Origin of the sequence: Pandoraea sp. PE-S2R-1, assembly GCF_002179865.1 — a bacterium.
In the GTDB taxonomy this organism is placed as follows: domain Bacteria; phylum Pseudomonadota; class Gammaproteobacteria; order Burkholderiales; family Burkholderiaceae; genus Pandoraea.
The window spans coordinates 744,133-1,179,846 of record NZ_NGUR01000015.1; the positions used below are offsets into that span (position 1 = coordinate 744,133).

At 63.3% G+C, this 435,714-nt stretch carries 367 protein-coding genes, 2 tRNA genes, 6 pseudogenes and 1 riboswitch (1 of these 376 only partly in view); of the genes and pseudogenes, 154 read left to right on the forward strand and 221 right to left on the reverse strand.

Annotated elements, in window-relative coordinates; translation table 11 throughout:
• Nucleotides 1-370, forward strand: the 3' portion of a protein-coding gene (gcvA, locus tag CDV44_RS20855) for a transcriptional regulator GcvA (RefSeq protein WP_087690176.1). It extends 545 nt beyond the left edge of the window; only the last 370 of its 915 coding nucleotides appear in the window; its start codon lies off the left edge, out of view; it ends in the stop codon at nt 368-370.
• 92 nt (nt 371-462) lie between these two features.
• On the opposite strand, the pseudogene CDV44_RS20860 reads toward gcvA, so the two are convergent.
• The 3 genes and pseudogenes from CDV44_RS20860 to CDV44_RS20870 form a co-directional block, all read right to left on the reverse strand.
• A pseudogene (locus CDV44_RS20860) lies at nt 463-1,620 on the reverse strand (cysteine desulfurase family protein); the annotation flags it as partial.
• A 130-nt stretch (nt 1,621-1,750) separates the two neighbouring features.
• Nucleotides 1,751-3,163, reverse strand: a complete 1,413-nt coding sequence (locus tag CDV44_RS20865; protein WP_087690180.1) for a sensor histidine kinase — start codon at nt 3,161-3,163, stop codon at nt 1,751-1,753.
• 38 nt (nt 3,164-3,201) lie between these two features.
• Nucleotides 3,202-3,909, reverse strand: coding sequence for a response regulator (locus tag CDV44_RS20870; protein ID WP_087690182.1), 708 nt, complete (start codon nt 3,907-3,909; stop codon nt 3,202-3,204).
• Between the two features lie 154 nt (nt 3,910-4,063).
• On the opposite strand from CDV44_RS20870, the gene CDV44_RS20875 reads away from it, so the two are divergent.
• The 4 genes from CDV44_RS20875 (at nt 4,064) to CDV44_RS20890 (ending at nt 9,328) form a co-directional block, all read left to right on the forward strand.
• A complete protein-coding gene (locus CDV44_RS20875; RefSeq protein WP_058376932.1) occupies nt 4,064-5,167 on the forward strand; it encodes an ABC transporter substrate-binding protein in 1,104 nt (367 codons plus the stop codon).
• A 151-nt stretch (nt 5,168-5,318) separates the two neighbouring features.
• Nucleotides 5,319-7,082: an iron ABC transporter permease gene (locus tag CDV44_RS20880; RefSeq protein ID WP_087690183.1), complete on the forward strand. Its 1,764-nt coding sequence runs from the start codon at nt 5,319-5,321 to the stop codon at nt 7,080-7,082.
• A complete protein-coding gene (locus tag CDV44_RS20885) occupies nt 7,075-8,145 on the forward strand; it encodes an ABC transporter ATP-binding protein (RefSeq protein ID WP_087690186.1) in 1,071 nt (356 codons plus the stop codon). Before CDV44_RS20880 ends, CDV44_RS20885 begins: the two co-directional genes overlap by 8 nt.
• A gap of 97 nt (nt 8,146-8,242) precedes the next feature.
• Nucleotides 8,243-9,328, forward strand: coding sequence for a porin (locus CDV44_RS20890; RefSeq protein ID WP_058376929.1), 1,086 nt, complete (start codon nt 8,243-8,245; stop codon nt 9,326-9,328).
• Nucleotides 9,329-9,462: 134 nt separating this feature from the next.
• Here CDV44_RS20890 and CDV44_RS20895 read toward each other — a convergent pair whose 3' ends face one another.
• From CDV44_RS20895 to CDV44_RS20935, 9 genes are all read right to left on the reverse strand, one after another.
• Nucleotides 9,463-11,058, reverse strand: coding sequence for an ABC transporter substrate-binding protein (locus CDV44_RS20895; protein WP_087690187.1), 1,596 nt, complete (start codon nt 11,056-11,058; stop codon nt 9,463-9,465).
• Entirely contained in the window at nt 11,055-11,768 is a 714-nt protein-coding gene (locus CDV44_RS20900) for a GntR family transcriptional regulator (RefSeq protein WP_087690189.1), read from the reverse strand. Before CDV44_RS20900 ends, CDV44_RS20895 begins: the two co-directional genes overlap by 4 nt.
• Complete coding sequence (locus CDV44_RS20905; RefSeq protein ID WP_249277638.1) at nt 11,765-13,534, reverse strand: ABC transporter ATP-binding protein; 1,770 nt, start codon at nt 13,532-13,534, stop codon at nt 11,765-11,767. The genes CDV44_RS20900 and CDV44_RS20905 overlap by 4 nt, the downstream gene beginning before the upstream one ends.
• Nucleotides 13,531-14,352 (reverse strand): ABC transporter permease, encoded by an 822-nt coding sequence (locus CDV44_RS20910; protein WP_058376928.1) that lies wholly within the window; start codon nt 14,350-14,352, stop codon nt 13,531-13,533. The genes CDV44_RS20905 and CDV44_RS20910 overlap by 4 nt, the downstream gene beginning before the upstream one ends.
• A complete protein-coding gene (locus CDV44_RS20915; protein WP_087690191.1) occupies nt 14,349-15,293 on the reverse strand; it encodes an ABC transporter permease in 945 nt (314 codons plus the stop codon). Before CDV44_RS20915 ends, CDV44_RS20910 begins: the two co-directional genes overlap by 4 nt.
• Before the next feature lie 111 nt (nt 15,294-15,404).
• Nucleotides 15,405-16,274 carry a hydrolase gene (locus CDV44_RS20920; protein ID WP_087690192.1) on the reverse strand — a complete coding sequence of 290 codons (870 nt, stop codon included), beginning with the start codon at nt 16,272-16,274 and terminating at the stop codon, nt 15,405-15,407.
• Nucleotides 16,275-16,358: 84 nt separating this feature from the next.
• Nucleotides 16,359-17,501, reverse strand: a complete 1,143-nt coding sequence (locus tag CDV44_RS20925) for a C45 family peptidase (protein ID WP_087690194.1) — start codon at nt 17,499-17,501, stop codon at nt 16,359-16,361.
• A gap of 133 nt (nt 17,502-17,634) precedes the next feature.
• Nucleotides 17,635-18,276, reverse strand: coding sequence for an FMN-binding negative transcriptional regulator (locus tag CDV44_RS20930; protein WP_087690196.1), 642 nt, complete (start codon nt 18,274-18,276; stop codon nt 17,635-17,637).
• Nucleotides 18,277-18,334: 58 nt separating this feature from the next.
• Nucleotides 18,335-19,324, reverse strand: a complete 990-nt coding sequence (locus CDV44_RS20935; protein ID WP_087690198.1) for an alpha/beta hydrolase fold domain-containing protein — start codon at nt 19,322-19,324, stop codon at nt 18,335-18,337.
• A gap of 155 nt (nt 19,325-19,479) precedes the next feature.
• Here CDV44_RS20935 and CDV44_RS20940 point away from each other — a divergent pair, with 155 nt between their 5' ends.
• Nucleotides 19,480-20,298, forward strand: coding sequence for a helix-turn-helix domain-containing protein (locus CDV44_RS20940; RefSeq protein ID WP_170936053.1), 819 nt, complete (start codon nt 19,480-19,482; stop codon nt 20,296-20,298).
• A gap of 34 nt (nt 20,299-20,332) precedes the next feature.
• Here the strand turns inward: CDV44_RS20940 and CDV44_RS20945 are convergent, their stop codons facing one another.
• Both CDV44_RS20945 and CDV44_RS20950 read right to left on the reverse strand, forming a co-directional pair.
• Nucleotides 20,333-21,403 (reverse strand): porin, encoded by a 1,071-nt coding sequence (locus CDV44_RS20945; protein ID WP_087690202.1) that lies wholly within the window; start codon nt 21,401-21,403, stop codon nt 20,333-20,335.
• A gap of 405 nt (nt 21,404-21,808) precedes the next feature.
• A complete protein-coding gene (locus tag CDV44_RS20950) occupies nt 21,809-22,837 on the reverse strand; it encodes a histone deacetylase family protein (protein ID WP_087690204.1) in 1,029 nt (342 codons plus the stop codon).
• A gap of 139 nt (nt 22,838-22,976) precedes the next feature.
• On the opposite strand from CDV44_RS20950, the gene CDV44_RS20955 reads away from it, so the two are divergent.
• On the forward strand, nt 22,977-23,462 hold the full coding sequence (locus CDV44_RS20955; protein ID WP_058376919.1) for an Lrp/AsnC family transcriptional regulator: 486 nt from the start codon (nt 22,977-22,979) through the stop codon (nt 23,460-23,462).
• 150 nt (nt 23,463-23,612) lie between these two features.
• Here the strand turns inward: CDV44_RS20955 and CDV44_RS20960 are convergent, their stop codons facing one another.
• Complete coding sequence (locus tag CDV44_RS20960) at nt 23,613-24,710, reverse strand: saccharopine dehydrogenase family protein (protein ID WP_058376918.1); 1,098 nt, start codon at nt 24,708-24,710, stop codon at nt 23,613-23,615.
• 658 nt (nt 24,711-25,368) lie between these two features.
• Here CDV44_RS20960 and CDV44_RS20965 point away from each other — a divergent pair.
• The 3 genes from CDV44_RS20965 (at nt 25,369) to CDV44_RS20975 (ending at nt 28,833) form a co-directional block, all read left to right on the forward strand.
• Nucleotides 25,369-26,520 (forward strand): porin, encoded by a 1,152-nt coding sequence (locus CDV44_RS20965; RefSeq protein WP_087690206.1) that lies wholly within the window; start codon nt 25,369-25,371, stop codon nt 26,518-26,520.
• A gap of 191 nt (nt 26,521-26,711) precedes the next feature.
• Complete coding sequence (locus tag CDV44_RS20970; RefSeq protein WP_170936054.1) at nt 26,712-27,809, forward strand: asparaginase; 1,098 nt, start codon at nt 26,712-26,714, stop codon at nt 27,807-27,809.
• A gap of 259 nt (nt 27,810-28,068) precedes the next feature.
• Nucleotides 28,069-28,833 carry a hypothetical protein gene (locus CDV44_RS20975; RefSeq protein ID WP_087690208.1) on the forward strand — a complete coding sequence of 255 codons (765 nt, stop codon included), beginning with the start codon at nt 28,069-28,071 and terminating at the stop codon, nt 28,831-28,833.
• 83 nt (nt 28,834-28,916) lie between these two features.
• Here the strand turns inward: CDV44_RS20975 and glmS are convergent, their stop codons facing one another.
• The 5 genes from glmS to CDV44_RS21000 form a co-directional block, all read right to left on the reverse strand.
• A complete protein-coding gene (gene glmS / locus CDV44_RS20980) occupies nt 28,917-30,746 on the reverse strand; it encodes a glutamine--fructose-6-phosphate transaminase (isomerizing) (protein WP_087690210.1) in 1,830 nt (609 codons plus the stop codon).
• Nucleotides 30,747-30,842: 96 nt separating this feature from the next.
• Nucleotides 30,843-32,204, reverse strand: coding sequence for a bifunctional UDP-N-acetylglucosamine diphosphorylase/glucosamine-1-phosphate N-acetyltransferase GlmU (gene glmU, locus CDV44_RS20985; protein WP_087690212.1), 1,362 nt, complete (start codon nt 32,202-32,204; stop codon nt 30,843-30,845).
• A 125-nt stretch (nt 32,205-32,329) separates the two neighbouring features.
• Entirely contained in the window at nt 32,330-33,286 is a 957-nt protein-coding gene (ttcA, locus tag CDV44_RS20990) for a tRNA 2-thiocytidine(32) synthetase TtcA (RefSeq protein WP_058376908.1), read from the reverse strand.
• 1 nt (nt 33,287) lies between these two features.
• Nucleotides 33,288-33,683, reverse strand: a complete 396-nt coding sequence (locus CDV44_RS20995; RefSeq protein ID WP_087690214.1) for a dihydroneopterin aldolase — start codon at nt 33,681-33,683, stop codon at nt 33,288-33,290.
• 21 nt (nt 33,684-33,704) lie between these two features.
• Nucleotides 33,705-34,550, reverse strand: a complete 846-nt coding sequence (locus CDV44_RS21000) for an SDR family oxidoreductase (RefSeq protein WP_249277639.1) — start codon at nt 34,548-34,550, stop codon at nt 33,705-33,707.
• A 238-nt stretch (nt 34,551-34,788) separates the two neighbouring features.
• Here CDV44_RS21000 and CDV44_RS21005 point away from each other — a divergent pair, with 238 nt between their 5' ends.
• From CDV44_RS21005 to CDV44_RS21020, 4 genes are all read left to right on the forward strand, one after another.
• Nucleotides 34,789-36,003: a class I SAM-dependent methyltransferase gene (locus CDV44_RS21005; RefSeq protein ID WP_087690216.1), complete on the forward strand. Its 1,215-nt coding sequence runs from the start codon at nt 34,789-34,791 to the stop codon at nt 36,001-36,003.
• Nucleotides 36,004-36,033: 30 nt separating this feature from the next.
• Nucleotides 36,034-36,228, forward strand: a complete 195-nt coding sequence (locus CDV44_RS21010) for a DUF2905 domain-containing protein (protein WP_087690218.1) — start codon at nt 36,034-36,036, stop codon at nt 36,226-36,228.
• Nucleotides 36,229-36,510: 282 nt separating this feature from the next.
• Entirely contained in the window at nt 36,511-37,392 is an 882-nt protein-coding gene (locus CDV44_RS21015) for a glutamate/aspartate ABC transporter substrate-binding protein (protein WP_305790817.1), read from the forward strand.
• 285 nt (nt 37,393-37,677) lie between these two features.
• On the forward strand, nt 37,678-38,541 hold the full coding sequence (locus tag CDV44_RS21020) for a YopJ family acetyltransferase (RefSeq protein ID WP_170936055.1): 864 nt from the start codon (nt 37,678-37,680) through the stop codon (nt 38,539-38,541).
• A 5-nt stretch (nt 38,542-38,546) separates the two neighbouring features.
• On the opposite strand, the gene CDV44_RS21025 is transcribed toward CDV44_RS21020, so the two are convergent.
• From CDV44_RS21025 to CDV44_RS21040, 4 genes are all read right to left on the reverse strand, one after another.
• A complete protein-coding gene (locus CDV44_RS21025; RefSeq protein ID WP_087690221.1) occupies nt 38,547-39,800 on the reverse strand; it encodes a multifunctional CCA addition/repair protein in 1,254 nt (417 codons plus the stop codon).
• The gene (locus tag CDV44_RS21030; protein WP_087690223.1) at nt 39,797-40,441 is read right to left on the reverse strand and encodes a glutathione S-transferase family protein; all 645 of its coding nucleotides are present in this window, start codon (nt 40,439-40,441) and stop codon (nt 39,797-39,799) included. Before CDV44_RS21030 ends, CDV44_RS21025 begins: the two co-directional genes overlap by 4 nt.
• A 104-nt stretch (nt 40,442-40,545) precedes the next feature.
• Nucleotides 40,546-41,496, reverse strand: a complete 951-nt coding sequence (locus CDV44_RS21035) for a complex I NDUFA9 subunit family protein (RefSeq protein WP_087690225.1) — start codon at nt 41,494-41,496, stop codon at nt 40,546-40,548.
• Between the two features lie 51 nt (nt 41,497-41,547).
• A complete protein-coding gene (locus tag CDV44_RS21040) occupies nt 41,548-43,563 on the reverse strand; it encodes a lytic transglycosylase domain-containing protein (protein WP_087690226.1) in 2,016 nt (671 codons plus the stop codon).
• A gap of 24 nt (nt 43,564-43,587) precedes the next feature.
• On the opposite strand from CDV44_RS21040, the gene CDV44_RS21045 reads away from it, so the two are divergent.
• From CDV44_RS21045 to CDV44_RS21070, 6 genes are all read left to right on the forward strand, one after another.
• The gene (locus CDV44_RS21045; RefSeq protein WP_249277640.1) at nt 43,588-44,271 is read left to right on the forward strand and encodes a 5-formyltetrahydrofolate cyclo-ligase; all 684 of its coding nucleotides are present in this window, start codon (nt 43,588-43,590) and stop codon (nt 44,269-44,271) included.
• 3 nt (nt 44,272-44,274) lie between these two features.
• Nucleotides 44,275-44,928 (forward strand): 5-oxoprolinase subunit PxpB, encoded by a 654-nt coding sequence (pxpB, locus tag CDV44_RS21050; RefSeq protein ID WP_087690229.1) that lies wholly within the window; start codon nt 44,275-44,277, stop codon nt 44,926-44,928.
• Nucleotides 44,925-45,941: a biotin-dependent carboxyltransferase family protein gene (locus tag CDV44_RS21055; protein WP_087690231.1), complete on the forward strand. Its 1,017-nt coding sequence runs from the start codon at nt 44,925-44,927 to the stop codon at nt 45,939-45,941. Before pxpB ends, CDV44_RS21055 begins: the two co-directional genes overlap by 4 nt.
• 43 nt (nt 45,942-45,984) lie before the next feature.
• The gene (gene pxpA / locus CDV44_RS21060) at nt 45,985-46,725 is read left to right on the forward strand and encodes a 5-oxoprolinase subunit PxpA (RefSeq protein ID WP_087690233.1); all 741 of its coding nucleotides are present in this window, start codon (nt 45,985-45,987) and stop codon (nt 46,723-46,725) included.
• A gap of 171 nt (nt 46,726-46,896) precedes the next feature.
• The gene (locus CDV44_RS21065) at nt 46,897-47,289 is read left to right on the forward strand and encodes a VOC family protein (RefSeq protein WP_087690235.1); all 393 of its coding nucleotides are present in this window, start codon (nt 46,897-46,899) and stop codon (nt 47,287-47,289) included.
• Between the two features lie 11 nt (nt 47,290-47,300).
• Entirely contained in the window at nt 47,301-48,134 is an 834-nt protein-coding gene (locus CDV44_RS21070; protein WP_141118778.1) for a CmcJ/NvfI family oxidoreductase, read from the forward strand.
• A gap of 127 nt (nt 48,135-48,261) precedes the next feature.
• On the opposite strand, the gene CDV44_RS21075 is transcribed toward CDV44_RS21070, so the two are convergent.
• Both CDV44_RS21075 and CDV44_RS21080 read right to left on the reverse strand, forming a co-directional pair.
• Entirely contained in the window at nt 48,262-49,788 is a 1,527-nt protein-coding gene (locus CDV44_RS21075) for a CoA-acylating methylmalonate-semialdehyde dehydrogenase (protein WP_170936056.1), read from the reverse strand.
• Between the two features lie 37 nt (nt 49,789-49,825).
• Nucleotides 49,826-51,154, reverse strand: a complete 1,329-nt coding sequence (locus CDV44_RS21080; RefSeq protein ID WP_087690238.1) for an aspartate aminotransferase family protein — start codon at nt 51,152-51,154, stop codon at nt 49,826-49,828.
• Between the two features lie 327 nt (nt 51,155-51,481).
• Between CDV44_RS21080 and CDV44_RS21085 the strand changes: the two genes are divergently transcribed.
• Nucleotides 51,482-52,930, forward strand: a complete 1,449-nt coding sequence (locus tag CDV44_RS21085; RefSeq protein WP_087690241.1) for a PLP-dependent aminotransferase family protein — start codon at nt 51,482-51,484, stop codon at nt 52,928-52,930.
• Here CDV44_RS21085 and CDV44_RS21090 read toward each other — a convergent pair.
• From CDV44_RS21090 to CDV44_RS21120, 8 genes are all read right to left on the reverse strand, one after another.
• Entirely contained in the window at nt 52,854-54,488 is a 1,635-nt protein-coding gene (locus tag CDV44_RS21090) for a TolC family protein (RefSeq protein ID WP_087690243.1), read from the reverse strand. The genes CDV44_RS21085 and CDV44_RS21090 overlap by 77 nt on opposite strands.
• Nucleotides 54,485-56,686, reverse strand: a complete 2,202-nt coding sequence (locus CDV44_RS21095) for a peptidase domain-containing ABC transporter (RefSeq protein WP_087690245.1) — start codon at nt 56,684-56,686, stop codon at nt 54,485-54,487. Before CDV44_RS21095 ends, CDV44_RS21090 begins: the two co-directional genes overlap by 4 nt.
• 15 nt (nt 56,687-56,701) lie before the next feature.
• Nucleotides 56,702-57,934, reverse strand: coding sequence for an HlyD family secretion protein (locus CDV44_RS21100; RefSeq protein ID WP_170936057.1), 1,233 nt, complete (start codon nt 57,932-57,934; stop codon nt 56,702-56,704).
• Nucleotides 57,935-58,033: 99 nt separating this feature from the next.
• Nucleotides 58,034-59,041, reverse strand: coding sequence for a hypothetical protein (locus CDV44_RS21105; protein WP_087690249.1), 1,008 nt, complete (start codon nt 59,039-59,041; stop codon nt 58,034-58,036).
• Nucleotides 59,042-60,214, reverse strand: a complete 1,173-nt coding sequence (locus CDV44_RS21110) for a radical SAM protein (RefSeq protein ID WP_087690251.1) — start codon at nt 60,212-60,214, stop codon at nt 59,042-59,044.
• A gap of 79 nt (nt 60,215-60,293) precedes the next feature.
• On the reverse strand, nt 60,294-60,452 hold the full coding sequence (locus tag CDV44_RS28090; RefSeq protein WP_170936058.1) for a hypothetical protein: 159 nt from the start codon (nt 60,450-60,452) through the stop codon (nt 60,294-60,296).
• 251 nt (nt 60,453-60,703) lie between these two features.
• Complete coding sequence (locus CDV44_RS21115) at nt 60,704-61,690, reverse strand: GlxA family transcriptional regulator (protein WP_087690253.1); 987 nt, start codon at nt 61,688-61,690, stop codon at nt 60,704-60,706.
• A gap of 98 nt (nt 61,691-61,788) precedes the next feature.
• The gene (locus CDV44_RS21120) at nt 61,789-63,078 is read right to left on the reverse strand and encodes an MFS transporter (protein WP_140413278.1); all 1,290 of its coding nucleotides are present in this window, start codon (nt 63,076-63,078) and stop codon (nt 61,789-61,791) included.
• Nucleotides 63,079-63,644: 566 nt separating this feature from the next.
• Between CDV44_RS21120 and urtA the strand changes: the two are divergent.
• The 17 genes and pseudogenes from urtA to ureG form a co-directional block, all read left to right on the forward strand.
• A pseudogene (gene urtA / locus CDV44_RS21125) lies at nt 63,645-64,811 on the forward strand (urea ABC transporter substrate-binding protein); the annotation flags it as partial.
• Between the two features lie 162 nt (nt 64,812-64,973).
• The gene (gene urtB, locus CDV44_RS21130) at nt 64,974-66,605 is read left to right on the forward strand and encodes an urea ABC transporter permease subunit UrtB (RefSeq protein WP_087690256.1); all 1,632 of its coding nucleotides are present in this window, start codon (nt 64,974-64,976) and stop codon (nt 66,603-66,605) included.
• Entirely contained in the window at nt 66,606-67,817 is a 1,212-nt protein-coding gene (gene urtC, locus CDV44_RS21135; RefSeq protein ID WP_087690258.1) for an urea ABC transporter permease subunit UrtC, read from the forward strand.
• Nucleotides 67,814-68,692, forward strand: a complete 879-nt coding sequence (gene urtD / locus CDV44_RS21140) for an urea ABC transporter ATP-binding protein UrtD (protein ID WP_087690260.1) — start codon at nt 67,814-67,816, stop codon at nt 68,690-68,692. Before urtC ends, urtD begins: the two co-directional genes overlap by 4 nt.
• Before the next feature lie 2 nt (nt 68,693-68,694).
• Nucleotides 68,695-69,396 carry an urea ABC transporter ATP-binding subunit UrtE gene (gene urtE, locus CDV44_RS21145; RefSeq protein ID WP_087690262.1) on the forward strand — a complete coding sequence of 234 codons (702 nt, stop codon included), beginning with the start codon at nt 68,695-68,697 and terminating at the stop codon, nt 69,394-69,396.
• 104 nt (nt 69,397-69,500) lie between these two features.
• Nucleotides 69,501-70,358, forward strand: coding sequence for an urease accessory protein UreD (locus CDV44_RS21150; protein WP_371328788.1), 858 nt, complete (start codon nt 69,501-69,503; stop codon nt 70,356-70,358).
• Between the two features lie 368 nt (nt 70,359-70,726).
• The gene (locus tag CDV44_RS21155; RefSeq protein WP_058380020.1) at nt 70,727-71,497 is read left to right on the forward strand and encodes a transporter substrate-binding domain-containing protein; all 771 of its coding nucleotides are present in this window, start codon (nt 70,727-70,729) and stop codon (nt 71,495-71,497) included.
• 18 nt (nt 71,498-71,515) lie between these two features.
• Nucleotides 71,516-72,196, forward strand: coding sequence for an amino acid ABC transporter permease (locus CDV44_RS21160; RefSeq protein ID WP_087690264.1), 681 nt, complete (start codon nt 71,516-71,518; stop codon nt 72,194-72,196).
• Nucleotides 72,193-72,843: an amino acid ABC transporter permease gene (locus tag CDV44_RS21165; protein ID WP_087690266.1), complete on the forward strand. Its 651-nt coding sequence runs from the start codon at nt 72,193-72,195 to the stop codon at nt 72,841-72,843. The genes CDV44_RS21160 and CDV44_RS21165 overlap by 4 nt, the downstream gene beginning before the upstream one ends.
• Nucleotides 72,830-73,552 carry an amino acid ABC transporter ATP-binding protein gene (locus CDV44_RS21170; RefSeq protein WP_087690268.1) on the forward strand — a complete coding sequence of 241 codons (723 nt, stop codon included), beginning with the start codon at nt 72,830-72,832 and terminating at the stop codon, nt 73,550-73,552. The genes CDV44_RS21165 and CDV44_RS21170 overlap by 14 nt, the downstream gene beginning before the upstream one ends.
• Before the next feature lie 171 nt (nt 73,553-73,723).
• Nucleotides 73,724-74,026, forward strand: coding sequence for an urease subunit gamma (locus tag CDV44_RS21175; protein WP_087690270.1), 303 nt, complete (start codon nt 73,724-73,726; stop codon nt 74,024-74,026).
• 51 nt (nt 74,027-74,077) lie between these two features.
• Nucleotides 74,078-74,713: a HupE/UreJ family protein gene (locus tag CDV44_RS21180; RefSeq protein ID WP_087690272.1), complete on the forward strand. Its 636-nt coding sequence runs from the start codon at nt 74,078-74,080 to the stop codon at nt 74,711-74,713.
• A gap of 31 nt (nt 74,714-74,744) precedes the next feature.
• The gene (locus CDV44_RS21185) at nt 74,745-75,050 is read left to right on the forward strand and encodes an urease subunit beta (RefSeq protein WP_058376875.1); all 306 of its coding nucleotides are present in this window, start codon (nt 74,745-74,747) and stop codon (nt 75,048-75,050) included.
• On the forward strand, nt 75,047-76,747 hold the full coding sequence (ureC, locus tag CDV44_RS21190) for an urease subunit alpha (RefSeq protein WP_087690275.1): 1,701 nt from the start codon (nt 75,047-75,049) through the stop codon (nt 76,745-76,747). The genes CDV44_RS21185 and ureC overlap by 4 nt, the downstream gene beginning before the upstream one ends.
• A gap of 120 nt (nt 76,748-76,867) precedes the next feature.
• Entirely contained in the window at nt 76,868-77,692 is an 825-nt protein-coding gene (ureE, locus tag CDV44_RS21195; RefSeq protein ID WP_087690795.1) for an urease accessory protein UreE, read from the forward strand.
• Nucleotides 77,661-78,386: an urease accessory protein UreF gene (locus CDV44_RS21200; protein WP_087690277.1), complete on the forward strand. Its 726-nt coding sequence runs from the start codon at nt 77,661-77,663 to the stop codon at nt 78,384-78,386. The genes ureE and CDV44_RS21200 overlap by 32 nt, the downstream gene beginning before the upstream one ends.
• An 80-nt stretch (nt 78,387-78,466) precedes the next feature.
• Nucleotides 78,467-79,105: an urease accessory protein UreG gene (gene ureG, locus CDV44_RS21205; protein WP_058376870.1), complete on the forward strand. Its 639-nt coding sequence runs from the start codon at nt 78,467-78,469 to the stop codon at nt 79,103-79,105.
• Nucleotides 79,106-79,134: 29 nt separating this feature from the next.
• Here ureG and CDV44_RS28770 read toward each other — a convergent pair whose 3' ends face one another.
• The 14 genes from CDV44_RS28770 to CDV44_RS21275 all read right to left on the reverse strand — a co-directional run bounded on the left by CDV44_RS28770 (nt 79,135) and on the right by CDV44_RS21275 (nt 92,537).
• Complete coding sequence (locus tag CDV44_RS28770; protein WP_170936059.1) at nt 79,135-79,437, reverse strand: type II toxin-antitoxin system RelE/ParE family toxin; 303 nt, start codon at nt 79,435-79,437, stop codon at nt 79,135-79,137.
• Nucleotides 79,434-79,805 carry a hypothetical protein gene (locus tag CDV44_RS21215; protein ID WP_087690281.1) on the reverse strand — a complete coding sequence of 124 codons (372 nt, stop codon included), beginning with the start codon at nt 79,803-79,805 and terminating at the stop codon, nt 79,434-79,436. Before CDV44_RS21215 ends, CDV44_RS28770 begins: the two co-directional genes overlap by 4 nt.
• Before the next feature lie 147 nt (nt 79,806-79,952).
• On the reverse strand, nt 79,953-80,900 hold the full coding sequence (locus CDV44_RS21220) for a TraB/GumN family protein (protein ID WP_322788724.1): 948 nt from the start codon (nt 80,898-80,900) through the stop codon (nt 79,953-79,955).
• 50 nt (nt 80,901-80,950) lie between these two features.
• Complete coding sequence (locus CDV44_RS21225; RefSeq protein WP_087690283.1) at nt 80,951-82,006, reverse strand: peptide ABC transporter ATP-binding protein; 1,056 nt, start codon at nt 82,004-82,006, stop codon at nt 80,951-80,953.
• Nucleotides 82,003-83,028, reverse strand: coding sequence for an ABC transporter ATP-binding protein (locus CDV44_RS21230; RefSeq protein ID WP_087690284.1), 1,026 nt, complete (start codon nt 83,026-83,028; stop codon nt 82,003-82,005). The genes CDV44_RS21225 and CDV44_RS21230 overlap by 4 nt, the downstream gene beginning before the upstream one ends.
• Nucleotides 83,025-83,945, reverse strand: a complete 921-nt coding sequence (locus tag CDV44_RS21235) for an ABC transporter permease subunit (protein WP_087690286.1) — start codon at nt 83,943-83,945, stop codon at nt 83,025-83,027. The genes CDV44_RS21230 and CDV44_RS21235 overlap by 4 nt, the downstream gene beginning before the upstream one ends.
• Nucleotides 83,946-83,957: 12 nt before the next feature.
• Nucleotides 83,958-84,962, reverse strand: coding sequence for an ABC transporter permease subunit (locus CDV44_RS21240; protein ID WP_087690288.1), 1,005 nt, complete (start codon nt 84,960-84,962; stop codon nt 83,958-83,960).
• A 216-nt stretch (nt 84,963-85,178) separates the two neighbouring features.
• Nucleotides 85,179-86,819, reverse strand: a complete 1,641-nt coding sequence (locus CDV44_RS21245; RefSeq protein WP_058376864.1) for an ABC transporter substrate-binding protein — start codon at nt 86,817-86,819, stop codon at nt 85,179-85,181.
• Between the two features lie 442 nt (nt 86,820-87,261).
• Nucleotides 87,262-88,092, reverse strand: coding sequence for a methylenetetrahydrofolate reductase [NAD(P)H] (metF, locus tag CDV44_RS21250; RefSeq protein WP_087690290.1), 831 nt, complete (start codon nt 88,090-88,092; stop codon nt 87,262-87,264).
• Between the two features lie 37 nt (nt 88,093-88,129).
• The gene (locus CDV44_RS21255) at nt 88,130-88,987 is read right to left on the reverse strand and encodes a TlyA family RNA methyltransferase (protein ID WP_087690292.1); all 858 of its coding nucleotides are present in this window, start codon (nt 88,985-88,987) and stop codon (nt 88,130-88,132) included.
• A gap of 75 nt (nt 88,988-89,062) precedes the next feature.
• Nucleotides 89,063-89,422 carry a phage holin family protein gene (locus tag CDV44_RS21260; RefSeq protein ID WP_058376861.1) on the reverse strand — a complete coding sequence of 120 codons (360 nt, stop codon included), beginning with the start codon at nt 89,420-89,422 and terminating at the stop codon, nt 89,063-89,065.
• Nucleotides 89,423-89,572: 150 nt separating this feature from the next.
• Complete coding sequence (ahcY, locus tag CDV44_RS21265; RefSeq protein WP_087690294.1) at nt 89,573-90,988, reverse strand: adenosylhomocysteinase; 1,416 nt, start codon at nt 90,986-90,988, stop codon at nt 89,573-89,575.
• Between the two features lie 32 nt (nt 90,989-91,020).
• Nucleotides 91,021-91,148: riboswitch (S-adenosyl-L-homocysteine riboswitch) on the reverse strand.
• 123 nt (nt 91,149-91,271) lie between these two features.
• Nucleotides 91,272-91,955: an LrgB family protein gene (locus CDV44_RS21270; RefSeq protein ID WP_058376859.1), complete on the reverse strand. Its 684-nt coding sequence runs from the start codon at nt 91,953-91,955 to the stop codon at nt 91,272-91,274.
• Between the two features lie 123 nt (nt 91,956-92,078).
• Nucleotides 92,079-92,537, reverse strand: coding sequence for a CidA/LrgA family protein (locus CDV44_RS21275; protein ID WP_087690296.1), 459 nt, complete (start codon nt 92,535-92,537; stop codon nt 92,079-92,081).
• 198 nt (nt 92,538-92,735) lie between these two features.
• Between CDV44_RS21275 and CDV44_RS21280 the strand changes: the two genes are divergently transcribed.
• The 3 genes from CDV44_RS21280 to CDV44_RS21290 all read left to right on the forward strand — a co-directional run bounded on the left by CDV44_RS21280 (nt 92,736) and on the right by CDV44_RS21290 (nt 95,347).
• The gene (locus CDV44_RS21280; RefSeq protein WP_058376857.1) at nt 92,736-93,698 is read left to right on the forward strand and encodes a LysR family transcriptional regulator; all 963 of its coding nucleotides are present in this window, start codon (nt 92,736-92,738) and stop codon (nt 93,696-93,698) included.
• A 126-nt stretch (nt 93,699-93,824) separates the two neighbouring features.
• The gene (locus CDV44_RS21285; RefSeq protein ID WP_087690298.1) at nt 93,825-94,598 is read left to right on the forward strand and encodes an exodeoxyribonuclease III; all 774 of its coding nucleotides are present in this window, start codon (nt 93,825-93,827) and stop codon (nt 94,596-94,598) included.
• An 11-nt stretch (nt 94,599-94,609) separates the two neighbouring features.
• Nucleotides 94,610-95,347, forward strand: a complete 738-nt coding sequence (locus tag CDV44_RS21290; RefSeq protein WP_087690299.1) for a hypothetical protein — start codon at nt 94,610-94,612, stop codon at nt 95,345-95,347.
• Here the strand turns inward: CDV44_RS21290 and CDV44_RS21295 are convergent.
• The 20 genes from CDV44_RS21295 to CDV44_RS21390 form a co-directional block, all read right to left on the reverse strand.
• Nucleotides 95,332-96,633 (reverse strand): AmpG family muropeptide MFS transporter, encoded by a 1,302-nt coding sequence (locus tag CDV44_RS21295; protein WP_087690301.1) that lies wholly within the window; start codon nt 96,631-96,633, stop codon nt 95,332-95,334. The two genes, CDV44_RS21290 and CDV44_RS21295, sit on opposite strands and share 16 nt — an antisense overlap.
• Before the next feature lie 125 nt (nt 96,634-96,758).
• The gene (metW, locus tag CDV44_RS21300; RefSeq protein WP_246185476.1) at nt 96,759-97,433 is read right to left on the reverse strand and encodes a methionine biosynthesis protein MetW; all 675 of its coding nucleotides are present in this window, start codon (nt 97,431-97,433) and stop codon (nt 96,759-96,761) included.
• Nucleotides 97,430-98,620: a homoserine O-acetyltransferase gene (locus CDV44_RS21305; RefSeq protein ID WP_087690303.1), complete on the reverse strand. Its 1,191-nt coding sequence runs from the start codon at nt 98,618-98,620 to the stop codon at nt 97,430-97,432. Before CDV44_RS21305 ends, metW begins: the two co-directional genes overlap by 4 nt.
• Nucleotides 98,621-99,016: 396 nt before the next feature.
• On the reverse strand, nt 99,017-99,673 hold the full coding sequence (slmA, locus tag CDV44_RS21310; protein ID WP_058376852.1) for a nucleoid occlusion factor SlmA: 657 nt from the start codon (nt 99,671-99,673) through the stop codon (nt 99,017-99,019).
• Nucleotides 99,674-99,683: 10 nt separating this feature from the next.
• On the reverse strand, nt 99,684-100,502 hold the full coding sequence (locus CDV44_RS21315) for a pyrimidine 5'-nucleotidase (RefSeq protein WP_170936060.1): 819 nt from the start codon (nt 100,500-100,502) through the stop codon (nt 99,684-99,686).
• A 192-nt stretch (nt 100,503-100,694) separates the two neighbouring features.
• Nucleotides 100,695-102,095 (reverse strand): MFS transporter, encoded by a 1,401-nt coding sequence (locus CDV44_RS21320; RefSeq protein ID WP_249277641.1) that lies wholly within the window; start codon nt 102,093-102,095, stop codon nt 100,695-100,697.
• A gap of 426 nt (nt 102,096-102,521) precedes the next feature.
• The gene (locus CDV44_RS21325; protein ID WP_170936079.1) at nt 102,522-103,568 is read right to left on the reverse strand and encodes a porin; all 1,047 of its coding nucleotides are present in this window, start codon (nt 103,566-103,568) and stop codon (nt 102,522-102,524) included.
• A 202-nt stretch (nt 103,569-103,770) separates the two neighbouring features.
• Nucleotides 103,771-104,241 carry a nuclear transport factor 2 family protein gene (locus CDV44_RS21330; protein WP_249277642.1) on the reverse strand — a complete coding sequence of 157 codons (471 nt, stop codon included), beginning with the start codon at nt 104,239-104,241 and terminating at the stop codon, nt 103,771-103,773.
• Nucleotides 104,238-105,008, reverse strand: a complete 771-nt coding sequence (locus CDV44_RS21335; RefSeq protein WP_087690309.1) for an alpha/beta fold hydrolase — start codon at nt 105,006-105,008, stop codon at nt 104,238-104,240. Before CDV44_RS21335 ends, CDV44_RS21330 begins: the two co-directional genes overlap by 4 nt.
• A complete protein-coding gene (locus CDV44_RS21340) occupies nt 105,005-106,153 on the reverse strand; it encodes a 4-oxalomesaconate tautomerase (RefSeq protein ID WP_087690311.1) in 1,149 nt (382 codons plus the stop codon). The genes CDV44_RS21335 and CDV44_RS21340 overlap by 4 nt, the downstream gene beginning before the upstream one ends.
• Before the next feature lie 2 nt (nt 106,154-106,155).
• The gene (locus tag CDV44_RS21345) at nt 106,156-106,869 is read right to left on the reverse strand and encodes a 4-carboxy-4-hydroxy-2-oxoadipate aldolase/oxaloacetate decarboxylase (protein ID WP_170936061.1); all 714 of its coding nucleotides are present in this window, start codon (nt 106,867-106,869) and stop codon (nt 106,156-106,158) included.
• On the reverse strand, nt 106,866-107,621 hold the full coding sequence (locus CDV44_RS21350; RefSeq protein ID WP_087690313.1) for a PIG-L deacetylase family protein: 756 nt from the start codon (nt 107,619-107,621) through the stop codon (nt 106,866-106,868). Before CDV44_RS21350 ends, CDV44_RS21345 begins: the two co-directional genes overlap by 4 nt.
• 50 nt (nt 107,622-107,671) lie before the next feature.
• Nucleotides 107,672-108,382 carry an ABC transporter ATP-binding protein gene (locus tag CDV44_RS21355; protein ID WP_058376844.1) on the reverse strand — a complete coding sequence of 237 codons (711 nt, stop codon included), beginning with the start codon at nt 108,380-108,382 and terminating at the stop codon, nt 107,672-107,674.
• Nucleotides 108,375-109,124: an ABC transporter ATP-binding protein gene (locus CDV44_RS21360; RefSeq protein ID WP_087690314.1), complete on the reverse strand. Its 750-nt coding sequence runs from the start codon at nt 109,122-109,124 to the stop codon at nt 108,375-108,377. The genes CDV44_RS21355 and CDV44_RS21360 overlap by 8 nt, the downstream gene beginning before the upstream one ends.
• The gene (locus CDV44_RS21365; RefSeq protein ID WP_087690316.1) at nt 109,121-110,170 is read right to left on the reverse strand and encodes a branched-chain amino acid ABC transporter permease; all 1,050 of its coding nucleotides are present in this window, start codon (nt 110,168-110,170) and stop codon (nt 109,121-109,123) included. The genes CDV44_RS21360 and CDV44_RS21365 overlap by 4 nt, the downstream gene beginning before the upstream one ends.
• Nucleotides 110,171-110,183: 13 nt before the next feature.
• Nucleotides 110,184-111,056 (reverse strand): branched-chain amino acid ABC transporter permease, encoded by an 873-nt coding sequence (locus CDV44_RS21370; RefSeq protein ID WP_087690317.1) that lies wholly within the window; start codon nt 111,054-111,056, stop codon nt 110,184-110,186.
• Between the two features lie 109 nt (nt 111,057-111,165).
• Entirely contained in the window at nt 111,166-112,362 is a 1,197-nt protein-coding gene (locus tag CDV44_RS21375; RefSeq protein ID WP_087690319.1) for an ABC transporter substrate-binding protein, read from the reverse strand.
• 395 nt (nt 112,363-112,757) lie between these two features.
• Nucleotides 112,758-114,098, reverse strand: coding sequence for a LysR family transcriptional regulator (locus CDV44_RS21380; RefSeq protein ID WP_087690321.1), 1,341 nt, complete (start codon nt 114,096-114,098; stop codon nt 112,758-112,760).
• A gap of 13 nt (nt 114,099-114,111) precedes the next feature.
• Nucleotides 114,112-114,471, reverse strand: coding sequence for a protocatechuate 3,4-dioxygenase (locus CDV44_RS21385; RefSeq protein WP_087690323.1), 360 nt, complete (start codon nt 114,469-114,471; stop codon nt 114,112-114,114).
• Nucleotides 114,468-115,310, reverse strand: coding sequence for a gallate dioxygenase (locus tag CDV44_RS21390; protein ID WP_087690324.1), 843 nt, complete (start codon nt 115,308-115,310; stop codon nt 114,468-114,470). The genes CDV44_RS21385 and CDV44_RS21390 overlap by 4 nt, the downstream gene beginning before the upstream one ends.
• Before the next feature lie 214 nt (nt 115,311-115,524).
• On the opposite strand from CDV44_RS21390, the gene CDV44_RS21395 reads away from it, so the two are divergent.
• The 4 genes from CDV44_RS21395 to CDV44_RS21410 all read left to right on the forward strand — a co-directional run bounded on the left by CDV44_RS21395 (nt 115,525) and on the right by CDV44_RS21410 (nt 119,484).
• On the forward strand, nt 115,525-116,193 hold the full coding sequence (locus CDV44_RS21395) for a GntR family transcriptional regulator (RefSeq protein ID WP_087690326.1): 669 nt from the start codon (nt 115,525-115,527) through the stop codon (nt 116,191-116,193).
• Between the two features lie 93 nt (nt 116,194-116,286).
• Complete coding sequence (locus CDV44_RS21400; RefSeq protein ID WP_087690328.1) at nt 116,287-117,345, forward strand: aromatic ring-hydroxylating dioxygenase subunit alpha; 1,059 nt, start codon at nt 116,287-116,289, stop codon at nt 117,343-117,345.
• Nucleotides 117,342-118,286 (forward strand): PDR/VanB family oxidoreductase, encoded by a 945-nt coding sequence (locus tag CDV44_RS21405; protein WP_087690330.1) that lies wholly within the window; start codon nt 117,342-117,344, stop codon nt 118,284-118,286. The genes CDV44_RS21400 and CDV44_RS21405 overlap by 4 nt, the downstream gene beginning before the upstream one ends.
• Nucleotides 118,287-118,518: 232 nt before the next feature.
• Nucleotides 118,519-119,484 (forward strand): hypothetical protein, encoded by a 966-nt coding sequence (locus CDV44_RS21410; protein WP_087690332.1) that lies wholly within the window; start codon nt 118,519-118,521, stop codon nt 119,482-119,484.
• 15 nt (nt 119,485-119,499) lie between these two features.
• Here the strand turns inward: CDV44_RS21410 and CDV44_RS21415 are convergent, their stop codons facing one another.
• The 3 genes from CDV44_RS21415 to mdlC all read right to left on the reverse strand — a co-directional run bounded on the left by CDV44_RS21415 (nt 119,500) and on the right by mdlC (nt 124,218).
• Complete coding sequence (locus CDV44_RS21415) at nt 119,500-120,885, reverse strand: MFS transporter (RefSeq protein WP_249277643.1); 1,386 nt, start codon at nt 120,883-120,885, stop codon at nt 119,500-119,502.
• Between the two features lie 109 nt (nt 120,886-120,994).
• Complete coding sequence (locus CDV44_RS21420) at nt 120,995-122,455, reverse strand: aldehyde dehydrogenase (RefSeq protein ID WP_087690334.1); 1,461 nt, start codon at nt 122,453-122,455, stop codon at nt 120,995-120,997.
• Between the two features lie 134 nt (nt 122,456-122,589).
• Nucleotides 122,590-124,218, reverse strand: coding sequence for a benzoylformate decarboxylase (gene mdlC, locus CDV44_RS21425; RefSeq protein ID WP_087690336.1), 1,629 nt, complete (start codon nt 124,216-124,218; stop codon nt 122,590-122,592).
• Between the two features lie 186 nt (nt 124,219-124,404).
• Here mdlC and CDV44_RS21430 point away from each other — a divergent pair, with 186 nt between their 5' ends.
• Nucleotides 124,405-125,310 carry a LysR substrate-binding domain-containing protein gene (locus CDV44_RS21430; RefSeq protein ID WP_087690338.1) on the forward strand — a complete coding sequence of 302 codons (906 nt, stop codon included), beginning with the start codon at nt 124,405-124,407 and terminating at the stop codon, nt 125,308-125,310.
• A 9-nt stretch (nt 125,311-125,319) separates the two neighbouring features.
• Here the strand turns inward: CDV44_RS21430 and CDV44_RS21435 are convergent, their stop codons facing one another.
• The 4 genes from CDV44_RS21435 to argB all read right to left on the reverse strand — a co-directional run bounded on the left by CDV44_RS21435 (nt 125,320) and on the right by argB (nt 129,256).
• Nucleotides 125,320-125,991 (reverse strand): hypothetical protein, encoded by a 672-nt coding sequence (locus CDV44_RS21435; RefSeq protein WP_141118779.1) that lies wholly within the window; start codon nt 125,989-125,991, stop codon nt 125,320-125,322.
• 415 nt (nt 125,992-126,406) lie between these two features.
• Nucleotides 126,407-127,441, reverse strand: coding sequence for a hypothetical protein (locus CDV44_RS21440; protein WP_141118780.1), 1,035 nt, complete (start codon nt 127,439-127,441; stop codon nt 126,407-126,409).
• Nucleotides 127,442-127,522: 81 nt separating this feature from the next.
• Nucleotides 127,523-128,215 carry an adenosine nucleotide hydrolase gene (locus CDV44_RS21445; protein ID WP_087690343.1) on the reverse strand — a complete coding sequence of 231 codons (693 nt, stop codon included), beginning with the start codon at nt 128,213-128,215 and terminating at the stop codon, nt 127,523-127,525.
• A 135-nt stretch (nt 128,216-128,350) separates the two neighbouring features.
• Nucleotides 128,351-129,256, reverse strand: a complete 906-nt coding sequence (gene argB / locus CDV44_RS21450) for an acetylglutamate kinase (RefSeq protein WP_058376825.1) — start codon at nt 129,254-129,256, stop codon at nt 128,351-128,353.
• Between the two features lie 436 nt (nt 129,257-129,692).
• Between argB and CDV44_RS21455 the strand changes: the two genes are divergently transcribed.
• Nucleotides 129,693-130,028, forward strand: a complete 336-nt coding sequence (locus tag CDV44_RS21455; protein ID WP_087690345.1) for a hypothetical protein — start codon at nt 129,693-129,695, stop codon at nt 130,026-130,028.
• A gap of 171 nt (nt 130,029-130,199) precedes the next feature.
• On the opposite strand, the gene CDV44_RS21460 is transcribed toward CDV44_RS21455, so the two are convergent.
• Nucleotides 130,200-130,700: a copper chaperone PCu(A)C gene (locus CDV44_RS21460; RefSeq protein ID WP_087690347.1), complete on the reverse strand. Its 501-nt coding sequence runs from the start codon at nt 130,698-130,700 to the stop codon at nt 130,200-130,202.
• Between the two features lie 218 nt (nt 130,701-130,918).
• On the opposite strand from CDV44_RS21460, the gene CDV44_RS21465 reads away from it, so the two are divergent.
• Both CDV44_RS21465 and CDV44_RS21470 read left to right on the forward strand, forming a co-directional pair.
• Nucleotides 130,919-132,187, forward strand: coding sequence for an ATP-binding protein (locus CDV44_RS21465; protein ID WP_087690349.1), 1,269 nt, complete (start codon nt 130,919-130,921; stop codon nt 132,185-132,187).
• Nucleotides 132,184-132,726, forward strand: coding sequence for a response regulator transcription factor (locus tag CDV44_RS21470; RefSeq protein WP_058376821.1), 543 nt, complete (start codon nt 132,184-132,186; stop codon nt 132,724-132,726). Before CDV44_RS21465 ends, CDV44_RS21470 begins: the two co-directional genes overlap by 4 nt.
• Nucleotides 132,727-132,830: 104 nt before the next feature.
• Here the strand turns inward: CDV44_RS21470 and hslU are convergent, their stop codons facing one another.
• From hslU to CDV44_RS21505, 7 genes are all read right to left on the reverse strand, one after another.
• Complete coding sequence (gene hslU / locus CDV44_RS21475) at nt 132,831-134,189, reverse strand: ATP-dependent protease ATPase subunit HslU (RefSeq protein ID WP_058376820.1); 1,359 nt, start codon at nt 134,187-134,189, stop codon at nt 132,831-132,833.
• A gap of 188 nt (nt 134,190-134,377) precedes the next feature.
• Nucleotides 134,378-134,929 carry an ATP-dependent protease subunit HslV gene (hslV, locus tag CDV44_RS21480; protein ID WP_058376819.1) on the reverse strand — a complete coding sequence of 184 codons (552 nt, stop codon included), beginning with the start codon at nt 134,927-134,929 and terminating at the stop codon, nt 134,378-134,380.
• A 284-nt stretch (nt 134,930-135,213) separates the two neighbouring features.
• Entirely contained in the window at nt 135,214-137,277 is a 2,064-nt protein-coding gene (locus tag CDV44_RS21485) for a TonB-dependent receptor domain-containing protein (protein ID WP_087690805.1), read from the reverse strand.
• A 296-nt stretch (nt 137,278-137,573) separates the two neighbouring features.
• Entirely contained in the window at nt 137,574-138,047 is a 474-nt protein-coding gene (locus CDV44_RS21490; protein WP_087690351.1) for a hypothetical protein, read from the reverse strand.
• Nucleotides 138,048-138,321: 274 nt separating this feature from the next.
• Nucleotides 138,322-138,741: an RNA polymerase-binding protein DksA gene (gene dksA / locus CDV44_RS21495; protein ID WP_058376817.1), complete on the reverse strand. Its 420-nt coding sequence runs from the start codon at nt 138,739-138,741 to the stop codon at nt 138,322-138,324.
• Between the two features lie 389 nt (nt 138,742-139,130).
• Entirely contained in the window at nt 139,131-140,219 is a 1,089-nt protein-coding gene (locus CDV44_RS21500; RefSeq protein ID WP_087690353.1) for a GTP-binding protein, read from the reverse strand.
• A 91-nt stretch (nt 140,220-140,310) separates the two neighbouring features.
• Complete coding sequence (locus CDV44_RS21505) at nt 140,311-140,805, reverse strand: Fur family transcriptional regulator (RefSeq protein WP_087690355.1); 495 nt, start codon at nt 140,803-140,805, stop codon at nt 140,311-140,313.
• A gap of 135 nt (nt 140,806-140,940) precedes the next feature.
• Here CDV44_RS21505 and CDV44_RS21510 point away from each other — a divergent pair, with 135 nt between their 5' ends.
• A complete protein-coding gene (locus tag CDV44_RS21510) occupies nt 140,941-141,816 on the forward strand; it encodes a DMT family transporter (RefSeq protein WP_087690356.1) in 876 nt (291 codons plus the stop codon).
• Nucleotides 141,817-141,869: 53 nt separating this feature from the next.
• Here CDV44_RS21510 and CDV44_RS21515 read toward each other — a convergent pair whose 3' ends face one another.
• The 5 genes from CDV44_RS21515 to CDV44_RS21535 all read right to left on the reverse strand — a co-directional run bounded on the left by CDV44_RS21515 (nt 141,870) and on the right by CDV44_RS21535 (nt 146,938).
• Complete coding sequence (locus CDV44_RS21515; RefSeq protein ID WP_058376813.1) at nt 141,870-143,084, reverse strand: class I SAM-dependent rRNA methyltransferase; 1,215 nt, start codon at nt 143,082-143,084, stop codon at nt 141,870-141,872.
• Nucleotides 143,085-143,231: 147 nt separating this feature from the next.
• Nucleotides 143,232-144,173, reverse strand: coding sequence for a tyrosine recombinase XerC (gene xerC / locus CDV44_RS21520; RefSeq protein WP_371328799.1), 942 nt, complete (start codon nt 144,171-144,173; stop codon nt 143,232-143,234).
• A gap of 126 nt (nt 144,174-144,299) precedes the next feature.
• Nucleotides 144,300-144,977, reverse strand: a complete 678-nt coding sequence (locus CDV44_RS21525) for a DUF484 family protein (protein ID WP_087690358.1) — start codon at nt 144,975-144,977, stop codon at nt 144,300-144,302.
• A gap of 170 nt (nt 144,978-145,147) precedes the next feature.
• A complete protein-coding gene (dapF, locus tag CDV44_RS21530) occupies nt 145,148-145,999 on the reverse strand; it encodes a diaminopimelate epimerase (RefSeq protein WP_087690360.1) in 852 nt (283 codons plus the stop codon).
• 42 nt (nt 146,000-146,041) lie between these two features.
• Nucleotides 146,042-146,938, reverse strand: coding sequence for a lipid A biosynthesis lauroyl acyltransferase (locus tag CDV44_RS21535; RefSeq protein WP_058376810.1), 897 nt, complete (start codon nt 146,936-146,938; stop codon nt 146,042-146,044).
• A 192-nt stretch (nt 146,939-147,130) separates the two neighbouring features.
• Between CDV44_RS21535 and metK the strand changes: the two genes are divergently transcribed.
• On the forward strand, nt 147,131-148,309 hold the full coding sequence (gene metK / locus CDV44_RS21540) for a methionine adenosyltransferase (protein WP_087690362.1): 1,179 nt from the start codon (nt 147,131-147,133) through the stop codon (nt 148,307-148,309).
• Nucleotides 148,310-148,456: 147 nt separating this feature from the next.
• Here the strand turns inward: metK and CDV44_RS21545 are convergent, their stop codons facing one another.
• On the reverse strand, nt 148,457-149,845 hold the full coding sequence (locus CDV44_RS21545; RefSeq protein ID WP_371328800.1) for a coniferyl aldehyde dehydrogenase: 1,389 nt from the start codon (nt 149,843-149,845) through the stop codon (nt 148,457-148,459).
• Between the two features lie 190 nt (nt 149,846-150,035).
• The gene (locus CDV44_RS21550; RefSeq protein ID WP_087690366.1) at nt 150,036-151,700 is read right to left on the reverse strand and encodes an isovaleryl-CoA dehydrogenase; all 1,665 of its coding nucleotides are present in this window, start codon (nt 151,698-151,700) and stop codon (nt 150,036-150,038) included.
• 312 nt (nt 151,701-152,012) lie between these two features.
• Between CDV44_RS21550 and CDV44_RS21555 the strand changes: the two genes are divergently transcribed.
• Nucleotides 152,013-153,692 carry a GMC family oxidoreductase gene (locus CDV44_RS21555; RefSeq protein WP_087690368.1) on the forward strand — a complete coding sequence of 560 codons (1,680 nt, stop codon included), beginning with the start codon at nt 152,013-152,015 and terminating at the stop codon, nt 153,690-153,692.
• On the opposite strand, the gene CDV44_RS21560 is transcribed toward CDV44_RS21555, so the two are convergent.
• The 15 genes from CDV44_RS21560 to gatC form a co-directional block, all read right to left on the reverse strand.
• Nucleotides 153,663-154,556, reverse strand: a complete 894-nt coding sequence (locus CDV44_RS21560) for an A24 family peptidase (RefSeq protein WP_249277646.1) — start codon at nt 154,554-154,556, stop codon at nt 153,663-153,665. The two genes, CDV44_RS21555 and CDV44_RS21560, sit on opposite strands and share 30 nt — an antisense overlap.
• Nucleotides 154,556-155,668: a type II secretion system F family protein gene (locus tag CDV44_RS21565; RefSeq protein ID WP_140413281.1), complete on the reverse strand. Its 1,113-nt coding sequence runs from the start codon at nt 155,666-155,668 to the stop codon at nt 154,556-154,558. The genes CDV44_RS21560 and CDV44_RS21565 overlap by 1 nt, the downstream gene beginning before the upstream one ends.
• 36 nt (nt 155,669-155,704) lie before the next feature.
• The gene (locus tag CDV44_RS21570; RefSeq protein WP_087690371.1) at nt 155,705-157,429 is read right to left on the reverse strand and encodes a GspE/PulE family protein; all 1,725 of its coding nucleotides are present in this window, start codon (nt 157,427-157,429) and stop codon (nt 155,705-155,707) included.
• Nucleotides 157,413-157,865, reverse strand: coding sequence for a hypothetical protein (locus CDV44_RS21575; protein WP_140413282.1), 453 nt, complete (start codon nt 157,863-157,865; stop codon nt 157,413-157,415). Before CDV44_RS21575 ends, CDV44_RS21570 begins: the two co-directional genes overlap by 17 nt.
• Nucleotides 157,855-159,144, reverse strand: coding sequence for a type 4b pilus protein PilO2 (gene pilO2 / locus CDV44_RS21580; RefSeq protein ID WP_087690375.1), 1,290 nt, complete (start codon nt 159,142-159,144; stop codon nt 157,855-157,857). Before pilO2 ends, CDV44_RS21575 begins: the two co-directional genes overlap by 11 nt.
• A 1-nt stretch (nt 159,145) precedes the next feature.
• A complete protein-coding gene (locus CDV44_RS21585; RefSeq protein ID WP_141118781.1) occupies nt 159,146-160,906 on the reverse strand; it encodes a secretin N-terminal domain-containing protein in 1,761 nt (586 codons plus the stop codon).
• A gap of 50 nt (nt 160,907-160,956) precedes the next feature.
• Nucleotides 160,957-161,472 carry a toxin co-regulated pilus biosynthesis Q family protein gene (locus tag CDV44_RS21590; protein ID WP_087721780.1) on the reverse strand — a complete coding sequence of 172 codons (516 nt, stop codon included), beginning with the start codon at nt 161,470-161,472 and terminating at the stop codon, nt 160,957-160,959.
• Nucleotides 161,473-161,512: 40 nt separating this feature from the next.
• A complete protein-coding gene (locus CDV44_RS21595; RefSeq protein WP_170936062.1) occupies nt 161,513-162,151 on the reverse strand; it encodes a type II secretion system protein in 639 nt (212 codons plus the stop codon).
• A gap of 525 nt (nt 162,152-162,676) precedes the next feature.
• A complete protein-coding gene (locus tag CDV44_RS21600) occupies nt 162,677-165,850 on the reverse strand; it encodes an efflux RND transporter permease subunit (RefSeq protein ID WP_087690382.1) in 3,174 nt (1,057 codons plus the stop codon).
• A complete protein-coding gene (locus tag CDV44_RS21605) occupies nt 165,847-167,250 on the reverse strand; it encodes an efflux RND transporter periplasmic adaptor subunit (RefSeq protein WP_087690384.1) in 1,404 nt (467 codons plus the stop codon). The genes CDV44_RS21600 and CDV44_RS21605 overlap by 4 nt, the downstream gene beginning before the upstream one ends.
• 212 nt (nt 167,251-167,462) lie before the next feature.
• Complete coding sequence (locus CDV44_RS21610; protein WP_058376798.1) at nt 167,463-168,269, reverse strand: polyphosphate kinase 2 family protein; 807 nt, start codon at nt 168,267-168,269, stop codon at nt 167,463-167,465.
• Nucleotides 168,270-168,491: 222 nt separating this feature from the next.
• The gene (gene gatB, locus CDV44_RS21615; RefSeq protein ID WP_087690386.1) at nt 168,492-169,964 is read right to left on the reverse strand and encodes an Asp-tRNA(Asn)/Glu-tRNA(Gln) amidotransferase subunit GatB; all 1,473 of its coding nucleotides are present in this window, start codon (nt 169,962-169,964) and stop codon (nt 168,492-168,494) included.
• Between the two features lie 117 nt (nt 169,965-170,081).
• Nucleotides 170,082-170,582, reverse strand: coding sequence for a hypothetical protein (locus CDV44_RS21620; RefSeq protein WP_087690388.1), 501 nt, complete (start codon nt 170,580-170,582; stop codon nt 170,082-170,084).
• 2 nt (nt 170,583-170,584) lie between these two features.
• Nucleotides 170,585-172,075, reverse strand: a complete 1,491-nt coding sequence (gene gatA / locus CDV44_RS21625) for an Asp-tRNA(Asn)/Glu-tRNA(Gln) amidotransferase subunit GatA (protein ID WP_087690390.1) — start codon at nt 172,073-172,075, stop codon at nt 170,585-170,587.
• A gap of 117 nt (nt 172,076-172,192) precedes the next feature.
• Nucleotides 172,193-172,492, reverse strand: coding sequence for an Asp-tRNA(Asn)/Glu-tRNA(Gln) amidotransferase subunit GatC (gene gatC, locus CDV44_RS21630; protein WP_058376796.1), 300 nt, complete (start codon nt 172,490-172,492; stop codon nt 172,193-172,195).
• 549 nt (nt 172,493-173,041) lie between these two features.
• Here gatC and CDV44_RS21635 point away from each other — a divergent pair.
• The 6 genes from CDV44_RS21635 (at nt 173,042) to CDV44_RS21660 (ending at nt 180,459) form a co-directional block, all read left to right on the forward strand.
• A complete protein-coding gene (locus CDV44_RS21635; RefSeq protein ID WP_010805637.1) occupies nt 173,042-174,085 on the forward strand; it encodes a rod shape-determining protein in 1,044 nt (347 codons plus the stop codon).
• A gap of 184 nt (nt 174,086-174,269) precedes the next feature.
• On the forward strand, nt 174,270-175,238 hold the full coding sequence (mreC, locus tag CDV44_RS21640) for a rod shape-determining protein MreC (protein WP_058376795.1): 969 nt from the start codon (nt 174,270-174,272) through the stop codon (nt 175,236-175,238).
• Between the two features lie 9 nt (nt 175,239-175,247).
• Nucleotides 175,248-175,760, forward strand: a complete 513-nt coding sequence (gene mreD, locus CDV44_RS21645) for a rod shape-determining protein MreD (RefSeq protein ID WP_058376794.1) — start codon at nt 175,248-175,250, stop codon at nt 175,758-175,760.
• Nucleotides 175,761-175,812: 52 nt separating this feature from the next.
• Nucleotides 175,813-178,095, forward strand: a complete 2,283-nt coding sequence (gene mrdA / locus CDV44_RS21650) for a penicillin-binding protein 2 (protein WP_087690392.1) — start codon at nt 175,813-175,815, stop codon at nt 178,093-178,095.
• Nucleotides 178,095-179,243 (forward strand): rod shape-determining protein RodA, encoded by a 1,149-nt coding sequence (gene rodA / locus CDV44_RS21655; protein WP_087690811.1) that lies wholly within the window; start codon nt 178,095-178,097, stop codon nt 179,241-179,243. Before mrdA ends, rodA begins: the two co-directional genes overlap by 1 nt.
• A 274-nt stretch (nt 179,244-179,517) precedes the next feature.
• Nucleotides 179,518-180,459 (forward strand): hypothetical protein, encoded by a 942-nt coding sequence (locus CDV44_RS21660; protein WP_087690394.1) that lies wholly within the window; start codon nt 179,518-179,520, stop codon nt 180,457-180,459.
• A gap of 292 nt (nt 180,460-180,751) precedes the next feature.
• Here the strand turns inward: CDV44_RS21660 and CDV44_RS21665 are convergent, their stop codons facing one another.
• The 20 genes and pseudogenes from CDV44_RS21665 to def form a co-directional block, all read right to left on the reverse strand.
• Entirely contained in the window at nt 180,752-181,381 is a 630-nt protein-coding gene (locus tag CDV44_RS21665; RefSeq protein WP_141118782.1) for a hypothetical protein, read from the reverse strand.
• 50 nt (nt 181,382-181,431) lie between these two features.
• The gene (locus CDV44_RS21670; protein ID WP_170936063.1) at nt 181,432-181,728 is read right to left on the reverse strand and encodes an IpaD/SipD/SspD family type III secretion system needle tip protein; all 297 of its coding nucleotides are present in this window, start codon (nt 181,726-181,728) and stop codon (nt 181,432-181,434) included.
• Nucleotides 181,725-182,066 (reverse strand): type III secretion system inner rod subunit SctI, encoded by a 342-nt coding sequence (gene sctI, locus CDV44_RS21675; RefSeq protein ID WP_087690399.1) that lies wholly within the window; start codon nt 182,064-182,066, stop codon nt 181,725-181,727. The genes CDV44_RS21670 and sctI overlap by 4 nt, the downstream gene beginning before the upstream one ends.
• Before the next feature lie 60 nt (nt 182,067-182,126).
• Nucleotides 182,127-182,378 carry a type III secretion system needle filament subunit SctF gene (gene sctF, locus CDV44_RS21680; protein ID WP_087690401.1) on the reverse strand — a complete coding sequence of 84 codons (252 nt, stop codon included), beginning with the start codon at nt 182,376-182,378 and terminating at the stop codon, nt 182,127-182,129.
• 57 nt (nt 182,379-182,435) lie between these two features.
• Nucleotides 182,436-183,641 carry a PrgH/EprH family type III secretion apparatus protein gene (locus CDV44_RS21685; RefSeq protein WP_170936064.1) on the reverse strand — a complete coding sequence of 402 codons (1,206 nt, stop codon included), beginning with the start codon at nt 183,639-183,641 and terminating at the stop codon, nt 182,436-182,438.
• A 367-nt stretch (nt 183,642-184,008) separates the two neighbouring features.
• Nucleotides 184,009-184,719, reverse strand: a complete 711-nt coding sequence (locus tag CDV44_RS21690) for a tetratricopeptide repeat protein (RefSeq protein WP_087690404.1) — start codon at nt 184,717-184,719, stop codon at nt 184,009-184,011.
• Nucleotides 184,720-184,900: 181 nt separating this feature from the next.
• Nucleotides 184,901-185,323: a DsrE family protein gene (locus CDV44_RS21695; RefSeq protein ID WP_087690406.1), complete on the reverse strand. Its 423-nt coding sequence runs from the start codon at nt 185,321-185,323 to the stop codon at nt 184,901-184,903.
• A 59-nt stretch (nt 185,324-185,382) separates the two neighbouring features.
• The gene (locus CDV44_RS28095) at nt 185,383-185,526 is read right to left on the reverse strand and encodes a hypothetical protein (protein WP_170936065.1); all 144 of its coding nucleotides are present in this window, start codon (nt 185,524-185,526) and stop codon (nt 185,383-185,385) included.
• 635 nt (nt 185,527-186,161) lie between these two features.
• Nucleotides 186,162-186,605, reverse strand: coding sequence for a 6-carboxytetrahydropterin synthase QueD (gene queD, locus CDV44_RS21700; RefSeq protein WP_058376785.1), 444 nt, complete (start codon nt 186,603-186,605; stop codon nt 186,162-186,164).
• A gap of 9 nt (nt 186,606-186,614) precedes the next feature.
• A complete protein-coding gene (queE, locus tag CDV44_RS21705) occupies nt 186,615-187,250 on the reverse strand; it encodes a 7-carboxy-7-deazaguanine synthase (protein ID WP_058376784.1) in 636 nt (211 codons plus the stop codon).
• A gap of 58 nt (nt 187,251-187,308) precedes the next feature.
• Nucleotides 187,309-188,076 carry a 7-cyano-7-deazaguanine synthase QueC gene (queC, locus tag CDV44_RS21710; protein ID WP_087690408.1) on the reverse strand — a complete coding sequence of 256 codons (768 nt, stop codon included), beginning with the start codon at nt 188,074-188,076 and terminating at the stop codon, nt 187,309-187,311.
• 211 nt (nt 188,077-188,287) lie between these two features.
• A tRNA-Phe gene (locus CDV44_RS21715) sits at nt 188,288-188,363 on the reverse strand.
• Nucleotides 188,364-188,474: 111 nt separating this feature from the next.
• Nucleotides 188,475-189,212 carry a response regulator gene (locus CDV44_RS21720; protein WP_087690410.1) on the reverse strand — a complete coding sequence of 246 codons (738 nt, stop codon included), beginning with the start codon at nt 189,210-189,212 and terminating at the stop codon, nt 188,475-188,477.
• Entirely contained in the window at nt 189,213-191,504 is a 2,292-nt protein-coding gene (locus tag CDV44_RS21725; RefSeq protein ID WP_087690813.1) for a PAS domain-containing sensor histidine kinase, read from the reverse strand.
• Between the two features lie 340 nt (nt 191,505-191,844).
• Nucleotides 191,845-192,429 (reverse strand): annotated as a pseudogene (locus CDV44_RS28490) (DUF4390 domain-containing protein); the annotation flags it as partial.
• Nucleotides 192,426-193,739 (reverse strand): 16S rRNA (cytosine(967)-C(5))-methyltransferase RsmB, encoded by a 1,314-nt coding sequence (rsmB, locus tag CDV44_RS21735; protein WP_087690413.1) that lies wholly within the window; start codon nt 193,737-193,739, stop codon nt 192,426-192,428. The pseudogene CDV44_RS28490 and the gene rsmB, both read right to left, overlap by 4 nt.
• Before the next feature lie 205 nt (nt 193,740-193,944).
• A complete protein-coding gene (htpX, locus tag CDV44_RS21740) occupies nt 193,945-194,805 on the reverse strand; it encodes a zinc metalloprotease HtpX (protein WP_058376780.1) in 861 nt (286 codons plus the stop codon).
• A gap of 227 nt (nt 194,806-195,032) precedes the next feature.
• The gene (fmt, locus tag CDV44_RS21745) at nt 195,033-196,016 is read right to left on the reverse strand and encodes a methionyl-tRNA formyltransferase (protein ID WP_087690415.1); all 984 of its coding nucleotides are present in this window, start codon (nt 196,014-196,016) and stop codon (nt 195,033-195,035) included.
• Nucleotides 196,017-196,106: 90 nt separating this feature from the next.
• On the reverse strand, nt 196,107-197,840 hold the full coding sequence (locus CDV44_RS21750; protein ID WP_141118783.1) for a glycosyltransferase family 39 protein: 1,734 nt from the start codon (nt 197,838-197,840) through the stop codon (nt 196,107-196,109).
• A 375-nt stretch (nt 197,841-198,215) separates the two neighbouring features.
• Nucleotides 198,216-198,719 carry a peptide deformylase gene (gene def, locus CDV44_RS21755; protein ID WP_058376777.1) on the reverse strand — a complete coding sequence of 168 codons (504 nt, stop codon included), beginning with the start codon at nt 198,717-198,719 and terminating at the stop codon, nt 198,216-198,218.
• On the opposite strand from def, the gene dprA reads away from it, so the two are divergent.
• The 3 genes from dprA (at nt 198,718) to CDV44_RS21770 (ending at nt 203,622) form a co-directional block, all read left to right on the forward strand.
• Nucleotides 198,718-200,289, forward strand: coding sequence for a DNA-processing protein DprA (dprA, locus tag CDV44_RS21760; RefSeq protein WP_249277647.1), 1,572 nt, complete (start codon nt 198,718-198,720; stop codon nt 200,287-200,289). The genes def and dprA overlap by 2 nt on opposite strands.
• A 77-nt stretch (nt 200,290-200,366) precedes the next feature.
• On the forward strand, nt 200,367-200,753 hold the full coding sequence (locus tag CDV44_RS21765) for a thioredoxin family protein (protein ID WP_058376775.1): 387 nt from the start codon (nt 200,367-200,369) through the stop codon (nt 200,751-200,753).
• Nucleotides 200,754-200,928: 175 nt separating this feature from the next.
• Nucleotides 200,929-203,622, forward strand: a complete 2,694-nt coding sequence (locus tag CDV44_RS21770) for a DNA topoisomerase III (RefSeq protein WP_087690419.1) — start codon at nt 200,929-200,931, stop codon at nt 203,620-203,622.
• Between the two features lie 112 nt (nt 203,623-203,734).
• Here CDV44_RS21770 and CDV44_RS21775 read toward each other — a convergent pair whose 3' ends face one another.
• A complete protein-coding gene (locus CDV44_RS21775) occupies nt 203,735-204,703 on the reverse strand; it encodes a LysR family transcriptional regulator (RefSeq protein ID WP_058380007.1) in 969 nt (322 codons plus the stop codon).
• Nucleotides 204,704-205,182: 479 nt separating this feature from the next.
• On the opposite strand from CDV44_RS21775, the gene hemN reads away from it, so the two are divergent.
• Entirely contained in the window at nt 205,183-206,760 is a 1,578-nt protein-coding gene (hemN, locus tag CDV44_RS21780) for an oxygen-independent coproporphyrinogen III oxidase (RefSeq protein ID WP_371328789.1), read from the forward strand.
• Nucleotides 206,761-206,776: 16 nt separating this feature from the next.
• Here the strand turns inward: hemN and CDV44_RS21785 are convergent, their stop codons facing one another.
• Together CDV44_RS21785 and CDV44_RS21790 are read right to left on the reverse strand one after the other, a co-directional pair.
• Nucleotides 206,777-206,974 carry a YbdD/YjiX family protein gene (locus tag CDV44_RS21785; RefSeq protein ID WP_058376773.1) on the reverse strand — a complete coding sequence of 66 codons (198 nt, stop codon included), beginning with the start codon at nt 206,972-206,974 and terminating at the stop codon, nt 206,777-206,779.
• A 102-nt stretch (nt 206,975-207,076) separates the two neighbouring features.
• Nucleotides 207,077-209,143: a carbon starvation CstA family protein gene (locus tag CDV44_RS21790; RefSeq protein ID WP_087690421.1), complete on the reverse strand. Its 2,067-nt coding sequence runs from the start codon at nt 209,141-209,143 to the stop codon at nt 207,077-207,079.
• 276 nt (nt 209,144-209,419) lie between these two features.
• Between CDV44_RS21790 and CDV44_RS21795 the strand changes: the two genes are divergently transcribed.
• Together CDV44_RS21795 and CDV44_RS21800 are read left to right on the forward strand one after the other, a co-directional pair.
• Nucleotides 209,420-210,802: a cache domain-containing protein gene (locus CDV44_RS21795; RefSeq protein WP_087690423.1), complete on the forward strand. Its 1,383-nt coding sequence runs from the start codon at nt 209,420-209,422 to the stop codon at nt 210,800-210,802.
• Nucleotides 210,799-211,431: a response regulator transcription factor gene (locus tag CDV44_RS21800; RefSeq protein ID WP_058376770.1), complete on the forward strand. Its 633-nt coding sequence runs from the start codon at nt 210,799-210,801 to the stop codon at nt 211,429-211,431. Before CDV44_RS21795 ends, CDV44_RS21800 begins: the two co-directional genes overlap by 4 nt.
• A gap of 24 nt (nt 211,432-211,455) precedes the next feature.
• Here the strand turns inward: CDV44_RS21800 and CDV44_RS21805 are convergent, their stop codons facing one another.
• The 3 genes from CDV44_RS21805 to CDV44_RS21815 all read right to left on the reverse strand — a co-directional run bounded on the left by CDV44_RS21805 (nt 211,456) and on the right by CDV44_RS21815 (nt 214,292).
• Nucleotides 211,456-211,878 carry a type II toxin-antitoxin system VapC family toxin gene (locus CDV44_RS21805; RefSeq protein ID WP_371328790.1) on the reverse strand — a complete coding sequence of 141 codons (423 nt, stop codon included), beginning with the start codon at nt 211,876-211,878 and terminating at the stop codon, nt 211,456-211,458.
• Nucleotides 211,879-211,892: 14 nt separating this feature from the next.
• Nucleotides 211,893-212,105 carry a DNA-binding protein gene (locus CDV44_RS21810; protein ID WP_141118784.1) on the reverse strand — a complete coding sequence of 71 codons (213 nt, stop codon included), beginning with the start codon at nt 212,103-212,105 and terminating at the stop codon, nt 211,893-211,895.
• 306 nt (nt 212,106-212,411) lie between these two features.
• On the reverse strand, nt 212,412-214,292 hold the full coding sequence (locus CDV44_RS21815) for a phosphoenolpyruvate carboxykinase (GTP) (protein ID WP_249277648.1): 1,881 nt from the start codon (nt 214,290-214,292) through the stop codon (nt 212,412-212,414).
• A 580-nt stretch (nt 214,293-214,872) separates the two neighbouring features.
• On the opposite strand from CDV44_RS21815, the gene CDV44_RS21820 reads away from it, so the two are divergent.
• Nucleotides 214,873-215,883, forward strand: coding sequence for a D-2-hydroxyacid dehydrogenase family protein (locus CDV44_RS21820; protein WP_058376767.1), 1,011 nt, complete (start codon nt 214,873-214,875; stop codon nt 215,881-215,883).
• Between the two features lie 139 nt (nt 215,884-216,022).
• Here CDV44_RS21820 and CDV44_RS21825 read toward each other — a convergent pair whose 3' ends face one another.
• The 3 genes from CDV44_RS21825 to CDV44_RS21835 all read right to left on the reverse strand — a co-directional run bounded on the left by CDV44_RS21825 (nt 216,023) and on the right by CDV44_RS21835 (nt 218,131).
• Entirely contained in the window at nt 216,023-216,871 is an 849-nt protein-coding gene (locus CDV44_RS21825; RefSeq protein ID WP_087690429.1) for a patatin-like phospholipase family protein, read from the reverse strand.
• Between the two features lie 55 nt (nt 216,872-216,926).
• On the reverse strand, nt 216,927-217,328 hold the full coding sequence (locus CDV44_RS21830; RefSeq protein ID WP_087690431.1) for a PaaI family thioesterase: 402 nt from the start codon (nt 217,326-217,328) through the stop codon (nt 216,927-216,929).
• Nucleotides 217,329-217,543: 215 nt separating this feature from the next.
• Nucleotides 217,544-218,131 (reverse strand): hypothetical protein, encoded by a 588-nt coding sequence (locus CDV44_RS21835; RefSeq protein ID WP_087690433.1) that lies wholly within the window; start codon nt 218,129-218,131, stop codon nt 217,544-217,546.
• Nucleotides 218,132-218,505: 374 nt separating this feature from the next.
• On the opposite strand from CDV44_RS21835, the gene CDV44_RS21840 reads away from it, so the two are divergent.
• Together CDV44_RS21840 and CDV44_RS21845 are read left to right on the forward strand one after the other, a co-directional pair.
• Complete coding sequence (locus CDV44_RS21840) at nt 218,506-218,913, forward strand: DoxX family protein (RefSeq protein ID WP_058376763.1); 408 nt, start codon at nt 218,506-218,508, stop codon at nt 218,911-218,913.
• A 243-nt stretch (nt 218,914-219,156) separates the two neighbouring features.
• On the forward strand, nt 219,157-219,720 hold the full coding sequence (locus CDV44_RS21845; protein ID WP_170936067.1) for a periplasmic heavy metal sensor: 564 nt from the start codon (nt 219,157-219,159) through the stop codon (nt 219,718-219,720).
• Between the two features lie 151 nt (nt 219,721-219,871).
• Here the strand turns inward: CDV44_RS21845 and CDV44_RS21850 are convergent, their stop codons facing one another.
• A complete protein-coding gene (locus tag CDV44_RS21850; RefSeq protein ID WP_087690436.1) occupies nt 219,872-220,558 on the reverse strand; it encodes a Fe2+-dependent dioxygenase in 687 nt (228 codons plus the stop codon).
• A gap of 165 nt (nt 220,559-220,723) precedes the next feature.
• Nucleotides 220,724-222,985, reverse strand: coding sequence for a TonB-dependent siderophore receptor (locus CDV44_RS21855; RefSeq protein ID WP_087690438.1), 2,262 nt, complete (start codon nt 222,983-222,985; stop codon nt 220,724-220,726).
• A 694-nt stretch (nt 222,986-223,679) separates the two neighbouring features.
• Between CDV44_RS21855 and CDV44_RS21860 the strand changes: the two genes are divergently transcribed.
• From CDV44_RS21860 to CDV44_RS21870, 3 genes are all read left to right on the forward strand, one after another.
• Entirely contained in the window at nt 223,680-224,717 is a 1,038-nt protein-coding gene (locus tag CDV44_RS21860; RefSeq protein ID WP_371328791.1) for an aliphatic sulfonate ABC transporter substrate-binding protein, read from the forward strand.
• A 410-nt stretch (nt 224,718-225,127) separates the two neighbouring features.
• The gene (locus CDV44_RS21865) at nt 225,128-228,886 is read left to right on the forward strand and encodes a BTAD domain-containing putative transcriptional regulator (RefSeq protein WP_170936068.1); all 3,759 of its coding nucleotides are present in this window, start codon (nt 225,128-225,130) and stop codon (nt 228,884-228,886) included.
• Between the two features lie 156 nt (nt 228,887-229,042).
• Complete coding sequence (locus CDV44_RS21870; protein WP_170936069.1) at nt 229,043-229,630, forward strand: molybdopterin-dependent oxidoreductase; 588 nt, start codon at nt 229,043-229,045, stop codon at nt 229,628-229,630.
• 14 nt (nt 229,631-229,644) lie between these two features.
• On the opposite strand, the gene CDV44_RS21875 is transcribed toward CDV44_RS21870, so the two are convergent.
• On the reverse strand, nt 229,645-230,637 hold the full coding sequence (locus CDV44_RS21875; RefSeq protein WP_087690446.1) for a FadR/GntR family transcriptional regulator: 993 nt from the start codon (nt 230,635-230,637) through the stop codon (nt 229,645-229,647).
• Between the two features lie 290 nt (nt 230,638-230,927).
• On the opposite strand from CDV44_RS21875, the gene CDV44_RS21880 reads away from it, so the two are divergent.
• From CDV44_RS21880 to CDV44_RS21910, 7 genes are all read left to right on the forward strand, one after another.
• The gene (locus CDV44_RS21880; RefSeq protein ID WP_058376754.1) at nt 230,928-232,133 is read left to right on the forward strand and encodes an ABC transporter substrate-binding protein; all 1,206 of its coding nucleotides are present in this window, start codon (nt 230,928-230,930) and stop codon (nt 232,131-232,133) included.
• A gap of 160 nt (nt 232,134-232,293) precedes the next feature.
• Nucleotides 232,294-233,151, forward strand: a complete 858-nt coding sequence (locus tag CDV44_RS21885) for a branched-chain amino acid ABC transporter permease (RefSeq protein WP_087690448.1) — start codon at nt 232,294-232,296, stop codon at nt 233,149-233,151.
• On the forward strand, nt 233,151-234,146 hold the full coding sequence (locus CDV44_RS21890; protein WP_087690450.1) for a branched-chain amino acid ABC transporter permease: 996 nt from the start codon (nt 233,151-233,153) through the stop codon (nt 234,144-234,146). Before CDV44_RS21885 ends, CDV44_RS21890 begins: the two co-directional genes overlap by 1 nt.
• A complete protein-coding gene (locus tag CDV44_RS21895) occupies nt 234,143-234,910 on the forward strand; it encodes an ABC transporter ATP-binding protein (protein ID WP_087690452.1) in 768 nt (255 codons plus the stop codon). The genes CDV44_RS21890 and CDV44_RS21895 overlap by 4 nt, the downstream gene beginning before the upstream one ends.
• The gene (locus CDV44_RS21900) at nt 234,907-235,608 is read left to right on the forward strand and encodes an ABC transporter ATP-binding protein (protein WP_087690453.1); all 702 of its coding nucleotides are present in this window, start codon (nt 234,907-234,909) and stop codon (nt 235,606-235,608) included. Before CDV44_RS21895 ends, CDV44_RS21900 begins: the two co-directional genes overlap by 4 nt.
• Before the next feature lie 119 nt (nt 235,609-235,727).
• Nucleotides 235,728-236,990, forward strand: a complete 1,263-nt coding sequence (locus tag CDV44_RS21905; protein WP_087690455.1) for a Zn-dependent hydrolase — start codon at nt 235,728-235,730, stop codon at nt 236,988-236,990.
• Entirely contained in the window at nt 236,987-238,489 is a 1,503-nt protein-coding gene (locus tag CDV44_RS21910; RefSeq protein WP_087690457.1) for a M81 family metallopeptidase, read from the forward strand. Before CDV44_RS21905 ends, CDV44_RS21910 begins: the two co-directional genes overlap by 4 nt.
• A gap of 25 nt (nt 238,490-238,514) precedes the next feature.
• Here the strand turns inward: CDV44_RS21910 and CDV44_RS21915 are convergent, their stop codons facing one another.
• The 3 genes from CDV44_RS21915 to CDV44_RS21925 form a co-directional block, all read right to left on the reverse strand.
• Complete coding sequence (locus CDV44_RS21915; RefSeq protein WP_141118785.1) at nt 238,515-239,507, reverse strand: hypothetical protein; 993 nt, start codon at nt 239,505-239,507, stop codon at nt 238,515-238,517.
• A gap of 247 nt (nt 239,508-239,754) precedes the next feature.
• Nucleotides 239,755-241,065: an MFS transporter gene (locus CDV44_RS21920; protein WP_170936070.1), complete on the reverse strand. Its 1,311-nt coding sequence runs from the start codon at nt 241,063-241,065 to the stop codon at nt 239,755-239,757.
• Complete coding sequence (locus CDV44_RS21925; RefSeq protein ID WP_087690461.1) at nt 241,062-242,258, reverse strand: M20 aminoacylase family protein; 1,197 nt, start codon at nt 242,256-242,258, stop codon at nt 241,062-241,064. The genes CDV44_RS21920 and CDV44_RS21925 overlap by 4 nt, the downstream gene beginning before the upstream one ends.
• A 274-nt stretch (nt 242,259-242,532) precedes the next feature.
• On the opposite strand from CDV44_RS21925, the gene CDV44_RS21930 reads away from it, so the two are divergent.
• The 3 genes from CDV44_RS21930 (at nt 242,533) to CDV44_RS21940 (ending at nt 245,679) form a co-directional block, all read left to right on the forward strand.
• Nucleotides 242,533-243,453: a LysR family transcriptional regulator gene (locus tag CDV44_RS21930; RefSeq protein ID WP_087690463.1), complete on the forward strand. Its 921-nt coding sequence runs from the start codon at nt 242,533-242,535 to the stop codon at nt 243,451-243,453.
• Nucleotides 243,454-243,525: 72 nt separating this feature from the next.
• Nucleotides 243,526-244,944: a TAXI family TRAP transporter solute-binding subunit gene (locus CDV44_RS21935; protein ID WP_249277649.1), complete on the forward strand. Its 1,419-nt coding sequence runs from the start codon at nt 243,526-243,528 to the stop codon at nt 244,942-244,944.
• 153 nt (nt 244,945-245,097) lie between these two features.
• Nucleotides 245,098-245,679 carry an N-acetyltransferase family protein gene (locus CDV44_RS21940; RefSeq protein ID WP_371328792.1) on the forward strand — a complete coding sequence of 194 codons (582 nt, stop codon included), beginning with the start codon at nt 245,098-245,100 and terminating at the stop codon, nt 245,677-245,679.
• Between the two features lie 10 nt (nt 245,680-245,689).
• Here the strand turns inward: CDV44_RS21940 and CDV44_RS21945 are convergent, their stop codons facing one another.
• From CDV44_RS21945 to CDV44_RS21990, 10 genes are all read right to left on the reverse strand, one after another.
• The gene (locus CDV44_RS21945; protein ID WP_087690467.1) at nt 245,690-246,427 is read right to left on the reverse strand and encodes a glutathione S-transferase; all 738 of its coding nucleotides are present in this window, start codon (nt 246,425-246,427) and stop codon (nt 245,690-245,692) included.
• A 60-nt stretch (nt 246,428-246,487) separates the two neighbouring features.
• On the reverse strand, nt 246,488-247,534 hold the full coding sequence (locus CDV44_RS21950; protein ID WP_371328793.1) for a diguanylate cyclase: 1,047 nt from the start codon (nt 247,532-247,534) through the stop codon (nt 246,488-246,490).
• Between the two features lie 13 nt (nt 247,535-247,547).
• Nucleotides 247,548-248,561 (reverse strand): chemotaxis response regulator protein-glutamate methylesterase, encoded by a 1,014-nt coding sequence (locus CDV44_RS21955; protein ID WP_087690469.1) that lies wholly within the window; start codon nt 248,559-248,561, stop codon nt 247,548-247,550.
• Nucleotides 248,561-251,005 carry a hybrid sensor histidine kinase/response regulator gene (locus tag CDV44_RS21960; protein ID WP_087690471.1) on the reverse strand — a complete coding sequence of 815 codons (2,445 nt, stop codon included), beginning with the start codon at nt 251,003-251,005 and terminating at the stop codon, nt 248,561-248,563. The genes CDV44_RS21955 and CDV44_RS21960 overlap by 1 nt, the downstream gene beginning before the upstream one ends.
• A complete protein-coding gene (locus CDV44_RS21965; RefSeq protein ID WP_087690473.1) occupies nt 251,002-251,697 on the reverse strand; it encodes a chemotaxis protein CheW in 696 nt (231 codons plus the stop codon). The genes CDV44_RS21960 and CDV44_RS21965 overlap by 4 nt, the downstream gene beginning before the upstream one ends.
• A complete protein-coding gene (locus CDV44_RS21970; protein WP_087690475.1) occupies nt 251,694-253,184 on the reverse strand; it encodes a CheR family methyltransferase in 1,491 nt (496 codons plus the stop codon). Before CDV44_RS21970 ends, CDV44_RS21965 begins: the two co-directional genes overlap by 4 nt.
• The gene (locus CDV44_RS21975) at nt 253,181-253,684 is read right to left on the reverse strand and encodes a chemotaxis protein CheW (RefSeq protein ID WP_087690477.1); all 504 of its coding nucleotides are present in this window, start codon (nt 253,682-253,684) and stop codon (nt 253,181-253,183) included. The genes CDV44_RS21970 and CDV44_RS21975 overlap by 4 nt, the downstream gene beginning before the upstream one ends.
• Nucleotides 253,685-253,720: 36 nt before the next feature.
• On the reverse strand, nt 253,721-255,370 hold the full coding sequence (locus CDV44_RS21980) for a methyl-accepting chemotaxis protein (protein WP_087690479.1): 1,650 nt from the start codon (nt 255,368-255,370) through the stop codon (nt 253,721-253,723).
• Between the two features lie 164 nt (nt 255,371-255,534).
• Nucleotides 255,535-256,365, reverse strand: coding sequence for a 3-keto-5-aminohexanoate cleavage protein (locus tag CDV44_RS21985; RefSeq protein ID WP_087690480.1), 831 nt, complete (start codon nt 256,363-256,365; stop codon nt 255,535-255,537).
• Nucleotides 256,362-257,705, reverse strand: coding sequence for an aspartate aminotransferase family protein (locus tag CDV44_RS21990; RefSeq protein WP_087690482.1), 1,344 nt, complete (start codon nt 257,703-257,705; stop codon nt 256,362-256,364). The genes CDV44_RS21985 and CDV44_RS21990 overlap by 4 nt, the downstream gene beginning before the upstream one ends.
• Before the next feature lie 252 nt (nt 257,706-257,957).
• Here CDV44_RS21990 and CDV44_RS21995 point away from each other — a divergent pair, with 252 nt between their 5' ends.
• Both CDV44_RS21995 and CDV44_RS22000 read left to right on the forward strand, forming a co-directional pair.
• On the forward strand, nt 257,958-258,863 hold the full coding sequence (locus tag CDV44_RS21995) for a MurR/RpiR family transcriptional regulator (RefSeq protein WP_087690483.1): 906 nt from the start codon (nt 257,958-257,960) through the stop codon (nt 258,861-258,863).
• Nucleotides 258,864-259,006: 143 nt separating this feature from the next.
• Nucleotides 259,007-259,405, forward strand: a complete 399-nt coding sequence (locus CDV44_RS22000) for an RT0821/Lpp0805 family surface protein (RefSeq protein WP_087690485.1) — start codon at nt 259,007-259,009, stop codon at nt 259,403-259,405.
• A gap of 111 nt (nt 259,406-259,516) precedes the next feature.
• Here CDV44_RS22000 and CDV44_RS22005 read toward each other — a convergent pair whose 3' ends face one another.
• Entirely contained in the window at nt 259,517-260,752 is a 1,236-nt protein-coding gene (locus CDV44_RS22005; protein ID WP_087690487.1) for an MFS transporter, read from the reverse strand.
• A gap of 437 nt (nt 260,753-261,189) precedes the next feature.
• Between CDV44_RS22005 and CDV44_RS22010 the strand changes: the two genes are divergently transcribed.
• Both CDV44_RS22010 and CDV44_RS22015 read left to right on the forward strand, forming a co-directional pair.
• Nucleotides 261,190-262,791, forward strand: coding sequence for an EAL domain-containing protein (locus CDV44_RS22010; RefSeq protein ID WP_087690489.1), 1,602 nt, complete (start codon nt 261,190-261,192; stop codon nt 262,789-262,791).
• Nucleotides 262,792-263,492: 701 nt separating this feature from the next.
• Nucleotides 263,493-264,344 (forward strand): TOBE domain-containing protein, encoded by an 852-nt coding sequence (locus CDV44_RS22015; protein WP_087690490.1) that lies wholly within the window; start codon nt 263,493-263,495, stop codon nt 264,342-264,344.
• 96 nt (nt 264,345-264,440) lie between these two features.
• Here the strand turns inward: CDV44_RS22015 and CDV44_RS22020 are convergent, their stop codons facing one another.
• Nucleotides 264,441-265,631 (reverse strand): MFS transporter, encoded by a 1,191-nt coding sequence (locus tag CDV44_RS22020; RefSeq protein WP_087690492.1) that lies wholly within the window; start codon nt 265,629-265,631, stop codon nt 264,441-264,443.
• Nucleotides 265,632-265,833: 202 nt separating this feature from the next.
• On the opposite strand from CDV44_RS22020, the gene CDV44_RS22025 reads away from it, so the two are divergent.
• On the forward strand, nt 265,834-266,742 hold the full coding sequence (locus CDV44_RS22025; protein ID WP_087690493.1) for a LysR family transcriptional regulator: 909 nt from the start codon (nt 265,834-265,836) through the stop codon (nt 266,740-266,742).
• A gap of 26 nt (nt 266,743-266,768) precedes the next feature.
• Here the strand turns inward: CDV44_RS22025 and CDV44_RS22030 are convergent, their stop codons facing one another.
• Nucleotides 266,769-268,181 (reverse strand): MFS transporter, encoded by a 1,413-nt coding sequence (locus CDV44_RS22030; protein WP_087690495.1) that lies wholly within the window; start codon nt 268,179-268,181, stop codon nt 266,769-266,771.
• 218 nt (nt 268,182-268,399) lie between these two features.
• Between CDV44_RS22030 and CDV44_RS22035 the strand changes: the two genes are divergently transcribed.
• Both CDV44_RS22035 and CDV44_RS22040 read left to right on the forward strand, forming a co-directional pair.
• Nucleotides 268,400-269,293 carry a LysR family transcriptional regulator gene (locus CDV44_RS22035; protein WP_058376727.1) on the forward strand — a complete coding sequence of 298 codons (894 nt, stop codon included), beginning with the start codon at nt 268,400-268,402 and terminating at the stop codon, nt 269,291-269,293.
• A 63-nt stretch (nt 269,294-269,356) separates the two neighbouring features.
• On the forward strand, nt 269,357-269,731 hold the full coding sequence (locus tag CDV44_RS22040) for a hypothetical protein (RefSeq protein ID WP_087690497.1): 375 nt from the start codon (nt 269,357-269,359) through the stop codon (nt 269,729-269,731).
• 32 nt (nt 269,732-269,763) lie between these two features.
• Here the strand turns inward: CDV44_RS22040 and CDV44_RS22045 are convergent, their stop codons facing one another.
• Complete coding sequence (locus tag CDV44_RS22045) at nt 269,764-270,117, reverse strand: DUF2288 domain-containing protein (protein ID WP_087690499.1); 354 nt, start codon at nt 270,115-270,117, stop codon at nt 269,764-269,766.
• Between the two features lie 187 nt (nt 270,118-270,304).
• Here CDV44_RS22045 and CDV44_RS22050 point away from each other — a divergent pair, with 187 nt between their 5' ends.
• Both CDV44_RS22050 and CDV44_RS22055 read left to right on the forward strand, forming a co-directional pair.
• The gene (locus CDV44_RS22050; protein ID WP_058376724.1) at nt 270,305-270,727 is read left to right on the forward strand and encodes a hypothetical protein; all 423 of its coding nucleotides are present in this window, start codon (nt 270,305-270,307) and stop codon (nt 270,725-270,727) included.
• Nucleotides 270,728-271,039: 312 nt separating this feature from the next.
• Nucleotides 271,040-271,342, forward strand: a complete 303-nt coding sequence (locus CDV44_RS22055; RefSeq protein ID WP_087690501.1) for a DUF4148 domain-containing protein — start codon at nt 271,040-271,042, stop codon at nt 271,340-271,342.
• A gap of 473 nt (nt 271,343-271,815) precedes the next feature.
• Here CDV44_RS22055 and CDV44_RS22060 read toward each other — a convergent pair whose 3' ends face one another.
• Entirely contained in the window at nt 271,816-272,769 is a 954-nt protein-coding gene (locus CDV44_RS22060) for a dienelactone hydrolase family protein (protein WP_087690503.1), read from the reverse strand.
• Between the two features lie 271 nt (nt 272,770-273,040).
• Here CDV44_RS22060 and CDV44_RS22065 point away from each other — a divergent pair, with 271 nt between their 5' ends.
• On the forward strand, nt 273,041-274,360 hold the full coding sequence (locus CDV44_RS22065; protein ID WP_058376722.1) for an O-acetylhomoserine aminocarboxypropyltransferase/cysteine synthase family protein: 1,320 nt from the start codon (nt 273,041-273,043) through the stop codon (nt 274,358-274,360).
• 258 nt (nt 274,361-274,618) lie between these two features.
• Nucleotides 274,619-275,473, forward strand: coding sequence for an undecaprenyl-diphosphate phosphatase (locus tag CDV44_RS22070; RefSeq protein ID WP_058376721.1), 855 nt, complete (start codon nt 274,619-274,621; stop codon nt 275,471-275,473).
• Between the two features lie 8 nt (nt 275,474-275,481).
• Here the strand turns inward: CDV44_RS22070 and CDV44_RS22075 are convergent, their stop codons facing one another.
• The gene (locus CDV44_RS22075) at nt 275,482-276,597 is read right to left on the reverse strand and encodes a Fic family protein (protein WP_087690505.1); all 1,116 of its coding nucleotides are present in this window, start codon (nt 276,595-276,597) and stop codon (nt 275,482-275,484) included.
• Nucleotides 276,598-276,685: 88 nt separating this feature from the next.
• Nucleotides 276,686-277,549 (reverse strand): LysR substrate-binding domain-containing protein, encoded by an 864-nt coding sequence (locus CDV44_RS22080; RefSeq protein WP_087690507.1) that lies wholly within the window; start codon nt 277,547-277,549, stop codon nt 276,686-276,688.
• A 165-nt stretch (nt 277,550-277,714) separates the two neighbouring features.
• Between CDV44_RS22080 and psrA the strand changes: the two genes are divergently transcribed.
• Together psrA and CDV44_RS22090 are read left to right on the forward strand one after the other, a co-directional pair.
• Entirely contained in the window at nt 277,715-278,830 is a 1,116-nt protein-coding gene (psrA, locus tag CDV44_RS22085; RefSeq protein ID WP_087690509.1) for an iron-containing alcohol dehydrogenase PsrA, read from the forward strand.
• Nucleotides 278,831-279,179: 349 nt separating this feature from the next.
• Entirely contained in the window at nt 279,180-280,487 is a 1,308-nt protein-coding gene (locus CDV44_RS22090; protein ID WP_087690510.1) for an MFS transporter, read from the forward strand.
• Here the strand turns inward: CDV44_RS22090 and CDV44_RS22095 are convergent.
• Nucleotides 280,481-280,729 (reverse strand): hypothetical protein, encoded by a 249-nt coding sequence (locus CDV44_RS22095; protein ID WP_087690512.1) that lies wholly within the window; start codon nt 280,727-280,729, stop codon nt 280,481-280,483. The genes CDV44_RS22090 and CDV44_RS22095 overlap by 7 nt on opposite strands.
• 316 nt (nt 280,730-281,045) lie before the next feature.
• Nucleotides 281,046-281,171 carry a hypothetical protein gene (locus CDV44_RS28630; RefSeq protein WP_254915918.1) on the reverse strand — a complete coding sequence of 42 codons (126 nt, stop codon included), beginning with the start codon at nt 281,169-281,171 and terminating at the stop codon, nt 281,046-281,048.
• Between the two features lie 413 nt (nt 281,172-281,584).
• Between CDV44_RS28630 and CDV44_RS22100 the strand changes: the two genes are divergently transcribed.
• Entirely contained in the window at nt 281,585-281,902 is a 318-nt protein-coding gene (locus CDV44_RS22100) for a DUF4148 domain-containing protein (protein ID WP_170936072.1), read from the forward strand.
• 144 nt (nt 281,903-282,046) lie between these two features.
• Here the strand turns inward: CDV44_RS22100 and CDV44_RS22105 are convergent, their stop codons facing one another.
• Together CDV44_RS22105 and CDV44_RS22110 are read right to left on the reverse strand one after the other, a co-directional pair.
• On the reverse strand, nt 282,047-283,171 hold the full coding sequence (locus CDV44_RS22105; RefSeq protein WP_087690515.1) for an adenosine deaminase: 1,125 nt from the start codon (nt 283,169-283,171) through the stop codon (nt 282,047-282,049).
• Nucleotides 283,172-283,247: 76 nt separating this feature from the next.
• The gene (locus CDV44_RS22110; RefSeq protein WP_087690517.1) at nt 283,248-284,654 is read right to left on the reverse strand and encodes an NCS2 family permease; all 1,407 of its coding nucleotides are present in this window, start codon (nt 284,652-284,654) and stop codon (nt 283,248-283,250) included.
• 119 nt (nt 284,655-284,773) lie between these two features.
• On the opposite strand from CDV44_RS22110, the gene CDV44_RS22115 reads away from it, so the two are divergent.
• On the forward strand, nt 284,774-285,826 hold the full coding sequence (locus CDV44_RS22115; RefSeq protein ID WP_087690519.1) for a LysR family transcriptional regulator: 1,053 nt from the start codon (nt 284,774-284,776) through the stop codon (nt 285,824-285,826).
• A gap of 69 nt (nt 285,827-285,895) precedes the next feature.
• Here the strand turns inward: CDV44_RS22115 and CDV44_RS22120 are convergent, their stop codons facing one another.
• Both CDV44_RS22120 and CDV44_RS22125 read right to left on the reverse strand, forming a co-directional pair.
• The gene (locus tag CDV44_RS22120) at nt 285,896-287,008 is read right to left on the reverse strand and encodes a nucleoside hydrolase (protein ID WP_087690520.1); all 1,113 of its coding nucleotides are present in this window, start codon (nt 287,006-287,008) and stop codon (nt 285,896-285,898) included.
• 55 nt (nt 287,009-287,063) lie between these two features.
• Nucleotides 287,064-288,194 (reverse strand): porin, encoded by a 1,131-nt coding sequence (locus tag CDV44_RS22125; RefSeq protein ID WP_058376711.1) that lies wholly within the window; start codon nt 288,192-288,194, stop codon nt 287,064-287,066.
• Between the two features lie 356 nt (nt 288,195-288,550).
• Between CDV44_RS22125 and CDV44_RS22130 the strand changes: the two genes are divergently transcribed.
• Nucleotides 288,551-289,327, forward strand: coding sequence for a hypothetical protein (locus CDV44_RS22130; protein WP_140413290.1), 777 nt, complete (start codon nt 288,551-288,553; stop codon nt 289,325-289,327).
• 6 nt (nt 289,328-289,333) lie between these two features.
• Here CDV44_RS22130 and CDV44_RS22135 read toward each other — a convergent pair whose 3' ends face one another.
• Entirely contained in the window at nt 289,334-290,605 is a 1,272-nt protein-coding gene (locus CDV44_RS22135) for a DUF445 domain-containing protein (protein ID WP_087690523.1), read from the reverse strand.
• Between the two features lie 122 nt (nt 290,606-290,727).
• Nucleotides 290,728-292,908, reverse strand: a complete 2,181-nt coding sequence (locus CDV44_RS22140) for a malate synthase G (protein ID WP_087690825.1) — start codon at nt 292,906-292,908, stop codon at nt 290,728-290,730.
• Between the two features lie 454 nt (nt 292,909-293,362).
• On the opposite strand from CDV44_RS22140, the gene CDV44_RS22145 reads away from it, so the two are divergent.
• The 8 genes from CDV44_RS22145 (at nt 293,363) to CDV44_RS22180 (ending at nt 303,739) form a co-directional block, all read left to right on the forward strand.
• Entirely contained in the window at nt 293,363-295,423 is a 2,061-nt protein-coding gene (locus CDV44_RS22145) for an ATP-binding protein (protein ID WP_249277650.1), read from the forward strand.
• A gap of 289 nt (nt 295,424-295,712) precedes the next feature.
• Nucleotides 295,713-296,465, forward strand: a complete 753-nt coding sequence (locus CDV44_RS22150) for an IclR family transcriptional regulator (protein WP_087690527.1) — start codon at nt 295,713-295,715, stop codon at nt 296,463-296,465.
• A 44-nt stretch (nt 296,466-296,509) separates the two neighbouring features.
• A complete protein-coding gene (locus tag CDV44_RS22155; RefSeq protein WP_087690529.1) occupies nt 296,510-298,150 on the forward strand; it encodes an OPT/YSL family transporter in 1,641 nt (546 codons plus the stop codon).
• Nucleotides 298,151-298,215: 65 nt separating this feature from the next.
• Nucleotides 298,216-299,406, forward strand: coding sequence for an aminotransferase class V-fold PLP-dependent enzyme (locus CDV44_RS22160; RefSeq protein ID WP_087690530.1), 1,191 nt, complete (start codon nt 298,216-298,218; stop codon nt 299,404-299,406).
• A gap of 56 nt (nt 299,407-299,462) precedes the next feature.
• The gene (pepE, locus tag CDV44_RS22165) at nt 299,463-300,176 is read left to right on the forward strand and encodes a dipeptidase PepE (protein WP_087690532.1); all 714 of its coding nucleotides are present in this window, start codon (nt 299,463-299,465) and stop codon (nt 300,174-300,176) included.
• Nucleotides 300,177-300,226: 50 nt separating this feature from the next.
• A complete protein-coding gene (locus CDV44_RS22170; protein WP_058376704.1) occupies nt 300,227-301,168 on the forward strand; it encodes a DUF1177 domain-containing protein in 942 nt (313 codons plus the stop codon).
• Nucleotides 301,169-301,497: 329 nt separating this feature from the next.
• Nucleotides 301,498-302,661, forward strand: coding sequence for a porin (locus CDV44_RS22175; RefSeq protein WP_087690535.1), 1,164 nt, complete (start codon nt 301,498-301,500; stop codon nt 302,659-302,661).
• A gap of 172 nt (nt 302,662-302,833) precedes the next feature.
• The gene (locus tag CDV44_RS22180; RefSeq protein ID WP_087690537.1) at nt 302,834-303,739 is read left to right on the forward strand and encodes a DMT family transporter; all 906 of its coding nucleotides are present in this window, start codon (nt 302,834-302,836) and stop codon (nt 303,737-303,739) included.
• Nucleotides 303,740-303,844: 105 nt separating this feature from the next.
• On the opposite strand, the gene uvrA is transcribed toward CDV44_RS22180, so the two are convergent.
• Nucleotides 303,845-309,709 carry an excinuclease ABC subunit UvrA gene (gene uvrA, locus CDV44_RS22185; protein WP_087690827.1) on the reverse strand — a complete coding sequence of 1,955 codons (5,865 nt, stop codon included), beginning with the start codon at nt 309,707-309,709 and terminating at the stop codon, nt 303,845-303,847.
• Nucleotides 309,710-310,124: 415 nt separating this feature from the next.
• Here uvrA and CDV44_RS22190 point away from each other — a divergent pair, with 415 nt between their 5' ends.
• The 4 genes from CDV44_RS22190 (at nt 310,125) to CDV44_RS22205 (ending at nt 316,201) form a co-directional block, all read left to right on the forward strand.
• The gene (locus tag CDV44_RS22190; RefSeq protein ID WP_249277651.1) at nt 310,125-310,661 is read left to right on the forward strand and encodes a sigma-70 family RNA polymerase sigma factor; all 537 of its coding nucleotides are present in this window, start codon (nt 310,125-310,127) and stop codon (nt 310,659-310,661) included.
• Nucleotides 310,658-311,776 (forward strand): FecR domain-containing protein, encoded by a 1,119-nt coding sequence (locus CDV44_RS22195; RefSeq protein ID WP_087690539.1) that lies wholly within the window; start codon nt 310,658-310,660, stop codon nt 311,774-311,776. Before CDV44_RS22190 ends, CDV44_RS22195 begins: the two co-directional genes overlap by 4 nt.
• Nucleotides 311,777-311,936: 160 nt before the next feature.
• Nucleotides 311,937-314,426, forward strand: coding sequence for a TonB-dependent siderophore receptor (locus tag CDV44_RS22200; RefSeq protein WP_141118786.1), 2,490 nt, complete (start codon nt 311,937-311,939; stop codon nt 314,424-314,426).
• A 140-nt stretch (nt 314,427-314,566) separates the two neighbouring features.
• Entirely contained in the window at nt 314,567-316,201 is a 1,635-nt protein-coding gene (locus CDV44_RS22205; protein WP_087690543.1) for an SH3 domain-containing C40 family peptidase, read from the forward strand.
• A gap of 22 nt (nt 316,202-316,223) precedes the next feature.
• Here the strand turns inward: CDV44_RS22205 and CDV44_RS22210 are convergent, their stop codons facing one another.
• From CDV44_RS22210 to CDV44_RS22225, 4 genes are all read right to left on the reverse strand, one after another.
• Entirely contained in the window at nt 316,224-318,377 is a 2,154-nt protein-coding gene (locus CDV44_RS22210; protein ID WP_087690545.1) for a UvrD-helicase domain-containing protein, read from the reverse strand.
• A gap of 27 nt (nt 318,378-318,404) precedes the next feature.
• Nucleotides 318,405-319,655 (reverse strand): FAD-binding oxidoreductase, encoded by a 1,251-nt coding sequence (locus CDV44_RS22215; RefSeq protein ID WP_087690547.1) that lies wholly within the window; start codon nt 319,653-319,655, stop codon nt 318,405-318,407.
• Between the two features lie 74 nt (nt 319,656-319,729).
• A complete protein-coding gene (locus CDV44_RS22220; protein WP_058376695.1) occupies nt 319,730-320,083 on the reverse strand; it encodes a RidA family protein in 354 nt (117 codons plus the stop codon).
• Nucleotides 320,084-320,210: 127 nt separating this feature from the next.
• On the reverse strand, nt 320,211-320,870 hold the full coding sequence (locus CDV44_RS22225; protein ID WP_058376694.1) for a TetR/AcrR family transcriptional regulator: 660 nt from the start codon (nt 320,868-320,870) through the stop codon (nt 320,211-320,213).
• Between the two features lie 157 nt (nt 320,871-321,027).
• Between CDV44_RS22225 and CDV44_RS22230 the strand changes: the two genes are divergently transcribed.
• From CDV44_RS22230 to CDV44_RS22245, 4 genes are all read left to right on the forward strand, one after another.
• Nucleotides 321,028-322,320 (forward strand): NAD(P)/FAD-dependent oxidoreductase, encoded by a 1,293-nt coding sequence (locus tag CDV44_RS22230; protein WP_087690549.1) that lies wholly within the window; start codon nt 321,028-321,030, stop codon nt 322,318-322,320.
• 122 nt (nt 322,321-322,442) lie between these two features.
• Nucleotides 322,443-322,763, forward strand: a complete 321-nt coding sequence (locus CDV44_RS22235; protein WP_249277668.1) for a DUF3331 domain-containing protein — start codon at nt 322,443-322,445, stop codon at nt 322,761-322,763.
• Nucleotides 322,764-323,048: 285 nt separating this feature from the next.
• Nucleotides 323,049-324,254: a PNC family class C beta-lactamase gene (gene blaPNC, locus CDV44_RS22240; RefSeq protein ID WP_087690551.1), complete on the forward strand. Its 1,206-nt coding sequence runs from the start codon at nt 323,049-323,051 to the stop codon at nt 324,252-324,254.
• Nucleotides 324,255-324,264: 10 nt separating this feature from the next.
• Complete coding sequence (locus tag CDV44_RS22245; protein WP_249277652.1) at nt 324,265-325,260, forward strand: alpha/beta hydrolase; 996 nt, start codon at nt 324,265-324,267, stop codon at nt 325,258-325,260.
• 21 nt (nt 325,261-325,281) lie between these two features.
• Here CDV44_RS22245 and aceE read toward each other — a convergent pair whose 3' ends face one another.
• Nucleotides 325,282-327,978: a pyruvate dehydrogenase (acetyl-transferring), homodimeric type gene (aceE, locus tag CDV44_RS22250; RefSeq protein WP_087690553.1), complete on the reverse strand. Its 2,697-nt coding sequence runs from the start codon at nt 327,976-327,978 to the stop codon at nt 325,282-325,284.
• Nucleotides 327,979-328,079: 101 nt separating this feature from the next.
• On the opposite strand from aceE, the gene CDV44_RS22255 reads away from it, so the two are divergent.
• The 3 genes from CDV44_RS22255 to CDV44_RS22265 all read left to right on the forward strand — a co-directional run bounded on the left by CDV44_RS22255 (nt 328,080) and on the right by CDV44_RS22265 (nt 329,703).
• Nucleotides 328,080-328,538: a MarR family winged helix-turn-helix transcriptional regulator gene (locus CDV44_RS22255; protein ID WP_087690555.1), complete on the forward strand. Its 459-nt coding sequence runs from the start codon at nt 328,080-328,082 to the stop codon at nt 328,536-328,538.
• A gap of 195 nt (nt 328,539-328,733) precedes the next feature.
• Nucleotides 328,734-329,375: a glutathione S-transferase family protein gene (locus tag CDV44_RS22260; RefSeq protein WP_087690557.1), complete on the forward strand. Its 642-nt coding sequence runs from the start codon at nt 328,734-328,736 to the stop codon at nt 329,373-329,375.
• 4 nt (nt 329,376-329,379) lie between these two features.
• Entirely contained in the window at nt 329,380-329,703 is a 324-nt protein-coding gene (locus tag CDV44_RS22265) for a multidrug efflux SMR transporter (protein ID WP_087690559.1), read from the forward strand.
• Between the two features lie 11 nt (nt 329,704-329,714).
• Here CDV44_RS22265 and metC read toward each other — a convergent pair whose 3' ends face one another.
• The 7 genes from metC to CDV44_RS22300 all read right to left on the reverse strand — a co-directional run bounded on the left by metC (nt 329,715) and on the right by CDV44_RS22300 (nt 336,546).
• Nucleotides 329,715-330,902 carry a cystathionine beta-lyase gene (gene metC / locus CDV44_RS22270; protein ID WP_087690832.1) on the reverse strand — a complete coding sequence of 396 codons (1,188 nt, stop codon included), beginning with the start codon at nt 330,900-330,902 and terminating at the stop codon, nt 329,715-329,717.
• Between the two features lie 77 nt (nt 330,903-330,979).
• Nucleotides 330,980-332,599 (reverse strand): rhodanese-like domain-containing protein, encoded by a 1,620-nt coding sequence (locus CDV44_RS22275; RefSeq protein WP_087690561.1) that lies wholly within the window; start codon nt 332,597-332,599, stop codon nt 330,980-330,982.
• A 216-nt stretch (nt 332,600-332,815) separates the two neighbouring features.
• A complete protein-coding gene (locus CDV44_RS22280) occupies nt 332,816-333,406 on the reverse strand; it encodes a cysteine dioxygenase family protein (protein ID WP_087690563.1) in 591 nt (196 codons plus the stop codon).
• A 93-nt stretch (nt 333,407-333,499) separates the two neighbouring features.
• Nucleotides 333,500-334,267 carry an amino acid ABC transporter ATP-binding protein gene (locus CDV44_RS22285; RefSeq protein ID WP_140413303.1) on the reverse strand — a complete coding sequence of 256 codons (768 nt, stop codon included), beginning with the start codon at nt 334,265-334,267 and terminating at the stop codon, nt 333,500-333,502.
• Nucleotides 334,268-334,313: 46 nt separating this feature from the next.
• A complete protein-coding gene (locus tag CDV44_RS22290; RefSeq protein WP_058376682.1) occupies nt 334,314-335,006 on the reverse strand; it encodes an amino acid ABC transporter permease in 693 nt (230 codons plus the stop codon).
• A gap of 4 nt (nt 335,007-335,010) precedes the next feature.
• A complete protein-coding gene (locus tag CDV44_RS22295; protein WP_058376681.1) occupies nt 335,011-335,703 on the reverse strand; it encodes an amino acid ABC transporter permease in 693 nt (230 codons plus the stop codon).
• A 15-nt stretch (nt 335,704-335,718) separates the two neighbouring features.
• On the reverse strand, nt 335,719-336,546 hold the full coding sequence (locus CDV44_RS22300; RefSeq protein ID WP_087690567.1) for a transporter substrate-binding domain-containing protein: 828 nt from the start codon (nt 336,544-336,546) through the stop codon (nt 335,719-335,721).
• A gap of 178 nt (nt 336,547-336,724) precedes the next feature.
• Between CDV44_RS22300 and CDV44_RS22305 the strand changes: the two genes are divergently transcribed.
• Nucleotides 336,725-337,603 carry a LysR substrate-binding domain-containing protein gene (locus tag CDV44_RS22305; protein WP_087690569.1) on the forward strand — a complete coding sequence of 293 codons (879 nt, stop codon included), beginning with the start codon at nt 336,725-336,727 and terminating at the stop codon, nt 337,601-337,603.
• Nucleotides 337,604-337,654: 51 nt separating this feature from the next.
• Here the strand turns inward: CDV44_RS22305 and CDV44_RS22310 are convergent, their stop codons facing one another.
• From CDV44_RS22310 to CDV44_RS22325, 4 genes are all read right to left on the reverse strand, one after another.
• Complete coding sequence (locus CDV44_RS22310; RefSeq protein ID WP_087690570.1) at nt 337,655-338,227, reverse strand: DUF1993 family protein; 573 nt, start codon at nt 338,225-338,227, stop codon at nt 337,655-337,657.
• Nucleotides 338,228-338,677: 450 nt separating this feature from the next.
• Nucleotides 338,678-339,574 (reverse strand): LysR family transcriptional regulator, encoded by an 897-nt coding sequence (locus tag CDV44_RS22315; RefSeq protein ID WP_087690572.1) that lies wholly within the window; start codon nt 339,572-339,574, stop codon nt 338,678-338,680.
• Nucleotides 339,575-339,616: 42 nt separating this feature from the next.
• Nucleotides 339,617-340,321 (reverse strand): isochorismatase family protein, encoded by a 705-nt coding sequence (locus CDV44_RS22320; RefSeq protein WP_087690574.1) that lies wholly within the window; start codon nt 340,319-340,321, stop codon nt 339,617-339,619.
• A 127-nt stretch (nt 340,322-340,448) separates the two neighbouring features.
• On the reverse strand, nt 340,449-341,444 hold the full coding sequence (locus CDV44_RS22325; protein ID WP_087690834.1) for a nickel/cobalt efflux protein RcnA: 996 nt from the start codon (nt 341,442-341,444) through the stop codon (nt 340,449-340,451).
• 177 nt (nt 341,445-341,621) lie between these two features.
• On the opposite strand from CDV44_RS22325, the gene CDV44_RS22330 reads away from it, so the two are divergent.
• The 5 genes from CDV44_RS22330 to CDV44_RS22350 all read left to right on the forward strand — a co-directional run bounded on the left by CDV44_RS22330 (nt 341,622) and on the right by CDV44_RS22350 (nt 347,504).
• Nucleotides 341,622-341,891, forward strand: coding sequence for a metal/formaldehyde-sensitive transcriptional repressor (locus CDV44_RS22330; protein WP_058376673.1), 270 nt, complete (start codon nt 341,622-341,624; stop codon nt 341,889-341,891).
• A 31-nt stretch (nt 341,892-341,922) separates the two neighbouring features.
• Nucleotides 341,923-343,107 carry a hypothetical protein gene (locus CDV44_RS22335; RefSeq protein ID WP_141118787.1) on the forward strand — a complete coding sequence of 395 codons (1,185 nt, stop codon included), beginning with the start codon at nt 341,923-341,925 and terminating at the stop codon, nt 343,105-343,107.
• 19 nt (nt 343,108-343,126) lie between these two features.
• A complete protein-coding gene (locus CDV44_RS22340; protein WP_087690578.1) occupies nt 343,127-343,765 on the forward strand; it encodes an ABC transporter ATP-binding protein in 639 nt (212 codons plus the stop codon).
• A gap of 153 nt (nt 343,766-343,918) precedes the next feature.
• Complete coding sequence (locus CDV44_RS22345) at nt 343,919-345,385, forward strand: MFS transporter (RefSeq protein ID WP_087690579.1); 1,467 nt, start codon at nt 343,919-343,921, stop codon at nt 345,383-345,385.
• A gap of 247 nt (nt 345,386-345,632) precedes the next feature.
• A complete protein-coding gene (locus tag CDV44_RS22350; protein WP_087690581.1) occupies nt 345,633-347,504 on the forward strand; it encodes a methyl-accepting chemotaxis protein in 1,872 nt (623 codons plus the stop codon).
• Between the two features lie 113 nt (nt 347,505-347,617).
• On the opposite strand, the gene CDV44_RS22355 is transcribed toward CDV44_RS22350, so the two are convergent.
• The 4 genes from CDV44_RS22355 to CDV44_RS22370 form a co-directional block, all read right to left on the reverse strand.
• Nucleotides 347,618-349,000 (reverse strand): HlyD family type I secretion periplasmic adaptor subunit, encoded by a 1,383-nt coding sequence (locus CDV44_RS22355; RefSeq protein WP_087690583.1) that lies wholly within the window; start codon nt 348,998-349,000, stop codon nt 347,618-347,620.
• Complete coding sequence (locus CDV44_RS22360; RefSeq protein ID WP_087690585.1) at nt 348,997-351,153, reverse strand: type I secretion system permease/ATPase; 2,157 nt, start codon at nt 351,151-351,153, stop codon at nt 348,997-348,999. Before CDV44_RS22360 ends, CDV44_RS22355 begins: the two co-directional genes overlap by 4 nt.
• Before the next feature lie 6 nt (nt 351,154-351,159).
• Nucleotides 351,160-352,473, reverse strand: a complete 1,314-nt coding sequence (locus CDV44_RS22365; RefSeq protein WP_170936074.1) for a TolC family outer membrane protein — start codon at nt 352,471-352,473, stop codon at nt 351,160-351,162.
• A gap of 395 nt (nt 352,474-352,868) precedes the next feature.
• A complete protein-coding gene (locus tag CDV44_RS22370; protein ID WP_087690589.1) occupies nt 352,869-354,278 on the reverse strand; it encodes a hypothetical protein in 1,410 nt (469 codons plus the stop codon).
• 318 nt (nt 354,279-354,596) lie between these two features.
• Here CDV44_RS22370 and CDV44_RS22375 point away from each other — a divergent pair.
• Nucleotides 354,597-354,681: transfer RNA gene (locus CDV44_RS22375), tRNA-Leu, on the forward strand.
• A gap of 42 nt (nt 354,682-354,723) precedes the next feature.
• On the opposite strand, the gene CDV44_RS22380 is transcribed toward CDV44_RS22375, so the two are convergent.
• From CDV44_RS22380 to CDV44_RS22390, 3 genes are all read right to left on the reverse strand, one after another.
• Nucleotides 354,724-355,533 (reverse strand): alpha/beta fold hydrolase, encoded by an 810-nt coding sequence (locus CDV44_RS22380; protein WP_087690591.1) that lies wholly within the window; start codon nt 355,531-355,533, stop codon nt 354,724-354,726.
• A 190-nt stretch (nt 355,534-355,723) separates the two neighbouring features.
• Nucleotides 355,724-357,058 carry an MFS transporter gene (locus tag CDV44_RS22385; protein WP_371328801.1) on the reverse strand — a complete coding sequence of 445 codons (1,335 nt, stop codon included), beginning with the start codon at nt 357,056-357,058 and terminating at the stop codon, nt 355,724-355,726.
• Between the two features lie 103 nt (nt 357,059-357,161).
• Nucleotides 357,162-358,046: an oxaloacetate decarboxylase gene (locus tag CDV44_RS22390; RefSeq protein ID WP_087690595.1), complete on the reverse strand. Its 885-nt coding sequence runs from the start codon at nt 358,044-358,046 to the stop codon at nt 357,162-357,164.
• A gap of 232 nt (nt 358,047-358,278) precedes the next feature.
• Here CDV44_RS22390 and prpR point away from each other — a divergent pair, with 232 nt between their 5' ends.
• Entirely contained in the window at nt 358,279-360,300 is a 2,022-nt protein-coding gene (gene prpR / locus CDV44_RS22395) for a propionate catabolism operon regulatory protein PrpR (RefSeq protein ID WP_087690597.1), read from the forward strand.
• On the opposite strand, the gene CDV44_RS22400 is transcribed toward prpR, so the two are convergent.
• On the reverse strand, nt 360,281-360,733 hold the full coding sequence (locus CDV44_RS22400; protein ID WP_087690599.1) for a YiiD C-terminal domain-containing protein: 453 nt from the start codon (nt 360,731-360,733) through the stop codon (nt 360,281-360,283). The two genes, prpR and CDV44_RS22400, sit on opposite strands and share 20 nt — an antisense overlap.
• A gap of 167 nt (nt 360,734-360,900) precedes the next feature.
• Between CDV44_RS22400 and CDV44_RS22405 the strand changes: the two genes are divergently transcribed.
• Nucleotides 360,901-361,737, forward strand: coding sequence for an AraC family transcriptional regulator (locus tag CDV44_RS22405; RefSeq protein WP_087690601.1), 837 nt, complete (start codon nt 360,901-360,903; stop codon nt 361,735-361,737).
• Between the two features lie 45 nt (nt 361,738-361,782).
• Here CDV44_RS22405 and CDV44_RS22410 read toward each other — a convergent pair whose 3' ends face one another.
• Nucleotides 361,783-362,721 carry an AraC family transcriptional regulator gene (locus tag CDV44_RS22410; RefSeq protein ID WP_087690603.1) on the reverse strand — a complete coding sequence of 313 codons (939 nt, stop codon included), beginning with the start codon at nt 362,719-362,721 and terminating at the stop codon, nt 361,783-361,785.
• An 88-nt stretch (nt 362,722-362,809) separates the two neighbouring features.
• Between CDV44_RS22410 and CDV44_RS22415 the strand changes: the two genes are divergently transcribed.
• The gene (locus tag CDV44_RS22415; RefSeq protein ID WP_087690605.1) at nt 362,810-364,282 is read left to right on the forward strand and encodes a cytochrome P450; all 1,473 of its coding nucleotides are present in this window, start codon (nt 362,810-362,812) and stop codon (nt 364,280-364,282) included.
• Nucleotides 364,283-364,296: 14 nt separating this feature from the next.
• On the opposite strand, the gene CDV44_RS22420 is transcribed toward CDV44_RS22415, so the two are convergent.
• The 8 genes from CDV44_RS22420 to CDV44_RS22455 all read right to left on the reverse strand — a co-directional run bounded on the left by CDV44_RS22420 (nt 364,297) and on the right by CDV44_RS22455 (nt 372,380).
• Complete coding sequence (locus CDV44_RS22420; protein ID WP_249277653.1) at nt 364,297-364,851, reverse strand: DUF2878 domain-containing protein; 555 nt, start codon at nt 364,849-364,851, stop codon at nt 364,297-364,299.
• Between the two features lie 60 nt (nt 364,852-364,911).
• Nucleotides 364,912-366,117 (reverse strand): cyclopropane-fatty-acyl-phospholipid synthase family protein, encoded by a 1,206-nt coding sequence (locus CDV44_RS22425; RefSeq protein ID WP_087690607.1) that lies wholly within the window; start codon nt 366,115-366,117, stop codon nt 364,912-364,914.
• The gene (locus CDV44_RS22430) at nt 366,114-366,956 is read right to left on the reverse strand and encodes a DUF1365 domain-containing protein (protein WP_087690609.1); all 843 of its coding nucleotides are present in this window, start codon (nt 366,954-366,956) and stop codon (nt 366,114-366,116) included. Before CDV44_RS22430 ends, CDV44_RS22425 begins: the two co-directional genes overlap by 4 nt.
• Entirely contained in the window at nt 366,953-368,269 is a 1,317-nt protein-coding gene (locus tag CDV44_RS22435) for an NAD(P)/FAD-dependent oxidoreductase (RefSeq protein WP_087690838.1), read from the reverse strand. Before CDV44_RS22435 ends, CDV44_RS22430 begins: the two co-directional genes overlap by 4 nt.
• Before the next feature lie 14 nt (nt 368,270-368,283).
• Nucleotides 368,284-369,408 (reverse strand): cyclopropane-fatty-acyl-phospholipid synthase family protein, encoded by a 1,125-nt coding sequence (locus tag CDV44_RS22440; RefSeq protein ID WP_087690611.1) that lies wholly within the window; start codon nt 369,406-369,408, stop codon nt 368,284-368,286.
• 38 nt (nt 369,409-369,446) lie between these two features.
• Entirely contained in the window at nt 369,447-370,283 is an 837-nt protein-coding gene (locus CDV44_RS22445) for a DUF1295 domain-containing protein (RefSeq protein ID WP_087690613.1), read from the reverse strand.
• Nucleotides 370,284-370,406: 123 nt separating this feature from the next.
• Nucleotides 370,407-371,282, reverse strand: coding sequence for a DMT family transporter (locus CDV44_RS22450; protein ID WP_087690615.1), 876 nt, complete (start codon nt 371,280-371,282; stop codon nt 370,407-370,409).
• 204 nt (nt 371,283-371,486) lie between these two features.
• Nucleotides 371,487-372,380 carry a LysR substrate-binding domain-containing protein gene (locus tag CDV44_RS22455; RefSeq protein WP_087690617.1) on the reverse strand — a complete coding sequence of 298 codons (894 nt, stop codon included), beginning with the start codon at nt 372,378-372,380 and terminating at the stop codon, nt 371,487-371,489.
• 167 nt (nt 372,381-372,547) lie between these two features.
• Between CDV44_RS22455 and CDV44_RS22460 the strand changes: the two genes are divergently transcribed.
• Complete coding sequence (locus tag CDV44_RS22460; RefSeq protein ID WP_170936080.1) at nt 372,548-373,141, forward strand: sugar ABC transporter; 594 nt, start codon at nt 372,548-372,550, stop codon at nt 373,139-373,141.
• Between the two features lie 18 nt (nt 373,142-373,159).
• Nucleotides 373,160-373,999 (forward strand): MBL fold metallo-hydrolase, encoded by an 840-nt coding sequence (locus CDV44_RS22465; RefSeq protein WP_087690619.1) that lies wholly within the window; start codon nt 373,160-373,162, stop codon nt 373,997-373,999.
• 72 nt (nt 374,000-374,071) lie between these two features.
• Here CDV44_RS22465 and CDV44_RS22470 read toward each other — a convergent pair whose 3' ends face one another.
• The 6 genes from CDV44_RS22470 to CDV44_RS22500 all read right to left on the reverse strand — a co-directional run bounded on the left by CDV44_RS22470 (nt 374,072) and on the right by CDV44_RS22500 (nt 379,166).
• Nucleotides 374,072-375,616, reverse strand: a complete 1,545-nt coding sequence (locus CDV44_RS22470) for an amino acid permease (protein WP_087690621.1) — start codon at nt 375,614-375,616, stop codon at nt 374,072-374,074.
• Between the two features lie 953 nt (nt 375,617-376,569).
• Nucleotides 376,570-377,016 (reverse strand): hypothetical protein, encoded by a 447-nt coding sequence (locus tag CDV44_RS22480; RefSeq protein ID WP_141118788.1) that lies wholly within the window; start codon nt 377,014-377,016, stop codon nt 376,570-376,572.
• A 445-nt stretch (nt 377,017-377,461) separates the two neighbouring features.
• Nucleotides 377,462-377,779, reverse strand: a complete 318-nt coding sequence (locus CDV44_RS22485; protein WP_141118789.1) for a hypothetical protein — start codon at nt 377,777-377,779, stop codon at nt 377,462-377,464.
• Between the two features lie 29 nt (nt 377,780-377,808).
• On the reverse strand, nt 377,809-378,519 hold the full coding sequence (locus CDV44_RS22490; protein WP_087690629.1) for a hemagglutinin repeat-containing protein: 711 nt from the start codon (nt 378,517-378,519) through the stop codon (nt 377,809-377,811).
• Entirely contained in the window at nt 378,520-378,897 is a 378-nt protein-coding gene (locus CDV44_RS22495; protein WP_087690631.1) for a hypothetical protein, read from the reverse strand.
• A 20-nt stretch (nt 378,898-378,917) separates the two neighbouring features.
• Nucleotides 378,918-379,166: a hypothetical protein gene (locus CDV44_RS22500; protein WP_087690633.1), complete on the reverse strand. Its 249-nt coding sequence runs from the start codon at nt 379,164-379,166 to the stop codon at nt 378,918-378,920.
• Between the two features lie 203 nt (nt 379,167-379,369).
• Here CDV44_RS22500 and CDV44_RS28775 point away from each other — a divergent pair, with 203 nt between their 5' ends.
• Nucleotides 379,370-379,717, forward strand: a complete 348-nt coding sequence (locus tag CDV44_RS28775; protein ID WP_087690635.1) for an integrase core domain-containing protein — start codon at nt 379,370-379,372, stop codon at nt 379,715-379,717.
• Between the two features lie 705 nt (nt 379,718-380,422).
• On the opposite strand, the gene CDV44_RS22510 is transcribed toward CDV44_RS28775, so the two are convergent.
• Nucleotides 380,423-382,927, reverse strand: coding sequence for a hemagglutinin repeat-containing protein (locus tag CDV44_RS22510; RefSeq protein WP_249277654.1), 2,505 nt, complete (start codon nt 382,925-382,927; stop codon nt 380,423-380,425).
• A 20-nt stretch (nt 382,928-382,947) separates the two neighbouring features.
• Between CDV44_RS22510 and CDV44_RS22515 the strand changes: the two are divergent.
• Nucleotides 382,948-383,562: pseudogene (locus tag CDV44_RS22515) on the forward strand (ShlB/FhaC/HecB family hemolysin secretion/activation protein); the annotation flags it as partial.
• A 139-nt stretch (nt 383,563-383,701) separates the two neighbouring features.
• Here the strand turns inward: CDV44_RS22515 and gyrB are convergent.
• The 3 genes from gyrB to dnaA all read right to left on the reverse strand — a co-directional run bounded on the left by gyrB (nt 383,702) and on the right by dnaA (nt 389,350).
• The gene (gene gyrB, locus CDV44_RS22520) at nt 383,702-386,179 is read right to left on the reverse strand and encodes a DNA topoisomerase (ATP-hydrolyzing) subunit B (RefSeq protein ID WP_087690640.1); all 2,478 of its coding nucleotides are present in this window, start codon (nt 386,177-386,179) and stop codon (nt 383,702-383,704) included.
• Between the two features lie 176 nt (nt 386,180-386,355).
• Nucleotides 386,356-387,462, reverse strand: coding sequence for a DNA polymerase III subunit beta (gene dnaN, locus CDV44_RS22525; RefSeq protein WP_058376642.1), 1,107 nt, complete (start codon nt 387,460-387,462; stop codon nt 386,356-386,358).
• 298 nt (nt 387,463-387,760) lie between these two features.
• Nucleotides 387,761-389,350: a chromosomal replication initiator protein DnaA gene (dnaA, locus tag CDV44_RS22530; RefSeq protein WP_087690642.1), complete on the reverse strand. Its 1,590-nt coding sequence runs from the start codon at nt 389,348-389,350 to the stop codon at nt 387,761-387,763.
• 811 nt (nt 389,351-390,161) lie between these two features.
• Between dnaA and rpmH the strand changes: the two genes are divergently transcribed.
• The 5 genes from rpmH (at nt 390,162) to mnmE (ending at nt 394,431) form a co-directional block, all read left to right on the forward strand.
• Nucleotides 390,162-390,296: a 50S ribosomal protein L34 gene (gene rpmH / locus CDV44_RS22535; protein ID WP_010806664.1), complete on the forward strand. Its 135-nt coding sequence runs from the start codon at nt 390,162-390,164 to the stop codon at nt 390,294-390,296.
• A 59-nt stretch (nt 390,297-390,355) separates the two neighbouring features.
• Entirely contained in the window at nt 390,356-390,799 is a 444-nt protein-coding gene (gene rnpA, locus CDV44_RS22540; RefSeq protein ID WP_084656496.1) for a ribonuclease P protein component, read from the forward strand.
• 79 nt (nt 390,800-390,878) lie between these two features.
• Nucleotides 390,879-391,235 carry a membrane protein insertion efficiency factor YidD gene (gene yidD / locus CDV44_RS22545; protein WP_087690644.1) on the forward strand — a complete coding sequence of 119 codons (357 nt, stop codon included), beginning with the start codon at nt 390,879-390,881 and terminating at the stop codon, nt 391,233-391,235.
• A gap of 24 nt (nt 391,236-391,259) precedes the next feature.
• Nucleotides 391,260-392,912, forward strand: a complete 1,653-nt coding sequence (yidC, locus tag CDV44_RS22550) for a membrane protein insertase YidC (RefSeq protein WP_087690646.1) — start codon at nt 391,260-391,262, stop codon at nt 392,910-392,912.
• A gap of 124 nt (nt 392,913-393,036) precedes the next feature.
• Nucleotides 393,037-394,431, forward strand: a complete 1,395-nt coding sequence (gene mnmE / locus CDV44_RS22555; RefSeq protein ID WP_087690649.1) for a tRNA uridine-5-carboxymethylaminomethyl(34) synthesis GTPase MnmE — start codon at nt 393,037-393,039, stop codon at nt 394,429-394,431.
• Nucleotides 394,432-394,465: 34 nt separating this feature from the next.
• Here the strand turns inward: mnmE and CDV44_RS22560 are convergent, their stop codons facing one another.
• Nucleotides 394,466-395,404, reverse strand: a complete 939-nt coding sequence (locus CDV44_RS22560) for an aminotransferase class IV family protein (RefSeq protein ID WP_249277655.1) — start codon at nt 395,402-395,404, stop codon at nt 394,466-394,468.
• Between the two features lie 140 nt (nt 395,405-395,544).
• Here CDV44_RS22560 and CDV44_RS22565 point away from each other — a divergent pair, with 140 nt between their 5' ends.
• The 6 genes from CDV44_RS22565 to CDV44_RS22590 all read left to right on the forward strand — a co-directional run bounded on the left by CDV44_RS22565 (nt 395,545) and on the right by CDV44_RS22590 (nt 398,462).
• Nucleotides 395,545-395,910 carry a MerR family transcriptional regulator gene (locus tag CDV44_RS22565; protein WP_087690653.1) on the forward strand — a complete coding sequence of 122 codons (366 nt, stop codon included), beginning with the start codon at nt 395,545-395,547 and terminating at the stop codon, nt 395,908-395,910.
• Nucleotides 395,911-396,115: 205 nt separating this feature from the next.
• A complete protein-coding gene (locus CDV44_RS22570) occupies nt 396,116-396,463 on the forward strand; it encodes a hypothetical protein (protein WP_087690655.1) in 348 nt (115 codons plus the stop codon).
• 14 nt (nt 396,464-396,477) lie between these two features.
• The gene (locus CDV44_RS28100; RefSeq protein ID WP_249277656.1) at nt 396,478-397,059 is read left to right on the forward strand and encodes a hypothetical protein; all 582 of its coding nucleotides are present in this window, start codon (nt 396,478-396,480) and stop codon (nt 397,057-397,059) included.
• 86 nt (nt 397,060-397,145) lie between these two features.
• Nucleotides 397,146-397,508, forward strand: a complete 363-nt coding sequence (locus CDV44_RS22580) for a hypothetical protein (RefSeq protein ID WP_087690657.1) — start codon at nt 397,146-397,148, stop codon at nt 397,506-397,508.
• A gap of 88 nt (nt 397,509-397,596) precedes the next feature.
• Nucleotides 397,597-398,181, forward strand: a complete 585-nt coding sequence (gene thpR / locus CDV44_RS22585; protein WP_087690659.1) for an RNA 2',3'-cyclic phosphodiesterase — start codon at nt 397,597-397,599, stop codon at nt 398,179-398,181.
• A gap of 62 nt (nt 398,182-398,243) precedes the next feature.
• The gene (locus CDV44_RS22590; protein ID WP_087690840.1) at nt 398,244-398,462 is read left to right on the forward strand and encodes a hypothetical protein; all 219 of its coding nucleotides are present in this window, start codon (nt 398,244-398,246) and stop codon (nt 398,460-398,462) included.
• A 95-nt stretch (nt 398,463-398,557) separates the two neighbouring features.
• Here CDV44_RS22590 and CDV44_RS22595 read toward each other — a convergent pair whose 3' ends face one another.
• Nucleotides 398,558-399,352: an MHYT domain-containing protein gene (locus tag CDV44_RS22595; RefSeq protein ID WP_087690661.1), complete on the reverse strand. Its 795-nt coding sequence runs from the start codon at nt 399,350-399,352 to the stop codon at nt 398,558-398,560.
• Nucleotides 399,353-399,789: 437 nt separating this feature from the next.
• Between CDV44_RS22595 and CDV44_RS22600 the strand changes: the two genes are divergently transcribed.
• Both CDV44_RS22600 and CDV44_RS22605 read left to right on the forward strand, forming a co-directional pair.
• Entirely contained in the window at nt 399,790-401,355 is a 1,566-nt protein-coding gene (locus CDV44_RS22600; protein ID WP_170936076.1) for a DHA2 family efflux MFS transporter permease subunit, read from the forward strand.
• Nucleotides 401,356-401,497: 142 nt separating this feature from the next.
• Entirely contained in the window at nt 401,498-402,445 is a 948-nt protein-coding gene (locus tag CDV44_RS22605; RefSeq protein WP_087690663.1) for a DedA family protein/thiosulfate sulfurtransferase GlpE, read from the forward strand.
• Between the two features lie 80 nt (nt 402,446-402,525).
• Here CDV44_RS22605 and CDV44_RS22610 read toward each other — a convergent pair whose 3' ends face one another.
• Entirely contained in the window at nt 402,526-402,981 is a 456-nt protein-coding gene (locus tag CDV44_RS22610; RefSeq protein WP_058379983.1) for a MarR family winged helix-turn-helix transcriptional regulator, read from the reverse strand.
• Nucleotides 402,982-403,840: 859 nt separating this feature from the next.
• Here CDV44_RS22610 and CDV44_RS22615 point away from each other — a divergent pair.
• The 6 genes from CDV44_RS22615 to CDV44_RS22640 all read left to right on the forward strand — a co-directional run bounded on the left by CDV44_RS22615 (nt 403,841) and on the right by CDV44_RS22640 (nt 413,020).
• Entirely contained in the window at nt 403,841-405,625 is a 1,785-nt protein-coding gene (locus CDV44_RS22615; RefSeq protein WP_371328794.1) for a ClcB-like voltage-gated chloride channel protein, read from the forward strand.
• Nucleotides 405,622-407,697, forward strand: a complete 2,076-nt coding sequence (mnmC, locus tag CDV44_RS22620; protein ID WP_087690665.1) for a bifunctional tRNA (5-methylaminomethyl-2-thiouridine)(34)-methyltransferase MnmD/FAD-dependent 5-carboxymethylaminomethyl-2-thiouridine(34) oxidoreductase MnmC — start codon at nt 405,622-405,624, stop codon at nt 407,695-407,697. Before CDV44_RS22615 ends, mnmC begins: the two co-directional genes overlap by 4 nt.
• Nucleotides 407,698-408,113: 416 nt before the next feature.
• The gene (locus CDV44_RS22625; protein WP_087690666.1) at nt 408,114-409,319 is read left to right on the forward strand and encodes a cation:proton antiporter; all 1,206 of its coding nucleotides are present in this window, start codon (nt 408,114-408,116) and stop codon (nt 409,317-409,319) included.
• 3 nt (nt 409,320-409,322) lie between these two features.
• A complete protein-coding gene (locus tag CDV44_RS22630; protein ID WP_087690668.1) occupies nt 409,323-410,438 on the forward strand; it encodes a YbdK family carboxylate-amine ligase in 1,116 nt (371 codons plus the stop codon).
• 1,328 nt (nt 410,439-411,766) lie between these two features.
• The gene (locus CDV44_RS22635) at nt 411,767-412,408 is read left to right on the forward strand and encodes a MarR family winged helix-turn-helix transcriptional regulator (protein WP_058376626.1); all 642 of its coding nucleotides are present in this window, start codon (nt 411,767-411,769) and stop codon (nt 412,406-412,408) included.
• 159 nt (nt 412,409-412,567) lie between these two features.
• On the forward strand, nt 412,568-413,020 hold the full coding sequence (locus CDV44_RS22640) for an SET domain-containing protein (RefSeq protein ID WP_058376625.1): 453 nt from the start codon (nt 412,568-412,570) through the stop codon (nt 413,018-413,020).
• 129 nt (nt 413,021-413,149) lie between these two features.
• Here CDV44_RS22640 and CDV44_RS22645 read toward each other — a convergent pair whose 3' ends face one another.
• Both CDV44_RS22645 and phhA read right to left on the reverse strand, forming a co-directional pair.
• Entirely contained in the window at nt 413,150-413,455 is a 306-nt protein-coding gene (locus CDV44_RS22645; RefSeq protein WP_058376624.1) for a 4a-hydroxytetrahydrobiopterin dehydratase, read from the reverse strand.
• Between the two features lie 212 nt (nt 413,456-413,667).
• Nucleotides 413,668-414,513: a phenylalanine 4-monooxygenase gene (gene phhA / locus CDV44_RS22650; protein WP_058376623.1), complete on the reverse strand. Its 846-nt coding sequence runs from the start codon at nt 414,511-414,513 to the stop codon at nt 413,668-413,670.
• 141 nt (nt 414,514-414,654) lie between these two features.
• On the opposite strand from phhA, the gene CDV44_RS22655 reads away from it, so the two are divergent.
• The gene (locus tag CDV44_RS22655; protein ID WP_058376622.1) at nt 414,655-415,167 is read left to right on the forward strand and encodes an Lrp/AsnC family transcriptional regulator; all 513 of its coding nucleotides are present in this window, start codon (nt 414,655-414,657) and stop codon (nt 415,165-415,167) included.
• A 78-nt stretch (nt 415,168-415,245) separates the two neighbouring features.
• On the opposite strand, the gene CDV44_RS22660 is transcribed toward CDV44_RS22655, so the two are convergent.
• Nucleotides 415,246-415,761: an FUSC family protein gene (locus CDV44_RS22660; RefSeq protein WP_087690672.1), complete on the reverse strand. Its 516-nt coding sequence runs from the start codon at nt 415,759-415,761 to the stop codon at nt 415,246-415,248.
• A gap of 196 nt (nt 415,762-415,957) precedes the next feature.
• Here CDV44_RS22660 and CDV44_RS22665 point away from each other — a divergent pair, with 196 nt between their 5' ends.
• The 4 genes from CDV44_RS22665 to CDV44_RS22680 all read left to right on the forward strand — a co-directional run bounded on the left by CDV44_RS22665 (nt 415,958) and on the right by CDV44_RS22680 (nt 426,404).
• Nucleotides 415,958-422,002, forward strand: coding sequence for an alpha-2-macroglobulin (locus tag CDV44_RS22665; RefSeq protein ID WP_087690674.1), 6,045 nt, complete (start codon nt 415,958-415,960; stop codon nt 422,000-422,002).
• A 105-nt stretch (nt 422,003-422,107) separates the two neighbouring features.
• Nucleotides 422,108-422,896 carry a lysoplasmalogenase gene (locus CDV44_RS22670; protein WP_087690846.1) on the forward strand — a complete coding sequence of 263 codons (789 nt, stop codon included), beginning with the start codon at nt 422,108-422,110 and terminating at the stop codon, nt 422,894-422,896.
• The gene (gene pbpC / locus CDV44_RS22675; RefSeq protein ID WP_087690676.1) at nt 422,889-425,213 is read left to right on the forward strand and encodes a penicillin-binding protein 1C; all 2,325 of its coding nucleotides are present in this window, start codon (nt 422,889-422,891) and stop codon (nt 425,211-425,213) included. Before CDV44_RS22670 ends, pbpC begins: the two co-directional genes overlap by 8 nt.
• Nucleotides 425,214-425,432: 219 nt before the next feature.
• Complete coding sequence (locus tag CDV44_RS22680; RefSeq protein ID WP_087690678.1) at nt 425,433-426,404, forward strand: delta(1)-pyrroline-2-carboxylate reductase family protein; 972 nt, start codon at nt 425,433-425,435, stop codon at nt 426,402-426,404.
• A gap of 11 nt (nt 426,405-426,415) precedes the next feature.
• Here CDV44_RS22680 and CDV44_RS22685 read toward each other — a convergent pair.
• The 6 genes and pseudogenes from CDV44_RS22685 to CDV44_RS22710 all read right to left on the reverse strand — a co-directional run.
• Nucleotides 426,416-427,228 (reverse strand): annotated as a pseudogene (locus CDV44_RS22685) (ATP-binding cassette domain-containing protein); the annotation flags it as partial.
• Between the two features lie 102 nt (nt 427,229-427,330).
• Entirely contained in the window at nt 427,331-428,455 is a 1,125-nt protein-coding gene (locus CDV44_RS22690) for an iron ABC transporter permease (RefSeq protein ID WP_249277657.1), read from the reverse strand.
• A 31-nt stretch (nt 428,456-428,486) separates the two neighbouring features.
• Complete coding sequence (locus CDV44_RS22695; protein WP_371328802.1) at nt 428,487-429,323, reverse strand: hemin ABC transporter substrate-binding protein; 837 nt, start codon at nt 429,321-429,323, stop codon at nt 428,487-428,489.
• Nucleotides 429,324-429,475: 152 nt separating this feature from the next.
• Complete coding sequence (locus CDV44_RS22700; RefSeq protein WP_087690683.1) at nt 429,476-430,579, reverse strand: hemin-degrading factor; 1,104 nt, start codon at nt 430,577-430,579, stop codon at nt 429,476-429,478.
• A 141-nt stretch (nt 430,580-430,720) separates the two neighbouring features.
• Entirely contained in the window at nt 430,721-433,024 is a 2,304-nt protein-coding gene (locus CDV44_RS22705) for a TonB-dependent hemoglobin/transferrin/lactoferrin family receptor (protein WP_087690849.1), read from the reverse strand.
• Between the two features lie 527 nt (nt 433,025-433,551).
• The gene (locus CDV44_RS22710; protein ID WP_058376615.1) at nt 433,552-434,013 is read right to left on the reverse strand and encodes an Lrp/AsnC family transcriptional regulator; all 462 of its coding nucleotides are present in this window, start codon (nt 434,011-434,013) and stop codon (nt 433,552-433,554) included.
• A 238-nt stretch (nt 434,014-434,251) separates the two neighbouring features.
• Here CDV44_RS22710 and CDV44_RS22715 point away from each other — a divergent pair.
• Nucleotides 434,252-435,714 (forward strand): annotated as a pseudogene (locus tag CDV44_RS22715) (pyruvate ferredoxin oxidoreductase); the annotation flags it as partial.

Consider the following 435,714-nt stretch of genomic DNA (forward strand, 5'->3'; position numbering starts at 1 on the left):
GCAGCATCCGGAAGATCTGCGGGGCATGACGCTGATTCACGACTTGTCGGTGGACACTGCGGCGGGCTTCGTCACATGGCCGTCTTGGCTGGCACACGCTGGCGTATCCGATATCACTACACGCGCCGGTCTGAAGGTCAACAACTCGGCGGCCGTATTGCAGGCGGCGATCGACGGCCACGGCATCGCCCTTGCCCGCAGCGTGCTCGTGCGGGACGATCTCGCCGCGCAGCGACTCGTGCGGCTCTTCCCCGAGGTGGATTGCGCGTCGACGCTCGCGTACTACATCGTCTATCGCGCCGAGTGTGCGACGCTGCCACGGCTGGCAGCGTTTCGCGACTGGTTGAAGCAAGCCGCCAGCGATCAATGACGCGCCCCCAATAAAAAAGCGCCGTTCCTTCGAACGGCGCCTTCTTTTGCTCACGCTTCGCAGCAGCGCTGCGATTCACCTCATCCGCATCACGCGGCCAGCGCGCGGCACTGACAAAGCGCACGCTCGAAACAGGCGATCGCAAAGTCGACCGAGGCTTCGTCGGTGAAGCGCCCAAGGCTCACGCGCACCGTGCGGCCTGCGGCCTCGCTGTCCACACCAATGGCGCTCAACACGTGAGACGGTTGGCCCGAGGCCGAATTGCAGGCCGACGTCGACGAGATCGCCAGATTGGTGTTCAGCATAAAAGTGAAGAACCCCGGATGATTCACCGTCAGGCTCAACGTATGCGCAATCCGACGCGCACTCGCAGCGTTATGCGTCACGTTGCCCAGCGCGAGAACCCCATCGAGCAAGCGGCGGCTGAGCTTGCCGATGCGCTCGTTATCCACCGTCATGCCGCGCATGGCCAACTCGCACGCCGTGCCCATGCCGACGATCTGATGCGTCGCCAGTGTGCCCGAGCGCAAGCCGCGTTCATGACCGCCGCCATGCATCTGCGGCGCGATACGCGCCATCACGTCCTTGTTGACGTACAGCGCACCGATTCCCTTCGGCCCATACACCTTGTGCGCCGACATCGACAGCATGTCGATGCCCATGGCCTTCACGTCGATCGGCGTCTTGCCCAGCGCTTGCGCCGCATCGACATGCAGCAGCGCGCCGGCGTCGTGCACCACCTTCGAGATGGCAGCCACATCGGTCAGCGTACCGAGTTCGTTATTGACGAGCATGAGCGACACCAGCCCGGTGTCCGGCCGCAACGCGGCAGCCACCGACTCCGCCGTAATTTCACCAGTGGCCGAGGGCGTCACGTAGGTCACAGGGGAACCGCGCTTTTCCAGATAGGCCATCGTGTCGAGAATGGCCTTGTGTTCCATGACGCTCGTGATCAGATGCGGGCGCGCCTGCGCGAGTTCGGCATAGCCCTTGAGCGCCAGATTGTTCGATTCGGTCGCGCCCGACGTCCAGACGATCTCGGCCGTGTCGGCACCGATGAGCGCCGCCACCTGCGCGCGCGAGCGCTCCACGAGTCGGCGGGCGGTCGTGCCCGCAGCATGCGAACTCGACGCCGGATTGCCGAACACGCCGTCGACGCCAAGGCAATCGGCCATCGCCGCAATCACGGCCGCATCAGCGGGGGTGGTGGCAGCGTAGTCGAAGTAGTGAAGTTGTTCTTTTTCGCGCATGATCGGGCTCCTGCAAAAATGTGCATCGATCGTACGCGTCGAAAACGAGAAAAGGCTTGCAAAATCACTCGTCGATTTCGACGATCGAGCCAATTTATTCCCCAAAATACATAAATTCAGGAAATTATTACTACACCACCCCAGATGGCGCTTCCGATCCCGAAAATCGCACGGTGACGGCCAGTCCCCCGCCCGGGGCATCGGCCAGCGTGACTTCGGCACGATGCATACGGGCAATCTCGCGCACGATCGCCAGTCCGAGCCCGGAGCCGTCCACCGCTTGTCCGGCCGTTTCGCTGCGATAGAACCGCTGAAACACGGCGTCGTGCTCGTGCGCGGGAATCCCCGGTCCGTTATCGACCACTTGCAACACCGGCGCCCCGTGCTCGACACCGACGCGCACGGTAATGACCGCGCCATCGCCTGCGTAACGAATCGCGTTGTCGATCAGGTTGCCGCACATCTCGGCGAGCAATTCGCGTTGCCCCAGCAGGTCGACCGCGCCGTCGTGCTCGAACCCGAGATCGATGCCGCGCGCGCGTGCCACCGGCGACCAGTCCAGCGTCGTGCTGCGCGCAACCTCATCGAGGCGAAGTGGCACCTTCGCGGCGGGCGCGCCGACATCGGCCTCCAACCGCGACAGCGACAGCAACTGCCGGACACTCTTCGCCGCCTGCTTCACGGCCAGATTGAGCCGTTCGACGCGCTCCCGTGCGCTCGCACTCAACGTCTCGCGCAACGTCAGTTCCGACTCGGCCTGAATGATCGCCAGCGGCGTCTTCAACTGGTGCGCCGCGTCGGCAAAGAAGCGTTGCCGCGACGCCTGCATGCGCCCGACGCGCCCCACATACTGATTGATCGACTCGACCAGCGGCTCGACCTCGGTCGGCAAATCCACGTTATCGAGTGGCGTCGTGTCGTCTTCGCTGCGCGCGGCCACCTTCGCAGACAGCCGATTGAGCGGACGCAAACCGCGCGTCACCCCAAGCCACACGATGGCGAGCGCCAGCACCACCAGCAGCACTTCCTGCTGCAACGCCCCCGTCAGAATCTGGCGAGCGAGTTCGTGACGCGACTCGGTGGTCTCGCCCACCACGATCCAGACGACGCGCGTCTTGGCATTCGGCACATCGTGCACGGGCAGACGCAACGCCCCCATGCGCAACGCCTCGCCCCGATAGGTCGCGTCGTAAAACACCGAGTGATAGGGCTCCGGCGTGACCACCGAGGGCGGCAACGGCAGATCGTGATACCCGGTCACCGCCCGCTCGCCGTCCTCGCGAATCACGTAATAGATCTTGCCGCCGCGATCCGACTCGAACATCTCCAGCGCGAGGTACGGCAAGTTGACCTGCACCTCGCCGTCGATCAACTGCGTGCCCTCGCGAATCGACTTGATCGAGAATTCGAGCGACCGGTCGAACGCGGAATTGGCAGCACTCATCGCGCGCTGATAGGTCAGCCAGGTATCCAGCGCGAGCAGTCCAAGCAGCGGGAACAGCAGCCAGAGCGCCAGTTGGCGGCGAAGATTCGGTTGCGGCATCAGGCAGAGGGACTCAAGGGGCGCGAGGAGACGTGCGATTACGACGCCGTAGGTGTCGTCGAGACGGCAGATGCAGCGTCGGGTTTGGCTTCGAGCAGATAACCGAGTCCGCGCAGCGTGACGATGGCGACACCGCTACCTTCGAGCTTCTTGCGCAGCCGGTAGACGTAGATTTCGATGGCGTCCGGATTCACCGACTCGTCGATCCCGAAAAGCTTCTCCGACAGCGCTTCTTTATTGATTGCCCGGCCACCACGCAGAATCAGCACTTCGAGCACAGCGCGCTCGCGCTTGGTCAGCGCCAGCAACTCGCCGTCGAGACGGAAACTGCGCTCCACCCCATCGAATACGAGCGGTCCACAGGTCACGTCGGCACTCTCATGGCGCTGCGACCGGCGAATCAATGCGCGCGCACGGGCCTCCAGTTCATCGAGTTCGAACGGCTTCGACAGATAATCGTCGGCCCCGAGATTGAGCCCCTTCACGCGGTCTTCGAGCGAGCCGTGGGCGGTGAGAATCAGCACCGGCACCATGTTGCGCCGCTGACGCAGACGACGCAGCAGTTCAAGGCCGTCGAGGCGCGGCAGGCCCAGATCGAGAATGACGAGCGAATACTCCTGCGTGCGCAGCACGTGATCGGCAGCTTCGCCGTCGTGCATGCAATCGACGGCGAAATGCGCCTGCGTGAGGGCTTCGGCAAGGGATTTGGCCAGACTCGGATTGTCTTCGACAAGCAGGATGCGCATGAAAAGGGACCAGACCCTAGGGAAATCCATGACCCGAAAAACCGCTCATGGGCCGGATTCGACACGAAATCGAAAGCGAATTGAAAGTTCCGGCAAATTACCATGCGCCACGAGAAAACGACAAACCCCGTTCAAGGGGTCTCTGGAGGAAGACATGAAGCAAACGCAACTGCTTGGGCGCTGCGTGGCCGCCGCCGCACTGTTCGCGACCGGCCTGTCCGTCGCTCACGCGCAGGTGCCCGCCGGGTACCCGGCGAACTATCAGGCCACCATCGACGGGGCCAAGAAAGAAGGCAAGCTGATCGTGTACTCGGTGACCGACACCGCCCTCGTGCGTCCGCTCATCAAGGACTTCGAGGCGCTCTACGGTGTGAAGGTCGAGTACAACGACATGAACAGCACCGAGCTGTACAACCGCTACATCAGCGAGTATGCCGCCAACAGCACCAGCGCCGACGTGCTCTGGAGCTCGGCCATGGACCTCCAGGTCAAGCTCGTGAACGACGGCACGATGGCGAGCTACGAATCGCCCGAGTCGTCACACATCCCCCAATGGGCGCAGTACCAGAAGCAGGCCTACGGCACGACCTACGAGCCGCTCGCCATTGTCTACAACAAGCGTCTGCTGCCGGCCGACCAAGTGCCGCAAACGCGTGTCGAACTCATCAAGCTGTTGCAGTCGGACCCGGCCAAGTTCAAGGGCAAGGTCACGACCTACGACATCGAGAAATCCGGTGTGGGCTTCAACTACCTCACGCAAGACGCGCGCGTGAACCCGGAAGTCACGTGGGAACTCGTGGGCGCGATGGGTGCCCTCAACCCGAAGCTGCAATCGAGCACGGGCGCGATGATGGAGCGCATTTCGTCGGGCGAGAACCTGATCGGCTACAACATTCTCGGCTCGTACGCGTTTGCCAAGGCGAAGAAGGACCCGTCGATCGGCTACGTCTACCCGCGCGATTACACGCAGGTGGTGAGCCGTCTGGTCACCATCTCGAAGAAGGCCAAGAACGTCAACGCCGCCAAGCTCTGGGTCGACTACCTGCTCTCGAAGCGCGGCCAGACGCTGCTCGCGAATCAAGCCAACCTGTTCTCGATCCGCGCCGACGTGGAAGGCGAGACCTCGATGGCCAACCTCACGCAGCAACTGGGCGCCGCGCTCAAGCCGATTCCGATCGGTGCGGGCCTGCTCGTCTACCTCGACCAATCCAAGCGCCTCGAATTCCTGAAGCGCTGGCAACAGTCGATCAAGCGCTGACCGGTCTGGCGCAGCCAGTCCCGCTGCGCCGCCGGTTCACCTGATGCACGCGATTCACCCGATTCACCTGTAATTCTGGCGGCCGCGCACGCGGCCCGCCTCTCCCCAAGCCATTCTCGATATGCGCCCTGCGTGGCGCAGGGAGACCTTCATGCTGTCGTCTACTACCGACACCCGCTCTGCGGCGCCGTCCGCACGCTCGCGCGCTGGCGTGCCTCATCTTGTTGCGTCGCCATGGCGTGCGCTCGCGGCGACCTCGCGCTGGATGGTCATCGCCGTGCTCACGATTGCCGTGTTGCTGCCGCTGTCGTTCATCGTCGTGCAGAGCCTGCTGTCGGCGCCGTTCTTCGATGCGAACCGCACGTTCGGCATCGACGGTTACCGCTTCATCTTCACCGACCCCGATTTCTGGTCGGCGGTAAAGAACTCTTTCATCATCGCGTTCGGGATGCTGTTCATCTCGATCCCGCTCGGCGGCATTCTCGCGTTCCTGATGGTGCGTACCGATCTGCCGGGCCGCCGCTGGCTTGAACCGCTGCTGCTCACGCCCGTCTTCGTCTCGCCGATGGTGCTCGCGTTCGGCTACGTGGTCGCCGCCGGCCCCGTCGGTTTCTACTCGGTGTGGTTCCGCGAACTCACGGGCATGGATGCGCCGTGGTCGGTCTACTCGATCTTCGCGATCACCGTGATCGTGGGCCTCACGCACGTGCCCCACGTCTACCTCTACTCGTCGGCTGCGCTGCGCAACCTCGGCTCCGACGTGGAAGAAGCCGCCCGCGTCGCCGGTGCGCGGCCATTCCGCGTCGCCCTCGACGTCAGCCTGCCGATGACCATGCCTGCGCTGTTGTTCGCGGGCGTGCTGGTGTTCTTCCTCGGCTTCGAAGTCTTCGGTCTGCCGCTCGTGCTGGGCGATCCTGAAGGTCACTTGGTGCTGGCGACCTACCTGTACAAGCTCACCAACAAGCTCGGTGTGCCGTCGTATCACCTGATGGCGGCCGTGGCGATGTGCATCGTGGCGATCACCTTCCCGCTCGTGCTGTTGCAGCGTCACTTGCTCAAGCGCGCCAACAAGTACGTGACGGTCAAGGGCAAGGCTGGCCGGAAAACCGTGCTGCCGCTGGGCGTGTGGCGCTGGATTGCGCTGGGCATCGTTGTGACGTGGCTGCTGGTGACGGTGATCGTGCCGATCTCGGGCATCGTGCTGCGCTCGTTCGTCACGCACTGGGGCGAAGGCGTCGCGATCGCCGAAGTGCTCACGCTCTCGAATTTCGAAGAGCTGTTCGAGCAAGACAACCTCGTGCGCGCCATTCTCAATACGCTCGGCATCGGTGTGATCGGTGGCGCGATGGCCGTGGGCTTCTACTCGCTCGTCGCCTTTGCCGGACACCGTCGCAACGACTGGGCAGCCAAGCTGCTCGACTACATCGTGCTGCTGCCGCGCGCCGTGCCGGGCCTGCTCGCGGGTCTCGCGTTCCTGTGGATCTTCCTCTTCGTGCCGGGCTTGAAGGAACTCAAGAACTCGATGTGGAGCATCTGGGTGGCCTACACGGTGGTGTGGCTCGCCTACGGCATGCGACTCATCCAGAGCGCCCTGCTGCAAGTCGGCCCCGAGCTGGAAGAAGCGGGCCGCAGCGTGGGCGGCACGCGCAGCCGCGTGAGCCTCGACGTCACGCTGCCGCTGGTGCGTTTCGGTCTGCTCGCCGCGTGGCTGCTCATTTTCATGATTTTCGAGCGCGAATACTCCACCGCCGTCTATCTGCTCTCGCCAGGCACGGAAGTGATCGGCTCGCTGCTCGTGTCGCTGTGGGCGACCGGCGCAGTCGATCAGGTGGCCGCGCTCTCTGTCATCAACATCGCGATGGTCGGCGCCGGTCTGGGCGTGGCGTTGCGCTTCGGAGTCAAATTGCATGGATAAGCTCGTCGTCGACAACCTCTTTCTGAGCTATGGCACCAACCCGATCCTCAAGGGTGTGTCGTTCGAACTCAAAGCCGGTGAAGTCGTGTGTCTGCTCGGCGCATCGGGCAGTGGCAAGACCACGCTCCTGCGTGCCGTGGCCGGTCTCGAACAACCGTCGGAAGGCCGCATCGCGCTGGACGATCAGGTCTTCTTCGACGGCGCGAAAAGCATCGATTGCCCCGTCGAACAGCGCTCGCTCGGGCTGGTGTTTCAGTCGTATGCGCTGTGGCCGCACCGCACGGTGGCCGATAACGTCGGCTACGGCCTGAAGCTGCGCAAGGTCGGTGCGACTGAGCGCCGCGAACGCGTACAAAGCGCCCTCGATCAACTGGGCTTGGGCCATCTGGCCGAGCGCTTTCCGTTCCAGTTGTCGGGCGGTCAACAACAACGTGTGGCCATCGCCCGCGCCCTCGTCTACAACCCGCCGGTCATTCTGCTCGACGAGCCGCTCTCGAACCTCGACGCCAAGTTGCGCGAAGAAGCGCGGGCGTGGCTGCGCGAGTTGATCGTCTCGCTGGGGCTGTCGGCCTTGTGTGTGACGCACGACCAGACCGAAGCCATGGCGATGTCCGATCGCATTCTGCTGCTGCGCAACGGCCGTATCGAGCAGGAAGGCACCCCGGCAGAGCTGTACGGCTCGCCGCGCTCGCTCTACACGGCGGAATTCATGGGCAGCAACAACCGCATCGACGCGACCGTGAGCGCCGTCGATGGCGAATTCGTCACGCTGGCAGGCGACGGCTTCGCCTTGCAGGCCCGTGCCCGCGACACGCTCGCGCCGGGTCAGGACGCACAAGCCGTGATTCGCCTTGAGCGCGTGCAGGTGGCCGACGGCCCGGGCCACAACCGCGTGGGCGCGCAACTCGTCACGTCGATGTATCTGGGCGACCGCTGGGAATACCTCTTCCATTGCGGCGCGCTGCGCTTCCGCGCGTTCGGTCACGTGCCGCGCGACCCCGGCCATCACTGGATCGAATTCCCGGCCAACGACTGCTGGGCGTTTGCACAATCCAACGCCTGAGCCTGCCCGACAAGACCGGAGATCGATGCAATCCCAAGCGACGCGCGGGCGCTCTCCCGCGCAATACCAAGAGAAACAGAAGAAAGAGGAGACAACAATGAAACGAAGCAGTATCGGTCTGGCCGCAACGACGGCACTGGGCGTGCTGGGCGCCGCGCTGGCCAGTCAGGCTCACGCACAGTCGAACGTGACGATTTACGGGATCGTCGACGCCGGCGTGGAGTATGTGAACCATGCGAGCGACAACGGCGGTGCAGCGCGCGCCGTGTCGGGCGGCAAGAACACGTCGCGCTTCGGCTTCAAGGGCTCCGAAGATCTGGGCAACGACCTCAAGGCCGTGTTCCAGTTGGAAAGCGGTATCAATCTGGTCAACGGCCAGTTCGATGACGGCCCCGGCGCGATCTTCGATCGCCGCGCCACGGTCGGCCTGTCGCAGAAGAAGTGGGGGCAAGTGACCATCGGCCGTACGTTCACGACAACGTACGACTACATGCTCCAGTTCGACCCGATGGGTTATGCGCCGAACTACTCGTGGGCCACCAGCTCGACCGCCACGGGCGCCCGCAAGGACGGCCTGTTCTCGCGCTCGGCCAACGCCGTGCGCTACGACGGTGAGTTCAACGGTCTGAAGCTCGGGGCGATGTACGGCTTCGGCAACGTGCCGGGCAGCATGAAGACGAGCTCGAAGTATGACTTCGCCGTCGGCTACGAAAACGGTCCGTTCGCCGTGGTGGCGACGTACGACCGCCAGAACGGCGCCGGTACGAGCACGAGCCCTGCCGACACGACGGATTACATTCAGGGGATTCACGCGGGCGCGAGCTACAGCTTTGGCCCCGCGAAGGTAATGGCCGGGTATCGCAATTACAAGAAGACGTTCATCACGGCAGGTACGGCATCGCTGCGCAGCGACATGTACTGGCTGGGTGGCTCGTACGACTTCACGCCGGCCTTCACGCTGTATGGCGCGATCTACCATCAGGACATCAAGGATGCGGGCGATGCCGACCCGACGCTGATCTCGCTGCGCGCGCAATACGCGATGTCCAAGCGTACGTCGCTGTACCTGTCGGGTGGCTACGCATTTGCGAAGCACGGCCAGAAGGTCAGCCTGTCGCGTGACCTCGTCGGTGCCGCCGACACGCAGGTCGGTGTGACCGCCGGCATCCAACACCGCTTCTGATCTCACGTCGAATTCCGCGTCCGATCGGGTGGTTGATCGGCTCGCGGTCCAATCGCTGACGTTTTTCCTCAGGTGACGGCCTGACCATAGCGGGGGGTACCGCTAAACGCGCAAGTCAGGCCGTTACCGTTTTTTTATTTCGCGAGTCGCGTCTGCCAGAGGCGCGGCTTGCCCTCCCAAGCGGCAAAGCCTTCCACGCGGCGGCCTACAGCCCACGGTTCAACACCGTTGCTCAGCAAGATGAGCGGCACCTGATCGAGCATCATCGTGTGGAGTTGGTCGAACATGGCCTGCCGCTTGACCGGGTCAGGTTCCTCGCGGCTTTGATCGATCAGTGCCAGCGCACGCGGGTCTTCCCAGACCTTCTGCGGCTGCTTCGTCTTGTCGCCCGAGAACTGTTCATAGCTCAGTGCCGGGTCGATGCGCGATGAATACGAGAACGAGCTGATCTGATACGCGCCGCTGTAATAGCGATCCAACTGCGTCGTCCACTCCAGCACCTCGATCACCGCATTGATCCCCACGGCTTGCATCATGGCCTGCGCGATAACGGCGATGGTGTAGCTCGGCACATTCACGCGCTTGTTGGCGAAGATCACGATCTTCTGGCCCTTGTAGCCCGCCTCTTTCAGCAGACGTTTGGCCAGTGCCGGGTCGTAGGTGTAGCTCTTCTTCTGCGTCGCGTCGTAGTACGACGACGTCGTCGGCACTGCCGATGAATTGGGGCCGCCGTGACCTTCCGAAATGGCCTCGGCGATCTGCGGAATATCGAGCGACGCGGCAATCGCCTGCCGCAGCTTCTGATTGCCGACCACCGGATCGCGTGTCTGGATCAGCAGCGCGTTCTTCGACGCCAACTGGCCGACGATGATCTTGAGGCGCTTGTCGGCCTGAAGCTCCACCACGTCCGACGGTGCCACGCGTGCGACGGACAATGCGCCCGATTGCAGCCCGGCCTTGGCACTCGCCGTATCCGGCACGATGGCGAACTTCACCGCGTCGACCAGCGGGGCTTTCGCACCCACGTAGCCATCGGGACGCGTGCCCGGCGGCGACTTGTATCCGGCATACGCGTTCATCATCACGTACTCGCCGCGCTTCCACTCCGTCAGCTTGAACGGCCCCGTGCCGATGGGCTTGTCCCACGTGCCGTCGGGCTTCAGCGAAGCCTTGTTGATCACCGCCGTCATGCCGCAGTACGTGCGCGCCAGCGTATCGAGGAACAGGCTTGCCGGGCGGTTGAGTTGCATCACCACGGTGTACGGATCGGGTGCGCTGACCTTCGTCACCTTCAAGCCCTTGCGGCCATCGAACTCGTCCAGACAGGCCCAGCCGGTCTTGGGGTTCGTGTAGCGCTGCCAGCTCCAGAGCACATCGGCCGACGTGAGTGCCGCACCGTTATGGAAATGCACGTCGCGGCGCAGCTTGAACGTGTAAGTCATGCCGTCTTTCGAGACGTCCACCGATTCGGCCAGCAACGGGGCAACGGTGCCGTTCTCGCGATAACCGACCAGCCCTTCGACCACATGCAACACGACAGCATCGGTCATGTCGTCGCGGTTCACGCCGGGGTCCGTCGAGCGGATGTCGGCGGCAAGCGCCACGTTGAGCGTCTGCGCGAACGCCGCGCCCGGCAGGCACAGCGCACCGGCCAGTGCCATCGCACCCACGGCGCGGGGCCCCGGAAGATTGCGAACGACCTGCCAACCAGCCAACGAACGATCTCTCATTTCTTCTCCACGGACGACTTGGTTTTGACGGTGCCACGCGACGGACTTGCGTCGCCGGACTTGGCGGGCTTGGCCGACTTTGCGGGTTTGGCGGGCGTAGCCGGTTGTCGCACGTGCGCCGCGATGACGCGTTGCAGCGCCTTGAGATCGCGGGCTTCGACGGCGTCGACGATGGCAAAGTGCTCGAGCGACGACGCTTCGATACGCGCGCGCGTGCGGTTCTGCGTCGCCATGCCCGACGGCATGCGGGTGCGCAGTTCCAGAATCAGTTTCGGCAGTTCTTTGTTTTGGCAGGCGGAGTACAGCAGACCGTGAAACTCCGCGTTGACGGGGTGCATGTCGAGCACCGTGCCGTCGAAGGTCAGCGCATGAAACTGCTCGGCAAGCTCGCGCAACCGGACAATCTGCGCCGGGGTGACGTGATCGATCAGATCGGCGGCGGCACCGAGTTCCACGATGACGCGCATCTCGCGAATGTCATGCAGACGATCGGTGTCGATCGACTCGATGTGATAGCCGCAGTTGGGCACGTGTGCCGTCACGCGCATGACCGTCAATTGGTCGAGTGCGCGCCGCACCTCCAGACGCGTCACGTCGTAGCGGGTCTGCAAATCAATCTGCTTGAGCCAGCTGCCGGGCGTGAGCACGCCCGCTTGAATGTCTTGGACGATGCGGTCCACCAGGTTTTGCGCGCTTTTTTCGGTACTCATATTGCCGATGTCTCCGGTCCACACGAACGCTGACGCAGGGCGACACCGCCACCGGACGTGGGGGTGAGCATCGGTATCGCGCGCAGCAATTCGCGAGTGTATTCGTGTCGCGGCGTGTCGAACACTTCGTCGCGTGTTCCTTGTTCGACAATGGCGCCGTCGCGCATCACGATAACCCGGTCGGCCAACTGTTCCACCACGCCCAGATCGTGGCTGATGAACAGGCACGAGAAGCCGTGGCTGCGCTGAAGTTTGGCGAACACTTCGAGCACTTGTGCGCGCACCGTGACGTCCAGCGCGGAGACGGGCTCGTCAGCAATCACGAACGACGGCCGCCGCACGATGGCACGGGCAATCGCCACACGTTGACGCTGTCCACCGGAGAGTTCATGCGGCAGACGTGCCCCGTGAGCCGTTTCAAGCCCGACTTCGGTGAGCACTTCATCGACACGGTTCTGCACATCGGCGCGCGACAGCCCCGATACGTGACGCAGTCCCTCGCCGACCAACTGGCGCACCGTCATTCTTGGATTGAGCGACGCGCTCGGGTCCTGAAACACCATCTGGCAATTCAGGCGGTATTCACGCCATGCGGCGTCGGAGCGATGGATCGCGCGGCCATCGAACAGAATCTCGCCGCCCGACGGTTGAATCAGCCCGGCAATGGTGCGGCCCAGCGTCGTCTTGCCCGACCCCGACGCCCCCACCACCGCGACCACTTCCCCCGGGCGCACATGGACGCTCACGTCCTTCAGCGCCTGCTTGCGCTCGGTCTTGGAGAACAACCGCTGACGCCCCGCGTATTCGACCGACAACCCCTTCACGTCGACCACCGGTGCGAGCGTAATGGGCTCGCGTGCGGGCAGACGATGCGGCATCGCCATCAACAGCTTGCGGGTGTACGGCTCGCGCGGCGCGGCGAGCACATCTGCCGTCGTGCCGCGCTCCACCACCTTGCCGCGCTCCATCACCACCATGCGCTCGGTGTAACGCGCCACCATCGGCAGATCGTGACTGATCATCAGCACGGCGGTGTCGTGCTCACGGGTGAGCGACACCAACAACTCCAACACGTCGCGCTGCACGAGTGCGTCAAGCGCGGTGGTCGGCTCGTCGGCAATCAGCAGCGCGGGTGCCAGCAACATCACCGACGCGAGCATGATGCGCTGGCGCATACCGCCCGAGAACTCATGTGGCCATGCCGTCAGCGCCCCTTTGGGGTCGCGCATGCCGATACGGTTGAGCATGTCGACAATGCGCTCGTTGCGCTCGGCCGCCGACATCTTCGGACGATGCAGACGCAGCGCCTCACCCAACTGCCGCCCGATGGTCATCGACGGATTGAGCGACGTCATCGGCTCCTGAAACACCATGCCGATGCTGCCGCCGCGCAACTCGCGCAGCCGCTTCACGCTGGCCTGCGCCATATCTTCACCGGCAAACACGATACGCCCGCCCGCCCGCACCACCGGCTCGGGATTCAGGCGCAACACGGCGCGCGCCGCCTGCGTTTTGCCGCTGCCCGACTCGCCCACGATGCCGACGATCTCGCCCGGAGCGATGTCGAACGACACGTTGGAGACGATCTCGCGGCCACCCTGACCGATGGTCAGCGTGAGGTTTTCCACCGAAAGCACCGACTTCGCGGGGATAGCGCGTGCATCGGGGGCGGCAGACACGTTCAGAGAAGACGACGAATGCGGCATCGCAGAGGGCCCAGACGAAAGATCGATGTGCTCGGAGAGCTCGGAACGTGCAAGGTTCATTTCATCCCCCGCATGCGTGGGTCGAGGCGGTCTCGCACGGCATCGCCGGCGAGGTTGATGGCCAGCAGCGTGAGCGCGATGCACAGGCCCGGGAAGATCGACAGATAGCTTGCCTGCGAAATAAACGGACGGGCCGACGCGAGCATGTTGCCCCACGTGGGCGCAGGCGGCGGCACGCCGAGACCGAGGAACGACAGCGCGCTCTCGGCCAGAATCACCCAGCCGAACATCGACGTCGCCAGCACCGAGATCGGCGCAATGCAATTCGGCAGCACGTGACGGAACATCGTGTACAGATCGGAATTACCGAGCACGCGCGACGACTCCACGAATTCCCGTTCACGCAACGACATCACCGCACCGCGCACCACGCGCACCACCGACGGCGTGTACGCCAGACACAGCGCAAGCACGATGCCGTACTGGTTCGGCCCGACGATGGTGAGCAGGCCGAGCGCGAGCAGCAGCCCGGGAAACGCCAGCATCGCGTTGTTGAACGTCATGATGATGCGGTCGGTCCAGCCACGGGCGAAGCCCGCCAGCAGGCCGATCGTGCAGCCGAGCACGATGGCGAAGAACACCGTCAGCGAAGCGATCAGAAAGCTCGTCGCCGCGCCACTGAGCAGTCGTGACAACTCGTCGCGGCCGAACTCGTCGGTGCCCAGCAGGTGCACACCGCCCGGCGGATGCAGCCGCGTCGGGAAATGAATGCGCAGCGGATCGAACGGCGTCCATACCGCGCCGAGAATGGCGCAGATGACCAGAAACGCGAGCAGCAGGCCACCAATCGTGGCGTTGGAGAAGAGGCGTTTTCTCATTGCACCGTCACCCGGGGATCAAAGAGGGGATAGCAAAGATCGATCACGAGGTTCACCACGACGTACACCGTCGCCACGCACAGCAGACACCCCTGAATGACCGGATAGTCGCGGGCGAAGATCGAGTCGACGAGCAAACGGCCAAGCCCCGGGATAGTGAACACCGTCTCCACCACGGCAATGCCGCCGAGCAGGTTGCCGAGCACCAGCCCGATCAGCGTCCACGTCGGGCCGAACGAATTACGGAACACGTGATTCATCAGCACTGCACGCTCCGACAGCCCCTTGGCGCGGGCATGGGTCACGTAGTCCAGACGCAACACGTCGAGCGTGCTGGCACGGGCCATGCGAATCAGCACGCCGATTTCATGCAGGAACAGCGTAAGAATCGGCATGACGAGATACAGCAACCCGGCGCGCCAGTCGTCGGCAATCGACACGTAACCCACTACCGGCAGCCATTGCAGCTTCAGCCCGAAGAACAACAGGATCAACAGACCGAGCCAGAACGCGGGCATCGACACCAGCAGCGTGGCACCGCCCACGAGCAACAGATCGGGCAGCTTGTTCTGCTTCCACGCAGCGATCATGCCGGCGGGCACCGAGACGAGGGCCGCGAACAACACGGCACACAGCACGACCTGCGCGCTGGTGATGAAGCGCGCCCAGACCAGCGAGCGCACCGGCTCACCGGTAGTGATCGACGTCCCCAGATCGCCGTGCAGCGCGCCGGAGAACCAGATCCAGAACTGGGTGGTCCACGGCTGATCGAGCCCCATCTTGACGCGCATGGCGGCGAGCGAGACCGGATCGGCCAAGTCGCCGAGCAGCAACTGCGCGGGGTCGCCCGGCACCAGCCGGATCATCACGAACACCGACACCGTCACGATCAACAGCGTGGGTGTCGCGGCGAGAATCCGGGACAACAGAAAACGAAGCATGTTCGCGCTCCCTAGTTAGGACGACCGCATGGCACAACTGCGGGGGCTGCAATGGCGTTCGCGGCGCACATCGGCGGCATCGGCGGAATCCGTCAGCGACCGGCCAACGGCTCAGGCATCGCCGCGCTTCTTGCGAAGCACATCGGCCAGGAAGTCCTGCACGGCGGGCACGGCCAGCATGCCGTTGTGCGGCATGTTGTCGATCACGTCGAAGGTCACATCGACGCCCGCACGTTCGAACGAATCGCGCAGCGAGGCGAGGCGCTCCTGCCGATTGGCACCGGCAGAATTGGCGCCCGGCATGAAGTGCGGACCACCTTCCCGGTGCGTGATTTCCCACGTTTCGAGGTCGGCTTTACCAACGACCATGTGCACCGGCACGCTGCGCAGCGCGTCGAGATCCAGCGCCTTGCCGAAGCGTTGCTGCATGTCGCCAATGCCGACCCACCAGTTCTGCTGCGCGTCGAGCAGCGTGACCGAACCCGGCGCGCCGATCGACAGCGCCCACAGACGTTCCGGATGCAGATAGCCGAAGCGATTGACGAACTGACCGCCGCCCGAATAACCGAACAGCGCGAACTTGTCGAATGACGCTTCGTATTTGCGGCTGACTTCATCGACCATGCCCAACAGCACGTCGTCGTAGCGGATGTCCGCTTCGACCAGATGTTTGAAACCGCCGGGGTTGCCGTCGCCGCGCACGCCGACCGGGAACAACGGGCACAGGATCAGGCAGTCTTGCCAGCGGCCGAACTCCGCGAACGCGTCGCGATAGTTGGTGAACTGGCGGCCCGTGCCGTGCACGACAACCACCAGCTCGACGCGATTGCCCGGTTGCGTGATGGCCTTCGGCACATACAGGGCGTAGGCAAAGCGCGGATCGCCCGCGTAAGAGAAGATCGTCGTCGAACCGAGGTCGTAAAGGTTGCGGGTGCGAGCTTCAGTGCTCAGATTGGCGGCGTCGGTAGTGGTCTTGGTCATGGTTGTTGCGAGGTATTTTTCGAATCTATGAATAGGCGCGGCGGCTGGCGGGATCGGGCGCGCGGATCGGCGCCCGTGACCGCCTTACGCTTCGAGCAGCGTCGGTTCGCCTTCGAGGCGATAGCGCGTGAATACGCGGTTGAGGGCGGGCATCGGTGCCACGTCCATCTCGCCGACGGCGGGTTCCATCACGACCATCGCCACGGAGGCCGTCATCGAATGACGCACGCCTTCGCGCGGCGGGCGGCACACGGAGAACGGCGTGCCGAAATCATCGAACAGCGCCTGCTTGAGGCTGTCACGCGAAATCATCGGCGTGCTGTTGAGCAGCTTGCGCACGCGCCAGTCGCGGTAGTAGCTGTCGGCCGAGTTCTCGCACCCGGTATCGACCAGCTTCGTGCGCGCGACCGGGCTCACCCAGTGGTTCGCGTGCACGATCAGTTGATCGTCGCCGGGGTACAGCGGAAAAGCTTCGTTGGTGGTGCACTCGAAGTCGATGGCAAAGCCTTGCGCCATGCCGAGCATGATGTTGTTCGAGCAGGACTTCGGTGTGGTGGCGACGGCCTTAAGGGCGTTCGCGAACACCGGCTGATCGAGCACCTTGCGGCGAAGAATTGCCAGCGGCACGCCGAGTTGCTTGAAGTCGCGGTCCGATTCCAGATAGTTGGCGGTGATGGAAACGCCTGCGCTGTTCATGCCGCTGCGCGCCAGACCACCGGCTTCCACGAACGTCAGAAAGTCGGGGCCGTCATCACGTTGCACACGCAGCACGACACCGGTGTTCACGCAGTCGGCGCGCCAGTCCCAGTTCTGGGCGTGCAGCAGATTGCCGCTGGCCGAGCGCTCCGGCAACACGATGGCGCCGGTGCAACCGTCCTGAAGCTCTTCGCCCTCTGCGGTGGCCTGGTCGGCACGGGCTTTGGCCAGCACTTCCGTGCGGGCGTTGATCATCACGATGTCGGCGAACGACACGCCTGCGCCATCGGCAATACCGTGCATCTCGTCGAGATAGGTCGGATCGACCGTGCCGATGTGCCCTTCAAAGTGCTTGAAGAGCGCTGCGCGGGCGCTGGCGGTGTAACCCAGTTCGTCGATCGTGCGGCCGTACATGGCTGCGCTCGCGCGCACCCGGTCTTGCGCCTGCTTGCCGTACTGCACGCCCCGGTCGTAGGGGCGGCCGCTCACGGAAACGAACGGAAACTGCGAAAACTGCTGGAATGTCGTCATAGCGTGACTAAGCTCCGGAATAGCGAAACCTGTGACATCGACCCCATCGGCTGCGACGTTTGCACAGATACCGGCATGATTTAGCCAATCATATTGGCGCCAAAAACGGGAAAAAAATTATTTACGTCGGTGTTTACGCTGACCGTTCCCCGGCGCCCAACGTCGCGCGCATGAGTGCCGCAATCTCACGGCCACCGGCGTCCTCACGCGATTCCAGCGCAGCAATCACGCCGTGTTTGTCGGCATCGCTGTGGTCCTGATTGAGCTTGAGCGCCCCGTCCAGACGCGAGACTTTCATCACGACCCCTGCGATTTTCGGCAGGCGTAATGCGGTCTGTTCTGCGGGGATACCGGCGAAGGTCCACTCCCCTGCAATCGGCCCGTCGAACGTCTCGACCACGCGATCTAGGATGCGCTTGATGCCGTTGGCGTCATCGACCACCTGAATGTCGCCATACGCGTGAATCGCGGCGTAGTTCCATGTGGGGAACGTGCGCTTGTCGTCATACCAGCTCGGCGAGATATAGGTGCTGGGGCCCTGAAAGATCACCATGGCGTGGCAGCCTTGGCTCAGGTCGTCGTACTGCGTGTTGCGGCGCGACAAATGGGTGGTCAGCAACGTATTGCCGTCGGTATCGACGTCGACCAGAAACGGCAGATGCGTCGCGGTCATACCCGACCGGCCGAACGTGACGAGCGCGGCGAACGGCCAGCGGCGCATGAGTGAGCGCAACGTCTCGGGTGAGTTTTCTTGATAGGGTTCCGGGCGGTACATCAGCGATCCTGTTCCTGTAGGCAGAAGACTTGAATGAGGGGCGTGGCGGTGACGCGGGTCATGCGCTCACGCGCTGTCTGATCCATTCGGCCTGCTCCGCGAAGGCCCGGTCGCTGACGCCAGCGATCGACACGGCTTCGAGAAAGCTGTGGATCGTGCCCGGGTACACCGTCGCGCTCACGGGCACACCGGCATTGCGCAGCCGTTCGGCCATCTCGATGTTCTCGTCGTAGAGCGGATCGAGTTCGGCAATGGCGAAGCAAGCGGGCGGCAGGTTGTCGAGGCTCGCCACAATCGGGCGGCAGCGCGGGTCCGAGAGGTCGTCGCGGTGATTGATGTAGCGGTTCACGAAGCACACCATGTCGTGCGACGAGAGCGAATACTCGCCGCCTCCGAAGCGGGCAAACGAGTCGCGCCACGGAATCATGTCGAACGCGCCGTAGTTGAACACCATGCCGCGCAGCAGGCTCTCACCGGCGTCGCGCAATTGCAGCGCCGTGCCCAGCGACAGGTTGGCACCGGCGGAGTCGCCACCGATGAGCAGCGCCTGTGCGTCGAGGCCCAGCGTGTCGGCGTGGCGATGCAGCCAGCGCGTCACGTCGACAATCTCTTCGAGTGCGCGCGGGAAGCGGGCTTCCGGCGAGCGCGAGTAGTCGACGCCCACCACCGCCACGCCCGCGCGCGCGGCGTATTCACGCATCACACGGTCATGCGTATCGAGACTGAACACGACGAAGCCGCCACCGTGCAGATAGATCAACGCGGGCAACGACGCCTGCTCATGAGGGTAATAAACGCGGATGCGCACGTCGCCGTGCCTCGTAGACACAGTGCGCTCGACGGTGCGATCCATCTGCGGGCCGCCGCTTGCCCAACGGTGGCGAATCACTTCGAACGCCTCGCGCGCTTGCGCTGCGGTGCCGAGGTCCCAACGCGTGAACGCTGCGCCGTCTTCGCTTTGTAACGCCATGAAGCGCGTCATGTCGGGATCGATCGGCGAGAGTCCGGGGTCGTCTGCGGCATGAAGTAGGTGAATCTCTTTATTCATTTTCCGGTTCAGATTGTTAGTGTGGCAACAGGGCCAAATGCGGTGGCAGATGAAATGTCATGCCAATGACAACGAACCGAAAAAATTTTAGAGTTCCAAAAATCAAGTCGCCGCGTGCGCAGGGACATCCAGTAGCGAAATCGGGCCAACATCCAATGCAGAAAAGTACTCACTCCGTCGACTATCAGGATTTGCCACGGCCCGTCGCGGTCATGGTTTCCGATTTCAGCGACTCCACACTGCTCGACGCAGACCCGCCACACTCGCATCCGCGTGCGCAACTGCTCTTCGCCGTCGAAGGCGTGTACACCATCGAAACGGCCACTGGCACGTGGCTCGTGCCACCGCATCGCGCCGCGTGGATTCCCGCCGGCGTGACGCACAACTGCAACGGCCGGGGTCAGGCCATCCTCGCGTGTTCGCTCTACATCGACCCGGCAGTGTCCGCCGATCTGCCGAACACGTGCTGCATCATCGAAGTCTCCACGCTGTTGCGCAGCCTCATCTCCGAAGCCATCGACATCCCCTCGCTCTATGACCCCGAGGGCCGCGACGGGCGCGTGATGTCGTTGATCGTTGACGAGATTTGCCGGGCACCCACGGTGCCGTTGCACCTGCCGATGCCGCACGATCCGCGCTTGCTGCGCATCTGTCGCATGCTGCTCGCGGAGCCGGGCAACGATGGCGATCTCGATGACTGGGCGCGTGTCGGCAACGTCGGCCGTCGCACGCTCACGCGCCTTTTCCGCAGCGAGACGGGCATTACGTTCTCGCACTGGCGTCAGCAATTGCGGCTGATGGTGGCGCTCTCGCGTCTTGCCGCAGGCGACGCCGTCACGACCATTGCGCTGGATCTCGGCTATGAAAGCCCGAGTGCGTTCACGTCCATGTTTCGCACGGCCATGGGCCGCACACCCAAGGAATATCTCGGCGGGCTGGCACAGGCGCCGGTGGCGCGCCACGGCGCAGACTGAAAGGTCTCGCTCGCAGGCGCGCCCTGCCCCATCGTCAGAACCGGTGACGAACACCCGCCACGGTGCCGAACTGGTTCTGCCCTGCGATCACGTTCACCCCCATTCCGCCGACGCCAAGATTCGAGCCGTTGCGGTTGAGCGCGTACGACATGTTCCAGTACAGGTCGGTGCGCTTCGACAGGTAGTAGCCCAGCGCCAGCACGAACGATGTCGGGTCTTGATTCGAGCCGACGACATCCGTGTGATACACCGCGCCCGAGAGCGTCAGTGCGGGCGAGAAGTGTTGCGTGACGCCCGCCCAGTAGAGATGCGTGTGGGTTTGCGTGCTGCCGACGGTCTGTTGCAGATAGCGGTACGCCGCGTAGAGATCGGTGCTGGTCAGCTTGTAGGCGATGCCGACAATGACGCGTCGCGCCGTATCGTCGGCGGAATCGATCGAGGTGCCCTGACGCTGGTCGTACACGAGACCGACGTCGAGCGGACCGCTCTGGTACATCACGCCTGCGCCCATATCGCGCCCCACTTTCGAGTGGCCCGGTACTTGCGCACCGTTGGGGATGGTCGAGTCGTAGCCGCTGCTGTACATCGTCGAGAACGTGAGTCCGCCGAACTTGCCCGTGTACTTGACGGTGTTGTCGGTGCGCGCTGCGAGATACGGGTCGTGCGAGTAAGCGGAGTACGACGCGGCGTAGAACATCGGGTCGTAGCGAATGGAGATGTCGTAAAGCAGGTTCTGCTGACGGCCGAGCATCACTGTGCCGAAGGCGCCGCTCAGGCCGACGAACGACTTACGGCCGAACTCGCGCCCGCTTTGCCCCGAGACACCCGTGTTAGCGCTGAAGCCGTTTTCCAGCACGAAGATCGCTTTGTAGCCGCCGCCGAGGTCTTCGGTGCCGCGAATGCCCCAGCGCGAGCCGGCCATATTGCCCGAGGTTTCTCGCACGAGGGTGGTCTTGCTACCGTTCGCGCCGGGAACGTTCGTGAGCGCTTCGATACCAAGGTCAACGATCCCGTACAGCGTGACATTCGATTGCGCATGTGCGCCGGAAATGAGTGCAGCCAGCGTGCCCACGGCGACGCCAAGCCGGCAAAAGTGATGTTTCATGTCGGTCTTCTCTGTAAGTGAAAAATCAAACTCTCGCGACGCCCGCACTTGTGATTCGCACGATGGCTTTTTCGATAAAAACTCGCGAGAGCGTGGCTCATGAAGCGTTGCTCGACTGCTCGCTGCGACACTTCCGGAACTGATGGTAGGGGGCTGTTTTTTTGATCGCCCCGCCTACGAGGTCATCAAATCTCGAAATCGGGCCACACTTGAAATCACGGCTTTTTCCAGATTTTTGGCGACCGAATGCACCACCGTTGGCCTTCGACGTTGGTTTAATTTAGGGATGCGACTTAATTCAAATGGCCGAACGAATCCCGCCTGCGGCGTGGGTAACGCGCGCGGGTTTCGGAACAAACCAATGGGTGGGTTCTCTAGCGTTCGGCTAGTGGTTTGATGTCTTCTCTAACCATTCGAGAACCCTATGAGGGTGTTGCTGACATTGACGCCGATGTCTTCGACGCAGTAGCCGCCCTCCAGAACGAAGAGCGTGCTTCGGGCGATTTTCGAGATCGCACAGCCGATGCTCAAATAGTCTTCACTCTCCATCGTGAATCGACTGATCGGGTCTTTCTTGAAGGTATCGACACCCAGCGAGATCACCACGGCATCGGGGGCGTATGCCGCGATACGGTCACATGCGTGGGTGAGTGCGGCACGATAGTCGGCCCAGCCTGTGCCGTGCGGCAGCGGCAGATTCAACGTGTAGCCGAGGCCATCGCCGATGCCGCGCTCGTGCGCGTGGCCATAGAAGTACGGATACGACTTGTCGGTATCGCCGTGAATCGAAACAAAGAGCACGTCGTCGCGCGCTTCGAAGATGCTCTGTGTTCCGTTACCGTGGTGGTAGTCGATATCGAGAATCGCCACGCGTGACGCACCGCTATCGATGAAGCCCTGCGCGGCGAGCGCCGCGTTGTTGAGATAGCAGTAGCCACCCATCGCTTCGCGCGACGCGTGATGACCCGGCGGACGACACAGCGCGAACGCGCTCAATGCCCCTTGCGCAACGACGCGCATGGCAGAGAGCGCCACATCGGCGCTGGTGCGTGCGGCTTCCCACGTACCCGGCGTGATGGCAGCGAAGGCGTCGGCGGCGTAGAAGCCCAGCTTGCCTTCGATATGAGCGGGCTCGATATCCGACGTTGCGCCACGAGCGGGCCACACCAGTGGCAACGCGTGATGGGTGCGTCCGTCTTCTTGCCAGATACGCCATGCGTTTTCGAGAAAGCGAACGTAGCGCTCGCTGTGCACGGTCATGTAAGCGCGGCTGTCATGGCGTTCGGCGAGTTGGCATTCGCCAAGCGCGGCGGCGCGAATCGATGCGAGAACGTTGGCCGCGCGCGCGGGAGATTCCACGCTGGGGTGTTGCTCGCCGTTCACCCATTCGGTGCCTTGGTGAGTCAGATGTGCGTCGCTGTAGAGGGTGAGCATGCGTGGCTGAACTGATGCGAAAGGACGAAAACGATTGAATCGGACAGGCATCAGTATGTGGATCGGGACTTGAAATTGCTTTGCTTTTCTTTTTGTCTGACTTAGATTTTTTGTAAAAATCGACTCATCGGCGAGACAAATGAAAAACAATCGACTCTATTCCGAGCTGGATGCCACGGACCGGCAGATTCTGAGCCGTTTGCAGGAGGACGGCAGCGTCTCTACGGCGCAACTTGCCGATGCGCTGTCGCTGAGCGTGACGCCGTGCTGGCGACGACTCAGGAAGCTTGAGGACGAAGGATTCATTACCGGCTTTCAGGCCAATCTCGATCGACGCCGGATGGGATTCGGTTTGCTGGGCTTCGTACAGATCGATTTCGACATTCATACCGATCACGACGCACCCGCGCAGTTCGAGCTGGCGATTCAGCAATGCCCGGAGGTCCTGTCGTGTCACAAGGTGACAGGACAAGCCGATTACATGTTGATGGTGGTGAGTGAAGATCTCGACGCGTATGGCGTCTTTGTCGATACCGTGTTGAAGATGCTGCCGGGCGTGACGGGCATTCACTCCACGCTGTCGTTGAAGGAAGTGAAAGCGTCGAGCCGTGTGCCGGTGCGGTGAGGGATCGGGTGATGTGCTGATTCCGCGATGTGCTGATTCCGTGATGCGTTGTTTCGTCGATTTGACGATTTGATGCGACGGAAATGACACTGCCCGCAGCGGAGTGCGGGCAGTGGTTATGGCAGGTTTAACTGCGGGACGTGCTACGTATCAGGACAGCGATTCGATGTGCGTCGAATGCGCGTAGGCCTGACCGAAGCGGTTGGCGAGGAAGTCCGGCAGTGCAATCTGCTCCTGACGAATAAAGCCACGCTGCGGTAGCTTTTCCGCGAAGAACAGATCGACCGCAGCGCACACTGCCGATGCCGTCGTGATTTGAATGGCGCTCGCGCTATGTCCGTTGTTACGTTCCGCGAAGATCTTGCGGGCGAACACTTCCTGCGTGAGCACACCATTGCGCAGACCACTCACGACGACGAACACCAGCACCACGTCTTGCAGCGTGCTCGGCACGGCGCGCTTGAGCAGCGTCTTGAGCGTTTCCTGATCGTCTTTCAGGCGCAACTCGCTGAGCAACACCTTCATCAAAGCGCCATGCCCCGGGTAACGCACCGACTTGTAGTCGAGATCGCGCACACGGCCGGCGAGCGTTTCGCAAAGCGTGCCGAGCCCGCCGGAGGTGTTGAAGGCTTCGTACTCGACGCCATCGAGCGAGAAATGTTCGAGGTCTTCGAGCGGCTGCACGGTGATCGACGCGCCATCGCGAATGGCTTCACACGGCTGACAGTATTCATTGATGAGACCGTCCACACTCCACGTCAGGTTGTACTTCAGCGAGTTGGTCGGGAAAGCGGGCAGCGCACCGACACGCATCTTCACCACTTCGACCTGATCGAAGGCGGCGGCAAGATGATGCGCGGCGATCGAGATGAAGCCGGGGGCCAGGCCGCATTGCGGCATGAGCGCGGTGCTGGCGCCTTCGGCAAGTTGGGCGATCGCGTGCGTGGCGGCGACGTCTTCGGTCAGATCGAAGTAATGGCAGCCGGCGGCGACAGCTGCCGTCGCGGCACTGGTGGCCATGGTGTAGGGCAACGCATTGATCACCGCATCGTAGCCCGCGATTGCCTTTTGCAACGTGCCTGTATCGCTGTCGGTGAGCTCATACACGGCGTCGGCATTCTCTCGTACGTGGGCAAGCGCCTGTGCGCTGCGGTCGAACACGCTCACGTGATAGTCACCGCTGTCGCGCAACAGACGAGCAATGGTTTGGCCAATGTGGCCAGCGCCAAGCAAGGCAATCTTTTTCATGGTTTTTCCCCTGGTTAGTGGTGATAGATGCGGTGCGATGGCAGCAAGACGGACACCGCGCAAAGGCCCGTGTGGCGGGGCTTTCACGCTGGCGTACGTCTCGCGCCGCTGCATCGATTCTAAGCAGGGGTGCTGATGAAATGTAGCGTGATTTCGTCGCAAGTTCGGCAATTACTGACGTAATGACGAGTTTGTTTGGCGAAATGTATTGGATTGCGGAAAAGGAGGGCTTGCTGGGGAGTTTGCGGGGTAAATGATCGGGACGTAACAGAGCACGTCGCCCTATACCGCATCGCTAGATCGGATTGGGACGAAATTTGCCGGACGAGTCGGCACACGGTGGATTGAGAGAGCGATGGCCCCGATTTCTAATGGGTCTTGATGACAGGGCCAGTGCAGGGTGCGGAAAAGCGCGCCGGAGAAGATCGCACGATTGATCACTTATACGTGCCCTACATGTCATCCGCATGAAACGGGGCCAGAACGGTTTGTCTTCGTTTTGCTCGTTGCAACATGGACACATCCTGCGTGAAATTTCATCTGCACACCTACAGATTCCGGGACAGCTTCGATATAGTTCGGCCCGAACCCACGGGGCGCCTGATGTCAGGCGAAGGGGTTCGCAACATTTCAAAGCTATCGAACAAGGAATCGACCGATGAAAAAGACGCATTTGGCTGCGGCGCTGTGTGCCCTCCTCGCTGCCGGCGCAGCGCAAGCTCAAAGCAACGTCACCCTTTATGGTGTGCTCGACGGCGGTCTCGCCTATGTCAACAACGTGGGCGGCAACAAGAACACCAGCACGGCAGACGGCCTGCAATCGGGTAACCGCTGGGGCCTGAAGGGCTCGGAAGATCTGGGCGGCGGTCTGTCGGCCGTCTTCACCCTCGAAAACGGCTTCAACCTGATGAACGGCACGCTCGGCCAAAGCAGCCGTGAATTCGGCCGTCAAGCTTTCGTCGGTCTGTCGAGCAAGTCGCTCGGCACGGTCACCATCGGTCGCCAGTACGACTCCGTGGTCGACTACGTGAGCGGCCTGACCTCGGCGAAGCAGTTCGCCACCAAGCTCGGCGCGCACGTGGGTGACGTCGACAACCTGTACAACTCGTTCCGCCTCAACAACTCGATCAAGTACTCGAGCGCCAACTACGCCGGCTTCACGTTCGGCGGCCTGTACAGCTTCTCGAATCAAGCCAGCACGGGCACCAACGGCACCGGCTTCGCCAACAACCGTGCCTTCAGCCTGGGCGCCGCCTACGCGAACGGCCCGATCAAGTTCGGCATCGGCTACCTCGAAGTCAGCACCCCGTCGAGCGCGGGCAACACCGGTGGCGCCGTCACGGGCGACTACAGCGGCGACTTCTACACGACCCGCGTCGGCACGACGTCCTACGGCGTGGACAAGCAGCGCGTGCTCGCCACGGGCGGCAGCTACAACTTCGGCCCGGCAACGGTCGGCGTGGTGTACAGCAACACCCAGATCAAGTATCTGAGCGGCACCGGCGCCCGTGTGTCGAACTACGAACTGAACGGTACGTACAACCTGTCGCCGACGCTGCTGCTCGGCCTCGCCTACACGTACACCGACGCCAGCACGCGTAGCCCGGCCCTCGCCAACCTGAGCCCGAAGTACCACCAGGTCAACGCCGCCGTGGACTACCTGCTCTCGCGTCGTAGCGACGTGTACCTGGTCGGTATCTATCAGAAGGCTGCCGGTGACGCGACCGCCGCTTCGATCAACGGCGCAGGCGGTGCTTCGAGCACGAAGTCGCAAGCAGCCGTCGTCGCAGGCCTGCGCCACAAGTTCTAAGCCTTCGTCTTCGCGAGACGTGTAGTACCTCGTTTGAGTGCTCCAGTATTAAGGGAGGCCCCACAAGGGCCTCCCTTTTTTCATGGGTCGCGCGCATGCACCTTTCTTGAAATCGGAAATCTTGCCAATATGGCAGTGATCTCGCCGGCCGCCGACGCGATCCCCCCCAACGAGAAGAGAGGAGCACACCCATGACGTTGACCAAGCAACGCAAATCCGTCGTACTGCCGAGCATGATGGCCGCCGCACTGGCGTTGACCGCAGGCAGCCACGCATTCGCGGCAGATACCACCACGGCCAAGCGCGCGCCGCGCATTCTGGTGCTCGCCACCGGCGGCACCATCGCTAGTACCGGCGACGCGCGCTCGGCCATCGGCTACAACGCGGGCGGCGTGACCGGCGAGCAACTCACCGCGAGCGTGCCCGGGCTCGACAAGCTGGCATCGATCAAGGCCGAACAGATCTCGAACATCGGCTCGCAGGACATGAACAGCAAGGTCTGGTATCAACTGGCTGCGCGCATCAAGCAAGCCTTCGACCGCGACGAAGCGGACGGCATCGTGGTCACCCACGGCACCGACACCATGGAAGAGACCGCCTTCTTCCTCGACAACGTGCTCGCCACCAGCAAGCCGGTGGTGCTGGTCGGGTCGATGCGTCCGAGTACCGCCGTGAGTGCCGACGGTCCGGGCAATCTTTACGAAGCCGTGGAAGTCGCCGCCAGCCCGCAGTCGCAGAACCGGGGCGTCCTCGTCGTGATGAACGACACGATTCATGGGCCGCGCTGGGTTACGAAGACCAACACGACGTCGGTGCAGACGTTCCATAACCCGAACGCGGCACCGGTCGGCTATGTCGATCCGGCGTCGATTCGCTATCTGGCGCCAGCGCCCGCAGGCCGGAAGAAGGCCCTTGAGGTGCCCAGCGGTGGTCTGCCCCGTGTCGAGATCGTCTATGCCCACGCCGATATGGACGCCGTGCAGATCGACGACGCCGTGCGGCACAACGCGAAGGGGATCGTGCTGGCAGGTGTCGGCGACGGCAATGCGTCTCAGGCGGCACTCGACGCGCTGGAAGCCGCAGCGCGTAAGGGCGTCGTAGTCGTGCGTTCGTCGCGCGTCGGCAGTGGCTTCGTCAACCGGAACGTCGAAGTGTCGGACGACAAGACCGGTTTCGTCGTCTCTTACGATCTGAACCCGCAAAAAGCACGCGTGCTCACCCAGTTGCTGATCGGCAACGGGGTGACGGCGGCAGATAAGGTGCAGAAGGCATTTGACGTGACGTACTGAGGCGGTTGCAGCGGCTGAAGGCGGTCTAGGGCGGCTGATGGAAGTTGTCAGTTGCTGTCGGCTGTTGATGAGATAAAGGGCGGGTTGCCATGATTGGCAGCCTGCCCTTTTTGTTGTTTGTCGAGATGACAGGCTCGCGTCGCCTCAATTCCGGAGACTATGCGTGAACTAAGTCAACGGCGGCACACTTCGCGTGTTCTAAAGTGAATCGAGGCCTCCCGGCATGGCGCGCGGGAGCGTCCACACGACAGGTGCATGCATGAACACAAACACAAACGTACACAAAGCCCTCGCCAAGGTGCCGGAAGTCACGCTCATGTTCTGGGTGGTGAAGATTGCCGCGACGACCTTGGGCGAGACAGGCGGCGACGCCGTCTCTATGTCGATGAACCTTGGCTATCTCGTCGCCACGGCGATCTTTGCCGTGGTCTTCGCCATCCTGGTGTCGGCACAGATCCGGGCGAAGTCGTTTCACCCGGCGCTGTATTGGGCCACGATCATCGCCACGACGACCGTCGGGACGACGCTGGCGGACTTCGCCGATCGCTCCCTAGGGATCGGGTACGCCGGTGGGTCGGCGATCCTTCTGGCGCTGCTGCTGGGTTCGCTGTGGGTCTGGCACCGGACGATGGGTTCGGTGTCTGTCAACGCGGTCGATTCGCCCAAGGCGGAAGTGTTCTATTGGGTCACGATCATGTTCTCGCAGACCCTCGGCACGGCGCTTGGCGACTGGACGGCGGACACCGCCGGGCTCGGCTATACCGGTGCTGCCGTTGTCTTCGGCGCGTTGCTGCTGATTCTTGTAGGGATGTACTTCTGGACCCGAACGTCGCGCGTCTTTCTCTTCTGGGCGGCGTTCATTCTGACGCGACCGCTGGGCGCAGTCGTCGGCGACTTTCTGGATAAACCGATCAGCGCAGGCGGTCTCGCACTGAGCCGGTATTCGGCATCCTTCGCCTTGCTGGCGTTTATTCTGACCAGCTTGCTGCTTGTGCGGCAGCGCGCTGCGGCGAAAGCGCATTAGCGTTTTGCCGCAGCTTGCAGTTCACGCGGGCAACGAATCGCCCGCGTGCAGTCTTCAATGCGCTTGTGACGCCGACTTGGCGATCACTCCACAGTCACCGACTTCGCCAGATTGCGCGGCTTGTCGACGTCGGTGCCGCGTGCGCACGCGGTGTGATACGCGAGCAATTGCAGAGGCACGGTGTGCAGGATCGGCGAGAGCTGGCCATAGTGCTCCGGCATGCGGATCACGTGGATGCCCTCGGCATTCGAAATTTGCGTGTCCGAATCGGCAAACACGTACAACTGGCCGCCACGCGCACGCACTTCCTGCATGTTCGACTTGAGCTTCTCGACCAGCGCGTCGTGCGGCGCCACCGTGACCACCGGCATCTGATCCGTCACCAGTGCCAGCGGGCCGTGCTTCAACTCGCCAGCCGGGTACGCTTCCGCGTGGATGTACGAAATTTCCTTGAGCTTGAGCGCGCCTTCCAAAGCAATCGGATAGTGCAAACCACGGCCCAAGAACAGCGCATTCTCGCGACGCGCAAAATCTTCAGCCCACGCAATAATCTGCGGCTCCAGCGCCAGCACGCTATGCAGCGCCGCCGGCAGGTGGCGCAGTTGCGTCAGATATTCAGCCTCTTGCGCTTCCGTCAGACGGCCGCGCAGCTTGGCAATCGTCAACGTGAGCAGGAAGAGTGCCGTCAACTGCGTCGTGAATGCCTTGGTCGACGCCACACCGATCTCGGTGCCCGCACGCGTGAGGTAATGCAGCGCCGTCTGACGCACCATCGCACTCGTCCCCACGTTACAGATCGCAAGCGTGTTCGTCATGCCCAGCGACTGCGCGTGTTGCAGCGCCGCCATCGTGTCGGCCGTCTCCCCCGACTGCGAGATGGTGACCACCAGCGTCTTCGGATTCGGCACACTATCGCGATAGCGATATTCGCTCGCGACTTCGACCTGCGTCGGAATCTGTGCCAGCGATTCAAGCCAGTACTTGGCCGTCATGCCCGAGTAATAGCTCGTGCCGCACGCGAGAATCAGAATCGAGTCGATGTTGCTCAGCACTGCCTCAGCCTTCTCGCCGAACAGCGTCGGCGAGATGCCTTCCACGCCTTCCATCGTGTCGCCGATGGCGCGCGGCTGCTCGAAGATTTCCTTCTGCATGTAGTGCCGGTACGGACCCAACTCCACAGCACCCGAATAAGCTTGCACGGTGCGAACTTCGCGCTCGACGGCGACGTCGTTGCGGTCGACGATCTTCACGCCTTCCAGCGTGAGCTCGACCACATCACCTTCTTCCAGATAGATGAACTGGTCGGTCGTGCCAGCCAGTGCCAGTGCATCGGAAGCGAGGAAGTTCTCGCCATCGCCCACACCCACCACGAGCGGTGACCCGGCGCGCGTGCCGATGACACGATGCGGTTCCTGTTTGCGGAATACCGCGATGGCGTATGCGCCATGCAAGCGGCGCTTCGCCAGTTGCACGGCGTGATACAGATCACCTGCCGCGCCGTTTGCCAGCAAATGATGGATCAGATGGGCAATGACTTCCGTGTCAGTTTGCGACACGAATTCGTAACCCAGACCGCGCAACTCGTCACGCAGGCTTTCGTGGTTCTCGATGATGCCGTTGTGCACCAGCGCCACGTCGTCGCGCGAGAAGATCGGATGCGCATTGTTCGTGACCGGCGCACCATGCGTTGCCCAACGGGTATGTGCAATACCGATCTCGCCCGACAGGTGCGTCTGATTGACCTGCGCTTCGAGATCGGCCACGCGCGACACGCTGCGTGCACGCTGCGGCACGCCATCCTGCAAGACCGCCACGCCGCAGGAGTCATAGCCGCGATACTCCAGACGGCGCAATCCCTCGACCAGCACCGGTACTACATTACGTCGCGCTACCGCGCCGACAATGCCGCACATATTCGCTTTCCTTACGCCAGAATTCCTGGCCCATTCAATTCGTATGATTCACCGGCGTGCGCTACTGCCTCGTGCGCCAGCACATGACTGCCGATTTTACTGCTTCTGCTTGCGCGGGCGGACGTAACCGTCTTTTGCCACCTGCGTCTTGCCGTTCATGACCAGCGCATTTTCGGGGGTGTCTTTCCACACCGTCGTGCCCGCGGCAATGGTCGTGCCGCGACGCACCGTCACGGGCGCCACCAGTTGCGTGTCCGAGCCAATGAAGACGTCGTCCTCGATCACCGTGCGATGTTTGTTGGCCCCGTCGTAGTTGCAGGTGATGGTGCCCGCGCCGATATTCACCCGCGCACCGACGGTCGAATCGCCCACGTACGCCAGATGATTCGCCTTCGAACCCTTCGCGAGGGTGGCATTCTTCACCTCGACGAAGTTGCCGATGTGCACCTCGTCGGCCAGATCGGCACCCGGACGCAAACGGGCATATGGCCCGACATGCGCGTCGGCGCCGACCACGGCACCATCGAGATGGCTGAACGCCTCGATACGCGTACCGGCGCCGATGGTCGAATTGCGAATCACGCAATTCGGGCCAATCGTCGCCCCGTCGCCGATCGAGACCTTGCCTTCGAACACACAGTTCACATCGATCGACACGTCGGTGCCGCAAGCGATTTCGCCGCGCAGGTCGAAGCGATTCGGATCGATGAGCGTGACACCGGCCGCCAACAAGACACCGGCTGCGTTGCGTTGATAATCGCGCTCCAGTTCTGCAAGCTGCGCCTTGTCGTTGACACCATTGGGCTCCCACGCGAAAGCCGGCTGCGTGGTCACCACCGGCACGCCATCGGCCACCGCACAAGCAATGACATCGGTGAGGTAGTACTCGCCCTGTGCATTCTGGTTCTTCAGCCCGCCCAGCCAGCCCTTGAGCTGACGCGTCGGCGCGACGAGAATGCCGGTGTTGATCTCGCGAATGGCGCGCTCGGCATCGTTAGCGTCCTTCTGTTCCACGATGCGCAGCACATTGCCCGCGGCATCGCGCACGATCCGGCCATAGCCGGCCGGGTTGTCCAGATCGACCGTCAGCACGCCCAGCTTGTCGCTACCCGCTGCATCGAGCAGACCCCGCAAGGTCTCGGCGCGCGTGAGCGGCACGTCGCCATAAAGCACCAGCGTCGGCACGGTTTCATCGAGCAGCGCCACGGCCTGTTGCACGGCATGACCGGTGCCCAGTTGCTGAGCCTGTTCAGCGAAATGCACATCGTCGGCAGCCACGGCGTCACGCACCGCATCGCCACCGTGACCAACCACCACGATCAGTTTGCCCGGCGAAAGCGTGCGTGCCGTCTCGATCACATGCGAGAGCAGCGGGCGGCCAGCCAGCGGTTGCAGTACTTTGGGCAGCCTGGAGCGCATGCGCTTACCCATGCCGGCCGCGAGAATCACAATATTCATGGCGAGGTGACGTGTCGAAAAATCAAAAGTCTTCTATGAAATGCTTGTCATGAGCATCGGAAAACACGACGCGCACGCTGAACTAGCGCATTTGCGGATCAGACAATTCAGGCGAATCAGGTAATTCAGTCGTCGAACTGGGCGATGCGGATGATGCCGGCGTCGTTCTCGTCGCCGCACGGCACTTCATCGAAAGCCGTATCGCCGAGCGGATCGGGCTGCCCCGTCGCACGCAGATTCTTGAAGTCGTGAATGCCCGCGTCCATCAGATGCGACGGAATCACGTTCGAGAGCGAGCTGAAAATCGACTTGATGCGGCCCGGGTGCTGCTTTTCCCATTGGCGAATCAGCGCCTTCATCTCGCCACGCTTCAGGTTCGGCTGGCTGCCGCACAGCGTGCACGGAATGATCGGGAACTGCTTGTACTCGGCGTAGCGCTCCAGATCCGACTCACGCACGTACGCGAGCGGACGGATCACCACGTTCTTGCCGTCATCCGATTGCAGCTTTGGCGGCATGCCCTTGAGCTTGCCACCGTAGAACATGTTCAGGAACAGCGTCTCGATGATGTCGTCGCGATGATGGCCCAGCGCAATCTTGGTCGCGCCGAGTTCGCCCGCCACGCGGTACAAAATGCCCCGGCGCAGGCGCGAACACAGCGAGCACGTCGTCTTGCCCTCGGGCACCACGCGCTTGACGATGGAGTACGTGTCCTGATTCTCGATATGGAAATCCACGCCGATGGCGCGGAAATAATCGGGCAGTACATGCTCCGGGAAACCCGGCTGCTTCTGATCGAGGTTCACCGCGACAATGGAGAAGTCGATCGGCGCGCGCTCGCGCAGCTTGAGCAGAATGTCGAGCATGGCGTAGCTGTCTTTGCCGCCGGACATGCACACCATCACGCGATCGCCCTGCTCGATCATGTTGTAGTCGCCGATGGCCTGCCCCGTCAGACGGAACAGTCGCTTTTCGAGCTTGTTGTTCTCGAACGCGAGCTTCTGGGCCTTCTTGACGCTATCGACGGCAACATTACCGGTCGCGGCCGAGGTGGCACCGGTCTCGGAAATCACGGCACTCATCTCAGGCACCCTTCATCTTGAACACCTCGATGCCCACCGAGTGGCAATCAGGGTAGACATCGGGCTTCTCGGTCGACACGCCCACGGCACGCACGCGCGGGTGGGCCAGCAGGGCTTCCGCCACGTCGTCGCAAAGGGTTTCCTGCAAATGGATGTGGCCTTGTCCCACGCGCTTGGCGATGGTCTCGCGCATGAAGTCGTAGTCGACCACTTCGTCGAGCTTGTCGGCCACGGGCGTGCTGTCGGCGAGCGGCACGAACAACTGCACGTTGATCAGCACACGCTGCTCGCCACGCTTCTCGTGATCGTGAACGCCGATATTGATGAACACTTCATAGTCGCGCAGGAACATGCGACGGCAGTCCATCAGGCGGGGGTGGGAAAGAGCGCTATGCATTTTGAAAACTCGTAATGACAATCAACGAGACCGGTCGGCGGCGGCCGGCTCGGTCAGAAATTTTACGTCCCGCGACGAGGCGGCGAGATGCTGGCCGCCATCGACATACAGTACGGTGCCGGTCACCGCCGGTGCATCTGCCAGATACGCCACCGCCTGCGCGATGTCCTCCGGCGTCGACGATGCCCCCAACGGCGTGGCGGCATGCGCGGCGGCAAAACCTGCCGGGGTCTGATCGACAGACAGCAGCGTCACGCCCGGTGCCACGCCGACCACGCGAAGGCGGGGCGCAAACGCCTGCGCCAGCAACGTGGTGGCGACGTCGAGCGCCGCCTTCGACAACGTGTACGACAGGTAATCGGGGTTCGGATTCGCCAACTTCTGGTCGAGCAAATTGACGATCACGCCACGTCCCGTCTCGCCCAATGCCGCGTACATCTCGCGCGCCAGCACCAACGGCGCCCCCACGTTCACGCGCATGTGGCGCTCAAGGGCGTTATAGCCGAAATCTGCGGCGCCATCGTACTCGAAGCGCGAGGCGTTATTGACCAGGCAACTTGGCACACCCAGCGCGTCCGTACAGCGGCCGATAAGGCCCGCCGTGGCGGCCTCGTCGGCCAGCGAGGCCTGCAACGCCACCGCACGACGGCCCAGCGCCTCGATGGCCGCGACCGTTTCAAGCGCTTCGTCCTGCGAGCGCTCGTAATGTACGGCGACGTCCCACCCCATGCCGGCAAGCCGCAGCGCAATGGCGCGGCCGATACGGCGCGCGCCGCCCGTGACGAGCGCCACGCGCGGCACGGCAGGCGTGCGCGCGTTGGCGTCGCTGGCGGCGGGCGTGGAGCGTGGCGTGGGTGCAACGGTCATGCGTCGGTTTCCTGTCAGGGGGCCGGGAAATCAGGGTTATTCGGGCGCGTTCGGGGCCAACCGCAGGCCCCCGTGTCCGGCAGCATTCTGCGAAGCGCCTTGTCAGGCAACGGTCGCGGGTGCGCCATCCTGCGGGCGGACGGGCGGCAAACCGGCCGCAAATCAACTGTTTACGGGGCCTCGCGCCAGATGACAACGCACGGCAGATAGTCTGCGCCGACTCCGTTACAATGCCGGCATGAATCAGGCCGCACCGAAACCCCATAGTTTACCCGTTCCAGAGGCTGACGCGCTCGAACACTCGCGCCGCCTCACGGCCCATCTCGCCGACGCGATCGACGCGGCCGGCGGCTGGCTGCCGTTTGACCGCTTCATGGAACTCGCCCTCTACGCGCCCGGACTCGGCTATTACGCCGCCGGTGCCGCCAAATTCGGGCGTCTGGCCGCCGATGGCAGCGACTTCGTCACCGCGCCGGAACTCACGCCGTTCTTCGCCGGAACCATCGCACGTCAGATCGGGGAAATCGTCGAACAGACGGGTGACGCCGAGGTGCTCGAATTCGGTGCCGGCTCGGGACGGCTTGCCGCCGACATCCTGCTTGCGCTCGACGCGCAAGGCACGCCCTGCGAGCGCTACTCGATCATGGAGCTCTCCGGTGAGCTCCGGGCCCGCCAGCGCGCCACGATCGAACGGCTTGCCCCGCACCTGCTCGACAAGGTGACCTGGCTCGACTATCTGCCCGACGCCTTCAAGGGCGTGATGCTCGGCAACGAAGTGCTCGACGCCATGCCCGTGCGCCTGTGGGCGCGCCGCCCGGACGCCGGCGGCCAGCCGGTCTGGTTCGAACGCGGAGTCACGATGACGGCGGACGGCTTCGCATGGGAAGAACGTCTGCACGACGGCGCGGTGCCTGAAGCACTGGCTGCGCTCGACGATCTGCCGCCCACGCAGGAATACCTGACGGAAACGCACGAAGCCGCGTCGGCCTTCGTGCGCAGCGTGGCGCCGCTGCTCGCCCGGGGCGTGCTGCTGCTCATCGATTACGGTTTCCCGGCGCGCGAGTATTACCATCCGCAGCGCGCGCAAGGCACGCTGATGTGCCACTACCGCCATCACGCGCACGACGATCCGTTCTATTACCCCGGCTTGCAGGACATCACCGCGCACGTGGAGTTTTCCGGCATTGCCGATGCGGGCGTGGAAGCCGGCCTTGATCTGCTGGGCTTCACCTCGCAGGCGCGGTTCCTGATGAATGCGGGCATCGTCGATCTGATGAGTGCGCTCGATCCGACCGACCCGGCGACGTTCCTGCCCGCGGCCAACGCCGCCCAGAAACTCCTGTCGGAAGCGGAAATGGGCGAGCTCTTCAAGGTGATCGCCTTCGGGCGCGGCATGGACGAATGGGCCGGGCTCATCGGCTTTGCGACCAGCGACCGCAGTCACGCCCTCTGACCGCTTTTCTTTCCTGACAAGGCCCCGCCGATGTTTCGCTGGATGTTCACGATCTTCATCGCGGTCTGCATCCTCTCGGCAGCCTCGCCCTGGCTGTCGAAGCTCGGCATCGGCCGGCTGCCCGGCGACGTGCGGTTCCGCTGGCGCGGCCGGGAGATGGTCTTCCCGTTCGCTTCGACCGTCGTGCTTTCGCTCGTCTTCAATCTGCTGATTCGCCTGCTTTGACCGTCGGCCCGGCTGCAACACGTGTTGCAGCCCCATTCGACCGACTTCCCTCGCCGTTCTGAATCCTCGCAACGCCCGGTGTATCAGGGTGCGCACGCCTGCGCGTGTCGCACTGCCCGCCTGTGCCTGCTTAACCCCATTCCATCTAGGGTTAACAAGCATTTGATCATTTGTTGCAAAAAAATTACCATGAAACAAATGATTCAGTCGTGAATCACGGTGAGACCTTTTCAGGAGCAGGGCATGATCAAGATGCAGACCAAGGTGCGATTGACCGGGGCGATGCTGGGCGTGGCGATGGTGATCGGTACCGCGTCGGGCGCAGCACAAGCGCAGAGCACATCGGAGACGCTGCAAAAGATCGAGACCAGCGGGGTGATTTCGATCGGCCATCGTGAGTCGTCGATTCCGTTCTCGTACTACGACAACAATCACAACGTCATCGGTTACTCGCAAGACCTCTGCAACAAGGTCGTCGATGCGGTGAAGGCCAAGCTCAAGAAGCCCGATCTGCAAGTGCGCTTCATTCCCGTGACGTCGCAGAACCGCATTGCGCTCGTGCAGAACGGCACGGTCGATATCGAGTGCGGCGTGACGACCAACTTGAAAGCACGTCAGGCACAGGTCAACTTCTCGGACACGTTCTTCGTCGCCGGCACGCGCCTGCTGGTGAACAAGAATTCGGGCGTCAAAGACTTCCCGGATCTCGCCGGCAAGGCGGTCGTGACCAATGCCGGCACGACGTCGGAGCGCATCCTCAACAAGATGAACAACGACAAGAAGATGAACATGAGCGTGATCGCGGGCAAGGATTACGGCGAGTCGTTCATCATGCTGCAAGGCGGTCGCGTTCAGGGCTTCATGATGGACGACGTGCTGCTCGCGGGCGCCCGCACCATGGGCCGCAACCCCGATGACTGGATCGTGACCGGCACGCCGCAGTCGTTTGAAGCTTATGGTTTCATGATGAAACACGGCGACACGGTGTTCAAAAAGCTCGTGGATGACACGCTCTCGGGCGTCATGAAGAGCGGCGAGATCAACGCGATGTACAAGAAGTGGTTCGAATCGCCGGTGCCGCCGAAGAACATCAACTTCAACTTCCCGATGAGCGAGCAGCTCAAGCAGCTCTACGCGAACCCGAACGATCAGGCGTTCGAGTAATCGCTGCGGGGGATGTTGTTGGCAAGTGTGGATTGGACAAAATGCCGAAATCCGTAACTTGAGTAGCAAAGCGAGCGAGAGGAGGAAGCCGCCATCATGGCGGCTTTTTCTTTTCCCCCAACGCTCATGCACCCTTCATCCAGTTGGTCACGCGCCAGAAGCTATTCAGTCCCGGCCTGCGCGTCAGACGCGGCGAATCGCCCGGCTCACGCCGAAACGGCTTCCGTCACAGGCTTGGCTGTCGCTGCAATGCGCTCAGCGCGAAACGTCGATGCCGCGAATTCCATGCGATATTCGCTGCCCCGGACATTGCGCGGTTACTACAACTTCTCCGTCGCCTTCCTCTCGGCCCAGAAGCAATGTCCGAGCATGGCGCAGGCCGACGCAAGATTTCTTCCCAAGCTGATCGAGTCCGAGGCGGCCCATCAGTCCGGCATGCGGATATCGCAGCACCGGTCCCCCGACGATTTGGTGACGTATCTTTTGCAGCGATGCCGATTGCCAGAAGCGCAGGGCCGCGAGCAGGGCATCGTCAACATGGGGCCCGACGGCATCCATTTCGCGGCCTTCGATCTGGCCATTCGTGACGGTCAGCCGTCCGTGATTCTTATCGAGTCGGGATCGATGAATGATGAGGGCGGTTCAACGCTTGCCTTCCGTTTGTGTCAGGCGATGACACTGCACGCACCCACCGGGCACGATTGGCCCGATCGCGCGTTGTTGATCCTCGAAACCCGAATGCAACAGAGTTCGGTCGACTGTGGCATGTTCAGCCTGATGACCTGCAAAGCGATGTTCAAGGAAGCGAGCACCTTCGAATCGCTTCACTCACGTTTGCGTGCCGGAGAATTCGACGACGCAGCGTTTCACCACTTTCCTTTCGACAAGACCGACGATCTGCTGCCGCCGTCGATCATGCGGCACACGCAATCAAAGCGACGTCTGGCGGGCTATGCAGAGCGGCATAGCAGGAACGCAGATGCGGAGGGTGCAGAGATACGAAGACTCGCTCGCCGTCAGAAAGGGCTCACCTTCGACCGCGAGAATCGAAGCTACAGTGTCTCGATTGAATTCGAACGGATCAAAGCCGCAGGGCGGGCGCTGCCGTCCTCGCTGGAATCGCTGGAAGATACGTTCTTGCAGAGCTAGTGCGATCAGGCGTCCTGCGCAGCCCCGAGGCCTGCGGCTTCAACCGCTTCGATGCGTGCTGCCTGAACCGCTTCGCGAATTTTCCCCGGATTGTCGGCAAACTGTCCCGCTACCGCGCCCGCATCGACAGACCGCGCAGCGGCCAGCGCCGCCATCAGACGATCTCGCTGCGCATACGGCGCATTCGGGAAATCGCCGCCGCGGCCACGCGCATCCGCTTCGCACGCTTGCAGAATCTCCACGAACCGTTCGGGCTTGCGCAGCGCATCGCAACGCTCAAGCAGACGCACCAGCGCCGACGCCCCGAACTTTCCACTCGCATGAATGTTGCCGTGCTCGCGCGCGACCACTTGCGCGAGTTCGCGGCACTCGACCGGCACCCGCAAGCGGGCGCACAACGGGCCCAGCAGATCGACGCTGCGGCCTTCGTGTCCGATGTGACGCGGCAGCACGTCGTCCGGCGTGGTGCCCTTGCCAAGATCGTGCGTGAGCGCGGCAAACCGCACGGGCAGTGAATATCCCTGCGCGGCGGCGAAGTCGAGCACCATCATCACGTGCACGCCCGTATCCACTTCGGGGTGATAGTCGGCGCGCTGCGGCACGCCCCACAGCCGGGCCAACTCGGGCAGGATGCGCTCCAGCGCACCTGAATCGCGCAAGACATCGAACATGCGCGACGGCCGGTTTTCCATCAGCCCGCGAGACAGCTCCTGCCAGACTCGCTCTGCCACCAGCGCATCGACCTCTCCGTTGGCGGTCATCTCGCGCATCAAGTCGAGGGTTTCGTCAGCCACAGAGAAGTCGGTGAACCGCGCCGCAAAGCGCGCACAGCGCAGAATCCGGACCGGGTCTTCCGCAAACGCCACGCCGACGTGACGGAACAGCCGCGCCTTCAGATCGCGCTCGCCGCCGTACGGATCGACCAGCGTGTCCGACAGACTGTCGTCGGGCAACACCTCGCGCGCCATCGCGTTGATGGTGAAGTCACGGCGGATCAGGTCTTCTTCGAGCGTGACTTCCGGGGCGAAGTAGAACGAGAAGCCGTGATACCCGCGGGCGGTTTTCCGCTCGGTGCGCGCAAGCGCGTACTCCGCGCGCGTCTTCGGATGGAGGAAAACTGGAAAGTCGCGACCGACCGGTTTGTACCCCAGCCGGACCATCTCTTCAGGCGTCGCGCCCACCACGACGTAATCGCGGTCTTTGACCGGCAGACCCAACATGGCGTCGCGAATGGCGCCGCCGACTGCATAAATCTTCATGGACGCACTTCGTAATAATCGACGCGGATCGCCTCGGCTTTCGCCGCCGCCACCCATGCCTGCACGGCGGGGACTTCGCGAATGCGGTCGGCGTACGCCTGCGCTGTTGCCGATAGGGCCGGCTCGAACGTCGCGAAGCGCATCACCACCGGGGCGTAGAACGCGTCGGCAATGGTGAATTCACCGAACAGGAACGGGCCGCCATGGCGGGCGAGACAGTCTTCCCAGATCGCCTCGACGCGACGGATGTCGGCGAGCGCCTCAGGCGTTGCCGCCGCCCCCGGCCAATGCGCGCCAATGTTCATGAACATGCTGCTGCGCAGCCCGCCAAAGCCGCTGTGCATCTCGGCGCAGACACTGCGCGCGTGCGCACGGGCTTCGCGCGACGTTGGCCACAGCGGCACGTGCGGATAGCTCTCTGCGAGGTACTCGCAAATCGCCAGCGAGTCCCACACGGTGATGCCGTTGTCGATGAGACACGGCACCTTGCCGGTCGGCGAGTAGCGCAGAATCTGTTCGCGCGAGTCAGGCTGCGCGAGCCAGACGTTGCACTCTTCGAACGCGATATCAAAGTGCTTGAGCAAGACCCAAGGCCGCATCGACCACGAGGAATATCGCTTATTGGCGACGATCAGTTGCATGAGAGCTTTCCTTGCGCACGCCCGATGCGCGCGCGATAGCGGGAATCAAAGAGGTCATCGCGAGGTTGCCGCAGAACCCGTGGCCGAATCAGCCGATCCGTCGATCAACGTCCAGCGTAGCGCCGGTAATCCGACAGCCGACGCTCCCAGTTGTCGCCATCGAGATAGTCGACGGCGATCTCGAGACCGTTGGGCGTGAGGTTCAGTTCGGGCGCCAACGGGCCGGTCATGACGTTATCGACACGCATCGAATCGAGATTGTCGCGCGTGATGATCGGGTCACCCGGCAGCTTCTCGAAGAACGCAGCCTGCAACCGGGCAGCGCCATCGGTGAGCGGCAGAATCGGCCGTTCGCAGCCACACACCGCACCGGCAAAGCGCACCAGTTCCTCCAGCGTGTACACCTGCGGCCCACCCAGCTCGTAGGTCTTGCCGAACGTGGCATCGTTGTCGAGCGCAGCCACAAACGCCTGCGCCACGTCGATCACATAGATCGGCTGAAAGCGCGCTTTGGCACTGGCGAGCGGCACCACCGGCAAGCGGCGTTGCAAACGGGCAAACGTATTGAGGAAGCTGTCGCCGGGGCCGAAGACGACCGATGGCCGGAAGATCGTGACCGGAATGCCGGTCTCGCGAATCGCCTTCTCGCCATCGCCCTTGGAGCGTTGGTACATGCTCGGGCCATTCGAGTCGGCTCCGAGGGCGCTCATGTGCAGCAAGCGGTCGATGCCGCGATCGCTGCATGCCTGTGCGATCTTGCGCGGCAGGTCCACATGCGCCCGGGCGAAGGCTTTGCCGTAAGGCGTGCCGCGGTCGCTGTGAAGCACCCCGACAAGGTTGATCACGGCGTCGCTGCCGGCGATCACGCGCTCAAGGGCGCGCGGATCGTGCACATCGCACTCGACGAGTTCCACGCCCGGCAGTACGCCGAGCGCCTTGGCGGCCTCGACGCGGCGTGTCGGCAGGCGCACGGCGTGCCCTGACGACACCAATCGGGCGACCAGATGACCACCGATGAAGCCGGTGCCACCGACGACACAAACGTTATAGCGCATGCGTCACCTCCGAGTCATGATCTTGGGCGCGCGGCCCGCGCCCCTGATCCGTCACTGGGGCAGGATTACGCCGAGCCGCTCCTTGAGCGATTGCGGACGCCCCGTAATCAGGGCCGAGTAGTAATTGGTGTTCGACAGCACATTCTCGACGTAAGCCCGCGTCTCGTTGAACGGGATCGTCTCGGCGAAGATCGCCCCTTCCACCGGCCGATCCAGCGTGGAACGCCACGTGCGCGGGCGTCCCGGGCCAGCGTTGTAGCCGGCCGATGCCAGCACGGCCGAGCCGTCGAACTGGTTGTAGATCGACGACAGATAGCTCGTGCCCAGACGAATGTTGACGTTGATGTCGTGCATCATGCCCGGCTCGTAGTCCATGCCGATCTTCTTGGCGACCATCTTCGCCGTGGCCGGCATGATCTGCATCAGTCCACCGGCACCCGCCGATGAGCGCGCATCGATGATGAACCGCGACTCCTGACGGATCAGACCATAGGCCCACGCTTCATCCAGATCGACCGCTGCGGCGTTGCGCTCCAGCACATCCCGGAACGGCATCAGATAGCGCAGCGTGAAGTCGTGCTCGACCTTCGTACGATCGGCGGTATTGACCGTGCGATCGAACAATTCGATGTTCTTGGCATACTGAGCGGCGGCGAGCAACTGGCGATCCGTCATGTTGCGCAGTTCCCAGTTCCACTCGCGATTGCCTTCGAAACGCAGCCCCATCGCATAGAACTTGGCCGCGCGCTGGAAGCCCGCGTTCGTGCGGTTGGCATCCACCTCGGCTTGCGTGACGGTGGTGCGCGGCGGCACCTGCGTCTTGTTGCCCAGTTCTTCGTTCGCCAACTGGCCGTAGAAATTCGGCTGCATCGCGATCTTCTGGAATTGCGCGCGCGCGGCATCGCCCTGACCCGCTTCGCGCAGCGCGCGACCGTACCAGTACGTCCACACGCCATCGTCGCGCAGCGAAGCCGGCATCACTTCGATACCCGTGCGCACCAGATTCCAGTCACCGGCACGCAATGCGGCGCGAATCTTCCATTCCTGCGCGGTGTTCGAAAGCTTGGCCGTCCCGGCCTGACGATACCAACTGATCGCCATCGGGTTCTGCGAGAGCGCACCACGCATGCCGATGGCGCCCCAACCGATCGCACGCTCGTCCTGCGACAAGCTGCCCGCCACGCCCGCAAAGCTGCTTGCGGCCAGCCCGGCATCGGAGCGGGCCATGCGCACGGTCGCCAGCAGGGCGAGCTGACGCGATTGCTCGGAGCCATCCACGCCACGTGCGAGGATCTGCGCCGGGCGGGTGGCCGCCATGTCCAGCAGGCTGTCGTCCGGGCGCACGGCGCCAAGGGCGTCGGCGATCTGCTTGCCGAGCGAGGTGTAGTTCTCCTCGTAGGCCAGACGAATCTGATGCCAGACTTCCTTGCGCGGCAACTGCCCGTTCGCCGCCAGCGTGTTGATCATGTCGATGCAACCTTCGCCGTAGTACTTCGGCGAGGTCAGCAGATCGGTGGCGGCCTGCGTCACGTTCTCGCCACGGGCGGCGCGCGACATCAGTGAATAGCACTTGACCTGCGTGTCGTCGTCGAGCGCGAATTTCGGATATTCCGCGTCGAACGTCTGCCAGTCGTGGCGCTTGCCCAGCACCAGCAGCCAGTCGTTGCGCATGCGGTCGGCAATGGCCTGACCGTCATACGTACGCAAGAAGGCTCGGATATCGTCGTCCGGGGTATCGAGCAGCGCCTTGCCCGAACGATCGAACATGCGCGGCTTGATCTGGAAGTATTGGACATACGACGGCACGTCGTAGTCGGAGAGCATCGCCGCGAGCGCCGTGGCGCGCGGTGCGTCGTTGTTGCGGGCGGCCTCGCGCAGCGCCGTGAAGATGTCGTCCGGCGAGCGCTGCGAGAGCGCGTCGGCAGAAGTGGCGGAAGGTGCCGAGCGGCTCGCAGCCGGTTGCGCCTTGGGGCGGCCGGTCGCTTGCGTGGTGCTGCACGCAACAAGCGCAGCAGCGCTCAGGGCAAGCGCGGCGGCGCGATATACTCGGGACAAACGTTCGGACATCTTCAGGGGAGCGTCGGGTAAAAAGTGGATTCAAGCATAGCACGGGACATCGCCCAAACGGCGGCCGACGCCCACCAGAAAAGGGCGCTACGCCGTTCGCTGCTGGCCACACGCGAGACGCTCGCCGGGCGCGACACGCTCGATGCCGCGCTTGCCCGCCGGCTCGCCGACGAAATCGCCCGCCGCGCGCCGCGCTGCATCGGTTTCTATTGGCCGATTCAGAGCGAATTCGACGCGCGGGGCGTCGTCAGCGCATGGCTTGGGGAATCGGGCCAGAACACAGAACCGGCCGCCGCCTCCCCCCTTCGCCTTGCTGCCCTGCCCGTCGTCACCGCCCCGGCCACGCCGCTCGTCTTCCATCGCTGGACGCCCGCCACCCCCATGATCGAAGGCCGCTACCAGATTCCCGTGCCGCAGGACACCGAAGTGCTGGTGCCGGACCTGCTGCTCGTGCCCTGCGTCGGCTTTACACGCGACGGCCTGCGTCTCGGCTACGGTGGCGGCTTCTACGACCGCACCCTGCACGCGCGCTCCCCTCGGCCGCAAACGCTAGGCATCGCCTACGACGCGCTCGAAGTCGCCAGCCTCGTCGCCGAAGCCCATGACCTTGCGCTCGACGCCATCGTGACCGAATCGGCCACCTACAACGCCACGGGCGCTCGCGCCACCGCTGATACCTCCGACCGCCCTCACGGCACCACCCGCTAATTCATGACGACGCTCAAGATTCTGCCGCTCGGCGACAGCGCCCTCGTTTGCGAACCCGGCACCGCCCCCAGTCTGGGCGCCCAACGCCGCGTCTGGCACGTGGCTGCGCTGGCGCGCTATTGGCCCGACGTGCGCGAAGTCGTACCGGGCATGAACAATCTGACGCTGCTATTCGACCCGCTCGCGACCGATCAGGGAGCACTCGGCGAGCGCCTGCGCGAGGCATGGCAAACCCAACCGCCAGCGGGCGAAGTCGGCCGCGACATCGAGATCCCGGTGCATTACGGGGGCGAACACGGCCCCGATCTGCACGACGTCGCCAAGCACGCCCGCCTGCAACCGAAAACCGTCGTACAACGCCATACCGCGCCCGAATACGTCGTGTATTTCCTCGGCTTTCAACCGGGCTTCCCTTATCTGGGCGGTCTCGACGAATCGATTGCCATGCCGCGCCGTGCCGAACCCCGTCTGGCGGTGCCCGCCGGCTCGGTCGGCATCGGCGGCAGCCAGACCGGCGTGTATCCGCTCACTTCGCCCGGCGGCTGGCAGATCATCGGCCACACCGCCAGCGCCCTGTTCGACCCCGCCGCGACCCCGCCTGCCTTGTTGGCGCCGGGTGACCGCGTGCGCTTCACTATCGCGAGCCTCGACCTGTGATCGAAATCCTGCGTGCCGGCCTGCTCACCACGGTTCAGGATCTGGGCCGTACCGGACAGCGTGAATTCGGTGTCGCCAGCGGTGGCGCCATCGACCCGCTCGCCTGCATCGTCGCCAACCGACTCACCGGCAACGAACTGAACGCCGCCACCCTCGAAATCACGATGGGCACCTGTGCGCTGCGCTTCTCGTCGGCCGCGCTCGTCGCCCTCACCGGTGCCGACTGCCATGCCGATCTCGACGGCGTACCCGTCTGGTCGTGGTGGCGTTTTCCCGTCGCGCGCGGACAGACGCTCACGTTGCGCCCCTCGCGCTTCGGCATGCGCACTTATCTCGCAGTGGCCGGTGGCATCGACGTGCCGGTGGCGCTCGGTTCACGCAGTACGGATCTGGCCGCCGGTTTCGGTGGCCATGAAGGTCGCGCGCTGCATGATGGCGATCGCCTGGGTATCGGCAAGATCCACACCGGCGCAGACGCACGCAAGGCCGGGCCGTTAGGAGTACGTCCACCGCTGTGGCTGTCCGACCCGCTCGCGCATCGCGTGCGCGTGCTGCCGGGCCCCGAGTACGACGATTTCACTGCGGCCACGCACAAGACATTCTGGGAAAACCCCTGGCAAGTCACGCCCAACAGCAATCGTATGGGCTATCGGCTTGCCGGACCGGAAGCGCTTTCGCGCAAGAAGAACCGTGCGAACGACTTGCCCTCGCACGGGGTGTTGCCCGGCGTGATTCAGGTGCCGCCGTCGGGGCAACCGATCATTCTGCTGGCCGACGCGCAGACCACCGGGGGATATCCCAAAATCGGCACGGTCATCAGCGCCGACCTTTGGCGGCTCGGGCAAGCACGGCTGGGCAGCACCCTGTATTTCTCTGAGTGCACGCAAGCCGAGGCACGTGAAGCGTGGCGCGAACAATTGCGTTACCTTGCGCAAATCGAGCGCGCCCTCGCGTGGCATGATCGCGGCATTCTGGACACCCCGCGCCGGCCGGCCATCACGCGCAAGCGCTGACGCCCAACCCCGCATTTGCGCATCCCCGCAGGAGAACCCCAAAATGAAAATCGACCTCAACGTCGACCTTGGCGAAGGTTGCGATTACGACGAGCCGTTGCTCGCCCTTGTCAGCTCAGCCAACGTGGCTTGCGGCTGGCACGCAGGCGACGCCGGCACCATGCAGCAGGTGGTGCGCTGGGCGCTCGCGAATGGTGTCGCCATCGGCGCGCACCCGAGCTTCCCCGATCGCGAAAATTTCGGCCGAACCGAAATGCAATTGCCGCTCGATGAAATTCGCGCGGGCATGCTGTATCAGATTGGCGCCCTCGCGGCGATGGTGCGCGCACAAGGCGGCTGGCTCTCGCATGTAAAGCCGCACGGTGCGCTCTATAACCAGGCCGCGCGCGACCCGGCGCTCGCAGAGACGATCGTCGAGGCGATTCGCGCATTCGACACCGATCTGGCGGTGTTCGGGCTGGCCGGGGGCCAACTGGTGAAAGCCGCCAGCGCCGCCGGCATGCATGCCGTGGAAGAAGTCTTCGCCGACCGGGGCTATAACGCCGATGGCTCGCTCGTCAAACGCGGCACCCCCGGGGCATTGATCGAGCGCGAAGACGATGCGCTCGCGCAAACGCTGATGATGGTGCGCGATCAACGCGTGCGTGCCATCGACGGCACGCTGGTGCCGATCAACGCGCAGACGGTCTGCCTGCACGGTGACGGCGATCATGCCCTTGAGTTTGCGCAACGCATTCGCCGCTTTCTGACCGACGAAGGCATCGAGATCGCGCCGGTGCGTTAATCACCAACGGTCGCCAACGGCGTAAATCAGGAAAACCGAGAGAACTTCCTATAGGCGTTTAGGAATTCCCTGCCGCACAGCGCTGTGTCTGCTCAGTAGACTGGATTTTCCCTGCCCCGCACTTCTGATGCGGGCAAGGACACTCCTTCTCAGGCGTTCAAAGGACACACGATGATTCTCTACACCACACTCGGTTCGAGTGATCTGGCCCGTTCGAAGACGTTCTACGATGCCGTTCTCAAGCCCCTGAGCGCGACCGTCGTACACAACGACGACCACGCCCTCGGTTACCGCGCCGGCACGGGCCCGACTGCCGGACTCATGTTGATGACGCCGCACAACGGGGCACCTGCCTCTCACGGCAACGGCGTGATGGTAGCGCTGGCGGCAAGCAGCCCCGATCAGGTTGACGATATCTACGACGCCGCAATGGCGACCGAACTCGCCATTTGCGAAGGCGAGCCGGGCGAGCGCGACTGCGTCCCCGGGCTCTATGCGGCCTACTTCCGCGACCCCGACGGCAACAAGCTCGGTGCCCTCTACTTCGGTCCGGGCCCGGCATGAGCACGGTGCCGATGAGTGCGACAGCAGGCGGTACGTCCGGCACCCTGTTATTCATCACGTCACACGACTCAGACGATGACTTACGCGACGACTCACGCAACGACTTCACCACGGCGACGGTGCCGCGCACGGTCCGCGTGCACGACATGCGATCGCTGCCGCTGCCGCCATCGCTCGATCGTGAAGGCTTCGCCGTTTTGTTGCACACCCCCGTCGCCACGCTTGACATGACCCCCGAGGACATTCGTGCGAAGGCGCTCGATAGTGTCGCCAAGGCCATTAGCACGGCCATCGGCGCCAACCGTGTCTTTGTTTTCGACTTCACGGTGCGAGGTACGGGAGCGGGCGAGACCGGCATGCCGCTCGAGCGAGATGACAGCGGCGAGATCGTAAAGCGAAAGGCGGACCGCCGGGCGCACTGCGATTACACCGTCGAATCGGGTCCACGCCGGGCGGCGGAGGTTCTCGCCGATCACGCCGTGGACGTGTCGCTGCCTACGCACTTTGCGATCTACAACGCGTGGCATCCGTTGATCGGCCCACTGCGAGACAACCCGCTTGCACTGTGCGACACACGCTCTATCACGATGGACGATCTTCGTCCTGTGGACATCCAGCAGGCGGGGGGACGCGAAGGACAGGTCTACGAGGTGCAGCAACGAGACACGCAACGGTGGCACTACGTGAGCGACATGCGGCCGGAAGAAATGCTGCTGTTCGTCGGCTACGACTCAAGCGCGCCGACGCGCTTCGTGCCTCACGGAGCGTTTGACGATCTGCACGCGCGGGCCCCGGTGCCGCCGCGCGCGAGTATCGAATTTCGTGTGCTGGCGCTGTTCGATTGATTCGCAGACGTTCGCGCGAACCACGTAACGATCGGCTAGCCACGCAATGTCTCTCGACGAAAAAGCCGCGTGCGAAACGGTGTTCGCACGCGGCTTTTCTTTGCAGACGACGGGTAACCTGCGTCCGCTATTGCCCCAGTGTCGGCATGACCAGCGACGACGTGGCGTTGGCCGGACGTCCTTCCGACCAGCGACGCGTCACGACCTTCGAGCGCGTGTAGAAGCGCACTGATTCCGGCCCGTAGATATGCTGGTCACCGAACAGCGAATTGCGCCAGCCGCCGAACGAGAAGTACGACACCGGCACCGGAATCGGCACATTCACGCCGACCATGCCGACTTCGATCTCGTCTTCAAAGCGGCGTGCGGCGCCGCCCGAGGTGGTGAACACAGCCGTACCGTTCGCGTACGGGTTGCGGTTGATCAGCGCGATCGCCGCTTCCAGCGTTTCTACACGCACCACCGAAAGCACCGGCCCGAAAATCTCGTTGCGGTAAATCGACATCTCCGGCGTCACGTGATCGAACAGGCACGGCCCGATGAAGAAGCCGTCATCGCGCTGCGCCACCTTGAGCCCGCGCCCGTCGACTACGAGCTTTGCGCCCTCATCGACACCGGCGTCGACAAAGCCGCGCACCTTGTCGCAATGGGCACGCGTGATCAGCGGTCCCATTTGTGCAACGGGGTCGGTGCCGTCACCCACGGGCAAGGTGCTTGCCACGTTGGCCAGCCGTGCAACCAGCTTGTCAGCCACATCGCCCACCGCAACCGCGACGGAGATCGCCATACAGCGCTCGCCCGCCGAACCGTAGGCCGCACCGATCAGTGCGTCGACGGTGAAGTCGAGATCAGCATCGGGCATCACCACGCCGTGGTTCTTCGCGCCACCCAGTGCCTGCACGCGCTTGCCGTGTGCCGATGCGGTGCTGTAGATGTACTGGGCAATCGGCGTCGAGCCGACGAACGAGACGGCGTTCACATCCGGGTGCGTCAGCAGCGCGTCCACCGCAGCCTTGTCGCCGTTCACCACGTTGAGCACGCCGTCCGGCAGTCCGGCTTCTTTCGCCAGACGTGCGAGCAGCAGCGCCGCCGACGGCACCTTCTCCGACGGCTTCAGAACGAACGTGTTACCGCACGCGATCGCCATCGGGAACATCCACAGCGGCACCATTGCCGGGAAGTTGAACGGCGTGATGCCCGCGCAGACGCCCACCGGCTGATGAATCGAATACGTGTCGACGCCCGTACCGACCTGCGGCGCGATCTCGCCCTTGAGCAGATGCGGAATGCCGATGGCGAACTCCACCACTTCCACGCCGCGCGTCACTTCGCCACGTGCGTCGTCGAGTGTCTTGCCGTGCTCTTGCGTGATCAGTTGCACGATGACTTCGCGATTCACATCGAGCAGTTCGCGGTACTTCATCATGACGCGGGCGCGCTTCATCGGCGGCGTCGCGCGCCAGCCGGGCAGTGCCGCACGCGCTGCGGCTACAGCGCGCGCGACGTCGGTCGCGCCGCCCAGTGCGACCTGCCGGATCACCTCGCCGGTGGCCGGGTTCGTCACTTCACCGAAGCGTTGTTCGGCTTCGTCCGATGCCACGTTCGCGCCGCCAATCCAATGCTCGATACGTTCCGTGCTGACTCGTTGATTCATGTCGATTTCCGTGAAATTCATGTTGCCGCGAGGCGATTTATGCCGTTTCGCGAATCGCTTCGGCGACGATGCCGAACAGTTCGTCGATCTGGGTCTCGTTGATGATGAGCGGCGGCGAGAACGCCAGAATGTCGCCGGTGTAACGCACCATGGCGCCCTTTTCGAAGCACTTGACGAAGATCTCGTGAGCGCGGGCGCCGGGTTTGCCGTCGCGCGTCGACAACTCGATGCCGCCGACCATCCCGAGGTTGCGAATGTCGACAACGTTCGGCAGATCGCGCAGGCCGTGGATGGCCTTTTCAAAGTGCGGCGCCAGTTTCGCGGCACGCTCGAACAGGCCTTCGCTCTTGTACAGGTCGAGTGCCGCGCAGGCGGCGGCAGCGGCCAACGGGTGGCCCGAGTACGTGTAACCGTGGAAAAACTCGATGGCGCCCGCGTTACCGGCATTGACGATGGTGTCGTGCACGCCGGTTTTCACCGCGACCGCACCCATCGGCACAGCGGCATTGTTCACGCCCTTGGCCATCGTGATGATGTCCGGCGTCACGCCGAAATACTGTGCGGCAAACGGCTTGCCAAGACGGCCGAGCCCCGTGATCACTTCGTCGAAAATCAGCAGAATGCCGTGCTTGTCGCAAATCTCGCGCAGCTTTTTCAGATACCCCTGCGGCGGCACCAGCACGCCGGTCGAGCCGGCCAGCGGTTCGACGATCACGGCAGCAATGGTCGAGGCGTCGTGCAGCGTCACAAGGCGCTCCAGCTCATCCGCCAAATGCGCGCCCCAGGCCGGTTGACCCTTCGTGAACGCGGCTTCCTTGATGTTCAGTGTGTGCGGCAGATGGTCGACGGCCGGCAGCAGCTGGCCCGAATACGCCTTGCGGTTAGGCGAAATACCCCCGACCGAGATGCCCCCGAAACCGACACCGTGATACCCGCGCTCGCGGCCGATGAGGCGCGTGCGCTGGCCTTCGCCACGGGCGCGGTGATAAGCGAGTGCAATCTTCAGCGCGGTGTCGACGGCTTCCGAGCCCGAGTTGGTGAAGAACACGCGATCGAGGCCTTGCGGCGTAATCTCGGCGATCTTGCTCGCGGCTTCGAAAGCTTTCGGGTGGCCCATCTGGAAGGTCGGCGCGAAGTCCATCTCGCCGGCCTGCTTGCGAATCGCCTCAACGATCTCCGTGCGGCAATGGCCGGCGTTCACGCACCACAACCCGGCAGTGCCATCGAGAATCTTGCGCTGGTCCGACGACGTGTAATACATGCCCTCTGCGCCAACGAGCAGGCGCGGGCCGCTCTTGAACTGACGGTTGTTGGTGAACGGCATCCAGAACGCCGTCATGTCGAGGTTCAGCTCATTCATGTTCATCGCGGGTCTCCCCCAGTCTCTCTCGATCAGGAATCCCGTCGCCCGCACGCAGAATGCGCACCGCTCCGGGTAGATGGATCGATCCTACGAGAGCCGGACCGGTACAGACATGTACAGTGACTCGGAAAATGTATATTCTGTATCGGTCAATCGCCTCAACTGTATTGGCAACAGCCGATAGCGCGTGCGCGCGGCAAACCGCCGTCCAGCGGGGATGTCGCCTTCTTTTGCGTATTCACGCCGCTTTGGCCACCTGTACAGGCCATGGCGGCCCGGTGCAGGCCTTGTTGCCCAGCGCCCTATGTTTTCTGTCGCCCCCCCGTAGCCATGGTCCAGCCGCTCGCTTTCTCCCTGAACCGCGCCCAGCCTGAAGCGCTGGTCGATCAGCTTGTGCGCGAAGTCGAGCGCGCCCTGCAACGCCAGACCCTGCACGCCGGCATGCGCATGCCGTCGATCCGCGCGCTGGCGAAGGCGCACGGCATCAGCACCTTCACCGTGGTGGAAGCTTATGACCGGCTGGTCGCGCACGGCACGCTGGTGGCGCGACGCGGGGCGGGGTTCTTCGTGGCCGGCTCGTCCGATACGCGCGACACCGGCACCGCCAGCCCGGGCGCGGCGCGGGTGACCAGTGCGGCGGCAAGCGAAGTCACCAACGCGTGGCTGCTCTCGGAGATCTTCGCCGACGACAGCATTGCCGTGAAAAGCGGCTGCGGCTGGCTGCCCGACAGTTGGCTGGACGAAGACGGTCTGCATGGCGCGCTGCGCACCCTCTCGAAAGGCCCCGGCGCGCACTTCGCCCACTACGGCCATCCACACGGCTACGGGCCGCTGCGGCAGTGGCTCGCGAGGCGGCTGGGCGAACTGTCCATCGACGCGCCGCCGGAACAAATCGTGCTCACACAAGGGGCGACGCAGGCGCTGGACCTTGTCGTGCGCACCCTGCTCAAGCCGGGCGACACTGTACTGGTCGAAGCCCCGGCGTACTGCAATCTGCTGGCGGTACTGCGACTGGCGGGGGTGAACGTCGTCGGTATTGCGCGCACGGAGGCCGGCCTCGATCTGGCCGCGCTGGAGCAGGCCGCACAAACGCACCGTCCGCGTGCGCTGTTCGTGAACCCGGCGTTGCAGAATCCGTTGGGTACGTCGCTGACGCCCGCCTGTGCGCACCGCATTCTGCAATGTGCCGAGCAGCACGGTTTCTGGATCGTCGAGGACGACATTTATCGTGAGTTGGCACCCGCCGGGACGCCGTCGCTCGCGGCCATGGACGGCTTGTCGCGCGTCATTTACGTATCGAGTTTTTCGAAGACGATCTCGCCCTCGGTACGCGTGGGATATCTGGCCTGTTCGCGTGAACTCGCCCACGAGATTGCCCGCAGCAAGATGGTCGCGGGGCTGACGTCGTCGGAAATCAACGAGCGCATCGTGCACGCGATCCTCACCGAGGGGCGTCATCGCAAACACATCGAACGGTTGACTGACCGGCTCACCCGCTCGCGCGCCCGGCTCATCACCCAGTTGCAATCGCATGGCGTGACGCTGCTCGCACAGCCCGAGGGCGGCATGTTCGTGTGCGGAAGCTTGCCGGATACCGCGCTACCGGCGCGTGAATTGGCGGAAGCGGCACTGTCGGAAAGCATCATGCTCGCGCCGGGCGAATTCTTCCTCGCGCACAACGAGCCCTGCCGGTGGTTCCGCTTCAACGTGGCGTATTCGGACGACGCTCGTCTATTCCGTTTTCTTGATCGGGCAGCGGCCGGGAAACAGGCGGCGTAGGGCCGAAGTCAGCGTCAATAAGTGTCCTGCCGGGAACACGAACATCGAGTTGTCCGATGCTGATCGCCAGCCGCAAACGCGCCGTCTGCCACCGCGCGCGCGAGGCCACGATGACATGCTCTGCATCGGCGAGCGCTGTTTGCGCAGTGACCAGCGCCTCCATACTTCCGGCCCCTTCGCGATACCGGCCACGTGCCATCTCGAATGACTGCTTCGCGTCGGCCAGCAACCGCTGTTCCACGGCCCCGCGCGCCGACAACGCCTGAAGTGCCTGATAGTTCTGCCAGACCTCCATCGCGACACGTCGCTCGACTTCCGCCAGCCTCGCCCGCTCCGTTTCCACCAGAGCGTTCGCGGCCGCCGTACGGTACCGCCAGTCTCCGCCGTCATAGAGAGGAATGCTGATCCGGATACCGATGCTGGCCGCCGTCACGGGACCATCGACGGCAAACGCCCCATGACGCGTCTCACGATTGACGCCGCCCACGAGCGTAACGCTCGGTGCCCACGCATGGCGTAAGGTGTCGCGCCTGGCTTGCACCGCCCGCACCTCGGCACTGGCGGCGCGCAACGCAGGGTGCTGATGTCTAGCGATCGCCAGCAACTCATCTATCGAGTGCATGGAAGGCGTTGATGCCGCTGATGCCGCTGATGCCGCTGATGCCGCTGATGCCGCTGATGCCGCTGATGCCGCTGATGCCGCTGATGCCGCTGATGCCGCTGATGCCGCTGATGCCGCTGATGCCAGCATATTCACCGAATCCCACGGCGATAGCGAGTCGAGGGTCTCGCGGCTTCCGGCGTCGTCGAGTCGAAACACCGTGTTCATATCGACGCCGATCATCGCGGCCAGCACCCCCATGCGCGAGACCGCACTTGTCGTGGCTTCCAGACGGGAAAGCTCCGCGCGGGCGTGGGCGGTTCTTGCCTGCAACACGTCTGCCAGCGTACCGGCCCCGGCTTCGTGTCGAGCGCAGGCCGCCGCGACGCTATCGAGCGAAAGCTGCTCCGCCATGCGTGCAGCGCGCAACAGCGACTGCGCTTCGAACGACGCGTAGTAGGCACGAGCGACATCGAACGCCGCTTGCTGGAGACTCGCATCTTGCGTAGCTGTCGCGGCGGAAAGTCGGCTACGCGCCTCGGTCAGGTGCGCCTCGCGTGAGCCGAAGTCCAGTAGCAGCCAACTCATGTGGATACCCTGATCGCCTTCATTTCCGATACCGCCCCCTGCGCCCTCACCGTGGCCAATCCAGCGCGAATACCGCTTCACGCGCGACACCGCAGCGCTCACATCAATCGACGGAAAATACGCCGCACGCGCCACGCCAATCTCCGCCGATCGACGTGCGACGGCGGCCCACGTCTGCCGGACGTTGGGATCGAAGGCCAACGCCTGCCGTATCGCGCCATGCAGCGACAACACCGTGCCCACATCGTTGGACGCCGTAGGCAACGTTGAGGACGCTGCGTCGATCGGCATGCAGCGTGCCCCCGCGGCGTCATTCGCCATCAGGCATGCCAGCAGTACGCCGCGCCAGAGCGAACGCCGGTGAATCATGATTGGGGCGCCACGGCCGCGACATCGGCCGGACGATCAGATTGCGGCCGGTCAGAGACGATTCGGCCGCCATGGAGGGTGATGACCCGGTCGGCCGTCGCGATCGTCTCCGCCCGATGCGCGATGATCAGTCGCGTCATGTGCAGCGATCGAACCGCTTCGTTCACTTGCCTCTCGTTGGCCGCATCAAGGTGGCTTGTCGCCTCGTCGAGCAGCAACACCCGGGGGCGTTTATACAAGGCACGGGCAAGCAGAATACGTTGCTTCTGCCCACCGGAGAGCACCGTCCCCATATCGCCGACGAGGGTGTTGTAGCCCATCGGCATGGCCTCGATCTCCTGATCGATGCAGGCAAGCCGCGCGCACTCGCGAATCCATGCGGCATCCGCCTGCGTGTCGAAGAAGCTCACGTTGTCGGCGAGCGACCCGGCCAGCAACGTGTCGTCCTGCATGACGGTCCCAACGGCCTGTCGCAAACGACCGACGCCCAACGCGCCCACGGGCTTGCCCGACAGTTGGATCACGCCGGAAGTCGGCGTAAGAATGCCGAGCAGCAAATGCGCGAGGGTCGACTTCCCGCATCCCGATGGTCCGACGATCGCCACCGATTCGCCCGCCCGGATGGAGAACGTCACGTCTTCAAGAATCAGTCGCTCGTACTCGCTATACCGAAAGCTGAGCCGCGTGACTTCAAGCGCCGCATCGCACCCGGGAGGCGTCTCTGAAGTGAATGCCGGGGTGGGTGCTGAGGGGGGTGCTGAGGGGGGTGCCGAAAAGTCGGTCGCAGGCGACTCAGGCGCACTCAACGCAATGTCGGCCAGTCGGGCGGCCTGCAAGCCAAGCATCCGGTACTCGGCTAGTTTGTCGATCAACGAACTCATCCGTGTCTGAAACTGCAATTTGTACGCGAGTAACGCGATCAACGCGCCCGCTGTGAACCGGCCTTCAATCACAAACGTGGCACCCAGCCAGATGATCAGAATGTTCTCAACCCCCATCAGGAAGCCGTTGGCGTGCTTGTGGATCATCGTCAGCCGCTGAATCCGCAGGTCGGCGTTGATCTGGCGCATGAGCAACGTCAGCCATGTCGAGCTTCGGTCGTCCTCTCGCGAAAAGAGCTTGATGGTCTTGATACCTCGCAGCGTCTCCAGAAAATGACTCTGCTGGCGCGACGCGTGAACCAGATGCGCCTCGGTCGCGCCGCGCAAGGCGCGAAACAGGCCGAGCCGCAGCACCGCATAGAGCGCCATGAAGCCAAGCGCGACGGCAGCTAGCGGCGGGCTATAGACGACCATCAGCGCCAGCGTCAGGAGCGCCATACCGCCGTCAAGCACGCCTTCAATGAATGACGTAGTGAGCGTGCGCTGAATTTCATCGACCGCACCGAATCGCGAAAGCACGTCCCCAAGATGACGGCGGATGAAGTACTGCACCGGGAGACGCACCAGATGAGAGAACAGATTCGCGCGCCACTGAAGATTCCATGTCGCCCCCAATCGCATGAGCGCCCACGATCGAAGCGCAGCCACGCCGTGCTGACACACCAGCAGCAAGGAGAACCCGATCATCAGCGTGAGCAATAAATCACGGTCACCTGAGACCAGCGCGTGATCGATGACCCATTGCAGGTAGAACGGCGAGACCAGTACGAAGATTTCCAGCGACAACGCCAAGGCAAATACTTGCGCCATCGCGGGTATCAAACCGGAGACGGTGCCCAGCAAGTCCGTCACCCGCGTATGCCTTCTCTCGTTCCGGGCAACGAACGCTTCATGTGGCCAAAGCTCGAGCGCCACCCCCGTGAACGATCTGGACGCCTCCGACAGCGTGACTGTGCGTGGTCCTTGCGCGGGATCGTGAATCGAGAGGCCACGCGAGCCGACGCGCACCAGCACGACAAAGTGGTTGAAGTTCCAATGCAGGATGCAGGGGAGTTTCAGCTTACCGAGCGCATCGAGATCGAGACTGACCGGTCGACTGACAAGATTCATACGTCGTGAAATGCTGACCAGATTCGCCAGCGTCACGCCCATCTGCGATATCGGAAAACGCGTACGCAGCGATCGCAGATCGATTTGATGCCCATGAAAACCGGCGATCATCGCCAGACACGCCAGACCGCATTCGGCCGCTTCCGTCTGGAGAACGGACGGCGTGCGACACCCGAGTGCGTTGACGGCCTGGCGCTTATCGAGCATCGGACGAATCGTGTCTCACCATTGCTGCCTGAGACCTTGCAGCGGATGAAACGCCCATTCATAGAGTCGCCGCGTCTCGCGCATGACATCGGCGTCCAATTGCATGCCAGCGCGTAGCACCAACTTTTTGTCGCCGGTATGGGCTGACGAAGCGTCCAGACTGACTTTGACGAGGTATAGCGGCGTCTGCGTCCCCTTGCTGCCCTCGTAGGGATCGATGTCGGCGATATCGGCGTGCGGGAGCGCAGCCCATGAGACGGACGTCACAGTGCCCGGGAATTGACCGAACTTCTGATGTGCGAAGGCACGGTAGCGAAGACGGACCGGATCACCCGTCTGCATAAAGCCGACAGCGTCGCTCGTCACGTAAAGGTGAGCTTCGAGTGGCGAGTCCGTCGGCACGATCGACATCAGCGGCGTCGCTGAGGTGACCGTTTGCCCAATTTCCGACACCACCGCTGTCGCGACGCCGCCAGTGGGCGCAATCACGGAGAATTCCCGCTGCCCTTCACTCTCGGTTAGTTCTTGCTTCAGCAATGCAAGCTCGCGTGTGCGCTGCGCGAGCTCGACTCGCTGTCCGTGGGGCAGCGAATCGAGCCGCTGCCGGTCGGCGCTCAACATCCGGGTCATGACGATCCGCTCGCGTTGGAGAGATTGAAACTGCGCACGTTGTTCGAGATACGCTGCGCGCTTTTCCTGACTTTGCTCACGAGAGACGTAGGACTGCGCAAGCAGGCGCTCATACCGATGCGCATTGGCGCTGGCGAGCGCCACTCGCTCGCGTTGGCTCTGAATCAGGCCATCAAGCTTTGCCAGCTCCTCAGCGCGGGCGGCAATCGTTTGCCGCTGCGTCGCCTGCGCCATCGAATGCATGCGTGTCATATCAGCCACTTCATCTTTCAGAGACGCCACGCGCGCCTCGATTCGCTGAGCCACTTGTGAGCGGACCCCGTCTCCTTCCCCACTTCGACGCTCGGCGGAGAGCACAAAGAGAACCTCCCCTTGATTGACGTGCTGCCCTTCCACGATATGTCGCTTGATGACAACGCCGACACTCGGCGCATATACCTTCGCAAACCCCGCGGAAGGCACTAAGCGGCCAACAACCGTCGCACGTTGCGTGTACGTTCCCCAAGCCAAGAACATGACGGTCACCATGGCCAAAAACGCCGAGGCGACGGCGGCAATCCGAAGGGACAGCGGTGGTAACAGCAAAACTTCGCCAAGCCATTGCGGCCGCTCGGCCACCAGCGCTGCGTCGCGAAACATGGAATTCCCCGAGGAAATTTGAATGCCGTCGCCCGACTGCCGACTGCTGGCTATCGGCTATCGGTCATCGAAACTGACTCAGTCGGTCACGCCGCGCGCCGCAACACCTTCGAGAAATACGAAGCGATGGCGATCGTCGTCGTGGAACAGAATGCGATCCTTAAGGAGGTCCATCCCGATCGCCCCCAGACTCACGATGCCTTTGTCGCGCAGCGCCAATGCCGGCGTTACCGGGTGACGTATCACCGTCTCGCCGTTGATCGTCAGATCCACGAGCCTCGCGCGCTCATCGCTCGCGATGGCGTTCCCCAACAGGTCGATGCTCATGGGAAGCCGCAGACCGGGGGGTGAGTGTTCGATCACGCGTCCCAGCAGCGTCGTGCCGGAAGCCCCGGAATCAACGACAACAGGAACCCGTGCCCCCATCACGCCAATCGGAATCGCCATGACTCGATGCGGGTTCGGCAGTGAGCGCCCGCTAGACATGACAAACTTCCCACTGGCTTCGGGATCGAATCGCTCGCTCACGAAGAAGCAGTCATGCTTGAAGTCGATGACCGAGACCTTCTCCTGCGCTAGGTATTGCGGGCTGATGATCCCTGAGAAGCCGTCCGCCATCAGCGGTGTTTCGCCGATCACATAAAACGATTGCGTCACCCGTCTGCCCTGCGCATCGACCACGTCGAGAACAGTGCGTTGGGCTGACGTGGACGACGCAATGGCATGCAGAGTTTCGCTTTCCTCCGCGCTCTCCGATGTTTCATCGGCAGCGGGAGAGTCATCGGCCGTCACATCCCGTTCTCCCCCCAGCAATCGCTTGTCCCAGATCACGTGCACGTTGGAGCCGGTGTCCAGCAACATCTTCACGGGCTGGCCACGGGTGGTGAGTGTGATGTACGGGTCCGACTTCCTGACGTTGTCGCTATATCGAATCGCCGATTCCAGCATCGGTTGTACGTTCGGCCACGGCGCGCTGCATGTGCCGGCATTCGCATCGTGTGCAAATAGCCACAGGCACGAAAGCGCCAGCGCGCCGTGACGGAATATCCGAGGCAGAAATGAACTGACCAGCAACTTGCCTTGCATTTAATGCGTCTCCACAAGATTTCTCGAAATGTCCCGAATGGGTACACCTCGTAACGCGAGATACTCGGCCCCCTTTTCGTAAGTCGCCTTGAGGCAATCGCAATACACGGTGTGTTGATCAGCTACGCCGGACTTGCAGCGATGGAGCGCCGTATCTGTGCGGGTGGCGGTCTCACAGATGTCTCGCCAGATACAGACACGGCAGACGCTGGCCACCGAATGCCGCGCCAGCAATGCGTTGATCGTGCCGTGCCACGCGAGAAACTCGGCGAACGTGACGTCCGCCACGTTCATGCCTGCGTAGAAAATCTCCGGAATCACATTACGCAGCGTGTCGTCATGCCCGATGTCACCGGCGCTCGATAGCGTGAACACCGTGCTGTGGGCGACCTCGTCGTGAATCGCCGCCTTGCGCGGGCCATCGGCCAGAATCGCGTCCAGCACGCGATCGAAGGAGCGAATACGCACGGTGCCTCGCTCATCGTCCATCCAGCACTGAAACAGCGCCTTGCTGAACTGCGTCAGCGCAGCCACATTCGCCGGATCGATCGAGTCGTGCGTTTCATCCGGAAACAAAAACTGCAACTGTGTGATGCCAAGCGAGCGGGTCAGCGTGTCGTAGACCTGCTGCGCATCGAATTTCGGATTCATCACGCAGATCGCACCGAGTCCGGGAATTCGCTTCGCTTCCACGGCTTGCCGAAGCAGCGCGATCTTCTCCACCGTTCTGTCAAAGGTGCCGTCGCCGTTTTTGTCGACACGATTTTCATCGTGATAGATCTTCGGCCCGTCAATGCTCACGCCCACATAGATATCCAGACGTGAGAACAGGTCCAGCCATGTTTCATCGACCAGCAGCGCGTTGGTCTGCACCGTGAATTGCACGGCCTCGGCGTCGGCGAGTCCGTCGCGCAGAATGGTCACGATCTCCTCGAAGCGCTCGGGCTTCAGCATCAACGGCTCGCCCCCGTGGAGATCGATCTGGAATGTGGTGTCTTTGAGATTTGGCGCTGACGATGTGAGGAATCGGACGAAATCCCTTGCCGTCTTGGCCGACAGATAGGGCGGGTTGTCTTCGTAATCCTTGTTTTCCTTGTTGAAGAAATAGCAGTACGTGCAGTTGATGTTGCACCGCTCGGACATCTTGAGAATCACTTCGACATACTGTTTCACGGCGTGTCTCCTCCTGCTGCGAGCGGGCGCCAGCCTGAATCACGACCGGCGCCCGCCAGAATCGCTGCTCGACCGTGCGTTACATCGCACGGCTCCACGTGGCGTTCACAAACGCATTGCCGCGACCGGCCCCCGAGATTTGCTCAAGTTCGCTCTGCGGAATTTCCTTTATCGAACCGTCGTCCTTGGCAGCGTTCTGTTTTTCGGTCAGTTGCGCGATGAGTGCTTGCTTCGTCATGGAGACTTCTCCTGATAGCCCGCGAGAAAAATCGTCCCGTTGGCTGCGGGCCGCCAACGAGACGTCATGCGAGGGAGACTGGAGAGACAGCAGGGGGACGTCAGTCAGGCAGACATGTTGACTGGATGACGCAGCACTTGATATCGGAGAATTCCGAAAGTTGTTGTGCGATGACGCGCGTCAGGTAACACGGTACGTGACGCGTCAGTTCGAGAGGGGATGGAGAGTGCAGAAAGTGCGCGGCGTCGCGCTCAGAGCGAGGTTTCGACGCCAAACCGCTCACGGTACGCAGCGGGCGTAACCCCGTACTGACGTACGAACGCGCGTCGCAGGTTTTGCTCGTCGCCGAAGCCCACGCGCGACGCAATACGCTTGAGCGGGGCCTCGGAGTCGAGCAGCGCAAATCGCGCCGCTTCGAGACGCATGCGCTCCACGGCTTTCGCCGGGGTGGTGCCGGTCTTGGCGAGATAGCTTCGCGCGAACGTGCGCGGACTCATGTTGGCCTGCTCGGCAAGACGCATCACCGATAAGTCACCGTCCAGCCGATCAGCCATCCAGCCGTGCAATTCACCGAACGGTGCCCCCGCCGTGAGCTGCTCCTGCAACGGCGGGCTGAACTGCGACTGGCCGCCGGCCCGCTTGAGAAACACCACGAGACGTCGCGCCGCCTGCAAGGCGATATCCGCGCCGAGGTCATCTTCCACCAGTGCCAATCCCAGATCGATGCCGGCCGTAATGCCTGCCGATGTCCATACGGGGTCTTCGCGCACGTAGATCGGGTCCGATTCGACGCGCGCTTTGGGATAGCACGTCTGCAACATGGCCGTGTCGAGCCAGTGGGTCGTGGCACGGCGTCCGTCGAGCAACCCGGCGGCGCCAAGAATGAACGCCCCTACGCAGACGGAACACACACGACGTACGCGCGGTGCGTAATCACGCAGCCAGTCGCCCACCACATCCGGCACTGCTGGCCGGTGCATCACTGCACCGCCCACTGCGATCAATGTGTCCACATCCATTGCAGCCAGCGAGTGCATCGGCTCGGTGTGCAACGTGATACCCGAACCCGTCTCCACCGGCCCGCCGTGTGCCGACACCACCACCGTGCGATACGGTGCCGTTTGTCCGAGCTCCGTCACGTTACGGATCACCGCGTGAAACGCATCGAGCGGACCGGCAAGATCCAGCAGCACGAACGGCGGCACGATGAGGAAGGCGACGAGGCGAGGTTCGGTCATGAGTTAGCGGATAACAAATAGCGAATCACAAATCACAGTTCGAGACTGGCAACGGGTTCCGTGTTCATTCAACGAGGCAAGCCACGCGAACTGAAACATCAAGCGGCCACCGCCACGGTCCGACGTCGCGCATCGACGGCGTACCAGAGCGTCGCGAGCGCTGCGATAGCGAGCAACGGAAACGTCGCCTGATTGATCGTGGCCCACCCGAAACGCGCCAGCAGTTGCCCGGCAAACAGACTCGCGAGCGCCGTGCCGGCAAATGTAATGAATTCATTGGCGGCCTGCGCACGGGCCCGTTCGGCCGGACGGTAGGACAACGTCAGCAACGTCGTGCCGCCCACGAACATGAAGTTCCAGCCCACACCGAGGAACGCCAGCGCGGCGTAGAAATACGGCAGGCTCGTCGACATCAGCGCCAGCACGCCGCACAGCGCGCTCATGCCGATACCGATGAACAGCACCGGCACCACGCCCCAGCGTTTGACCAGATGTCCGGAGAAGAACGACGGTGCGTACATCCCGACCAGATGCCACTCGATGATGTGCGCGCCATCGTCGATGCTGTGTCCACAAGCAACCGCCGCAATCGGCGTCGCCGTCATGACGAACATCATCACCATGAAGCCGATCAGGTTGTTGGCGAGCGCTGCCATGTAGATTGGCTGGCGCATGATCTCGCCGAGTCCGCGCGCGGGCAACGCCGCGGCGTCCCCCGCGGTGCCCGCCGCCACATGGACGGGCAGGTCTCGCAAAAAGCCCAATAGCAGCAACAGCGAGATGCCCGACAGCAACGTGACGACGAGATACGACCCCGCGAAGGTCACCGGCGCCAGCCAGTCCTTGCTGCCCGCCGCGAGCGCCGGACCGATCACGGCAGCGATCACGCCGCCGGTCAGCACGATCGAAATGGCGCGCGGCTTGTCCTCGACGGGCACGACATCAGCCGCAGCCAGCCGGTAGTAGCGGGCGAACGCCTGAAACACACCCACACAAGCGGTCCCCGCGCAGAACATGGCGAAGTGCTGTTGGTAGATCGCCATCACCGACACCAGGCCACCCACGGTCCCGAAGGCGGCCCCCAACGCGAAACCGAAGCGTTGCCCGATGCGTTGAATCAGCATCGACGCGAAGATCGTCGTAATGGCCGAGGCTACCGTAATCAGCGAGAACGGCAGGGTGGCGTAGCCCTTGTCGGACGCCAGCACGTAGCCGACCAGCCCGGTGAGGGTGAGATCGACGGACAGCGCCGCCGTGTAGAGCGCCTGACACGCCGCCAGCACGGCGGCATAGCGACGCCCCAGTTGGCGGGCCCGGCGTGCAGCGGACTCGCTGCTCTGGTCAGGGTCGGACGGTGGCGCGGTGCGCCCGGCAACGGCATCGGTCATGGGAGTGTCGCTATGTCTTGGCGGGATGAGGAGACTTCGGGAGACTTCTGGGGACTTCGGAGAACTTCGGAAGTCGTCATCTTGCCGTCGGCCGATTTGGCACGAATGCCAATCATGCATCAAAAAGTGCCACGGCATGGCAGACCACACCAATCGCCCCGCGCCCTCCCCCGTCCGCGCCAATTCAGTGCGCACCAACTCAGCGCGCGGTCGCACCAACGTGCTTCGCCCGCGACGTTACCCATCAGCCGAAAGTCGGATGCCTCACGAATAATTCCCGCCCTGACGCGCTGCCTCGAAACTTGGATGCAAGTTTGAATACCGGCGTGAATTCAGGGGTTGGCACGCTTGCCAGCACGTCCGATCCGGCAAGCGGATGGTAGAGATCACAACGAACACGCGTCGCTGGCACGGCCCTTGCGTTAGTCCCCTGGTACCGGATCCACCGGTCTAACCAGGAAAGGGGAAGACGTATCATGAAACGACGCACGCTACTCCAGATGGCGGCCCTCTCGGGCGCCGCTTCGCTCACCGGCATGGCGCCCAACTTGTTCGCACAGAGCAAGCAGCCCATCAAGGTCGGCATCCTGCACTCGCTCTCGGGCACGATGGCCATCTCGGAGACGTCGCTCAAGGATGTCGCGCTCATGACCATTGCCGACATCAACGCCAAGGGTGGCGTGATGGGCCGCCCGCTCGAAGCGGTAGTGGTCGATCCGGCCTCGAACTGGCCGCTCTTCGCCGAGAAGGCCCGCCAGTTGCTCACGAAGGACAAGGTCTCCGCCGTGTTCGGCTGCTGGACGTCGGTCTCGCGCAAATCGGTGCTGCCGGTCTTCGAAGAACTCAACGGGTTGCTCTACTACCCGGTGCAGTACGAAGGCGAAGAGATGTCGAAGAACGTTTTCTACACGGGTGCCGCGCCCAATCAGCAGGCCATCCCCGCCGTGGAATACGTCATGAGCAAGGAAGGCGGCGGCGCCAAGCGTTTCTTCCTGCTCGGCACCGACTACGTCTACCCCCGCACGACGAACAAGATCCTGCGCGCCTTCCTGCACTCGAAGGGCGTGGACGACAAGGACATTCAAGAGGTCTACACGCCGTTCGGTCACAGCGACTATCAGACCATCGTCGCGAACATCAAACAGTTTGCCCAAGGCGGCAAGACCACGGTCATCTCGACCATCAACGGCGACTCGAACGTGCCGTTCTACAAGGAACTCGGCAATCAAGGCCTGAAGGCCACCGACGTACCGGTCGTCGCCTTCTCGGTGGGTGAAGAAGAGCTGCGCGGCATCGATACCAAGCCGCTCGTGGGCCATCTGGCCGCATGGAACTACTTCATGACGGTGAAGAACCCGACCAACGACGCATTCAAGAAGGAATGGTTTGCCTACGTCAAGGCGAAGGGCCTGCCGGGCGGCGACAAGCGCGTGACCAACGACCCGATGGAAGCCACCTTCGTGGGCATGCACATGTGGAAGCAGGCGGTCGAGAAGGCCGGCAGCGTCGACGTGGACAAGGTCCGCACGGCCATGATCGGTCAGACCTTCAAGTCGCCCGACGGCTTCGACATGGTGATGGACGGCAACCACCATCTGCACAAGCCCGTGATGATCGGCGAAATCCGCCCGGACGGTCAGTTCAACGTGGTGTGGAAGACCAAAGCGCCGATTCGCGCCCAGCCGTGGAGCCCGTTCATCGCGGGTAACGAAGGCAAGCCCGACAAGGTTTGAGCCCGGGTTTGAGCCCGGCCTGACCTCGGTCCGATGCCGCCGCTGTTCTGCCGTCGCCGTGTGCCGCCCTGACCGGCAGGCACGCGGCGCAACTTCCTCGCGCTGACCCGCGGTCAACGGCGGCCACCGCATTGACCGTGGCCAGCGCACGGAGACGTTTCGATGATAACGATAAGACGCTGGACCGCTGCCACCCTTGTCCTGCTATCACTGGGTGCTGCGCTGATGACACCGATGGCCGCGCGTGCGGCTGTCACCGATGCCGATGTCGCCGCACTCGCAGGCGACGACTTCGACGCCAAGGCGCAAGCCATCGACCACCTCGCCGCAGACGCCTCGCCGCAAGCCGTTGCCTTGCTCAAGGCGCTGGCCGACGACACGGCCGTCACCGTCGGCGACACGAACCCGCGCATTGCCATTCAGGTTGGCGACAAGTACGTCGACCCGATCACGGGCGCGGCCGTCAAAGCCGACGATGCGCAATCGCTCACGCTCAACAATGTGCTGCGCGCAAAAGTCGGCACGGCAGCGGCCGCCGGTGCGCTGCTCTCGGCCGACCACGATGCCCGCGCACAAGCCATCGACACGATGTTGCAGAACCCGTCGCCCGCATTCAAGACGTTGATCGAACAGGCGCGCCAGAAGGAATCCGATCCGGTTCTGAAGAAGCGGCTCGACCAGCTCTGGGCGCAATCGGCGCTGCACGATGCGTCACCAGCCAAACGCCGCGAAGCCATCGACCTGATCGCCTCGGCAGGCGACCCGCAGATGCGCGACCTGCTGCTGCCCATCGTGGCCAAACAACCCGACGGCAGCTATGCAGAACCCGACGCCAACGTGCGCAGCGCCGCCGACATCGCCCTCACGCAGCTCGCCGCCGCACAGCGTCGCAGCGAGTTCTTCGGCACGATCTTCGCCGGACTGTCGCTGGGCAGCGTGCTGTTGCTCGCCGCCCTCGGTCTGGCCATCACCTACGGCCTGATCGGCGTCATCAACATGGCGCACGGCGAATTCCTGATGGTCGGCGCCTATGCCACGTACGTCGTGCAGACGCTCTTCCATCGATTTGCGCCCGGCGCGTTCGACTTCTATCTCGTGGCTGCCGTGCCCGCTGCGTTTTTCGTGGCAGCGGCCCTCGGCTTCGTGCTTGAGCGCACGGTCATCAAACACCTGTACGGCCGCCCGCTCGAGACGCTGCTCACCACGTTCGGTATCAGCCTGTTGCTGATTCAGGCGGTGCGCACACTCTTCGGCGCGCAGAACGTCGAAGTGGTGAACCCCACGTGGATGAGCGGCGGCATTGCCGTGCTGCCGAACCTGATCCTGCCGTACAACCGCATCGTGATTCTCGTGTTTGCGCTGGTCGTCGTGGCGCTCACGTGGGCGGTACTTAATCTCACGCGTCTGGGCCTGTTCATTCGTGCCGTGACGCAAAACCGGTCGATGGCTGCTTGCGTCGGCGTGAAGACCGGCCGCGTCGACAGCTATGCCTTTGCGTTCGGTGCGGGCATTGCGGGGCTGGGCGGCTGCGCCCTCTCGCAGATCGGCAACGTCGGCCCCGACCTCGGACAGAGCTACATCATCGACTCGTTCATGGCGGTGGTGCTTGGCGGCGTGGGTCAACTCGCGGGCACGATCGTCGGCGCCTTCGGTCTGGGCGTTGCCAACAAGTTGCTCGAACCGATGTGGGGTGCCGTGCTCGCGAAGATCGCCGTGCTGATTCTGATCGTGCTGTTCATCCAGAAACGCCCGCAGGGCATGTTCGCGCTCAAAGGGCGCAGCGCGGAGGCCTGAATGCAGACACCCAACTTCCTGCCGCCCGGCATTACGCCGTCGGTCTCGCTCGACGTGCCGTCCCGCGCACGGCTGTTACCAAAACATGTGGCACCAGTGCTGTTCGCCTTCGTGCTCGCCGTGCTGATTCTCGTGCCGGTGTGTGCGCTGGTGTTGCCACCTGCGCATCCGCTGCATTTATCGGCGTACGCCATGACGCTGGTCGGCAAGATCATGTGCTACGCCATCGCCGCGCTGGCGCTCGACCTCGTGTGGGGTTACTGCGGCATTCTGAGCCTCGGTCACGGCCTGTTCTTCGCGCTCGGCGGCTATGCGATGGGCATGTATCTGATGCGCTCCATCGGCCGCGACGGCGTGTATCACAGCAACTTGCCCGACTTCATGGTGTTTCTCGACTGGAAGGAACTGCCGTGGTACTGGACGGGCACCGAACACTTCGCTTGGGCGATGTTTCTCGTCGTGGCGCTGCCCGGTGCGGTCGCGTGGATCTTCGGTTATCTGGCGTTCCGCTCGCGGGTGAAAGGCGTGTATCTGTCGATCATCACGCAGGCCCTCACGTTCGCGGCGATGCTGCTCTTCTATCGCAACGAAACGGGCTTCGGCGGCAATAACGGCTTCACCGACTTCAAGCGCATTCTCGGCTACTCGGTGACCTCGGCCAACACGCGCACGGTGCTGTTCCTCATCACCTTCGCGGTGCTGGTCGGTGCCTTGCTGCTGTGCCGTGCGCTGGTCGTCTCGAAGTTCGGCCGCGTGGTGACAGCGATTCGCGACGGCGAGTCGCGGGCGATGTTTCTCGGCTATCGGCCGCTCGGCTACAAGCTGTTCGTCTGGACACTCTCGGCCATGCTGTGCGGCATCGCAGGCGCGCTGTACGTGCCGCAGGTCGGCATCATCAACCCGAACGAGATGGCCCCGGTGAACTCCATCGAAATGGCCATCTGGGTCGCCATCGGCGGACGCGGTTCGCTCATCGGCGCCATCGTCGGCGCGTTTCTCGTGAATGGCGCCAAGAGCTACTTCACGGCGTACTTCGCCGAGTACTGGCTGTTCTTCCTCGGCGCGATGTTCGTGCTCGTGCCGCTGCTGTTGCCGCAGGGCGTGATCGGGCTCGTGACACAACTCTCGCGCAAGCGCAGCCCGCAGGCCCAGCACGCCCCGGCGCATGCCGAAGGCGACGCCCCGCACCCCGTCACCGGAGACCGCGCATGATTCCCGCCATCGATGCCGGCCACGTCGCCGAAGCACAGCACGAGAAGAAAGAGACATCGGTCAGTGGCGACACCACGGGCATGTCGCACTTTCTGGTGCCGGGCGAGATCGACACGTCGCACGGGTTGATTCTTTATCTCGAAAACATCTCCGTATCGTTCGACGGCTTCCGCGCACTCAACGACTTGTCGCTGGCGATTCACACCGACGAGCTGCGCTGCATCATCGGCCCGAACGGTGCCGGCAAAACCACGATGATGGATGTCATCACCGGCAAGACGCGCCCCAGCGCTGGTCGCGCGTTTCTCGGTCAGACGCTCGACCTCACGCGACTCGACGAGCCAGCCATCGCCGAGGCTGGCGTGGGACGAAAGTTTCAGAAGCCGACGGTGTTCGAGCAGCACAGTGTCTGGGAAAACCTCGAACTCGCTTATGCGGGCGAGAAAGGCGACAAGCGCTGGTTCCGTGCGCTGTGGGCCTCGCTCACGCCTGCGATTCGCCGTCGTATCGAAGAAGTGCTCGCACTGACCCATCTGGAACATCAGGCCCATGTGCAGGCCGGGCAGTTGTCGCACGGACAGAAGCAGCGGCTGGAAATCGGCATGTTGCTCATGCAACAGCCGCAGTTGCTTCTGCTCGATGAGCCCGCCGCCGGCATGACCGACGAAGAGACCGCGCAGCTCGCCGACTTGCTCAACCGACTGCGCGGGCACTGCTCGATGATGGTGGTCGAGCACGACATGGCGTTCGTCGCCGCACTCTCCGGTGACAGCGGACTCGTGACGGTGATGGCTGAGGGCCGTGTGCTCGCGGAAGGCACGCTCGACGTCGTGCAGCGCGACGAGCGCGTGATCGAATCGTATCTGGGACGCTGACCATGCTCGAAATTCACGCACTCAATCAGTACTACAGCGGCAGCCACATCCTGCGCAACGTGGAATTCACCGTGCCCGACGCGCAACTCACCGTACTGCTGGGCCGTAACGGTGTGGGCAAAACGACGCTGCTCAAATGCCTCATGGGCGTGGTGCCGGTGAAGTCGGGCAGCATCGCGTGGCGCGGCAAGACACTCACCTCGGCGCCGCCTTTCGCGCGCGTGGCTAACGGGCTCGCTTACGTACCGCAGGGCCGCGAGATTTTCCCTCGGCTGACGGTTGAAGAGAACCTGCTGATCGGTGCGGCAAGCAAGCCCGCTCGCGAAGCCAAGCGCGGCATTCCGAGCCATATCTACGATCTGTTTCCGGTGCTGCGCGACATGAAGCAGCGCCGCGGCGGCGATCTGTCGGGAGGTCAGCAGCAGCAACTCGCCATCGGACGCGCACTCATGAGCGACCCGCAACTGTTGATTCTCGATGAACCGACCGAAGGCATTCAGCCGTCGATCATCAAGGACATTGGCGCCACGCTGAGACGGCTGGTGGACGAGCGCGGCATGACGGTGTTGCTCGTCGAGCAGTATTACGACTTCGCCCTCGCGCTCGCCGATCACTATCGCGTGATGAGCCGGGGCGCCATCGTGGCCAGTGGTCTCGGGAAAGACATGGAAGCCGATGGCGTACGGCATATGGTGGCGGTCTGATCTTCGCGATACCGCTGTACTGCATTCTGCGCAAGCGCTCGCCGCCCGGCCCTGCCGATGACGGTGCCGCGCCGTGCTAGATTTCGGGCAATCCGAATCGCCTGATGCTCATGAACACCCCGAACCCTTCCATCCCCGGCTGGCATGCCGCGCTCTCGCTCGGCTTCGCACGTACGGGCGAGCGTACCGTGCTCGCGACGCGTCGTCATCAGGGCCCGCTCGTCGTACAGAAATCGTTGCACCCCGAAGGCCCGGGTATTTGCCACGCCGTGATCGTGCATCCCCCCGGGGGTATTGCGGGCGGCGACAGTCTCGACATCGACGTCCGGCTTGACGACCGCGCGCACGCGGTGCTGACGACCCCCGGTGCGACGAAGTGGTACAAGTCGCAAGGCCGCGTCGGCACGCAGGACATCGCGCTCACGCTCGGCGCGGGCGCGAAACTCGACTGGCTGCCGCTCGAGAACATCGTGTTCGAACAAGCCGATGCGAAGCAGAACATCCGCGTACGTCTCGGCGAGAACGCCACCGTCATCGGTTGGGACGCCACCCTGCTCGGACGTCAGGCAGCAGGCGAACAATGGACGCAAGGCCAGTGGCGCGCGACGTTCGAACTGCGCGACGCGCAAGACCGCTTGCTCTGGGCCGAGCAGGCCGTGCTCGGTGCCGACGATGCGCAACGCACGGGCGTGACCGGTCTTGCAGGCTTTCCGGTGTTCGCGACGCTATGGGCGGTTGGCCCGGCGTGCACGCGTGAATTCGCCGAAACGCTCGCCGCCGACCTGCCGTTTCAGGATGATTTGCGCGCGGGCGTGACCTGCCTGCCGGGCAACGTGCTGGTATTGCGCGTGTTGGGTCACGACATGGAAACCGTGCGTCAGTTGATGATCCGGCACTGGCTGGCGTTACGCCCGATCGTGCATGGCGTGCCCGCCGAACCGCTGCGTCTCTGGGCAACCTGAGCCCGGCACCAAAACGGTGACACCCTCCGTCGCCACGCCCTGCTGACGCACCAATTCAGGGCGTTATCGGCGGCGCATGGCCCGACGCGGCGCGCTCCCGACACGGGAGTGCGCGCGCCGATCTGCCCGGCAGCGCCGCCGCGCGGTCTTTCTCTGCCTCAGGCACGATTCCTGCTACCTCACTGTATCGACCGGTCAGACCAGATGATCCGGCCGCCGGGACGCTCCTGTCGCCGGATCACTCGCCCCCGATACTCCGAACCGAGGTTGCCGCTATGCTGCCGTTCACCCGTACTGCCGTCCCGCACCATGCCGTCGTTGCTACCGTCGGCGCACGCGCTCGCGCCCGCCGTGTCTTCACTGCACTGATGCTCTCGATGAGCGCCATCGCCGCGCTCGCTGTCGCCATGCCGCGAGCGGCCCATGCGGACGGCTTGGACGACATCACCAAGCGTGGCACGCTGCGCGTGGCAGTCCCCGCCGACTTCCCGCCGTTCGGCTCGATCGGCCCGGACATGAAGCCGGTCGGCTATGACATCGACACCGCCGCGCTGCTCGCCAAGGGCATGGGCGTGAAGCTCGAACTCGTGCCGGTGACCAGCGCTAACCGCGTGCCGTACCTCACCACGAACAAAGCCGATCTGGTGATTTCCAGCCTCGGCAAGAACGCCGACCGCGAGAAAGTCATCGACTTCTCGGAAGCCTATGCACCGTTCTACAACGGCGTGTTCGGCCCGAAAGACATCGCTGTCGCCAAGCCCGCCGATCTCTCGGGCAAGACCATTGGCGTAACGCGTGGCGCCGTGGAAGACCTCGAACTCTCCAAGGTCGCCCCGCCCGATGTGACCATCAAGCGCTTCGAAGACAACAACGGCACGATCTCGGCATTCCTGTCGGGTCAGGTGCAACTGGTGGCCACCGGCAACGTGGTCGCCGCCGCCATTCTCGCCAAGCACCCGCCGAAGCTGCCGGAGCCGAAGTTCCTCATCAAGAACTCGCCGTGCTTTGTCGGCCTGAACAAGAACGAGCCGCGTCTGCTCGCCAAGGTCAACGACATCCTGACGGCCTCGAAGAAGGACGGCTCGCTGGGCAAGATCTCGCAGAAGTGGCTCGGCGCCCCGCTGCCGGCCGACCTGTAAAACGGGTCTGCCCTTCTGATGCACTACGTTCTCGACTTTGCCGACCTGCGGCAATACCTGATGCTGTTCGTAAAAGGCGCCGCGCTGACGGTGGCGCTCACTGCCGTGTCAACGGTAGTGGGTGTCGTCATCGGCGCGCTGTGCGCCGTCGCTCGCGAGGAGGGCTCGCGCTGGGCCAAGGCCATCGCCGGCCTCTACGTCGAGCTGATTCGCAACACACCCTTCATCGTCCAGCTCTTCTTCATCTTCTTCGGGCTGCCGAGTCTGGGCATTCATATCGACGAGACCACGGCGGCCGTCATCGCCATGAGCGTGAACCTCGGTGCTTACGCGACCGAGATCATTCGCGCCGGTATGCGCGCGGTGCCACGCGGGCTGTCGGAAGCCGGGCAATCGCTGGCGATGACGCGCGCGCAGATTCTGCGCCACGTCATTCTTCCGCAGGCGTTTGCGAAAGTGTTCCCGGCACTCGCCAGCCAGATCGTCATCGTGATGCTGGGCTCGGCAGTGGTATCGCAAATCTCGGTGCCTGATCTCTCGTACGCGGCCAACTTCGTGCAGTCGCGCACGTTCCGCGCGTTCGAAAGCTACTTGATCGTCACGGCGGTGTATCTCGTGCTGGCCATTGCGCTGCGGCGTGTGCTGATGCGTTGCGCACGGCGTCTGTTTCGCGGCACGGTCAAAGGGGGTGCGCGATGATGGAATTCACCCTCTGGGACATGCTGCGCGGCCTGCTGCTGGCCGGGCGCTGGACCCTCGCGCTCTCGGCTATCGCCTTCGTCTGCGGCGGGCTCGTCGCACTCGTGCTGCTGGTCATTCGCGTGGGCCGCGTGCAATGGGCCGCGCGTGCGGTCGCGTTGTATATCGAAGTGTTTCAGGGCACGCCGCTGCTCATGCAGTTGTTTCTGGTCTTCTTCGGCCTGCCGTTGCTCGGCTTGGAAGTCTCGCCGTGGGTCGCGGCGGCGGTGTGTCTCACGCTCTACACCAGCGCCTATCTCACCGAGATCTGGCGGGGTTGCGTCGATGCCATTCCGCACGGGCAGTGGGAGGCCTCGTCGAGCCTTGCCATGCGCTACGGCGAGCAGTTGCGGCACGTGATTCTGCCGCAGGCGCTGCGCATCGCCATCGCGCCGACGGTCGGTTTCTCGGTGCAGGTGGTCAAGAGCACGGCGCTCGCGTCGATCATCGGCTTCGATGAGTTGACCAAGACCGGCACCATGCTCACTAATGCGACCTTCCAGCCGTTCACCGTCTATGGGCTGGTCGCTCTGTTCTACTTCGCTGCCTGCTATCCGCTGTCGCTATGGGCGCGTCATCTCGAAAGGAAACTCCATGTCGCTCATTGAAGTCAGGGGCATGCAAAAGCGCTTCGGCGAAAACCCCGTGTTGCGGGGGATCGACATGAGCGTCGAGCGCGGTCAGGTCGTGTCGATCATCGGCAAGAGCGGCTCGGGCAAGAGCACGCTGTTGCGCACGCTCAACGGTCTGGAGAGTTTCGATGCCGGCAGCGTAGCGGTCGATGGTGTGCTCGTCGGCGCCCGCGACACCGATCTGCGCGCTCTGCGTCTGAAGGTTGGCATGGTGTTCCAGCAGTACAACCTGTTTCCGCATCTGTCGGCCGGCGAGAACGTGATGCTCGCGCAAAAGGTCGTGAAGAAGACCGCGTCCGGCGATGCACGTGAAGTCGCGCGCGCCATGCTTGCCAAGGTCGGGCTCGCCGACAAGTTCGACAGCTACCCGTCGCAACTCTCGGGCGGTCAGCAGCAGCGAGTGGCGATTGCGCGCTCGCTGGCCATGTCGCCTGCGGTGCTGCTGTGCGATGAAATCACGTCGGCGCTCGACCCGGAGTTGGTCGCCGAAGTGCTGAAGGTGCTGGAGGATCTGGCGGCAGAAGGCATGACGCTGATTCTGGTCACGCACGAAATGCGCTTCGCGCGCCACGTGTCGGATCGGGTGGTGTTCATGCATCAGGGCAAGATCTGGGAATCGGGCGAACCCGAGGCACTGTTCACGCGCCCGGCGACGCCGGAATTGCAGCGTTTTATCTGCCAATAAAGTCTGCGTGGAACGGCGCTGCCGATCGGTCATTCGCACGATTTTGGTGCGCCCTCTAATCGTGTCAAAGAGCAGTGGCGCGGCGTGATCGCCGTGCTTATGATGAGCAGCTACAGCGCGCCTCAGGGCCTGTCCACCCTAATTGCTTCGCATTGAAATTCACCTGTCACGATGAAGCTCACTCCTCGCGAAAAAGACAAGTTACTCATCTTCACCGCCGCCTTGCTCGCCGAACGCCGGCGCGCGCGCGGACTGAAGCTGAACTATCCGGAGGCCGTGGCCTTCATCAGCGCCGCGCTCATGGAAGGCGCGCGCGATGGCAAGACGGTCGCCGAACTCATGCACTTCGGCACGACCTTGCTCACGCGCGATGACGTGATGGACGGCGTGCCCGAGATGATCCCCGACATTCAGGTCGAGGCCACGTTTCCCGACGGCACGAAACTCGTGACCGTGCATCACCCGATTCCGTAATCCGGCAATCCACGTCAGTACACATCGATAACAACACCCGAAGGACGCACCATGTCACGCGATCACTCGTTCACCGTATCCGCCACTTCGTCGGCACGCCGCTGGTCACGCGCGGCTGCCGGTCTCGCCCTGCTCGCCGCGTCGGGCGCCGCCCTCGCGCATCCGGGTCACCCGGGGCATGACGCCGCCAGCAGCTTTGCCGCGGGCTTCGTCCATCCGCTCACCGGCGCCGACCACTTGTGCGCCATGATCGTCGTCGGTCTGTGGAGCGCGCTCACCTCGCGCCGCGTCTGGCTGGCGCCCATTGCGTTTGTCGCGATGCTTGCGGCCGGTGGCTTGCTCGGCATGTCGCATTGGTTTGCGTTGCCGGGCGTCGAGCCGATGATCGCCGTCTCGCTGCTGGTACTCGGGCTGATGCTCGCCACGCGCACGAAGTTGCCCGGTTGGGCCGGCGCGGCCGTGGTCGGTGCGTTCGCCATCTTCCACGGCTTCGCGCACGGTGCCGAGTTGCCGGACGAAGCCAGCGCCATGCATTACATGGCCGGGTTCCTGCTCGCCACGGGCATGTTGCATTGCATCGGCATCGCGGCGGGTGTCGCGCTGCGTGAGCGCACGGTGTGGGTGCCGCGCCTGTTGGGCGCGGGCGTGCTGGCGTACGGCGTGTCGCTGCTGGCTGTTGCGGCCTGAGCGCGGACGTAGCCCCCTTGAGGAGACACGCATGATTCCCGGAGAGCTGCTAACCGCTGCTGGCGAGATCGAGCTGAACGTGGGACGCCCCACGATCAGCGTGACGGTCGCCAACACCGGTGACCGGCCGATTCAGATCGGCTCGCATTTCCATTTCTATGAAGTCAACGATGCGCTGCAATTCGACCGAGAGGCTGCGCGCGGATTTCGTCTGAACATTGCCGCCGGGACTGCCGTGCGGTTCGAGCCGGGTCAGCAACGCACCGTCGAGTTGGTTGCGCTGGCGGGCGATCGGCGCGTGTTCGGCTTTGCCGGGCGTGTTATGGGGGCCTTATGAAGATTTCACGCCGCGCTTATGCGGAGATGTTCGGCCCGACCACCGGTGACCGGCTGCGGTTGGCCGATACGGAACTCATCATCGAGATCGAGCGCGATTACACGATCTACGGCGAAGAGGTGAAATTCGGCGGCGGCAAGGTCATTCGCGACGGCATGGGCCAGTCGCAACGCACGCGCGCCGACGTGGTGGACACCGTCATTACCAATGCCGTGATCATCGATCACTGGGGCATCGTCAAAGCGGATATCGGGTTGAAAGACGGCCGGATCTGGGGCATCGGCAAGGCCGGCAATCCGGACATTCAGCCGGGTGTGACGATTCCCCTCGGTGCCGCCACCGAAGTCATCGCGGGCGAAGGCATGATCGTCACCGCGGGCGGCATTGATTCGCACATCCACTTCATTTGTCCGCAACAGATCGAGGAAGCGCTGTCGTCGGGCGTAACGACGTTGCTGGGCGGCGGCACCGGCCCGGCCACGGGCACCAACGCCACGACGTGCACACCGGGGCCGTGGCACATCGAGCGCATGTTGCAGGCGGCGGACGGCTGGCCGATCAACCTCGGTTTTCTCGGCAAGGGCAACGTGAGTCAGCCCGAGCCGCTCACCGAACAGATCGAAGCCGGTGCCATCGGGTTGAAGTTGCATGAGGACTGGGGCTCGACCCCGGCGGCCATCGATGCGTGTCTGTCGGTCGCCGACGCGACCGATACGCAGGTCGCCATTCACACCGACACGCTCAACGAAGGCGGTTTTGTCGAAGCGACGGTCGCGGCGATCAAGGGCCGCACGATTCACACGTATCACACCGAGGGCGCGGGCGGCGGGCATGCGCCCGACATTCTCAAGGTCTGCGGCGAGCCGAATGTGTTGCCGTCGTCGACGAACCCGACGCGGCCTTACACGATCAACACGCTCGACGAGCATCTCGACATGTTGATGGTGTGCCATCACCTCGACCCCGCGATTGCCGAGGATATTGCCTTCGCCGAGTCGCGCATCCGGCGCGAGACGATTGCCGCCGAAGACATCCTGCATGACTTGGGCGCGCTGTCGATGATCTCGTCGGATTCGCAAGCCATGGGGCGGGTGGGTGAAGTGGTGCTGCGCACGTGGCAGACGGCACACAAGATGAAGGTGCAGCGCGGCGCGCTCGGTACGGATTCGGCACAGGCCGACAATTTCCGCGTGAAGCGTTACGTGGCGAAGTACACGATCAACCCGGCCATCACGCACGGCATGGCGCATGAAATCGGGTCGATCGAAGTCGGCAAGTGGGCGGATCTGGTGCTGTGGGAACCGGCGTTTTTCGGCGTGAAGCCGTCGCTGATTCTCAAGGGCGGCATGATCACGTCAGCGCTGATGGGCGACCCCAATGCATCGATTCCGACGCCGCAGCCCGTGCACTATCGCGAGATGTTCGGGGCACGTGCCGGGGCGATGGCGCGCACCTCGCTGACGTTCGTGTCGCAAGCGGCGTACGATGGCGACGTGGCTGGCCGTTACGGCCTGTCCAAGCGCATCGTGCCGGTGCGCAATATCCGGCAGGTGACCAAAGCCAACATGATCAACAACGACTGGCTGCCGCAGATCAGCGTCGACCCCGAGACCTATCAGGTCATCGCCGACGGGCAACTGCTGACGTGCGAGCCGGCGACCGTGCTGCCGATGGCGCAACGTTATTTCCTTTTCTAGACCATGTCGCAAGCCTCCGATTCCGCGCCTGATTCCGCGCCCGATTCCTCCTCTCATTCGCATGCTGACGATGCGGCGGATGCTGTGTCGTCTTCGTCGTCGGCTTCTTCTTCGGCGACGCTGCGCCGTGTCGAAAAGCGCTTCGAAGCTGGCCGCATCGCGGCACCGCTTGCACGGCGTGCGCCTGCGCTGGTGCTGCCCTTCGATGCGCGCGGCAAAAGCCGTCTGCGTGCCACGCTGGAAACCGGTGAGGAAGTCGCAGTGTTCCTGCCGCGCGGCACGGTGCTGCGCGGTGGCGATGTGTTGGTGGCAGATGACGGCGGATTGATTCGCGTGGAGGCGGCACCGGAAACGGTGTTGCTGGTGACGGCGTCGACGCCGCTCGCCCTCACCCGGGCAGCGTATCACCTCGGCAATCGCCATACGCCGGTCGAAGTCGGCGACGGGTATCTCAAGCTCGAATCCGATCCGGTACTGCGCGACATGCTCCTGCGATTGGATGTCGACGTGGCCGAAGCGCTGATGCCCTTCGAGCCGGAAGCCGGTGCCTACGGTGGTGGCCACAAGCACGGCCATGACGCGACGTTCGCGGAAGACTATGCGCTCGCGCAGCAAGTTTTCCATGAGCACCATGGACATTCGCATGACCACGATCATGAACATGGTCATGCGCACGTTCACGGCCCGGATTGCGATCACGGGCACTCGCACGGGCACGCGCATACCGCCGAGTGTGGTCACGATCATGGGCACGTTCATGGCCCCGACTGCGGGCATGACCATGCGCATCATGGCCACACGCACGCGCCTGCACATGTGCACGGCCCTGACTGCGGCCACGCTCACGCGCATACGTCTTCCAGCGAAGACGCTGCGTCTGTGAATCCATCTGCTTCTCCTTCGAGCGCCTCCGATGACGGCAAGTCTGGCCAGTCCTCTCACTGAGCCCGTCGCGGCCGCGTCGCTGCAATCGCTTGCGGCGCTGCTCCACCTTGCGTCGCCCGCGTTGCCCATCGGGGCGTTCAGCTATTCGCAAGGGCTTGAGGCCGCTGTTGAGCACGGCATCATCGTCGACGCCCCCGGGGCAGAACGCTGGATCGCCAGCCAACTCGACGGCGTGTTCACCACGGGTGAGCTGGCACTGCTGGCGAGGCAATGGCGTCACTGGCAAGCGAACGACGTCGCTGCGCTGATCCGTGTGAACGACTGGCTGCTGGCGACGAGAGAAGCGGCTGAACTTCGCGCCGAAACCGAACAAATGGGCTGGTCGCTCACGCAACTGGCGATGTCGCTCGAATGGGGCACGGCTGCGCAGCGCGAGCAACTGGCGTCGATTCGCCCGATCGCGTTGCCGACGGCATTTGCGTTCGCCGCGCTCACGCATGGCGCGCCGCTCGCGGACATGCTCGTCGCTTACGCATTCAGCTGGCTGGAGAATCAGGTGGCCGGTGCACTCAAAGCGGTGCCGTTGGGGCAACTCGCCGCGCAACGGGTGATCGTGGCACTGCGACCGCGCATCATCGACGCTGCACATCGCGCCGCGACATTGCCCGACGATCGAATCAATACGTTTTCCCCGGCGCTCGCGATTCTGGCGTCGCGCCACGAGACGCAATACTCAAGGCTGTTCCGTTCCTGAGGGGTGAGCGTGCTTCATGCGCTCGCCGCTTCGCTCCCTCATTGGACCCTCATCACTCTGCGCCACTCACGACACTCCTTATGACGACATCTGCCAACGCCCGTCGTACCAAGAAGAACCCACCGCTGCGTGTCGGTATCGGCGGCCCGGTCGGCTCCGGTAAAACTACGCTGACGGAGATGCTCTGCAAAGCCATGCGAGACCGTTACGATCTCGTGGTCATCACCAACGATATCTACACGAAGGAAGATCAGCGCCTGTTGACCGTCGCCGGCGCGCTCGAACCTGAGCGCATTCTGGGCGTGGAAACGGGCGGTTGCCCGCACACGGCAATTCGCGAAGACGCATCGATCAACCTCGAAGCGGTCGAGCGCATGCTGGAGCGCTTTCCCGATGCCGATGTCGTGTTCATCGAATCGGGCGGCGACAATCTCGCGGCCACGTTCAGCCCCGAGTTATCCGATCTGACGATTTATGTGATCGATGTGGCCGGTGGTGAGAAGATTCCGCGCAAGGGTGGCCCGGGTATCACCAAATCGGATCTGCTGATCATCAACAAGACCGATCTCGCGCCGTACGTTGGCGCGTCGCTCGACATCATGCGCGCCGACACGCAGAAAATGCGCGGCATGCGCCCCTTCGTCATGGGCAACATGAAGGAAGGCAAAGGCCTTCAGGAAATCATCCAGTTTATTGAAGCGCGGGGGATGTTGGCTTGAGGGGATGCGAGGGCCGTGCAGCAAAAGAGTCAGTGGTTGAATGGAAAGTCCCTGGGCGGCCAGGGACGATTCACGTTCTGCAACGACACGATGGTGACTACACTCTCCTTTAATTCGTAAATCATTCTGTAGCGTTTGTGAGGTATTAGCATGCGAGCGTTACTGGCTCGGTTGAGACGCCCCATAGCTGGAAAGATTCGCAAGTTCCTCAGCGCCCGTTCCACACACGTATTCAGATTCAAAGCTGCGCTGGCATTAATGTTGGAGAGTTGATTCCAGATAATGACGCGTTCGCGCAGCGCAAATTTCGACCAACGAATCGTTACTCTCACAGCGTTTTCTGAAGCTCCCGGCAGCGTTCATCAAACAGAGTACTAACGACCTCGTCTGGTACGGTACGCCCCTCTTCAATATCCTTGAGCCCCATGAGGAGACTTACGAAATCCTCAATATTGACTTCGCTGGGATCCTGCGGACGCTCGAAGTACTCCTCGTTCAGGTCGATCGAACACCCTGTCTTCACGACCTCGCAGGGCAGCTTGCGACCCGACGCGACATCGGCAAGTCCACGGATCGTGGCCTCATAGAGAGTTTGCGCTTCCGCCAGAATGGCGGGTGAGGGATGGCAGGGCGAATCGAGATCCGCCAGCAGATGGAGATGACGCACAGAGAGATCGGCGCGTTGCTCGATAGTTTGCATCGTGATTCCTGACTAGGATTTTGGCGGGGGGCCACTCACACGAGTGCTGCCAAATTAAACGTCAGGGATAGGTCGAGTCAATACAGGTCGGGGAGTTATCGGGCGATTCCTAACGGAACCGCCCTGATGTCCGAAGCGGGTTTCGGACTAGCGCTGCGCGACCGAGAAGCCATGCTCTCGCAGCAGTTGCAGCACGCCATGCGGGCCGCCAAGATGCAGTGTGCCGATGGCAACGAACACCGGCTTGCCCGGGTCCGCGAGAAACAGCATCCGCGCCAAAAAGCGGCGGTTGCGTGAGTACAGAATGCGCTCGTCGATAGCGTCGGCCAGCGCCACGTTGCGTCGCACTTGTGCCGCCTTGCCCTGCGACCAATCGAACACCAGCTCCGCATCGCCCGCGCGCCAAAGACGGTGCAACTCCTCCACCTGTGCCGTGGCCTTCTTCGGGGTCAGCACCAGCTCCTGCGCAAGCAACTCGTTTTGCTGTGCCGCCGACAACCCCGTGAATGCATCCATCTGCTCGGCCAACGACTCCAGCCCGACAATGCGCCCGCGGTAAATATTCTCCAGCTGGTTCTCGGTGCCGTATTCCGTTTGCAGATCGGCGCCCATCGAGTCGAGCGTCTCCACGAGCAGCGCCGCCAGCCAGGGCCGCATGTGGCGAATCTCGGTGAGCATCGCCGGATTGCCCTTGAGGCGGTCGCGCAACTTGCGCCATAACGGCGCCGGAATCATCCTCGGCAGACACGCGCGCGTGCACATGCCGTACTTCTGCACGTCGTCCTGCGACATCGTCAGATCGTCAGGCGAGAGCTCGAACGCCACCACCTTCGAGACGCGCAGCGCATCGACCACCACTTTGCGGAACGGATAGTCGTCGGGCTTGCCGACGTGCAGGGTACCCATGACGTAGATCGTCATGTCGCCCTTGCGGGCTTCGTAGAACGGCAGATTGGCGCCGGGCGGCGATTCGCCCGGCTCGGGCACCACCAGCGGCAACGCCCGCGGCGTAACGACGCGGGGTGTCACCGTCGATGCCGCATCGAGCGTGACGGCGAGCGTCATCAGCAGGCAGCCCAGCAGCCAACCGGTCAAAGCGACGCCCCGACGGACATGCGTCGCGCGTGGTGGTCCACCCAATCTCGTCATCCCTCAATGTCTTCAACCCGATGGCACGCCACCAGACGTCCTTCGAGCTCGCGCAATTGCGGCACTTCCTCTCGGCAATGGTCGACGGCATACGGACAGCGCGGCGCAAACGCACACCCTGGCGGCGGGCGCAGCGGTGACGGCAACTCGCCGATCAGCGCAATCTTCACGCGCCGCTCGCTCGGCTTGATGGCCGGCGTCGCCGACATCAGCGCCTTGGTGTACGGGTGCAGCGGCTTGCCGAACACGGCGGCCTTGGGACCGTGTTCGACCGCGCGGCCGAGATACATCACCATCACGTCGTCGGCCACGTGCTCGACTACGGCGAGATTATGCGACACGAATACGTAACTCGTCGCGTATCGGTCCTGCAAATCCATGAAAAGATTCAGGATCTGTGCCTGAATTGAGACATCCAGGGCCGAGACCGGCTCGTCCGCCACCACGATCGCCGGCGACAGAATCATCGCCCGTGCGATCGCCACGCGCTGCCGCTGCCCGCCCGAGAACATATGCGGATACCGCGCCACATGCTCCGGCCGAAGCCCCACCGTGCGCATCATCGCCGCAATCTTCTCGCCCCGCTCGGCGCGGGTGAGCGCCGTATTGATGGCCAGCGGCTCATCCAGCGCCTGCCCGACCGTCTTGCGCGGATTGAGCGACGCGTACGGGTTCTGGAACACCATCTGCACCCGCGTACGCAACGGGGCCAGATCGCCCGCCGATGCCCCGGTCGTCTCGGTCGCGTCGATGGCGAGTGTGCCGGACGTCGGCGGCTCGATCAACGTCAGCACCCGTGCCAGCGTCGATTTGCCGCACCCCGACTCACCCACCACGGCCAGCGTCCGGCCAGCCGACAACTCGAACGACACGCCGTTCAGGGCCTTGACGCTCGCGTCCGCGCGGAACATGCCCCGGTTGACGGTGTAAAAACGCTTCAGATCGCGGGCGGCCAACACCGTGCGATTCGGCTCGCGCTCACGCGTCGTAGCGTGCGGGGTATGTGGGGTGTCCGGGCCGCCCGGCGGCGTCGCGAAAACGGTTTCACTCATTGCGCACCTCCGGTAATCAGTCCACCTGCCGCACCACCCGCCAGACCACCCGCCGCATGCGGCAGTGGCTTGAAACACCGCACACGCGGCGACCCGACAGCACTCGGCCCGGTATAGGGCTCAAGCTTGGGTTGCACCGTACGGCAATGGTCATCGGCATAAGGACAGCGCGGCGACAGCAGACACCCGGCCGGCCGATCGTCACGGCCCGGCACCACGCCGGGCAAGGTATGCAGGCGTCGCACGCCACGGTTGTGTTCGGGAATCGCCGCGAGCAGCGCCTCGGTGTAGGGATGATGCGGCGCGTCGAACAGCGCCGGCACCTGCTGCACCTCGATCACCTGCCCCGCATACATCACGGCCACCCGGTGCGCCACTTCGGCCACCACGGCCAGATCGTGCGAAATCAACACGAGCGACATGCCGTGGTCGCGCTGCAAACGCAGCAGCAACGCCATGATCTGCGCCTGAATGGTCACGTCGAGCGCGGTCGTCGGTTCGTCGGCAATCAGCAACTTCGGCTGGCACGCAATCGCCATCGCGATCATCACGCGCTGGTTCATCCCGCCCGAGAGTTGATGCGGATACGCGCTGAGCCGGTTCGCAGCATCGGGAATTTCCACCTGTTCGAGCAACTCCACGATGCGATCGCGCAGCGCCCGGCCACGCAGTCCCATGTGCCGGCGCAGCACTTCACCGATCTGATAGCCGATGGAATAGCTCGGATTCAGGCTCGAGAGCGCGTCCTGAAAGATCATGGAAACGTCGCGCCCGACGATGTTGCGCCGCTGCCGCGCCGAGGCGTGCAGCAGATCGCGCCCGTCGAAGCTGACTTCGTCGGCAGTGACGCGCCCGGGGGCGTCGATCAGCCCCATGAGCGCGAGCATCGTCACGCTCTTGCCGGAGCCGGACTCGCCGACCACGCCGAGAATTTCGCCCTGGCCGACGTCGAGGTCGATGCCTTCGACGGCGCGCGCACCTTCAAAGTCGACCGATAGATTGCGGATAGTGAGCAGACTCATGCGATTCGCTTCAGTTTGGGGTCAAGGGCGTCGCGCAGGCCGTCACCGACCAGGTTGATCGCAAGGACCGAGATGACGATCGCAAGACCCGGCAGCGTCACAATCCACCAGGCACTTTCCATATAGTCGCGCGCCGACGCGAGCATCGAGCCCCACTCGGCAAGCGGTGGTTGCACGCCCAGGCCGAGAAAGCCGAGCGCCGCCGCATCGAGAATGGCCACCGAGAAGCTCAGCGTCGCCTGCACGATCAGCGGTGCCGCACAGTTCGGCAGCACGGTCGAGAACATCAAGCGCAGCGTGCCGGCACCAGCCATGCGCGAGGCGGTCACGTACTCGCGCTGCAATTCGCCGATGGCAGCCGCGCGCGTGAGACGCACATACGCGGGCAGCGTCACGATCGCAATTGCGATGGTCGTGTTAGCCAGCCCCGGGCCGATGATGGCCACGACGGCCACGGCCAGCAGCAGCGACGGCAGCGCCATCATCATGTCCATCAGGCGCATGATCGGCGTGTCGAGCCAGCGCGGGAAAAACGCTGCGAGCAGGCCAAGCAGAATGCCCGGAATCAGCGACAACACCACCGACGACAGACCGATCCAGAACGACAGGCGTGCGCCGAAGATCAGACGCGACAGGATGTCGCGGCCGGCTTCATCGGTACCCAGCAGAAAGCGCGCGTTGCCGCCTTCAAACCAGGCGGGCGGAATCTTCACGAAATCGCGGTATTGCTCGATGGGACTGTGCGGCGCGATCAGCGGCGCAAAGATGGCCGCAAGGAACATCAATATCAAGATAATCGCGGCGAACGTCGCGCCGCGATTGGCGGTAAAGCTGCGCAGGAATTCCCGCACCAGGCGCGCGCGAGGCGTGGCCGTAATGGCGGCGGGCGGCGGCAGCGTAGCAGGCGTGTCACTCATTGTTGACCTCCTTCAGTGCCGAATGCGCGGATTGACGACGCCGTAGAGCACGTCGACCAGCAAGTTGACCAGAATGACGCCCGTCGCGATGAGCAGGATCCCGCCCTGCACCACCGGATAGTCGCGTCGCAAAATGGCGTCGATCAGCCACTTCCCGATGCCGGGCCACGAGAACACGTTCTCGGTGAGCACCGCGCCCGCGAGCAGCGTGCCGACTTGCAGCCCGATCACGGTAATCACCGGAATGAGCGCGTTGCGCAGCGCATGCACGACGATCACGCGCCAAGGCGACAGCCCTTTCGCGCGCGCCGTCCGGATGTAGTCCTCACGCAGCACTTCGAGCATGGCCGAGCGCGTCATGCGGGCGATCACCGCCAGCGGCACGGTGCCGAGCACGATGGTCGGCAAAATCAGATGGCTTACGGCGGACGAGAACGCACCCGGTTCGCCCGAGAGCAACGTGTCGATGAGCATGAAGCCGGTCACGAACGGCACGTCGTATTCCACACCGATGCGCCCTGACACGGGTGTCCATTGCAGATCGACCGAGAACAGCATGATCAGCAACAGCCCCCACCAGAAGATGGGCATCGAGTAGCCGGTCAGCGCCGCCCCCATGGTGGTGTGGTCGAGCATCTTGCCGCGCCGCAACGAGGCGGCGACACCGGCAGGCAGACCGACGATCAGCGCGAAGAGCATCGCGCAAGTGGCCAGTTCGAGCGTGGCGGGGAAGCGCGAGAAGAACTCGTGCAGCACGCCCTCGTTGGTCACGATGGAGCGCCCGAGGTCGCCTTGTGCGGCGTGCTTCAGGTAGACGAAGTATTGGGTGGTGAGCGGTTGATCGAGCCCGAGCCGTTTCATGGCTTCGGCGTGCATGACGGGGTCGAGGTTTCGCTCGCCCACGAGCACTTCGATCGGATCGCCGGGAATGAGGTGGATCAGCGCGAACGCCAGGACGGTGATGCCGATGAAGGTCGGGATCACCATGCCCAGTCGTCGCAGGACGAATCTCAGCATATGAGGGTTCCGTGGGCTTGCGCACCGCCCGCCCCCGGCGGCAGGACGGGTGGCGCTGTGCCGCGTTATTCAGTCGTGAACGACCGTTTGTCTTGGTGCGGCGGGCAGATCCGGCGCGGCGGCCGGGTCTGCCCGCTTGATACCAATCTATTGCTTGTTCCCCGCAAAGGCCGTTGCCGAGCCATTGCCGGGTGGCGAAACTCGATCAGTCGAGCATCAGTCGAGAGATACGCCAGCAAAACTGTTACGGCTGAACGGGCTGAGCTTGAAGCCCTTCACGTTCGTCGCCATCGGCTTGTACTGCGTGGAGTGCGCGATCGGCGAGAACGGCAGTTGCTGCGCGAAGATTTCCTGCGCCTGCGTGTACAGCTTCGTACGCGCTGCAACGTCCGTGGTCTGACGCGCCTGCTTGATGAGGTCGTCGAACGGCTTGTAGCACCACTTCGAGAAGTTGTTGCCGTTCATCGAGTCGCAACCGAGCAGCACGCCGAGCCAGTTGTCCGGATCGCCGTTGTCGCCGGTCCAGCCAATCAACAGCGCATCGTGCTCGCCAGCCTTCGCGCGCTTGATGTACTCACCCCACTCGTACGTGACGATGTTCGCCTTCACGCCGATCTTCGCCCAGTCGGCCTGAATCATTTCCGCCATGAGCTTGCCGTTCGGGTTGTACGGACGCTGCACCGGCATCGCCCACAGCGTGATTTCGATACCCTTCACGCCTGCCTTGTCGAGCAACGCCTTGGCTTTCTCGGGATCGTAGCCGGACGGCTTGATGTTCTTGTCGTAGGACCATTGCGTCGGCGGCATCGGCGCGCCGTTCGACAACTGTCCGGCCGAGCCGTAGACGGACTGGAGAATCGCCTGCTTGTTGATCGCCATGTCGAGTGCCTGACGCACTTCCACGCGGTCGAGCGGCTTCTTCTGCACGTTGTACGCCACATAGCCGAGGTTGAAACCCACCTGATCCGGCATCTTCAGCTTCGACGCCTTGCCCTGTGCCGAGATATCGGCCTTGAGCGAATCGACATCCGCCGGGCGCGGGTACGTTGCGACCTGGCATTCGTTGCGCTTGAGCTTCTGGATACGGACGTTGGCGTCGGTGGTGATCGCGAAGATCAGCTTGCCCACCTTCGGCGGCAGATTCGTATTCCAGTAGTCCTTGTTGCCATCCAGACGCAGCGTGGCGTCCTTCGTGTAGCTGCGGAAGATGAACGGCCCGGTGCCGACCGGCTTGAGCGCGATGTCGCGGGAATTGTTCGCGGCGAGCAGCTTGTCCGCGTATTCCTTCGAGAGGATCGACGCGAACGACATGGCCAGATTCTGGATGAACGGTGCGTCGACCTGCTTCAGCACGAAGCGCACGGTGTACGGATCGACGATCTCGATACGGTCGATATCCTTCTGGAGTCCCATATCGACGAAATACGGGAATTCAGCCGGATATGCCTTGCGGAAGGGCATCTCGCGATCGCCCATGCGCTCGAACGTGAACTTCACGTCTTCGGCATTGAAATCACGCGTGGGCGTGAAGTATTCGGTGGTGTGGAACTTGACGCCTTTTCGCAGATGGAAGGTGTAGACCTTGTTGTCCGGCGAAATGTCCCACTTCTCGGCGAGCGACGGCATCACCCCGGTTTCGCCCGGAACGAAGGCGATCAGACGGTTGTAGATGGCGTCGGCGGGATCGAAGTCCGTGCCGGTGGTCAGTTGTCCCGGATCGAAACCGGCCGGGCTGCCCTCAGAGCAGTAGACAAGGGTCTTGTTCGGGAGCTCGACTGCTGCGGCGGACTGGATCGCGGTCGCGCCGGCAAGCAGAGTCGCAGCCAAAAGCAAACGCAGGGTGTGGGTTCGTTTCATAGGCTCCTCGGAATGATATTTTTCGAGGCTCAGGATCAGGTCGTCCGGTTAGGGGTCGCCGCCGAGCACCCGGGAATATTACTGAAGGTTACCTCGCGTCACAACACGCCAAATCCCTAGCAATTCGCCGATTTGCAGCGTTTTCAATTAGGAAATCACTTAATTTTGATTAGGATTGACATTCAGGTGCCTGATCGGCGCAATCGCCGCCCAGCCAGCGATGACGCGCGAAGGTGCAGCGCTGCACCGGCTCGGGGAGCGAAAGCGGCCACGATTTGAAAGCCGTAGCGCGTATGGGAAGTGTCTGAAGTGCCGAGGGGGCAAGGGGCAAGGCCCGGCGAGTGCGCGGCGCGCGGCCGTGAGACCTGAAGACGATCGATGCGCCCTGTCATGGGACGCACCGACATTGACGCAGTTTGCGAGTGCTGGAAGTCAGCCGGGCTTACAGACCCAGCCGCTGCCACATCGCCTTGGTGGCGGCTGCCGCGTTGAGCGTATAGAAATGCAGCCCCGGGGCGCCGTCGGCGAGCAGGCGCTCACACAGTGCGGTCACCACGTCGAGGCCGAACGCGCGAATCGACTCACGGTCGTCGCCGAAGCCTTCGAGGCGCTTGGCGATCCAGCGCGGCACTTCTGCACCGCACATTTCCGAGAACCGCATCATCTGCGAGTAGTTCGTGATCGGCATGATGCCCGGCACGATCGGCACGTTCACGCCAAGGCGCGCGGCATCGTCGACAAAGCGGAAGTAGGCGTCCGCATTGAAGAAATACTGCGTGATCGCGGCGTTGGCCCCGGCCTTCACCTTGTTGGCGAAGTGTTCGAGGTCCAGACGCGGCGACTTCGCCTGCGGGTGGTACTCGGGATAGGCCGCCACTTCGATGTGGAACCAGTCGCCCGTCTCCGCGCGAATGAATTCGACCAGCTCCGACGCGTAACGAAATTCACCGATTTCGCCCATGCCCGACGGCAGATCCCCGCGCAGCGCCACGATGTGACGGATGCCGTGACTGCGGTACGTCTGCAAGATGTCGCGGATGTTGTCTTTGGTCGACCCCACGCACGACAAGTGCGGTGCCGCTTCGACGCCTTCGCGTTGGATTTCCACCACCGTATCGATCGTACCCTGCTGGGTCGAACCACCGGCACCGAACGTCACCGAGACGAATTTCGGACCGAGCGGAAACAGTTGCTGGCGCGTCGCGCGCAGCTTCTCCGCGCCTTCGGCGGTCTTGGGCGGGAAGAATTCGAAGCTGAAAGAGGGTTGCGTCATGATCTTCTGATTATCGAGAGAGTCGCTCGCAGGGCACTCATGCCGCCTTGGCATGCGTGGCGTGTACGAAAAACTCCCGGTTACCGTCACCGCCCGTAATCGGGCTGTCGAACCAGCCGGCCACCGTGAGGCCGAGCGATTCGCAGGCGGTGCGGATCTTTGTCTCCACCTGCGCGTATTGCGCGGGGTCGCGCACGAGGCCGCCGCGCCCGATGTTCTCGCGTCCCACTTCAAACTGCGGCTTGACCAGCATCAGCAAGTTGCCACCCGGTGCCAGCAGCGGCGCAAGCGCCGGCAGCACCAGCGTGAGCGAGATGAACGACACGTCGCCCACGATCACGTCGAAGCCCGCCTCGGGGGTCGTCGGTGCGGGCGCCGACGCAGCCGCGCCCTCGCTCGCCGCAGACGACTTCCACTGCGCCAACTGCTCATCCAGCATTTCACGCGTCAGGTGCCGCGCGTTGATCCCTTCCAGCGAGATCAGTCGCGGCTCCGTCACCAGCCGGCCATGCAGTTGCCCATGGCCGACATCCACACCGATGACCTGCGCCACGCCCTTCTGCAAGAGGCAGTCGGCAAAGCCACCGGTCGACAGTCCGACGTCGAGCGCCGTGCGCCCTGCCAGCACATCCGCCCCCAGCCCGGCAGCCGCAAGCGCGCCTTCGAGCTTGAGCCCGCCGCGAGAAACGTAGCGATCCTCGCCCGGCAACCCATCGACGGCGGCACGCACTTCGAGCACTTCATCGCTCGCCACGAGCTGGCTGGCTTTCTTGAGGACGGTGTCGGTGTCGGCGACGTACACCCGCCCCGCATCGATCAAACGCTGCGCGACAGTCCGCGAAGACGCGAGGCCTCGCGACACGAGTGCCTGATCGACACGAAGGGATGGCGACATGACAACAAATTCCTGCGGATGAAAGCAGGCACGCTGGCGGCAGCGTGCCGGTTGAACGTTTGATTAAGCGTTGCGTTAAACGTTAGTCGCGCGATCGCCGCCGAACACCAGCGCCGACAGAATCCACGAGATCAGGCTGTACAACAGCGAGCCGAAGAGCGCCGCCCAGAAGCCCGAGACTTCGAACCCCTTGACCACGTTGGCGGCCAGCCAGAACAGCAACGCATTGATCACGAAGATGAACAATCCGAGCGTGACGACCGTGACCGGCAGCGTGAGCACCACGAGCAGCGGACGCAGGAATGCGTTGATCAGGCCGAGCACGACCGCAACGATCAGCGCCGTACCGATGCCCTTGAGCTGAACGCCCGAGATGATGTGCGGCAAAACGAGAAGTGCGATGGCATTGATGAGCCAAATCAGCAGCAGACGCATGGCAAGCTCCGAAGGACAAGCCGGTGCGAGACGTCGACGTCAACACCGGCAGTTACAAGAATTCGTACGCGGCTGCGCGTGTGGCGCAGCCGCGTGGGTACTGCCCGTTACTTCATAGCGCGACCTAATGGGCCGGCCTGATCGTGCAACTTAATAACGGTAGTGCGACGGCTTGAACGGACCGTTCTTGTCGACGCTGATGTACTTCGCCTGATCGTCGCTCAGCACGGTCAGTTCGGCACCGATACGGCCCAGGTGCAGACGCGCGACCTTCTCGTCCAGATGCTTCGGCAGCACGTACACGCTGTTCTTGTACTTGGCGCCGTCCACGAACAATTCAATCTGCGCGAGCGTCTGGTTGGTGAACGAGTTGCTCATCACGAACGACGGGTGACCCGTGGCGCAGCCCAGGTTCACGAGGCGGCCTTCGGCCAGCAGGATGATGCGCTTGCCGTCCGGGAAGATGATGTGGTCGACTTGCGGCTTGATGTTTTCCCACTCGTACTTGCGGGTCGACGCGACGTTGATTTCCGAGTCGAAGTGACCGATGTTGCACACGATCGCCTGATTCTTCATCGCAGCCATGTGGTCGTGATCGATCACGTGGAAGTTGCCCGTGGCCGTCACGAAGATGTCGGCCTTGTCGGCGGCATATTCCATCGTCACGACGCGGTAGCCTTCCATCGCGGCTTGCAGTGCGCAGATCGGGTCGATTTCAGTGACCCACACCGTCGCGCCCAGACCACGCAGGCTTTGTGCGCAGCCCTTGCCCACGTCGCCGTAACCGGCCACGAGTGCGATCTTGCCGGCGATCATCACGTCGGTCGCGCGCTTGATACCGTCGACGAGCGACTCGCGGCAGCCGTAGAGGTTGTCAAACTTCGACTTGGTCACCGAGTCGTTGACGTTGATGGCCGGGAACGGCAGCGTGCCGTCCTTTTCCATCTGATACAGACGGTGCACGCCCGTGGTGGTCTCTTCGGTCACGCCCTGAATTTGCGACAGGCGCTTGCTGTACCACTGCGGGTCGAGGGCGATGTGACGCTTGATCGCAGCGTACAGGGCCACTTCTTCTTCGTTGGTCGGGTTGGCGACGACCGAGAGGTCCTTCTCGGCCTTGCTGCCCAGAATCAGCAGCAGCGTGGCGTCGCCGCCGTCATCGAGAATCATGTTGGCGAACTCGCCGTTCGGCCATTCGAAGATGCGGTGGCTGTATTCCCAGTATTCGTCGAGCGATTCGCCCTTGAACGCGAACACGGGGATACCGGCGGCGGCGATGGCCGCAGCGGCGTGATCTTGCGTCGAGAAAATGTTGCACGAGGCCCAGCGCACTTCGGCGCCCAGTGCGGTCAGCGTCTCGATGAGCACGCCCGTCTGGATCGTCATGTGGAGCGAGCCGGCGATGCGGGCGCCCTTGAGCGGCTGGGTGGCCTTGAACTCTTCACGCGTGGCCATCAGACCCGGCATTTCGCTCTCGGCGATGCGCAGTTCCTTGCGGCCCCAATCGGCCAGCTTGATATCAGCTACGTGGAAATCGGTGAATTTCGAATCGACTACGGCGTTCATCACGCCTCCTTTCTCTAAATGTCTAGATAGTTGGGACGTGAGCGCCGTTCTTGGGGCTTACGCGCCGAACTATCCGGGGGAAACCGGGGGCCGGCGGGGGCCAATGGGAAGGATCTTGAGCCTGGCAGCGGTATCCGCTGTCGCAACGCTCCTCAAGACTGGCGCATTGTAGCAAAACTCATGCGGCGCGTCGGGTCAGGGGCGACGTTCGAAGGGTTATTTTTTGGGGGAGCAACGGCAGGAGGAACGGCGAAGAAGGTGCACGGGGTGCACCTTCCCATCATCAGATCGGCAAGTGCGTGAGCAGCGGCGCGGCAAACACCATCACGATGCCGTTGATCATCATCACAAGGCTCGCGACCACGCCCTCTTCGCTGCCGATCTGGCGCGCCTTGGCCGTGCCGAACCCGTGAGCCCCAGCGCCAAACGGTGCTCCCCGGGCCATGCGGGTACGCAACGGCAGCCACGACAGGAGCGCCTCGCCGAGCAGCATGCCGATGAAGCCGGTGACGATCACGAACAACCCCACCAGATCGCGCGAGCCGCCGACCTTGTCGGAGACCACGAGCGCAAACGGCGTCGAGATCGACCGGGCGAGCAGACTGCGCGCCATTTCCGGCGGCAACTCAAACAGACGTGCCAGCACGAACGAACTGCCCACCGCCACGATCATCGCGACGAGCACGCCCACGGTGAGCGCAAACGCGTGACGGCGAATGATGTCGCGGTGTTCATAGATCGGCACGGCAAACGCGATGGTCGTGGGGCCGAGCAGCCAGACGAGCCAGCGCGAATCGGAAATATAGGTGGTGTACGAGATGTCGCCGCCGACCATCACGGCGATGAGCAGCACCGGCGCGAGAATGGCCGGGCCGAGCCACACCTTGCCGAAGCGCGCGTAAAGGCGCTTCGACACGTAATAGAAGACAACCGTAAGAGCGAGCAGAAGCAGCGCCGTATGATTCATGACAGTATCCGGCGAGAGGTTAAGGCTGGGGTTGTGGTGCCATCCGCAGCGCCCGCTGCCACTATCGAAGCGAAGCGAGCGAGCCGTCAGGCACCATCAGCGGCGATTAGCAACGATCAACGATCAGCGAACGTCGTGGGCGTGTAAGGCGCGGCGTGCCGGCAGGCGCACGAAGGCGGCCTTCATGCGGCGCTCGGCGCGGCAGGCGAGATCCACGGCCAGTGCCGTCGAGACCATCACAAGCACGGTGCCCACGCCAATCACGGCGAGCAATTGCAGGCCTTCGTGGCGCAGCAGATCGGTGTATTGCATGACGGCGGCGACCATCGGCACGAAGAACAGAATCATCTCGGCCAGAAACCAGTCGGCGCCGCGCTTGATCTTGTCGGCCTTGAGCACACCGCTCATGAGCAGACCGACCACGGCGAACAAGCCGAGCACACCACCCGGCAGGGGCAAATGAAAATGACGCGACGCAGCATCCGCCACCAGATAAATGCCGGTGAGCAGGGCGATCTGCCACACCACGTCCACGGCGCGCTTGCTGCGGCTATACAGACGGCTGGCGATCATCTTGGTCATGGCACTCTCCCTGGGGTTTTGCATCAACATGGAGTGCAGTATAGGAAGCGCTGCAACATAAATATAATGAATTACAATTATCAAATCGATTCCAAATTGGAATAATTTAAGTATTAACCCTAATAGTGCATGAGAAAGCCTTATCTGGCGGGGCTTTCCGGCTTTTAGCACCAAAACGGTGCAATCGGGAGCCCCGAAATGGAACTGCGTGCCTTGCGAGGATTTGTGGAAGTTGTGCGACAGCAGAGCTTCACGGCGGCGGCCGAAGCGCTCTTTGTCACGCAGCCAACGGTGAGCAAAATGGTCAAGGCGCTCGAAGACGAGCTCGGCACGCCCCTCATGTTGCGAGAAGAGCGCGGCATGGGCCGCCGGCTGCAACTCACCGATGCCGGTCGGGTGGTCTTCGAGCGCGGTCAGGATGTGCTCGCCGCCTACGCCCGTTTGCAACAGGAGTTGTCGGATCTGGAGTCGGTCGCGCGCGGCGAACTGTCGATCGGCATTCCACCATTGGGCGGCGATCTGTTCATCCCGGTGATCGGGGCGTTTCACCAGCACTATCCGGATATCGAGATGAAGCTGTTCGAGACCGGCTCCCGGGCCATCGAGCAGGCGCTGCTGGCGGGCGACATCGAACTGGGTGCCGTGTTGCTGCCGATCGACCCCGCCATTCTCGACGTGCTCCCGGTGTGCCATTACCAGTTGCGGTTGATCGCGCCGCGCGAGTCGTCGTGGGAAGGCCGCGCGTCGGTCGGGCTGGGCGAGCTTCGCGACGAGCCGTTCGTGTTTTATGGCGAAGGCTTCGCGCTGTCGGAATTCGTGATTGCGGCGTGCCGGCGGGCGGGCTTCACGCCGAAGATTGCCGGACGCTCAAGCCAGTGGGACTTCATTGCGTCGATGGTCGATAACGGGGTCGGCATTGCCTTGCTGCCCGAGCCGTTCTGCGCGCGGCTCGATCCGAAACGCTTCGTGATTGCGGATATTCGCGATCCGGAGATTCCGTGGGATCTCGCGATGGCGTGGCGACGCGACTCGTACCTCTCGCACGCAGCGCGACGCTGGCTCGCACTGGCGCGCGACATCCTCGGCCCCGGCGGCGACGGCGACGTCAAGGCGGCACAAGCGGCCATTGCCGGCGCGACACGGCGCCAGCCTGCGCGCTGACACGCTGACAGGCCGACACGGCATCCACGCGCGGCCAACGCCGCCCGCCTTCAAACGATTGCGGTATCCTTGCCGCTTACAAATTCTTCCCCCCGGCCGCGCGACGAGCGCGGCACATCGACACCTATGCGCATCATCACTGCGAATCTGAACGGCGTGCGATCGGCCTCCAAGAAAGGCTTCTTCGAGTGGTTCGGCAATCAGGACGCCGACATCCTGTGTGTGCAGGAAATCAAGGCGCAGTTGCCGGACATGACGCCGGACTTTCTCAAGCCGCACGACTATCAGGGCTACTTCCATTACGCCGAGAAGAAGGGTTACAGCGGTGCGGGCGTGTACGTGCGCCGCGAGCCCGACGACATCGTGATCGGCTGGGGTCAGCAAGAGTTCGACGCCGAAGGGCGTTATGTCGAAGTGCGCTACGGCAACCTGTCGGTGATCTCGGTGTACATCCCGTCGGGTTCCAGCGGTGAAGAACGTCAGGCGGCCAAGTTCCGCTTCATGGCCGACTTCATGCCGCACTTGCTGGCGTTGAAAGCCGCCGGACGCGAAGTCGTGTTGTGCGGCGACGTGAACATCGCGCACAAGGAAATCGACATCAAGAACTGGAAGGGCAATCTGAAGAACTCGGGTTTCCTGCCGGAAGAGCGCGCGTGGCTCACGCAGTTGTTCGACGACCACGGCTATGTGGATGTCTTCCGCACGCTGGATCAGCGCGCGGAGCAATACACGTGGTGGAGCAATCGCGGGCAGGCGTATGCGAAGAACGTCGGGTGGCGCATCGACTACCAGATCGCCACGCCGGGTATCGCCGGCAAAGCCAAAACCACATCCGTCTTCCGCGACATCAAGTTCAGCGATCACGCACCGCTGATCATTGACTACGATCACGCGCTGTAACGGATCGCCCGATGAAGACCCTGTTGTTTTGTACTTGCTACATGAAGGATGCCGAAGCTTGGCAGCAACGGTATCAACGCTGGCTCGACTTCTACCGGAACGGACCGATCCACGCCGACAAGATGGTGATGATCGACGACGGCTCGCCGTATCTCCCGCCGGCCGAGTTCGTCCGTACGGTAGCCGCCGGGAGCGACCTCTCGGCACATGACGACGTGCACGCCATCGTTCGCTTCGAGAACAATCTGGGGCGCCAGAGCATGAGCCTCTACCCCGGATGGTGGCGCAGCTTCCTGCACTCGGTGACGCTCGCGCGCGCCATGGGCGCCGACAAGATCGTTCACATCGAATCTGATGCCTACACGCTGAGCCAGCAGATCGTCGACTTCATCAATGACACCCAGTCGGGCTGGCACGTGATGTGGGCGCAGCGCTACGCCATGCCGGAGACCGCCATTCAGGTCATCGGCCGGGATCAGTTCGACGTGCTGGAGACACTCGCGAAGGAATATCCGAAGTTCGATTTCCCGGATATTGCGGAGCGTCTGCTGCCCTTCACCTCGGTGAACCGGCAGTTCACGGGCGATCGGTATAGTGAATTCAAGCGCAACCGGGGCATCTTCCGCTCGCGTAAATTCAACTTCCTGCCGATCTTCCAGCGCGACTTTTTCTGGGAGCCGATCCCGCCCGATGCGGACTTCGCCACACAAGTGGTCAAGCGCCAGAAGGTAACCTATCGCGGCGTCTGAGCGACGCTGCCCTCATCGTCGGAATCGTCGGCATCGTCTGCGCCCCAAGGCGCGACCTTCGGCAGCAGCAACATGCCGGGTACCGCCAGCACGGTGCAGATCAGGAAGAACGTCAGCCAGCCCACCCCATCCACGATGTACCCCGTGCCCGCGTTCGCGAACGTGCGCGGCACGGAGGCGAGACTGGTGAACAGGGCGAATTGCGTCGCGGTATAGCGCGGGTCCGTCGTGCGGGCGATGTACGCCGTAAATGCCGCCGTCCCCAGCCCCGCCGTGAACGCCTCGAACGCGATCACCGCGCCGAGCCCCGCCACGACGGCACCGGCTTCTGCCAGCCACGCAAAGCCGAGCACCGACACCAGTTGCAGCACGCCGAACACCCACAGCCCGCGATTGATGCCCAGCTTGATCAGCCAGATACCACCGATGATCCCGCCTGCCACACTCGCCCACAAGCTCGTGGCCTTCGCGACCACGCCAATCTGCGTCTTGGTGAAACCCAAATCCAGATAGAACGATGTCGCCAGCGATGTCGCCATCGAATCACCCAGCTTGTACAGAAAGATGAACGCGAGCACCAGCAGCGCTTTCGTCCAGCCACCGCGCGTCACGAACTCATGGAACGGCTCGACCACGGCTTCGCGCAACGTCTTGGGCGGCGTGCCGCGAATCGCCGGCTCCTTGACGACCAGCGTCATCACCAGCCCCGGCAGCATGAACGCCGCCGTCACGAAGAACACCTGCGACCACGGCAGATGATCGGCCATGATCAGCGCGAGCGACCCGGGCACCAGCCCGGCTACCTTGTACGCGTTCACGTGCATCGCCGTGCCCAGCCCCTGCTCCCGGTCGGAGAGCAACTCGCGGCGGTAGGCGTCCAGACAGATGTCGAGACTCGCGCTGAAGAACGCGAGCGCCGCCGCGAGCGCGGCAATCGTCATCAGATCGCGCTGCGGCGAGTACGTCCCCATCAGTGCCACGGCCCCGGCCACCAGCAACTGCGTGACGAACATCCAGCCGCGCCGGCGCCCGGGCTTCCACCCGAACAGATTCGGCGCGAAGCGATCCATGAGCGGCGCCCACAGAAACTTCCATGTATAGGGGAATTGAATCAGCGCAAACAGGCCGATCGCCTTGAGGTCCACCTGCTCGCTGCGCAGCCACGCCTGCACGAGATTGAGCAGGATGAACAACGGCAAGCCGGAGGTGAAGCCGAGAATCACGCAGATGATCATCCGCGTGGGGTGGAACACTCGCCCGTCGTCGGGCGGCATCGAATCGGTCATGGACAGGACAATTGGGGCCGGCTGCGCGCGACGAACGGCCTCCGCCCCTCGCTCCCGTGCGTCGATCATTGTCGACGTCGAATCAGGAGCGCCCGGCGCGCCGCCCCGCCGCCGCAACCGTCGGTTCAGGAACGCTTGACGCGATAGACCGCAAGACTACCACGCCAGTTCGCGCCCACCGACACGAGACGCCCGTTATGCAGCACCGCGCGATCCAGAATTTCCACACCGACCTCGGGGGCCAGCGCCTCGAAATCCTTGATCGTGAGCACCCGCACGTTCGGCGTGTTGTGCCACTGGAACGGCAGACTCTTCGACACCGGCATCCGGCCCTGCAACACCGAGAGCCGATGCGGCCAGTAGCCGAAATTCGGGAACGACACGATGGCTTCGCGGCCGACCCGCACCGTCTCGCGCAGAATGTCTGCCGTGCGGTGAATGGTTTGCAGCGTCTGCGACAGGATGACCGTGTCGAAGCTGTTGTCTTCGAACAGCGCGAGCCCGCCTTCCATGTTCTGCTGAATGACGTTGATGCCGCGCTTGGACGAGGCCAGCACGCCCGCGTCGTCGATCTCGATGCCGTAGCCGCTCACATCGAGTTCATCGACCAGCAGACGCAGCAGCGAGCCGTCGCTGCATCCGAGATCGAGCACCTGCGAGCCCGGCTCGATCCAGCGTGCGATCACGCGGAAGTCGGCGCGGTCGGCGAGCGATGCCGTAATCTGATTGCCCGATGCCGCGAGACGCGCGGCTTGCGCACTGGTCGTAGGCGTCTTGGACGGTTCCGTGGACTGGCTCATACCCCCACCTCCTCGGCGATACGTTCGTAATAAGCGCGCACCAGATTGTGATAGCGCGGATCGGTCAGCAGGAAAGCGTCGTGACCGTGCGGCGCGTCGATTTCGGCGTAGCTCACGGTGCGGCGCGTATCGAGCAGCGCCTTGACGATTTCACGCGAGCGGGTCGGCGCGAAGCGCCAGTCGGTCGCAAACGACACGATCAGATACTTGGCCGTGGTGTGGGCGAGCGCACGCGAGAGGTCACCACCGACCGTGCGTGCCGGGTCGAAATAATCGAGCGCACGCGTGATCAACAGATAGGTGTTGGCGTCGAAGTACTCGGCGAACTTGTCGCCCTGATAGCGCAGGTACGACTCCACCTCGAACTCCACATCGAAGCTGAAGCGATAGCTGTCGTCCTGTGCCGCAGCGCCGCCTTCGCCCCCCGTCACGCCATCGACCAGCACCTCGGCGCGACGCAGCGCACGGCCGAACTTGGTCGCCATGTCTTCGTCCGACAAATAGGTGATGTGGCCGATCATGCGCGCCACGCGCAGGCCCCGGCGCGGCACGACACCGTGCGCGTAGTAGTCACCGCCGTGGAAATCAGGGTCGGAGAGAATGGCCGAGCGGGCCACTTCGTTGAAAGCGATGTTCTGCGCCGAGAGCTTCGGGGTGGACGCAATCACCAGACAGTGCCCGACGCGATCGGGATACATGATGCTCCACGCCAGCGCCTGCATGCCGCCGAGGCTGCCGCCCATCACGGCTGCGAATTTCCGGATGCCGAACACGTCGGCCACGCGCGCCTGCGCGTTGACCCAGTCTTCGACAGTCACGACGGGGAAGCGGGCGCCGTAGGGCGTGCCCGTGGCTTCATCGAGACTCATCGGCCCGGTCGAGCCGAAGCACGAGCCGAGGTTGTTCACCCCGATGACGAAGAAGCGATTGGTGTCGAGCGGCTTGCCGGGCCCGACCATGTTGTCCCACCAGCCGATGTCCTTGGGGTTATCGGCGGCAATGCCCGCGACGTGATGCGACGCGTTGAGCGCGTGGCACACCAGCACGGCGTTGCTGCGATCGGCATTCAACTCGCCATAAGTCTCGACCATCAGGTCGTAGCCCGCGAGGGTGCTGCCGTTTTGCAGTGCCAGCGGCTGCGCAAAATGCATCCGCTGTGGCGTGACGATTCCGATTGACGATTCCATATTTCCTGTCCGAAACATGCCGGTCGCGCTGTCCGTAACAACGGCAGCGTTTCTTAGGCGTTCTTTGCGGGGAAAAAGGTCGACGAAAAACGGGCGGGGTGCGCGAACGACCTCTTTAGCCGCATTTGTATTGAGTGCCGTCGACGGAGCAACCCCCTGTCAAAGCCACTCGCGCGCCCGCAATCGAGTCACCAAATCGGCGCGCCAGTCATCGTAACAATACCGTCTGCATGGCAGCGGCTCATCACGAGTTGCAAAAGTATAACGTAATCTGCGTAATCGACGCTGAGCACCGCCGGACACGCCCGACACATACATGCCCCATACATGAGGGCGAACGTCAGGGACCGGCAGCGCTCACATGGGCGAACGGTGTCGTTCGCCCACGGATACCGCTTAGCGCAGCAGCGCCGTCACTTGCGGGTCGGCGCCTTCGGTCGGCGTGCGCTTGAAGCCGCTCTTGGCGAAACGGTGCCAGCGGCCCAGCACGTAAGACACCAGCAGGTTGGCTCGCGAGTTCGCATCGAACGTTTCCGGCAGCGTGCCCTGTGCGGACGCCAGACGCAGCACCTGGCGCAGCGACGCCTCGATGCGGTCGAGCAGTTGGTTCATGCGCTCTTGCAGACGCTCATGCTCGCCTACCAGCGCTTCGCCCGTGAGCACGCGGGTCATGCCCGGGTTCTTCTCGGCGAAACCGAGCAGCATCAGCACGATGGCGCGCGCTTGCGTCACGCCGTCCTGATCCTGTGCGGAGATCTGATTGATCAGACCAAAAATGGTCTGTTCGATGAACTCGATGAGCCCTTCGAACATCTGCGCCTTGCTCGCGAAGTGGCGATAGAGTGCCGCTTCCGAGACATCCAGGCGCGCGGCGAGCGCGGCCGTGGTGATCTTCTCGCCCTTGGGCGTCTCGAGCATGGCCGCGAGGGTTTGCAGAACCTGCACACGGCGCTCGCCCGGTTTGGGGCGAGTGGTCTTCACCGGCGCGGGGGCGGCCTCCAGCGCATCGGCGGTGCCGTAACCGGCTCCGCTCGAAGAGTTTTCCTGCTGCATCGTCTGGTCGTTATCGGTAGGGATTTGATTGTCGGGCGGCCCGGGCGATGCGTCTCGCGCCGGCCCCGGTCGCAAGGCGCGCCCGTAACTCGCGCAGAGATTGTACTTTGATATCCACATAGTGTGGGCGCCCACTGCGCGGCATCACGTCGCCGTGGCTGTTTCTCGTCGGCAGATGCCCCGTAATCCATACGGTGCCGATGCCGAAATGCCGCAGGTGCTTCAGATGCGAGCGCGTGTCTTCGACCAGCCACGTCCGGTGCGGCGCGAGGTCTTCCCGCGCCAGCAACCGGCGCAGCATGATCGCGTCCGGTTTGGCTCGCCATGCATGCCGGTCGGCCATGTCTTCGATGCTCACGCAGCGCTCGAAATGCCGGCGAATGCCCAACGCGTCGACGATCGCCATCGCGTAAGCCGCGGGGGCATTGGTCAGCAGAATCTTGCGTCCGGGCAACCCCGCGAGCAGCCGGCCGAGCCCTCGTTCGGCGCGCAGCACCTCGGCCAGCGGCGGCAGCTCGTGCACCCGCGCCAGAAAGTCGTGCGGATCGATGGCGTGATGCTTGATGAGTCCAAGCAGCACCGCGCCGTATCGTTGCGTATAGGAAAACCGCAGGCGATTCGCCTCGTCGTGCGGCAAGCCCAGCTTTTCGACGATATACGCCGTCATCGCGCGGTTAATACGCGGAAAGATCGCGTGCGATGCGCGATGCAGGGTGTTGTCGAGATCGAACAGCCAGACCGGGCCGCGTCCGCCATGTTCGCTGCGGGCGCGGTTCGCCCGGCGGCGTCGGCTCAGTACGTGAGAAGGAGACACTGGAGACACCGGCATTGGGGCGCGCAGTGCCCGGCGGGCACCGCAGCGAAACCACGGAAAGGCACGATGCTATCGCGCAAGGCCCGCTTTGACAAATCGACTCAGCCAGCCTTACGAGGACGGTAGCGGGGACGGCACCAGGAACGGAAGCAGGGTCAGAAGCCGGAACCCTTGTGCAGCGCACGTCGCGACCATCGCGACCGTCGCTTATGCCTTGGCGCTGGCCTTCGCTCTCACTCGCAGCTGACTCACCGCACCACCCACCGCCGCCAGCACCGTCGCTGCCACCATCGCCGCATGCGCGCCGGCATCGCCATACACGTCGAAGAGCAACGCGACGAGTGCGGCCCCCAGCGTCATGCCGACCGTGCGGGCAATCGTCATCAGCCCGCTGGCCGCGCCGCTGCGCTCACGCGGTGCGCCCATCATGATGATGCGATTGTTGGGCGTCTGGAAGAACCCGAAGCCGATACCGCACACTGCCATGCGTGCGGCGATGCCCCAGTTCGAAGCGTCCGCCGGCAACCACGCGAGCGACGCCAGCCCCACGGCAAACACCGCCAGCCCCAGCGCGCTCATGCGAGCGCTGTCGAAGCGGTCAGACCAGCGGCCCGCGAGCGGTGCGACAAACACGATCACCAGCGGCCAAGGCGTGATCAGCAACCCCGTCACCGCCTCACCGCGCGCGAACGCATGCTGCAACAGAAACGGCATGCCGACGTACGCGAGCGTCTGCGCCATATAACAGGCGATCGACGTGAGCGACGACAACGCGAGCACCGGCACGCGCATCAGATCCAGCGGCAGCAGCGGCGACGTCTGCGTGCGCTGATGACGCACAAGAATCACGGCGGCCACCAGCCCGAGCACGATCTGCAACGCCGCCACGCCATGGTGCCCGGCCTCACCCACATGCCCTAACCCGATGATGATGAGCGCCAAGGCCACCGCATTGAGCAGCGCACCCGGCACGTCGAGCCGCCGCTCGGCCCCCGGTGTCGCAGGCAGAAAACGCGACGAGGCGACGAAAGCGGCCACACCGATCGGCAGGTTGATGGCGAACAGCCAGCGCCAGTCGGCCAGCGACAAAATCACAGCCGCGACACTGGGGCCTGCCGCCGTCGAGAGCGCGACGGTCAACGCCAGTAACGAGATCGCGCGGCCACCCATGTTCGGCGGAAACACCATCCGCAACAGCGCGGGCACGATGGTCGACATGCACGCACCGCACAAACCCTGCACGACCCGCGCCGCCACCAGCCACGCGAGATTCGGTGCGAGCGCGCAGCCGAGCGATGCCACAGTAAAACCAGCCACGCCGAACAAGAACACACGCCGGTAGCCGAGCTTCTCGCCCAGTGCAGCGAGCGGCAACACGGCCATGGCGAAAATCAGTTGATAGGCGTTGACGACCCACACCGTCGACGCCGGGTCGGCCACCAGATCGCGCGCGATGGTCGGCAGCGCAACGTTGGCAATGGACGCGTCGAGATTGCCCAGAAAGGTGCCGAGCAAGATGGAAGGCACGGCGATGCGCCGGGCGCGGGCGCTCAGTCCATCGGCCAGCGGCGTGGAAGGTGGCATGGGTTGGGTCACGCTTTGGGACATGCGCAGGTTACCGGAAATGCAAAACGAGAGCGCGGCGGGGCACGGTCGCAAGGGCGCGATATCCGCGGCGCAAACCCCACCGTCGCCGACACTGACGGGGGAAAAATGGACGGCCCGGGGAACGGTTGACTGAACCACCCGGGCCGGGCAGGAAGATCGCGCGCGAAGGTGCAGCTCGGGGAATGTACGGCTGCACACGGTACGGCCACGCGACGTCTGCCGGATCACTCTCTCGTGGTGCGCGGCACCGCCACCACGTCGTATGCCGCAGCAGGAGGGAGTGACGCGGCGCCGAACGGCATGTGAATCGCCCCCCCGGACGAATTCACGCGCGCGGCGCCGCGTATCGGTATCGCCGTCCGGCAAACGCGAAGCAAAGTTCGCGTCAGCGGATCAGCGATGCAACGACGCAACGAGTCAGCGCGATCAGAACGTGTGCTGGATACCCAGCATCGTGCCGAACTGGTTTGCACCCGTGACCACCGAGCCACCGGCGGCGATCGCCACGACACCCTTCTGGCTGTTCGCTACCCAGCCGGCCATGCCGTACAGCGACGTACGCTTGGACAGCGAGTACGTAGCGCGGCCGATCAGCATGGTCGCGTTGGCACGGCTCTTCAGTTGGTAACGGATTGCCTGTGCATCGAACGCCCACGTGATCGTCGGCAGATACGTGAAGCCGAGGAAGTAGATGTCCGAGCTGAGCGATGCGGCATCGGCGCTCACGTTGCGGTGAATCCAGCCACCGCCCACGCGGCCCGACGACCACTTGTAGTACGCATTGATCACGGCGTGCGAGTCGGTGTATTGCGAGCTCGTCAGCGGCGCTGCGGCGCCCGTGTTGCCGCGCATCTGGTCGTACGATGCCGAGATACCGAAGTTCTCGTAGTCGTAACCGATCAGGCCGGTGAATTGCTTACATGCCTGATAGTTGCCCGCCACGTTACCCGCGCAGTTCGTGGCCGACGGACCACCGGCGGCCGAACCATCGCGCCCGAAGCTGTACGTCGCGCCCAGCGTCACGCCGTAGAACTTGCCCATGTAACCCACGGCGCTGTCGCTGCGCGCGTTGGCGATGTACGGGTCGATACTCGCGAGCGAGAAGATCGACGGTCCGATCACGTCGGCGTTGCCGGTCACGTAGAACGTCATGTTGTTCTGACGGCCGATGAGGAACGTACCCCACGCGCCCGACAGACCGACGTTGGCCTGACGGCCGAACAGACGCCCGCCGTAGTTCAGGCCGCCCGTGCCCGGCTGGAAGCCGTTTTCCAACGTGAAGACGGCCTTGAGACCGCCGCCCAGATCTTCCACACCCTTGAAGCCGAAGCGCGACGGCACCTTGCCGGTCAGCGTCGGTTCACCGACGAAGCTGCCACCACCGGCAGCGTTGTTGTAATAGGCGATGCCGGTATCGATGATCCCGTACAACGTGACGTTGCTTTGTGCTTGTGCCAGGCCTGCACCCAGCATCAGGCCTGCGGCCAATGCGTATTTCAATTTCACTTCTGTCCCCTAATTTTATGAATGCACTACTACCCCACGCCAAACGTCGGACTGGTGGCAATGACGCCGGCCCGCCTTTTGACTTCTTTTGCCCTGCTACCTCCAGACTGCAAACTGCCAAATCGTGAATCGCGCGTTACGTGTTACGCGCAACGTGTTGCGTGACCCCTCACGCTTCACGCACGAAGGTGAAGCGCGCCTCGCGTCTCGCGATGCGCCAACCCTGAGCCGTCTTGACAAATGTGTCTTCGAATTCGCCCATCACCTGCCGGCCCTGTGCGGGACGCCCGAACGGCCCCGCCACGTCTTGCGTCGACCCGCTCCACAGCAGCACGGTGCTGCTGCCGATGGCACCAGTGGCCGACTTCACATCGATCAGCACGTTGCCGACGAGGTGCCGCGTGAGCCGTTCGGCAGGACGCTCGGCATACGCCGCCGCGATCGCTGCCTGCCCGACCAATGGGTCGCTGCCCGGACGCACCAGCACGCCTTTCTCCGTGAAGAGCGCTGCGAGTCCTTGCGGATCGCGCCGGTCGTTGCACGCGGCAAAACGCATCACGAGGTCCTGACACGCCTGCTTGGCGAGCATGGCGTCGAGGGTGTTCTGGTCAATCGCGTGTGTCGTGTCTTGAGCGCTCATGCGAGTCGTGCCGTGCTATCGGAATCGGAATTGAAATCGGGATCAGAAGGCGCCGTCGCGAGCCATGCGCGCAGCGCAGCGGCAACGGCTTGCGGGCGCTCCATCGGGCTCATGTGGCCGCTCTCTTCGATCACGCACAACGTGGCGTGCGGCATCATCCCGGCCATGATTTCGTGGCGGGCGAGCGGGCTCCACGTGTCTTGCCGGCCGCACAGGACCAGCGTCGGGCAATGAATGCCGGCGAGTTGCGGCGTGGCGTCCGGGCGGCCCAGCAGCGCATGAATCTGTGCGGCGAACTGGTCGGGATGACTGCGCTCGATCATGTCGAGAATCGCGTCGAATAGCGGCGTGCCGATCTGGTCGGGATGCACCATGCCGGTGGCCCACACCTGCCCCATCGCGCGCATGCCCGCTTCACGCGAGCGCGCCAGCAACGCGGCGCGGCCTGCGCGCTCCTTCTCGGCGGCCTCCCCTTCGGGCAGTGCCTGATAGCCCGTGTCGAGCAGGGCGAGATGCGTGACGCGTGCCGGTGCGAGCCGCACCACTTCCAGCGCGATACGCCCGCCCATCGAATGCCCGGCAACGGCGAAGCGCGGCTCAGTCACCGTCGCGAGCACGTGGCGCGCCATGGCCTCGATGGTGTCGAGTGCGCCCCATGCAGGCACGCGGCAGTCGTATTCCGGCAGCAGCGCGGCCGTAGCGGCCCACGCCACCTGATCGCAGAGCAAGCCGGGAAGCATGAGCAACGGGGGACGTTCGGTGCTCATGGCTTCCCTCCCTGCGCCCAGACGCTACGCGGTATGCACACCTGACCGTCGAAGAGCCAGCGCGCGGTGCGCAGCAGCCCGGCGCCCGTCACTTCGCTCTCACCGGCGTCATTGCATGCGAGCGTCAGACGCACGGTGAACTCACCGGTCGGATGTTCAATCGACAACAGCGGCGCAGCGTCATCGGGCACCACTGCCATCTCGTGACAGACGGTGCCCGGCAACGCCGCGGCCGTCGCCACACTGACCGCCGCCAGCACGCCGATCGACGAGTGGCACCGATGCGGAATGAAACAACGCGTGAGCAGCGCACCGCCCGCTTGCGGCGGTGCCACGAGACACATTTTTGGCACCGTACGCGAGCGCACGTCGCCAAGGTTCATGCGCGGGCCGATGGCGAGACGAATCGCTTCGATCTTCTCGCGCAGCGGCTGAAATTCCGCGCTCGCTTCCAACTGTTCGCACGACTCCGCGCCGGTGCAGCCCAGATCTGCCGCGCGCATCAACACGAGCGGCATGCCGTTGTCGATGCAGGTCACGGCCACACCGTCGACGACATCCTGACGTTGCCCCGTCGGGAACAGCGCGCCACAGGTCGAACCGGCGGTATCGCGGAACATCAGTGGAATCGGCGCAGCCGTGCCGGGCACGCCGTCGATGGCCACGTCACCGTCGTACTTCACGGCGTCGGCGGGCGTCTGCACAGTCGCGAGCGCTACCTGCCCCGTGTTGACCATATGAATGCCGACGTTCGTCACGTCGCCCGTTGTCGCCACGAGCCCCCGCTCGATCGCGAACGGCCCGACCCCGGCGAGCAGGTTGCCGCAGTTCTGCCCGTAGTCGACGCGGGCTTCGTCCACGACGACTTGGGCAAACAGGTAATCGACGTCGGCATCGTCACGCGTCGCGCGCGAGACAATCGCCACCTTGCTCGTGAGCGGGTCCGCGCCGCCCATGCCGTCGATCTGGCGCGCGTCGGGCGACCCCATCGCGGCGAGCAGCACGGCGTCGCGGGTTGCCGCATCGGCGGGCAGATCGTCGGCGAGAAAGTACAGTCCCTTCGACGTGCCGCCGCGGATGACCGCTGCGTCGATACGCGTTTGCGAGTGCAGGTGCAATGGCTTCACGAGTTCGCCCACAGTCATCGTCAGTTGCCTTTCGACGCGTCGAGCTCGTCGAGCGAGTCGACGTAGCGCAGGCCCTTCGCGGCCAGACGTTCGCGCATCTTGTAATAGTCCAGACCCAGCGTGCCGCCCGCGAGCACCCCGCGCTTGTACGCTTCGTCGGCACCGCGCGCCGCAGCGGCCTTCGCGACCGCTTGCGCCGTGGCGTACGGCACGACCGTTACACCGTCGTCGTCGGCCACGATCACGTCGCCCGGATGCACGATCTGATTCGCGCACACCACCGGCACGTTCACGGAGCCGAGCGTTTCTTTGACCGTGCCTTGCGAGGAGATGGCTTTCGACCAGACCGGGAATTTCATTTCCGTCAGCGTGGCGATGTCACGGCAACCGGCATCGATGACGAGGCCTGCGACGCCGCGTGCTTTCATCGACGTGGCGAGCAGATCGCCGAAGTAACCGTCGTCGCACGGCGAGGTCACGCCGACCACGACGATGTCGCCGGGCTGTGCCTGTTCGACGGCGACGTGCAGCATCCAGTTGTCCGACGGCGGTGCCAGCACGGTCACCGCGCTACCGGCCACGGCGGCACCGGCGTAAATCGGGCGCAAGTAGGTGGCCATCAGGCCGAGACGGCTCTGCGCCTCGTGCACGGTGGCACTGCCAGCGCTGCGCAGAATGTCGAGGGTGGCCGCATCGACGCGGGGAATCTGACGAACGACGACGCCGCGAATCATGACAGTTGCTCCGTAACGACGGGCGTCAGACGCATGAGCCCTTCTGCATATTTGATGTCGCGCGTGGCCGTGATGCCGATGTTGCGCTTGGCCTGCACGCCGCGTTGCAGGGCGACGCGCGTGTAGTAATCCCACAGGTGTTCCTGACCGGCCATGCACTCGATGGCCGCGCGCTTCGTTTCCCACACCGGCGTGATGTCGACAAACGTGTTGGGAATCCATTCGCACTGCTCGGTCTGGTGCGGCTCGAACGCCAGCACCGCCGGGGCGCCAATCACTTTTTCGCCCGGCTTGTGACCTTCGGCCTGCGCGATCACGCGGGCTTCCTGCGTCACGTGCATCGCGAGCGGGTGGTCGAAGTTGTACGGGTCTTTCTCCGAGTGGCTCAGCACGAACGACGGCTGCAACTCGCGATAGATATCCACGAGACGGAACAGCGTCTCGTCGGACACGCGCATCGGGTAGTCGCCGATATCGAGAAACTCGATTTCCGCACCGAGAATGTCGGCCGCGCGTTGCGCTTCGTCACGGCGTGCCGCCTTGACCTTGGCTTCGGTCATCTCGGCACCCTTGCGCCAGAGCTTGGCCGACTCGCCGCGCTCGCCGAACGAGAGGCAGACGACCTTCATGCGATAGCCCTGCGCCACGTGCGTGGCGATGGTGCCTGCGGCGCGCCAGACGAAGTCTGCCGAGTGGGCGCTGACGACGAGGCCGGAGAGCGCCGTCGTATTTGTGTTCTGTGATGTCGTCATGATGTTCCGTCAATACGTGATGCGTGATGCGTCGTGCCATCCACAGGCGATCAAACGCTTTCCAGCCCAACGAGCGCACCGAGCAATTCCGGCGACGCTGCGAGTTCACTGCTGCGCCCTGCCCAGACCTCGCGGCCCCGGTCGAGCACGAGCGCGCGGTCGGTCAACTCCAGCCCCAGTTCGGCGTGTTGCTCCACCAGCACGACGCCCATGCCACCGTCGGCACGCAGCTTCCAGAACGCGTCGACGAGTTGGTCGACGATCACCGGCGCGAGCCCTTCGAAGGGTTCGTCGAACAGCACCACGCGGGGGTTGCCGATCAGCGCACGGCCGATGGCGAGCATCTGCTGCTCGCCGCCCGAGAGTTGGTTGCCCAGATTGCGGCGTCGCTCGGCCAGCCGCGGAAACAGGTCGTACACGCGCTCCAGCGTCCACGCCTCACCCATGGCCGAGACTTGCAGGTTCTCTTCGACGGAGAGCGACTTGAAGATCTCGCGCTCCTGCGGCACCAGTGCGAGACCGGCGCGCGCCCGTTTGTAGGCAGGCCAATGCGAGATGTCGTTCTCGAGATAGCGAATCACGCCGCCGTGGCGCGTGGTCAGCCCGAGCAGGCTGAGCAACAACGTGCTCTTGCCCACACCGTTGCGGCCAAGAATGGCGATGGCTTCGCCGGCGGCAAGCCGCAAGCTCAGGTCTTCGAGCACGATGGTCTCGCCATAGCCCGCGCTCAGGCCACCAGCTTCGAGCAGGATGTCAGTCATGGCGACGCCCCAGATAAATGTCGCGCACACGCGGGTCGCGGCGCACTTCTTCTTTTTCGCCTTCCATCAGCACGGCGCCTTCCACCAACACGGTGATACGGCGCGCAAAACGGAAGACCAGATCCATGTCGTGTTCGATGACCATCACCGCCACGTCTTCAGGCAAACGTTCGAGCAGGTCGAACAACTTGCGGCCCTGCCCCGACGGCACACCTGCGACAGGTTCGTCGAGCAGCAACACCTTCGGGTCGAGTGCCAGCCCCAGCGCGATCTCCACCTGACGGCGCTGGCCGTAGGCGAGCTCGTCGATGCGGCGGCCAGCGAGATCGAGCATGCCGAGCGCACGCAGACGCTCCGCCGCTTCTTCCACCACAGCGGGGCGATTCGCGAGCGGCTTGCCGATGCGGCCGTCGAGCCCACGGCGCGAAGTGAGCGCAAGGCCGACGTTCTCGGCCACGGTCAGCGTGTTGAACAACGTGTTCAGTTGGAACGTGCGCGCCAGCCCGAGCTTCACGCGCTTGTGCGAGGGCATCGACGTGACGTCGGTGCCGCCCACGCGCACCACCCCCGAGTTGGGCTTGAGCACGCCGGTAAGCAGGTTCATCAACGTGCTCTTGCCGGCACCGTTCGGGCCGATCAGCGCGTGACGTGCACCGGCTTGCAGCGAGAGCGTCACATTGCGGGTCACGTCGAGCTGACCGAAGCGCTTCGACAGCCCTTGAATTTCGAGTGCGGCGCTCACAGCGTCACCTCCTTGTCTGCGCTCGCATTGGCGGGCGCATGACGGCGGCGCGCACGCAGCGCGAAGCGATCCACCACACCGATGAGGCCGTCCGGCGCGAAGCGCACCACCACGATCAGCAGCACGCCCAACGCGGCCAGCCAGTTGGTCGGATCGATGGCGGCAATACGGTCGGACAGCACCATGAACACCACGGCACCGAGTACCGCGCCGTAGAGGCGTCCGGTGCCGCCCAGCGCCAGCATCACCAGCACGTTGGCCGACAGCGTGAACGACAGCGTGTCGAGCGCCACGATGTTGTTGACCTGCGCGGAGAGCGCACCGGCCACACCGGCCACCGCAGCGGCGATCGTGTACAGCATCAGGCGGCGAAAGCCCACACGAACGCCCAGCAGCGACATGCGCATGGCGTTCTCGCGAATGCCCTGCACCGTCAGACCGAACGGCGAGTTGACGAGAAACTGCGTGAACAGAAAGACCACCACCAGCACCACCAGCGCATAGACGTACGCCGTGTGGCCGTAGATATCGAACTCGAACAGGCCGAGCACCGGGGCAATGGTGTAGCCGGTCAGACCGTCGTCGCCCATCGTGATCGACTTGGCGATGTTGCCCGCCTCATACAGCAGCGTGGCGCACGCGAGCGTGAGCATGATCTGTGTGAGGCCGCTCACGCGCAGCACCACGATGCCCGTAATCAACCCGACCACCGCCGCGACGAGCGCACCAGCCACCAGACCCAGCAGCGGGTTCGGCGAGACGTGCAGCGCAAACAGACCAGCGGCGTACGCGCCGCTGCCGAAGAACGCCGCATGACCGAGCGTTTCGATACCGCAGTAGCCCTGCACGAGATCGAGCGAGAGCGCGAAGATGATCATGATCACCACGCTCGTGGCGAGCGCGAGATACAGATCGGCAAAGAAGTACGTCGCCACGGCCGCGACGAGCAGCACGGCGTCGAGCACGCCAAGCCGCTTGCGGCGCAGCGCCGGGGCCACCTGCGCCACACCGGCCGCCGACAGTTGGGAGGGATTCGTGTTTTGCATCGTCACCCTCCGCTCACGCGCGCCCGACCAGCCCTTGCGGGCGGATCAGCAGAATGGCCAGCACGGCCAGATAGATCATGAAAGCGCCGAGCGCAGGCACGTAGTAGCGCCCCAGCGTATCGATGAGACCGAGCAGCAGACCGGCGTACAGCGAGCCACGCAGGCTGCCCAGACCACCGGCGGCCACCACGATCAGCACGAGCACCAGATACTTCAGCCCGTAGTACGGCTCCAGCGGCAGAATCTGGCTGGACAACGCCCCGCCGAGACCCGACAGGCCGCAGCCGATCGCAAACGTGATCGAGAACACGAGCGGCACGTCGATGCCGACGCAGCGCGCCATGCGCGGGTTGTCGACCGCCGCGCGAAGCTTGGCGCCGAACGGCGTGCGCTCCAGCCCCCACCAGATGCCAAGCGCCACGACGGCACTGCACACCAGCGCGAAGATGCGATAAATCGACACCGAAAAACCGCCCAGATCCCACGTGCCGCGCAGTCCCTGCGGCACCGGAATGGTTTGCAGTTCCGTCCCGGCGAGATGCTTGGCGATGGCGCAGATGATGAACGCGAGCCCGATCGTCATGAGCAATTGCCCGAGACCATTGGCCGTGTAGACCCAGCGGTACAGCGTGCGCTCCAGCACGGCGCCGAGCGCCATCGTGCCGGCCACGCCGACGAGCAGCGCGACGAAGAAATCGAGCCCGGCGTGCTGCATGGCCCACAGAGTGAAATAACCGCCGATCATGGCGAAGGCGGAATGCGCGAGGTTGACAACGCGCATCACGCCGAGCGTGACCGTGAGACCTACGGAGATGAGAAACAGCAGCATCCCGTAAGCCACACCGTCGATCGACAACGACAGGAAAGTGGCAAGCGATTGCGTCATGAGGAAGTACCGGGGGCGGGGGGAGCGAGCGCGTGGGCGCTCGCTGTTACATCAATCGCATCAATCACATCGATGACGTTGACCGCATCGATCGCATCGAATGCGTGGATTACTTGGCCGCCACTTGCGGGTGGCTCAGATGCCACGGCTCGACCACCGACTTGAACGTCTCGATGGGCTTGTTGCCAAGCTTGCCGTCGATGGTCTCTACGCGACGGATGTACACGTTCTGGATGATTTCGCGCGTCTTCGGGTCGATCGACACCGGCCCGCGTGCGCTCGTCCAGGCGTAGCCCTTCACGGCGGCGATGGCCTTGTCGGCGTCCTTCTTGCCCTTGGTGGCCTTGATCATCTGGGCGATGAGCGTCATCGAGTCGTACGCCGACACCGAGGCAATCGACGGCAGCGCGCCCGAACCGTACTTGGCCTTGTAGGCCTTCACGAACGTCGTGTTTTCCGGCGACGTCAGGTACGGCGAGTAGTGCAGTGCGGTGATCGTGCCCAGTGCGCTGTCGCCGATGGCCGGCAGGTCCGACTCCATCGTCTCAGTCGTCGCGAAGAGCTGAATACCGGCCTTGTCGAGCTCGCGCTCCTTGAAGGCTTTCACGAAGCCGGCCGACATCGGGCCCACCGGCATGAACATGAAGACGGCTTCGGGCTTGGCATCGCGCACGCGTTGCAGGTAGCTCGAGAAGTCCGTCGTGCCCAGCGGCACCTTCACTTCGACGCTGATCTTGCCGCCGGCTTTCTTGAAGGTTTCCGAATAGGCGTCGATCGCGTCGTAGCCCGTTGCGAAGTCGGCCACCACGATGGCGGCGTTCTTGATGCCCTTGCTCGCGGCGTATTCGACCAGCGGCACGCTCACGGTCCATTGCGTAAAGCCGGTGCGCACGAAGTACGGCGACTTGAGCGTCACGCTCGACGTGCCCGAGTTGCCGATTACGAGCGGCGTCTTGGTCTGGTTGGCCACGTCGGCCATCGCCAGCACGTTCGGCGTGAACGAGCCGCCGAACAGGTACTGCACCTGATCGCGCACCACGAGTTCCTGGGCGAGCTGACGCGTGCGTTGCGGATTCACGCCGCCTTCGTCGCGCTCCAGAATCACGAGCGTGTCGTCACCGACCTTGTTCTTGTTCTGCTCCATCCACAGGTTGATACCGCGACGGTACTCGGTGCCCCACCATGAGGCGGAACCGGAGAACAGGCCCAGCACGCCGATCTTGATGTCGTCGGCGCGTGCGGCCATGGAGGTGAACTGGCAAACGCTCGCAAGTGCCACAGCGAGCCACAAGTGGCGCTTCATCATGGTGTCGTCTCCTCGTCGGCGTCGCGCGCCGCTCCGTTTTTTGTTGAGGTCCGCGCCGGGGAGGCGGGCCTTTTCGATGATGTCCGGAACAGCTTAGGCAGCCGAAAAGGTGACGTCGAATGAAACTCCCGAGTCCAGCGTTGCGTTTTTCGTATATCCCCGAGATTTCCCCTACGTTATGGAACGATTTCGACGCACGCAATTTCGCGCTGCGGGACACGCGCAGCACCACCCGTGGAACGCCCGCCGTACAAGGCTGTGCGGGGAGGCGTCGTCACGGTGCCGAAACGGGAGAGTGCACTCGCGCGAGCGCGTCGCGCGACATGCAAGTCATGGCGATTCCGGCGAATTTCGCCGCGCTCGCGGAGGGAGTCGTGCGGGGGTGCCGCACGGGGTCAGTTCGGGTGCTGCACCGTCGGGGCGAGTGCCCGAAGTTCGTCGAGTAATTGCTCTGCGGCAGGCGACAACAGACCGTCACGGCGCGTCGCGAGACCGATGGCGCGACGCGCATGCTGAAGCGTGACCGGCACCACCGCGAGTTCGCCCGTACGCAACTCGGACGTAATCTGCACCGGCGAGAGCAACGCCAGCCGGTCGCTCGACAGCAGCAACCCGCGCACCACCGGCGAACTGCTCGCATGCACTTGCGTCTGCGGCAGCGCGAGTCCTTCTGCGCGAAAAACGCGTTCGAACACGCCGCGCGCAGGGGTGCACGGCAGCGGGCTCACCCAGCCGTACTGCGCCAGTTCCGCGAGCGTCGGCTCACGCCCCATCGTCAGACACGGGTGATCGGCCCGCGCGACCACCGACAGGTGATCTTCGAACAACGCTTCCTGCCGGATGTCGGCCGGCACGTCGTTCGCCCGCAACGCGCCGACGATCATGTCGACGTCGGCCTGTCGCAGTTGGCGCACCAGCGCCTCGTACGTGCCGTCGACGACGGTCACCGTGAGATACGGCGACTTGTGCAGCAGGCTGTCGATGGCCTTCGGCAACAGAAAGCCGCTCGACAGCGGCAGCGCGGCGACGATCACCGTGCCCTGCTGACGCCCGCCGAATGGCGCGAGTTCGTCTTCCGCAATCGCCAGCTCCGCGAGTGCGCGCTTGACCGGGCCGAGCAATGCCTGTGCCTCGTCGGTCAGTCGCGTGCCGCGCGGCGTGCGCCGGAACAGCTTGATGCCGATGAGGTCTTCAAGCTGATCGAGATTGCGTTGAATGGTCGGCTGCGAACATTGCAGACGGGTCGCCGCCAGCGGGCCGCTCCCCAGTTCTGCCACTGCGATGAAGCTCGTGAGTTGCTGGGGCGCCACCACCGCCGCAAAGCGGCTCGCCGCACGCGCCCCGCCGTCCGCCTGTGACGCCGTGGCGGCAAAGGCCTCGCGATAGCCGTTGGCCAATTCCGCCAGTGCACGCGTCGCCCGTACGCCGAGACGCTGACCCGCCGCGTTCGGAATCAGGCCGCGCCCGCTGCGATGAAACAACGGGAAGCCCAGCTCCGCTTCGATATCAGAGATCGAGCGCGCCACCGCCGACTGCGACAGATGCAACATGCGCGCCGCCCGCGCGACGGAGTCGCATTCGAGGACGGCGACCATCGCGCGCAAACCACGCAACTTGCGGCATAGCAGCGAGGCGTCGTTGTTCTGCGGCGCGCGGCTCCAGGTGCCGCGCTCGTGACAGGCAAGGCTCGACGTCGGGGGAGCGTTGGTGAGACTGATGACGGTGTCGATCGACATGCAAGGGGCTCGCTCAGCGCATCGTCGGCACGCGCCGCGTTGCCATGAAGTCGTCGAGCGACTCGCCGCGCATGATCGCGTACACCTCCAGATTCGTCTTGCGCACCACGCGAGCAAACTTCTCCAGCACGAAGAAGTTCACGCCGTGGCGCACGAGGCCGAGCCAGTCCTGCGCTTGCACCAGCGCCTGTTCCTCGGCCGACAGGCCGGCTGCGGTCATCGCGGCGGCCGGATCGTTCAGAAACGTTTCGCGGTTCTCGGCGCGGATCATGTGCCAGAAAAAGCGATTCAGGTGCAGCGTGCGGTTGCTCACGCGCAAATCGAACGCGTAAGTGCCGGTGATCGATTCGATACCTTCGAGTTGCGGATTCATGCGGCTTCCTCCTCGTAGAGCGCGACGGTCATCGCCGTGGTGGTCGCCAGGTAGTAGTTCAGATGCAGACGCTTGATGTTCGGGCCGAGGGCACCGCGCATCGACAGCCACATGATCTGTTCGACACTCTCGGCACCGCCGCGACGCACGTAGTCCACGTGCTTGAGTTCGGCCAGCGTCTCGGGTTCGTGCTCAAGCAATTCGAGGAATTCGCGATCCCATGCTTCGTCGTTGTAGCCAGTGCGCTCGCCGTGAATCTGGTGCGAGAGGCCGCCCGTGCCCACGACCACGACGCGCAAGTCCTCCGGATACGACTCGATCGCGCGGCGCACCGCTTGCCCCAGCCGGTAGCAGCGGCGGCCGGTCGGCAGCGGGTACTGCAACACGTTGATGGCAATCGGCACGACCGTGCCCGGCCAGTCCGGCTTGTGCGGCCAGAGCAGCGGCAGCGGCGAAGCGCAACCGTGATCGATCGGCTTGTCCTGAAACACGGTGAGGTCGAACTCGTCGTTCACGAGCGACTCGGCAATGTGCGCCTGCAACGCCACGTCGCCACGAATCGGCGGCAGCGGGCGCAGCCCCGCGCCTTCGTCGGCAATCGGGAACGACTCGCCCACGCCCAGCGCGAACGTCGGATACATGTCGAAGAAGAACGTCGTGGCGTGATCGTTGTAGAAAAACACGAGCACGTCAGCCTGCTTCTCGGCCAGCCATTTCGCCACAGGCTCATAGCCCTGAAACAGCGGCGCCCACGCGGGATCCTGCTGCTTGCCCTTGTCGTACGCCACGCCGATGGTCGGCACGTGCGACGTGCCAATCCCCCCAATGATCTTTGCCACGATAAGTCTCCGTCTCTTTTGTCTTGTGATGCCGGATGGCGTCATGGCATGCATGTCACCACCCGCATTTATGCAGGGCCGAGTCTATACGGGATCCCATATTTGCATAAAGCAGGGTATCTACTGATGCGATTTGGATTTACGGGATCCCATAATGAAAAAAGGCCGGAGTATTCGTGACCGGCAATGCCCTCCAGCGACCCAAAGGAAACGCATGCTGCACCCCACGCCGACCACCGTTCAATTGCGCGAGATGATTCTCAAGGGCGAGCTCGCCCCGGGCGAACGTCTGGCCGAAGCCAAGCTCGCCGAGCAGCTTGGGGTCTCGCGCATGCCCATCCGGCAGGCGCTGCCGGTGCTCGCAGAGGAAGGGTTGGTCGTACGCGCCGGACAGCGCGGTTACGCCGTGCGTGCCCACACCCGGGACGAGAGCGTGGAAGCGTTGCATCTGCGCGGCGCGCTCGAAGGGTATGCCGCCCGCTTGCTCGCGGAAAAGGGCGCGAGCGCCGAGTTGCTCAAGCAACTGCGCGACCTGCTCGCCGAAGGTGATGCGTTGCTGGCCGATCACACCATGACGCCGGAAGTGCAGATCGGCTACGCGTCGCTCAACGCGCGCTTTCACGATCTGCTCGTGACGGGAGCCCGGAATCCGCTGCTCGAAGGCTTTATCGCGCGCTGCAATCTGGTGCCGTTCGTCGCGCCCCGCACGGTCGCGTTCGGGCACGAAGATCGCCGTCAGTACGCGGACATCATCGCGTACGCCCATCGCCAGCATCACGCCATCGTCGAGGCGATTGCCGCGCGTCAGCCCGACCGTGCCGAATTCATGTGCCGCGAGCACATCGTCACGCAAGAACACAGCATGGGGGCGCAGTTGCTCTGAGGGTTTCGACCCCGCGCGCCCGCCGACCTTTTCCTCATTCCCTATCGAAACAAGAGCGCGCCGTCCCCAGACGCGCCAAGGAGACAAACGATCATGTTCCTCAAAAACACTTGGTATGTGGCCTGCACGCCGGACGAATTCGCCGAGAAGCCGCTGGGCCGCAAGGTCTGCAACGAGCCGATGGTGTTCTTCCGCGACGGCGACGGTAAGGTGGCCGCGCTGGAAGACTTCTGCCCGCATCGTGGCGCGGCGTTGTCGCTGGGCTTCGTCAAGGACGGCCAGTTGGTGTGCGGCTATCACGGCCTGACGGTCGACGGCGGTGGCAAGTGCACCAAGATGGTCGGCCAGCGGGTCGGCGGTTTTCCGAAGACGCGTGCGTTCCCGTGCGTGGAGCGCTATGGCTTCGTGTGGGTGTGGCCGGGCGATGCCGCGCTCGCCAACGCGGACGAAATTCCGCATCTGGAATGGGCCGTGAGCGACCAGTGGGCCTATGGCGGCGGCCTGTATCACATCAAGTGCGATTACCGCCTGATGATCGACAACCTGATGGATCTCACGCACGAAACGTACGTGCATGCGAGCAGCATCGGGCAGGAAGAAATCGAAGAAGCGCCGCCGAAGACGGTTACGGAAGGTGACAGCGTGGTGACGGCGCGTCACATGGAGAGCATCAAGGCGCCGCCGTTCTGGGCGAGCGCGCTGCGTGCGAACGGTCTGGACGATCAGGTGCCGTGCGATCGCTGGCAGATCTGCCGCTTCACGCCGCCGAGCCACGTGATGATCGAAGTGGGTGTCGCGCATGCAGGCCATGGCGGTTACAACGCTCCTGCCGACAAGAAGGCCGGCAGCATCGTGGTGGACTTCATCACGCCCGAGACCGACGAGTCGATCTGGTACTTCTGGGGCATGGCACGCAACTTCAAGCCGGAAGACGCCGAGCTGACCGCGGCGATCAAGCGCGGCCAAGGCGGTATCTTCGCTGAAGACCAGGACGTGCTCGAAGCGCAGCAGCGCAACCTGTCGGCGTATCCGGAGAAGAAGATTCTCAAGCTCAACATCGACGCCGGTGGCGTCCAATCGCGCAAGGTGCTCGATCGACTGATCGATGCCGAGCGCGCAGGTGCAACGCAAGACACGGAGCACGCGGCATGAAAGTCAGGCTGGCGAACAAGCAGGACGTCGCAACCGATATCTGCGCCTTCGATCTGGTGAGTCTCGACGGCAGCCCGCTGCCGGGCTTCACCGCCGGCGCGCACATCGACGTGCATCTGCCGGGCGGACTCGTACGCCAATACTCGCTGTGCAATGCGCCCGGGGACACCGAGCGTTATCGCCTCGGCGTGTTGCGCGACCCGGCGTCGCGCGGTGGCTCGACCGGCATGCACGCGCTGTCGGCCGGTGTCGAACTGGAGATCAGCGAGCCGCGCAATCACTTCCCGCTGGTGGACACGGCGAAGCACAGCATTCTGCTCGCCGGGGGCATCGGCGTGACGCCGATTCTGGCGATGGCAGAGACATTGGCGGCGGCAGGGGCCTCGTTCGAAGTGCACTACTGCACGCGTGAGCCCGCCCGTACGGCGTTCGGCGAACGCTTCGCGCAGACGGATCTCGCAGGGAACACGCGCGTCTATCACGACAGCGAGGGGGCTCGCGCCGACCTCGACGCGATTCTTGCGCAACCGTCGGGCGGCAAGCATCTGTACGTGTGTGGACCAGCCGGTTTCATCGATGCCGTGCTCTCGCGTGCGGAAGCCGCGCAATGGCCCGAGGGCAATGTGCATCGCGAGTACTTTGCAGCACCGGCAGCGACCGACGGCGCGAGCGACACAGCGTTTCAGGTCAAGCTGCATTCGACGGGTCGCGTGATCGATGTGAAGGCGGACGAGACCATCGTGGCGGCACTCGCGGCACAAGGTGTTGAGATCCAGATGTCGTGCGAGCAAGGGGTTTGCGGCACGTGTCTCACGCGCGTGATCGACGGCACCCCCGATCATCGCGACGTCTATCTGACCGATGAAGAGCGCGCCGCCAACGATCAGATGCTGCCCTGCTGTTCGCGCAGCAAATCGACAATGCTCGTGCTGGATCTGTAGCACGATCCGATTCACCGAATGGTGACGTGAACGCCCTGCTTCGCTTTGCGAGCAGGGCGTTTTGTTTGCCGTGCGGCCGGTCGCTTTCCCAACGCCACACGCACGAACCGAAAACCCTCCTGAGCGAGACACTTCTACGATGGCTTGCGCTTGTCACCGCGTTCGCAACGCATGCGGTGCCTGACCGGCGCACGCCCTTGTGTCTCACCATCTCCGAGAGGTTATTCCCATCATGTTCGCGCTATCCCACAACGCCTCCTTCAACGCCTCGGCCGGTCTCGCCGCCGGGCCTTTGCCCGCGCTTGTACAACTGCCGGTGCTTGCCCCGCCCGCCGTCGACCGCTTGGGCAACGACTCACTCGTGGCTGTGCAGCGAGTTCGCCGCGATGACGAAGGCGTGCGGCGACTGGACGGCCGCCCGGCCGAACACGGCAGATCCGGCGCGTTCACGCCGGTCCTGACCAAGCTCGTGCCGCTCTCGCCACCGGTGCATCACGAGCCCCCCGTCTCCACGCGCAAAGGCGACGACCTGATCGACGGGTGCGCCGGGAAATGGCGAACGGCAAGCGTGCCCGACTGTGTTCACGACATCCGCAGAGCCGTGCACGACGTCGCGTTCAAGACCCTTTATACGATCCTGCCCGCCGTGAACGGCTGCCCGGCAAAGTCAGCCATGCCGTGCTTCGAGTTGGGTCAGTTGCTGGAGAAAAAGATGGCCCATCTGGGCTACGGCCAGTTGTTCGATCTGGGTCATTTCTGCCACGAAACAGGATTGATATCGCTGATGACAAGCGACCCGACGCTCATGATCGGCTCGCTCGACGCCCTGCAATTCGATCAGTCATTTCAACTCGGAAGTGCGATTCCGGCGCCCTACCCCTCGCTGGCGCTACACCGCAACAACTTGATGGACGCCCGGCTGTACAAAGTCGCCAAGGAACTGAACCGGCTGGCCGATCTGGGCACCACGCCGCCGGTCAACGCCATCTCGGATTTCCATCTCGTCTCGATGGGTCTGCTCGACGCACCGCCGGCCGAGAGCGACAAGTCGGAGACGGCGTTTCGAGAGCACATCTTGCGCCGTATCCGGACCGAGAACTTTCAGTTGCGTGAATACGGCCGTCGCGACCCGCTGCCCATATCCCAGCACCTTGCGCGCTGTGCGAATCGCGACACTCGGATCAGCTACCTGAGCTGAGCGCCTGCCACACCCTCACAGCGTGCGGTTCCTGGTTTCCCGCACGAGGAACGTCGAGACCAAGGCCATGGCGGCCAGCACGAGGAAGTACACGATCACCGGCCAGATCTGGCCGTGGCTCCACGCCAGCAGGCTCGCCGCGATCATCGGGGCGAGCCCTCCACCCAGCACCGTACCGATCTGCTTGCCCAGCGACACGCCCGAGAAGCGCACACGGGTATCGAACAACTCCGAGAAGAAACTGCCTTCCGGGCCGAACATCATCGGGTGGATCACCCCGGCGCCGATCACGATCGCCATCACGACCAGTGCGGTCTCCTTGCTGCCCATCATCAGAAAGAACGGGTAGATGAAGATTGCCGTCGCCGCCAGCCCCATCAGGAACATCGGGCGTCGCCCCAGCTTGTCGGAGAGCATGCCGAATGCCGGAATCGTGAGCATCGCCAGAATGTTCGCGTAGAGCACGCCGTCAGCCATCATGCCGCGTGGCAAGCCAAGCGTCTTGGTGCCATACGACAGCGAGAAAATCGCCACGAGATAGAAGAAGCTCGTCTCGGCCAGACAGATGAAGAACGTGACGAGCGTCGGGCGCCAGTAGTGCGTGAGCACTTCGACGACGGGCACCTTGGCGATCTCGCGATGCTTTTCCACCGCTTTGAAGGTCGGCGACTCTTCGACCTTCAGGCGCACATACGTACCGAGTGCGACCAGCAACAGGCTCACGAGGAACGGGATACGCCAGCCCCAACTGAGCAGATCGTCTTCAGGCAGCCGCGTGATCAGAACGATCGCGAGCGACGCGCCCACGATCGACGTCGGCCCCGCCGCCTGAATCAGTCCGCCGAACAGGCCGCGCAGATGTGCCGGCGCCCCCTCGACCGTCATCAGCAAACCGCCGACCGATTCGCCGCCCAGCGCGAAACCCTGCACGAACCGCAGCGTCACGAGCATGATCGGCGCCCACATGCCGATCATGTCGTAGGTCGGCAGCAGGCCGATGAGCGTGGTCGCCACGCCCATGAGAATCAGCGTGAAGAGCAGGATCGATTTGCGTCCGATGCGATCGCCGAAGTGTCCGAACACGATGCCGCCGATAGGCCGCGCGACAAAGCCGACGGCAAACGTGGCGAACACCGCGATCATCCCCGCCATCGGATCGAGCTGCGGGAAGAACAACCGGTCGAAGACGATGGGTGCGAGAAACCCGTAGACGAAAAAGTCGTACCACTCGATGGCCGTGCCGAAGCAGCTTGCTGCCACGACCCGGCCATAGCCCGCCGCTGCGCCTTTCGGGGCGCTTGATGTTGCACTGGGCGCGGCACCTGGCGCAGCGTCATTGCGCGGCGACTCCGCCATCGGGTTGCCGCCGCCCGCCGGGGCGGTCTCATAAGGTTGTGACACGGTTGTCTCCTCCGGCCGTCTGTTCCGGTCTCCCGGCTGCGGCGGTATGGTGGTCTTGCATTACGAAACTGACGGGAACTGAATGACCGCGCTGGTCCGGCCGTATGACTTAGAACGGATAGTGACGCGGTGTCGTCTGCACCGTCACCCAGCGCAGATCGGTGAACTCGTGGATACCGGCCTTGCCGCCGAAGCGTCCCCAGCCGCTCGCCTTCACGCCGCCAAACGGCATCTGCGCTTCGTCGTGCACCGTGGGGCCGTTGATATGGCAAATGCCGGATTCGATGCGGGCGGCAACCTGCATCGCACGCGCAATATCGCGGCTGAACACTGCCGACGAGAGGCCGTAAGCGTTGTCGTTGGCGCAGGCAATCGCCGCTTCGTCGTCTTGCACACGCACGATGCCCTTGACCGGGCCGAACGATTCTTCGCTGTAGATCTTCATGTCGGGGGTGACGTGATCGAGCAACGTCGCGGGCATCAGGGTCGTCTCGGCGCGACCACCGCAAAGCAGCGTTGCGCCTTTCGCCAGTGCGTCGTCGATCAGCGCGTTGCAGCGCTCGACGGTAGCCATGTCGATGACCGAGCCGAGTACCACGGGGCCGTTGCGCGGGTCACCCAGCGGCAGCGCGCGCGCCTTGGCCGCCAGCTTTTCGGTGAAGGCATCGGCGATGGTCTCGGCCACGACGATGCGCTCGGTCGACATGCAGATCTGTCCCGAGTTGGCGAATGCGCCGAAAGCCACGCCATTCACGGCGGCCTCGAGATCGGCATCGTCGAGCACCAGACACGGCGCTTTGCCACCCAACTCCAGCACGGCCGGTTTGATGTGTTCGGCACAGCGCGTCGCAATGATGCGGCCCACGCGTGTCGAGCCCGTGAAGTTCACGCGGCGCACGGCAGGCTCGGCAATCAGGGCGTCGACAATCGCGCCCGCGTCCTGCGGCGCGTTCGTCACGAAGTTCACGACACCCGGCGGCAAGCCGGCTTCTTCCAGTGCATCGGCGATCAATCCGTGCGTGGCCGGGCACAACTCGGAACCTTTGAACACGACCGTATTGCCGCATGCGAGCGGCAACGCCAGCGCGCGTACGCCAAGAATGACCGGGGCATTCCACGGGGCGATGCCAAGCACCACGCCTGCGGCCTGTCGCATGCCCATGGCGAGACTGCCGGGTACGTCCGACGGAATCACTTCGCCAGCAATTTGCGTCGTCATCGAAGCGGCTTCGCGCAAGCCCTGCGCTGCCAGATGCACGTTGAAGCCGGCCCACAGCCCGGAGGCGCCCGTCTCCGCCGCCATCGCGGCCTGAAACTGTTCGACCTTCGCTTCGAGTCGATCGGCTGCCTTCATCAGCAGTGCGCGGCGCTCGCTCGGGCCCGTCTTCGACCATGCCGGGAATGCGGCCCACGCGGCACGCACGGCGGCGCGCGCATCGTCGATCGTTGCTGCCGGGGCGCGCGAGGCGACTTCGCCATCGAGCGGGTTACGTCGTTCGAACGTTGCGCCGTTGCTCGCGGCAACGCGCTGGCCGCCGATCAGCATGGTGAGCGTCTGAGGGGTTTGCATACATGTCTCCTTGTTTTGCTGAATTCGCAGGACGCAGCGAATGCGTCGTCACAGGTGGGCGTGGGCAGGTGTGTTGCACGAGACCGCACACGGCATCGGTATCGGTATCGGTATCGGCCTGCGCGCGCTGTGCATCATGCCACCTCGATCTCGACCAGACGGGTCTCGCCGCTCGCGATGGCCTGCGACAAGACGTCGCGCAGCGCAAGCGCCTGCGTCACACGCTCACCGCGCACGCCCATGCCTGCCGCCAAGTGAACGAAATCGAGATCCGGCAGATCGGTGCCCTGCACCGGGTCTTGCGGACCGAAGCCGAACGACGGCGCGAAGTCCTGCAACGCGGCGTAGCGGCGGTTGTTCAGAATCACAAACGTGATCGGCAAGCGCAGTTGGGCTGCACTCCACAGCGCCTGAATCGAGTACATCGCGGAGCCGTCGCCGATCAATCCGATCACGCGGCGGCCCGGGCTGGCCATCGCCACGCCGACGGCGGCGGGCATCGAATAGCCGAGGCCGCCGCTGTTCATCGTGAAGAACGTGCCGGCCTGCGTGAAGGGTAGGTATTGCTGCATGACCGAGCGCGCGCTCGGGGCTTCTTCGACGACGATGTCTTGCGCGGCGCGAAGGCTCGCGAGGGTTTGCAGTGCGAAGGCCGTCGACATCGGGGCGTCGCCGTTCTCCGGCATCGCCACCGGCGGGACGGCGCGCTGCGCGGGCAAGGCCCGCTGCCGAGGGGCCGCGCGCGTCAGCAGTGCCTCGACGCCAAGGCGCACATTGCCGACGACGGAGGCGCCTACCGGCGTCCACGCGGCTACGCCCGGGTCTTCGATCAGTTGGAACAGCGCCGCACCTGCCGGCACATGCGGGCCAGCGCCTTCCACGTGATACGTGAAGGCTGGTGCGCCGATGACCAGAATCAGATCGTGACCGCCCAGCAGGCCAACGATCTTCTCGCGCATCGGCGGCAGGAAGCCCGCAAACAGTCGATGGTCTTCCGGGAAGGCGCAGCGCGCGCACATCGGCGCGGTGAATACGCGCGCGTTATGACGTTCGGCCAGCGCGACCACGGCATCGAAAGCCCCTGCGCGATCAATCGACGAACCGACGACAAAGACCGGACGCTCGCTCGCATCGAGCGCCGCCCCGAGTTGATCGAGTGCAGCGGCATCCGGCTGCACCCGCGTGCTTACCTGACGCGGCGGCACGGGTTCGGCCGCACGGTCCCAGTCGTCGACCGGAATCGACACGAAGACGGGGCCCTTCGGCTCCTGCATTGCGACGTGATAGGCACGTGCCAGCGCGAGTGGCACGTCTTCGGCGCGCGCCGGTTCAAGGCTGAGCTTGACGTACGGCTGCGGCAATTCGGTGGCCCGCACCGAGGCGAGAAACGGATCGAACGGCAGGATCGAGCGCGCCTGTTGCCCGGCGGTGACGATGAGCGGCGTCTGGTTCTTGAACGCCGTGAAGATGTTGCCCATCGCGTTGCCTACGCCGGCCGCCGAATGCAGATTGATGAACGCCGCGTTACCGGTCGCTTGCGCGTAGCCGTCGGCCATGCCGACGACGACGGCTTCTTGCAGCCCCAACACGTATTCGAAGTCGGCCGGGAAATCACGGAACAATGGCAGTTCCGTGGAGCCGGGGTTGGCAAAGACTTTGGTCATGCCGTGGCGTCGCATCAGATCGATGACGACCTCGCGCACGGTGAGTTGGGTCGTGGTGCCGGCGGCTTCGCCAGCACGCAGTTCTCGGCTGTCGTTCATAACTTGCACTTGTCTCGTTGATCTTGTTGGTCCCGGCCGTCTTCGCAATCCGGGCGATGGCGATGCGTCGGGTGATGCGAGCGAGTATAGGCAGCCGATATATGCACTGGAATTGCTTTTATGTGCCGAAGTCATTACGCTTTTGCATGACTTTTCCGTGACGTCATTTCCTGAGATTGCCTGCCCATGAGCCTCAACCTTCAACAGTTGCGTGCGTTTACGACTATCGTCGCCACCGGCAGTCTCGGGCGCGCGGCGACGGAGCTGCATCTCACGCAGCCGGCGCTGAGCCGCACCATCAAGCGACTGGAGACCGATCTGGGCGCGGCGGTATTCGAGCGCCACAGCAAGGGGATGGAGCTCACGGCTGTCGGGCAAGCGTTGCTGCCGCACGCGATGCTGCTCGCCCGCGAAGCCGAGTTGGCGCGTGAAGAAATCGATGCACTGCGAGGGCTTTCCAAGGGCACGATCAAGGTCGGCGCCGTGGGCGCCATTGCCAGTCACGTGTTGCCGCTCGCGATCGACCGTGTGCTGACGCGCTGGCCGAATCTGCGGGTAGAAATCATCGAAGGGGTGTGGGACAGACTGGCGCAGGGGCTGATGCGTCACGAGATCGATCTCGCGCTATCGACGGTAGCCCCCGACACCGACGATATTGTGGCGATTGGCGACTGTCATTGGCAGGACGACAGCTTTGTCGTCGCCGCTTGCGATCATCCGCTGCGCAAACAGAAACGAATCGCGCTCGCCGATACGCTGGGCGAGCGCTGGGCCATTCCACCGCGTGGCACCGCGCCGTACGCGCATATGGAGGGCGTGTTTGCGGCGCACGGGCTGGGGCTGCCGAACATTGTCGTGGAAACGCGTTCGGTGCCGGTACTCAAGAGCATGGTGGCGCGCTGCGGCTTTCTGACGTGGATGCCGGAGCCGATGTACGACGTGGAGGCGAAAGCGCGCGTGATGGACACGCTGCCGATTCCAACCGTGCGCGCGACCCGCACGCTGACGGCGTTTCGCCGCCGGCAGGGCATCCTGCCCAGCCCTGCGGTGAAGTTGCTCGATGAGTTGCGGCGGCTGACGGCCACCGCGTGAACGAAGCGATCACCGTTGCAGCAGTCTGAGCAGCAACGGGATTGGCCGATATTTGAAGACGGTGCCCACGAAGCGCTGCCAGCGGCTCGGTTTGGCGGCCTCCCGGCAACGGCGCAAATGCGTGTTGAGCGTTGACGCATCGTTCGCCAGAAAGTCCGCCGCTTCTGACGGGCCGGTCACCGGGTGGCCGAAAGAGTCGTCGCGCGTAATGCGATCCAGCATGTCGGTGGCGTCTTGCATCCCGTTGGCATGCGCATGGAATTGCAATGCCTTGAAGTAGTCGGTGAACCCCCGATAAGGATCGCGCGCGTCAGGTTTTCCAGCGAGTATCTGTCTGACTGCGGCCCTGCCAGCGGCCTCGACCCTTGCGACCGGCTTACGCTGTATCGTGCCGATGTCGCGGCCGTGGAGGCTTAGCGTTTCGAAGCCGATGTCGTAGAGAATCGCGCGGGCAGAGCCTGGCAGGTATTTCGTATCGTCGATCAGCAACGACGGAATCTTGTGCGTAATCGCCATGCCGTTGACCGACACGTATCCGTCAATTTTCAAGCACTGGATTCGTTTCCAGAGTTCGCCTCTCAGCGTGGCGTTGTCTTGAAAATAACCGTTCGGACAGCCGCGCTTCGGTCTGAGTAGCGTCAGCAGCTCCCCGAACAAGGCGCTTTCGGCATTCGCACGCAAGAATCGTGTGTGATCCTGCGGTGCGATTTCCTGCGCGGCGTATCGACTGTCGCGCGTAAATCCCCCCTGCGTCGGATAACGCGTGATACATCCATCTTTACGAATTTCGCGCGCACGGCGTGAGTGCGCGATACGCGACGCTGACGGGCCATCGGCCCCGTTGCCCTCGCGGTTCGACACGGCGTCGAAGTGGCGATTGAACGCACTCGCGCGTGAGGTGGCGACGTCGGGCGGCAGATTAGGGACCAGCGCCAGACCGCTCACATTCAGGCATCCGTGCGTTGGGGCTGACGAAAGATTAGGCTGCATTGCGGGCATATCGATCCTCCGGAGAAATATCGGGGGGATGATGTCGTCTCGCCCCGCCGGGGGCTGTTGTGGCCCGACGTTCGAATGACGTAACTGCACGCCCGGCTTACGATCGGGAAAACCGCCACGCCTTCATCACCGGCCGCACGTAGTTCGCGAGGAATTTCTCCCACGCGCTCGGTTCGGCGGCACGTTCGCACTGTCGTAGGTGTGCATCGAGCAGCAACGCCTCGTCCGCGAGAAAGTTGGCGGCGTCGGAAGGCCCCGTCACCGGCGATCCGAAGGAATCGTCGCGCGTGATGCGATCGAGCATGTCGGCGGCGTCGTGCATGCCGTTGGCATGGGCATGGAACTGCAACGGTTTGAAATAGGCGGTAAAGCCGTGATAGGGGTCCCGCGGGTTGGTCGGGTGCATCAGTATCTCTCGCACCGCCGCCCTGCCCGCCCCCTCGATGCGCAACGCCGGAAAAGCGTCCATTGCCAGAAGCGACTCGCCCTGACGCCTTAGCGCTTCGAAACCGATGTCGTAAAAGACAGCGGCGATCGTGCCCGGGAAGTACGCCGGACCGTCAACCAACAGCGATGGAATTTTGTGCTTCGTCGCCATGCGGTTCAAGGTTGTGTAGGCGAAGATCCCGAGGCAATACATGCGATGCACGAGTTCATCTCTGAGTTCGACGCTCCAGACATAGCGTCGATTGGGGCATCGATCCACCGGCCGGAGCATTTCCAGCAGTTCTCCGAACACGGCGCTCTCGGCGTTTGCACGTAGAAATAACGTGTGATTCTGCGGCGCAATCCGTTGCGGCCCGAACAGGCTCTGGCGCGTGAAACCGCCCGCTGCCGGGTAACGGGTGTCGCAGGGCGTGGGGAACGACGAGCGAGCGTGGCGCGTGTGGCGCGTGTAGCCCGGCGACGCCGCCGCAGACGTGCCACTCGAAGCGTAGTTTGCGCGGTTTGCAGCGACGCCGAAATTAGCCGCGAACACAGCCGCACGGGAGGTGGCCGCTTCGGCTTGCGCCGGTGGCGCGAGCGCGGAACCACTCGCGTTCTGCACCCCGGGGGACAGGGCAAGTGGCGATACTTGTGGCGACACATGTGGCGATACATGCGGCGACAAATACGGTTGAATTGCAGGCATGACCATCCTCCGAAAAGTATCGGGGATGATGTTGCCGCGACGAACGCCCAGCTATTGCCGCCGGACGTCCGGGTGTCGCAATTACCGCATCACGATGCTCGCGCGATGGTACGGCGTGCCGCCATACTCGGCCGGGCCATGGATCGTTTCGACACGCTCGATGCGCCACGGCACTGGTTGCGCGAAGTGTGGCCCTGCGTATGCGAACGTGTGAAACTCGCCGTTCTCGCCGCACGCATCGACGTTGTCCGGCAAGTCGGCCAGCAACGCGCCGTCGTACTCGCGACCGACGAATTCCGGCCCGAGATAGCGACCGTCGACGCACACGATGACGGCGCGATACCCCAGCGAGATGAACTCATTGGCCAGCACCAGACGCTCGCGCTGCCACAACGGCAACACCGCCGTCATGCCCGCCGCCGCGCACACCTTTTCTTCCCAATCGCGGTGCGGTTGCAGATCGATATCGCCGAAGAGCCCGTGCGTGATGCCCTCGGCGCGCATCGCCTGCAAGCGGGCGATGAATGCCGCTTCGTAGCCGCTCCAGCCCGCTTGCCCGATATCGAGCGCAATACCGAGCGCGTCCGCCTGTGCCTGCATCAACTCACGAGGCAACCCATGCGAGCGCGAGCTGTCACCTGTCTCGTCGAACATCGCCAGCAGACGGCGCACGTCGAAATGCGGCGCACCGCTCGCGTCGCAAGACAGGGCGTGATGCAGGGCAAGGCAGGAGTCCTTGCCGCCGCTCCATGAAAAGAAGGCGGGCGTGGGCATGGTGTCGAGGTGAGATCGAACGCGTTTGATGGAGACCAATGCAAAGCGGACCCCGCAGGGTCCGCCAGTGAAACTTAGTGCGTCGTACTTGTTGCAGCGTACTTGGAACGTACTTACAACGTACTTACAACGTACTTAGTGCGAACGGATCATCGTGCCGAACGGTTGTTCGGTCAGAATCTCGAGCAGCACCGAGTGTTCGATACGGCCGTCGACGATGTGCACCGACTTCACACCGCTCTTGGCCGCGTCGAGTGCCGACGAAATCTTCGGCAGCATGCCACCGGAGATCGTGCCATCGGCAAACAGTTCGTCGATTTCGCGTGCCGACAGATCGGTAAGCAGATTGCCTTCGCGGTCCATCACGCCCGGGATGTTGGTCATCATCACCAGCTTCTCGGCGCCCAGCACCGTGGCGAGCTTGCCCGCCACGAGGTCGGCGTTGATGTTGTACGCCTGACCGTCTTCGCCCACACCGATCGGGGAGATCACCGGGATGAAAGCGTCGTCTTGCAACGCGCGCACTACGGCCGGGTTGATCGAGTCGACTTCGCCGACGTAACCGATGTCGATGAACTGGCCCGCGTTCTCGCGATCCGGCATCAGCATCTTGCGGGCGTTGATCAGACCGCCGTCCTTGCCGGTGAGGCCAACCGCCTGACCGCCGTATTGGTTGATCAGCATCACGATGTCCTGCTGGACTTCGCCGCCGAGCACCCATTCGACCACTTCCATGGTCTCTTCATCCGTGACGCGCATGCCTTGGATGAACGTGCCCTGCTTGCCGATCTTCTTGAGTGCCTGATCGATTTGCGGGCCGCCGCCGTGCACCACGACCGGGTTGATGCCCACGAGCTTGAGCAAAATGACGTCGCGCGCGAAGCCCTGCTTCAGGCGCTCCTCGGTCATCGCGTTGCCGCCGTATTTGATCACCACGGTCTTACCGTGATATTTGCGGATGTACGGCATCGCCTCGGCCAGAATCTCGGCTTTGAGAGCGGGTGCGATGTCGTCGATGGAATTCGGTTGCAGATCGGACATGGCGGGAACGTTTTCGCAGGTGGACCAGAAACACGGCGAATTGTACAGCCAAGAAGCCCGTGCGTGCTGGGCTTTGCCCGGTTTTGGAAGCACTTCCGTCTTGCCTGCGCGCGCCCGTGCCGCTACCCTTCCGGACCTGTCGGATGGCACCCGCGAAATCGGCCGATTTCGCCCCGTGACCGGGCTACGATGTCACCCGCGTATCACCCCTTTCACTCGATGGCGGACGCCCGCTAGTGGCCGATTTTTCCGCAACGTCTTCCAAACCCCGTCTCATGGGCCGTTTACCGGTCTTCGTCGCGGGTGCTGTGGCCAGCCGATGACAGCGCCAAGGCTGTTGCAGTTGTGCAACTTGGCAGGCGTCGACGGCGCTACGATAGGCAGTCCAGCGCCGGGCGCTTCTCACCGGCTGGAAATCACTGACTCAGGATCAAGTATGGAAGGTGAAGGAAAGACGTCACTGGCCACCGAAGGCAGTCGTTGCCCGCAATGCGGCAGCGTCGTGTCGTGCGGCGCGCAGTCGACCGTGGCGGACACTGCGGTTGCAGCGAGCGCGGATGCCAGTGCCAACGCAGCGACCGTAACCTGCTGGTGTCTCGACTGGCCGCATCTGCCGGCCTCGGCACGGCTCGGGGTCGGCGCGTGCCTATGCCCCGCGTGTCTTCGTGCGGCGCTGGTGGCCGCCGGGGTCAGTCTTACCGGCACCCCGGCCGACCTTACCGACAGCCTCATCGGCGCTATCGGCCCCAAGGCCCCCACCAACGAGACCTGAACCGGGCTTGCGCCCGGGGGCTGCCGGCGCAGGGGGCTTGCCGCGTAGCGCGGCAACACCAAAGCTGCCACCCGCGCCACTGCCGACACCCACCCCGCGCACGCCGCCCGTTCCGCGAAACATCAGCTTCTGGCGGGTACCGAGCGACTTGTTGGCCATGGCCGCGCTGCCTTACTGGCTATGCGAGCCGTGCGACATGCCCGGCATGGCGCTCATGGCACCGCCCGCTGCCGGGGCCGGCGCCGTCAGGTCGCGCACCTGCACTTGCACTTGCTGCTCTGTCTTCTTGTGATCGGCACTCTCGAAGCGCAGCGTGACCGGCACGGTGTCGCCCTTCTTCAGTTGTGCCTTCAAGTCGTTGAGCATGATGTGATAGCTGCCCGGCTTGAGCTGTACCGGCTGGTTTGCCGGCAACGGCAGGCCGTTCGGCAGCGCGCGCATCTTCATGAGCGTGCCTTCGAGCTTCATCTCATGGACTTCCGCCGTGGCGGCGGCCGGGGTGCTCACGCCGACGAGCGTGGTCGCATCGCGCGACTGCAACGTCATGAACACGCCGGTGGCGGTCTGGCCGGGCACGGTGCCGCGCGCCCACGCGTCGGAGACGGCGACCTGTGCATATGCCGAGACCGTCGCCAGGCTCAGTGCAGCAGCCACCCAAATCTTATGTTTCATGCAAACTCCTTTTGGTTGTGGGCCGGCGGATACCGGCCTTGTATCGCATGAGACGTTGCGCGACGATGTGTCGCGCAGGACGTGGACATTCATTGTAGTCGCGGCCTGCGCGCGATGCGTGGCGCCCGCGTAATAGATGGAATTTCGGCGTGCGGCAGAGTGTCGCAGCGCCCGGCGCGGCCGGACGGCCGGTGGGCCGCTCTTGGTACACTTGTCGTATGACTCATTTCCCTATCGAGCGAACCAACGTCGTTCAGCTTTTCTGGCTGCGCTGTCTGGCCATCGTCGGCCAGTTGGCCACTATCGGTGTCGCCCAACTCTGGCTCGGCGTGCGTCTGCCGCTCGAACCGATGCTCACCATCGTGGCGCTCGAAGTGCTCTTCAACGTGCTCACCTGGATTCGGGCACGACGTGGGCTGGAACGCGCCAAGCGTCGCACCGATCTCGATCTGATGGGGCAATTGCTGGTCGATCTCGCGGCACTCACCGCCCTGTTGTTCTTCTCGGGCGGCGCCACCAATCCTTTCGTCTCGTTGTTTCTCCCCGGTCTGGCGATTGCCGCCGCCGTGCTGCCCTGGCGTAACGCGTCGCAACTGGCATTGCTCTCGCTCGTCGCTTATGGCGCGCTGAACTTCCAGTACGTGCCGCTCGACCTCGCCGACCCGGGCAACCTGCTGCGGCTGCACCTCGCGGGCATGTGGGTCAACTTCGTGGTGAGCGTGCTGGTGATCGCATGGTTCGTGTCGCGCATGTCGCGGGCGCTGCGTGCCCGCGACGCCCAACTGGCCCGTGCGGAACAACGCCTGCTGCGCGACGAGCGCATGGCCGCGCTCGGCGCTCAAGCCGCGAGCGTGGCCCATGAACTCGGCACACCGCTCTCCACCATGGCCGTGGTCGTCGGCGAGTTGCGCAGCGAGAGTGTGGGCAACGCTTCGCTCAAACCGTTCGAGCCCGATTTGCAGACGCTTGAGCAACAGATTGCGCTGTGCAAGAGCGCCATCGGCCACGTGCAGATGCGGGCGGCGGCGCCGGTGCGTCAGGCGCTCGCCGAGTGGCTGCCGGCCTTCACCACACAATGGCGCCTGCGTCACCCGCAGGTGCAGTTTCAGTTGCACGTGCCGCCGCAACTGACCGCGCGTATCGAAGACACCGTACAGGTCGGGCAGATCCTCACCATCCTGCTCGATAACGCTGCGTATTTCAGTCCGTCGTCGGTCACGCTCGATGTAGCGGTGGCCCCCGACGATCTGCGCTTTACCGTCTGCGACGAAGGCCCCGGCATGACTGCCGAGCTGCGTACGCGGCTGGGCAACTCCCCCGTCATGAGCACACACGGCGGACACGGCATGGGCCTGTATCTCGCCTTTGCCAGTGCGCAACGTCTCGGCGGCGACATCATCCTCACCCCCAACACGCCGCAAGGCACGCGCGCCGAGCTGCGCCTGCCGATGGCCACCTTCTTCTTCGGCTCGCGGAGTCAGACATGAACGCCTCCCATTTTCTTCTCATCGACGACGACGTCGTTTTCGCCGAAACGCTGGCTCGCGCCCTCACGCGCCGCGGTTACGACGTGCAGATTGCCGCCGACGGTGCCGCCGCATTGCTCGCGGCACGCACGCGTCAGTTCGATCTGATCTCGGTCGATCTGCATCTGGGTCACGACTCGGGGTTGCCGCTCATCGCGCCGCTGCGTGCCTTGCAACCGAAGGCACGCATGCTGGTGCTGACGGGCTACGCGAGCATCGCGACCGCCGTGCAGGCCGTCAAGGACGGCGCCGACAACTATCTGGCCAAGCCCGCCAACGCCGACACCATCCTCGCGTCGTTGCGCAATGATGCCAGCGAGACGCAGGCCGACGAGGCCTTCGAAAACCCGTCGCCGCTGTCGGTGGCGCGCCTCGAATGGGAGCACATCCAGCGCGTGCTCGCCGAGCACAACGGCAATATCTCCGCGACCGCGCGGGCGCTGAACATGCATCGCCGTACGCTGCAACGCAAGCTGCTCAAGCGACCGGTCAAGCAGTAAGGTCCGTCAGGCGTCCACCGCACCTTCGACGCCAGTTCGACGCGCATAAAAAAACGGCCCCGAATGGGGCCGTTCTTCATTTCGCGAACGATGGATAGATCGCCTTACAGCACGTAACGCGACAGGTCTTCGTTCTGTGCCACTTCGCCAAGGGACGCGTCCACATAAGCGGCGTCGATGGTGACGACCTGATTCGCCTGCTTGCCGGCGTTGTACGAGACGTCTTCGAGCAGCTTCTCGATCACGGTGTACAGACGGCGTGCGCCGATGTTCTCGGTGCGTTCGTTGACCGAGAACGCGATCTCCGCGAGACGCTTGATGCCGTCCGGCGCGAATTCGAGCGCCACGTCTTCCGTCGCGAGCAATGCCTGATATTGCTTTACGAGGCTCGCATCGGTCTGCGTGAGAATCGATTCGAAGTCTTCGACGGACAGCGAGTCGAGTTCGACACGGATCGGGAAGCGCCCCTGCAACTCCGGAATCAAGTCGCTCGGCTTGGCCAGATGGAACGCACCGCTCGCAATGAACAGAATGTGGTCCGTCTTGATCATGCCGAACTTCGTGCTCACGGTCGTGCCTTCGACCAGCGGCAGCAAGTCGCGCTGCACGCCCTGACGCGACACGTCGCCGCCGCCGACTTCGCTGCGCGTGGCGATCTTGTCGATCTCGTCGAGGAACACGATGCCGTTCTGCTCGACGTTACGCAGCGCCAGTTGCTTGACCTCTTCGTCGTTGAGCATCTTCGACGCTTCTTCGTCGGTCAGAATCTTGAGCGCGTCCTTGATCTTGAGCTTCTGGCGCTTCTTGCGCTGGTTGCCCAAGTTCGCGAACATGCCCTTGATCTGCTCGGTCATTTCTTCCATGCCCGGCGGGCCCATGATTTCCATGCCCTGCGCCGGAATCTCGACTTCGAGCTCGACTTCCTTGTCGTCGAGCGCGCCTTCGCGCAAACGCTTGCGGAAGGTCTGACGCGTGGCGTTATCTTCGGTGCTGGGTTCCGGTTCATGCGACACCGAACCGAAGCGGATGTCACGCGAGGACTCGCGGCCCGTCGGCAGCAGCAGATCGAGAATGCGGTCTTCGGCACGATCTTCGGCCGTGGTGCGCACCTTCTTCATCTCGGCTTCGCGGGTCTGCTTGATGGCGATTTCCGCCAGATCGCGCACGATGCTGTCCACGTCGCGGCCCACATAGCCCACTTCGGTGAACTTGGTCGCTTCGACCTTGATGAACGGCGCGTCGGCCAGCTTGGCCAGACGACGGGCGATCTCGGTCTTGCCCACGCCGGTCGGCCCGATCATCAGAATGTTCTTCGGGGTGATTTCCTGACGCAGCGGGTCCGCCACCTGCTGGCGACGCCAGCGGTTACGCAATGCCACCGCGACAGCCTTCTTGGCCTTGTTCTGGCCGATGATGTGTTTGTCGAGTTCGGAAACGATCTCGGAGGGGGTCATATGGGTCATGACGTTCGCCAAATTAGGGTTTCGATCAGGGTGACGCCCGGCCGGTCATACCCCGGCCGGCAAGTCACGCCGCAGGAGTCCACCTGCTGCGGCGTGCGCGTCGACCGTCGTCACTTGCTGCTCGTTGGTCGTGAGTCTCTGCATTGAATGCCGTGCGGATTTGCCATGCAGACCCGCCTCGCCATTCGTTACTTCGCAGCCTTCTGCGGCAGCGACTCGATGATGTGGTTCTGGTTCGTGTAGATGCACATGTCGCCCGCAATCGTGAGCGCCTTCTTCACGATTTCGGCCGGCGACAGATCCGTGTTCTGCACCAGCGCGCGCGCCGCTGCTTCAGCGTACGAGCCACCCGAGCCGATCGCGGCCACGCCGCCTTCCGGATCGAGCACGTCGCCGTTGCCCGTGATCACCAGCGTGGTCTCGGCATCGGCGACGATCATCATCGCTTCGAGCCGGCGCAGCATGCGGTCGGTACGCCAGTCTTTGGCGAGTTCGACGGCCGAGCGCGTCAGATGACCCTGGTGCTTCTGCAACTTCGCCTCGAAACGATCGAGCAGCGAGAACGCATCCGCCGTCGCACCTGCAAAACCGACCATGACCTTGCCGTCATAAACGGTTCGCACCTTGCGGGCGGTGCCCTTCATCACGATATTGCCGAGCGTGACCTGACCGTCGCCGCCGAGCGCGACCTGATCGCCGCGCCGAACGGAGACGATGGTGGTGCCGTGATATTGCTCCATGCCTGTTCCTTTTCGGGGGGCGTCTTGCGCCCCGTAACGATTGGCCCGGACTTCACCGCGCGCGTCCCCCATGCTGTGAGAACGTGCCCGACCGGGCGAGACGTGACTGTAGTTTAGGGCAATCGAAGGAATATCAAGAGGCGTCGACGGCAGCTTGTTCGACGTGATTTGTGTGCTGTTCGATAAGGCACGGAACGCGCCATCCGCGCGGCATTGCACCATGCGGAGGGGGGAATGACGGGGGAATTTCTCGGAAATTCCCCCGTTTGTGCGGCAGGTTCTGCTTAGAAGGTGGTACGCAGACCGACGCGCACCGCACGGCCGCCCTGCGGTGCAATGTCGCGCAGGAACGAACTGGCCAGACGCACTTCCTGATTCGTCAGGTTCTCGCCCTTGAGATACGCCAGCCACTGCGCGCCACCGGTCTTGAACTGATACGTGAGTGCCGCACCCAGCGTGGTGTAGCCGTTGGTCGTCAGGTCACCCGCCGGCACGCGGCCCTGATTGCTCGCATGCACCACTTCCACGCGCGCTCCCCACGGGCCGAGGCCGTACGCAAGCGCCGCCGTCAGACGCAGCGGTGCAATGCGCGGCAGCGGCTCGCCGGTGTCGCGGTTGCGGCCCAGCGTGTAGTCGCCGCGCAGTTCCACATCGACGTTGCCGTAGCCCTGCCACACCCGGGCGCGGCCTTCGGCTTCCACGCCGTAGAGCTCGGCCGGCACACCCGCATATTGATAGACGGGCAGACCGCCGGACGTCACCGTCTCGCCTTCCCCATTGACCGAACGGCCGGTGTTTTCCAGCGCAATAAAGTTGGAGAAGCGGCTGTAGAACACCCCGACGCTGCCCTTGTGCGGACCACTCGCGTAACGCAGCGACAGGTCGGTCGAGAACGCTTTTTCAAGCTTCGATTGCGCGTTGCCGATTTCCCAGATGCCGGTCGCCGCGTGCGGGCCATTGGCATACAACTCGTAGAAGGTCGGCGCACGTTCGGTATACGACGTGTTCAACGCCACCGACCAGGCCGGTGCCAGCGCGAAGACAGCGCCCGCCGAGACAGTGCCCGGCGTGAAGTTGCGCGTGGGCAGATTGTCAAAACGGTCGCTGCCACCGGCCGTCGGCTTCACGTGCGTGTGTTCGATGCGCGCGCCGAACGAGAGCTTCACCGCTTGATTCACGGCCCATTCTTCGAGCGCAAAAAGGGCCACGTTGCTGGTATCGCTCTTCGGCACGAACGCTTCTTCACCGAGTGCCGAGAAAGTGTTCTGCGCGAACTGCACGCCGACAGCCCCCTCGAACGGACCGATCTTCGCGTGACGCGCTTCGATACGTCCTTCGTAGCCGTGGTTCTTGAAGGTCGTGCCGGTCTGACCGTTTTCGATCTCCTTGTGTTCGTAGTCGGTGTAGCCGAAGTTGAACTTGAGGGCCGTGAACGGGCCGCTCAGGTTGCGCACTTCGCTCGCCAGTGCGAGATGCTGCTGACGCAGCCGGATGCGCGTGTTTTCTTCGGCCACCGTGCCGTAGTCGGAGTCGTAACCGGAGTAGGACAAGCCGCTGTAGCCGTTCGCCCACGTCCACGACGCGCCGACGGCCGCACCGCTCGCCTGCCCGTTGCTGTTGGGCAGGGTGCCGGACGGTTGTTCGGTGCCTTCGGGGTCACGGGCACGTTGTTGTGCGGAACGCGCGAAACCCGGAATGCGCAGGTCCGTGCTCTTGCGCGCGAAGCCGTCGACGTGGAACGCGAACTGGCCGTTGCCCACTTCGATCAACGCCGCGCCCGCACGCTCGCGATTGGCACCGCCGTAGCTCAGGTCGGTCGCGCCCGAGACGCCGTTGATTGGTTCGCGCGGAATGCGGTTGTCGATCGTGTTGACCACGCCGCCCACAGCGTTGCCGCCATAGAGCAGCGCCGCCGGACCACGCACGATTTCGATGCGCTCGATGGAGAGCGGGTCTTGGGCCACGGCGTGGTCGTAAGACAGCGATGACGCGTCGAGCGCGCCCGTGCCGTTTTGCAGCACGCGGATGCGGTCGCCGTCGAGACCGCGAATGATCGGACGGCTCACATTCGGGCCGTAAGACGTGGATGAGACGCCGGGCAAGCCGTCGAGTGTCTCGCCAAGGGTGCCGGTACGGCGCAGTACCAGCGCGCGCCCGTCGAGTGCCGTGACGGGCACCGTGAGGTCGGCCGCCGCCCGGCCGAGCGGGTTGCCGGTGACGAAGGTCGTCGAGAGTGCCAATGCGTCGTCACCGGGGACGGTGGCGGAAGTGGGGACGGTGGTGGCGTTAGGCGTGGCGTTGGTGGCGTTGGCGGCGGCGGGGGTCGCGTCAGCGGCGTTCGCCTGCATGGCCGCGAAGGCCAGTGTCAGACCTACGGCGAGCGGTACCGGGGCAAAGGAGAACGAGACCGCAGCGCGCGCACGCGCCACGTTGAAGGTAGGAGATGCCATGTCGTTGTTGTGTTGTCAGGTCTGCGACGGGGGTACCCGTCGATTGGCACGCACGAACGCCGTCACAACATGCGCCGCAGCCACATGGGCGCAGACGAATGGCGACCTTGCCCGCAGCCGTCGGCAAAGCCGTCGAACTGTGGGGCAAATGAAAAACGTTTCAGCGGGAATTCGCGCGTGCAGCGCGTGGAAGATCAGACCGTGACAGGCGGGGCGCGAGAGCGGAACGGCAGCGTAAGTGCACTGGCATGCGAGCGGCCGGTAGCGCGCGATGGCGTGAGATCCGTGTGGCTATCGGCGCGCCATTCCAGCACCGCAACAGCCATGGCGGCCGCCAGCGTGGCGCCTTCGAACAGATGGCAGTGATGGTGATGACTGCCGTAGGCGGTGTGAGCGAGGCTCGTATTGACCGGCGCCCATGCGTTCTGCGCGTCGGCATCGTCATCGACGTCGGCGTCTGTGCCGGTCGCATTGCCAGTCGCTGTGCCCGCCGCCGGCACGCCGATGTCCGCCAGTTGCCGGGCGTGCACGATCTCGTGCTGCAAGCCCCACATCTGCACGCACAGCAACGCCACGATGAGCCACGCCACCCAACCACTGCGCCCACGATTCACCGGGGTGCGCAGACGCGCACGCCAGTATCGGAAGGTGAACGGGAAGGACGGCATGGAGGAGATGGCAAAGCTCAATTGCAACTGAGTTGCAATTCTGCCATAAAGCGCGCCCTGCCGCGAGCTTTGTGTGACGTTGCGCGCAGGCGACAGTCAGCCCCCTCGGGTGCCCTCTCGATCAAAAAGAGAAAACAAAAAAGGCATGTCACGAAGACATGCCCTTTGCAAACCGAGGGGCCGAAGCACCGCCACCGCGCGGTGCCTGGCTTTAAGGCTTTCGATTAGAACCTGGCTTGAATCGGATTCAAATCAGGTCCCAATCGCGTTCAAATCAATCGCCGAACAGTTTCTGACGCAGCTCGCGACGCTCTTGTGCTTCGAGCGACAGCGTAGCCGTCGGGCGTGCGAGCAAACGCGGGATGCCGATCGGCTCGCCGGTTTCTTCGCACCAGCCGTATTCACCCGATTCGATGCGGGCGAGCGACTGTTGCACCTTCTTCAGCAGCTTGCGCTCGCGGTCGCGGGTGCGCAGCTCGAGTGCGTGTTCTTCTTCGATCGTGGCGCGGTCGGCCGGATCAGGTACGAGAATGGTTTCGCGGAGGTTCTCGGTCGTCTGGCCGGCGTTACGCAGAATTTCCTCTTGCAGCTTTTCCAGACGATCCTTGAAGAAGGCGAGTTGATCTTCATTCATGTAGTCCTTCTCGCCCATCTTCAGAATTTCGGCCTCGGTCAAAAGTCTTTTCTTGCTCATGGGTTTTTGTGGCGTCTCTTTCGGATAGTCCGGCGACGCTCCTTTAGCGGGTGGAGCGTCTTGCTTGCCGGCGGTGCCGCTGGCGGCGTCCTGGGTTACGTTCCTGCCGGGTGATTTGGGCGGCCCCTTCTTGGCGGCGGCTTTCTCACCCGTCTTCGGCTTGCCTGCTGGAGCACGCTTGGCGCCCGCATCCGGCGCCGGTTCTGCCCGGCGCGTGGGGCGTGCGGTGGCTGTCTTGCGAGAGGCGGTGGCCATTGCGGTGCTCCCCTGCCTTCCCCCCGGTATGCCGCGTGAATTCGCTGGCGGCAACCCAGTGGGCAGCTATTGTAACCGAATCGGTCAACAGCCCCGTTTAAGGGGTTTCCCGTTGCTCGAAACGGCGGTCCCGCTCAGACCAGACAGCGCTCCAGCCCTTGCAGGATGATGTCTTTCGGCAGCTCGGCACCGATGAACACCATCTTGGTATTCGGTGTCTCGCCCGGTTGCCATTTCGTGCCCACGTCGCTGCCCATCATCTGGTGCACGCCCTGGAACACGACCCGGCGGTCGATGCCGCGCATGTTTAATACGCCTTTATAACGCAATAAGCGTTCGCCGTACACCTGGAGGATGCTTCCCAGGAAATCCTCCAGCTTGGCCGGATCAAACTGCTTTTCACTGCGGAACACGAACGACTTGATGGCGTCGTCGTGATGGGCGTGATGATGGTGGTGGCCATGATCGTGACCTTCGTGATCGCAATGGCCGTGATCGTGGTCGCAATGCGAATGATCACCGTGGTCATGGCCGTGGTCGTGGCCATGGTCGTGCGCGTGATCATGATCGTCGGCGGCGAGGAATTCCGGATCGATGTCGAGCTTGTCGTTCAGGTTGAAACCGTGAATGTCGAAGATCTCTTTCAGATCGGCCTTGCCGAAATCGACCACCTGCTGCGGCGCGCGCGGGTTCATGTGCGCGAGGCGATGCTTCAGGTCATCGACGGCCTCGGGCGTCACCAGATCAGCCTTGGTGATGAACAGACGGTCGGCAAAGCCGACTTGGCGCTGCACCACTTCATGCTCGTCGAGTTGCTTCTGGGCGTGCTTGGCGTCCACCAGCGTGATGATGGCGTCCAGGCGGTAGGTGTCGGCCACTTCATCGTCGATGAAGAAGGTTTGCGCCACCGGGCCCGGGTTGGCCAGACCGGTGGTCTCGATGACCACGCGGTCGAACTGGATCGTGCCGGCGTCGCGCTGGCTGTTCAGATCGGACAGCGCCTGCACCAGATCGCCACGAATCGTGCAGCAGATGCAGCCATTGCTCATCTGTACGATCTGCTCGGCGTTTTCCTGCACGAGGATGTCGTTGTCGATGTTCTCTTCGCCGAACTCGTTCTCGATCACGGCGATCTTCATGCCGTGCGCCTCGGTCAGGATGCGCTTGAGCAACGTGGTTTTCCCGCTGCCGAGAAAGCCGGTCAGGATAGTGACGGGGGTCATGAATGCAATGTCCTGTAGTGAAGCGGTGTGCCGCAGGCCGCTGGAATGCCGCTCAATGTACCCGAGCTGGCAAAAAGCGGCTTGGCACGCGTCAGTTGGTGGCGCCGGCGCACTGGGCGCAAGTGCCGTGAATCATCAGCTCGACCTGTTCGCCCACGAATCCCTTGGGCAGGCGCTTGAGTTCGCGCTCACTTAATTGGGGATGCTGGGGCCAATCGTCAAGGCAGAACGTGCGGTGGCAGCGTACACAGCGGAAATGACCGTGTTGCGTATGCGGACGCGGCGACGCGGCCCGTTGCGGGTCGACGTGCTCGGCCATGACGAACCGGAAGATGCGGTCGTCACCGGCCTGCTTGATCGCCCAGCCCTGCGCGACCAGCCAGTCGAGCACGCGATAGGCAGTGACGCGGTCGAGCGGATCGGTGTCGGTCGCCAGGTCGGCCAGCACTTCCTGATGGGTGAGCGGGCGGCCTGCCTTGAGCAGCAGGGCCAGTACACGGACACGTCCCGAAGTCACGCGCCCCGATTGCTCCTGCAAGCTCGCGCGGGCGGCTTCCAGATACGGTTGTAGTTGAGTAAGGCTCATGAATCGATTTAAGCACAGCGCCGTGAACGCTGCAACCGAGTTGCAAAAGTGGGCATTTCACGGGATGTCCACCCAAATTGGCGGAAAGTGGACAGGCGATGCGTCATACAATTGTCACAAAAAACGCCTCCCACCATGTCACCGACCGCCCTCGCCTTCGTTGTTACCGCCGCTTTTCTGCACGCCACGTGGAATTTTCTGGCCAAACGCATCGACACCACGGAGGGCGGCGGCCCCCAGCTGGTCTTTCTCTACGCGCTGCTGACGGTCGTTCTCTACACGCCGCTCGCGCTGTTCTTTCTCGTCGGCTCACACGCTGACTGGCCGGACTGGCGCGGCTGGGCCGTCATCGCCCTGAGCGCCCTGCTCCACTATGGCTACACGCTGGTGCTGCAACGCGGCTACCGGGTCGGCGATCTCTCGGTCGTCTACCCGCTCGCGCGCGGCACCGGGCCATTGCTCTCGTCGCTCGGTGCGATCGTATTACTGGGCGAGCGCCCGGGCTGGCTGGCGCTTGTCGGCATCGGGCTGGTGGTCGGCGGCGTGCTGATCATCGCTGGCGGCGAGCGGCTGTTCCGGCGCGGCACCATGCATGCCGGGGCCGGCTGGGGCGTGCTCACCGGCGCCTTCATCGCGGCGTATACGCTGGCCGATGCTTACGCCGTCAAGACGCTGATGCTCGTGCCGCTCGTCTACTACTACCTCGAGAACGTGGTGCGCGTGGCGCTATCCGCGCCGGTGGCGCTTTCACGGCCAGCCAGAGTGTCGCTGCTTTGGCGCGCCAACTGGCGCAAGATCGTGCTGATTGCGCTGATCTCGCCGATGTCTTACTTCCTGATCCTGACAGCGCTCCAGTACGCGCCTGTCTCGCACGTGGCCCCGGCGCGGGAGATGTCGATGATGGTGGCGGCCCTGCTCGGGGTACGGCTGCTGGGCGAAGGCGAGATGCGCCGCCGGGTCGGCGGCGCGGTACTGATTGCGCTGGGGGTTGTGGCGCTGACGCTGGGCTGACCGGCGATCCGATTGGCCGATTGGCCGTTTGGGGGCGCGAGCCCCCGCACACCTCAGATGCGCTGAAGCCAGAGGCCCTTGAGGTACTCGCCTTCGGGGAATTGCGTGAGCATCGGGTGATCCATGCCTGCCGACAGGCGGCGCAGGATACGCGCATCGACACCCGCGTCGACCGCGGCACCGGCCACGATCTTCTGGAACAGATCGGCGTCGATAGCCCCCGAGCACGAATACGTCAGCAACTGACCGCCCGGACGCAGCAGCTTGAAACCCGCCAGATTGATGTCCTTGTACGCACGCGCGGCACGGTCGACGTGATGCGCCGACGGCGCGAACTTCGGCGGGTCGAGCACGATCATGTCGAAGGTGCGTCCCTCTTCCCGCAAGGCCCGCAGCGTCTTGAATACATCGGCGTCGCGCCATTCGGTGCGCGAGGCGTCGAAGCCGTTGAGTTCGACGTTGCGCGCGCCGATTGCCAGCGCCTCGCCCGACGAATCGATCGACAGCACACTCTGCGCGCCACCCGCCAATGCCGCGAGCGAGAAACCGCCCGTATAGCAGAAGCAGTTCAACACGTCGCGGCCCTTGGCCTGTTGCTTGACCAGCAAACGGTTGTCGCGCTGGTCGACGTAGAAGCCCGTCTTGTGGCCGTGACGCACGTCGACGTAGTACTTCACGCCGCACTCGTGCGTGGTCAGCGACTCGGGCGCTTCGGGCGGCTCGGCCCCGGCAAGCACGCCGGTAATGCTCGGCAGCCCTTCGCGCTCGCGCACGGCGGCGTCGGAGCGTTCATAGACGTTCGGACAGCCCGTTGCGGCCACGAGCGCCTTGGTAATGGCGTCTTTCCACACTTCCACGCCAGCGGCCATGTACTGGCACACCAGTTGGTCACTCGCCGGCTGGCCCGGTGCGGATTGGTAACGGTCGACGATCAGGCCCGGCAGGCCATCGGCCTCGCCGAAGATCAGGCGGGTCGCGCCGGTGTCGTGCACCATCTGCTCGCGATAGGCCAGCGCCGCCGCCACGCGGCGTTTGAAGAAGGCGTGATCGACCGGCTCGTTCTCGTCGAACGTCCAGACGCGGGCGCGAATGGCCGAGACCGGGCTGAACGCGGCGCGCGCCAGAAAGCGGCCGTCGGCGGCACGCACCACGACCGTCGCGCCGGAGGCCGGTTTGCCTTCCACATTCGCCACGGCAGTGGCGTAAATCCAGGGATGGCGGCGCAGCAAGGATTTTTCTTTGCCGGGCTTGAGGATCAAGGTGTTCATGTGGAGCTGGCCAACGGTTGCATTCGGAGAGCGGCAAGTCTTGCGGCACGGCGTGCGGCGTCGCCACGACTGGGCGTCGGCACACGGGCGGGACTTGCTGGGGAAGGACGCGATTCTACACCGAGTCGGGGCAGCGCCACGGCTGAGTCAGGTCTTCTTGCGCGCGCGCGGGTGCGCCTGATCGTAGACCTTGGCCAGATGCTGGAAGTCGAGCTTCGTGTAGATCTGCGTGGTCGAGATGTTGCTGTGGCCGAGCATTTCCTGCACGGCCCGGAGGTCGCCGGACGATTGCAGCACATGGGTCGCAAACGAATGCCGCAGCATGTGTGGATGGACATGCGTGGGCAGCCCCGCCGCCAGCGCGTGGCGCGATAGTCCCTGCTGAACCGCCCGCGCACCGATCCGCTTGCCGCGTGCGGACAGAAACAGGGCGTGCGGCTCGGCAGCCGTCAGCCCGGTGCGGATATTCAACCAGTCAGTCAGTGCTTGCACCGCTTTCTCGCCCACCGGCACGCGGCGCCGCTTGTTGCCCTTGCCGGTGACGATCACCTCGCGCTCGGCCAGATCCAGCCAGCTTGCGGAGCGATAGCCATCGGCTTCCACGTAGCGATGATCAAGCCCGGTCAGCTCCGACAGCCGCAACCCCGACGAGTACAGCAACTCGAACATCGCCCGGTTGCGCCGCGCCTCGGCCGAGGTGCCGGTCGAGTGCTCGACCAGCGCCGACGCCTGATCGGGCGACAGCGCCTTGGGCAGCGGCTTGGGTTGTTTCGGCGCTCGCACGCCATCGACGGGATTCGCCGCCAGCGCCGAACGCTGGGCCAGCCACGCGTAGTAGCCGCGCCATGCCGAGAGCTTGCGGGCGATCGAGCGGCCAACCAGCCCCTGACTGTGCATCTGCATCACGAACTTGCGGATGTCGCCGTGCGCCAGCGCGTCGAGCGGACGGCCTTTGGCCATCACCTGCAATTGCCGCAGGTCGCGGGTGTAGTTCTCGAGGGTGAGGGCGGCGAGCTTGCGCTCGCTCGCCAGCATGATGAGATAGGCCTGAATGCCCGGCTGAAGGGGGACTTCAGGCGTATCTGGAATATCGGAGGATTCGGGCGCACCACCAGTGGCAGCGGTGGCACCGGTGACAGTTTTGCCGCGCGGCTTGGGCGTTGCCTTGGCTTTCGGCTTGGCGTCTGGCTTGGCCACAGTGGCGCCCGGGTCGACTCAGTCGTCCGCGCGCAGCTTGCTCAGCGCCGCGCCCGCGAGTTCGCCGATCTGCGACAGGAAATCGGTCGCCATGCCTTCGTGGAAACGGCGGGCGTCATCCGAGCCCATTACCAGCAGGCCGAACACCGGGGCGTCGGCGCCTTGTTGTGCGAGCGGATCGCGCAAGGCGAGCAGCGCGACCGATGCCGGATCGACCGGTGCGCCGAGCCACGTGACCGCTTCGAAACCGGTGTTCGCGCCGCAATACGGCGTGGCCAGACTCGACGCGAAAATCTTCACTTCTTCGCTGACGCTGCGGGCAAATTCGGCCGGTTGATACGGCGCGGACACATTCCACACGCGTACAGCGGCGAACGGCACGTTGAACACGTCGCGCAGCCCGCGGGCGATGGCATCGGGCAGCGCATGCGGATCGCGCTCGCCGAGCAGGCCGAGGGTCCAGCGGTGCAGCTTGGCCGAGATATCGTCGTTTTCGTGGCCGTAACGCATCAGTTCGGCGAGGCGTCGCTCGATCTGCTTGGTCTTCTCGCGCTGCATCTCGATCTGACGCTCCTGCAACGACACCGCCCGCTGTCCATGGGGGCTCGTCAGGCGCACGCCGGCCAGCAATTCGGCGTGGCGTTCGAAAAAGTCGGGATGCGCGATCAGGTATTCCGCAATATCTCGGTCGTTCATGAGTGTCCGTCTGCTGTTCATCGAAAACCGCACCGCCCCCTGCTTGCACAAGGAGACCCGGCGGCCGTCAGGGTCGCGAAATCAGAAGCTTCAGAAACCAAATCGGTCTTGCGGGCGCCCCCGTTCTCACCATGGCCGATGCCACGGGGCGCCTTGCGGGCAACACGGTATCAGATCTCGATGGTGCCCTCGAAGACCGTTGCGGCGGGCCCCGTCATGATGACCGGGCCGGCGGCGCCATCCCACTCGATGGTGAGGGTGCCGCCATGTGTCTCGATGGCGACCGGCGAGGCGAGCAAGCCCCGGCGAATGCCCGCCACCGCGGCAGCACAGGCGCCCGTGCCGCAGGCGAGCGTCTCGCCGGCGCCGCGCTCAAATACGCGCAGGCGTGCCTGATGCTTGTCGACTACTTGCAGGAAACCGGCGTTCACGCGGCGCGGGAAACGCGCATGGCGCTCGACCAGCGGACCGTCGGTCTCGACCGGCGCGGTGTCGACGTTCTCGACCACCTGCACAGCGTGCGGGTTGCCCATTGAGACGACCGAAATCCACGTGGTCTTGCCAGCGACATCCAGCGGCCAGAGCGTGTCGTCGCCCTCGCGGCGGGCTTCCAGCCCGCTCGCGTCGAACGGCACGTCCGACGGCGTCAGAATCGGTGCGCCCATATCCACGCTGACCTGCCCGTCTTCGCGTGCGGTGAGCGTAATCACGCCCTGCTGCACTTCGACGCGTACCGAGCGCTTGTCGGTCAGCCCGGTATCGCGCACGAACTTCACGAAGCAGCGCGCGCCGTTGCCGCAATGCTCGACCTCGCCGCCATCGGCGTTGAAGATGCGGTAACGGAAGTCCACGTCCGGCAATGCCGAGCGCTCGACGAGCAAAAGCTGGTCCGCGCCGACGCCAAAATGGCGGTCGGCGAGCGCACGCCATTGTTCCGGCGTGAAATCGATGGTCTGCGAGATGCCGTCGATCACGACGAAGTCGTTACCGGCGCCTTGCATCTTGGTGAATTTGAGCTTCATGCCGCTATTGTAGAGGAGAAGTCGACGCGCATCCGGTGCCGGTCAATACACGCCCGGCTGGCCTTCCGGGCGCGTCTTGAAACGCTTGTGCACCCAGTAGTACTGCTCCGGCATTTTCAGAATCTGTTCTTCCAGAAACGCGTTCATGCGGCGGGCATCGGCGTCGGGGTCGCCGCTGGGGTAGTTTTCCCACACCGGGAAGACCTTGAGCCGGTAGCCCTTGTAATTCGGCAGCACCTCGCCGATGAACGGCAGGATTTGTGCGCGGCCCACTTCCGCCAGTCGCGACACCGACGTCAGCGTGCAGGCCTCGACGCCGAAGAACGGCACGAACGTGGAATTGCGCGCGCCGTAGTCCATATCGGCGGCCAGCATGACCGGTTTCTTCTTGCGAAACATGCGCAGCACGTCGCGGGCACTGTCACCGCGCGGGATCATTTCGGCGTCGAACCGGCCGCGCTGCTCCCGGGCCATGGCATCGAACGCCGGGTTCGACATGGGGGTGTAGAGCGAGGCACAGGGCCGGTGCAGCGAGTAATTGATGAAAACCGAACCGGCTTCGATCCCCACGAAGTGGAACCCGAGCAGGATGGTCGGCGGCATGTTCGGATCACGCAGATCCACGGCCGAATCAAGCTCGATCAGCTTTTCCAGCTTCTTGCCGTCGGCAAACCACTGCACGCTGCGCTCGGCGTAGCTGCGAATGGCGTGCACGAACGACGCCCGCGCCACGCGCTCGCGGGTGGCGTCGTCCCAGTGCGGGAAACACAGGCGCAAATTGGTGTGCACCACGCGCTTTCGCGAGCTGGGAATGAGGTACAAAAGTTGTCCGAGGCCCGCGCCGAAACGCGCGACCCAGCTATAGGGGAGCAGGTTGAGCCCCCGCAGCAGGCCTACGCTCACGTAGTACCCGATGGATTTCTTGGGAGTGGTTGCCATGTCGCCAGCAGATTTTCTACAGGGGCGTATAATAAGCGACATCGCCGAGTTAACTGACAACTTGCGGGGCGATTCGAATGAGCCACCCTATCTAGGCAGCCCATTCGACTAATTTATCCGCTAAAGCGTCGCCGCTTCTTCTCCGATGACGGCTACGTGAGTCGCCAATCATTCGTTACAGAGGAGCCTGAAGTGGCGAACGACTATCTCTTTACTTCCGAATCGGTATCCGAAGGTCACCCGGACAAGGTCGCTGACCAAATCTCGGATGCTGTCCTTGACGCGATCCTGACCCAGGACAAATACGCGCGCGTCGCCGCCGAAACGCTTTGCAACACCGGTCTCGTCGTGCTCGCGGGTGAAATCACCACGACCGCCACGGTGGACTATCAGCAAGTTGCGCGCGAAACCATTCGCCGCATCGGCTACGACAACACCGACTTCGGTATCGACTACAAGGGCTGCGCCGTGCTGGTCGCCTACGACCGCCAGTCGCCCGACATCGCGCAAGGCGTGGACCGTGCCCATGACGACAACCTCGATCAGGGTGCCGGCGACCAAGGCCTGATGTTCGGCTACGCCTGCGACGAGACGCCGGAACTCATGCCGCTGCCGATCTACCTGTCGCACCGTCTGGTCGAGCGCCAGTCGCAAGTGCGCCGCGACGGCCGCCTGAACTGGCTGCGTCCGGACGCCAAGTCCCAAGTCACCATCAAGTACGAAAACGGCCGTCCGCACAGCATCGACACGGTCGTGCTGTCGACGCAGCACTCGCCGGACATTGGTCTGGAAGCGCTGCGCGAAGCCGTCATCGAAGAAATCATCAAGCCGGTGCTCCCCGCCGAGCTGATCAAGGGCGACATCAAGTTCCTGGTGAACCCGACCGGTCGCTTCGTGATCGGCGGTCCGCAAGGCGATGCCGGTCTGACCGGCCGCAAGATCATCGTCGACACGTACGGCGGTGCCGCACCGCACGGCGGTGGCGCGTTCTCGGGCAAAGATCCGTCGAAGGTCGACCGCTCCGCCGCCTACGCCGGCCGCTATGTCGCGAAGAATATCGTGGCTGCCGGTCTGGCCTCGAAGTGCGTGATTCAGGTGTCGTACGCCATTGGCGTGGCGCGCCCGACGTCGGTCATGGTCAACACGTTCGGCACGGGCAAGATCAGCGATCAACGTATCGCCGAGCTGATCGAAAAGCATTTCGACCTGCGTCCGAAGGGCATCATCCAGATGCTCGACCTGCTGCGTCCGATCTACGAGAAGACGGCTGCCTACGGTCACTTCGGCCGTGAAGAGCCGGAATTCACGTGGGAAGCCACGGACCGCGCCGACGCCCTGCTGGCCGACGCCGGCCTGCGCGCCGTCGCGTAAGCTTCACACGCTGCCTGTCACCGTCAGCGCTCGCTGACGGCAGACGGGACAACGTACAGATGTAACGACGTAAAGAAAAACCCCGCTCGGGTCTTCCCAGCGGGGTTTTTCTTTGCCTGCGGTGCTTTCAAATTCCGGTGCGCCAACTCAGCGCAGCAACTGTTTGATCATCATCGCAAATCGCTTGCCATACGGCGGGTTGAGCAGGCCCGCGCCGTTGAATCGCGCCTGCCGGAAGATCGGCTTCTCCTTCGAGAACGTGCGGAATCCGGCCTCACCGTGATAGCCCCCCATGCCCGACGATCCCACGCCACCGAACGGCAGCCCATGCTCCGCCACGTGCAGCAGGGTGTCGTTGATCGTCACACCGCCCGAAATCGTGCCGTCCACCACCCGCTCGATGCGCGTGTCGTCGGTATCGAACACATACAGCGCCAGCGGGCGCGGACGCTCGTTCACATAGGCGATGGCCGCGTCGAGATCGTCGTACGGCACCACGGGCAACAGCGGCCCGAAAATCTCCTCGCGCATGACACGCATGCCGTCGTGCACACCGGTGATGACCACCGGCGGCAAGCGTCGGCGCTCGGCTTGCGCAGGCGCATCGAACAGCGCATGCGACGTCGCCCCCAGTTCGGCAGCCTCGCCCGCGAGCCCCGTCAATCGTTCGAAATGGCGCGGCGAGACGATGCTCGTGTATTGCGGATTGTTCACTGCATCGGGATACAAGCGAGCGGCCACCTGACGCGCCGTCGCGACGAACGCATCGAGCTTTTCGCGCGGCACCAGCACGTAGTCCGGCGCGACGCAGGTCTGCCCGGCGTTGACCAGTTTGCCCAGCATGATGCGCTCGACCGCATGCTCCCAGCGCGCCCCCGGCCCGATGATCGCCGGCGATTTGCCGCCCAGTTCAAGCGTGACGGGCGTGAGGTGTTCGCTCGCCGCGCGCATGACGTGATGCCCGATCGACGTTGCGCCTGTGAACAACAAATGATCGAACGGCATCGTGGAGAACGCGCGGGCCATCTGCGCGTCGCCGGTGACGACGGTCACCCACTCGACGGGGAAAAATTCGGCGACGGCCTTCGCGAAGACTTCCGCAAAGCGCGGCGTCACTTCCGAGACCTTGAGCATCACCCGGTTGCCCGCCGCGAGCGCATCGGTCAACGGGCCAACCGCGAGAAACAGCGGGTAGTTCCACGGCACGATCACGCCAACGACACCGAGCGGCTGCGGCACGATGGCCGTGCGCGCAGGCAGCAGCCAGAGGTTGGCCCAACCGTGCGTGCCGCGCATCCATCGGCGCGTGTTGGCCAACGCATGCTTGAGGTTGCCGTGCGACGGGAACAACTCCAGCATGTCGGTCTCCTCCGCCGACCGGCCCCCGAAGTCTTCGTCGATGGCTTTGGCAAACGCCTCGCGATACTGGTGCAGCATTGCCTGCAAGGCCTTGAGATGCGCCTTGCGTGCCGGCCAGTCGACCTGCGGCGCGGCGTCGTGTGCACGGCGCATCGCGTCGATACGCGGCAACAGCATGGCGCGCGCGATATCGTCGTCGGATGCCGCGTGCAGCGCGGGCGGCGCGTCGTGCAGGCCGCCGAACTCGTGGTTATGTCCCATGCCGTCCTCCCTGTGGCTGCCGATGGCCGCCGTTGTCATTATTGTCATTTGGTACTGCACGTCCTGCGAATATGGCGAGTGCTGCGGATATTACGGATATTGAGGTTCAACCCGCGAACGCTCGGTCCAGCCACGCGCGTTGCACACCCACGGCCAGTGATTCAGGCATCACGCCATAGACGCGACCGCCATGATTCGCCAGACGGCTCTCGACAAAGCCATGCGCCAACTCGGCCGGCGCATGTTCAAGCAACAACGTGGCCTGTGCGAGCAGTACGATCTGCTGCGCAATCGCACGCGCGCGCACGGCGTGCGTTGCCGGGTCGGCAGCGAGCCAGCCGTGCAGTTGCGCCAATGCCGCGCGCAACGGGGCGTGTGCGCCCACGCGTTGGCCCAGCCAGTCGAACCATGCCTGTGCCACTTCCGGTTCGCGCCCGATGGCGCGCAACACATCGAGGCACATCACATTGCCCGAACCTTCCCAGATGGAATTGACCGGCGCCTCGCGATACAACCGCGCGAGCGGCCCGGTTTCCACATAACCGTTGCCGCCCCACACCTCCATGCATTCGCCGGCGAGTTCGAGCGCGCGCTTGCACACCCAGAACTTCGCGGCAGGCAACACAATGCGTCGCCATGCGCGCTCGAGCGGGGCATCGTCATCCGCCCCGGCCGCGTCGAACGACTGGGCCAGCCGCATGGCGAGCCACGTCGCGGCTTCCGACTCCAGCGCAAGATCGGCAAGCACGGTCGTCATCAGATCCTGATCGACCAGCTTGGCGCCGAACGCCGTGCGATGCCGGGCGTGATGAATGGCCTGTACGACACCCGTGCGCATCATCGCCGCACTGCCGATCACGCAGTCGAGTCGCGTGTACGTCGCCATCTCGATGATCGTGGGAATCCCGCGTCCCTGCGCGCCCACGAGCGTGCCGTAAGCGCCCTGAAATTCGACCTCGCTGCTCGCGTTCGAACGATTGCCGAGCTTGTCTTTCAGGCGCTGAATCTGCACGGCATTCTTGTGGCCGTCGGGTGTGTAGCGAGGGACGAAGAAACACGACAACGCGTCGCTGTCGTCAGCGCGGGCGAGCACCAGATGTGCATCGCATTGCGGTGCAGAAAAGAACCACTTGTGGCCGACCAGCGAATACGTATCACCGCCCAACGCACGGGCGACGGTCGTGTTCGTGCGAACGTCCGACCCGCCCTGCTTCTCGGTCATGCCCATGCCGACGAGCATCGTGTGCTTCTGCGCGAGCGGCAGATCACGCGAATCGTGTTGCGGCGCGAACAGTTTGTCCTTGATCGTGGGAAACAGCGACGGCACCTTCGACAGCACCGGAATACTGGCAAACGTCATCGTTGTCGGACACAGCGACCCCGCCTCGTTCTGTGCATGCAGAAAATACGACGCCGTGCGTGCAGCCATCGCCCCCGCCTGCGGATGCGCCCACGGCAGCGACTGCAATTGTGCACCGCGCAAAAGCCCCATCAGCGCGTGCCAGGCTGGGTGAAATTCCAGGTGATCGATGCGGTTGCCGCGCGCATCGAAGGTCTGCAACTCGGGCTCGTGGCGATTCGCCGTCTCGGCCCACTGCTGCACTTCCGCCTCGCCCAATCGCGCGCCCTGACGATGCAGTTCCTTCGCATGCCAGCCGGCATTGAACGTCGTCACGGCGGCCTGCAACGCCGCGTCGGTGGTGTACAGGTTGTAATCGACGAGCGGCGGCACCTGATTGGTGACGTCGTGGGTTTGCCAAGCCTCAGTCATCCGTGTCTCCCTCCGGGAATGCCAGCCGTGTGCGTGCCGTGCAGGTCGTTGATGCGTGTCGATGGACGTTATTGCGCTCGATCGGACGGTCACACCAAGTCGATCATTTCATCATAGCGGTTGAACTCTGCCGTCCGCACAAATTAGAGGAATGCTTCACATCGCGCGCGAATCGGAGAAATGTCTGCCTACAATGAGTGCCGCCGCTTCAGGTCACAGCAATCTGACGCATGCGGTGCGGCGAATAGCAGTGCACAAGAAAGATAAATACAAAGCAGGCAATGCAGTGCCCATCCAAGGGAGGATGACAGCATGGACTATGACTACGTCATTGTCGGTGGCGGCTCGGCGGGCTGCGCGCTCGCCGCACGCTTGGCCGACGGCTTACCCGGGCGCACGATCGCCCTCATCGAAGCGGGCCCGCCCGACAACAGCTTCCTCGTCAGGCTGCCGCTAGGGCTCGCGGCGCTGGTGCCATTCCGGTCACGTCGCAACTACGGATTTCGCACGACACCGCAGGCGGGTCTCGGCGGGCGTCAGGGCTACCAGCCCCGCGGCCGAGGTCTGGGCGGATCGAGTTCGATCAACGCCATGATCTACACGCGCGGACACCCCGACGACTACAACGACTGGGCGCAAGCCGGTTGCACCGGCTGGGGCTGGAACGACGTGCTGCCGTACTTCCGGCGCAACGAAAACAACGAACGCGGTGCCGACGACTGGCACGGCAGCGGCGGCCCGCTCAACGTGGCGGATTTGCGCACCGTCAACCCGTTCTCGCGGCACTATGTCGACGCAGCTCGCGAAGCGGGCTTCCCCGTTTCCAGCGATTTCAACGGTGCGCAATACGAAGGTGCGGGCATCTATCAGGTCACGCAGAAGGGCGGCGAGCGATGGAATGCCGCACGTGCGTATCTGCATGGAAAAACGCGTGCGAATCTCCATGTGATCACCGATGCGCTGGTGCAGCGAATCACCTTCGACGGCATGCGCGCGACGGGCGTCACGCTGCAACGTCGCGGTGCGCTCGAGACGCTCAAGGCGCGTGCGGAAGTGATCCTCAGTGCCGGGGCTTTCAACTCGCCGCAGTTACTGATGGGCTCGGGTATCGGCCCGGCAGCGCAACTGCGTGAGCACGGCATCGCCGTGCGGGTCGATTCGCCGAACGTCGGCGAGAATCTGCAAGATCACATCGATTTCATCATCAACAAATACGTCGCGCACAGCGATCTGGTGGGCTACACGCCACCGGGCCTATGGCACTTGCTGATGCAGGGCGTGGCGTATCTGCGCGACAAGCGCGGCCTGCTTGCGAGCAACGTTGCCGAAGCGGGCGGCTTTCTCAAGAGCGATCCGGGTCTCGTTCGCCCCGATCTGCAAATGCACTTCCTCGTGGGGATTTGCGACAACCACAACCGGCGTCTTCATCTGCGGCGTGGTCTGTCGTTGCATGCCTGCGTGTTGCGCCCGAAGAGCCGTGGCCGCGTCACGCTCGCCACGGGCGACATGCGCGATGCACCACTGATCGATCCTGCGTTTCTGCAAGCACAGGAAGACGTCGACACCTTGCTGCGCGGCGCCCGCGTGATCCGCCGGATTCTGGCCGCACCGTCACTCGCGCGCTTCGGCGGAAGGGAATTGCACAGTCGCGGCGTGGAATCGGACGAAGCACTCATGGCACTGATTCGCCAACGTGCCGACACCATCTATCACCCGGTCGGCACTTGCCGCATGGGCGGCGATGCGGCGTCGGTGGTCGATACCGAACTCCGTGTGCGGGGTGTCGACGGCCTGCGCGTTGTCGACGCATCGATCATGCCGACGTTGATCGGCGGCAATACCAACGCACCGTCGATGATGATCGGGGAAAAGGCGGCGGACATGATTCTGCGGCAAGCGCAGCGTCAGGTCGGCGGCGTGGACGCCGGCCGTGATCGCGCCGCCAATGCCGGACATGCAACGTTAGCTGCCCGCGTACAACCACAGGCCTAGAAACCGCTCGCCCCAGAGTGCGCTCGCTACGGCCCCGGCGGCGAGCCACGGGCCGAACGGCAGCGGCCCGCACATCGTGCGGCCGCGCAGTATGCCGAGAATGCCGAACGCGAGCGTTGCCGCCACGGCGCCGAACGCCAGCGTGAGCGGCACGCCGATCCATCCGAGCCACGCCCCACAGGCGGCGACAAGCTTCACGTCACCGCCGCCCAGTCCTTCGTTGCCGGTCAGCAGAAAGTGCCCCCCGGCAATGAGCCACATCGCGACATAGCCCAGCGCGGCGCCAAGCACCGCATCACTTACCGGCACCGTCACGCCCGCGACGCTCAGCAGCAGACCGATCCACAACAGCGGCAACGTGATCACGTCGGGCAACAGACGGGTTTCCGCATCGATGAGTGAAAGCGAAAGCAGCGCCGCGCCGAAACCGCACCACGCAAACATCGTTGCGTACAACATCAACGGCGCGAACGTCCAGCCGATGGCCGCGAACATGACACCGGCGCTCAATTCGACAATGGGATAACGCAAGCTGATGGTGGCGTGGCAATGCGCACAGCGCCCCCGCAACAAGAGATAACTCACCACGGGCAAGTTGTGCCACGCAGGGATGCGATTGTCGCAACGCGGACAACGCGACGGCGGCCACGCCAGATTGAAGATCGGCGTAACCGGAGGCATGTGCCCGGCCCAATGGGCCGCCTCGCGCGCCCACTGCACTTCGAGCATGCGTGGCAGCCGCCAGACCACCACATTGAGAAAGCTGCCGATGAACAGGCCGAGAATGCCCAACATCGCCGCGAAGCTCTCGCGCGGCAGCGCCTTGATCGAATGCACCAGCAGGTCCAGAAGGTTCGCCATCATCACATCATCGACTGCGCGTGCTCACCTGCCGCACGACCGATCTGCAACATACCGGCCACGGTCACCACGATCGTCAACCCCACCAATGCCATCAGCACGGAGCGTGCCGCCGCCGCGCGCGCCTTGATGCGATCGGCGGTCTCTTCGATGGTCATCAACCCGATCTTGCGAATGCCGACATCGAAGTTGGTCCGCCCGGAATATTCGACGAGACGATCGAACACTTCCTCGTTGAAGAGCCCCGTGTCCATGGCCTTGATCATGCTTCTGTCACTTCTGAGCGACGCGCGCATGCGCAACAGATGCGAGCGCATCCACGGCGACGCGCCCGAGAGGAGCAACGAGATCGCATCGAAGACCGAGGTCTTGGCACTGGTCAGTGCCGCGAGTGCCACCAGAAACTCACCGGAACGCACGTCGCGATAGACGGCGTACGGCCCGAAATCATCAAAACGGCGACGCAACGGCCCGGTCCAGCGGCTGAGCGACCACGACATCACGACCAGCAACACCAACGGCACACCGTAGAGCAGCGGCCACCAGTTGGCGACGAACCCCGACATCACGTACAACCACGCCCCGATCATCGGAAACTTCTCCGGCGGCATGATCTCGGTCATGATCGGCATCATCCCGTAAGCCACCCCAAGTTGAATCGCCGCGAGCAATACCGACATGAAGATCGGCAGCGTGATCGCCCCGGAGATCGCGCTGCGCGTCTGTTGTTGCAGTGTCACGACGCGTGCGAGAAAGCGCAGCGTACCGGGCAGATCACCTTTTTCCCCCGCAGCAATGACCACCAGATCGGCTTCCGGGATCGTGCCCTCCAGCGATTTTCGCAAGTTCTTCGAGCTGGCCCTGTCGCGCCACACGGCGTACAGCGGCGCCATTGCGTTGCGGCGCTCCTTCGCACGAGCGCACCGGCGCGAAAACAGGTCGAACGGATTCGCACCGTCTTCGATCGCGTCGGCAAAGTCGCTGTAGAACTTCGCGCGAGTCTTGTGGAACTGGCGCTTCGCCTTGGCTAGCCCCGGGTAGGCGTCACGCGGGGGAGAGAGTTTGGCGAGGAATCGATTGGCGGCGTCGAGCATGGCGTGGAGGTGAGACGTCAAAACATCATTGCAGGAGAAGAAAGCGGCCGCGACGACTCACACACTCGCGAGTCGTCGCGGCGTCGTGGCCGTCGGCGCGGTGGCTTGGGGAAGGTGATACTTCTTCAATTTGTAGAAAGACGCTTCGATGTCGCGCGGGTCGATGCGTCCCTGTGACATCTTGTAAATCGCATGCTCGATGGCGGTCTTGCCCGTCATGTCCGGGCTGGTGAGATCGCCGTTGTGACTCGCGCGCCATTGCCGCTCGGCTTCCCAAAAATGCGACTCGCGCAGCAGATCGAGCATGTCGTCGGTCAACTCACAGACCTCGGCGACAACGGTTTGCCCCGCCGTACCTCGCCCCTTGCACCGCTCGCAGCCGGCCCCCTCGACGCAGACATTGGCGACATCGATACCGAGCGCCGCAATGACGTCGAGTGCGGGTGCATCGAGATTGCCGATCGCGGGCAATTTGCAGTGCTCGCACAGCACGGGGATCAGCTTCTGATACACCATCGCCGTCAAGAAGTTGGGTGACGTGACGGCCGCCAGCGGCATGCCGATCTCATCACTGACGAGGCGCGGGATGATGCCGAATGCGCTCGACGCGTGCACGGTGGAAAGCACTTGGTGGCCGGTCTCGGTCATCGACTTCGCGAACGAGCCTGTCTCCGAATCGCGGATCTCGCCAGGCATGAGCTTGTCCGGGTCCCCCCGCAACAACACCTTGGCCGCCGCGCCGAACGCGGATTCTCCCGCACCATCTTCGGCCCGCCGCTGAATCGGAATCTGCGTCATGTGCGGCTGGATGTACTCAACCGGGTCTTCGATGGAGAAAAATTTCTTGCCCGAGTCGCGCTCGTACATCATCAACGTGCGAAGCGTCGTGGACTTCCCCGACCCGGTTTCCCCTGCAATAATCGTGAGACCCGGGCTGCGATGCAAAGCGTCTTCGAGCACTTCGACTTGATCATCGGAATAGCCGAGTTGCGAGAGCGAGAGCACATCGCCTTCCACCGCTTCATTAAGGAGCAAACGCAGCACCACATCCACGCCGCGATTCTCCTTCACGCTCTGGAATCGCAATTGATATTTGCGCTGGCGAATGGAGAGCGGAATCGAACAGCTTTGATGCTGATCTTCATCGAAGTGGTTGTGACTGCGGCTGCTCGGATCGGCCCGGGAGTTGTACGCGGCGGACACCGCGTCAAGCATCGCGTGATAGTCGCGCGAGAGCCGGTCGCTGTCGCCGGTCACGCGCAGCTTGCCGTGAATGCGCATGCGCACCTTCACGTGTTGCCCGTCGCGAAATTCGAAGTGGATGTCTGACGTACCGGCTTCGACCGCCTTCTCGATGAGTAGATCGAAGTTGCGATAGGCCCCGGTGCGTTGCTCGTCGGATCGGCCATCGTCATCGTCTTGCTGCTGCAACTGCGACTGCATGAGCAGAATTTCTTCGGTGGTGCCGACATAGATGCCTTCGAGATCGAGGCGATGCGTGGCGCGCACCGCCTGATCGAAGCGTTCGAGCAAATCGGAGCCCTGCATGCGCACAAAGGTCGTGTGCTCGATCAGCACCAGAAACAGTCGTGGCTTCATCGCCACCAGCACGAGCGAGCCTTGCTCCGCGCCGGCAAGCGTCAGGCCGAGATCCTGACGCCAGCCGAACGTCTGGATATCCTCGGAGCGTAGATCGGCGACGGGGCGGGCGACGGGGCGCGTGCCGCTACGTCCGTTCGCTCGCGCCCACGCGACGCGAAGACGTTCACCGATTGTCGCCATCGTGCCGCCCTTGTGCAGCGTGCTGGACAGCTAAGGCATCAGGCAGCAGCAAACGCGCGGGCTTGCCATGCCGTTTCACGTCGACGAAATCGTCACCGATGCTCACTACCTGCCAGTCGCCGACGTGATCACCGCGCTTCACCGTGTGGCCGAAGCGGCCGTCGACGCGCAGGTACGCAACGGTAGTGTTTTCCACCCCCTGTATGAACAGCAACTCGGGCGGCGAGTCCACCCGGGCGGGCTTGCTTGCTACATCGGGGGCAATGCCGTCCGGCGATTGTCCATTGCCAGCCGCCTTATCCTCCTGTGCATCTTGCGATGCCTTGAGGTGGGCGCGCGCAAACGCATCGATATTCTCTTCGGCATGCGCAGGCGTGGACAATACGGCAGCAAATGCCACCGCGAGCCGTACGAGATGACGTGATCTAGTGGACATAGTAGGTGCCTTGAGCGGTGAAGACGGGCTTGCCGTCGCTGATGTCGATCTTCACGTCACGCAGCGACATGTTGCCCGCGCGCATCATCAGACCGGCGACCGAATCGAGAAATGCGAGATGACCGGCCATCTGCCATTCGCCCTTGGCAATGGATGGCGGCACGTCTTTCCCGGCCGCCGCCGTTGGCGGTGGCTTCACCAGCGGTTCGGCCATCGTGAGCGAGATATCCATGCCGTAGTCGCCCAGCGCCTGCAAGCGCGCGCCGGCCGTGCGGAGAAACTGATTGCGGGGAATCGGCGTGACGCGGGCGTCGGCGGCGGCATCTACGTCCTGCCCGTCGTCGGTGATCGCCACGACCTCTTTCGCGTGGTCCAGATCGACGATCATCGCGTCGGGCCGCTGTGAAAGCAGCAAATCGAACGTGCCGCCTTCCTTTCGCCGCCAGTCGATGCTGCAACGTGCTGCATTGCACTCGATGCTCGCCGGACGCCATCCGCCAGCACTCGCCGGGAGTGCCTGCACCACCGACTGCACACGCTGTGCGTAATCTGCACCGAAGGCAAACGGCTCGGCGGCAATGGCCCGTGCGAGCGAACGCTTGTACGCATCGACCGGATCGACCCGATTCGCGGCGGCCCGTTGTTGTTGTTGCAGATCGTCGTACCAAGACCAGCCCAGCCAGCCCGCGCCGCCAAGTCCCGCGACGATCAGCAGCGCCACGGCAGCGATGGTCAGTTCTCTCGCGGGCAGCGGCTTGCGCACGAGTTGCAGCCGCGCTTCAGCAGGCCGCTCGCGGCGCACATGCTCGGCGATGGCATCAAGGGAGAGTGAAACGTCGGGGGGTGGCAAATCGGCCAATTCCATTCCGGCAATCTTCACCGGCCCTTCGACTTCCGCCGTCCATCCCGCGAGACGCGCCTTCAGATGCGCAAGCGGCAGCACGGTATCGATGTCGGGGCGGCGGTCTCGCAGCGTAACGAACAGGGCGGCCGAAGGGTCATCCGGATCGGCATGGACGAAAGCGACATTCGCGCCGTCGACCATCTGCCCTAGCACGGCCGCAAGCGCATAGCGATCGGGGACTGCCTCGTCTTTTGACGCCACGGGCAGTGACATGAGCCCCACGGTGCGGGTGCCGGAGCCATCATCGGCCACAGCGAAGTGCGACGCATCACGGCTTCGGGCGAGGCCGCGAATCTCCGTCGGCTCCTTCTGCAAACCGATGAGCGTCTCCCACTGCGCGCCGACGACGAGATGATTGGAGAGTGCGCGTGTCATCTCACACGCCCTCGGTCAGTTCCGGCGAGATCACGATGACGACCTCGTTCACCCGCTGGCGCGCTTCTTTCGTACCGCCCTCGTAAGCAAAGATGCCGTCGCGGTCGGTGCTGTCGTCCTTGCGCCGGAAGCCGCTGAGCACCAGCGTATCGCCCGACTTCAGCGACGCGCGCTGCATCGTCTGAATCGATGCCGTCAACGGCAGTTGCATGAACGTGCCTGTGCCCAAACCGTCGTCGTGGCGGGCTTTATCGTCTTCGTCCTTGCCGCCGTCGACGGCCACCTTCACATCCTTTCCATCGACGCTGACGCTTGTACCGCCGCCGCCCTTGCCCCCGGCGTCGCTGCCGCTCGGCGCCTCTTTGCCGGTGCGTAGATTGATCTTCTCGAGCTTCTTCAGATCGGACATATCGATCTGCACCTGCAACATCACGCTGCGGTTATCCATGACAGTGGGCAGCAAGTTCATCACGAAACCCGTCGTCAGCACGGACTGCTCTGCGGTCACGACAGCCTGGCCGCCGTAGTTGCCGGGTGTCATGCTGGTCTGCGCGACGAAGCCCTGATTCTGCGTCACGGCGACTGGCGCGGGTTGATTGTTCAGCGTGACGACGGTCGTATCGATGATGGCGCTAACACGTCCCTGCTGACTGAGCGCCTTGATGAACGCCGTGGACCCGGCCAGCACGCCGCGAGGAATCTTGCTCACGCTCAAGCCACCTTTGCGTGCCATCAGCGCGCCGCCGAGCGCCGGGCCGCCTAGTCCTGCAACCAATCCACCGGCCGATTGATAGACCAGATTCCAGTCGATACCCGCCGCCGAGTTTTCTTCGAGCGTGACGGAGTACACCTGCACGCGCAGCTTGACCTGACGGCCCAGCACGGCATTCTCGGCGTCGATGTATCGCTTCACGCGTTCCATGACTTCTGCGGTGTCGGTGACGACAAGCGAGCTCGTGACCACCGACGGCGTGACGCGACCGCCATCGGAGAGCATGTCGGAGACAGTCTTGACGAGATCGGCCCAGTAATCGAGTTTGGACTCCGTCGTCACCTTGGCGTCGGCATTGAAGTCGAGTTTGACGCCACCGGCCGAACCACCGCCACCGCTCCCGCCCGAAGCGCCCCGATCCGCCTTCATCTCCGACTTCTTGCCCACCGATGCACTGAACGTCGAACTCCCCGGCATCATCTTGATCTGGAAGCTTCGCGTGACGTAGCGAGTGAACTGCACGACACCATTGCGATACGACCAGTGCGTGCCCGAGCGATACGCGACGGTGTCGAGCAGGCCGGACAACGTGCCGTTGTAGTGCAGCGGCACGGCAGGTTCGCCGCTGTCCGTGCAATTCATCTGGAAGAGTTTTGACGCGCCACCGCCACCACGGCTGCCGCCTCGCCCCGAACCGCCGCCGTCGTCGCACGACACATCCGCCGCGACGCGAATCGTCAGCCCATTGCCGCGCGCGATCTGCCCGAGCACTACCGACATGGCGAGGGGTGCTCCGGTGGAAAAGCGGACGTTACGTTTGAAGAAATCAGGGAGGGATTCGGTGGCTTCGATCGCCACGGAATGTCTGGCGAGCCACGCGCCGTCGACGTGCTCGATGGCGCGAATCGGTATAGCGGATTTTGCGTCGATTGCCGTGCGCACGGCTTGCTGTGCCTGCGTGACGTTCGCGTCGGTCTTGCCGAGCATTCCCGGCGTACCGCACGCCGCCAGTAACGTGATGGCGCACAATACGCCGAGTCGCTTTCTCATGGGTTGCTGGTCTTTGTTATGGTGGGCTGCCGTGTGACGCACGACCAACGTTATTGCGTGGCGTGCACGACGCGCAGCACGCGATTGGCCTCGTAGACTTTCACGCGAATCGGTGCGTCGCTGTTTTGCAGCGACAGCACCACCTGCTCGATGATGCCGAGGAAGTCGCCCGTGAACGTCGCCGGATACTCGATCGGGAAGTCGCGTTCGATTTCCCATGCGAGCTGCCAGCCGTTGGCCTCGGCGTAACGCTTGATGGCTTGCGAAACACGGCCGTCGGAGGGTTGTATGGCGAGCAATTTCTCGAGAGGACCCGCAAGCCCGCCGGCTGGGAGCGTGTCGTTATCCACTGGCGTGTCGCGAGTTCGAGCAACCGCATCACGCGCATCGACTGTCAATGCGGGTAACGGCAGCGCCGCGAGACGGGCGGTTGCCACCAACGGCCGGTGAATCGGGAGCGACGCTGCGATCGAAGTGGACGGCACTTCCTCGTGCGCCACCACGACCGTCGATCCGAACACCGAAAGCGCCGACAAGACTACGAAGTCAAGCTTGGGACGGCTCATGCTCTCTTGCCTCCAATTCTTGTCTGAGAAAATGCGGTGCTCAGCCCGCCAGGGTGAACTCAAGATCGGCTCGGGTCGCTGGGGTGTCGACAGGGGCGGCGGGATCGGCGTTATCGGTGGACAACGCACAACGGGCATTAGCCAATGTCATCGAGTTGGCAAGTGTGATGGCGGGCCCTTTAACGGGCGTTCCGTTGATCGAGAGCGTCGCAAAGGTAGGCATCATTTTTGCCGCGAACTCCCGGCATTGCTCCGTCGGATAACCCGCTGACGTCACCTGTATGCCGCTCGACGGAAACGTGCCGCTACCTCCCGCCACGCCCTCCACTGTTACAGCGCCACCGAATCGATTCAATATATCCGTGCCGCTTCTGTTGAACCCGTCCATCACACCGGCAGAGACAATGTCTGCTTGATTCGTACCCGTCGCAACGAGACGCCCCGTCGCTACCGCGTTCTGCACCGCCAGCGAGGCCATCTGCCAGTCCTTGAGCTCCTGCGTCAGCTTCACGCTGGCCATCAGTCTCGGCACCCCTACCATCGCCCCGGCCATGATCAACCCCATCACCGCCACGGCGACCGCCAGTTCAACCAGCGTCACGCCGCGTTGACGGCGCTTGTTCAGGCGCTGCGTCATCTTCGTTTTGAATTGTGCGAGCGCACCTGCATTCACTTGCATAGCCATAAGTCCTCGTCCGAGATCAGAAGTTATTGAGAGGGGAAAGATTCGAAGCGCCGCAGAATTCGCCTTCGCAACGACAGGGCCGATTTATGCCTGAAGGCGATTCGCCGCGTTGTCGGGTGCAGACCGCGTCTTTAGCAAATTGACAATCCGCACAGGCGTGAAAACGCCCATTCACATGCGGTTTCCGATAGGGGATGTCACTCGGCCGAAGCGACCTGAATCGTCGCGTTCTCCCGCCCGATCTAGGCGAGACAGCGAGAGGCGTGGGGAAAGTCGTCAAGTCGAATTCGACGACATTAGGAATCGAACCAACCGCAGAACGAGTATTCGCGGCGGAAGGCGTTTTCGCCCCGATTCAGCGGTTTCACAAGCCACGTTGCATGGCCTGTCTTCGCACTACTGATGAAATTTCCGATGCCGTTCGAATGCAACTCACAACGTCGTCAACAAAAATGGCGGCAGATCGCGCGACAACGTCGCGCCACCTGCCGCCATCTTTAACCGTCGAACTTCAGAGCGTCAGTGCGCGCCCGCCGCCTGACGCTCGGCATGCTCGGCATGCTCGGCTCGCGCCACGCCATGTCCGGTATCGGCATCGCTGCTATCGCCGCCGCCATCGTTCGCCGCCCGATCCCCCGGCAGCACCAGCGGCCCCTTCCCGGCAAACCGGTCGAGATAGAGATAAATCACCGGCGTGATGTACAGCGTAATCACCTGCGAGAACAACAAGCCACCGACCACCGCCAACCCCAGCGGCTGACGCAATTCCGCGCCCGCCCCCAAGCCCAACGCGATCGGCAGCGCGCCCATCAGCGCCGCCAGCGTGGTCATCATGATCGGCCGGAAGCGCAGCGCGCACGCCTGCCGGATCGCCTGATCGGGCGTCATGCCGCCGTTTCGCTGCGCATCGAGGGCGAAGTCGATCATCATGATGGCGTTCTTCTTCACGATGCCGATGAGCATCAAGATACCGATCACCGCAATCAGCGACAGATCCATGCCGAAGAGCCGCAGCGTCAACAACGCGCCGACCGCTGCCGACGGCAAGCCCGCCAGAATCGTGAGCGGATGGATGTAGCTCTCGTAGAGCACGCCAAGCAGCACGTAAATCACCAGCAACGCGCCCACCAGCAACACCACCTGACTCGACTGCGACGCCTGGAACGCCGCCGCATCGCCGCCCCAGCTCGTGATGATGCTCGGGGGAAAACCGAGTTGACGCTGGAAGCCGACGATCTTCCTCGACGCATCGCCCAGCGCCGCCCCCGGCGCAAGATTGAACGACAGCGTGACCGCCTGCAACTGCCCTTGGTGATTGACCGACACCGGCCCCATCTTGCGTTCCACCGTCGCTACCGCCGACAGCGGCACCAGCGCGCCGCCCTTGCCTCGCACGTAGATTTTGTCGAAAGCGCCTTCGTCGCGACGGTCGTTATCCGCCGCTTGCAGAATCACCTGATAGCTGTCGCTCGGCGTGTAGATCGTCGACACCTGCCGCTCGCCGAACGCGCTATACAACGCGCTGCGAATGTCGCCAATCGCCACGCCCAGCGTGTTCGCCTTGTCGCGATCGATGGTGAGCTGCGCTTGCAGGCCCTTCATCTGCGCGTCGGTCGTCACGTCGCGGAAAATCGGGTCGGCACGCATCAGGTTCATCAGCTTGTCCGACCACACCTGCATCTCGCCCGGCTTCACGCTCTGCATCACGTACTGATAGCGGCTCTTGCTCTGCTTGCCGCCCAGTTGCAGGTTCTGCACCGGGTTGAAGTACACGTTCAGCCCCGGCACCTGCTTGACGTCGCGCCGTAGCGTCTCGAGCACCTCGCTCATATGCGGGCGCTCGCCGTGCGGCTTCAGGTTGATGAACATGCGGCCCTGATTGCTGTCGCTGGCCGACACGATCGCCGTATCCACAGCGGGATTCGCGCGAATGATGTCACCCGCCTGACGCAGCAACGTCGACATGGCCGTGAACGAGATATCCTGCGCACCTTCGGCCGTCACCTGAATCTGACCGATGTCTTCGCTCGGGAAGAAGCCCTTCGGAATCGTGGCGAACAGCACCCCGGTCGCGACAAACGTCGCCGCCGCCGCGCCCATCACCCACTTGCGATTCGCCAGACACCAATCCACGCTGCGAACGTAGCGGTCCTGCACCCACACGAAACCGTCTTCAAACCATTGCGTGGCGCGCAACCCCAAGCCTTCACTCTGCTCGTGCTTCAGATAGCGGCTGCACAGCATCGGAATCAGCGTGAGCGATACAGCGGCGGACACCAGAATCGCCAGCGACACTACCACCGCGAACTCGTGGAACATCAGCCCGATCACCCCCGGCATGAAGAAGATCGGGATGAACACGGCCACCAGCGAAATCGAGATCGAGAGAATCGTGAAGCCCATCTCGCGCGAACCGACGAGTGCCGCGCGCAGCGGCGGCACGCCGTTCTCGATGTGACGCACGATGTTCTCGAGCATCACGATGGCGTCGTCCACCACCAGCCCCACCGCCAGCGTGATGCCCAGCAGCGAGATGTTGTCGATGGAATACCCCATGCCCTTCATGAGCGCGACGGTGCCGATCAGCGACACCGGCAGCGACATCACCGGAATCATCGTCGCCGCCAGCCGGCGCAGGAACAGGAAGATCACGAGCGTGACCAGAATCACCGTGAGCCCCAGCGTGAACTGCACGTCGTCGATGGATTCGCGAATCGACACCGAACGGTCGTTGAGCAACTTGACCTGAATCGACTGCGGCATCTGCTCGGCCAGACGCGGCAGCGCGGCCTTGACCTGATCGACCGTGGCCACCGTGTTCGCATTGGGCTGGCGCAGCACGGCCAGCACGATCGAGCGCTCGCCATTGACCCAACTGCCGGTCTTGACCGATTCGACGCTGTCTTGCACTTCGGCCACGTCGCGCAGATAGACCGGGCTGCCGTTCACGCTCGCAATGATCAGGTTCGCGAACTGGTCGGCCTTGGTCATCTGGCGGTTGGCTTCGATGGTCAGCGTCTGGCGGCTGCCGTCGAGCGTCCCCACGGGGCTGTTGGCGTTGGCCGAGGCCAGCGCGCGGGCCACATCGTCAAGCGTGAGCTTGCGGGCGGCGAGCGCATCGGGACGCGCCTTCACACGCACGGCAAAGCGCTTCTGCCCGAAGATCAGCACCTGCGCGACGCCGGGCAGCGTGGAGAGCGTTGGCGAGACGAGGTTTTCGGCGTAATCGTCGAGTTCGGCCAGCGACATCGACGGCGAATTCATCGCGAGGAAGAGAATCGGCGCATCGGCCGGGTTCACCTTGCGATACGACGGCGGTGTGGTCATCTCTACCGGCAGCTTGCGCTGCGCACGGAAGAGCGCGGCCTGCACGTCGACGGCGGCGGCGTCGATATCGCGGTCGCTATCGAACTCGATGATGATCGAGGTCGTGCCCTGCGTATTGGTCGAACTGATGACCGCGACGCCCGCAATCGTCGAGAACTGTTTTTCCATCGGCGCCGCAACGGACGCCGCCATCGTCTCCGGACTCGCCCCGGGCAGCGTCGCGGTGACCTGAATCACCGGCGAGTTGTAGCTCGGCAAGGCCGAGATCGGAATCTGTCCGTAAGCGATCAACCCGGCGACGACCGCTGCCACACACAGCAGAATCGTCATCACCGGCCGGCGGATACATAGTTCGGAGAGGTTCATGGCGTGCTCTTCGGCGAGGTGGCGTCAGCGGTACGCACTTCGGCCGACGTGGCGGTTGCTGCCGTGTTCGCTCTGGCGCTCGCGGCTTCGCCACCGGCAGCGGCGGCCTTCGTCGCGTCCTTCGTCGGCGTCGTCTGCGGCGTCGCGTCGCCACCTTCGCGCGATGCGACCACCGTCACCTTGTTACCGGGCCGCAGGTTCTCCGCGCCCTCCTGCACCACGCGTGCGCCTGCGGGCACGCCTTCGACGACCGCGAGCTTCGCTTCCACGTAGCCGACCTTCACCGGCTTTGCGCTCACCTTCCCGTCGGCACCGATCACATAGACGAACTTGCCGTCCGGGCCGGTCTGCACCGCTTGCGGCGGCACCACGCTGGCCTGCTTCAGAATGCGGCCGATCACGGCGATGTTCAGATACATCCCCGGCCACAACTTCGCATCGCGGTTGTCGTACGCCGCCTTCAGGCGAATCGTGCCGGTCTGCGAGTCCACCGCGTTGTCGATGAAGCTGAGTTGGCCGGTCGCCGTCATCCCCGTCGTGCCCAGCGTGGCGGTCACCGCCACCGGGCCACCGGCGCGCGCCGCCTGCAATTCGGCCAGTGCGCCTTCCGGCAGCGTGAAGCTGATGTCGATCGGATCGAGTTGGGTAATGGTCACGAGCGCCGCGCCGCCCGGCGTCACGAGACTGCCCGGGTGCACGTTGATGGCCCCCGTGCGGCCGTCGATCCCTGCGCGAATCTGGTTGTAGTCGACCGCGACCTGACTGGCCGAGATGGCTGCACGGTCGGCCGCGACCTGCGCGGTGAGGCTGTCTACGCCACTCTGCGCCGTGTCGAGCGCGCTTTGCGAGACGAAGTGCTCGGCGATCAACTGCTTCGTGCGTGCCAGCGTGCGGCGTGCGTTGGCGAGATCGGCTTCATCCTTGGTGAGTTGTGCCTGCACCTTCTTGAGGTTGGCCTCGTCCATGCGGGCGTCGAGCGAGAACAGCAGTTGCCCGGCCTTGACGGAGTCGCCTTCCTTGATATGCACCTGACGGATGATGCTGGAGATCTGCGGGCGCACTTCGATGGTCTGGCGCGCGGTGACCGTACCGTTTGCCACCAGCCGCACGGGCACGTCACGTACGTCGACCGTGGCCGCCGTCACCGACGGGGCGAGCGCCGCCTTGACCGGCTTCTCGGCGCCGCGCGAGCGCAGCCAAGCCCCGGCCCCTGCCACCACCACGACCGCCAGGACGGCGATCACCCAACGGCGGGGGCGCTTGTTACCCGATGTGTTACCCGATTTGCCGCCCGAAGCCGTTTCGCTTGCCGTGGCCGCACCGTGGCCGGCCTGCGGTTGATGGGCGGCAGCCTTGTCCCCCGCCACCGGCAATGGCCGGCGGGCGTTCTCGTCACTCATCTTCTTCCCCGTTTCCCCATGCGGCGCGATCCGTTCGACCTGTTCGATCTATTCGATCTATTTGACAGGTTCGATACGCCCATTCAGCACGACAGGCCCCCGCCCGTCCGGCTGCGCCGGTTTCTTCTATTAAAACGGCCATGGTTTCCCACGGCCGCTCACGTCACCTCAACACCACTTGTTTCGCTATTCGACCCCGACCCTGCAAGGTTTCATTCCACCTTCATGCCCGTCAATTCGGGTCTTGCCGGTGGATAGGACAACTTGAGGTCAGTCAGTGCTTGCACCAGCAACTCTGCCACCATCAGGTTACGGTGGCGTTTCGAGTCGGAAGGCACGATATACCACGGCGCATTTTCCGTCGAGGTCGCCGATAAAGCCGCTTCGTACGCCTTGGTGTATTGCGGCCAGAAGCTGCGCTCCTTGAGGTCGCCCAGCTCGAATTTCCAGTGCTTGTTCGGGTCGTCGATACGCTCCTGCAAGCGCTTGCGCTGCTCCTCGTTCGAGATATGCAGGAAGCACTTGATGATGGTCGTGTTGTTATCGACCAGCAGTTGTTCGAAATTGTTGATGTGGGTGTAGCGGCGCTTGCACTCGTCGGCATCGATCCAGTCGTGCACGCGCGTGATCAGCACGTCTTCGTAGTGGCTGCGATTGAAGATGGCCAGCTCGCCCGCGGCGGGCACCACCATGTGCACGCGCCACAAAAAGTCGCGCGCCAGCTCAATGGGCGTGGGTGACTTGAAGTTGGCCACGCGAATGCCCAGCGGGTCCACGTTCTGGAACACGGCGCGAATGGTGCCGTCCTTGCCGCTGGTGTCCATGCCTTGCAGCACGAGCAGCACCCGGTGCTTGCTGTTGGCATGCAGGATGGTCTGCAACTCGTCGAGCTTGGCGGCGAGTTCCGCCAACCGCTCCTTGTCGTCGTCCTTGCTATCGCCCGAGAACGGTTTGTCGGCCGGATCGTAGTCCGACAGGTCGAGCTTCTTGCCAAACGGTACGCGGTATTTCTCGAACATCGCCAACTCCTTCGTGACAAGCGCACGCCCTTGGGGCGCCAGAGTGGCAGTATCGCGCAATTTGCGGAGGGGAGAAAAAAAGCCCGATATAAGCGAATCACGCGGGCAGATAAGGCAAGGGCGTGCGGGAGTTGGACCGTCAACGCAAAAGCGCGGCACCGTACCGGCTGCCGCGCTTTTCGCGTGATGCGCTGAAATTCAGACGCTCATTCAGGCACTCATTCAGGCGCCCAGCTTCTTCTTGAGCAACTCGTTGACTTGCGCCGGGTTGGCCTTGCCCTTGGTGGCCTTCATCGCCTGACCGACCAGGGCGTTGAACGCCTTTTCCTTACCGGCCCGGAATTCCTCCACCGACTTGGCGTTGGCGGCCAGCACTTCGTCGATGATCTTCTCGATCGCGCCGGTGTCGGTGATCTGCTTCAGGCCCTTCGCTTCGATGAGGCGATCGGCTGCACCGTCGTCGGTGGCGCGCTCTTCCCACATCAGTTGGAAGACTTCCTTGGCGATCTTGTTCGAGATCGTGTTGTCGGCGATACGGGCCAGCAGACCGGCCAACTGCGCGGCCGAGACCGGGCTGGCATCGATACCGATGTCTTCGCGGTTGAGCAGCGACGACAGCTCGCCCATGATCCAGTTCGCGGCCGGCTTGGCGCTGGCCGCACCGGCCTTGGCCACCACGGCTTCGAAGTAACCCGCCTGCGCCTTCGACTGCGTAAGCACGGCGGCGTCGTAATCCGATAGGCCGTATTGCTCGACAAAGCGCACTTGCATGCCGGCCGGCAGCTCAGGCAGCCCGGCGCGCACACGTTCGATCCATTCGGCATCGATCACGAGCGGCATCAGGTCCGGGTCCGGGAAGTAGCGATAGTCGTGCGCGTCTTCCTTGCTGCGCATCGAACGCGTTTCCTTCTTGTCCGGGTCATACAGACGCGTTTCCTGCACGACTTTGCCGCCGTCTTCAATCAGTTCGATCTGACGGCGCACTTCGTACTGAATCGCCTCTTCGAGGAACCGGAACGAGTTCAGGTTCTTGATCTCGGCGCGCGTGCCGAATTCCTTCTGACCGACCGGGCGCACCGATACGTTGGCGTCGCAGCGGAACGAGCCTTCCTGCATGTTGCCGTCGCAAATACCCAGCCACACCACCAGACCGTGCAGCGCCTTGGCATACGCCACGGCTTCCGCCGCGCTGCGCATTTCCGGCTCGGTCACGATCTCCAGCAACGGCGTACCGGCGCGGTTCAGATCGATGCCCGTCATACCCGCAAAGTCTTCGTGCAGCGACTTGCCGGCGTCTTCCTCCAGGTGAGCACGCGTGAGCGTCACCACTTTCTCGTAGGCTTCACGCCCCGTGCGAGCGTCGGCTTCGACCTGAATCTTCAGCGAACCGCCCTGCACCACCGGAATCTCGTACTGGCTGATCTGGTAGCCCTTCGGCAGATCGGGGTAGAAGTAATTCTTGCGCGCGAAGATGCTGCGCGACGCGATGGTCGACCCGATGGCGAGACCGAACTCGATCGCACGCTCGACGGCGCCGCGATTGAGCACGGGCAGCACGCCCGGCAGCGCCAGGTCCACCGGACACGCCTGCGTGTTGGGGGCCGCGCCGAACTGCGTCGATGCGCCCGAGAAAATCTTGGAAGCGGTGGAGAGCTGTGCGTGCGTCTCCAGACCAATAACGACTTCCCATTGCATAAGGTTCACCCTGTCTCAACTTGTCGGCACGGCGCGCTCGCCCTGCCCTTGCTGCGGGTTCGTCACCGGTATCGCCCTGCGCGATGTCCCCGGGTAACGCCCCGCCTGTTCGTCAAATTACCGACGCGTGTCCGCCGCGCAAACGCCCGAATGCGGATCGAAACTCACCGGCCACGCATTCTCGTAGACGCCCGCCGTGCAATACGCCTCGCAGTTCGCGTGGCCAATCGTCACGTTGCCCGGGTCTTGCCAGATCAGCAGCTTGCAACTGCCGCTGTTGGCGCGCAACTCGATACTCGGGCGCGACTGCGTCTGGTGGAAGTCCGCCAGATTGAAGTGGCAACTGCCGCGCTGGCCCACCCACAAGCGCCAGTCGAGGGCCTGCACCTGATTGGCCGACACCTTCAACGTCGCCTGCTCGCGAAAACCGTCTTCATCCGTCTGCGAGCAATAGCCCGACAGATTGATTTCGCGGTACGCAATTGGCGTAGGGCGGCTGAACGGCAGGCTGCACGACGCGAGCGTGAGCACGGTCGCGGCCAACCCGGCCAATGCCGCCCAACGGCGGGCCTGCGAAGTCACGACGCTCACGACGCTCACAACGCGCTGGCGGGCCATCGTTATACGCCTGCCGGCGCGCGCTTGTGCCAGTCGGTCGCGCGCTGGAACGCGTCGGCCACTTGCAGCAGGCGGGCTTCGTCGAAGTAGTTGCCGATCATTTGCAGACCGACCGGACGCGATTCGCGGCCCTGTCCCACCGGCAGGCTCATGCCCGGCAGACCGGCCAGACTCACCGACAGCGTGTAGATATCGGCCAGATACATCTGCACCGGGTCGGCGCTCTTCTCACCGAGGTTCCACGCGACCGACGGCGCCACCGGGCCCATGATCACGTCGCACTGGGCAAACGCGTTCTGGAAGTCCTGCGCGATCAGGCGGCGAATCTTCTGCGCTTGCAGGTAGTACGCGTCGTAGTAGCCATGCGAGAGCACATACGCGCCCACCAGAATGCGGCGCTTCACTTCGGTGCCGAAGCCTTCGGCACGCGACTTCTTGTACATGTCGAGCAGATCGCCGTACTCGGCCGCGCGATGGCCGAAACGCACACCGTCGAAACGCGACAGGTTCGACGAGGCTTCCGCCGGGGCGAGTACGTAATAAACGGGAATCGACAGCTCGGTCTTCGGCAACGTCACCGGCACGCGTACGGCACCGAGCTTCTCGAATTCGACCAGCGCGTTGTCGATGGCTTCGCGCACGTCGGCGTCGAGCCCTTCACCGAAGTACTCAGCCGGCAGACCGATACGCAGACCGGCGAGCGGCTTGTCGGCGGTGGCGCCGTCGAGCGGCTTGCCCAGACCGCGGGCGAAGTCCTCGTCGGCGCGCTCCAGACTGGTGGAATCACGCGCGTCGAAACCGGCCATGCCGTTGAGCATCCACGCGCAGTCTGCGGCGCTATGGCCGAACGGGCCGCCCTGATCGAGCGACGACGCGAAGGCGATCATGCCGTAACGCGACACGCGGCCATACGTCGGCTTGATGCCGGTCACACCGCAGAACGCGGCCGGTTGGCGAATCGAGCCGCCGGTGTCCGTGCCCGTGGCCACGGGGGCGAGACGCGCCGCCACGGCGGCGGCCGAGCCACCCGACGAGCCACCGGGAACGGCGCGCTTGTCCCACGGGTTTTTCACCGGGCCGAAGTACGAGTTTTCGTTCGACGAGCCCATCGCGAACTCGTCCATATTGGTCTTGCCGAGCGTGACCATGCCGGCATCGAGCAGACGCTCGACCACGGCAGCGTCATACGGGCTGACGTAGTTTTCGAGCATGCGCGAGCCGGCGGTGCTGCGCCAGCCGCGCGTGACGAACACGTCCTTGTGCGCCACGGGAATGCCCAGCAGCGGACGGTTGGCACCCTCGCCGGCGGCGATGCGCGCATCGGCGGCACGGGCCTGCGCGAGGCTGGCCTCGGCATCGACCTGCACGAAGGCGTTGAGGTCGTCCGCATCGGCGATGCGCGACAGATAGTGTTGCGTGAGCTCGACGCTCGATACGCGCTTGGCGTCGAGCGCAGCGCGCAGGTCCTGCAAATGAATCAGATCTTGTTCCATGGTGGCGGCAATAGAGCACATGAGGGAGTGACGGGGCACGATGGGTGGATAACACCCGCGCGCCGCAGCGTGTCGCGCGGTGACCGGACTACCCGGCGCACCGGCGCGCGGCGGTCGTCACTCGATGACCTTCGGCACCAGATAAAGGCCGTCCTGAACCGCAGGTGCCGGACGCTGATTCGCGTCGCGATCGACCACTTCGGTCACGGCATCGGTACGCAGTCGTTGGGCAACTGCTTGAATTTGCTCGATGGGATGCGCGAGGGGAGCGACGCCTGTCGTGTCGACCGACTGCATCTGCTCGACGAGCGCGAAGAAGCCGTTGAGCTCCTTTTCCATGTGAGCCGCCTCGTCATCCGCCAGCTCCAGACGTGCGAGATGGGCGATGCGTTTGACGTCGGAGAGATTCAAAGCCATGAAGAAATCCCGAAAAAATGCGCATTGGAGAGCAGCCGGATGCAGGCCTGACGCCGAAATTAGGGACAGGATGCGGAGAATGCGCGCTCGCTTTGGCGATCACGCGCGGTTTTACTCCGTGCACCGGGCTGCGCAGGAGGGCTGGCACACCGTGCCACGGGGCTTTCGGCGCGAGGGCCGGGGGAGCCGAATGTGGTGTCAACGTGCTCGTTTTTCCTGCAAAACCTGCGAAATTATAAGGTATCATTGCGCATTAAATTTGCGTCGAAGCGTGTTTTTGCACCCTTCGCCGCTGTCGCGCAGGTGGGCCACGGCAAGTCCGGGGGGCGTGACAGACGATCGCGCAGTCCAGTGGATGACCCTGACGCGACGAATTTACGAAGGCAGCCCCGCCTCCTGCCGGCACAGCATTCCTCGGTTTGTCCGCACGATTCGCGAGCCGCCGCGTGGCGCCTGGCGATTTTTTTGCGAACAGTCCGGAACCCAGATGACAGGCAGCCGTCCCAGTCACATCCCTTGGGGCGGTCTCACGCAAACACAGGATTTTGCATGTTCGGTTTTCTTCGCAGCTATTTCTCCAACGACCTGGCCATCGACCTCGGCACGGCAAACACTCTGATCTATATGCGCGGCAAGGGCGTCGTCCTCGACGAACCGTCAGTCGTTGCTATTCGTCAGGAAGGTGGCCCGAGCGGTAAGAAGACGATTCAGGCCGTCGGTAAGGAAGCCAAGCAGATGCTTGGCAAAGTACCGGGCAACATCGAGGCGATCCGCCCGATGAAGGATGGCGTTATCGCCGACTTCACGGTCACTGAACAGATGATCAAGCAGTTCATCAAGATGGCGCACGAATCGCGCCTGTTCTCGCCTTCGCCCCGCATCATCATTTGCGTACCGTGCGGTTCGACCCAGGTCGAGCGCCGCGCCATCAAGGAAGCCGCACACGGTGCCGGCGCCTCGCAGGTGTATCTCATTGAAGAGCCGATGGCTGCCGCCATCGGTGCCGGCCTGCCGGTCTCGGAAGCCACGGGCTCGATGGTCGTCGACATCGGCGGCGGCACGACCGAAGTCGGCGTGATCTCGCTGGGCGGTATCGTCTACAAGGGTTCGGTCCGCGTCGGTGGCGACAAGTTCGACGAAGCCATCGTCAATTACATCCGCCGCAACTACGGCATGCTGATCGGCGAACAGACGGCGGAAGCGATCAAGAAGGAGATCGGTTCGGCTTTCCCGGGTTCGGAAGTCAAGGAAATGGAAGTCAAGGGCCGCAACCTGTCGGAAGGCATTCCACGCGCCTTCACGATTTCCAGCAACGAAATTCTCGAAGCCCTGACCGATCCGCTGAACCAGATCGTGTCGTCGGTGAAGATCGCCCTCGAACAGACGCCGCCGGAACTGGGCGCCGACATCGCCGAGCGCGGCATGATGCTCACGGGCGGTGGCGCACTGCTGCGTGACCTGGATCGCCTGCTCGCCGAAGAAACCGGTCTGCCGGTGCTCGTCGCCGAAGACCCGCTCACGTGCGTGGTGCGTGGCTCGGGCATGGCGCTCGAGCGTATGGACAAGCTCGGCAGCATCTTCTCCTACGAGTAAGCCAACGTGCGTGGTCCGTCGTCCGGCGCGGTGGGGCAACACCATCCACACCCCGCCAGACCGGACGGGCTACGTTGCACTCATACGCGCACGGGGGGCATTGCCATGCCGCCCGGTCGCGCCCGACTGATACCATTCGCGCACCGCAGCGCCTCGCTGCGCGTGCTCCCCTGAAGGGCCCACCATGCAGTACAGTCCGCCGCCACTGTTCAAACAGGGTCCGTCGGCGTTGGCCCGGCTGATCTGTTTTGTCGCGCTCGCCATCGGCCTGCTCGTGGTCGACTCGCACTACAACACGCTTGAGCGAGTGCGCACTGTCGTCGGTACCGCCCTCTATCCCGTGCAGCGCATGATGTTGCTGCCGCGCGATGCCATCCTGAACGTCGCAGGCTTCTTCTCGACGGAAAACCAGCTCACGACCGAAAACGGCACACTGCGCGAGAAGAACCTCGAACTCGCAGTCCAAGCCCAGCGCAACAATCAGCTCGTCGCCGAGAACGAACATCTGCGCCAGTTGCTCACGCTGCGCGAGCGCCTGCCGGTGCCCAGCATTCCCGCCGAAATCGAGTACGACACGCGTGACCCGTTCACGCAGCGCGTGGTCATCGATCGCGGCACGAAGCATGGCGTGAAGCTTGGCGCGCCGGTCGTCACCGAGCAGGGTCTGCTCGGTCAGGTCTCGCGCGTGTTCCTGCTGCAAAGCGAAGTGACGCTGCTGACCGACAAGGAACAGGCCGTGCCCGTGCAGGTCACCCGTAGCGGCGTGCACAGCGTGATTTACGGCGGCCTGCGCGGCGACGTGCTCGATCTGCGCTTCATCCCGCTGTCGGCCGACGTGAAGGTCGGCGACGAGATCGCCACCAGCGGTCTGGACGGCATCTACCCGGCCGGTCTGCCCGTGGCCCGCATCACCAAGGTCGATCGCGTCTCGGACACCGCCTTCGCGCGCATCCTGTGCCAGCCGGTCGCCAACCTTCGCAGCCAGCGCCAGGTGCTGGTCCTGCAATACACCACGCCGCTCGCCCTGCATCCGGACGCCGCCGCCGATCTCGCGCGCGCCTCCGATCCGTCGGCCAGCGGTGAAAAGCCCGGCCAGAAAGGCGCCACGCGTGCGGATCCGAAGCGCGCGCCGGCCGTCAAGAAAGGCCATTAAGGAATCGACATGCCACGACCGCAATACATCCTGCTGCCGGTCAATCCGTACTTCATCGCGCTCAGTCTCGTGGTGGCGTTTCTGGTCAACCTGATGCCGTGGGGCCACGCCCCTGCCATGCCCGACTTCGTCGCGCTGGTGCTGATGTTCTGGAACATCCACCAGCCGCGCAAAGTCGGTATGGGCGTCGCGTTCCTCGTCGGCCTGCTCATGGACGTGCACAACGCCGGCTTGCTGGGTGAGCATGCGCTCGCTTACACGCTGCTGTCGTACGGCGCTATCATGATCCACCGCCGGGTACTGTTTTTCACGCTGCTCGGCCAGGCGTTGACTGTCTTGCCGTTGCTGTTACTTGCCCACGTGGTGCCGTTCATCATCCGGCTCGCCACGGGTGCTGCGTTTCCGGGATGGTGGCCGCTGGCCGCCAGCTTCGTCGAAGCGCTGCTCTGGCCCGTGATCAGTATCCTGCTGCTGGCGCCTCAGAAGCGCGCCGTCGACCGCGACGACACGCGTCCGATCTGATGGGCCAGCACCCGAACGATCGCACCACCATGGCCCGCCCGTACCCGCCAGCATGACCGAGTTCAAGAATCCCCAGCAGCAACTACAGACGTTTCACCTGCGGGTGACGGCGGCCGCGCTCTTCGTGCTGATCTGCTTCAGCCTGCTCGCGGTCCGCTTCGTCTATCTGCAAGTCTTCCGCCACAATCAGTACGCCCTGCAAGCCGACGAAAACCGCGTCTCGCTCGCGCCGATCGTGCCCAACCGCGGCGTGATCATGGACCGCAACGGCGTGGTGCTCGCGCGCAACTACTCCGCCTATACGCTGGAAATCACGCCGTCGAAGATCGGCCGTCCGCTCGAAGATCTGATTACCGATCTGTCCGACGTGATCGACATCACGCCACGCGACCGCGCCCGCTTCAAGAAGCTCATGGACGACAGCAAGAGCTTCGAGAGCCTGCCGATCCGCACGCGCCTGACCGACGACGAAGTTGCCCGCTTCACCGCACAACGTTTCCGCTTCCCCGGGGTCGACGTGCATGCGCGTCTGTTCCGGCAATATCCGCTGGGCGAGACCGCCGCGCACGTGATCGGCTACATCGGCCGGATTTCGCTGCGCGATCGCCAGCGCATCGAGGCGATGAGCGACGAGAACGACAGCGACAGCGCGAAGTACGACATCCGCCGCGACGTGAACAACTACAAGGGCACGGACTACGTCGGCAAAATCGGCGTGGAACAGAGCTACGAGACGCAGTTGCACGGAATCACCGGCTTCGAAGAAATTGAAGTGACCGCTGGCGGCCGGCCGGTGCGCACGATCTCGCGCACGCCTGCCACGCCCGGCGACAACCTGGTGCTGTCGATCGACATCAAGCTCCAGCAGGTCGCCGAGCAGGCGTTTGCCGGACGGCGCGGTGCTGTGGTCGCGATCGAGCCGAAGACCGGCGACGTGCTCGCCTTCGTCTCTGCGCCGAGCTTCGATCCGAACATGTTCGTCGAAGGCATCGACCAACAGAACTGGGACGCCCTGAACAACTCGGCCGACCGCCCGCTGCTCAACCGTCCGCTGCGCGGCACGTACCCGATCGGCTCCACCTACAAGCCGTTCATGGCGCTCGCGGCGCTGACGCTGGGCAAGCGCACGACCAACTGGGGCTTTCAGGACACGGGCTCGTTCACGCTCGGCAACCACACGTTCCGCAACGACGTGCGCAACGGTCAGGGCTGGATCGACATGTACCGCTCGATCGTGGTGTCGAACGACACCTATTACTACATGCTCGCGCACGACCTCGGCGTGAACGCGATCCACGACTTCATGAAGCCGCTCGGCTTCGGCCAACTGACCGGCATCGACATCGAAGGCGAAGCGCGCGGCATCCTGCCCTCGACCGAGTGGAAGCGCAAAGCCTACAAGACGGCTGCGCAGCAGAAATGGTACGACGGCGAGACGATCAGTCTGGGCATCGGCCAAGGCTACAACTCGTTCACGATTCTGCAACTCGCCCACGCCACCGCCACGCTGGCCAACGACGGCGTGGTGATGAAGCCTCACCTCGTGAAGGCGGTTGAAGACCCGGTGTCGCACTCGCGCCAACTCACCGTGCCGCACGAAAGCGCGCGTCTGCCGTACAAGCAGGCCGACATCGATTTCGTCAAACGCGCGATGGTCGGCGTGATCAAGGAAGGTACGGGCCGTCAGGCATTCGCTGGCGCGCCGTACGACGCCGGCGGCAAGACCGGTACGGCGCAGGTGTACTCGCTGGGCAAGAACGAGAAGTACAACCACAACGCGATTCCGGAGTTCAAACGCGACCACGCGTTGTTCATCGCTTTCGCACCGGCCGAAAATCCGAAGATCGCCATCGCGCTGATCGTGGAGAACGCCGGCTGGGGTGGCGCGCAGGCCGGTCCGGTGGCGCGCCGACTGCTCGACTACTACCTCGTGGACGAACCGAAGGAGCGCGCCGCCGAAGCGGCCGCGCTGCAAGCCGGGGCATCGGTACCGGGCGCCGCGTCCGGCGTCGCGGGCGTGTCGGCTGCGCCGGATGCACCGCCCGCCAGCGCCGCCGAACTGGGCCTGCGTGCGGCGGCGGGCTACGGCCCGGCCACCACGACAGTCCCGCGCGTTGCACCGGCTAATGCACCCGGTGTTGCCTCGGCGGCTGTCGCCGGCGCGGCACGCCCGGCGGATGGCAAAGCCTCTGCACCGAGTGCCGCAAACGCGCTCAAAGCACCACCCGCACCACCCGCGCCGCAGCGTCAGCCTGCCGTGAGCCCGACCGTCGCCGACGAGGCCCGCCATCGCGCAGCGATCCGTGCACAAAGCGCGCAAGGAGGAACGCCATGATGGCGCTCGACAAACATACGTGGAAAGAACAGGTCAAGCGCCTGTTCGTCGCCTTCGACAAGCCGCTCGCGCTGATCGTGTTCCTGTTGCTGTGCGTGGGGCTCGTCACGCTCTACAGCGCCAGCATCGACGTGCCCGGGCGCGTTGAAGACCAGATTCGCAACATCGTGCTGACGTTCATTCTGATGTGGGTGCTCGCGATGATGCCCACGCAGACGCTGATGAAGTTTGCCGTGCCGCTCTACACGGCCGGGGTGGCGTTGCTCATTGCCGTCGCCATGTTCGGCCTGACGAAGAAAGGTGCGAAGCGCTGGCTGAACGTCGGCATGGTGATCCAGCCGTCCGAGATCATGAAGATCGCCATGCCGCTGATGCTCGCGTGGTACTTCCAGAAGCGTGAAGGCAACATCCGCTGGTTCGATTATCTGGCCGCGCTCGCGCTGCTCGGCGTGCCGGTGGGCCTGATCGCCAAGCAGCCCGACCTGGGGACCGGCCTGCTCGTGGCCGCCGCCGGGCTGTACGTGATCTATCTGGCCGGGTTGTCGTGGAAACTGATTCTGCCGGTGCTCATCGCCGGCATCATCGGCATCGGCACGATCCTCGCGCTGGAAGACAAGATTTGTCAGCCCGACGTCGAGTGGCACATCCTGCACGACTACCAGAAGCACCGCGTGTGCACGCTGCTCGACCCGACGTCAGATCCGCTCGGCAAGGGCTTTCACACGATTCAGTCGGTGATCGCCATCGGCTCGGGCGGCACCATGGGCAAAGGCTGGCTCAAGGGCACGCAGGCCCATCTGGAATTCATTCCCGAGAAGCACACCGACTTCATCTTCGCCGTGTTCGCCGAGGAGTTCGGGTTGATCGGCGAAGGCGTGCTGATCCTGCTGTACCTGCTGCTGGTCGCGCGCGGGCTGATGATCGCCGCGTCGGGCGCCACGCTGTTCGGCCGCTTGCTCGCGGGATCGGTAACGATGATCTTCTTCACCTACGCCTTCGTGAACATGGGCATGGTGAGCGGCATTCTGCCCGTGGTGGGCGTGCCGCTGCCGTTCATGAGTTACGGCGGTACGGCGCTCGTGACCCTCGGTCTCGGCGTGGGCATTCTGATGAGTGTCGCGCGCGAGAAGCGTTTGATGCAGAGCTGACGGCGCTCGACTTCCCCTGCGCATCGACCCGGCGACACCCTCTCGACGTGTCGCCACAACAACGGCAGAGCCTTCGCTCTGCCGTTTGTTTTTCATCGCCCGCTCACCGCTCCGACGATGAGCGTTATCTGCGAGTCGCTGGTAGGCGCATCGCGTAAAACCAAATCTGATCCTGCACGGCCCGGCGCGAAACCTTTGCCAGCGGCACCCGGAACACCGGTGCCTCTCGCGGGACAGCGTGCGCGGGCGTCCCATTGGAAGAGGAAATTACGTCATGTCAAATACGCTGCATTCGGTTGCCACCCAATCATCCACGACGCTGGAGTACCTGAGAACCGGGGCCTTCGATACGCAAGAACTTCGCATCGGCATCCGCAAAGACGGTTCGCTCACGGTCTACAAGGGCATGCAGTACTTGCTGCATCCGAAGGAAACGCATCGGGCGCTGAAATTTCTCAAGGAAAACAAATTTAGCGAGAGCGCGAAATCGACGCTCCAACAAGATTCGCTCCGTCTGAGCAAGGCCGCCACGCGGGACTTGATCATGACATTGCGAACGCATTGCTCGTCTTATGCCGCGCCGCCCGTGCAAGCACGCAAGTCGTCGGTGGCGCACCGCCCCCGCTCCGCCAGTGCGCCCACGTTGACGACGCCCAAACCCACCACCCCGATCGCACGATCCCGCGCCGGCAGCATTGGCACCTCGCCGATGCCGAACAAGGCTGACTGGGGCCTGCTGCCCCAGATCATGACCGAGCTCGCGCGTGGCCCCGAGGGTGCACCGCCACTGCCGCCGAAAGAGAATCGCGAGGCGCTGCGTAACGGTGTTGAAGCCGCACGGGCTCGCGCGGCCGGCATTAGCGCTCCGGTCCCGGCGCCACGTCGTTCGCCGGGCGCGATGCCTGTCTCGATCGCCGCAACGCGCGAGCGCCCCACGCCAATGCCGCGCAACGCGTCACTGCCGAACGTGACCACAGCGGCGTCGGCACTGCCCGACGTGACCACGGCGGTGTCGACACCGCCGGTGCCCAAGCCACGCCCGAACATCGTGCGCAGCGCCACGTTTTCGGTTGCGAGCCAGAACGCCGTCCGTGCTGCACGTGCCGCCCGTGCCATGCAAACGAATCAGCCCCTCACCTTCGTAGAACAGTTGCAGCAACAGTTCGGGGTCGATTCGAATCTGCTCAGGCAAATGTTCGCCAACCGCGGCCTCTGATCCGGCGCAGTGTCCACCGGCCCCGAGGGTCCGGCGTTGTCCGCACCGCCGGGGCCGGCCTGCGCGATGAGCCAAACGTGCAAGCGCCATTCCGGCGCGACGACGACCATGGATCCATGCTCGTTCTGGATTTTGGAGGAAACCCGGCGCATGGCCTCGATCCACACGCAGATCAACGCTGCGACCCTGACCCGTCATGAAGCCGAGCGTCTGCACCGTCTCATCTGCCGTCACGCGATAGACCCCGCTCGCACCACGATCGGCGTGAGCCGTGACGGCTATCTGATGTTGCTCATCGGTTGGAGTGCCTACCGCCATCCCCGGCAATGGCGACGCGCGCACGAAATGATCGTGGCGGCGCAGTTGCCATGCCAATCACCGGCACCCTTCGCACCTGTCGAACCCGTCGTACGGGCCAGCCCATGCCCGTCGAGCCGCACCACCGCGCTCGCGCGTGCGCAGACAAGGTTGGCGGTCCATCGAACCAACCGAGCCCGGCGAGCATGGCCGCGACGAGCGGGTTCTTGCGAATCTCGTCGCTGGCCGTCGAACCGCGCAGAAACAACGCCAGTGCGAAAGCACACAACGACTCGCGTTGCGGATGCTCCGCGAGCATCGTGATCACGCTGCCCAACACGTCGCCCAGCAAGCGCGCTTCGCCGCTCGCAAAGCGCTCGAAGATCGTGCGTTGATGCATCGCATCGCGCGGCAGAACGGCGTCGCGCATGGCCATGTACTGACGGCGCAGCGCGATATCGTCGAGCGGCGCAGGGTCGAGCGCATCGCGGATCACCCGCATCAGGACCACGCCGATCGACGTGGCATCGCCGCTGGCAAACATCACCGACAGATACCCCTGCGACGGGAGATTGCGCAACGGGCCCGCACGAAACCCGGCGCGGCGTGCGCAAGGGGCCAACACGGGTGGCACCCGCAGGCGAGCCGCATCACAGAGCACGCCGCTCACCCGGCTCACCTGAGATACCCCTTGCAGACTTCGAGCGTGGCATTGATCGTGGCGCTCAGTATCTTGACGAGGTTGTCGTAGACCGAGTTGGCCGTCGAATAGCGCTGCATCAGAGACTGCATCGATGTCTTGATCAGGTTCTCCTGCGAGGTGAAACCGGAGCGCCAGATGTCGAGCTCGAAGGGGTTCATCACGCCGCTGGCGGGCACGTTCTCGATCATGCGATCGAGCGGCGCCGTGTCGATGACGACGACATACTTGCCGCTGAGTGCACACACGACGAGGGCATTGCGATACTTCACCTTAATAACGCCTCCACGGCACCGACGACCTTGCGCGCGAGCGTGGACGTCATCGACACATCCAGGCTGTATTGCGCCAACCGGACCTGCATGGCGTTCATGGCGACGAGGTCCGTGGGGTCGATCCGGATGACGTCATCGGCGATCTGCGCGCGATCGGCTTCGAATCTGGCGGACATATCGGCGGCAGCCCGGATGAAACGCGACTCAAGAGAATCGGTGGCGTCGGGCTGATTGGCGATCACCGATACCGAGGCATCCGTAACGGAGTGCGCGGAATGCGCGGGGGGTGCGGTGAGGCGCAATGCGGGTGAGAGCGCCACGGGAGCGATCGACATTGGGGGGCTCGCTGAATAAGGGCTGGAGGCTGGTGGCGAAAAGTGGCGGGGTGTGTAGCGTCAGAACTTCTGGATGATGCCGGCGGCGGTATCGCGCCAAGTCTTGACGGAGGCGGATTGCGCGCTTTGCACCAGCGTGTATTCCCCGAGCACGGCCTGATATTTCGCGAGTGTCTGCGCGTCGCTTGCGTCGCCCTGAATGGCCGCGAGGGCTTCGTCGACGCGCGTCTTCAGCGTCTTCGCTTTTTCGTCGAACGATCGCGATATCTTCTCGAGCGTTCTCAGATCGTCCGGTGCATTGATGGTGGTCATGATGTCTCCTTGGCGACTTGTCGCCGCTTGCTTCCGCTTGCTGGCGGTTACTGTCGGTTACTGCCTGTTAACGAACTGCCACTGCCGTGGCCCCTCTTTGATGTAAGCCATCTCGCCGTAGGAGTACGACTTCTGCCCCGTCCAGTCGTCGCGCAAATCAACGTTGAAGCGCACGAGCTTGGTCCCCCAGCGCTTGGCGAAACTCTGCATGAAGCTGTACAGCCGGCGCAGTTGCACGTCGTCGAGTTCGGCACTGATGTGGAACGTCACGCCCTCGGGGGTATCGGTGCGCAGAAACGGCACCATCTGACGCTTGAGCGCGTCTTCGGCTTCGTTACTGGCATCCGCTTCGTCGTGCGGGACGATGCTCACCCGCTTGGCGTAGGGCATCTTTTCGTGCAGCAGGCTGCGGAACTGTGTGGCCTCGTGTTCCGAGAGCCGGAAGTGCTGCTTGCCGACCCACAGTTCCGGCGCCGCCGGATCGTCGAAATAAAGCTTGAAGTAGGGAACCTGATTGCGCGATGCGTCGATCCACTGCGTGATGCGCTCGTTTTCTTCGTCGAGCGCGAGCACGACCAGCCCCTCGCGCTGGATCACCGCGGCACCGAGGATGCGTGTCAGAGACAGTCGCTGCGCGCTATCTTCCGTGAGCACGTACATCATGCCGTCGGTGCCCGGCAGCACCTGCGCCCGGCCACCGATCGTCTCCAGATACTCGGCAATGCCCTCGGCCTGACGTTGCGGCGCACTGCGGGCGTAGAACCACGCACCGCCTGCCAGGACCGCAAGCAGCACGGTTCCCCAGAACATCTGTTGCCAGCGGCGGCGCCCGCCCGGGCTTTGCGTCGCATCGGATGCGCCACGCTGCGCACACATGCTGCGCGAGACGTGCGTCGACCAGGGTTCATCCACACGCCTGACGCCAATGCGTACGTCGCCGATCTCCGCGATCTGAGTCGCGTCGATACCGATTTCCCTGCCCGCGACGTCACTCAACACTCTGACGAAGAGGCCCGGGCGGTCGTCGTGATCGACGAGTACCTCGAAATTGTCACTCTCGCCGTCCATCGGCACGTAAATGGCATTCGGCGGCATATCCGCTTGCCAGCCACGGTCGACGGCCGGATCGCTCGGGCCGATGACGAACAGCGTGATGCCCTCGGTCAGCGTGAATTCGCAGCCACGCATCGGTCCCGTGAGCAACCGCAATACGGCGCTGTGCTGCGCGCTGTCGATCGCATCCATCGAAGTGTCTGGCGCCATCGATTCTTCGCGAACGGGCAGCGTGTGCGGTCGGTGCGGGTCGGTAGTCCCCGCGAGTCCTCCGCGACCTGCGGCGTTCGCGCTCCTTATGAGTAACATCGTTGACGCCGATGCTACTCACGCTGCGCCGACGAGTCCTGATGGGATTCTTCTTAAATCCCCCAACAGTGATCATGATTTGCAGACGCGACTCGGCGGCCACGCGCGGCGTGGCTTGTGACATCGGAATGGAGACGTGGGCGCGAGGGACTGACGACGGAAGACGAGATGCGGGGGTGCGCCGACGTCGCGCTGGCCGTCCGTCAGCGACGACGGAACGGCACTCGCGAATGACGATGCAGTGGGATTGAAATGTCAGTTCAGGCGCTCAGCGAGTGGACGCCGCACTACCCGGCGCGCCTTGACGCTTGAAGGCATCGAGCTTGCCCTGCGCAGCAACATCCCCCTGCGCTGCGGCCTTCTCGTACCAGAAGCGGGCCTGATCGAGATCGGGGGTGACAACACCGTAGCCGCGCTCGTAGTAGCTCGCCACGATGTATTGCGAGGGCAGATCGCCGCCCTTTGCCGCCTTCTCGTACCAGCCGAAAGCGATTCTGTAATCCTTGGGCACGCCGCGACCGATGAAGTACTCGTTGGCAATCGCCGCCTGAGCCTGCACGTGGCCTTGTTTCGCGGCCTTCTCGTACCAGTGGTTGGCCTGCGGAATCGACTTGTCCACGACGTAGCCATCGTCGTACATCTTGCCGTACACGTACTGTGCCTGCGTCATGCCGGCGTTGGCCGCCCGATCGAGCCACTGCACGGCCCCCTGCGGGTCGGGGGTGCCGCCTTCGCCCGCGAGCAACATCATCGCGTAGTCGAACTGGGCCAGCCGGTTGCCTTGCTGCGCCGCCCGGCGAAACTCATCGAGCGCCTGCGTCTGCTGCCCCGCTTCATAGTCATGGACTGCCCGGTCGGTGAGTGCCTGCGCGGGGGCCTGAGCCGCCGCCACCGCATAGGGAATCGATTGGCACGCCACACTCACTAATGCGAGCGTGGTGCTGGCGAGCAGCCAGCGCATGGCGTAAGACGTCGACATGAGGTACCTCCGGGGACGGGCACGCGCCTATTGTGCGCCAAACCGGCGACGCGCGCCGGCGAGTGACGTCGCATACGAAAACACCCCGAAGGCCGGATCGATATCCAGCGCTCGGGGTGCGGCTTCCCGTTCGACCGGGCGCAAACGTCACACGCCCGAGTCGCATATCGGCGATGTCAGGTTACGGCTTGATGTACGCGTAACCCTGTTGTTGCAGTCGCGTGAGTTCCACCACGCCCGACGGCGTGAAGTCCGCTTCCAGCACGAACTGGTCCTTCGTGAGACTGCGCTGCTTCATGGTGATCTCGCACACCTCGAACTTCACGCCACGGCCATGCAGCGCAGCGACGAGCGGCCCGACGGTCGCGGCATCCTTGTAGTTGTTCATCAGGAAGTCGACGCCCTTCGCATGCGCGACGACCACGACATCGGTGTCCGGGACGGTATCGAGCTGATTGCGGATGTTGCGCAGTCCGGCGAGCGCCTGACTTTCGGCGTCATTGATGTGGTACACGACCTTGTCTTTCGCAAATGCCGACGTGGCGGGCAAAGCAAAAGCCGTCAACAGCAAAGCGGCGAACAAGCCGCGCAGAAGCGATTTCATTTTGAGTTGTCCCCTATGAGTTACGGTGTGCAACTCGCATCATATCGCGATGACGCCGTTCAGCCGCGGTCGGCGTCCGTGCGGCGTGACTGGCCGAAGAACGCACCGAGCCACGCCTTGTCCGGTGGCGCATACGGCGGCGGGACATCCACCGAAGCGTAGGCAGGCAGCGCACCGACTTGTGAGTCGTATGGCGGGGGCAAGTCTTTGTCGACGGCTGGCTCCGGGCGTCGCTCGTACGCCGCGGGAATCGCTGCCCGTCGTGTGCTCGGGGGCGTCCAACCGTGTTGCACAGCCAGATTGCCGCGTCTGCCGTCCTGGCCTCGCGCCCCTGCGCGGGCGTGTCTGACGGGTGCCGCGCGAGGCGCCTCTTCGGCGTACGGTACGCGGCGTACGGCTTGGAGATCGGTGCGTAGTGTGTCGAGCAAGCCCGCACGCCTTTCGTAAGACCTCGGGGGCGGCACGATCGTCGGCGTTGCGCCGATTTGCACTGGTGGCAAGCCACCCCGGCGCAGATTCAGCGCTTGATTCAACTCCCCTACGATGTGAGGCGGGATGTCGCCGCCGCCGTTTCTTTCATTGTCGACCGGCGTCCATCGAAGTTCGGCTACAAATACTCTCGTCATGATGCTTCCAGAAGTGAAAAAGCCCGCCAGACTCAGGATCTGGCGGGCTCACACTTTCTGACTTCCCGTGACGGGTTGCCTCGGCTTTCGACGAATGCTTTCGAATTCGCGTCTCGGTAGGTCAGTGCCCACCGAATTCGGAAAACTCCCGCCTAAAACATGGCGAGCTTCGGCTTGTTTTCGCACGGGCGGCGCACTTCACCGTCAATGCGTTATGCCGTGACTTCCGACCAGCAGTTCGGCGTCTCGTACAGGCGCAAACGCACCAGTCGCAGGTCGCGGCCGTAGTGGGCGTCGAATACGCCGCTCAGTTTGTCGAACGCGGCGGCGGCCAGATTCTCGACGGTCGGTACACGATCGAACACGACCGTCTTGTGGTCAGGCATCGTCGCCAGAAAATCGCGCACGGCCGTATCACCCTCGTACACGAGGAACGCGTGGTCCCACACAGAGACAAGGTGCTCGTTGGCGAGTGCTTTCACGTCGGCAAAATCCATCACCATGCCGTTGTCCGATGCGCCGCTCTCGCGGCTCACCTCGCCCGCGAGCGTGATCTCGAGCACGTAGCGATGCCCGTGCAGGTTGCGGCATTGGCTGCGGTGGTCGGGAATGCGGTGGCCCGCATCGAATTCAAGTTTCCGGGTAATCGTAATCACGGCAACGGCTCAGGGAATATTCAGATATTTGTGCGTCTGCATCGACAGCGACCAGCGCGGATGCGACTTGCAATAATCGATCGCCAGCTTCGTATTGGTGTCGCGCAGCGGGCCATCCATCGGCTGGAGATAGAAATGCGTGAAGTCGAGCGTCTCGTATTCGGCCAGACGCTGGCGATCCTGCGGCACGACGACCTTCAACTCGTCGCCGCGCGTGACGACCAACCCGGCATCGGCCTTTGGGCTCACGCACACCCAGTCGATGCCTTCGGGCACGACTTGCGTGCCGTTGGTCTCCACAGCGATGCGAAAGCCCTCGGCATGGAGTGCCGCGATCAGCGGGGCATCGAGTTGCAGCAGCGGCTCACCGCCCGTGCAAACCACGAAGCGATGCGCGCGGTCGCCTTCCGGCCACAGCGCCACGATCTGCGCCACGAGGTCGGCCGGCGTGCGGTACTTGCCGCCATTCTCGCCATCGGTGCCGACGAATTCGGTATCGCAGAACTGGCAAACGGCCTCGGCACGGTCCTCTTCGCGCCCGGTCCACAGGTTGCACCCCGCAAACCGGCAGAACACCGCCGGGCGGCCGGCATTCGCGCCCTCGCCCTGCAAGGTGTAGAAGATTTCCTTAACCGCGTACGTCATGATGCTCTCGATTTTTGATGGATCAGGCCGCGCCGTGCGTCTGATGGTTAGCGGCGTGCTAGCTGGCGTTATTGCTAACGCTATCGCCAGCGCTATTGCCAGCGCTATTGTCAGCGTCGGCACCGCGTGCACGCCACTGCTCGTAGCCGCGCTGACGCAACTGACACGCCGGGCACTCGCCACAGCCGTAACCCCACGGATGCAGCACGCTGCGCTCGCCCAGATAGCACGTATGCGTGTCTTCACGCACGGTTTCGACCAGCAGGTTGCCGCCGAGATCCTGCGCCATCTGCCACGTGTCGGCCTTGTCGATCCACATCAGCGGTGTCTCGACGATGAAACGCTGGTCCATGCCGAGGTTCAGCGCGACCTGCAAGGCCTTCATGGTGTCGTCGCGGCAGTCGGGATAGCCCGAGAAGTCCGTCTCGCACATGCCACCCACCAGCACGCGCAAGCCGCGGCGATAGGCGATCGTCGCACCGATCGTCAGAAACAGGATATTGCGGCCCGGCACAAACGTGTTCGGCAGGTTGTTGGCCGCCATCGCGATGGTGGTCTCACGCGTGAGCGAAGTCTCGCTGATCTGACCCAGGATCGACAGGTCGATCATGTGATCGTCGCCCATGCGCGGTGCCCAATGCGGGAAGCGCTGGCGCATCTTGGCGAGTACGTCGGTGCGGCACTCCAGCTCGACGCTGTGGCGCTGGCCGTAGTCGAAGCCCAACGTCTCGACGCGCGCATAGCGCGAGAGCGCCCACGCGAGGCAAGTGGTCGAATCCTGTCCACCGGAGAACAGAACCAGAGCGGAATCGGTGCTTGTCGTCATGATCTTGCGCTAGCAGTATCAGTATCGCCCTCGCCGTCAGGACGACGGGGGCCGGGCACGCGATTCAGGCCACCGGGGCAGCCCGCGTGCGGGAGAGGGTCACGCGACATAACGCAATCAGCGCAATATCAGCGGGGCGTTATACCCCTCATCGGGGCGCGTTTCCGTGAAACGCAAAAAGGGCTTGCGCTGTGCGCAAGCCCTTCGAATTTGGTGGCCTGGGTCGGAATCGAACCAACGACACGCGGATTTTCAATCCGCTGCTCTACCAACTGAGCTACCGGGCCAAGAGAAAAGCGATTATAGAGAGCCCTGATGATTTTCGCAAGCCCTTTGTCGAAAAAACCTGCGGGAATTGCGCGCCGGTCTTTCGACGCCACGGACTTTCGCCGGTGACGTCAGGTCTTGCTCTTGGAAAGCTCCACGCCCAATTGCTTGAGCTTGCGATACAAGTGCGTGCGCTCAAGCCCCGTCTTCTCGGCCACGCGCGTCATGCTGCCGTGTTCCTTCGCCAGGTGATAAGCAAAGTACGCGCGCTCGAAGGCATCGCGCGCTTCGCGCAGCGGCACGTCGAACGAGATGTCGGCGGCGAGGCCGGCACCACCGGCGCCCACGGCCCCGTCGGCATCATGCGCCCCCAACGGCGCGTGCACCGTGGTGCCGTTCAGGCCCGTTGCCGCGTGACGAGGTTCGCTCTCGCCGAACACGCCGGTCTCGAGCTCGTCGTCGGCGGCATCGAACGCACTGGGCGCCCCGCCGGCGGCGTCGCGCTTGCCGCGCACGAGACCCTGCTCGACCGCTTGCAACAGCTTCTGCAAGGCAATCGGTTTTTCGAGGAAGTTGAGCGCGCCGATCTTGGTCGCCTCGACGGCGGTATCGATCGTTGCGTGACCCGACATCATGATGACCGGCATGGTCAGCAGTTGCTGTGCCGCCCATTCCTTGAGCAATGTCACGCCGTCGGTATCGGGCATCCAGATATCGAGCAGCACGAGGTCGGGGGTGTGCGCCGCACGATAGGCGCGAGCCTCCTGTGCGTTCTCCGCCACCTCGACGACGTGCCCCTCGTCGCTCAGAATCTCCGAGAGCAGCTCCCGGATTCCCATTTCGTCGTCCACCACCAAAATGGTTGCCATTTACGCTACCTTCGTGTGTTCTGTCGGCTTATTGCGCGACAGATCCTGGTCGTCAGCCAATTGAGTAAACAAGATCGAAATCTGTGCTCCCGCACTGCCCTCACCCTCGGGCAACGTCCGGTTGCGGATGTCGATGCGCGCCTGGTGTTCGTCGATGATCTTCTTGACCATCGCCAGACCGAGCCCCGTGCCCTTTGCCTTGGTCGTTACATACGGTTCGAATGCGCGGGTCAGGATGCGTGCCGGGAAGCCCGGCCCATTGTCCGTGATCGTGAGACGCACTGCCGTGCGTTTCGGTTCTCCGGGATGCGCGTCCGTTCCTGCGTATTCTACTGTCTTCGTTTCCACAGTGATAAGAGGGTTTTCGGTTCCACTCACTGCATCTTGAGCATTTTGCAGCAGATTATGGATAACCTGACGCAATTGCGTCGAGTCGCCCCGAATTTCCGGCAGGTCTGCACCGAGGTAGGGACGGATCGCGCCCCGCCCTTCATCCACCCCGTAGAGCGTCAGTACTTCGCCGATCAGCTCGTTAAGTTGCAGCGAATGCATGATCGCCGGCGGCAGACGCGCGTAATCGCGGAAGTCGTCGACCATGCGCTTCATCGCCGCCACCTGATTGACGATGGTCGTCGCGCCGCGACGCAGGAATTCGGCTTCGGTCGGCGGCAACTTGTCGGAGAGCTTCATCTGCAAGCGCTCGGCCGAGAGCTGAATCGGTGTGAGCGGATTTTTGATCTCGTGCGCAAGACGCCGCGCCACTTCCGCCCATGCCACCGAACGCTGTGCCGAGATCACGTCGCTGATGTCGTCGAACACCACCACATACCCGCCGCCCGAGCGCGTGGGCACACCCGCCACCGCCATCGCCGGCTCGGGCAGATGCGAGCCGCGCACGAGCAAGGTCACCGAATCGGTTTCGCCGGGCAATGTCAGGCCGATCTGCTGTTGCCAGTGACCGCCGGGGCCAAGATCGGCATTGGCATCGCGATCGGCAAATGCGCGGCGCAAGGTCTCGCCAAATTCCACGAGGGCCGGAATATGCGACGGCGAACGATTCAATTCGCCCTGAAAACTCTGCTTGAAGATGCGTTCAGCCCCCGAGTTGGCCGTGGTCAGCCGGAAATCTCGATCAAACACGAACACGCCGGCCGTCAGGCTCGACAGGATACTTTCCAGGTGAGCCTTCGAGCTTTCGAGCGCCAGCCGATTGCGCTCGACCGTGGCGCGCGCATCGGAGAGCTGTCGCGTCATCGCATTGAATGCCTGCGTGAGGAAACCCAACTCGTCGTTGGTGCGCACTTCGCCCTTCGGCGAGAGATCGCCCGCGGCCACCTCCTGCGTGCCACGCGCGAGCAGAAACAACGGCCGCGCCAACTGACTTCCGAGCGCCAGCGCCAGCATCATGGCCACGAAGGTGGCGAGAAACAGCGATAGCGTCAGCGTGCCGATATACATCTTGCGCAAGCCGGTCCGGCCAAGCGCCTTCTCCTGGTATTCACGATAGGCGTTCTGCACCGCCTCGGCGTTCTGCGCCAGATTAGCGGGCACCAGTTGCGTGACTTGCAGGAACCGCTCTTCGTCTTGCAGCGACGAGGTGTAGCTCGACGGAATTCGCAACACCACGCGCCAGCGCAACTGGTCGTCCGAGCTGTGCCGGTCGTAGCCCTCGCCGCCGCCCTCGATGGCCGTGTAGCCACGCGATTGCGTGCGCGCCTGTCGCAGCATCAGCGGTGTGGGCAAGTCGGGCACGAGCGCATTGAAGTTGCCCGACGCGGAGGCGAGCACACGGCCGTTGCCGTCGACGATCGTCGCGTCCTGCAAACCGAACTGGTCACGCATGCGCAGCAGCGTGAGCGTGCCGCCCTTGTCGCCGCTCGCGGTGAGATTGTCGGCGACGAGTTGCGCCTTGGCGCTCAGATCGGACAAGCCGTTGTTCAGAATCGCGCGGCCGAGTTCGAGCCCGGAGTCGAGCGCGGTCTCCACACGCACGTCGAACCAAGACTCGATACTGCGCGAGACGAATTGCAGCGACACCAGATAGATGATGCCGCCCGGCAGCACGCCCACCAGCGCGAAGAAGATTGCGAGCTTGGCGAGCAGCCGCGTGCCGAAGCGTCGCTGGCGCAGGCGCACCAGAATGATCCAGATCAGCGCCCCGACGATGAAGACGAAGATGATCGCGACCGCGATGTTCGCCGTGTAGAGCAGCGAGTAGTAGCGATCGAAGAATTCCGTATTGGCGGAAGCCAGCGCCAGCAGGCCGAAGAGGCCGATGGCGACCAGCGCCATCGTGACGATCAGCGTGCGAATGACAATGCGCTTGAGCAGGCCGCCGCCGTTGTTACTTGACACGAGACGCCCCCGGCGGCAACGCCGCGCTGAACGCCAGCGGCAGACGGCCGGTGAGCCGCGCGACCGGCCCCGATGCGGCGTCCTCGTCTGCGGGCGAAGCCAGCAAGGCGATCGGAAGTGCCGGGGCAGCATTGGCAGACGACGTGCTCGAAGTGCTCGATAGGCCGGCGGGTGCGTTGACCGACGCCGGTGCCGGTGCCACCGCAGGTGCCGCAGAAGCCATCGCGTTCGCGCCCCCGGCCCCCGGCAGGCTGGCTGCGGCAGGCGGTTGCGGGGGTGAGAACAGGAAGCGCGCCCAGTCCGAGCTCAGGTTCCAGTCGCGATTGTTCACCGCATCGATCTGGAACGGCTTGGGCATGAGGGCATTGTCGAGTCGCATGCGCACCGACGCCTGATATTGCGTGCCGGGCTTGACCACGCCTTTCTCGATGACGCGCCATCCGCTCACGTTGCGCACGAGTGCCATCGCCTCACGCAACGAACTGAAGCCGAGTTGCAGGCCGCTGTTGCTGCTGTTGCCGTTGTTGCTTGAGACGCGATATTGACGCGTCAGCGGCTGGAACCACAGCCGCACACTCTGCGAGCTGGTGACGACCTTCTCGTCGAACCAGTACCAGCGCGAGCGGGTGAGTTCGAAGTCGGTCGTGAAGTAGAGGGAGATACCGCGATTGACCGCGTCTTCCAGGCTACTGTTGAGTTCGAACGCGAAGCGCGCGTCAAGCGTCCACCCACCCTCGGAGGATTCGAGCCGGGCTTCGCGCACCTGAATTTCGTTGTCGGCACGTGCGGGTCCCGCAAAGCCGAGCGTAACAACGCACAGCAGCGGCAGCAGGCAGGCCAGTAGCCGTTGGGAGAAAGTCACCGTTTCTGGAAGCGAGCGTAATAGAAGCCGTCATGGGCGCCGCCAGGGGTCATCAGCAATTGCCCGGGAGCGTCCAATCGTACCGCATCTGTGCGAACGCGTTCAAACCATTGCGCTTGCTCTTCGTTTTCCGACGGGAAGATCGAGCAGGTGACGTAGACCAGCTCGCCGCCGACGGCCAGCGTTTCCCACAGCGACAGCAAAATGCGCTGCTGTTCGGCCACCAGCGCCGGAATGTCGTCGGCACGGCGCAACCAGCGAATGTCCGGGTGCCGGCGCACGATGCCCGCCGCCGAGCACGGCACGTCGGCCAGAATGCGGTCGAACGGAACGCCGTCCCAGCCGCCACCCGACCACTTGGCCGGATTGCCCGCGTCGCCGATGCGCACGTCGGCCGACAGCCCGAGGCGCTCCAGATTTTCGTAGATGCGCGGCACGCGAGTGCGGTCCGATTCGAGCGCGGTGACCTGCACGTCGGCGAGCTCCAGCAGATGGCCGGTCTTGCCGCCCGGCGCTGCGCACGCATCAAGCACTCGCATGCCGGCACGCGGGTTGTCGCCGAGCACGAGCGGTGCGGCCAGTTGGGCGCCGGCGTCCTGAATCGACACCCAGCCTTCGGCAAAGCCCGGCAGCCGGTCCACCGGCACCGCTTGCGCGAGGCGCAGGGCGACCGGGCCGACCACTTCGGACGCCATACCGGCGAGCGTCAGACTCTCCTGCATGGCCGCCACGCTCACGCGCCGCGTATTCACACGCAGGGTCATCGGGCCCCGGTTATCGCCCGCGGTGAGCAACGTCTCCCATTGGCCGGGGTATGCGTCTCGCACCGTGTTGATCCACCACGTGGGGTAGTTCCAGCGCGCTTCGGGCTGCTGGGCGATCTGGGCCAGCAACGCCTCGCGCTCGCGCAGGAAACGGCGCAGCACGGCATTGGCCAGCCCCTTCGCGGCGGCCGTGCGGCGTTGCGCAGCAATGGCTTCGACGGCCTGATCGACCACGGTAAATTCGGTGTACGCAGCGTCTTCCACAGGGTCTTGCAGCAGCGCGAGCGCGCACAACAGGATGTCGCGCACGCGCGCCTGCATCGCGGGCTTGACCAGCACCGCCAGCAAGGCACGGCTGCTGCCGAGACGGCGCACGGTGCGGTAAGCCAGATCCTGTGTGGCGGCGCGGGTGCCCGGGGCACACTGCGCGGTCGCCTGCGCGAGTGCCTGCGGCAACGCCATGCCCTTCTGGACAGATTCGAGGGTTTGCGCGGCACGTTGCAGCGCGTACGCCAGAGATTCGGTGGGCAGAGTGGCTTGCGGCATGGGCTTTCTACAAACAAATATGCCCGCGCGACGGCGGGCATAGGGGGCTATCGGACGGCTGTCGGGCGACAGGATAGCAGACTGACAGCCAACGGACGGCGACCCGCAGGACGCCGTCAGGCCATGCGCGGTCAGTCCTCACTCACGGGGTCCGCGATGGCTGGCGTTGGTTCTCGTAGCGGAGCGCCGTGATCTGACCCCGTGCTCAGACCGGATATTGTCCGGTGCGTGCCATCTCCATCAAGCGCGCAATACGCTCTTCAGTGGCCGGGTGCGTCGAGAACAGGTTGGCGATCGCACCGCCCGAGAGCGGGTTCATGATCATCATCTGCGCCGTGGCCGGATGTTGCTCGGCGGCCTCGAATGGGATGCCCTGTGCAAAGCGATGAATCTTGTCGAGCGCCGCTGCCAATGCCTGCGGATCGCCCGAGATTTCGGCACCGCCACGGTCAGCCTCGAACTCACGCGCCCGCGAAATGGCCATCTGAATCAGCGAGGCGGCCAGCGGCGCGAGAATCGCCACGGCAATGCTCGCAATCGGATTGCTCGGACGCCCGTTCTGGTCACGACCGCCGAAGAACATCGCGAAATTGGCCAGCGCCGAGATCGCACCGGCCATGGTGGCCGAGATGGTCGAAATCAGAATATCGCGGTGCTTCACGTGGGCCAGTTCGTGGGCCATTACGCCGCGCAGTTCCCGGTCGGAAAGCACACGCAGAATACCGGTGGTGGCTGCCACGGCCGCATTTTCCGGATTGCGGCCGGTCGCGAACGCGTTGGGCGCGTCTTCATTGATCAGATACACCTTCGGCATCGGCAACCCGGCGCGTTGCGACAACTCGCGCACCATGTTGTAGAACTGCGGCGCGCTGGTCTCGTCGACTTGCTGCGCGTTGTACATGCGCAGCACCATCTTGTCCGAGAACCAGTACGAAAAGAAATTCATCGCGAGCGCAACTGCCAGCGCGAGCATCATGCCCTGCTTGCCGCCGATCATGCCGCCCACCACCATGAACAACGCGGTGATGGCCGCCATCAGCAGGGTGGTCTTCATCCAATTGAACATGGTGTTCTCCTCTGCAAATCTGGGTGACCTGAGGATTGCACGCACTTCGCGTGTCCTCGGGCGTTAGATGAGGCAAATCATCGAAAATTCAATGCCCGCAAGCAAATTGCACGCCATTTCCGGGCGGTTACCGCTGCTTGTCGACGCTTTCACCGATGTTTGCGGGTTGTTTATCGAATTTTGAAGAATAAAACCCGCCTTTGACTGATCGATGTCCGCGGTCGATGTCAGGCATCCGTGTTCGGCACGGCGTCGAACATGTCACCTGGCGCGATGGCAAATCCCGCGAGAAACTCGCGCACCGGCAGGCGCTTGCCGCCCGGCTTCTGGCATTCGGTCACGTTCAGCGCGCCTTCGCCGCAGGCGATGACCACGGCGTCAGCGCTCACTTCGAGCACGGTACCGGGCGCCGCACCGGCCCTGCCGGCAACGGCATTCGCACGCCAGAGCTTCACGGCCGTGCCGCGCAGGGTGCCCAGTGCACCGGGGAACGGATCGAACGCCCTCACCTGACGTGCCAGCGCCTGCGCCGGACGGCGCCAGTCGAGCGCCGCTTCCTGCTTGGCTATCTTCTCAGCATAGGTCACGCCGGCGTCGGGCTGAGGCTCGGCCGGCAATTTGCCGTCGCGTGCCAACTGGCGCAGTGCGTCGACGATCAGCTTGCCGCCCAGCGACGCCATGCGGTCGTGCAACGTGGCCGTGGTGTCATCGGGGCCGATCGGTTCGGCTTCGCGCAGGATCATCGCGCCAGTGTCCAGACCGGCATCCATCTGCATGATCGTGATGCCCGTCTCGGCGTCGCCGGCTTCAATCGCCCGGTGAATCGGCGCCGCACCGCGCCAGCGCGGCAGCAGCGACCCGTGAATGTTCAGGCAGCCGTAACGCGGCAGATCGAGCACTTCCTGCGGCAGGATCAGGCCGTAAGCCGCCACCACCATCACATCGGGAGCCAGCGCGCGCAGTTGGTCGATGGCCGCAATCGCCGCTTCCGGATACTTGCCGTTACGGCGCAACGACGGCGGCTGTGCGACCGGCATGCCATGCGCTTCGGCGTAGCGTTTGACCGGGCTGGCCTGCAACTTCATGCCTCGCCCTGCCGGACGATCGGGTTGGGTGAGCACCAATTCGACAGGAAAACCCGCCGCATCGATGGCGGCCAGCGCGGTTTGTGCAAATTCCGGCGTGCCGGCGAATACGATACGAAGCGTCATGATGAATTTTCTCCTGCCTGCTGCTGACTGCTTGGGCTGACTGCTTGAGGGCTTGGGGGCCTTGGGTGGGCGTAGCGCCTTGGTCGTGCTTTATTGACGCAATGGCGTCAGGGTAACGCCGGGCGCGACCAGCAAGCGGAAACGCTCATTGGTGTCGCCGGCCCGACCGCCCTGCCATACCTCGCGCCACCCGGCGGGGGCGTCGATCCGCGCGGCCGCCTTGTCGAGCACCAACAGTACCCGGCACTCCGAAGCCTGCGCCAGACTCGGCAATTGCACGGAGCGAATGGCGACGAAGTAATCGAGCATCGCGCGCTCCGATTCCCCCACGTTGAACGAGCCGACACAGGTGCCGTTGAGTGTTCCGCCTGCGTCGACGAACGACGTCATCATTGCGACGAACGGCGTGCGGTAGCTGCGCGCCTCGTTGATCCACGGCAGCAACAGCGTCGAGAGCGTGCCCCACACGAACATCAATCCAGCGAAGCCGAACACGAGCGCGCCGAGCTGACGGCGGTAGATGATGGCCGCCACCCACAGGGCAGCGATGATCACCGCGCCCAGCACCAGCCCGGGCGAGAACGGCAGCACGTAATCGAGCGGCAGCCATTTGCCGATCGGGCCCGCAGCAACGTGACCGTGGCCACCGAGTTGCAGCCCCCAGCGCACCCAGAGGAACACGCCCAGCACGCTCATCAATACCAGCGCGACGATCGACCACGTCTTTTCGAGCCAGTTCGGCAAGCGCACACCGGCACCGAGCACGCCGAGCGCCGGGAAGATCGACAGCATGTAGATGTCGCGAATGGCCGACGACGTGACGAGCGTCAACACGAACAGCACGACATACAGCCACAGCATGGCCAGTTCAGGGCGTTCGGCGACAAACCGGCGCAGTCCGCCACGTTCAGCGCTGCGGCTTGCAGCGCCGCTTGCAACGCTGCGTTCATGACGGCCGCGCAGTTGCGCAACCAGTGCCCCCACGGCGAGCCAGCCCGCCGGGAAGGTCAATGCCAGCAGGCTGCGGAAGTCGCTCCAATACGACTTGCGCTCGCCACCCAGATGGACGAAGCCGAAGAAGCGGCCGAAATTGTTATCCCAGAACCATTCGATGAACAGCGGCTCCGAGGCGCGCCAGAACAACGCCGGCCAGATGACCACCCAAGGCAGCGCCGCCAGCACGGCCCAACCGAGCGCAGCGGCATAACGGCGCGTGCGGTAGGCCGGCAACGCGAACGCGGCCAGCGCGGTGAGGCCGAGCACGCCGGGCACCAGCAAGCCTTTGCTGAGGAAGGCGATGCCCGCGCCGGTGCCGAGCAGCAGACCCCAGCGCCACGACGAGACCGTCGGTCTGGCCAGACGCGCGAGCGCGAACAGTGCCAGCGCGGCGCCCGCCATTTGCGGCACGTCGGCCGTGAGCTTGTGGATGTTTTCGATGGCCCCGAAGCTGCCCACCATCAGCATGGGCGCGAGCCAATTGAATTGGTTGGCAGTCCCCGTATCGGATGTCGACGTCGGCGCGTGCAGACGCTGCGCGAGTCGGGCCACGCAGAACACGGCCATCAGAAGCCACGCCAGCACGGCCAGTTGTGCGCCTTGGAAAACGGGCAGCACGGCAGACGTGAGGCGCGCGAAGATCGCACCGGTCCAATACATGACGGGGGGTTTTTCGACGAACGGATCGGCGCCCACCCGCGGCACGATCAGGTCATGGCCTCGGAAGAAGTTGAGCACCATGCCGACCGAATACGGTTCGTCGGCCTTCCAGGGATCACGATCGAACAATCCTGCGAGCAGGAAAGCGAAGAGGAGTGCGGCGCTCAACCAATAGATCTTGCGGCGACGGGACGACGTTGAAATCGATGAGGCCGACGAAGCCGTCGAAGCCGACGACGAAGCATTAACGATGGACATCCGGGGAAACCGATCGGGTTGGGCCCGACGGCAAACGTCCCGTTGACGTCCCGTCGCAGCAGGGTTTCGCGCCAAGGCTGGCGCAAAAATTCGCTGCAAGTATAGATGACTTTACTGCGTGCGCCATCTCAGACGGCGAGCGGCAAGCGGCGCGAAATCCCCGTCAGACGCCAATATCCCGCTGGGTATCGCTGGGTATCGCTGTGTATCGCTGAGTACCGCCGGGCGCTCGCTTGGCGCTCGGCGGGTGTTCGCCTGACGTTGCTTAACGTTGCTTCACACCGATTACGCGCGCTCGACCTGCTTTTTCATCTTCTGCTTGATGCGGTTGCGCTTGAGCGGCGAGAGGTATTCGACGAACACGCGGCCCTTGAGGTGATCCATCTCGTGCTGAATGCACACGGCGAGCAGGCCATCGGCATCGAGTTCGAACTTCTCGCCTTTCTCGTCGAGGGCCCGCACGCGCACGCGGTCGGCACGTTCGACTTCGTCATAGATGCCGGGCACCGACAGGCAGCCCTCTTCGTAGACTTTCTGCTCGTCGCTGCGCCACACGATCTGCGGGTTGATGAACACCCGCAACTCGTCGCGCGTTTCGGACAGATCCATCACGATGACTTGCTCGTGCACGTCGATCTGCGTGGCCGCGAGACCGATGCCGGGGGCGTCGTACATGGTCTCGGCCATGTCTTTGACGAGTTGACGGATGCGGTCGTCCACTTCGGCCACAGGTTTGGCCACTTTATGCAGACGCGGATCGGGGTATTGAAGAATATTCAGGAGTGCCATGGTGAAAACGGGATATCGCCGCATTGCCATCGGGGTTCACGCCAACTCACAATCGAGCGATGGCGAAACGCGTCGCGAACTACGCGCCGCAGGCTTCGCCAGCCTTGGCCCCCCGGTCAATGCTTACCGGATGATGAAAAATTTTATCACAGCGCCCCTCTCGCCGCTGGCGGGCGGCACCGCACTTCCCGTGTCAGACGGGCCTCGCCGCGAAATCGCGACCACCGACGCCGCCTTCAACCCGGGCGAGGCGAGAGGGGCCGCCATCGACGCTTCACAGATCGGGGCCGGCACGGAAGATATCAAGGCATGGTTGCGGCTGTGCGCCACGCCTCAAGTGCCGCCCGCTGCCGCGCGGCGTCTGCTGGCGGCGTTCGGGCTGCCTGATGCGATCTTTCGTGCGACACCCGATGAACTCGCCCGCGTGGTGCCGCACGAGATCGCGGCGCGGCTGCTGGCACACCCCTCTGCGGCGCTGCGCGAGCTGATCGACCGCACCCTCGACTGGGCCGCGCAGCCGGGCTGCACCGTGCTGACGCTGGCCGAGGCGGACTATCCGCGCGCGCTGTTCGACCTTGGCGATGCCCCGCCCATGCTCTATTGCTGTGGTGACGCCACGCTGGCGAACCGCGCCGGGCCTGCGGCCGTGGCCATTGTCGGCAGCCGCCTTGCGTCGCCGCAGGGCCGGGAGAACGCGCGACGCTTCGCACGCGAGCTGGGGGAAGCGGGTGTCACTGTCATTTCCGGACTCGCGGCAGGCATCGACGCGGCGGCCCACGAAGGCGCACTGGACACCCCCGGCGGGACCTGCGCGGTCATCGGCACGGGGCCGGACACCGTCTACCCCGCCCGCAACCGGGCGCTGGCCGAGCGTATCGGCGGTTCTGCCGCCAACGGGCTCGTCATCTCGCCGTTTTCCGTCGGCACCCCGCCCCGGCCTGCGCATTTCCCGCAACGCAACCGGCTGATCGCTGCACTTGCCCGATGCACGCTGGTCGTCGAAGCCGCAACGAAATCGGGATCGCTCATCACGGCGCGTCTGGCGGGCGAGTTGGGGCGCGACGTCCTCGCCGTGCCCGGTTCGATCCATGCGCAGCAAAGCGCGGGTTGCCACGCGTTGATTCGCGACGGCGCGACACTCGTCACCTCGCCGGACGACGTGCTTGAGGCCCTTGGCCTGCCCGGGAACACGGCCGCCTCACCGCCGGTCCATGGTCGAAGGGTTCCGCCGACGATCACAACGGCCACAGCAATCCCAGCGACACCCCGGACGCCCGCACGACCGAACCGGCCGACCGGATCGACCGGATCGACCTCATCGACCGGATCGCCCCGACGGCCCCAACAGGCAGGCCCCGCCACACGGCAACCGACCGGACTGACCCCGCCTGCCGCAGCGATTCTCGAAGCGCTGGGTTATGATCCGTCGAGCGCAGACACGCTTCGTGCGCGCACCGGGCTGAACATCGTCACGGTCCTCCAGCAATTGAGCGTGCTCGAACTCGACGGCTGGATTGCACGCGCACCGGGCGCCTGTTTTGTCCGTCTGACGCCACAGGCACCCGCGTGACGATGTCGAGCCGACCGACTCGATCGGCCAGTGCAACGGCCCCCAAGAACCCCAGATACCCCCGACACCCCGATACCATGCCTGTTCTCGACCCTGTCGCCGATCGATCCGCGCTTGCCACGGCACTGGCCGACGGCCAGACGCGTCTGGTGGCCTGCCTGTGTGCGGCGTGGTGCGGCACCTGCCGCGAGTATCGCGAGGCGTTGGAACAGCTCGCAGCCAGCCATCCGCAGTTGTGTTTCGTCTGGGTGGATATCGAGACGCACGCCGACTGGCTGGACGACCACGACATCGAGAATTTCCCGACCCTGCTTGTGCAGGACGCCCACCAGACCGGCGAAGAGGCACGGTTTTTCGGGCCCCTGCTGCCGGCGATCGGTATTCTCGAGCGCATGCTCGACGCTGGTGTGCTGGGCGACACCCGTGTGGCAGCACCCGCGCTGCGTGCCCACCTGCTCGGCTGACGCCCCGGTGCCCCGCTCCGGGTACCTGCGACCTTGCCGCCGGCCTGCGACGCGCTTATGATGTGCCGCTTTCGGGGCCGCCTTGTGCCCGATCCGACGGCAACGCCGGATTCGCTATATGTTATAAAGCCAACGAATGTCGCTTGGCGACACCCCCTCTACATTACCTAACGTCATGTCAAAAGCTCTGATCATTGCCGAGAAACCGTCCGTCGCGAATGACATCGCGCGGGCGCTGGGCGGCTTTACCAAGCATGACGAGTACTTCGAGAACGACGACTACGTCATCTCGTCGGCGGTTGGCCACCTCGTCGAAATCGGCGCGCCGGAAGACTATGAAGTCAAACGCGGCAAGTGGAGCTTCGCCAACCTTCCCGTGATTCCCCCCCACTTTGACCTCAAGCCGATCGCCAAGAGCGAGTCGCGCCTGAAGGTGCTCACCAAGCTGATCAAGCGCAAGGATATCGACCTGCTGATCAACGCCTGTGACGCGGGGCGCGAAGGGGAACTGATTTTTCGTCTGATTGCCCAGCACGCGAAGGCCAAGCAGCCGGTAAAGCGTCTGTGGCTGCAATCGATGACGCCGCAGTCGATTCGCGACGGCTTCAAGCGTCTGCGTACCGACGAAGACATGCTGCCGCTGGCGGATGCCGCCCGCAGCCGTGCCGAAGCCGACTGGCTCGTGGGTATCAATGGCACGCGTGCCATGACCGCCTTCAACAGCAAGGGCGGCGGCTTCTTCCTGACCACCGTGGGCCGCGTGCAGACGCCGACGCTCTCGATCGTTGTCGAGCGGGAAGAAAAGATTCGCAAGTTCGTCTCGCGCGACTATTGGGAAGTGCGGGCCGAGTTCGTCTGTGCGGCCGGTTTCTACGAAGGCCGCTGGTTCGATCCGAAGTTCAAGCGCAACGAGTTCGATCCGGAGCAGCGCGACTCGCGTCTGTGGAGTGTCGCGGCGGCCGAATCGGTCGTGGCAGCCACGCGCGGCAAGCATGGCACGGTGACGGAAGAGTCGAAGCCGACCACGCAACTCTCGCCGCTGCTCTTCGACCTGACGAGCTTGCAGCGCGAGGCCAACGGCCGGTTCGGCTTCTCGGCCAAGAACACGCTCGGTCTGGCGCAGGCGCTTTATGAAAAGCACAAGGTGCTGACGTACCCGCGTACCGATGCACGCGCCCTCCCTGAAGACTATCTGGACACCGTCAAAGAGACGATGGCCGTGCTCAAGGAGAGCAACAACTATCACCAGTTCGCCAATCAGGTGTTGGCCAAGGACTGGGTCAAGCCGAACAAGCGGATCTTCGACAACAGCAAGATCAGCGATCACTTTGCCATCATCCCGACGCTGCAAGCGCCGAAGAACCTCTCCGAGCCGGAGCAGAAGCTGTACGACCTCGTGGTCAAGCGCTTCCTGGCGGTGTTCTTCCCCGCAGCCGAGTACCAGGTGACGACGCGGATCACGGAAGTGGTCGGTCATCACTTCAAGACCGAAGGCAAGGTGCTCACGCAAGCCGGCTGGCTCGCCATCTACGGCAAGGAATCGGCCGGTGACGGCAAGGATGGCAAGGAAGACGCCCCGACCCTCGTGCCGATCGCGAAGGACGAGAAGGTCGGTGTCGACAAGGTCGAATCCGTTGGGTTGCAAACCAAGCCGCCGGCGCGCTACAGCGAAGCCACGTTGCTCTCGGCGATGGAAGGCGCAGGCAAGCTCGTCGAAGACGGCGAACTGCGCGAGGCCATGGCAGGCAAGGGCCTCGGCACACCAGCGACGCGTGCGGCCATCATCGAAGGCCTGCTCGGCGAAAAGTATCTGATTCGCGAAGGCCGTGAGTTGCATCCGACGGCCAAGGCGTTCCAGCTGACGACGCTCCTGCGCGGGCTTGGCGTGGACGAATTGACGCTGCCCGAACTCACCGGCGAATGGGAAGCCAAGCTCTCGCAGATCGAGCGCGGCGGCCTGAAGCGCGACGAGTTCATGCAAGAAATCGCGCAGATGACGCAGACCATCGTCAAGCGCGCGAAGGAATACGACTCGGACACGATTCCCGGCGATTACGCGACGCTCAGCACGCCGTGCCCGCATTGCGGCGGCGTGGTCAAAGAGAACTACCGCCGTTTCGCCTGTTCGAATTGCAGCTTCTCGATCTCGAAGATCCCGGGCGGACGTCAGTTCGAAATTCCGGAAGTCGAAGAGCTGCTCAAGAACAAGACGATCGGGCCGCTGTCGGGTTTCCGCAGCAAGATGGGCCGTCCGTTCTCGGCCATTCTCAAGCTCTCGCCCGACGACGAAATGGGCTACAAGCTCGAGTTCGATTTCGGTCAGGACAACGGCGACGAAGACGGCGAAGCCCCGGACTTCACCGGTCAGGAGCCGGTCGGCAAGTGTCCGAAGTGCGGGGGCCGCGTCTTCGAGCACGGCATGCGTTACGTGTGCGAAAACGCCGTGGCCAACCCGAAGTCGTGCGACTTCACGTCGGGCAAAGTGATCTTGCAGCAGGAAATTTCGCGCGAGCAGATTCACAAGCTGCTGACCGAAGGCAAGACCGACTTGCTGACGAACTTCAAGTCGTCGCGCACGGGCCGCAACTTCAAGGCGTATCTGGCCCAGCAGAAGGACGGCAAGATCGGCTTTGAATTCGAGGCCAAGGCGCCGAAGAAGACGGCCGCCAAGGCGGCGGATGCCGAAGGCGATGAGGGTGGTGACGAGAAGGCGGCCGCACCGGCACGCAAGACCGCCGCTGCCAAGGCGCCGGCGAAAAAAGTCGCCGCCAAGAAGGCCCCGGCAAAGAAGGCTGCGGCGAAAACGGCCGCCAAGCCGACCAAGGCCGCGGCTGGCGATGCCTTCGATGACGACGATGCACCGTTCTGATCGACCGTCTGTCGCATATTGACCGTCAGGGTCAATGAAAAACGGCCACTTCCTCGCGGGAGTGGCCGTTTTGCTTTGGGGCGCGCGAGCGCCCGCTCAGACTGTCATGCCGTCATACCGGAATTTCGGCGTTCGGCGTGGTCGGCGACGGCAGCTTGGGCGGCACCCAGCGCTCGGCGGCCGAGATGCCTTCGTTCTGACGGAAGTACTCGACCGTCAGGTCGATGAAGCCACGCGTCTTGGCCGACAAATACTTGCGGCTCGGGTAGACGAGCGAGACATCGATCGGCGTTTGCGTAAAGTTGCGCAGCAGCGCGACGAGATCGCCGTCGCGGACATCGTTACCCACCAGATACGACGGCAGGAACGCAATGCCGTGCCCCAGCAGCACCGACTGACGCAGCAGCGCCGTGTTGTTGCAGATGAACTTGTTCTGCACGCGCACCCGCACTTCGCCTTCCGGGCCCGAGAACACGCGATCATCACTCCAGAAATCGTTGGGCAGACCCAGCACGCCGTGTTCGCTCAGTTCCTGCGGCGTCACCGGCTCACCGTGTTCGGCAATGTAGGCCGGCGAAGCGCACAGCATCACGCGCGTCTCGGCGAGCACCCGCGAGATCAGGCTTTCGCTGTTGATCATGCGGGTCAGCAGAATGCCGCAGTCGTAGCCTTCTTCGACCAGATCGATCGCACGATCGGTGAGCGTGAGGTCGACCACGACCTTCGGGTGCATTTCCTGATACTTCTTGATGAGCGGCGCGAGGTTGCGCAAGCCGAACGACACCGGGGCGACGACCTTCAGGGTGCCCTTCGGATCGCGTGACGCGCTCGAGATCAGTGCGTCGGCCTCGTCGACTTCGTCGATGATCTGCCGGCAGCGCTCCAGATAGACCTGCCCGGCACCGGTGAGCGAGAGACTGCGCGTGGTGCGGTTGAGCAGGCGAACGCCGAGATGCGACTCCAGTTCTGCGACGTGACGTGTGACCACGGCGGCGGACAGATCCATCTGAGCGGCGGTACGGGCAAAACTCCCGTTATCGGCCACCTTGACGAAAACGCGCATCGATTGCAGACGGTCCATGTTGTTTCCAATCGTGATGTGCCGCGTCGTTCCGGCGAAGATGCATTGCGCACCTGCGAGCATGGGGGCGAACCTGCCGCTACCTACGACCGTTTCCGATGGGTAGCAGCGGGTCGTCGGGGCACCGCTTGGCCCGCCGCCCCGGAACCTTCCGGAGTGGGCCGCGTACGTGCCGCCAGGGCCGTCGACGCGGCGGGGGACTTCGATAAGGCGCTAGCTTACCGTAGGCAGCCGAAATTTGCCCGACGTGGCAATGATTCCGGTGCAGTTCTGCCATGCGGCGCGTGCATGCGTGCGCTTGACAGGCGCCCCGGGTATCGCGCTTTTGCCCCGCATCCGACCCCGTTTTGGCCTGTAAAAGCGCCGTATGCGACCAAATGTCGCAATTCCGGGGCTTGAGCGCACGGTTTGACGCAGGTCACGGCTCGGCCGGCATCACGTGGCTAGAGTGGGGCATCACTCTCGTTTCAGGCTTCGTCATGCAACCCCATCCCCCCCTGTCGACGCCACGCGCCGAGGACGCCCCTGCCCTCGCCACCGAACGCCAATGTCAGGGGACGTGTCCGTCCTGCGCTTCGCGTGGGTCTGGCGCTTCCTTGGACGCTTCCTTGGGCGCTTCCTCGAACGCCGCACCGGGCACCGCAAACGCATCCACCCTCATTGCACCGCCCGCGTCGAAGACGCTCCCGCTGCGCGTCGACGCCCGCCTGCTCGGCCGCTACGACGTCAACGGGCCGCGCTACACGTCGTACCCGACGGCACTGCAATTCCACGACGACTTCGGCGCAAGCGATTACGCCCGCGCGGCGGCGCAGTCCAAGCGCTCCGGCAAACCGCTTTCGCTCTACGTGCACGTGCCGTTCTGCGACACCGTGTGCTTTTACTGCGCCTGCACCAAGATCGTCACCGGCAATCGCGCGCACGCCGACGCCTACGTGGCGCGCCTGCACACCGAGATTGCCCGTCAGGCGTCGCTGCTCGGCGCCGGACGCACGCTCGCCCAGATGCACTGGGGCGGCGGCACCCCCACGTTTCTCTCGCTGGAACAGATTGCGTCGCTGGTCGATGCCATCCGCCGTCAGTTCGTGATGGCCCCGGACGACAGCGCGGAATATTCCATCGAAATCGACCCGCGCAGTGCCGGCCCCGCATCGATTCGCGCGCTACGTGCCCTTGGCTTCAACCGTCTGTCGATTGGCGTGCAGGACTTCGATCCGCGCGTGCAGCAGGCCATTCATCGCGTGCAGCCGCGCGCCTTGGTCGAAGCCACGCTCCACGCCGCGCGCGATTGCGGGATTCGTTCGGTCAATTTCGATCTGATTTACGGGCTGCCGCATCAAACACCGGCGTCGTTCTCGAAGACGCTCGATGCCGTCATCGAGATGGTGCCCGAACGGCTGTCGGTATTCAGCTACGCGCATCTGCCGCAACAGTTCAAGATGCAGCGCTGTCTGCCCGACGACCTGCCGGCCGGTCCGGAAAAAGTGGCGTTGTTGCAGACGATCATCGCGCGGCTGACCGCAGCGGGTTACGTCTACATCGGCATGGACCACTTCGCCCGCCCCGACGACGAACTCGCCCGCGCACAGGCGGCGGGCACGTTGCATCGGAATTTTCAGGGCTATAGCACGCGCGCCGATTGCGATCTGATCGGTGTGGGCATGTCGTCCATCGGCCGCGTAGGCGACAGCTACGCGCAGAACGCCAAGACCCTCAAGACGTACTACGAGGCTATCGATGCGGGCGGATTGGCGATTACACGAGGCGTGCGGCTCACCGACGACGACCGGCTGCGGCGCGACGTCATCTCGCGCCTGATGTGCCATATGTCGCTGAACTTCGAGGCGATCGAGCAGACGCACGACATCGACTTCGTGGCGTATTTCGCAGCGGAACTGGGTGAGTTGGCCGACCTCGCTGAAGACGGTCTCGTCGCCATCGATGCGCGCGGCTTGCGCGTACTTCCCGCCGGACGGTTGCTGGTGCGCGTCATCGCACAGGTCTTCGACAGCTATCGGCGCAGCGCGGCGAATGCGCGGTGCGCGAAGGTGATGTGAGGCGCCGAAAGCAACGTTAGCAGCAGCGCCCGCCGCTCTTGCCGCCGTAGCGTGCCTCCTGACGTTCACGGAAGAACGCCTCGTAGTCCATGACCGGCTTGTCCGGATGGGTGGCCTGCATGTGTGCCACGTAGGTGCCGTAATCGGGCAGACCGACCATCAACCGCAGACTCTGCCCCAGATAGCGTCCCATCTTGCCGACATCTTCAAACATGGCGACTCCTGCTTAATCACTAATTCCGTCACTAATTCCGTCAGTCATTTCAGCAGCGATCCCGAGGCGAACTCGTAGTCCGCCGTCGGGATCTGCACTGCGTCAGACTCGCTGGCCTGACGGCATCGGTTCGAACGGCGTTTCGCTGGCCGTCGGCTTGTTGGCGCGACGGGCGAGCATGATGGTGCGCAAGCCGAACAGCACTACCGCCACCACGACGAACATGAACACACCGGCAAGCGTGGCGTCCACGTAGTCGTTGAACACGATCTGCTGCATCTGCGCGACCGACTTGGCCGGGGCGAGCAGCTTGCCATCGGCGAGTGCTGCCTGATACTTGGCCGCGTGCGCCAGGAAGCCGACCTTCGGATCCGGATCGAACATCTTCTGCCAGCCGGCGGTCAGCGTGCAGGCGAGCAGCCACACCGTGGGCAGAATCGTCACCCAGGCGAAGCGCTCGCGCTTGAGCTTGAACAGCACGCAGGTGGCCAGCATCAGCGCAATCGCGGCCAGCATCTGGTTCGAGATACCGAACAACGGCCACAGCGTGTTGATACCGCCCAGCGGGTCGACCACGCCCTGATACAGGAAGTAACCCCACGCCGCCACGCACAGTGCCGTGGCGATCAGGTTGGCGGGCAGCGACTCGGTGCGCTTGAGTGCGGGCACGAAGGTGCCGAGCAGGTCTTGCAGCATGAAGCGGCCGGCGCGCGTGCCTGCATCGACAGCCGTCAGAATGAACAGCGCTTCGAACAGAATTGCGAAGTGATACCAGAAGGCCATCATCGCTTCGCCGCCCACCACCTGATGCAGGATGTGCGCCATGCCGACGGCCAGCGTCGGTGCGCCGCCTGCACGCGAGATGATGGTGTTCTCGCCCACGGCCTTGGCGGTCGCGGTGAGCACATCCGGCGTGATCGAGAAGCCCCAGCCCGAGACGACTTGCGCCACGGCTTCCGGCGTCGTGCCGATCACGGCGGCCGGGCTGTTCATGGCGAAGTACACACCCGGATCGATCACCGATGCGGCGACCAGCGCCATGATGGCGACGAACGATTCCATCAGCATGCCGCCATAGCCGATCAGGCGCGCATTGACTTCGTTATCGAGCAGCTTCGGCGTGGTGCCCGAAGAGATCAGCGCATGGAAACCCGAGACGGCCCCGCACGCAATCGTGATGAAGAGGAACGGGAACAGCTTGCCCGACCAGACCGGGCCGCTGCCGTCGACGAACTTCGTGAGCGCGGGCATTTTCAGCTCGGGCGCGACCACCAGAATGCCGATGGCGAGCGCGAGGATCGTGCCGATCTTCAGGAATGTCGAGAGGTAATCGCGCGGCGCGAGCAGCAGCCACACCGGCAGCACCGAGGCGACGAAACCGTAGCCGATGAGCATCCACGTGAGTTGCTTGCCGTCGAACGTGAACAGCGGCGCGAGCGTAGCACTGTCATGCACGCTTTGGCCGAAGTAGATCGCGGCCATCAGCCCGATGAAGCCGATGATCGACACTTCACCGATACGGCCCGGGCGAATGAAGCGCGTGTAGACGCCCATGAACAGCGCGATCGGAATCGTGAGACCGACCGTGAACGTGCCCCAGGGCGAACCCGCGAGCGCCTTGACTACGATCAGCGCGAGCACCGCGAGAATGATGATCATGATGAGGAACGCACCGAAGAGCGCGATCACACCGGGGATCATGCCGAGTTCCGACTTCACGAGATCGCCCAGCGAGCGGCCGTCGCGACGCGTGGAGATGAACAGGACCATGAAGTCCTGCACGGCACCGGCGAAAACCACGCCGGCGAGAATCCACAACATGCCCGGCAGGTACCCCATCTGCGCGGCGAGCACGGGACCGACCAGCGGGCCCGCACCGGCAATCGCGGCAAAGTGGTGACCGAACAGCACGTACTTGTTGGTCGGGACGTAGTCGAGGCCGTCGTTGTGACGCCATGCCGGCGTCATGCGCGAGCCGTCGAGTTGCGCGACACGCGTTGCGATGAACTTGCTGTAGAAGCGGTAAGCGATCAGATAAACGCAGATGGCTGCGATCACGATCCAGAGTGCGCTGATGGTTTCGCCGCGCGATAGGGCGACCGTGCCGAGCGCGCACGCGCCGACGACGGCCACCGCTGCCCAGGGCAGTTGTTGCCAGATTCGATTCATTGTCTCTCCTCGGAACTGCCTCCTTAGGGCAGCGACCCGGGACTGTGCCGTGTCAGCGCGGTCCCGCCTTTGTTTTTTGACATCGTGTCGATGTCGCGAAGCGTGGCGCAAGGCATGGCCCTCTTGAAGCGAGGGTCTGATAGCAACCAGGGCACGATTCGCCGTGTAGTATTGGCGTTTGCCTGACGTGCCACAAGCGCGAAACTACGCAGGCACACTACGTGATAATACGTAGCGAATGCCGCTAAAAAGCGGCCTTGCAGGCTCTTGAACGTCATGAATCTCCGACAGAAATTTTTCGTGCTGGCCCTGCTGCCGGCTGCCCTCGCGATGGTCGCCATCGCCCTCGCCGTGCGCTATCAGGGCAATGAATTGGCACGTGCGCAGCACGAGGCGGTGCAGACCGCTTCGCTTGCCAACAAGCGCGCCGAGCTGCTGCATTACGTCGGGCTGGCGCGCAACGCCATCGAGCCGTTCTACAACGGCCCGGACACGCCGGCCGCACGCGCAGACGCACTCGCCACGCTTGCCCGTATGGAGTTCGGCAAAGACGGTTACTTCTTCGTCTACGATCTCGAAGGCAACAGCCTGATGCACCCGCGTCAGCCCGAACTGGTCGGTCACAACCTGTGGTCGCTCAAGGACCCGGAAGGTGCGCCGACGATTCAGCGATTGATTGCAGCGGCAAGTGCTGGCGGGGGCTATGTGCAGTACCCGTGGGAGAAGCCATCGCTGGGGCAGACGGCACCCAAACTGAGCTACGTGATTGCGCTGCCGCGCTGGCGCTGGATGATCGGCACCGGCATTTATCTCGATGACGTGGAGGCCACGCTGCGTCAGTCCGACGAGCGCGCACAGAGCAACATCGACCGCACGCTAATCTGGATCACGATGATTGCCTCGACGTGTCTGGCAATCGTCGGGCTCTGCGGTCTGGTCGTGAACATCACCGAGTTGAAAACGGCTGACGCCAAGTTGCGCCAACTGGCACGGCAGGTTGTGGAATCGCAGGAAGTCGAACGCTCTCGTATTTCGCGTGAGTTACACGACGGCATCAGCCAGTTGCTCGTCTCGGTCAAGTTGTTGCTCGAATCGGCGTCGATGCGCCTGCCGGGCTCGCCTGCGGCGGCGAGCACGACGCTTGGCGTGGCGATTGAGCGACTGAACGGCACGCTCGGCGAAGTGCGGCGAATTTCGCAGGCGCTGCGTCCCGCGATGCTCGACGATCTTGGCGTCGCTGCTGCCATCGACCAACTCGCACGCGAGTTCGGCTCACATGCGGGTTTGCCGGTCGAGATGCACGTCGAGGGCGAGGCCCCGGCACTGGATGACAACATCAAGACCATGCTCTTCCGCATTGCGCAGGAAGCGCTCACCAATATCGAGCGGCATGCGAACGCGTCGCGCGTGTCGATATTGCTGGTGTTCAAAGCGGAAGGTATCCACTTGTCGATTGCCGACGACGGCCGCGGTTTCGACGTCACCGACGTGCACCACGACCCGCGTCACGGCATCGGCTTGCGCAATATGCGCGAGCGGCTTGATGCCGTCGGCGGTGCGCTCGGCATTCAATCGTGGCCCGGCCTCACTACCATCAGCGCGTGGGTGCCGCTCACGCCCGCTGCCGCTAAAGCGGCGCTCAACGCTTCACGCCAATGACTCAAGTTCACCCTATCCGTTTGTTGCTGATCGACGATCATCCACTCGTGCGCGACGGTTTGCGCGCGCGCTTCGATGCAGCGCCCAATCTGCAAGTTGTCGGTGAAGCCGGCAATGCGGCGGAAGCGCTGGCACGGGCCAAGACGGCATCGCCAGATCTGGCGCTGATGGACATCAGCATGCGCGGCACCAATGGCATTGAATTGACAGCGCAGTTTCGCGAACAGTTTCCGCACATCGCCGTGTTGATTCTGTCGATGCACGACAACGCTGAGTATGTACGTCAGGCGGTGCGTGCCGGTGCGCGTGGTTATGTGCTCAAGGATGCCCCGGCGCATGAAATCGTGACGGCGATCGAGCGCGTGGCGAAAGGCGAGGCGTATTACAGCGCAGCGATCGCGGCACGCGTCGTGCAGGCGTCGACATCGCATGGCCCCATCGACTCGCTCACACCGCGCGAGCGCGAAATTCTGACGCTCATCGCACGCGGGCTGGCCAACAAGCAGATCGCCACGGAAATGGACCTGTCGGTGCGCACCGTCGAAACCCATCGACTCAACATCAAACGCAAGCTCGGTATCGAGGGGCAAGCGGAGTTGATCAAGTTTGCGGTGGAGAATCGGCTGTAAGGAGGAGGCTAATCGTCTTACTCGTCAGTGCAAAAACGGGTTGTGCACCTCCACACCGGTATCGGTGAAATCCTTGACGTTACGTGTGACGACAACCAACCTGTGGACCAACGCCGTCGTCGCGATCAGCTTGTCGATGGCGTGCTCCTGTCGAGGCACACGCAAGCGGGCCCATTCGTAGCAGATGGTCTGGTCGATCGACAGGATTTGTCCGTCATGATCGCGCTTCACCGATTCAATCCAACTCTCCACGAGTGATGCCTGAACGACGTCGTTTCGGTGACGAAGCACGCGCGCACCGCGGTGCAACTCGCCTAACGTGATTACCGACAGAAAACGGGGATGGTTGTTGCGGATCGCCCGGCGAATGAAGCGCTGAACGCCGACGTCCCCTCCATTGGACTTTCGGCATTCGCTGACGACGTTGGTGTCAAGCAGATACATCATTTCCCTCGATTGACTCAGTTGATGCGCTCGAAATCACTGTCGAGCCCGACGTTCGGAAAATTCAGGATCGCTTCGTCGAGCGACCGGAATCCCGGCCGGCGCGCGACGTTATCAAGAATCGACCACACTTCTTCCTTGGGCGTTCTGCCATGCAAGGCGGCGCGCGACCTGATCGACCGCATGAGCGGTTCATCGATGCCGTCGATCACCATGGTGTGCATAGGCATTTTTCCCTTCATGGAAGACTTTCTGACAGACGTTTTCTTTGACATGCGCATTTCCTTTTCTTCGTAAAAGATCCTCGTGATCCGTTGCAGACCACGGAGGAAATGCTATCACCGCAAACACGCCAGAAGTCGCTGAAAACCGCGTCTGGCAAGCCTTTCGGACAGTTCACAAAGCCATAAAAAATCCCGCCGAAGTTTCCCTCGGCGGGATAGTTTGATAGCACAGCGGCGTGTGCGGTGAGACACGTCAATCGTCAGGCAATCATCACCCTCGTTCGACAGCTTCCGCCACTAACGCCTGATGACTCACGCCTTCAACCGGCGCTCGATATCTGCCTTCGTATCGAGCAGCGCTTGCGGCAGGTTGTGCTTGAGCGTCTCGAACAGCTCGGCGTGCAGTTTCAGCTCTTCATGCCACGCGGCCGGATCCATCGACGTCACGTCGTCGAACTGCGCCGGCGTGAACGACACGCCGTCCCAATTCAGATCTTCGTAGCGCGGCGTGATGCCGAACGCGTTTTCCACGCCTTGCGCCGTCCCATCGATACGCCCCAGCATCCATGCCAGCACGCGCATGTTCTCGCCGAAACCCGGCCACACGAACTTGCCGTCGGCACCCTTGCGGAACCAGTTCACGCAATAGATCTTCGGCAGCGTGGCACCCGTCTTGTCGAGATGCGCGCCCGTGTCGAGCCAGTGCTGGAAGTAGTCGCTCATGTTGTAGCCGCAGAACGGCAGCATCGCGAACGGGTCGCGACGCACCACGCCCTGCTGACCGGCGGCCGCAGCGGTGGTCTCCGAGCCCATGGTCGCGGCCATGTACACGCCTTCCGTCCAGTCGCGCGCTTCGGTCACGAGCGGCACGGTCGTCGAGCGACGGCCGCCGAAGATGAACGCATCGATGGCCACGCCTGCCGGGTTTTCCCAGTCGGCATCAATCGACGGACATTGCGATGCCGGCGCGGTGAAACGCGAATTCGGATGCGCCGCCTTGCGGCCCGATTCCTTCGCGCTCTCCGGCGTCCAGTCCTTGCCCTGCCAGTCGATCAGATGCGCCGGCGGCGTGTCCGTCAGGCCTTCCCACCACACATCGCCGTCATCGGTCAGCGCAACGTTGGTGAAGATCACGTTCTCGCCAAGCGTTGCGAGCGCGTTCGGGTTGGTCTTCTGGCTCGTGCCCGGGGCCACACCGAAGAAGCCGGCTTCTGGGTTGATCGCATACAGGCGGCCGTCCTTGCCCGGTTTGATCCACGCGATGTCGTCACCGATGGTCTCGACCTTCCAGCCCTCGAAACCCTTCGGCGGAATCAGCATCGCGAAGTTCGTCTTGCCGCAGGCCGACGGAAACGCGGCAGCCACGTGGTACTTCTTGCCCTGCGGCGAGGTCACGCCGAGGATCAGCATGTGCTCGGCCAGCCAGCCCTCGTCGCGGCCCATCTTCGACGCGATACGCAGCGCAAAGCACTTCTTGCCCAGCAGCGCATTGCCGCCGTAGCCCGAGCCGTAGCTCCAGATCTCGCGCGTTTCAGGGAAGTGAACGATGTACTTGGTGTTGTTGCACGGCCAGGCAACATCCTTCTCGCCATCGGCCAACGGCTTGCCCACGGTGTGCACGCACGGCACGAATTCGCCGTCGTCGCCGAGCACGTCGTACACCGCGCGGCCCATGCGCGTCATGATGCGCATGTTCACGGCCACGTACGGCGTATCCGACAGTTCCACGCCGATGTGCGCGATGGGCGAACCCAGCGGGCCCATCGAGAACGGCACCACATACATCGTGCGCCCGCGCATGCAGCCTTCGAACAGGCCGTCGAGCGTGGTGCGCATCTCGCGCGGATCGATCCAGTGATTGGTGGGGCCGGCGTCTTCGCGCTTCTCGCTACAGATGAACGTGCGGTCTTCCACACGGGCGACGTCCGACGGATCGGACAGCGCGAGGAACGAGTTGGGGCGCTTGGCCGGGTTGAGCCGCTTCATCGTACCGGCGGCGACCATCTGTTCGCACAGACGGTCATATTCCTCTTGCGAACCATCGCACCACACGACGCGCGCGGGCTGGGTAATCGCAGCGATCTGCGTGACCCAGTCGATGAGCTTGCGGTGACGCACCCACGAGGGCAGATCACGTGTGACGACATTGGACGAGGAGGAATTGAGCGCGCTCGCGCTACTGGCTTGCGTCATGGGGGTTGTCTCCATGCAGAGTCGGTAAATCGGGGCGAACGCAGGGCGTTCGTCGCGCGGGCACCGCTGGGTGTCGGCACGCCGGGACAGCACGACCGGTTGGGGATACCGGACGCACGACAAGGTCCCGACGCTTGCCATGTGCACCGGAAATTCCGGCGCCCACCGGCACGGGCCGCGTGAAATATTGAGCATGTCGCAAAACGTGCGGCACACGCGGGAAGGCAGGGGGCAACATGCGCACGGGTAGGTGCGCAGCAGGCGTCTCGCTCACCGGTTCCGACTTGTTTTTGCGGGGTGGGTTCGATTTTTTGCCATCGTGTTTGGGCGGTTTCGCCATGGTTGCCAGGACACCTGCCATACTATGCAAAACGAGGCGTCAGCATACCACCGCGCAAATCGCGCCGGTGCTGCGTCGCAACAAGGCTGGTGCGGGTTTTGCCCGGTTTTTGTCCGGGTTTTGCCGGATAGGCGCCAGCCGAGTCAACGACCAGTGCGCCCGCCGAACATGGCGGCCTCCGACAACTGTTACGTCAGCGCGCGGCCCACAAGCCGGGCGCGGAACCGATTACGCTTTGCCATGAAAATTGCCATTCTCGACGACTATCAGGATGCCGTTCGCAAGCTCGACTGTTTTTCCCTGCTCGCCGGACACGACGTCAAAGTCTTCAATAACACTGTCAAGGGCGTCGGCCAGCTCAGCGCCCGTATCGGCGAAGCCGAGGTGCTGGTACTGATTCGCGAACGCACGGCAATCACCGCCCAGCTCATCGACAAACTGCCGCGTCTGCGCGTCATCAGTCAGACCGGACGCGCCGGCAATCACATCGACATCGACGCCTGCACCGCGCGCGGTGTGGCCGTGCTCGAAGGGGTCGGCTCCCCCACCGCCCCCGCCGAACTCACCTGGGCGCTGATCATGGCGGCCCAGCGCCGCATTCCCCAATATGTCTCCAGCCTCAAGCACGGTGCCTGGCAACAGTCGGGCCTGAAGTCGTCGAGCATGCCGCCGAACTTCGGTCTCGGTCAGGTGCTGCGCGGTCAGACGCTCGGCCTCTGGGGCTACGGCAAGATCGGCAAGCTGGTCGCGGGCTACGCCAAAGCCTTCGGCATGGAAGTGATGGTGTGGGGTCGTGAAGGCTCGCGCGCCGCGGCGGCGGCCGATGGTCTGCGCGTGGCAGACAGCAAGGAAGAACTCTTCACGCAAAGCGATGTGCTCTCGGTGCATCTGCGCCTGAACGACGAGACGCGTCACATCGTCAAACTCGAAGACCTTCAGCAGATGAAGCCGACGGCGCTCTTCGTGAACACGAGCCGCGCCGAACTGGTGGAAGAAAACGGGCTCATCACGGCGCTCAATCGCGGACGCCCGGGCATGGCGGCCATCGACGTCTTCGAGAGCGAGCCGATTCTGCAAGGCAACCCGCTGCTGCGTCTCGAGAACTGCGTCTGCACGCCGCACATCGGCTACGTCGAGCACGAAAGCTACGAGCTGTACTTCCGGGTGGCGTTCCAGAACATCGTCGACTTCCTGAACGGCGACCGCGCGCATGTCGCGAACCCGGCCGCGTTGCTGGGTTTCGGGCGTTAAGCGAACGGCAATCTGGCATCGGGTTCGGCAGATTCAGCAAGTCTGACGAACCCGGCAACGCCGTCGCGCAGCGCGGTGAACTGCCCCGTTACCCGCTACCCGCTACCAGCCCGCTATCCGCTCTACCACCCGATTCCCGTTACCCCAGCGTCTCCAGATGGCGCAGGAACGTCTCGCCATCCTTTCTGCCGAGGTCATACGCCGGCCCCATCATGTCGGGCCGCGTGTAATCCCAACTGGAGATCGGCACCGGCACTGACGGCTGCACGTACAGCCGGTCCTGCCCCGCGTGGTGTTGCGTGAAAATTTGCGGCCGCGGATAGCACCGCGTCACCAGCACCAACACCTGCCCCGGCGTCGCATCCAGTGCATCGACGGGCACGTTGTCCACCATGCCCCCATCGAGCACCGCCCGGCCGCCTCGCCGCAAGATCGGCGTGAACGGCGGCGTGCACGACGACTGCAACATCAGATCGGCCAGATCCGACGTCGTCGCACAATCCTGCGCCCGGACAAACTCGGGTCGAAACCCCAACTGCCTCGCAAGTGTCGGGTGCAACGTGCGCCGCACGTGTTTATCGATGTTGTATGCCACGAGCCCCGCCGCCGTCGCCGATCTCGGCCCGAGCCAACGCGGGATATGTGAAACCCCCACGCGAATCTCCGGCCCGGTGGCGAGCTTCTCCAACTGACCGTCGTAAATGTCGAGCAATGCCTGACGGTAAATCCGGTAATGCGGAAACACGCGCTCGCGCCGCAGCAGGTTGCCCCAATAGGCGTTCTTGCGATTGCCGGCGAGCGCTTGCCGGTAGTAATCCATCACCCAGTCCGACGCGCGCATGTGCAGCATGCAGGCCGTGGCCGCCCCAGCCGAAATACCGGCAATGACGCGCGGTCGCAACGGCACCTCGCGCGTCACCCGCTCCCAGAATCCCGCCTGCCACCAGCAGCGATTGCCGCCGCCGGCAAATACGATCTGATCGAACACCGTAGCCTCCCTGCTCCGTCAGTCCGCCGTGCCGTTAAGTCTGGCGCGTTCGCGCTCAGAGCAACGCATACGTCGTGGTCGCGTGCACCGCCATCTTTCCGGACGCGTCGAAAATCTCGATTTCGCCGAACACCAGATTCTTGCCCCGGCGCAGAATGCGCGCGATCACGCGCAGATCGCCCTCAGTGACGGGGCGCATGAACTGCGTGTTCAACGTGACCGTCGTCATCGGTTGAAAGCCGCCAAGCGCCGCCGACAACGCCACGACCATCGCCGTATCGGCCACCGCCATGAACACCTGACCGCAGATGACGCCGCCGCCATGTTTGAACGCCGCGTCGAACGGCAGACGCAATTCGCTTTGCTCGGCGCCCGTCGCTACGACCTGCAAATTCAGTTGCCGCACCCAGGGCGAGACGAGTTCTTCGAGCATCTTCTGCGCTTGCACCAGCTCCATCCTGATCATCCTTGTCGTTTGTGATTGTTGAGTTCGTGACGACGATGATAGCCCCATCCGGATAGACCCCGTGCCCCAAAACAAAAGCGCCACCCGGTGAGGGGTGGCGCAAGCGCCTTTTGATGGCGCTTCTCTCAATACCGCTTCAGTACTGCGCGTGCGTGTGGTTTTGGCGGACCCGTGAAACTTGGGCTGCTTGGCCGGGACGCAGTCCGTTATCCGTTCGTCTTGTCCTGACGGATGCGGTTGCTCTGATGATTTTCCTTGTGTTGAATGCCGGCTTGTTCGCCCGCGCTCACATGGCCGTTCTTGCCCGCATGGGCTTCAGCGGTATCGACATGCGCCTGACCGTGCTCAAGATTGCCGACCTGATGGTTGTTGAGCGTGCCTGCGGCCTGCCCCTGAGCGATGCGCTTCTGCTGATTCACATTGCGTTGCACGTCGGCCTGCATCCGCTCGGACGACTTGGAATTCGGGTTGGCCACGACGCCGTTGCTCTTCGCCTGCGCAATCTTGGCGCTTTCATGATTCTGCGCCGCAGCGATGCGGGCCTTCTGTGCGGCCGTGTCACCGGTGTGATCGGCGTGCGCTTGCATGCGATCGATCTTGGCTTCGCCCTTTTCGAGGCTCGACGCTTCCTTGGTGCTCAACTGGCCGCTCTTCAGGCCGTTCTCGATGCGTTGCTGCTGGTTGATGTCGCGCGAGGTTTCGGTCGCGGTGCTCTGGGCGAAGGCTTGCCCGGCGAACACACCACCGAGGGCAACGGTCACGGCGCTCAGGATAAGAGTTTTACGAACGTTCATGATGGATTCCTTATTTGCTTGCGCGGTGGGCCGCTGGCGCACCGCGTCGGCCTGATGCCGGTCGGGGCCCGGTACCGTCGGCGGGATTGCCGATCGTTTGCCGTGTCCTTAAGGCGAATAACGCGGCCCGGCGCCCGCCCGCCGACAGCCACCGTGTAACGGCGTCGCCGCAAAAGTAACAGGCTGTAATCCGCAGGCCGGAGGGAATTCTTGCCAAGTGCCTGAAAAGGTTGGGAGTCCCGCAGACAGCGCGGTAACGATTTGATACAGTGGTGCCGATTTGCAAGGCGCGCCAGCCTGTCCGGCGCGTCGACCGAACCCCGAACCCATCAGCCCCCGTTGCGCATATCCGCAAGAAAGGAAGGAGCCTTACCATGCAGAGCACCAAAGACGATCTTGGCAAACTGATCCTGCGTCTTACCCTCGGTATCCTGCTGCTGTTTCACGGCGTGAGCAAAGTGATCAACGGCGTCGGATTCATCGAAGGCATGATCACATCGCATGGCTTGCCGAGTTTTCTCGCCTACGGTGCCTATCTGGGCGAAGTTCTCGCACCGGTATTGTTGATTCTCGGCGTGCTGACCCGTCTGGGCGGCGTGCTGGTGGTGGGCAACATGCTCGTCGCTTTCTCGCTGGTGCACCTGAGCCAACTCGGCGAACTGTCGAAGACCGGCGGCTGGGCACTCGAACTGCAAGGCTTCTATCTGTTCATGGGCCTGTGCGTGATTCTCTTCGGCGCCGGCCGCTACAGCGTGTCGGGTGGCCGCGGCGCGTGGGATTGAGCACCACCTGAGCCAGTCTGAAAGTGGGGAACTGAAAGCGTCACACGCTGTCACGCGAACTTCACAACGGCCCGCCTCTGTCGAACACCAACGACGCAGGCGGGCCGAGTCGTTTCGGAATATTGCGAAAGCGGGCGCTGGTAACGTCGAGTAATACGGCCGTTGCACTTTGCAACTTGTTCAGCGGGGCGATGACTTACTCTGAAAATGCCAATTCCGGCAGTATCAACAGGAGTCAACACCATGCGCAAACTGAAGATCGCCGCTGCGTCGGCCGTCCTCGTCGCCACTTCGATGTTTGGCCTTGCCCATGCCGCCGACGCCACCGCGCCGGCCACGGGTCCGCAAGCCGCGATGCATCATATGCGCGGCGGTCACGGTCCGTGGGGGCTGGGCGACATCAAGAAGTTGCACGACCAACTGAAGCTCAACCCGCAACAGGAACAAGCCTGGCAGCAAGCGGTGGCCACGTCGAAGCAGAACCATGACGCGATGCGCCAGAACGGCCAGCAATTGCGTCAGTCGATGATGCAGGCGAAGGATCAGAAGATTCTCGATCTGGCCGGCATGCGCGCCGCCCGCGAGAAGGTATTCGATCAGAACCGTCAACTTCGCAGCCAGACCGAGGATGCCTGGCTGAATGTCTACAACGGTCTGGACGACGGTCAGAAGACCCTCGTGAGCAGCGCCATCAAGGCACGCTGGGCCAAGATGAAAGACTGGCACGACAAGGCCATGCAGCGCCGCCAGCAGATGCACAAGGGCGCCCCGGGTGCCCCGGCAGCGACGCCGCCGGCCGCTCAGTAAGCCCAGTAATAAGCCGAGTCATAACAAGCGCGAGGCCAGCGCAGCCGGACGCGACAGTCCGGCGCTTCGTGACACGCCCGGTCCATTGGGACCGGGCGTTTTTTTATGGTTCAGCGAACTGGCGCACTGGAGAACCCGTGGGCCGCGTGGCTCAGGTTTCGCTCCAGATCCGCAGCAGGTTGTGATAACAACCGATCAGCGTGCGGCGTGCGGTCTCATCCGCGTCTGAGGAATTGAGCCGCTGGATCGCGTTGTCCATATCGAAGAGCAGCGTGCGCTGCGTGTCGTCCTTCACCAGACTTTGCACCCAGAAGAAGCAGCCCACGCGCGAGCCGCGTGTGATCGCGTTCACGCGGTGCAGGCTGGTCGCCGGATAAAGCACCATATCGCCCGCCGGCAGCTTCACCTGATGCGCGCCGTACTGGTCTTCGATCACCAGCTCGCCACCCTCGTATTCGTCGGGGTTCGCGAGAAACAGCGTGGCCGACACATCGGTGCGAATGCGCATGCCGCTGCCCGGTTGCAGTCGAATCGCGCCGTCGACATGGTTGCCGAAGTGCATGCCTTCGCCGTAGCGATTGAACATCGGTGCATAGACCTTGTTCGGCAGCGCAGCGCTGATGAAAAGCGGATGGCGTTCGAGCGCCCCGAGAATCACGTCGCCCAACTCGCGCGCGATGGCCGAGCGTTCGTCGATCTGCTGATTCTGTTTGACGGGCGCGCCCTGATAGCCGGCCGTGGCCAGCCCGTCGACCCAGGCGTCTCCGGCGTTATCCAGTTTGGCGCGCACCCAGCGCACCTGATCGGGGCTGAGGACATTTGGCACATGCAGCAACATCGGCGGGCTTCCCTCGTGAAATAGCAAGGCGCGAGCGCGGCGACACCGCCGGCTCGCGCCTCGTATTGTCCGTCATTTTGGCCGGACCCGGCCAGCGTGGTGGCCGCCCGCTTGCGATGGATCAAGCCGTGACGGCGACCGGACCCGCGGGCGACGCCAGCCGCGTCAGAACCGGTACGTGCCCGTGAGCATGGCCGTGCGTCCGACGCCCGGCACCGCACGCCCGCCATCCGACGGAATCAACGCATCGAAGTAGTTCTTGTTGAACACGTTCAGCACGTTGAGGCGGATGTCGTACTTCGGCTGATGGTAGGCCACGGTCGCGTCCCAGCGCGTGTAGCCGCCCACCCGAATCAGGTTCGTGTTCGCCGCATAGCGCATCGACATGTAGTTCATGCCGCCACCCACTTCCCAATGCCCCAGCGTGTACGTCGACCACAACGTGACCGAGTGACGCGGCGTGTTGGCGAGCACGTTGCCCTGTGTGCCGTCATTCGCTTGCAGCACCTGCGAGTTCAGGAACATGTAGCCGCCCATCACCTGCCAGTTCGTGGTGATGTGGCCCGTCACGCCGACCTCGGCGCCGCGAATGCGCACCTTGCCGGCGTCGGAGTACTCGCCGGTCGTGCCGGTCTGCGTACGCGAGTTGTTCTGCGTGACCTGAAACAGCGCGGTGTTGATCGAGAGGTTGTCGTCGAACAGGTTCCACTTGCTGCCCACTTCGAACGACTGGTTCGTCTCGGGCGGCAGCGCCTGCGTGTTGTTCGTGACAGTGAGCTGTTCGAGCGACGGGTTGAACGACGTGCCGTACGAGAAGTAATACGACTGCGATTCGCTCGGCTGATAGATCAGGCCCGTGCGCACGCTCGTGTAGTTGACAGTCTGCGTGGCGTAACCCGGCGCGTTAAGCGTGTTCGAGAGTTGCGCCTTGTAGCGATCCCAGCGCAAGCCGCCGACGAGCTTCCACTGCTTGGTCAGCTCGATCGTGTCGTTCGCATAGAACGCCACCGACTCCGCGCTGCCCTGCGCGAGGTTGCCGGTGGTCTGCGTCACGTTCGGCAGGTTGGAGTAGTACGCCTGACTGTTCGCCGGAATCCAGCCCAGAAAGCCCGACGCCTGCCCAGCGCCCGTGCGCAGGTAGGTCTGGTTCTCGTAGGTATCGCGCCCGACTTCTGCCCCGGCGATCAGCGTGTGCTTGAACGGCCCCGTGTCGAACTTCTTCACGACATCGGTCTGGTTATAGAGCGACGTGTCGGTAATCTTGCGGTCGTGACTCTGCAACTGCACCCAGAGCTGATCGAGCGAGTACGACGGAATGCCCGCCGTCTGCCCTGTCGGCAGCGTGGTAAAGCCCCCCGAGCCATTGGGCACACCCACCGCGTGCGACGCAGTCTCCACGGCGTCGATCACATAGCGGCTGTACTGCGTCTGATTGGTGATCTTCAGGCTGTCGTCGACCTTGTGCTCGATCTTGGCCGAGAAGCTCATCACGTCCTGCACCGTGCGATCGGTCGTCAGGCCGTAGAACTGATTCTTCGAGATCGGCAGCGGGTGACCGTTGTAGCCCACGGTGCCGTAGTCGGGCATGTCGTGGTTATGCTCGATGAGCGCCGACAGGGTGATCTGCGTCGGCGTGCCGATACCGAGCTTGAGCGTGGGGGCAATGCCGAAGTCCTGATTGCTCATGACGTCGCGCGTGGTGTGGATGTCCTGCGCAAAGCCGTTGATACGGAACGCCGCCGTGTCCGAGAGCGGATGATTGAAGTCGAACGACGTGCGGTAGCGGTCGTTAGTGCCGATGGTGCCCGAGACTTCGTTGAGCGGCTTGAGGTTGGCCTGCTTGCTCACCTGATTGATGACGCCACCGGTCGAGCCCCGGCCGAAAAACATCGACGACGGGCCTTCGAGCACTTCAATGGAATCCAGATAGAACGTGTCGCGATAGTACTGACCGCGATCGCGGAAACCGTCGAGATAGATGTCGGTGCGCGCCGTGAAACCGCGCAGGTTGATGTTGTTGCCGATCTGGCCGCCCTCTGCGCCGCCGATGGTGATGGCCGGTGAATTGCGCAACGCGTCGGCAAACGAGGTTGCGCCCTGTGCCTGCATCACGGCCTTGTCGATGACCGTCACCGATTGCGGAATGTCGCGAATGGCCGTCGGCACCTTGCCGCCGACGGTCGAGACGTCGCGTTGGTATTCGTCACGAATCGACGTGCCGGACACCTCAGTCTGCGGCAGCGCCGCAGCAGGGGCATTGGCGGCGGGCGCAGCCGGTGAAGCGGAAGCATCCCCGGCGGTAGCCGGCGCGCTTGAAGACGCACTGGAAGCGGCACTTTGGGCCATCGCTGGCGTAGCGAAGGTGGTGGCGAGTGGCGTTGCGAAGAGGGCCATCATCGCGAGGGCCAGCGGCTTGCGTTGCATCATGATCGGTGTCGGTGTGCGTCGTCGTTGATTGCGCGCCAGTCCATGAGCCCGTGCACTCCTCTGTGCTCGTGGCCAGCGTCGAAATTTGCGCCGGAGAACGACTGCTGCACCCGATCTACGCGATCTCTGAAGCGCCGCCTGTCTCTCCCCGACTTGCGGCGCGAATATAAATAGGAATGATTTTCATTTCAAGCATCCGAAAGGATGGTAACTCTATGAAATTACGGGATTTTTTGTAATACGTCGTAATACGTTTGCACCAATATCGTGCGTACATTCGGTAAGACGATGAAAGCATGGCAAATGCTTTCTCGACACGCTGTCGGTAATGCCGCGCGTCCGAAGCGTGATGCAGGGGTTTTCCCTAGGGCCATAGACGCAACGGCTGCTGAATTCTTGAGCAAACCTGACAGTTTCGGGAGGGTTCCAAGGTGGGCTTTCGGTTTCACCTGTCGATATCGCCGCCGTTAGCACGAAATAACGGGGTGTTGACGGCAAGACAGTCCCGCCGCCCGATCCGGCGGACTCCGGCGAATATCGATATGCGCATCGCCTCGCTAAGCAAAGTCGAATAACTTGTTGGCGCGCTGTCGGTGCGACGCGTTACAAGTCGGGCAAGCGCAGCGCGCCGCCCGTGCCACGGTCCGGACCCGCTGCATTTCCCGCAGACCGCTACGTTCCGACCGATTTTTCCATGCCCCATTCACCCAAACTTGCCCGCCGACGCCACTTTCTCCAACGCACCGGAGGCACGCTGCTGGCCGGTGGCGCACTCTCCGCGATGGGCACGCTGGGCGCCGTCGCCGGCGCGCTGGGTTCGCTGACGCAAAGCGGCAACGCCCGCGCTGCCAACGCACCGCTTACGCTGCGCATCGGCTATCAGAAGTCGTCCACCCTCATCGTGCTTGCCAAGACCCGAGGCACGCTGGCGAAGGCGCTGGCGCCGCACAACGTCACCCTCACGTGGCACGAGTTCACCAGCGGCCTGCCGTTGCTTGAAGCGCTCAACGTCGGCAGCATCGACTTTTCGGCCGACGTAGCCGACACCGTGCCTGTCTTTGCGCAGGCCGCCGGGGCGCGTATTGCCTATGTGGCACGCGAGACGCCCTCGCCCGACGCCGAAGCCATTCTGGTGCCGCAAAACTCGCCGATTCGCTCGCTGGCCGATCTCAAAGGCAAACGGGTCGCGGTCACGAAGGGTGCAGGCGTGCATTACCTGTTGATCGCCGCGCTGCAAAGCGTCGGACTCCGATTCACTGACGTGCAGCCCGCCTATCTCACCCCAGCCGACGCGCGCGCCGCCTTCGCGAGCGGCAATGTCGACGCGTGGGTCACGTGGGACCCGTTCTTCGCCAGCGTCGAACAACAGGACAAGGTGCGCGTACTGAGCACCGCACGCGGGCTCGCCGGCTATCAGCGCTACTACCTCGCCACCCCCGCATTTGCGCGCGATCACGACGCCGTGCTGCGTGCGGTCTACCAGACCTTGCGCGAAACCGGTCAGTGGGTGCGCACCAACCCTCGCGAAGCGGCAGCGCAACTGGCGCCGGTGTGGGGGCTGGATGCTGCCATTGTCGAAGCGGCAAACCGCCGGCGCAGCTATGACGTGCAGCCGGTCGTGCGCGACGCGATTGCCGAGCAGCAACGCATTGCCGACGTCTTCACGCAAGCCGGGCTGCTGCCCAAGCGTATCGACGCCGCCGACGCCACTATCTGGCAAGCGCCCGCCTGATACTGACGCGTCACGAAACGGCGACGCGCCCGACGTCACCAGTCCTCACCGGGCGCCCTGTTGCGCCAGGCGCACCGGGGGCCGCCAACTGTTGCAAAAACCACGCGCATGGCAGGCCGGTTCCGACAATAACGCACGGATTTTTCGGGTATTACCGACGAGATTCATACACCTGTTTATACTTGGGCCTGCAATACGAGAACAAAGACGGCCGGAGCCCCCCCGGAACGGCCCTTGGCGTTGTGCCAGACTCGCCATTCGCCCAGCCCGCTCACGCCGGCCCCGGGGTACCCGGGAACGCCACGTGACGTGACTGTGCGAAGGCCAGGCACGACGACATCATGAAATTCGCGACGTCGGTACTCGCCCCCGGGCGAGCGCCGGCGTTGCCTATTTGCCGTCCAGGGACAATGCAAGCCACCAGATCGCTCTACCTGCTCGGACCGATGCGGGTCGAACAAGGCAAACAGTCGTGCGCCGTGAAGTACACGAAGGCACGCGGCATGCTCGCCTATCTCGCCCTGCAACCGGGCTTCCATACCCGCGGCGCGCTGGCCGACCTGTTCTGGCCCGACGAAGACGGCCAGGGCGGACGCGACAAGCTCAAGCGCATGCTCTTCCATCTGCGCGACACCCTCGGCGACGAACTCTTCGAGTCGGACCGCCAGGTCGTGCGCCTGCGCCCCGAGACCGGCCTGTGGATCGACGCGCACGTTTTCGCGAGCATGATCACGCAGGCCAGCCGCACGCTTGATGGCGTGACCGGCCTCGATCTTGCCGCCCATCTGCAACAGCTCGCCGATGCCGTCGCGCTCTACCAAGGTCCGTTCCTGCATGGCCTGTCCGTGCGCGACACCCCCGACCTCGAGCAATGGATCGAGTTGCAGCGCGACGAATACCAGCGCCGCCGGGTCTTCGGCGAACGCCTGCTGGCCGACGGTTACGCCCGCCTGGGCGACCTCGACCAAGCCCTCGCCCATGCGCGTCAGCTCGTCTCGCTCGCGCCCTTCGATGAATCCGGCTGGCAGTGCCTGCTCGCACTGCTGTTGCGTGCGGGACGCCGCGACGAGGCGGAAAACGAATATCGCCGCCTGTGCGACATCCTGCGTGACGAGCTCGGCGAATTGCCGGGCGAGGCCCTCACCCAGTTGCTCGAAACGCCGCCCGCGCGCATGGAACAGCGCGCCACCGGCCCCGAGCGGCGGCAGGTGACGGTCGTCGCCGTCGAACTCGCCCCCAACGGCATCGACGACCCCGACCAGCTCGTCGGCGTGATGCGCCCGCCGCTGGTGAAGTGCGAAACGATCCTGCGTCAGTCATGGGGTTACACGCTGCGCACACCCACGGGCGGCCTGCTCGGCTACTTCGGCTATCCGACGGCGCTCGAAGGCGCCGGCCGCCATGCCGTGGAAGCGGCCATGCGCTGCGCGCAAGCCACCACCGCCCGCGTCAGCATCGGTGTGGGCGTTCACACCGGCATTGTCATCAGCTCGGCAGCAGACGACAGCCCCGACACCGGCGGACGTGTCTCGCGCTCTGCCGTGCAACTGGCCGATATGGCGCAGGCTGGCGAAGTGCTGATGTGCGATGCGACGCAGCGTCTGATCGGCGTCGCGCTGGCCAGTACGCCGCACGGCAGCGTGCGCGAGCGCCATGCCAATCGCGACATTCCGGTTTTTCGCGTCAATCCCGACCCCACGCCCGAGCGCCGCTCGCGCCGTCGCGCGGCCATGCTCTTCGGGCGCGATTCGGCGCTGGCCGAACTCGGTGCCGCCCACGCCAGCGGGCGGGATGCGAGCACCGGCCATGGTGTCGTCGCCCTCGTGATCGGCGAGGCGGGCATCGGCAAATCAGCTCTCACCCGTCATTTCGTCGACACTGGCGGCTTGCGCGTGATCGATCTCGCCTGTGCGCAAGACGGCGCCGGTACGCCGTTCCATCCCATCGTGCGCTGGCTGCGTGCGCAGCCGGTCGCCGAAGCCTCGCAATTGCCGCAACCGGCGCTGCTCGCCTATCGGCGTTTGCGCCACCTGTTCGAGACGCCCGCCGACATCGCGGCACCGCACGCGTGGAAGCAGGCCGTGCTCGACGAAGCGCCGCGACTGCTCGCAGCGCTGCTGCCCGATGGCGGCGTGCTGCTGCTCGACGACGCACACTGGGCCGACCCATCGACGCAGGAACTGCTCGCGCTGATGGCCGAGAGCCCGCCTGCGGGTCGTCTGTTGATGGTCTGCGCACGCCCTGAATTCGAAGTGCCGTGGCGGCACACCGTCGCGTTGCGGCGGATCGATCTTGCGCCGCTCGACGCGGGCGCGGCGGCGTCCATCGTGCGGGCAGCAACGCCCCGCGTCGCCCTGCCGGCAGCCCTGCGCGAACGCATCGTGCATTTGGCCGAAGGTGTGCCTCTGTTCCTGCAAGAACTCGCCCGCGCGACCGCTGCCCAGCAGGGTGGCCGTAACGCCGGCGGCATGCCCATGCCGGCGAGCCTGCAAGAGTTGATGATGGCGCGCATCGATGCGGCTGGCAGTGCGAAGCCGGTGGCGCATTTCGCTTCGTGCTTCGGTCAGGAATTCCACGCCGATCTGCTCGCGTCGGCGAGCGGGCGCACGATGCCCCTCGTCGAACGCGCACTCGACACGCTCGTCGCCTGTGCACTCGTGCAGCGACAGGAAAGCGGACGCTATGTGTTCCGTCATGCGTTGCTGCACAAGGCCGCCTACGACGCTCAGCCTCAGGAACGCCGTCAGGACGCGCATCGCCGGATTGCACTCGCCATGCGCGAGCACGACCCGGCCATCGTCCAGACCGAACCCGAAGTGCTCGCGTGGCATTTCCGTCAGGCCGACGAACCCGACGCCGCCATCGAGCATTACCGGCTGGCGGGGGGTTATGCCACCGGACGTCAGGCATTTCGCGAAGCCTGCGCGCATTACCAGAGCGCGCTCGACGTGCTGCGTCAAACGGGCCCTAGTACGCAAACCGCACCGCATGAATTGCAACTGCGCATGGCGCTCGGCGTGCCGCTCGTCTCGCTGCACGGCTACGGTTCGGAACCCGCGCGGCACAACTTCGAAACGGCGCTCGGGCTTGCCCAGCCGATGGGCGACGACGTCGCGTTGTTCCCCGTCTACTGGGGACTGTGGCTCGGCTCCAGCTCGTGGAGCGACTTTGACCGCAGCGTCGATCTGGCCCGCAAGCTCATCCTGATCGCCGAACAGGCCGGCGACGCGCCGCTGCTCGCGCACGCTTACTACGCGCTCGGCAACAGCCTGTGCTGTCAGGGCGACTTTGGCGGCGCGGTGACCGCGCTCGAAACCGGTATTGCGCATTACCGTCCTGAGACGGCAGACACCGGCCTTGGCGAAGACGCCAAGATCACCGGGCTGTCGTTCCTGTCGTGGGCTTACTGGTTCACGGGACGGCACGACGCCTCGCTCGCCGCCAGCGAAGAAGCGCTGGCGATGGGCCGTCAGCAAGGCCGCCGCTACTCGTTCTCGTTCGCGCTGGTGTTCGCCGCCTTGCTGCGCCGCTTGCGGCGTGAAGTCGCGTCGGCCGAAGCGCTGGCCAGCGAAGCCACAGAAGTATCGGAAGAGACTGGCGTGGCACTTTGGGCACTGGCGGGTCAGACGATTCGCGGCTGGGCACTCGCCTCGCGCGGCGACGCAGCCGGGTTGGAGCGCATCACCGATAGCGTCGGGCGCCTGAGCGAAATCATGGGCGGCGTGGAAGGCATCTTCTTCGGCTTGCTGGTGGAAGCCTGCGCGGGGACCGGCGACATTGCACTGGGCCTGCATGCGGCAGAACGCGGTGCGCACGTGTCGGCACGTCGCAACGACGGCCACTGGCAGGCGGAATTTCTGCGGCAGAAGGGTGACTTCCTGCGCGCGGGACATCATCCGGAAGACGCCGTACGGCCGTGGCTCGAACATGCGTTGCAGATTGCCCGCGCACAGGCCTCACCGATGCTGACGTTGCGTGCGGCAGTCAGTCTGCTGCGCGTGGGGGGGGGCGATGCCCCGGGAGATGCCGACTGTGCCGTGCTGCTGCGCGAAGCGCTCGATGGCCTGCAAGGCGGAGAAAGCCTGACCGACGTGCAGGAAGCCCGCGCCATGCTCGCCGATGTGACGGCGAAGTTGCCCGATCGGCGCACGGCCCGCTGCGGTAGCTGATGCGGAAATCGATTCGGCAGCCGGTGCCTATGACGCGCCTTCGCGAGCCCTTGCTGCAAGCCGAATAGCGGCTATCAGGCACCTCGTATGTCCGTGCCGGGGGCGGCGGCTATATTGATGCCACCGGTGCCCCCAAGCCCGTACACCGAATCCGACATGCCCATCGAACCCTTGCGTGCGTCGGCGTCCAACACGCCGGCTGCCGCCTCTGACACGTCTCGTCTGACCACGCCCGGTGCGCCGCTCACGCTGGTGAGTCCGCCACCGGCCATCACGTCGCTCGTCTCGCACGAAGTCGTGGTGTCCGGTTGCGTGAATCGCCGCCACTCGTTCGACCTCGCTTCGCTCATGCGGCTGCCGACCCAACTCACGGGGCCGCTCGATGTCGTGTGTCTGTCCGGGCGGAAAGTGCGCAGCGCGAGCGAATACAAAGGCGTGCGGCTTACGGCACTGCTTGACGTGGCGCGCCTGCGCTTGCCCCAAGCGCGCGACTTCACCCGTGCTTATGTGCTGGCAGAGGGTGCCGATGGCTATACGGTCATGTTCTCGTGGCACGAGTTGTACAACACGCCGGTCGGCGTAGGTGCACTCGTGGTGTATGAGCGTGACGGCCGGCCGCTCGGGGAAGATGAAGGCGGCATCGGCCTGATTTCAACGTGTGATTTGCGCGTGGCATTACGACAAGTGCGCGCCCTCACACGACTCACCGTGCATCTGGCCGAGTCCGGCGCCGGCACGCGCTGACGCGGCGCGACTTATCAACCCTTCTTGCGCGGCGTCGCCCGGGTCGTCGCCACGGGCTTGGCCGGGGCTTTCTTCGCTACGGCCTTCACACGCGCCTTCACACCGGCCTTCGTCGCCACTTTTGCCGCCACCTTCGCCGCCGTCTTGCGAGGCGCACGCGCCGTCTTCACCGGTACCGACGCCGCGGCCCCACTCTGCGAGCGAACGCGTTGCTGCATGTCGGCAATATCCGAATCGAGGATCAACCGCCCGCGCAGCTTGCCGTTCATGCGCTTGATGTAAGTGCGCGCCTCCTGCATATGAAACTGCATGAGTGAACGCACGCGCTCCACATCGCCTGCCCGTGCGGCGTCCGTGATCTGTCGATGGATGTTGACGTTGGCCGTGCCGAACTTCTCGTGTTCCTTGCGCGGCGTTTCGTTGCCGAACACGATCAACTGGCGAATCATCTCGTTGACGAGTTCGCACGTAAATCGCAGGAAGCTATTCGGATTCGCCGCCGCGAGAATATCGTGAAAGTCGACGTCGGCCTGACGCTGGCGCAGCAGTTCGCTTCTATCGTGCGATGCCGGGCTGCAACATGACATGTTGTTCTCCAGCGCCGCGAAATCGTCCTCGGTGAGATGCGGCACCGCACCGGCCGCCAACTCCGGTTCAAGCAACTGACGCACGGTGTAGATGTCGTCGATGCTCACTTCCTTGAAGAACAGATAGTTCTGCATCAACTGGAAGGTGCGCTCCAGCGGCACTTCCACCACCATGCCGCCGCCCGACGGTCCCGTGCTCACCTTGATGAGCCCTTGCACCTCAAGCGACTTGAGGGCTTCGCGGATGGTGCTCTTCGACACCGCGAACATCTGCTGCAACTCGATCTCGCGCGGCAACCGGTCGCCGGGCAACAGGTTGCCTTCGGTGATCAGGCGCTTGATGGCCTCGGCGACGAGATCGCCGCGTTTCTGCTGTTTGATTTCCAACGGTTCTCGCATCGTTTGCGGATCCAATGCCATGTGGCGCCTCGTTAGGATCTTGTTCACCCGTCAGACCGGCACGCCGGTAAATCCGGAGACTCCGGTGCCTCCGATCTCGAATTTTTTCCCGATTGACACCGAAAAGCATTATACCTACGATCAAATTCATCCTATTTATCATGATAAATATGACGGATAGGAATTAGGGGGAACAGACCCTAGGCCCCGGACGTCGCACATTGTCGTTGCCAGGTTGCTTCCTGACCCGAGCGTGACGCGCTGCACGTTTGCACCCCATGAACGATTGCTCCCCTTCATTGGAGACCATCTTGAATCGTCGTGAACTGTTGAAGCTCGCCGCCGCTGCGTCTTTGCCTGGCTCCCTACTTACCGCCCGCGACGCGTTCGCACAGGCCTCCGGCGCCATTCAACTGGCCTGTCCGGTGCCGATGTCGGGCCCGTTCGCCGCCAACGGCAAGTTTGCCGATCTCGGCATGAAGCTCATCGTCGAGCAGTACGGCAAAGTGCTGGGCCGTCCGCTCGCCTACACCACACTGGATACCGAAGGCAAACCCGCCACGGCCATTCGCCGCGTGCAGGAAATCGCCCAGCAAAAGGGCGCGCGCTTCTTCGCGGGCGGCATCCTGTCGTCCGAGGCGCTGGCGATGGGCAAGGAAGCCGAGAAGGCCGGCGGCATCTTCATCACCACGGCCGGTGCGGACGAAATTACCGGCAAGGATTGCAACAGCGCAACCTTCCGCTGGTCGGTGCCCACGTTCGGTGCCATCGAACAAACGGTGCGCCCGCTGATCGACGCGCACCCGAAAGCGAAGCGCTGGTACACCATCACGCCGCAATACGTGTTCGGCGACGGCCTGCTCACGGCCGCGAAGAACATCTTCAAAGAGAAGGGCATCGAGCACGTGGGCAACAGCTACCACTCGCTCACCGAGAAGGAATTCTCGGGCTACCTCACCAACGCCGTCGCGGCCAAGCCCGACGTGCTGCTGATTCTGAACTTCGGCTCGCAGTCGTCCGATACGCTGCGTCAGGCCGTGAGCTTCGGCATGAAGAACAACTGCACGATCCTGATGGCGTGGGCCTCGGGTCTGGAGCAGTTCGAGACGCTCGGTGCCGATCTGTGCGACGGCGTGTACTTCGGCGCGCAGTACTGGCACGCCGTGGCCTCGCCGCTCAATCTCGACCTCGTCAAGCGCACGCAAGACCGCTTCAAGCAGAACCCGAACTACAGCCTTGCCGGCTCGTACATCTGCACCAAGCTCATGCTCGATGCGATGGTCAAAGCAGGCAGCGCCGATCCGAAGGCCGTCATCGCGGCGATGGAAGGCATGAAGTACGACGGTCTCACGGGTCCGGAAGAAATCCGCAAGGGCGACCATCAGGTACTCAAGAACTACTACCTGCTCAAGGGCAAGGCCAAGTCGAAGATGAAGAATCCCGACGACTATGCCGACATCGTGAGCGCAGGTAAATCGTTCCTGCCGCTCGACAAGACCGAGTGCAAGATGGCCTGATTGGCGCAGCCGTGCGTTATTGGCACACCCAATGCACTCGGCTGTCGTCGTTCGCGGGGACGCCTATTCATCGTCCCCGCATCTGTCGTCCGCGCGGCGCGTAACACGACTTACGCCCGCGTGCGGCGGCCCACGTCCACTCAAGCTCTTCGGGACGCGCATGAACGTTTATTTGCTGCAAGTCATCAACGGCGTCGGCATCGGCATGCTGTACTTCCTGCTCGCCGTCGGCTTATCGATCATCTTCGGCCTGTTGCGCTTCGTGAACTTCGCGCACGGCGCCTTCTATCTGCTCGGCGCGTACTTCTGCTTTCAGGCGATGCAATGGGGCCTGTCGTTCTGGCTCGCGCTCATCGTGTGCCCGATCGTCGTGGCCGTCGTCGCATGGATTGCCGAGAAGGTTCTGCTCTCGCATATCTACGACAAGGCGCATGAGTTCCACATTCTCGTGACCGTCGGCCTTGCCCTCGTCGTGCAGGAACTGGTCATCATCGTGTGGGGGCCGCTTGGCGACAACGTGCCGGTGCCGCAGGCACTCGATGGCGTCGTGATGTGGGGCACCTTCATCTATCCGAAGTACCGCCTCTTTCTGATCGGCTTCACTGCGGTCTTCGCCGCCATTCTCTGGTGGTTGCTCGAAGGCACCCGGCTGGGCAGCGCGGTGCGCGCAGGCAGCGAGTCGTCGGAGATGGTGTCGTTGCTCGGCATCAACGTGTTCCGTGTGTTCAGTCTCGCGTTCGCACTGGGGGCAGGCACCGCAGCGCTCGCCGGTGTGCTCGCAGCGCCCGTGCGCGGCGTCGAACCGTTCATGGGCATCGAGGCGCTGGGCATCGCGTTCGTCGTGGTGGTGATCGGCGGCATGGGCAGCTTTGCCGGTGCGCTGGTCGGGGGGCTGGTGATCGGCATCGTGCAGAGCCTGATGAGCACGATCTGGCCGGAAGGTGCCCGCCTGATGATCTATGTGGCGATGGCGGCGGTGCTGCTCATGCGCCCGCACGGTCTGCTCGGGAGAGGATGATGTTCGTACGCTACCGTTTTTGGCTGCTGGCTGCGGCCGTCACGCTGATCCTGCCCGCGACACTCTCGTCGGGCACGCTCGCCACCGAAGTCCTCGTCTATGCCCTCGCCGTGCTCGGCTGCAACCTTTTGCTCGGCTACACCGGGTTGCTGTCATTCGGGCAAGGTATCTTCTTTGGCCTTGGCAGCTACACGCTTGGCATTCTGCTCACGCGCACTGCATTGCCTATGCCGCTGGCGATCGTCGTCGCCATCGTGCTGGGTGCGTTGATTGCCGCTGTCGTCGGCAGTTTTGCGATCCGGCAGAAGGGCACGTACTTCGTGATGCTCACGCTGGCGTGTGCGCAGATGTTCTACTTCGTCGCCTACACCGCCACCGACTGGACCGGCGGTGACAACGGCCTGCTCGACATCCCGCGCAAATCACTCGCCATCGGCGGCCAGACGCTGATCCCGCTCACCACGCCGTGGCAGTACTACACCTTCGTGGCGGTGATCTTCCTGATCGTGTTCGCGGTGCTGTTGCGCGTGGCCGACTCGGTGTTCGGGCGCACGTTGCTCGCCATTCGCGACAACGAAACGCGGGCGGCCGCCATCGGCTATCACGTGAAGACGTTCAAGCTCGTGGCGTTCGCGATCTCGGGCGCGGTCACCGCGCTGGCCGGCGCACTGCATGCGCTGATGACGGGCATCGCACCGCTGTCGAACATCGAGTACCACACGAGCGAAATGATTCTCGTGATGACGGTCATCGGCGGCACGGGCAACCTGTTCGCGTCGGTGCTCGGTGCGGCGTTCTACGTGCTGGCATCCGACTGGCTCTCGACGCTGTGGCCGCGCTGGCTGCTGTTGCTCGGCCTGCTGCTCATCGCCGTGAGCCTGTTCATGCACAAGGGGCTCTGGGGCGTGGCCGAGTCGTTGTGGTACCGGCTTGGCGGCAAACGGCCCGACGCCGACGCGCGCAGCAAACTGGACACGCAGGGAGACCCGACATGAGCGACGTTCTCATCGAAGCCGCCGGCATCGTCAAGCGCTACGGCAAGTTCACGGCCCTGCATGGCGTCGATCTGCGCGTCGCGCCGCGCACGGTGCACTCCGTGATCGGCCCGAACGGCGCGGGCAAGACCACGCTGTTTCACATGCTCACGGGCACCGTGCCGGTCTCCGGCGGGCGCATCCTGTTCGACGGTCACGACGTGACGACCGAAGCCGACTACCGTCGCGTCCAACGCGGCATCGCGCGTTCGTTTCAGGTCACGGCGCTGTTCCAGAATCTGTCGGTGCGCGAAAACCTTCGCCTCGCGGCGCTTGGCGTCACACCGCGTCGTGCGCTGTCGTGCTGGAGCAAAGCAGAAGGTGCCCGCGCCTGCGCATCCGTGGTCGACGACGTGCTCACGCGGCTCGCCCTCACACGTCACGCCAACACGGCGGCGGGTTCGCTCTCGCACGGTCAGCAGCGCCGGCTTGAAGTCGGCATGGCGCTCGCGGCGCGCCCCAAGGCGATCTTTCTCGATGAGCCCACCTCAGGCATGGGCATCGACGATCTCGACGACATGAAGCAACTCATTCGCGGCCTGCGCGACGATCACACGGTTGTGCTCATCGAGCACAACATGAACATCGTGATGGACATCTCCGACACGATCACCGTGATGCAGCAAGGCCGCGTGCTGGTCGAAGGCAAGCCCGATGCCATTCGCGCCGACGAGCGCGTGCGCGCGGCGTATCTCGGCAACATGATCACCGGAGGCCGCGCATGATTCTCGACGTCGCAGGCGTTCATAGCTACTACGGCAAGAGCCACATTCTGCAAGGCGTGTCGCTGACGGTCGGAGACGGCGAACTCGTCACCCTGCTCGGGCGCAACGGCGCAGGCAAGTCGACCACGCTCAAGACCATCGCGGGTGTCGTTACCCCGAAAGCGGGCAGCATTTCGTTCCTCGGCAAACCGGTCGCGGGTCAGCCCGCTCACCGCATTGCGGCGCGCGGCGTGTGCTTCGTGCCCGAGCATCGCGGCATCTTCAAGCTGCTCACGGTCGAAGAGAATCTCAAGCTCGGCGCGCGTCGCGATTCCCCGTGGCAGCTCGCCGATATCTACCGCATCTTTCCGCGCTTGCAGGAACGTCGCAAAAACGGCGGCGCGCAGCTCTCCGGCGGCGAGCAGCAGATGCTCGCCATCGGCCGCGCGCTGATGAATCACCCGCGACTGCTCATGCTCGATGAACCGGTGGAAGGTCTCGCACCGGTGATCGTCGAAGAGATCGTGGCGCAGTTGAAACTCATCAAACAGGCCGGCGTCGCGATCCTGCTGGTCGAACAGAATCTGGAAGTCTGCACGCAGCTCGCCGACCGGCATTACATCGTCGAGCAGGGCGTGATCGTCTACGGTGCCGATAACGCCGCGTTTCTCGCCGACGAGGTGGTCAAAGACCGTTATCTCGGCGTGGGCGTGGCCTGACGCCGCCGCCTGTCAAGAACCCGGCGCGCGACGCTACGCCGCTCAGCGCGCGCGCCATTGTTGCCAATGCGTCCGACCGTCCCTCGGCGGGGCGGACGCCCCCTAAGGACTGGTGAAACATGGAACGTCTCGACCCAACCGCTGCCGCAGCGCGCATCGACGGCGCGCGCCTGTGGGACAGCCTCATGCAACTCGCGCAGATCGGCGCGACCGCCAAGGGCGGCGTGTGCCGGCTGGCGCTGACCGATCTCGACCGGCAGGGCCGCGATCTCTTCGTGAAGTGGGCGACGGAGATCGGCTGCACCGTGCGTGTCGATGCCATCGGCAATATCTTTGCGCGCCGCGCCGGGCGCAACAACCACTTGCCGCCTGTCATGACCGGCAGCCATATCGACACGCAGCCGACCGGCGGCAAGTTCGACGGCAACTATGGCGTGCTCGCCGGGCTTGAGGTGCTGCGCACGCTCAACGATCGCGGCATCGACACCGACGCGCCGCTCGAAGTCGCCGTCTGGACCAACGAGGAAGGCTCGCGCTTCGTGCCGGTGATGATGGGCTCCGGCGTCTACGCGGGGGCATTCACGCTCGATCACGCACTGGTGCAGAAGGATCACGACGGCATCAGCGTGGCCGATGCGCTCGCCAACATCGGTTATGCCGGATCGGAATCGCCCGTCGGAAAACCCGGTGCCGTCGGCGCGTACTTCGAGGCGCATATCGAACAGGGTCCGGTGCTGGAGGCCAACCACAAGACCATCGGCGTCGTGCAAGGCGCCCTCGGGCAGCGTTGGTACGACGTGGTCGTCACCGGCATGGAAGCGCACGCTGGCCCCACACCCATGGAACTGCGTCGCGATGCGTTGCTGAGTGCGGCGCAACTGATTCAGGCCGTCAATCGCATCGCGTGTGAGCATGCGCCGCATTCGCGCGGCACCGTGGGCTGGGTCGATAACTATCCAAACTCCCGCAACGTCATTCCCGGGCGTGTGAAGTTATCCGTCGATCTGCGTGCCGCCGACGACGCCACGCTCGATGTGCTCGATGCCAAGCTGCGCGCCGAATGCGCCGCGCTCGCGGCCAACGGCATCGAGGTATCGGTCGAGCAAGTGGTGTACTTTCCGCCGCAACCCTTTGCACCAGAGCTCGTCGAGGCCATTCGCAGCGGTGCACAAGCGCTCGGACTGTCGTCGATGGATGCGATCAGCGGGGCGGGGCACGACGCCGTGTATCTCGCGCGCGTGGCGCCCACGGCGATGATCTTCGTCCCGTGCAAGGACGGCATCAGCCACAACGAAATCGAAGATGCCGATCCGGCGCATCTGGAAGCCGGTTGCAACGTGCTGCTTCAGGCCATGCTGCAACGCGCGGGAGGTGTCGCATGAAAGTGATGATCGCCCGCATGAATCACGAGACCAACACGTTCTCGCCGGTACCAACGCCGATGGACGCGTTCGGCAATCACGGGCCGACTTACGGCGACGACGCCTATCGCGACAACAAGGGCATGCGCACCGCCATGGCCGCGTTCATCGATCTGGCCGAGGCGGCGGGCGCCGAGATGGTGACGCCAGTGTCTGCCGGTGCGAATCCGAGCGGCCCGGTGGCGGCGGCGGCGTACGACGAACTGTGCCGTCGCATCGTTGCGGCAGCAACAGGCGTCGACGCCATCCTGCTCGATCTGCACGGCGCGATGGTGGCCGAGAACAGCGACGACGGGGAGGGTGATCTGCTCGAACGCGTTCGCGCTGCCGCACCGGACACGCCGATTGCCGTGGCACTGGATCTGCACGCCAACGTCACGGCGAAGATCGTGACGAACGCCGACATCGTCGTGGGTTTCAAAACCTATCCGCACGTCGACATGTATGAAACCGGCGAACATGCCGGACGGCTGCTGTTCGACCTGCTGGCCGGCAAGCGCCGCCCGCGCGTGGTGTGGCAACAGCCGCCGTTGATGGTGCACTCGCTGCGCAGCACGAGCCATGGCGGCGCAATGAAGCGCGCGCTGGATGCCGCGCGCCGTGCCGAAGCCGAGGAGGGTATTCCGGCAGTGTCGGTCTTCTCGGGCTTCTCGCTGGCCGACATTCCGGCGCCTTGCATCAGCGTGGTGGTCACGGCCGACGAGCGCGACGACGGCGTCGCACGCGCACAAGCGGTGGCCGATCGCATCGCGCGGCAAGCATGGGACGAGCGCGACGGTTTTGTCTACGACAGCGCGCCGCTCGCCGAATCGATTGCCGAAGCGAAGCGACTCGCGCAAGGCGCCGACAAACCCGTGCTGCTGCTCGATCACAGCGACAACTGCATGTCCGGCGGCACGTGCGACACGATGGACGTGCTGGAGGCCGCTTTGGCGGGTGGACTTACCGGCATTGGGGTGGGGCCGCTGTGCGACCCGGAGGCGGTCGCTACGCTCATCGCCGCAGGCGAGGGCGCGGAAGTGACGCTCGCCCTCGGCAACAAGCGGGCGATGCCGCAGTTGGGCATCACCAAGACGCCGCCGGTACTCACCGGCATCGTGCGCAAGGTGAGCGACGGCGAGTATGTGGTGAGCGGGCCAACTTACACCGGGCAGCGTTGCTACATGGGCCGCACGGTGTTGTTCGATATCGGCACGGCACGCATCGTGGTCACCGAGCGCACGCACGAACCGTGGGACCACGGTGTCTTCACGTGCGTGGGGCTCGATCCGCGCAGCGAGCGCTTTTTGCTGCTCAAGTCGCGCATGTACTGCCGCCCGGTGTTCGTGCCGATCTCGGCGGGGCTGGTGGAATGCGACAGCAACGGTGTGACGAGTTCGAACTACGCCCTGTTCCCGTTCTCTCGCGTGAATCGCCCGGTGTATCCGCTGGATCGGGACGTCACGTTCAAGACGCCGTAACGAGCGAGCGTCGCTGCGACTTGCGTCAGCGACGCATGGCTTCGAACGGTGCCGTCACGATCGGCGGCACCTGCCGGACGAGGTTCACGAGCCACAAGAATGCACTATCGAATGCGTCGTATCCGGCGGCGATACGGCGTGCTTCGATCTGGGCCTCGACGACCGTCGGTTTTCCGTGTTCGTGATTGACGTGATCCACAGCCACTGCACGGGTGGCAACGAGATGCGGCGGGTAGCCGTCCGTCGCCGCCCAGTCCTCCAGACCGGACACGTTATTGGCCTTGGCATGGATCATGACCGCCACATTGCTTTGCCGGGAGAGCTCGGCGACCAGATATTCCTCTTGGTTCATCGCGATCAGGCCGCTGAGTAATGCCCGCCCCTCATTCACATACTGTTGCGTCGGCACCTGCCTGAAGGCCAATGATCGCAGTTTGCCGATGTTGTAATACAGCGCCTGCATCGTGCCCGGCTCGAAGCCACGCTCGGTGAGCAGTAGTGACGGCAAGCGGTAAGCCATCAGCCGCTGGATGGACGCCGGCGATATGCCGTCCTCCGGCGCCTGATCGACCAATCTGCCAAGCAATGCCCGGTTGGACAGCGGTCCGTCGCCGTGCGCATTCGCAGCGCTCATCTCATAGATCAGATTGGTGAGGGTCTTGTTGACCAGCGGGTGATCGTAGATGCTGCGGCGCGTGCGCGCCCCGAGGTTCGCGTTCACCTGGGACACATCACCAACCTCGAGACCATGCAACGCCGCAGTCTCTGCCGCTGCGGCTCGGGCGGCGTCTGCCCGCAGCGGCATCGCGTCCGCCGACCGAAGATCGGCGGACAGCGACTGTGCCAGCCGTCCGTCCAACGCTGGGGATCGGTCGTGGGCACGCTGACCGCCCACGGGCGCCAACGATGCGGCCGTGGCTGGAGACGCCGCGAAGGCAAGCGGCGTAACTGTTGCAAGCGGGGTGGCCAGCGGGGAAAAAACCGACGGCGAGAGGGCGGCTGAAGGGATGACCGGCATGGAAAGCGCTCCTGAAATGGCGCGCCGAACCCCTCGGCGCACCGTGCCCGGATCGTCCTCCGCCACGCGCCCGCCCACTATCGAAGACTGTCACCGGCTTGTCCCCGATCGAACGCACGGTGTGCATTCCCAATGCCCGGCACCGTCGTGTCATGACGCGGCTCGCGTCGCCTCCCGCAAAAAAACAAAAGGCGACGACGGTCTCCCGTCGTCGCCTCTGCGCAGCGATACCGCTAGCGCCGAACGATTACTCGTCGAGCACCTTGTTGCCGGTTTCTTCAAACATCGACACGGCGATGAGCGAGATCAGCACGCAGGCGATCATGTACCACGCCGGTGCCATCTTGTTGCCGGTCACGCGAATCAGCCAGCCCGCGACCAGCTGTGCGGTACCGCCGAAGAGCGACACGGCAATAGCGTAAGCACTCGACATGTACCCCGCACGCAGATGCTTCGGGAAGTTCTCCGGCATCAGCGCATAGGCCGGTGCCGAACCCATCGTGTAGCAGAACATCAGCACGACCAGCGCCGCCAGCACCACCGGCAGCGACGGGAAGTGCGTCATGACCCAGAACGCCGGGTAGAGCAGCACGATCAGCAACACACGGCCGGTGATCGTGAGCGGCTTGCGGCGGCCCATCTTGTCCGACCATGCGCCGTAGATCGGGCACATCACCAAAGAGATCGTGCTGGCCGCGACACCCGCGAGCATCGACATTTTCGGCGGCAGACCGAGGTACTGAATGCAGTACGTCGGCATGTAATACATCATCACGTACGTCGACACCGACATGCCCATGATCGAGAAGATCGTGAGGAACCAGTTACGCACGTACACGGCACGCTTCGGATCGTTGCGCCCGGCGACAACCTTCGCCTTGGGCGGCTCTTCCTGAATATGGCGGCGCAGATAAATACCGACCGGGGCGATCAACGTGCCCAGCAGGAACGGAATACGCCAGCCCCAGTTGTGCATCGTGTCGTCGGAGAGCAGGAAGCCCAGACTCGCGGCAAGGCCCGAGCCGAGCAGCGCTGCGGCACCCTGACTCGCCAGCTGCCAGCTCGCACGGAAACCACGGCTCTTGGCACCGCCCACTTCCAGCAGCGTCGCCGTGGCAGCGCCAAACTCACCGCCTTGTGCGAAACCCTGCAACAGACGCGCGCCAACGATCAGCAACGGCGCCGCGATACCGATTTGCGCGTACGTCGGTGCCAGACCGATGGCGGCCGAACCGATGGCCATCAGGCCGATGGTGAGCGTAAGTGCAGGCTTGCGGCCGGCGCGATCGGCGTAGCGGCCGAGCACGATGCCGCCGAGCGGGCGCATCACGAAGCCCACGGCAAACACGGCGAACGCCAGCAGCGAGGACGTGATCGGATCGTCCGACGGGAAGAACTGCTTGCCGATGGTCAGTGCAAAGTAGCTGTAGACCGTGAAGTCGAAGAACTCCAGCAGATTGCCGATGACCGCAGCGAAGACGACCTTGCGCTGTTGCGCAGGCGTCATCGGCGAGGTGCTGGCGTCAGTGGCCGGAAACGATTGCGTTGCAGTGCTCATGCTCGGTCCTTCGCAAGGAAACGTTCGACCAGACGCGTCCAGAAGGCGGCCCCGATGGTCAGATTGTCGTCGTTGAAATCGTATTTGGCGTTGTGCAGCATCGGGCGGCCTTCGCCCACACCGTTACCGAGGCGAATGAAGCAGCCCGGCACTTTTTGCAGGTAGTACGCGAAGTCTTCGCTGCCGGCGATCGGCGGGAACGGCGAAATGATGTGCTCGTTGCCCACCAGTTCTTCGGCCACGCCACGGGCGAATTCCGTTTCGGCTTCGCTGTTCACGAGCACCGGGTACCCACGGATGTATTCGATCTCTGCCGTGCCGCCGTAGCCTTCGACATGCGTCGTGACCAGCGCACGGATGCGTTCTTCGAGTTTGGCGCGCACGGCTGCCGAGAACGAGCGCACGCTCATTTCCATCGTGGCCGACTCGGGAATCACGTTCGGTGCGAAACCGGCGTGGAACGTGCCGACCGTGACCACGGCGGCTTCGGTCGGATCGATGTTGCGTGCCACTACCGTTTGCAGCGCCATCACGAGGCTGCTGCCGATCATCACCGGATCGACGGCCAGATGCGGACGCGCGGCGTGACCGCCACGGCCATGAATCTTCACCTTCACGGTGTCGCACGCCGCCATCAACGGGCCGGCGCGGAAACCGAATGTGCCCGTGGCAACGCCCGGGTGGTTGTGCAGACCGAAAATCGCCTGACACGGGAAGCGCTCGAAGAGGCCGTCGGCAATCATCTGCTCGGCGCCGCTGTTCGAACCGGCTTCTTCCGCCGGTTGGAAAATCAGATTCACGGTGCCGTCGAAATTACGCGTCTTGGCGAGTTGCTGTGCAGCGCCCAGCAACACGGTCGTGTGGCCGTCGTGGCCGCACGCGTGCATCTTGCCGTCGTGCACGCTGGCGTAGGCGAGGCCGGTCTGCTCGTGAATCGGCAGCGCATCCATGTCGGCGCGCACGCCCACGGTGCGGCCGCTGGTGCCCGCGGTGAGCGAGGCCACCACACCGTGGCCACCGACGTTGCGCGTGACCTGATATCCCCAACCCTCGAGCTTCTCCGCCACGTAACGTGACGTGTCGACTTCCTCGTAGGACAGTTCGGGATGTTGGTGGATGTGGTGGCGAATGTCGGCCAGCTGCTCACGCGCTTCGGCCAGATCGCTCACCTCACAGAAGCGAATCTCACTCATCGGGGGGCTCCTCTCTATTTTTGAATACCGCGAAGTAGCGGAGTATTGCACCGACGAAAATTCCCACCCATGACGCAAACCCGTCCAAAATGTTGCTCTCAAAGCAACAATTGACGGCATGATGTCGGGAGATTTGTTGCGGAACCCATCCATAAAATCATCGAAAATCAACGATTTATGGTGAATTTCATTCATTTATGCAGCATCTGGGGTGGTGAGCGCTACGGCAGCCGCCTTGGGAACGAAATCGCTCGAACGGGACAGTGAAGCGGAGATGACGAACGACGCATGGATGGACGAGATCGGTGAGCGTCCGCTCAAGTACCTCACCGAGATTGCGAGCACGGGCGGCGTGCGCATGGCCGCCGAATCGCTCGGCGTGAACCCGTCGGTCGTCAGCCGGCAGATCGCCGCGCTGGAGCGCCGGTTACGCTTCCCGCTCATCGAGCGGCGCGGACGCAACGTGAGCGTGACCGAGATCGGTCAGGTGCTGATCGACTACTACCGCGACGGCCAGCGCCGCCAGCGCGACCTCTCGGCACGGCTGGAGGAATACCGGCATCTGAAGCGCGGACGGGTCGCCATCGGCGTGGGCGAAGGCTTCATCGGCAACCTGATCGCGCGCGCCCTGCAACGCTTCTCGATGACGTATCCGGACATCCTCGTCGAGATACGCTCCGGCCCCACACCCGTGGTGCTCTCGCTCGTGCGCGACGACGTCGTCGACATCGGCCTGTGCGTGCGCTCGGCAGACGACCCTGCCATGCGCATCCACCCGTTCGCTGCGAAACCGTTATGCGCGGTGGTCGCGCCGTCGCATCGCTTTGCCACCATGGCGAGCGTGCCGCCCACGGAGCTGGCCAACGAGCGGCTGATCTTCATGACAGAGGCCTACGGCGTGCAGCACTTCGTCCACTCCGTGCTCGAAACCGTGCGCCTCAACGTCATTCCGGCTTATCGGGTCGACCTGTTCAACACCGCGCAGACGCTGGCAGCCGCGGGGCTCGGCGTGGCCTTCATGTCGGCGATCACCGCACGGCGCGGCATCGAACTGGGCGAACTCGTCGCGGTCCCCATCGACCATCCGATCGCGACCGGTTTCTCCAGCCAGATGATGACGCGGGTCGGCCGGCGGCTTTCCCCCGCGGCCGATCACCTCTGGAAGCAACTCGCGCAGAGTCTGGCCCAGCGCTGATCGGGCAATGACGCGGGGCACTCACCGCAGATGGCGTATCATCGGCCGGGTGTTGGATATTCCTGCCTGCCGATGACGACCGACGAGAACCAACCCTCCGGGCCTGCCCACAAACGACTGCGTGCGCGCTTTGTCGCGATCTCCTGGCGCGACCTTGCCGTCTCTTTCGGCCCCGTCGTGCTTGTCGCCATCGCGGCCATCTGGCTCGCCGTGTGGCTCGTACAGCCCGCCCCGCCACGCACCATCACGATCAGCGCCGGACCGGAAGGCAGTTCGTTCTGGAACGCCGCGCAGCGCTACAAGACGATCCTCGCGCGCAACGACATCACGCTCAACGTGCTGACCTCCGAAGGCTCGCGCCAGAATGTGGAGCGTCTGGCAGACAGCAAGCAGAACGTCGATCTGGGTCTCGTACAAGGCGGTGTGTCGGGTGAGCTCGACATCGATGGCCTCGTCTCGCTCGGCAGCGTGTTCTACGCCCCGATCTCCGTGTTCTATCGCGGCCCGCGCGTCACCAAACTCTCCGACTTCACCGGCAAGCGAATTGCCATCGGCCGCGAAGGCAGCGGTGCCCGCGCGCTCGCGCTCGCCTTGCTCAAAGCGAACGGCATCGAGCCGGGCGGCCCCACCGATCTGACTTCGTACGACGGGCAGGAAGCCGCGCAGGCGCTGGTCGATGGCCGCGTCGATGCCGCCATGCTCTCGGGCGATACCGCCACCGGCCCGACGATGGGCAAGCTGATTCGCACCCCCGGCGTGCGGCTGATGGACTTTGCACAAGCCGACGCCTACACACGACGCTTCACCTATCTGAATCAATTGACACTGCCGCGCGGCGTGTTCGATCTCGGCAAGAATCTGCCCGCGCAGCCGGTGCACGTCATCAGCCCCACGGTCGAACTCGTGGCGCGCGACAGCCTGCACCCGGCGCTCTCCGATCTGCTGATCGAAGCCGCCCGCGAAGTGCACGGCAAGGCCAATCTGCTGCAACGCGCCGACGAATTCCCGTCTTCGCAAGTGCACGAATTTCCGCTCTCCGACGACGCCGCGCGCTACTACAAGTCAGGCAAGGGCTTCCTGTACCGGCATCTGCCGTTCTGGGTGGCGAGCCTCGCCGATCGCATCGTCGTATTGCTCGTGCCGATCATCGTGGTGCTGATTCCGGCGTTCCGGCTGGTGCCGTCGCTGTATAGCTGGCGGGTGAAATCGCGGCTTTATCGCTGGTATGGCGCGCTCATTGCGCTGGAGCGCGAGGCGCTCGCCGACGATGCGCACACCGAGTACAAGAGCCTGCGTCACCGGTTGGACGCGATCGAGGCGGCGGTGAACCGGCTGAAGATTCCGCTCGCGTATGCCGACCAGTTCTACGTGCTGCGCGAGCACATCGGTTTCGTGCGGCAGCGGCTCGATGCCATGAATGCCGAACCCGTACCGCAACCAGACGCTGCGGGCGATTCGGACAGCGCCCCGGCGCCGACCGGTCACGCTTAGCCCATCTCAAAGCGATGCTTATGCATGTCATAACCATCACAAGCTTTTCTTATGGACCGGTGCAGCGCAAACTGCGGCAATGTTTCGGGCGGGGATGTCAGTCATCCCGGCCTATCCTGCCCACCGTAAGCGCCTTAGCTGCCGAAAGTCCGTATGCCGTTGCTCGCCATGACCTCCGCTCCCGTGCCTGCTCCCACTGAGAAGGCGCTTGCCGCTTGCGTCGTTCGCCCCGTGCGCGACGACGATCTCCCCGCTATCACGGCCATCTATGCCCACCACGTGCTGAACGGTTCGGCCTCGTTCGAAGAAGTGCCACCGGGTCAGGCGGAGATGCACGCGCGGTGCACCAAGGTGATCGATGCGGGGTTGCCGTATCTGGTCGCAGAACGTGACGGCAAAGTCCTCGGCTATGCGTATGCCACGCATTACCGGCCACGCTCAGCCTATCGTTTCACGCTGGAAGATTCGGTGTATCTGGCCCCCGGTGCCATCGGACAGGGCGTGGGCCGCACGCTGCTGCTCGCGCTCATTGCGCGCTGCGAGGGCGGGCCGTGGCGGCAACTGATCGCCAACGTGGGCGATAGCGGCAACGCGGCGTCACTCGGCTTGCATGCGTCGTGTGGCTTCGTGCACGCGGGCACGCTCAAATCCGTCGGCTTCAAGTTTGGCCGCTGGGTCGACACGGTGCTCATGCAACGCCCGCTCAACGCGGGTGACGCCACCCTGCCGGAGTAAGCCGCGCGCGTCAGAACGGCGACGCGCGGTCCAGTTCCTTGTAATGCCGGAAGATGCCCGTCGTGTTGAACGCGATGCGTCGTGGCGACTTCAGATACGCCGCGATACGGGGCTGCCGCGCCACGCCGTCGTGCACGCCCTGACAGCGCGGATACGCCTTCGCAAAACTCGCCATGGCGCGCGGGAATGCGTAATTCAACCCGGCAATCAGTTGAAACAACGACAGATCCGCGTACGACATCGCGCGCTCTGAGAGCCATCCGCCTGCGTGGGGATTGTTGGTCAGCACCCGCTCGAAATAATCGAAGAATTTGGGCAGACGATAGTCGATCAACTCGGCGGTGCGCTTGCGCGCTTCGGCCCGTTGGTTGCTGTAGTAGAGCCTGCTGGAGATCGGATGATGGCCGTCGTGCACCTCGGCGACGAGATCGGCCAGCGTGAGTTGCAACTGATTGACGAAGCGGCGGGCGCGCGGCGATTCGCCAACGAGACCCAATACCGGCCCCAGAAACGCGAGGATGTTGGCTGTCTGGCCGATCAACTCGCCGTCCGCACGCAGGAACGGCGGCGCGAAGGGCGGATCGGTGCAGGCGGGGTCATCCATCGTGTGCAGCATGCCGTCCAAGCCCTGCCCCGGCCCCTCGCCTTGCACGATTTCCACGAACGGCGTGCCGGTCGCTTCGAAGGCCAGCCGGACAAACTCGCCGCGCCCTTGCAGACCCGGCCAATAGAACAGTTCGAAGGTCATGCCACCTCCTCAGGCTGTTTCAGGCCAGCGAATCGCGCTTCACACGTCACGCATCGCGCATCACGCGACGCCCGGCTGCATCTCGACGCGATTCTTGCCCTGTTGCTTGGCGCGATAGAGCGCCAGATCCGCCGACTCGATGAGCGAGGTCGACGCCATGTGCGTGCGCGGCACCAGCGCCGCACCGCCGAGACTGATCGTCACATTGCGGCCGTTGGCCGAGCCGACGTGCGGGATGCCCATCGCATCGATCTGCGCGCGCACCTTCTCCGCAATGATGGCGGCCCCGGACGACGACGTATTCGGCAACACCATCACGAACTCTTCACCGCCGAAGCGCGCGGCCAGATCGGCGGGACGCGTCGCCGAATCGGCCAGCGTCTGGGCCACGCGGCGCAACACGTCGTCGCCGGCGATGTGGCCATAGGTGTCGTTATAGATCTTGAAGTTGTCGACGTCGATCATCAACAACGCCAGCTCGCGCTGTTCACGCAGTGCACGACGCCATTCCGCGCCGAAGTACTCGTCGAAGTAGCGGCGATTGGCCAGCCCCGTGAGCCCGTCGGAATGCGTGAGCCGTTGCAGCTCCAGATTCGTTTCGAGCAATTGCTGCTGGCTCTCGCGCAGCGCCCGGTAAGCCTCGTCGCGTTGCAGCAGGTTCATGTACGAGCGCGAGTGATAGCGCAAACGCGCGACCAGTTCGATGGTGTCGGGCAGCTTGACCAGATAGTCGTTCGCACCGGCCGCGAACGCTTCGCGCTTGATCGTCGACTCTTCTTTGGTCGAGAGCACGATGATCGGAATATCGCGCGTGAGCGGGCTCGACCGGTACTGCCGCACGAGCGACAGGCCGTCGGTGCCCGGCATCACCAGATCCTGAAGAATCACGGTCGGGCGTGTTTGTTCGGCCACGCGAAGCGCCTCGTCGGGATTCGAACAATAGTGGAAGTCGATGTTCGGCTCGCCTGCCAGCGCGCGGCGGATCGCTTCCCCGACCATCGCCTGATCGTCGACAAGCAACACCATCGCCGACGAATCGTTCAGGCTGCTCTCGGAGCCGGTCGGCAGGGCGGCGGGCGGCGTGGGTTGGCGTGGGGTTGTTGTCATGATGTGCGTCCTGTCAAACAGTGCCAAACAGCGTAATCAATTGCGGCGCGATGGTCGTGAGCGGCAAGATTTCGGAAGCCGCGCCAGCCTCCGCCGCCGCCTTGGGCATGCCATACACGGCACTCGTCGCGCGATCCTGCGCGATGGTGATGAAGCCGCGCGTGCGCATGGCACCCAGCCCGGCCGCCCCGTCGCGCCCCATGCCGGTGAGCAGCACGCCCACGGCACGAGCGCGCCAGCATTCGGCCACGCTTTGCAGAAATACATCGATGGAGGGCCGGTACACGGCGCTCTTGGGTTCGTCGGAATACCCGCAACGCCCGCTCGCATCCAGACGCAGATGCCGGTTACCGCCCGCGAGCAGCACTTCACCCGCCACCGGCCGGTCACCCGCTTGCGCCAGCCGGACGGTGAGCGGCGTTTGCTGATCGAGCCATGCTGCCATGCCGGGCGCAAACGCGTCGTCCACGTGCTGGACGACGATCACACCGGCCGCAAAATTCGCGGGCAACCGGCCAAGCAGCGTCGCCAGCGCGGCCGGTCCGCCCGCCGATGCGCCGATGGCGATCAGTGCGTCGGTGCGCGGCGTGATCGGCGGCGCGACGGGGGCGACCGGCACGACGGCATTGGCCTCGGCCTGTTGTGCGGCCACCGCATCGATCTTGGAAAGCAAGGAAGACGCCGGACGCGCCAGATCCGAACCGCCCAACACGGGCGTGTCGACCGCATCGACGGCACCGGCGCCCATCGCGTCGAACACCAGACTCGCGTGGTGGCCCACGTCGGAGGTCACGATCAGAATCGGGCATGGCGTGCGGCGCATGATCTCGCGCGTGGCCGCCACGCCGTCCATCACCGGCATCACCAGATCCATCAGCACGAGATCCGGCGGCACCGGCGCACACATCGACACCGCCTGCGCACCGTCGTAAGCCACCCAGGCCACCTCCAGCCCCGGGCGCTGCGCAAGCGTGCGACGTAGCGCTTCCACGGCGATGACCGAATCGTTCACGATACCGATCTTCATCACTGCGCCTCCCCGATGAGATCCACCACCGCACGCAGGAGCGCGTCGTCGTGGAAACTGCCCTTCGCGAGATAGTAATCCGCACCGGCATCGAGCCCGCGCTGGCGATCCTCCTCGCGATCTTTGTATGAAACGATCATGACCGGCAAATCCGCCGTGCGCGCGTCGCGCTTGATCAGCGTCACGAGCTCGATGCCGTCCATGCGCGGCATGTCGACGTCGGTGATCACCATGTCGAATGTCTCGCTGCGCACGGCATTCCAGCCGTCCATGCCGTCGACGGCCACACTCACGTCGTAGCCGCGCGCGGCCAGCAGTTTGCGTTCGAGTTCGCGCACGGTCAAGGAGTCGTCGACCACCAGCACGCGCTTGCGCACCGCCACGCCACCCTGCGCCGCACGGGCGGGCAGACGCTCCAGCGAGCCGGTCTCTACGGCCTTCGCGATGGAGCGCAACAAGTCGGCCGGATCGATGATGAGCAACGGCGTGCCGTCTTCCGCCAGCGCACCGGCGGCAATGTTCGGCAGCTTGCCCAGCCGAGCATCGAGCGGCTGCACGACGAGCATGCGCTCGCCGAGAAACTTGTCGACGGCCAGTCCGTAACGCGCCTCGCCGTCGCCGATCACCACGACCGGTTGCGCACCGGGTGCCGCGACCGGCTCGCTGCCGTAGAGCACTTGCCGCGCGCTGACGACACCGATCTGACGGCCGTCGAGCGTGAAGTGCGGCCGGCCTTCGAGCATTTCGATGTGCTCGGGCGCGAGGGCAAGCGTGCGCGACAGACTCGCCAGCGGCAACGCGTAGGGTTCGCCGCCAATCTCCACGAGCAGGCTGCGCACTACCGACAACGTGAGCGGCAGTTGCAGCACGAACTTCGTGCCACGCCCCGGCGAGTGCTCGATGCGAACCGTGCCGCGCACGGCAGCGACCATCGCGCGCACGGCATCCAGCCCCACGCCTCGCCCCGAAACATCGGTCACGGTCTCGCGCAGCGTAAAGCCGGGGAGCATCAGGAATTCGAGCAGTTCGTTGTCGTCGAGCCGCTGCGCCGTTTCCATCGTCACCAGACCGCGCGCCACGACCGCGTCGCGCACCCGGTCGAGATCGATGCCCGCGCCGTCGTCGGCGACGCTCACCAGCAGCAGCCCGGCGCTGTGGCGCGCACTGAGCGTAATTTTGCCTTGCGCCGGCTTGCCCGCTGCGAGGCGCTGTGCCTGACTTTCCAGACCGTGATCGACGGCGTTGCGCAGCAAATGCCCGAGCGGGGCTTCGAGCTGATCGAGAATGTCGCGATCGACCTGCGTATCCGCACCGCGAATATCGAGCTGCGCAGGCTTGCCGAGCGAACGGCCGAGATCGCGCACCATGCGGGCAAAGCCACCCAGCCGGTCGCCGAGCGGGCGCATGCGGCAGGCGAGCGCTTCGTCGTAAAGGCGCTGCGAGAGCTGGGTCGAGCGCCGGTCGAACTGATCGAGTTCGTGCAGTTGCTCGCCGAGCAACTGACTGCCGACGCCGAGCGCGCGGCGCAGGTCCGCCAGTGCACTCAAGAGTGTCTGACGGTCTTCATCGTTGCTGGCCGCGTGCGTCAGCGCCGTGCTCATGCGGTCGAGTGCCTCGCCTGCTTCGTGCTGATGACGCTTCAGCCGCTGCAACGATTGTGCAAACGGTTGCGACCAGCGCGAGGCCACGAGCGCTTCGCTCGACAACCGCAGCAGGCGGTTCAACGTGTCGGCCGACACGCGCAGCGCACGGGCAGCGTTGTCGCCTTCGCCCGCGTCATGCTGGTCGTCAGCGTCGTAGGCGCCCGGCAGTCCCATGATGCTGTCAGCCTCATGGGGTTGATTCATCTCGCTCAGCGATGCCAATGCGGGCGCGATCGGCTCACTGGTCGATCCGGTCGATCCGGTCGATCGGGACTGCCCGATGCCGGTCACTGCGGCTGACGGTGCGGGCGTTGCCGGTTGCGCGTCCTGCGACGACAAGCCGTAGCTCGCATAGTCGAACGCTTCGGGTGCGTTGCCCGTGGTGTTCTCGGGCAGCTCGGCAAGTTGCGCTGTCAGCGTGGCGACAAACGTGTCGATCTCCGCTTTGCCTGCGCCTTGCGCCCATCCCATGTCGCCGCCCGGCGGGTGCGCCATGCGCATGAGCAGATCGACACCCTGTAACAGCTTGTCGATGTAAGCGGTGTCCAACCGGAGCGTGCCGCGCTGCGCTGCGACAAAGGCGTCTTCCAGCACGTGAGCCAGCGCCACACCGGCGTCGACGCCGACGATGCGCGCCGCCCCCTTGAGCGAGTGCGCCGCGCGCATGCACGCCTCAAGCCGCGTGGCGTCGGTCGGCGTGCGCTCCAGTGCGAGCAGTCCGTCGCCGAGCACTTGTGCCTGCGTCTCCGTTTCCATCCGGAACAGATCGAGCAACGAGGCGTTTTGCAGATCGTCGCTCATCCAAGGCTCCGGTCGAAAGCCGCGCCCACACGCGCCGGGTCCAGCAAGCCCACGACACGCTCGCGCCAATGCAGCACCGCATGGGCGAAGCCATCGGACGCACCGAGTGCCGTCGCGGGCACCGTGCCCAACGCGCTGCTCGCAGGCGTCACCGTGCCATGGACTTCCGTGACGGGGAATGCACTCAGATGCGCGCCATGACGCATGGCCAGCAGGCGCGATGTGCTGGTGCGCCACGTGTTCGCCGGTGTTGCCTGCGTCGCCAGCGGTTGGGCCGCAGGCTGCACGCCGAGCAATTCGCCGAGCGACACGCACGGCACGAGCGCACCGCGCAGGTTGACCAGCCCGAGCAGCGCGCGCTGACGATGCCCCGGTACCGTGTGCCATGCGCGCATCGGCGAGACTTCTTCGATGACGGAAGCCGGCAGCGCCAGCCATTCGTCCGCCAGACGGAACAACAGCAGCGCCGCCCCGCGCGAGGCCGACTCGTCCTGTGCTGCGGCACGCCATGGTGCCGGGTCGGCAGGCACCACGGGCAACCGGTCGAGCAGATCGGCGGCCTGCCGATGCAGAGCACCATCACTCAACAAGGCCGACCGGCGCGCGCCAGCTTGACGGCCCGCCTCGGGGCTGTCTTGCAATGCGGGCTCGCGCGGCGGTTCGCCGGCCGTGGTGTTCGTCATGTCAGTCATCGATGTCTGGCCCCGTGGCGGTGTGCATCATGAGGGGCGTCTGCCGTGCGGTCTGCTGTGCGGTCTGCCGGCCCGGCCCGGCCGGCGCGCTCTGCACGTTCGCGCAGGCGACGTGCGCCAGCCGCATCGCCTCGCGCATCGAGTTGTGCTGCGCAATGCACGAGCGCTTCGTAGTGGCCCGGATCGAGATAGAGGGCACGGCGGTAATGCACGAGTGCCTGCTGCGCGTCGCCGCGCGCGTCTTCCACCAGTCCCAGCAAATACTCCGCTTGTGCATTGGCACGGTCGGTGGCGAGCACCGTTCGGCACAACGCAATGGCGCGCGCGAAATCGCCCGCATCGGCCAGTGTCTGCGCCTCTTGCAGTTGCGCCGCAATGTCGGGGGTCTGCGCAGATCGGCGGGACGCGGTCGTACCCACGCGCGAGGTTTCAGGAGTGACCGGATTGCCAAACGCTCGCGCATCGGGTGTAGCCGTCGGCGCTGGCGGAACCGCTGGCGTCGCAGGCATCGTGTTCGGCGCGGGGAACACCGGCGTCACCTGCGCAGCATGTCCGCGCCGATGTTGAATGGCGTCGAACGTCCGTGTCGGTGACTGCGTGCTGAACGTCGACAGCGTTCCCGTGAGGGGCGCCGCCCCGACGGGTGAAGACGTCACGTCGCGCTGCGGCCCTGCCAATCGGAACGAAAACGCCTGCACGTGACCCGTCGACGACAAGCCGTTGGACGTGAGCGAACCACCCTCGGCGGGCCCGGCAAACAGCGTCGCGCCCATGCGCATCAGCCGCTCCAGCGCGGCAATCGCGCGGCGCTGGCCTTCCCGGTCGAAATAGATCAGCACATTGCGGAAGAACACGAAGTCGAACGTCCCCAGCCGGTCGACGAGCGTGGGGTCGAACAGGTTGCCCGCATGCCAGCGAATCGGCGGACGCAGCGCGCCGTTCACGCGATAGGTCTCGCCCTGCGGCGTGAAGTAGCGATCACGGAACAGCAGATTGGCAACCGGCCCCCGAAACGAGTTGCGTCCATACACGCCTTCGCGCGCGATCGTGAGCGCGCGTTCGCTGATGTCGAGCGCATCGATGGTGAAGTCGCCCACCTGAAAGCCCGCATCGAACAACGTCATCGCCATCGAATACGGTTCTTCGCCAGTGGCGCAGGGCAGGCTCAACAGTCGCAACGCCTGACCTTCGCGCACGGTGCCACGTCGCGCGGCGCGTTCTTCGGCCGCCATCTGGGCGAGCGCCGTGAACGCCTCGCGATGCCGGAAGAACCACGTCTCGGGCACGACCACCGCTTCGATCAGCGCCTGCAATTCCTGCGGCGACTGTTGCAGCAGTTGCCAGTAGGTCGACGTGTCGTTTGTCTCTGGGGACAGCACCGCCAGCCGGGCGCGCACAGCACGCTCGATGGCATTCGCGCCGAGCGTGCCCGCGTCGAGCCCCATCGTGTCGCGCAGCAAGCGCTCGATCTGTTGCACGGGGCTCATGACGCGGCCTCCGGCGGCGTATCGTGTTCGGGCGCATCGCAAGCGTCACGTGCGGCGTCGAACAGCAACGCCCGCGCTTCGTCGGTGAGCAATTGGTCAACACGCACCCACTGCACCAGCCCTTCCTCCGTATCGAGGACGGGGCCGAGATAGCGACCCTCGGGCAGATCGACGCCACTCGCGCGGAATGCCTGCGCGTCGGCGCGCAAGGTATCGGTGGCCCGCTCAACGAGCACGCCCAGACGCCGCGCGTGCGGACCCGGTTCGGGGTAGTGCACGAGCACGAGACGGGTCGAGCGGCGCGCCGGCGCCGCCGTGCCTGTTGCGAGATGGGTCAGATCGAGCACCGGCACCGGTTCGCCGCGATAGCTGAACGCACCGGCCACCCAGGCGGGTGCGGCGGGCAAGCGCTTGAGCGCGAGCCACGGCAGCACCTCGGCCACGTGACTGGCCTCAATGACGTAGTGATCGGTGGCAATGGCAAAACGCAGGAACAGCATGGCGGTGTCCGCGAATAGTCAAAATGCGTGTGACAATCAAACCAGCCCGGCGGGCGTGCTCGACAGCACCTTGAAACGCGACACGCCGCTCTTGAGTCCGTTGGCGACGTGATTGAGTTCTTCGATAGCCTGACTCGACTGCTGCAACGACTCGGCCGTCTGCTGCGCCGCTTCCGAGAGCTGCACCAGTGCCTGATTGATCTGCTCGGCGCCGGTGGCCTGCGCCTGCATGCCCTCGTTGACGACCTGGAAGCGCGGCGGCAGCGTCTGCACCTGCGCAATGATCTGCGCGAGCTGATCGCCCACCTGACGCATCTCGTCCATGCCGCGCCGCACTTCCTCGGCGAACTTGTCCATGCCCATCACACCGGCCGACACCGCAGACTGAATCTCTTTGATCATCTGCTCGATGTCGTAGGTCGCCACCGCCGTCTGATCGGCGAGGCGGCGAATCTCGGTCGCCACCACGGCAAACCCGCGACCGTACTCACCGGCCTTTTCGGCTTCGATGGCGGCATTGAGCGAGAGCAGATTGGTCTGATCGGCCACCTTGGTGATGGTGGTCACGACCTGATTGATGTTGCCGGCCTTCTCGTTGAGGATGCCCAGCTTGCCGTTCACCGACCCGGCCGCTTCCATCACGTGACGCATTGCATCTTCCATGCGCGTGAGGCCGACGTGGCCGGTACCGGCCAGCGACGCCGCGTGGTCGGCCACACCAGCCACTTCGGTCATGGTGCGGGCGAGGTCGCGCGAGGTGGCGAAGATTTCGCGCGAGGTCGCGCCGATTTCCGTGGTCGTGGCGGCCGTCTCGGAGGCCGTGGCCTGCTGCTGACGCGAGGTGGCGGCAATCTCGGTCACGGAGGTCGTCACTTGCAGCGCCGACTTCTGCGCCTGCCCGACCAGCCCGGTCAACTCGTCCGTCATGCGGTTGAAGCCCGCTTCGAGCGCGCCGAACTCGTCGCGCCGGTCCAGATCGAGACGCTTGGTCAGGTCGCCGGAGCGCATGACTTCAAGAATCTGCATCACGTTCGCGAGCGGCACGCTGACCGCCTTGAACAGCAACCAGCCGCACAGCACCGCACAACCCAATGCGACGGCCAGCGTAATGAGCAGCGTGGCCTTCGCGGCAGTCACTGCCTCGGCAATGTTGTGAGTCGCTTCGTCGGCGAAGGTCTTGTTGGTGTCGACCAGCCGCTGGATCGCGGCGCGCCCACGTCCCCATTCCGGGTAAAGCTGTTCGGAGAGCATGGCGCGGGCGGCGGGCATCTGGCCGTTGGCCACGAGCTTGAGCACTTCGTTGCCGATGCGGCCGTACTGCTGGCGAACGCCGCGCACTTCGTCGTATTGCATGCGGTCGACCGCACGATTGACCGTGTTGCCGTAGTCCTTGATCCAGCCGTCGATCTTGGTGTCGGCCGCACGCAGCGCGTCGAGGTCGACGGCGCGCGCCTTGTCGTTGTCGTCGATCGCGACCACTTGTTGCAGCAGCTGGTAGCTCTCGAACCACGCACCGCGCAGCATGGTGCTGTAGTACAGGCCCGGGGTGGAGTCGGACTCCACGCTGAACGCTTCGCGCTCAATGGCGGCGAGACGCGTGTAAGCGACGCCGGCCATCAGCGCCATCAATGCGAGGATCAGGCCAAAACTGGCCAGAATGCGATGTCGGATCGACCAGTGTTTCACGCCGCGCTCCCGTGTCGGTGTTCGCGCCCGGCGCCGCACAGGGCGACACGAGGCTTTTTGAGGTAACGCCGATTCTATTACAGCGGCACCCCGGGGCGGCGGCGGTCTAAACGTCTATTTGGCCTTATTTCGCGTCATCCCCGGGGTTTCCCCCGAGGGATGGCTCAACGAGTGAGTTCGCGCAGCGCGTCGGCGGACATCGGCACCAATGCCAGCGGGGTTGCCGCGGCACGCAACACGTCGAGCGATGCGGCATTGCCCGGCGAAACGCTGCCGTCGGGCAAATACAGGTTGTTCTCGAAACCGATGCGGGCGTGGCCGCCCTGCAACACCGCCGCCAGCGCACATTCCGCCTCGCGCGGGCCAAAGGCGCACATCGCCCAAGGCGTGGCGCCGGCATGCTCGCCACCGGCCTGCCACGCCGAAAGGAATGGCAAGAGATCTGACGGGGCCGACAACTGCCCCAAGCTGTACCGTCCCAGCACGAACAGCACCCAATGGCGGCCCGGGCGAATCGCGCCCTTGGCGCGCAGGCGCCAGTAGTGCGCTACGTCCTCGGCGTCGTACAGGATGTACTGCGCGACGATGTTCTCCTGCCACATCCATTCGAAGAACGCCTCGGCCGCCGGGCCGTGCGCGGCGTCGGGCAACACTTCGCGCAGTGCCACGGAGATCGCTTCCGGGCGCAGTGCGTGCACCGTCGCGATCTGCTGTTCGGGGGTGTAGATGCCGACGGCTTCGGTGGTGACCTGAAGCACCAGCGCGTTGCCGACGGCGCGGCGCACCGCTGCGATACCCGCCACGTAATCGGGCACTTCGAGGCTATGCGTGCCATCGGCCTTGCGCACGTGCAGGTGAATCATGGCCGCGCCCGCGTCGAGACACGCCTTCGCGCACGCGCCAAGCTCGTCGGGCGTCACCGGCAGTGCCGGGTGATCGGCGTGCGTGCGACGGGCGCCGTTCGGGGCCACCGCCAGAGCGTAGGCGCGCGTCATGCCGCGGCCCCTGCCGAAACACCGGTCACGTCGGCCACGGCCGCCGCCAGCAATTCGACGATCCGGTCGATGTCCTTCGGCTGGCAGATGAACGGCGGCGCGATCAGCCCATGGTCGCCATGCACGCCGTCGACGGTGCCGCCCATCGGGTAGATCAACAGGCCGCGCGACTTGGCGGCCGCCTTCAGACGAGCGTTCATCTTGTCGGCCGCCGGCAGCGTCTGCTTGGTCGCACGGTCGGCCACGAACTCGACCCCGACGAACAAGCCACGGCCGCGCACGTCGCCCACGTTCGGGTGATCGGCGAAGACTTCCCGCAAACGGGTGCGCAGTTGCTCGCCGCGCGCCTTCACGTTGTCGAGCAGATGCTCGTCGGCAATCGTGCGTTGCACGGCCAGCGCCGCCGCGCACGCCATGGCGTGGCCCAGATACGTGTGACCGTGCTGGAAGAAACCGGAGCCGTCGACGACGGCGTTGTAAATCTTGTCGGAGCAAAGCATGGCGCCGATCGGCTGATAGCCTGCGCCGAGGCCCTTGGCGATCACCAGAATGTCGGGCACGACGCCGTCTTCTTCGCAGGCGTACAGATACCCCGTGCGGCCCATGCCCGACATCACTTCGTCGAGCAGCAGCAGCACGCCGTACTTGTCGCACACGGCGCGGATGCGCTTGAAATAGTCGCCCACCGGCGGCACCGCACCGGCCGTGGCGCCGACCACGGTTTCTGCCACGAACGCGATCACGGTGTCGCCGCCGAGTTCGAGAATCTTGTTTTCCAGTTCGTCGGCGAGACGCTGCACGTAGGCGTCGTCGGTCTCGCCCTCATGGCGCTCGCGATAGGCGAAGCATGGCGAGACGTGATGCGCCGGCACCAGCAACGGCAGGAACGGCTCGCGACGCCAGGCGTTGCCGCCGATGGCGAGCGCGCCCAGCGTGTTGCCGTGATAGCTCTGGCGGCGCGCGATGAAAAATTGGCGCTGCGGCTGGCCGATTTCGACGAAGTACTGACGCGCCAGCTTGAGCGCCGCTTCGACACCTTCGGAGCCGCCGCTCACGAAATACACATGGTTCAGATCACCGGGGGCGCTGCCGACGAGCGTATCGGCCAGTTGCTCGGCCACTTCCGTCGTGAAGAACGAGGTATGCGCATAGGCCAGTTGCGCAGCCTGCTGCTGCATTGCTTCGATCACGCGCGGGTGGCCATGCCCGAGGCACGACACGGCCGCGCCGCCACAGGCGTCGAGATAGCGCTTGCCGGTGCTGTCGATCAGCTCGATGCCCTCGCCGCCGACGGCGACGGGCAGCGTCTGGCGCGGATTGCGGTGAAACACGTGAGTCATGCCATAACCCCTGACGGAAAGAATGCGCGCGCCAGCGTTCGCGACGCGCCAACAATGTCGCCAAGTGTAGGCTCAGCGTCGGCCGTTTGCAACATATGTTTCACGCATTTTAACATCGCAACATTCGCGCAACAGCGTTACCACACCTGCCATTTCCCCGCACGGCAAGCGTCTGGGAGATTACGCGTGCGCGCTTGTGGCATTTCATGCAACAATCGTTACACACCTACGTTGCCGTGTTGCTCTCCCCCAATGACCGAAGCCTCAGTGCTGCCGCAATCGCTCGATCAGCTCAACACCCTGTTGCGCGAGCGCTATCCCCACCTCAGCCCGCAGTTTCAAGCGGGTGCCCGCTTTCTGCTCGACCACCCGCAGCAGGTGCCCATCAGCTCGATGCGCGCGATTGCCGCCGAAGCGGGCGTGCAACCGGCCACGTTCGTGCGGCTGGCGCAGCACCTCGGCTTTGACGGCTGGCACGGCCTGCGCGAGCTGTTTCTCGAATCGATCCGTCTGGGGCCGCAGCCGTATGCGAGCCGCGCGCGGCAGGTCATCCGTGAGGGCGACGCGGCGCGCATGGTGCCGGAGATGTTTCGGGTGCAGCACAACAATCTCGACCTGACCGAAGCGGGGGCCAATCAGTCGCTCGGCGCCGCCGTGGAATTGCTCGCCAGTGCGGGCACCGTGCATGTGGCGGGTTTTCGCGCCTGCTTTCCGATTGCCTTCACGTTCCAGTACATCTATCGCCTGTTTCGCCCGACGGTGCATCTGATTCGCGGCGAAGCGGGCACGCTGGAGATGGAACTGCGGGCGCTCTCGGCGCGCGACGTGGTCGTCGTGATCAGCTTTGCGCCGTATTCGAATGAAGCGCTGATCGTGGCGCGTGCGGCCAAGGCAGCGGGTGCGCGGGTGCTGGCGCTGACCGATTCCACGGTCTCGCCGCTGGCGCTCGATGCCGACGCCACGGTGCTGTTCTCGCACGAGAGTCCGTCGTTCTTTCCGTCGATTACGGCGGGCATTGCCGTGGTGGAGACGCTGGTCGAAATGCTGCTCGCCCGCAAAGGGCGCGGCGCGGTACGTGCACTGGAGCTGGCGGAAGATCAGTTGCATGGCACGGGCGCGTATGTGACGCCGACCGGTACCGGCAAGGGGCCGGGATGACGCCGCGCCCGGATTCTTTTATGATCGACGCGTCCCCTGCCGCCGTACCGGTGCGAGTTCTGTTTTCAGGCACCGTGCGGGCCGCGCTGCCCGTGCAGCACCCGGCAGGCACCGTCCCCGCCCGACAATCTCAAGGACTCCGAATGTCGCATACCCGTTTGCTCGCGCTTGGCGCAGCACTTCTCATTGGCGCAGGCGCTGCCGCGCCCGTGCTCGCCGCCTCCAACCTCACGTTCATGAGCAACTCGCCGCTGGCCTGGCTGCGCGCGAAAGACAACGCCTCGCTCGCCAAGGCGGCCGACGACGTGCTCTCCAACAAGCAGGACAACGAGACCGTCGAGTGGAACAACAAGGGCACCGGCACGCCCACGCAGTTCACCGGCCAGATCACGGCGACCAACACCCAGAAGACCGACGACAAGACGTGCCGCGATCTGATCGTGCTGCTCAACGCCAAGGGTCAGGACGTCACGCTCAGGCTCAATGCCTGCAAGGCGGGCGAGAAGGGCAAGTGGGAACTGCAAAAGCGCGCCGCACCGTAAGGTAGTCGATACCCAAGCAAAACGCCGGTCCTGATCGCTCAGGCCGGCGTTTTGTTTTGGGCGCTGCCGGGAAAGCTCCCGGTAGCGCCCAGTCAAGCGATCAGCCCCGTATCAGGCCGCCGCCGTCTTCTTGTGACCTTCGACGTTCGGCAGGAAGATCGTCACGATACCGAGCAGCGGCAGGAACGCGCACACGTGGTACACGAAGTCGATGCTCGTCGTGTCGGCCAGTTGACCCAGCACGGCAGCACCCACGCCGCCCATGCCGAACGCGAAGCCGAAGAACAGCCCCGAGACCGTCCCGACCTTGCCCGGAATCAGCTCCTGTGCGTAGACCAGGATCGCCGAGAACGCCGACGCCAGAATCAGGCCGATGGCCACCGTCAGGATGCCGGTCCAGTACAGGCTGGCGTACGGCAGCATCAGCGTGAACGGCGCCGCACCGAGGATCGAGCCCCAGATCACATACTTTCGGCCGATCTTGTCGCCCAGCGGACCGCCGATCATCGTGCCAGCCGCCACCGCGAACAGGAACACGAACAGATGGATCTGCGCGTTCTGCACCGACACGTGGAACTTGCTGATCAGATAGAACGTGAAGTAGCTGCTGATGCTCGCGAGGTAGAAGTACTTCGAGAAGATCAGCACCAGCAGGATGCCGATGGCGAACATCACCTTGCCGCGCGACAGGTGCGCCGTGCCGCCGCGACGTGCGGCCGGCTTGCCCTTGCTGGCCGCGCGCTGCGCCGCATACCAGCGGCTCACGTGGAACAGCACGAAGATCGCGACGAGCGCCGCCACCGAGAACCACGCCACGCTGCCACGGCCATGCGGGACGATGATCAACGCGGCCAGTAACGGGCCCAGCGACGAGCCGACGTTGCCGCCAACTTGGAAGAACGACTGCGCCATGCCGTGACGGCCACCCGAGGCCATACGGGCCACGCGCGACGATTCCGGATGGAACACCGACGAGCCCATGCCCACCAGCGCTGCTGCGACAAGCAGCACGCCGAAGTTAGGCGCCACCGCCAGCAGCAGCAGACCCACGAGCGTGAATCCCATGCCGACCGGCAATGAATACGGTTTCGGGTACTTGTCGGTATAAAGGCCGACGACGGGCTGCAACAACGACGCGGTGATCTGATACGTCAGCGTGATCAGGCCGACCTGCCCGAAGCTCAGGTCGAAATTGGCCTTGAGCAGCGGATAGATCGCCAGAATCAACGACTGGATCATGTCGTTGAGCAAGTGAGAGAAGCTGATGGCAGACAGCACGCGGAACGCCGTGCCCTGCGCAGCCGGCGTAGGGGCGCCAGCGAGGGAGGAAGCAGGTTGACTCGACATGGGAGGAACGACTTGACGTCTCTAGCTTAGGAAAACGGTCAGATTCCGACGGCTTTCGCGCAGATATGCATGAAAGTTGGGATATTTCTCAAATTCCGTCAGAAATTTAATGAGTGAAGTGTAGAGCATGCGTAAATCGTCGTTACGCCAAGTTTTGTCGCGATTCCGCCATGAATTTGCCCTGCGTGCGGCCTGAATTCGCCCCCGCTACGCCCCAAGTTGCGTAGCCCAAGGCGGCTTCATGCCCGTCGGAAACACGTCGTAATCGCGTCAATCCTGTGCCGAAATGACTCGATTGCGACACTCCTAAGGGTTTTGTCGTGCGGGTTTATCGGGCGTTGGATGCCGTCGGGGATTCGTGTAGAGTCGATTGACGGGTTGTGCCCTGCAACACAAACAGCACACAAGGGCCCCACTTATTTCCGGGTTGGCAGCACATGATTCAACATTCGAGAGTCGTGCAGTGGCTGGTGACCGGGGTTGTTGTGGCGGTCACGTTTGTCGTTGTCCTCTTCGTGGGCTGGCTGCGCATTTATCACATGTCGCAGTCGATTCTTCAGGAAGAAGCCGTCCGCCAGCGCGATGCCCTCGAGCGCATCGTCCTTCAGGCGGAAAAGACGCTTCAGGGCGTGACCCCGTGGGTCGGCCGCGCCTGCGAAGACGTCGGCAACCAGCTTCAGGCCACCGGCACCCTCAGTCCCTACTTCCGCTCCATCTGGCTCGTGTCACGCGGCCAGCTCTATTGCTCGTCGGTCCCACGCTCGACCGACGGCCTCGACATGGCCATGCCGGCCGAAGTCGTCCCCATGCTCACCGGCGCCCGCACGCTGCTCGTGCCCGGCTCGCCCTACGCCCGCGAAGCGCCCGCGCTGGCCCTGTATGTGCCGACCTCGGCGACCGACGGCGTGCTCGGCTATGTCGACGGCGTCTACCTGACCGAAACGCTGCATAGCGTGAAGAACAACGACCTCGCGTGGACGGCGATGACCGTGGGCAAGATGTCGCTCACCTCCGAGGGGCCGCTGCTCCAGTCGTCCGGCGTTGCCACGCGTGGCGCGCAGGTCACGCTGGCGTCGGAGCACTTTGCGACCTCGCTCGCCGGCAGCCCGACGCTCATGCGCGAGCTTGCCGCGAGTCAGGCACCCATCTTCCTGTCGTTCGGCGCCGTCATCGCGTTTCTGCTCGGTGTGATGACGTTTCGCCACCTCGGTCCGGCGCAGTTCATGCGGCGGCAGATTGCGCGCGGCATCAAGCGCGACGAATTCAAGGTGTATTACCAGCCGGTCATGGAACTGGCCACGAACCGCTGCGCCGGTGCCGAGGCGCTGTTGCGCTGGCACCACCCGCTCGCAGGCCTCGTGCGCCCCGACGCCTTTATTCCGATTGCCGAAAGCAACGGCCTGATCGTGGATCTCACGCGCTCCGTGCTGCGGCAGATTCGCAACGACATGTCGATGGGGGCGCTGCCGCCGGGTTTTCACATGGGGATCAATCTCGCCGAGCGGCACCTGCGCGACACCACCATCGTGCAGGACATCGAGCGGCTGTACGGGTCGTTGAACGACACCTATCCGCTGGTGGCCGAGATTACCGAGCGCTATGTCATTCGCGACACGGCGGCGGCGCGCCACGTCATGTCGGAACTGCAACGGCGCGGCATCGAAACTGCGCTCGACGACTTCGGCGCCGAGAACAATTCGATCGGCTACCTCAAGCGCTACGACTTCAACTATTTGAAGATCGACAAGGAATTCCTGCCCGTCACCGAAGACGACACCGTCACGCGCAATATCTGCGACTCGATCATCCAGCTCGCCAACAACTTGCAGATGACGATCGTGGCAGAAGGGGTGGAAAACGAGATGCAGGCGAATTACCTGCGCGAGCGCGACGTCACTTATGCGCAGGGGTATTTGTTCGCCCGGCCGATTTCGTTCGATGAACTGGTGCAGTTTGCGATTGCCCATGCGGGCACCGGCCTCATGGCCGTCAAGACGACGCCCAGGCCTGCCGAACTGCCGCCGAGGAAGGCAGGCTGAAGGTGGTCAAGCGGGGTTGACCGACCGTTCGGCTGGAATCTCGCACTGCCCGGATATCAAGGACAACCAACTAATGCCCGGGTGTCGCCGTCAAAAATTCCGATTCGACAAACGAAAACGCCGGGGCGGAGTGATCCGGCCCGGCGAGATATTCGCTTGCGGTATGGCTTCGTTAAAACACCAACTGAGGCATATTGCTGCGTGGGGCAGGGGCAGCCGCCGCACGCGTACTGTCTCGCATTTCGGCACGCAGCAACCAGAGTCGCTGCGCCACGAAACGCCTGAAGCGCATTTCACCCGCGGAGAAAGAGATTTGCATCTGATGTCGCTTACCGTTAGGCAGTGTGCGAACCAGACGATAGTATCGAGCCCCGTCAACCGTTTCCTTGATATTCCTGACGCGCATCATTTCACCCCGTTTCTGTTGTGTCAGGTGAGTGGGCACTTCGGTAAACGTCGCATTCCCGGGCGCACCTCGTCAGGACCGTGAAGTCGTTGGTCTGGCGGGATTCGACCGGCATTGGGGGGGCATGCGGCAAATTCAATGTAGATGAGAAACGTCCCCCATTCGTCCCCCAATCAGGCCTCCGAAGTGACCTCCGTTGGTGCGCCGCAACACTCGGGCTTTCGGCTATTGTTTCTGACAGGTTCCGTAGGCCTCTACAATGCGACCACCTCTGGGTTTGATAGAAAAAAACATTATGGTTTCCGAACCTTCTTCAACGCCGGATGATGTTTTGCGCAACGAAACAAATAATGCACTGCAAGTGAGTGGCTCACTTTGGCTGCATCGCGGCAATTCGTCACTCGGCGGACAGGCACGTATCGCCCTGCTCGAACACATTGCTACGCAGGGTTCGATCACAGCCGCGGCGAAGGCTGCCGGCATGAGCTACAAGGCGGCATGGGACGCGGTCGACGCGATGAACCAGCTCGCGGGCGAACCTCTCGTGGCGCGCAGCACCGGCGGGCGCGGCGGCGGCGGCACCACGTTGACGGCACGCGGCGCGAAGCTCGTGGCAGCGTTTCGCGCAGTGGAAGCGGCGCAGCAGCAGTTTCTCGCCCGGGTGGCCAACGATCTCGAACACTTCGACGAGCAGTGGCAGGTGATTGCGCGCCTCGGCTTGCAGACAAGCGCGCGAAATCAGTTGCACGGCACGATCACGGCGATTCGGCGCTGCGGTGTGAACGACGAAGTGACGCTCACGCTGCCCGGTGGCGAAGCGATCACGGCGTCGCTCACGCATCACAGCACGCAAACGCTCGGACTCGCCGTCGGCGGCGATGCCTTCGCGCTCATCAAGGCGCCATGGATCGAGGTTGCGCGCGGGGCAGACCTTGCCGGTTTGCCGACGGCCAACCGGCTGGCCGGCACGGTGGTCGCCATTACGAACGACACCGGACAGGCCGAAGTGATCCTCGCGCTGCCCGGCGGCGGTCGACTGGCCGCCGTCATGCCGCACGACACCTTGGTGAACCGGGGACTCGCAGAGGCCAACGGCGCGACGGCGGCATTTGCCGCCACCAGCGTCATCATCGGCGTGCTCGCCTGACGTCACTCGTTGACGTCAATGAGCACAGGTGCCAAACGAAAACCGGGGCGGCGGGTGTGAACCCGCCGCCCCGGTGTCATTGAAACGCGTCGACGATTACATCGCCGGTGTTTCGCAGTTCGGCGTCAGTTGTGCACGCGCATCGCGACGATCCAGACGCAGGCTCAACAGCGCCACGCCCACCCCCGCCAGCGGCACCAGCGCCGCCACCCAAGGCACCGCCGTCAAGCCGCCGTGATTGATCACGAAGCCACCCAGCCACGCACCGATGGCGTTACCCAGATTGAACGCGGCAATGTTGAAGCTCGACGCGAGGCTCTCGCCCGCACCGGACGCCTTCTCCATCACCCAGAGTTGCAGCGGCGCGACCGTTGCGAACGCCGTTGCGCCCAGCAGCGCGACAAACACGATGGACAGCCATTGCGAGTGCAGCGCAAAGGTCATCAGGCCCAGCACGACGGACAACGACAGCAGGCTGCCCAGCACGGTCGGCACAACGCGACGATCGGCGAGCTTGCCACCCAGCAGATTGCCCACCACCAGACCGCCGCCGAAGATCAGCAGAATCGGCGACACGGCGCGCTCGGCGAAGCCGGTCACTTCCGTGAGCAGCGGCGCGATGTAGGTGAACACACCGAACACACCGACCCAGCCCAGCACCGTCGTGAGCAACCCCAGCAGCACCGGACGGCGTGCCAGCGCACGCAGATCCGCACGCCAGTCACCGGCGTCCTTCGGGGCCGCAATCTTCGGCACGAACATCGCTATCACCACGAACGCGAGCGCGCCGATGACCGTCACCGCCCAGAAGCTCGCACGCCAGCCGTAGCTCTGACCGAGCCACGTGCCGAACGGCACGCCGAGAATGTTGGCGACCGTCAGGCCCGTGAACATCACGGCGATGGCCGACGCACGGCGCTCACGCGACACGAGACCGGTGGCGACCACCGAGCCCACGCCAAAGAACGTGCCGTGAGCAAACGACGTCAGCACGCGCGCGGCCATCAGCGCGGTATAGCTCGGCGCGATGGCACAAGCCGCATTGCCGATGGTGAAGATCGCCATGAGCACCAGCAGCACGGTCTTGCGCGGCCAGCGGGCGGTAGCGGTGGTCATGAGCGGGGCGCCGACAACGACACCTAGTGCATAACCGGAAATAAGCAGGCCTGCGGCCGCGATCGAGACACCGAAATCGGCGCCGACGTTGAGCAGCAGACCCATGATGACGAACTCCGTCACGCCAATGCCGAAGGCACCGGCGGTCAGGGCGTAAAGGGCGATGGGCACGAGAAACTCCTGTCTGAATATTGCGAATCTTTGGAAAGGCCGCGTCCGGGCGTCAGAAGAAAAACAGCAACCGCTGAGACAACGCTGACCAATGCCACGCAATATAGACGTCCTCGCATTGATGAAATAGACTGCGCGAAGGAAAATCATTTGTGACTTCAAGTCACAACACGTCAAACGACGAGCACGAGAGGCACCGACGATGGGTCGACAGGACGTCAACCGCTCCGGCGATATGGAAGTTTTCACGCGCGTGGCAGAACTTGGCGGGTTTTCAGCCGCTGCACGGGCGCTGCATATGACGCCGTCGGCCGTGAGCAAGCTGATTGCGCGCCTCGAAGCGCGCTTGGGTGCGCGGTTATTCAACCGTTCGACGCGCCGTCTGCAACTTACGCCAGAAGGCACCGCATTCCACGAGCGTGCCACTCGTGTGCTGGCCGACATCGAGGCCGCCGAGCGCGAAGCCGCGGCGGGTGCCGTGCCACGCGGCCTGCTTCGTGTGAACGCGAGCGTGCCGATCGGCACGCTCTATCTGCTGCCGGTCATCCCGGCATTTCTCGCACAATTCCCTGAAATCCGGCTCGATCTCACGCTGACCGATACCGTCGTCGACCTGCTGGAGCAACGCGCCGATGTTGCCGTGCGGGCGGGGCCGCTGCGCGACTCGCGACTCGTGGCGCGCAAGCTCGGCGAGAGCCGCATGCATGTCGTCGCGTCCCCCGGCTATCTCGCGCGCAACGGCCCGCTGCGCACCCCCGCCGATCTGATTCATCACAACGTGATGGCCTTCAACTTCGATCGTCAGGTGCAGGGCTGGCCGTTTCTCGATGGGGCGGGCGGTATCACGCACTACCCGCAGATCGGCAATATGGTCGTGAGCAATGGCGAGATCATGCGCAAGCTTGCCGTCGAAGGCCTCGGGCTCGGGCGTCACTCGCGATATCACGTCGATACCGACCTGCGCGAAGGACGCCTCGTCGCCGTGCTCGAAGACTACAACCCGGGCGATCTGGAACCCGTGCATGCCGTCTATGTGGGGCAGGGCGGACACCTGCCCGCCCGTGTCCGCGCGTTTCTCGATTTTCTCGTCGAGCACGTGCATCTGCCGTAGCGGCCGAGCGGCTTGGCGCCGAGAGACTATTGCGCCGCACGCGCACGATGCGACCACACGAACAACGGCCACGCCAGCGCGGCACACAAGAGCCCGCCTGACCACACGAGTGCCCAGCCACCGATCGAGAGCAGAAACGGAATCGAAAGCGGCGTGACGAACATCGTCATGAAGACGCCCGTGTTGCCGATGCCAAGCGCAGTCCCGGCACGCGATGCGCCCGCCAGCGTCGCCAGTTCCGTGAACGCCACGCCGTGCCACGCCGACGCCACCATACCGCCCACGATCAGCAACGCGATCAGCCACGGCGTGCCGTGCGCCAGCCAGTCCGGGCGCAGCGTCAGCGCGGCCACCAGCGCCGCCAGCAGAGCAAAAACAACGCCCACCGTCACCGTACACACGCGCAAGTATTGCGGACGATTACGGCGCTTGTCGGTGTAGCGGCCGCTCCAGACGCGAGTAAGCGCCGCGCCCGTCTGCACCGCCCCGAGCGTGAGCGAAATCGTCAGCACGCTCACATGCGCAAAGTCATGCAGAAAGACCGTCCCGAACGTCAGCACAGCGATTTGCGGCATGGCGAGTACCGCCATCCCCAGCGCCGTGCTCAGCAACCGCGCATCGCGCAGCGGTGAGTATTGGACGGGTGCGCTGGCAGTGGCACCGGCACGCACTGGCGCAACACGTGCGGCGTCTGCCGACTCATGCGCTTCTTCCGGCGGTTCGAGCAACCATAGCCACGCCATGTACGTTGCCGCAACGCACGCGACTGCCAGCCCGATGTAGACCACGGCAAAGCCGAAATGCAGCGCAGCCCCGGGCAGCAGCATCGCGCCGATGCCGCCACCCAGCGGCACCGCGCATTGCCGCACGCTCATCGCCAGCCCGCGCTCGCCGTCATGAAACCAGCGCATCACCGCGCGCCCGCTCGACCCGTTGACGCTGCCGCCCAGAATGCCGATGGCGAGCATGCCTGCGGCCAGCAACGGCATCGGTGGCACATGCCGGGGCGTCGGCACCACCCAGATGCCCATCGCGAACAATGCCGCCGCCGTCACCATCAGTCCGACCAGCAACACGCGACGATCACCCCAGCGGTCGGTGAGCATGCCCCAGGGCAATTCGGAGACGGCGATGCCCAGCCCGATCAACCCGAGCACGAGACCGAGGTCGCCGTTGGCGAGTGCGTAGTCGCTGCGCATCTGCACGGCCGTCGCCGGCAGGCCGCCCAAGGCGGCGGCAAAGCTGGCGTTGGCCGCCACGCCCACGCCCAGCACCTTCCAGCGATGCTCGCGGCCTAATGGGCGGGTACCGCCACGGCGCAGCGCCGCGTCGGCAGCGGGCAATACCGTGGGCGCAGGCCCGGGCGTCAGAGGCGTGAGGGGAACCAAGGGAATAGCCGGGCCGGGCGGCGCGGCGGTACACGATAGGCGATCGTTCATGAGTGACACGGTGCACGGCCCGGAGGCGCGTCGCAGAGGAGGAGGGATGCTACGCATCGTACGGATAGACAATCCATCGGAAAAGCGGGAAAATTCGATGCCTTATATCGTGTTTTCCGGATTATCTACGCCGAGGGGCGCCGGTTCGACCCGATAGGCGAGAAATCGCAGAGATACCGCAGCGCTATTGCAGCGACAGCACCCACCCGAGAGCCGCCATGAACGCCCGCGCCTTCGACCTCACGCAGTTACGCACCTTCATCGCCATCCACGATGCGGGCAGCATTTCGGCCGCTGCCGAACTGATCTTCCTGTCGCAATCGACGGTCAGCGAGCAATTGAAGAAGCTTGAGGAGCGGGCGGGCCAGCCGCTGCTGGTGCGCTCACGCAAGGGCATGCGCGCGACGCCGGCCGGCACGCGCCTGATTGCCTACGCGCGGCAGATTTCCGCCCTGTCCGAGGCCGCCTTTGAAGACTTGCAAGGCGTGTTGCTCGACGGCGAATTACGCATCGCCATCACCGACTACTACCGCCCCCACGATGTGGGCCGCGTGCTAAAGCGGTTCGCAAGCCTGTATCCGCGCCTGCGGTTGCATGTGAGTGCGATGCAGAGTGCGCAGATCGAGCGCACGGCGCTGACCGGCGAGCATTTCGATGTAGGGCTGGCGTTGCGTCTGATGAATGAAGATGTGGGCAAGGGCGCGAAGACGCTGGGCTACCGGGCACCGGGCACGCTGGTGCGCCGCGAGCGGCTGGTCTGGGCGATGTCGTCGACACTCGCCGAGCCCTTGGGCGAGCCGCTGCCCCTCGTCACGCTGCCACCGTCATGTGCGCTGCAAAGTCTGGTGCTCACGGTGCTGGAGCGTCACAAGGTGCCGTACCGCGTCTCGCACTCGGCAGCAGGTGTCGCGGGGATGCAACTGGCACTGGGGGCAGGCTTGGGAATTTCGTGTCTGAATGAGTCGGCGCTCACGTCCGACCTCATCGTGTGCCCGCCCTCGTTGGGTCTGCCACCGCTGCCACGCGCAGAATTCCATCTGATACCCGGACGCGCTGACGAGACCGAATTGATCCGCCACGCGCGCACCGCGCTGCTGCGGCTGTTTGCGTGATACCTTTGGCGCCCTTGCGCACCCTTGCCCCTTGCTCAACATCCATCAGAGAGTGCAATCGTCATGCCGGAAGCCACACCGATTCGTCTGAATTTCAACACCCGTCGCGCGCTGCTATTCGCGCTGACGGCCGAGCGACTGTCGGCCTTTTACGAGCATGGGCAGTGGATGACCGACAAGCAGGGCGCGTCGCTGGCGCAGCTTTGGCTGTCGCGCTCGAAACTGCAATTGCCGCTGGCAGAGCGGCGCGTGCTGTCGGAGTTGAGTGACGATTTCGCGCGCGAACTGGCCGGTACGCTGTCGCGCGAAGCGGGTCTGTACACGGCGCATGAGATGACGGAATCGCTCGACGCGGACTACGCCTACGCGTCAGCCGTCGCGCAAGACCTGCTCGAAGACTGCACGCGGCGACTGGTCGAAGCCGGCATAACCGACTGACCTCGCCGACTGACCTCGCCGACTCTGTGACCTCACAGACTGACGGAGCGCTCCTGCACGAGCACCCACGGCGCGACCACCACGGCCCACAACTCGGGCGTGCGGGCGGCAAAATCGCTGGCTTGTTCGGCTTGCATGCGTTGCACCAGGCTGGACGAGAGCCACTGCGTCACGACCGGCGTGTCGTCGTTGGCCACGGCTTCCGCGACCGAGACGAGATCGACGCCCGGCGCCACGTACAGCAGCACGCCACGGGCGAAAAACGATTCCAGATCCTTCCAGTCGATCTTGGCGGTCTCGCCCAGCAAACGCACATACGTCTCGCTGGCAGTGTTGGCGGTGTCGGTGGCGGCTTGCGGGGCTTGATCTTGCTTGGGTGAATCCATGACGGCTCCAGGCGGCGCAGGCTGAAAATTGCCTGCACCCGGGGTAATTCAAATGACGAAAGCCGCATTGTAATGCGCCCCGGCGCGCGCGACGGTGGTAGCATCGGAACCCCACGCACGCCGCTGAAGTCGGAAGTGGTATCCCTCGCCGCGCTGCATGGTGACTAACGTTTTACCGAGGACCCGCATGACCAAACAAAAAACCGATCCCAAGCTGGAACAAGCCCTGACGCGCGGCGATCTCGCCATGCGCCAGATCAACTCCGCGCGCGCCACTGCCTTGCTGCGTGCCCTTGGCGAGATGATCGTGGCCGCATCGAAGACGATCGGCGTCGACGCAGTCGTGGACGTGCCGGGTGGCGACAAGATCTATGACCCGGAAGACGGCGTGTGGCCGCAATCGCTCGTGCTGTCGTTCGACGGCCCGATCGACGAAGCCGACGAAGAAGAACTGCGCACCGTGCAGCTTCGCGCCGACAAGTATCCTGAGACGTTCCAGGTCGAATGGCATCGCGCCGACGGCAAGCTGGGGCATCACGAAGCCCGTCCGCTCGCCATGGTCGCGTTCCTGACCGACGTCGAAGTGCCTTGGCTCGACGACGACGCCTGAGCCGCTTAGACGTCTCGCCGCACCGCGATCCAGCGATCAGCCCCTGATTCGCTGATCCACCACACCGCCGCCCGAGGCTCACGCCCGGGCGGCGGTGTCGCATTCAGACCTCCCCCAGCCCGAAACCCGCGCCACTACTGCGTTAGCGCTCACTCGCGTGCATACGCCTGCCCCTTCTTGCGCACATTATTTCTAAAACAGCAATTTAAAATAGACAATTATCGACTTTATTGCGATTGATGCGAGCAATAGACTGCAACTGTCGACGGTGAAACGAACACCGCCAACGTTCAAACGACAGGAGAAAACATCATGAAGCGCACTCTTATTACCTCGGCTCTGGTTTCCGCAATGCTTGCTGTGTCGGCCGGTTCGGCCTTTGCCAGCGACGCCTTCGAAGGTCCTTCGGAATTCGCATGGGTTCCGCAAACGAGCGCCGTGAGCCGCGCACAGGTCCGCACGGAACTGATCCAAGCTCAGCAAGCCGGTCTGCTCGAACAGCACGACTCGGTGTATCCGACGACGGTTGCCAAGGTTGGCGGCGCCGCACAGCCGGTGATGGCAGGTTCGGTGACCAACGTTGCCAGCGCAGGAAGCACTTACTTCGGTAGCTGATCACCCGCATGTGCCCGTGAGCCGGCGCCGCTGTCAGGCGCGACGCGACTCCGGGTCACGCACCCTCACCGATGACAAATCGGCCGCAATTTCAGCGGCCGATTTTGTTTTGTCTGCGCGAAACGATGTCACTTCAGCGGGTTGTGGATAAGTCTGTCGATAACCCGGTGAACAAGCTGTGATTGGCGCAGGGACAAGTCTGTGGACAGTCTGGGGATAGTGCAGGGATAACTACGGGATAAGTCGCCTCATTCGGGTGGATATCGCGTGGATAAGCCGTGAACAAGCTGTGGATAGGCCGTGGATAACCCCGGCATTACCAGTGGATTACCTGTGGAGATCCCGGGGTTTTGCGGTGATTAACCTGTGGATACCTGGTGCACAACTTTCGGAAAATCGCCCGCAGATGCCCGCCTGACGGGCATCTGCATCAGTTTGCCGAAATTCCCTAACGGTTTTGATCCTTCAGAAAATCAGGACGCAAAAGCCTTCGCCAGAAATGCGGTGACGCGAGCGATAGCGTCATCGCGCGCTTCCGGCTGCGTTCCCGTGATCGGCACGATATGGGTTTTCGGATTGGTGAACTCGGGGCGCTCGCGCAACGGCAGATTCGGATAGTCGAAGTCGTGATACGCGCCCGGATACATGTGGAAGGTGATCGGCGCGCCCTTGGCGGTCACGTCCTTCACGAAGGCATCGCACGGCACCGGCTTGGACCAGACGTCGTCGGCGCCGATCAACACGAGCAACGGGATACGCGTCGACCAACCGGGCCCTTGTGCCTTCGTGTTGCACCACCCCGGATAGAACGCGACCGCTGCCACGAAGTCGGGTGGCGTGGGCGCCGTTGATACGGGCGCTGACACCGGCACTTTGCCCGGGCTGCGCGGCCCCACGGAGTACAACACCGTGCCACCGCCGTGCGACCAGCCCATCAGCGCGATGCGATCTGGCGCGATCCCCGGCAGTTGCTGCAAATACCGCAACGCGCCGTAGGCATCGCGCGGGCGCTCCACCGACGGTCGAACATCCCCGCCACCCCGGCATTCACTGGGCTGCCCGCGCGACGTAAAGCTGTCGACCGCCAGCACCGTATAGCCCTGCGCATTGAATCGCTGGGCCCAATCGAGCTCGCGGCTGTCGATCTTGCCCTTGCGCGTGATCATCCCGTTGCAGCCGTGCATGAACACGACCGCAGGCGTCGGCCCGTTGGCGTTGGGCGCACGAAACAGGTACGCGTCGAGCATCACCGGCTTGCCAGCGTTGTCCGTATCCAGCGAAGGAATGCTGATCTTCTCCTGCGCATGGGCCGTCGCCGACCACGCGCCCGCCATGCAGGCAAACACCAGTGCACATCGCAAAGCGGCACGCCCCGGCACACCGGCGTGCGTGCTGAGACGCGCAAAAAGCGCAGAACGAAACGTCATGATCGGGCGACTCCGTAGCGGTGGTGAATCAGCGTGAATCGAGTATATCCAGCCGAATAACGCCCAAACGTAAGCGCTATTACGCGCGATATTACGAACCGTTGCGCCCGGGCCGAGCTAAGCATGTGCAGATCAGAGATAAGGCGTCGCGGAGCAGGCCATTAGAATGTCATCGGAGACCTAAACAAACCGCGAATCAGACCCGCTAAGCCAACTCGCCAACCCATCCGTTCCCCACCGGGAACGTCATGTTTATCCGGAGACAATCGACATGACCGAGAAGACACAGAGCACCGAAGAGAACGCACAAGCGCCGAAGTGGCGCCTGGAGACGCTGGCCGTGCACGGTGGCTATCGCCCCGACCCGACCACGCGTGCGGTGGCGGTGCCGATCTACCAGACCGTGGCGTATGCGTTCGACGACACGCAGCATGGCGCCGATCTGTTCGACCTGAAGGTGCCGGGCAACATCTACACCCGCATCATGAACCCGACGCAGGACGTGCTTGAGCAGCGCGTCGCCGCGCTCGAAGGCGGCATTGCGGCACTGGCCCTCGCCTCGGGTCAGGCGGCCGTCACGTATGCGATCCAGACGATTGCCGAGGCCGGCGACAACATCGTGGCAGCGAGCGCCCTTTACGGCGGCACCTACAACCTGCTGGCGCACACGCTGCCGCTCTCGGGCATCACCACGCGCTTTGCCGATCCGCGTGAGCCGGAGTCGTTCGAGCCGCTCATCGACGAGAAGACCAAGGCGATCTTCGCCGAGTCCGTCGGCAACCCGCTGGGCAACGTCACCGACATCGCCAAGCTGGCGGAAATCGCGCATCGTCACGGCATTCCGCTCATCATCGACAACACCGTGCCGTCGCCGTATCTGCTGCGTCCGTTCGAGCATGGTGCCGACATCGTCGTGCATTCGCTTACCAAGTATCTGGGCGGGCACGGCACGAGTCTGGGCGGTGCCATCGTCGACTCCGGCAAATTCCCGTGGGCTGACCATAAGACACGTTTCAAGCGCCTGAACGAGCCCGATGTGAGCTACCACGGCGTGGTCTACACGGAAGCCTTCGGGCCGGCGGCGTACATCGGCCGTGCGCGCGTGGTGCCGCTGCGCAACACCGGCGCGGCCATCTCGCCGTTCAACGCCTTCCAGATCCTGCAAGGCATCGAAACGCTGGCCTTGCGGCTGGACCGCATCACCGAGAACGCACTGAAGGTGGCGCAGTTCCTCAAGAAGCATCCGAAGGTCGAGTGGGTAAACTACGCCGGTTTGCCCGAGCATCCCGACAATGCGCTCGTGAAGAAGTACCTGTCGGGACGCGGTCCGGGCATCCTGACCTTCGGCGTGAAGGGTGGCCGTGCAGCCGGCGCGTCGTTCCAGGATGCCTTGCAGCTCTTCACGCGGCTCGTGAACATCGGCGACGCCAAGTCGCTGGCCACGCACCCGGCGTCGACCACGCACCGCCAGCTCTCGCCGGAAGAGTTGCGCAAGGCCGGTGTGAGCGAGGAAACCGTGCGCCTGTCGATCGGTATCGAGCATATCGACGACCTGCTGGCCGATCTGGATCAGGCCCTCGCGCGCCTCTGAAACGCGGCGTAGCCATCGCGGCGCGTTTTCACTGATAAAACAACGGGCGTCCCCACGGGCGCCCGTTGTCGTTTCAGCGCGATGGCGTGCCGACGGCCGGCAAAATACCCACGCAAAGACCTCATTCAAGACCAATTCTGACGGGGTATCATGCGCGGCAGCCGGTCGGGGGCAGGGATCGGCGACGCCGTCATATGACTGTCACCAAAACGACATGATTGCAGCGTAGTGTGCTTGCCCATTTCCCAAGGATTGCGCATGGACTATTTGCAAGTGCTGGTGCTCGCGATTGTGCAGGGCGTGGCGGAGTTGTTGCCCGTTTCAAGCTCCGCACACGTCATCATGGCCGAGAAGCTGATGGGGCTCGACCCGACCGCCCCCGAGATGACTTTACTGCTGGTGATGTTGCACACCGGCACGATGCTGGCGGTGATCGTGTACTTCTGGAAATCGTGGCGCGAGCGTTACTTCTCGTCCCGCCGCGACTTCGTCCACAACGCCAAGCAAGTGATTGTCGCCACCGCCTTTACCGGCGTGATCGGCATTGCGCTGATGCTGTTCATCGAGAAGGTGCTGATGCGCGGCACGCAGCATTCCGAGATCGAGCATCTGTTCGGCAATCTGTACATCATCTCGGCGGGTCTCGCGATGGCGGGCATCCTGATCCTCATCTCGGGCCGCAAACGCCCGCCGATGGGCGACCGTCCGATGCGTGCCGCCGACTCCGCGTGGATCGGTGCGGTGCAGGGCGTGTGCCTGCCGTTCCGTGGCTTCTCGCGCTCGGGCTCGACCATTTCGACCGGCATGCTGCGCGGGCTCGACAAGATTCGTGTCGAAGAATTCAGCTTCGCGCTGGCTGTGGTGCTCACCCCGCCGGTGATCGTCAAGGAAGCGTATCGCCTGTACAAATCGGGCGCCACGCAGGCCTTCTCGGGCCACTTCATGACGGTGCTTACGCCGTGTCTCGTGGGCATGGTGTTCAGCTTCTTCGCGGGCCTGATCGCGCTGCGCTGGCTCTCGCGCTGGCTGGAGCATGGCCGTTGGTACCTGTTCGGCATCTACTGCCTCGTGGCCTCGGCCGTGGTGCTGTTCTCGAGCCAGTACCTGAGCTGATCCGCGCGTCAGTCCGCCAGTTCGTACGACGTATTGCGCCCCGCCCCGGGGCCTTTACGCAGCACACCGTGGCTGAGCAATTCGGTAATGTCGCGCAACGCCGTGTCCGGTGAGCACTTCGCGAGCGCCGCCCACTTGGCGTTCGTGAGCTTGCCCTCGAAGTCGTCGAGCAGTCGATTGAGCACTTTGATCTGACGGCCATTGAGCGGCAACGTGGCCCACGCTTGCCACAGATGCGCCTTGCGAAGTACTGCATCAAGCGTTTTGTCGGCTTGCTCGATAGCACGCTCCAGCGCGTCGTAGAACCACAGCAGCCACGCGGTGACATCTAACGTGCCCGTTTGGGTGCGCTCCAGAATCTCGTAGTAGCCCTTGCGCTCGCGCTGAATCTGCGCCGACAGACTGTAGAAGCGTTGCGGACTGCCGTCGCCGCGCGCGAGCAGCAAATCGCCGATCGCCCGCGCGATCCGGCCGTTGCCATCGTCAAAGGGATGCAGCGTTACGAACCAGAAATGGGCGAGGCCTGCTTTGATCAGCGCGAGTTCGTCCGACTCGTGATTCACCCAGCCGAGAAAGCGCGTCATCTCCTCGTCCAATCTTGCGGCGGGGGGCGCCTCGAAATGCACGCGCTGCCGGTTGTGCGAACCGGAGACCACCTGCATGGCACCGCTGGCATCGTCGCGCCAGTTCGCCACAGCAATGCGCGACATCCCTGAATAACCGGTCGGAAAGAGCGACGCATGCCAGCCGAAGAGACGTTCGCGCGTCACCGGCTCGGCGCTACGTTGTGTGGCATCGAGAATCATCTCCACGACACCTTCGACATGGCGATCCACGGGTGCCAGTGCGCCGATATCGACACCAAGGCGATGGGCGATGGACGAACGCACCGACGCCGGATCGAGCTGTTCGCCTTCAATGGCGCTGGTCTTGAGTACGTCCTCGGTCAGCGCCGCCAGACTGGCTTCGTCGCGCAAAGACATCCCGACGTCTGCCATGCGGCCATACAAGCGCCCCTGCGCGCGACTGACCCGCGCGAGCGGACGCGCCAGTAATGCCATGTCGTAGCGCATTGCCGGCCATTCGGGAGCCTGCCAGAGATAAAGCCAATCACCGCGTTCCATGCGGCGATTATGGCGAAGATTCGCCGGAGGGGCAAATCAATCACCGCAAAATCTGCGGCGATTACACCCAACATTCACCGCAAACGTGTCACACCATCCCCGCAACCACGTTCAGGAACGCCGCGATCATGCGCGACTCACGGCGCTCGGCGAGGCACACCACGACGGTAGTCGTCTCCACTTTGGCGTCGCTGATCGACACCACTGCCAGCCGCTCATCGGGGATGTGCTCGCGCGCAGACACGGCCGCGATGCCGAGCCCGAGAATCACCGCCTCGCGAATCGCCTCGCGGCTGCCGATCTCCATCGAAACGTCTGGCGTGACACCCGCCGATGCGAGCGCCGCCTCCAGCGCGTGACGCGTCGTCGACCCCGGTTCGCGCATCAGCATCGACTCGCCCGCCAACTCCGCGAGCTTCACACTGCGGCGGCGCGCAAACCGGTGCCCTCTAGGCACCAGCAGCACCACCGGATGCGTGCGGTACGGCACGGCATGCAACCTCGCGTCATCCTGATAACGCGCCAGTACCGCAACATCCGTGCGATACGCGAGCAGACCGTCGATCATCTCCTCCGAGTTGCCTGCACGCATCGAAATAGCGATGCCCGGGTAACGCGGCCGAAACGCCGCCACGATCTCCATCGCGTGATGCGGCCCCACCGCACCGAGGCGTAGCTCCCCCGTTCTCAGCCCGCCATGCTCCTTGAGCAGACCGAGCGCTTCAGCCTCGTCCGCAAAGATGCGCAAACTCACCGAATACAACGCCTTGCCCGTGGGCGTCAGCGTCAATCCGCGACCGTGCCGATAGAACAACTCGATGCCGTAAGTCTCTTCGAGCGCGCGAATCTGCGTCGTCATCGTCGGCTGGCTCACATGCAGCGCCTGCGCCGCACGCGTCACGCTGCCGTGATGCGCCACGGCATGGAACGAACGCAATTGGGTAATCCGCATCGGTGACGCTCCCGTGACGAGGTATAGGTTTTGCCAATAGGTTGGCGAAAAAATGTGAATTGGAAGTATAGGACGGCGCTCACCATAATCCAGCTCAATCTTTCGCCAACCGTTCGCTTCGCCGGATGCGAAGCGGCAAACGCGGCATCGTCCCCGCCATCCGCCATGACCGAACGTTCGCGCTCTTCCAGCTTCCCCAGCTTTCACAACCCTGTCGACGTCCACTTCGGCGACGGCGCCCTCGCCCAGCTACCGGCCCTCGTCGGCCAGCGCCGTGTCGTGCTGGTCACCATGCCCGAAGCCCGCGCGCTGGGCATGACCGGTCAGGTCGAAGCCCTGCTCGGCGGCCAGCTTGCCGGCGTGATCGATCAGGTGAGCCCGAACCCCGACGTGCGCGAACTGGCGCCGATGTACGGCGACTTCTGGCGTCGCTACGGACAGTGCGAGGTGATCGTGGCACTCGGTGGCGGCAGCGCGCTCGACACGGCCAAGTTGTTGATGGTCGCCGGTGACGACGACCGCTTCAGCACGCTGGTCGATGCGCTCGATGCAGGCGGCACCTTCAACCCTACGCGCACCAAGCGGCTCATCACGATCCCGACGACAGCGGGCACCGGCAGCGAAGTCACGCCGTGGGCCACGCTCTGGGACCGGCACGTGAAGCGCAAGAAATACTCGCTGCATTTGCCCGAAACGTGGCCCGAAGCCGCCATCGTCGATCCACGGCTCACTCGCTCGCTGCCCCGCTCCGTGACATTGCAAAGCGGTCTCGATGCGCTCTCGCATGCACTGGAAGCGATCTGGAACGTCAACGCGAATCCGATCTCCGACACCTTCGCGGTCACCGCAGCGCGCGACATGATGCGCGTGCTGCCGCAGCTCATGGCGTCACTCGACGATATCGATCTGCGCCGCGCCGCTGCACTCGCCGCGTTGCAGGCAGGTATGGCGTTTTCGAACACGAAGACGGCGCTCGCCCATTCGATTTCCTACGACATGACCATTCGTCACGGGCTGCCGCACGGCATTGCGTGCTCGTTCACGCTGCCCGCCGTGATGCGTCTGGCGATCGGCCGGCGCCCGGACCGCGACGCCGTGCTCGCGCAAGTCTTCGACGGCGATATCGCGGGTGCGCCCGAGACGCTCACGGCCTTCTTGAACGGATTGGGCGTCGCTACCGAATTCGCCGCCTATGGGGTGACCGAGTTGGAGTCGACGGCAATGATTGCCGCCGCACTCGACGGCCCACGGGGTCGCAACTTTATCGGGGCAATGGCCTGACGGGCCTGCGTCCCACGCTCCACCGCGCGGCACTGAACGCATCGCAGGCGCCGGGCGCGGTGAGTCACCGAAGTTTGTCGCTGTCGTACTGAAGCATTGATGTATCGACGTACCGGCGCGTGGCCGTTTGCAGCGTCGTTTTACTTGGGTCTGCTTTGGCTTACCCGAGCGTACCTAAGCGTGCCTAGGCATTTCCGAGACTTATCCGCAGTCCCCGCAACAGCCATTATCGAAAAAACAGCCGCCGGTCCAACGCGCGGTCACGAGACAACCATGGAGACAGACGCCCCGGCGCAGACCGGAGCGTCGCAGCGCGCCGCCACGGCGCGGCGCATCAACAGGAGGCGCAATGGAACAGGTTCTCACCGGGATCGGCAACAGCGATACCGTCTCTGCCGAAAAGGCAGTGCGTACGGTCGCGCTGGCCAGCCTGATCGGCACGACCGTCGAATGGTATGACTTCTTCCTGTACGGCACCGTCACAGGACTCGTCTTCAACAAGCTCTTCTTCCCCAGCGGCGATGCCTTCATCGCCACCGCACTGGCCTATACCGTCTACGCGGTGGGTTTCGCCACCCGCCCGCTTGGCGGCATTCTGTTCGGTCACTTCGGCGACAAGATCGGGCGCAAGCCGCTGCTCATCATCACGCTCACCATCATGGGGGTGTCGACCTTTCTGGTCGGGCTGGTGCCGAGCTACGAAAGTATCGGCATCGCCGCGCCATTGATCCTGCTTTTCCTGCGCCTGTTGCAAGGCATCGGGCTGGGTGGCGAATGGGGCGGCGCGGTGCTGATGGCCTTCGAGTACGCCCCCCGTGACAAACGCGGCCAGTTCGCGGCCTACCCGCAGATCGGGCTGGCCGTCGGGTTGTGTCTGTCGACCGGTGTCGTGGCCCTGCTCTCATCGACGCTGACCGATGCGCAGTTCATGTCGTGGGGCTGGCGGCTCGCCTTCATGCTCAGTCTCGCGCTGGTGGCCGTGGGCATGTTCATCCGACTGAAGGTGCTGGAGACGCCCGAGTTTGCGCGCATCAAGGACAGCCAGCACGTGGCCCATGTGCCGCTCAAGGAGATCGCACGCGACTACCGTCGCAATGTGCTGCTCGGCTGGGGGGCGCGCTACATCGACGGCGTCGTGTTCAACGTCTACGCCGTGTTCGCGATTTCCTATCTGGTGGGGACGCTGCACTTCCCGAAGACGCCCGTGCTGGTGGCGGTCACGCTGGCCGCACTCGTGCTTGTCGTGACGATTCCCTACGCATCGAAGCTGTCCGATCGGGTGGGGCGCCGTCGCGTGTTCGGCTGGGGAGCGATGGCGTGCGGGTTGTCGTCGATTCCGGCGCTGGCCGTCATGCACTACTCGACAAACATCTGGTGGGTATCGCTCGCGGTGATCTTGCCGCTGGGCGTGGTGTACGCCTTCGTCTACGGGCCGGAAGCCTCGATGTTCTGCGAGCTGTTCGACACGCGCGTGCGTTACACGGGTATCTCGGTGGTGTATCAGGTGTCGGGGATTGTTTCGAGCTCGATCACACCGCTGGTGGCGGCAACGCTGCTCGAATACGGCGGCCACAAACCGTGGTGGATCGCGGTCTATGTGGTCGCCGTCGGATGCCTCTCCGCCGCGTGCGCCGCGGCGATGAAGAAGACTTACTGACCGAAGTAGATCGAACCGGCGCGGTTCACGCGACCCGGCACTTCATACACCGGTGCCACGGTCGTGGCTTGTTGGGCGGCAACAGGACCCGGCTGGGCTTGTTGCTGCACCTGCACCTGAGCTTGCGTTTGCGATTGCGCTTGTTGCGGCTGCGATGCCGGTTGCGTGTTTTCGGCAGCTTGTGCAGCGCCAACGGTCAGCAGGGTGGCAGCAAAGGCCGAAGCGATCAGAGCGTGTTTCATTTTCCATTTCTCCTGTCGGAAGCGACGTCCACGACGGGCGCCACCATTGCCGCCAATCTACGCTCGCGCACGCATGAGAAAAACGCGGTCCCGGAGAAGGACGCATTGCTGAAAATGAAATAATCGGGGAATGTTTGAGGCGATTGATCGCGCACACCGAATCATGGCGAACATCGCAGCGGGCTCACGTTGCACGAACCCCGCGCGAGGCGAGGCTCGCGCAAATTCAAAGTTTCAGATCAACCGGTTACACCCATCTGCGCCAGCGCAGCTTCACAACTGCGTAGCGATCGGCATCACGCCAACATCCCGGCAATCAACGACGCGTAATACGCACTGCCTGACGACGCGAGCGGTTGGCACGTTCCTGACGGCTGCGCAAATACACGGCGGTGAGCAACGAAGCACTCGCCAGCAAGAGGAAAGAACCGAGGGCAGCCATTTTTATGCTCCTGTACGGGCCAACATCGTCCGCGGTGCGGCGCACCTTGCGAACCACGACGTCGGCCAGACTTCATGATTGTTACTCTACTGCTGACACGCGTAGCAATAAACCCCATTGCATGAGACAGGTTGTTGCGCAAAGCGGCATTTCCCGCCAAATCCCCGCCCAAACCCGGTCAGCGCACAGCCATATATCCCTTATATCGGCGCCAGAGCGTTGATTTTCAATAGATTTTTCGAATCAGACGATTGGTTGTGTTTTGTGGACGCTCAGTTGCGAAAAAACCACGGGTTATCCCTAAGATTCAACTCATGCCAACGCGACGGACACCGCAGTGCAGCAAAACCGCGGAAATGCCCCGAACGCTAGCTGAACACGAAAGAACACAATCAATTGACAGGAGTATCACCATGAACACCCGTATCCTTGCTGCTGTTGTCGCTGCTACTGCATTCGTGTCGGCCTCTGCTTTCGCCGACGCTCGTTACGACAATTCGATCGGCGACACGCAACAACTCGCCAGCCAAAGCGACGTGTCGCGCGCTGAAGTTCGCAGCGAAATTGCCCAGGCTCGCGCCGACGGTCAGCTCAATCAAGTGGAAACCGGCACGCCGTTGACCGCACAGATTCAGGACAACAAGGCAGCCCCGGCGAGCGGCATCACGCGTGCCGACGTGCGCGCCCAGTTGAACGACCGCAATCTGGTCGACCCGGACAACCACTCGTAATTCATTGGTTGGATCGTTGCCCGCGCATCGTCCCCAAGCGATGCGAAGCCGCCAGCGTGCAGACGCCGGCGGCTTTTTTCTTGGGTAAAAAAATGCCGCCCGAAGGCGGCAAATGGTCGGGTGAGACCAAGGAAAAACCGTAACTCAGGCGCCCGCACCCGGCTTTGCAAGCGACGCCTCCAACGCACGGCGCGCCGTATCGAACTCCACGGCGAACGTGCGACGCCATGCGCGACGCGTGCTGTCGTCGATCCACGCGCCGTCGAGACCGTTCTGCATGAACGTCTGCAAGTCGTCGAGCGAGAAGCCCAGATGGCTGAACATCAACTCCCACGCCTGCGCCGGGTTGACCTTGTGCAGCGTCGGATCGTCGGTGTTCGGGTGAATCTTCAGACCCAACCCCGGCAGGCGGCGAATCGGGTGATCTTCCGCCCAGCGCTCCGGCGTCAACGTGCGCAGGTAATACGAGTTGGTCGGCACCACCGTGAACACGATGCCGCGCTCGGCGCATTCGTGCGCGAAGTCCGGCGCATCGACGATGGTGTAGCCGTGATCGATGCGATCGCACTTGAGCAATTCGACGGCCGTCTCGACGTTCGTCCACGGCGTGCCGAATTCGCCCGCATGCGCGGTCGTCTTGAAGCCCGCCAGACGCGCGTTGCGGTACGCCTTCCAGAAGAACTCCGGCGGGCGGTCATTTTCCCGATAGTCGATACCGATACCGATTACTTCATCGGCGCGATGCGCACGCATCCACTCGACCATCTCGACGGCTTCGCGCGGATCGGCCTCGCGGTCGATGCTCGGGATCAGACGCCCGACGATGCCGTGGTCGCGCTCGGCGTCACGAATCGCGGCGACGATGGCGTCTTGCGCATCGACATACGGAATGCCCGACGTGCGCACGGTGCCCGTCGGGTTCCAGAAGAATTCGCTGTAGCGCACGTTATGCGTAGCGGCATCGGCCAGATATTCGTAGGCGATGCAATGCAGATCGTCAGGCGTGGTCAACAAATACTCGTCGAGCGCGCGCAGCACACGCAGCACGCCCACGGGCTTCTCGCCACGGGTGTAGAACCCATCGATCTCGTCGCGCGCGAGCGGTGCGTTCGACTTCTCGGCCAACGCGACGAACGTGTCGTGACGCACGGCACCCAGCAAATGGCAGTGCAGTTCGACCTTCGGCATCGCGTGGAAAAACGTGCGATGCGCCTCCTGAATCTGCACGCCGGTGCGTGCGGCGGGCACGTGGCCCGGTGTCTCTGTCATAACGCTCAGTCTTATTGAATTCATGAGGCCCGCCCATGGCGGACGGGCCGATGTTGCTCAGGGGTAACCGCGTCGCTTAGTGACGCCCCACCACCGTCCAGAAGTAATACGCGAGGGGCAGCGTCAACACGTACAGCCCCCACGGCAGATCCTTGAAGCGCCCCATCAGCACCTTCACCAGCACATAGCAGAGCAAGCCGCCCGCGATACCCGTGCCGAAGCTGTTCGAGAGCAGCGTGAGCAGCACCATCGCAAGCACCGGGAATGCATCGCTGAAGTCGTCGAACGGCACATGACGAATCGTGCTGAACATCGACAGACCGATCAGGATGAGTGCGGGCGCCGTGGCTTCCTTCGGAATGGCCAGCGCCACCGGCACGAAGAAGCACACCAGTGCAAACATGAACGCGGCGGCAATCGACGTCAGGCCCGTGCGGCCACCCGCTTCCACGCCTGCCGCCGACTCGACCAGCGCCGTCAGCGCGGGAATGCCCAGCAGCGCGCCGCCCGTGGCGGCAATCGAATCGACCAGAAACGGACGATTGATGTTGGCCATGTTGCCGTGCTCGTCGAGCAGGCCAGCCTTGCCGCCCACGGCGAGCGTGGTGCCCAGCGTGGAGAAGAATTCCGCCGCGAAAAACGCGAACAGATACGGCAGCGCCGCCACGGTCAACGCGCTATGCAAATCCAGTTGGAACGCTACCGGCGCAATGCTGTGCGGCAGCGAAATGAACGACTCGGGGACCTTGGTCACACCGAGTGGCACGCCGGCGAGCGCCGCCAGCAGGATCGACCAGAGAATCGCGCCCGGCACCTTGCGGCCTTGCAGCAGAATGGCCGCGCCCAGCCCGACCAAGGCCACGATCGTGCCCGGCTTGCTGAAGTCGCCCAGCGCGAAGGCGTTGGTCTTGGCGTTGGCCACGACCATACCGGCGTTGCGCACGCCCAGCACCGCGATGAACAAGCCGATGGATGCGCCCAACCCCAGCTTGATGGCCGTCGGGATCAATCGTGCGACCACGCTGCGCGCGCCGAGCACGGTCAGCAACAGGAACAGCACGCCCGAGAGGAACGCGATGGCGATGCCGGTCTGCCACGCGACATGCTCCGTTGCCGCCAGCGTCACGCCGACGATCACCGAGCCGCCGATGCCCGGGCCGACCACGAACGGCAGGTTCGCGTAGAAGCCCATCAGCACCGAGAACAGCACGAACACGAGCATGACCGCCGTGGTAGCGGCGCCGCGATCCATCCCGCCGGTGGCGAGCAACGAGGGAATTACCACCATCAGGTAGGCGGCGGCCAGAAACGTCGTGATACCGGCCAGCACTTCGGTACGCACGGACGAGCCGCGCTCGGCGATGGCGAAACGTCGCTCGAACCAGCCGCGCGGCGCACTTGCCGTGCCGCCCTGCGGCAGGCTGCCGCTGGTGCCGCCCGCGTGGCCACTATTAACGTCGCGCTCAGTAGGAGAGGTATGCATATGCCAAGAATAGTTGGGTCTTTGCGTGGCACTTTACGGCCAAGCGACTATAAATAAAAAATCAAATTACTTATGATTCGATAATTCGAATCTATTCTTCGCAAACCCAGGAGCGCGCTATGGCGACACCCCCGAATTCATCGCGCCGTACCGGTCAATCGGCCGCCGCCAAAGCCTCGCCCGCCACCACAACGCCGCCGCAAGCGAAGAAGGAAGCACCGGCGACAGCCAAGGCCACCGCGACCGCCCCCCCAGCCACCGTGCCGCCACTGCCTGCGCTCACGTTGCGGCAAGTGCAGTACTTCGTTGCGCTGGCGCACTCGCGCAGCTTCACGCAGGCAGCACAAGCGCTCTCCGTGACTCAGCCCGCACTGACGGCCGCCATCCGGCAAATCGAGTTTCTGCTCGGCGGCCGGTTGTTCGAGCGCTCAGCACACCGTCTCACGCTGACCGAGGCCGGCACGACCATCCTGCCGCTCGCCGAGCGCCTGCTCAACGCCGCGCGGGGCACCTTCGACGACATGACCAGCACCTTCACGCTGCAAGCGCAGACGGTGCGTATCGGCTTCATCCCGTCGGTGGCCGCCCGCTTGCTGCCGGTGCTCGGCAGCCTGCGAGAAGCGCACCCCGGCGTTCGCTTCGCCCTGAGCGATCTGCCGAACAGCGAACTCGTCGCCGCGCTCGCCCGTGGCGAGATTGACCTCGGCGTGGGCATTCGCGATGAAGACGACGAAGCGGCCAGCGCCGAGGGCTTTCGCTGCGACGACCTGTTCGACGATGAAATCGTGCTCGTCGCGCGCCACGACGATCCGCTGGCAAAGGCGGCGTCTGCCACGTGGGCACAACTCACCGAGCGCGATCTCGCCGTCTTCGTGCGCGGCAACGTCAGCGATTCGTTGCGACGCACGGGCGGCTCGCACAATCTACGTCTGGAGCCGAAATACCGCATGGAGTACACCGAGCCGCTGTACGCGCTCGTGCGCAGCGGTCTCGCGCTTGCCATCCTGCCCAAGCTCTACACCCTGCACTTGCACGACCCGGACCTCGTCGCGCTCGACGTCACGGCACCGCGCGTCACACGTACCGTCGCGCTGATGTCGCTCGACGGCAAGGAGCGCGGCCCGCAGGTCAGCGCCTGCCGCGACTGGATCGCGAAGCATCTCGCGACGTAATCACAACATGCGAAAACGCGGTGCCCTTGTCTTTGCTGGGGCACCGCGTTGCTTCATTACCTCGAGTCGTTACGGCAGGCGCGCAATCCGCGCCAGCAACGTCTCGTAGAAACGATCGTCATCCACGTCGGTGATCCAGGTGGCGTTCACGGCGCGCTTGGTGCGCCCGGTCCAGTCCACCACGGTCTCGCCCAGCGTGAGTTGCCCCGTCGTCTCGACCGCCACGTTCACGCGACGCCCGCCAAACATCGTCGGATCGATCAGGTAGCCGATCGTGCAGGGGTCGTACATCGGTGCCGACTCCACACCGCGGCGGCCCTTCTGATACGCCACTTCCGCCGCGAGAATGTCCGCCACGATCGGGCCGCAACGATTCTTCAACGCGCGGAACGGTGCCACACGTGCCGGGGTAATCGGGGCCTTCACGCAAACGTCGCGCGGCATCACCGTAATCGGCACACCGGCGTTCAGCACGATGCTCGCGGCTTCCGGATCGACAAAGATGTTGAACTCGGCCGACGGCGTGATATTGCCGCGTTCGAACCACGCGCCGCCCATCACCACGATTTCGCGCAGCGCTTTTGCGCCGTCCGGCGCAGCGGTCAACGCGGTGGCCACGTTAGTGAGCGGCCCGATCGCCACGAGCGTCACGCTGCCCGGTTTGGCCGCGCGCAGCGTGTCGATCAGATACGTCACGGCGTGCTGCGGGGCCAGCGGTGCGCGCGGCTCATGCAACGTCACGCCGTCGAGGCCCGTTCGGCCATGCACATTCGCGGCCGTAATCAGATCGCGCATGAGCGGCTTCGGGCAGCCGGCATACACCGGCAGCGAGTGCGTCTTGCCCGCCCAGTCGCGCACGATGCGCGCGTTGCGCTCGGTCAGTTCCAGCGGGACGTTGCCGCCCACCGTCGTGAGCGCTTTCAGGTCGATCTGATCGCTGGCACCCAGTGCAAACAGAATGGCGATGGCGTCGTCCTGACCCGGGTCGCAATCGATGATGACGGTGCGACGCGGCGTGCCGTCGGCCGCGAGGCGCGACGCGCCTTCGGTCGACGTCAGTTCTGCCAGCGCGTTACCGGCACCGGTGGCGCCCAGCGTCGCCAGCGAGGCGGCGAGCGACGTGCGCAGGAAAGTGCGGCGATTGCGCTGCGGGGCCGTGCTCGGTTCGTTGATGTCTGCCATGGCGTCGAATCTGAAATTAGCGTGAAAGGCGAAGTCGTGAGGCCGCGTCGGTCGATCAGAACGTGTGGCGCATACCCAGCGTCACGGCCAGCTGACGCTTGGTGCTCGATGCGGCGTAGCCGAACAGCTGCGCATTCTGCGCGTCGCCTGCGGCCTGCTGCGCGTTGAGCGTGAGCGCCACGTCAGTGCGCTTGGACAGCCAGTAATCGGCTTGCAGGTTCACCTGATGCCATTGCGGGCGCGTGTTGATCACATCGTAGTTGCCCGTCGTGAAACCGTACGCAGCGCCCAGCACGAGGGCCGGCGTGACGTTGTAGTTCAGCGTCAGGTTGTAGTTCTGCAAGTGCAGATGCGACGCGTCGAGATACGTGTAGCGCACGTCGGAGAACATCGCACCGATCAGCGCCGGGCCCCAGTGGTAGAAGCCGCCCGTGGCGAAGATGCGCTGCTGGCTCGCGTACATCGTCGGATGCACGGCGCTCTTCGAGAAGATCAGCAGCGGGCTGGCGTAGTCGTTGGCGATGGCGCCGTCGTTGTTCGTGCCGCTGAACGGGTTGTTGTATTGCGCGTACGCGGCGTTCCAGTCGAAGTCGGCGTACTTGTAGCCCAGGCCGAAGCTGTAGGCGTTGTTATTGCGAAAGCCCGTGGCCGAGTTCGAGAAGCCGTATTGCGCCGTGCCGTGGAAGCCGCCCACCGTCGGGCTCACCCACTTCACCGAGTTCTGCATACGGATATCGTTGTAGCCGTTGTCGTTGTCGCCGATGTTCACGCCGTTGCTCGAAATGATGATCGGGCCGACGTAATCGTGAATGGTGTCGTACTGGCGGCCGAGGGTCAGCGTGCCCCACTTGTTGTCCGACAGGCCGACGAACGACTGGCGGCCGAAGGCACGGCCGTTCTGGGCCGCCGTGCCGTTCACGATGCTGAAGCCGGCTTCGAGCGTGAAGATCGCCTTGGTGCCGCCGCCGAGATCCTCAGACCCACGGAAACCCCAGCGCGGGTTCTGGTTCGTACCCGAGAGCGCCTGCCACGTCTTGTTGCCACCCTGATTGCTCACGTACCCCACGCCGCCCGAAATCAGGCCGTAGATGGTGACGTTGCTTTGCGCATGTGCCGAGGTTGCGGCAAGGGCCATCGCGGCGCAGGCGCCGGCAAGGCCCAGACGGGCCAGAATCGTGGTCTTCATGAGGTGTGGCGTTCTCTAAGGTTTTATCTGCGCGCCGGCGAGATAGGTGCATTCGGCGCTACAGGGACCGAACTATAGGGAACGGGTTTGTATAAATATAATTTTGATTTTTTATATATCGATAAATTTAATCGATTCTACGACGACAGCCACGTGCGGCGGCGTCTTGGGCGGCAAAAACCGTTGTCGTGGCGATCGAGAGTGTGCGTTGCGCGCCACAGTCAGTGAAGTTTCGCGTCTTCGCCCTGCGCGATCAGGGCGTGTCCCCACCGGCGAACGTAGGCAACCGCGCGAAGCGCGAAGGTGCTCTGGGAATCGACGATCCGCGTCGATAGGATTCGCACCAGCCGGGCACATTGCCAGCACATCGTTGGCCGTTACTTCGTTATTCCGTCACTCATTTACTCAGTTACGCCCCCGGCTCTCTCTTCCCTCTGAACTGGAGCGCCCGCCTCATGACGATCGTTACCCCCCTGCCGCCCCCTGCTATCCCATACGCCAATGCTTCGGAGGCTGACGGTCCGCCCAGCGATCAGACGTACGAAACGCGGCTCGGTGAAGTCCTCAAGGAGAAATTCGCGGTCGTATACGTCGGCTACTCGGGCGCGGGATATGCAGCGCAGACCGGAATCAAGGAAGCCATCGCGCGGGACCTGAAAGCCATTTGCGAGGAACGCGGTCGAAAAGACGACGTGGTCGTGGTCGCCGGCGGCACGCCCGAAGGGATCGGCGTCGTCTACGAAGTCGCCCGGGACATGCGGCTTGCCACGCTCGGCATCGTGGCCGAGCAAGGTGCGCAATATGCTTCAGCGAATTGCGAAACGTTGGTGACCGTGACAAACGGCGACACGAACGATTGGTCGACGCGCATGCCCCAATCCGGCGAGGAACTCGTTGTCACCGCGCTCAGGATCGCCAATGAGCAGGGCAAGGGCGCCCAACTGCTGGCGTACAACGGCGGTCCGCAGGCATTTGTCGAAGCGATGGCGGCGGCCAAAGCCGGCTACAACGTGAAGATCGCCCACGAACATCAGGCGATGAAGACCGACAGGCCGATGCCGTTCAACGACCCCGACAAGTTCAGTGCGCTCATCGCGGCAGGGGCGACGCTTGCATCCCCGTCCGAGAGTTGACCTCGTTCATCGCGCCAGGAGGGTCGGCGCTTGGGCGATCAGGTACAGCAACGCGCCGATCAGTCCGCCCACGAGGGTGCCGTTGATGCGGATGTATTGCAGATCCTGCCCCACGCTCAGGCGGATCTGCTGCGAGAGATGTTCCGCATTCCAGCCGTGCACCGTCGCGCGGATGTGTTCGGTCACGAAGTCGGCAAAGCCCGGCGCCATGCGCTCGGCAGCGTCGAGCAGTTGCGCATCAAGCGCACGGCGCAGCGATTCACTGCGCGCCAGTTCTTGTGCGATCCACGACGCTGCGCCCACGATCTTCGCGCCGATCACCGAATTTTCCTGCGCCAGGTCGCGCTTCACCCAACTGCGCCACTCGTTCCACAGACTGCCCGCATAAGCGGTCAGCGCCGTGTCGCCCTTCAACTGCGCCTTGAAGCCGTCGAGCTTCGCTTGAAACTCGGCGTCGTTGCGCAGCCGCTCGATCAGTCCGGCCACCGCGCGGTCGAACGCCTGACGCAACTGGTGCGAATCGTCAGCCTCCATTTGGGCGAGCAGGCGCGTCACGGCGGCCGAAATCATGTCCGAGCCCTTGTTGCCGATCCATTCCGAGGGCAGCACCTTCTCCTTCTTCGGGTGATCGGCCTTGAGCCACTCCACGATGCGCGCCGAGAGAAATTCGCGCGTCTGCGGTTCGTTGAGCAGTTCGACGAGGTACTCGAGCGTTTCGTCGAGCAGCGCCTGATGGCGGCCATCGCGCGTGAGAGTGTCGAGAATGGCAGCAGCCGATTGCGACAGGTCGAGCCGGTCGATCATCGTGTCGAGTGCACGGCGAATGAACGCCTGCACGTTGCGCTCGTCCATCACGTCGAGCACGCCACTGGCTACCTTCACCAGCACGGCACTCAATTGGCGTGCGTTGTCGTGCGAGCCCAGCCAGTGGGTCACCGCGTCGGCGGGATTCTGTTGCTGGATGAGGCGCACCACCGAGGGCGTATCGAGAAATTTCTCGCGAACGAAGCGGGCCAGACCATCGCCCAGCGCGTCTTTCTTGCGAATGAGAATGTTGGTGTGTGCAGCGAGCCCGGGGATCGGAATGCGCCGGAACAGCGCCTCGACCGCGAACCAGTCAGCCAGACCGCCGACCATCGCCGCTTCGGCGGCAGCGCGAATCCAGCCGGTGAGAAAGTGCGGCGGCATGAAGAGCGTGGCGATGAAAATCGCCAGCGCGACCAGCAGGAAGTACAGGGCACGCCGTTCGGCGCGTTGCAGTGCGATGGCGGGGTCCATGCGCAACAGGCTCCTGAAAAAACACGAACGCCTGACAGGTTACCCCGTCAGGCGTCCGGTGATAAGTCTTGTGCTTATCGAGACCTGCTATTCGCGCAATTCACGCGATACACGTGATGACGTTAGCCGCGTTGTTCCGCCTTGAGCTTCAGACGGTACTTGTGCAGCAGCGGTTCGGTGTAGCCGTTCGGCTGCGTGAGGCCTTCGAACACGAGGGCGCTGGCGGCCTGAAACGCCAGCGAATCGCTGAAGTTCGGGGCCATCGGGCGGTACTGCTTGTCGCCTGCGTTCTGCGTGTCCACCACGGCGGCCATGCGCTTCATGGTCTCTTCGACCTGTTCGCGCGTGATCACGCCGTGACGCAGCCAGTTCGCCAGATGCTGGCTCGAAATACGCAGCGTGGCGCGGTCTTCCATCAGGCCGATGTCGTTGATGTCGGGCACCTTCGAGCAGCCCACGCCCTGATCGATCCAGCGCACCACGTAGCCGAGAATGCCCTGCGCGTTGTTCTCGATTTCCTTGCGGATCTCTTCAGTGTTCCATTCGGCCTTGGCCACCACCGGCACCGTCAGCAAACCGGTGAGCAGGGCGTCGCGCTCTTTCGCGTAGTCGATCTTTTCGAGTTCCTGTTGCACGGCCTGCACGTCGACAACGTGGTAGTGCAGCGCGTGCAGCGTGGCGGCGGTCGGCGACGGCACCCAAGCCGTATTGGCACCGGCCTTCGGATGCGCGATCTTCTGCTCCAGCATGGCGTGCATCAGGTCGGGCATGGCCCACATGCCCTTGCCGATCTGTGCGCGGCCACGCAGGCCGGCAGCCAGCCCCACGAGCACGTTGCTCTTTTCGTAAGCGGTGATCCACGCCGACGACTTCATGTCGCCCTTGCGCATCATCGGGCCGGCTTCCATCGCCGTGTGCATTTCGTCGCCGGTGCGGTCGAGGAAGCCCGTGTTGATGAAGGCCACGCGCGCAGCCGCCGCAGCGATACACGCCGACAGGTTCACGCTGGTGCGGCGCTCTTCGTCCATGATGCCCATCTTGAGCGTGTTGCGCGGCAGGGCGTACAGGTCTTCGATACGGCTGAACAGTTCGTCGGCGAAGGCCACTTCGGCCGGGCCGTGCATCTTCGGCTTGACGATGTAGATCGAGCCGGTGCGCGAGTTCAGGCGGTGCTTGCGGTCGTGCAGCGATGCCAGCACGGTGACCACGCCGTCGAGAATGCCTTCCGGAATCTCGCGGCCGTCGCGATCGGTGATCGCCGGGTTGGTCATCAGGTGGCCCACGTTGCGGATGAACAGCAGCGAGCGGCCATGCAGCTTCACCGGCTTGCCATTGGCGCCCGTGTATTCGCGATCGGCGTTCAGGCGGCGGGTGAAGGACTTGCCACCCTTCGACACTTCTTCCGTGAGCGTGCCTTGCATCAGGCCCAGCCAGTTGCGATACAGCTCGACCTTGTCGTCGGCGTCCACGGCGGCAACCGAGTCTTCGCAGTCGATGATGGTCGTCACGGCGGCTTCGACGAGCACGTCCTTGATATGGGCGGTGTCCGTCTTGCCGATCGGGTGGTTCGCGTCGAATTGAATTTCGAAATGCAGACCGTTTTGCTTGAGCAGCACGGCCGTCGGCTTGTCGGCATCGCCTTGATAGCCGATGAAGAGTGCCGGCGTAGCGAGCGTGGTCTTGCCGTTCCTGGTCGTGATGACGAGCTGGCTGTTCTCGACGCTGTAGCCGGTCGCATCCTTGTGCGAGCCTTCGGCCAGCGGCGCCGCCTGATCGAGGAAGCCGCGTGCGAAGGCGATCACGAGTTCGCCGCGCTTCGGGTTGTAGCCGGAGCCTTTCTCGGCGCCGTTGGCTTCGGGAATCGCGTCGGTGCCGTAGAGCGCGTCGTACAGGCTGCCCCAACGTGCGTTGGCGGCGTTCAGGGCATAGCGGGCGTTCGAGAGCGGCACCACGAGTTGCGGGCCAGCTTGTTCGGCGATTTCGTAATCGACTTCGGCGGTCGTCGCTTTGACGTCAGCCGGTGCGGGCAGCAGATAGCCGATCTTTTCGAGGAAGGCGCGGTAGGCGGCAGCGTCGGCGATCGGGCCAGGGTTGGCGCGGTGCCAGCCATCCAGTTCACCTTGCAGACGATCGCGCTCGGCGAGCAGCGCGCGGTTTTTCGGCGCGAGGTCGTGGACGATGGCGTCGAAGCCCTTCCAGAAGGTTTCGACATCGACACCGGTGCCCGGCAGGGCTTCCTTTTCGATGAACGCGATCAGATTGTCTGCGACCGTCAGGCCGCCACGCTGGGAAGTGGAAGTCATGATGCTGTACTCGAGTTTGAAAACCTGGTTGACGCTGCTTCGCCGGGCCATTCACTTGTCACCGAAAACGCATTTCACGTTAGGGCGGCGCATGATCACTGACGAAAAGGGGCAGTCTTATATAAGACCCTGAGTGTAATCGTTCTCCCGGCGCTCGGAAACCCGGGATTTCGAGTCGTGACTCCACCCCAGCTTATAGGTGGCATAAGGGTTTGCGTATGACGCCGGCCTGACGGGCCTTCGCGGGCACCCGTCTTTTTTGGACGTGCGGTTGCAGCATTCGGTATGGCGTTTCACTTCATGAGAAATGAACACGGCGCGGTAGGAATCCGAAATTCCAAATTGATACCCATCGAGCGTTGCAGCTTCCCCACGCGATGCCCACAATCCTGCCCAGTCGCCCCCCTCTCGACGTCACAACCCTTAGCCGCCTTCAAGGGGATATCCCGTGAACATGAACACCAATCTGACGGGGCGGTTGCGCAATACGCCACTGCCGCAGCACAAAGGCCTTTTGCCGCTCTTCGAAGCGGTCGTGAATTCGATCCACGCCGTCGGCGCAGGCGAGGGAGATGCCACCCGGGGCGAGATTCAGATCGACATCGAGCGTCTCGCCCAGACCGACCTGACGCTCGACGACGCGTCGTCACGACGCGGCGCGCCACCTCTGGCACCGATCTCCGGCTTTCGTATCGTCGATAACGGCGTCGGCTTCGACGCCGCGAACATGACGTCGTTCGAAACACTCGACAGCGACCATAAAGCCGCGCACGGCTGCCGCGGCGTGGGGCGTCTGCTCTGGCTCAAGGCGTTCGAGTGCGTCACGGTAGCGAGTGTTTTCCGCACCGGCCGTCAGCGCGCGCGCCGGCGGCAGTTCCATTTCACCGCCGGACAAGGCATCCGGAACATCGACTTGCGTGACGCGCGCGCGAACGAAACCCCGCACACGGTCGTGCACCTGCAAGGCTTTTTCCAGAGTTATCGGGAGAAGTCGGCCAAGACGGCGCGCGCCATCGCCAACAGTCTTTTCGAACATTGCCTGTGGTACTTCGTGCGCGATGGCGGTGTGCCCAGCATCGTCATTTGTGATGGCGACGAAACCATCGATCTGGTCGATGTCTACGACAGCTATCTGTTGGGTGGCGCACAACGCGAGACGCTCGATATCAAAGGACATCCGTTCGTCATCACTCACGTGAAACTCAAGACGAGCGCGGTCACCCAACCTGTCATTGCCTGGTGCGCGGCGAGCCGGGTCATCGAGAACGAGCCGCTCAGCGGCAAGCTGCCGGGCCTTCACGGCAAATTGCAGGACGGCGAGGGAGATTTCACCTATGCCTGCTACGTCACATCCCCCTGGCTCGATCAGCACGTACGCCCCGAGCGTATCGGCTTTGATATTCCGGAGTCGTCCGACGATCTCTTCGGCAGCGCGTCGCCGGGACGCGCCGAAATCCGGGAGGCACTGCTCGCCGCTGCGGCCAACTACCTTGCCCCATGGCTCACCCAAACCCGGCAGGCGAGCCGCGATCGCGTCGAGCGCTTTGTCACTCATCGTGCGCCCCGTTACCGCCCGATCCTCCCCCATATCGATCAGGACCGGCTAAGTGTGCCGCCTGACATCTCCGATCGGGATCTCGATCTGCTGCTGCATCGCGAATTGGCCAATGTCGAACACTCGTTGATCGCCGAGGGGCACGACATCATGCAGTTCGCCTCGAGCGAAACCACCGAGAGGTACCGCCAGCGCCTCGCGGGCTATATCGCCAAGGCGGACGACATCAAACAATCGGATCTCGCCAATTACGTATTTCATCGCAAGACCATCCTCGACATCCTCGCGCAGGCGTTAAAGCGGGGCGAAGACGGACGCTTCGCACGCGAAGAGGTGATTCATGAGTTGTTCATGCCGATGGGCAAGAGCTCAGAGGAAGTGCACGCCGAGCATGGGAATCTGTGGCTGCTCGACGAGCGGCTGACGTTTCATTCGTATCTGGCGAGCGACAAACCCCTGCAATCGATGCCGATCACGGACTGCGTCTCTGGGCGCAAGCCCGACCTGTGCGCACTGAAGGTCTTCGACCGGCCGATGCTGATGGCAGATGGCGCGCACGGGCCGCTGGCGTCACTTGTGGTGGTCGAGCTCAAACGCCCCATGCGCAACGACGCGGTGGCGGGGGAAGACAAAGACCCGGTCGAGCAGGCCATCGGTTATCTCGTGCGAATTCGCGCCGGGTCGGTCACCACGCCGGGGGGACGGCCCATACCGGGGGCGGCGTCGCTACCGGGCTTTTGCTACGTGGTGTGCGACATCACCCGCTCTGTCGTGCAGCGCTGCCAGATGCTGCAACTGAGCGAGACCATGGATGGGATGGGGTTCTTCGGCTACAACAGCCACTTCAAGACGTATATCGAAGTGATCTCGTACGACCGATTGCTGCAATCGGCTTATGAACGCAACCGCGCGTTCTTCGACAGGCTCGGTCTGCCTTCCGGCGGCCATCCGGCGACCTAGTCACTCGCCCGCGAAGCCCCTCGTTCCCGCCCAATGAAAAACGCCCGGACTTGTCCGGGCGTTTTGTCTCGGCGTGTGAGGCTTGTCACACGCGCACCGGGAATTCCCGGCAGATCCAGCATTCATGCGGCTTGGGGGGCAGTTTTCGGCACACTTCGCACCAAAAAAGGGCGAAAAGCGACACGGGTGTTTACCCTGAATTTGTGAATTTAGCGTTGCCGCCCCATTTATGCCTTTCTAAAATGTACCACATACAGACACAGTGGTGCTAATAGAGAGACAAATTTTTATGACGCTGAAGACGCTCGACAACGCGCTGACGCTTTTGCGCCACTTCACGGCCGAGAATCCGACGTGGGGCGTGCGTGAGTTGGCCAAGGAAACCGGCATCAACCACTCGGTCGTGCAGCGCATTCTCGCGACCTGTGCCCAGCACGGTTTCGTCACCCAGCGTGGCAAGTCGCGCAAGTACGCACTCGGCATGGCGTTTCTCGAATTCGCGCAGTCGTTGCGCGAAGGGTTGCATCTGTCGGACCTCATCCTGCCGATCATGCGCCGTCTGGCGGCCAACACCGGCGAGACCGCGTTTCTCGCGGTGCTCGATGGCAAAGAAGCGGTCTATCTCGAAATCGCCGAGTCGGATCAGAACATCAAGTATTCCGTGGCCGCAGGCACGCGCTTCGCGCTGCACGCCGGCTCGTCGGGCAAGGTCATCGCCGCGTATCTGCCCGAGACCCAACTCGACGCCATTCTCGAACACGGTCTGAAGCGCTACACGAGCAGCACCATCACCGAACCGGCAGCCCTGCGCGCCGATCTCGCGGCCATTCGCGAGCAAGGCTGGAGTTACTCGGCCAACGAATTTGCCGACGGCGTGTTCGGCCTCGCCCTGCCCGTATTCGACGAGACCGACGGCATCCTCGCCTCGTTCGGTGTCTCGGGCCCCGACTTCCGCATGACCGACGACAAGCGCCGCGAGATGCTCGCCGCCGTGCGTCAGGAGCTCGCCGAAGTGCAGTCGCTCATGCGCCGTTTCTACTGACCCGCCCCGATTTCGCCAGACAAGCCCCTTCGAGAATCAATCCAATGAAATCCGCCCCGCCCTCTGCCGCCGCCAAGCCACCCGGCGCACCTTATGCGCCGCTCGACGGCAAGCACCCGTCCGTTTTCGAGCCGACATCGTTACTGCTGATGGTGGCCGTGTCGGTCGCGGGCGCGATCATCGGCATGCAGTTGATCGTCACGCTCGGCATCTCGGCCAACACGTCCATCATCGGCGCGCTGCTCGCCATGCTCGTGGCACGCCTGCCCATCGCGATGATGCGCAAGTTCCGCTCCGTGCATCGTCAGAATCTGGTGCAGACGGCAATCTCGTCGGCCACCTTCGGCGCGTCGAACAGCCTGATGATTCCGATCGGCATTCCGTTCGCGATGGGTCGCCCCGATCTGATCGTGCCGCTGCTCATCGGCGTGATGATCGCCATGTTCCTCGACGGCACCGTGCTCTATCGCGTGTTCGATTCGAAGGCATTCCCCGCCACGGGCACCTGGCCCGCCGGTATCGCCACCGCCGAATCGATCATTGCCGGCGATCAGGGCGGCAAGAAGGCTCGCCTGCTCGTCTATGGCGTGGTGGGTGGCGTCGCCGGCTCGGTGCTGGGCATTCCGATGTCCGCCTTCGGTGTGGCCTTTATCGGCAACATCTGGGCGTTGGGCAGCTTCGGTACGGGTCTGCTGATCAAGGGCTATTCCCTGCCGCTGCTGCACGTCGATCTGAACAAGATCTATCTGCCGCACGGCTTCATGATCGGTGCCGGTGTGGTCGCGCTCATTCAGGTGACGTTCCTCGTGCTGCGCGGCAACCGCAAGGGCGCGCAGGCCGAGACCGGCTACCAGCCCACCGTGTCGGATCGCAAGCTCGCTGGCTTCCTCGGCGTGAGTTTTCTCGCCTATGTCGGCATCGCGTTGCTGATTGCACTGTGCGCCGGCCTCGCCACGCACATGTCGCCGGGCATGCTGATCGGCTTCCTGTTGTTTGCCGCGTTCGCAGCCTTCGCGCATGAACTGATCGTCGGTATCGCCGCGATGTACTCGGGCTGGTTCCCGGCGTTCGCCGTCGCGCTCATCACGCTGGTAATCGGCATGCTGTGCGGCTTTCCGCCGACGGCCCTCGGTCTGCTGGTCGGTCTGTCGTCAGCCACTGGCCCCGCCTTCGCCGATATGGGCTACGACCTGAAGACCGGCTTCATCCTGCGCGGCAACGGTGCCGACCCGGCGCTGGAGCGCGCCGGCCGCAAGCAGCAGTACTACGCCGGCATGCTGGGTTTCTGTGTGGCAGGCGTGGCCGTCGTGCTGGCCTACCCGCACTTCTTCGCCAACAACATGTTCCCGCCGGTCGACAAGGTCTACGCCGCCACGATTGAAGCCGGTGTGTCGAACGACATCGGTCATCAACTGATGATCTGGGCCATCCCCGGTGCGCTGCTGCAACTGATCGGCGGGCCGAAGCGCCAGCTTGGCGTGCTGATGGCGACGGGCCTCTTGCTGATGAGTCCGGCCGCTGGCTGGGCCGTCGCAGCGGGTCTCGTGTTGCGCGTGCTGATCGTGCGCCGCTGGGGCGCAGCAGGCGAATCGGCCTGCGGCACGCTGGCTGCCGGCTTCATTGCAGGCGATGCGCTGTACAGCTTCTTCAAGCCGCTGTTGTTCGGCAAGTTGCTGGCCAAGTAATTTCGAGTGGCGCGCGCCACTCGCGCGCGCCCGTTGTTTTGTCTCACCCCCCGTAGGACAGTTCGATGGATCTGAATCGCATCACCGCCGACAGCGCGCTCGCGCCCGGCCTCGTCTACTTCGATCACGCCGCCGCCTCGGTGCCGCCGCGCTGCGTCGTCGACACCATGACCGCGTATCTCGCCGAGACCGCACGCACCGGCCCGTACCTGCCCGCCTTCCGTCGCGAGACGTATGCGCGTGTCGAGCAAGTGCGCGCTGCCACGGCAGCCTTCGTCGGCGCCAACGCGTCTGAAATTGCCTTCACCAAGAACGGCAGCGAAGCCATCAGCCTCGTGGCCGCCGGCATCGACTGGCAAGACGGCGACGAAGTCGTGCTCTCCGACTTCGAAATGATTTCGAATCAGGCGCCGTGGCTGCAATTGCAGGCGCAGGGCCGCGTGAAAGTCGTGGTCGTGCCGGCGAACGCCGATGGTGTGATGGAAGTCGACACGCTCGCGCAATACCTCACGCCGCGCACCCGTCTGATCTCGATGGCGCATCTGCCGAACGTGACGGGCGCCTTGCAGCCGATCGATGCGATCTGTGCACTGGCCCGTGAGCGCAACGTCTGGACGCTGATCAACGCGACGCAGACCGTCGGCATGGTGCCGATCGACGTGCGCACGCTTGGTTGCGACTTTCTCGCCACGTGTGGCCGCAAGGCCCTGCGCGGCCCGGAAGGCAGCGGCTTCCTCTACGTACGCGAAGCGCTCATCACGCAACTGCGTCCGGCGCTGATCGGCTGGTGGAATGCGTCCGTCGACGCCAGCGGCGCGCTGTCGCTGCCGGCAACGGCCAAGCGCTTCGAAGCCGGTTGCCCGATCGTGCCGTCGATTCTCGGCATGGGCGAAGCCATCGCCTACGCGCAGTCGCTGGGTATGGCCGATGTTTTCGCGCGCGTGCAGCAACTCACGCGCTACGCCGTCGAGCAATTGCAGACGCTGCCGGGCGCCGAGATTTACGGGCCGTCGAAAGTCGAGCAGCGTCTGAGCCTCGTGCCCTTCAACGTCAAGGGTCTCGAAGCGGATGCCATCGTCGCGCATCTCGAAGCCGCCGGTGTCATCATTGAAGCCGGTCACTTCATGGCGACGCCGATTCTCAAGCGCTTCAACATTGAACGCATGGCGCGTCTGGCAGTGCATTATTTCAATACCGAGCAGGAAATCGACCGGGCCGTCGGCCTGATTCGCGAATTGCTCGACCCGCGTTCGTGACCCGTAATCCAGTCGTCTTTGAACCGTCACTACCTTCACCCGACGAGGCATAAGCCATGAAACAAATTCTGATGATGAGCAGCTCCCGCAAGGGCAATCTGGGCTATCTGGAGCATGCGGACGACCAACTGCACGCGTTGCTCAAGGGTCGCGCCAAGCGCGTGCTGTTCGTGCCCTACGCGGGCGGCATCACGTTCAGTTACGACGAGTACGAATCGCGAGTGAAGCCGGTGTTCGAGCGTCTTGGCTACGAACTCGAGTCGATTCATCACCACAAGGATCCGCGTGCGGCCGTGGAACAAGCGGAAGCCGTGGCTGTCGGTGGCGGCAATACGTTTGCCCTGCTCGATCGCATGTACAACGCGGGCATCGTCGGTCTGATTCGCGAGCGCGTGAATGCGGGCATGCCATATGTGGGCTGGAGCGCCGGCTCGAACGTCGTGTGCCCGACCATTCGCACCACCAACGACATGCCGATCGTCGAGCCGCCCACGCTCAAGGCACTGAACCTGATTCCGTTCCAGGTGAACCCGCACTTCATCAGCGGCAAACCGGCCGGTCATAACGGCGAGTCGCGCGAAGAGCGTCTGGCCGAGTACCTCGGCATCAATCCGGACGAGCGCGTTGTCGGCATTCCGGAAGGCACCGCGCTGCACGTGCAGGGCGAGAACGCCACTGTGCTCGGCGAATTCGACGCGCTGTACTTCAAGCAGGGCGGCGCCATCGACAAGATCGCCACGGGCAGCACATTCGCGCTCGCATCGATCTGAGGTCGCTACGGCGTCTCTGGTAACAAAGCAGATTCAAGAGGTTTAGAAACATGGCATTGCAGCAAACCCTGGCGGTGTATGAACTCATCGACCTGCCGAGCGTGAACGGTGACGACATCGTCGCCTTGTTCGCGCCTTACACCGACGCCGGCGTAACGGTCACGGTGGAGCGTGTGACCGAAGGCCGCGTGGCCGACTTCATCAAGATCGTGGTGCCGGGTGCGGCAGGCAAGACGGCCGGCGGCACGGCCCCGACACTGGGCCTGATCGGCCGTAACGGCGCGATCGGTGCACGTCCCGACCGTATCGCGCAGGTGTCGGATGCCGATGGCGCGACGGCGGTGATCGCCGCAGGTCTGAAGCTCGCACAACTGCGGGCACGTGGCGACACGTTGCAGGGCGACGTCATCGTCACCACGCACCTGTGCACCGATGCGCCGATCACGCCGCGTCAGCCGGTCGACTTCATGGGCATGCCGTGCAGTTCGACGACGATGAACCAGTTCGAAGTCGACGCCGCCATGGACGCCATCCTGTCGGTCGATACGAGCAAGGGCAATCGCGTGTTCAACGAGCGCGGTTTCGCGATCACGCCGACGTCCAAGCAGGGGTATTTGCTGCGCGTGTCGGACAGTCTGTTGAACATCATGCAGCAGACGACCGGCCATCTGCCGCGCGTCATGCCGCTGACGACGCAGGACATCACCGACTACGACAACGGCCTGTACCACATCAACAGCATCATGCAGCCGACGGTGGCCACCGAAGCACCGGTGGTCGGCGTGCCGATCACGGCGCAAGCGGCCGTGGCGGGCAGCGGCGGCAGCGCGAGCCATGAAGTGGATATCGCCGAAGCCGTGCGTTTCTGCGTGGAAGTGGCGATTCAGTACACCGACCGCCAGCGCTATCAGTGCGACTTCTATAGCGAGACGGAGTATGCGCGTCTGCTGGAGTTGTACGGCCCGATGACGGTGCTGCAAAAGGCCGCGTAACACGAAAGGTGGTTGATGGACCCGGGCGATTCGATGTGAGTCGAGTCGCCCGACTTTTCCCCAAGGCGACAGGCTGAACCGCGACACGCCCGTGCTGGGTCACAAACCCGCGCGACGTGCCTGGCTGCCGCCAACGCCCTGACACAACCGGTTCGCCGGCGACTGCGCCGGACCTGTGTCGAGTGGCTCCTCTGCGACGACATGACGTCGTTCCCTTGTCTTGAAGACGGGAGCGCGGGGGCGTTTTTGCGTCAATTTTTTGAATCGAGGGCCGGCAACCTGCCATGGCTCCGTCTATTTCTCGTGCTTCAAGACCGATCGGAACTCTCATGAAATATCCGCTTCCTTCCCTGATCGCCGCCGCTGCCGGCGTGTGTTTTGCCAGCGTCGCCCCGAGCGCGTTTGCGCAATCGAACGTCACGCTGTACGGCGTGCTTGATGCGGCAGTGGTGATGCAGACCAACACCAGCCCGCAGGGCGGCAAGACCTTCAGCGTGCAGCAGGGCGGCGAGGGCTTTCTGTCGGGCAGCCGCTTCGGCCTGACCGGTAGTGAAGACTTGGGCGGCGGCATGAAGGCGCGCTTCGTGCTGGAAAATGGCCTCACGGTCAACAATGGCGGTTTCGATCAGCAGGGTCAGCTGTTCGGCCGTCAGGCGTTCGTGGGGTTGTCGGGCGCGTTCGGTGAAGTGGATATTGGCCGTCAGTACACGGGCGCCTTGCTCGCGGTATCGGCGGTCGATCCGTTGTCGGTCGGTGCGCCGGCGACGAACTCGTGGCAGGTGTATCTCACTGGTCAGCGTTTTAACAACGCGTTGACGTACACCAAGTCGTTCGGCGCGATTGGGGTGAACTTGCAGTACGCGTTGGGCGGTATCGCGGGTCAGGGTTCGGCACGCTCGTCGCTTTCGGGTGGTTTGTCGTATGAAGGCAGCGGTCTGAAGATGACGGGGCAGTTGCAGCAAACGCGCGATACGCAAAGCCGCACGGCCAAGCTGTGGGTGTTGGGTGCGAAGTACGCGTTTGGTCCGGCCACGTTCTACGCCGACTACCTGCAAAGCCAGCGTGATGCAGGCTTCGACGTGACGAACGGTGGTGTTGATTTCGCGTCGATCACGAACATGAGCACCCCGGCGACGGCCAGCTCGACGGCGTCGATCGGCTCGGTGTTCAGCGCAGCGCGTCGCGATCAGTTCCTGACGCTGGGTGCGACGTACAACTTCAACCCGGTGCTTTCGTTCACGGGCGCGTGGATGTACAACAACACGTCGGCGAGCAACTTCGGCGGCACGCGTCAAACGGCTTACGCGATCCTCGATTACCGCCTGTCGAAGCGCACCGACGTTTATGTGGCCGGCGCTTACGATCACGTGAACGGCGACTGGTCCGGCCTGTTCGGTACGTCGACCACGTCATGGACCGGCGGCTCCGGCGTGCGCCTGAACGGGCACGACAATCAGGTGACTTACTACGCTGGCTTGCGTCATAAGTTCTGATGCGTCTGTCGCGGCAACTGAAGTAGTGATGCGGTAGCTGTCGGCATGCGATGACTCGGGTAATTCGGGTCATCGGCAAATTCTGAAAAGCCTCGCGACGCCGTGCAACGACCTCCATGCTTCAGCGCAAGCTGACAGAATGCGAGGTCGTTTCTTTTTGCGAGCCCCGAACATGTTCATCCGATTTGCGCGGGGTGCCGAAGTCTACGCACTCATTGCCGCCGCATTGAATGGCACGATCGGTCCGCTCACTCGTGTCGGACTCGGCTACGGTTTAACGCCGACGAGCGTCGCGTTCTGGAAATGCTTTGGCGCCTTTGTAGTGATCGCAAGTTACTGCTGTGCACGACGGACGTTGCGCGACCAAACGGTGCGACTGGCGAGCCGCTGGCCCGTTTTTGCACTGCTCGCGTTGCTGGGCATCTTCTGCCTCTACGCTTTCGAAACTTGGGCGTTCGCTGAGGCATCGATTCCGCTGGTCTCTTTTCTGACCTACGCCGCGGGGGGTGTCACGATTGTGCTTTCGACGCTGGTTTTAAAGGAGCAGATCACACGGCGAAAGGTCGCTGCGTTCGGTTCCATCGTCACCGGCGTTGCACTGATCTGCCTGTTCGAAGGCGGTGTGACGGGAAGTTATCTCGGTGTTGCGCTCGCCTTATGCGGCGGCCTCGGTTACGCCTTGTTCATCTTTCTGTCGAAGTTATGGAACGTAGGGAGCGGACTTCCGCAGCTCACTTGGCTGTTTGGATTTGGCAGTTTCTATTTGTTGCTGCTCTCGTTGCATCAGGGGTTTGCCGTACCGGTCGGGTGGGCTTGGGTCATCTTGTCAGCATTGATTCTGCTGCCTACGATTGGCGGCTTCTATTTCACGACACTGGCGATTTCGCACGGCGAGGCAAGCAAGGTACAGATCATTGAGACCAGTGACCCGTTGTTCGCCACACTGTTCGCCTTCGCATGTTTCGGAGACATGCTCGGTGGCTTCGGCGCATTGGGTGCCGTCTGCATCGTCGCCGGGCTTTTGATGACGATTGTGCCGCGTCGTATCGGTGACCTCGTGACGAGCGATCAGGGGTGACGCGGTATGTCTGATGCAGTGCGTTTGATGACGTGAGCGCTGTAGAAAGACAAACGGGACGCCGAAGCGTCCCGTTTGTCTTTCTGCTCAGCGGAAGTCCTGCGGTTACTTCACCGCTTCCGCTTCTTCGACCTTAGCGGCCGATTGCGCCAGCACCGGCCTGAGGGCGATACCGGTATGGCTTGCCGCGACCTTCGCGAGCGCATCCGGTGATGTTGCCGCCACCACGGTGCCGCCGTCCTTACCGCCTTCCGGTCCCATGTCGACGATCCAGTCGGCTTCGGCGATGACGTCCAAATTGTGCTCGATCACTACGACGGTGTGTCCGCCGTCCACGAGACGGTGCAGCACCTTGATCAGACGTGCCACGTCCGCCATGTGCAGACCCACGGTCGGCTCATCAAGCACATACAACGTGTGCGGCGACTTCTGACCACGGCGCGTAATGTCGTCGCGCACCTTGGTCAACTCCGTCACCAGCTTGATACGCTGTGCCTCGCCGCCCGACAACGTCGGCGACGGCTGCCCCAGCGTCAGGTAACCGAGCCCCACGTCCTTCATCAACTGCAACGGGTGCCCGATACTCGGCATCGACGCGAAGAACTCGACCGCTTCGTCCACTTCCATCGTCAGCACGTCGCCGATGCTCTTGCCACGCCACGTTACCGCCAACGTTTCGGCATTGAATCGCTGGCCGTGACACACGTCGCACAACACCTTCACATCGGCAAGGAAGCTCATGCCGATCGTGCGCACGCCCTGCCCCTCGCACGCCGGACAACGCCCGTCGCCCGTGTTGAACGAGAAGCGCGAGGCCGAGTAACCACGCGCACGCGCTTCCAGCGTGTCGGCAAAGAGACGTCGAATCGTGTCCCAGAAGCCGATATACGTTGCCGGACACGAGCGCGGCGTCTTGCCGATCGGCGTCTGGTCGACTTCGAGCACCCGGTCGATCGTCTCCCAGCCGGTCACCGACTCGCAGCCGTGCCACGCATGCGTCACCGCGCGACGCGGTTCCGCCGGTACCTCCGACTTGGCGCGCGGCTTACCGTCCGCCTTCACCGCATGCCGCACCGTGCCCTTACGGGCGCGGCGCTCGGCCGGTGAGGACATCACCGAACGGCCTACGGCGTCGAGCAAATTCGTCATCAACACGTCGCGTGCCAACGTCGATTTGCCCGAGCCTGAGACGCCCGTAATCGCCGTCAGTCGCGAGAGCGGCAGCGATGCCGTGACGTTCTTCAGGTTATGCAGCGTTGCGCCATGCACCGTCAGCCAGTTCGGCGGCACCGCTTCCGTGCCCTTCTTCGGCGCAACGACTTCGCGACGCGGTTGCAGCGGGTGCTGCAACGGATGCGCGAGGAACTTGCCCGTCAACGAATCGGGATGCGCCGCCAGATCGGCCACGCTGCCCTGCGCCACGAGTGTACCGCCGCGCTTGCCTGCGCCCGGCCCGATGTCGATGATGTGGTCGGCGCGACGAATCGTGTCCTCGTCGTGCTCGACCACCACCAGCGTGTTGCCTTGGTCGCCGAGCTTGCGCAGCGCGCCAAGCAGAATGCCGTTATCGCGCGGGTGCAAGCCGATGGTCGGCTCGTCCAGCACGTAGCACACGCCCTGCAAATTGCTGCCGAGTTGCGCCGCCAGACGAATCCGCTGCGACTCGCCACCCGAGAGTGTCGGCGCCGCACGGTCCAGCGTCAGGTAGCCCAGCCCCACTTCTTCCAGAAACTCGAGGCGGCCCTGAATTTCGCTGATCAGGTCGCGCGCAATGCTCGCATCGCGGCCATGCAGATGCAGCCCTTGCACCCAATGGCGAACGTCGGTGACGGTCCACTGCGCAACGTCCGAAATCGCCTCTTCGTCAAAGGTCACGGCCCGCGCGACCGGATTCAGTCGCGCACCGTGGCAGTCCGGACAGGGCTGATCGCCCACGTCTTCCGGTTCTTGCTCCTCCGACGGCAGCGAATGCTCGCGTCCGCGGTTGTCTTGCCCGAGCACCGTGTCGTCGAATGCTTCGCGCTGCTCACGCGTGAGCGCCAGCCCCGTGCCCACGCAGGTCGTGCACCAGCCGTGCTTGCTGTTGAACGAGAACATGCGCGGATCGAGATCGGGATAGCTTGTGCCGCACACCGGGCACGCACGCTTGACCGAAAACACTTCGATCTTGCCGACGCCTTCGCCGGGTTGTTCACTGGTCATGGCGTCGCCCAGACCGTCGAGCGGCGCCAGCAGATGCATGACGCCCTTGCCCAATTCGAGCGCCGCCGCGAGCAACGTACGCAGCAGACCTTCGTTCTCGGGGGTGATCACCACGTCACCGACGGGCAACTCGATGGTGTGCTCGCGGAAGCGATCAAGCTTCGGCCACGGATCTACCGGCAGGAAAACGCCGTCGACGCGCAGATGCGAATGCCCGCGCGCCTTGGCCCACTTCGCCAGATCGGTATAGATACCCTTGCGGCCTACCACCAGCGGTGCCAGCAAACCGACGTGCTGACCGCGCCGGTCGCGCATCAATTGCGCCACGATGGAATCGGGGCTCTGCGCCGTCACCGGCGCGCCGTCGTGAATGCAATGCTGAATACCGAGTTTCACGTACAGCAGCCGCAGGAAGTGCCAGATCTCCGTGGTCGTCGCCACCGTACTCTTGCGGCCGCCACGCGACAGACGTTGCTCGATGGCCACCGTCGGCGGAATACCGTACACGGCATCGACTTCCGGACGCCCCGCCGGCTGCACGATGGAGCGCGCATACGCGTTCAGCGACTCCAGATACCGGCGCTGCCCCTCGTTGAACAGAATGTCGAACGCGAGTGTCGACTTGCCCGAGCCAGACACGCCCGTGATCACGCTGAATTTGCCGCGCGGAATCTCCACGTCGAGCGACTTCAAATTGTGTTCGCGCGCATTGATGATCCGGATGGCGTCGCCACCCGCTGGCTTACGATGGGCGCGCGCGGCACGCAAGGCGGTTTGCAACGGCATGCCGGCATCGTCCTTTGTGCTTGCCGCCACGGCCTGTGCAGGTGCCACGATATTGCGCTCGTAGTCGGCCAGTGCCTTGCCGGTATGCGAGCCGGGGCATGCCACCACATCGGCCAGCGTACCGGCGCAAAGCACTTCGCCGCCGCCTTCACCGCCCTCCGGTCCCAGATCGATGATCCAGTCGGCAGCGCGCACCACGTCGAGATTGTGCTCGATCACCAGCAGCGAATTGCCGCCGTCGAGCAACTTGCCGAACGCGCGCATCAGCTTGGCGATGTCGTCGAAGTGCAGGCCCGTCGTCGGCTCGTCGAAGATGAACAGGCGGCCGCGATGCGCCACCTTCTGGCCGCTTGCCGTCTTCTTTTGCGACGCTTCGGCCAGAAAACCCGCGAGCTTGAGACGCTGCGCTTCACCGCCCGAGAGCGTCGGCACCGGCTGGCCCAGCTTCACGTATTCAAGTCCGACATCCACGATCGGCTGCAACACACGCAGTACGTCGCGATCCGACGAGAACAGCTTCACCGCCTCGTTCACCGTGAGGTCGAGCACATCCGACACGCTCAACTCGCGCATGGCTTCACCCGGCACGGCACGCTGAATCTTCACGTCGAGCACTTCGGCGCGATAGCGCTTGCCATCGCAGTCCGGGCAGCGCAGATACACGTCGCTCAGGAACTGCATTTCCACGTGCTCGAAACCCGAGCCGCCGCAGGTGGGGCAACGTCCGTTGCCCGAGTTGAAGCTGAACGTGCTGGCGTTGTAGCCGCGTTGCAGCGCTACCGGTTCAGCCGCGAACAGCTTGCGAATCTCATCGAACGCACCGACATAACTCGCCGGGTTCGAACGCGCCGTCTTGCCGATGGGCGATTGATCCACGAACACGACGCCCGACAACTGCTCTGCCCCCACCAGTTCATCGTGGGCACCGGGCGCCTCGGTCGGGTCACCGAAGTGACGCGCGAGTGCCGGGCTGAGCACATCCTGCACGAGCGTCGACTTGCCGGAGCCCGAGACGCCCGTCACACAGACAAGCCGTTGTAACGGAATGTCGACGCTGATTTGTTTGAGGTTGTGTTCGCGCACGCCCGTGAGCGACAGGCGCGGCGTGTCGGCATCGACCGGACGGGCGCGCCAGTTCGACGCGTTCGCCACGTGCTTGCGCCCGCCGAGATAACTGCCGGTGAGGGTGTCGGCGTTGCGCACTTCTTCGGGCGTGCCGTCGAACACGATCTGACCGCCGCGCTCGCCGGGGCCGGGCCCCATGTCGATCACACGATCGGCCGCCAGCATGACGGCCGGGTCATGCTCGACCACCACCAGCGTATTGCCCGCATCGCGCAGGCGATGCATCGCGGCAACAATGCGGTCCATATCGCGCGGGTGCAGGCCGATACTCGGCTCGTCGAGCACAAACAACGTATTGACGAGCGAGGTACCCAGCGCCGTCGTCAGGTTGATCCGCTGCACTTCGCCGCCGGAGAGCGTGCGGCTCTGGCGATCGAGCGTGAGATAGCCGATGCCGACGTCGCATAGATACTTCAGTCGCGTGCCGACTTCCTCTTGCAGCAGCTTGAGTGCATCGTCGAGCAGGCTCGACGGCAGCGTGAGCGAGTCGAAGAACTGACGCACGCGCGAAATCGGCATGAGCATCAGGTCGTGCATGGTCAGGCCGGGCAATGCTTCGAGTTGCGCGCGCGACCACGACACGCCGCGCGGCATGAAGCGTTGCGACGGCGGCAGCACGGCGTCGGCGTTCTCTTTCGACCCCAGACGCCACAGCAGACCTTCCGTCTTGAGACGCGCGCCGCCGCAGGTATCGCAGGTGGTGTAGCTGCGGTACTTCGAGAGCAGCACGCGAATGTGCATCTTGTATGCCTTCGACTCCAGATAGCCGAAGAAGCGTCGCACGCCATACCACTGCTTGTTCCACTCGCCCTTCCACGTCGGGTCGCCTTCGATCACCCATTCCTGATGCTCGGGCGAGAGCTTCGACCATGGTGTGTCACGCGGAATACCTGCCTTACCGGCATATTCAAGCAAGTCCTGCTGAATCTCTTTCCATGCGGGCGTCTGAATCGTCTTGATCGCGCCGCCGCGCAGCGTCTTGCGCTCGTCGGGAATTACCAGACCGAGGTCGACACCGATCACGCGCCCGAAGCCCCGGCATGCCTCGCAGGCGCCGTAGGCCGAGTTGAACGAGAACAGTGCCGGCTGCGGATCGGCGTAATGCAGATCGCTATCCGGGCAGTGCAGGTCCTGCGAATACCGCCAGATGTCCGGCTCACCTTCTTCCGCGAGCACGTAGACGTTCACACGGCCACGTCCGCGCTTGAGCGAGGACTCGATGGCTTCCATCGCGCGCGCCTTCTCGGTGTTCTGCAAGCGGAAACGGTCGGCCACCACGTCGAGCACCTTGCGCGTGCCGGTGGTACTCACGACTTCGCGCTCGGCCTGCACGCGGGTGTAACCCGAGGCGGAGAGCCACTGCGTCACCTCGTCGGGCGTGACACTGCCCGGCAGTTCCACCGGGAACGTGACGACCAGTCGCGGGTCGCCCTGCGCCGTGCGCGTCATCAGTTCCGCGTAGATGGTCTCGGGCGTGTCGTGGCGCACGGGTTGCGCCGTCTCGCGATCGAACAGCGCCGCCGCACGGGCGAACAGCAGTTTCAGGTGATCGTTGAGCTCGGTCATCGTACCGACCGTCGAGCGCGAACTGCGCACGGGGTTGGTCTGATCGATGGCAATGGCGGGCGGCACGCCTTCCACATGGTCGACCTGGGGCCGGTCCATGCGGTCGAGAAACTGACGCGCGTAAGCACTGAAGGTCTCGACGTAGCGACGCTGGCCTTCGGCAAACAGCGTGTCGAAGACCAGACTCGATTTGCCGGAGCCGGACGGACCGGTCACGACCGTCATCTCGCCGGTCTGGAGATCGACGTCGAGATTCTTGAGATTGTGCTGACGGGCGCCACGAATGCGAATGGCGTGGTTGGCCGACGATGCAGGCGACGGCGTTGCCGGGGTTGTCGCCGGGGTTGTCGACAGATCGGGTTTCGAGGACGAATTATCCAATTGTTCAGGGCCGCTTGGTTGACGTCTGAAAGTGCGCATGCGCGCCTCGGGGGAACTACTGTATCAGGCCGATACGACAGGCGCTGACAGCATCCACGCTCCGTTCGGCATGGGGCGATTGTACTGTATATTTGTACAGCACCTCACCCATACCCCCATTGCCGATAGTCCTAATTTTCGGAAGGTCGGCGCTACCGTGCCCCCGCATTTATTTCCCATCCGTCGCCGCCCCATGCGTGACATGATATGATGCGAATGATTATCATTAACCAACAAAACTGTTGAATCAGTGACGGCAGCGCAAGCCCGCGGCCGAGCCAAGATCATGATGCGTGACGACACCGGGGGCCGTTCAGACCACGCACGCGCCGAAGCGTCCGGCGTGGCCGCGCTCTATCACGATCACCATGGCTGGTTGCGTAACTGGCTGCACCGCAAGCTCGGCAACCACGGCGACGCGGCCGATCTCGCGCACGACACCTTCGTGCGTCTGCTCAGTAAAGACGCCCCCGTCTGCCCGCGCGAACCGCGCGCATTCCTGACCGTCGTCGCACAAGGCCTCGTCGCCAATCTGCATCGCCATCGCAAGATCGAAGCCGCGTATCTCGACACGCTCGCCGCACAGCCCGAAGCCGTCGCGCCCGATCCGGAAACGCGCGCCATCCTGCTCCAGACCCTCATCGACATCGACCGCCGCCTCGACGGCCTGCCGCCCGTCGTTCGCCGTGTGTTCCTGATGTCGCAACTCGATGGCCTCGCCCAACGCGATATTGCCGAAGCCGTCGGCATCTCGATTGCCACCGTGCAACGCCATATCGTCAAGGCGCTGCATGCCTGCTGCTTCGGGAGCCACCGTCCATGAGCGCCCACTCGCACACCGCTGGCGCCCCATTGCCGGAATCGGTCACGCTGGCCGCCACCGAGTGGTTCGTCCGTCTGCAAGCGCACGAAATGTCCACTGGCGGCACGAGCAGCGTGGCGACGGATGCGCAGACCAGCGCCCGCGCCGCCGATCAAGCCGCGTGGCAACGCTGGCACGACGCGCACCCGCAGCACGCGCAGGCATGGCAACTACTGGTCGATTTCGGCAGCCGGCTGCGCACAATTCCCCCCGTAGTCGCTCACGGCACGCTGCTGCGGATGACGGCGCGCAAGGCCGCGACGAGCCAGTCACGCCGCCGTGTACTCGGCCTCTTTGCGCTGGCGACGGTCGCCGGGGCCGCGTGGACCGCACGCGACAGCGCGACGGTGCAATCGCTGCGCGCCGACCTGAGCACCCGTGTCGGCGAGCGCCGCACCGTGCAACTGGACGACGGCACTTCACTCGCGCTCAACACCGATTCGGCGGTCGACGTGCGTTATACGCAAGACACCCGCCGCCTGCGCTTGCTTCGCGGCGAGATTGCCGTCACCACGGGTGCCGATGCCGACCACGGCCATCGACCGTTCTTCGTCGATACGGCACACGGCCGCTTGCAGGCCCTCGGCACGCACTTCCTCGTGCGTCAGCAGAACGACACCGCTTCGGTCACCGTGCTCGAAGGCGCCGTGCGCGTAACGCCATCGGACGCCACCGGAAATGCCATCGTGCTCACCGCCGGTCAGGGGGCAACCTTCGACGCCACGGCCATCCGCTCACGCTTTGACGACACCAGCGCCGCCAATGCCGTCGCGGCATGGACGCAAGGCATGCTCGTCGTGCACGCCATGCCGCTCGGCGACTTCCTCGCCGAATTGAGCCGCTATCGTCGCGGCCATCTCGGTTGCGCACCCGAAGTGGCCAACCTGCTGGTCTCGGGAATCTATCCGGTCGACGACACCGAGCGCGTGCTCGACATGCTCGCGCGCGCGCTGCCGGTCGAGGTCGAGCGCTATACCCGCTGGTGGGTGCGTGTGCTGCCAGGCACGCAAACCGGCGAGCCGCCAGGGCGTATCCGCACGATCCGGACCTTCGGCGGGGACCGTACGCACACCTGAACCGCGCGCGGTACGTCGATCGCCGCCCCGGTCGCCGGGCGACAGGCACCGCCCGCTAAAAACTTTTTTGCCGTCGGATGAGGGGTTTTCGAATCTCGCGGGGCATAGGAAGGAATGCCCATTTCGATGTTCGATGCTCCATAGAAAGGAATCCGCCGTCATGTCTTCTCACGTCAGCCCCACGCCGCCGCGTGCCGCTCGTGCTTCTGTTGCCTGCGTTGCCACTGCCCGCCGCGCTGTCTCACTGGCCGCCTTCGCCGTCTTTGCCGTGAGCGCACAGGTCCACGCCGCCGACGCCACGTCGCCGGCAGGCACCACAGCGGCAACGGCAACCCGCCCCGCACAGCCGCTGCACATTCCCGCCGGCTCGCTGCAACAGGGGCTCGTCGCCTTCGCCCAGCAAACCGGGCTGATGATCTCGTACGACGCCGCCCAGATCGCCGAGAAACGCACGGCCGGCGTCTCCGGCAACTACACGCCCTCGCTCGCGCTGGCGATCCTGATTGAAGGCACCGGCCTGCAAGCCACCGGCCAGCCCAACGGCGGCTACATCGTGGCGCCCGGCGCCAACGCCGGTGCGCCGGCAACAGGTGCGGCCGTGGCGCTGCCCGCGACCGAAGTGAACGCCCGCGCAGATCGCGACGTCGCCCGTGGCCCGGTGGTGGGTTACGTCGCACAGCGCAGCGATACCGCGACGAAAACGGACACGTCGATCATGCAGACGTCGCAGTCGATCAGCGTGATTCCGCGCGACCAACTCAACGATCAGGCCGTGCAGACAGTCAGCGACGCACTCAAGTACTCCGCCGGTGTGAACGCCGACCCGTACGGCAGCGACACGCGCGCCGACTGGTTCTACATCCGTGGCTTCAACGCCGATGCGTATTGGGACGGCCTGCGCATTCCGCAGATCGCCAACCGCCCGGGCAGCTACGCCGCCATTCGCGTCGACCCGTACACGCTGGAGCGCGTGGAAGTGCTGCGCGGTCCCAGCTCGATCCTCTACGGCGCGGGCAATCTGGGTGGTCTGGTCAACCTGGTGAGCAAGGTGCCGAGCGCCGAGCCGTATCGTGAGATCGGCGTCGACTACGGCACGTTCGACCGCCGCCAGTTGCGCGTGGACGTGACGGGCCCGGTCAATGACGATGGCACGCTGCTCTATCGCATCACGGGTCTGGGCCGTCTGGCCGACACGCAGACCAACAACGTGACCGACGACCGCATCATGATTCAGCCGTCGATCACGTGGCGCCCGAATGCGCAGACGAGCCTCACGTGGTTCTTCAACTACTTGCAGGACAACATGGGCTCGTCGGTCAGTTACGGCCCGGCCATCGGCATGGTGACGCCGTCGCGCTGGGGACGCATCGACCGTGAACTGCTCACCGGCGACCCCGCTTTCGACCGCTATCGCAAGACACAAGTCGCGACCGGGTTCCGCTTCGAGCACCGCATCAACGACGCGCTGCAACTGCGCTCCAGCGTGCGCTTCACGCACATGGACCTCGACTACAAGTCGATCTACGGCACCGCGCTGCTCGCGGACCAACGCACGTTGCAACGCACCGCCTATCAGGCCGAGCCGATCCTGAACGGCTGGCAGATGGACAACAACGTGCAGTACGACACGAAGACCGGCCCGGTCGCGCACAAGGTGGTCGCCGGCACGGACTTTCAGTCGCAACGTTTTCTGAATCGCGTGTGGACCGGGTCGGCACCATCGCTCGACCTCTACGCACCGGTGTATGGCGTGAAGGGCGTGCTGCCGGCCAACCCGACGACCAGCACCGATCAGACGCAAACGCAGCTCGGCCTGTATTTGCAGGACCAGATGCGCTGGGACCGCTGGTATCTGACGCTGGGCGGGCGCGAAGACTTCACGTGGTCGACGACCGACAACAACATCGCCAAGACCACCGTGAAGCAGACGCCGAACAAGTTCACGTGGCGCGCCGGTCTGTTGTACGAGTCGAGCTTCGGCGTCTCGCCGTACTTCAGCTACTCGACGTCGTTCTTGCCCACGCTGTCGACCAACCTCGCGGGCGACCCGCTCAAGCCGACCACCGGCCAGCAGTACGAGATCGGCATCAAGTACCAGCCGACGAACACCAACGCGCTCTTTACCGCGTCGCTGTTCAATCTCACGCAACAGAACGTGTCGACGGCTGACCCGGCCAATACGCGCAACACGATCCAGACCGGGGAAGTGCGCTCGCGCGGCGTGGAACTCGAAGGCAAGGTGAGCCTGACGAACAAGCTCAATGTCGTGGCCAGCTACACGTATCAGGACGTGGAAGTCACCCGCAGCAACAACGCCGATCTGGGCAAGCGCCCGTATGGGGTGCCGCGCAACATGGCGTCGTTCTGGGCCGACTACAACTTCGGCAATATCGGCAACGTGAAGCTCGGTGCAGGCGCTGGCGTGCGCTATCTGGGCCAGACCGCAGGCGATACCGCCAACTCGTTTTCGGTGCCGGGCGTGACGCTCTTCGACGCTTCGCTGCACGCTGACATCGGCTGGCGCTGGCGCCTGCAACTGAACGCGACCAACCTGTTCGACCGCACCTACGTGGCGGGCTGCAACACCACCGTGCAGTGCTACTACGGCACGGGCCGCACGGTGATCGGGAGCGTGACGGCGCGCTGGTAAGCACGCGGGCAAGCAAGCCACGGGTAAGCCCTTCAAGCATCCACGCGGCGACGCCCGCCACAGCGCGTCGCCGCGGCCACAGGGGGAACGATGAAAACGATGGAGTAGCATGGCGTCATTCGGGCTTTCCATCGTCTCCCATGGGTGCAAACCTGCCGGCGCCGCGCGCCAACGTGCTCGCTTCGATCACTCGCGTTTCCGTTGCGCTCGTGAGCGCCGTTGCCCTGCTCACGGCCTGTGCGGGGCCATCGCCGAAGCGTGAGATCACCGCCGCGACCGCAACCTCGTCCACATCAACGACGGCGACCGCGCAGCCCCGCTTCAACGTCGCCCGCTTCCCCATCGAACACTACGATCAGGACGTCGATCACTGGATCCGTCCCGATGCGCCCGGCTACGATCAGCCGCTCATTTCTCAAGCAGAACAGACGCGCCGGTTCGAAGCGTTCCGTGCCCGTTACTTCGGCACCGCCGCAGCCGATGCGTCGCCGTGGAACGGCACATGGCTGTCGACGTCCCTGCTCAACGCGGCGGGCGCCAGCCAGATTGCCGATTCCCAAGCGCGACGCGTTCGCCGCTTCGACAACAGTGCCGCCGGTGTGCGCAAGACCTACGGCGAGAACTTCCAACCGCACTCGCAGGCGTGGATTCGCGCGATCGAGTCGAACATGGCGCTCGCGCAACTCGATGCCGACCATGCCAACTGGCGTTACGACCCGCGCCGCCGCGGCATCACGGTCGATAACGCGCTAGTGCGGCAACTGCCGACATCCGACCCCGCGTTCTACGATTTCCGTCAGGCAGGGGAAGGCTATCCGTTCGACGCGCTGCAAGACTCCGCTCTGCGTCCGGGCACACCCGTGTACACGCTCGCGCGCAGTGCGGACGGGGCATGGCTGCTGGTGTACTCGCCGGATTTGATCGGCTGGGTGGATGCCCGCACGGTGGCGTCGGTCGACGAGCGGTTTGTCGCGACGTGGCGGGCGGCGGCACAGCGCGGACTCGGTGCCATCGTGCATGCCGATACGACGCTCGCCGACACCGTACCCGGCACACTCAAGACGATCTATCGCACGACGGCGCCCATCGGGACGGTACTGCCGATGGCACGCGCACAAGACGGCCGGCAAATCGTGATGTTCCCCGTGGCCGATACCCAGCGAGCTGCCGTGGTCCGCACGATGCAACTCGATGCGTCGACGTCGACAGTTGTGCCGATGCCGTGGTCGCTGACACCGCGTCACATGGCGCAAGTCATGAAGCAGATGATCGGGCGGCCGTACGGGTGGGGAAATACGCTGTTCTACAACGACTGTTCGGCGGAGACGCGCAGCCTCTTTGCGCCGTTCGGCATCTGGCTGCCGCGACATTCTTCCGACCAGTTACGCGCGGGCCAACGCACGAACCTTCGGCAAGCCGACATCGATACGCGTTTGCGCACGCTCGCCGAGCGTGGCCGGCCGCTCATGACGTTGATCCACATCGACGGCCACATCATGCTGTACCTCGGCAACACGCAGATCGACGGGCAGACCGTGCCCATGACGTATCAGAACGTGTGGGGACTGTCGCCAGCGGATAACAGCCGGCGTAACGTCATTGGCGGTTCGGTGATTCTGCCGCTGTTGAAGACTTATCCCGAAGACCCCGAAGCGCGCTCGCTGGCGGGCAAACGGCTATTCGAAATCAGTGTGATTGGCGACGGGAATGCCGATGCCGGCGGCGACGCGGCACACGCCAAGAGTGCCGACACGCCGGAGGAAATGCCGCAGTAGCGGGAACGCTGTTAGGAACGAATCAAAGCCACGGCAGGAAGCGCTCGGTGCTCATATCCGACGTGATGTACCACTGCCGCCGCGCGGGATCGTAGCTCGCACCGAGCCCTCGAATTTCCGCGTGGTCGCGCGGATCGTAGTGCTTCAGATAGATGCGGATAATGCTGTCTGCGGACGCGAGTTGCCGATTCCGGTCCAGCGCAATATCCGCGCGCAGCGTCGATGTCTCCAGCGCCAGATCACCGATGAACCGGCTCTGAAGCACGGCATCGGTAGATGACGTCACCAGCACCAGCTTGTTGCGCGCGCGCGTCGCGGCCACGTAGAACAGATTGGCTTCCTGATCGTGCGCGAGATGCGGGTTCGGGAATTCGTTGCGATCCATGTAAGGCAGAATCACCCGGTCGAACTCGCGTCCCTTCACGTTGGAAACCGTATCGATGATCACGCGCTCGACTCGCCGTCCGGTCGTCGCGGAGGTGACTGTCGTGAGCCACGTATCGAAGAACCCCGCGAGCGTATCCGGCTTTCCCGCCATGGCACTTTCAAACGCATCGAGCGACCGGGACACCATTTCCGCGTCATACGGTTTCGCGTAAACGCGCCGCGCAATGGCCCCGAAATCGATCCTTGTGCGAATCAGCTTGAACCCATCGACGGCGCTCAATCCTTTCACGAGTCCACGAATTTCCAGCACCAGTGCGCCGACCTTGGTCACAGGACGCTCCGGTACATCGCCCACTAGCCACGTCTTCAGGAACTCCTCGAACAACTCCGGGTTCTGCGCCAGCAGCGCTTGCATCTCACGAACGCGTCCGGGCTCGATTTGCACATTCCCGAACAGCGCCAATGTCGCGGCAATTGCCACGCGATCGGACGATTCCAGTCTGCCAAAGGCGCCAAGCGCGTAAGCAAACACGCCGCGAACGAAACGGATCTCTTCGCGATGATGGAAGTTGCGCGCGGCGGGCGCCCGATAGCGGATATTGCGCCGCCACAGCACTTCTTCGATCAACGCCGATTGATGCCAGTCGCGCAGCAGAATCGCGCACGCGTCGGCACTTCCCGCCTGTGCAGCCCACTCGGCCACTTCGTCCGCCACCGCGTTGGCAACGCCAAGCGGACTGCCGTCGCCTTCCACCAGTTGGATCGGCGTGTGCGTGCGGACGTACGACTCGATCGTCTTTTGCTTGAACGCAGCGACCGGGTAGGCAATGTGCGGTCCATGACGGAACGTCTGACTCAGCGGATAGAGTTCGGTCGACGTGAAGTCGTTGCGGAATCGGTCGCCCATGTAGGTGTCGCTCGCACCCAACGTCGCGTGAATCACCTGATCCTTGTCGCCGACGCCGAGAAAACGGCACTGGTTGGCGAGCAACACGCGGCACAACACCCGGTAAGCCGCCTCGTTGAAGTCGTGCTGCTCGTCGCAGACGACCAGACTGTACGGCCCCAGATACGCATCGGCGATGGCATCCATGCCGATCGCTTTCGCCAGATCGTAGGTCGCGTCGTACGGGTCGCGAAAACGCGGCTCGTCGTCGCGTCCCCGTCGAATCCGTTCGTATTCGATCGTGATGATGAACTGCGCCCGGGTCACCCCCAGCGTCTCGAGCATGCCGTCCAGATTCTCGTCGTAGATATCGTCGAACAAGGCACCGGACGCTTTCAGACGGCGCATGGCGTCGATAGCGAGTGCCACGTTGACGTGATTGGGCTCGAAGGTTCCTTCCGGAAATGCCTCGACGGTCTCGTCAGGCACGTTGTCCATGGCCTCTTCGATCCACGGCGCCAGATCCCGATCGAGTTCGAACTGCGTGGCGCGCGAGTCATCGCCCGGCAGGCGGGAGAGCACGTGCCGGCTGAATTTGTCGAACGTGAACACGTGCACTTGCTCGGCCGCACGCACGTGGATACCCGCCTGCGCCAGCCGGCGATTCAACACCGACGCGGCCGTGTCGGTAAATGTGAGCGCGAGAATGTTTCCCGGGGACGTGCCCCGCGCGACCGCCTCACCAATGCGCGCCACCAGCACCGACGTTTTCCCCGCGCCAGCGTTGGCCTGCACAAGGCAAACGCGTTCCTTGGCTAACTGAATCGCCACCTGCTCGGCTGTCGGTGCCGGGCCATTCGGCACGAAGCGCGGTGCGCGCGAGGTATCAACGAAATCTTCCATCAAGCCTGATCAATTTTCTGGTGTGCGTTAGTGCGGCGTGGACGACAGGAACCGCTGCACACCGAATGGGCGCGGATCCAGCAACGGGGTCTCGCCCGTCATCATTTCGGCCACGAGACGGCCGGTGACCGGCCCGAGTGTGAAGCCGTGGTGCGCGTGGCCGAATGCAAACCACAGGTCCCGATGTGCGGGCGCAGGGCCGATGATCGGCATCATGTCCGGCGTACACGGGCGACGGCCCATCCATGGTGCCTCGTCGACGCGCTCCGCCAGAGGGAACGTCTCGCGCGCCAACGGCTCGACGGCCGCGAGTTGCACCGGTGTCGGCGGGGTGTCTCGAAGACCGAGTTCGACGCCCGTCGTCAGGCGAATGCCACGCGTCATCGGCGCGATCAGGAAGCCGTACTCGGCATCCAGCACCGGTTGATTCAGTTGCGCGCCATCTTGCGCGCGATAGTGCATGTGATAGCCGCGCTTGACCGCCAGCGGCAGCCGATAACCGAGCGACGCGCTCAGGGTATCGGACCACGGTCCGAGTGCGATCACCGCGCGGCGGCCTTCCACCACACCCTCAGACGTCTGCACCGTCCACTGCGGCTTGAGTGTCGCCGCATCGCCCGTCAGCACCCGGCCACCGAGCGATTCGAAGTAGCGCGCGTATGCCGCCACCAGACCGCCCGGATCACGCACCGAATTCGAGGCCGTGTAACGCAGTCCGCCGATGAGCGCGTGCGTGAGCGAAGGCTCCTCCGCGCGCAATCGCTCCACACCGAGGACTTCGTGCGGCACGCCGTATTCCTGTTCCCATTGCGCCGCATCGCGCCGGGCAGCGTCCATCGCCGCGACCGTGCGAAACACCTTCACCCAGCCGCCTTCGCGCAGCAACGCCTCCGCGCCGGACGCCGTGATGAGATCACGGTGTTCCGTAAGGCAATGGGCAATCAACTGGCTGTAGTGCCGCGCAATCTGCGCATGCCGTGCCGGTGCCGAGTTGTGCCAGTAACGCGCGAGGAAGGGCGCCATGGCGGGCATGGCCGACGGGTGATAACGCACGTCGGTCGAACGATTGCGCGCGTAGCGCAACAACGTGCCGATGTCGCGCGGAAACGCGTACGGATAGACGCCTTCGCGCTGAATCAGCCCGGCGTTGCCGAACGACGTCTCGTTGCCGGGCGGTTTGCGATCGATCAAGGCCACCGACAACCCGCGTCGCTGCAAGTGCACGGCGACCGACACACCGACCATTCCTGCACCGAGGACAAGCGCGTCGAACGTCATAGGGAAGGGGGCGAAAAAAGGAAGGGAGGGGGACCAGCAACGTGGCCCACCGAAGTGAGCCACGGGAGAAAAACTTACGCCAGCGCGGTGACGGCGATTTCGACTTCGAGACCGGCGCGCATCAGCGGCGACTGCACGCAAGCGCGCGTCGGGGCGTGGCCTTCAGGCACCCAGGCGTCCCACACGGCATTGAATTCGGCGAAATGCTTGGCGTCCGACAGCCAGATGTTGGCGGTGAGCAGGCGGGTCTTGTCGACACCGGCCGAGGCCAGCAGCTTGTCGATGCGCGTGAGAATTTCCGTCGTTTGCTGCGTCACCGAAACGTTCGCCGTATCCGGCACTTGGCCCGCCAGATACACCACGTTATTGGCGATCACCACCTGGCTCATGCGGGCGTTGGTTTGCAGACGTTTGATTTCGTTCGACATTGAGGCACCGTAAAAGAAAAAGGGCCGGACGTCGGCCCTGGCCCCGATATCTTATACGACTGTCACGCGTCGCTACCGCCCGATGACGCGTAGATGACCGCCGAATGACGGCCGGATGACTAGCGAATTACTGACGAATCAGCGCCATCGCGCAATCGAGCACGGTGCGCTTGAGATCGGCCATGCCTTCGGGCGGCAGGAACGGTCCCATCATGTGGCGATACGACACGGTCTTGCTGATCGCCGAGGTCAGCATGAAGAACATCACATCGGCGTCTTCCACGCGGCGGTCTTGCGCGACGAGCCAATCAGCTACCAGCGGCACCATCGCGTCGCGATACGGGCGCACGAGGCGCTGCGTGAGGATATCGAGGCGTTCGCCTTCTTCCGTGGCCGCCGTCGAGAAGAACATGCCGATGTCCGGGTTATCGAACACGGCTTCCACAAACAGCTGAACCGCCTGTTCGATACGCTCGGCGGGCTCGATCGGGGCATGGCGCAACGCCAGCGTGTCGTCGATCAGCGAGCGCGTGAGCGTCGCGATCTGATCGACCACGGCCACCCAAAGTGCCTCTTTCGAGCCGAAATGATGCGCGATCAGCGCCGCATCCACCCCCGACGCCTCGGCAATCTGCCGCACGCTGCTCGCATAGAAGCCCCGCTGCGCAAAGATCCGCCGGGCGTTATGCAACAACGCTTCGGCACCGTGCGTGCAGTTATCGGTGGGACGGCCGCGCGTACGTTTGCGCGGCAGGTCGGCTTGCGAGACAGCTTTAATCGGAGTCATTGAGCGATGGGTTGGTCGAATTTGCGACAGCAATGCACCAAGTCTAACCGACCCGCGCGCACCTGCCTGCCCAGACACACCCCATTTGACACATAGGGGGCACGGTCGCTATTATGCGCTTATTCATCACTTGTTGAATTGGACATTTCCCCCCCAAATGTCTCCCGCTAACCGAATCGTGATCGTCGGTGGTGGCGTTGCCGGCCTGATGCTGGCGACCCGCCTGGGCCGCACGCTGGGTCGTACCGGCGCTGCGCGCGTGACGCTCATCGACAGCCACCCCACGCATCTCTGGAAGCCGATGCTGCACACCATTGCAGCCGGCACCCGCGATGTGGCGCGGGCGCAGGTCGCCTATCTGGCGCATGCGTGCAGCCATGGCTTCACGTATCAGGTCGGGCGTATGTGCGGGCTGGATCGCCGCAGCCGCGAGATCGTACTGGGAGAAATGGACGCGCCGGACGGCTCGCGTCTGCTCGGCGAGCGCCGGGTGCCCTACGACGCGCTGGTGCTTGCTCTCGGCTCGCAGGCCAACGATTTCGGCATCCCCGGCGTGCGCGATGTGTGTCATTTCATCGACAGCCAGCCGCAGGCCGAAGCCTTCAACACCGCATTGCGTTGCGAAGCCTTGCGCAGCACCGTGAACGACGACGCGTTGCGTGTCGTGATCGCGGGCGGCGGCGCCACGGGCGTGGAACTCGCGGCTGAACTGAGCCGCATGTTCGAAATGGCCACGGCCTACGGCGATCCGCAAATTCGCGAACGTTTGAAACTCACACTCGTAGAAGGCGGCCCGCGCGTGCTGGGCGCCTTTGCGCCAGAGATTTCGTCGGCCACCCAAGCGCAGCTTGAGCGCCTTGGCTTTCGCGTGCTGACCGATACGCGCATCGTATGCGCCGACCGCGACGGCTTTTATCGTGACGACGGCCAGTTGATCCCGGGCGATCTGCTCGTGTGGGCCGCTGGCGTCAAGGCACCCGACTTCTTGCAGGGCATCGGCGGACTCGACACGAATCACGCGAACCAGATTCTGGTGCGCGCGACGATGCAAACCGCACAGGACGAGCGCATTTTCGCCGTCGGCGACTGCGCATCACTCGTGCCCGCGGACGGCGAACGTGCCTTGCCGCCGACCGCGCAAGTGGCCACACAACAGGCCGCGCATCTGAGCCGGCATCTGGGTGCGTGGCTGGAAGGTCATGCGATTCCGCCGTTCGGTTATCGCGATCACGGGGCCCTCGTCTCGCTCTCGGACTACAACGCGTTCGGGGCGCTTGGGCGATTTGGTTTTTTCAAAGGTGGCATCGTGCGCGGACGCTTTGCGCAGTGGAGCCACGCGATGTTGTACCGGCGTCATCAACATGCGCTGCACGGGGTTGCCCGCGCGACGGCGCTGTTGGGTGCCGAAAAACTCGGCGGCCTTCTCGGGCCGCGCATCCGGCTGGCCTGACTATGCGAAGCGAAAACAGAACCAATTGCAGCAACCGGGGCGGCCGCGGCCGCGCATCCGGCGTATCGAGTGCCTCGGGCGCGTCATTGCGCAAGAAGGGCGTTTGGCAACACACCGTGGCCATGCTCGACGCGGAGCCGGTCGAGTGCCGGCCAGTGATTCCGTACACACGGCGCGCACCGATCGTGCGCGTGCTCGAAATCGCGAGCGAACTGACCATCACCGTCTCGTGGAACGACGCGATGGGCGGCAACTACGGCGCGCAGATCTGGCGCGTGCGCAAGGCCCATCACCCCGGTGTTTGTGCGCTCACGGGCGCGCCGATCGACGTGGGCGATTTCGTCTACCGTCCGCTCTTCGGTGACATTCCGCCGCTCAACGCCGACGCCATGATCTCCGCCGAGTCGATCCGCCGCGAAGAGCCCGCGCTTCAGGACGCCTGATTTACGAATCGATTCGCCGCTGGCCGCTGGCTGATAGCGCAGGGCTGATGGCGGATCGTCGATACCCCCGCGCTGAATGCAATCCCCCCCTGTATCGATTCAGCGTGTTGCCGCCCCGTAGAGGGCGGTTTTTTTTCGTCAAACGAGCGTTGCAACGGTTACGTCTGTTACCAGGACAGGGAACGACCGGCGACAACTTTCGGATTAGGCTTAGCGCAGTCCAAACGGGCGTCGCGTATTTCGTCGATTGCCCACCGCACAAGCCTTCAGGGAGATACCCTACCGATGAAAAAACGCCATTTCACCTTCATTACGCCGATTGCGGCGCTTGCCACACTTGCCGCCATTGGCTGGATGGCCATGAGCGCGGGCAGCTACGCCGCGCAACCCGGCGGCGATCCGCAAAGTGCCGCCATCAAGAAACTCGTCGACCAGACCGTCGCATCGGTCATGAAAGTCAACGCCGTCCCGGGCATGGCCGTCGGCGTGATCGTTGACGGCAAATCGTACGTATTCAACTACGGCGTCGCCGACAAGGCAGCAAACAAGCCCGTGACGGCCGATACGCTGTTTGAAATCGGCTCCGTCAGCAAGACCTTCACCGCGACGCTCACCGCCTACGCGCAAACCACCGGCGCACTCTCGCTCACCGACAAGACCAGCCGGTTCCTGCCGTCGCTGGCCGGCACCCCCTTCGGTGAGCTCACGCTGCTCAATCTGGGCACCCACACGGCCGGCAGCCTGCCGCTGCAAGTGCCGGACGGCATTCGCGACGACGATCAACTGCTCGCTTATCTGAAGACTTGGAACCCTGCGAAGCCGCCGGGCACCGTGCGCACCTATTCCAACGTGAGCATCGGCACGCTGGGATGGATTACGTCCCGCGCGATGGGCAGCGATTTCACGACGCTCATGACCCAGCACGTGTTCACGCCGCTCGGCTTGTCGCATACCTATCTGCACGTGCCTGCCGATCAGATGGCGAACTACGCCTGGGGCTATTCGAAGACCGACAAGCCGGTTCGAATCCGACCTGACATTCTCGAATCGGAAGCCTACGGCGTGCGAACCACGGCGGGCGACCTGCTGCGCTTCGTGAGCGTGCAACTCGGCAAGCCGGTCGGCGATGCGAAGTTGCAGCAAGCGATTCACGACACGCGCATCGGCTACTACTTCGACAGTCCGATGACGCAGGACCTGATCTGGGAGCAGTACCCGTATCCGGTCACGCTGGATTCGTTGCTCGCGGGCAACGGTCCGAAGATGGCCTACGAGACCACATCGGCACGTGAACTCTCGCCGTCGATCGCACCGACACCGGCCGTCTGGGTCAACAAGACTGGATCAACCAATGGGTTCGGCGCATATGTCGCGTTCGTGCCTGCGAAGCAGATGGGCATCGTGATCCTCGCGAACAAGGCGTTCCCGATCGCGGAGCGCGTACGCGCGGCACATCAAATTCTGTCGACACTCGACGGCAACTCACGCTAACGGTTTCGTCATGCTCAAGTCCGCACGGTCTCTCGGGTTAGCACTTTCGATCACCACCGTCACCGCCATGACACACGCTGCCACCACTGAGATTCAAGCACCCGGGCCGCAAGGTCCGCTCGCAGGCACGCTCGAATCTCCCGCGCAGCCGATCGCTACTATGCTGATCATTCCGGGCTCGGGGCCGACGGATCGCGACGGCAACAATCCGTTGGGTGTGCGAGCTGAGCCGTACAAGCTGCTCGCCGAAGGGCTGGCCGCGAATCGCATCGCCACCGTTCGCATCGACAAGCGGGGATTATTCGGCAGCGCAAAAGCCGTGGCGAACCCGAACGCCGTGACCGTCGACGATTACGTGCAAGACACCCTCTCGTGGGTCAACACCATCCGCCAGCAAACGAGTGCGCGTTGCGTCTGGTTGCTCGGTCACAGCGAGGGTGGGCTGATGGCGCTGGCAACGGCGGCCCGTCATCCGGAAGGTGTTTGCGGACTAATTCTCGTATCCACTGGCGGCCGGCCGCTAGGCGATGTGCTGAGCGAACAGTTGCATGCCAATCCCGCCAACGCTCACATCGCCGACGCTGGTGACGCGGCCATTCTCGCGCTCACGAAGGGCGAGCGAGTGGACGTCAAGACACTGCCCACGCCGCTGGCGCCGCTCTTCGCGCCGGCCGTGCAGGGCTTTCTCATCAGCCTCTTCTCGCAAGACCCCGCCAAACTGATTGCCGACGTGCGCGTGCCCACACTCATCGTGCAAGGCGAGCGCGACCTGCAAGTCGGCGTGGTCGATGCGCAGCGACTCAAACAGGCGCAGCCTGCTGCAACGCTCGCCCTGCTGCCCGACACCAATCACGTCCTGAAAACCGTGACCACCGGTGAGCGTGCGGCCAACATCGCGACGTATGGCAACGCTTCGCTGCCACTGGCCCCGGGCGTCGTGAGCACGATTGCGCGCTACATCACGGCTGTCACTTCGACGGGTGAGGCACCGCCAACGCCAAAGTGATCGTTGACGGCGCGCCACACGTCACACCGACGCCGGGTCCAGCTTCTCCGGATCGATACCGTATTTGACGATGGCCTCGGCGGCACGCTCGCGCGGCAGCTTGCCTTCGTCGGCCAGCGCGGTGAGTGCCGCAAGCACGATGAAATGCCGATCCACTTCGAAGAACGTACGCAGTGATTCACGCGTATCGGAGCGGCCGAAACCGTCCGTGCCCAATGTCACGAACCGTCGATCCGAGACGAACGGGCGAATCTGATCGCCAATGATCTTCATGTAATCGGTGGCGACCACCAGCGGCCCATCCCGCTTCGCGAGACACTGCTGCACGTACGGCACACGCGGCATTTGCGATGGGTGCAGCAGATTCCAGCGTTCTACCGCCAGCCCTTCGCGTCGCACTTCGGTCAGGCTCGTGGCACTCCACACATCGCTCGCCACGCCGAAATCCTTCGCCAGCAGTTCCCCCGCCGCAATGACTTCTCGCAGAATCGCGCCACTGCCCATCAACTGCACGCGAGGCGCATCGGGCGCGGGCGCAGCGCCTTCCTGCAACAGATACAGCCCCTTGAGAATGCCGGCTTCGGCGCCTTCCGGCATGGCCGGGTGTTGGTAGTTCTCGTTGAGCAACGTGACGTAGTAATAGACGTCTTCGTCGTTCGCATACATCCGGCGCATGCCGTCTTGCAGAATCACGGCCAGCTCGAACTGGAACGTCGGGTCGTACGACACGCAGTTCGGAATCACGGACGACAGCACGTGACTATGTCCGTCGTCGTGTTGCAACCCTTCGCCCATGAGCGTCGTGCGCCCGGAGGTTGCGCCCAGCAGGAAGCCACGCGTGCGCGCATCGCCGGCCGCCCACGCCAGATCGCCGACTCGTTGCAGCCCGAACATCGAATAGAAGATGTAGAACGGAATCGTTGCAAAGTCGTGCGTGCTGTACGACGTGCCCGCCGCAATCCACGAGGCAATGGCCCCCGATTCGTTGATGCCTTCCTGCAAGATCTGACCGTCGCGTGCTTCCTTGTAGTAGCTCAACTGCCCGGCATCCTGCGGCGTGTAAAGCTGGCCGAGATACGAGTGAATACCGATCTGGCGGAACAGACCCTCCATGCCGAAAGTGCGTGACTCGTCCGGCACGATGGGAATGACGCGCTTGCCGATCTCCGGGTCTTTTAGCAGCGTGGTCAGCATGCGTACGAACGCCATCGTCGTCGACAACTCGCGCTCACCGGAGTCTTTCAACTGCCCGCTGAAGGCACTCAACGGCGGGATCGCAAGCGGTGCGCGAAGGCCGAACCGCGCCGGCAGGTTTCCGCCCTGTGCCGCGAGCCGCGCCGCAAAGTAGCGGCCTTCAGGGCTGTCCGGCGACGGCTTGAGATACGGCATCGCGTCGAGTTGATCGTCCGGCACCGGCAAGTCGAAGCGATCGCGAAACGCGCGCACGGCATCGGCGCTCATCTTCTTCAGTTGATGATTGACGTTCTGTCCTTCCCCCGCCTCGCCCATGCCGAAGCCCTTGACCGTCTTCGCGAGAATCACCGTCGGACGCCCTTCGGTGCGCATCGCTTGCGCGTAGGCCGCGTGGACTTTCAACGCGTCGTGACCGCCACGGGCCAGTTGCCAGATCTCGTCGTCGCTCAGGTGCGCGACCATCGCCAGCAACTCGGGCGATTTGCCGAAGAAGTGCTCACGCACGTAGGCACCGTTTTGCGACTTGAACGTCTGATAGTCGCCATCGACGCAGGCCATCATTCGCTCGCGCAGCAGACCGTGCGTGTCGTTTTCGAGCAGGGCATCCCAGCCGCTGCCCCAGACCACCTTGATGACATTCCATCCCGCCGCGCGGAAGGTGCCTTCCAGTTCCTGAATGACCTTGCTGTTGCCTCGCACCGGTCCATCCAGCCGTTGCAGATTGCAGTTCACGACAAAGATCAGGTTGTCGAGCCGTTCTCGCCCGCCTAGCGAAATCGCCGCCAGTGACTCTGGCTGATCCATTTCGCCATCGCCAAGAAACGCCCAGACCTTGCGGCCCTGATGCGGCTTGAGACTGCGGTATTCGAGATAGCGCATGAAGCGCGCCTGATACGCGGCGGTGAGCGGCCCGAGCCCCATCGACACCGTCGGGAACTGCCAGAAGTCGGGCATCAGGCGAGGGTGCGGATACGACGAAATACCGTCGCGCCCCGCCTCACGCCGGAAATCATCGAGCTGCGCCTCGGTAATGCGGCCCTCCAGATACGCGCGGCCGTAGATGCCCGGCGCGGAGTGCCCCTGAATGTAGATCATGTCGCCGTCGAACGTGTCGGTGCGGCCACGGAAGAAGTGGTTGAAGCCCACGTCATACAGCACCGCCGCCGACTGATACGTCGCAATATGCCCGCCGACGTTCGAGTGCTTGCCCGCGCGCAACACCATCACCATCGCGTTCCAGCGAATGAAGGCGTTCAGGCGTCGCTCGATAGCGAGATCGCCCGGATAGTCCGGCTGGCGCGACCGGGGAATCGTGTTGACGTACGCCGTCGTGACGCGTCCGTGGTAATCGCCATGACGCTCGAAATCCCAATCGGCGAGGCGATCCATCAGGTAGTGCGCACGGGCGCGGCCCTCGTATTGCGTCACGCCGTCGAGTGCGTCGAGCCACTCGCGCGTCTCCTGCGCGTCGACATCCGTGGGCGAGGAATTTGCGGCGTGCGCCGCCAGCAGCGGTTGAGTCATGACATGCCTCCTTGTGAGTTGCAATTGCAATCGTCTTGCCGGCCATTCTAGCCATGTACAATTGCAACTGCAACTCACATTCGAATTTGACGAGGGCCCTCATGAGTTCAACCGACCCCGATCTGTGGTTTTCCTTCGTGCGCGCGCACCGCACGATGATTCGCGAAATCGAGCGCCGTCTGGCCGACGCCGGCCTGCCGGCGTATGCGTGGTATGACACGCTCTGGGGACTGGAAAGCGGCCCGGACGGCACACGCCGCATGCATGAACTGGCCGACGTGCTCGCGATCGAGCGCTACAACCTCACGCGGCTGATCGACCGGCTGGAGCAGGAGGGGCTGGTGACACGGATGCGCTCGCCGGAAGACGGCCGTGCCGCCTACGCGACCATCACCGACAAAGGCCGCACCCTGCGCAAAAAGATGTGGAAGGTCTACCAGTCCACGGTCGCGGAGCTGTTCCTGAGCCAATTCCGCGAGAAAGACGTGCGCCCGACGGCCGAAGCGCTCGACCGCGCCAGCGCCGCAGCTTTCGAACTCCTCTCCGAGAGCAAACGCTAAGGCCCACAAGCCTCAGCTGCCATCTCTGGACGTTCCTCGCGACCTCCTCGGTCGCCCGATGGGCGTGCGCGCCGATGACTCGCTTGCGGTTCAAAACGAAACCGCATAGGATTGCAACTGCAACGATTGCAATTGCAATCCATTGCACGAAGTCATTCCTGAAGTCATTCGGCGACCGCCCACGAGAGGAACGTCATGGCACTCCCCCTGACGCTGTACACAGCAAATACCCCCAATGGGCTGAAGGTCAGCCTGTATCTGCATGAAGCCCGGCTTGACTATCGTCAGATCGACGTCGATCTGTCGTCAGGCGAGCAGAAGCGACCCGAGTTCTTGCGGCTGAATCCGAACGGCAAGATTCCGGTCATCGTCGATCACGAGCGCGATCGGACGGTATTCGAGTCGGGAGCGATCCTCACCTATCTCGCGGACAAAACGGGGATTTTGCAGCCTGCCACTGAGGCCGGGCACCTCGCCGTGCAGAAGTGGCTCCATTTCCAGATCGGTGGCATCGGCCCGATGCTCGGGCAGTTGTGGTGGTTTTTACACGGTGCGAAAACAGACAATCGCGAAGCCATCGAGCGCTATCGCAAGGAGTCGCTGCGTCTGCTTGGCGTGGTCGAAGCGCGGCTTGCACAGTCCGCCTATCTCGCGACCAACGACTATTCAATCGCCGACATTGCCGCGTTCGCGTGGCTGCGCACCTACGAAGAGTTGCACCTCGATATCGTTGCGTTTCCGCATGTGCAGCGCTGGCTCGCGACCATTGCCGAACGGCCAGCCGTACAGACGGCCATCGTCGCGAATCGCGGCGTGGCTGTAACGCAGGAGGAATAACGCGATGGCGTGGGGATATCTGCTGCTGGCTGCCGCGCTCGAAATCGGGATGGGGATCGCCCTCAAGCTCAATAGCGGCTGGACGCGCGTCACGCCCAGCGTCATCGCATTGGTCGCGGCGCTGGCCAGCATCTATCTGCTGGCGCTGGCGTTGAAGACGCTGCCGGTCGGCACGGCGTATGCCATCTGGACAGGCATCGGCACGATCGGTCTGGTCGTTATCGGTGTAATGGTCTTCGGCGAAGCGTTGACGTGGTCGCGCGGGGGCTTTCTCGCCCTCGCGATTCTCGGCATTGCGGGGCTGCGCATGACGGGAGGCGAGGGCTAAGGAAAGCAGCGTTACGCTGACATTTGCGCGAATCCGGCGGCGAGATCGTCCATCAGATCCTGCGGGTCTTCCAGACCGATGTGCAGCCGCACGATCGGACCCGCCGTCGACCAGTCCTCACAAGTGCGCGTGCCGGCAACATTCGACACCGTCGCCAGACTCTCGAAGCCGCCCCACGACGCGCCGATACCGAACAGGGTCAACGAATCGACAAAGCGGTCTGCCTGTGCGGCGGTCGCGTTCGCGAACTCGAACGAGAGCAGCCCGTTGGTGCCCAGACAATCGCGTTGCCACAGGGCGTGCCCGGGGTGCGATGTGAGGGCCGGGCAGAAGACACGCGCCACGTCGGGCTGGCTCTCCAGCCAGTGCGCGATTTCCAGCGCGTGGCGCTCGTGCATCTGCAAGCGCGCCGCCAGCGTGCGCGTACCGCGCAATACGAGATAAGCATCGTCCGGGCTCACTGCCACGCCCTGCGCATCGGCCATCGTCGAAAGCGTCTGCCAGACTTCTTCGGTGGTAGTGACGGTGCCCATCATCACGTCGGAGTGCCCGCTCAGATACTTCGTCGCCGCCATCACCGATACGTCCGCACCCAGCATCAGCGGACGATATTGCACGCCCGATCCCCAAGTGTTGTCGGCAACCAGCAAGGCGCCGTGACGGTGAGCAAGGTCGGCCAGCGCGGGGATGTCGCACATCTCGTAGACGAGCGAACCCGGCGCTTCCACGTACACCAGCTTCGTGCGGGCGGTCATATGCTCGCCGACATCGCTGCCATCGGCGCGGAAGTAGGTGACGTGCACGCCCCACGGCTTGAGGAAGGTCTCAACGAAATGACGCAGCGGCTGGTACACGCAGTCGGCGATCAACACGTGATCGCCGGGGCGCACGTAGGCGAGAAACACCATCGAGATCGCGGCCAGCCCGGTCGGGAAGAGCCGCGTGCGATAGCCGCCTTCGAGCGCGGCCACCACGTCTTCCAGTGCGAAGCCGGTCGGATTACCGCGCGCACCGTAGGTGAACATGCGCTCGGTGCTGCGACGGCGGCGGGCATCGTTCAGGTCGTCCATCGAGTCGAACAACACGGTGGACGCGCGCACCACGGGCGGGTTGACGGCACGGCCGCCGACGACAGGGGTATGCGTGCCGCCCTTCACAAGACGGGTAGCAAGACGTTGGGGGGGCGTTTGTCGGGACATGATCAGGGCGTTGGCAATGACCGGCAGGTCGGATTCGTCGCGTGCGCGACCGGGCCGCGCACGCACAGGCACTGCAATTACTTCGCGGCGTCAGAGGCAGTGATACCACCGATGCCACCAATGCGGAAGGCACCACGCTCCTGCTCGTCGAGTTGCGCGAGCAGGCCCGTCTCCCACGCCAGATACTGACGCGCGGCCGCCTTGTTACCGTCATGGCGGTCGTGCACGAAGAACAGGTAGTCGATGCACTCGGCATCCACCGGCAGGTCGGGCGTACTCATGCCCGGCTGGCCCGCCGCCGTCCACGCCTTGAACCCGCCAGCCAGCAGCGAGAACGTGCGCGAGTCGGCAGGATGGGCGCGACGCCAGTCGGCCACGAACAGTTCGGCAACGCCGCGCTCATCGGCCACGAGCACGACATTATGCGCTGCCGGCAACTGCGGCAGGTGCGGACGAATCGCCCATTTCGATCCGGGAATATGCTCGCGCCGGTAGCTCATGCTGGGACGCACGTCGACCACAGTGACGCTGTCGTCGGCCAACGACGCGGCGAGCGCTGCGGCGTCGATCTCCTGCAATGTGATGTCGAACGCGGGCGTCGTGGCGGCCAGCGACACACCGCTGTTGAGCCCATCACGCAACACGCAGGCGTCATGACCCAACTGACGCAGCCAGCTCGCGACGATCGGTGCGCGCACGCCGTCGTTGTCGAACAGCACCACGCGGGCATGACGCACGCCCACATATTGGTCAGTCGCCTGAATCAACTGGCCGCCCGGCGTGTGCTGTGCGCCCGGCAACGTGCCGGCGGCAAATTCTTCCGGCGTGCGCACGTCGCACAGGTACAGCGAGCGCGACGCGTCGGCAGCCCACTCGGCAAACGTCGCAGCATCGATTTCCGGCACGGCGAAGCGCTCGGCCAACGCGTCGCTGGCTTCCTGCATTTGCGCGACATTCGACGGCGCGACGGCATCCGGATAACGGCGCGTGCTGCCATGTTCGAGCGGCAGATCTTCGAGATACCAGCCTTGCGTGCCATTCTCGAGCGCCATCACCGGGTTCGGAATGCCGAGATTGATCAGCGTCTGCGCGCCGATGATGCTGCGGGTACGCCCGGCACAGTTCACCACGATGGGCGTTTGCGGGTTCGGTACCAGTTCGCGAATGCGGTAGCCCAGCTCGCCGTTCGGGCAGCAGATCGACGACGGGATCGTCATCTTCAGATATTCGTTGACGGGGCGGCCATCGAGAATCACGACCTCGTCGCCGCGCTCGCGCATGGCGGCGAGTTCGCGCGCGGTCACGCGCGGCGTGTGATACGCCAATTCCACCAGTTCGCCGAACGTCTTCGACGGCACATTCACACCGGCGAACAGCGCGTACCCCGCCTGTTGCCAGCCTTGGGTGCCGTTCTCCAGCACATGCACGTTCGTGTAGCCAAGCGCCGCCAGACGTGCGGCTGCCTCCACGGCGACTGTGGCGTCGGTGTCATAGACCACCACGCGCGCATCACGGCGCGGCGCGAGCCGAGGAATATCGAGTTCGAGGCGGCTGTAGGGCAGCGTCACGCCGTAGAACAGGTGGGCTTCGCCGTACTGGCCGTGCTCGCGCACGTCGAAGACGGCAATCTCGGCGCCGTCGTGCAGCCAGTCCTTGAGCTGGGCGGCCGGCACGAATGAAGGAGTGAACGAGGTCATAGCGTAGCGTCAGTTTTCGAAGTTCGTCGCGGCGTTTGCCGAAACGTAGGGATGAGCGATCCCGCACCGCCGGTCAGGGCGGTGTGATGCGGGGGGCGCGAGATTCGCTCGCGCCGTCAGGAATTACCGCGGCCGGTGCTGCGTTCCGTGCTTGGCGCTCAGTGCACCACGCAGGCGGCGGTTTCTATCGGTGAGTTTTTGCGCTTAGCGGCGCGCTTATCGACGTGTCTTCACGCCGATGTCCATCACCTGATACGTGCCTTTATCCAGATCGAACGTGATGCGCTCGGTGAGCGTCTCCAGTGCGCGGCCGTACATGTGCAGGTGGCGAATGGGGGCTTCGCCCTTGATCTCCACGGCGTGGATATCTTCCGAGGCCAGCGCAATGCCATGCCCCGGATCGACCACGACGGTGTCGCTCACTTCGAGCGTGCCGACGCCGGGCGTCGCGCCGTCGTCGGTGCGGCGATACACGTAGTTGTATTCGGTGCCGTCGACCGCCGCGATGCACGCCCACGTGGTGTGGTTGTGCGGCGTGATCTTCTTGCCGGGGCGCATCACGTTGAGATACAGCGCATAGGTGCGATCAGCATCTTCGTGAATCAGATAGCGCGCTTGCAGCTCGCCGTCGTTCGGCGGCGGGAAGTCGGCGTCGTTCCACAGCGCGGTGCGCGCGGCGAGCGATTTGACCTGTTCGAGCACGGCAGCGAGTGCCGGGCGCGTTTCGCCCGCCGGGGCCAGTGCGGCCTTCATTGCGGCGATGGCATCGGCCACGACGGCCTGGCGTTGTTCAGTTTGCGTGGACATGGTGAGGGTGTTCTCCGTGAAGCTTTGTTATGGATGTGCCCGAAAACATCTGACTGGGGCAATGTCGCGTGTGTGTTTTATCGTTATGGGGTATCAGGCCGGTACCGCGTCGCGGGGCACGCTCACGAACGGTTGCGGACGCAGCACGTCTTGCAGGAACCGCTGCGCACGCGCGTGTTTCGGCTGACTGAAAAACTCTGCTGGCGGCGAGTCTTCGAGCAATTCGCCCTGATCCATGAACCAGACGCGGCTCGAGACGTCGCGGGCAAAACCCATCTCGTGCGTGACGATCATCATCGTCAGACCTTCGTCGGCGAGGGCGCGCATGACTTGCAGCACTTCCTGCACCATCTCCGGATCGAGCGCACTCGTCGGCTCGTCGAACAACATGAGCGGCGGCTTCATGGCCAGCGCGCGCGCAATCGCCACGCGCTGCTGTTGCCCGCCCGAGAGGTTGGCCGGCATCGCATCGATCTTGTGCGCGAGGCCCACCTTCGCGAGCAGCGCTTCGGCCTGCGCCGTGGCTTCATCGCGCGACATGCCGAGCACCTTCGTCGGGCCGAGAATCAGGTTCTGCCGCACCGACAGGTTCTGAAACAGGTTGAAGCTCTGAAACACAAAACCGATGCGCGCACGCAACTGGTTGAGCTTCACGTCGCGCGCCGTCACGTCCTTGCCTTCGAACAGGATGCGTCCCTGCTGAATCGCTTCGAGCCGGGTAACCGTGCGAATCAGCGTCGACTTGCCCGAGCCCGACGGCCCGCACACGACAACGACTTCGCCGCGGTTGATGGTGGCGTCGATACCCTTGAGCACGTGATGCTCACCGTAGTACTTCTGGACATTCTCGAATGCGAGCATGGTCATGGCCGCGTTCTCCTTCTGAATACTTGAGTGCTTCACGTGCTCAGGCCAACCCCGCGCGCTGGCGGGCGATGCGACGCTCCAGCCAGCCGGCGAAGCGCGAGATGGCGAAACACACCACGAAATAGAATGCTGCGAGCACGAGGAACGTTTGCAGCGGCTTGGTCAGCGTGATCGTGTTCACCTGCGCGGCCGAGTACGTCAGCTCCGGCACGCCGATGACGTAAGCCAGCGACGTCGCCTTGATGATCGACACGAACTGATTGACGATCGACGGCAGCATGTTGGCGAGCGCCTGCGGCAACTGCACGTAGCGCATGCTTTGCAGCCACGACAGCCCATTCGAGCGCGCGGCTTCCATCTGGCCGCGCGGCAGGCCTTCCAGACCGGCACGCACGATCTGCGACAGGAAAGCGCTTTCGTAGACGATGATGGCGCAGACCGCCGTCGTGAACGCCGAGACTTCGGCCCCCACCAGCAACGGCACCGCGAAGTACGCCCAGAAGATGATCATCAGCAGCGGAATGCCGCGCACGAGGCGCGTCCATACACCGATCACACGGCGCAGCCAGCGCCACGGCGAGACTTGCCCCATGCCGATCGCTACCGCAATCGGGAACGAGATCACCAGCCCCAGCGCCGAGAGAATGAGCGTGACCGCCACGCCGCCCAGCGGGCCGTTGGGCCAGCTGCCGACGAGGAACAACGCGAGATAGTCGTGAAGAATCTCGAACATGGCCTCAGACTCCCGACGGCGCCGTACGGCGCTTGGCAAAGTGCTCGGAGAGCGCCATCAGGGCCAGCGTACCGATCAGATACAAAATCGTCGCCACCAGAAATACGTCGAATGTACGGAAGGTCAGGTTATCGATCTGACGGGTGCGATACAGCAATTCGTGCACGCCGATGGCCATCGCCAGCGAGCTGTTCTTGAAGAGCAGCAACGCCTGATTGAGCAGGGCGGGCAACGCCGCACGAATGCCTTGCGGCAGGATCACGTAGCGGAACGATTGCAGATACGTCAGACCGATCGACCACGCGGCTTCCTGTTGGGTGTGGGGAATGGCGCGCAGGCCGGAGCGCATGTCCTCCGAGATGAACGCCCCCGCGTTGAGCGCGAGCGCCACCGTCGCGAAGAAGAACTCGGTGTTGCCGGCATTGATCCAGTCACGCGCGCCATCGGGCAGCAGTTGCGGCACGCCGAAGTACCACACGAGAATCTGCACCAGCACCGGCACATTGCGGTGGTACTCGACCACCACGATCACAAAGCCCTTGAAGAGTTTCACCGGCATGGCGCGCAAGGTGGTGAGCGTCACACCCACCACGATCGCGAGCAGGCCCGAGACCACGAACAGGCGCAGCGTCGTCAGCACCCCATCGCGAAACAGCTTCAGGTAGCCGTCTTCGAGCAAAAACGAGAGATCGAACATCGCAGGGCGTCTCGCTTACTGCACTTTGATCGGCTCGACCTTGTAGTCGCGCGTGAACTTGTAGACGGACTTGGCGCCCAGCCACTTGTCGAAGCTGTCCTGCAAGCCGTTGGTCTTCTCGTAGTCGAGCAGGATCTTGTTGACCGCCGCCATCAGTGCCGGCTCGTTCTTGTTGGTCACCACACCCCAGCGTTCTTCGTAGACCGGCTTGGTCAGCAGACGATATTGCTGCGGCGTCCCTTTGGCGGCCGCTTCGCTGGCAAAACGCGACAAGATCAGTTGACCGGCGACGAGCCCTTCCACCTTGCCCTGTTGCAGCGCGAGGAACGCCGACGAGATGTCGTGGAACGTGAGCAGGTTGGAGTCGGGCAGGCGCGTGACCGAGACTGCCGCCGAGCTGGAACCTTCGGATGCGGCGATCTTCTTGCCGGCGAGTTGGTCCAGCGTCTGGATCGGCGAGTCGGCGCGCACCAGCACGCGAATCGGGGCGACGAAGTATTGGTCGCTGAAGTCGACCTGTGCGGCGCGTGCGGGCATCCATGCGACGGCGGCGGCCAGCACGTCGACGCGGCGTGTCTTCAACTCGGAGATGCGAACATCGGTCGACAGTGCACGGTGCTCCAGCTTCACACCGAGACCCTTGGCAATCGCGCTGCACACGTCGACGTCGAAGCCGACGATCTTGCGCGAGGCGGCATCGGGAAACGCGTAGGGCTCGCTGGCGTTCTGCGTGCCGCAAACCAGCGTGCCGCGCGCCTTGATATCAGCCAGTTGGTCGGCGTGCGCGAGGCCCGTCATGGCGAGTGTCGCGAACAGCGCGGCTGCAAGGTGTCGTTGCCACATGATCCTGAGTCTCCTTGGGTTGGACCGATTGAGGGGATCCATTAGCGGGGGAGTGATCTGCCCTCGGTCACATAAATATTGCTTGAGTGTTACGCAGGTTATCGACCAAAATCTGCAAGAACAATTTAATTTTTATCCCGGATACATTAGCAACTCTGAAGTATCGGCACGGAACCTCATGCGAAATCTGGATATCGATCTACTGCGCACTTTCGTCGCGATTGCCCAGCACGAAACCTTTGCGGCAGCGGCCACGCGCGTGGGCCGCACCCAGTCGGCGATCACGCAGCAGATGCAGCGGCTGGAGCAGGAAATGGGCTGCCCGCTGTTCGAGAAGCAGGGCCGTCAGAAGACGATGACCGCCGATGGTGTGCGGCTGGTGGCGTATGCCAACAAGATTCTCGCGCTCAACGATCAGGCCGTGCAGGTCATGCACACGCGCGGACCCGCGGAAAAGCTGCGCATCGGCTCGCCGCACGATGTGGCCGACTCGATACTGCCGAGTATGCTGCGCCGGTTGTCGAAGCTGTCCGGTGAGTTGCAACTCGAGATCATCGTCGGGCGCAGCCCGCATCTGATGGACGCGTTGCGCGACAAGGAGCTCGATCTGGCGATCTCGACGCGCTATGACGAAGGGTTTCCGGGCATCAAGCTGCGCACGTCGCCGATGGTCTGGATCTGTGCGGACGACTTCATCTTCAATGCCGCCGAGCCGGTGCCGCTCGTCATGGCGGACGAATTGAGCCTGTTCCGGCGGTTATCCATCGAACGGCTCAATGCGGCCGGTATTGCGTGGCGAACCAGCTTCCATTCGCCCACGCTTACGGGCATCAAGGCCGCGATCAGTGCAGGGCTGGGCATCACCGCGCGCACCACCGAACTGCTCGACGCCAATATGCGCGTGCTCTCGGAGGCGGACGGGCTGCCCCGGTTACCCGATGTGGCGTTCTATCTGTATGTGCAGCCCACGTGCACGAGTCAGGTGCTGCGTGAGCTGTTCGAGTCGACCGAACACATCGCCACGCGCTTCGGGCCGCCGTTTCTTATCGGAGAGTAATGGGCGGTGAGGCGCGCGTGGCGTGAGGGGGTCGTGGGCGATGCTAATGGCTTATGCCTGCGGTGCCGTGCCCGGGCGCAGATAAGCCAGCACATGCGGCACGTAGTCGGCTTTGCCGAGTTCGACGCCGTGGTGACGCAAGATGCCGTAAGCCGTATTGATATGGAAGTAGAACTGGGCGAGCAGCCAGTCGCGCGCGTATTGATCGCCGGTCATGTCGAACACGACGCCGTTCGGCAGCGCGAGCGACACGGTGAGGTCCTGGCCCGCGTCGAGTGCGCCCGGGGGCAGGGCGTCGAGAAACGCGAGTGAGCGGGCAAGGCAAGCCTTCGCGTCATCGAACGTGCCCGGCTTCTGGTTGGCGTTCCAGCCTTCGCGCTGCACATCGAGCGCCGCCTCGGCCACGGCTTCTCCGCGCAGCCGATAGGCCGGCTCCATCGCCTGATAGCTCACGAAGCGCACTTGGGCGGCGAGCGGATACATGTCGGGGGCGAGACGCAACGTCATCAACGCGTTGGGGTCTTTGCCCGCCGAGCGTTCGTATTCTGCGGCCTTATCTAGCCAATTAGACAACGCGCGCAGCATCTGCGACAACGTGGGGACAAGCAGCTCGGTCAACGTCATGCGAAAACTCCGGTGATGGGCTCAAAGCGGTGACGGCAGGTATTGCCGCCGCGCGAAGCATAGCGCGATAGCGCTTGTTTCGCAGGTCAGAATGCGCGCTGCGCTCATCCGGTCGATCAGGCAGTCGCGAATGTCGATTCTGGCGAAAACACCGCCACCTCGCGCAAGCGGTGCCGGGCTGGCAGAGGCGTCAATTCTGGCATAGCCGGCCGTCACTGTGATTTGTCTCAGTTTGCACGGAACGGCCCGCCCGGTATCGTTGAATCAACTCGCGAAACGCGAGACCGATGAAACCGAATAGCGGAGGTCGATATGCCCTGGATGGCTCTCTTGGACGGATTGGTGGCAGTGGGTTCGGCAGCAGCACGGCTCGCCCCGGTGGCCAAATTCCTCGCACAAACGGTCGATATCTTCTGCTGAACGGCCGTTCGGCGTGGTGGCGATGTCTCGTTACCGGCGGCCGTAATGCACCGCCATGAAGTCGATGAACGCCCGCGCTCGCGGGTTGACGTGGCGCGTACGCGGATACAGCGCGTAGTAGTGATGCGCCCCCATGCGGTACTGCGGCAGCACCCGGACAAGCGTGCCCCGGGCGAGTTCGGTTCGCACCGTACGCTCGGTGAATGCGGAGATGCCCGCACCGGCGAGCGCCGCAGAAAACAGCGCAGGAATCGCGTCACTGGTGAATCCACCCGCAACCGGCACACGATGCGGCTCGCCCGCAGCGTCGGTGATCGACCACTCCGCCACTTGCCCCGGCCGCACGGACGCGAGCCGTCGATGGTTCACCAGATCGGCGGGCACCGACGGCAAACCATGTTGGGCGAGATACGCAGGTGAGGCGACGAGAACGGTATCCGATGTCGTCAGCAACTTCGCCATCAGACTGCTATCGGCCAATGGCGCAGCGCTGATGCGCAATGCAACATCGAAGCGCTCGGCAACGAGATCGACGAACTGGTCGCTGCATGACAGCGTCAACGCGATATCGGGATATTGCGATTCAAAGGCCGGCAGCCAATCGGCCAACTCCAACGTGCCGATGGCTAACGGCACCGTCACACGCAATGCACCGCTCACCTGTTCTCGCTCGCCCGACATGGCATGCGCCATGGCATCGACGCGCGACAAGATATCGAGGCAATGCCGGTGATAACGCTCCCCGGCACTGGTCAGCGTGAAACCCCGCGTGGTGCGATTGAGCAGTTGCACGCCCAACAACGCCTCGGTCTGCTTCAACTGCCGCGACACGCTGGAATGCGACATGCCGAGCACCTCCGCCGCCGCCGAAAACCCCTTGGCGTCGACGATGGTGCAAAAGATGCGCATTGCCAGCAGTTGATCCATGGCGGACGTCGTGTGCAGGTCAGATCGGGAACGGGGCCGCCATCAACGCAGCGGCAGACGGCGGATGCTGTCGGTGGTCATCACATCGCCGAAGGTGTCTTCGATTTCGGCGAGCGCCGCGCGGTGCAACGCATCGCTCGATACTTGCGAGCCGTCGGCGCGCGCGATGTCCCGGGTGGCGGTGGCGTCCGATGCTACCACGACGGTATAGCCCAACGGCACGGCATCCCGTGCGGCGCCGGCCACGCACGCGTGCGTCATCAGCCCCGCGATCAGGATCGTGTCGATGCCCTGCGCCTTGAGCCGTTTGTCGAGATCGGTGCTGGCAAACACACTGACCGTCGTCTTCTGCAACACCGTGTCGTGCGCTCGCGGTGTCATCCCCGGCACGAACGCGACCGTTGCACCGTCATTTGCAAAAACAGCGGCGCCAGCAGGGGCGACGTGTTGAATCTGGAACACGGGAATCTTGGCTTCGTCGGCAAACGCGATGAGTTGCTTGGCGTTTTCCATCGCGCGGGCACCGTCGGGAATCGGCATGCGGCCGGTGAAATACTCGTTCTGGAAATCGATCACGAGGAGCGCCGTGCGCTTTGGATCAAGATGGTCCACCGGTGTCGCGCCGAGCATCGCGCGGATAGTCGGATGCGCAGGGGCATCAGACGCGTGTGCCGCGCCAGCGGTCGCGGCACCGAGAGAAAGGCCCAGTGCGGCCAGTTTGAGCGTGCGAAGCAGAAGGTGCGTCATGTGCGGAATCCTCTATCGGAAACAATCGAGGCTCCCAGTCTAGGGACGCGGCAGGGCGTCGAACAGCCGCCCCGCCGCACAGGATTTGTTTGCCGAATGCACTAATCGACGCAGAGGAATTCCCGGCTCAGCCGTTGAACCAGAGGTGCGACGCGCCCTGATAGCCGACGTACAGGCCGACCAGAATAATCAGCGCGCCCGAGAAATACGGCGCTTTTCTCGCGAATTCACCGAACCCGCTCCAGCGTCGCGATACGTGCCGCACGCTCAGCGCCGCCAACACCCCGGAGACGACCATCGTGAGGGCCAGCCCGATGCTGAAGCACAGTACGAGCCCGGCACCCAGTACGAAGCGCTTGAGTTGAAGGCACAGCAGCAACACCGTAATCGACGCGGGACACGGCACGAGACCGCCCGTCACACCGAACATCACGATCTGCCCCGTCGTGACGTTGCGATCGCCAAAGCGCTTCTCGATGTCCCGGGCGTGGGCCCGCTCGTGGGCATCCTGATATTCCGCCGTCGCCATACTCGACACTGCGCGCGCTGGTGCGGGCTGCGCATGGGCATAGGTGTGGGCGACGGAACTCAGATTCTGATGCTGCACATGCCCGGTGTGAACGTGCCCCGGCGCATGGCCGTGATCGTGCGAATGGTCATGTTCACGGCCGTGCGGGTGCGGATGCGCGTGATCGTGATCGTGGTCGTGGTCGTGATCGTGATCGTGATCGTGATCGTGATCGTGATCGTGATCGTGGCCAGCATTGTGCGCGCGGGCCCGAGCGTTATCGCGCCACGTGCGCCACAGCATCCAGCACGCAATCAGCACGATCAGTACCGCCGACGCCAACTGGAAATACGGCTCTGACGCGTTGGCATCCCAGCCGCGTCCGAAGTACAGGCCGGCCATCGCCACCACCCACACCACGGCGGTATGCGACACCGTCGCCGACAACCCGAGCAGCACTGCCTGCCCGACCGTGCCGCGAATCGCGACGATAAACGCCGCCATCATCGTTTTGGAATGCCCGGGCTCGAGCCCGTGCAGCGCGCCCAGTAGGATCGCGCTCGGAATGAACAGCCAGGCATTGCCTTGCTGAAGAATGGTCGAGAATTCAGTCATGAGACAGCTCGCGAACAGACGGGGAAGATCGAACAGCGCGGTCGCCATTCGACGAAACGAGTCGGAAAGTGGCCCGAAACGGTCACTGGCGACTGCCGCCAATATACTCCCCACCAGTATATTTGTGTTAGCATTTTTTTCACGGATTTCCCGGCATCTACAGGAGCGCGGTCAGACGTGCATACGATTCGAGACAAGAACAAGCTGTTGGCACGGGTTCGCCGCATCCAGGGGCAGGCGCAGGCGCTTGAGCGCCAACTGGATCAGGAGGGCGACTGTGTCGAAATCCTGCAACAGATCGCGGCCATTCGCGGCGCGGTCAACGGGCTGATGGCGGCCGTCATCGAAGGCCACCTCGTCGACCATCTGGTCAACGAACCCGATCAGGCGCAGCGGGAGACCGAAATGGCCCCGATGCTGCACGTCATCAAGACTTATCTGAAATGACCCGCATCCTCACGGCCGCGCGTCGCTTGTCATGCTGATCCTTCGATTGCGCTGGTACGCCCACGAAACGTCGAGAGTGTTGCTCAGACACTGGCAGGCGCTGTGTCTCGTGACCATGCTACTGCTGCCGTCGATGCCCGTTTTCGCGCAAGCGCGCATTCTCGGCGCGCCGGTACTGGCCACGCTCTCACCGGCACGCGGCATCGAGTGGCAGTTTCTGTGGATTCATGCGCTCGAAGGCATCGGCATGCTGTGGGTACTGGCGCAGCGCCGAGCGATTGGGGGTGGCAAGTTCGCGGCGTTCTTCCGGTCGTTGCCGATCCCCGGCTGGCGCGAGCGCGGTGTCGATCTCGCGGTATTGGCACTGGCCAGCACGCCGCTGCTGCTCAGTGTTGTGGCGGCCGTCGTCGCCCTCGCGACGCATCCCGGCACGCATTACCTGTATGTATTCGATCTGACGCTCATCACACTGGCGGCGCAGTTGGCGGTCTTGCATCGCAAGTGGCAATCCGTGTGGCCGCTGTTCGCCGCCAATCTTCTGCTGATCGCGGGATTGCGCTTCACGGGCGCCTCCGCCTATGCGGGGCTGACCGGTGCGCTGCTGATCGCCGTGTGGGCGCTCGCGCGCACGTCGCCCGTGCAAAGCGCGCATCGCAGGCTGCCGGTGATTTCAGTCAATGCACTGCGCGAAGGCTCGCAGGGTTGGCTACCTCCCATCGCGCGACTGCAAATCGGCATCCTGCGTCATCACGCCAGCGCAGTGTTTGGCCGCTGCCTATTGATGGGTTCGACCGTCGGTCTCACCGTCTATCTCACCGCACTGTGGGAATTCGACAAGCGTGGACTGCCGCTGGTATTGATCTCACAGGCGATCATCGTGCTGGTGGCGGCGATGCACTATCGCGAGTTGAGCGCCGCCCATCAGCGCGCAGCGCACTTCATGAATTCGCTGCCTCGCAGACGATTCACGCAGACGGTCGCCGACATCACGACCATCGCCGTGCTCGCGTTGCCATTCGCTGCACTCGGCCCGGCGTACCTGACGATCAACGGTGCCATCTCCATCGTTCAAGCATGGATCGTCATCGTCAGTGGCGCGCCGCTGGTTGCCTTGCTACGACTCCCGCAACGCTACGTCCCACGGCAATCGGTACTGCTCGGCGCCACACTCGCCGCGCTCTGGGTCGCCGTCGCGTGGCACTGCATTGTTCCCTGATCTGCTCACCGACTCCTCCATGCTTCGCTTCGAACATCTCACCAAACACTTCGGCAGCCGCACGCTTTTCGAAGATCTGCACTTTCGCGCCGGCGCCGGATGCGTCGCACTGAGCGACGAAAACGGCAGCGGCAAGTCAACGTTGCTCGGCATTCTCGCCGGGACGATCGATGCCGATACGGGCGACGTCTGGCTCGACGGTCACTCGCTGCGCGACGCACCGCTCGCCGCCAAATCCTCACTGGCTTACGTCCCGGACGACTGTCTCGCCTACCCGTTTCAGACTGGACGCGCGTTCCTCGACATGGTGGCGTCCGAAAAGAAGGTAAGCGTCGATGACAGCGTGCTCGATCTGGGCAACCGCTTCGGGCTCGCCCCGCACATGGAAAAGCGCTTCGAGCAAATGTCGCTGGGCACGCGTCGCAAGTTCTTTCTCAGTGCCACGCTGCTCGGCGCCCCGCGTGTGATCGTCGCCGACGAGCCGGGCAACGGCCTCGACGCCGCTGCGCGTGCGGTGTTGATCGACCTGCTCACCACGCTTGGCAAAGATCGCTGCGTGTTCTTCTCCAGTCACGATCCCGAGCTCACCGAAGCGTGTGGCGCAAGAACGGTCAGCTTCGCCGACTTCACCGCATCCGTAGCAGCGAAGCCGCGCTGAGTGCGCCGGGCGCAGCGACGCCCGCGTAGCCGGTGACGACAAACCCCGTAGCAAGACACCGCGTGAGTGACGTCGACACTTCACGACGCGTAGAAACATCCCGCGCTCGCGCGCCCGTAGACTCCGGCCATCATCCTCACTGGAACGCCGGTCATGCGCGCGCATCGCGAGTTGTCTCTCACCGACAGTGTCGGCATCGAACACGCCACATCCGTTCTCGCCCCCGACATCGTTAACACCCACGGCGCCGACGCCGACGACGCATCCAACACCGCGCGCCGCCGGGTATTGGCAGCGACCTGCATCAGCTATGTCGTGGTCTTGCTCGACACGTCCATCGTCAACGTTGCGCTTGAACGGTTGAGCGTCGCGTTCGACGTGCAGATGGCAGGGCTCCAATGGGTGGTCAACGCCTACACGCTGATGTTCGCCAGCCTGCTGCTCACAGGCGGCACGCTGGGTGACCGATGGGGTGCGCGACGGGTTTATCTCGCGGGGCTCGGGCTCTTCATGCTCGCGTCGCTCGCATGTGCGCTGGCGGGGTCGACTGACATGCTGATTGCCGCACGCGCGGTGCAAGGCATTGGCGCAGCGCTGCTGGTGCCGTGCTCGCTCAAGCTCATTCGCGACGCGACCCCTGACCCACAGGCCCGGGCACGTGCCATCGGACGATGGGTCGGTCTCGGTGGCATTGCGATGGCCGCCGGCCCTCTCGTGGGCGGCGCGTTGATCCATTGGTTTGACTGGCGCAGTGTCTTCTTCGTGAATGTCCCGATCTGCCTCGCCGGCATGGTGCTGGCGTGGCGCATCGCGGAAGACCGGGGCGCTGCCACGTCCGGTCAGCGCGCGCCTGTCGACCTGCTGGGGCTCGCCTGCGGCATCGCGGCACTCGGCACGCTGGTCGGCGTGTTGATCGAAGGACACACCCTTGGCTGGACGTCCCCCGTCATTGTCAGTGGTGCTGTCGTGACCTGCCTCGCGTGGGCCGCGCTCCTGCGCATCGAAACGGTACACGCGCATCCGATGTTGCCGCTGGGGTTGTTCCGCCATGGCGTCTTCTCGGGTTCGGCGTGCGCGTCGATGGCCTCCGCCTTCGTCTTCTACGGCCTGCTGTTCGTCGTCAGCCTGCACTTTCAACAGGCGCGCAGTTATTCGCCACTGCAAACCGGTGTGGCGCTACTGCCGATGACCGTCATGGTGGCGGCGGGCAGTCTGTTGGCCGGGCGAATCGCCGCGCGGTTCGGCCCGGTCCGGCCGATGATCGCGGCCTTTGGCGGTTACGCGGCGGGAGCGCTTGGGTTGGGGTTCGTGACGAGCGACATGCCCTATGGCTTTGCGATCCTGCCAATGCTGGCGATCGGTCTGGCGTCGGGCGTTGTTTCGCCTATCGCAACCGCACCCGCATTGGAAACGGTCCCTGCGGCCCGCGCCGGCGTCGCCGCGGCGGTGCTCAATACGGCGCGTCAGGCGGGCGCAGCACTGGGTGTCGCCACCTTCGGCTCGCTGCTGGCGGCATTGCACCCTTTTGAGGCGGGCCTGCGCGCGGCGCTCGCGTTGGCCGCCCTGGTCAGTCTCGTCATGATGCCGCTGTGGTGGCGAGCCATTCGACCGGCGGCATAGGCATGCACCGTCGCGGTGCCGAGAAGTACCGCAAGGTGCCGCCGATGTAAGCATCGGAAAGCTTCGTCAGCCCCGGTTGAGCCCGGTCTGACGCGCATTGACCTGCGTTCATTAAAGTTGTCACCGGATTGCGCCGTAAGCCGAGAGAGTAGACCAGTAGTGTTTGAGTGCGTCAGCGAGGGCCAGTGCCCGTCGCGGCGGTTCCCCTCTCTCAACGGCTCGCGCGCGGGCCAATCGACGGCAGCTTATGAAAGTCACTTCGTTGCGAACCCGGATTCTGCTGATCACCTGCCTGACGGTGGTCGGTGCCCTGATTCTGTCTGGCATCACGACCTATGTGATCGTGCGTGACAGCATGATGTCGAGCATCGCTCACACCCTCGCGGCCGTGGCTAACGGCAACGCGAGCACCATCGAGCGCTGGTCCACCGATAAGGCGACCGCCGTGAACGCCACCGCGCAAGTCGTGGAAAAGGGCGACCCCGCCGGCCTCGTCAAGCTGCTTGGCAAGACCAACGATTTCCCGATCACCAGCGTCGGCTGGTCGGACAAGACGTTCTTCTCCACCGCCGTCACACAGCCCGATTACGACCCGACCGCACGCCCTTGGTACAAGAGCGCCGTGGCCGCCGGCAAGCTGGTGGTCACCAAGCCGTACGGCGATTCGTCGACCGGCATCCCGTATGTCGCCTTCACCACGCCGATTTTGCGCGACGGGCAGATCACCGGTGTCGTGAGCGGTGCGGTGGCACTCACGGGGGTGCAGGACATCATCAAGGCCGTACACCCCACCCCCGCCAGCCTGGCGCTGGTGGTCGCGAGCGACGGTCAGGTAATCGCGCACCCGGACAGCAAGTTCTCGCTCAAGCCGTCGACCGACGTGGCCGCCACGCTCACCGCCGACTCGCTCGCCGGTATGGCCGGCGACGATGCCAAGCCGGTGGAAATGACGCTCTCCGGCGCCCCGAAGCTGCTCAAGGCCAAGCGCATTCCCGGCACCGACTGGTATCTGGTTGTCGCGCTCGATCGTGCCGAAGCCACCGCCGGTCTGACCCACGTGCTGGGCGCCACCGTCATCACGCTGGTCGTGCTCACGTTGATCGCGCTGGTCATTGCATCGCTCTTCACGTCGCGCGCGTTCAAGCGCCTGTCGATCGTGCGCGACGCGATGGACACCATCGGCTCGGGCGACGGCGACATGACGCAACGCCTGAACGTGGAAGGTCATGATGAAGTCGCGCAGATCTCGAAATCGTTCAACGCGTTCGTCGACAAGATCAGTTCCGTGATGCTCGACGTGCGCTCCGGTGTTGCGTCGATGACATCTGCCACGAGCGAAATCGAGATGGGCAACCGCGATCTGTCGCAACGCACCGAGCAATCGGCCGGATCGTTGCAGGAAACGTCTTCCGCATTGACGGAACTCACGTCCAGCGTGAAGCAGACGGCCGACACCGCCGAGCACGCCACGCGTCTCGCCAACGACGCCAGCGCCGCGGCGGCACGCGGCGGTCAGGTGGTGACCGACGCCGTGACGACGATGGGCGCGATCACGCAATCGTCGCAGCGCATTACGGAAATCATCGGCGTGATCGACGGCATCGCGTTCCAGACGAACATCCTCGCGCTGAACGCCGCCGTGGAAGCCGCACGTGCGGGCGAGCAGGGCCGGGGCTTTGCGGTGGTCGCTGGAGAAGTGCGCACGCTGGCACAACGCAGTGCCGCCGCCGCGCAGGAAATCAAGGCGCTGATCGAAACTTCAGTGCAGAACGTGAAGAGCGGCACCGAGCGCGTGCAAGCGGCCGGCAACACGATGAGCGAGATCGTGAACGGCATCACGCGCGTGCAGCGTCTGGTGAGCGAGATCCACGGTGCCATGACCGAGCAGAGCACCGGCATCAGCCAGATCGACCGCTCGGTGTCGGAGATGGATCAGGCTACGCAGCAGAACGCCGCGCTAGTGGAAGAATCGGCAGCGGCCTCGGCGATGCTCAGCGAGCAGGCGCGCATGCTTGCCGAGACGGTAGCGCTCTTCCGTCTGCGCGATGAGCCGCGCGTGGCCCAGGCACCGACACTGTCGCGCGTCGGCAGCGCGGCGCCGCAGCGGTTGGCTGCCTGAGCACCGCAACACCGTCATACGCCGACGCGGCGGGTCATGGAATGTTCGACCCGCCACGTCGGTGGCCTCGGCTGCCCAGCCGCCTTTATCGCCTGCTGGCCGGGGACCGGTCTCTATCGCTCCCCAAACGACTCCGACGTGACCTCCTTGATCGGCGAAAGCAGATAGTCGATCACGCGGCGCTCATCCGTCTTGATTTCCACCGTCACGGCCATGCCCGTCTGAATGTGCAACACGTGTCCGTTCTGGCTCACCGATTCACGAGGCAGGCGAATACGCGCCATGTACACCGGCCCGAGCTTCTCGTCATTGACAGCGTCTTGAGAGACGTGCTCCACCGTGCCGGCGAGCGTGCCGTACTTGGTGTACGAATACGCCTCGATCTTCAGCGTGACGGCCTGCCCGGGTTTAACGAAGCCGGCGTCCTGATTGAGCACCTTGGCCTCTACCGCCAACGGCACATCGTGGGGCACCACGATCATTAAAGTCTGCGCCGGTTGCACCACGCCGCCGACCGTGTGAATGGCGCGTTGCTGAACAGTACCGTCTACGGGCGCCCGCAAAAACCGGTACTGCTCACGTTGTCGATATCGATCGATGCTCAGTTGCGCCTCACGCATCTGATCGTTGGCTTTCGTCAGTTCGGTCAGCGCCTCACGACGAAATTCGGCACGCGCCTGATTCAGATCTTCCGCCAGTCGAGCCAGCGTTGCACGATGCTGCCGGCTACGTTGACGCTCGGCGTTCAGGGTCTGGTCGTTCTCGGCGAGTTCCTGCTGCGCCTCAAGCCATTTCAGACGCGCCACACCGTTGTGTTCGAGCAATGTCTTGAGCGCGCTCTCTTTGTTCGCCAACACATCGCGCCGCACCTTCAGCCGCTCGATTTCGCTCGCGCTGGCTGCCAGCATCGCGTCGTCCTCGGCGCGCTGCGCGGCCACCGAGGCGACCTTGGCGCGGAAGATAGCCTGATGTGACGCCAGCAGGCTGCGCGCGCGCTCCACCTGTACGGCACTGCCCGTCCCCGTGTCCCAGGCCGGCGCGCCGGCGTGCCCGTCCAACGTGGCGAGGAAGTCCTGCACTTGCCCGGCATCGAGTTGCGCCGTGGTCAGTTGCCGCTCAAGTTGCATCAGATCGGCGTGCTCCTCCACACTGTCGAGCACGACCAGCAGGTCGCCTTTTTTGACCTGTTGGCCATCGTCGACCAGGATCTTGCGCACGATGCCGATCTCGAACGGCTGGATCGACTGGGTACCGCCCACCGGCACTACCTTGCCCTGCGCGACGGCGTTCATGTCGACGCGCCCAACGATCGACCAGACCAACGCGACGAAGAAGAGCACCATGATCAGCATCGCCACCATGCGGCCAGCGGGAGACGCAGGGGTTTCGAGAATCTCAAGTTCGGCGGGCAAGAATTCACGCTCGTGCGACGGGACCCTCTGCCAGCGAGCCGTCAACCATTTCCACCCCATCGTCACAGGTTGCCGGGACGTCATGCTGCAATCTCCCCGGCCTGAATTCTGCACAAGCGCGCATAACGGCCCCCTCGCGCGACCAATTCGTCATGCGTGCCGTCTTCGACCACGTTTCCCGCTTCGATGGTGATGATGCGATCGGCGTTGCGCACAGTCGATAACCGGTGGGCAATGATCAACACCGTGCGGCCCGCACAGATCGCGCGCATGTTCTGCTGAATGATGCTCTCCGATTCGTAGTCGAGCGCGCTGGTGGCCTCGTCGAGAATCAAGATGCGCGGATTCGTTACCAGTGCGCGCGCGATGGCAATGCGTTGGCGCTGGCCGCCCGACAGATTCACGCCACGTTCTTCGATCGATGTGTCATAACCGTGTGACATCCCGAGAATGAATTCATGGGCGCCGGCAAGCTTCGCCGCATCGATCACGCGCTCCATCGGCATGGCAGGATCGGCCATGGCGATGTTCTCGCGCACGGAGCGGTTGAACAGCAGATTCTCCTGAAGCACCACGCCGATCTGTGTGCGCAACCAGTGTGTGTCGACCATCGCGAGATCGACGCCGTCGATCACCACGCGCCCCGCCGAGGGCACATAAAGACGCTGCACGAGTTTGGTCAGTGTGCTTTTTCCAGACCCCGACGGGCCGACGATGCCGACGGTTTGCCCAGACCGGATGGCCAGCGTGATGCCGTGCAGCACTTCGGGCTTGTCGGGCCGATAGCGGAACGTCACGCCGTCGAACGTCACATCGCCCTGGATCGATGCCATCATCGCCCGCCCGGGGTTGTATCCCGGCTCGGTAGGGCTGTTCAGAATGTCGCCCAGACGATCCACCGAAATGCGCGCCTGCTGGAAGTCGTTCCAGAGTTGCGAGAGGCGCAGTACGGGCGCAGTGACGTGATTGGAGAACATGTTGAACGCCACCAGCTGGCCCACGGTCAACTCGCCGCCAATAACTTTCATGGCGCCGAGATACAGCAGTGTGGCGCCGCACAGCTTCGAGACCAGTTGCACCATCTGACCCGCGATATTGCCGAGATTGGCGGTACGAAAACTCGCCCGCACGTACGCCGCAAGCAATGTCTCCCAGCGGCTTTGCGCCTGCGGTTGGACCGACATCGATTTGAGCGTTTCAATGCCGCTCACCGACTCCACCAGAAATGACTGCGACTCGGCACCGCGCCGAAATTTCTCTTCAACACGTGCGCGCAGGATGGGGGTGACGACCACGGCGATCAGCGCGTAACCCGGCAGCGAGATCACCACGATCATCGTGAGCCACGGACTGTAGAACCACATGATGACGAGAAACACCACCGTGAACAGCAAGTCCATCACCAACGTGAGCGCAGAGCTCGTAATGAATTCGCGGATGCTGTCGAGCTCACGGATGCGGGCGACCGTCTCGCCGGTGCGGCGCGACTGAAAATAAGCGATCGGTAACGCTAGCAGATGGCGGAACAACTTGGCGCCCAACTCCACGTCGATGCGATTGGCGGTGTGCGAGAAAACGTACGTGCGTAATCCACCCATCACCACTTCGAACACCGAGACCGTCACCAACCCGATCACCAACACCTTGAGTGTGCTCATGCTCTGATGCACGAGCACCTTGTCCATCACCACCTGAAAGAACAACGGCGAGATGAGCGCGAACAGTTGCAGAAACAGCGAGATCAGCAGCACCTCGCCGATCAGCCGTTTGTATTTCATGAAGGCCGGCAAGAACCACGCGATGTCGAACTTGCCGCCCGCACCCAGTATGGCGGCGCGCTGCGTGGCGAGAACCAGCTCACCGGTAGCCCGCGCTTCGAATTCGGCGAGCGGCAGCGCGAGCACCTGTCCGCTGCAACTGTCCTGCACCACCGCCAAGCCCTCCGCGATCTTGCCCAACAACATGAAAGTGCCGTCTCTCATGACGGCAATCGCGGGCAGCGGTGTCTTCTCGAGACGTGTTGGCAGAACCGTCACCTGCCGCGATTTCAAGCCGAGACGGCGCAGCAGGCGCACCAGTTGCGCGGCATTGACGTCGTCGCCCGCCAGTTCCCGGTGAAGCTGCGCGGCATTGGCGGGCAGACGGAAAAAGCTCAGCAGAATGACGACACTCTCGACGGCACTGTCACGGGCGGTTGCGTCGGCATTGACGGTCTGTGGTTCGGAATGCGTTTGCATGTGGGGTCAGGCTCCCTGTGTCATCAGCGTCGTGTTGAGGTCACCGAGCACGCTGTCGTCGAGATGACCGGTGGCATAAGCAAGCAGCAAGCGCGACATGTAGTACGCGTGGAATGCTTCCGCAAGACCGGTGCGCGCTTCGAAGTGCTCTTTCTCTGCCCGCAGAAGATCGAGATTGGTGCGCAGGCCGACGTCACGTCCGAGTCGCGTGGCACCCACCTTGTTTTGTGTAGACAGCCGTTGCGCCAAACGCGCGCGCACCTGCTGCACGCCGCTGTTCACACCGAGAAAGGCCTTGATCACGCTCTCGCGCACCTTGATACGGGTGTCATCGAGTCTTGCCTGTGCGCCATCGGCTTTGTAGCGTGCTTCGCGCACTTGAGAGGCGTGCATGCCGCCGGCAAACAGCGGGATCGTCACGCTTACCCCGATGACGTTGTCGCGTCGAGAACGGGCCGTCTCGGCATAGGTCGGCGTGCTGTCGGTGGTGCGGTGACGAGCGAAGAGTTCGACGACCGGCAGGAAACGGCCCGTGGCTTCGTCGATATGGGTTCTGGCAACGTCGAGCTCGAGCGACTTCTGTCGCAGTTCATTGCTGTCGGTATCGGCGGTTTGCACATAGGCGTCCAGTGACGCCAGCGCACCCGCCTGAGCAAAGCGCTCACCAAAGTGGGCCGAGATGGCATTCGGGTTGAGGCCGGTCAGGCGCTCGAATGCGTGTTTTGCGAGTTCCCACTCGTTCTCCGCCGCGAGCGCGTTGGCCTGCGCTTCGTCGTAGGCGGCTTGCGCCTCGTCCTGATCGAGCTTGGCCGAGAGACCGAGTCCTACCTCTTCCGTGACGTTCGCAAGCTGTACGTCGAGCGCGTCGCGACTCGCTTTGGCGGCGGCATCTTTGTCACGCGCCACGAGAATGTCGAAGAACGCGCGCGCGCACTCGAGCATCAGTTGCTGCTCGCTGCCGGCGAACGTACTCACGCCGAGTGCGGTGAGTTCGCGGCCCTTTTGAAAGCCCGCGAAGCGGCCCGTGTCGAACAGCGGCTGACGAAGTTCGATGTCGAGGGTCTGGTTGCGGATCTCCTTGCCATGCAAGGCGCTGTCGCGTTCCCTGTCGAACCGGCCTTCGAGTTCGACGCGAGGCAGGATCTGCGCCAGCCCTTGGTCGAACTGCTCGCCGCTGGCGGCGAGGTCGGCGCGTGCGGCGGCGAAGCCTGCGTTGTATTCGCGTGCGGCACGCACGGCGTCGAGTAGATCGAACGCGCTCGCCACAGGCGAAATCAGGTAGAACGTCGTTACGAGAGGCAGCAGGAATGCGCGGTTCATGGCGATGGCATGGCGTTGGGGGCTAACGAAGCGGAATGCAGTCATCGCGGTCGTGTCACACCGGATACGGCGAGTGCCCCGACCACGTCGTCGCTCATTGACACGCGTCGATCCCCATGACGATTCGGCGAGGCATGACTTGTCCCGATGAGTCCGGCTACCCTACGGGAGGCCGTCAGCCCCTTGGATTCACCGCTATCACGATGTGACGAATCCCCGGGAGATCGATGGGAATTCACTCCTTCGATCGGGAAGGGGCGCCGTGCCGATATCTTGATTGCGTCAAGAATGACGCGAGGATTCTGTCGAACCGAGCCGCGTGAATATCTCGGCGGAGCCGTCGCTCACTCGCCGACCCTCAGACGCGGTCGGCAAGCGGATGCAAGACGATCTCGTTAGCTGGGCGTTGCCAGCGATAGCGATGCCATTGGGAGGGGGAGGATGCGGGCCGTGGCCCGGTCGATGCCGTCCTGCTGCGCGCCGAAGCTAGTCAGCGACTGCACGAGTTGTCCGAGTCTGGACTGCCCGATGGATGGCAACGAGGTAGACGGGTTGGCGCTCAGATCAAAATCGTTTAGCCGGGCCTGAGGCTTCGATCGATCATCGTCACCGTGGGTGCGAACGGGTGGCAGCACGTCTCCGGCAATCGCTATGCGTGTGTCGCTCAAACCAGCGAACGGTTGCGGCCGATCGAAACTAAACGGGCCTTCAAGCGCCATTTTTCCGAATGCCGCCGGGCTGCCCAACGCGAGAATCTGTGCTTCGGAATAGCTCTTCACCTCAGACCATTTGCCGTCGCGAAACCGCTGCGCGTTGGCGCCCAGGAACACGTCACCATCCCGTTTGTAGGCATAGATGCGCGCTACGGTGTAGCCCCTGTCGTCGTCAACTTTGAATTTTTTCGCACCAAGCCACGTGTTGGGGCTCATTCTTTCGATGAGTGATTTAGCAGCTTGTATTGCCTTTTCACGATCTTCACCAGTAGCTTTATGCATGCCATTGATGTTTGAAATTAATCTACGAACATTGATTGTATTTGCATAAAGTTCTTTGAAATTTTTTCCATAACGATCAATTCCCTTGAGGCATTCGAGCGTTTCATTCAACTTCCGGATCGCGCTTCCACCCAATTGCCTCAACTCACTCCCATCTCCGACGATTGATATTCTTCTATCGACATTCTTGGAGAGTTCACCGAGAAGACTTACGGCCTTAAGCAACGGAGAAATCGCCGAATCAGTAGCCTCCTTGAGCACGTAATTTTGGAAATCGGCCAATTGATTGAAACTTCGCAGGTCATCATCATCGAACGTCCAAGTGTCCAGCTCGCCGTTGGCGTCCATGACGATGCTTCTCGCGCGTAGGAGCGGCTCGCCCGAGTTGAAGGTGAAATCGAAAGTGATCGTTCCCTCACTACCATGACTTCCTTGAAGGCTTGTCACGTATCGATCATGTCCCTCCGAGCTTCCGAAGTCTTCGATTTCCCGTCGGATGTCTTCCAGGGTCGCCCTCTTATAGCCTTTTGAAGCATTTGGATCTTTCTGTGAAGAGAATAATAAATTCAATCTTTGGACCAGCTTATCAACATGGTCCATTTTTCCAACAATCGGACCAAATCCACGGCCGTAATCTTCCATCTTTTGCAGTCCGACAGCCGTCTCCCCTAACTTCTTAAGCGCCTGCGGCCCCAATGCCTCCAGATTTTTTCCGGCAGCGTCAACATTGATATCTTTTTTGAGGGTTACCGATAATTTTCTGAGGTTCGCTGCGGCGGCTGCCAGATCGATGTTGCTTAATTCATTCATCGCATTATCTCCAAGTGATTACCAATAGGCCCGCTAAAAGAAAACCTCTGTCGCAGGCGGAATTCAATTTGGCACACAATGAATGTCAGTTGCGTAGCGTCACGTCACACTGTGAATATGCGCACGCTCGTTGTGAAAAATCCTTGGAGGAACCGCAGGAAAACGCTGGTTGACCGATGTCGGGCGTGACGCTGTCGCGGGTCACACTCCGTGTATCGTGCGATCGATTGCCTCTGCCCGCACCGCCGTCGAAAACGCGACTTCTGTGGCGTCAGGCATTCACAAAAATAAATTTTCCCGTTACAATCGCGCTCCCCTGCCCAGGTGGCGAAATTGGTAGACGCACTATCTTGAGGGGGTAGCGCCGAAAGGCATGCGGGTTCGAGTCCCGCCCTGGGCACCAGTAGTTTCGACACCCCCCCGTCTGTCTCCCCCCGAAGTCCGATCAGCCTGCGTGCTGTCTCAGAAAGTTCTCCACCAGCAACGCGAAGTACGGCGGGCATTCCTGCATCGGGTAGTGGCCGCAATTCGGTATCGATGCCAACTGCGCATTCGGATGCCATGCGAGGAACGTCGCTTGCATCGCCTCGGCCCCCAGCCCCGGATCCTTTTCGCCCACGACCACCAGAAACGGTGTCTCAAGCCCCTTCACATCGTCGACGAAGTTTGTGGCCGTCATCATGTCGAGATAACGAGGGCGGCACGCCGACGCCACGCCCTCGCGGTTCTGGCGTAGCTTTCGGTCCGCCCAAACATCCGACAATCCCCCCGTCACGAACTTGACCAGACGCCGGAAGGCATCATCGCTTTCGCACGTCGACGCGAAGAATGCGGCGGCCTCTGGCGGCAACCGGTTTCCCGCTGCGGAGATCGGACACACGGCGACCGCGCTCTTGATGCGCTCGGGCACGTTGACGGCGAGGCGCTGCGTCGCCATGCCGGTCATCGAATGGCCCAGCACGTGAAACCGGGGCCAGCCGAGTGCGTCCGCCACGCCGAGGCAATCCCGGGCAATTTCATCAATCGAATAGTCACCCGTCAGGTGCATCGACCGCCCATAACCGCGCAGATCGACGAACGCATAGGTGAAGGCGTTGCCGTCGAGGTACGGCAGCACGGCGTCATAGTTGGTGTGGTCGCCCAGCCAGTCGTGCAAGACCAGCACGGGCTCCGGGCCGGTGCCGAACTGCGTGAAGCCCAGTCGGGGCGCTGTCGAGGCAGTCGATGCACTCGATGCGGAGGAGGTGAGATTCATTTCGAAGTTTCCTTTTGGAGGTCATATCTTCCGGCGCCGCTCAAGCGGGGATTCGCCAATGACGAACGCCGGAAACCAAAAAGAAACGCCCCCCCGGCGGACCGGGAGGGCGTTCGAAATTGGACTCAATCGTATCGAGCCGTCAGCGCAAAGTCAATTCAACTGACGAGTGAATCCGGCACAACGTGCGTCAGTCGAATTTGCGACCGCGCGTTTCGGGCATCTTCAGGTAGACGATCAGCGAGATCGCGGCACAGATCGTGACGTACCAGTAGAAATACGATTCATGACCGCTTGCCTTGAAGCGCAACGCGACGAATTCCGTCGTGCCGCCAAGAATTGCCGTCGTGAGCGCATACGGGAAACCCACCGCCAACGCGCGAATGCGCGGCGGGAACAACTCCGTCTTCGCCAGCATGTGCACCGACGTGAAGCCCGAGAGCATCACGAGTCCGGCAAACGACAGCGCAAAGGCAATCAGCGGGTCTTTCGTGTGGCTCAGCGCCGTGAAGAGCGGCACGGAGAAGAGCGTCGTGCTCACGCCGAAGATGATCAGCACCGGACGGCGGCCGACGATGTCCGAGAGCAGCCCGAACAGCGGTTGCAGCGGCATGTAGAGCAGCAGCGCAATGGTCGAGACAAACGTCGACGACTCTTTCGACAGGCCGACCGAGTTCACCAGAAACTTCTGCATGTACACCGTGAACGTGTAGAACGCCACGGTGCCGCCGATCGTGATGCCGATGGCCAGCAGAATCTGCCGCCAGTGTTGCAGCACCTCGCGCGTGACCGATGCCTCGCGGTGCTTCGCGCTATGCACGAACGCCTCGCTCTCCGTCACGTTGCGGCGCATGTACAGCGCGAACATTGCCAGCACGCCGCCGATCACGAACGGAATGCGCCAGCCCCAATGCTCGATCTGCTCCGCCGTGAGCAGCACACGCTGCATCAGCAGCATCAGCCCGAGCGCGACGAGTTGCCCCGCGACCACGCTCACTTGCAGGAAGCCGAGATAGAAGCCCTTGCGATGCTCGGGCGCGACTTCGCTCAGATAGGTGGCGCTCGTGCCGTACTCGCCGCCCATCGACAGCCCTTGCAACAGCCGGGCGGCGATCAGCACGATTGGCGCGAAGATGCCGATTGTCGCGTAGCCCGGTGTGAGCGCAATCATCAGTGAGCCGACGCTCATCGCGAGCACCGAGCCGGTGAGTGCCGACTTGCGGCCGCGCCGGTCGGCATACAGCCCGATCAGCCAGCTGCCCAGCGGACGTGCCACGTAGCCCACTGCCGCAATGGCGGCGGTGTTCATCAATTGAACGGTCGGGTTGTCGCCCGGAAAAAACGCTTTCGCAAAGTAGATCGAGAATATGCTGTACGCCAGAAAGTCGTACCACTCGATCAGGTTGCCCGCGAGGCCGCCGACGATGGAACCGATCTTGACCGGTGCGCGTGCCGGCGTGGCGGTGGCGGGGGTCGGTGCGGTGGAAGGACGAGCGGCGAATGAATCCGAGGGGGGCGTCAAAATCTGTCTCCGTGACTTAATTACTTAGTTACTTTTTTTGTATGGCGGGAAAAACCAGCGGCGCCGCAGGGGGAAGGGGGCAGCGTCGCCGTGATGCGGTACGACTTCAGTTGCTGGTGCCGTATTGCTTGTCGAGCGCGTCGTAGAACGGCTTGTTGACCAGTCGCTGACGTTCGGCAAACGGCACGACCAGCGTAGGGTCTTCGTCCAGACGCCCGCTGTCGCGCAAGGTGCCGAGCGCCTTCTGCATGCCGAGGACCGCGCTTTGCAGCGCGGCGTTGGCGTAAAGGACGATGCCGTAGCCCAGTTCGGCCAGACGCGGCTGCGATTGGGTCGGCGTCTTGCCGCCGATCACGATGTTGATCAGTTGCGGGCGATCGAACAGCGCCGGCAGACGCTCGATGTCGGCCAGCGTCTCGGTGGCTTCGATGAAGAGAATGTCAGCACCTGCTTCGATGAAACGGCGGCCGCGCTCGATCGCGGCTTCAATGCCCTCGACCGCAGCAGCGTCGGTACGCGCAATGATTTGCAGATTGCCGTCTTCGCGCGCGTCGACCGCCGCACGGATCTTGCCGACCATCTCGTCGGCACCGATCACGGCCTTGCCGTTGAAGTGGCCGCACTTCTTGGGCAGCACCTGATCTTCGAACTGAATCGCATCGGCACCGCTGCGCTCAAGCACACGCACCGTGTGCCGCACGTTGAGTGCATTGCCGAAGCCGGTATCGGCGTCGACGATGATCGGCAGCGACACGGCGTCGCGCACGCGGGCGGTGTGCTCGGCCATTTCGGCCAGCCCCACGAAAGCGAGGTCGGGCAGACCGAGCGACATGTTGGTCACACCGGCACCGGTGAGATAGAGGGCCTCGAAACCAGCGTCTTCGATCACACGCGCCGACAGCGCGTTGAAGGCGCCCGGCACGAGCAGCCCTTGGCGGGCTTCGACCTTGCGGCGGAATTCGGCACGGCGTTGGGCGGTGGCGGTGGTCATGGCAGTGTCTCCGGCGTTATTGAATGGATGGATTGGAAAGACATTCCGCAAGCCGCGTGCCAGCCCCTGCCAGACTTGAGAATGCGGCGCCAACGCCAGCCAAATCAGTCACTTACGGTGCGCGGTACGTTTTCTGCGGATGTGGCAGAATGCCCGGACAAGATTTGAAACGTTTCATGGAACACCCGAAACACTCGATGAAACGTTTCAGAAGCCGTACGGAGACAATGTCATGCCCCCCCGCTTTACCGGCCCTGCGCCGTCGCGCCACACGGCGCTTCCCCCGTCATCTCATCCCCACGCCGATCCCCGTGCCCGCCGTCCCGGCATCGCATTGGTGAGCATCAGCCGCTTGCAGACGCTGTGCGAAACCGTCGCGCCGCGTTACACCGACCGCGCCCGCTTTTACTCGGTGCGCGAGGGTTACGGGGCCGCCGTCACGGCATTGCAGTCGTATGTGGAATCGGGTGCGGTGGACGTGGTGCTGGCCGCCGGCTCGAACGGCGCCTATCTGCGCGAGAACCTGTCGGTGCCGGTGGTGACGGTCAAGGTCAACGGCTTCGACGTGCTCAGCGCGATCACGCGCGCCACCACGACATGGCCCGATCAGCCGGTGGGTCTCGTGCTGCACGAAGCCGTTTCGCGGGAGCTGGACGATCTGGGTGAGTTGTTGAAGATTCAGTTGCACCAGCGTGCGTATCGGTCCATTGACGAGGTCCATCACGTCGTCGACACACTCGCTGCCGAGGGCTGCAAGGTCATCATCGGCCCGGGCATGGCCTGCGACTTCGCGCAGGAGGCCGGGCTTGAGCACGTGTTTCTCTATTCGCTCGGCGCCGTGGAAGAAGCTTTCGAGCGATCGGTCGAACTCGCCCGCGTGAGCCGCGAGAAAGAGTCGAAGCGCATGCGGTTGAACACAATCGTCGCGCACATGCGTGACGGCGTGGCCGCCTTCGACGACAACGGGCAATTGGAAGCCGTCAACCCGGCGATGTTCGCGCTGCTCGGCATCGAGGCGGAGCGCGTTGCGACGCAAGGCGCGCGGCAGTTCGAACTCACGCGCAAGCTCGGGCCGATGCTGCGCGAGTTATCCGCCAATGGTGTTGCCATCGAAGAACGTCTCGAACACATCGACGGTCGCGCGTTCATCGTGAGCTGTGTGCCGATCTCGGAACACGGGTTGCGCTCGGGTGCCGTGGTCACGGTGCAGGACGCGCAGATGGCGCAGCGCATCGACCGGTCGCTGCGAACGACGCAACGGCCACGTCATTTGGTCGCGAAACACGAACTCGATGAGTTGGTTGGCGATTCGCCGTTGATCGCCAAGGTGCGGCGTCTCGCACGCGCGGGCGCAGCCCATGACGCGACGGTGTTGCTGACCGGCGAGAGTGGAACAGGCAAGGAGTTGGTCGCGCAAGGCATTCACAACGCGAGCGCACGTCGCGGCAACCCGTTCGTGGCGTTCAACTGCGCGGCGCTGCCGGAAGGATTGATCGAAAGCGAATTGTTCGGCCACGACGAAGGTGCGTTCACGGGTGCACGGCGTGGCGGCAAGGCGGGGCTGTTCGAAATCGCGCACACCGGCACGATCTTTCTGGACGAAATCGGCGAGATGCCCGCCGCGTTGCAGAGCCGCCTGTTGCGCGTGTTGCAGGAGCGCGAAGTCATGCGGCTGGGCTCGGGCCGGCCGGTGCCCATCGACGTGCGCGTGATCGCCGCCACGCACCGCAATCTGCACGAGCTCGTGGCACAGGGCCGCTTTCGTGCAGACCTCTATTTCCGGTTGAATCTGTTGCAGATCGAATTGCCCGCCTTGCGAGAGCGTCGAGCGGACATTGCGCTGCTTGCCGAAACGTTACTCACGCGAAGCACGGCGCAATACGGATTGAACGACCGCGCCACCGGGCAAATTCTCGCGGTGCTGGCGCCGCTCTTTGAGAGCTACGAGTGGCCCGGCAATGTGCGCGAACTGGAGAACCTGCTTGCACGTGCTGCGATCTATCTCGATCACGATCTCTCGGCACACGCAGCATCACTGCAAGAAGTCTTCCCCGAGTTGCTCCGATTGAACACGGCTGGCGCGATGCGGGCGTCGCCGCCCGACCATTCGGAAGTCATGTCTCCGCGTGAAGCTGTCACCTACGAAGCGGCGCAAGCGGCCTTGCAGGCGGCCGGTGGCAATCGTGCGGCGGCGGCCCGTGCACTCGGCATCAGCCGCACGACGTTCTGGCGGCTTATGAAGTCGCCGGACTGAGCGCGACGAATTCGCCGACGAGGTGCCCGACGCGCTGTCCGTCGTATGCCAACGTCGATACGACCGAAACACGTGCCTTGCCCATGCGCGAGAACACACGCAGGAACTTCGACCATTGATCAGGGTGTTCCAGCGCGGATGTCGCCGTGAATTCTCCCGAGATCGGCAGCTCGTATTCCATCGTGTTGCGCTGAATGACCAGACGGCATTCGATGCCCTCGCCACGCAGTCGCGTGTGCAACAACGACCACGCGGCGAGAATCGCCACCGCCGAGGCGCTGCCGCCGAAAATGGTTTCGCGATGGTTGATGTTCGGGGCGAGTGGAGCGCGCAATACGACGGCGTCCGGTGTCACACTGTCTGCCGACACCTGCATCGCCTTCGACAGCGGAATGTGATCGTAGAGGTATTGCTGAAGATCGGTCGGGGACATCGGGTTCGATTCCTGTCGGGAGGATCTGTTGCGGGTTGTCGCTTGCGTTGGCAGACTACCCGTCATTACGCAAACGCGAAACGCTCAAAGTTGGCAGGCGCGCAAGAACGATCAAATGCGCATCATTCGAAGTCTCTATAGTCCGCTCAAACGTTCTCGGAAGCGCTATGACCCCGGTAGGAAAAGCACTCTGGTATATCGAGATTCAGATAGGCAGCGAACTCACACTCGATCATATCGCGCACGCCAGCGAGATGTCGCGCTTCGCCATTTCGCGCCTGTTTGCGATCACGACGGGCTGGTCTGTCATGCGGTATGTGCGCGCCCGTCGACTGACGCGTGCTGCACAAACACTGGCGAGCGATGCCCCCGATATTCTCAGCGTGGCACTCGACGCCGGCTATAGCTCCCACGAAGCGTTCACGCGCGCCTTCGCCGACTTCTTCGGGCTCACACCCGAGCAGTTGCGCGCCCGGCGCCATCTCGACGGCCTTGGACTCGTGGAGCCCCTCCGCATGAAAGACATCAAATTTATCGATCTCGCCCCGCCTCGCATTGAGACGGGCAAAGCATTAACGGTCGCCGGCTTGAGCAGCCGCTTCACCTTCGCAACCAACGAGGGCATTCCGGCGCTTTGGGAAGCCTTCAATCCGTACTTCCGCAATTTTCCCGATCAGGTGAGCGACGTGACCTATGGCGTGTGCTGCAACCCCGACGGGGAAGGCGGCTTCGAGTACATCGCGGGCGTGGAAGTCAGTCGCCGTGACCGTTTGCCTGAAGGGTTCCGATGTGTCGATATCGCCCCGCTGCAATATGCAGTGTTCGAGCACAAGGGACATATCTCGCTGCTGCATCAAACCGTCTACACGATCTGGCATCAGTGGCTGCCGTCGTCCGGACTGGACGCCGTCGATGCGCCCGATTTCGAGCGCTACAGCGAGGACTTCAACCCCGTAGCGGGGACGGGTTCACTGGAGATCTGGCTGCCGGTGAAGACGCGGTAAATCACCGGGTTGAGGAGTGGTGTGCAGGGGGTGGCGCGCGGGTCGTCACACCCACAACCGGTAGAGCCAGAAGGACTCGTCTTCCATGTAACGCTGGGTGAATTCGGTCGGCGAAAAGCCGGTAATGCGTTTGGCCATCCGGCTCATGTGCGCCTGATCGGCAAAGCCTTCGTCCTGCGCCATCTCGGCCCAGTCGAACGATTCGCCGGCCTCCAGCCGATCGCGGGCGGCGAAGAACACCCCCTCCGTTTTCACGAGCGCCTGCCACTCGCGCAGGGAGCGCCCCGTATGCGTCTTGATGCGACGCTCGACCTGACGCGGGCTGTGCGTCTGGCGCCACTGAAGCGCCTGAAACGCCAGCCCCTCCACCCAGCGTTGCCCCGCGAGCCGTAACGAAGTCAGCGCCGATCGCTCGGGCTGAAGGGTCTGCCAACGGGGCGCGAGGTAGTGATCGAGCGCGGCCATCGTCGCGGCGTCATCGGCGGCGTCCGCAAAGGCATCGAGGAACGGATGCCAGTCGTTTGCCAATGCCGCCCACGCGCAAACGAAGCGATCCTGAATCTCGGACAGGTTCACGCCGAACAACACCTTCGCCACATTCGCGGGAAAACACACCATGACGCCGCGCCCGCCGGTCGTCGCCCATGTCGTCGTCGGCATCGATTGGCTGCCTGAGAGGGTGACGCGCGTGCCGTGAGGCGTCCACCGGGCACCCGCCGGGGTGTCGTGTACGAGCCCCACATCGAAGCCTTGGTAGACCGTCAGGCACACGACAGGAGACGCCGGAAAGTGCGACAGGCGCTGCGCATCCGTCAGCGGCACGTGCCGGATGTCTCGGCTCACCACTGCCATCACTGCGCCGTACAGCGCTGCCGACGGCGGATACAGCCGCGTGTGCGGCGCGGGACCGCCGCGCGCCACCAGAGGTGCGCGAGCATAGCGGTGGGGACACGGCGAGAGATTCGATGGCAGCCGGGAGGTCATGGCTCCGCAGTATAGGGATCGCCACAGGCCGTTGTAAACGTCGTTTCCGTTCAAGACAAGCGATGCGCGCTGGCGTGAAATACCCGTCATGAACACGCGAACCCCACCCCAATGTCCGTTTCACGGCGATGCCGCAGCGTCGTCTCGTCCCGTTACGCCGGAGACACCCGAGGCGACCGCTCCTGCCCTGCACCCACCCGGCGTATGGCCGCCCGGGCCGCCGGCAGGCATCACCGGCTGGGGACTGCTCCGGCAGATGTCCGGTGACCTGCTGGGTACGTTGGCGCAATGGAAACGCACTTATGGCGACGTGGTGTACGTGCGCTTCTGGCCCGAGCATGCTGTCGTCGTGACCGACCCGCAACTCGTTCGAGCGCTACTGGTCACGCACCATCACTCGCTGATTCGTTGGGAGCGCGGGGTGAGCGTGATGTCACAGCTTCACGGCCACAGCGTGCTGATTGCGGAAGGGGACGCGTGGCACCACAAACGGCAGACGTTGCAACCGTATTTCCTGCCGAAGTCGGTGCAGACGTTCGTGCCGCATATCGCAGCCGCTACGGCGCGTGCGCTCGACGCGTGGCCACAGCGTGACGCGCACTGGTCCATCGAAAGCGCGCTGACCTCGCTCACGATGGACGTGATCATGCGACAGGTGTTTTCAGGCGAAATCGGTGACGAGGCACGCATGGCGGAGCGCGCGCTGCGCGTCGCGAGCGAAGCGGCCGATGCCGAGTTCTATTGGCCCGCGAGCTGGCCGGACTGGATGCCGTGGAAGCGCGAGAAGCGGCGCGCCGTTCGTGGGCTGAAGGGATTGATTGATCGTCATGTGAACGCGCGTCTGGCGATGCCTGCTGACGTGTGGCCTGATGACCTGTTGTCGCGATTGCTGCGGTTGCATCGGGAAGATCCGCAGACTTGGTCGTTGCAGGCGGTGCGCGACGAATGCATGACGACGTTTCTCGCTGGACACGAAACGACGGCAGGCACGCTCACGTGGTGGGCATGGTGCATGGCCTCAAATCCGGCGATACAAGAAGCCGCGCGCGACGAGGTGATTCGTGTGTTGGGTTTAGCGGGTGAGATGGTGCCGAGCGCCGAGCCCCGGTCCGCACTGCGCTATCTTTCCCAGACGATCGACGAGACGCTGCGCCTGTATCCCGCGGCGCCGACCCTGCTCAGTCGTCGTGCAACGCGTCCCATCACGCTGGGCGCGTGGCAGTTTCCGGCGCGAACGTTGTTCATGTTGCCGGTGCAGTTGTTGCAGCACGACGCGCGATCGTTTGCCGAGCCCACGGCGTTCCGCCCGGAGCGCTTCGCGAGCGATGCGCCGGCGGCGCCGCGCGGCACGCATATGCCTTTCGGTGCCGGGCCGCGTGTCTGTCTCGGGCAGCATCTGGCGACCACTGAAATCATCGTGATCGCCGCCATGATCTTGCAGCGCTTCACACTGTCGGTGCCCGACGGTATGGCCGCACCCAAGCCACGCATGCACGTGACACTGAGACCGGAGACGGCGCTACATCTCGGGTTGACGGCGATACCGTCCCCCGATGTTTGAAACGACGCCTGTCGTCACGCGGACGACGCTGCCCTCGTGGAGCCTGCGTCGTCCGTTTTCTCTCCGAACCAGACGAGCGCCGGTAGCCACACCATCCAGCCGACAGCAATGAGCGCCAACGCGGCAACCGGTGCGATCAAATGCGCCGCCCCGAGCGCGACCCCTGCGCGAAACGACAATGGCCCAGCGATGCCGCCCAGCAGCGCGGCAATCATCCATCGACCGCGCAGCCAGCGGAACACCGCATTGATCTGCAACGCAAAGAGCAGCCACAAGCTCGCCATCCAGTAGGGGGCATAGGCAGTTGCCGCGTCCCCCGGGTATCGGAGCCATCCGGTGCGCACCACAACGCACTCCCACGTCCAGCCGCAGATCGTCACGACGCTCAGGAACAAGAGTTCGCGACGTTGGGTCTGCGTCACCGCCAAATGAGCGCAAGCCAGTGCGGCGACAACCAACGCCCCGATCCAGGCCCTACCGTGCGCTGCGCCAAGCACGCACGCGAACCAGCCGATCTGCCCGGCGATGGCATAGACGCCGACTTGCGAGCGTCGTGCGATGGCGGTCACAGCGACGCCTGCGCGCACGCGCTCGATAAGCAGGCCGCGAAGTGCGATCGCATATCAACGTCACACACTCACAAGAAAATGCCGCACGTCGATGCGCTGTTCCATGAACGCCGCCTCGCAGTACTGCAAGTACAACCGCCACGTCCGGACAAAGGTGTCGTCGAAGCCTTGTTCGCGCACTGCGTCGAGATTCGCTTCGAAGGCAGCGCGCCAGAGGTTCAGCGTCCGCGCGTAATCGAGCCCGAACGACAGCGTGACCGCCGCTTTCATGTCGGCGTCTTCCGCGGCTTTCACGAAGCGCTCTGCGCTCGGCAGCATGCCGCCCGGGAAGATGAATTCACGGATGAAATCGCCCGACGCGCGGTAAGCTTCGAAAGCCGATTCGTCGATCGTGATCGATTGCACCAACGCTTGACCACCCGGTTTAAGGCATCGTTTGAGCGTCGCAAAATAACCCGGCCAGAACGACTCGCCGACCGCCTCGAACATCTCGATCGACACGACCGCATCGAACTGGCCCTGCACGTCGCGGTAGTCCATCAGCACGATATCGGCGAGCGCACCGAGCCCTTCATCCGCGATGCGTTGCTGGGCGATCTCGAACTGCGCCTGCGAAATCGTCAGGCTGTGCACGTGGATACCCTGACGTGCCGCATGCACGGCAAGGCCGCCCCAGCCACAGCCGATCTCCAGCACGCGCGCGCCCGGGCGCAGCTTCAGGGTGTCGACGATGTGCTGATACTTGGCGCTTTGTGCCTCGGCCAGCGAACGGTGTTCATTGCCGTCGAACAGCGCGCTCGAATACGTCCATGTCTCATCAAGCCAGAGTCCGTAGAAGCGGTTGCCGATATCGTAATGCGCGTGAATGTTGCGACGGCTTCCCGAGCGCGTGTTCGCGCGCAGACGTTGCCGCAGTTGATACCAGAGCTGCGCCAGTCGCGAGCCCGTGAGCGTTTGTGAAACGCACGACTGATTGCGTATCGCCAGGCGCAGCAGCGCGATGATGTCGGGTGAATCGACCCACTTCGCTCGATAGGCTTCGGCAAAACCGATATCGCCCGCGTGCAGTATTCGGCGGCAAGCCCGCCAGTCGAGAATCTGGAGCGTGGCCCCCGGCGACAGGTGCGGATCGCCGAAAACGTGTTGTGTCCCGTCGGGCGCAATGAGCGTCAGATGCCCGACGCGGATGCGTTGGAGCAATCCCATGAACAGACGTGCCGACAGAGGAATCGCCGAATGCGGCGAGAGCATGCGAATCGGAATCATGGAATGACCTCTTGATCGGAAGGCGAGGCTTGTTGTTTGGCCGCATCGGCATTGGCAACGCAAGTCGTCGCCACCTGCGTCGGCGGTGTCTTGCCGTAGAACGGCACGCGCTTGCGCAGCAGACGCAACGCTTGCCAGTGAATTCGCAGCACGACGTTGATGGCATTGAACGGCAGCGCCATCACCGCACGAAGTACGCTTCGGCCAGTGAACGGCTCGGCCTGCATGCTGAGCGCCGTGCGCAACAACACCTCGTCGTGATCGAAATAGTCGATGGCAACCGACAGGTTTTGTTTGTAGCGTCGCGCGCGAAACTCGTAGCGGCCTTCGACATCGCAGAACGGCGACACGTGAAAGACCTTCCGGCATTGCAGCACCGTGCCATTCAGAATCGCGAAGTGGCCCGGCGCGCTCAGCAAGTACCCGTGATGCTCGCCAAACGTGTTGCGCACGTCGGCGTACAACGCACGCAAATCGCCGTGCCGGTCGTGGCAATACCAGAAGCTCACCGGATTGAACGCGTAGCCCGCGAGGCGCGGAATCGTTTGCAGCCAGATGCGTCCATCGGCGGGAATACCCGCTTCGGCAAGACGAGCTCGCATCCACGGCTCAAGCGCGCTGCCATCGCGCGGACCGTAGTCACGCGACGATATCGACATCGGTCCCCAGCGGTCCACGCCGAACCACCAGCGTTTCGATTCGTCCAGACGGCCAATGTCGCAAACGATCTGGAACAGCGGGTAGTCGAATGCGTGATGTGCCGGGCGCAGGCGCTCGTGCATCACGTTGCCGCGCAAGAGATAGGCGGCGGGGCCGTCGCGCAGGTTGAGGGCTTTCATAGCTTGGCCCACTGCGGTGATACGCCGAAGTCTCTCGCGACGCGCAGCGCAGACTTCAGTCCGTCTTCATGAAAGCCGTAACCCGTCCACGCACCGGCAAACCACGTGCGCCGCTGGCCTTGCAGTTCCGGCAATCGCGCCTGCGCGTCGACGGCGGCAAGATCGAGCAACGGATGTTCGTAGGCGTAGCGGCCCAGCGTCGCTTCGGGCGCGGGTTCGTCTACCGGGTTGAGCGTGACAATCACCGGCGTGCTGAACGGCAGTGCCTGAAGCTGGTTGAGCAGATAACTCACGCACACGGGCGATTGCGCATCGCTCTGCGCAGCATTGGCCGCGCTGGTTTTGCTCAGGTAATTCCACGCCGACCAGACACGGCGGCGTCGCGGCAGCAAGCGGGCGTCGGTGTGCAACACCGCCGTGTTCGGTTGATAACGAATGGCGCCGAGCGTGCTTCGTTCTTGCGGATCGGCATCGGCCAGCAGACGCAGTGTATCGGGGGCGTGCCCCGCCATAACGACAGCGTCGAAATGTTGTGGCGCCTCGCCATCGAACATGAGCGTCACGCCATCGGCGTCGCGGCGAATGCTCTGCACGGGGGTATTCAGACGCACATCGTCGAGGGTGGCCACGATACGTTGGACGTAGTCGCGCGAACCGCCGGTCACCGTCTTCCACTGTGGACGGTGATTGACTTGCAACAGTGCGTGATTCAGGCAGAAGCGAAGAAACGTGGCCGCAGGGAAATGCAGAATATCGGCCGCGCGGCTCGACCAGATCGCGGCGGCCATCGGCAGCAGATAGTGATGCTGGAACGGCTGACCGTAGCCATTCGCGGCGAGCAATTCACCGACGGAATGGCGTTCGCGTTCCGCGTGGTGCAGATGGCGCTCTGCCGATGCATTGAAACGCAGGATGTCGCGCAACATGCCCAGAAAGCTCGGCGAATAGAGATTGCTACGCTGCGCGAATACCGTGTTGAGGTTGGTGCCCGCCCATTCGAGCGCGCCGCCGTTCACCGACACCGAGAACGACATATCGCTGGCGATGGCGCTCACACCCAGTTCGTCGAAGAGCGCCAGCAGGTTGGGATAGGTGCGGTCGTTGAACACGAGAAAACCCGTGTCCACAGGTGCGGTGGTGCCGTCCAGTGTGACGTCGACCGTATGCGAATGGCCGCCCGCGTAGTTCGCCGCTTCGAACAGCGTGACGCGGTGTCTTCGCTTGAGCAGGTAAGCGCTCGCGAGTCCCGCAATACCGGCCCCTACGACGGCAATGCGGCGACCCGGGGGAAGCCAGGCTGGTGTCGGATGCATGATGTTCCCCGTCGTCACTTCGTGAGGCGGCGCGATGCACCGGCCTTCTCGAACAGGTAGTGCCCCACGCCCCATTCGTTACCCTTCGCGTAACCAAACAACTCGGCGACGGCCATGTAAAACATGCGCCACCGTTGCAGCCAGACGCGAGCGTCGGGGCCGTAGCACGATTCGAGAATCGGCAGAATCCGGTCACGCGCCGCGTCGAGCGACGCAAGCCATTGATTCGCGGTGCGCTCGTAGTGCTGCCCGTTCAGCCACCATTGATGCGTGACGCGCAAGTCGTTCTGAAAGCGCAGCAGCAGATCCGCCGACGGCATCGTGCCGCCCGTGAAGAAGTGTCGCGACATCCAGTCGGTGCCGTCTTTGTTCTCGAAGTGATAGGCGAGGTGGCGGTGCGCGAAGATGTGCACGAACAGCTTGCCATCGTCGTTGAGCCAGCGGGCGATGCGAGCAAGCAACGCTTCGTAGTTCTTCATGTGCTCGAACATTTCGATGGAAATCACGCGATCAAAACCAGCGGGCACGGTGTTGTCGAATTCGAAGTCGACAACGTTGCCGGTCACGATGCGTAGATTCTTCAAGCCGCGCTGGGCCGCGACGGCTTCGATGTGCTGACGCTGTCCTGCCGAGTTCGAGAGACCGACGATGCGCGCATAGGGGTAGCGCGCGGCGAGCCATAGCGACAGCGATCCCCAGCCGCATCCGAGATCGAGAATGCGTTGTCCGTCTTCGATGTCGGCGCGCTCGGCGTAGCAGGCCAGCATGGCGTCTTCTGCTTGTGCAAGCGTTTCTTCACCGGTCGGATAGAGACAGCACGAGTACTTCATCGCCGGCCCGAGATGCGCCGCAAAGAACGCGCTCGGGACTTCGTAATGCTGGACGTTGGCCGCCGTGGTCTCAATCGCGATGGGGCTGGCGCGGAGTTCGGAAACGAGCGCTTCGAGGGCCTGCGCGCTGCGCTCGGCGTCGTCGGCATGTTCGTCGCGCAGGCGCTGGCGCATCAGGGCGCGCATGGCGGCACGCAAGAGCACGTCGGGTACGAAACCCCGTTCGCACAAACGGATGAGTCCGGACTCGTCGGGCGCGGCGGCTGGCTTCGACGTGTCGGCAGGCGGCTGCGTGAGGATCGCGGTCATGGGGACGGACTCCGGCGGACGGGTGGATTGGGCGGCAGTCATGATTGGCGGCCTGACGGGGGTGATGGGGGTGAGGGGGGTGGCGTGTCTGAGTTGGACTGCATCGAAGACTTCGGCGGCCAAGGCACAAGGGCGCTGGTGGTGCGCATGTATTCGCCATAGCCCGGCCGTGTTTTGACGAGGCGCGCTTCGAGCATCGGGACGCCCGAGACCTTCAGCAGCAGCACCGCCATCAGCAGCGGCGGCAGCAGCGTGAGCCAGCCCAACGGCAAGCCCAGCGACAGCGCCGCATAGGCGCACCAGTGCACGCATTCGAAGAAGTAGTTCGGATGACGCGAATAGCGCCACCAGCCAACCCGGCAGACCTGCCCGCGATTGGCCGGGTCGGCCACGAAATGCCGCAGTTGGCGGTCAGCCGATGCCTCACCGATGACGGCAATCAGCCAGATGACGATGGCCGCCGCGAGAGCGATCCATGACGGGGTTTCCGCCTGAAACGCGGGGATGAAGAACGCGATGGACAACGCCATCGAGATCACGGCCTGCAACTGGAAAAACCAGAACATGTTGCGGTTCGCCGCGTCGCCCCATTGCTCGCGGAACTGGCGGTAACGGGGATCTTCCGGCTGGCCGTGGTTTCGCTGCCAAAGGTGGTGGGCGAGTCGCAGCCCCCAAAGGCCGCCCGCGACGAGCACGAACACCCGGCTGACGGTGGCGCCGGTGCCAAGGACGGCGGCCAGCACCGCCACCCCGGCCAGCGACGCCGCCCAGACCGGGTCGACCATCCCGGCGTTGTGCGTGCGCAATTGGCGCAGCCACGCCCCCGTGAAGACGGCGATCAGTGCGACGTACGCGAAGGCGGCAGCGAGCAACATGCGAGCTCCGATGGCGGTATTTCCCCTCTATACGAGCGGGGACCGCCAACGGATGCAGATGTCGGGAGAAATTATCGAATTGGGCCGTTGATAGAAGAATGCTAACGGCAGGCGCTGGCGGCCTCAGGCGTTTTGGTGGCGCGGTTTCCGGGGAGGGATCGTCATGGCGGCCACGCCCGCGACGACGCATCCCAGTCCGAGCCACGCAGACGCCGTCAGCGATTCGCCAAGAAACACGATGCCGATGGCTACGCCGATCGGCACTCGCAAATAGGCCTGCGCCGTGGTGCCCACGGAACCGAGCGTCTGCACGAGCCGGAAGTAGATGACGAATGCCACAGCGGTCGAAAAGATCGACAACGCGAGCAGCGCCATGAGGGACGCCGCAGACGGGTGAAGCGTCCACGGACGGTCGACGGCCAGACTCACCGGCACGAGCAGGACCGCACCGACGATGAGTGAGCCCGCCGCCGGTGCCGCCGGAGAGAGCCCTTTAAACGATCGTCCATAGATCGCTGCCGCCGCGTAGCAAACCGTTGCCAGCAGGATCGCCAGTTGCGGGATTAGCTGGTGACCGAGCCCGTCGAACGCACTGACGCCTACGACGAGGCAGATACCGGCGAGGCCTGCGACGACGCCGATACCCTTACGAGGCGTGATCGGTTCATGACGAGTGAACAGCCACGTGCCGAGAAACGCGAGGACCGGAGAGGCGGAATTGAGGATGGTGGCAAGGCTGGCGTCCACCGAGCGCTCCGCCCATGCGATGAGCGTGAACGGGACCACGCTGTTGAGCAGCGCCTGTACGAAGAAGCGCCGCCACACGGCAGGATCACGTGGCATGGGAACGCGTTGCAAGCGCATCCAGAGCAGCAGCGCAGTGCCTGCGATCAACGTGCGCGCCGCGATGAACGTCACCGGCGGGATGGTGGCGACGCCAATCTTGATGAACGTGTATGACGCGCCCCAAAGCGTGGATAGCGTCAGCAGCAATGCCATGTCGATGGCGGTGTTCGGTGCGCTGGTGGTGGTTTGCAGTGGCGGCAATTCGGGTGCCTCGGCGTTGAGTCGGGATCGGTTCGATCTGGTCGATGAGTTCGATGAGTTCGTCGAGGCAATTGTGTGAGCGGCGCGAGGCGGGACGTTTTGGCTTCGGGTGAAGTGTGGGATACACGTCGTGGGTGAAGCCGAAGGCCTCCGGTTTTAAAGCGACAAGCCCCGCGCTTCATCCAGCAGCCATTTCGCAAACACCTGCACCGGTGGCTCGCTCAATTCGATCGGTTCCGGCAGCACAAGGCAAAAGGTCTTGGTAATCGCTTTAGCGTCGGGCCACGGCGCAACCAGACGGCCTTGTTCAAGCTCCGTTTCGATGTAAAGACGCGGGACCAACGCGACACCCAAGCCGGCTAGCGCGGCTTCAATCAACATCGAATGAAGATCGAACCTTGCGCCCACGGCCGAATTGGTCAGCAAGATGCCGGTCGCCTGCGCGTAACTCTGCCACGCGTCAGGATTCTGCCGGCGGTGAAGACGCGGTAGTGCGTCGAGCGACGTGTTCACCCCGGCTTCCGCAAGCAGCGCCGGGCTACAGACGGGCACCAGCACCTCCTCCAGCAGCGGATGCAGATGCATGCCGGCCCACGCCGGATGGTCAAAATGAATCGCCGCATCGAAACCGCTTCCCGCGAGGAGGAAAGGCTCCATTCGCTCGGCGATATGCACGGTGACATTCGGATGCTGGTTCTGGAAATGCTTCAGGCGCGGGATTAACCAACGGGTAGCGAAGGTCGGACTTGCGGCGATATCGATGCTCGCGCCCTCGATGGGTTGGCCCATCAGATACAGGCTGTCGCGTTCCAGTCGATCCAGCGTCTCGCGTACCTGCACCGCGTATCGCGCGCCGTTAGGAGCGAGTCGCACGCGATTTCCGGCGCGCTCGAAAAGCGTGACGCCCAGAAACGCCTCCAATCGGGCGATCTGACGGCTGACGGCGCCTTCGGTCAGCGCTAGTTCATCGGCCGCCCGGGCAAAGCTGCCGTGTCTGGCTGCGGCCTCGAAGGCCTGGAGCGCGGAATTGCTTGGAATCTTGCGTCGCATGAGGGTCTCGCAGATTGGCCTGCGTGCGATGTCAGCTTGATCAAACATCACTGAAGGCTGACTTTATATCGATGTGAAGGCCGAAAACATCAGATTAGCATTACGTTAATGCAATGAGCATGCGTTTTTTCACCGGCGAATGCTCATCGGTCACTAAGGACAATCTGATGATCTACACCGTGGAATGCAGCTTCGCCGACGCCGCAAGCGAAGCCGAATGGAACGACTTCTACAGCCTTGAGAAGCTGCCAGCGCTCATCTCGGTCACGGGCTTTCACACGTCGCAGCGCTTCAAAGCGATCAGCGACGGTTGTCCCGTTTATCTGGCGATCCACACGATTGATGGTCTCGATGTTTTGACGGGCGAGGAGTATCGCCAGAAGGGCGGCGGCAATTTCGCGAAGTGGCAGGAACACATCACCGATTGGCATCGAAATCTGTATGACGGCATGGGTCTTGCCCCGGCGGTGAATGACGACGAGATTCTCGCGCTTTGTGCGAATGGGCCTGAGCCGCTGATTCAAATGGGGCTTAAACCGCTGGCCATGCACGCCGTTGCGCTGGAGAAGTTTCCGGTGCGGCGTTGGCTTGCGGTGTTGTCTCGGACGGATGTGCCGCGTGTCGAGTCCATCGCAGAAGGTGTCCATCTTTACTTGCCTATGGCCGCGCAACTGACAAGCACCTCGCTACGCGTTCCGAGGAGAGCGCCGGACGCTGACGCGCCAACGTCCTTAACCCCAAACATTCACCCCCGCGATTAGTCGTTCTGGAGCTGCCCTGTGTCCAACCTTATCTTTCCCAGTCAGCAAATCGGGGAATTCACGATTACCGCCGTCAGCGACGGCTATCTCACCGCCAGCCTCGACTTCCTCGCGAATATCGAGGCCTCGGACGCCGCCAGAATCCAGAGTGATGCCGGACAGAAGGCGCCCGACGCGGTGCATATCAACTGTTACGTGGTGCGCGGCGCGGGCCGCACGATTCTCATCGATGGCGGGGCGGGCGGTATCAAGCAATGGGGCGGCCGCTTGAAAACCAACTTGATGCTTGCCGGCATCGAGCCCTCTTCGATCGACACCATTCTGTTGACTCATGCGCATCCGGATCATGTCGGCGGGCTGGTGAATACCGATGGGGCGACTGCCTTCCCGAACGCGGAGCTTGTGGTCCATCAACGGGAGATCCGGTTCTGGCAGGACGACGGTAACCTGAGCCGTGCCAGCGAGCGGGCACGCGGTAACTTTCTCATCGCGCGTCAGGTATTCGACGGCTATCGCGACAGAGTTCGTACGTTCGATGCCGGCGATGTGCTGCCGGGTATCAGCGCAATGCCGCTGCCGGGACACACGGATGGGCACACCGGTTATCTCATCGAATCCGGCAATCAAGGCGTGCTGGTCTGGGGCGACATCGTTCATTTCCCGCATATCCAGATTCAACGGCCGGACGTAACGATTGCCTTCGATCAGGATGCGACGATGGCGGCCGACACACGATCACGGCTTTTGGATAGGGTCAGCGCGGAGGGACTGATGATCGCCGGGATGCATCTGGGCGAACTCGGCTTCGCGCGAATCAAGCGAACAGGCGGGGAGTACGGGTTGTTTTACGAGGCGTGAGATTTAAAAAGGAAGGGCCTTGAATATCAAGGCCCTTCTCTTTTGTTGCAACGGCAGTGGTATCGAAACGCGCTACGCGATTTCGGTAGCCGCGCCAGAAGCCGGGGCCTCTGCGCGATTGCGCGCCCGCGCATCCGGGAATTTCATTTCACGGTACTTCACGAAGCGCGATCCTTTCACCAGCCGGTAGCCCGCCCAAATCACCAGGAACAGCGGAATGCCGATGTACGTCGCGACCACGCCGCCCCAATCGATCTTGTCTTGCAGGAACGCCTGATAGTTCTGGCCAAGCGTGATGATCAGACACAGCACGAACGCGAAGATCGGACCGAACGGGAAGAACGGCGACACGTAGGGCAGGTTGGCCAGATCGTGACCCTGCTTGATATAACCGCGGCGGAATCGATAGTGACTGATCGCGATACCCAGCCACGCGATGAAGCCCGTCATGCCGGAGGTGTTGAGCAGCCAGATATAGACGGCGTTGGGACTGAACACGAAGGTAAAGAAGCACAAGGCCGCGACAGTGGCCGTCGCCAGCAGCGCCCACATCGGTACGCCGTTGCTTGAGATTTGACCGAAGATGCGCGGGGCCTTGCCATCGCGCGCGAGGCTGAAGAGCATGCGTGTCGCCGCGTACATGCCCGAGTTGCCCGCCGACAGGATCGAGGTCAGCACCACCGCGTTCATGACCGACGCCGCGCCCAGCAGCCCGGCACGCTCGAAGATCAGGGCAAACGGGCTGACGCTGATGTCGCTCACGTCGTTACGCAGCAGATGCGGATCGGTGTACGGGATCAGCAGGCCGATCACCAAAATTGCCGCCACGTAGAAGAGCAGAATGCGCCAGAACACCTGACGTACCGCGCGCGGCAAATTGCGGGCGGGGTCTTTGGATTCACCGGCGGCGATGCCGATGAGTTCGGTGCCTTGAAACGAGAAACCGACGACCATGGCCACGCCGATCAGCGCTGCGAAACCACCCGCGAAGGGGGCATCGCCCACGGTCCAGTTAGCGAGGCCACCGGTCTCGCCGCCACGAATGATGCCGAGCAGCATCATGACGCCCATTGCCACGAAGGCCAGCACGGCGACGACCTTGATCAGCGCGAACCAGAATTCGGCTTCACCGAAGCCGCGCGCCGAGAGGGCGTTCAGACCGAAGGTGATCGCGAGGAACAACGCACTCCAGTAGACGCCCGGTATGTCGGGGAACCAGTACGCCATGACCAGTTGCGCGGCCACCAGATCCACCGCGACGGTGACGGCCCAGTTGTACCAATAATTCCAGCCCAGCGCGAAGCCGAAGCCTTCCTCGACATAGCGCGCGCCGTACGTCGAGAACGAGCCGGACACCGGCATGGCAGCGGCCAATTCGCCCAGACTGGTCATAAGGAAATAGACCATGATGCCGATCAGCACATAACCGAGCAGCGCACCGCCGGGGCCCGCCTGCGCGATGGTGGCGCCGGAGGCCACGAACAAGCCTGTGCCGATGGACCCGCCCACCGCGATCATCGTCAGGTGGCGCGCCGACAGCGTGCGGCGTAGTTCGCCCGGGGCAGAAGCCCCCGCCTTGCCGCCCTCGCGGTGCGGCTCGTGTTCCGATGGTGCCAACGTCGTGTTCCTTTCGTGATAAATGTGATGTGATCGATGTGTGCTGATCGACGTGATGCGATCAGTGCGAAACGATCATGCGTGCGGATAAAGAAAAGGCCTTGAATGATCAAGGCCTTTTCTAAATCCGTCGCGCTTATGTCTTACCGGTTCGATACCACAGCAGGCCAGATGCCCCTGCGATGTCGTTGCGTCGAACCGTCGTGAAACGGCGGCGCCAGTTGCACACACTCTGGCGCCTTGGGCGTAAGGCACCACAGTTCATGCAACTGTAGGCCCAGAAAATCAACGAGTTACCGTTGCGATCGCCAATGGGCGCATATGGTAACACCACAGGTCCTGCGACCAACCTATCGCCACGCTGGCGTCGTCACATAGGTGAGGCATCTGGAGCGGATGAGGGTCGAACAGGTAGCAGCGCTATCGGCAGTGTGCGCGCCGAGCGCACCATCTAAACCCGATCATCGTCATATTGTCGCCAGCACGCCACCTATCCCATGATGCTTACGCTGGCAAACCCCGTGACGACTCCGGCCAGCGCCGGGTTCATCAACTCAGGCGCTATCGCCCTGTTCTCTTTTTTTCACTAAACCATGTCACTGTGCCTGCGAATAAGCTGAACAAGACCACGAACATGGCCATTTTTCCCGCTCGATTCCAAGTCGGCACTTGATATGGGATGTCGTAAAACAACCATTGCAATGCGGGTCCCACAGCAAGTTCGATAATAACGACGCTGACCCCCATACCCATAAACCAGAAGAGGAAATAATACGTCCAGCGAAATAGTTCGAAATGTTTTTTTAATATCATTTCTTGCCGGCTCCACCAATATTTTCCAGCTCTGTTATTCGAATGGATGCCATATTTTATCTGCCATAACCGCCAAGAGACTAGGTTTTATAATTGAATGTAAATATCCCGAAGCCTTAGAATGGATTTCGGCAGGTTGACTATTTGCACGACTTAATCGTCGTTGCGTCGTATCTCATACCAATGAGCACCACCGGCACTCCTTTGTAATCTGCGACGCTCGGATGAATTTCCGCGATCATGCCCGCTTTGCAGAATTTTACCGGGCCCGTTTGAATCTGGTGCCACCCGATATTCACCAACGTTTTGGCATATGCATCTCTGCGCTGCTCCGTCCACCCTGCCTTGCGAACCATCAGCATCAGAAGCGCCCCTCCGAATTTCGCATTTTCATCCCGATAGATAACATCCCCTCCGTTTGCGAGCATTGCGGTCATGTCCACTTTCATCAGGCTCATCTTCGCATTTGCGTCAGTCACCGATGGATTCTTTACCATCGCGAAAATTACGACGAGCAGCCACAGCAGTACCCCAAGTGTCATTACGTAATTCTTTGCAGGATGCCCCAGAAATCGATTATTTAGCATGATCCGATTGGTGCGAAAGATGGCATTGAAGTATTGGTACGTTTATCCTCGTGTTAGCACTCTTTAGTGGACAATCCATTCAAAATATTTTCGATTGATTCATTTTATAAGGGTCGAAGTCACCATGTATAGCCCAGATATGCTGGCTCAATTGACGATGAATTTCTTTATCAGCGGGCAAAACAACACCAATCAGAAAGCCCCCGCAACTATGAGCGCAAGGAGCGACGACTTAAATGATTCGCGAAATGTTCATTTTCTTGGATCACGGAGGTCACTGATAACTACGACGCACCTCGAGTCAACTCCGTATATCGTGGCGTCAGATTTTCCAGGAATCGGCAGTTTTCGGCGCTACGGCTTTTCGGGGGGCGGTCTCTGCCCCTCTCCCGCGCTCTCGACGGAGAATTTGGTTGCGTCTTGGCTCAGACTGCCCTGATGAGAGTCAGCCGCGATTCAGAAACCGGTACTTAGATGCGTATCTCTCCGGGTGATCGAATAGGGCAGCCATATTGACCGTCAAGAATTCGAGCTGATTCAGCAAGGATGCCGGTGCATCATCCCCAAACACTTTCATCAGCAAGCGCAAGCTAAACATGCATTCAGGAACCTGTGGCCACCCGGACGTTACGCTCACATTGAACGCGCCACGCACATGCGGCTCCCCCTCCAGGACAACGACCTTTCCGGAATTCGCCTGCACGCATAAAAACTCGTCGTCACAAATCACGACAAATCCCAGCGGTTGAAGCGTCTCACACATCTCCGATATCACCTGTGAATACTCAGGCCTCATCTCAATGACCTCTCGATCGTCATTGATGCGGGACTATCGCACTTACAACCATTTTTCTGCAGATAGTCGTAGTTACTCCCAAAACCACCGAGCACTACCTTACCGTCAGATAGCACCAGATTGAGCGCTGAATCTATCGCCTGAGTCTCAAGCAGTCTGCTCACATTCCCACCAACGATGTTCGTGTCGCCACCGCTCACGATCACGGCGGTGTTGCTCGCATTAATGTGGGAGTTGTTCTGGAATGTCGAATCCGAGTTCGCGTCGCCGGTTGACTTCGAGAGCGAGGCCGACACACCCCAGCCGCCTGTGCCGAACGACACGCCAAAGCTGCCGCTTTTCGATTCGTTGTCGCTGCGGGTCGACTCCGTGTCCTTGCTGCTGAGCACGTTGACCTGGTTGTTCGCTTGCAGCAGAACGTCCTTCGCATCGATGTTCGAACCGATGATGTTGACGTTGCCTTTGCCCGACGCCGCGTCTCCTGTCGCTATCAACGCTGCGGTTCCACCGGCTTTGATGTTGCTCGACACGTTTTGCGTCGTATCGACGGACGATGTCGAATGGCTACTCGGTACTAATTCGGATGTAGGGTCAGCGTAGGGGCAATTCGATCTGCCGGAGATGCCAACCTCTTTCGAATTTTCATAGACGAGGTATATCGAAGGGCTCTTGGACGATCCCTTCGACCAACAAACCGTGCCTTTCAATTACCAGCCGATACGCTTGCGCTCGTAGAGCCAAACTCCGACACCGGAGACGATAGTCGCGAACGGAATCAGCTTGCACCAAGCATAGATGCGTGACTTTGACGGCCAAAGGTAGCCGTCGTAATCGTGCATCCATGCAATAAAGGGAAGCCAAATAAGTTCAATGACCACTCCGCAGAGCGAATAGGTAATGAGAAACACGAGCAGATAGCTGACAAAGGCTCTGGTGCTTCGAGAAAGACGTGTGTTCATTTGTTCTTCGTCTTTAAGTTGTGAGCAGCGCTCACTCCAGCACTCTTCGATCTCGATACGATTGCATCTGCCTTTGTCTCCGTCATAGCCTGTGACCGGTTGGGCCAGGCCGCCGTCATCTGACACGGCACTTATTCCTTGTCGCCTTACTTCACTCGATAAGAATCGCGCGCCTTCTTGCAGCCGTTATCGAAGGGTCTAATTTTCAAAAGTTTGGCACGACTTGCCATTCCGCCAACCAGTGCGATCGCAAATCCAAGCAGCAGCAGAACTCGAGCCCATATAACAGAGAAATCGAAATAAATTGCTGAGGCCGCCGTGCCAACACCAACACCTACCAGTAGGAGTTGCAGCCACGAACTCAGATTACCGTTATCAATAAATTGAATTTGCATTGGCTTTTACCTTTCCGACTTCCACTCCTGTGTGCCAACCTCCTATGCCATTTCCGCTTGAAAACCCCATATACGATGAACCCGACACTATCGCCCTGTTCTCTTTTTTACTAAATCATGTCACCGTGCCTGCGAACGGGCTGAGCAAAACCACAAACACTACCGTTCGGCCCGCTCGGTCCAAAGTCGGCAATTGATCTGGAATGTCGTACAGGGAGAAGATCGAACGGTGGCGACAGAATTACAACGATTTCAAGCCGCATAGCTCGCTAGGCGATCTGACACCTTGCGAGTTCCGGCTCGCGCACTTGCACATCCGCGAATGGACGACCATCAGTTGCCTCTGCCGGCCGACGACTTTACTTGAATTGCAAGCGTGCGACGAAACGCATCGACCGAATTCGGACGCCCGTAAATTACCATTCGGACTCGGCACAGGAGTAATACCAAGCGACCATCCCCCCATGGACCATCGACGATTTCCACATCACTATATGAATAAGAAGAAGATGAGACAAGGGCCATCACTAAATATCGATCATAGAGACTGAGGCGATATATCCCTCCTCCCGATCTAATAGCACCACTACCGCAAACCACCAAAGCCCGCAGGTCGTTTTTTCCCTCACCTCCAGCCCCATCAATTCCCCGTTTAATTCCTGGAACAAATACCAGAAGTACTATAAAAATAAATATTAATAATCCGAATATCAGAGCACCCTCGACTGGATAAATTTTTGCAGCATACAACCCTATCTCCCCTTTTGATATTGACATGTTGGATCCGCGGTGACATTGACGGGAGAGGAACCTTCTGCCCCGATGCCGATACTTATTCCGTTCAAATACCTCCCAGGCACCATCCAAGATTTTTCAGCTCACCCCCGATGTTGCCTCGTGCATCCACTGATGCAGCGACCGGTAGCTCAGTACTCTAAGACGTGCTCTCCCCAGATTCATTGTTGTCGCTCGCCGTGAACGAATGCCCGCAAACCCTGCAACTTCTCGGAGCTAGATCGACATACGGAATCGGATGCCCTCGCGGTATCGAATTGCAGAATGGGCACCGATAGAGTCTACCGATCACAATCACTAGCACGACGACAAAAAATGCGACGTGAACCAGTACCAGATACTCATATGACGGAGGCAACAGCTTAAAAAGCGGAAAACTCAGGAATCCAACAATAAGAATCGCGATTATGGAACGTCTAACCGCATTGAACCGCCTTACTTTCTTGTCCGACTCCATTTCATCACTTCCCTTTATAGCTAAACTCAATGATATTCACCTTTGCTTCTACCCCGATGCCCACGGTTGGTGCAATTGCAATTCCCCCCTTTGCCTGCCAATAGCCCCCAGTGAGTGGCGTTCCCTGGATGTTGGAGAAAAGTCCCGCGCCCCCTCCGATCTGTCCGGCGAAAGGACCGAGAATCGCGCTCGTGGACATAGATGAGCCAATACGATAGTCACCGATCTTGGGACTAGCCCCATAGCTAACTAGGTCTGCATTCGCGCCTTGACCTGAACCGGTGAGCCATCCATGTGCACCAATACCCACGCCAAACCCCAGCCTCGCCTCGGTTGGGGAAATTCCGGTGAACCCGACCTCAAATTCACCGCCAAACCCGTAGTAAACGCCAACACTTACCGCCCATGAAAGCGGTTCAATGTTAGGTACATGGCTAGTATTCAGTGCTCGTCGTTCCGGTGTGGATGCTCCTGTTTCCTTTCCATCTAGTCCAGGATTTTTGCGCTCAGCGGCCGTTGCACTGAATAGACTACCGCTGTTTTTCGAAATATATTCAGTTGCATATCGATCAGCACCGGGCGCGCTGCTTGCTGCTGCATCTACCAGACGATAGCCGCCTGCGAGCAAGAGATTCTCCGCGTCGGTCACGGAAATGGCATCGCCCGTCCTTTTCCTATAGAAGTCTGCGAACGCCTGTGCATTGTCCTTTGCCCACGTACGTTCTCTCGGATCCAACTGCCGGTTAAACCGATCGACGTTATACCCAGCGAACGCCCCCGAACTCCCACCGACCGCCGCACCGACTGCCGTGCCAACCCCAGTCGCCACAATCTGCGCCAACGCCTGATCAACATCAGCATTCCCTGTCGGATGCGAGTTCTTGATCTGATCGCTCAGGTCGTTCAAAACGCCCCCCAGCTTCGACGTCGCCCCCGCACCCAAAGCACCACCCAAGGCATTGCCACCACCCAGCCCCGCAACGAACGCGCCCCCTGCCGCGTGCATGGCTGCACGGTAATCGCCGCCTTCCTTCCAGTCATCTGCCTCTTTCTGGTATTGCGCCTTCAACTCCGGATCTGCCGTGCCGTCGGCTAGCTTTTGCGCCGCATCTCGCTTCTTATCCGCATACGTCCCAATATCGCGCGCCACCGCTTCACCGGCCGCCGTCGCCGCCGCCATCAATCGCGACTGGTCGCCCAGCAGCTTCTGCAGATCGGGCGTGCGACTCACTGTGTCGTTCAGGTTTGTTGTGTCTCGATTCAGACTCGCCAGGTCTTGCGTCTGGCCTGCACCGTTGGTCAGCGTGATCGTTCCCTCGCTTACTCCGCTGCGCGTTGTGCCACGCTCGCTGCCACTCTCCGACTGCGGCAGCATCGGTGAAATGCCGCCCGTGTTCTTGCCGGACGAAGGCCCCGTCCTACGCTCGTTCGCGCCGCCGTTGCCCATCGTGAAGCCGCCGCCTACGCCAAAGCTGTTCGCGCTGTAGTCCGAGTGGTTCTCGATATCGGAGAACGTCAACGTGCCCGTCGTCAGTTGGTTCTTCGACGGATCCGCTGTGCTCGCGATGTACGCCCCCTTCAGGTCCGTGTTACCGGCAACGTTGACGTCAAACCCGCCGCTTCCCGCTTGAATCCCCGATTGCTCCACCACGCCCGCGTAGTTGCCGCTCGCATTGCCACGCGAATAGCTAAAGCTCCCCGACGCGCCTCCCATGCTGAGATTCAGACCACCGCCCATGCTCTCCTGATGCGCCGAACTCTCGCCAGTGTCTTGCACGCTCGCAATGTTCAAGTCTCCGCCCACGCGCGCGATCACCTTGTCGGCGCTCACATTCCCGCCAACGATGTTCGTGTCGCCACCGCTCACGATCACGGCGGTGTTGCTCGCATTAATGTGGGAGTTGTTCTGGAATGTCGAATCCGAATTCGCGTCGCCGGTTGACTTCGAGAGCGATGCCGACACGCCCCAGCCGCCTGTGCCGAACGACACGCCAAAGCTGCCGCTTTTCGATTCGTTGTCGCTGCGGGTCGACTCCGTGTCCTTGCTGCTGAGCACGTTGACCTGGTTGTTCGCTTGCAGCAAAACGTCCTTCGCATCGATGTTCGAACCGATGATGTTGACGTTGCCTTTGCCCGACGCCGCGTCTCCTGTCGCTATGAACGCTGCGGTTCCACCGGCTTTGATGTTGCTCGACACGTTTTGTGTCGTATCGACGGATGATGTCGAATGGCTGCTCGACGAGCCAAAACTTAGCTCAATCTTGGCGTCCGGCATTTTGCCCGCCTCGAGCATGCTCAACGCGCCTTTCGCTTCACCGAACGCACCCACCGCGCCGCTGGCCGCAGCGTACCCGCGTAGCACGGAAACGCGTGCATCTCCCCCGGAGTTCGTTGCAGCGCTGACCTGATTGGTGACGTTTTGCACCGCATCGATCACCGGCGATTTCACCGCCAGCGTGAAGCCGGAACTCTTGTAGTCATGCGTCTCGTCGTGATGTTGACGCTCCACCGCCGACTCGATCGTGACGTTCTGACCGATACCGCAACAACACGTTCATCGAATTCGGGTTCGTCGATCGGCACTACCTCGGCGCCGGGCAGTTCGACGGCAGCCTCATGTATCGACAAAGCGTTGCCGGATTGGGCGCTGCGCCGGACAACGCCTTGCCCGGCACGCCCACGTACCGCTTCAAGATGGCCGTGCTCGATGCCAACCTCTCACTGCCACTCGGTCAGTTGCCGTTACGCTATGTCACGACGTTCCACGGGCAATTCACCAGCGACGTGCTGCACTACATCGACGATTTGAGCATCGGCAGTCGATACACGGTGCGGGGGTTTGATGGCGAGTCGTCGTTGGCGGCTGAAAAGGGCTTCTACTGGCGCAACGAGTTGCAATGGGCGCTGGGTGCGTCCGGCGTCTCGCTGTTCGCTGGCGTCGATTACGGACGCGTGAGTGGTCCGAATGCCGTCTATCTCGCCGGCACACAACTCGCCGGGGCAGTCATTGGTGTGCGAGGCAATGCCAAGTTGCCATTCGGCTTTGTCGCCGGGGAGGTCTTTGCAGGAACGCCCGTCTATAAACCGAAGACGTTCCAGACAGCGCACGCAACGGTGGGTTTCTCGCTCACGGCGCAGTTCTGAGTCTGTACCAAAGAAAAAGGGCCTAGCCATCGGCTAAGCCCTTAATTCTTGTGGTGCAACGAAGGCAGATCCGCAGAACGCCTTCTCAAGACTATGGCGCCAGTCGCAGTGACGCTGGCGCCATACGTCTACAAACGCCTTAAACGTCGATATTCCCAGCACGCAGTGCATTCGACTCGATGAACGCGCGACGCGGTTCGACGTCGTCGCCCATCAGCGTCGTGAAGATGCCGTCCGCAGCAATCGCGTCTTCGATCTGCACGCGCAGCAGGCGGCGCACGGTCGGGTCCATCGTGGTTTCCCACAGCTGTCCCGCGTTCATTTCGCCCAGACCCTTGTAGCGCTGCTTCGACACGTTGCGCTCGGCATCGGCCATCAGCCACTTCATCGCGGCCTTGAAGTTCGCCACCGACTGCGAACGCTCGCCACGACGAATCGTCGCGCCTTCGCCGATCAGGCCCTTGAACGTCTCAGCCGTCTTCTGCAACTGCGCAAAGTCCGCCGATTGCAGGAAGTACGGATCGATCACGCTCACCTTCACGTTGCCATGGTGACGACGCATCACGCGCAGCGAAATCACCGGCTCCGCATTCTCGACGTCTTCCGTCACCGCCTTGATCGTGATCTCCGGCGCCAGCGGGTCGTCGCTCAATGCTGCTTCCAATGCCAGAGCCGACTTCGCTGCGGCTTCCTCAGTATCCAGACTGATCTCGACACCTTCGGTCACGGCGGTCAGCACCGACGCTTCGTACAGACGGCTCAGACGCTCGATCACGCTATCGGCCAACTGGTAGCTGCGCGTCAGCTCGCCCAGCGCATCGCCCGAAATCGGCGTCGCGCCCGTCGACGGCGTCAGCTCGGCATTGTTCATCGCCAGCTTCAGCATGTACGTGGCCAACTCGGCCTCGTCCTTGATGTAGCGCTCGTCCTTGTTGTGCTTGACCTTGTACAGCGGCGGCTGCGCGATGTAGATGTAACCACGCTCGATCAGCTCCGGCACCTGACGATAGAAGAACGTCAGCAGCAGCGTACGGATGTGCGCGCCGTCCACGTCAGCATCGGTCATGATGATGATGCGGTGATAACGCAGCTTGTCGATGTTGTAGTCGTCCTTGCCGATACCGCAACCCAGCGCGGTAATCAGCGTGACGATCTGCTCGCTCGAAATCAGCTTGTCGAAACGCGCCTTCTCAACGTTCAGCACCTTGCCGCGCAGCGGCAGAATGGCCTGGAACTTACGGTCGCGACCCTGCTTGGCCGAACCGCCTGCCGAGTCGCCCTCAACCACATAGATTTCGCACAGCGCCGGATCCTTCTCCTGGCAATCCGCCAGCTTGCCCGGCAAGCCAACGCCGTCGAGCACGCCCTTACGGCGCGTCATTTCACGTGCCTTGCGCGCTGCGTCGCGCGCACGCGCCGCTTCGACGATCTTGCCGCAAATGATCTTCGCGTCGTTCGGGGTCTCGAGCAGGAACTCTTCAAGCGCCTTCGCCACGTACTCTTCCACCGGCGCACGCACTTCGGACGACACCAGCTTGTCCTTCGTCTGCGACGAGAACTTCGGCTCCGGCACCTTCACCGACAACACGCAGGTCAGACCTTCGCGCATGTCGTCGCCGGTGGTCTCGACCTTGGCCTTCTTGGCCATCTCGTGCTCGTCGATGTACTTGTTGATCACGCGCGTCATGGCCGCGCGCAGACCGGTCAAGTGGCTGCCGCCGTCGCGCTGCGGAATGTTGTTCGTGAAGCACAGCACCGACTCGTTGTAGCTGTCGTTCCACTGCATCGCCACTTCCACGCCGATACCGTCGCGTTCGCCGATCACATGGAAGATGGTCGGGTGCAGCACCGACTTCGAGCGGTTGATGTACTCGACAAAGCCCTTCACGCCACCCGCGAAAGCGAAGTCTTCTTCCTTGCCCGTGCGCAGATCCGACAGGCGGATACGCACACCGTTGTTCAGGAAGGACAGCTCGCGCATACGCTTGGCGAGAATGTCGTAGTGGAATTCAACCTTGCCGAAGATCTCCTGATCCGCCAGGAAGTGCACTTCGGTACCGCGCTTGTCGGTATCGCCCAGCACCTTCAACGGCGAGGTCTCGACGCCATCGATGACTTCCAGCTCGCGGTTTTGCGGCACACCACGGTGGAATTCCATGAAGGACTTCTTGCCGTCGCGGCGCACCGTGAGCTTCAGGTACGTCGACAGTGCGTTCACGCACGACACGCCCACGCCGTGCAGACCGCCCGACACCTTGTAGCTGTTCTGGTCGAACTTGCCGCCCGCGTGCAACTCGGTCATCACGATTTCCGCAGCGCTACGCTTCGGCTCGTGCTTGTCGTCGAACTTGATGCCCGTGGGAATGCCGCGGCCGTTGTCGGTCACGGAGATGGAGTTGTCCGCGTGAATGATCACGTGGATGTCGTCGCAATAACCCGCCAGCGCCTCGTCGATCGAGTTATCCAGCACCTCGAACACCAGGTGATGCAGGCCCGTACCGTCCGACGTGTCGCCAATGTACATGCCTGGACGCTTGCGTACGGCCTCCAGACCTTCCAGGATCTGGATGGATGCTGCGCCGTAGCCGTTTTCGGCCTGTTTTTGCTGTTCGCTCATGACAATCTTCCGGTTACTGCGTCATTGCTGACGGTTTGCTGCTTCATGACCCTGTCGCTCCCAGGCACTTTTGGCACCCGGAGAGCGATTTATCCTGCAAAAGGATCATCCTCTAGAAACGCCAAAGGGGCGCTCGGCCCCTTCGCGCATGGCGGCGCGTGTAGCGGAATTTCCGCTTAAATGCGCATCGGCATCACGACGTACTTGAACTCGTCGTTGTCCGGCAGTGTGATCAACGCGCTCGAATTGGCGTCGCCCAGACTGATCTTCACTTGCTCGACCTTCAGGTTGGCCAGCACGTCGAGCAGATACGTGACGTTGAAACCGATGTCCACCGAGTCACCGCTGTAATCGATTTCGATTTCTTCGCGTGCTTCTTCCTGCTCGGAATTGCTCGCGATGATCGTCAGCAGATTCGGCGCCAGTGTGAAACGCACGCCCTTGAATTTGTCCGACGTCACGATCGCGGCGCGCTGCAACGAACGATGCAGCTCTTCGCGGCTGATCGTGAAGCTGTTGGCGTAGCCCTTCGGAATCACGCGCGTGAAGTCCGGGAACTTGCCCTCGACCAGCTTCGACACCAGCTCGACGTTCGCAAAACGGAACTTGACCTGGCTCGGCGCCACGTCGATCTGCACGGGATCGTCGATGTCTTCCATCAGACGTTGCAGTTCGAGAATCGTCTTGCGCGGGATGATCACTTCCTGCTTGGCAAACTTCTCGCCGGCAATCTTCGTGCTGCTGTACGCCAGACGGTGACCGTCCGTCGCAACTGCCTTGATCTCTTCACCATCGACCACCAGCAGCATGCCGTTAAGGTAGTAACGGATGTCCTGCTGCGCCATCGCAAAGTGCACCATCGCCAGCAACTGGCGGAACGTGCGCTGCGGCAATGCGAAACTCGCGGCGTAATCCTTCGCCTCGGCCACGGTCGGGAAGTCTTCCGCTGCCAACGTCTGCAACTGGAAACGGCTCTTGCCGGCCTGCACCGTCAGACGCTTGTCCGACAGCGAGAGCGCCACTTCGGCATCCGGCATGTTGCGCAGGATGTCGAGCAGCTTGCGCGCCGCCACGGTGGTCGCCACATCATCGGCGCCCGCACCGCAATCGGCGGTCGTGGTGATCTGGAGTTCCAGATCGGTGGAGAGGAACGAGATGTCCTGTCCGTGCTTGCGAATGAGCAAATTGGCCAGAATCGGCAACGTATGGCGACGCTCGACGATGCCACTCACAATTTGCAGCGGCCGCAGCAGATTGTCTCGTTGAGTTTTGACCAATTGCATATTTATCCTTCGTAGTAACTGTTAACGGGCGCCAGTTCCTGCTGATAACCCGAAGATTCCCTTACCAATCAATCGCTTGCAAAAGGGATAACAGGGCGGAAAACGCTGTGGATGATCGGGGGACGCAATGTGCGCCGATCCGCTATTGTGCCCGAAAACACGAATTGCCCCCAAACCGCTCCCAGCTTATCCACAGGGAAACGAGCAACCCCGCTCGCGCCCCGCCATGCCCCCCGGCATTGATGCTGCCGCCTACCTTTTGCCAATCTTTCGCCGACCCTTCGTCAGGCCTTTCCTTTTAGCCCTTGAGCGTCTGCTCCAGCACGTGCAACTCGTGGTTGAGTTGCGCATCCTTGCTACGCTCTTCGGCAATCTTGCGCACGGCGTGCAACACGGTCGTATGATCGCGTCCGCCGAACAGTTCGCCAATCTCCGGCAGGCTCTTTTGCGTGAGCTCCTTCGCCAGATACATCGCGATCTGTCGCGGCCGTGCAATATTGGCAGGCCGCTTTTTCGAATACATGTCGGCGACCTTGATATTGTAAAAATCGGCGACGGTCTTTTGAATGTTTTCGACAGAAATCTGACGATTCTGAACCGTCAGCAGATCTTTCAGCGCTTCTTTGGTCAGCTCGATCGTGATCTCGCGGCCATGGAACTTCGAATACGCCAGAATCTTGCGCAGCGCGCCTTCAAGTTCGCGCACGTTCGAACGCAGGTGCTTACCGACGAAGAACGCCACGTCTTCCGACAACCCCACACCTTCGGCCTGCGCCTTCTTGATCAGGATGGCGACGCGCATTTCAAGCTCAGGCGGCTCGATAGCGACGGTCAGCCCCGAATCGAAGCGCGAAATCAGGCGGTCGTCGATGCCGGTGATTTCCTTCGGATACGTGTCGCTCGTGATGATCACCTGCGCACGGTTCGCAATCAGCGCCTCGAACGCGTAGAAGAATTCTTCCTGCGTACGGCTCTTGCCCGAGAAGAACTGAATATCGTCGATCAGCAACAGATCCAGCGAATGGTAATAACGCTTGAACTCGTCGAAGGCCTTGCGTTGGTAGGCCTTCACCACGTCAGAAACGTATTGCTCGGCGTGGATGTAGCGAATTCGCGGGTTCTGCTTCTCGGCCAGCAACTGGTTGCCGATGGCGTGAATCAAGTGGGTCTTACCCAGACCGACGCCGCCGTACAGGAACAACGGGTTGTACGACGTGCCCGGATTGTTCGCGACCTGAATCGCCGCCGCGCGGGCGAGCTGATTCGACTTACCCGTCACGAAGTTGTCGAAGGTCAGCACCGGGTTGAGCTTCGAGCGCTCGTAAATCGATTCGACCTCATGGGTCTGCGCCGGCTCTTGCGGCGTGACGCGCCAGTTGCGACGCACGGCCTCGGCTTCGCTGGCTTCCAAATCGGGGCGCTCGCCATCGAGCGCCGTGCCGTCGGAGCCATTCGATCCATGCGACGCATGTGACGCATGTGACCCGTGCTGTCCGCCATGCGCACCGTTCATACCATTGGCGCCGTTGTTAGCGCCAGTCTGCGCGCCAACCGGCGTCGTACGAGCGGCCGGCGCCTGCGTGGCGGTCGGCGCCGGAGCGGGTGTAGGGGCAGGGGTGGACGACGGCACACGCATGCCGGCCTTCGGGTCGAGCACGAAAGTCACTTCGACCGGCTCGTTCCAGAAGTCGGACGCCATACTCTGGATGCGGCCCGAAAACTGGCTCTTCACCCAATCCAGCTTGAAGCGGTTGGGTGCACCAATTTTGAGCGTGCGCGAAGCCTCGTCGAAGTCGAGCGGCGCCAGCGGTTTGATCCACGTACGGAATTGCTGGGGCGTGAGCTCTTGCTCGAGACGCGTCGCGCAGTGTTGCCAGAAGTCGTTCATGCAGCGTGTGTCCAGGTGGCGCGAAGCCCGTCTGACCTGTCCGGCAGTGTCATTGACCGCACTATCCGATACATCCGATATGGGGTCAGAACACCGAAAACCAAGTCGTCACCCGCGCCGGCATTGGGTGCCGGGGCATAGCGGAGAGGCGACTGGCCGGTACCCGAGTCAGGCCGACGGCGCAATGCAGAAGACCGGCAAAGCCTTGCCATGGCGCTGCGCTCGGGCTCTCGTCGCGCGCTCGGCCGTGCTTCGGCGCGCGCAGACGACAAAACCCGGCGCGCTATCCACATGGCGGCGTCACCGGTACTCTGCTGGGAAAAAAATTGATGGGGGATTTTACCGCCAAAGCGTCGGCAAAGCGAGTTATCCACAGGAATGCCCACAGCACCGGCATCAGCAAGCGGGCGCGCCGCGTTAACCCGCTTGCGCTCGCACAATGGCTGCGCAAAACCCCGGCAATCGCGACGATTTGCCGCGACCCTTTGGATATCTTTTAACGACGAACCGGCCGATCGGCAGAAATTGATGTAACAGGCGATTTTCGCCAACAAATCAACGCCAAGTGGCGTCAGCGCGACAACCCCGGCCGCTATGGCGCGTGCCCGCCGTCCACGCGGACGCTAACCTATTGACACACAACGGAAAAGCCGATTAAATAGCGGGTTCGTTAGAAAGACAACCGGATTCTTATCCAACTCCCGACGGCTGGACCGTGCGTGAAAGTCCTTGAATACGCAGGTTTTCACGGTGTCCATGTGGCGTTTCACGATGCTGCTGCGCGGGAATTTTTTCACACAGTGAGTGCATCATGAAACGTACTTTTCAGCCTTCCGTGACGCGCCGCAAGCGCACCCATGGCTTCCTGGTTCGCATGAAGACCCGTGGCGGCCGCAAGGTCATCGCCGCTCGTCGCGCCAAGGGCCGTAAGCGCCTGGCCGTTTAATCGCGGTTCGGTCGTACCGCGGTTTGCGCGTCAAATCCGCAAGGCGCGAAGTCCCGGCATTGGGGTTTCCCAAAGCTGCGCGACTTCTCAAAACGGATGAGTTTTCATCCGTTTTTAGTTTGCGCCCTCTGCGTCGTAGCGCGCATTTCGTCTTGTACATGCGTCGGCGGGAAACTGCGCCTGACGTCACTCCGGATACCGGTGCTACGCCCGATGAGGGCCGCATCGGTATCGTCGTCGGCAAGAAACATGCGCCGCGCGCGGTCACTCGCAACCTGATCAAACGTCAGGCCCGCGAGATGTTCCGACAGCGCCGCGTGTCTCTGGCCGGCTGGGACTTCGTGCTGCGACTGACCCGGCGCTTCGACAAAGGGACGTACACTGCGGCGGCCGCACCGGTTCTGAACACGCTGTGTCAGACCGAGTTCGCGCAGCTCTTCGATGCCGCTGAGAAAGCCGCACGCAAGAGCCGCACGACGAGCGACAAGACGGAAGGTAGTTAGTCCCCACACGGTAGCGCCCGAACCCGGGCATGCGCCGCCCACCCGGCCCCCAAAGGCCGGACTGACAGGCGGAATCGAGATGCGAAGCGTGCTGTTGTTGCTCCTGCGCGGTTACAAGCTGGTGATCAGTCCCTGGCTGGGGAACCGTTGCCGCTTTCATCCGAGCTGCTCCGACTACGCACGCGAGGCCATCGTCGAGCACGGTGCCGGTTACGGCACTTATCTCGCGGCCAAGCGTCTATGCCGCTGTCATCCGTTTCACCCCGGCGGTTTCGATCCCGTTCCGCCGGCTCGACACGCCCGTCCCGCTCCCGACTCCTCCGCTGAAGGCACCGATAAGGCTGCCGGCAGTGATTCGTCGCGAGCAGAACGGTCTGTCTCGTCCAGGCCCGCGGCCGCATCGGCAGTCACGCGCCGCGCGCCGAGCCATTCCTGAGTTTCGTCCACCACGAGTTACCGCATGGACATCAAACGCACCGTACTCTGGGTCATTTTCGCGCTGTCTGTCGTGATGCTTTTCGACAACTGGCAACGCGCCAATGGCCATTCGTCGCTGTTCTTCCCGGGCGCCGAAGTCTCCACCCCGGCCGCCACAGGCGGGAGCGCGACCTCCGCCAACGACCTGCCGCAAGCCGCTAACGGCGCTGCGACGGGTAGCGCGCCGGGCAATGCGCCCGCCACTGCCGCTGCGCAGAAGGTACGCATCAACACCGACGTCTACGAAGCAGACATCAGCACGCAGGGCGGCACGCTGTCGTTCCTCGCGCTGAACAAGTGGCCGGACGCCGATGAGGCCGACAAGCACGTCGTGCTGTTCGACAACACCCCGAGCCATCAGTACTACGCTCGCACGGGGCTGATCGGCGGCGACTACCCGAACCACAACGATATCTTCACGATGGTGCCGGGCCCGACCACGTTGGAAGGCGACTCGCTGACCGTGAAGTTCGAATCGCCGGTCAAGGGCGGCCTGCAACTGGTGCGTACCTACACGTTCCATCGCGGCAGCTACGTGATCGACGTGTCGAACACGATCGTCAACAAGACCGACGCGCCGATCAAGCCGACGCTCTACATGGAACTCGTGCGCGACGGTCGTGAGATCAGCGGCGCGAAGTTCTCGCACACGTTCACGGGCCCGACCGTGTACAGCAGCGAAGACAAGTTCCAGAAGATCACGTTCAGCGACATCGACAAGGACAAGGCCAAGTACGCCAAACAGTCGAGCGACGGCTGGATCGGCATGGTGCAGCATTACTTCGCCACGGCCTGGATTCCGAAGGAAGGCGTGCCGCGCGACAACTACATCGGCAAGCTCGACAACGGCCTGTATCGCGTCGGCGTGAAAGAGCCGCTCGCGAGCATCCCGGCAGGCGGCACGCAAACGGTTGACGCACGTCTGTTCGCCGGTCCGCAGGAAGAGCACATGCTCGAGCAGATTGCGCCGGGCCTGGAGCTGACGAAGGACTACGGCTACTTCACCATCCTCGCCAAGCCGCTGTTCTGGCTGCTCTCGAAGCTGCATGGCCTGATCGGTAACTGGGGTTGGGCGATCATCGCCGTGACCGTGATCATCAAGCTGGTGTTCTTCCCGCTGTCGGCAGCAAGCTACAAGTCGATGGCGCGCATGAAGGAAATCACGCCGCGGATGCAGGCACTGCGCGAACGCTACAAGGGCGATCCGCAGAAGATGAATCAGGCGCTGATGGAGCTGTACAAGACCGAGAAGGTCAATCCGTTCGGTGGTTGTATTCCGATCGTGATTCAGATTCCGGTGTTCATCGCGCTGTACTGGGTGCTGCTGTCGTCGGTGGAAATGCGCGGCGCGCCGTGGCTGGGCTGGATTCATGACCTCTCGACGCAGGATCCGTATTACATCCTGCCGGTGCTGATGGCCGTGTCGATGTTCATCCAGACCAAGCTGAACCCGACGCCGCCGGATCCGATGCAGGCCAAGATGATGATGTTCATGCCGCTGATTTTCTCGGTCATGTTCCTCTTCCTGCCGTCGGGCCTGGTGCTGTACTACGTGGTCAACAACACGCTGTCGATTGCCCAGCAATGGTCGATCAACCGCATGCTTGGCCAGAAGAAGGAAAAGAAGGCGGCGTAGTAGTTTGAGAAATCCGGCATGCCCGGATTTCGCCGTCTGACGAACGAAGCCGCCCGCGAGTCTCTCGCGGGCGGTTTTGTTTGGTGCGTGTCAAAATGAGCCCTGTTTTTCGATGACCCGTCCTATGAGCGCAACCTCCAACGCCGCCCCGATTGCCGCCATCGCCACTGCCCCTGGGCGCGGCGGGATTGGCGTGGTGCGTGTGTCCTTCGGCAAGCATCGCGGCGACGCCGTTCAGGGTGTCATCGCACGACTCGTCGGGCAGCCGTTGAAACCACGCCATGCGTCGTATCTGCCGTTTCTCGATGGCGCCGGCGATGCACTCGACCGGGGGATTGCGCTCTACTTCCCGGGCCCGAATTCGTACACCGGCGAAGACGTGCTGGAGTTGCAGGGCCACGGCGGCCCGATCGTGCTGCAACTGCTCTTGCAGCGCTGTATCGACGAAGGTGCGGCGCTCGGTGTTCGTCTGGCGGAGCCGGGCGAATTCACGCATCGCGCCTTTCTGAACGACAAGCTCGATCTGGCGCAGGCCGAAGCCGTCGCCGATCTGATCGAAGCGAGTACCGAAGCGGCCGCACGCTCGGCCAGCCGATCGCTCGACGGCGCGTTCTCGCGCGAGATTCATTCGCTGGTGGATCTGGTGATCCATCTGCGCATGCTGGTCGAAGCGACGCTCGATTTCCCGGAAGAAGAAATCGATTTTCTGGAAGCGGCCGATGCGTTCGGGCAGCTCGAACGTATTCGCACGCAGTTGGCGCAGGTGTTATCGCAGGCCCGTCAGGGCGCGCTGCTGCGCGAGGGCATCAACGTGGTGCTCGCCGGGCAGCCGAACGTGGGTAAGTCCTCGCTGCTCAATGCGCTGGCCGGGGCCGAGCTGGCCATCGTCACGCCGATTGCCGGCACCACGCGCGACAAGGTGCAGCAGACGATTCAGATCGATGGCATTCCGCTGCACATCATCGACACGGCCGGCTTGCGCGAGACGGAGGATGAAGTCGAGCGCATCGGTATCGAACGCAGCTGGAACGAAATCGCGAAGGCGGACGCGGTGCTGCATCTGCTCGATGCCCGCACCGGCGTGACGGCGGAAGACGAGGTCATCGCCACGCAGTTGCCCAAGCACGTGCCGATCGTGCGCGTGTTCAACAAGACGGATCTGGCGAGCGAGCCCGCGACCGTGTTGCCGAAGGAGGGCACGGCGCCCCTCGGTGTCCGGCTGTCGGCGAAGGGCGGGCAGGGCATCGATCTGCTGCGCGCGGAGCTGCTGAAAATCGCCGGCTGGCAGGCGGGTAACGAAGGCGTGTTCCTCGCTCGCGAGCGGCATCTGACGGCACTGCGGGCCGCGCGTGAGCATGTCGAGATGGCGGACGCGCACGCACGGCAAAATGCCGGCGCGCTGGATCTCTTCGCCGAAGAACTGCGACTCGCCCAAGAACAGTTGAGCACCATCACCGGTGAATTCACTTCTGATGATCTGCTCGGCGTGATCTTCAGCCGGTTTTGTATCGGAAAGTAGGCGCCACGCCGTCTGCTGCCCATCGCAATGCGTGTCACGGCATGACGATCGGCTCGCGCGCGTAAGCCTGCGTCAGCAGCGCCAAGAAGTGCGAGTCGACTGGTATCGACACGTCGTCGATCCGATGCACCGCGACACCCGGCGTCCACGAGTTCATCACCACGGCACCGCGCATCGTCGGCAGATCGGCCAACGTGATCTCCTGCTCGCGCTGTGGCACGCCCAGCTCCGTTAGCTGCCTGCGCAAGATGCCCATGGTCGTGCCGCCCAACATCGCGGCCACCGGCCAGACCACCGATTCACCATCCCAGAACGCCAGATTCCAGATCGAGGCCTCGCTCAACCGCCCCGCGCGGTCTTTGAACGCCGCATCGTCGAAACCTCGCGCTGCTGCCTCTCGCAAGAACCATGTCTTGGCGACTTCGCCCACGTGCTTCAACTCGGGTAGCACGCGTTCGTGCTCGAACGTCGCGAGACTGAGTGATCCGGCCGGCCCTGCTCGTCCATTCCCCCCTGTCAGTCCAGTCCAAGCCGGCCCGGTGCGTACCAGCAGCCCCGGCACGGCCTCTGCGCCCGCGACAGTGAATTCCCCCTCAGGCGAATACACCGTCGCCACCAGCGACATCTCCGCAGGCCCTGCACGTAACGCCGCCCGCAACGCGTGCCTGATGTGGGCGTCCGGGAGCGCTTGTCCGAACATCTGCAACGACGCGTGCCGCAAACGCGCCAAATGCAAATCCAGTCCGCGCACGCCGCCATCACGAATCTGCATGGCGGTGAAGTGCGCGTATCCGGCGAACGCCAGCGGCGTCAACTCGGCGGCCGTTGCAGGGTGCGCTTCGGGAATCGACCGCTCGTCGGCATTCCCCCTCGATATCTGCGTGACGAATTGCCCGGACGTGTTCCCCGTCGCCGAGCGTGAACGCACTTCGCCCGTCGTGCTCTGCATCTCCTGCCTGCCTGTTGCTGCCATGTTGATCTCCCGATCTGGATGTCTTCATTCACGCGTCCACACATCGACGCCTGCCCAAAGGCTAAACTCTGACAGCGCTGTCAAGGTCAAGCGTTGATGCAGACCCCGCACGCGTCACCTCATCAAGGAATCCCAGAGCCATGCGAATCGGAGAACTGGCACACCGCGCCGGTGTGAGCGAGCGGATGTTGCGCTACTACGAACAGGAGGGGTTGTTGCGCCCGGCACGCACGGGCGCGGGCTATCGCGACTACGACGAGGACGACGCGCAAGCCGCACAACGCATTCGTGTGCTCAGCGCCGCCGGTCTCAAGATCGACACCATTCGCGTGCTATTGCCCTGCATGCGCGGCGATCAACCGTTATTCGAGCGCTGCGACGACATTGTCGATGCCCTTTCGCAAGAGGTGGAAAAGCTCGATCGCAAGCTCGATGAACTCACCGAAAGCCGACGTCTCGTGGCCCGTTATCTGGCCGATCTCAAGGCAACCGTACCCCGTCGCTAGATCGTGTGTTCATGCGGATCTTCGTAAAAAACGTAATGCTTTGAAACACTTCTAACAGGCACCGTAATTGCTACGCCGAGGGGACGGGCCTAGACTCCGAAGCGTCAACTCCAGGGCGTTGTCTCGTCACATCCAAGCGAAGTGCGACGCGCGTACGCGAGGCGGAATCCACCGCGCCGGGAGTCAGTTCTTTGAGGTCTGTGCCGTGAAACGTCTACCTGTTGTCCTCGGTTTCGTCGCCGTGGCCGCCGCGCTCGCCAGCAGCAGCGCATTTGCCTGGCGCGGCGGTGTGCGCGTCTGGGTCGGCCCCGGCTACTATCCGTACGCCTACCCGTATCCGTACTACTCAGCCCCGTATTACTCGCCGCCCGTCGTTGTCGTGCCGAGCCAGCCGCAGCAATATGTCGAACAACCGCAAGCTGCCGCACAACCCGGCCAACCCGGCGCTGGCAGCGACACCTGGTATTACTGCGACAAGGCCGGTGCCTACTACCCGTACGTAAAAACCTGTCCGGCAGGCTGGCGCGAAGTGCCGGCACAGCCGGCTAACTGATCGGGAGGCACCGCATGCCGTTCGAATCGCTTTTTTCCAGCCAATCCCGCGCCAGCCAGTCCCGCAGCAACGTTCGCCGTCTGGCCGCGCCACTGGCCATCGTCGTCGCTGCGGCAACGCTTGCGGGCTGCGCGGTCGTACCGTCCGGCCCAAGCATCATGGCCCTGCCGGGCACCAATAAATCGTTCGACCAGTTCCGGCAGGACGACTTCAACTGCCGTCAGTTCGCTAACGGTCAGAACGGCGGCATGGATACCGCCTCCGCCGCCAACACCAGCGCCATCGGCAGTGCCGTGATCGGTACCGCTATCGGTGCGGCAGCGGGTGCAGCCTTCGGTGGCGGCTCGGGTGCGGCCATCGGCGCCGGTGCCGGTCTGCTCGCGGGCAGCGCCGTCGGCGTAGGTAACGCGCAGTCGTCTGTGTACATGACGCAAAGCCGCTATGATCAGGCCTACATTCAGTGCATGTATGCCTATGGCAACCGCGTGCCTGTGCGGGGCGACATGGTATCTTCGCAGCAGATGCAACCTGCGCAGCGCTATGCGCCGCCGCCTCCGCCGCCCCCGGGCTGGAAACCGCCCCCCGGCGCTTACTGAAACGACTGAACCCCATGACACCGACATGGCGCGCGCCTGCTGATCAGCGTGCCGCGCCAGCGTCGTTGTCTTCCCGAGAGAATTTCATGGCCCACCCCACGTTTGCCCGCTTCCCGTTCGCCGGGTACTTCTCCGTGCGTACGGCGCTTTGGCTGACGCTGCCCGCCGCCATTGCCGCCGTGCTGGTGCTTACGCCATCGGCCCACGCCCAGAACACGCCGGCGCCTGCCGGTGCAGTGAATCCGGCCAACGCCGCCAACGCCCCCGCATTCAATCCGAGCGCCGACATTTCGCGCGCCGTCTCGCGCGACACCACCGATGCCGCCATCCAGAGCAACTGGAACAGCATCATGCACCCGCCGGTACAAGCCAAAACCGAAGAAAAGCCCGCCGATACGCCGCGCCGCGGCCGTCGCAACGGCATCAACACCGGGGTGTCGACCAACTGAGGGGTAACGATGACGGCGCTGGCTGGAATTCGCGCCACCGCCCGTCTACTATGAGAATCATCAGAAGGACACAACGACTGGTGTTCTCATGCGACTTTTCCTTGCCCTATGGCCTGGGCCGGGCGTGCGGGCGCAGCTTCACGAATGGGCGTCCGCCGCCCATGCGGAGTGCGGCGGGCGCGTGCTCCGTGCACAGACCCTCCACCTGACACTCGCCTTTCTCGACGAGGTCGATCCTGCCCGGCTGCCGGTGCTCCTTGCACTGATGCAGCGCGCACCGCTCGCGCCGTTCTCGCTCACCTTCGATCATCTGGGCTATTGGTCCGATCGCAAGATCGTCTGGGCCGGTTCGCCCGCAGCGCCCGAGAGTCTGATCGCCACCCGCGACATGTTGCTCTCGCAATGGCGCGCCACCGGCGCGCGCGTGATCACGCAGTCTTTCCGGCCCCACGTGACGCTGCTGCGGCACGCACGACGTGCGCCGTCAGATCCGTATCCGCGCCCGCTCATATGGCATTGCGACGGCTATGTGCTGGTGCATTCCGTGCGCACGCCACGCGGGCCGCATTACCGCGTGCTGGCCGAACATCATGGCGGACAGGCGGACGGTTTTTTCACCACGGCGCCGGAGAAATCGGGGATGTCGTCTGCGCAATACGGTATAGTCGGATGACGATTCGCCCGCATGAAAACACCCGCTGGCGCGTCGTTTTTCGTTATTCGCAGGAGACTCAAGTGAAAGTGGGAACGATCGTCACATCCAATCACATCGCAGTGCCGCAGGGCGCCAAAGGCATCGTGACCCGTGTGCTGGGCGACATGGCGATGGTGCGCTGGTACGCCGGCCAACCCGGGGCATCACGTGAACTCAACACCGAACCTTTCTTCATTGCCGATCTGATCCCGACGGGTGACGTCATGCCCGTGGGTGCCAGTAGTCCCATCCTGCATTGACCCGCCGCGTGCGAGCGCGCAATCACTCGCAAGCACGCGCAAAAAAACGCCGGCCCATCGAAAGACGGGCCGGCGTTTTGCTTTGTATGGTGCGCTCAGACGTGTCCGGTGCGCTGTTGCATCACGGCGTCCAGCCGTGCGGCGATACGCTCACGACGGCGGCGCCCGGTGCGATAGAGCAACACGCCCATGCCTAACAGCACCACGCACGCAATCGCGAAAACACCATACGGCAGCAGGTCGCCCTGCAAGCGCGGGCTGATCTGTGCGCGCGTTTCCGACGTGCAAATCATCGTGCCGGCGAGCATGCCCGTGTAGTGCATGCCGCACACCGCAATCGCCATGACAATGGCCGCGAGCGCGCGTTGCAAGCTCGTTTGCAGATGGAAGGCCAGCCACAGCGCCACGCTTGCCGCCACCATCGCGATGAGTACCGACAGCGCAATGATCGTCGTGTCCCACTGGAAGACGGCTTGCGTGCGCACCGCATTCATCCCGAGATAGTGCATGCCTGCAATGCCGAGCCCGCCCGCCACACCGGCGATTACGCAGTGCATGGCATTGCGGTAGGGCGCTTGAGCGACATACCAAAGCGCCGCTCCCGACACCACCACGGCGAGCACCAGACTGCCGACGGTCGGCCACAAGGCAAACGACACCGGGAACGGCATGCGCTGCGCCGCCATGCCGATGAAGTGCATGCCCCAGATGCCGACGCCGCCCAACGCAAGCGCCGCGACGGCGAGATAACCGACGCTGATGCCACCATCTTCATTGCGGATACGCGACGCGGCGACGAGTGCCACATAGGCACCGAGCGCGGAAATCAGAAACGAAAGCAGGACGAGAAACTCGCCGTACTGAAGGGGAATGACGCTGCCTGGTTGCATGGGGCTTTTCCTGTGGTTTTACCGTTGCCCGGCATCGTTCGCAGAGAGCGCACGGAGCGGGTCATTTGGTTTTCTGAGCCGGCCGACAACGCCCAGGGGCAGCGACGCGAAAACTTCCGCATCGGGCGTCAACGCCGATTCAAGCCTGTGCAATGTCTGGCGTCAAGTGGCAAAAACGTCTCGTGATCGCCAACTGACGGCGTTTTACCGCATGGCCGCAACGCAGCATGCCCGCGTTCACGGGCAAACCCTTGCCGGACGCGTGTTCCACGCAGATCGCAAGGGTCCGAGGGGCATAAAGAAGCGTAAGGGGCGGGATTAGAGCATCGTTTCCAAACTTGCGTCGCACATCCCCCGGCAATCTGCGGCACCATCCAATATTCGGAATGGTCAGGCGACTTGAGATCGCCGGCCGCCAAATCAGGGAGAGGATTTGCATGTCTGACGCCGCCACCGCCAGCCCAGCCGCCGCACCGCAAGGGGCGCCCCTCACAGGCGGCCGGCTGGCCATTCTCACGGTCGGGCTCGCCCTCGGCACGTTCATGGAAGTGCTCGACACATCGATTGCGAACGTGGCCGTGCCGACCATCGCGGGCAGCGTGGGCGTTTCGAACAGTCAGGGCACGTGGGTCATCAGCTCGTACGCGGTGGCCGCCGCCATTGCCGTGCCGCTGACCGGATGGCTGGCCCGGCGCGTTGGCGAAGTCCGCTTGTTCGTGACCTCGGTCACGCTGTTCACGATTGCCTCGATGCTGTGCGGCCTCGCGCCGAATATGGAATCGCTGGTGTTCTTCCGGCTGCTGCAAGGGCTGGTCTCGGGGCCGATGGTGCCGCTCTCGCAAACCATCCTGCTGCGCAGTTTTCCCGAGAAGAAACGCGGTCTCGCGCTCGGCCTATGGGCCATGACAGTGATCGTCGCGCCAATCTTCGGCCCCGTGGTCGGCGGGTGGATCACCGACAACTACACCTGGCCGTGGATCTTCTATATCAACGTGCCGGTCGGCATTTTCTCAGCGGTTGCGTGCTATCTGCTGCTGCGCGGACACGAAACCAAAACGCAAACCATCCCCATCGATCTGGTCGGTCTGGCGCTGCTCGCCATCGGCGTGGGGTCGCTGCAAATGATGCTCGACCTGGGCAAGGATCGCGACTGGTTCAACAACGGCCTGATCGTCACGCTTGCGATCACGGCGGCGGTTTGTCTTTCGGCGCTGATTCTCTGGGAGCTGACGTCCGACAAACCCATCGTCGATCTCACGCTGTTCAAAGACCGCAATTTCGCGCTCGGCGTGGTGGTGATTTCGTTCGGCTTCATGACGTTTTTCGCCTCTGTCGTAATCTTCCCGCTATGGCTGCAAACGGTGATGGATTACACGGCGGGCAAGGCCGGGCTGGCGACCGCGCCAGTGGGCTTATTGGCGCTGATTCTGTCGCCGATCATCGGGCAGAACATGGACAAGCTGAACTTGCGTGCCGTCGCGTCGTTCGCCTTCTTCGTGTTCGCGGGGGTGTCGTTCTGGAACTCGCACTTCGCGCTCAATCTGTCGTTCGCGAAAGTCATCGAACCGCGGCTGGTGCAGGGCATCGGCATCGCATGCTTCTTCGTGCCGGTGACGACGATCACACTCTCGAGCATCACCGACGACCGGCTGGCAGCAGCATCGGGTTTGTCGAATTTCTTCCGCACGCTCTCGGGCGCCATCGGCACCGCCGTGAGCACGACGATGTGGGAGGACAGGGCGATCTACCACCACGCACGGCTGGCCGAGAGCGTGACGCCATATTCCGACGCCACCACGAGTTATCTCGACCAGTTGCGGCAGGGGCTGGGCCTCACCAATGGGGCGGAGATCGGCGTGCTCAACGATCTGGTCACCCGGCAGTCGTTCATGCTGGCGACGAACGACATCTTTCACCTGTCCGGCTACGTGTTCCTCGCCATGGCGGCGCTGGTGTGGATGACCAAGCCCAAGCGGGGCGCGAAGGCGTCGATGGGGCACTGAGGGCGGTACGGAAGGCGGCATTCTGGGCGACTTTGCCCGCGATCGTTCCAAAAGAGCAACAATACTTTTCGAGATACGGGCTTCTGGCCGTCATGGCAGGGGACTACCATGCGTTATTGCGCAAATTCGCTCAGGTACCGGCATGCTGTTCGATCTGATTGCCCGCTATGGCCTCTGGCTCGTCCTTCTGAATATCTTCGGACAGGCGCTGGGCCTGCCGTTGCCGGCGTATCCCACGCTCATCGTCACCGCGTCGACGGCGCTGTTCCCGCCCCTCGGCATCATCGCGCTGGCCGCTGCCGCCGCGCTGCTCGGTGATGTCATCTGGTTTTTGGCCGGGCGCCGCTACGGCCATCACATTCTGCGGCTGATGTGCCGTCTGTCGATCTCGCCCGACACGTGCGTGAGCCGCACCGAGGGCTCGATGGGCCGCTACGGCGTGCGCGTGCTGCTGTTCGCGCGGTTCGTGCCGGGCCTCTCGGCCTTGTCGGTGCCGATGGCCGGGGCGCTGGGCGTGTCGTGGCGCAAGTTCCTGCTATACGACGCGCTGGGCGCGATGCTCTGGTCGGGCGTGGCCGTAGCACTCGGTGTGGGTTTCTCGTCGCACATCGTGTCGGTGCTCGACGCCTTCGACACCCTCGGCCGGGGCGTGCTCTGGCTAGTGGTGATCGTCTTCGCGCTCTACCTGCTCAACCGCTGGCTCAATCGTTACCGCCTGCTGCGCTCGCTGCGCATGGCACGTATCGGCGTGCAAACGCTGGAAACATGGATGAAGGACGAGATCACGCCAGTCGTGATCGATGTGCGCTCAGCGGCACGCCGCGCCATTGACCCGTTCACGATTCCGGGTGCGATCGCCATCGAGCCGGACGATATCGCCAGCAAACTCAGAGATATTCCGCGCGACCGGCGGATTGTGGTGTTTTGCGCCTGTCCGAACGAAGTCACGGCGGCACGGCTCGCACAGCAATTGCGGCAACAGGGCTTTGCGGAAGTGCGTCCGCTGCTCGGCGGACTGGATGCCTGGCGTGACGCCGGCTACAACGTAGAGAAGATTGCAGGCTTCGAGATGCTGATGCCGGCGCACTGATCCTTTCACCGATTGTCGATTAGATTGCGTACAACTCAATGACGCGTGCCTTTCTTTGGAAAGGCACGCGTTTTGTTTTTTCACGCCTCGCCGAGGGCGTCGCGCAGTTGCAGCAGCAGATTGCGCAAGGTCTTTTGCGCCGTGTCGGATTGACCGGTGGCGGCTTGAATTTGCGCCGGCACCTGACGCGCTTCACGACGCAGATTCACGCCACGCGGCGTCAGGTCGATAAACACCTGACGTTCGTCGATATGACCGCGCCGACGCGTCAAAAGCCCCATGGATTCCAGTCTTTTCAGCAACGGCGTGAGTGTTCCGGAATCGAGCCCGAGACGTGCACCGAGTTGATTGACGGCGATATCGTCCTGTTCCCAGAGCACGACCATCGCGAGATATTGCGAGTACGTAAGCCCGAGTCGATCGAGCATCGGCTTGTGCGCTTTGGTCATGGCAAGCGATGCCGAGTACAACGCGAAACCCAACTGCTCTTCGAGACACACGGGTGATTTTTGTGTGCCCTTTTTGCTGACTGCCATTCGGGTGGTGCTTTTCAGTTCCATTTCAATTGCGTGCCATTCTATTTCACTGAATGGAATGTGACCAGTTGAATGCGTGTGCGCATGACAGATTCATGACGCTTGATTCTGTGGGGCTTGAGCCAAGCAGGTGCCGTAGTTTCGAGATGTGCTTTCGGTGGCTGTGCGCCGCTTGGCGGCTACGTCGCGAGAAGGCAGGCGGGTGGCCCCGACGCTGGAATGAGGCTGTGGAAGGAGGCGGTGAAAATACGCCGCGCCGGAAATGGCAAAAAATCGCGACGCAACCGGTCCAATGCGGGTTCAGCGCCGCATAAATTACCTTTATCTGAATCATCCTCAGAAGTCGGCGTATGGCGGGCGCGTAGGGAAAATCGCTCTCGAAAAAATGCCTCAGGAAGGCGTCGCGCCAGAATCGAGAAAACGGTGCGCAGCGACACGAACGGCCTCGCGAAACCCGCTTATCTGAGGATGGCTCAGTTTTTGCCAAAAATCGGCAGACCAAAATCGCTCAGTCACCAGAAAGAAGGCCCTTGGTTGAAATCGGCCTCGCGCTTGGGTTTTGATCACCGGTCGACGCCGATCCATCACGATTGGAAATCCGCATCGATCGAAATCGATCCCGCCAATCGAAATGAGCTTCAAATCAACTTCAACTGGGCGTCATCTCGAAAGCGCGCTGCGACTCAGAGGCAAGTACCGCTAAAAAATACCTTACGTGAGCATTGCTCAGTTTTAGCTAGTTGGAAGGGGGTCCAAAATCGGTTTACGGCCAAAAGCCTCCCTTCATGCCGAAAATCGGCCCATCCCTGTGCCCGGCGCACCGGTCCCGCGCTTTCAAATTAAGTCGTCGGTCGATACCATGGGACCCAATTTCGATCACGACAGTCTCCTATCCGTGTCAGCAGTGTCCGCCTGGGCCAAGTTGCCCGTCGTCGTGTGGGTGCGCCGTCAGTTCGCGCCCAACACCCTGCAAATCACGCTGCTGCTTGCCGGCATCGTCGGTCTGTTGGGCGCGTTGGCCACCGTCGCGTTTCGCGAAGCGCTCTCCGGCTTGCAATTTCTCCTCGCCGGCCATCACAGCGGCATGGTCGAGCTGGCACTGGACCTCAACTGGTGGCAGCGCCTGCTGTTGCCGACCACCGGCGGTCTCATCGCCGGGCTGATCCTGCAATACGCCACGCTCTGGGTGCCCAAGAAGGGCTCCGACGACTACATGGAAGCCATCGCCATCGGCACCGGCGTGCTGAGCCTGCGTCAGACGCTGGTGAAGAGTACGTCGTCGCTGTTCTCGGTGGCCTCGGGCGCGTCGATCGGCCGGGAAGGGCCGATGGTGCAACTCGCGGCAATGTTCGCTTCGCTGGTCGGGCGCGCGCTCGCGTTCCCGCCTGAGCGGCTGCGGCTGCTCGTCGCGTGCGGCGCGACCGCCGGCATCACCTCCGCCTATAACGCCCCGATTGCCGGGGCGCTGTTCATCTCCGAAATCGTCTACGGCTCGATCTCGACCGCGACGCTGGGCCCGCTGGTGGTCGCCTCGGTCATCGCCAACATCGTCATCCGCCAGTTTCTCGGCTACGAGGCGGTGTATCAGATGCCGCGCTTCGACTTCGTGTCGGGCTGGGAAGTGTTCTTCTACGTCGGGCTGGGCATCCTCGCGGGCGTGCTCGCGCCGCTGTTCCTGCGTTTGCTCGACACCGCCAAACAACGCTTCGGCGCGTTGCCCGTGCCGTTGTTCGTACGGCTCGCACTGGGTGGGCTGGTCGTCGGGGTGCTCTCGCTGCAAGTGCCGCAGGTCTGGGGCAATGGGTACAGCGTGGTGAACTCGATTCTGCACACGCATTGGGCGTGGCAAGCGCTCGCCATGGTGCTCGTCTTCAAGGTGCTCGCCACGGCCTCGTCGGCAGGGTCGGGCGCGGTCGGCGGCGTGTTCACGCCGACGCTGTTCGTCGGCGCGGCACTCGGCAGTCTCTACGGACTCGCCATGAATGCGCTCGCGCCAGCCACGGCGTCGGTCGCCAGCAGCTATGCGGTCGTCGGCATGGGGGCGTTTCTAGCGGCCACGACCTATGCGCCGTTGATGTCGATTCTGATGATCTTCGAGATGACGCTGAGTTATCAGGTCGTGCTGCCGCTCATGCTGGCCTGCGTCACGGCGTATCTCACTGCCCATACGTTGCGAGAAGACTCGGTGTACGCCAAGTCGCTGCGCCGCAATTTGGTGGCCGGGCGCTGGTTGTCGATGACCGGCGAGGCGAGCCAGATGCGGCTGTCGTCGCTGGTCGTCGATCCGGACGCCAGCGATGCCGTGGTGAAGGCCGGCCTGTCGCCGGAGGCCATCGGCGAGCGATTCGTCGAGACGGGATACCGCAATCTGGTCGTGCGCGCAGAGGACGGCCGTCTGGTCGGCATGCTTGATGCGGCGAGCTGGTGGCGCCGGCAGGCGACGGGCAAGCCCGCGCAATGGACCGAAATTGTCGCCCCTTGCAACGCGCTCGATGGTGAGATGGCGCTGGTCAGCGCACTGCGCGCGGTGGCGAAATTGCATGCCGACTGGATTCCGGTCGCCGCGGCCGACGGCCGCTGGCTCGGCGTGGTGTCGCTGCCGGGGCTGATCGAGATCGTGACAGAAGAACGGGGGAGCGAATGAAGCGCCGCCCGGGTTTCAGCCCGATCGTGCCGGCGGAACCGGTCACAACCGACGGCGGCACACCTTACTCCGACGTGTTCGACGACGTTTATCTCCCTGCGGATGGCGCACTCGGGCGAGCGCGTCAGGTGTTTCTCGGCGGCAATGACTTGCCGCAGCGTTGGCAGGGTCGTGATCAGTTCGTGATCGTCGAGACGGGCTTCGGGCTGGGGCTGAATTTTCTGGCGACGTGGGCCGCTTGGCGCGACGATCCGCAACGGCCCAAACGCCTGCACTTCGTGTCGGTCGAGAAATTCCCGTTCCGCCCGCGCGACCTGCGCCAGACGCTGGCGCCGCTGCTGGTGCAGCCCGGCATGACCGAACTCGCGCCGCTTGTGCAGCGGCTGTGCGATATCTGGCCGTTACCCGTCGCGGGCTGGCACCGGCTGGAACCGGCCCCCGGCGTCGTGCTGAGCGTCGGATTCGGCGACTTCTCCACTTTGATGCCGGACCTCCGCGTAGGCGCGGACGCGTTTTTTCTCGACGGCTTCGTGCCGGCCAAGAACCCCGACCTGTGGACCCCCGAAGTCTTCAAGACGCTGGGCAAGCTGGCGCGCGAGGGCGCGACGCTCGCGACTTACACCAGCGCCGGGCAGATACCACGCGATCTGGCCGCTGCGGGCTTTCAGACGACACACCGAGAAGGCGACGGACACGCAGGCGAGATGCTGGCGGGTGTCTATGCGCCGCCTTACCGGATGCGCCGCTACGATCCGCCCGGTGCGCCGTCATGGCGTGAGTTTCGGGCTGCCGACGCCGATGACGATGGCGATGGCGAATCCGATGCTGCACCTAACACCGCCATCGTCATCGGTGCCGGGATGGCTGGCGCCGCCATGGCGCTGCGGCTCGTCGCGCGCGGCTGGCGGGTGAAGCTGTTCGAGCGGGCGGAGGCGCCGGGCTCGGCGGCTTCGGGCAATCCGGCGGGCGTCTTCCATCCGCAGTTGTCGGCGGACGACAACGTGCTGTCTCGTCTAACGCGCGCGGGCTTCCTGTACGCGCTTTCGCAATGGCGCACGCTGCCGGGCGGTCTGCCCGGACGCGCCGACGGCTTGTTGCAGGTAGGCTCGGACGACGACGAGGCGAGCAGCCTCGCGCAACTCGTCGCGGCGCACGGCTATCCCGAGGAATACGTGAAGTGGGTCGATGCGGCCCAAGCCTCGGCGCTCGCCGGGGAAACGCTGGCGCACGGCGGCCTGTGGTTCCCCGAGGGCGGCTGGCTGGCCCCCGCGATGCTGTGCCGTGCGGAACTCGTCGCCGCCGGCCCGTCGCTCGATGCCCGCTACGGCGTGAGTGTCGAGCGGCTTGAACAGCGGGACGGCCGCTGGCTGGCCATCGATGAGACCCGACGCGTACTGGCGCACGCCGCCGTAGCCATCGTTACCGCCGCCAATGAGTCGCAACAACTGCTCGGCCCCTATCTCCCGCCGGACTTCATTCCCATCCAACGGGTACGTGGACAACTGACGTTCCTGCCGCCCGATTCGCTCCCCGATCTGCGCATACCGGTCTGCGGCGAGGGTTACGTTGCGCCGTCGCCGCTGGGCGGCGCAGGCCCGATCACGGGCGCCACCTACGGTTTCGACGATCCCGCCACTGATGTCCGCGTCGGTGACCATCAGGCCAATCTGCGCCGCCTCGCCACGTTGCTGCCAGACCATGCCGAAGCCTTTGGCGATGGGGAAGGCGGGTTGGGAAGTGCCAGCGCCGCCGCCGAACTCGGCGGACGAACCGCCTTCCGGGCGCTGGTCACCGACCGTTTGCCGATGGCCGGTCAACTGCCGGATATGCCCGCAATCGCCAGCAGCGACCCTCAGGGCTGCCGGTTGGCCGGCGGCCACCTGCGAGACCTGCCCCGGCTGCCAGGCCTGTACGCGAGCTTTGCGTTCGGTTCTCGCGGCCTGGTCTTCGCGGCACTCTGCGCGGAGCTGGTCGCCAGCCAGATCGAAGGCGAGCCGTGGCCCGTGGGCAGCGATCTGGCCGACGCCATCGACCCGGCGCGGTTTCTGTTGCAGGCACTACGCAAGGCCTGAGCGCACGACGCCACGGCAGAACTTCGGCAGATAAAACCGGCCGACCGGCCGTTCGTCACGTAGCCGGTGCCGTTCACAATAAATCGAATCTGACCCCCATAGAGTGCAAGGTCCGCCGCAGGCGGAGGCGACGCGCTACGCGCGTGCCTCCGGCATTTTTCGCCCCGCCGGCTGGGCAACCGCCCGGGAATTGGCGTGCCGCCTCGTCTTCAGGAAGGGGGGAATGACGAAGTCCCGTCACAAGGGGCTTCCCGGGGTGGCGCGCGCCCTGACAGAGCCCTCCAAACCGAGTGTGGCAAAATGGGCCCAACCCTAAGGGTTCGTCGCGCATTTGTCCTTATTTCTGCAACCCCGCGCGCGACATTCTTTTCCTTTCCACCACTTGATGCGCCGTCAAGCGGCGCAAAGCGAGCAATATGACGTCGGAACTGTCCCTTTTCCCGGGCTGGCCGCCGGCGCCTGATCCCGTTTTCTTCGCTGGTCTGGCATTGGTATTTGCCGGTCTGGCAGGAGAAATCTGTTTCCGGAGACTGCGCCTGCCGCGCATCACCGGTTACGCGGTGGTCGGGCTGGTCGGCGGTACGTTGGGTCTCTCGTCGATGCTGGACGCGCAAACGAGCGCGGCCATTCGCCTGCTGATCGATCTGGCCCTCGGCCTGCTGCTGTTCGAACTCGGCAGCCGCCTGAATCTGAAATGGATGCGGGCCAACTCGTGGCTCATCGTCACAAGTGCACTTGAGGCGCTGCTCACGCTCATCGCGGTCTACGCCGTGTTGCGCCTGTTCAACGTGGCGCCGCTCACATCGATGCTCATCGCGTCGATCAGCATGGCCACGTCGCCGGCGGTTGTCGTCCAGCTCAAAAACGAGCTGCGCGCCGAAGGCCAGGTCACCGAACGCCTGCTGGCACTAGCGGCGCTGAACAGCATTTACGCCGTAGTGGCCGTCAAGCTGGTCTACGGCTGGATGCACCAGACGTACCACTCGAGCTTCTGGGTGGTGCTGTTCCATCCGCTGTACCTGCTGATCGGCTCGATCGTGCTGGCCTTCGTACTCGCCAAGGCGTGCAATCTGGTGTTCCGGAAATTCGGCAGTCAGGACCATCACGCGTTCGTGATGCTGATCGGCCTGATCATGCTGATGGTCGCGCTGGTGCACATGCTCAAGCTGCCGAACTCGCTCACGCTGCTGCTCGCCGGGATCATTTTCCGGAACCTGGATGAGCGTCCGCAGCTTTGGCCGGCTTACTTCGGCACGGCCGGGTGGCTGCTTGCCGTGGTGCTGTTCGTGCTGACGTCGCTGGCATTCCAGTGGCAATACGTGATGATCGGCGGTTTGGCCGCGGCAGCCATCATCGTTGTCCGTCTGCTGGCCAAGGTGGTCGGGACAGTCGCTGTCGCCCATCCGGCCGGCATCAGCTACAAACAGGCCGTCGCACTGGGGCTCGCGCTCTGTCCGATGGCCAGTCTTGCGCTCGTACTCGTTGCCGACACGTACGACATCTACCCGCAGTTCGATCCGATGCTCAAGGCCGTGGTGATGTGCACCATCGCGTTGCTGCAACTGGTTGGCCCACTGGTGGTCTATTGGGCATTGGCCCTTGTCGGTGAACGGAAGGATTAAGCCATGTCATTAGAAGAATTCATTCCCTCGAAGCCGTGCACCTTCGGTGTCGAGCTAGAGATGCAGATCGTCAATCGTCACGATTACGATCTGACCAAGGCTGCGTCGGACGTGATGCGGTTGGTGGCGAAGGAGACACATCCGGGTGAAATCAAACCGGAAATGACCGAAAGCATGATCGAGCTTTCGACCGATATCTGCCATCACCACAGCGACGCCGTCTCGCAACTGCGCCGCGTTCGCGACGTCCTGATCGGCGCCAGCGAGCAGCTCAACGTCGGCTTGTGCGGCGGTGGGACCCACGCGTTTCAGCGCTGGAGCGAGCGCACGATTTACGACTCGCCGCGTTTTCATTTCCTCTCCGAGCTTTACGGCTATCTCGCCAAGCAGTTCACGGTCTTCGGTCAGCACGTGCACATCGGCTGTCCGGACCCGGATAGCGCCTTGTATCTGCTGCACGCGATGTCGCGTTATATCCCGCACTTTATTGCGCTGTCGGCCTCGTCGCCGTACGTGCAAGGTGTCGACACGGGCTTTCACTCGGCGCGTTTGAACTCGGTGTTCGCGTTCCCGCTGTCGGGCCGTGCGCCGTTCGTACTCAAGTGGGAAGACTTCGAGACGTACTTCGACAAGATGGTCAAAACCGGTGTCGTCGAGAGCATGAAGGACTTCTACTGGGATATCCGTCCAAAACCGGGCTTTGGGACGATCGAAGTGCGAGTGATGGATACCCCCTTATCGGTCGACCGGGCGGCTGCCATCGCCTGTTACATCCAGTCTCTGGCCCGTTATCTGCTCGAGGAACGGCCGTTCACGCTGAGCGAGGACGATTACCTGGTCTACACGTTCAACCGCTTCGAGGCCTGCCGTTTCGGTCTGGAAGGCGCCTACGTCGATCCGCAGAGCGGCGAGCGGACCACGCTAGGGCAGCACATCGCTCAGACACTGGAGGTCATCAAGCCCCACGCAGCGGTGCTGGAAGCCGAAGCGGCGTGCGAGGAGATCCGTCAGTTGGTGGCCTCGGGCATGAACGATGCCGTGTGGCTGCGTCAGATCCACGCAGATGCGAAGTCGCTCAATGAGATGGTCCGGCAGCAGTGTCTGCGGTGGGCGTCGTGATGCGGTAGCCCTTCCGGAGCGCTTGGCAGGGTGTCATGAAGCCCTGGTTCTGCGATCGGTGTAACGAAACCCCGCCTTGGCGGGGTTTTTTATTGCCTGCCGGGTTTGTCACGTGTGTCAGCAGCATCGCAAGCGCTGCGTTTTCCACTGTTCGTCCTTACCGGGTTTTCCGGCTTTTTGCCCGGCTCGTAGGATGCTTTTAAGGTTTTAATAGGTTTACTGTATGTATACATAGTAGTAGTTAACAAAGGCAGCCCACTGCTGTGGATAACCACAGTTAACGCCTTGTAAACATCAACTTGCCCGATTGAGAACTGGATGGACAAACAGCGGGTATCTCCAGAACAACTCTGAACAGTTTTTGCCCCCTGTGGAAAGATTCGCAAGTTATCCCGAACCCATGCACATGTACTCCGACAAGTTATCCATAAAGTTATCCACAGACGCCTAAATATTGTGCAACAGACCCCCGAAAACACGGTTTTGTGGATAATTTTGACGTTCTCACTTCGCCGGAGAGGTTCGCGGCTACAATCTCGCCACTCCGTTTTTGTGACGTACCCCGCGTGTTGTCAGAAGTGATCGATGTTGGTTTTATTGGCTGTAACGCGCGAAATCGCGGTCGTCGTCCATTTCTTCACTTCGCATGTCAAAAAGGTGCTCTCACCGGACATGCCGATCAGCTCATTCCCCGAATTTTTCGCCGAACGGGTCGTTATGCGACTGAGGGTCGTCGTTCGTGTTTCAGAACATTTGCGTTCTGTCCGAAACGCAGGCGTGCTTCGTATACGCCAGCGCATGCGCTAAAGCGAAGCGGATCTCTCGATATTCGAGGCATTTTTCCCGGGGACGTAACAGGGACGCTCGTCAAACAAAAAGCGTCGCTACGGCCTGCGAGCCAAGTCCGGCGCGGCTTTGCACGGATGCTTGCGATTGGTGCGGGGTGCGAGACAAGACACGGCGTTACATCTATTGGCTTGGCGAGTGAATTCGCATGGGATGCGAAATGTTTTTGACGCTGTCACGATTCGCGCTGCGAGTGAGCAGGACACCAATATTTTGTAAACATCGCGCCTAGGATCTGGGAGATCAGTACAAGAACTGATACGCCAAAATTCGACTCAGAACACACAATGGAATCGTGGCGGGAAGGCAGGTTCAACAGCGACTTGCCGTCGCGTATCGACACGGAAGTGGGTCAGGGTTTCCCCCGGGCGGGGCGCCGAAATTGATGGAAAGGCAAGGCAACTCGTGTGATGCACCGCCTGATAGTAAATTTGACAAGCTGTTTTACCGACGTATAGTTTTTAGAAATCCTAACGAAAATCATGGCTACTCCGACCCCACTAGATGAAGCGCTCTCCAAGCGCGTAACGGCAGGTTTGTTGCGCATGGGAACGGCGTTACGGAGCCACGCCTGGGAGGGCGCGGCATTGGCTGGATTGACGCCGACGCAGGGAGAGATTCTGACGCTCCTGCTCTCGCGTGGCGTGCCGATGCGATTAGGTGAGATTGCGGAGGATGCCGCACTCACATCGGCCACGGTCAGTGAGGCCGTGAGCACACTGGAATCCAAGGGACTGGTCGAGAAACGGCGCGATGCCAACGACGGCCGTGCACTGGCACTTCGACTGACCGCACGCGGCCGTACCGCCGCCAAGCGGGCGTCGCAGTGGCCGAACTTCCTGACGACAGCGGCCGACTCGCTGGGCGACAAGGAATGTGCTCAGCTCTATCGCGCGCTGCTCAAGCTGGTCTTCACGATGCAAGAGCGCGGCGACATGCCGCCGCAGCGCATGTGTCTGACCTGCTCGCACTTCGAAGCGGCGCCGCGCGGCAAGGGCCAGTTCCATTGCAATCATTTCAATGCGACTTACGACGAATCGCGAATTCCTCTCGACTGCAATTCGCACGAGGACGCGGACATCGCCACACAGCGCAAGGTCTGGAAGCTCTACAGCAAGGCTTGAGCGACCGGCCATCCGTCGCAACGCCCAGGCGGCGCGAACGAGGGGGGAACGCCATCCGGCATGGGTGGCGTTTTTTTTCGTCGGGACTTGTCATGCACATGACCGGCGCGGCCCTGTACACTGCGCTCTTTTGTACCCACGAAACCTCGTCGCATATACATGTCAGCTAAGCGCAGAATCGAAGTCAGAAAATCCGGCGTCCACGGCAAGGGCGTATACGCGGTCAGGCGTCTCAAAAAAGGCGAACGCGTGATCGAGTACAAGGGCGAGGTCATTTCGTGGAAAGAAGCGTTGCGTCGTCATCCGCACGATCCGGCGCATCCCACGCATACGTTCTACTTCAGCCTGGAAGACGGGCGTTGCATCGACGGCAAAGTCGACGGCAACAATGCGCGCTGGATCAACCACTCGTGCGCGCCGAATTGTGAAGCGCGCGAAGAGGGCGAGCATGTGCAGATCTACGCCATGCGCGAGATCGACGCCGGCGAAGAGCTTTTCTATGATTACGGATTAGTGATCGACGCGCGTTACACCGCCAAACTCAAGCGCGAGTACGCCTGCCATTGCGGTAGCAAACAGTGCCGTGGCACATTGCTCGCACCGAAGAACTGACAGGGATCGATCGGGATATCAACCCGCGGCATCGGTGCGGACCGGGCCCTCAGTGGCCGCGATACCGTCCGATGCTGGGTGAAAAGTGGAAGAGTAAGACGTCGTGATCCGGCTGATATCCGGCTGAGTTCAGGCCGAGGCGCGATCGCCCGCGAACTGATCGATGGCGAGCGCCAGATCGACGTCGCGCTGGGTAAGACCATCCGCATCGTGCGTCGAGAGCGTGATGTCGACCTTGTTGTAGACGTTGAACCACTCCGGATGGTGATTCATCTTTTCGGCCTTGAGCGCGACCTGCGCCATGAAGCCGAAAGCCTCATTGAAATCGTGAAACGTGAAGCTGCGCTGGATCGCGTCGCGTCCAACCACCTGGTGCCACTCGGGCAGCACTTCCGCCAGGCTGGCGCGCGTCTCGGATGAGAGTCGTGTTGTCATGGCATTCCTTTCAAAGCGTATTCAGTACCGTACGAATCGAATATCGAATCGACGCGCCTTTTGAGCCCGTCGAATGGCTATTGTTTCACAGGCAGATGTGACGTGCGCAAGTTCCGCCCGGAGGGGGCAAAACCCTCAGGCGGCGCGTAACAACATCGGGTAGCAACATCGGAAGCGGCCCGGTCTTGCTTAACATCGACCGGGCCGGCGCGTCATGCCGGCAGAATGATCTGCGTATCTTCCGGCAGGCGAGCGTTGGCGGCGAACGACGGCTCGGCCGCCAGCGCCTTGAACAGCGCGGGCAAGTCGGCGCGCATGGCGTCGAACAGTTGCGCAAAGTCGTCGATGACAAAGTAGGTTTGCTGGAACGTATCGATGCGGTATTCGGTACGCAGTACCCGGTCAAGCGAGAAGCCGATACGGTTCGGTTCGTTCGAGGTCAGCGAAAACTCGGTTTCGCCGCGGCTCGAGACGATGCCGGCACCGTAGATGCGCAGGCCGTCACCGTCGCGCATCAGACCGAATTCGACCGTGTACCAGTACAGACGCGCCAACAGCGGCAGTGCCCCGATTTCCTGCGCAACCTTGCCGGCCTGACCGTAGGCTTGCATGAAGTCGGCGAACACCGGGTTGGCGAGCAGCGGCACGTGGCCGAACACATCGTGAAAGCAGTCGGGTTCTTGCAGGTAGTCGAGCTGGTCGGGGCGGCGCATCCACCACGTGGCGGGAAAGCGACGATTCGCCAGATGGTTGAAGAAGACGTCGTCCGGCACGAGACCGGGCACCGCGACCACTTGCCAGCCGGTGGACGCCATGAGCTTTTCGTTCAGACGGGCGAACTCCGGCACGCGGCGGGCGTCCATGTCGAGAGCGCGAATGCCATCCATGAAGGCATCGCACACGCGGCCCGGCAGCATGGCGGTCTGGCGTTCGTAAAGTTGTTGCCACACCGCGTGATCCACCGCGCCGTATTGCTCGACGGGTTGATCGATGGTGAAGTCGGGCCGGGTCGTGAGACCGGCGTCGAATTGCTCTTGGAGCATGGCGGTAGTGGACATGATGCTTACGTCTCAATCAGGCAGTAACAATGATTGAAAGTGTAGTGCGCATGGCATGCGAAATGGGCGCATAATGCGCCTGTGGTGAAAGCCGTTTGCATAAAGTTCGCAAAAATAAGCGATTTATTGCGGAGAATCGTCATGGTTGATCTGGATAGCTACGATCTGTCCCTGTTGGAGTCCTTGCAGAAGGACGGACGGGCCACGCATCATGAGTTGGCCAAAGATGTGGCGCTCTCCGCGTCGCAGATCGGCCGGCGGCTTCAGCGGCTCGAAGCGGCGGGCATCATCGAGGGGTATCGGGTGGTGTTGCGGCCTGAGGTGTTGGGCCTTGGGGTGACGGCGTTCACGACGCTGCGCCTGCAACATCATGGCGATCACGTCATCGAGCGTTTTCAGGCCGAGATCGATCTGTTGCCTGAAGTGCTTGAATGCCACGCGGTGGTCGGCGAGGCCGATTACCTGTTGCGCATCGTCGTGCCGGACCTCAATGCCTTGTCGGCCTTCGTGATGAAGCGCCTGATGCAGGTGCCGGGCGTCGAGAACGTGCGCTCGAATATCGTGTTGAGCGCCTTCAAGCGCAGTAACTCGCTGCCGCTGCACTATCTCGCACGCAGCACGGGTGTGCGCCGGGTGGTCGGCTCGGACGATTGATCGGGCTGGGCCCAAATGGCCCGCCTTGCATCGTCCGTCTTAGTTGCCCGCCGTAATCGCCTGTCTTAGGCGCCGGCCTTAGTCGCCCGGCATCAGCCAGGGTTTGACGTAACGTCCGTAGATCAGCGACATGATGAGCGCGACGGTCGACCCGACCAGTACCTCGATCACGCGCAACATCGCGAGGCTCAGCTCCTCGTGGAGCCCCTGTCCCTGACCGCTCAGCGCAGCGGACATCAGAATGACGACCGTGGCCGGCCCTAGCCGCCAATTGGCCGGATAGTTCTGCACCAGCATCGCCGCGAGCGTGGCGATGGTGATTCCCACCAGCATGGCCGCCAATCCCGGCCCCATGACCAGCAAGACAATACACGCCACGATGGCCCCGCTGATCGTATTGATCGAGCGCGCCTTGAAGTTGCTGCGCGCCTGTAACGGGTCAGGCTCGGTCACGATGATGAGCGAAATCATCGCCCAATACGGCTCGGGAAAGCCGGCCGCCCGCAGGCCGAACCAGACGATCAGCGACCCGGTGAGAATCTTGACCAGATAGACCAGCGCATTCTTCTTCGGATGGAGAAAGGCGATGGACATGGGGAGCAGTGGTGCGAAGACAGGAAGTTGGCAGTGTGACATAGGCCGCGTCTGGGGCCCACCGGCCGATTGTCCGAATCGCCGTGCTCTGGAATCCGAATTGCCATGAATACCGGCGGTTGTCACTGGGAAATGGTTCGAGATGCCAAAAAGTGCAGGGTAGAATCCGATGACCAGAAACCGGGAGGAGTCCGGCATGCACAGCCGAACGCAGCGAACGCATCGAACGCAACGAGTCTGGCCGGCCGCGCCTTTGGCGCTGGCGGCACTGTGCCTTGGCGTCTTCGTGACGTCGCCCGCACACGCCGCGCGTGTGACGAGTGTGAGTCCGCAAGGCGAAGTCGCCAGCGTCGATCAGGTGGTCGTCAAGTTCGACGAAGCGATCGTCCCGGCGGGAGATCCGCGGGCGCAGGCACCGGCAACCGTGCGCTGCTCCGACGCGAAACTCACTGGTGACGGTCATTGGCTCGAACCGAAAATCTGGGTGTACGACTTCAAGCAGTCGTTACCTCCCGGCGCGAAGTGCACGGTGGAGATGCGCAGCGGTTTGTCCGCCGTCTCCGGCGCGGCGGTGTCCGGTACGACACGCTACGCGTTCAACACCGGCGGCCCTGCCGTGACGGGGATTCGCCCGTCGTATGGCCCCATCGACGAAAATCAGATATTCGTTCTCACGCTCAACGGTGAGGCCGACCCTGCCAGCGTGCGCCAGAACGCCTGGTGCGAGACCGAAGGCATCGGTGAGCGCATCGGCGTGAAGTGGATCGAGGGGGACGCGCGCACGGCGCTGCTCAAGCGGTTCAATCTGGATAAGCAGGCCTCTCGCGTGGTGATGCTGCAATGCAATCGTACGCTGGCCGCTGGCGCCAAGATGCATCTGGTCTGGGGGGCGGGCATTGCGACACCGTCCGGCGTGGCGACGCGCAAGTCGCGTCCGTTCGAATACGAGGTGCGTGAACCCTTCACTGCAAGCTTCAGTTGCGAGCGCGAGAACGCCAACGCGCCGTGCACCCCGTTGCGTCCGCTTCGACTGACGTTCAACTCGCCGGTCGCACGAGATATGGCGGCCAAACTGCGCGTCACAGGCGCGGGGGCCGATCGCAGCCCCAAGATGGATGCCTCGGATCGCTCGGCCAGCGTGACCGACGTGACGTTCGATGCACCGTTTCCCGAGAAAGCGGAACTGACCATTACGCTGCCGAAGGGCTTCGCCGATGACAGCGGACGTCCGCTGGCCAATGCCGGTGAGTTCCCGCTCCATACCAAGACGTCGACGATGCCGCCGTTGGCGAAGTTTGCCGCCGCGCCGTTCGGTATCGTCGAGCGATTTGCCGAACCCGGCATGCCGGCGATGTTGCCCGTGACGTTGCGCAAGGTCGAGCCGGCGTTGCAGATCAACGGTCTTGGCGTCGCGGGTGAAGCGGCCGCCAACGGGCGCACCCTGCAACTGCGCGTGGAGGACGACACGCAGGTGCTGGAGTGGCTCTCGCGAGTGCGCCGTTTCGACGAAACATGGATGACGCGCAAGCAGATTGCCGGCGACATGCCGTCGATTCTCACGGCGCCGGCCGCCAAGGACAGCTTTGGTCCGAACGCTGCCGCGATTACCGAAAACAAGGTGACGCGTTACGACACGCGCAGCCTGTCGCTGCTCTCCGGCCTGCCGGGCGTGCAGGCCCTGACGCTGCCGGTGCCGAAGGAAAAGGATCCGCGTCCGTTCGAAGTCGTGGGTATCCCGTTCCAGAAGCCGGGCTTCTACGTGGTGGAGCTGGCATCGCCTTCGCTGGCGGCGGCGCTGTTGGGCAAAGCGGTGCCGATGTATGTGCGCACCACCGTGCTCGTGACCAACCTTGGCGTGCATTTCAAGATGGGCCGCGATAACGCCGTCGCGTGGGTCACAACGCTCGACAAAGGTCAGCCCGTGCCCAACGCCAGCGTGCGCGTGCTCGATTGCGACGGCAATGAAGTCGGCACCGCCGTGACCGACAAGACGGGCGTCGCAAAGATCGACAAACCGTTTGAGAGCTACAAGTACTGCGAGAGGACCAGTCGATCGGGCTACTTCGTCGTCGCCCGTACGAAGGGCAACGACCCCGACATGGCCTTCGTTTCGTCGGACTGGAACCGCGGCATTGAACCGTGGCGTTTCCACGTGCCGACCGATGGCGGCAGCAGCCCGACCGTACGTGCACAAACGGTGTTCGATCGCATGTTGTTCCGCGTCGGCGAGACCGTCTCGATGAAGCACTTCATCCGTCAGGAAACGATGCAGGGCCTGTCGTTGCCCGGTGGCTTGCCGTCGCAACTGACCATCACGCATGAGGGATCGGGGCAGACCTATACGCAGCCCGTAACCTGGCGCAACGGTCGGCTGGCGGAGAACTCGTTCCAGATTCCGCAAGGTGCCAAGCTTGGCGAGTATTCGGTCACGCTCGACTACACCGACGGCGACAAGCGGCCACCGAATTACCCGGCGTCGCTCGATGCCGGACGTTTCCGTGTTGAAGCCTTCCGCCTGCCGGTGCTGGCGGGCAGCATCGGCGTGCGCGACGCAGCGAAGTCGCCGCTCATCAACAAGACGGAAGCACCACTGAATGTGCAGGTGAACTACGTGGCAGGCGGTCCGGCGGGGAATTTGCCGGTACGCGTGTCCGCGTTGCTGCGTCCGCGTGATCTCACGTTCGACGGATATGACGATTTCAGCTTCACGCCGTATCGTCCGCCGTCGGCACAGACGGGCGCGTCGGATGACGATGATCAGAATGGCGACGATGGGGCAGGGGCGAGCGACCAGAAGCTTGTTGCCGACAAGCAGCGTCTGGTGCTCGATCGCAATGGCGCGGGCAGCCTCACGCTCAAGGATCTGCCGAAGGTAGACCGGCCGAGCGATCTGGTGCTGGAAGCGAGCTTTGCCGATCCGAATGGCGAGATTCAGACGTTGCGCGGTAACGGCACGCTGTGGCCGGCCAATCTGATCACCGGCGTGCGCAGCGAAAGCTGGGTATCGGTGACCAACAAGCTGCCGGTAAAGGCGATTGCGCTGGATCTGCAAGGCAAGCCGAAGGCCGGCGTGGCGATGGACGTGCGTGCCGAGGCGCGCATTACCACCAGCAGTCGCAAGCGGATGGTGGGGGGCTTCTACGCCTATGACAATCGCACCGAAATCAAGGATCTCGGGACGGTGTGCAGCGGCAAGACGGACGATCGCGGGCTGCTGTCGTGCGATGTGTCTCTGACCCAGCCGGGCGAAATCACGCTGGTGGCGCAGGCCAAGGACGACAAGAGCAATCTGAGCACGGCCACGACCAGCGTCTGGGTGACCGGACGCGGTGAAGTGTGGTTCGGCGGTGACAACACCGATCGCATGGATGTGCTGCCTGAGCGCCGCAACTACGAGCCGGGTGAGACGGCCAAGTTGCAGGTGCGTATGCCGTTCCGTACCGCGACCGCACTGGTGTCGATCGAACGCGAAGGCGTAATCGAGACGCGCACGATGGAGATTTCAGGGAAGGAGCCGAATATCTCGCTGAAGGTCGACCCGTCGTGGGGGCCGAACGTCTATGTCTCGGTGCTGGCGGTGCGTGGACGTATTCACGAAGTGCCTTGGTATTCGTTCTTCCAGTGGGGCTGGAAGCAGCCGCTCGAATGGTTCCGCGCGTTCTGGTACGAGGGGCGCGAGTATCAGGCGCCCACAGGGCTGGTCGATCTGGGCAAGCCGGCATATCGCTTCGGGGTGACGGAGCTTCGCGTGGGGACTGCCGGTCAGCGTCTCGGCGTCGAAGTGAAACCGGATGCGGCGACTTACCCGGTTCGCGGTCATGCCAAGGTGCGCATCAAGGTGACGCAGCCGGACGGCAAGCCGATGCCGGCCGGGTCTGAAGTGGCGCTCGCCGCCGTGGACGAGGCGTTGCTGGAACTGGCACCGAACACCAGTTGGAATCTGCTCGACGCGATGTGGCAGCGCCGCAGCTACAGCGTGACGACCGCCACGGCGCAGATGGAGATCATCGGTCGCCGACACTACGGCCGCAAGGCCGTGCCGGCAGGTGGCGGTGGGGGCAAGAGCCCGACGCGTGAACTGTTCGACACACTGCTGTTGTGGCAGCCGCGCGTGGTGCTCGATGACAAGGGCGAGGCGAGCGTCGATGTGCCGCTCAACGACGCGATATCGAGCTTCCGCATCGTGGCGATTGCCGACGACGGCAAACCGGGCGATGCAAGTGCCAAGGCGCTCGGCTGGTTCGGCACGGGTACGGCGACGATCCGCACCACGCAGGATCTGCAACTGATCTCGGGGCTGCCGCCGCTGGTGCGCGAGGGCGATAACTATCGCGCGCAATTCACGGTACGCAACACGACGCAGCACGCCATGCAGGTGCAACTGACCGCCCGTGCAACGCAACTCACGCTGGCACCGCAACGTATCGACGTGCCGGCGGGTGAATCGCGCGAAGTGGCGTGGGAGGTCACCGCGCCGACGGGGCTGGCGGATACCCGCGCGCAACGCGTGATTTGGGAGGTCTCGGCACAGGCGCCTGCGGTGAGTGGCGCGGCGGCGGCGAGCGATGCGATCAAGGTCGGCCAGGATATCCAGCCGGCATTGCCCGCGAGCGTGCAGCAGTCGGTTCTCACGCAAGTGGAAGGCAGCCTCACGTTGCCGATGGCGGCACCGGCCGGTGCCGTGGCCGACAGCACTGGCAAGTTGCGTGGCGGCGTTCGCGTGAGCTTGCAGCCGCGTCTGTCGCAAGGGTTGCCGGGCGTGAAACGCTGGTTCGAGCTGTATCCGTATGCGTGTCTCGAACAACAGGCGTCGAAGGCGCTGGGCTTGCGTGACGTCGCGCAGTGGAAGCGAGTGACCGGGACGCTGCCGTCGTATCTCGACGAAGACGGTCTGGCCAGCTACTTCCCGCCGCAAGAAGGTTTTGCCAATCAAGGCAGCGACACGCTCACTGCCTATCTGCTTGCGGTGAGTAACGAAGCCAAGGCACTCGACCCGGCGTACGCCATTCCCGATGACGCGCTCGCGCGTATGCAAGACGGGCTGGCGGCGTTTGTCGAAGGTCGCCTGACTCGCAAGTTCTGGGCACCGCGCGATGACCTGACGCTGCGCAAACTCACGGCGATCGAAGCGCTATCGCGCTATGGCCGCGCCAACGCTCGGATGCTCAGTTCGCTGACGATTGCGCCGAATGACTGGCCCACGTCGGCTGTCATCGATTGGTACGCGATTCTGCAACGTTTGCCGGATGTGCCGCAGCGCGCGGAGCAGATGGCACAGGCCGAGCAGATCCTGCGGGCGCGTCTGTCGTATCAGGGCACGCGGGTGGGCTTCTCGACGCAGTCCAGCGACGGGCTCTGGTGGCTGATGGTCGGCCCGGAAACCAACGCGGCGCGACTGGCGTTGCTGATGAATGCGAACCCGGCATGGAAGGATGAAATGCCGCGTCTCGTCATCGGTTTGCTCGGGTTGCAATCGCGCGGCGCGTGGTCGACGACTACGGCAAACGTGTGGGGCGGGTTGGCCGTGGATCGCTTCTCGGCGCGTTTCGAACGCGACACGCCGACGGGGCAGACGGCCATCCAGTGGCAGCGCGACAACCAGACGAGCGGTGGCGTGCAGACCGTCGACTGGGACAAGCTGAAAGCGGGCACGGTGCCGCCTGCGGTATCGCTGCCGTGGCTCGCGCAGACCTCCACGGGTGCCGACAATGGCCGCGACGTGTTGCGGATGGACCAGACCGGCGCAGGCAAGCCGTGGGCGACGATCCAGAGTCTTGCGGCGGTACCGCTCAAGGCACCGTTCTCGGCGGGCTATCGGGTCACGCGCAGCGTGCAGGTGCAGGATGCGGCCGATAAATCGGGTGACAGCTATATGCGCGGTGCCGTGCTGCGTGTGCGGCTCGATATCGATGCGCAGGCCGATATGCGCTGGGTGGTCGTGAGCGATCCGCTGCCGGGCGGTGCAACGGTACTGGGTGGCGGGCTGGGTCGTGACTCCGCCATTGCGACGCAGGGCGAGCGCAGCGAAGGTGCCATGCCGGCATTCGAAGAGCGTGCGCAGGATGCTTACCGCGCGTATTACGACTATCTGCCGAAGGGCCAGCATCGCATCGAGTACACGGTGCGTCTGAACAACGTCGGCAAGTTTGCAACGCCGCCGACGCGTGTCGAAGCGATGTACGAACCGGCCATGTATGGCGAGTCGCCCAACGCTGTTGTGCAGGTCATTCCGGCCAAATGATTCGCCGAGTGACCGGCCCGTGGTGCGCCGTCGATCAATCGCCAGATGATGGTGATTGCGGGGGCGTGCCCGGCGAAATCGAATGAATCGGAGCTTGAGGACGCAATGACGTCGAACTTCTTCCAGCCTGCGGCGGCGCTGCCGCGCGAAGCACGACGCTTCTGGTGGCTCGCGGCCGCCGCCGGTGCCGCCTACGCGGTGTCGTTGCGCGGCGCACCGTATCCCGATCAGGCCGTCGCCAAGGTCTTCCTGTGTGTGATGTTGCTGTTCGCGGCGCTCTACCACCGCGAACACCGCGAGCGCGTGTGGTTGTGCGCGGCGTTGGTCTTCTCCGGGGCGGGGGATGTGCTGCTGGCATTGCCTGCGATGGCACAGGGCTTTGTGCTTGGACTCGGCGCGTTCCTGTTGGCGCATCTCGCCTACTTCGTTCTGTTCTGGCGCGTGCGGCGCCGGTGGTCGCAGGTGCCCGCGTGGCATCGGGTCGCGATTGTGCTGGTATGGATCACGGCGGCGCTCGCCTACGTGATGTACTGGCCCGGTATGGGCGAATTGAAGGCCCCCGTGGCGTGCTATGTGATCGTGCTGGCGATGATGGCATCGGCGGCGCTGCTCGCCGACGTCGGGGGAGAGTGGGCCGCCGTCGGAGCGTTGCTCTTTACCGTTTCGGATGCCCTCATCGGCACCACCCGCTTCGTCGGCAGCGTGCCGGCTCAGGAATACGCCATCTGGATTCTCTACGGGCTGGCGCAGTTGCTGCTCACGGCCGGTATCTTGGCCAAACGCCCGGGCACCGACGTACGCGCTTCCGGTGCAAACAGCGGGAGCGGCGGCAGCGGTGAACGTGGTGACGGTGGTGAAGGTGGTGAAAAGAGTGGAGACGCCCGCAGTGCCTGACCTTCGTCGTCTGACGGCGTCCGTCGTCGTCGCGCTTGCGCTATGCACGCTACAGGCAGTGCAGCCCGCGCACGCTGTGCCGTCGTTTGATGAGGTACGGCAGGATTGGCGCGCGTCCGACTGGATATTGCTCGATCGGCACGGGCAGCCATTGCAGCGTTTGCGTGCCGACATGCGTGCGCAACGTGGCGATTGGGTCACATTGGCCGACGTCTCGCCCGCGTTCCGGCAGGCATTGATCGTCTCCGAGGACAAGCGTTTTTACGAGCACAGCGGCGTCGATTGGCGAGGTGTCGCGGCGGCAGCGTGGGGCAATCTCTGGCACTCACGAACGCGCGGCGCATCGACGCTGACGATGCAGTTGGCGGGTTTGCTTGACGACGATTTGCGGCCGAACACGCGCAATCGCTCGATGACGCAGAAAGTCGGTCAGGCAGCGACAGCGGTGTGGCTGGAACAACGCTGGCGCAAGGATCAGATTCTCGAAGCGTATCTGAACCTCGTGCCGTTCCGGGGGGAACTGGTCGGGCTCTCGGCGGTGTCGCAGACGCTCTTCGGCAAGCTTCCGATCGGACTGGACGCCCGCGAGTCTGCGATAGCCGTGGCGCTGTTGCGCGCGCCGAATGCGCCCGCTGCACGAGTGTCGCAACGGGCCTGCGGCATTCTCCGCGACATGGCGCAAGGTGGCCCCGGCGGCGTTGGCGGTGTCGGCGGCGCGGCCAACGACTGCAACGGACTGGAGGGTTACACGCAACTCGTGTTCTCACGTCCTGCGGCCGTCATGGCCACGCGCGACGCGGTCAATCTGGCACCGCATTTCGCGCGCCGAGTGTTCTCTGCGAGCCGGCCACCGGCCGGAACGCGTATGACGAGTACGCTCGACGCGAATCTTCAGCGCATGGCCGCCACCACACTGCAACAGACGCTGCGGGAGCTTGGCGCACCCGGGCGTTCACGCAACGTGCAGGATGGCGCGCTCGTGGTTATCGACAACGCCAGTGGCGACATTCTCGCGTGGGTCGGCTCGTCGGGCGCGCTCTCGGCTGCGGCACAGGTCGATGGAGTGACTTCGCTACGTCAGGCAGGCTCGACGCTCAAGCCCTTCCTGTATGCGCAGGCCATCGCTGAACAGCGAATCACGGCGGCGACGTTGCTCGACGATTCACCGCTCGATTTGCCGACAGGTGGCGGGTTGTATATCCCGCAGAACTACGACCGGCACTTCAAGGGATGGGTCAGCGCTCGCACGGCGCTCGCATCGTCGTTGAACGTGCCTGCGGTGCGCACGTTGGTGATGGTGACGCCGCGCCGTTTTGCGCAGACGTTGGTGTCGCTGGGTTTGCCGCTGACGCAAAGCGGTGACTACTACGGTTTCAGCCTTGCGCTGGGCAGTGCGGACGTCACGCTGCTATCGCTGACGAACGCCTATCGCGCGTTGGCCAACAACGGTGTGGCGAGCGCCACGCGCGATCAGATGCCGGTAGCCGCCCGCGCAGGCACCGGCAAACTCGCTGCCAACGCCAACGCCAACGCCAACGCCAACGCCAACGCCAACGCCAACGCCAACGCCGGTACAAGCGTTTTCTCGCCGCAGGTGAGTTTTATCGTGTCCGACATGCTCTCCGATCGTCAGGCGCGTACGCGCACGTTCGGGCTAGACAGTCCGCTCTCCACCCGCTACTGGACTGCCGTCAAAACCGGCACGAGCAAGGACATGCGCGACAACTGGGCAGTGGGCTATTCGCGTCGCTATACGGTCGGTGTCTGGGTGGGGAATGCGGATGGTGCGCCGATGTGGGACGTCTCCGGCGTCTCGGGGGCCGCGCCGATCTGGCATCGCGTGATGGACTATCTGCACCGCCGCACGGCCAGCCTGCCGCCAACGCCACCGGCGGGCGTGGAGCATGTCGCAGTGCAGTATGCCGAGCACGTCGAACCCGCGCGCGAAGAGTGGTTTCTCGCGGGCACGGGGCAAAGCACGATTGCCTTGTCGTCACTCGCTTCGAAAGCACCGGGCGGCCCGCTCTGGCGCATTTCCGGTCCGGCCGACGGCACCATCGTCGCGCTCGATCCCGATATTCCGCCCGCTAATCAACGCCTCTGGTTTCAGGTGGCTGCGGCATGGCCCAAGGGGGCCGCGTGGCGACTCGATGGCAAGCCGTTGAGTGGCAGTGCGCGCGTGGGCTGGTTGCCCTGGCCGGGACGACATACGCTCGAACTCGTCGATGCCTCAGGCACGGTGCGCGATAGTGTTCGTTTCGAGGTACGCGGAGCGAGCGTGAATGACGGCAAGCGCATGCGCAATGCGAGTCGCTGAGCGCATGTGCGCTGCCGATGAACTGAATCTGCCTGGAATGTGCTTATTCCGCCACAAGGATTGCCCTGATTAATTTTTGATGAAGCAGACGCGTCGACGCGATGCGCGCTACACTAAAAATCAGACTTGGCAATGTTGGCAATACGTGACGCGATGTGTCGGTAGCGAGTCGAAACGCCATCGGACTGTGCGGACACGCCCTGTAGCGGAGACACATCGATGATCACGCTGGATGCGCGTCAAACTGCGCAGTTGCTACCCTATCCGCAATTGGCCGATGGTATCGAGGCCATGCTCATGGAGATGCGCTCGGGCACGGCGCGTGCGCCGGAGCGTCTGCATTTTCCCCTGACCGAACCTGAACGCGGCCGCCGTGGCGGTGTGCTGCTTGTCATGCCCGCCACCAATCGCGATGTTGCGATGACCAAGCACATCACGGTGCATCCCGAGAACTGTCGTGCGGGCAAGCCGTCGATCATCGGCGAAGTGATGGTGTTCGATCCCCACACCGGCGAGCGCCTGATGTTGCTCGACGGACCCACGGTGACCGGGCGCCGTACAGCGGCCGTCACGCTGTTTGCCGCTCGCAAGTTTGCCCCGCGACCGCAGGGGCCGGTGCTGATTGTCGGCGCGGGTGTGCAGGCGCGTGCGCATCTCGAAGCCTTTGCGGCCGGCATGGGCACCCGTCACTTCATGATTTTCTCGCGCAGCCCGGAGCGTGCGCATGCGTTGGCCGATCATGCCGCCACCCTTGGCGTGGAGGCGACGGTAGTCGATGCCATCGAGCCGGTGCTGAGTACGGTGAGCATCGTCATCACGGCCACCACGAGCAGCGAACCGGTGTTGCCTGACAGCGATGCGATGCGGTGGCGTGACGACATTTTTGTCGCCGGCGTCGGCGCGTTCCGGCCCGACATGCGAGAACTGCCGCCGCAGTTGTGCCGTGACGCCGCGGTGCGCGGAACGCTGGTTGTCGATACGTGGGAAGTCAAACACGAAGCGGGCGATTTGCTGCATGCCGCGATCGACTGGGGCCGTGCAGCACCGTTGATGGACGCCATCATCACCCCCGACCGTTTCCGCGCCAGCGGCCCGGTGCTGTTCAAGAGCGTGGGTTACGCGCTGTGGGATCTGGCGGCGGTGCTGTGCGCACGCGCCAATCTCAAAAAGGATGGTGTGCCGGACGCTTGAGTGGCGATTGACTACGCTGGCAGCGCAATCGGCACGCCCGCCGCCCTCGCAGAGACACGAGAAAGGTGTGAAAGGTCGGGGGTAATCACATGCACGGGCAGACCGAGCGTCTGCTCGATCAGATCGGCACGCATGATCTCGCGCGGTGTGCCTGTCGCAAGAATACGGCCGTCGGCCAGCAGCGCCATCCGGTCGGCATGGCGCGCCGCGAGGTTGACGTCGTGCACGATCGCCATCGCACCTAATCCCCATGACTTGGCCAACTCACGTGTGAGCGAGAGCAGATGATGCTGATGCGCGAGGTCGAGCGCCGCCGTCGGCTCGTCAAGCAGCAGATAGCGCGGTACTGAAGCCGCCGTCTCCTTCGACGTACCTGAAGCACCCGAAGCATCCGATGGCCACAACTGCGCCAACACCCGCGCGAACTGTACCCGCGCCCATTCGCCACCGGACAGCGTCGTCACGTCGCGATGCAGCAGCGCTCCCGCGCCCACGCGTTCCAGCGCCGCCGTCGCAATCTCCGTGTCGCTGGCACCACGTGCGTTGCCGCGTCGCGGTGTGGCAAACGGCAAACGTCCCATCGTCACAATTTCCAGCGCACTGAACGGAAACGACAACTGCGCCGTTTGCGGCAACACGGCACGCAACCGAGCCAGCGCGGCCGTGGTGTATTGCGCGAGATGCGCGCCATTGAGCGTGATAGCGCCAGACACGCGCGCACGCGGCGACATCGGCTCTCCGGCGAGCGCTTTGAGCAACGTACTCTTGCCTGCGCCATTGCGCCCAAGCAACACCAGCAATTCGCCGGGACGGATGTCGAGCGACAGGCCGTCGAGCACGGGCGAATCGGTATGGGCAATGGTCAGATCGTGGGCGCTAAGCATGTTGAATTCCTGTCGGGTGTCGTTGCACGTTTCGGTCCCGTCCTATAGCCCGAACTGGCCACGGCGTCGCCACAGCAGCATGAGGAAGAAGGGCGCGCCCAGCAGCGCCGTCAGAATGCCGAGCGGCAATTCGGCCGGCGACACCCACGTGCGCGCCACCAGATCGGCGAGCAGCGTCAGAATCGCGCCGAACAGCGCCGCCGCAGGCAGTACCGCGCGCGGATCGGGGCCGACCACCAAGCGCACGATATGCGGCGCGATCAGACCGATGAAGCCGATCATCCCGCTCGATGCCACCAGCGCGCCGACGCACAACGCACACGCCACCATTACGCGACGCTTCACCGACTGCACGGCGACGCCCAAGTGCAAGGCTTCGGCTTCGCCGAGCAGCAGCGCATTGAGCGAACGGCACTGGCTGGCCAGCACGACGATGCCCAGCGCCACTGGCCAGACGATCACGGCCAGCATCGACCATTGCGCGCCGCCCAGACTGCCGAGCGTCCAGAACGTGAGGGTGCGCAGTTGCGTGTCGTTGGCGAGATACGTCAGCAACCCGATCGCGGCACCGGAGATCGCGTTGATCGCAATACCGGCGAGCAACAGCAACGGCAACGCGAGACGGCCCCGTCCCGCGGCAAGCCGGTAGACGAGGGCGGTCACGCCAAGCGCACCGACGAACGCCGCCAGCGGCAGCATCCAGAGACCGAGGGACGCGGCGAGCGCGGCCGGCAACAACACGCCACCCATCACGATGACCCCGGCAGCACCCAGCGCCGCACCGCTTGCCACGCCGATCAGTCCGGGATCGGCAAGCGGGTTGCGAAAGAGTGCCTGCAACGCCGCACCCGCTGCGCCGAACCCGGCACCCACGAGGATGCCGAGCACGATGCGCGGCAGACGAATCTGCAACATCACACTGCGTGCCTGATCCTGTACAAAGTCGCCGCTGGCCCCTCGAAACAGCGCCATGATGGCCTCGCCCGGGGCGATCCGATACGCGCCACCACATAACGCAGCGAGCACCGTCAGCGCTAGCAGCGTGACGAGTACCGTCATCACCAGCCATCGCGGCGGTCGCCGGCGAGCGATGCCGGTCGCAGGTTGCGCGAGCCTGTTGAGCGTATTGGGCGTATTGGTTGTGTTGATCGGGGGAGCGGCTGACATATCTTCGTTCAATAGCGGACCAATAGCAGCTTTACGCCGCGTGCACGCGTTGCGCCAGTTCGGCCACCGCTTGCGGCAGGCGCGGGCCGAAACCGAGCAGATAGAGCGCGTCGAAGCTCACGACACGTTTGGCACGTCCGGCAGGCGTATTCGCCAGCCCGGGTTGTGCCAGCAGCGTGGCGGCGGGATCGACACTCGACGGACCGGTCGTAGTCGTCAGCAGCACATCGGGCTGTGCCGCGACGGCGGCTTCTGCCGTCAGCGGGCGATACCCCGTGAAACCGCTCAACGCATTCTCGGCACCGGCGAAGGCGAGCATCGCGTCGGCGGCGGTGTCCTGCCCCGCGACCATCACCTGATTGCCGGTGTGACCCAAGATGAACAACACGCGCGGGCGACGTTGCTTGCCATAGCGTTGGGTGATCTCGTCGCGTGCCTTCTGCCAGTCCGTCATGAAGCGATTGGCCACGCGCGCACCGTCGTCATTCACGCGCAACGCGGCGGCGACGTCGCGGATGTTGTCGCGTACCAGTTCGGCGGTGTAGCCGTGCGTGAAGCGTTTCACCGGCACGCCGGCCGCCGCGATTTGCGTCAGCACATTTGGCGGACCTGCTTCCGCACCGGCGAGCAGCAGATCGGGATGCAACGACAGCACGCCCTCGGCGGAGAGCGTGCGCAGATAGCCGATCTTGGGCAGCTTGGTCGCGGCCTCGGGGTACAGGCTGGTGAGGTCGTTGGCGACCACACGTTCCTGCGCGCCGAGTGCGTAGACGATCTCCGTCAGGGCGCCGCCTGCGACGATGACCCGCTTCGGGCCAGTGGCGTTGGCGGGCACGGCGGCCGTTGCCGCCCGTGCCGACGAGACCATGCCGAAGGGCGAGAGCCATGCGCCCGCTGCAAGCGCAGCGCCGCCCGCGAGCAGCGCTCGCCGGGCAGGCTTGCACGGCACACGTGCCGCGGTAACCGATGACGTGCCCGATGACGTGTCCATGACGGCCTCACGTGCGTCGAATGTCGTTTTCACGCGGCGGCTCCGGCGGCGGCCACGCGACCCAGCGTCTCGCGCCAGTCTTCGCGTTCGGCCTGACCCGGCTTGCGCTCGCCGAAGAACATGGCGATCACCATGCCCGACGCGTCGAGCAGTTCCAGCGACGACACGATGCCGTCGGACGTCGGCTTGCGCACGATCCAAGCGGTGTCGACGAGGTCTTCACGCAGATGCAGGTTGAAGCCCGGGTCGAGCACATTGACCCACGGGCCCATCACGCGGATGTTCTGCACCGGGCCGGTGTGAATCTGGATCATGCCGGCATTGCCGACGAAGACCATGATCGGCAGGTCGGTGCCGGCGGCATCTTCGAGCAGCGTGCGCACCGATGCGGCGGGAATGCTTTGTGCGTGATCGGCGGGTGCCAGACGCAGGGCTTGTGCGCGCGACACGCCGTGACGCCGGAGCATCTCGAAGAACTGGTGCGTATCGGTCATGGCGAGCCAATCGCGCTGGAACGCGGCGACATCGATGTCAGCGTCGGGCGTTTCGGCCTTCGGGGCGTCGGCGGCAACCACTTGCTCGCCCGGCGTCTGGTCGTCAGCGCGGTATTTGGCGACGAGCGCTTCGAATGCCCCCACGTCGCTGTGATCGCGAAGGAACATCTTGTGCACGGCCGTGCCGGTCTTGTCGAAGAATTGCAGCGAGCGGCGCGGACCGTTATCAGCCGGCGTTTCCACGGCATAGCCGTAGGCCCACTGGTGATAGAAGATGCGCAGATCGAGTTCCTTGCCGAGGCCGAGACCGATGGTGCCGTTGTGCGAGAGCTTCTCGTACGGACCGTCCTTCTCGTGCACGGCAGCGTTGTTGCGCGTAAGCGCCATCACGCGGCCCAGCGAGGGCAGGGCTTCGACAATCTCGATGAAGTCCGGGCGCAGACGCACGACGTGTTCGCCGACAAACGCGGCGACGGTCTCGCCTTCCGACACGCCGAGCGCCGCCGCAGCGTCACGATCGCGCAGGTTCTGCTCGGACTTCAGGCGTTGGAATTCGCTGCGCAGACGGGTGACGTCGGCGAGGGCGGGAAAGACCGGCTTGGCAGCAGCGGTGGCGGAGGCGTTCTGAGCGTTCATCATGGCAAATTCCTTTGTTGCGGTAGCTTGCTGGCAGGTGGCTGGCACGTGCCCGCACGGCGGCGGGCACATCGTCTGACTGGGTCTGACTTATCTAACTAATCGGATCTCGCGAAACATCTCGTCAACTGACGATTCGATCGGTCAGTACTGCAATTTCAGGCTCACAGCCACGCTGCGGCCCGGTGCCGAATACGCGTCCTTCACGTTCGACGTTTCGGCGATGTTGCGCACGTCCGACCAGTTCCAGTACTTGCGGTCGAACACGTTGTAGACGCCCGCATAAACCGTGGCGTGCTTGTTGATGTGATACCCGCCCGACAGGTCGAGCACGATCGACGACCCCGGGGCCCAGCAGGTCTGGTTTTGCTGCGTGCCCGACGTGCAGGTCTTGGCGATCTGGCTTTGCGACTTGGCCGCTTGGAACAGCAGGTCGGCTTGCGCGAACCACGTGCTGTTCGGCTCATAGCGCACACCGAGCACCATCGAGAACGGGTTGATGGTGTTGAGCGGCTGGCTGCTCGAACCATCGTCTTCCGTGGTGCCGTGCGTGTAGGCCATCGCCGTGCGCAGCGTCACACCGCCCTTGAGCGCCCACGTGGCACGGCCTTCCCAGCCCTGAATGCGGGCGCGGCTGAAGTTCACGTACTGATAGATGAGCGGATCGTTCGGGCGGCCCGAGCCGCTGATGTTCTGCTGCGAGATGAAGTTGCGATAGTTGCCCGCAAAGACGGCGGTGCTATACGTGACCGGCCCCAACGTGGTGGCCAGACGTCCGCGCAGACCCAGTTCGACCGTATCGCTCGTTTCCGGCTTCAGGTTCGGGTTGGCGATCGACATGTAGCCGTACAGCGGGTTCGAGAAGCCGTTGTTGACCTGATCCGGCGTCGGCGTGCGGAAGCCACGTGCGTACTGCACATAAGGAATCAGCGACGGGGCGATTTCATACATGATCGCCAGACGCGGCGAGAACGCCGAATCGTTCGACGAGGTCGGCGCGACCGGCTTGCCGTTAGCCGACTGCGAGACATACAGCGGGTCGTTCTGTTTCGGCGAGAGCCAGTACGCGTCGTAGCGGATACCCGGCGTGACGGTCAGTGCGCCGTAACGGATTTCGTCCTGCAAGAACGCGCCGAAGAGGGTGTAGTCGGTATCCGGGAACGCCTTGTTCGGGAACGATTCACCAGCACCCGGCACGGTGCCGTTGCGATAGCTCGTGATGAACGCGCTGCTGGCGTCCGTGCCGTACACCAGCTTGTGCGCGAGCGGGCCGGTGGCGAAGTTGCTCTCGGCTTGCAGCGAACCGCCGATGGTGCGTTCCTTGTACGTGTTGTCGCGCGTGCGTGCGCCTGCCGTGCGATTTTCGTACGCGTACTGGTTGTTCTTCGCATCCTGGAAGTACAGCAACGCGTGCGCGTTCTGCACATACGCCTGCGACGCGTCGTTGAAGTCGTAATCGAGGCTGACGCGATTGCGTTCCAGACGGTCGCTGGTGGCCAGACCCAGCGTCGTGGGCGGGTTCACCGCCGACAACACCTGCGTGTCCACGCGGCGGCGCACGTTCTCGGCCGTGAGCTTGAAGGTGGAGCTCGGCGTGGCCTTGAACACGAGCTTGCCCAGCACCGAGTCGCCATTGCTGTCCTGCGGATTGGCGGTCGTGCGTGCCGTGCTGGCGCTGTTGTTGGTGCCCTTGCTGTCGAGCTCGTGCCCCTTGTTGCCGTCGATGATTACCGTGCCCTGCCACTGCTCGCCGCCCCAGGCGGCTTGAGCGGTGGTGCCGAAGCTGCGGTCCATCGAGTTGTAGTACGGGCGCAGCGAGAAGTAAGTCGACTTGCCGAAGGTGTCGAGCAGGTCCTGCGGGTCTTTGGTCAGGAAGTTGACCACGCCGGTCAGGCCGTCGCTGCCGTAGAGGGACGAGGCCGGGCCGCGCAGAATTTCAATGCGGCGCAGGATGTCCATGCTCATGTAGTCGCCGCGCCCCGCTTCGAGCGGGCCGAACGAGTAGCCGGACGGCATGCGGATGCCATCTTCGAAGAGGGCGACGCGATTGCCTTCGAGACCTCGGATGTTGATGCTGGAATTGCCGTCACGCCCACCGCCCAATGCCGCGGAACCGGGGCGATACGGCGCGCGGCGCACGGTGACGCCGGGCTCGTAGCGCAGCGCTTCCTTGATGTCTTGCGCCTGCTGCTCTTCGAGATCCTGATCGGTGATGACCGAGATCGATGCCGGCGTGCGGTCCGATTCGGTGCGCGTGCGCGTGGCCGTGACGTTCACCTCTCTGAGGTTGGCCTCGGCGAGCTGCAACGGTGCTTTGGGTGTTGCCTGTGCGAGCTGGACGGCCGGGATGGACTGGGCCGCCGTAGCTGCCGTCACTGTGGCAGCCGCCGCACCGGTCGTTTCGACCTGAGCCTGCGCCGGTGCCTGTTGCGCGTACGCAGCAGTCATCCCGGCGGTGAGCCCGGCAGGCAGCCAGACAGCGGCAAACACCGCACGCACCAGCGGACGCAGACGCCGGTGGTTCTCACGAGCGCGTTCGCTACGCGAGTCTTCGACACGGTTGCCGGCGATGCGGCTGGTACGAATCGAAGGGTTGGCGCCGTTTCCCCGGCGCGTGGTCATGACAAATTGGCGGTCCCCGCCGCTCGACGACTGCTTCACTGCTGGCTCCCAGTGCAAAAAACCCCGTTGCTGGCTGGCAAGCGCTCGTGGCAATCGTCGTGTTCCCCCGATGTCGAAAACGACCGGGCGAAACACGCTGGCAGGCGCGGCTGGCGAAATCTCGTGCCACCCGGCCGCATGTTTTTCGGCCTCGGGACAACGAACTTAAATAAGAATCATTCGCATTTTTAACGATAAATGAAACCGGCGTCAAGGGGGAATTTCCTCGACGGTGTCAATGGACGGGAAGGGTTGGCAAGGCGGCGGGAAGGCGCGGCGGGGCACGGGTGCCCCGCCTTGTGATTCGCTTGCCGTCAGACCGGCAGGCTCGTATCGAACTTGATTTCGCGCAGCACCACGCTGGTTTTGACGTGGGCGACGGCGGGCAGGCGGAAGATGTGTTCGTGCAGGAAGGCGTCGTACGCCTTGATGTCGGGCGCCACGATTTTCAGGATGTAGTCGGCTTCGCCGGTGGTGCTGTAGCACTCCGTCACCTCAGGGCAGGTGCGGATCTCGCGCTCGAACTGTTCCGTGCCGCCTTCCGTGTGGCGCGTGAGCTGCACATGCGCCAGCGCACACACGTGCAGGCCGAGCTTCTCGCGATCGAGCAGCACCGTGTAGCGCTGGATCACGCCGTTCTGCTCCATCTCCTTGATGCGCCGCCAGCACGGGGTCGCCGACAGCCCGACGTTTTCCGAGAGTTCCTGCGCTGAACGGCGCGAATCGATCTGCAAGAGGCGCAGGATCTGCCGCGCAAAGTTGTCGAGTAATTCCATTTTCCAAAATGGCCTATTTCGAAATGAACGTTTCTTATTCTGCGCCAAACCGAGTGAAATAGTAAAAATCTTTCTCCTGCCTCCCCATACACTGCTTCCATACGGACGCTCGCCTGTCCTGCTGGGCCGGGCGCGACAACGAACATAACGACACGCCCCCGAAGCACGGCCGCCGCATCGATCACATCCCTGATCACAAGATGCCGGAACGGGCCGCACGGGGATCAGGAGATACACGATGAATGCCCCCATGCGCGCCGCGCTCGCGACGCCCACGGCCAACCCGCTGGCCCATCCCGACTATCAGCTCTCCGACGCGCTCACCGCACGCCGTGGTCAGATTTTCCTGACCGGCACGCAAGCGCTCGTGCGCATTTTGCTGATGCAACACCAGTTGGACGCCGCGCGCGGTCTGAACACGGCGGGCTTCATCAGCGGCTATCGCGGCTCGCCGCTTGGCGGCGTGGATCAGCAACTGTGGAAGGCCAAGAAGCTGCTCGACGCGGCGAAGGTCAAGTTTCTGCCGGCGATCAACGAAGAGCTCGGTGGCACGGCCGTCATGGGCACGCAACGCGTGGAAGACGACCCTGAGCGCACCGTCGAAGGCGTGTTCGGCATGTGGTACGGCAAAGGCCCGGGCGTCGATCGCGCGGGCGATGCGCTCAAGCACGGCAACGCCTACGGCGCATCGCGCCATGGTGGCGTGCTGGTGGTGGCGGGTGACGATCATGGTTGCGTGTCGTCGTCGATGCCGCACCAGAGCGACTTCACGATGATGTCGTGGAGCATGCCCGTACTGAACCCCGCCGACATTGGCGAACTCGTCGAATTCGGTCTTTATGGCTATGCACTGTCGCGCTTCTCTGGTGCGTGGGCGGGCCTCAAGGCGATTTCGGAAACCGTGGAATCGCGCGGCACCGTCGACCTCGACAAGATCCGCACCGACTGGGCCGAACCGCTCGATTACGTGACGCCCGAAGGCGGCCTGCACAACCGCTGGCCCGACCTGCCGAGCCTCGCGCTCGAGACGCGTCTGGCCGCGAAGCTCGACGCCGTGCGCGCATTCGCCCGCGTGAACAGCATCGACAAGTGGATTGCGCCGACGCCGGACGCCGATATCGGTATCGTCACCTGCGGCAAGGCGCACCTCGACCTGATGGAGACGCTGCGCCGTCTGGACATCACCATCGAAGACCTCGCCGCCGCCGGTGTGCGCATCTACAAGGTGGGTCAGTCGTTCCCGCTGGAAATGTCGCGCCTCGACAGCTTTGTGGCCGGCCTCACGGAAATTCTCGTCATCGAAGAGAAGGGCCCGGTGGTCGAGCAGCAGATCAAGCAATACCTGTACAACCGCACGACCGGCTCGCGCCCGATCGTGCTCGGCAAGACCGATACCGATGGCCGCGCGTTGCTGTCTGCACTCGGTGAACTGCGTCCGTCGCGCGTATTGCCGGTGTTTGCCGAATGGATCGCGAAGCATCGCCCGGCGCTCGATCGTCGCGAGCGCGTGGTCGATCTCGTGGCGCACGACATCCTCTCGAACGAAGCCGACGGCGTGCGCCGCGTGCCGTATTTCTGTTCGGGCTGCCCGCACAACACGTCGACCAAAGTGCCTGACGGCTCCATTGCGCAGGCCGGTATCGGCTGCCACTTCATGGCGTCGTGGATGGACCGCGACACCACGGGCCTGATTCAGATGGG

What these genes read in the sequence shown, in the direction of transcription:
- CDV44_RS20865 (WP_087690180.1), bottom strand. Translation starts at nt 3,163, where the DNA reads ATGCCGCAACCGAATCTTCGCCGCCAACTGGCGCTCTGGCTGCTGTTC.
- CDV44_RS20870 (WP_087690182.1), bottom strand. Translation starts at nt 3,909, where the DNA reads ATGCGCATCCTGCTTGTCGAAGACAATCCGAGTCTGGCCAAATCCCTT.
- CDV44_RS20875 (WP_058376932.1), top strand. Translation starts at nt 4,064, where the DNA reads ATGAAGCAAACGCAACTGCTTGGGCGCTGCGTGGCCGCCGCCGCACTG.
- CDV44_RS20880 (WP_087690183.1), top strand. Translation starts at nt 5,319, where the DNA reads ATGCTGTCGTCTACTACCGACACCCGCTCTGCGGCGCCGTCCGCACGC.
- CDV44_RS20885 (WP_087690186.1), top strand. Translation starts at nt 7,075, where the DNA reads ATGGATAAGCTCGTCGTCGACAACCTCTTTCTGAGCTATGGCACCAAC.
- CDV44_RS20890 (WP_058376929.1), top strand. Translation starts at nt 8,243, where the DNA reads ATGAAACGAAGCAGTATCGGTCTGGCCGCAACGACGGCACTGGGCGTG.
- CDV44_RS20895 (WP_087690187.1), bottom strand. Translation starts at nt 11,058, where the DNA reads ATGAGAGATCGTTCGTTGGCTGGTTGGCAGGTCGTTCGCAATCTTCCG.
- CDV44_RS20900 (WP_087690189.1), bottom strand. Translation starts at nt 11,768, where the DNA reads ATGAGTACCGAAAAAAGCGCGCAAAACCTGGTGGACCGCATCGTCCAA.
- CDV44_RS20905 (WP_249277638.1), bottom strand. Translation starts at nt 13,534, where the DNA reads ATGAACCTTGCACGTTCCGAGCTCTCCGAGCACATCGATCTTTCGTCT.
- CDV44_RS20910 (WP_058376928.1), bottom strand. Translation starts at nt 14,352, where the DNA reads ATGAGAAAACGCCTCTTCTCCAACGCCACGATTGGTGGCCTGCTGCTC.
- CDV44_RS20915 (WP_087690191.1), bottom strand. Translation starts at nt 15,293, where the DNA reads ATGCTTCGTTTTCTGTTGTCCCGGATTCTCGCCGCGACACCCACGCTG.
- CDV44_RS20920 (WP_087690192.1), bottom strand. Translation starts at nt 16,274, where the DNA reads ATGACCAAGACCACTACCGACGCCGCCAATCTGAGCACTGAAGCTCGC.
- CDV44_RS20925 (WP_087690194.1), bottom strand. Translation starts at nt 17,501, where the DNA reads ATGACGACATTCCAGCAGTTTTCGCAGTTTCCGTTCGTTTCCGTGAGC.
- CDV44_RS20930 (WP_087690196.1), bottom strand. Translation starts at nt 18,276, where the DNA reads ATGTACCGCCCGGAACCCTATCAAGAAAACTCACCCGAGACGTTGCGC.
- CDV44_RS20935 (WP_087690198.1), bottom strand. Translation starts at nt 19,324, where the DNA reads ATGAATAAAGAGATTCACCTACTTCATGCCGCAGACGACCCCGGACTC.
- CDV44_RS20940 (WP_170936053.1), top strand. Translation starts at nt 19,480, where the DNA reads ATGCAGAAAAGTACTCACTCCGTCGACTATCAGGATTTGCCACGGCCC.
- CDV44_RS20945 (WP_087690202.1), bottom strand. Translation starts at nt 21,403, where the DNA reads ATGAAACATCACTTTTGCCGGCTTGGCGTCGCCGTGGGCACGCTGGCT.
- CDV44_RS20950 (WP_087690204.1), bottom strand. Translation starts at nt 22,837, where the DNA reads ATGCTCACCCTCTACAGCGACGCACATCTGACTCACCAAGGCACCGAA.
- CDV44_RS20955 (WP_058376919.1), top strand. Translation starts at nt 22,977, where the DNA reads ATGAAAAACAATCGACTCTATTCCGAGCTGGATGCCACGGACCGGCAG.
- CDV44_RS20960 (WP_058376918.1), bottom strand. Translation starts at nt 24,710, where the DNA reads ATGAAAAAGATTGCCTTGCTTGGCGCTGGCCACATTGGCCAAACCATT.
- CDV44_RS20965 (WP_087690206.1), top strand. Translation starts at nt 25,369, where the DNA reads ATGAAAAAGACGCATTTGGCTGCGGCGCTGTGTGCCCTCCTCGCTGCC.
- CDV44_RS20970 (WP_170936054.1), top strand. Translation starts at nt 26,712, where the DNA reads ATGACGTTGACCAAGCAACGCAAATCCGTCGTACTGCCGAGCATGATG.
- CDV44_RS20975 (WP_087690208.1), top strand. Translation starts at nt 28,069, where the DNA reads ATGAACACAAACACAAACGTACACAAAGCCCTCGCCAAGGTGCCGGAA.
- glmS (WP_087690210.1), bottom strand. Translation starts at nt 30,746, where the DNA reads ATGTGCGGCATTGTCGGCGCGGTAGCGCGACGTAATGTAGTACCGGTG.
- glmU (WP_087690212.1), bottom strand. Translation starts at nt 32,204, where the DNA reads ATGAATATTGTGATTCTCGCGGCCGGCATGGGTAAGCGCATGCGCTCC.
- ttcA (WP_058376908.1), bottom strand. Translation starts at nt 33,286, where the DNA reads ATGAGTGCCGTGATTTCCGAGACCGGTGCCACCTCGGCCGCGACCGGT.
- CDV44_RS20995 (WP_087690214.1), bottom strand. Translation starts at nt 33,683, where the DNA reads ATGCATAGCGCTCTTTCCCACCCCCGCCTGATGGACTGCCGTCGCATG.
- CDV44_RS21000 (WP_249277639.1), bottom strand. Translation starts at nt 34,550, where the DNA reads ATGACCGTTGCACCCACGCCACGCTCCACGCCCGCCGCCAGCGACGCC.
- CDV44_RS21005 (WP_087690216.1), top strand. Translation starts at nt 34,789, where the DNA reads ATGAATCAGGCCGCACCGAAACCCCATAGTTTACCCGTTCCAGAGGCT.
- CDV44_RS21010 (WP_087690218.1), top strand. Translation starts at nt 36,034, where the DNA reads ATGTTTCGCTGGATGTTCACGATCTTCATCGCGGTCTGCATCCTCTCG.
- CDV44_RS21015 (WP_305790817.1), top strand. Translation starts at nt 36,511, where the DNA reads ATGCTGGGCGTGGCGATGGTGATCGGTACCGCGTCGGGCGCAGCACAA.
- CDV44_RS21020 (WP_170936055.1), top strand. Translation starts at nt 37,678, where the DNA reads ATGCGATATTCGCTGCCCCGGACATTGCGCGGTTACTACAACTTCTCC.
- CDV44_RS21025 (WP_087690221.1), bottom strand. Translation starts at nt 39,800, where the DNA reads ATGAAGATTTATGCAGTCGGCGGCGCCATTCGCGACGCCATGTTGGGT.
- CDV44_RS21030 (WP_087690223.1), bottom strand. Translation starts at nt 40,441, where the DNA reads ATGCAACTGATCGTCGCCAATAAGCGATATTCCTCGTGGTCGATGCGG.
- CDV44_RS21035 (WP_087690225.1), bottom strand. Translation starts at nt 41,496, where the DNA reads ATGCGCTATAACGTTTGTGTCGTCGGTGGCACCGGCTTCATCGGTGGT.
- CDV44_RS21040 (WP_087690226.1), bottom strand. Translation starts at nt 43,563, where the DNA reads ATGTCCGAACGTTTGTCCCGAGTATATCGCGCCGCCGCGCTTGCCCTG.
- pxpB (WP_087690229.1), top strand. Translation starts at nt 44,275, where the DNA reads ATGACGACGCTCAAGATTCTGCCGCTCGGCGACAGCGCCCTCGTTTGC.
- pxpA (WP_087690233.1), top strand. Translation starts at nt 45,985, where the DNA reads ATGAAAATCGACCTCAACGTCGACCTTGGCGAAGGTTGCGATTACGAC.
- CDV44_RS21065 (WP_087690235.1), top strand. Translation starts at nt 46,897, where the DNA reads ATGATTCTCTACACCACACTCGGTTCGAGTGATCTGGCCCGTTCGAAG.
- CDV44_RS21070 (WP_141118778.1), top strand. Translation starts at nt 47,301, where the DNA reads ATGAGTGCGACAGCAGGCGGTACGTCCGGCACCCTGTTATTCATCACG.
- CDV44_RS21075 (WP_170936056.1), bottom strand. Translation starts at nt 49,788, where the DNA reads ATGAATCAACGAGTCAGCACGGAACGTATCGAGCATTGGATTGGCGGC.
- CDV44_RS21080 (WP_087690238.1), bottom strand. Translation starts at nt 51,154, where the DNA reads ATGAACATGAATGAGCTGAACCTCGACATGACGGCGTTCTGGATGCCG.
- CDV44_RS21085 (WP_087690241.1), top strand. Translation starts at nt 51,482, where the DNA reads ATGGTCCAGCCGCTCGCTTTCTCCCTGAACCGCGCCCAGCCTGAAGCG.
- CDV44_RS21090 (WP_087690243.1), bottom strand. Translation starts at nt 54,488, where the DNA reads ATGATTCACCGGCGTTCGCTCTGGCGCGGCGTACTGCTGGCATGCCTG.
- CDV44_RS21095 (WP_087690245.1), bottom strand. Translation starts at nt 56,686, where the DNA reads ATGCTCGATAAGCGCCAGGCCGTCAACGCACTCGGGTGTCGCACGCCG.
- CDV44_RS21105 (WP_087690249.1), bottom strand. Translation starts at nt 59,041, where the DNA reads ATGCAAGGCAAGTTGCTGGTCAGTTCATTTCTGCCTCGGATATTCCGT.
- CDV44_RS28090 (WP_170936058.1), bottom strand. Translation starts at nt 60,452, where the DNA reads ATGACGAAGCAAGCACTCATCGCGCAACTGACCGAAAAACAGAACGCT.
- CDV44_RS21115 (WP_087690253.1), bottom strand. Translation starts at nt 61,690, where the DNA reads ATGACCGAACCTCGCCTCGTCGCCTTCCTCATCGTGCCGCCGTTCGTG.
- CDV44_RS21120 (WP_140413278.1), bottom strand. Translation starts at nt 63,078, where the DNA reads ATGACCGATGCCGTTGCCGGGCGCACCGCGCCACCGTCCGACCCTGAC.
- urtB (WP_087690256.1), top strand. Translation starts at nt 64,974, where the DNA reads ATGATAACGATAAGACGCTGGACCGCTGCCACCCTTGTCCTGCTATCA.
- urtC (WP_087690258.1), top strand. Translation starts at nt 66,606, where the DNA reads ATGCAGACACCCAACTTCCTGCCGCCCGGCATTACGCCGTCGGTCTCG.
- urtD (WP_087690260.1), top strand. Translation starts at nt 67,814, where the DNA reads ATGATTCCCGCCATCGATGCCGGCCACGTCGCCGAAGCACAGCACGAG.
- urtE (WP_087690262.1), top strand. Translation starts at nt 68,695, where the DNA reads ATGCTCGAAATTCACGCACTCAATCAGTACTACAGCGGCAGCCACATC.
- CDV44_RS21150 (WP_371328788.1), top strand. Translation starts at nt 69,501, where the DNA reads ATGCTCATGAACACCCCGAACCCTTCCATCCCCGGCTGGCATGCCGCG.
- CDV44_RS21155 (WP_058380020.1), top strand. Translation starts at nt 70,727, where the DNA reads ATGCTCTCGATGAGCGCCATCGCCGCGCTCGCTGTCGCCATGCCGCGA.
- CDV44_RS21160 (WP_087690264.1), top strand. Translation starts at nt 71,516, where the DNA reads ATGCACTACGTTCTCGACTTTGCCGACCTGCGGCAATACCTGATGCTG.
- CDV44_RS21165 (WP_087690266.1), top strand. Translation starts at nt 72,193, where the DNA reads ATGATGGAATTCACCCTCTGGGACATGCTGCGCGGCCTGCTGCTGGCC.
- CDV44_RS21170 (WP_087690268.1), top strand. Translation starts at nt 72,830, where the DNA reads ATGTCGCTCATTGAAGTCAGGGGCATGCAAAAGCGCTTCGGCGAAAAC.
- CDV44_RS21175 (WP_087690270.1), top strand. Translation starts at nt 73,724, where the DNA reads ATGAAGCTCACTCCTCGCGAAAAAGACAAGTTACTCATCTTCACCGCC.
- CDV44_RS21180 (WP_087690272.1), top strand. Translation starts at nt 74,078, where the DNA reads ATGTCACGCGATCACTCGTTCACCGTATCCGCCACTTCGTCGGCACGC.
- CDV44_RS21185 (WP_058376875.1), top strand. Translation starts at nt 74,745, where the DNA reads ATGATTCCCGGAGAGCTGCTAACCGCTGCTGGCGAGATCGAGCTGAAC.
- ureC (WP_087690275.1), top strand. Translation starts at nt 75,047, where the DNA reads ATGAAGATTTCACGCCGCGCTTATGCGGAGATGTTCGGCCCGACCACC.
- CDV44_RS21200 (WP_087690277.1), top strand. Translation starts at nt 77,661, where the DNA reads ATGACGGCAAGTCTGGCCAGTCCTCTCACTGAGCCCGTCGCGGCCGCG.
- ureG (WP_058376870.1), top strand. Translation starts at nt 78,467, where the DNA reads ATGACGACATCTGCCAACGCCCGTCGTACCAAGAAGAACCCACCGCTG.
- CDV44_RS21215 (WP_087690281.1), bottom strand. Translation starts at nt 79,805, where the DNA reads ATGCAAACTATCGAGCAACGCGCCGATCTCTCTGTGCGTCATCTCCAT.
- CDV44_RS21225 (WP_087690283.1), bottom strand. Translation starts at nt 82,006, where the DNA reads ATGAGTGAAACCGTTTTCGCGACGCCGCCGGGCGGCCCGGACACCCCA.
- CDV44_RS21230 (WP_087690284.1), bottom strand. Translation starts at nt 83,028, where the DNA reads ATGAGTCTGCTCACTATCCGCAATCTATCGGTCGACTTTGAAGGTGCG.
- CDV44_RS21235 (WP_087690286.1), bottom strand. Translation starts at nt 83,945, where the DNA reads ATGAGTGACACGCCTGCTACGCTGCCGCCGCCCGCCGCCATTACGGCC.
- CDV44_RS21240 (WP_087690288.1), bottom strand. Translation starts at nt 84,962, where the DNA reads ATGCTGAGATTCGTCCTGCGACGACTGGGCATGGTGATCCCGACCTTC.
- CDV44_RS21245 (WP_058376864.1), bottom strand. Translation starts at nt 86,819, where the DNA reads ATGAAACGAACCCACACCCTGCGTTTGCTTTTGGCTGCGACTCTGCTT.
- metF (WP_087690290.1), bottom strand. Translation starts at nt 88,092, where the DNA reads ATGACGCAACCCTCTTTCAGCTTCGAATTCTTCCCGCCCAAGACCGCC.
- CDV44_RS21255 (WP_087690292.1), bottom strand. Translation starts at nt 88,987, where the DNA reads ATGTCGCCATCCCTTCGTGTCGATCAGGCACTCGTGTCGCGAGGCCTC.
- CDV44_RS21260 (WP_058376861.1), bottom strand. Translation starts at nt 89,422, where the DNA reads ATGCGTCTGCTGCTGATTTGGCTCATCAATGCCATCGCACTTCTCGTT.
- ahcY (WP_087690294.1), bottom strand. Translation starts at nt 90,988, where the DNA reads ATGAACGCCGTAGTCGATTCGAAATTCACCGATTTCCACGTAGCTGAT.
- CDV44_RS21270 (WP_058376859.1), bottom strand. Translation starts at nt 91,955, where the DNA reads ATGAATCATACGGCGCTGCTTCTGCTCGCTCTTACGGTTGTCTTCTAT.
- CDV44_RS21275 (WP_087690296.1), bottom strand. Translation starts at nt 92,537, where the DNA reads ATGACCAAGATGATCGCCAGCCGTCTGTATAGCCGCAGCAAGCGCGCC.
- CDV44_RS21280 (WP_058376857.1), top strand. Translation starts at nt 92,736, where the DNA reads ATGGAACTGCGTGCCTTGCGAGGATTTGTGGAAGTTGTGCGACAGCAG.
- CDV44_RS21285 (WP_087690298.1), top strand. Translation starts at nt 93,825, where the DNA reads ATGCGCATCATCACTGCGAATCTGAACGGCGTGCGATCGGCCTCCAAG.
- CDV44_RS21290 (WP_087690299.1), top strand. Translation starts at nt 94,610, where the DNA reads ATGAAGACCCTGTTGTTTTGTACTTGCTACATGAAGGATGCCGAAGCT.
- CDV44_RS21295 (WP_087690301.1), bottom strand. Translation starts at nt 96,633, where the DNA reads ATGACCGATTCGATGCCGCCCGACGACGGGCGAGTGTTCCACCCCACG.
- metW (WP_246185476.1), bottom strand. Translation starts at nt 97,433, where the DNA reads ATGAGCCAGTCCACGGAACCGTCCAAGACGCCTACGACCAGTGCGCAA.
- CDV44_RS21305 (WP_087690303.1), bottom strand. Translation starts at nt 98,620, where the DNA reads ATGGAATCGTCAATCGGAATCGTCACGCCACAGCGGATGCATTTTGCG.
- slmA (WP_058376852.1), bottom strand. Translation starts at nt 99,673, where the DNA reads ATGCAGCAGGAAAACTCTTCGAGCGGAGCCGGTTACGGCACCGCCGAT.
- CDV44_RS21315 (WP_170936060.1), bottom strand. Translation starts at nt 100,502, where the DNA reads ATGCCGGTGTCTCCAGTGTCTCCTTCTCACGTACTGAGCCGACGCCGC.
- CDV44_RS21320 (WP_249277641.1), bottom strand. Translation starts at nt 102,095, where the DNA reads ATGTCCCAAAGCGTGACCCAACCCATGCCACCTTCCACGCCGCTGGCC.
- CDV44_RS21325 (WP_170936079.1), bottom strand. Translation starts at nt 103,568, where the DNA reads ATGCTGGGTGCAGGCCTGGCACAAGCACAAAGCAACGTCACGTTGTAC.
- CDV44_RS21330 (WP_249277642.1), bottom strand. Translation starts at nt 104,241, where the DNA reads ATGAGCGCTCAAGACACGACACACGCGATTGACCAGAACACCCTCGAC.
- CDV44_RS21335 (WP_087690309.1), bottom strand. Translation starts at nt 105,008, where the DNA reads ATGAGCACCGAACGTCCCCCGTTGCTCATGCTTCCCGGCTTGCTCTGC.
- CDV44_RS21340 (WP_087690311.1), bottom strand. Translation starts at nt 106,153, where the DNA reads ATGACTGTGGGCGAACTCGTGAAGCCATTGCACCTGCACTCGCAAACG.
- CDV44_RS21345 (WP_170936061.1), bottom strand. Translation starts at nt 106,869, where the DNA reads ATGATTCGCGGCGTCGTCGTTCGTCAGATTCCCCGCGTCGATGCGGCC.
- CDV44_RS21350 (WP_087690313.1), bottom strand. Translation starts at nt 107,621, where the DNA reads ATGACGACATCACAGAACACAAATACGACGGCGCTCTCCGGCCTCGTC.
- CDV44_RS21355 (WP_058376844.1), bottom strand. Translation starts at nt 108,382, where the DNA reads ATGACTGACATCCTGCTCGAAGCTGGTGGCCTGAGCGCGGGCTATGGC.
- CDV44_RS21365 (WP_087690316.1), bottom strand. Translation starts at nt 110,170, where the DNA reads ATGCAAAACACGAATCCCTCCCAACTGTCGGCGGCCGGTGTGGCGCAG.
- CDV44_RS21370 (WP_087690317.1), bottom strand. Translation starts at nt 111,056, where the DNA reads ATGACGCAATCGCTTGCCACTTTCCTGTCGTTGTCGATCGACGGTGTG.
- CDV44_RS21375 (WP_087690319.1), bottom strand. Translation starts at nt 112,362, where the DNA reads ATGATGAAGCGCCACTTGTGGCTCGCTGTGGCACTTGCGAGCGTTTGC.
- CDV44_RS21380 (WP_087690321.1), bottom strand. Translation starts at nt 114,098, where the DNA reads ATGTCGATCGACACCGTCATCAGTCTCACCAACGCTCCCCCGACGTCG.
- CDV44_RS21385 (WP_087690323.1), bottom strand. Translation starts at nt 114,471, where the DNA reads ATGAATCCGCAACTCGAAGGTATCGAATCGATCACCGGCACTTACGCG.
- CDV44_RS21395 (WP_087690326.1), top strand. Translation starts at nt 115,525, where the DNA reads ATGCTGCACCCCACGCCGACCACCGTTCAATTGCGCGAGATGATTCTC.
- CDV44_RS21400 (WP_087690328.1), top strand. Translation starts at nt 116,287, where the DNA reads ATGTTCCTCAAAAACACTTGGTATGTGGCCTGCACGCCGGACGAATTC.
- CDV44_RS21405 (WP_087690330.1), top strand. Translation starts at nt 117,342, where the DNA reads ATGAAAGTCAGGCTGGCGAACAAGCAGGACGTCGCAACCGATATCTGC.
- CDV44_RS21410 (WP_087690332.1), top strand. Translation starts at nt 118,519, where the DNA reads ATGTTCGCGCTATCCCACAACGCCTCCTTCAACGCCTCGGCCGGTCTC.
- CDV44_RS21420 (WP_087690334.1), bottom strand. Translation starts at nt 122,455, where the DNA reads ATGCAAACCCCTCAGACGCTCACCATGCTGATCGGCGGCCAGCGCGTT.
- mdlC (WP_087690336.1), bottom strand. Translation starts at nt 124,218, where the DNA reads ATGAACGACAGCCGAGAACTGCGTGCTGGCGAAGCCGCCGGCACCACG.
- CDV44_RS21430 (WP_087690338.1), top strand. Translation starts at nt 124,405, where the DNA reads ATGAGCCTCAACCTTCAACAGTTGCGTGCGTTTACGACTATCGTCGCC.
- CDV44_RS21440 (WP_141118780.1), bottom strand. Translation starts at nt 127,441, where the DNA reads ATGCCTGCAATTCAACCGTATTTGTCGCCGCATGTATCGCCACATGTG.
- CDV44_RS21445 (WP_087690343.1), bottom strand. Translation starts at nt 128,215, where the DNA reads ATGCCCACGCCCGCCTTCTTTTCATGGAGCGGCGGCAAGGACTCCTGC.
- argB (WP_058376825.1), bottom strand. Translation starts at nt 129,256, where the DNA reads ATGTCCGATCTGCAACCGAATTCCATCGACGACATCGCACCCGCTCTC.
- CDV44_RS21455 (WP_087690345.1), top strand. Translation starts at nt 129,693, where the DNA reads ATGGAAGGTGAAGGAAAGACGTCACTGGCCACCGAAGGCAGTCGTTGC.
- CDV44_RS21460 (WP_087690347.1), bottom strand. Translation starts at nt 130,700, where the DNA reads ATGAAACATAAGATTTGGGTGGCTGCTGCACTGAGCCTGGCGACGGTC.
- CDV44_RS21465 (WP_087690349.1), top strand. Translation starts at nt 130,919, where the DNA reads ATGACTCATTTCCCTATCGAGCGAACCAACGTCGTTCAGCTTTTCTGG.
- CDV44_RS21470 (WP_058376821.1), top strand. Translation starts at nt 132,184, where the DNA reads ATGAACGCCTCCCATTTTCTTCTCATCGACGACGACGTCGTTTTCGCC.
- hslU (WP_058376820.1), bottom strand. Translation starts at nt 134,189, where the DNA reads ATGACCCATATGACCCCCTCCGAGATCGTTTCCGAACTCGACAAACAC.
- hslV (WP_058376819.1), bottom strand. Translation starts at nt 134,929, where the DNA reads ATGGAGCAATATCACGGCACCACCATCGTCTCCGTTCGGCGCGGCGAT.
- CDV44_RS21485 (WP_087690805.1), bottom strand. Translation starts at nt 137,277, where the DNA reads ATGCAGGCGAACGCCGCTGACGCGACCCCCGCCGCCGCCAACGCCACC.
- CDV44_RS21490 (WP_087690351.1), bottom strand. Translation starts at nt 138,047, where the DNA reads ATGCCGTCCTTCCCGTTCACCTTCCGATACTGGCGTGCGCGTCTGCGC.
- dksA (WP_058376817.1), bottom strand. Translation starts at nt 138,741, where the DNA reads ATGAGCAAGAAAAGACTTTTGACCGAGGCCGAAATTCTGAAGATGGGC.
- CDV44_RS21500 (WP_087690353.1), bottom strand. Translation starts at nt 140,219, where the DNA reads ATGACCCCCGTCACTATCCTGACCGGCTTTCTCGGCAGCGGGAAAACC.
- CDV44_RS21505 (WP_087690355.1), bottom strand. Translation starts at nt 140,805, where the DNA reads ATGAGCCTTACTCAACTACAACCGTATCTGGAAGCCGCCCGCGCGAGC.
- CDV44_RS21510 (WP_087690356.1), top strand. Translation starts at nt 140,941, where the DNA reads ATGTCACCGACCGCCCTCGCCTTCGTTGTTACCGCCGCTTTTCTGCAC.
- CDV44_RS21515 (WP_058376813.1), bottom strand. Translation starts at nt 143,084, where the DNA reads ATGAACACCTTGATCCTCAAGCCCGGCAAAGAAAAATCCTTGCTGCGC.
- CDV44_RS21525 (WP_087690358.1), bottom strand. Translation starts at nt 144,977, where the DNA reads ATGAACGACCGAGATATTGCGGAATACCTGATCGCGCATCCCGACTTT.
- dapF (WP_087690360.1), bottom strand. Translation starts at nt 145,999, where the DNA reads ATGAAGCTCAAATTCACCAAGATGCAAGGCGCCGGTAACGACTTCGTC.
- CDV44_RS21535 (WP_058376810.1), bottom strand. Translation starts at nt 146,938, where the DNA reads ATGGCAACCACTCCCAAGAAATCCATCGGGTACTACGTGAGCGTAGGC.
- CDV44_RS21545 (WP_371328800.1), bottom strand. Translation starts at nt 149,845, where the DNA reads ATGCTGTTGCCGCGTATCGACGCGATGCGCCGTGCACACGACGCCGCG.
- CDV44_RS21550 (WP_087690366.1), bottom strand. Translation starts at nt 151,700, where the DNA reads ATGACTGAGGCTTGGCAAACCCACGACGTCACCAATCAGGTGCCGCCG.
- CDV44_RS21555 (WP_087690368.1), top strand. Translation starts at nt 152,013, where the DNA reads ATGGACTATGACTACGTCATTGTCGGTGGCGGCTCGGCGGGCTGCGCG.
- CDV44_RS21560 (WP_249277646.1), bottom strand. Translation starts at nt 154,556, where the DNA reads ATGATGGCGAACCTTCTGGACCTGCTGGTGCATTCGATCAAGGCGCTG.
- CDV44_RS21570 (WP_087690371.1), bottom strand. Translation starts at nt 157,429, where the DNA reads ATGGCGACAATCGGTGAACGTCTTCGCGTCGCGTGGGCGCGAGCGAAC.
- CDV44_RS21575 (WP_140413282.1), bottom strand. Translation starts at nt 157,865, where the DNA reads ATGTCCACTAGATCACGTCATCTCGTACGGCTCGCGGTGGCATTTGCT.
- pilO2 (WP_087690375.1), bottom strand. Translation starts at nt 159,144, where the DNA reads ATGACACGCGCACTCTCCAATCATCTCGTCGTCGGCGCGCAGTGGGAG.
- CDV44_RS21585 (WP_141118781.1), bottom strand. Translation starts at nt 160,906, where the DNA reads ATGAGAAAGCGACTCGGCGTATTGTGCGCCATCACGTTACTGGCGGCG.
- CDV44_RS21590 (WP_087721780.1), bottom strand. Translation starts at nt 161,472, where the DNA reads ATGAGCCGTCCCAAGCTTGACTTCGTAGTCTTGTCGGCGCTTTCGGTG.
- CDV44_RS21595 (WP_170936062.1), bottom strand. Translation starts at nt 162,151, where the DNA reads ATGCAAGTGAATGCAGGTGCGCTCGCACAATTCAAAACGAAGATGACG.
- CDV44_RS21600 (WP_087690382.1), bottom strand. Translation starts at nt 165,850, where the DNA reads ATGAACCTCTCCGAACTATGTATCCGCCGGCCGGTGATGACGATTCTG.
- CDV44_RS21605 (WP_087690384.1), bottom strand. Translation starts at nt 167,250, where the DNA reads ATGAGTGACGAGAACGCCCGCCGGCCATTGCCGGTGGCGGGGGACAAG.
- CDV44_RS21610 (WP_058376798.1), bottom strand. Translation starts at nt 168,269, where the DNA reads ATGTTCGAGAAATACCGCGTACCGTTTGGCAAGAAGCTCGACCTGTCG.
- gatB (WP_087690386.1), bottom strand. Translation starts at nt 169,964, where the DNA reads ATGCAATGGGAAGTCGTTATTGGTCTGGAGACGCACGCACAGCTCTCC.
- CDV44_RS21620 (WP_087690388.1), bottom strand. Translation starts at nt 170,582, where the DNA reads ATGGCCCGCCAGCGCGTTGTGAGCGTCGTGAGCGTCGTGACTTCGCAG.
- gatA (WP_087690390.1), bottom strand. Translation starts at nt 172,075, where the DNA reads ATGGAACAAGATCTGATTCATTTGCAGGACCTGCGCGCTGCGCTCGAC.
- gatC (WP_058376796.1), bottom strand. Translation starts at nt 172,492, where the DNA reads ATGGCTTTGAATCTCTCCGACGTCAAACGCATCGCCCATCTCGCACGT.
- CDV44_RS21635 (WP_010805637.1), top strand. Translation starts at nt 173,042, where the DNA reads ATGTTCGGTTTTCTTCGCAGCTATTTCTCCAACGACCTGGCCATCGAC.
- mreC (WP_058376795.1), top strand. Translation starts at nt 174,270, where the DNA reads ATGCAGTACAGTCCGCCGCCACTGTTCAAACAGGGTCCGTCGGCGTTG.
- mreD (WP_058376794.1), top strand. Translation starts at nt 175,248, where the DNA reads ATGCCACGACCGCAATACATCCTGCTGCCGGTCAATCCGTACTTCATC.
- mrdA (WP_087690392.1), top strand. Translation starts at nt 175,813, where the DNA reads ATGACCGAGTTCAAGAATCCCCAGCAGCAACTACAGACGTTTCACCTG.
- rodA (WP_087690811.1), top strand. Translation starts at nt 178,095, where the DNA reads ATGGCGCTCGACAAACATACGTGGAAAGAACAGGTCAAGCGCCTGTTC.
- CDV44_RS21660 (WP_087690394.1), top strand. Translation starts at nt 179,518, where the DNA reads ATGTCAAATACGCTGCATTCGGTTGCCACCCAATCATCCACGACGCTG.
- sctI (WP_087690399.1), bottom strand. Translation starts at nt 182,066, where the DNA reads ATGTCGATCGCTCCCGTGGCGCTCTCACCCGCATTGCGCCTCACCGCA.
- sctF (WP_087690401.1), bottom strand. Translation starts at nt 182,378, where the DNA reads ATGACCACCATCAATGCACCGGACGATCTGAGAACGCTCGAGAAGATA.
- CDV44_RS21685 (WP_170936064.1), bottom strand. Translation starts at nt 183,641, where the DNA reads ATGGCGCCAGACACTTCGATGGATGCGATCGACAGCGCGCAGCACAGC.
- CDV44_RS21690 (WP_087690404.1), bottom strand. Translation starts at nt 184,719, where the DNA reads ATGTCGACGTCTTACGCCATGCGCTGGCTGCTCGCCAGCACCACGCTC.
- CDV44_RS21695 (WP_087690406.1), bottom strand. Translation starts at nt 185,323, where the DNA reads ATGAAATCGCTTCTGCGCGGCTTGTTCGCCGCTTTGCTGTTGACGGCT.
- queE (WP_058376784.1), bottom strand. Translation starts at nt 187,250, where the DNA reads ATGACGTACGCGGTTAAGGAAATCTTCTACACCTTGCAGGGCGAGGGC.
- queC (WP_087690408.1), bottom strand. Translation starts at nt 188,076, where the DNA reads ATGACGACAAGCACCGATTCCGCTCTGGTTCTGTTCTCCGGTGGACAG.
- CDV44_RS21720 (WP_087690410.1), bottom strand. Translation starts at nt 189,212, where the DNA reads ATGGCAACCATTTTGGTGGTGGACGACGAAATGGGAATCCGGGAGCTG.
- CDV44_RS21725 (WP_087690813.1), bottom strand. Translation starts at nt 191,504, where the DNA reads ATGGCGCTGGTCGCCATCGGCCTCTTCGGCCTGCTGGCGCTGGCTTCC.
- rsmB (WP_087690413.1), bottom strand. Translation starts at nt 193,739, where the DNA reads ATGCCGCAAGCCACTCTGCCCACCGAATCTCTGGCGTACGCGCTGCAA.
- htpX (WP_058376780.1), bottom strand. Translation starts at nt 194,805, where the DNA reads ATGTTCAATTGGATGAAGACCACCCTGCTGATGGCGGCCATCACCGCG.
- fmt (WP_087690415.1), bottom strand. Translation starts at nt 196,016, where the DNA reads ATGACGCTTCGTATCGTATTCGCCGGCACGCCGGAATTTGCACAAACC.
- dprA (WP_249277647.1), top strand. Translation starts at nt 198,718, where the DNA reads ATGGTGAAAACGGGATATCGCCGCATTGCCATCGGGGTTCACGCCAAC.
- def (WP_058376777.1), bottom strand. Translation starts at nt 198,719, where the DNA reads ATGGCACTCCTGAATATTCTTCAATACCCCGATCCGCGTCTGCATAAA.
- CDV44_RS21765 (WP_058376775.1), top strand. Translation starts at nt 200,367, where the DNA reads ATGCCTGTTCTCGACCCTGTCGCCGATCGATCCGCGCTTGCCACGGCA.
- CDV44_RS21770 (WP_087690419.1), top strand. Translation starts at nt 200,929, where the DNA reads ATGTCAAAAGCTCTGATCATTGCCGAGAAACCGTCCGTCGCGAATGAC.
- CDV44_RS21775 (WP_058380007.1), bottom strand. Translation starts at nt 204,703, where the DNA reads ATGGACCGTCTGCAATCGATGCGCGTTTTCGTCAAGGTGGCCGATAAC.
- hemN (WP_371328789.1), top strand. Translation starts at nt 205,183, where the DNA reads ATGCAACCCCATCCCCCCCTGTCGACGCCACGCGCCGAGGACGCCCCT.
- CDV44_RS21785 (WP_058376773.1), bottom strand. Translation starts at nt 206,974, where the DNA reads ATGTTTGAAGATGTCGGCAAGATGGGACGCTATCTGGGGCAGAGTCTG.
- CDV44_RS21790 (WP_087690421.1), bottom strand. Translation starts at nt 209,143, where the DNA reads ATGAATCGAATCTGGCAACAACTGCCCTGGGCAGCGGTGGCCGTCGTC.
- CDV44_RS21795 (WP_087690423.1), top strand. Translation starts at nt 209,420, where the DNA reads ATGAATCTCCGACAGAAATTTTTCGTGCTGGCCCTGCTGCCGGCTGCC.
- CDV44_RS21800 (WP_058376770.1), top strand. Translation starts at nt 210,799, where the DNA reads ATGACTCAAGTTCACCCTATCCGTTTGTTGCTGATCGACGATCATCCA.
- CDV44_RS21805 (WP_371328790.1), bottom strand. Translation starts at nt 211,878, where the DNA reads ATGATGTATCTGCTTGACACCAACGTCGTCAGCGAATGCCGAAAGTCC.
- CDV44_RS21810 (WP_141118784.1), bottom strand. Translation starts at nt 212,105, where the DNA reads ATGCCTATGCACACCATGGTGATCGACGGCATCGATGAACCGCTCATG.
- CDV44_RS21815 (WP_249277648.1), bottom strand. Translation starts at nt 214,292, where the DNA reads ATGACGCAAGCCAGTAGCGCGAGCGCGCTCAATTCCTCCTCGTCCAAT.
- CDV44_RS21820 (WP_058376767.1), top strand. Translation starts at nt 214,873, where the DNA reads ATGAAAATTGCCATTCTCGACGACTATCAGGATGCCGTTCGCAAGCTC.
- CDV44_RS21830 (WP_087690431.1), bottom strand. Translation starts at nt 217,328, where the DNA reads ATGGAGCTGGTGCAAGCGCAGAAGATGCTCGAAGAACTCGTCTCGCCC.
- CDV44_RS21835 (WP_087690433.1), bottom strand. Translation starts at nt 218,131, where the DNA reads ATGAACGTTCGTAAAACTCTTATCCTGAGCGCCGTGACCGTTGCCCTC.
- CDV44_RS21840 (WP_058376763.1), top strand. Translation starts at nt 218,506, where the DNA reads ATGCAGAGCACCAAAGACGATCTTGGCAAACTGATCCTGCGTCTTACC.
- CDV44_RS21845 (WP_170936067.1), top strand. Translation starts at nt 219,157, where the DNA reads ATGCGCAAACTGAAGATCGCCGCTGCGTCGGCCGTCCTCGTCGCCACT.
- CDV44_RS21850 (WP_087690436.1), bottom strand. Translation starts at nt 220,558, where the DNA reads ATGTTGCTGCATGTGCCAAATGTCCTCAGCCCCGATCAGGTGCGCTGG.
- CDV44_RS21855 (WP_087690438.1), bottom strand. Translation starts at nt 222,985, where the DNA reads ATGATGCAACGCAAGCCGCTGGCCCTCGCGATGATGGCCCTCTTCGCA.
- CDV44_RS21860 (WP_371328791.1), top strand. Translation starts at nt 223,680, where the DNA reads ATGCCCCATTCACCCAAACTTGCCCGCCGACGCCACTTTCTCCAACGC.
- CDV44_RS21865 (WP_170936068.1), top strand. Translation starts at nt 225,128, where the DNA reads ATGCAAGCCACCAGATCGCTCTACCTGCTCGGACCGATGCGGGTCGAA.
- CDV44_RS21870 (WP_170936069.1), top strand. Translation starts at nt 229,043, where the DNA reads ATGCCCATCGAACCCTTGCGTGCGTCGGCGTCCAACACGCCGGCTGCC.
- CDV44_RS21875 (WP_087690446.1), bottom strand. Translation starts at nt 230,637, where the DNA reads ATGGCATTGGATCCGCAAACGATGCGAGAACCGTTGGAAATCAAACAG.
- CDV44_RS21885 (WP_087690448.1), top strand. Translation starts at nt 232,294, where the DNA reads ATGAACGTTTATTTGCTGCAAGTCATCAACGGCGTCGGCATCGGCATG.
- CDV44_RS21890 (WP_087690450.1), top strand. Translation starts at nt 233,151, where the DNA reads ATGTTCGTACGCTACCGTTTTTGGCTGCTGGCTGCGGCCGTCACGCTG.
- CDV44_RS21895 (WP_087690452.1), top strand. Translation starts at nt 234,143, where the DNA reads ATGAGCGACGTTCTCATCGAAGCCGCCGGCATCGTCAAGCGCTACGGC.
- CDV44_RS21900 (WP_087690453.1), top strand. Translation starts at nt 234,907, where the DNA reads ATGATTCTCGACGTCGCAGGCGTTCATAGCTACTACGGCAAGAGCCAC.
- CDV44_RS21905 (WP_087690455.1), top strand. Translation starts at nt 235,728, where the DNA reads ATGGAACGTCTCGACCCAACCGCTGCCGCAGCGCGCATCGACGGCGCG.
- CDV44_RS21910 (WP_087690457.1), top strand. Translation starts at nt 236,987, where the DNA reads ATGAAAGTGATGATCGCCCGCATGAATCACGAGACCAACACGTTCTCG.
- CDV44_RS21915 (WP_141118785.1), bottom strand. Translation starts at nt 239,507, where the DNA reads ATGCCGGTCATCCCTTCAGCCGCCCTCTCGCCGTCGGTTTTTTCCCCG.
- CDV44_RS21920 (WP_170936070.1), bottom strand. Translation starts at nt 241,065, where the DNA reads ATGAGCACTGCAACGCAATCGTTTCCGGCCACTGACGCCAGCACCTCG.
- CDV44_RS21925 (WP_087690461.1), bottom strand. Translation starts at nt 242,258, where the DNA reads ATGAGTGAGATTCGCTTCTGTGAGGTGAGCGATCTGGCCGAAGCGCGT.
- CDV44_RS21930 (WP_087690463.1), top strand. Translation starts at nt 242,533, where the DNA reads ATGACGAACGACGCATGGATGGACGAGATCGGTGAGCGTCCGCTCAAG.
- CDV44_RS21935 (WP_249277649.1), top strand. Translation starts at nt 243,526, where the DNA reads ATGACGACCGACGAGAACCAACCCTCCGGGCCTGCCCACAAACGACTG.
- CDV44_RS21940 (WP_371328792.1), top strand. Translation starts at nt 245,098, where the DNA reads ATGCCGTTGCTCGCCATGACCTCCGCTCCCGTGCCTGCTCCCACTGAG.
- CDV44_RS21945 (WP_087690467.1), bottom strand. Translation starts at nt 246,427, where the DNA reads ATGACCTTCGAACTGTTCTATTGGCCGGGTCTGCAAGGGCGCGGCGAG.
- CDV44_RS21950 (WP_371328793.1), bottom strand. Translation starts at nt 247,534, where the DNA reads ATGACAACAACCCCACGCCAACCCACGCCGCCCGCCGCCCTGCCGACC.
- CDV44_RS21955 (WP_087690469.1), bottom strand. Translation starts at nt 248,561, where the DNA reads ATGAAGATCGGTATCGTGAACGATTCGGTCATCGCCGTGGAAGCGCTA.
- CDV44_RS21960 (WP_087690471.1), bottom strand. Translation starts at nt 251,005, where the DNA reads ATGAGCGACGATCTGCAAAACGCCTCGTTGCTCGATCTGTTCCGGATG.
- CDV44_RS21965 (WP_087690473.1), bottom strand. Translation starts at nt 251,697, where the DNA reads ATGACTGACATGACGAACACCACGGCCGGCGAACCGCCGCGCGAGCCC.
- CDV44_RS21970 (WP_087690475.1), bottom strand. Translation starts at nt 253,184, where the DNA reads ATGAGCCCCGTGCAACAGATCGAGCGCTTGCTGCGCGACACGATGGGG.
- CDV44_RS21975 (WP_087690477.1), bottom strand. Translation starts at nt 253,684, where the DNA reads ATGCTGTTCCTGCGTTTTGCCATTGCCACCGATCACTACGTCATTGAG.
- CDV44_RS21985 (WP_087690480.1), bottom strand. Translation starts at nt 256,365, where the DNA reads ATGACGCGCGCCTACGCTCTGGCGGTGGCCCCGAACGGCGCCCGTCGC.
- CDV44_RS21990 (WP_087690482.1), bottom strand. Translation starts at nt 257,705, where the DNA reads ATGACTCACGTGTTTCACCGCAATCCGCGCCAGACGCTGCCCGTCGCC.
- CDV44_RS21995 (WP_087690483.1), top strand. Translation starts at nt 257,958, where the DNA reads ATGACCGAAGCCTCAGTGCTGCCGCAATCGCTCGATCAGCTCAACACC.
- CDV44_RS22000 (WP_087690485.1), top strand. Translation starts at nt 259,007, where the DNA reads ATGTCGCATACCCGTTTGCTCGCGCTTGGCGCAGCACTTCTCATTGGC.
- CDV44_RS22005 (WP_087690487.1), bottom strand. Translation starts at nt 260,752, where the DNA reads ATGTCGAGTCAACCTGCTTCCTCCCTCGCTGGCGCCCCTACGCCGGCT.
- CDV44_RS22010 (WP_087690489.1), top strand. Translation starts at nt 261,190, where the DNA reads ATGATTCAACATTCGAGAGTCGTGCAGTGGCTGGTGACCGGGGTTGTT.
- CDV44_RS22015 (WP_087690490.1), top strand. Translation starts at nt 263,493, where the DNA reads ATGGTTTCCGAACCTTCTTCAACGCCGGATGATGTTTTGCGCAACGAA.
- CDV44_RS22025 (WP_087690493.1), top strand. Translation starts at nt 265,834, where the DNA reads ATGGGTCGACAGGACGTCAACCGCTCCGGCGATATGGAAGTTTTCACG.
- CDV44_RS22030 (WP_087690495.1), bottom strand. Translation starts at nt 268,181, where the DNA reads ATGAACGATCGCCTATCGTGTACCGCCGCGCCGCCCGGCCCGGCTATT.
- CDV44_RS22035 (WP_058376727.1), top strand. Translation starts at nt 268,400, where the DNA reads ATGAACGCCCGCGCCTTCGACCTCACGCAGTTACGCACCTTCATCGCC.
- CDV44_RS22040 (WP_087690497.1), top strand. Translation starts at nt 269,357, where the DNA reads ATGCCGGAAGCCACACCGATTCGTCTGAATTTCAACACCCGTCGCGCG.
- CDV44_RS22045 (WP_087690499.1), bottom strand. Translation starts at nt 270,117, where the DNA reads ATGGATTCACCCAAGCAAGATCAAGCCCCGCAAGCCGCCACCGACACC.
- CDV44_RS22050 (WP_058376724.1), top strand. Translation starts at nt 270,305, where the DNA reads ATGACCAAACAAAAAACCGATCCCAAGCTGGAACAAGCCCTGACGCGC.
- CDV44_RS22055 (WP_087690501.1), top strand. Translation starts at nt 271,040, where the DNA reads ATGAAGCGCACTCTTATTACCTCGGCTCTGGTTTCCGCAATGCTTGCT.
- CDV44_RS22060 (WP_087690503.1), bottom strand. Translation starts at nt 272,769, where the DNA reads ATGACGTTTCGTTCTGCGCTTTTTGCGCGTCTCAGCACGCACGCCGGT.
- CDV44_RS22065 (WP_058376722.1), top strand. Translation starts at nt 273,041, where the DNA reads ATGACCGAGAAGACACAGAGCACCGAAGAGAACGCACAAGCGCCGAAG.
- CDV44_RS22070 (WP_058376721.1), top strand. Translation starts at nt 274,619, where the DNA reads ATGGACTATTTGCAAGTGCTGGTGCTCGCGATTGTGCAGGGCGTGGCG.
- CDV44_RS22075 (WP_087690505.1), bottom strand. Translation starts at nt 276,597, where the DNA reads ATGGAACGCGGTGATTGGCTTTATCTCTGGCAGGCTCCCGAATGGCCG.
- CDV44_RS22080 (WP_087690507.1), bottom strand. Translation starts at nt 277,549, where the DNA reads ATGCGGATTACCCAATTGCGTTCGTTCCATGCCGTGGCGCATCACGGC.
- psrA (WP_087690509.1), top strand. Translation starts at nt 277,715, where the DNA reads ATGACCGAACGTTCGCGCTCTTCCAGCTTCCCCAGCTTTCACAACCCT.
- CDV44_RS22090 (WP_087690510.1), top strand. Translation starts at nt 279,180, where the DNA reads ATGGAACAGGTTCTCACCGGGATCGGCAACAGCGATACCGTCTCTGCC.
- CDV44_RS22095 (WP_087690512.1), bottom strand. Translation starts at nt 280,729, where the DNA reads ATGAAACACGCTCTGATCGCTTCGGCCTTTGCTGCCACCCTGCTGACC.
- CDV44_RS28630 (WP_254915918.1), bottom strand. Translation starts at nt 281,171, where the DNA reads ATGGCTGCCCTCGGTTCTTTCCTCTTGCTGGCGAGTGCTTCGTTGCTC.
- CDV44_RS22100 (WP_170936072.1), top strand. Translation starts at nt 281,585, where the DNA reads ATGAACACCCGTATCCTTGCTGCTGTTGTCGCTGCTACTGCATTCGTG.
- CDV44_RS22105 (WP_087690515.1), bottom strand. Translation starts at nt 283,171, where the DNA reads ATGACAGAGACACCGGGCCACGTGCCCGCCGCACGCACCGGCGTGCAG.
- CDV44_RS22110 (WP_087690517.1), bottom strand. Translation starts at nt 284,654, where the DNA reads ATGCATACCTCTCCTACTGAGCGCGACGTTAATAGTGGCCACGCGGGC.
- CDV44_RS22115 (WP_087690519.1), top strand. Translation starts at nt 284,774, where the DNA reads ATGGCGACACCCCCGAATTCATCGCGCCGTACCGGTCAATCGGCCGCC.
- CDV44_RS22120 (WP_087690520.1), bottom strand. Translation starts at nt 287,008, where the DNA reads ATGGCAGACATCAACGAACCGAGCACGGCCCCGCAGCGCAATCGCCGC.
- CDV44_RS22125 (WP_058376711.1), bottom strand. Translation starts at nt 288,194, where the DNA reads ATGAAGACCACGATTCTGGCCCGTCTGGGCCTTGCCGGCGCCTGCGCC.
- CDV44_RS22135 (WP_087690523.1), bottom strand. Translation starts at nt 290,605, where the DNA reads ATGGACCCCGCCATCGCACTGCAACGCGCCGAACGGCGTGCCCTGTAC.
- CDV44_RS22140 (WP_087690825.1), bottom strand. Translation starts at nt 292,908, where the DNA reads ATGACTTCCACTTCCCAGCGTGGCGGCCTGACGGTCGCAGACAATCTG.
- CDV44_RS22145 (WP_249277650.1), top strand. Translation starts at nt 293,363, where the DNA reads ATGAACACCAATCTGACGGGGCGGTTGCGCAATACGCCACTGCCGCAG.
- CDV44_RS22150 (WP_087690527.1), top strand. Translation starts at nt 295,713, where the DNA reads ATGACGCTGAAGACGCTCGACAACGCGCTGACGCTTTTGCGCCACTTC.
- CDV44_RS22155 (WP_087690529.1), top strand. Translation starts at nt 296,510, where the DNA reads ATGAAATCCGCCCCGCCCTCTGCCGCCGCCAAGCCACCCGGCGCACCT.
- CDV44_RS22160 (WP_087690530.1), top strand. Translation starts at nt 298,216, where the DNA reads ATGGATCTGAATCGCATCACCGCCGACAGCGCGCTCGCGCCCGGCCTC.
- pepE (WP_087690532.1), top strand. Translation starts at nt 299,463, where the DNA reads ATGAAACAAATTCTGATGATGAGCAGCTCCCGCAAGGGCAATCTGGGC.
- CDV44_RS22170 (WP_058376704.1), top strand. Translation starts at nt 300,227, where the DNA reads ATGGCATTGCAGCAAACCCTGGCGGTGTATGAACTCATCGACCTGCCG.
- CDV44_RS22175 (WP_087690535.1), top strand. Translation starts at nt 301,498, where the DNA reads ATGAAATATCCGCTTCCTTCCCTGATCGCCGCCGCTGCCGGCGTGTGT.
- CDV44_RS22180 (WP_087690537.1), top strand. Translation starts at nt 302,834, where the DNA reads ATGTTCATCCGATTTGCGCGGGGTGCCGAAGTCTACGCACTCATTGCC.
- CDV44_RS22190 (WP_249277651.1), top strand. Translation starts at nt 310,125, where the DNA reads ATGATGCGTGACGACACCGGGGGCCGTTCAGACCACGCACGCGCCGAA.
- CDV44_RS22195 (WP_087690539.1), top strand. Translation starts at nt 310,658, where the DNA reads ATGAGCGCCCACTCGCACACCGCTGGCGCCCCATTGCCGGAATCGGTC.
- CDV44_RS22200 (WP_141118786.1), top strand. Translation starts at nt 311,937, where the DNA reads ATGTCTTCTCACGTCAGCCCCACGCCGCCGCGTGCCGCTCGTGCTTCT.
- CDV44_RS22205 (WP_087690543.1), top strand. Translation starts at nt 314,567, where the DNA reads ATGGGTGCAAACCTGCCGGCGCCGCGCGCCAACGTGCTCGCTTCGATC.
- CDV44_RS22210 (WP_087690545.1), bottom strand. Translation starts at nt 318,377, where the DNA reads ATGGAAGATTTCGTTGATACCTCGCGCGCACCGCGCTTCGTGCCGAAT.
- CDV44_RS22215 (WP_087690547.1), bottom strand. Translation starts at nt 319,655, where the DNA reads ATGACGTTCGACGCGCTTGTCCTCGGTGCAGGAATGGTCGGTGTGTCG.
- CDV44_RS22220 (WP_058376695.1), bottom strand. Translation starts at nt 320,083, where the DNA reads ATGTCGAACGAAATCAAACGTCTGCAAACCAACGCCCGCATGAGCCAG.
- CDV44_RS22225 (WP_058376694.1), bottom strand. Translation starts at nt 320,870, where the DNA reads ATGACTCCGATTAAAGCTGTCTCGCAAGCCGACCTGCCGCGCAAACGT.
- CDV44_RS22230 (WP_087690549.1), top strand. Translation starts at nt 321,028, where the DNA reads ATGTCTCCCGCTAACCGAATCGTGATCGTCGGTGGTGGCGTTGCCGGC.
- CDV44_RS22235 (WP_249277668.1), top strand. Translation starts at nt 322,443, where the DNA reads ATGCTCGACGCGGAGCCGGTCGAGTGCCGGCCAGTGATTCCGTACACA.
- blaPNC (WP_087690551.1), top strand. Translation starts at nt 323,049, where the DNA reads ATGAAAAAACGCCATTTCACCTTCATTACGCCGATTGCGGCGCTTGCC.
- CDV44_RS22245 (WP_249277652.1), top strand. Translation starts at nt 324,265, where the DNA reads ATGCTCAAGTCCGCACGGTCTCTCGGGTTAGCACTTTCGATCACCACC.
- aceE (WP_087690553.1), bottom strand. Translation starts at nt 327,978, where the DNA reads ATGACTCAACCGCTGCTGGCGGCGCACGCCGCAAATTCCTCGCCCACG.
- CDV44_RS22255 (WP_087690555.1), top strand. Translation starts at nt 328,080, where the DNA reads ATGAGTTCAACCGACCCCGATCTGTGGTTTTCCTTCGTGCGCGCGCAC.
- CDV44_RS22260 (WP_087690557.1), top strand. Translation starts at nt 328,734, where the DNA reads ATGGCACTCCCCCTGACGCTGTACACAGCAAATACCCCCAATGGGCTG.
- CDV44_RS22265 (WP_087690559.1), top strand. Translation starts at nt 329,380, where the DNA reads ATGGCGTGGGGATATCTGCTGCTGGCTGCCGCGCTCGAAATCGGGATG.
- metC (WP_087690832.1), bottom strand. Translation starts at nt 330,902, where the DNA reads ATGTCCCGACAAACGCCCCCCCAACGTCTTGCTACCCGTCTTGTGAAG.
- CDV44_RS22275 (WP_087690561.1), bottom strand. Translation starts at nt 332,599, where the DNA reads ATGACCTCGTTCACTCCTTCATTCGTGCCGGCCGCCCAGCTCAAGGAC.
- CDV44_RS22280 (WP_087690563.1), bottom strand. Translation starts at nt 333,406, where the DNA reads ATGTCCACGCAAACTGAACAACGCCAGGCCGTCGTGGCCGATGCCATC.
- CDV44_RS22285 (WP_140413303.1), bottom strand. Translation starts at nt 334,267, where the DNA reads ATGCTCGCATTCGAGAATGTCCAGAAGTACTACGGTGAGCATCACGTG.
- CDV44_RS22290 (WP_058376682.1), bottom strand. Translation starts at nt 335,006, where the DNA reads ATGTTCGAGATTCTTCACGACTATCTCGCGTTGTTCCTCGTCGGCAGC.
- CDV44_RS22295 (WP_058376681.1), bottom strand. Translation starts at nt 335,703, where the DNA reads ATGTTCGATCTCTCGTTTTTGCTCGAAGACGGCTACCTGAAGCTGTTT.
- CDV44_RS22300 (WP_087690567.1), bottom strand. Translation starts at nt 336,546, where the DNA reads ATGTGGCAACGACACCTTGCAGCCGCGCTGTTCGCGACACTCGCCATG.
- CDV44_RS22305 (WP_087690569.1), top strand. Translation starts at nt 336,725, where the DNA reads ATGCGAAATCTGGATATCGATCTACTGCGCACTTTCGTCGCGATTGCC.
- CDV44_RS22310 (WP_087690570.1), bottom strand. Translation starts at nt 338,227, where the DNA reads ATGACGTTGACCGAGCTGCTTGTCCCCACGTTGTCGCAGATGCTGCGC.
- CDV44_RS22315 (WP_087690572.1), bottom strand. Translation starts at nt 339,574, where the DNA reads ATGGATCAACTGCTGGCAATGCGCATCTTTTGCACCATCGTCGACGCC.
- CDV44_RS22320 (WP_087690574.1), bottom strand. Translation starts at nt 340,321, where the DNA reads ATGACGCACCTTCTGCTTCGCACGCTCAAACTGGCCGCACTGGGCCTT.
- CDV44_RS22325 (WP_087690834.1), bottom strand. Translation starts at nt 341,444, where the DNA reads ATGACTGAATTCTCGACCATTCTTCAGCAAGGCAATGCCTGGCTGTTC.
- CDV44_RS22335 (WP_141118787.1), top strand. Translation starts at nt 341,923, where the DNA reads ATGCTGATCCTTCGATTGCGCTGGTACGCCCACGAAACGTCGAGAGTG.
- CDV44_RS22340 (WP_087690578.1), top strand. Translation starts at nt 343,127, where the DNA reads ATGCTTCGCTTCGAACATCTCACCAAACACTTCGGCAGCCGCACGCTT.
- CDV44_RS22345 (WP_087690579.1), top strand. Translation starts at nt 343,919, where the DNA reads ATGCGCGCGCATCGCGAGTTGTCTCTCACCGACAGTGTCGGCATCGAA.
- CDV44_RS22350 (WP_087690581.1), top strand. Translation starts at nt 345,633, where the DNA reads ATGAAAGTCACTTCGTTGCGAACCCGGATTCTGCTGATCACCTGCCTG.
- CDV44_RS22355 (WP_087690583.1), bottom strand. Translation starts at nt 349,000, where the DNA reads ATGACGTCCCGGCAACCTGTGACGATGGGGTGGAAATGGTTGACGGCT.
- CDV44_RS22360 (WP_087690585.1), bottom strand. Translation starts at nt 351,153, where the DNA reads ATGCAAACGCATTCCGAACCACAGACCGTCAATGCCGACGCAACCGCC.
- CDV44_RS22365 (WP_170936074.1), bottom strand. Translation starts at nt 352,473, where the DNA reads ATGAACCGCGCATTCCTGCTGCCTCTCGTAACGACGTTCTACCTGATT.
- CDV44_RS22370 (WP_087690589.1), bottom strand. Translation starts at nt 354,278, where the DNA reads ATGAATGAATTAAGCAACATCGATCTGGCAGCCGCCGCAGCGAACCTC.
- CDV44_RS22380 (WP_087690591.1), bottom strand. Translation starts at nt 355,533, where the DNA reads ATGAATCTCACCTCCTCCGCATCGAGTGCATCGACTGCCTCGACAGCG.
- CDV44_RS22390 (WP_087690595.1), bottom strand. Translation starts at nt 358,046, where the DNA reads ATGACCACCGCCACCGCCCAACGCCGTGCCGAATTCCGCCGCAAGGTC.
- prpR (WP_087690597.1), top strand. Translation starts at nt 358,279, where the DNA reads ATGCCCCCCCGCTTTACCGGCCCTGCGCCGTCGCGCCACACGGCGCTT.
- CDV44_RS22400 (WP_087690599.1), bottom strand. Translation starts at nt 360,733, where the DNA reads ATGTCCCCGACCGATCTTCAGCAATACCTCTACGATCACATTCCGCTG.
- CDV44_RS22405 (WP_087690601.1), top strand. Translation starts at nt 360,901, where the DNA reads ATGACCCCGGTAGGAAAAGCACTCTGGTATATCGAGATTCAGATAGGC.
- CDV44_RS22410 (WP_087690603.1), bottom strand. Translation starts at nt 362,721, where the DNA reads ATGACCTCCCGGCTGCCATCGAATCTCTCGCCGTGTCCCCACCGCTAT.
- CDV44_RS22415 (WP_087690605.1), top strand. Translation starts at nt 362,810, where the DNA reads ATGAACACGCGAACCCCACCCCAATGTCCGTTTCACGGCGATGCCGCA.
- CDV44_RS22425 (WP_087690607.1), bottom strand. Translation starts at nt 366,117, where the DNA reads ATGATTCCGATTCGCATGCTCTCGCCGCATTCGGCGATTCCTCTGTCG.
- CDV44_RS22430 (WP_087690609.1), bottom strand. Translation starts at nt 366,956, where the DNA reads ATGAAAGCCCTCAACCTGCGCGACGGCCCCGCCGCCTATCTCTTGCGC.
- CDV44_RS22435 (WP_087690838.1), bottom strand. Translation starts at nt 368,269, where the DNA reads ATGCATCCGACACCAGCCTGGCTTCCCCCGGGTCGCCGCATTGCCGTC.
- CDV44_RS22440 (WP_087690611.1), bottom strand. Translation starts at nt 369,408, where the DNA reads ATGACCGCGATCCTCACGCAGCCGCCTGCCGACACGTCGAAGCCAGCC.
- CDV44_RS22445 (WP_087690613.1), bottom strand. Translation starts at nt 370,283, where the DNA reads ATGTTGCTCGCTGCCGCCTTCGCGTACGTCGCACTGATCGCCGTCTTC.
- CDV44_RS22450 (WP_087690615.1), bottom strand. Translation starts at nt 371,282, where the DNA reads ATGGCATTGCTGCTGACGCTATCCACGCTTTGGGGCGCGTCATACACG.
- CDV44_RS22455 (WP_087690617.1), bottom strand. Translation starts at nt 372,380, where the DNA reads ATGCGACGCAAGATTCCAAGCAATTCCGCGCTCCAGGCCTTCGAGGCC.
- CDV44_RS22460 (WP_170936080.1), top strand. Translation starts at nt 372,548, where the DNA reads ATGATCTACACCGTGGAATGCAGCTTCGCCGACGCCGCAAGCGAAGCC.
- CDV44_RS22480 (WP_141118788.1), bottom strand. Translation starts at nt 377,016, where the DNA reads ATGCTAAATAATCGATTTCTGGGGCATCCTGCAAAGAATTACGTAATG.
- CDV44_RS22485 (WP_141118789.1), bottom strand. Translation starts at nt 377,779, where the DNA reads ATGTGTGAGACGCTTCAACCGCTGGGATTTGTCGTGATTTGTGACGAC.
- CDV44_RS22500 (WP_087690633.1), bottom strand. Translation starts at nt 379,166, where the DNA reads ATGCAAATTCAATTTATTGATAACGGTAATCTGAGTTCGTGGCTGCAA.
- CDV44_RS28775 (WP_087690635.1), top strand. Translation starts at nt 379,370, where the DNA reads ATGTCGTACAGGGAGAAGATCGAACGGTGGCGACAGAATTACAACGAT.
- gyrB (WP_087690640.1), bottom strand. Translation starts at nt 386,179, where the DNA reads ATGAGCGAACAGCAAAAACAGGCCGAAAACGGCTACGGCGCAGCATCC.
- dnaN (WP_058376642.1), bottom strand. Translation starts at nt 387,462, where the DNA reads ATGCAATTGGTCAAAACTCAACGAGACAATCTGCTGCGGCCGCTGCAA.
- dnaA (WP_087690642.1), bottom strand. Translation starts at nt 389,350, where the DNA reads ATGAACGACTTCTGGCAACACTGCGCGACGCGTCTCGAGCAAGAGCTC.
- rpmH (WP_010806664.1), top strand. Translation starts at nt 390,162, where the DNA reads ATGAAACGTACTTTTCAGCCTTCCGTGACGCGCCGCAAGCGCACCCAT.
- yidD (WP_087690644.1), top strand. Translation starts at nt 390,879, where the DNA reads ATGCGAAGCGTGCTGTTGTTGCTCCTGCGCGGTTACAAGCTGGTGATC.
- yidC (WP_087690646.1), top strand. Translation starts at nt 391,260, where the DNA reads ATGGACATCAAACGCACCGTACTCTGGGTCATTTTCGCGCTGTCTGTC.
- mnmE (WP_087690649.1), top strand. Translation starts at nt 393,037, where the DNA reads ATGAGCGCAACCTCCAACGCCGCCCCGATTGCCGCCATCGCCACTGCC.
- CDV44_RS22560 (WP_249277655.1), bottom strand. Translation starts at nt 395,404, where the DNA reads ATGGCAGCAACAGGCAGGCAGGAGATGCAGAGCACGACGGGCGAAGTG.
- CDV44_RS22565 (WP_087690653.1), top strand. Translation starts at nt 395,545, where the DNA reads ATGCGAATCGGAGAACTGGCACACCGCGCCGGTGTGAGCGAGCGGATG.
- CDV44_RS28100 (WP_249277656.1), top strand. Translation starts at nt 396,478, where the DNA reads ATGCCGTTCGAATCGCTTTTTTCCAGCCAATCCCGCGCCAGCCAGTCC.
- CDV44_RS22580 (WP_087690657.1), top strand. Translation starts at nt 397,146, where the DNA reads ATGGCCCACCCCACGTTTGCCCGCTTCCCGTTCGCCGGGTACTTCTCC.
- thpR (WP_087690659.1), top strand. Translation starts at nt 397,597, where the DNA reads ATGCGACTTTTCCTTGCCCTATGGCCTGGGCCGGGCGTGCGGGCGCAG.
- CDV44_RS22595 (WP_087690661.1), bottom strand. Translation starts at nt 399,352, where the DNA reads ATGCAACCAGGCAGCGTCATTCCCCTTCAGTACGGCGAGTTTCTCGTC.
- CDV44_RS22600 (WP_170936076.1), top strand. Translation starts at nt 399,790, where the DNA reads ATGTCTGACGCCGCCACCGCCAGCCCAGCCGCCGCACCGCAAGGGGCG.
- CDV44_RS22605 (WP_087690663.1), top strand. Translation starts at nt 401,498, where the DNA reads ATGCTGTTCGATCTGATTGCCCGCTATGGCCTCTGGCTCGTCCTTCTG.
- CDV44_RS22610 (WP_058379983.1), bottom strand. Translation starts at nt 402,981, where the DNA reads ATGGCAGTCAGCAAAAAGGGCACACAAAAATCACCCGTGTGTCTCGAA.
- CDV44_RS22615 (WP_371328794.1), top strand. Translation starts at nt 403,841, where the DNA reads ATGGGACCCAATTTCGATCACGACAGTCTCCTATCCGTGTCAGCAGTG.
- mnmC (WP_087690665.1), top strand. Translation starts at nt 405,622, where the DNA reads ATGAAGCGCCGCCCGGGTTTCAGCCCGATCGTGCCGGCGGAACCGGTC.
- CDV44_RS22625 (WP_087690666.1), top strand. Translation starts at nt 408,114, where the DNA reads ATGACGTCGGAACTGTCCCTTTTCCCGGGCTGGCCGCCGGCGCCTGAT.
- CDV44_RS22630 (WP_087690668.1), top strand. Translation starts at nt 409,323, where the DNA reads ATGTCATTAGAAGAATTCATTCCCTCGAAGCCGTGCACCTTCGGTGTC.
- CDV44_RS22635 (WP_058376626.1), top strand. Translation starts at nt 411,767, where the DNA reads ATGGCTACTCCGACCCCACTAGATGAAGCGCTCTCCAAGCGCGTAACG.
- CDV44_RS22640 (WP_058376625.1), top strand. Translation starts at nt 412,568, where the DNA reads ATGTCAGCTAAGCGCAGAATCGAAGTCAGAAAATCCGGCGTCCACGGC.
- CDV44_RS22645 (WP_058376624.1), bottom strand. Translation starts at nt 413,455, where the DNA reads ATGACAACACGACTCTCATCCGAGACGCGCGCCAGCCTGGCGGAAGTG.
- phhA (WP_058376623.1), bottom strand. Translation starts at nt 414,513, where the DNA reads ATGTCCACTACCGCCATGCTCCAAGAGCAATTCGACGCCGGTCTCACG.
- CDV44_RS22655 (WP_058376622.1), top strand. Translation starts at nt 414,655, where the DNA reads ATGGTTGATCTGGATAGCTACGATCTGTCCCTGTTGGAGTCCTTGCAG.
- CDV44_RS22660 (WP_087690672.1), bottom strand. Translation starts at nt 415,761, where the DNA reads ATGTCCATCGCCTTTCTCCATCCGAAGAAGAATGCGCTGGTCTATCTG.
- CDV44_RS22665 (WP_087690674.1), top strand. Translation starts at nt 415,958, where the DNA reads ATGCACAGCCGAACGCAGCGAACGCATCGAACGCAACGAGTCTGGCCG.
- CDV44_RS22670 (WP_087690846.1), top strand. Translation starts at nt 422,108, where the DNA reads ATGACGTCGAACTTCTTCCAGCCTGCGGCGGCGCTGCCGCGCGAAGCA.
- CDV44_RS22680 (WP_087690678.1), top strand. Translation starts at nt 425,433, where the DNA reads ATGATCACGCTGGATGCGCGTCAAACTGCGCAGTTGCTACCCTATCCG.
- CDV44_RS22690 (WP_249277657.1), bottom strand. Translation starts at nt 428,455, where the DNA reads ATGTCAGCCGCTCCCCCGATCAACACAACCAATACGCCCAATACGCTC.
- CDV44_RS22695 (WP_371328802.1), bottom strand. Translation starts at nt 429,323, where the DNA reads ATGGTCTCGTCGGCACGGGCGGCAACGGCCGCCGTGCCCGCCAACGCC.
- CDV44_RS22700 (WP_087690683.1), bottom strand. Translation starts at nt 430,579, where the DNA reads ATGATGAACGCTCAGAACGCCTCCGCCACCGCTGCTGCCAAGCCGGTC.
- CDV44_RS22705 (WP_087690849.1), bottom strand. Translation starts at nt 433,024, where the DNA reads ATGACTGCTGCGTACGCGCAACAGGCACCGGCGCAGGCTCAGGTCGAA.
- CDV44_RS22710 (WP_058376615.1), bottom strand. Translation starts at nt 434,013, where the DNA reads ATGGAATTACTCGACAACTTTGCGCGGCAGATCCTGCGCCTCTTGCAG.